Source organism: Adhaeribacter aquaticus DSM 16391 (assembly GCF_000473365.1).
In the GTDB taxonomy this organism is placed as follows: Bacteria; Bacteroidota; Bacteroidia; order Cytophagales; family Hymenobacteraceae; genus Adhaeribacter; species Adhaeribacter aquaticus.
Genome location: NZ_KI421517.1, coordinates 1,732,745 through 2,194,117, shown reverse-complemented (window position 1 = coordinate 2,194,117; position 461,373 = coordinate 1,732,745). Strand labels below are relative to the sequence as shown.

The following is a 461,373-nucleotide window of genomic DNA, read 5'->3' as shown; positions in this document are numbered from 1 at the left end:
ACCCTTTTTTGGGCTCAAACCATTTACCTGCTTTAAAAACAATTTCTAATTTTATTATTGGTTGCTGAAAGTTTCTAAAACAATGAATCCTTGCTCCATTTTGTAATAAAATTACTTCAGGGGTAGGTAAATCAAAAACATTTAAATCTTCTACTGGTGGAGCAATACTGCGGTTTACCATTTAATTAATTTGATGCGGTTGTATTCGTGTTTTCTTTATCGAACTTAAATATTAAGGTGAATCTTAAAGTTTGGGCTAAGGGATTAGCACGGCCATTAGGTGCTAAATAAGCCATATCTATACCGAATTTTTGGTATCGTACTCCAAAACCTAAACTTAAGTAATGGCGGTCTCCTTTATTCGGTGCCTCATAAAAATAACCTGCTCTAGCGGCAAAGGTGTCATTATACCAATATTCCAAACCTGTAGATAAAGTTACTTCTTGTAGTTCTTCTCTAAATCCGCCTCTTGCATCCGTAAATGAACCAAATATGGCTCCTGGTACACTTTGCATGGAATCGGCTCCGGGAGATGGTACTAACAATTTATTTCCATCTACAGCTAAAGTAATTTTGTTGAACGGATCCAGGTTCATGGTAAAAGCTGTCCCTAATCTTAAATTAGTTGGTAGAAAATCTTTTCTTAAAGCATTTGTATAAGCTATTTTGGCCCCAACATTAGATATATTGCTACCTAAAGATAAGTTATACTCCCGGCCCCCTAAAACTAAATCTTTAGTATAATACACTCCTACATCTACAGCGGCAGAATTTCCGGGTCTTGAATCACTTATTCCTGCTGATAAGTTAGAATGGATAAAACGAGCGGCTACTCCTAAACTTAAATTTTCGGAAAGTTTCTGACCATAGCCAAAATCAATAGCATATTCTTTTGGATTAAATTGCCCTTCATCCCCTCCACTTTCGTTGGTGAATTGTATATCTCCTAAATCAAAATAAAGGAGCGATGCTGAAAAGGCAGCCCGGTTGTTTACTCTTTTATATCCAGATAGGTAACTTATTGACATATCGCTAATCCCAATATTGCGTAACCAAGGGGAATACGATAAACCTACAGCAAAATCATTTTGGACAAACCCTAATTTGGCTGGGTTCCAATGAGATGTATTGGCGTCAGGAGAGATGGCTACTCCTGCGTCTCCCATGCCGGCAGAACGTGCATCTGGTGCAATGGTTAATACCGGAACAGCGGTGGTTATAGGTCTTCCGTTATCACGGCCAATTGGGTCATTAACCGGATTATTAGTGCCTCCCTGAGAAAATCCTGGTAAGATGGCACAAGTTTGGAAGAACAAAGTTAGGAGTAATATTCCTGGTAAATGGTATTTCATAGTTTTATAGATTTCCGATTAAATATATTACTGATAATATTAATAAAGAATTAATTTATTAGTTCTTTCTGTCTGGCTTCCATCTTTCATAGAACGTACAAATATTTTATAAATATATATACCTCTACTTAAAGGATTGCCTCTTTCATCTTTCCCATTCCAGGTGAAGGTGCCGGGATAAGTTGAAGTAGTTTGTGTTTTTAGGGTGTTAACTAATTTACCTGTTACGGTAAAAATTTGAATTTGTATATGTAAATCTTCACCGGCGCGGTTATGGCTAAACTGGAAGGTAGTTTGGTTAAAAAACGGGTTCGGATAATTTGAAATTTTTCCTAAAGCTAGCTTATCAGTATCGCTTACTGTAAACTTAATAACTGCCTCAGAGGAATTATTATATGTATCCCATGCTTTTACTGTTAGAGTATGAGGCCCCGGTGATAAATTATTAATAACGTAACTAACCTGACCTTCTTTATAGCTATTTTCTTTTGTTTTATAATAATTATTTAATGTAATAGGATTAGTAGTTTGATCATCGAGGATGGCAGTTATATCATGACCAATACCAAGTCCAGTAGTATTGATACCGCTTTCATCAAAAAGATTTACCAGTAAGGTGGCTTCTTTACCAGTTAAGTCTCCGGTAACAAAGTTAGTATTGTTTAGGAATAGCTTTATAATGGGAGGAGTGATATCTTCAACTATAGTTTTTGCCGTGCCTCCTACTAGAATATTACCTGTTCCAGTAGCATCTTTATTGCCATCTGTTGCATATAAGCTTATTTTGCCGGTCCCGAAGTTATAGGCAATATCTTTTGGCACCACAAATGATATTTGAAATTCCCCATTCTTAACCGACGCCTGGCCATCATAAATAATAGTTTCCCTAACTTTTATTTCCCGAACATTACTTTGGTTACTGTAGCTTTCATCGCCTAAAGTTTTGGCTATAGCTTCTTTCTCAAAAATGGTAGCGTGTAAAATCCCATCAAAATCATTTTTTACTGTATTAGCCTGATCTAGGACAGCCCCCTTCAAGGTAATATTAGCTAAAGCTTTTAACGTATCGGGCTGTGTTTCTGAAACGGATAAGTTGTTAATAGTTTTGATGACGGCCTGAAGCTTAGAAGTAGCTAATTGTTGAGTAGGATCTCCCAGTAGGGTAAAGTTTCGATTATTTATCTGGGAAATACTGCTGTTTTTGGTATTTAGCATTAAACTACCTAAACGCGGTGCCTCGCCATTTACAGGAGTAAAAGCATATTGGTAAAAATTGCGGCTCAGAAGGCGGTTACTGCTGGCAAAAACCGGCCGGGTAGTGGTAAGCATACCTATAGCACCGCCTTCTTTATTAAGGAGTGCAAGTTCAGCCCCGGAGTTTCTTTTGGGATCATCGAACCTGCCAAATTCGCAGGTAGCAGTAAGAAAGAAGGTTAGTTTATCTAAATTTTTCCAGTTAGTTATCTGGGAAGTGGTAATTATTTGTTCGTGGGCTAAACTGGTCTCATTGCCATGACCAGTATAATTTAATATTAAAGAACCCTGATCTATAGCTTTTTCAATTTCAGCAACAGTAGCTTTAGAACGCTGACCATTGGGTACGGCTTCTTGCGGAAACATATCCAGGTATATTTTCTTTATATTATAAGCTGGCTGCGATTGCTGTAACATATTAGCTACCTCTTCGGCATCCCGAAGGTGTTCGGTACCATCACCATCATCGGCAACTAAAGTAATTTGGTTACGCCATCTCCCAAAGCTTTGAGGGCTATCGTAATGTATAATTTTATTAACCAATACTTCCGCTTCACTTACTGTTTTAGCCGGTAAACGCCCAATTCCTATATCTACAGTTTCAGAAAAAGAGAAATTATCCTCACTCCAAACGCCTTCCTGGTCTTCCAGTAAACCATAATAATCATCAGAAGAATAGGTGCTTAAGGGGTTAAGCGATTCCCTGGATTCATAAACCGGAACAAAGTTGGAGTTATTGGGCGTACGTACTTTACTAGTATTATTCCCTGATTTATAATCATAGGAAGCGTCTCCAAACAACAGCAAGTAAAGAGTTTTTCCGGAAGAAGTATTGCGGCGATTGTAAAGCATTCTCATAAAATCCCGGATGGCGGTTACATCCTGAGCTCCGGAAGAAAACTCATTATAAATGGCCTGTGTCGTAACTACCTCCACCTGCAACTGATCGCGGGTTCGCCTGTGGTTCGCGAGTTTATCGGCTTGAGCTTTAAATAACGGATGCGTAATAATGACAAAATCTAAATCTCCATTCAGGTTTAAACCATGCAAACTCTGATTGGCAACTTTACCTGCAGTAAATGGAGCTGGAAAGTTATTACCCGTAAAAACCACAAACTCCCGTAAAGAATCTGACTTAGTATTAAAGGTACCGGTGTCGTTATTTACCTGAAATGGTAAGGCTCTTGCTGCATGTAAATTAGTTACATCCCATACCTGGGCATTTTCGGTTACATTATTTATTTTAAAAGTTGAAATATTATTGGCTCCCCGGTTAGCCAAGGACCGAAAAGCCAAGAAATTACCCGTAAGTTTTAAAGCTCTTTCAGCGTTAACTTCTAAATAATTTAGATATCCAGTTGCTTCAGAAATACCATTGTTATTATAAGTAAGTGAGAGTTTGATGCTATTACTAGTAGTTAAGGCATTGAAGTTTACCGGATACGTCTTAATATTATTTTCTCCTTCTGCGTGGTAATAATGGCTTCCGCGTCCGGTAAAGCTTTGGGTTCCTAAGGGAGTATTATTAGCACTAAGGGTAAAGCTGCTGCTGTTCGGTGAATTGGCCATTACTGCAGAAGTGACCAGGATAGTACTATTAGGCACTACATCGGGTAAGGGAAAAGTTAAATCCCGGGTTCGGGTATTGCTGTTAAAAATTTCGCCGTACCATTCTCTACCGGATTGTAGCATATTTACATGATCCTGCTCGTGGTATACATGATCGATGAATGTCTCAATTAATGGACCCGAGCCTGGTATAGATGTTTGGCTAACTCTTTTTCCAGGAGAATGGCCAATGGTAAGGAAATAATAAGCCGTATCGGAATAAATATTATAGTCGTGCGTAAACTGTTTAGTTCCTTCATGATATTGCCATTGATGCGGACCCGGAGCATAAAAAAGAATATAGTCGGTACCATCAAATTTATTATCTGCTTCTCCGGCTATATAAATTGCATTTTGATGTAAATCATCTGGCCGGCTAAGTTTATTTGCTTGTGGTAGCATTGCACCGCCGTTTCCATAAATTCCTATGTTTTTAGGATTGATAACATCTGGTTGTATACCTAATTTTTGCAGGAAAGCGTGATCAATTTTATACATTCCGGGCCCAGTAACGCCCAGTTTATACCAATTGCCAGTGCTAAGAACAGAAGAAGCAGTATTTTTAGGAGTTGGTTGAGCAATGCCGGTAAAGGAAATGAAGAAAAAGAATAGTATAATGTGGCCGGTAAATCTATTGCTCATGGTAAAGCCATTATACTAAATAACCTTGCCTTTGATTAGGGGCAGGATTATCTAAAAGTCTGGTTATCGGATCTTAAATATAACTATAAACCTTCTGAAATATTGTAAAAATAAAACAATATTGGCTCCTGAACAATGGCATAAAATTACCTGATAAATTAACTGCTAACTTCAGGAGAAATACAATACTTATGCCGGTGCCGTTTAGAAGTATCCAGCCTGCAGATTTGACTGATCTATTACCTGGTTAAACCATTTTAACTTATTCCGGTTTTTAAATCTCTAAAGGTCTGTTTATTTAGCAAATTTAATAAAGCCAAGTTTTGCCTAGTACTATATCAACCATAAATTAAAGTATCAGGTATGGAAGTATTACCTTTTATTTAGGTTTGGTAACCAGGGATAAGAGTACGTAAAGAACAATTAAAACTGGTATTGCCGCAAATTTAAGGACAAACAGCAAGGGTATGGCAATTAGGAGAAAAATGAAACGAACAGAATTATCTTTCCAGGTCAGGTTCCGGAATTTTAAAGCAAATAAGGGAATTTCAGCAATCAGCAGGTAACTTAACAGCAGCGATAAGCCCAATAATACATAATAATTCAGGATATAATCTGCTAAATGAAAAGTATCCGAAGCTAAAACTAGTGGTAAAGAACAAATAAATAAGGTGTTGGCTGGGGTGGGTAAACCTATAAAATAAGTAGTCTGCCGTGCATCAATATTAAATTTAGCTAAGCGGAGTGCCGAAAAAATAATAATAATAAAGGCCGTAAAAGGTAAAAGTTCGGTTTGGTATAAACTTGTTTCCGGATCTGACAACAATGCTTTCTGCATCAGCTTAAACATAATAGCTCCCGGCAATACACCAAAAGAAACCATATCAGCCAAAGAATCCAGTTGTTTCCCAATTTCAGAATAGGCATGTAATAAACGGGCCACCATGCCATCCAGAAAATCAAAAATAGCAGCTAGAAAAACCAGGTAAGCGGCAAATTCTAAATTTATTAAACCTGAGGTAGAACTGGTATCTTGTTTAAAGTTGCCCTGAAAAACTATATAAAGCGCAACACAACCAGTAAATAAATTAAGGCAGGTAATAAAATTAGGTATTGATCTTTTCATAAAAGGTGCCAGGGTATAAGCTAAGCCCGCAGAAATGGGTTAAATTGTTTTTCTTCGCCAATGGTAGTTTTAGGGCCATGACCTGGATAAACCGTTACTTCGCTAGGTAAAGTAAATAATTTATTTTGGATACTTTGAATTAAGGTATCAAAATTACCGCCAGGTAAATCGGTACGGCCAATGCTGCGCTGAAATAGAACATCACCACCCAAACAAACTTTAGACTCTTCCTGGTAAAAAACTACGTGGCCGGGCGCATGTCCTGGCGTAAATAAAACTTGTAAACTGGTGTTGCCGAAGCTAATGTTTTTGCCTTCCTGTAAAAAGCCAGACGGCTCTGCCGGATTATAGTTAGGAAAACCGTAGGAAGGTGCATAAACCGGTACAGCCCGTAATGTCTGTAAATCGGCTTCATGAATCAAGAAAGGTACCTGATAGGTATCTACTACAAACTTATTTCCAAAAACATGATCAATGTGGCAATGGGTGTTTAGCAGCAGCTTTACCTGTAAGTTATTATCTGCTATAAACTCTTTTAAAACAGTTTGTTCGCTTACCGAATAACATCCCGGATCAATAATGACGCATTGGTTGGTTTCGTCGTGCAGAACATACGTATTTTCAGAGAAAGCATTAAAAGTAAAACCAGTTACAGTCATGTTTTATTTTGTTCTTGTATAAATCAGGGCAAATATCCGGTTCTACGTATAACTTTCAAAAATACTTATATTAAATTGCCAGGATGTTGTATGATTTTCTACTAATAGGCCATGGACTGGCCGGTAGTATTTTAGCCGAAACCTTATCAGAAGCTGGATATAAGATATTGGTAATAGATACGCCAAAACCTAATTCGGCGTCTAATGTGGCGGCCGGTTTAATGAATCCGCTAGCCGGGAAGCGGTTTGCCAAATCCTGGTTGGCTGATACATTGGTTCCTTTTGCTACTTCGTTTTATCAAGATCTGGAAGCTCGTTTTAACCAGCAGCTATTTTATCCCAAGCCTATCCTGAAGTTGTTTTCTTCGGTAGAAGAGCAAAATAACTGGATGGGAAAAAGTGCCGGGACCACGTACGGCGATTTCATCAAAGAGGTATATACCTCTTTACCAGCTTCTGACGTAATATCGCAAGAAAAGGGAGGCATACTGATAGACAAAGGCGGGTATGTGCTGGTACCTGTCTTGCTGGAAATTTTGCGGGTTCATCGGTTACATAAACAGGAGCTCATTACAGAAAGCTTTGAATTTATTGATTTACAATTACAAGATAACTATATTAAATACCAGGATATAGAGGCAAAAGAAATTATATTTTGTGAAGGGTATAAAGGAGCCGAAAATCCTTTTTTTAAATGGCTGCCTTTTTCTTTAAATAAAGGGGAAGTTTTAGATGTAAAAGCATTAGATTTTCCAGATGAATATATCTATAATAAAGCAGTTTACGTTGTAGGAGCAGGAGCAGAACGGGTACGTATTGGAGCCACTTACAACTGGCGCCAGGCAGACGAAGAACCTACTGAAACGGGCCGGGAAGAGCTATTACATAAAGCGCAGGATTTGATAAAAAAGCCACTTACAGTAGTTGCCCATAAAGCTGGTATCCGGCCGGCTGTGCGTGATAGACGCCCTTTGATTGGTTCTCATCCAGAGCAGAATAACGTAAAGATATTCAACGGAATGGGCTCTAAAGGCGTAATGATGGCACCCTACCTGGCATCCCATTTTGCTAAGGTGCTGGAAGCCAAGGAGGATTTATTACCGGAAGTAAATATTTCAAGATATTTTTCGTTACTAAAAGAGCATAAAAAGTTACAATGATAAATTTTTACAAGCGCCTGCAGGCATTCCATTTTTGGGTAGTCCTTCTGTTGGTTCTTTTAGGAACTAATGCAGTAAAGGCCCAAATAAATACGGAGCCTTTTGGAAGGAACCGTATTCAATATAAAAGATTTAACTGGCAGTTTCTTAGTACCCAAAACTTTAATGTGTACTACTATGATAGAGGTAAGGAGGCTGCTCAGCGTACCGCTGAACACGCCGAAAAAGAGCTGAAGCGGATTACCAGTTTAATTGGTTACTTCCCTTATTCTAAAACCACTATTATTCTGTATAGTTCAGTTGCAGATTTGCGCCAAAGTAATATAGGCCTGAACGAAGATCAGTACCGTACCGGAGGCGAATCTTTATTCCTGAAAAACAAACTGGAAATAGCTTTTGAAGGTACCCAGACGGAGTTTAAAAAAGCGCTAAGCTTAAATATCACAAAACTGCTGCTGAACGATATGATGTATGGTGGTAGTTTAAAAGAAGTATTGCAAAGTAGTTACATGCTACGGCTACCCGAATGGTTTTTAAGCGGAGCGGCGGCTTATATAGCTGAAGGCTGGAACGTAGATATGGATAACCATATGCGGGATATGGTGATTAAGAATAAATCGAAGCGTACCAATACCTGGTTTTCCCCTAACCAACCATTAGCCGGACAATCTGTTTGGAATTATATTTCAGAAAGATATGGTTATACGTCTATTCAGAATATCTTAAACTTAACCCGCATTACCCGGGACATTGAAGTAGGAATAGCGAGTAGTTTAAATATTCCTTATAAGAAGTTTATGCGTGATTGGCAGCAACACTATATCACCATGAACACCTTCTCTGACCCAACGCTAGTATCTTTAGATAAAAACAACCAGCTATTTCGTAAAAATTCGAAGAATGTTATTTTAACCCAACCGGCCTATAGTCCGGATGGGAAGCGGGTGGCTTATGTGGCTAATGATCGGGGACGCTACGAAATTAAAGTGGTGAATGTGGGCCGGAAAAAAATACATACCATCCGAAAAGGCGGATACCGCACCCCAGATCAGAAAATTGATTATAAAGCTCCTTTGCTAGCCTGGAAATCTAATCAGCAATTAAATATCATTGAGGTAAAACGGGCGCAGCCTACTTTGGCGGTGCATTATTTTAACCGGAAGAACAATGCTTTTTTTGCCAACCTAAAGTTTGCCATTTTTGGGAATGGTACCAGAGGCATTTTATCGCAGTTTAGCCAGGTACAGAACCTGGATTACTCAGATGATGGCCGGATGATGGTAATGAGTGCTGTTAAAAACGGACAGAGCGACTTGTTTCTCTTTAGGGGAAACACCCGCAACCCAGAGCAACTAACCAAAGACTTGTATGACGACAAAAATGTCGCTTTCCTGAAAGGCCGCAATGCCATTGTATTTAGCTCTAACCGCTGGTTAGATTCTATGGGTACCAATGTGCCAAAAATTGACCGGATTGTTGATAATTTTGATTTGCATGTTATGGACTTAAGCCGGAATGGAGCCTATCCAAAACAGTTAACCAGCTCTATTTCCAATGAATTTGCCCCGGTGCCGGAAGATGAAGAAAACATACTTTATTTAAGTGAGGAAAGTGGTATAAGAAGCATATACCGTTATAATTTAGTTAACGGCAATCATACCCGGGTTACTTCTTTTCTACAAAATGTTAAAGCTTTTGATTACAGCGGAGCTACCAAAAACTTAACTTTAATTGCCGCCGACCGCGGTAAAGAGTTTGTATATAATTTACCTAATTTTAATACAAGCGCAAGTTTTAATGACTTTAAAACTGTAAGGCAAAAAACATTAGAAGAACGATCTAATCGACCAGTAGCAGCCCGCCAGAACGTGGCAAAAAAAGCTCCGGAACCTACTCCGGCACCGGAAGAGAGTAAACCAACATCCGATTCGGCAAGGGCAGGCAACAAAACTATTGATCCGAAAAACTACGAATTTGAGGCAGATCAGCAAAAACAACCTGCTAGAGAACGGCCGGTTGTAGCTAACCCGGCACCGGCTCCGGTAGCCGAAGAAATGCACATAGATGGGCCAATTAAATATGATTTGCGCTTTAGCATTAACAAAGTGATTTCTTCTATTAATCAGGATGCTATAATGGGATTTGGTACTATTTTCCAGGTGGGTATGTCTGATATGTTTGAAGATCACCGGATAAATGGAGGCGCTTTTATTGTAACTGATTTAAAAACCAGCAATTTCTTCGGCGAATATGTAAACCTGAAAAAACGGTATGATGTGCATGTTTCCTTTAGAAAGCAAGCTGTTCATAAAAACTTTACTAACGGGCCGGTACGCTATAGCCGTAATGAATTTACCCCTGCCATAAGCTATCCGTTAACTCATAGTATTAGTGTAAGGTTATTGCCAAGGTTGTTGCATACCCGATACAGCACCAGCAATATACCAGAGCCGGATACCGTAGATGTTTTTGCTAGCGTAGGCGGTGAATTGGTTTATGATAATTCCATCACCACCGGCGTAAACATGTATGAAGGTACCCGCATGAAAGCCGGTATTAGTACCTACAAAGATTTAGAGGGAACCAATAAAAACTTTGGCTTCCTTTACTTAGACCTTCGGCATTACCAGAAGATACACCGGCTAATTGTTTGGGCAAACCGGCTGAGCTACGGACAATCATTTGGTCCGGCTGCCAAACCTTATTTATTAGGTGGGGTAGATAACTGGTTATTCAATAAAGAAGATAGTGATCGCTCTTCAGATAACCCAAGAACCAATATTTTCCGGAATCAGGCACCTGCTGATTTGTTCTACCAGCAATTTGCTACGCCCATGCGTGGGTTTGATTACAATGCCCGTAACGGAACTAAACAAATATTGTGGAATTCAGAAATAAGATTACCAATTGTACAGTACTTATTTAGAAATGATGTGATCGGTTCAGGCTTTTTCCGGAATTTGCAGCTAACAGCGTTTAGCGACATTGGATCAGCCTACCATGGTGCCAATCCATTTAGCCGGAGAAATTCCTTTAACACGCAAACTGTAGGCGGAAGAGCCAGTGAAACTTCTAATAACCCATTTGAAGCAACCGTGGTAAACTATCGTAATCCGTTTTTATTTGGTTATGGAGCCGGGGTGCGTACTACCTTATTAGGATTGTATGGTAAACTAGATGTGGCCTGGGGCGAGGAGAACTTTAGAAGAAAGGGACCTAAATTTTACCTTTCTTTAGGATATGACTTCTAAGAATAACAAATACTAAGCAAAAAAGCACCGTTATATTAAGCGGTGCTTTTTTGCTTTATTTCGGAAAATAGGTTGCTTTTGCTCCAGTCAAGAATTTATTAATTGTCTGCAGTGGAAGTGCCATTTCCTTAATTAAACAGGTAGTAGTGCAAAGAGCGTCTGGCAAACATTTATTAGGTACTTTATTAAATTTATAAGCCGGAGAAAGGAAATAGGTCCTATTTATAGTGCAGCGGTATATAGAAACAACTTTATGTTAGTAAGTTAAACTTTAAAAGCTAAACACTTTTTTCAGGCTATTTTTAATTGTAAAATACAGTTGGTAAAGCTGAAATATATCTGTTTTCAATTAGCAGATATACATTACCTTTACAAAAACAAATTGTTTAGACATGTTACAATCCATGACTGGTTTTGGTACGGCTAATATTGACGCCGACCAATATAGCTTATCCATCGAAATCAGATCGCTAAACTCCAAAGGGATGGATTTAGGAGTAAGAATCCCCCGGTTTTTAGTTGATAGGGAACTGGAAATTCGTAATATTATTACCAAAAGTTTGGTAAGAGGCAAGGTGTCCTTAACCATTGATTATACTAATAAAAATAAAAATCAGCGCCTCCGGAGTGCCATCAACCAGGAACTGTTTCAGGCTTATTATACTGAATTTGAAAAAGCAGCTGATGCGGTGGGAGCGTCTAAAGCTGAATTATTTCGGTTAGCCATACAAATGCCGGAGGTAATGCAGCAGGAGCAAACTACCGAAGAAGAAGTAGTAGATAAGTCGCCTGTGCCCTGGGAAACAGTTTCAGGTTTATTACAGGAAGCTATTTATAACCTTAATCATTTCCGGAACGATGAGGGTAAAGCGCTAACCTCCGAAATAATCTCGTATATCGACCGCATCAGAATATTATTGGCCGAGGTTGATAAATTTGATCCGGTACGTTTAGAATACATTCGGGAGCGTATAAAATCGCACTTGCAGGAAATAAATTCTTCCGAGAGTTTTAATCAGAGCAGATTTGAGCAGGAAATGATTTATTTCATTGAAAAGCTGGATATTGCCGAAGAGAAAGTACGTTTAGTGAACCACTTACATTATTTTACCGAGACTGTATATTTACCCGAGCCTACCGGTAAAAAATTAGGTTTTATTGCGCAGGAAATTGGCCGGGAAATAAATACGATAGGTTCAAAAGCCAATGATGCTACCCTACAACATTTGGTTGTAGAAATGAAAGAAGAACTGGAAAAGATTAAAGAACAACTTAATAATATCTTATAAATTAAAAAAGCTGCTCTTGCCTCAAGGGCAGCTTTTTTTGTACTTTTAGCTAATCTCTCTACCCTTAGCTATGAGCAAAATCATCAGAAACTCTTTTCCAGATTTAGCCTGGTTAAAAGACCAGGTAGCTCATAGGTTCCAAACCAATGAAGGGTGGCCAAATGTAATTTTACACGTAAAATCTTCGGGTTGCTACCGTCCTGATATTAAAGGAGGCTTAACGCTCTTCATGAATAGGAAAGGAACCAGCCTTTGTAAGGTTGAAAACCAAACCCAAAAGATTCCGGAAGATTGTTTTTTCCTTTCTAATCCAGACCAACGGTATACCTTAACTATTGAGCCTACCGCGCCGGCAGAAACTTTTAACATTCATTTCGGGCAGAAATTTATAGCAGAAGTTTACCAAGGACTAGTTTTACCGGATATAGCTCTATTAGATAATCCGGTAGCCGAACAAACCTCTGCTATAAACTTTTATAATAAATTATATCCCAAAGAAGCAATAGTTGAAAGCCTGCTTCACCAGCTATACCAATGCAGTCAGGAGAATGCAGATAATTTACAGGTAGAAGAATTATTGGCTCAAATACTAGGATATCTGCTAAAGGTGCATCAGCAGGTAAATGCACAAATAGCCCAAATGCCCGCAGTAAAATCGGCTACCAAGCAAGAAGCGTTTCGGCGCCTTTCACTTTCTGTCGATTACCTAAATAGCTTTTGTGATAGAGAAGTTTCTCTGGATGAATTAGCCGGTATTGCCTGTTTATCTAAATTCCATTATTTGCGGTTGTTTCAGAATTGTTTTAAGCAGTCGCCTTACCAATACTTAACGCAACTACGGTTAGAGAAAGCAAAAAGACTTTTAAGAAAACCAGATATGCCTATTGGTGAAGTAGCAGAAAAAGTAGGCTTTGCCAATTTCAGTTCGTTTTGCCGGGCATTTTATAAGAAAGAAAAAATGTCTGCTACTGATTATCGTACTCACCTAAGTTAAAATTAGCAATTTTGGTAAAATGCTAGTAAGTGCCTGAAGTTACCTTTGAGCTAACTATCACTTTTAAAATCACAGATCATGGAAATTAATTTGTATGAAATAGCTTCAGGCATATTTATTTTAACGGTAGCAAGTGTTTTACTTTTATTATTAACAGGAGTAGCTCAGGGATTAAAAGGCGAAGGAAATCAGAAGGAGTTGGCGGGTAAAATTTTTATAGGGCTAATAGGTTGGTTGATATTACTGGGTGTGCTGGCAGTTAATGGCTTCTTCCAAAATTTTACTGTTCTCCCGCCCCGGTTCTTAATTTCTAACTTACCGCCTTTAGCATTGGCTATTGGCTTACTTTTTTCCGGAAGGTTTAGCCGGTTCCTTACCAAAATTTCGACGGCTAGAATAATAGGCTTACAAACGTTTAGAGGACCGGTAGAAATTGTGTTATGGCTCCTATTCCTGAATAATACAGTGCCCATACAAATGTCGTTCGAAGGCAGAAACTTTGATGTTTTAGTTGGCCTTACAGCTCCTTTTGTTGCTTATTATGTAGGAAAAAAGAAAGCAGGTTACCAGCAGGTGGGAGTTGTCTGGAATATCCTGGGGCTAGGGTTGGTCCTTAATATTGTCGGCATTGCCATTTTATCAGCACCATCACCTTTTAGGGTTTTTATGAATGAACCAGCTAATACTTTTATTGCCACATTGCCATTTATTTGGCTACCCGGCTTTTTAGTACCAGTAGCTATTGCTTTGCATCTGTTTTCGCTAAAGCAATTGTTACAAAACAAAAGCATCCAACATAGGAGCCAAATGTTACAGCCAACTACCTAATAAACGAAAACGACGAATCGGGAAAAAAAGACTGATACCGGCAATGGTACCAAGGGAATTACTAATTACATCCATGATATCGCCTTGCCTGCCCAGGCCCATAGTACTTTGGAGCAGTTCAATCATGGCTCCAAAAAGTACTGAAACGACAAAAGTTAGCCAAACACTATGTTGATTTAAAAAGGCGAAGTCCTTCTGCTTAGTAAAACCACGAAGCATTAAAATAGCAAGCAGAAAAAAAACTGCGGCGTGCGAAGCAGTATAAAAAGAGATAAGCTGCCACTCCGGGGTAGTTGGTAGCTTATCTGTGGGCAACAGTGTTAAAAATAACATGACTGTTGCCCACAAAAAAGTTGGAAGGTTATATTTTAAAAACATGCAAAGCAGTTAGAATTACGCACCTACTAAGTTAGCGTAATCTTCAGCACTTAATAATTCGGCTACTTCTGCTGTATTAGCAATAGATAATTTTATCATCCAGCCATCGCCATAAGGATCTGAATTAACTAGCTCCGGGTTAGCATCAAGCTTTGGATTTAATTCCAGCACTGTACCCGTTAACGGGCAGAACAAATCCGAAACAGTTTTAACTGCCTCAACAGTACCAAAAACTTCGTCGCGGTTTACTTCTTTATCTACGGAATCAATGTCTACATATACGATATCACCCAACTCACTTTGAGCAAAATCAGTAATGCCTACATAAGCTACATCGCCTTCAATGCGTATCCACTCGTGTTCTTTCGTGTATTTTAAATCCTGAGGTAAATTCATTTTATTTTTTTTAATGTTTTAAGACAAATTTTTATCGGCTCAAAATTACATTCTTTTTTCAAAAATATTCAGGCTTATTGCGATAAACTATAACGGAGCTGAATACCACCCTCTGTAACAGTGTTCTTGAATGAGTTAGCCACCTTAGGAGAAGAGACTACCCGGGTAAAATAAAACTGAATGTTTAAACGCTGATTTAAGGTGTAATCAATAGTTGGTCGTAATTGCATTTGTAAGGTACCGTTGGTAACCACGTTGCGGCTCTTTTCCGGGGTATTATCTTCTGAAACAATAGTTCGCTGAATGGTGCTGTTATCCCGAATGGTTAAATCTAACCGGGCATTTAAATCATTTTTCAGGGTTTTATATTCACCATTAATTTTAAATGGCAATCTGAAATTATTAGTGGTATAGCCCATACCAATTACAAAGTCTTTAATGCCATTTTGCGTTACCTGAGCATTGGTCATATTCATCGCCAGGTTGCGTTCAGTACGGTATTCTAACCGGCCAGAAATATTGTTTCTTGTCCGGAAATTGACACCTATTAATGGGGCCAGTCTTTCAGAAATTAAAACCTGACTAATAATATAATAAGGGGTATACTCGCCCCGGGTATTTACCTGCGTAGGCAATTCATTTCGGCCCGGCTCACGACTATACTCCGGAGAAGTAGAGAAGTTAGTTATATTATAACTGGCATTATACACATGCGATAAAGTGACAGAGCTAAAATGCTTTCTAATAATTCCTAGATCTGTTAAACCATTATAATCAAAGCGCCAGTTAGGCAGAGGGAATACTCCAAAAGGTCGGGAAGGCCTGGCCTCGTAATCATTAATGTCTTTGCCTTGATACGCGTATAAAAAGGCTGGCATTAATACATCCTGGGAGTTTATAGCATAATTGCCTGATCCCTGATTAGCGGTCTCTAGTTTGTCTAATATCTGCTGCCGGTTCTGGATAAATCTGTCAAAGGCATCGGAGGAAGTTCCCCGGCTGGATTCAAACAAAGTTTGGATAGCAATAAATGAAGAACTAAAGGCTCCGGTTTGGAAGGGGTTCTGCCTTTCAGGACTAGCTCCTGGTACTGGATTTCCTGTTGCTTCGTCTATAGGCCTACGGTAGAAAACTTCTTCTATTTCTGACCGATCTTGCTTAGCGTCGATTTGAATGTTAAAGTTCCGGAATGGTTCTAAAGCTGTTCTTATGGTAAAGTTCTGCGTTTTTAGATTACTAAGTGGCGTGTTTAATAACTCACTTCGGTCGGTGTACCAGTTTCGGCTTTCGGCTAAACGGTATAAACTTTCCAACTGGTATTGCTTTCCTAATATAAATGGCATACCTGGCGCATTTCTATATTCATCTTCCTGCGATAAACCTAAGAACTTGGTGCGGGGCAAATATCCGGGTAACAAAGTTCCTTGCGTTAAGGCATAAGAGAAATTAATGCTCCGGGCAGTCATTAAGGAACGTAAAACTGCTTTAAGCGCTTTAAACTCTGGCCTTTTGGCAGTAGTATCCGGAGTAGCTGGACGGTTTAAAGGCTGACCCACCCCGGAAGCAGGAGCTGGGGGGGCCGGGTTGTTGATAGCTTGTAAAAACCTTACTTTATTATATAGTCTTACTAAATCTATTTTACCGGTTGCACTGGTTTCGGTGTGGTTTTGTATAGTGTTACCAATGCGCAACGTATCGCTAATAAGGGCGGTGGACGCTGATGTCCAGGTGTAGCCGGCAGCATAACGGGTATCGGCGCTAATCCAATCGGTTAATGGGAACTTATCTAAAGGTAAACGGTAAGTGATTGCGGCTAATTGATCGAAATTAGTTGTCCGGCCCATGCGGCCTAAATTTTTCCAGATTTCCTGGCTGTTCCGGCGGATTAAAGCATCTTCACTGTTTCGATCTATCTGTCCGGCTGGTTCGTCTATAACGGCCCGGTTCGTGGCTGTATAATCAAAAATAAGACTTTTGGTTAAGTCCCATTTTAAATCATAGATCCGGTTAAAGAAAAAATATTTTTGGAAAACACCCGGAATACCTGCACTAGACGGTAAGTCGTTTAGACCAAGCCGGCGTTGCAGGAATATCTCGTTATACCGGCGGTCAATATCGGCCCGGAAAGCAACCCGACTTGGCAACGGCGTAATGTTAAAGTCTTTCAAAAACCTAAAATATGGCGATTGCAGTACTTTAAAATTAGTTAAAGGCGCATAGTTTTTAGGCGTATTATTATAAGTATAAGCTACACTACCCGTATAATTTTTGGTTAAATCCCTGTCCGTTACTACATCGGTGCGTAAGCGTTCATTATAGGCATAAGACAAAGAAATATTTTCAATATCGTAAGGACGAACTTTGGTGTCATTTCCAATACGTTCCTTTCTTACGTTTAAAAGGCTTACAGTTTTATTTGTTACCTGGCCAATCACCTCTTGCCGGTACTGGCTGCGCATGGCTGGGTTATCATCAAACTTTTGAAGAGATTGTTGTAATGGCATGTCCGGATCAAGCGGGTCCCAACGGGGTTCTACCATGGTGGTTCCGTATTGCACCGAGACCGGAATCCGGACACCGGCTCTTTCCGGAATAAATTTATCTGCGGCAATATTAGCATTCACATCAAACTGCATGGTATTGGCCCTGGCCCGTTGCGCAATTTTTTGCTGTAATGATCCGAAACCTACTGTAGCATAGCTTCCGGTGGCTGTGACAGTAGCAAAGTCAGCAATTTTAGCATTGAAACGGGCATTGCTTGCCCAGCCTGCTGTTTTATCAAAATCAGCTACACGTAATTCGTTAAACCAAATACACACTGATTTTCCGGAGCGGTCAGAAGTACGTGGGTTTAAAACTCCTAGCATAATGCCCTGAACAGTGCTTAAATCAGGATTACCTACTACCGTTATGGTATGGCCATTGCCTAAGGTTTTCTTGTATGGTTGAAAAATGCTCAGATCATTGCCCATATTCTGATTTCGCTCTGCCTTTACATTTACTAAATCCTGTAAAGCCAAATCAATAAAATTGTTGGCCCGCCAGATATCTAACTGAGTTGTTGCGTTTTTAGGCGTAATCTCTAGTGGAACAGAATATTCATAATAGTTTTGGGTATAATCGGTACCTATCCGGATGAAAGCTCTTACTTCGCCGTTCTGAGTGCTTCCGTCCGGGCTATTGGCATGAATAAACATTTTCAGACGCTTATAAATAAGCATATCCATCGATATGTTTTTATAAACGGCTTGTCCAAAAGTATCTTTCAAGTCTTCCACACATATCTGCAGCGATTGCTCGTTCTGGCGACGGTTGGCCAGCGTAGAGGTATTATCGCGCAGACGAATAATTCCCGGAGGTAAGGTGTACGGAATACTTTCATTCTTTCGTACTCTACCCTGGCCGTTTTCCTCGACATTTACCGTGGATATGGTGAAATTTTCTACACTGGTATCGCAATTACCTACGCAAGGCACACCGCCGTCCGAAATAGAACCCAAATACCTGCGCCACTGGTTGGCTACAAACTGAAAAGAAACCAGGCGCAACACAACTGGCTCCTGAAACTGGGTTAAGTACATCCGGAAGAACCGGATGGATTTAAAGCCATTGATGCCGCCAATGTTATTAGTTGGTTTTCTTACCGGTACCCGGAATTGATACCAGGTTACCTTGTCTTTGGTGTTTGGCTCCACATAGTCTACTTTATCTACAATAAAGTTTTCCCCAATATTTAACTGATTAGGCCTTAAGCGAATTTTGTACTCGTAATACCGTTCAACATCGCTTACTACATTGTCTTTATTTAAATCTTCTTTGTCTGGATAGGCATAAGAAGCCTCAATCGAATTTATCCGGGAGTTACCCTCCATCCCGTTAAAGTTTTTGTATCGGCCCAATACTTTTACCTGCCTCTGATTGTATTCAGCATTTAAGTGGTGCTTAAAGTTATCGCCTGAAGGGTCTGCTATATTTGCATAAACCGGACTAACATTCCGGAAAAAAGCTTGCTCTTCGGTATCGGTTAAGCCGTCTAACCCTATATCCTGAAATTGACGGGCATCGTTATTATTATCAAAAGCATCAGTCAGGAAAGGAAGACGGGTAACAAAGCCCCAGGGCGTACGTTGAGTATCTGGTTTTGGGGTAACTGTAGGATCGTCGTTATAAGGAGTAGTAGGCAAGCCGTTCTCAAATTCGTATTTACCCTGATCTTTGAGTAAATCTTCTGAAACATTACCCAGGTTTAAAACCAGTTCTCCGCCAGTGGTATTAGGTTTGTTATTGCCGTCATCATCATCAATGTTAGCATACCCGCCTGGGCTTTGAATAAAGGGATCCATCATCCAGAATTCAATATACTCTACATTGGCATTATCAAAGTCATTGTCAAAAGTAATTTCCCGGCTTATACCCCCATAGTTATTTCGTGGATCTCCATTCAGGAATTTGCCATCAGAACTTACGTTGGGATTATAATTATACTGGCCACGCTCTCTCGGGTAGTAGGCCATATCAAAAGAGTATTCAAAATTATTAATGGCATCTAAATCGCGGTTCTGGAAAATTTCCTGACGGCTTATACCACGGATGTAATGGTTTTTTAGGACTTCCTGGGTAATGTTGCTCGGGTGCTGGGGCCCGTTACGGTAATAAATGCCCTGATCAATGGTATACCAGGCTAGCTTGGCGCGGTTATAAGCATATTCTCTACCGGAATTATCAATTGAGTTAAGGCCGATAAGTGGAGCAGGCGTAGAGGCTAACCGCCAGTTATTGCCGGTGTAGTTACCCGTTAAAGTAAAACCAGACTCAGTACCTTCAAAATCATCAATATAAGAAACACCGTTTTCTCCCAATAATTTAGGCTTAGCTGGAAGTAACTGGGCAAATTCAGCATTAAAGGTGATGGTAGAAGGAGCTTTTGTTTGAATCAGCGGCAACATATCTGTAAGCTTGGTAAGCATACGGGAGTCGCGGCGCAGGTTAACATCTAAACCATAAATGGTATTGTTACTTGGTTCATCGCCAAGGGCTACACGGTTGTTGTTATAAGGTGTTTCGCCCAAATGCAGGACTGTACCTCCAAAATTAATGTCGTTGTTGATGCGGTAATCTAACCGAGCACCTACCAGGGCCCGTGGCTGCGGATTTATAATTTCAGCACGTTCAAAATTAACTTTCAGGTTGTTGGCTGAACTTAGATAACTTGGGTTTAATATTTTTACCCGACCTATATTATAATCTACCTGGTAATCTACGCCTTCCGTTAATCGGGTACCTCCGGAATAAACAGTAACCGAGCCCGGAGCAATTTGAATACCGGGTAAAGCAATTTCATTAGAAGAACTGGCCTGATAACGCCCTTTCAGGAAAAACTTATCTTTATCAGTTATTTGTTGGGCGTCTGTTTGGGTTAGTTCGTAGAGTTCCTGGTAAACATATTTTTCTCGTAGGTTTTGTTCCTCCGGCAAAAATTGGTTATTTAAAAAAGACCCAAATGGCTCTACTACCGGGAAAATTATTCTGCCGTTATCCGGGTCAATGGTAATATCGGTTAAAAAGTCAAAGTTGCCATCACTTGGCGGGTCGTTATTGGTATTAACATTATCTAAATTTAATACTTCTACTAACGGAATATTGGCTATGCGTTGCCCTTCTTTTAAACTGGTAAGGTCTACTCCCGATTCGTCATCCTTGTAAACTAACCGTAACTGAAAATTCTGACGGGTTACCTGCGTAGCATTCAGCGAGTAGATGTTTTTCATCATCAGGTCCCAGATAGGCAAATTAATAGGAGCTGGGTTAGTAGAACGTAATAACTTTATGAAAATAACCTGATCTTCCTTTACGTTCTGGTAATCGTCCTGCAATTCTCCTACCTGGTAGGTTTGGCCGTTTAAAGTATATTCGTAAGCAACACCTAAGGTTTGCTCAGGCAGGAGGGGAGTATTTAAAGAAACATAACCTAATTGCGGATTAAATTTATATTCCCGCGGATCCAAACGCCTGGCCCGTACGTGCTCAAAATCAATGGTTTTCTGTAAGTTACGGCCTTCTAAAAATTGATCAACGCCATCTTTATTTCGGTTGCCTGGGGAGCTGGTTAATAGTTGGTATAAATTGTTAGAACCGTTATTTGCTGGTCGGCCAGGAGCTCCATTAACAAATTGCTGGCGGTGAATTTTAGCAGGATCGGCTTCGCCTAAATCCATTAGTGCCACTACATTGCGGAGGTTTTCAGTGGCCCGGTTATCGCTTACAACAAATACTTCTACTCTTCTGATGGCAATACCAGATCGTACCAGGGGCAGGTTTTGTAAAGCCCGGTCATATCGGTCCCGGAAAAAATGAGATAAAAAGAAATGGCGGTCGCGTTCGTATTGGCTGGCTTTTATTTCAAAGTCCCGGCTTTGCGAGCCGTTTTGAATATTTACTTCATCGTTTCGTCCTCTAACATTAGAGGCAATGGTAGTAACCGATAAACGGCCAAACTGAAATTGAGCTTTAATCCCAAATAAATTCTGAGCGCCAGTTATTAAGCTATTATTTAATGGTAAACTGACATTACCTGCTTCTACCTTCCGGAGTATTTCTTCTTCATAACCAGTATAATCTAATTTAATGTTATTTTCAAACTCAAAATTTGCTTTGGTGTCCCAGTTGAAGTTGAGCTTCATTTTATCCCCGATTTTCCCGACCACATTCAAGGCCATATTCTGATCAAAATCAAAATCGCCAATGCGTTGCTGTCGGTAAGGAAGAGAACGGTTAAAGTTCCGGTTAAACCGGGCCCCAAATTTCAAACCAACGTTCCCATTAGTTTGAATATCTACGGCGCTTCCACCAAAGATGCGGTCGAAGAGCGGATTAGCAACACTTATTCTAGGAATTAAGCGGGAGCTACCAGTGCCGGGTTGGCCGGTTACCCCACCTTCTGATTTAGCACGCCAGTAATTACGAATTGCCTGTTGTTGCTGAAACCGGGAATATTCCTCAAAAGTCATCATAGTAGGATTTCTATAATCCATATTTCCTACTTTTTCAGAAATCTCGAAGCGCCTTAAACTATCATTATATTCCACGTCCATTTTTATATTGGACGGATTTTCTAATAAAAGAGGAGAGGAGCTGCCCTGGTTAGAAAAAGGATCACTTAGACGGTCCTTTGGCTTATAAGTAGGCCGCCGGGATTTTATATAGGAACTGTTTTTGCTCGAATCCGGATCTATGGTGTCTTGGGGTACGGCAGTTTGCCACGAAGTGGAAATACGCGGCAAGCCTGTCCCGTTGAAGGACATAGCGTCCGTCATCCAGATTAAGAAAGCAATAATAGTAACTGAGGAGAAGATTAAATGGTATTTTTTGCTCAAGCGTATTCCGATTCGTATTTTACGAAGTTTTTAAAGCTAATTTAATTAATTCCTCCACGCTCAGATTGCTGCCATCGCGCTTTATGATTGCGTCCAGCGTTTTTTCGGCTACGTTGCGGGCAAACCCGAGCGTAATCAATGCAGATAACGCCTCATTACGATTGGTATTGTGTGAAACAGCGCTAATATTGGATGCATCTATCATGTTGTCTTTCCGGAATTTATCTTTTAATTCTAAGATAATCCGCTGGGCAGTTTTAACGCCTATTCCTTTTACATTTTGAATCGTACGCACATCTTCCTGAACAATTGCCTGCTGAATTTCATTTACTGTTAAAGAAGATACAATCATCAAACCAGTACCAGGTCCCACCCCAGAAATAGAAATAAGGTGGAGAAAAACATTTTTTTCAGCTAGTTCACTAAATCCATATAAGGTGTGGGCATCTTCTTTAATATGCAGGAAGGTATGTAATTTACAACGTTCGCCTTCGGCTAATTTAGAATAGGTATTTAAAGATATTTTAATCTGGTAACCTACTCCATTCACATCAATAATAACATAGGTTGGATCTTTGTGGGTAAGCTTGCCATCTATATAGGCTATCATGCTTTTCGTAAATTAGAGTTAAACTTGCTGAGGTAGTTTATTAAAAATAACCTACGTACTTTTTCTTATTTAGATAGTAATATTTCTATATTTATAATAATATCCTGATGGCGTATTAAGCTGCAAATTACAGGATATTAGTAACATTAAAAAAGCTTTAGCCTTTAACAGACTAAAGCTTTTTATAATTTTAAAATTAACGATAGAATTTATCTTTAAATTTTATGCTTGTTTATGAGGTTGTTGGGCATCTACTACAGCAATAGCCACAATATTTACAATTTCACGGGTAGAGGAACCTAATTGCAGAATATGAACCGGGCGCCGCATTCCCATTAAAAGTGGTCCAATTGTTTCGGCACCACCTATTTCCTGTAATAATTTGTAAGCAATATTGCCGGAATTTAAGTCAGGGAATATAAGGGTGTTGGCACCTTTTTCTGCTAACTGGCTAAATGGATAATGCTCCTGAATAAGTTTTTTATTTACGGCCGTATTAGCCTGCAACTCTCCATCAATTATTAAATCCGGAAAACGCTTTCTGGCCAACGCTACGGCCTCGGCTGCTTTATTAGGTATTTCTCCGCGGTTAGAACCAAAATTAGAGTAAGAAAGAACAGCCATGCGAGGTTCTGTATCGAAGAAACGAACAGCACGAGCTGTTAAAGCAATAATATCGCAAAGTTCTTCGGCCGTAGGATCAACATTTACGGTAGTATCGGCTAAAAAATAAGGTTCTTTTCTGTTTTGTACAATGTACATACCTGCTACCTTATTTATTCCTTTTTCTACCCCAATTACATGCAGCGCAGGTAAAATAGTTTTGGAATAATCTTTGGTTAATCCTGATATCAGCGCATCGGCCCGGTTTGTTTCAACCATCATGCTACCAAAATAATTGCGGGAGAGCATGGCTTGGCGGGCATCAAATAAGGTCATACCTTTCCGTTGCCGCTTTTGGTATAGCAACTGTGCAAATTCCTCACGCATTTCCGTTTCTTTTGCCGGATCAACAATGGTGGCATCATGTAAGTCTAATCCATGAGTTTCACAAAGTGCCTTAATAGTAGCCGTATCTCCTAAAAGAATTGGATGAGCAATCTTCTGATCCATCACTATCTGAGCAGATTTCAAGATTTTAAAATGATCTGCCTCGGCAAAAACCACCCGTTTAGGATTTTTCTTCGCCTGGTTGATAATGCGGTTCATTAATTTCTGATCAATACCTATCCGCTCTTGTAATATCTGATCGTATTCTTCCCAATCTTCAATAGTTTTGCGGGCCACACCAGAATCTATTGCCGCTTTGGCAACTGCCGGGCTAATTGCTGTAATCAACCGTGGGTCTAATGGTTTTGGTATTAAATATTCTCTTCCAAAACAAATAGTATTATCGCCGTAGGCTTTGTTTACAATTTCCGGTACTGGTTCTTTAGCCAATAGAGCTAAAGCCTTAACAGCAGCCAATTTCATTTCTTCGTTAATTTCAGTAGCCCGCACATCTAACGCACCTCGGAAAATGTATGGGAAACCTAAAACGTTATTAACCTGGTTCGGATGATCGGAGCGGCCTGTGGCCATAATAAGATCCTTCCGCACAGACATAGCCAGGTCATAAGCAATTTCCGGGTTAGGATTAGCTAAAGCAAAAATTATGGGATCATTAGCCATTAACTTGACATACTCCGGAGGTAAAACATTACCGGCAGATAGTCCAATAAATACATCAGCTCCGGTTAAGGCTTCTTCTAAGGTTTTGATAGCCCGCTGCGTAACAAACTGTGCTCTGAAAATGTCTAGGTCGTCCCGCTCGGCATTTATGATACCATCTTTGTCGAAGACAACTAAATTATTTATGTTTAAGCCTAGCGATACATATAATTTGAGGCAGGAAATCGCGGCAGCTCCGGCACCGTTCACCACCATTTTAATGGTTTTAATATCCTTACCTACTATTTCCAGGGCATTTAATAAAGCTGCACTGGAAATTATGGCTGTGCCATGCTGATCGTCGTGCATAACTGGGATATTCATTTGCTCCCGTAAGGCTGTTTCAATTTTAAAACATTCCGGCGCTTTAATGTCTTCCAAGTTAATACCCCCGAAAGTAGGCTCTAACGATTTTACGATCTTAATGAATTCGTCCGGATCGGTCTCGTTTATTTCAATATCAAAAACATCAATGCCAGCAAACTTTTTAAATAAAACTCCTTTACCTTCCATTACCGGTTTAGAGGCGTCCGGTCCAATGTTACCCAATCCTAATACTGCGGTGCCATTCGATATTACTCCTACTAAGTTTCCTTTCGCAGTATATTTGTAAGCATCCTCTATGTTATTCGCAATTTCCAGGCAAGGCTCTGCCACCCCTGGCGAATAAGCCAATGCTAAATCGTACTGTGTGCTCAACATTTTGGTTGGCACAACTTCAATCTTTCCAGGTTGGTCGAACTGGTGGTAATTTAAGGCGTCTTGCTTATTTATTTTGTTCATAACATTTCTGTTTCAGATCTAAATGAAAGGCAATATAAACAAAAATCTCAGGAGATTCCTGAGATTCTTGTTTAATTTACAATAAGGTATGCTATTAGCCCAGAACAAGTTTTTGTCCAGGCTTTATTTCGTTGGTTTTAAGTTTATTTAATTTCTTAATTTGCTCTATTGAAATATTATTGTACCTCTTTGAGATATTCCATAGTGTATCTCCAGGTTGCACAGCATGAATAACTTTAAACGATTCTACCGTAGATTTTTTATTTTTGGTTGACTGCTTAAGCGGCTCTGCCACTGATGTAGTTTTAGGTTGTTCGGTAGTAGGTTCTGGTGCTTTAGCAACCATAGCTCTTTCTGATTCAGTTTTTACCGGTACAGGTGTAAAAACAAGTAATGATTGCCCTACTAATAAACCGGCATCTCCTAGTTTATTCCAAGCTTTTAATTGATCAACTGTTACTTCGTGTTGTCGGGCTATTTTATATAAGTTGTCTCCTTTAGCCACCACGTAGATGGTTCTTTGTAAAGAGTCGCGGGAAACAGAATCTGCCGGATGAGTTATGGCAATAACATTTTTTCGTTTGGTGGTGCTGTTGGTAGAAGCAACAGCCGTTTGAAGAGTAGCTGCAGTTGAAGCCAACATAGTTGCCGGAACAACAGGAGCCACAACTGGCATCCGGCAAGAATCAAGAATAGCACTGCGGTTAAAAGCTAAAATTTCTCTTTTTTGAGCTGGTACTTTTAATGGATAAGCTTTCGTGTTTTCAGGTAAATAACCTTTCCGGACTGCCGGATTCAGTTTACTTATGGCATCCTGCTGCAAACTTAACTGTACAGAAAGCTTAGCTAAATCTAAGGATTGGTTTATAAGTACCGTATCCAGTTCCTGAGCAAATAATAAGGTATCCGGAAAAATTTCGTGTTCCGGTGCAAAGTTCATGGTATACATTACTGCCGTAAAAGACGGAACATAACTACGGGTTTCTTTAGGCAAATAATTAAATATTTCCCAAAATGTTTTTTTGCCACCCGAGCGGGCAATAGCTTTTTTTACATTTCCTGGTCCGCAATTATAAGCGGCCAGGGCTAATTCCCAATCTCCAAAAATGCGATACAACTGCGTCAGAAATTTACAGGCTGCTTCCGTAGATTTCTCCGGATCCATCCTTTCATCAATGTACGGATTCATGACCAGTTTGAAATCATTGGCGGTAGGAGACATAAATTGCCATAACCCAACGGCTTTTGCCCAGGAAGTTGCCTTTGGATTTAATGCGGATTCTACTACCGATAAATATTTTAACTCGTCAGGTAAATTATATTTAGCTAAGTATTTTTCAAATAGCGGAAAGTAAACATTTTGCCGTTCCAAAATTCGCCGGGTGTATTTACGGTTCCGGATGGTAAAATAATTTACAATAGCTTGTACATAGCTATTGTAATGTAAGGGCATAGTGCTTTGTAAACAGGATAACCGGTCTTGAACCAATTCATTTGGTATAACCGGAACGGTATCCTGCCGAACAAAAATAGGAAGGGTTAGAAAATTACTGGTATCTGCAAAGGCAGGTTTTATGGAATCGCTTAAAAAGAACTTTTTCCCTTGATATAATTTATTGGAACCAAATGAGGAAAAATAGGGAACCGAGATAAATGTTAAAAAGAGAAAAAGAACTTTTAAAGGTTGTTTCATAATTAAACTGCTACAATCGTTTCGTTAACTAATTTAGAAAAAGCAAATAATTGTGATTCGGCAAATGGTTTTGTTATTATTTGTAAACCAATAGATAAACCTTTGTTGTCGTAGCCAGCCGGAACAGAAATAGCCGGTACTCCTGATAAGGAAGCCTGAACTGTGAATATATCGGCCAGGTAAATGGCTAACGGATCAGCATCATTTCCACCAAGCGGGAATGCTGTTGTAGGAGTAGTTGGTGTAATTAAGAAGTCGTATTGGCTCAGTAATTCTTCGGTTTTTTCTTTAATTAAGCGGCGTACACGTTGAGCCTTGGTATAATATGCGTCATAGTAATCAGCACTTAATACAAAAGTACCTAACATAATACGCTTCTGTACTTCGTGGCCAAAGCCCTGAGCTCGGGTCTTTTTGTACATCGAAACCAAGTCGGTAGCATCCGGACTACGGTAACCGAATTTTACGCCATCATAGCGCGATAAATTAGAACTGGCTTCGGCGGTAGTTAAAATATAATAAGTAGGAACTATGTAATCTAAATAATGGAAATCAACCGATTCTACCGTATGTCCTTCTGCCCGTAAACGATCTATGGCATTATTCATAGCATCTTTTATTTCAGGCTGCAGTCCTTCACTTTCCATTGAGTCGCTGATATAACCGATGCGGTAGGAACGGTTATTGTTTAGTTCTGCGGTATAACTCGGAACAGGCTTATGGCTGACGGTACTATCATTTTCATCAGCTCCTGCCATAATTTCTAAAAGCAAGGCCGCATCTTCTACACTTCGGGTTAATGTGCCTATCTGATCAAAAGAAGAAGCGTAAGCAATTAGGCCGTATCGCGAAATACGGGAATAGGTGGGTTTGAAGCCGATAATATCGCAAAAAGCCGCTGGTTGTCTTACTGAACCACCGGTATCTGAGCCAAGGGATGCCAAACACAAATCAGCTTGTACTGCTACTGCAGAACCACCTGAAGAACCTCCGGGCACTCGTGTGTTATCAAAATCATTTAGGGTAGGGCCAAATGCAGATGTCTCATTAGAGGCACCCATCGCAAATTCATCGCAATTCTGCCGCCCAATAATGATTGCATCCTCATCCAGTACCCGTTGAACGGCTGTAGCTGTGTATAAAGATTTAAAGCCATCCAAAATCTTACTTGATGATTGGAGCGAATGGTCTTTGTACGCCAGAACGTCTTTTATACCTACTACCATCCCAGCCAGCCGACCTGCCGTGCCTGCCGCAATTTTGCGGTCTACTACTTCAGCCTGGGCTAGGGCTTCCTCAGCAAATACTTCTAAATATGCATTCAGATGTTTTTTTTGCTCAATATTTTTCAGATAATAATTCACCAGGTCGCGGCACGTAACTAAGCCGGCCTTAATATCCTGATGAACGTCTTCAAGACTATTATAGCGCTTCAAAACTTATTTTAAGCTAATAAAAGGTTGTTTTACTTTTTTTCTTGGTCGTCTTTTTTGGATGCGTCTTTAAACTCCCGGATACTTTTACCCAGGTTGCGACCAATTATTGGAATGCGGGTTGCTCCAAAAAAGAGTAATAAAACTGCAATAATAAGAAAGGCCTCACCTGCACTCAGGAAGGCAAGTGCTGCAACTTTCATAAAACCCACTAATTATTTATTAGGAGTTTCGTCGTTGGCAGCTTTCTCAATATCGCTTTTTATTTCTTTGGTAGCGTCTTTAAATTCACGAATACCACGGCCTAAACCTTTCGCTAATTCCGGGATACGTTTTGCACCGAAAAGTAATAAGATAACTACAAGGATAACTAATACTTCAGTGCTACCTAAGCCACCAATAAAAGCAAGAACATTGTTAAGTAACATAATTTTTTAATTAAAAGTTAGAATTACAAATTTAGACTTATTTTTAATATAAGATAAAGATTACCTATAAAGTTTAAAAAGTTAGCGAAATATTTCCGAAAGAGCTTTGTAAGCCATTTATTTTTTAAATGGATAAAGCCATAAATAAGCGTCTAATAGGTAAAACGGCCGCTGTAGAGTAAGATTTTGAGCCGTTGAAAAAGATTAGCAAGAGCGGGAAATAATTTTGAAAATGATTACTTAGTTAATAACCAGCCTTCAGGATTTAGCTTAGTTCCGTTTCGCCAGATTTCAAAATGTAATTCAGTTGTTCCTTCGGAATTGGTATATACATTTCCAATTACATCATGGGCATTTATAGCTTGTCCTTCGGAAACATTAACAGACTTTAACTTGGCATAAACGGTAAAATACTCCCCGTGCTGGATCATAACAATGTTGTTTAACCCGGCAATATTTGCCACTGCAGTTACTTTGCCTTTAAAGATAGCACGGGCTCGCTCCCCACTGTTGGTTTGAATTTCGATGCCATTATTTTGGGTGCTCACTTGTTTTAGCACCGGATGCGGATGCACGCCAAATCGTTGCGAAATAAACCCTCGCTCCACGGGCCAGGAAAAGCGGCCTCTGTTTCCTCCAAAGGAGCTAGAAAGCAAGGCGGTTTCGGGTGTTAGCGTAACCCGGTTAACGCGGGTGTTTGCAGCTGCTTCCGGATTTTTGGCTGCGTTGGCCCGAGCAGCCCGGGCGGAACGGGCAATTTCTTCCCGCACCATATCGGCAATCAGGTTATTAAGTTTTTGTACTGCCTGTTGGCGCTGTACTACTTCTTGCCGTAAGTTTTCTTCCTGCCGGCTTAATTGGGTAATTACCGTGCTTTGCTGATTTTTTAAGGAGAGTAAATTCTTGTTTTCTTTTACCTGTACATGCAGTAGGTTTTTCTTTTCCTGTTTTCTGGTGCTTAAAATGGCTATTTTCTGTTCCAGAGAGGTTTGTACATTGTTTATTTGAGCTACTTGCTTTTTACGTGCTTCTGAATATTGCCGCAGGTAACTTAACCGTCTTACAAATTGGTTGAAAGAATCGGAAGCAAATAAAAACATCATTTTATTGTAGCTATTGGCCGTTTTTGCAGCACCATAAACCATTGCTGCGTATTCTGCCTTTAATTTTTCCAGGTCTGTTTTCAAGGAAGAAACCGTTGATTCTGTTTGTTTCATATCGGTTTCTATGTAAGTAAGCTCAGAGGAAATATTTCGGATAAGGCCTTTCTGAACTGTTATTTTCTCTTGAATAGCATTTAATTGCCCAATAGAGGCTTCTTTTTGTTGTTTTGTTTGCTGTAAAATACGGTTCGCTTCTTTTATTCTGTTCAGGTTTTCTCTTTTCTCCCGTTCCAGTTGTGCTTTAGATTTAGTTTTGCCACGCTGCTGCCCGAAACTTGGATTAGCGACAGAAATAAGAAGAATTAGAAAAAAGTATTTGAGGAAACTCTGCATTAACAATAAAACTCACCACGAATAGATTTACAAATATCATAAATCTATTGGCTAAAAAACTAATAAGATTAATTTATTTAAGATTACTTGCGGGTGTAGCCTTCCGGTATCGCAAACGGGAATGATAATTTGCCTTCATCAATGCCAACTTTACTATACTCAATTACAGCCCCAGTATTAGTGGTTGTTCCGCCTTGTTGTACCGTAATGGAAACTGTTTTAGCGAAAGGTTTATTCATCACCTGATTAAATTGCGAATAGGTAGCCGTTAAATTATTTTTAGAAGCTTCGTCCTGAATGGTTACCTTTTGTAATTTAGAAGTAGTCACATCCAGAAACTGATTTAGTATTAAGTTATTTTGTCTTTGTTGAATGTGAGGTTGTGGATTTTCAGAAACCACTGTCTCCTGACCAGGCGTACCAGCTATATAATTGCCTAATATTATTGCCTGGAGCATATTGTAATTTACATCTACCTTAAACTGTTGCTTAAGAAAAGAATAATCGCCGGCAAAATAGTACTTCTGTAGCCTGTTAATCATGTGCACCGAGTCTTGGGTAATGCGCATGCGGGCGACTTCAATGCCTAAGGCCGGAACTACCGAAATCCAGATAACACTATCTCTGCGGATACGCATAGACATGGCGGATGAAACTTTCTCTTTCCCTCCATCTACCTGTATCTTGCCGCGGGCAGAAAAGTAATCGAATTCCAGGTTTCGGGCGCCAACTTTACTTGAAGGAGGAGTAGGTGTAGAGGAAGCAACAGGTATGGTTTGCTTTTTACAAGAGGAAATAAAAAATAATAAATTTAATGCCAAAAACAACGCGAGGCGATTACTCATAAAGCTTTTTATCTTTTATCTTTTTGTCAATTAGGTCAGACGCTTTTCCAATCTGTTTAGCTTTTTTCCATTGCTCCAAGGCTAATTCTTTCTCTCCTAACTGATACAATACATCCCCATAGTGTTCCAAAATATCGGCATCTTTTTTCAAAGAAACAGCTTCTTCTAAATATTTACGGGCCTCCTTGTATTCTTTTAATTTATATAACACCCAAGCGTGGGTATCTAAATAAGTAGCTTCTTTTGGGTTTTGCTTTACTAGCTTTTCCGACATGGATTTTGCCTTATCTAGGTTTTGCCCTCGCAAGGATAAATAATAGCTATAGTTATTGAGCACATGGGGGTTATTAGGGTCGGCGGCCAGTACGCTTTCATAAGCGGCATCCGACTTTGGATAATCCTTCAGGGATTGATAAGAATCACCTAACTGAATGTTAAACTGGTTTTGTAGCTCAGCATTATCAATGGTTAGTTTTTTACCATACTCTAAAGATTTAATGGCCCGGGCCGGTTCTTTTTTAAGCATGTAGGCAGTGCCATTGTAGAACCACAGCATGGCCTGGTTCGGGAAAAGTTCAAGCGCTTTTTCGGTATGTACCACCAGCGAATCAGTCTGCGCTAATTCTGCTTCAAGGAAGATTACCTGCTGCCAAATTTTAAAATGGGAATTATCCAGCTTTAATGCCTTTAGATAATTTGTTCTGGCGTCAGTCTTTTTTTGAGCCAGCGCCTGTACATCACCGGCTACGGCATACGCTTTGGCTTCAGTAGGGTGCGTCTTTATAGTTAAATCGGCAAGTTCAAGGGCAGTGTCTTGTAAATCCGGATCGGCTTTAGCCGGAGGTACCGGCATTTGCCGGATATAATCTATTAATATTTTTACTTTGGTATCAATTTCCAAACCTGGATTACCAAAGGCTAATTTTAGTTCTTTTTCAGATTCGGCTAGATTTCCTTTTTGCCGGTAAAGTTCGGCTAACATCAAATGGGCCTGTGCATTATTTTTTTCTGCTTTTAAGGCTTTATTTACTAGAACTATAGCTTCATCAGTTTTTTTGTTATTAGCCAGCATCTCTGCCTGAGCTAACGTAAATCTTATTTCATTCGGGTCGCTGGAAATTAGTTGTTCCCCCTCTTTCAGAGCTTTTTCCAGGTTATTTTGACGAAGGTATATTTGCTGCTTTTTATAAGCTATTTCCTCTATGAAACCATATTGCTTTTCAATACGGTCGTACGTTTTTAGTGCGTCTTCATATTTATTTTGTGCCAAATACAAATCCGCTAACTGAAACAGGTATTGGTCTGTATTAGGCAATTCCTTGGTAAGCTTTGTTAATACCTTGATTGCATCATCGTAGCGATTTTGTCCACCAAAAAGCTGGGCTAATAATAAATAATAATAAGGGTTGGAGCTATCTATGTTTACTGCAGCCTGAGCAAAAGGAAGTGCTTCATTGGCCCGCCCCATCTGCATAATGGTTTGAGCAATCTTATAATTAAGAGCTGCATTAGAAGAATTGATGGCGTAGGCTCTCTGGAAACGCTCCAAGGCTTTAGGAAAGTCTTCGAGCATCATGTACTTCATTCCTTCAATAAAAAAAGATTCACTTGCCTCTTTTTCCCGGTTATCCAGCTTTTTATCTTTTTGGGCAAAGGATAAAGGCTGTTCGGCAGGTGTTTCGGCCTTATTTTTTTTTTGCTTTTTTTGTCCATAGCCTGGCCCGGCTAAAAGTAAAGCCAGGCCCAGACAAGGAACGAAAAAGTATTTAGATAAAATCATTAAAAAGTTTATTGCTTCAGCACGTTGTAATCGCCTACACTTAAATCGGCAGGAGTACCTTGAAAAACAGCAAAACTACCCAACATGGAATTAGTTATGTTAGCAGATTTAACTACGGTATTTTCCTGCACAATAGAATTACTTACTACTGAATTGTGAACCTGCGTGTTATTTCCAATTGAAACGTGCGGACCTACTACGGCATTGTTCAGAACTACATTTTCTCCAATAAATGATGGAGGAATAATAACAGAATTAGTAATTTTTGCGGAAGAGGCTACTAAACCTTGTTCATCTTTTAGGTATTCTAAATAACGTTGGTTTGTATAAACAGTAGCATCTTTATTTCCGCAATCTAACCATTCCGAAATTTTTCCTGGAATAAAAGTGGTACCCTTAGTCTTCATATTTTCCAGGGCATTGGTAAGCTGAAACTCTCCTTTATCTTTGATATCGTTGTCTAATAAATACTGAAGTTCGTCGCGTAAATAGGCACCATCTTTAAAGTAATAAATACCAATAATAGCCAAGTCAGAAACAAATGTTTCTGGTTTTTCCACGAAATCAGTAATAACATTCTGATCGTTTAGTTTTACTACGCCAAAAGGACGAGGATCTTCAACTTGCTGTACCCAAATGGTGCCATCAGCAGACGTATCCAGCGTAAAATCAGCCTTAAACAAAGTATCAGCAAATGCAACTACCAATTTACCTTCTAAAGACTCTTTAGCGCATAAAATAGCATGAGCTGTACCTAATGGCTGGTCCTGATAATAAATTGTTCCTTTTCCACCTACTGATTCAGCAATTTGTATCAAACTTTTTTCTACAGCTTCCCCGAAGTTGCCAATAATAAAAGCAACCTCCTCAATAGGCTCCTGACAAACTTTTGCAATATCTTCTACAAGCCGCTGTACAATTGGTTTTCCCGCAATAGGTACCAGTGGTTTTGGAACAGTTAAAGTATGTGGACGCATGCGTTTGCCCATGCCAGCCATTGGAACAATAATTCTCATAGTTTTATTTTTTATTTGATTTAAGTCTGAGGTATTTATAAATAATTAATATAAAACCTTTTAAGTATTGTTAGAAATATACTGTTTTTTAATATAATTGATCTAAAACAATTTAAAAAAGTGATCTATCTTATTTTACACCGGTACTGCCATAGCCTCCAGCTCCCCGTTCCGTGGCCGATAAGGCATTTGCCTCCTGCCATTCAATGGTTTCGTGTTTGGCAACAACCATTTGGGCAATCCGTTCACCATCTTCTACGGTAAATTCCTGGTCAGAGAGGTTAACTAATAATACTTTTATTTCGCCACGGTAATCGGCATCAATAGTTCCTGGGCTATTCACAATAGATATTCCATGTTTATAAGCTAATCCGCTCCGGGGCCTGATTTGAGCTTCAAAGCCATCCGGCAATTCTATAAATAAGCCAGTTGGTACGAGTACCCGTTGTAAGGGCTTTAAGAGGATACTGGCTTCTAAATTAGCCCGTAGATCCATCCCCGCCGAACTGGAAGTTTGATAAGACGGAAGAGCATGCTTGGATTGGTTAATAATATTTACTTTCATTTCTGGAAAATTCCTTACTGATTCTGGGGTAGATGGGTTACAAAAGCCATCAAATAGCTAAATATAATTTAAAACCTATTATAGAGGCAGGTAAAAATAGGAATTAAAATTTAGTTTTAAACTTTGGTTTTTCAATTATATAAACCACCAGAAGGAAAAATACGCAAAGCCCGAAGTGGAAAAGATGACGGAGTATTGTATCTGTAATGGGAACATACAAAGCCGCTAAAACCAGAAGAATAGCAAACAAAATATAAGCCAGTATAGAAGTAACCGGGTAGGGAATAGGATAATATTTCTGGCCCAAGAGGTAGCAGGTAAATGCCATGCTAAAATAACAGGCTAAGGTGGCCCAGGCGCAGCCCATAAAGCCTAAAACTGGAATGAGCGCCACATTTAAAATAATAGTTATAGCAGCTCCGCCAAAACTGATAATTGTGCCAAAATACGTTTTATCGGTAAGTTTAAACCAGGCAGATAGATTGTAATAAATCCCTAAAAATAAATTGGCTAAAAGAAGGATAGGTACAACTCCCATGCCTTGGTAATATTCAGGATTCCGTAATAGAATCTTAAAGTCTTCCAGGTTAACGCTTACAAATAAGAAAATAAAAGTACATACCAAAACAAACCATTTCATTACCAGGGCAAAGGTGGTAGGAGAATTTTTTTCTTTAGCATGCGAAAAGAAAAACGGTTCGCCGGCGTACCGGAATGCCTGAATGGTAAGTGTCATGAACATAGCTAGCTTATAACAGCCTCCATACACTCCTAAAGCGCCTTTACTACTTAAATTAGGATAGAAATTTTCTGGTAATATTTTTATAAGTAGTATCCGATCCAATAGCTCATTCACCATTCCAGCAAATCCCATAAACATAATAGGGTAGGAGTACTGGAAAAGTGATTTCATAAAACTAATATCCAGCTTAAACCGGAAATCTATAAGCTCCCGCCACAAGAGGGGCAATAAAAGAAAGTTAGCAATAAGGTTTATTAAAAAAATGTAGCCCAACCGCCATTCGGGGAAGTAGATTTTCTCTACTATTGGTTTTAATTCAGGTAAGAAGTTGCCTTGGTAAATATTGTGGCAAAAATAATAAAAGAAGACGTTGGCAAAAACAGTAAGTAAAATATTCGCCATTTTTAGACTGGCAAATTTTTTCGCTTTGTTTTGTAGCCGGAGCCGGGCAAAGGGGATAGCCGTAATGGCATCAATGGCAAGTATCAAAGCCAACCACTTTATAAATAATTGTTGTTCCGGAAAACCGATTAAACGGGATATGGGGTCAATTAAAATAAATATGGAGGCGGTGAAAGCAACACTGGTAACTATAATAAAAGTTAGAACGCGGTTATATAATTGTTGCTGATCTGCTCCGGCCTTATTAGCAAACCGAAAAAAGGCGGTTTCCAGGCCAAATGTATATAGGATGTTAAAAAATCCAACATAAGCGTAAAGGCCGTTTATAACACCATAGTCCTCAGGCGCAAAGATGCCCAAGTACAATGGGAATAACATAAAATTGAGCAGGCGCCCAATTATGCTGCTGATGCCATAGGCAGCCGTTTGCCCTACCAATTTTTTAGCAACACTCATCCGTCCAGGTTTTTCTTGGCTGAAGCAAAATTTTGAAGTGAGCAGGATTAGTTATTGACCCCTGAAATTAGCTTTGCGTTTTTCTAAAAACGCATGCGTTCCTTCCACAAAATCTTCTGACCCACAACAGCGGCTAAATGCATTAGCTTCTGTTTGGTACCCATGTTCTTCTTTATCGTACCAGGCATTCACACAATCTACAATCAGACCAACAGCCAAAGGAGCTTTTGAAACAATTTTGCTCATAATTTCTCTGGATTTTGGCATTAAATCAGCAAATGTAGTTACATGGTTAACTAATCTTAAACGCAAAGCTTCCTGGGCTGTAATCATGTCTCCGGTCATCATTAATTCCATAGCTTTGCCTTTTCCTACTAATTGCGTTAAACGCTGCGTTCCGCCAAAACCAGGAATTAAGCCTAGCTTTACCTCCGGCTGACCAAATTGCGCATTTTCACTGGCAATACGGATATGGCAGGCCATGGCTAATTCGCATCCTCCGCCTAAAGCAAAGCCATTTATCGCAGCTATTACTGGCTTAGGTGATTCTTCTATCATGCTAAAAATATCCTGTCCTCTTTCAGAGAAACGGCGGCCTATCATTTCGTTTAAGCCCGATATTTCCGCAATGTCTGCGCCCGCTACAAACGCTTTATCACCTTCTCCGGTAAATATAATGCCCCGCACCTCATCATTATCAAATGCTTCCTGCATTGCCGAGCCGATTTCGTCAATGGTTTCCGTATCCAGAGCATTTAATTTTGAAATGCGACTTACTGTTATTGTTAAAATGCCTCCTTCTAGGCTGGTTTTCAGGTTGTTAAATGACATCATTTCAGCGTTAGCTGGTAACAATAATTATGAGTGACAAATATAAACAAAAGGGTTCATTAATCTGCAAAAATGCGCTAGCAGCTTAAAATAAGATATTCCAAATTATCCGGAAAAGAAATTTTTACGGTCTGAAATAACTAAAAACTTTATTAAGTATTGTAATCAACGAATAACGCTGGTAACCAGAGCAAGTATGCGTACTACTCTTTATCCTTACAGTTATATTTAACTATTCTAATATATAAACGTATCGATGCTTTAGCTATGAAAAAATTTATTTAACCATAATTTTAATGAATAATACTTCTTAGCGACTAAAGTAAAATTATTTGTTCTTAGTTGGGCTTTAAACATAATTTAAACCATGAGCTTTTTTTCAGAATTTAAACAATTTGCCGTAAAAGGCAATGTTATTGATTTAGCAGTTGCTGTTGTTATTGGTGCTGCTTTTGGGTCTATTGTTACATCCTTAGTAAACGATTTAATTATGCCTCCTATTGGAATGATAACTGGTGGCGTTGATTTTACAGAGCTTAAGATTCAATTATCGAATCCTGTCATGGAGGGAGAAAAGGTTATCAAAGAAGGCGCCTCAATTAATTATGGAAACTTTATTCAAACTATAGTTAATTTTTTAATTATTGCACTAGCCATTTTTGCTATGGTAAAATCCATTAATTCTTTAAAACGCAAAGAAGAGGCTGCCCCTGCAACACCAACCCTTTCTAAAGAGGAAATTTTACTTACTGAAATAAGAGATTTACTTCGGAATAGGAATTTGTAAATTTAATAAATGAAAAAGGCAGCTAACAAGCTGCCTTTTTCATTTATTAAAATCAATTTTATTAAAGTGTACGCTTAACTTCTTTCTCTTCGTATCCTTCAATTATGTCTCCTATTTGCAAATCGTTAAAGTTTTTAATGCTGATACCGCATTCGTAGCCTTGTCTTACTTCTGAAACATCATCTTTGAAACGTTTCAAGGCTAATATATCGCCAGAGTGTACCACAATACCTTCCCGGACAATCCGCACTCTCGTGTTTCTGGTAATGGTACCATCGGTAACCATACAACCTGCAATTGTACCCACTTTCGTAATCTTAAATACATCCCGAACCTCCACGTTAGAAGTAATTACTTCTTGTACAGTTGGAGCCAACATACCTTCCATTGCGTCTTTTACTTCGTTTATGGCGTTGTAAATGATTGAGTAAAGACGAATATCAATTTGTTCCTGCTCGGCCAGTTTACGGGCGTTGCCTGATGGACGAACCTGGAATCCAATAATGATGGCATCGGAAGCCGAAGCTAACAATACGTCTGATTCCGAAATGGCGCCTACCCCTTTAGAAAGGATATTTACCTGTACTTCGCTAGTCGATAATTTCAGTAAAGAGTCAGATAGTGCCTCAACTGAACCATCCACGTCACCTTTTACAATAACGTTAAGTTCTTTAAATGAACCAATGGCTAAACGACGACCAATTTCATCTAAAGTAATGTGTTTCTTGGTACGCATGCTCTGTTCCCGTTGTAACTGCGAACGGCTGGATGCAATTTCGCGGGCTTCACGTTCCGTTTCGTAAATCTGGAACTTGTCACCGGCTTGTGGCGCACCATCTAAACCTAATACCTGTACTGGGGTAGAAGGTCCTGCTTCTTTCATCCGTTTACCACGATGGTCAGTCATAGCCTTAACACGGCCATAATGAGAACCTGCTAACATAATATCACCAACCCGTAATGTACCAGTTTGTACCATAATGGTAGCTACATAACCACGTCCTTTATCCAAGGAAGCTTCAATTACACTACCAACAGCGCGACGGTTCGGATTAGCTTTAAGTTCTAATAATTCAGATTCCAGTAATACTTTTTCTAATAAATCTGGAATACCTTGTCCGGTTTTAGCTGAAATTTCCTGGCACTGGTATTTACCGCCCCATTCTTCTACTAATATGTTAATAGCTGCTAATTGTTCCCTTATTCTATCTGGGTTAGCAGACGGTTTATCTACTTTATTAATCGCAATTACAATAGGTACACCGGCTGCCTGCGCGTGATTTAAAGCCTCTTTAGTTTGTGGCATCACATCATCATCGGCGGCTACTACAATAATTACAATATCTGTAATTTTAGCACCCCGCGCACGCATGGCGGTAAAGGCTTCGTGACCTGGTGTATCCAGGAATGTAACTCGTTTTCCTGTGTCAGTTAATACATCGTAGGCTCCAATGTGCTGTGTAATACCTCCTGCTTCACCTGCCGTAACTTTAGAATTCCGGATATAATCAAGCAAAGATGTTTTACCATGATCCACGTGACCCATTATGGTAACAATAGGAGCACGTTCTGCTAAATCCTCTTCATTATCCTCATCTTCTGTTTCAATTTCTTCGTCTTCAGCAGATAAGAATTCTACGTCATAGCCAAATTCATCGGCTATAATAGTGATCGCTTCTGCATCTAAACGTTGGTTGATAGAGACGAACATGCCTAAACCTAAACAAACTTTGATAACCTCGTTAACAGAAACATCCATTAAAGAAGCTAAATCATTAGCCGAGATAAATTCTGTAAGCTTAAGTGTTTTAGATTCTGACTGTTCCTGCATCCGGCGCTGATCTTCCGCATCTGCAATAGCAGAACGTTTTTCACGACGGTATTTAGCCCGGTTTCCTTGATTACCTTTGTTTCCACTCAGACGAGCCAAAGTGGCTTTAATCTGATCCTGAATCTGCTTATCGCTAACTTCTGGTTTAGGTCCTCCCGGAGCTGTATTAGGTCGGTTTCCACCGCCCTGATTTCGGTTATTGTTAAATCTGTTTCCACCGCCTTGTCCTGGGCCTTGCTGAGAGAAATCCTTACGGTCACCTCTTACAACTACCGGACGATCATTGGTATCAGGAGCAGTAGTATTGTTTTGAACAATTATACGTTTCCGTTTCTTTTTATTTTTATCTCCAGCGGCATTGTTAGCCCCTTGATTCTGATTTTGGTTCTGATTAGGATTTTGGCTTTGGTTCTGAGTTGGACGACCTTTTCCATCGCCCTCTCCACCTTTAAATCCTTTTTTACCCTGGGGCTTAGGAGCATCTTTACTAGGTAATTCTATTTTACCTAATACAGTTAAACCTTTTAATGTATTAGCCCGAGCCACAATTGTTTCAACTGCTTCATCTTCTTCAGCAGCAGGCTCCTCTGTTGAGACAGGTGTTGCCGGGTTCTCCTGTGCTACTGGTTCCTGAGTTTCCTGAACTGGTGCCGGAGTCGGTGCTATTGGTGTCGGAGCAGGAGCCTGTGCTGTTACTGGCGCCGGAATTGCCTCTGGTTCAGGAGCTGGAGCTGGAGTTGGTTCTGGTGCAGTGGCTACAGGCGCTTCAACCGGTTTTGGAGCTGGTTGAACTGGAGCTTCCGGTTCAACTGGTTTAGTCTCTGCAACTTCTTCTGGTTTTGACGCAGCCACAACCTCAGGAGTTGGAGTTGGAGCTGGAGCTGGAACTGGTTTTTCAGCTGGAGAAACTGGTTTCTCCGGTTCCGGTGCTGCCGCAACAGGTGTTTCTACTGGTTTTTCTTGTACCGGAGTAGGTGTAGGAGCTGCTGCCGGAGCTGGCGTTGGCTCGGCTGGTTTTGTAACTGGATTGCCTTTAGCATCCAATTGTATTTTACCTAAAACTTTAATGCCTTGAAGTTTGATTCCTGTAGAAATCGGATCTTCTTCTTTAGATTCTGGTTGATTAACTACAGGTGTTTCCTGTTTCTGAACCGGAACAGCTGGTTCAGTTTTAAGTACTTCTGGTTCACGCGCTTTTGGCGCCTCAGGTTCTGGGGCAGGTTTTTTATTTCCAATACTTAATGCATCGGCCAGGTTTTTGTCCTGCAACGACGATTCAAATGCTTTCATCAGCATATCGAACTGCTCCGATGTAATTTTAGAAGTAGGTTTATTTTCGATATCAAAACCTTTGCCCGCTAAGTAATCCACAACCGTGGACGTACTAATGTTCAAGGTTGTTGCTACCTGTTTAAGCCTCATCGTTTTTTCTTCTGCCATGCTCAATATGCTGTTGTTTTTTATTATTATAAGAGGTAATTCTCTTTTAAAGTTTAAATTATTTAATTACCTCGTAAAATTATATGATAAATTTAAAAGTGCTGCAATTTTTTAACAGCTGCAGCACCAAATACATTCCAAATTAACTATTATCTGCTTCAAATTCCTGACGAATTATAGAAAGAAGTTCATCAACGGTTTCTTCTTCTAATTCTGTCCGACGAACTAAATCTTCACGCGTTACAGCTAATACACTTTTGGCAGTGTCTAAACCAATTCGTTTTAATTCTTCAATTACCCAATTTTCGATCTCGTCAGAGAATTCGTCCAGTGAAATATCTTCTTCGTATTCTTCTTGTTCTCTGAATACATCTATTTCTAAACCAACTAAACGGCTAGCTAATTTTATATTCTGACCACCTTTACCTATAGCTAAAGAAACCTGGTCAGGCTTTAAGAATACCGAAACGCGTCCTTCTTCTTCATTAATTTTCATGCTGGTAATCTTAGCTGGGCTAAGCGCACGCTGAATATAAAGTTCCAGGTTATCGGTATAGTTAATAACGTCTATGTTTTCATTTTCCAGTTCACGTACAATGCTATGAATTCTGGATCCTTTCATGCCCACACAAGCACCAACCGGATCAATTCTGTCATCATACGATTCTACGGCTACTTTAGCCCGCTCACCCGGTTCCCGGACAATATTTTTGATGATAATCAAACCATCATAAATTTCCGGAACCTCGTTTTCAAATAACCGTTCTAAAAATACCGGAGATGTACGTGATAAAATAATTTTTGGTGCTCCATTAACGATATCCACCCGATGTACTACTGCCCGTACTACATCTCCTTTGCGGTAACGGTCTTTAGGGATCTGCTCTGACTTCGGAATTATTAATTCGTTATCCTCTGGGTCAATTAGCATTACTTCCCGGTTCCATACCTGGTATACTTCACCCGAAATAATTTCACCTACCAGATCTTTATATTTCTGGTACATTAAATCCTTTTCCAGGTCTTTTACTCTTTGTATTAAGGTTTGACGAGCTGTTAAAACGGCTCTTCTACCAAAATCCTCTAATTTGATTTCTTCCGAAACTTCTTCTCCTACTTCAAAATCAGGTTCAATTTTGCGGGCTTCAGCTAACGGAATTTTATCATGATCCCAGATATCTTCAGAATTATCGTCTACAATTTCACGGTTACGCCAGATTTCCAGGTCACCTTTCTCCACATTCAGAATAATATCGAAATTTTCATCGGTACCCCATTTTTTACGAATCATGGTCCGGAAAACGTCTTCCAAAATACGCATCATAGTGGGGCGATCAATGTTCTTGAATTTGGCAAATTCCGCAAACGATTCGATCAGAACTGAACTATCCATTTTGTTTTATTTAAATGATATTACAATATGCGATTTATCTATTTCTTCAAAAGCAAGTTGTGCCGGTGTAATGGTTATTTTCTTGCCTTTTTCTTTGGTTTCTTCTAACAGGGTTAAACCGGCAGAAGTAACCTCTTCTAATTTTCCTGTTTTCTCAGAACCATCTTTTAAGGTTACTTTTAACCGGCGGCCAACGTGACGCTTATATTGCCGGGGGTATAACAACGGCTGATCGGCACCCGGAGAGGTTACTTCCAAAGTATATGGAATTTCTTCGCCATAGGCTTCTGCAATGCGCTTGCTTAACCGACGACTAACAATAGCACATTGGTCAATACTAACGCCATTATCGCCATCTAAAATTATTGTAACTTTTTGCTTTACGGCTGAGTCTGATACGTGAACACCTACTATAAACAGATCATTTTCAGGTATTGTTCCTGTAAGCAACTGCCGGATGTTTTCTTCCTTAAAAACCATGTTTTGGAAAAATAAGAAAATAAAATAGGGGACTGCTGTCCCCTCTTCTACATTGTTTACTTTTGCAAAAATACAATATTTTTCCTTAAGATACAACCTGACGTTTTTTTTTGATTAAAAAAGAAATTATTTACCTAGATAAATTAAATAAAATTCACACTTTTCATGTTAGTTGGTTCTAATCAGAATTTGTAAGTTTGCCCAATAGCTTCTTGTAAGGTGCGTAAAAAGTTTTCTTTAGGGATTTATAGCTTAGTAATGGTGTGGCTAATAATAGCCATTCTTTTTATGCACGTGCCGCCAACTACTTTCTGGCCGGCAGCATTTATTGTACTTACCCTGCCCGTTGCTCTTGCATTTAATCTGTTATTTTTGAGTGTCTGGCTTTTGCGCCTGTCACCAAAAGTGGTTTTGCCCATTTTAGTGACTTTTCTAGCTTGGGGATACTATGAACGGGGTGTGGCATTTAATTCAGATGCTGCTGAGGAGGCCATCAATGCCCGTGATCAAAATGGAGTTCAGGTATTAAGTTATAATGTTCGTATTTTTAACACCTATGCTCATCTGCAGGATAATGATCTGAGTTCTTCTAAAAATATGATAAGATGGATAGCTCAGAACCCGGCCGATATATTTTGTTTGCAGGAGTTTTATAATGATAAAAAATCGCCAGTTTATAACTCGGTTAGCAAAATAGGGCGGCAGCAGAATAAATATACTTTTCTTTCTACGAGTTTAGTAAACGCAATAGGGGCTGAATTTGGGCTGGCTATTTTTTCAAAATACCCTATAGTAAATAGAGGGGTTATTAGCTTTGGCAAGCTAACACAAAATCATGCGATGTTTGCCGATGTGATTTTAGATACAGATACTGTTCGAGTATATAATTTTCACTTTCAATCAATGAGCATTGAAGAAAAAGAAATAGTACAATCGTATAAAAACCAGGATAATTTTAAAAAACAAGGAAGAAACCTGATGCTTCGGTTTAAAAAAGGGTTTGTAAAGCGCAGCGATCAGGTAAATATATTAATGGACCATGTAGAGCAGTGTCCTTATCCCGTAATTTTATGTGGCGATTTAAATGACCTGCCTTATAGCTACACCTATCAGCAATTGAACAAACAGTATTTGAATGCTTTTACCGAAAGAGGTTGGGGAATAGGTGCGACCTATAATGGCAAACTACCTTTTGTGCGTATAGATAACCAATTTTGTAGTAAAAAATTTGAGGTTTTAAACTTTAATTTAATTGACTCCATAGCCTATTCCGATCATTTTCCCATAATGGCCACTTACCGGCTAGTGAAACCTTAAAAGCCTGCTTACCATAAATTTTTAGTATGCACGGTTATAGTAATTAATATGCCCCTTATAACTTTCCGGCTACTCTTTTAGTTTTTACTTATTTTACATCTTAGTTAAAAACAGCTACTTTTGCCGCATGCAACAACAGCAATTATCTTTATATAATACCCTTAGTCGTAAAAAAGAGGTTTTTGAACCCTTGCAGCCGCCTTTTGTGGGTATGTACGTTTGTGGACCTACTGTTTATAGTAATGTGCATTTAGGTAACGTGCGGACCTTTCTGACTTTTGATATTTTATACCGATACCTTCAACACCTGGGATACAAAGTTAGGTATGTGCGAAATATAACAGATGTAGGGCATTTGGAGAATGATAGTGATGAAGGAGAAGATAAGATTGCCGTAAAAGCCCGGCTGGAGCAGTTAGAACCGATGGAAATTGTGCAAAGGTATACCAATGATTTTCATGAGGTGCTTAGCCAGTTTAATTTATTGCCGCCCAGCATTGAGCCTTCTGCCACAGGCCACATTATTGAACAAATTAAAAGTATAGAGACACTGATCGAAAAAGGTTTAGCTTATGAATCAGGCGGATCTGTTTATTTTGATGTGTTGAAATATAATGAGAGCCACGATTACGGCAAATTATCGGGCCGAATCATTGAGGATTTGCAGAACGAAACACGGGAGTTGGATGGTCAGGCTGAGAAACGCAACCCTTTGGATTTCGCAGTTTGGAAAAATGCTTCTCCCGAGCATATTATGCGCTGGCCATCGCCATGGGGAATTGGGTTTCCTGGCTGGCACATTGAGTGTACCTCTATGAGTACCAAATATCTGGGAACACAGTTTGATATTCATGGCGGCGGCATGGATTTAAAGTTTCCGCATCATGAATGCGAAATAGCCCAGGCAGTAGGAGTAAACGGGGAAGAACCGGTTCGGTACTGGATGCATGCCAATATGCTAACTGTAAACGGGGAAAAAATGTCTAAATCAAAAGGAAATTCTTTCTTGCCCGGACAATTATTTACTGGTGATCATCCGTTATTACAGCAGGCTTATAGCCCCATGACAGTCCGGTTCTTTATGCTACAGGCGCATTACCGCAGTACATTAGATTTTTCGAATGAAGCTTTAATTGCTGCCCGTAAAGGATATATTAAATTAATAAATGGCTTACACGTATTAGATAAACTAGCGTATCCGGCCGAAGCGGCTGTTGTACCGGAGCAAGATGCCGAATTAAGAAAATTAACGACTGATTGCTTTGCCGGTTTGAATGATGATTTAAATACAGCCCGTACCATTGCATCATTATTTAACCTCCTGAAAAAGGTGAATAGTCTTTATACTGGTGCCCTCAGTTTAGCCAATATCAGCTTGGACACTTTTAATTTCGTAAGAGATACTTACCAGGCTTTGGTATTAGATATTTTAGGATTGAAAGAAGAGAAAACTACCAATCAGGAAGAGTATGTAAATGCGTTATTAATTTTTTATAAAGAAGCTAAAGAAGCTAAAAATTATGCCCGGGTAGATGAAATAAGAACTACTTTTAAAAAACAAGGCATTGTAATCAAAGATATGAAAACCGGAATTGACTGGGCTTATGAAGAATAGTTGGACTAGTATTTGGGCTACCTGGTTGGTAGTTGGGTTATTGTATGGCTGTGATTTTAAGAAAAAAGAAACAACGGTCACAGAACCAGATACCCAGGTTGCCACCAAAGAAGTTTCTACAGCACCAACCTTCAATGCTGATTCTGCTTACCAATATATTGCAAAGCAGGTAAGTTTTGGACCAAGAGTGCCTAATTCCACCGCTCATCGGGCATGTGGCGATTACCTGATTCAAAAATTAAAAGAATTAGGTGCCGATGTAAAAGTGCAGGAATTTGAGGCTACTTCTTTTGATGGGAAAAGATTAAAGTTGCGAAATATAATTGGATCGTATAATCCCAAAGTCGCTAATCGTATTGCGTTAGCCTCGCATTGGGACACCCGCCCCTGGGCAGATAAAGATGATACCAACCCGACAACACCACCCGATGGTGCCAATGATGGTGCCAGTGGCGTAGGTGTATTATTAGAGATTGGTCGTTTGTTGCACACCGCCCAGGCTAACCCAAATGTAGGTGTGGATATTTTTTTCTTTGATGGTGAAGATTATGGTGATCCGGATGGGGGAGGAGAAAATACCTGGTGTTTAGGGTCGCAGCATTGGGCTCAAAATAAACATCAGGCAAACTATGGCGCCAACTTTGGTATTTTACTGGATATGGTTGGCGCAAAAAATGCCAAGTTTGCCCAGGAAGTCTATTCTAAACAGTTTGCTCCCCAAACGTTGAATAGCGTTTGGAAAATAGCTAACCAATTAGGCTATTCTGATTATTTTATTTATACTGAAAATGGCCCGATAACAGATGACCATGTGTTCATGATGCAGGGAGGTGTGCCAACAATAGATATTTTGGATTATGATCCTACCAGTCCGGATGGCACCTTTGGTAAATACCACCACCGTCACTCTGATAATATGTCGGTTATTGATCGGAGAACTTTAAAAGCGGTTGGGCAAACCGTTATACAAGTTATTTATAGCCAATTAGCTGTTTAATTTATTAGGGGAGAGGTGTATTCCAGAGTTGTACCAGTAGAATCAACAGAAAGGAACACTTCTCTTCCACAAATTAAAGCAAGGTTTTCTGGCTCATGGCCGGTAGGAAAGCCAAAGGCAATTGGATAGTTGTATTTGCCTGCATGTTCCGCAATAATTTCATAAGCACTTTTGCCAAAAGGAATGGTGTTATCCTTCATGTCGCTCATATAGCCCACAACTAAACCGGCTAAATCTTTTAATTTGCCAGCTCGGTCCAGTTGTACCATCATGCGGTCTATGTGGTAAAGGTATTCGTCTAGGTCTTCCAAAAATAACACCTTCCCCGCTGTGTCGATTTCGGATGAAGTTCCTAAACAAGTTATCAAAATACTTAAGTTACCTCCTACTAAAGTGCCTTTAGCTTTGCCAAGACGGTTAAGTTTATGAGCTAAACAGGTATAGGGGTCATAGTGGCCAAATAAGATCTTTCGTAAGCTTTGAATTGCCGGTTCTGCGCCTGGTTTAGCAAATAAAGCGGGCATGGTAGCATGAATGCTTTCAATACTAAAATTATGAACTTGGCAAAGTAGAGCCGTAATATCACTAAACCCAATGAGCCACTTCGGGTTTAGTTTAAAAGTAAAGAAATCAATTCTATCTAAGATACGGGTGGTGCCGTAGCCACCCCGGGCACTGATAATAGCTTTTACTTCGGGGTTATCTAGCAAATTTTGAAAATCGGCTAATCGTTCCTCGTCTGTTCCGGCAAACTGATGAAATTCAAGCGAGAGGGAGGCACCTAAAACAACTTTTAATCCCCATTCCTTAAAAATAGAAATAGCTGGTTCCAGTTCGGATATAGATACTTTTCTGGCCAGCGCACAAATTGCTATTGTATCACCAGGTTTTAAAGGTGCAATCATGCTGCAAAATAGAAAGGTATTTACCAGTAATAAAACAACTTATAGCTAAAAATAATTAGGCTAAAAGTTATTTTGCCACTGGTAATTCATAGAAAGATTCAATAAGTTGAGTAAGCTTGGGGGTTTCAATCAAAAATCCGTCATGTCCGTAAAAAGAATCAATTTCTACATAAACCGCATTTTTAATATTGGCTGCCAAGAACTTTTGTTCTGAAACCGGAAACAAAACATCCGAATTAATACCAATAACTAAAGTTTTCGCTTTTATTTGGGCTAATGCGGCCTCTACACTGCCACGGTTACGCCCCACATTATGGGAGTCCATGGTTTTACTCAGTGAGAAATAGGCATAAGCATCAAAACGATTAACCAGTTTTTCTCCCTGATATTTTTGGTAAGAGCTAGCTTTGTAATTGTCGGTTTTATTTAAGTCTTCTTCGCGTTGGGTTTTGGTATACGTATCGTAGTTTCGATAGCTTAATAATGCCATGGCCCGGGCTGCTTTCAGTCCATTTCTGCCGCCGTCTGGGGTATTCTGGTAAAAAGTAGGATCGGCCTGAATGGCCATGCGTTGAGCTTCATTAAAACCAATGCCCCACGGAGAATGATAAGCATTAGTGGCGACAATAATTAAGTTCTGAATAATGGTTGGTTTCTGAATAGCCCACTCCATTGCCTGTTGCCCCCCTAAAGAGCCTCCTATTACCGTGTGAATTTGATTTATTTCCAGGTGCTGGCGAAGTAATTCGTGCGCCTGCACCATGTCGCGAATGGTGATAGCCGGAAAATTTTGGTAATACGGCTGGCCAGTTTCCGGATTCATGGACAAAGGACCAGTAGTACCGTAACAAGAGCCTAGAATATTAGCACAAACTATAAAATATTCTTCTGCATTATATAAACTATTATCCCCAAATAAGCCTTTCCACCAATCCAGTACATCAGAATTTGCGGTTAGGGCATGACACACCCACACCACGTTATTTTTTTCAGGATTTAATTTCCCGTAAGTATGATACGTAATCTGGAGCTCGGGTAAACTTTGCCCACACTCCAGGTTAAATGGGTACGGGTACGTTAAAACTTCCTGACTCATGCTATTCAATAATTTCTGCAAAGATAAAACATAATTTCAACAGCGAGGTTCATTTTCTCACTGTTGAAACTACAAAGCTGTAATAATTTAAGGTAATTTGCCTTAGCTAATAATTTATAATTAAGCCAAAACAGATTCTTCGGTTGCAACCTTTATGTTTTCAAAGGCTTGTTCAAGGTCTGCTTTGATATCGCTAATATGCTCCAAACCAACTGAAATGCGCAAAAGCGTAGGTAAAACACCTGCTTTCTGTTGTTCCTGCTCATTTAATTGTTGGTGAGTAGTAGCTGAAGGTTGTATAATTAACGTTTTAGCATCACCTACATTAGCTAAATGGCTTACCAATTTTAAGCTATCAATAAATTTGGAAGCATTCTCTTTACTGCCTTTTAAAACAAAGGAAAGCACCGCGCCAAAGCCTCTTTTTAAATATTTTTTAGCTAAAGTATTATACGGATTGCTGGCTAAACCTGGATAATTTACGCTTTCTACCAGCGGATGCTGCTCTAGCCACTCCGCCAGGGCCTGTGCATTCTGTACATGCCGCTCAACCCGTAAAGACAATGTTTCTAAGCCTTGCAGCAATAAAAATGAGTTAAAAGGACTAATAGCCGGTCCAAAATCCCGTAGGCCTTCTACCCGGGCCCGGATGATAAACTGGATATTGCCAAATGGACCATTGGGGCCGAATACATCACCAAATACTAAGCCATGGTACCCTTCAGCTGGCTGCGAAAACTGCGGGTATTTAGGCTTGTTAAAATCGTAGGTGCCACCATCTACAATTACACCACCAATGCTGGTGCCATGTCCGCCAATCCATTTAGTAGCAGATTCTACTACAATATGGGCGCCGTGCTCCAATGGACGGAATAAATAACCGCCGGCACCAAAAGTATTATCTACAATTAGGGGTAAATCATGTTTTTGGGCAATAGCAGCAATGGCTTCAAAATCCGGAATATTAAATCCAGGATTACCGATTGTTTCTAAATAAAGGGCCTTAGTATTATCATCAATTAAGCCTTCAAAGCTTTCTGGGTTGTCGCCCTCGGCAAAGCGAGCCTCAATACCAATGCGTTTAAAAGCAACTTTAAACTGATTGTAAGTGCCTCCATATAAATAGGTGGTTGTTACAAAATTGTCGCCAGGCTGAAGAATATTGTTAAGAGCAATAAACTGCGCAGCTTGCCCCGATGCTACCGCTAATGCTGCAACCCCGCCTTCTAATGCCGCCATCCGTTTTTCAAAAACATCGGTAGTTGGGTTCATGATGCGGGTATAAATATTGCCAAACTCTTTTAGTGCAAATAAATTTGCCCCATGTTCTGCATTATTAAATACATAAGAGGTAGTTTGGTAGATAGGTACGGCTCTGGAACCTGTGGTAGGATCTGCTTCTTGGCCGGCATGTAATTGTAAAGTTTCGAAATGAAGGTTATTAGCTGACATGGTTTTAGAAATTTAAGGTTAAATGAAAAAGTTATACCCGGGCCTGCTCTTTATTAGCTGGCATTAAGTTCGAAGAAACTTTATTTCGTAGAATGCTCTTAGCACATGCTGATACAACAGCAACAACAGCTAATGGGAGAGGTGCTGGAAACGCACAATGAAGCTAAAACGCTAGGATTAGCTACAAAAAGGCTAGGGGCAATAAAGTGGTTTTTCATTATTAATTAATTTATATTTCCCTCAGTTGGGATAGGATTTGGCACCTTTCAGTTTGCTTGCGGTTGCCAGAGGGTCTTAGAGCCTATTCTCTCGCCTCTTCTTTATAAATCAATCCTTAAAAGTAGGAAAGTGTATTATGGCACAAATTAAAATAAAATTTATCTTTTAAACCAAACATTTTTTGTTAATTTATTTAAAATAAAAAGCCCCATCAAAATTTTGATGGGGCTTTTTATTTTAAATAAAGGATTTCAGATTTATTAACCTGCAGTGTAAAGACGATTTACTTCGTCCCAGTTAATAACATTATAAAAGGCTCCTATGTAGTCCGGACGACGGTTCTGATATTTAAGATAATAAGCATGCTCCCAAACATCTAATCCTAATATTGGCGTACCACCGCAGTGGCCTTCAATATCCATTAAAGGGTTATCCTGATTAGCAGTAGAACAAATTTGTACCGCACCACCTTCTACTTTGCATAACCAAGCCCAGCCAGAACCGAAACGGGTAGTAGCAGCTTTGGTAAATTCTTCTTTAAATTTTTCATAAGAACCAAAAGCATTATTTATAGCTTCTGCTACCGGGCCGGTTGGTTCGCCGCCACCATTAGGGGAAAGCAATGTCCAGAATAAAGAGTGATTGTAATGACCACCACCATTATTGCGTACAGGAGCCGGAGCTTTACTAATGTTCTGCAGAATTTCTTCTAAAGATTTACCTTCCAGCTCAGTTCCCTGAATGGCATTGTTCAGGTTGGTTACATATGCCTGATGGTGTTTGGTATGATGGATTTCCATTGTCTGGCGGTCGATGTGTGGTTCCAGCGCATCGTAAGCATAAGGAAGTTGAGGAAGTTCAAAAGCCATAGTTTTATTTTTTTAGGTTAGACACTTGTTTACGTAATATTTCAAAGATAGAAGCTAAATCCTTTTATTCAAAAAGAATTCCGTCATAAGGTTACTGCATTCATGTGCCATTATGCCACTTTCCATTTCCGTTTTAGGGTGCAATAACTGACTGCCAAAGCGCCTGAACCCTCGTTTAGGATCGGTGGTAGCAAACACAATCCGCTTCAGTTGAGCCCAATAACTGGCTCCTGCACACATAACACAAGGTTCTACCGTTACATATAAAGTGCAATCCTGTAAGTATTTATTAGCTAAATGATTAGAGGCAGACGTAATGGCCAGGATTTCAGCATGGGCCGTTACATCGTTAAGTTTCTCGGTTTGGTTATAGGCCCGGGCAATAATTTTGTTATTACAAACTACCACGGCACCAATAGGTATCTCTCCTTCTTCTTTGGCATACAGGGCTTGTTTGTAAGCCTCTTTCATATAATGTTCGTCGCTGAAAACAGATAGCATCATGTTTTATTTAAGAGGGATCACTTATTTTTATAGACTGCATAATTTTATTGGCAGTAACTTTCCATGCTTCTTGTAAATCTATGGGAGCATTAAATGTAAAGACCATTAACTTATCATTTACCATGGTATATTGAATAATGGTATATTTACGAATGGGGGCTAATTTGTTTGTCTTGCGTCCTTCGTCACGTAAACTAGACGTGAATTCAAATACAATGAAGTTGCGCTTATTCAAAGTTTTAATCTCTTCCTGAATAAATTTTACTTCTGAATACCTGCTAGTGATAGAAGCTTTATAAAATTCCTTAAGCACAGCTAAATCTGCTCCCTGAAAAGTACTTGTTCGTTCACTGGCTACAAAATCTATTTGGCCATCAGGACTGGTGTAAGCAGCCAAGGGTTTGCGAGGTGCCGGATATTTCATGGCAATTGCATCATCTGGCATTACTACAAAGTTTTTGGGCAAAGAAACAGTTAAGTTCGGATTAATTTTAATATCCTTTAATTTAGGGATAACAAAGCTTGCTAATACAAAAAGCCCGCATAAGGTTATTGCAAAATATCTCATAATAGTAATTTCTCATTTGGCTAAGGCAATTTTTCTGCCAGAGATGAGTCTAGAAAACAAAAATAGAGAGATTTAAGGTTTCTGTTCAGATAATTTTAGGTACTTGGGCAAAAAGAGAAGGCTTAAATAGTTCGTGAAATACTTACTCCAGTAAATAGACACCCTCTTTATATACCTAATTTCCGGTATTTTCTTACTTTATCTACTTTAAACTTTGTTTTTCATTATAGGTACTACTATCTTTACTCCTCTAATTAAATATTCTTTGAAATAAGGTTTTCCGTTCGTTTTATTCAGGGATATTTATATAGTATTGCAACTTTTTTATTCAAAACTTGTTTTTTTTGAATTTAGTTAAATGTTTACAGTCAATAAATTTAAGGGATGCGTATGAGGAGAATTAGTGCAAAACGGAGGAAAGACCTTTATAGCTTATCCTCTCTCTTGTTTCATTTGCTTGTATTCATTGTTTTGCTTATTTCACTGGGTACTGATTCAAACGACGACAACACTGCCAAAAACAAAGCTGAAAGTGCTAAGCAGGATGGAACGAAACCTAGTGGTACGTTCTTTGTGAGTATAGCCAATTAATAAAAGGTTATTGATTACCTTTCTTTACTTATTGATCATTCCTTTCTTGAAAACCCAAATTCTTTTGTGGTTTTTGTTCTAAGTTCTTCTAATTAAATTCCTTTTAATTATTTAATTATTTTTAACACTTTTGTAGGTATTAGTAACAATCCTATAAAAGTGTTATCTATTTTTTATAAGTTTGGTTCTTTAATTAATCTTTTAATAAAACTCTGAATTTATTTGGCAGATTTCTATGCTACGAACACACACTTGCGGCGAATTAAGAAGTGCACATGTTGGACAAGAAGTAACCTTAACCGGCTGGGTGCATAAAACCCGGGATAAAGGTGGTATGATGTGGGTCGACATTCGTGACCGTTATGGACTTACTCAGTTAAAATTAGAAGAAGGAGTAACCGCTCCGGAAGTGATGGCATCGGCTCGTGAACTAGGTCGTGAATTTGTAATAAAAGCGAGTGGTACTGTAATTGAACGTATCTCTAAAAACGATAAACTGGCAACCGGCGATGTAGAAATACAGGTTACTGTTATTGAAGTCCTTAATCCGGCCAAATTACCTCCATTTCTGATTGAAGACGAAACAGACGGTGGCGATGATTTACGGATGAAGTACCGTTACCTGGATTTAAGGAGAAATGCTGTTCGTAAAAACCTGGAATTGCGCCATCAGATGATGAAGCAATCCCGTGCTTATTTAGACACACTAAATTTTATTGAGGTAGAAACTCCTGTATTAATAAAGTCAACGCCAGAAGGGGCACGTGATTTTGTGGTGCCTTCCCGCATGAATCCGGGTGAGTTTTATGCTCTGCCCCAATCGCCCCAAACATTTAAGCAATTGCTGATGGTTTCTGGTTTCGACAAGTATTTCCAGATTGTAAAGTGTTTCCGGGACGAGGATTTACGTGCTGACCGTCAGCCTGAATTTACGCAGATAGATTGCGAACTTTCATTTGTTACCCAAGAAGATATTCTAAATACTTTTGAAGGTTTGGTGAAACATTTGTTTAGGGAAGTAAAAGGAATAGAAATTGAGAAACTTCCCCGTATGACTTATGCGGATGCCATGAAATATTATGGTAACGATAAGCCGGATACCCGTTTCGAAATGAAATTTGTGGAGCTGAACGACCAGGTAAAAGGCAAAGGCTTTAAAGTTTTTGATGAGGCAGGATTAGTGATAGGTATAAATGCCAACAATTGCGCCAGCTATACCCGTAAACAAATAGATGAATTAACAGAATATGTAAAGCGTCCTCAGTTAGGGGCTACTGGGCTTATTTATGCCCGCGTAGAAGCAGATGGCACGGTTAAATCATCCGTAGATAAATTCTTTAGCCAAGACGATCTGCAGCAATGGGCACAGGCTTTTGCGGCTAATCCAGGGGATTTACTTTTAATTTTAGCAGGGGCAGAGGACAAGACTCGGAAAGCTTTATCAGAACTGCGTTTAGAAATGGGTGAGCGCTTAGGTTTGCGCGATAAAAATACTTTTTCGCCGCTGTGGGTGGTAGATTTTCCATTACTGGAATGGAATGATGACGCCCAACGCTTTTTTGCTATGCACCATCCGTTTACGTCGCCTAAGCCAGAGGATATAGAATTAATAGCTACCAATCCGGGGGCTGTGCGGGCCAATGCGTACGATATGGTAATAAATGGTGTAGAAGTGGGAGGAGGCTCAATTCGTATTTATGAGCGGCCAATTCAGGAGCGTATGTTTAAATTATTAGGCTTTACCGAAGAAGAAGCACAGGCGCAATTTGGCTTTCTGCTGAATGCCTTTGAATATGGCGCGCCTCCTCATGGTGGTATAGCTTTTGGTTTCGACCGACTTTGCTCTTTATTCGGCGGTGCCGATTCAATTCGTGATTTTATTGCCTTCCCGAAAAATAATTCTGGACGCGATGTTATGATTGACGCACCATCGCCTATTGCGCAGGAGCAATTAAATGAATTGCAAATTCAATTAGGAACAAAATAGTCTTTTAAAAAGATAAAAAGAAAGTATCAGGCTTATGGTCACCAATAAATTTATTGATGACCATAAGCCTGATTTATTAAAAGCTTACAGTAACTGAACTGGTCTGTTAATACTTTCTTCCAGCGAAATAAAGGTTTCAGTACGCTGAATACCATTCACTTTCTGAATCTTATCAGTCAACACATTTTTTAAATGGGTGGTGTCCTTACAGATAAGTTTCGCGAACATGCTATACTCGCCGGTAGTATAGTTTACATTAACTACTTCTGGTATTTTCCGAAGCTGCTCCAATACTTCATTGTACATCGAGCTCTTCTTTAAATAAATACCTAAGAATGCACTTACATCATAGCCTAAATTGCCATAATTAAGTTTTAATTGGGTGCCGGTAACAATACCCATCTGCTCCATTTTCTTCATCCGAACGTGTACTGTTCCACCCGAAACAAACACTTCTTTTCCAACATCAGCATATGCCATTTTTGCATCATCCATTAATAAAGAGAGGATACGCAGATCGGTATTGTCAATTTCTAAATTTTTAAGCATATTTTTTGCCCTAATTTTGATTTGATTTAACAAATGTAATATAAAATTTAAAATAGCATAAATTTTAATGAAAATATTTAATAAATTTTGAAACTTTCCGGATCTGTTGTAGTTTTACAATATCAAAATAACACTGTAGGGTGTTGAAACTGGCAGACAAGCCCTCCTCTCTCGGGGGTGGAGATCAATAGAATAAAGCAAGCTACTTGTCTAACTACTCCGTGAAGGTTCGACTCCTTCCCCTACAGCAAAAGCCCCTTAGGAATATCCTAAGGGGCTTTTTTCTTTTATGTCACCCTGCCTTAGCTAAGTTATGCCATTTTTAACTGACTTCTATAGATTAGCAACTAGCCTTTCTCTAAAGCCATTTCTTGTTTTAGAATCAAATTTTGAATAAAGAATTCAAGTATTTTGGCTATAGCTAATAAATTTTCCTAGAGTATAACAAGGTTCTTTCTTTAAAGAACTTTTAAAGGTTTAAGGTTTTAGTTAGTAATTTTAAAAATGAGTTTTTGAAAGAAGTTTACCTAAATTTATTTTCCGGGTTTTAGTCTATCAGAATATGGGTGCGATGCTGGATGTTGTATGGGTAAATTTTAAGGAAGTTACCATTTAAGGTATTTGCGCCCTTATTTATTAAAATCAAAAGCTAAGAATGAAGAATAAGGGTTTAGATTAGGTGCCCATCTTATTCTTTTAGGTGCTACTGTTAAGGGATGTGTTAAGCTTTCCTTTTAAAGAAGATCCAAACAACTTATAGCCAGTTATAGTGAGAATACCTTTTGTGCTTTCAATATTAATTAGAGGCTTAATTCATGTGGAGGTTAGTAGCAGGTTATTTCTAAGGCAAGGTTTATTTTTCTAATTAAAATAATTAGAAAAATTGTACCACCTGTCTCGGATCAGGCTTTTTCTTTTCAAGTTTCTAAAACTAATATACTCTATTGCTACCAAGCAAGAGATAATTGCTAATGAAACAAGGCTCTTAATTGCTCCAAAAATTTCTATTTGTTATTCAATTTAAATAAACTCGGTCTGACTTATAAAGTTAATTATTGCAAAAGTTTAATAAATAAATATAAAATTAACCAATCTAGAAACTAGAAGCATGTATACTTATGGTAACTGATGTTATAAGGAAGAAGTAGTTGCTTAGATTTTATTAGTTGAAGAATTTGATTATTAAAAAGATAAAAGATTTCTAAATGACTTTGTAAGTAAGTTGATTAAAAGGAAATGTTGCCAGTACCTTTGTTAATAGGTATTTTCTTTTTATTTATCAAAATTGCAATTTAGACACGAATTTAATATAGTAAATTCTATATACATGCGAAAAAAATAATAAAAATTGAAAAAAATTAATTATTAAGTAACCCTTTTTATATGAAATACCGTAAAAAGACGAAACGCATAGATTTGGTATGGGGACTTTTCTACATTTATTAAACGGGTATATCTTTGGCGTAGTGTTAGCCTTTTCATTACTAAAAATCTTTAGTAAAAAAATAGCAGGTGATTCAGAATGGGATTCTGATTGGCAAGCCACCGTATTTGTTTGCTCCTTATTTTCCTGGTTAGCAGTAGGTATAATTTTCATTGGCTACTTATTGCCAACAAAGCAAAAACAAAAACAATAACAAATCAGCATCTTTTTTCTAATCAAGCAGAGGGAGTATATTCTGGTGTTTATCCATTATAATTTTATTATATGGATTAATAACTGGTAAGCTCTATTTCCAGTGTGAACATATGTAAACCTTAATTTTAATTTTTTCAGCTGCTATTTTAGCGTTTTGCATTAAAAGGCAATATCAATTTATAGTAGGAGTTGCATTACTTTTTAAAAAGGATGAAGAAGTTTAAATATTGCCGGAGAAGTTGCAATTAGTAAATGGCTCTGTAGTACCAAATTGAAATTATAGTTTTACCTGTATTCAAGCCATATGGTTATTCAAGTTAAATAAACCATGAAGTCGAATAATAGAAATAAAAAAGCGGTCATAAAAAAGCCGGAGTACTTTAAGTAACTCCGGCTTTTTTATTTAAAATTTATATTAATTTATTTAAAATTTATATTAATTAAAACCTGAAAAGCGGACGGGTTTCGGGATTAATTATACCAAAAGGAATGCTTAATAAAATTATTATTAACGCAATTAAAGAATATACAAAAGCACGTTTAAATTTTAAGTTATCAGTTGGTGCTTTCTTAGAAAACGTGCGACCTAACTGTACTAGCACTGTGCCAATAAACATACCTAATGTATGTTCTACTGCCCAAAAACGTAAAGAGCTGTTTTTCATTGCAGCGCCAAAATCGGCAAAAATCTGCTCCGTAATGGGGCTAAAAACAAAGTAAAGCAATATACCAGTTAAAAACTGAAGATGAGTAAAGCCTACAAAAGCACCATGAACAGCTCCATCGCCCTTGGTATATAGCCGGTTGCTTTTCCAGCCGGAAAGGCTTTTAAAAATCACAATAAGTCCAGTAAGTAAAACAAGCCACCTGTTGATGGAGTGTACAGTCAGTAGAAAATTATACATGATGATGGGTTTGTAAATATTATTTGCTGAAATGCAAATATAGAAGAATTATAAAATTCTATCTGTTTTAGCTGATATTATAATCAGCTAATTTAAGAGTATCACCACCAATCAATAGTTTATGGTTATTTACTAGGACTATAAATTACTTTTCTGTTGCTGAAGTTGCTCTAGTTTTGCTTGAGCTGCGGAATAACCTAACATTTTGGCAACTTGTAAATCTGTATACGCCGAATCTATTTTTCTGAGTTTTATTCTTTCGTTGGCCCTTAAGAAATAAGCTTCCCCGTTTTTTTGGTTTTTGCGAATGGCTTGAGTAAAAACGGAAATGGCTCTTCGGCTAAAACCTGCTTCAGCATAGGCTTTACCTAGGTTAAGATACCCGTAAAACATTTTTGGGAAAATCCGTCGGGCTGTTTCAAAAGCAAATAGTGCCTCCCTGGTACGATTTAATTGAATCAGTATTTCACCTTTATAATAATGGGCGCTATAATCATATGGGCTTAGTTCTAAGCTTTTTTCTATATCCTTCAGTGCATCTTCTAAATGTAATAGTTGCCGCTTTGTTAAACCTCGGTTAAAATAATAACGGCTTCCTTTGGGATGTTTGGCCACGAGGGTATCATAAATTACTAATGCATTTTCATACTGTTTGCGCTCGTTTAAAATAACGGCTTTATTATTTAAAGCATCTAAATGTTTTGGATTTAGTTCTAATGTTTTATCTAAATCCAAAAGGGCTTTATCAAAATAACCATATTGTAAAAAAAGCGTGCCCCGGTCAAAATAAGCTAAATCAAATTTAGGGTTGATGTTGATGGCGCTGGTATAATCTGTAATAGCACCGCTAAAGTCATCAAGTAAAACCCTTGTATTTGCCCGAAGATGAAAAGCAGAATCCAGATCAGGCTTTAATTGCAATGCTTTATTAAATCGTTTAAGAGCCGTTTTTCTCCATCCTTGTGAGTAGGCATATTTCCCATTATTTAATACCCGTAATGCTCGGCGATCTTTATTTTGGGCGCAGACGGGAATAGTTAGAGAAAAAGAGAAAGTAATAAGTAAGAATAGCTTCAAGTATATTTTCCTCATCGTAGCTGTCTGTTTTATTCCAGTTGAAACTTCTTCCAAATTAAATATTGCAATCTAAATTTCCAATAAGTTTACAAAAACTTGATAGTTTAATAATGAATAATATCCGGCTGAATAAAGATTATTCATCTTTTTCAGTACTGTTCTCTTTTCTGCCTGCTGCAAGCTGGATTAAATTTTAGTGAGTTTGTATACTTTCTTATATAGTAAAATAAATTTATATTGTAGGCTTAAACGATAAAGCGATCTACATTATGTTTAAAATTAAACTGCTTTTTGGACTATGCCTCGTGTTTCTGCATTATTCGGTAGTAGGGCAATATCGGTTACAGGTAAGTCCGAATAAAAGATTTTTACTGCGGGAAAATGGGAAGCCATTTTTTTATTTAGGAGATACTGCTTGGGAATTATTTCACCGGTTAAACCGGGAAGAGGCCGATACTTATTTAAAAAACCGGGCAGATAAAGGATTTACCGTTATTCAGGCAGTGGCCTTAGCCGAATTAGATGGGTTGCATGATCCAAACCCATATGGCGATTTGCCTTTACTAAATGACGATCCGGCAAAACCCAATGAGTCTTATTTTAAGCACATAGATTATATTGTAAATAAAGCTCAGCAGTTAGGTTTATATATTGGCATGTTGCCTACCTGGGGCGATAAAATATTTAAACATAACTGGGGAGTGGGTCCGGAAATTTTTAATCCGCAAAATGCCCGGGTGTATGGAGAATTTATTGGTAAACGCTATAAAAATAAACCCATTATTTGGATATTAGGTGGCGACCGTAATCCGAGGCATGAGCAGGATATTGCTATTTGGCGGGCCATGGCCGAGGGTATCATTGCGGGTGCCGGGGATGGTGATCCTGATAAGGTAATGATGACTTACCATCCGCAGCCCACCAAAGAAGGTGGAGGTTCTTCTACCTGGTTTCATCAGGATAGTTGGATAGATTTTAACATGTTTCAAACCGGGCATTGCCGGAATACAGATATCTATAATAAAATAACACACGATTATAACTTAGCCTTAACTAAACCTACCATGGATGGCGAACCTATTTATGAAGATCATCCGGTGTGTTTTAACGCGAAAGAATTAGGCTATTCTGCTGCATATGATGTGCGCCGGTCGGCTTACCTGGATTTATTTGCCGGGGCGCATGGGCATACTTACGGGTCGCATGATATTTGGCAAATGTACGATCCCAGTAAGCGCAAGCCAGTAAATGCACCCCCAAAGCCCTGGTACGAAGCTATTAATTTGCCCGGTGGAAGTCAGATGAGCCACGTGCGTACCTTAATGGAAGCGCGGCCTTTTCTGGAGCGGGTGCCAGATCAGGGCCTGGTGACTGAAGCTTATAGTGGCGGCGAGCGAATACAGGCCACCCGAGGTAAAGATTACGCCTTTATTTATAGCACTGCCGGAAAACCCATACAAGTAAATATGGGCAAAATCACAGGCGCCAATGTAAACGCTACCTGGTTCGATCCTCGAACCGGTGCTTCAAAAAGTATAGGAAAATATAAGAATACCGGGCCGCAAACCTTTACCCCTCCAACCAATGGTACCGATAACGATTGGGTTTTAATACTGGATGATGCCGCTAAGAATTACAAAGCACCTGTAAAATGGAGTCAGGCTAAATCTTAATACCCTATAAAGTATTTCTTTGTATTGTACCTTTACCTTACCTCATGAAAAAACTTATTTGGCTGCTTTATTTGCTTTTCCCATTGCTGCTGCAAGCACAAATTCCCAATCCGGTACTGCCAAAAGAACTGATTAATAAACCGTGGGCAGCGCAATGGATAGCTGTGGCCGGAGAGTCGGGTCAGGATTATGGGGTGTATCACTTCCGGAAATCTTTTGATTTACCTCACAAGCCCGCAACCTTCCTGGTGCATGTTTCCGGCGATAACCGGTATAAACTGTATGTGAACGGAAAGATTGTTTGTTTGGGGCCAGCGCGAAGCGATGTTAATCATTGGGTATTTGAAACGGTAGATTTAGCACCTTATTTAAAAGAAGGTAAAAATACGTTAGCAGCGGTGGTTTGGAATTTTGGAGCTCATAAAGCGGTACCGCAAATGTCCCTTCAAACGGGCTTTATCATGCAGGGGAATGGTGTTGCTGAGCAGGTGGTTAATACCGGGAAATCCTGGAAAGGTATAAAGAACCTGGCTTATTCCCCCATCAATACAAACTTATATACATATTTCGTAGTAGGTCCCGGCGAAAACGTAGATTATAACCAGTATACCTTTGGATGGGAAGAACCGTTATTTAATGATGCAGCCTGGAAAGAAGTGGTGACTATTTCGCCAGGTTTGTTGGGCGGCTTGTTTGAACCTTATTTTTATAATTGGGTTCTTACCCCGCGTACTATTCCGGGTATGGAAATGACGCCTCAGCGATTAAGTAGTGTTCGTAAGGTTGATGGTGTTAAAGTATCAAAAACATTTCCGAAGCAGGCAAATAGTTTTACGATTCCTGCCAATACAAAAGCTACTTTGTTATTAGATCAGGGATTTGAAACAACAGCTTATCCGGTGCTTATTACCAGTGGCGGAAAAGGGGCAACTGTTGCCTTGCGGTACGCCGAATCGTTATTTGTAGATGAAGGCAAACCAGTAGGACAAACTAAAAATAAAGGCAACCGGAATGAAGTAGCAGGCAAAAAGTTTATAGGTTACGAAGACAGGATAATTAGTGATGGGGGAGCCAATAGAACCTTTACGCCGCTTTGGTGGCGCACATTTCGCTATATAGAAGTGGCCATTGAAACCCATGATCAGCCCTTGATAGTGCAGGATGTGTATGGTATTTATACCGGTTATCCTTTTAAACAAGAAGCCCGCTTTGTGACTCAAAATGCAGAATTAAATAAAATATTAGAGGTGGGGTGGCGAACTGCCCGCCTTTGTGCCCACGAAACCTACATGGATTGCCCCTATTATGAGCAATTACAGTACATTGGCGATACCCGCATTCAGGCTTTAGTAACCTTATATAATACGTCGGATGATAGATTAGTACGGCAAGCTATTACTGCTATTAAAAACTCTCATGGGTTAAGTGGTATTACACAAAGCCGGTTTCCTTCTAAAGATCCTCAATATATTGCACCTTTTTCGCTTTGGTGGATTGGTATGGTAAACGATTATTGGAAATACCGCGGCGATGCTGCCTTTATCAGAGAGCAGCTACCGGTATCGCGTGCCATTATTAGTTTCTTTGAGTCGAAATTATTGCCCGATGGGGCTTTAGGCTTAGTTCCTTATTGGAATTTTACGGATTGGGCTACTGCACCAGGCTGGAAAGCCGGTATGCCACCTCAAGCAGCAGAAGGACAAGCCGCTAACCTGGATTTGCAATTGCTGCTAGCTTATGAAGCAGCAGCTCCACTCGAAAAAGCTGCTGGCATGCCTGGTTTTGCTGACCATTATGACAGACAAATTGCTAAACTAAAAAATAATATCCGGGCTTTGTATTGGGATAGTAACAAGGGTTTATTGGCCGATACCCCGGAAAAGAAAAGCTTTTCACAACATGCTAATACTTTTGCTGTGCTGGCAGGAGTGGTTGAAGGCGAAGAGGCAAGAAAGGTGATGGAAAAAGTATTAGCCGACCAAAGCTTAACCCAGGCTACTATTTATTTTAAATATTACGTGCACCAGGCAGTAGCCAAAGCGGGTTTAGGTGACAGGTATTTAGATTTATTAACAGAATGGCGCAAACAATTAGCCCAGGGTTTAACTACTTGGGCCGAGCAGCCCGAACCAACTCGTTCTGACTGTCATGCCTGGGGAGCTAGTCCAAACATTGAATTTTACCGCTTAGTTCTGGGCATCGATAGCGATGCGCCTAGTTTTTCTAAAGTAAAAATTGCACCTAATTTAGGTAACTTAAAACAAGCAAGCGGCGAAATTCCACATCCTCATGGCAAGGTACAGGTAAATTATAAGGTGAATAAAAGTGGGAGTTTGGATGCTAAAATTTTATTACCGGTTGGAATAGATGGAGTGATTTTGTGGCAAGGAAAAGAAAAGGCCATCAAGGGTGGAAAAGAGATAATGGTAACGCTTTAGTAATTTTATTTTCCAAGTTAAGTAAAGGTCCCCTTAAATGTAATTCAGGTGCTATTTATTTATTGCTTTTGAATAAAATTTACAAAAGTTTTAGCTCTTTCAATATTTTTCTTCCCCGTGAAACAAAACCAGGTGAACCATAAGGAAGTTGGTCTTCCAAAATTACCTGTAATTCATTTTTTAAGTCTGGTTCTCTTTTTACGAGATTGCTTAAAACAGTCATTGCAAAAGCTTTTATAGCAGTAGGCTCATCCTCTAATAAGAATTGAAAGCAAATATTCGCCAGCGCACCTTGTAAGGTCTCCGGTATCTCTGTTTCTTGTAATAGGCGCAAAGTATTTCGTTTTACAGCGGCATGTACTGGTTTTTCCAGGTTTGCGATTAAAAGGTTCAAATACGGATCTATCAAATAAGGATGTTTTGCTGCGCAGGTACTAACTACCCAAGCGGCACGTTGCGTGATCCGGCTTTCACTACTGAAGAACAATTGCATCAAATCGGCAAATCTATCCGGGTTGGTACCGATAAATGCTACGATTTTAGTTGTTTGTCTCTTGGAATGTTCCTGCAAAAGTGCTTCGTGGATGTTCATATGCTACCTAAAATAGTGGTTTAAATTAACTACTTTAAATGGATTATTTATTAGGGTTAAATTGATTAAAAAAATCCTTGTAATTTTGACTTAGAACTTTAAATAAGATTATGCTTTTTACCTCTAGAAACTGGCTGGCAATACTGCTTTTTCTGATCTTTTTGGGAGCGCAGGCCCAGCAGCGAAAACAAATAACCCTCGAAGATATTTACCGCAATGGCACATTTACTCCTAAAACAGTTAGGGGGGTAAACTGGATGAAGAATGGCCAGTTTTACACCTCTGAAGTAGCCGACGAAAAAAATAAAGTAGTAGATGTAGTTAGGTTTGATGTTACTACTGGCAAAGCTGTTAATACTATTATAGAAGGCGAAGATCTGAAGCCGGCTGGTAGTAATGTGCCTATTAAATTTAACAGCTATAGCTTTAACGCTGATGAACAAAAAGTACTTTTTGCTGTGGGCACAGAACCTATTTACCGCCATTCTGCTCGGGCTGAATATTATGTTTATGATGTTAAAAGTAAGAACTTAACCAAGTTAAGTAACGGTGGGAAACAAATGTGTGCCACATTTTCGCCGGACGCTAAACGAGTTGCTTTTGCCCGCGAGAATAATATGTTCTTTGTGGATTTAGCTACTATGCAGGAAACCCAAATAACTACCAATGGTAAGTTCAACCAGATTATTAATGGTTATGCCGATTGGGTTTACGAAGAAGAATTCAGTTTTGCGCAAGGGTTTGCCTGGTCGCCGGATGGCTCCAAAATAGCTTTTTATACATTTGACGAAAACCGGGTGCCAGAATATAATATGCAGGTATGGGGCAAGTTATATCCGCAGGATTATCGGTTTAAGTATCCTAAAGCTGGCGAGGCTAATTCAGTGGTTACGGTTTCTGTTTATCATTTAGGTTCAGGTAAAACAGTACTATTGGATACCGGGAAAGAAGCCGATATTTACCTGCCCCGCATGCAGTGGACCAAAAACGCTAATCTGGTTTCAATCCAGCGCATGAACCGGTTACAGAATAACCTGGAGATTTTACATGCAGATGCTACCACCGGTAAGGCCAGTGTGATTTTAAAAGAGACTAACCCGGCTTATATAGAAATTACCGATGACCTGACCTATCTGGAGAATGGCAAGCAATTTATTTTTACCTCCGAGAAAGACGGCTATAACCATCTGTATTTATATAACATGGCAGGAAAGCTGGATCGGCAGATTACAAAAGGCAACTGGGAGGTTAGTCGCTTCCTGGGATATGATGAAAAAAATAGTACCTTCTATTATGAATCTACAGAAGCAGCGCTGCTGGATAAACACCTTTACCGAATTAGTAATACCGGGCAAAATAAGAAACAGTTAACTGCTGGTGCTGGTACCCATACTATAAATATGAGTCTAGACTTTAAGTATTACCTGGATTATGTAAGTACTGCAAATACGCCCATGGTAGTGAGTTTGCATACGGCTAAAGATGGTAAGCTTATAAAGGTTTTGGAGGATAATAAAGTTTTACAAAATACTTTAGCTAATTACCAAATAAGCAAACAGGAGTTCTTCTCTTTAAAAACCAGTGATGGTGCCAAGTTAGATGGTTATACCATAAAACCATTAAACTTTGATGCAACTAAAAAGTACCCGGTGCTCATGTTTGTTTATGGCGGACCAGGTAAGCAGGAAGTTTTAAACAAATGGGGAAATTCTACTTTTCTTTGGTATCAGTATTTAGCCAATACTAAAGATATAATTATAGTTTGTGTAGATAATCGTGGAACGCCCGGCAAAGGTGCTGCTTTTAAAAGAGCTACCTATGCTAACTTAGGAAAATACGAAATTCAGGATCAGATAGAAGTAGCCAAGTATCTGGGTAATCAGCCTTACGTGGATAAAGGTCGCATAGGTATTTGGGGGCACAGCTTTGGCGGATACATGACGCTGCTCGCACTAACGAAAGGCAACGGTCTCTTCCGGGCAGGAATTTCCGTGGCACCCGTTACCAATTGGCGGTATTATGATAGTATTTATACCGAACGGTACCTGAAGACACCCCAGGAAAATGCTGCGGGCTATGATCAGAACAGTCCATTATTCTTTGCTAATAACCTGCAGGGGAAATTATTGCTTATCCATGGTACCGGTGACGATAATGTGCATTTTCAGAATGCAGTAGCTATGCAGGATGCTTTAATTAGTGCTAATAAGCAATTTGATAGTTTTTATTACCCAAACCGGAATCATGGTGTGGCTGGAGGGCCAACCTTATTACACCGGTTTACCATGATGACAAACTTCTTAGAGAAAAACCTCATAAACCCAGTAGTCGGAAGCGATCAGGAATAGCATATTCATACCTTAAAACAAAACAGCCCATCTTTTGATGGGCTGTTTTGTTTTAAGGGAATGGTAAAAAAAGGTGTTGATTATTTATGCTTTAGGCTGGCTTTAACCAAATAGTCTTATTGTGTAAGACTTTTTACTTTAAAAGTAGTTTAAGTAAATCCTCAATAATTTATATGCTTAAAATATTTTATTAGTTAATCGATTAATTAATAAAATTATTTTTTGAAGGGAATTATTTGTTAAGGGATTTTTAATAAAATTTAATTCTGAATAGAATAGGCTATATATTTTAAAAATTTCATATTAAATTGATAATTAGTAAATGAATTTTAATTAAAGTCTTTTAAATAAGTAAATAATGTAAAAATTTAATTTTTATTAGGGTTTTGCTGAATTTTTACTAAATTGTGTTTTAGATTTAATTATTACAACGCTCATTTAACCTCCATCACAAACCTTAAAACAATACCCCTATGCAAAACTTTACTCACAAGCTGCAAAAAGCTGTTTTGGGTATGTCGTTGCTCTCTGCCTTTACAGTGGCTACTGAAGCAGTAGCTGCTCCAAAAGGAGCGAACAACGTGACTCATAACGCTGTTGCAAGAAGAATCAATTCAAACCTGTTACTTGACTGGCGCCTCACTGGTAGAGTAGTGTCAAATAAAGGTGAAGCCTTACCCGGTGTAACCGTTCTGGTAAAAGGTACTACCAATGGTGCAACTACGGATGCTAATGGTAATTTTACTTTAAATGTGCCGGAAAGAGCAGGATCCTTAGTGTTCTCTTATATCGGTTATACAACACAGGAGCGACCTTATTCGGGAGCAGGAACAATAAACATTACCTTAGCCGATGACTCCAAAGCTTTAGAAGAAGTTGTAGTAACGGCTTTAGGTATCAAAAAAGAAGCTCGTAAATTAGGTTATTCTACTGCTACGGTAAGTACCGAAAACTTAACCGCCCAAAGAACCACCAACGTAGGTAACGCCTTAGTTGGTAAAGTGGCAGGGTTGCAGGTGCAGGCACCACCTTCTGGCCCAGGTGGGTCTTCCAAAATCCGGATTCGCGGCCAGGCAACTTTTGGCGGAAATAACTCTCCGTTAATTGTGGTAAATGGGGTGCCTATTAATAATACCCCAGCAGGTGGTGGTAACCAGGCCGGTGGCGATGCCTGGTCAGGAAGATCCGACCAGGGTGATGGTTTGCAAAGTATCAACCCAGATGATATTGAGGCGATGACCGTGTTGAAAGGCGCTGCAGCTTCTGTGTTGTATGGTAGCCGGGCCTTGAACGGGGTAATTCTGATTACAACTAAATCGGGTCGTGGCCAAAATGGCATGGGCGTAGAGTTGAACTCTAACTTCCAAGCCGATCAGGCATTAGATTATACAGATTTCCAATATGAATACGGCCAGGGAAGAAACGGTAAGAAGCCTACAAGTGTGGCAGATGCTCGTTCCAGTGGGGTTTGGAGCTTTGGATCTAAGTTAGATGGTTCCCCTACACCGCAGGTAGATGGGCAAACGCATCCTTATCAGGCTTATCCGAACAGGGTGAAAGACTTTTACAGAACAGGAACAACCTCTACCAATTCGGTGGCAGTTTCTGGGGGTAATGAGAAAGGTAACTTCCGTTTATCATTTGCAAATACGGATGCAAACGCCATTATACCTAATTCCGATTACCATAGAAAAATTTTGAACCTGGGCTTAACTTATAACCTGACAGAAAAACTTTCTACCCAGTTAAATTTTAACTATTCAAACGAGTTTAATCATAATCCTACGCAGTTATCTGTACAAGATCATAATATCAACTCTACGCTTTATACCATGGCGAATAGTATTGATATAAACTGGTTAAGAGATAATTATACTGATCCGGCTGCGGATGATACGGAATTAATTATTTCGGCTTTCCGGAACCGGACCAACCCGTATTTTACGATTAACAAGCGTTTCGAAAATATTAAAAGAGACCGGTTGTTTGGTAATGCTTCTTTACGGTACCAGATTTTACCTTGGATGTTTATACAAGGTCGCGCTGGTATGGATTATTTTAGCCGAAATACCGAAGTTAATAATCCACGTGGTAGTGGGGGTTTACCAATTCCTTCTGGTAACGTGTTTAATGGTCGGTATTTTCAGGGTATTAATACCTTCAGAGAACAAAATTATGACTTCATGATTGGTGCCAACCGTGAATTTGGTTCTTTTGGTATTGATGCTACTTTTGGCGGTAACACCATGGATCAGCGTAATGAAACCTTAGGAACTGGGGTTGAGAACTTTTATATCCGGGATTTATATACCATAGGTAACGGGCAGAACAAGGTTCCAACTTATGATTTTAGCCGCATCATGATTAACTCATTATATGGTACAGTTGACCTTTCCCTGAATAATTACTTGTTTTTAAACTTATCAGCTCGTAACGACTGGTATTCAACTTTAAATCCAAAGTCTAACAGTTATTTATATCCAGGGGTAAGTACCAGCTTCATTTTTAGCCAGGCCTTTAGCTCTTTGCCAACCTGGTTAAATTATGGTAAGCTTCGCGCAGGCTATGCCGAGGTAGGGCAGGGAACAGGAGCTTATGCAAATGCCCTGTACTATAGCTTAAATGCGAATACCTTTAACGGATTGCCTATTGGTAATTTTAATACTAACGTAGCCCCTAATCCTAATTTACGTCCTTTGAAAGTTAAAGAATTAGAGGTTGGTATAGAATTAAAAACCTTGGATAACCGGGTGAACTTAGATTTATCGGCTTATCGGAAAAATACAGTAGATGAAATTCTAAACATTGATATCACGAATACATCAGGGTTTAGCCAAACGCGAGTAAACGTTGGTAAACTTAGAAACCAGGGTGTAGAAATGTTATTAACCTTAGTGCCAGTTCGGTCAGAAAATTTCAACTGGGAAAGTGCCTTCAACTTTACCTATAATAAGAGTGAAGTTTTACAATTAGCTCAGGGACAAACGGGTATTCAGGTTGGTACCGGCGAATTTATTGGTGCTGTATGGCATGAGGTAGGAAAACCATTGGCTTCATTAAGAGGAGTAGACTACAGACGTGATGCTCAAGGTAGAATCATAACTATCGGAGGACAATTCCAGGCAGGTAATACCATTACTTATGGAAGCGCTATTCCAACCCATACTGGTGGCTGGTTAAATACTTTCACTTATAAAGGTATCCGTTTGTTTACGCAAATAGATTTTAAAGCTGGTCATAAACTTATTTCAAACTCTAACTTTAACTGGAACCGCCATGGCTTACTAAAGAGTACATTGGTTGGTCGGGAAACAGGCGTAGTGTTTGACGGTGTAAACACGGATGGATCTCCTAATACTACAGCTGTGGAGGCCGATGCTTTCTATCAGTTATATCGTGGCAGAAACTTATCTACGCCATTTGTTTATAATGCTTCTTTTGTGCGTTGGAGAACCCTTTCATTGGGCTATGACTTCTCCCGGTTTGTAAATAAAACCTTTATTAAAGGCTTAAATGTTAACGCCTTTATTAATAACGTGATGCTTATTAAAAAATACACGCCTAACATAGATCCAGAAACACAATATTCAACCAGTGATGCTTTAACTGGTTTAGAGGCGCACGCGTTGCCTACAACCCGTAGCTATGGATTAAATGTTAATATTAAGTTGTAACCAATCATTTTGAAGATTTTATGAAGAAGAAATATATATACGTCGCATTATTTGCGGTGCTTCTTGGAAGCGCAACTAGCTGCGATAAAGATTTTGAAGATATAAATACCAATAAATTATTACCGACTAACCTGGATGCAAATTACTTATTAACCCAGGCCCAGATCGGAAAAGCATCGGTAACTACTTTTCGGTACGAAGGGTCTATTGTGCAACAAGTAAATACGGCTTTATCTGGGGTATTGGAAGGAGGTAACCGTAATACGGCTATTGAAAATAATATTAACCCACCCTTCAACGAAATTTACCTGAATAGTGTAAGGCAGCTGGTTCAGATAATTGAGCAAACCAAAGATAAGCCGGAGTTAAGCAATGTGCGTAATCTGGCCCGCATCTGGAAAGCCTATGACTACATGACTTTAGTAGATACCTATGGATCGGTGCCCTATTTTGATGCAGCAAGAGGTTTCCTGGATAGTAATTTCCGGCCTGAATACGACGACGATGATGCTATTTATGAAGATTTAATAAAGGAGCTGGAAGATGCCTCTAAATCTTTAAATGCCACAACCGGAGGTAGAATTACCGGTGATTTAGTATATGCCGGCGATGTCGTAAAAAACCAACGGTTTGCTAATTCTTTGTTGTTAAGGGCTGGGATGCGCTATACTAAAGTAAACCCGACCAAGGCGGCTGAAATTGTGAAAAGGGCATTAGCAGCGCCAAGTGGTGTTATTACTAACATAAATAATTCTGATGACGCTTTTATCAGATATAATACTACGTTTATTAACCCTACCTCCAGTGTAATGCAGGGGAATGAGCGTTCAAATTATTATGCAGGTAAAGCATTCATAGATTATTTACAGAGCAATAATGACCCACGTTTGCGCCATATTGCTGTTAAATATGAAAAACCAGCACAACCTTTAAATGCCGTAGGAGCCAAAAATACAAATCCGGCGGAGCAGATAGGAATGCCATTTGGTTTTGATGAAACAACCATTGTAACTGCCCCTGGATTTCCAGGAAGAGCAGGTGCAGAGTATCGGTATTCTCAGTTTAACCGGGAAACGGTACTTAGAAATGATGCACCTGAGTTTCTTGTAACTGCTGCCCAAACTAATTTGCTTTTAGCTGAAGCCGCTGTGAGAGGGTTTATTACTGGAGCACCTGATATGGTAGCAGCTAAAACCTATTATGAAAATGGTATCAGAGCTCATATGAATCAGTTAAGATTATTTGATGCTTCTGCAACCATTACTCCTGAACAGCAAAATGCTTATATCATGCAGTCAAGTATTCTTTTCGATCCAACAAAGGCAATTCAACAGATAAACGAGCAGTACTGGGTTGCATCCTTCCGTATCTGGAACGAGGCTTGGGCTAATTTCCGGAGAACTGGATTCCCACAATTAAATCCAATAAATTTTCCTTTTGAAGATCCTTCAGTAAAAGGAGCCTTTATCAGAAAGTTGCCTTTACCACTAAGAGAAACGCAAATTAATGCGGACGCATATAAGGCGGCGTTAGGCTTTATGGGAGGAACTGATAATTTGGCCACCCGGGTTTTCTGGGATAAACAATAATATAATTTGCCCGCTTAGTACCTGGAATCAAGAGGGATTGGGCGGGCAATTATTTTTATTAAAATTGAATAAAGGTTTATTGGTTCTAATCCTGAAAACAGTTATTATTAATACATCAAAAAAGAAAGAAAACTAGCTGGCTATTTTGTGGAAAATCCAAGCAAATTTTTCTGTTAGTGTGGGGGCTCACTTCAGGAAAATACTATTTGCTAAAGAGGCCACAAAGGGTCAGAACCCACGGTACCAGGTGCCGTGGGTTATTTTTTTTAGGTGAGTTATAAATTTTTTGAAAGAATTATTTATAAACTGAACCGAAACAAATCCCAATGAACCTTTTCTTTTAAAAATGATCGATGCTTATTCTGTTTTTCTATAGCATATATGTAATAGGGCTGTACCTATTTCTCCTGCCTCCATCAAAGAAATAAATTTTTCAATTTCTAAATTTTTAAAGTGCTTTTAGTATTGAAAAATTTAAAAGAAGAGAGAGTGTTCTCTTTAACTCTGCTGGTTTATTTTCCTTTAGTCTAGCTTAAATTATAAAAATATTAAAATTCGGAAATTCTGATGTTTGTTTAAGCAAGATTTTTTGGTTACTTACAAAAAGAAATCTTAAGCTAAAAACTTAGAGTTTACTAATGCCCAATTAGAGGTTTAAAATATACTTAGCTGATTTCAAATCAGTTTTGAGAAGAAGCCTGTTAGTTATAATTCCGAAAATTTGACCACCACCAATGAGGAATTTCAATATGATAAGTAAAGTGCCGGATTTATCTTCTCTTCAGGAGAAAATAAAAATGTCGGCAACAGATAATATTAATGGCATAAACCGAAGAACCTTTTCGCAGAAAGCAGCTTTAGGTTTTGGGGCTACGATGCTTTCACCATGGCCTGATCTTTTTGCTGCTTCCGGCAATTCTCCTGTTGTGGATACCCATATCCATTGTTTTGCTGGTCCTGCTGATACGCGGTTTCCTTATCATGCCCGGGCTACTTATAAACCTGACATTACGGCTACTCCGGAATTCCTGTTGAAATGTATGCAGGAGGGAGGTGTTGATTATGCAGTTATTGTACATCCCGAACCTTACCAGGACGACAATCGGTATTTAGAGCATTGCTTGGATGTAGGAAAGGGAAAGTTGAAAGGTACTATCCTTGTCTTCGCCGACCGAATAGGTTCAATGGATCAATTATCTCGTCTGGCCAAACGCGGCGATGTTATTGCTGTGCGGGTGCATGCGTATTTACCAGACCGGCTACCGCCCTTTGGAAAACCGGAAATGCGCCAACTTTGGAAGTTAGCTGCTGATAATGGCTTGGCTATGCAACTGCATTTTGAGCCTAAATATGCCAGCGGATTTGAACCATACTTAAAAGAATTCAGGCAAACCCATGTAATTCTTGATCATTTAGGAAGGCCCTTACAGGCTACTTCTCCACTGGAGTATAAGCTGATAGAAAGCTGGGCAAATTACCCCAATACCATTATTAAGTTCTCTAATTTAAGTCCGGTACAAGCCTCTCCTGATCCTGCAATAATGCCTTATGTACAGCAAATGATAAAAGCATATGGCCCAGATCGTATGATTTGGGGAGGAGGCTTTAACCATACTTATACCGGCGCAAAATACCAGCAAGACCAAGCCTATGCCCGAAGCTTTTTAACCAATCTCTCTGCGGCTGAAAAAGCTAGAATAATGGGTGGTAATGCCGCACGATTATTTAAATTCAAGGTGTAAATCTCTGCTTTTTAATTTATAAACCAGACGATATAATTTTATTGCCTATATACTTTACCACCACAGATAAAAGCATTAAATAAATGATCAATAAAAATAAGCATAACAGAGAAAAAGCAAAAGAGGCGCTTAGCGCAGATAACCGTCGGGATTTTATTAAAAAAGCTGGTTTGGGAGCCTTGGGTATGGGTGGTATGCTTTTTTTGCCTGATGAGAAAGTAATTGCCCAGAATACCAAAAAGACCTTTAAGACCGGTCCCAAAATAAAACAGATAAATGTAACGCCAATTGCCTTTACCGATCCACCGGTACTAAATGCCGCTGGCTTACATGCACCTTATGCGCTCCGCAATATTGTAGAAGTTATCACCGATGATAATATTTCGGGTATAAGTGAAATGCACGGCGGCATTGCCAATACGAATGCTTTAGAAGCTGCTAAAGGTTTACTTATTGGGAAAGACCCTTTCCAGCTAAACGAAATAAAACGTACGCTGCAAACTCATTTTGGGAAAGAAGAAGCGCAAAAAAGAGGCGATGCCGCTTACTGGAATAATGGGCAGTTATCTACTGTTTTTGGAGCAGTGGAGGTAGCCTGTTTAGATATTATGGGTAAAATTACAGGCCGACCTGTAGTAGACCTGTTGGGCGGTAAAATGCGTGAACAGGTGCCTTTTGCAGCTTATTTGTTTTATAAGTACGAAGGAGCCGGCGGCAAATTAGGATTTAAAACCGATAATAACGCAAAGGGCTGGGCCGCGGTACGCCAGGCGAAAGCCTTAGATCCAGCCGGGATTGTGGCCGAAGCGAAAGGAATGTGCGAAGAATTTGGCTTTAAATCTATAAAATTAAAAGGCGGCGTATTTGAGCCCCAGAAAGAAGTGGATGCCATGTTTGCGCTCCGGGAAGCGTTCGGGCCAGACGTGCCGCTCCGGGTTGATCCTAATGCTTTATGGAAAGTTGAAACTGGAATTAAATACGGCAAAATGATGGACGGGCTGCTGGAATATTTAGAAGATCCGGTAAGAAGTCAGGAAAACATGGCTAAGGTAAGAAAAGAGATTAAAACACCTTTGGCCACTAATATGTGTACCACCGCTTTCGAACATATTCCCAGCAGTATCGCTTTAGGTTCCGAAGATATCATCTTAACTGATCATCATTATTGGGGCGGCTTAAAGGCTTCTATGGATGTAGGTCGTATCTGTGAAGTATTTGGGCGGGGTATTTCAATGCATTCCAATAGCCATTTAGGCATATCGTTGGCCGCAATGGTGCATTTAGGGGGTGCGTTGCCTTACTTAACCACCGCTTTAGATACGCATTACCCCTGGCAGTCAGAGGAAGTAATTACGGGAGGTCGCTTAAAATTTGAAGAAGGGTCGGTGCAGGTACCGCAAGGACCGGGCTTAGGAGTAGAACTGGACAAAAAAGCCTTGGCCCTTTTGCATAAAAATTACTTGGATAGCGGCTTAACTAAACGCGATGATGCTAAAGAAATGCAAAAAGTGCAGCCAGGCTGGGTGTTCAAAAACGACCGCTGGTAAAAATGTTACTCTAACTTTTAATTGGAGGGGAAATGCTTTAGTAGCTCCTGTGCCGGATTAAAAAATAAAATAACTTCATGAAGAACATAAAAAAGCGCCTCCAGCAGGGCGAAACAGTTAATGGCTGCTGGTTAAATCTGGGTAGTTCTTTAACGGCCGAAATAGTCGGTTTAGCCGGATTTGATTGGGTACTGATTGATTTAGAGCACGGGGCAGGCGAGGAGAAAGATGTGTTGTTTCAGTTGCAGGCCTTAGAACATACGCCCGTGGCTCCTATAATTCGGGTAGAAAGTGCGGCGCCGCAACGAATACACCGGGTGCTGGATATGGGCGCGGTGGGAATTATGTGCCCTAAAGTTAATAATGCTACTGAAGCCAGAAATGTGGTGGAAGGGTTGCATTACCCGCCTCATGGCAAAAGGGGAGTAGCCAAAATGGTGCGGGCTACCCAGTTCGGTAAAAACTTCGATCAGTATCACCGCGATGCGCAGGATACAATTCTGGGAGTAGTTCAGATTGAGACACAGGAAGTAATGAAGCATCTGGACGAGATAGCCGCTTTGGATGGCGTGGATGTACTGTTTATTGGTCCCGCCGATTTAACCATGGAATTAGGAATATTCGGGCAGTTCGATCATCCTTTATTTTTAGAAGCGGTAGAGGCCACGGTAAATGCAGCTGAAAAAGCAGGCAAAGCAACCGGGATACTGTTCTTTAATCCGGACGAGTATCAGAAATACCACAGCATGGGGATAAGGTTTATTGCCTGCGGTGCCGATGCCACTTTTGTAGCCGATGGTGCCCGGGCTATGGCTCATAAACTAAATGCTTCCAGATCTGCCGCCGAAAACATTAAAACTACATGACCTTACCCACTTTTACTACTGATCCTATTTTTATTTTACTAGTTGGTGTTTTGATTGTAGTTGGAGGCATTATCGGACTTAAGTTGCACCCTTTTTTAGCGCTGTTGTTAGGCGCTTTTGCAGTAGCACTCTTAACACCGGCTTCAGCCATTGAGCAATTTAATCTGAGCAAAGGCTTAAGCCAGGCGGCGGCAACCCAGGCCGCCAATAAAAGTGTGGGCGAGCGCATTGCTACCGAGTTTGGTAACACCTGCGGCCGCATTGGTATTTTAATTGCCATGGCCGCCATTATCGGAAAATGCATGCTCGAAAGTGGGGCTGCCGAAAAAATAATCCGGTCTATGTTAAAAATAACCGGTACCGAAAAAGCACCTTTCGCCTTTCTGATTGGTAGTTTTTTTCTGGGAGTACCGGTTTTTTTTGATACCGTTATATTTCTGATGATGCCGCTGGCAAAAGCCATGACCATGCGCATTGGCAAAAATTACCTTTTGCTGGTTCTGTGTATTACTGCCGGAGCCGTAATGGCTAATTCTCTCGTGCCACCCGCTCCCGGACCTTTGTTTCTGGTCAGCGAAATGCAAATACCCATTGGTTTAATGATGGTAACGGGCACGTTGCTGGGGCTAATTACTATCGCAGCAGGATACATCTTTGCGCTTTGGGCAAATAAAAAAATGCCCATAACGTTGCGTGATTCTTTGGATGCCCGTCTGGAAGATATTAAAAACACCGCTGCGAAAGCTGATACCCAATTGCCTTCGCTGTGGTTTTCCGTATTACCAGCCTTGATTCCGTTGGTATTTATTTGTGCTGATACTTTTTTGGATTCCTATGCTGCTTCTAATGGAGCTATTACGCAATCTGGTTTTCTAAATAAGATACTGGCCTTGATCCAGTTTTTTGGTGATAAAAATATAGCCCTGGTTGCTGGGGGGTTAGTGGGTTTAGTTTTATTAGCCCAACACAAAAAAGAAAGTAAAGAAGGCATGACATCTTTTGTGCAGGCTGCTTTACTAAGTGGCGGGGGCATAATTTTAATTACCGCAGCCGGTGGCGCTTTTGGAGGTATGTTACAGCAAACCGGTATAAGCGCCCGCATTGCCGACATGACCAAAGAATACCAGATGGCATTAATTCCCTTGTCTTTTTTTATTGCTGCTGTTGTCCGGACGGCACAGGGCTCAGCTACTGTGGCTTTAATTACGGCTTCGGGTATTTTAGCCGGTATGGCAGCCAGTGCGCATTTAGAGTTTCATCCGGTGTATCTGGGCTTGGCCATAGGTTGTGGTTCTAAAATAATCCCTTGGATGAATGACGCCGGTTTCTGGATTGTGTGTAAAATGAGTAACCTAACGGAGCAGGAAGCCCTCAAGACTTTTTCTCCCATGTTGGTGGTAATGGCTTTTGCCGGATTAGTGGCTATCATGATTGCCGCTCAGTTCTTCCCCTTGATATAAGTAATAAGTAAAATTGTTTTGCAGATTCTCATAATATGAAAAAAATAGGATTTATTGGATTAGGCATCATGGGCAAACCCATGGCCCTGAATTTATCTAAAGCAGGTTACGAAATACTGGTACTGGGAAAAAATAAAGCTGCTAATGAATTGGTAGCTGCGGGCGCCCAGGCTTGTGCTACAAATAAAGAAATAGCCCAAAAAGCCGATGTTATAATTACCATGGTGCCCGATTCGCCGCAAGTAGAAGAAGTAGTTTTAGGAGCAGATGGCGTTTTGGAAGGTATCAAAGAGGGTGCTTTGTTTATTGATATGTCTACCATTGCTCCGGCTACGGCTAAAAAGATCCACCAGGTATTACAGCAAAAAGGAGTAGAAGCTTTGGATGCCCCGGTTTCAGGTGGCCAGGTGGGTGCTGAATCGGCTAGTCTTTCTATAATGGTTGGGGGTAGCCAAGCTGCTTTCCAAAAAGCTTTGCCGTTATTCCAGGCCATGGGTAAGAATATTGTACATATCGGCGAACCCGGTGCTGGCCAAACTACTAAAGCTTGCAACCAAATGATTGTAGGGATGACCATTAATGCCGTAGCTGAAGCCTTTACCTTAGCCAGAAAAGCCGGCGTTGACCTGGAGAAAATGCGCGAAGCCTTGCTGGGTGGTTTTGCCCAAAGCCGCATTCTGGATTTGCACGGGAAACGAATCATTGAGCAAAATTTTAAGCCTGGCTTTAAAGTAAAACTGCACCGCAAAGACATGAACATTGCTTTACAAGCCGGTCGTGAATTCTCGGTACCACTTTACGGAACAGCTCAGGTAGCCGCTCACATGGATGCACTTATTGCTCAGGGAAATGGCGAATTAGATCATAGTTCTATAGCTTTGTTTTTAGAACAGCTTTCCCAGTAAAAAAATATTGGTACCACTAACAATACAACATGCCAGTAGAAGGTATTGTAGAAAATTTGCACTTTACGCTATTTAAACCACCTAATCAGGAAGTAAAAGCGTGTGTTTTAATTTTACACGGTATGAAGGAGCACAGCGGTCGCTATGCTGATTTTGCTCACTATCTAACTGTGCAAGGTTTTGCTGTGCTGACTTATGACCATTTGGGCCACGGCCTTACGGCAAAACAAGCTGATGATTTAGGCTTTTTTCATTTGCAAGACCCTACCGCTCTATTGGTTACTAATGCCCGGCAAATAGCTGATTACCTACAAAATTTATATCCGCAAGTACCGCTTTTTCTCCTGGGGCATTCCATGGGTTCGTTTGTGGCTCGTTGTCTTTTGCAACAGGCAGGCAGTGGGTTCGCCGGAGCAGTGCTGGTAGGTACAGGTGGCTATATGGATAGTGCCAAAGTTTGGCAAATTCTTTTTGGATTTCTAAATAAAATAGCTCCTAAGCAAAAAAGCTGGTTAATGAATAAGGGTTTCCGTTGGATAAATAACCTCCGTTTTAGGAATGAAAAGCCCAATGATGGTACAAACTGGTTGAGTGTTAACAAAGAAAACAGAACTAATTTTCTGCAAGATCCCCTCTGCGGAAAGGACTTTACCAACAATGGATTTTACACGCTGCTTTCCTTGGTAGTACAGGCAACAGAAAAAGGTTGGGCTAAGGCTATACCTAAAAAGTTGCCTCTGCTTTTTGTGAGCGGGGAAGACGATCCGATCGGTAACTTTGGCAAAGGGGTACGCGAAACGGTAGAAGCGTTGCGGCAAGAGGGCTTTGAAAATATTGTTATGAAGTTATACCCGGGAATGCGCCACGAAATATTGAATGAAGAGATAAAATTGCAAGTGTATCAGGATATTGAACGGTGGCTTTCGGCCGTAGTAAATTTGCCTTTAAATAAGGCAACAGATAGCTAATATATACATCTTGGTAAGCCCGTAACAGAATTGGGCAATAGTGGCAACAGGATATTTTAGTGATACAATAAATTTTCTTTTCAACGACCAGTGGTATTAACCTCAGTAAACAACTTTGCCATTGTCTTAAATTATTAATTTAATTGAAAATCAATTTTATTACTTGCTTAAAGCTGTGCCGGGTAAATAAAAAAGATGTTGTGCAAAAGCTACTGCTGCTTATTATTATATGTCTGGCAGGCTGTACCATTCCTGCAAAAATATTTTTTCAAAACTTATCTTCTGAAAAAGTTCGGCTCCAATGTACTTTGGTTGATCGCCGGCAATTTGATAAACTACCGAACAAGGTAGATTTCTTTGAGACAACTACCATGAAAAAGCAAACATTGGGAGTTTGGAAGGCAAGGGGTTTTGTTGCTTGGCTAGATACCACAACTTTTTACATTGATGTTCCAGCTCATACCGGTGTTGATGTGGCTGATATTTCCCGGGGACTTGTTGTGGGAGCAAGGCATCCAAGCGTATTATTGCTCTTAATAGCCCAAGGTAAAATAGATACTCTTACAACCGGTGATTATTCTTCTTTAGCCGCTAAATTCAAAGCCACCGGTTATGGGGTATTTAGATCTCCTGTTTACTACTATAATTTAAATTAACCCGATTACACGCTTAAAGCTAAGAGCATAAAGAACCTAACTAAGAGGAAAAATTTGTGTTTTTATTATTTTAGTAAAATAGCAGTACAAGATCATTTCTATTTCTAGGATTATCTTTGACCTTGTCGAAAGTATAAATTTTAAATACTTTATTATACCATGAAAAAGCTTTTGATCCTGGCTATTATTTCTTCGCTTACTTTTTATTGCGTACCAGGAAAAAGAACCAGCTTTAAGGAGGAGAGTGGTCAGGAGTATGCTGTGAATGTTGATACCCTCACATTGGTTGATTTAACCAGAAACCGTAAAATTCCGGTAGCTTTTTATGCTCCTCCTGTAGTGCCCCAAGCAGAAAAACAAAAAGTAATAATATTCAGCCACGGGTACGGGCAAAACAAAGGAGGTGATTATCTGGCCTATTCTTACCTAACGGAGAACCTGGCTGCAAGTGGATATTTTGTGGCAAGTATTCAGCATGAGTTGCCAACTGACAGTTTAATGCCACGAACAGGTATTCCTCAGGTTGTCCGGCGGCCTTTTTGGGAAAGAGGAGTGGATAATATTTTGTTTGTTATAATCCAACTTAAAAAACTAAAACCTGGCTTGGATTTCACTGATCTTGCTTTGATAGGACATTCAAACGGAGGGGATATGGTGGCTCTGTTTCCGCAAAAGTACCCGAATGTGGTAAAAAAAATTATTACGCTGGATAACCGAAGAATGGCACTTCCCATAACCAAAACAAATCCTGAAGTTTATTCTATACGATCCAGCGATCAGGCTGCTGACGAGGGTGTATTGCCTACCGCCGAAGAGCAAAAGCAATTTGCGATTACCATTGTAAAATTACCTAATACAATTCATGATCATATGGACGATCACGCTAATGCTGAGCAGCGAAAAGAAATAAATAATTACATCCTGGATTTTTTAAAGAAGTAGCTATTTGGATGGCTGGGAAAACGTTAAATTAAAATTTCCAATTCTTAATAAATTTAAAGTTTCCAAAGCCAATCTAAGAATTTTGTGTATTAAATAAGTTGATTCTGGACAGATCTTATTACGTATTAAAGCTTGTTTTGAACATACATAAACTTTTGCAATCAACTTTTTCCTATATATTTTAATTACTGTTTTTGTTATTTTTACAATTATCCACCACAATTCAACTAGTACCTTTTATAAAAATATAAAAACCAATGAATAAGCACCTCATAGCCATATTTGGAATTTTTTTATTTGCTTCGGCCTTTCAAATTCCCGGACCAGACAATAAAGCCAGAAAACTTCCAGTTGTAGTTGATAAATCTGTGAAAGCCCGAATTGATGCTACCCTAAAAAGCTTCGTGGATTCTGGTAAAGTAGCCGGCGTATCGGCCTTGATTTTTGAGAAAAATAAAGAGGTTTATCAGAATGCGTTTGGTTACGCTGACCGGGAAGCAAAAGTGGCTATGGGTAGGAATACCTTGGTGCGCATCTACTCCATGACCAAGCCAATTACCGGTACGGCCCTGATGCAGCTTTTTGAAAAAGGTGCTTTTCAGTTGGATGATCCGTTAGCTAAATACTTGCCGGAGTTTGCTGATATGAAAGTTTATAAGGGCGTGGATGCTTCCGGAAACATACTTTTGGAACCGGCCAGGCGTCCAATTACCATTCGCGACATTACCCGCCATACAGCCGGCTTTGCAGTTGATTTGAATTTGCCGGGACTAAGTGAGTTGGTTAAGGAAAAGGATGCTATGAATCCTAATAATACGCTAAGCGAAATGGCGAAAAAGTTGGCAAGCCTGCCGCTTCAGTTTCAGCCAGGTGAGCAATGGGCGTATGGCCCGTCAGTTGATGTGCAAGCTTATTTGGTGGAGCGTCTTTCGGGTAAACCTTTTGATACGTATTTACAAGAAAATATTTTTACTCCCTTGGGCATGACCAATACCCGGTATGTGCTTCCGGCAACCGACAGGAAAAGATTGGCTGTTACCTATCGGAGAAGCGATGACGGAGTATTAACCCGAGTTTCTGATGATGAAACTTCTTTTAACATTAAAAATTACCCTTTAAAGCCAGGTGGTTTTGGTCTTACCTCCACGTTAGATGATTACATGAAGTTTGCTAGGATGCTGGTAAATAAAGGTAAATTAGGCAAAGCCACCATTTTAAAGCCTGAAACCGTAAAGTTAATGGCTACTAATCACTTGTCAGAAGATATTACGCAACGCATGTGGTTGCCTAGCAAAGGCCAGGTTGGCTTTGGTATTGATTTCGCGGTGCGTCTTCGTCATCCGGCTTCCAAAGAAGAGAATCACGGAATTGTGGGTGAGTTCTTCTGGGATGGAGCTGCCAGTACGTTATTTTGGGTGGATCCGGTGAATGAAGTAACGGCGGTGTTGTTTTTACAACAAATGCCTTTTTATGGTAAAATTCATAAAAGCTTCCGGGATGCGGTGTACGGGGAATACAAGCCTATGTAGTAGGCTTAAGTAAGTAAGTAAGTAAGTAAGTAAGTAAGTAAGTAAGTAAGTAAGTAAGTAAGTAAAGCTTATTTAATAAAAAAGTGTTAGTAGCCTTTTTGATAGAAACATATGGCTACCAACACTTTTTGTTTAAGGTAAAGCTAACTAGTTTATCTCTTTGGAGTTGGGGTAATCCTGGATAAGCAACTTGTGAATCTTTAAATGATAGATGAGTTTATTTGCCCTGTAATTTGCCAAACAACCAAGGGTTAGTTTTTTCATATTGCTCCGGGTAAGTCCAGTGGCCGGTTTCCAGGGCCAGGAATAATTCTTTCGGGGCGGTAATTAAATTATAGGCGGCATGCATGGAAGTAGGCGGACAAGTTTCATCGTTAAAGCCCCAGGAGTAGTAGCCTGGTACTTTTACCAAACGGGCAAAGTTTACTACATCGTAATATTTAGATGTTTCAATTTTATCTTTTTTGGCGTTAAAGCTGGAATTGTTTTTATCAAACAAATGGGGCCAGCCCCCGGCGCGGTTGTGCAGATAGCCAGTTAAATCGCTCAGAGCAGGGTAGTAGGCAACCAAATATTTTACGCGAGGATCTAAGGCTGCTGTAACAATACTTAAGGCACCACCCTGGCTGCCGCCGGTTACGGCCAGGTTTTTACCATCAAACTGGGGTAAGCCTACAATAAAATCGTTGGCCCGAACACAGCCTAAATAAACCCTCTTGTAGTAATAGCGGTCTTTGTCGTCCAAGCCATGAGTCCAATAATTGCTGATGGCCCCCGCCATCAAATTACTATATACACTGGGATCTAGATTTACCGGTACGCCATGAATGCCAATTTCAAATGTAATAAATCCTTTTTCGGCAGATGCTATATCGCCATTGTAGGGGCGGGCACCTGCGCCAGGCACTTTTAATATTGCCGGATATTTTCCTTCTTTTTTAGGCACGCATAAGATGCCATACAACCGTGAATTAGGAGCATAGTTCTGTAAACTCACGTGGTAAACATTTACTGTTTCGGTACCCCGTTCGGACAGTAAAGTCATGCGGGCATCCATAGGTATCTTGGCTGCTGTTGCTTTGGCATTGTCCCAAAACGATTTAAAATCAGCTGGAACATCCGTGGTAGGTTGGATCTTGGATGGTTCAAAGCCTGCTGTAGCTAAGCCCCGGTATTCTTTGCCGTCTACAGTGGCTGTCGCAATACACCGTAAAAAGCCAGGAGTTTTCAATGTGCCGCCATCAATTGTTTTCTCGCCCGACGCAAATGTTAAGGTCTCCGTTTTTACCGGATCCATTTTTTCTGGCATTATTTCATACTTGACCTTCGCATTTTTAACCGGATTGCCATACTGTAATACCGAAATAGTGAATTTTACCGGTTCTCCTGTTTTATACTCCCAGTTGGCATGATCGGGAGCAACAATTACTTTAACAATTTTTTCGGTTGGTTGAGCCCAGGTACTGAAGCTCAAGAGTAAACTCAGCAGGAGTAGGAACCAGAGTTGGGTAAATCTTAATTTTTGTGGAGGAGAGATCATAGAATAGTTTAAGTTAACACAGATCTCTAAATATATAGGAGCTTTTATATTTTTACAATACTTATATGCTGTTATTCTTTAAACCATCTTTTTTTAATGGCTAAAAAAAAATCAGCGGAAGTTTTTTTTCTTTTTAAGCTTATTTATTTGATTGTGTTATAATTAACGGCGATAGTATACGTTGATTTTTCTATAAAGGGTTTTGAAAATAAAGCCTTTTTTATATTATATTTGTTAAGTGCTAGTAGTTTCTTAAGATTATACTAAAATAAGGGGAACTCTTGTACTAGTGTAGTTGGTTTGTTTATTGATATTTAAAAATACTGATCCTTACTTCTCATGCTTGATCTGATTAACTTTATTGGTGCTGCGGTGGCGTTTAACTTGTTGTTCTTTTTATATGCCTCCACTAAAATGAAAAACAAATTCAATCCGGTTCATACCACATTATTTGCTATCATTTTTAATATACCTTTATGTATTCTGATTGCAACTGTTTATACCATTACCCTGGCATATGCGGTTTATCTGGGTGCTGGCGAAGAATGGGTTTGGGAATATCTAGAACATAGCAGTACATCTGAATCCTAATCAACAGGTTTTGTTTAGGTTAAAAGAGCGGGAGCTGCTTACCAGCCTTGGTACAAAACAAACCATAATTAAATGGTTTTATGCTGCGCCCGCCTAAATACCTTTGCTTGCTCATCCGGAACAAATTACCAATTGCTTCGGCAAACTGACCTTCACCAGACATACGTCTTCCAAACAGGCTGTCATTTAGATCTCCTCCATGGCAGGCAGCAATCTGTTTTAATACTTTATCAGCCCGATCCGGGTAATTCTTTTTAATCCAATCGGTAAATATATCTCCAACTTCTCCATTTAGGCGCACTATATTGTAGGCGGCTGAAGAGGCTCCATGCTCGGCTACCTTCTTTATAATGGCCGGAATTTCATGATCATTCAATCCGGGAATAATAGGAGCAATCATTACATTAACCGGAATACCAGCTTCTGCTAATTTTTTTACTACTTCCAGGCGTTTTGGAGCAGACGCTGTACGCGGCTCCAAAGTCTGGCGCAATTTTTCATCCAGGGTAGTAATGCTGATATTTACGTGGACAAGATCTAATTTATTTAGTTTTTTCAGGAGGTCCAGGTCGCGGAGAATAAGGGCATTTTTGGTTATAATGCTTACCGGGTGACGGTATTGCAATAATACTTTTAGCATCTGCCGGGTAAGTTCCTTTTTTTGTTCAATAGGCTGGTAGCAATCCGTATTGCCGGCTAACATTATCGGGCGGACTTCCCATTTGGGATTTTCTAACTGTTGAGCTAGTACTTCAGGCGCATTTTCTTTAATAATTATTTTTCGCTCAAAATCTAAGCCGGCACCATAGCCCCAGTATTGGTGCGAGTTTCGGGCATAGCAGTATATGCAGCCATGTTCGCAGCCCTGATAAGGGTTCATAGAATAAGATAAGCCTAGGTCCGGGCTGTCTACAGAATTAATTATTTTTTTAGGATTTTCGGAAAAGTATTCAGTTGGTGTGCTGTTTAGTAAAGGTTCATCCAAGCCTTCTATATGTTCGGTTACATATTCATTTTTTAAAAATTTATTGGCTGGATTAAATTGGGCACCCCGGCCCTTGAGATAATTACCTGCTGCTTCCATCCCTTAAAAGTAGAGAAAGAAGAAAATATAAACAAAATAATTGCTAAAAAAATTAGAATTTGTTGTGGTGTAACTAATGTAAAATAGATAAATACTATTAAATTTAGTTAAAAACAAAGGCCGGAGTAATCCGGCCTTTGTTTTTTTTTAGGTTAAAAATGAGTTTAGAATCCAAATGGCTCAATTAAAGTTAGGGTACTAAAAAATATCCGGTATAACTGGCGTAAACGTACAGGATCGGTAATTCCTTCTTCTATTATTAATTCTAACCGGGAGTCATCAGACGTTTCATCGCCTGTATTTTCAGGTAATACTATTTCAAAAGTAAAATCCGATAAGCTTAAAAGTACCTCCCGAATGTTATCATCGGTAAATAGGGTCCGGACTCTTGATTCGTCATTAGTTTTGATAATAAGTTTATCATCAAAATGTGGGTACCCTATTGATATATCCTGCATGCCCAGCATTTTCCCTAGATCATCAAAGAAGCTTTCTTCGTGTACGGCAAATCTAAATCCGCTGCGGTTGGTAAAAGGCGCACTGAAAATAGTAGTAGCATAACCGCCTTCAAAGCCACCTCCTAAATCAATATCTATGTCTAAATGAATCGTTTTATTCTGTTGGTGAATAACAGCCCGGTACTGGAGCAAGTCTTCCTGCTGGCTTAAATCTGCTTCAATCTGGCTCCAAACATCATCTTCGTTATGCCCTGAAATTTCTTTTTCTTCCTGCATATTTTTACTAATAGTTTATATGATGCAGTACGACCTGAAGATAAAAAGGATTAAGATTTCCCTATATTTAACTTAGAATTCCTGGTGATGTTACTGGAAAATATAATTAGTGCCTGCTCTTCTGATTCCTTAAACCTGGAAAATATAATGGATAGCACAAATAGAATTTTAAGTTATTGAGTAAGCAATTAGAATAACTAAAAATTTTCCTTGTGCCAGAATAACAAGATTTGGTTAATTTTCTTTAGTCTGGTAGAGAGCTTTAAAAAGGAAGAAAAAAAGACCACAATAAATTATTTACTGTGGTCTTAGCTTAATTTCTAGTTGTTATTAATAACGGTTATTATCATTGTCACGGTCATGGCTATTGTAGTCATAGCCACCCCGAGGTCTGTCCCGCTCGTTTCTGATTCTTCCGGTTTGTGGATCATAGCGTCTATCTCGGTCATCGTCCGGATAGCCACGATGGCCATCATAGCCATAGCTTAAGGAGCCAGCCATATTGCCTTCGTTATAATCGGTACCGTAGCTGTAGTTACGATCCTGATCGTTGCCGCTGCCTTGCCGGTTTTTAGGTCTTTGGTTAGAACCATAATGCCGTTGTTCATTTGGCTGGTCGTCCATGTTGCGATTAAAGTCAAAAGATGGATTTTGTTGGCTGACATTGCCGTACTCCCCACGATTATAATGGCTTTGGGCGTCATCGTATATTTCATAACGGCTATCGTCGTCCCGGTTTCTATCGTTCCGATAGGTTCGGTTAGGATCAGGGCGGTTTTCGCGATGGTCCTGAGCGAAACGGCTATTTTCGTTATCACTAAAACTGTTTTTATCCCAATAAGCACCGTAAATCTGGCGTTCATGGCCTGGTCTTCTTATGGTGTCGCGTCCGTGGCCACTGGTGCCATCAAAGCCACTTCTGTCTTCATGCCGATGGCCGTAACCACCCCGGGCTGAGCCATAGCCCTGTGCGCCACCGTAACTTCCCATGTTGCCATAGTTATTAGAGGCGCCTTGTGTAATCCGCTGGTTTGCCTGGCCCCGGTCGTCCTGGTGATTATCGTGACGGTCGCCGTATTGGTCACGGGCCGTACGGTGATCCTCAAAACGGTAGGCACCTCTGTACATAGAATCTTTGCTTTGTCCCATATCTCTGTTACCGCCCCGGTTGTTCCGGTCTTGGTAATCGTTCTGATCTTCTCTTCTATTCATAACTTAAGATTTAAGTATATAAAAAATACATCTTTATTTTTAACGGGAGAAGTTGTTTGCAGTTTGGATATGCTGGTTTATTTTATTAATTACTAGCCATACTTCAGGAAAATTTATGGGTGTATAGCTTCCTGAATACTATAAGAAGCTAGATTTTACTGCTATAGATTAATTTAAAAAAAGCCGTTGTATTCAAGCTAGTTAAACAATTTTGTTTATGGAGAGTAGGGGGGATGCAGTTAGGAAAGGAGTAAATCAAAAAAAAGCAGCTGTTCTTGTTAAAACAGCTGCTCTGCAAATTCAATAGGTTTATTTTTCGGTTGGATCCTGCCAGGTATCTAATTTGATTTTTTCAATGAGCAGGTAGTTTTTAAACTGATGGACCATTTTGCTCATTTCCAGTTCGGTCGCTTGTAGGTCAGCCATTTCACTGTCAGAGCCTTCTAGTACTGGTTTTAGCTGGGTTAAACTTACCTGTAACTGTTCTATTACCTGGCCGGATTGATTTCTAACTTCTTCTGGTAATGTCTCATTCTGCACATTAGCTTCCATTTCGCCTATATATTGTTCTAAAAAAAGAACCATATCCCAAGGGTTGTTTGGTTTATTCCAGATAAACTCGATGTTACAGCGACGGCATTTATATTTATTTGCTTTCCATCCTTTTTGGTGTTTAGCAGTGCCCGTTAATTTTATATGAGAGCTTTTGTGGCATTTAGGGCACGCGGCATTATCTACGATAATGGAACCAAGCTTTTCCCGCTTTTGCGTTATGTGCTCCCGCGCTTGGGCATGGTTAAATATTTGCGTAGTTAATTTTTCGCAAGCAATTCCTAGTTGCTGATGTTCCTCACTAAGTGCTCCTTCCTTAATTAAATGGTCGGCACGCTTCTGGAAAAATTTAATAAGTTTTATTAATTCGCGTTCGTTAGGCTTTAAATATTGGTTCATGAATAAATATCGGCAAACGTAGATGCCAAAAATAGGTATTTATTTTGTAGCGTATTTAATAGTTTTAACTGGTGTGTATTTTTAATAAGTGGAGGACGTTTCAGGTGTAGCAAATTCCATAATTTCCAGCACCTCATCTTTGCGGACGCCTAAAGGGCAATAAATTTTATCTTTGGAAACCACTACAAAGGTATGTGGGGTTTCAAAAATGGCATATATTGGTTTTTTGTAAACCGGGCATGTTTCGCCAACCTGAGCTACTACCAATATTCCTTCAAATTTAAAAATTAACCGGAAGATTCTTTTATCTAGAACTTCCTCCTGGGTAAATTCCTCTACAAGATCTTTTATATAGGCATAATAAGCCTCCTGCTCGTAAATATTATCTAATTCTGGTAAATAAAATGTAAAGGTACTCATGGCAGCCGCAGGTATGTTTTAATTTTAAAATTAGTAGTAATTTAGTTTTTTGTGTCCGTATTTCCGGCCGGTGGATTCTTTTAATTATACTGATTTTTGGTTAGAAAGATTTAGGGAAATTCTAATAATTTAATTCAAAATTAGAGCCTTACTTTTATAAAATGACATACCTATTGCAGGAATATGTTTAATAAGTGGGGAGAAACAAAAAGCCAGGCTTTTACTTTTTAAGCTGGTTTTTAGCAACTACAATTCTAAGAATTAGAAAATAATACTTTTATGTTGCCTATAATAGGTTGTAGTAGATTGATCTTATCACAATTGGGTCTCTTGCTGTCATAAGTATAATCAAATAAACTAACCATTATAGGAGAGGGATGGAGGAACTGCGGCAGAGCATCTTCTTCATTTCAGGTAATTTTGCAGGATACAGAACTAAAGATGGTATTCTTTACCCTGTATTTTATACAATATGGCTGATATTCAGTTAATATATAAACTATAAATTTTTTGGAAAGGTGTATTCGCTGATGAAGGTTGTTATTTTAAAGGATATTATATAATTTATACATTTATAACATACAGCATTATGTGTTGATTATTTTTTAACATATAAACGAAAAATTTAACAAGTGTATTGTAATAATAAAGTAAGGTTGAATTTATTATATCCAGACTTTATTTAATGGTAATTCATAAATTTTGAATTAATTTTTTTACATTCTATCTTGAATCCCGAAAAGTTGATGGAAGTAGGTGCGCAAATAAGGATTAAATGAATTTATTTAAGACGGTGAAGTGAGAGCAGGTGGTTTTCCTTAGATCTTAATAATAGTTGTTTAACCTGGTGTGGTAAATTACAGAGCCTTTCAGAAAGTGTTAAGTTCTCCACGGATTATAATAAATTAAATTCCTATGATTTGGTTTAGATCTCCGAAGCAGGGGGAGAATAAAGATATGTGCTATATTTTTTAAAAAGGATAATAATATTAAATTACATATTCCACCTAACAATTCTTTAACATAAATGAACACTTACAAATTAGCATTAGGCGTCGCGGCCTTAAGTTTACTCGCTGCAATTGCTCTTTACCTTGCCGGGAATGCAGCAACGGCAGGCCCACTTTTAATTCTTTTCTTTGCCGCTTTAGGTATCGGGTTTAGAGGTTATGCTGTTACCAAAGGGTTTGCCTACACCATGATGATTTTTGCGGCCGTTACTACCGCTTTAAATTATCCGCAGTATTTTGTTCAGGTTGGTGATTTTAGGTTTGCTACTTTAATTACACCGCTTATTCAGATTATTATGTTTGGTATGGGTACTGAAATGGGACTAAAAGATTTTGCAGGGGTATTAAAAGAGCCAAAAGGAGTGTTAATTGGTTTAATTGGTCACTTTACTGTAATGCCTTTGTTAGGTTTCTCACTGGCTAAAATGTTTGGTTTCCCTCCGGAAGTGGCGGCAGGTGTTGTACTTATTGGTAGTATGCCGTGCGGTTTAGCTTCTAATGTAATGTCTTACCTGGCTGGTGCCAATTTAGCTTTATCTATCACCTTAACCGCCATTGCTACTTTGATAGCTCCTTTCATGACTCCAATGTGGATGAAATTATTAGGTGGCCAGTTTGTTGAGGTAGATGTGCTGGATATGATGTGGGATATAACTAAAATGGTTGTATTGCCAATTGGCGGAGGCTTAATATTTAACAAATTCTTCAAAGGAAAAGCAGCCTGGTTAGATAAAGCGATGCCTTTGGTTTCCATGTTTGGTATTGCTTTTATTATTACAATTATAACTGCTGCTGGTCGCGACAACTTAATGGTGATTGGCCCTGCGCTTATTTTGTGTGCCTTTATTCATAATACTGGTGGTTATGCGTTTGGTTATGGTATTGGCCGTTTATTAGGTTTAAGTGAGCGTAATGCCCGTACCATTGCTATTGAAGTAGGTATGCAGAATGGTGGTTTAGCTTCCGGTTTAGCTAAAGAAATGGGTAAAGCCGCTACCATAGGTTTAGCTCCGGCTGTATTTGGTCCGATTATGAATATCACCGGTTCCATCCTGGCTTCTTACTGGCACAAAAATCCTCCGGTACTTACTGAGGCAGAGATTGCTTCTGATCGGGAGGTTATGTTAGCGGGTGGTCACGGTCATGGCCATTAATCGATTTAAACTAAACTGGCTATAAATATGGCAGGCTAGTTGTATAGGAAATAAAGATTACTAAAATCTTAATTATAAAAATATTATGAAAAGAATTATCTGTATTCTGATGTTATCGCTGATTTTTGCTGTGGCTTCACAGGCACAATCAGCTTCTGCCCAGTCGAAAGATGAAAAAGATGTGGCGGCAGCAGTAGATGTTTACTGCAAAGCCATGGTAGATGCCGATAAAAACCTATTAGAAAAAATTGCTGCTCCGGAAATTAGCTATGGCCATTCAAGTGGTTTGGTTCAGGATAAAGCCGCTTTTGTAAATGGCGTAATTAATGATCCGATTGATTTTCTTACGGCTGAGGTTTCTAATCAAATGATTCGGGTGGCAGGTAATACCGCTTTGGTAAGACATACTTTTAAGTCTAAGGCAACTAATAACGGTAAGCCAAGTGACATCAACATTCAGAATTTATTAGTTTGGCAAAAGCAAAAAGGGGAATGGAAGTTATTAGCCCGTCAGGCTTTCAGATTGCCAACTCCTGCTCCAACTAACTAAAATTAATTTATCATCATAATAAAATTTAATAAGAACAGTCTCTACGGGCTGTTCTTATTTGTTTAAATCAATTAATAATGGTCTTAGATAAAATAGAAAACGCACACTTGTATACTTCTCTTGGAGAAGGAATTGCTCAGGCATTTAAATTTATAACAACTACTGATTTCGCAACTGCCGAACCAGGTAAGCACGAAATTGATGGCGATAAAGTATTTGCTTTTGTTAGTGAGTACGATACAAAGGAAATTACTGAGGGTATAACTGAAGCACACCGGAAGCACCTGGACGTACAATTTGTTTATTCCGGTTCAGAAGTGTTTGGATATGCGCCGTTGAAAGCCCAATCGGTTACTCAAGATTATGACGATGAAAAAGATTTAATATTGTTTAAAGCTGATTTATCTTTTAATAAGCTGGATGCCGGGATGTTTGCCATTTTCTTCCCTGATGATGTGCACATGCCAGGCGTAAAGCTTGCACAGGATACTACTTCAAAAGTAAAGAAAGTAGTGGTTAAGGTGCGGTTAACTTAAAAGTACCTGTTGCTTTATAGTTGTCATTCTACCAAGTGAAGTATTCTAAATAATAAATTTATTTGACTAAATTTTTATTTGCCATATAATCCTCTGACAAAAAAAGTAATTGTTTATTTAGAATTTTCAAAGTTGTTTTATAACTTAATGAAGTTCTGAACTTTATAAAATGACAATTTGAAATTGTATAAAGAAAAATGACATTCCTTTCTATTTATTTAATAAATAAACCAGAACATTATAAGAAATGAATATCTTCTCTAATCAGGCAATTATACAGTTCTGAAATTTGTATTTTTGACAATAAGTCCAGAATTTGAGGGCTGAATGGATTGAAAATATTTATTTAAGTCTAATCAAAACAAACACAACCACCTTCAATAATTTTAATTACCATGCAAAAACAGTATTCTTTTTTACTAGTTATTTGCTTAATGCTTTTATCTACGTTAGTAAAAGCACAGCAGATTTCAAAAGACGAACTTATTTTCCTTACGCCTGAGTGGAAAGGCGAACGCTTCCCGGATGGACGGCCAAAAGTTCCGGATGATGTTCTTAGACGAATGAAAGAGGTAAGTATTGAAGAAGCCTGGGCTACTTTAGGAGGCTCGAAATTTAATTACCAGATAGCTGAAAATTGGCCTATTAGAATAAACCCTGACAGTGTATTAGTTGGCCGCGCTTTTACAACTTCTTTTATGCCTTATCGCCCTGATGTGTGGAAAGCAATAGACGACCGCGGTAAAAAAGAAGGCCGCCGTAACCAAAATGTTTGGGGTGTTGAGCAACTTCAAAAGGGCGACGTATATGTGGGTGATCAGTTTGGTCTGCACAAAAACGGCCCAACCATTGGCGACCGCGTAGCAGCCGATATTTATAAAAGAACCGGTAACGGTATTGTATACGATGGTGCCGTAAGAGATATTGAAGGGTTGAAAGAAATGGGCAGATTTACCTCGTACATAACAAGCTATACCCCATCTCACCATAACCCGCCTTATGATCAAAATACTATGATTATAGGTATTAACCAACCTACACGCATACGTCAGGTAACGGTTATGCCGGGTGATGTGGTATTGGGCAAAGAAGGTGTGGTTATGTTCATTCCAGCGCATTTGGCAGAAACGGTAATTAAAGCATCCGAAAAAACACGCCTTGAAGATATGTTTGCCAAAATTCGTACCGCAGAAGGTAAATATTCTTCCGGACAAATGGATGCCAGGTGGACACCTGAAATTCAGAAAGATTACCTTGAATGGTTGAAAGCCAGCGTAAATAATAAAAAAATGAAATTACCTGTTGCTAAAGCTCAGGTTGAGGAAATAATAAAATCCAGTAGTGTTAATAATGTCTTTTAAATTTTCACCACAACACCTAGCAAACTAATAAATCAAACTATTATGTTGAATAAACAAAATCGCCGTTCTTTTTTAGGCAAACTTTCGTTAGCTGGTGCAGCCAGTCTTTTAGGAGCTCCGGGTCTTGCTACTGCAGGTCATGGGTTAGTTGGAGCTAAAGAGAGAACTTCGCAAGCTTCTGCCCCTGCTGATTTAAAAATTACAGATGTAACTTGTGGATATATCAAAAATGGTCACGATCTTATCGTGAAAATCTCTACTAATCAGGGTATTGTAGGTTGGGGACAAGCAGTTGATGCCGTTACTGGTACTTATTTTATGGTTAAACAAATGGGTAACCGGTTGAAAGGTCAGAATCCATTAAATCCGAACCGCCTGCAAGAAGAGTTACGTAAAGGAGCTTTCTTTGGTGGTGCTCAATCGGGTGTTTATGTTGCCGTAATGACTGCTATTGAATCAGCACTTTGGGATGTAACTGGTAAAGCATTAGGCTTACCTGTATACCAGTTATTAGGAGGTAAATTCCGGGATAAAATTCGTGTTTATTGCGATACTGCCCTTTATACTGCCCGTAATCCAACTCCTGATGATTATGCTAAATCTGCAAGCGGAGCAGTAAAGAAAGGATATAATGCAGTTAAGTTTGATATTGATGAAGGAAACGACCCAAATAAATATGACCGCTATAACTGGACTGCCAGCCCGGCTGAATTAGACAGGATGTATAATGCCATTGCTGCTGTTCGTAAAGCAGTTGGTCCTAAAGTTGATATTTGCGTGGATATGCACGGTCGTTATGATGCGACAACAGGTCATAGAGTGGCCAAGTTAATGGAACCGTTAAACCTGATGTGGTTGGAGGAGCCAGTACCTGCTGATAATATTGATGTTTATAAACGTATTACAGCCGAAACTTCTACTCCTATCTGTACTGGTGAAAACATTTATTTAGCCTATGGCTTTACCCGCTTATTGGAAGAAGGCGGCGCGGATATTATCATGCCTGACTTGCAGAAAGCCGGTGGTTTAGGCGAGGCACAGCGTATTGCTAATTTAGCTAACCTGTACTATGTACCTTTCTCGCCGCACATGGTGGCTTCTTTCTTAGGAGCTATGGCCTCTGCCCACGTTTGTGCTTCAGTGCCAAACTTCCAGATTATGGAGTGGCAAACTTATATGGATACAGAAGAAATTTATAAAGACGTTGTAGTTTATGATAAGCCTTTTGTTGAGAAGAGTTTCATTACAGTATCTGATAAGCCAGGTATTGGCGTAGATATCAACGAAGAAGGTATGAAAAAATACCATCCAAAAGATATTCCTTTCTTTGTTTAATTAATATTCAAAAGTTGACTATTGAAAACCCGATTGGTTTGAAAAATCAGCGATAATAAAAAATAAGTACTGCTTGTTCTGAATTAAGGCAGATTATAATACTTGATAATCAAGTGGATAATCTGCCTTAATTCAGGCAAGCTTTTTTTTTAGGCTTTAGAATTAATTATTAATTATGAAATTATATAAACTTACAAGTGGTATTCTGCTGGAACAAAACGGCGAATTTTTTAAGTTAAATTCTTCTGACTGGGATGCAGTAGTAAACCAGGAGAACTTACATCAGTATTTACAGGACGAAGTAAAAAACGCTTCTTCTGTTTCTAAAGAAGAAGGCGAAAAATTACTTTCTTCTGAACTATTGGCTCCAATCAGCCAGCAGGAAGTATGGGCTTCAGGAGTTACTTATTTCCGCAGCCGCGTTGCCCGGATGGAAGAATCTAAAGATGCTGGTGGCGGGGACTTTTACGATAGAGTATATGATGCAGAACGTCCGGAATTGTTTTTCAAAGCTACTCCAGCCCGCACGGTAGGTTCTGGTGGAAAAGTAAATATCCGTCAGGATTCTACTTGGGATGTGCCGGAACCAGAGCTTACTTTATTTGTAAATTCGCGCGGTAAAATTCAAGGATATACTGTTGGTAATGATATGAGTTCGCGCAGTATTGAAGGCGAAAACCCATTGTATTTACCACAAGCTAAAACGTATGATAAATGTGCTGGTATAGGTCCATGCTTATATGTGCCGGGTTCTCCACTGCCACAAGAAACTGAAATTAATCTGGAAATCAAACGTAATGGCGAGACGCAGTTTAATGAGTCTATTGCTATCAGCCAGATGAAACGGAAGCACGATGAACTGGTAGGTTTTTTATTCCGGGAAACATCTTTTGAGCACGGCGCCTATTTAATGACCGGTACTGGTATTGTGCCACCTAATGAGTTTACTCTGAAAAGCGGTGACGAAATCCGGATTACAATTGGTTCTATCGGAACACTGGTAAACTTTGTTTCTTAATTTAATTTTACTTCAATGCTAAATTCAAAATTTAGCAAATAAATATTTTTATGAGTAATAATGCTACGTTAGATATGCCGGAGGTAAAAGCCCGGACTTTTAGTGGAATAAATCCGGCCACGGGAGAACCGTTGGAAACAGTATTTACTGAATCTACAGTTGCGGAAGTTGATACTGCGGTAAGAAATGCTGAGGAAGCTTTTAAAATTTACCGGTTAAAGTCAAACGAAGAAAAAGCAGCTTTTTTAGAGAGAATAGGCGAGGAGATCATGGCAATGGGCGATGAGCTTTTGAATGTTTGTTCTTTAGAAACAGGTTTACCATTGGCACGTTTACAAGGTGAGCGTGGTAGAACAGTAAATCAGTTAAAGTTATTTGCAGAATTGGTAAGAGATGGGTCTTGGGTTAACGCTCGGATAGATAAAGCGCAACCAGATCGCCAGCCTTTGCCAAAGCCTGATTTACGGCAGATGCAAATTCCATTAGGACCAGTAGGTGTGTTTGGAGCCAGTAATTTTCCATTAGCATTTTCAGTAGCTGGTGGCGATACCGCTTCGGCTTTAGCAGCTGGTTGTACGGTAGTGGTAAAAGCGCATCGTGCTCATCCGGGTACTTCTGACATGGTTGGTAAGGCTATGATTCAGGCAGCTAAAGCTACTGGTATGCCCGATGGTGTAGTATCTTATGTACATGGTGGCGTAGGTATGGAGTTGGTGAAACATCCTTTAATAAAAGCAATTGGCTTTACTGGTTCTTACCACGGTGGTATGGCTTTATTTGCGGCGGCGGCGGCTCGTCCGGAGCCTATCCCGGTTTATGCCGAAATGGGTAGTACTAACCCCGTGTTCATTTTGCCTGGCGCTTTAAAAGAAAGAGGCACAGCTATTGCTCAGGGATTAGCTGGTTCAGTAACCATGGGCGTAGGTCAGTTCTGTACTAACCCGGGTATGGTAATAGCCGTAGATGCTCCTGAAGTGGAAGGTTTCTTTAAACAAACCGGCTCTCATTTGGAGGCTAACGTGGCAGGTACTATGCTTACGCCTGGTATTAAACAAGCTTACGATTCAGGGTTAGAGCGACTTATTAGTACAGCAGGCGTAAAAGTATTAGCTCAAGGAGCGGCATCCGAAAGTGTTTGTGGTGGTTTGGCCCATTTATTACATACTACTGCCAGCAACGTATTAGCTAATCCGGAGTTAACAGAAGAAGTTTTCGGCCCAACTAGTTTAGCGGTTACGGCAGAAAGTAAAGCGCAGATTTTAGAGCTTGCCGAAAGTTTACACGGCCATTTAACGGCGACGATCCATGCTACCGCCGAGGATTTAGAAGAATATGCCGAATTGGTACAGATACTGGAGCGGAAAGTAGGCCGTATTTTATTTAATGGTTACCCTACCGGGGTAGAAGTGAGTCATGCCATGGTACACGGTGGACCATTCCCGGCTACTTCAGATTCCCGTTCTACGTCTGTAGGTACGTTGGCTATATATAGATTTGCTCGTCCGGTATGTTACCAGGATTTTCCGGCTAAAGCGCTGCCAGCAGCTTTACAAAACGACAATCCGTTAAATATCTGGCGCATGGTAGATGGGCAGTTTACCAAAGAAAGTATCTAAATATTAAGAATAATGGCCTTTACTAAAAGGCCATTATTTTTTATTGTAACTTTGAAGGCCCTGAATCAAAAGGACTTGATTAATTTAATAAATATAAATTAGTACCTAAAATTTAATTTATGGAAGTTAAAGAAAATAATAGTTCAAGTGCTGCACGACGCACATTTACTGGGGTTAACCCGGCTACGGGAGAAGCGTTGGAAACAGTATTTACCGAATCTACACCAGAAGAAGTAGATGCAGCAGTAAGAAAAGCCGAAGAAGCTTTTACTACTTACCGATTAAAAACCAGCGAAGAACGCGCAGCCTTTTTAGAAAGAATAGGTGAGGAGATCATGGCTTTGGGTGATGATTTGCTAAATATATGTTCCCAGGAAACAGGTTTGCCTTTACCGCGCTTACAGGGTGAGCGGGGTAGGACCGTAAATCAATTGCGTTTATTTGCTGAGATTGTGAGAGAAGGATCGTGGGTAAATGCCCGTATTGATAAAGCACAACCTGATCGTCAGCCATTGCCAAAGCCTGATTTACGGCAAATGCAAATTCCATTAGGGCCGGTAGGTGTGTTTGGTGCCAGTAATTTCCCTTTTGCTTTTTCAGTAGCAGGCGGCGATACCGCTTCGGCTTTAGCGGCTGGTTGTACAGTAGTGGTAAAAGCGCATCCGGCCCATCCAGGAACATCTGAAATGGTAGGCAATGCCATCATAAAAGCAGCTAAAGCCGCTGGTATGCCAGACGGAACATTGTCTTTTGTGCATGGTACTTCTGTAGAGGTAGGAATGGCTATTGTTACACATCCATTAATAAAAGCTATTGGTTTTACGGGTTCTACGAGAGGGGGAACAGCTATTTTTGCTGCTGCTGCTGCTCGTCCGGAACCTATTCCGGTTTATGCGGAAATGGGTAGTACTAACCCAGTATTTATTTTGCCTCGTGCTTTAAAAGAAAGAGAAGATGCTATTGCCCAAGGGTTGGCTGCTTCCGTTACTTTAGGTGTAGGTCAGTTCTGTACTAATCCAGGTTTAGTAGTTACACTAGATTCAGATATTTCAAGCAGCTTCCTGCAAAAAGCGAGTAAGCATTTCGAGGCTTCCACGGCGGGTACAATGCTGACACCAGGTATAAAACAAGCTTATGACTCGGGTTTGCAACGTTTGCAAAAAGTAGAAGGCGTAAAAGTGTTAGCTCAAGGAGCTGCAGCCGCAGGTACTTGTGGCGGTGTGGCACATTTGTTACAAGCTTCCGCCGAAACTATTTTGGGTAATCCGGAATTAGCGGAAGAAGTATTTGGGCCATCCAGCTTAGCAGTTACAGCATCCGATAAAGACCAGGTTCTGGAATTTGCCCGTAATTTACATGGCCATTTAACGGCAACGATTCATGCTACCGCCGAGGATTTAGAAGAGTATGCCGAATTGGTACAGATACTGGAGCGGAAAGTAGGCCGTATTTTATTTAACGGTTACCCTACCGGGGTTGAAGTTAGTCATGCCATGGTACACGGTGGACCATTCCCGGCTACTTCAGATTCCCGTTCTACGTCTGTAGGTACGTTGGCTATATATAGATTTGCTCGTCCGGTATGTTACCAGGATTTTCCGGCTAAAGCGCTGCCAGCAGCTTTACAAAACGACAATCCGTTAAATATCTGGCGCATGGTAGATGGGCAGTTTACCAAAGAAAGTATCTAATTTTTAAGTTGCCGTTTTTGCCTGATTGGCTGGAACAAGAGCAGGTAGTATTCAAACTAGGAAAGCTGTAAATTAAGTTAATACTTGATTTACAGCTTTTTTAGTTTGAGGCTAAATATAAAAATTTACATACACCTTTTAAAATTGATGATCATTTAAAAATACTGTACAAATCGTTTGATTATTAGTAAATATTCAACAATATTTATAAATATATTTATGTTGAGAACTCCTGTTTTAATACCAGTGGAATATTAATCTGCAATTATAGTTTCTTGATTTTGTGAGATTTAAGAAAAGATTTTTATTGAAAAAAAATTGCTAAATCACCCTGATTAGTTAAAACTATACTAATAAGAATGAGTAAAATTGAAAAAATTGTTGTGTAAGTGTAAAAAATTTAACAAAAAGATAATAATTGATAAATTTGAAAGCATATACCTTTTTACTTGTTTTTCATTTAATCAAAAGGTGTAAATGTTATATTTATTAAAAAATTTACAATAAATAAAAAGTAAGTTTAGGTTTTTTTTTAGGGGCAAACTATATTTATGAAGCGCAAAGCTTCATTTATTACCAAACACAATTAATTAACCTTAACAAATTAGCCCCAATGCAAAAAATTACTTCAAGACTGCAAAAAGCTGTTTTGGGTATGTCGTTGCTCTCTGGTATTACCATTGCTACTGATTCAGTTGCTGGTAATGCAGGAGCGAACTATGTGTCTAATAACAGCTCTGCAAAATTCGTAAGTTCAAACCGCTTCTTAGACTGGCGTATCACCGGTAGAGTTGTCTCTAGCAAAGGCGAGGGATTGCCGGGTGTTACTGTTTTAGTAAAGGGAACAACTACAGGTACGGCTACCGATGCAGATGGTAACTATACTTTAAATGTTCCTGAAAGAGCTGGTACTTTAGTATTCTCTTACATTGGTTTTACCACCATGGAAAGAGCTTTTTCTGGTGCTGGTACGGTAAATATTACATTGGCTGATGACGCGAAAGCATTAGAAGAAGTAGTAGTTACCGCTTTTGGTATTAAAAGAGAAGCCCGTAAACTGGGTTATTCTACGGCTACTGTAAGTACTGAAAACTTAACGCAAACCCGTACAAACAACGTTGGTAATAGCTTAGTAGGTAAAGTAGCTGGTGTACAAGTACAAGCTGCTCCAACTGGTGCTGGTGGATCTTCAAAAATCCGTATCCGTGGTCAGGCTTCTTTCGGTGGTAATAACTCCCCGTTAATTATTGTAAACGGTGTGCCTATTAATAACAGCGCTGGTGGTTCTGCTAATGGTGCCGGTACAGGTGCTGCCGGTGAAGCCAGAACTGATACTGGTGATGGTTTGCAAAGCATTAACCCGGATGATATTGAGTCGATGACCGTGCTGAAAGGTGCTGCTGCGGCTGCGCTTTATGGTTTCCGGGCTGCTAACGGTGCAATCATCATTACTACAAAATCAGGTAAAGGCCAGACCGGTATTGGTGTTGAAGTAACTTCAAACTTCATTGCTGATCAGGCTTTAGATTACACTGATTTCCAATATGAGTATGGTGGTGGTGAAAACGGCAGACGTCCGCAAGTTTTGCAAGGTGGACCTAACGCTGCTCGTGGTGCTTCTACTGGTACTGGTCAGTGGAGCTTTGGTGAGAAATTTGATGGTCAGCCAGTAATTGGCCACGACGGACAAATGCACCCATACAGTCCAAACAGAGACAGAGTTAAGGATTTCTACAGAACTGGTACAACCTGGACTAACTCTGTTGCCTTATCTGGTGGTAGTGAAAAAGGTAATTTCCGTTTATCTTTTGCTAATACCGATGCTAACAACATAATTCCAAATTCTGATTTTCATAAGAAAATTTTGAACTTTGGTTTAACTTATAACCTAACAGAAAAACTTTCTGCCCAGTTAAATGCAAACTATTCTAATGAGCTAAACCATAATCCTCCAATTGTTTCTCAGCAGGATTTTAACATTAACCAAACCCTGTATAACTTATCTAACCACACGGATGTTTCTTGGTTAGAGGCTGCTTATCAGGATGAAAACGGCAACGAGATTTTCCCTTCTCGTTTTACAAACCGTTCGAATCCATACTGGACAATTAACAAGCGTTTTGAAAATTCTCGTCGTGACCGGATATTTGGTAATGCTTCTATTCGTTACCAGGTATTACCTTGGTTATATGTACAAGGTCGTGTAGGGCAAGATTATTTTACCAACCCTTACAACTTTAACCGTCCTACTGGTACTGCTTTCTTATCCGTGGCGCCAACTGGCTTTAACGGTGACTACTACGAAAGTGTATCTACCTTCCGGGAGCGTAACTTAGACTTTTTAGTTGGTGGTAATCGTGAATTTGGGAAATTTGGTATTGACTTTACCTTGGGTGGTAACTCAATGGATATCAAAAACTCCAGATTAGGTACCAGCGTAACTAACTTCTACGTTCGTGATCTATACCACATAAACAATGGTCAGGTTAAAAACCCGAACTACTTCTATTCTCAAAACCGGGTTAACTCCCTGTTTGGAACAGTTGACTTCTCGTTCAACAACTATTTGTTCTTGAACTTAACAGGCCGTAATGACTGGTTCTCTACCTTGAATCCTAAGTCTAACAGCTACCTGTATCCATCAATCAGTACCAGCTTTGTGTTTAGCCAAGCCTTCTCTACCTTGCCTGCTTGGGTAAATTATGGTAAAGTACGGGTTGCTTACGCTGAAGTGGGTGGTGCTACCGATCCTTATCAGAACGCATTATTCTACAACATTAACCCTAACCCACTATCTGTTGGTGGTTTTAACTATGCTATTGGTAACGTATCTAGTGGTGTAAGCCCGAACCCTAATTTAAGACCACTTAGCGTTAAAGAATTAGAAGCAGGTTTAGAGTTAAGAACATTAGATAACCGTGTTAACTTAGACTTCACTGTTTATCGTAAAAACACAGTTGACGAAATTCTGAACGTAGATATTTCTCATGCCTCAGGTTATGGCCAGACAAAAGTTAACGTTGGTAGATTAAGAAACCAAGGTATTGAAGCCTTATTAAGTTTAGAGCCGGTTCGTACTGAAAACCTGACCTGGAATAGTGCTTTCAACTATACTATCAACAGAAGTAAAGTATTGGAACTAGCTGCTGGTCAGCAACGTTTTGATATGGAAAGCGGTGAATTCATTGGCGTAGTTTCTCAGGAAGTTGGTCAGCCTTTAAACTCGCTGCGTGGTTTCGACTTCAGACGTGATGCGCAAGGCAGAATATTAACTGCTTCTGGTCGGTTCTTACAAGGTAACATGGTAACTTATGGTAGTGCTGTTCCTGTTCATACAGGTGGTTGGTTAAACACTGTAACTTACAAAGGAATCCGTTTATTTGCTCAGGTTGATTTTAAAGCAGGTCATAAACTGATCTCTAACTCTAACTTCAACTTTACTCGTCACGGATTACACAAAATGTCATTAGTTGGTCGTGAAGGTGGTGTAGTATTTGATGGTGTAAACGCTGATGGTTCTCCGAACACAACTGCTGTACCAGCTCAGGATTTCTACAACAACTACCGTAGTACCAGTGTGGCAACGCCATTTGTATACAACGCTAGCTTTGTTCGTTGGAGAACATTGTCTCTTGGATACGATTTTTCTCGTTTTGTTAACAAATCATTCATCAAAGGTTTAAATGTGAATGCGTTTGTAAACAACGTTTTAATGATAAAGAAATATGTTGACAACTTAGATCCAGAAACGCAATACTCTACTTCTGACAGATTTGCTGGTTTAGAGGCTCATGCGCTTCCTACTACTCGTAGCTACGGATTAAATGTTAACATTAAACTTTAATTTTATTTATTTTTAGATTTTATATGAAGAAGAAATATTTATCCATGGCACTGGTCGCGCTTTTAATAGGCGCGAGCAGCTGCGATAAGGATTTTGAGCAAATAAATACTAATCCAAACCAGGCGACGAGCCTGGACCCAGCGTATCTTTTAAACAGTGCCCAGTTTGGTTCAGCCAGAACAACTCACCACTACGAAGGTGAAATTATTCAGCAGGTAAATACGCCATATACAGGTATTCTGGAAGGTGGTAATCACAACATCCTGAACGATGTTAACACCAGAACTACTTTTGAGCAGGTTTATCAGGGACCTATCCGGAACCTAACTATTATTTTAAATAATACAGCGAGCAATCCTGCTCAAAGTAATATTTACAATATGGCCCGGATTCTAAAGGCTTATAACTTCATGGTATTGGTTGATACTTATGGTGATGTGCCATACTTTGATGCCGGTAAAGCATTCTTAGAAAATAATTACCTGCCGAAATACGATCCACAAGCTGAAATTTATGCCGATATCTTAAAGGAATTAGAAGAAGCTACAAAAGCTTTGGATGCTTCTAAACCAACGGTAACTGGTGGCGATATTTTCTATAATGGCAATATCCCTAGATGGCAAAAACTGGGTAACTCCCTATTATTGCGCGCCGGTATGCGGTATACTGATGTTGAAGGGAATAATTCAGCAACGGCAAAAGCGGCTGTGGCTAAGGCTATGGCAGGTCCTGGAGGATTAATGACTTCTAACGATGATAATGCGATGGTACGGTACAATGCTCCGGCTTATGTACATGCCACTACCCAGCAGCTTTTAGCCACCGAACGGGCTAACTTCTTTGCTGGTGAGCCTTTCGTTAACTTCATGAAAGCGCATAACGATCCGCGTGCTCCGTATATTTTTGTAAGATACTCTGCTCCGGGTGATCCAAACGGTGGTACTATTAATACGAATTTGGCTGATCAGTTTGGTCTTCCTTATGGTTATTCTGATGTTACTATTCGTACTGCTCCAGGGTTCCGTGGTTCTCTTAACGAATACTCTTATTTTAGACGTAATACGGTATTAGAACAGAGCACTCCAGAGTTTTTAGTAACTTATGCGCAAACGCAGTTATTATTAGCAGATGCAGCTGCTAGAGGTATAATTGCAGGTGGCCTTGCCCAGGCTAAAACGCATTATGAAACTGGTATCAGAGCACACATCAATCAGTTGAGATTATATAACACTACTGTTATTCCTCAGATACCTGAAGCGGAAATAGTAGCTTATCTGGCACAGCCAGGTAATCCTACCAGTTCTGATCCTATTCAGCGGGTAGGTGTGCTTTTTAGTACTGATCCTGCAAAAGCGTTAGAGCAAATCAACACCCAGTACTGGGTTGCCTCTTTCCGTAACTGGTCAGAAGCATGGTCTAACTTCCGCAGAACGGAGTTCCCACGTTTACAACCAATCAACTATCCAGGGCAAGATCCTTCAGTTGGTGCTACTGGTTTTATTCGCCGGTTACCTTATCCAAACAGAGAAGTTTCTGTAAATGCTGCTAATGTACAGGCTGCAGTAGCCCGTATGGGAGCAAATACTTTAGGAACCCGTATTTTTTGGGATAAATAATTATTTTAAGTTGAAGTTTTATATAAACATAACTTAATATTTAGTAGCTTTATCCGTCTAATTAAGCTTTGGATGGATAAAGCTATTTTTTTGAAATGTTGCTAAGGTTCACCCCAAATTATTTAAACCACAAGTTTAGTAATGCCCTAGCCCTTGAAAAGTTTTACAAACAAACACCGATTAAATAATACAAATGAAAAGTATCTTAGATCAAATTATTGCTGCTAATAAAAAGGAAGAAGCAGCAGAAGCCGCTGCGCTTCAGGCGGAAATTAATAATCCAAAGACTTCTGATAGCCGTCGGAACTTCCTGAGAAAAACAGCATTAGGTGGTATTTCATTGGCTGGCTTAGCCGGTATGACCATTGAGGATACCATTGCTCAAACTACTTCTAAAGTAAATAGAGCTTCTAATCCGTCTGAATTAAAAATTACTGACATGCGTGTAGCGGTTATCCGTAACGTAGGTCGTACGCCAATCATCCGTATTGATACCAACCAAGGTATCTATGGTTACGGTGATGTGCGTGATGGTGGTGATGAGCGTTATGCTTTAATGTTAAAAAGCCGCATCTTGGGCCAAAACCCTTGTAATGTAGAGCAAATTTTAAAATCTATTCGTCAGTTTGGTTACCATGGCCGTCAGGGTGGTGGTTTTGCTGCGGTGGAAATGGCCCTTTGGGATTTATGTGGTAAGGCTTACGGTGTACCGGCCTGGCAGTTATTAGGTGGTCGTTACAGAGATAAAGTTCGTTTGTATGCAGATACTCCTGGTGCCAGAAACCCGAAAGAGTTTGCTCAAACTATGAAAGTTCGTACGGAACAACAAGGTTTTACCTGGTTGAAAATGGACTTAGGTATTCACGTAGTTGCTGATAAACCAGGATCTTTGGTAAACAATAAATTCTGGGATGGTGCCAAAGGACAATATGATACTCGTGAATACATGGGTTATGGTAATGCTTTACACCCATTCACGCAAATTCAGATTACTGAAAAAGGTTTAGATGGCTTGGCAGAATATGTACAAAGTGTACGGGATGTAGTAGGATACGAAATTCCATTATCTTCTGACCACTTTGGTCACTTTGATGTGAACAACTCTATCCGTTTTGCTAAGAAAATGGAAAAATACCGTTTAGCTTGGGTTGAAGATATGGTGCCTTGGTTCATGACAGATCAGTGGAGAACTGTAACGGATGCTATTGAAACCCCAACTTGTACTGGTGAAGATATTTACCTGAAAGAAGGTTTCAAACCATTAATCGACAAGCGTGCGGTTGATATTATTCACCCGGATATGGGTACATCCGGTGGTTTATTAGAAACGAAGAAAATTGGTGATATGGCTGAAGAAGGTGGTGTTGCAATGGCAATGCACTTTGCTGGTTCGCCGGTTTGTTTTATGGCTAACGTACATTGCGCTGCGGCTACTCAAAACTTCTTAGCACTAGAGCACCATTCGGTAGATACGCCATGGTGGGAGAATTTAGTTAGAATGACTGGTTCTAAAAAGATGGTAGAAAAAGGTTTTGCTAACGTACCATTGGATGCTCCTGGTTTAGGTATTGAGTTAAACGAAGAGGAAGTTAGAAAGCACTTAATGCCAGATGCAAAAGGTTACTTCGAGCCAACTCCAGAGTGGAACGAGAAACGTTCTCACGACAGACTTTGGAGCTAATTTACCTAAGGTAATAACCTGTAAATTATCAATTTATAAAGCCGGACAATTGTCCGGCTTTTTTGTTTTACTGGGAGTCCGAGAATTGTCAGGTGTAAATAATTTATTATATTAGGTGTGGTTAAGGTATATATTTCTATTTGCCTTAAAACAACGTCCTAAACATTCTAATTATCCACCAAAAATCCCTAAACAATCTATGAAGAGTATTTTACAAAAAATTATTGCAGCGAATAAAGCAGACGAAAAGGTACGGACTGCTGCCATCCAGGCGGAAATCAATAATCCGGCAACTAAGCCTGACCGCCGGAGCTTTTTAAAGAAAACAGCTTTAGGCGGTATTGGCCTGGCAAGCTTTATGGGCATGAGTATTGAGGATACCCTGGCGCAAACCACATCTAATGTGAATCGGGCTTCTAATCCGGCTGATCTTAAAATTACGGATATGCGCTATGCTATTGTGCAAACAGGTACAGCGGGCCGTTGCCCGATTATCCGGATAGATACCAACCAAGGTATTTATGGTTTAGGTGAAGTACGTGATGGTGCAGATGAACGCTATGCTTTAATTTTAAAAAGCCGCATTCTGGGACAGAACCCTTGTAATGTGGAAATGCTTTTTAAAACTATAAAGCAGTTTGGGATGCATGGCCGCCAGGCAGGTGGTGTTTGCGCGGTAGAAATGGCCCTGTGGGATTTAGCTGGAAAAGCTTATGGTGTACCAGCCTGGCAATTACTGGGTGGGCGCTACCGGGATAAAGTTCGTTTATATGCCGATACGCCAGAATCTAAAGATATTAACGAAATGAAGGCTAAGGTGAAGCGGAGATTGGTAGATGAAGGATTTACCTGGCTAAAAATGGACTTATCTATCAACTCCTTGCGAGATAAACCGGGTACTACTGTAAATACGGCTTTTTGGAATGGGGCGTCTTATCAGTCGAGTGCAGCCAATCAATACATAACCAACTCTATTACCTCCTATGGCAATACCCAGCACCCGTTTACAGCTATTCAGATAACGGATAAAGGTTTAGATCATTTAGCCAGTATTGTTGAAACTGTAAGAAGTGTGGTAGGATATGAAACGCCCATATCTTCGGACCATTATGGGCATTTCGATGTAAATAATTCTATTAGATTAGGGAAGGCTGTTGAGAAATACCGTTTAGCCTGGTTAGAGGATATGGTGCCGTGGTTTATGACTGACCAATGGAAGACTGTGACCAATGCCTTGAATACCCCAACTATTACCGGTGAAGATATTTACCTGAAGGAAGGGTTTAAAACCTTAGTAGATAACCATGCAGTAGATATTATTCACCCGGACCTGGCTTCTTCCGGGGGATTATTAGAAACCAAGAAAATTGGGGACTATGCCGAAGAAGGAGGCGTGGCAATGGCTATGCACTTTGCCGGTACCCCTGTTTCGTTTATGGCCAACGTAAATTGTGCAGCAGCTACCCAAAATTTCCTGGCATTGGAGCACCATTCGCCAGATGTAGCCTGGTGGCCGAATATGGTAAAAACAACTGATGGTCGTAAACTGATTGAAAAAGGATATGCAAATGTATCAAACTTAGCACCAGGCCTGGGTATTGAATTAAACGAGGAAGTGATGAAGCAACATTTAGATCCAAAGGATAACAGCTTCTTCCGTCCAACCCCAGAATGGAATGAAAAGCGATCTCATGACAGACTGTGGAGCTAGTATAGTATAAAAAGCTGCGTAAAGGTTTAGTTTATTTTATGTATAACGGTAAAATCTTATTTACATAAGTAAGTTAATTCCTTGCCGGATACTAAAAAACAGTGTGCTTATTGTACAAAACACAGTTAAAGTCGAACAAAAAAAGGTTCGACTTTTTTTGTTTTTGTAAGTTAAAAATCAGATTTTCAACAGAATTATAAAATATCTTACCTGTTTATTTAACCTTAGTTCACCACAAAAATTAAATTTATCAACCCCTAACATGAAAAGTATTTTAGATCAGATTATCGCTGCAAACAAAAAAGAAGAAGCAGCAGAGGCCGCCTCCCTAAAGGCGGAAATGAATAATCCGGCGACCACTCCCAGCCGCCGGAATTTTTTAAAGAAAACAGCCTTGGGAGGTGTTTCATTAGCTGGTTTAATGGGTTTAGGTATAGAAGATACTATAGCTCAGGCAACATCTCGAGTAAATAGAGCTTCTAATCCTTCAGAGTTAAAAATTACGGATATGCGGGTGGCCGTTTTACAAAACGTGGGCCGTACGCCAATTATCCGTATTGATACCAACCAGGGAATTTATGGTTACGGTGATGTGCGTGATGGTGGTGATGAGCGTTATGCTTTAATGTTAAAAAGCCGCATCTTGGGCCAAAATCCTTGTAATGTAGAGCAAATTTTAAAATCTATCCGTCAGTTTGGTTACCATGGCCGCCAGGGTGGTGGTTACGCAGCGGTAGAAATAGCCCTTTGGGATTTATGTGGTAAGGCTTACGGTGTGCCGGCCTGGCAGTTATTAGGTGGTCGTTACAGAGATAAAGTTCGTTTATATGCGGATACTCCTGGTGCCAGAAACCCGAAAGAGTTTGCTCAGACCATGAAAAAGCGTACGCAGGAGCAAGGCTTTACCTGGTTGAAAATGGACTTAGGTATTCACGTGGTACGGGAACAGAAGGATGCTTTAGTAAATGCCGGATTCTGGAAGATAGATAAGCAAGTTTTCAGCAGCCCGGATATCATGGCTTATTCCAATACTACTCACCCTTTCACTCAGTTGCAAATTACTGATAAAGGTTTGAAAGGCTTAGAAGAATATGTAGCTAGTGTACGGGATGTAGTAGGATACGAAATTCCGTTGTCATCCGACCATTTTGGCCACTTTGATGTGAACAACTCTATCCGTTTTGCCAGAGCAATGGAAAAATACCGCCTGGCTTGGGTAGAGGATATGGTGCCTTGGTTTATGACGGATCATTGGAAAACCGTAACGGATGCTGTTGAAACCCCAACTTGTACTGGTGAGGATATTTATTTAAAAGAAGGCTTTAAACCACTAGTTGATAAACACGCCGTAGATATTATACACCCGGATATGGGTACATCTGGTGGTTTATTAGAAACAAAGAAAATTGGCGACTATGCCGAAGAAGGTGGTGTTGCCATGGCCATGCACTTTGCTGGTTCTCCGGTAACTTTTATGGCTAACGTACATTGCGCCGCGGCTACTCAAAACTTCTTAGCACTTGAGCACCATTCGGTAGATACGCCATGGTGGGAGAATTTAGTTAGAATGACTGGTTCTAAAAAGATGGTAGAAAAAGGTTTTGCTAATGTACCATTAGATGCTCCTGGTTTAGGTATTGAGTTAAATGAAGACGAGGTTAGAAAGCATCTGGTAAAAGATGCTCCTGGTTATTTTGAGCCAACTCCAGAGTGGAACGAGAAACGTTCTCACGACAGACTTTGGAGCTAGTATGATTACAGAAAGCCAGGAATTATTTCCTGGCTTTCTGTCTTTTCAACCTGCTTCACTCTTTTACTTAAAGAAATAATTATATTTCTTATACACCTCATAAGACTTCTTGTTTATTATAATCAGTTGCTGCTGATAACGTATTCTTTTCCTTAAGGTAAGTTATCATCTTAACTTCTAAAATTACCACCACCATCCACCACCATTAAATCATTTGTAAAATATGAAAAGCATTCTCCATCAAATTATAGATGCAAATAAAAAAAGAGAAACAGCCGAAACAGCCGCCAGACAAGCAGAAATTAACAACCCTGCCACTCCGGATACCCGTCGGGATTTCCTGAAAAAAACTGCCTTAGGCGGCATTGGAATAGCCAGTTTCATGGGCATGAGTCTCGAAGACACCCTTGCCCAGACAACTTCTAAAGTAAATAGGGCCTCCAATCCGGCTGATCTGAAAATTACCGATATGCGGTATGTGAGAATTAACCGAAGTTGGCCAGTAATCCGGATTGATACCAACCAAGGGATATATGGCTACGGCGATGTTCGGGATGCAGCCGACGAAAAGTATGCCTTGTTTTTAAAAAGTAGAATTTTAGGTCAGAATCCTTGTAATGTAGAGCAAATATTTAAGTCTATTAAACAATTTGGAGGACCAGCACGGCAGGCAGGCGGAGTATGTGCCGTTGAAACGGCCCTTTGGGATTTAACTGGTAAAGCCTACGGCGTGCCTTGCTGGCAATTATTAGGAGGCCGCTACCGGGATAAGGTAAGGCTTTATGCAGATACGCCGCAGGATAAAGATGTAAATATTTTTAAGGAAAAAATGCGAAAGCGGGTTCAGGTCGATGGTTTTACCTGGCTTAAAATGGACTTAGGGCTGCACCTGGTTTCAGATAAACCTGGCACGGCTGTAAATACTAAGTTTTGGAGTGATGCTAATGGGATAGATATAGATCAACCTGGGTTTACCGGTTATGGCAATACCATGCACCATTTTACGCAGGTACAAATAACCGATAAAGGACTAGACGAAATGGCAAAATACGTGGATACTATACGGAGTGCGGTTGGGTATGAGATTCCTTTATTTTCTGACCACTTCGGACATTTTGATATCAATAACTGCATTCGTTTAGCCCGGAAAGTGGAGAAATACCGGTTAGCTGCGGTGGAAGATATGGTGCCCTGGCAGTCGGCGGAGCATTGGCGAAAAATTACCGATGCCATTGAGACTCCAACCATGACCGGCGAGGATATTTACCTGAAAGAAGGATTTAAAAAATTGGTGGATATGCATGCTGTTGATATCATTCACCCAGATCTGGCTTCTTCGGGTGGTTTATTAGAAACCAAAAAAATAGGAGACTATGCCGAAGAAAATGGCGTAGCTATGGCCATGCACCAGGCCGGCAGCCCTATAAATTTTATGGCCAACGTACATTGTGCGGCCGCTACCCAAAACTTTTTGGCGCTCGAGCACCACTCTGTAGATTCTACCTGGTGGGAAAGCCTGGTAACTACCACCGATGGCCGTAAATTAACTGAAAAAGGATATGCCAATGTGCCCCTTACCGCTCCTGGGCTGGGTGTAGAATTAAACGAGGAAGTGGTAAAGCAGCATTTAGACCCAAGAGATAAAAGCTATTTTCGCCCTACTCCGGAATGGAACGAAAAACGCTCACACGATAGACTCTGGAGTTAATGCGTCTGAATATTTTATAAAAACTTAAAAATAAAAGGCTAAAAGCTTGTGTTTTTAGAGATTATTAAAATTTTTCTTCAGAATTAAATCAGAATTCAATATTATTATAGCTGTAATTTTTTTACCGGATTAAATGTCCACCACCATTATCGCCTGAATAAATAAAGAACAAATGAAGAGTATTTTACAACAAATTATTTCTGCCAATAAAGCAGATGAAAGAACCCAAGCAGCTGCCATACAAGCAGAAATTAACAATCCGGCAACTAAGCCAGACCGCCGGAGCTTTTTGAAGAAAACCGCTCTGGGAGGAATGGGGATTGCCAGTTTCATGGGAATGAGTATAGAAGATACATTGGCGCAAACTACTTCAGGCGTAAACCGCGCATCTAACCCGGCTGATCTGAAAATAACAGATATGCGGTATGCTATTACTTTTATAAAAAATGCTCCGGTAGCAGATGGCAGTACTTCAGGAAAATGTGCTATTATCCGAATTGATACAAACCAGGGTATTTATGGTTTAGGTGAAGTACGGGATGGAGCAGATGTGCAGTATGCGCTTTTTCTGAAAAGCCGGATTTTAGGCCAGAACCCTTGTAATGTAGAACAAATATTTAAGTCTATCAAGCAATTTGGAGGTCATGGTCGCGCCGCTGGGGGAGTAGTTGCCGTAGAGATGGCCCTTTGGGATTTAGTGGGTAAAGCCTATGGTGTGCCAGCCTGGCAATTGTTAGGTGGCCGGTACCGCGACAAAGTTCGGTTATATGCCGATACGCCGGAATCTACAGATATAAGTGAAATGAAAGCTAAAGTAAAGGATCGGTTAGTAAACCAAGGCTTTACCTGGCTTAAAATGGACTTATCTATCCGTTCTTTAGATGGTAAACCAGGAACTACAGTTAACAGCAAATTCTGGAATACAGCTAATGCCTCCCAGTTCAATGATCCTTCTTTAACCTCTTATGCTAACACTCAACACCCATTTACCGCTATTCAGATAACGGATAAAGGGCTGGATCATATGGCCAGTGTAGTAGAAGGTGTGCGCAGTGTAGTTGGTTATGAAACACCCATTTCATCCGATCACTTTGGTCATTTTGATATAAATAATTCAATCCGATTAGGTAAGGCTGTTGAAAAATACCGTTTAGCCTGGTTAGAGGATATGGTGCCTTGGTTTATGACTGAGCAATGGAAGAAAATAACGGATTCCTTAAATACGCCAACCATTACGGGCGAAGATATTTACTTAAAAGATGGTTTTAAGACGTTAGTTGATAATCATGCCGTAGATATTGTTCATCCGGATTTAGCTACCTCCGGTGGGTTATTAGAAACGAAACGTATTGGTGATTACGCCGAGGAAGGTGGCGTTGCCATGGCCATGCACTTTGCCGGTACTCCAATTTCGTTTATGGCAAACGTACATTGTGCGGCAGCTACTCAAAATTTCTTAGCCCTGGAGCATCATTCTCCGGATGTGCCATGGTGGCCATCCATGGTTAAAACAACTGATGGCCGGAAACTGATTGAAAAAGGTTTTGCGAATGTGCCAAATTTAGCTCCAGGCTTAGGTGTGGATCTGAATGAAGAAGTTATAAAACAGCATTTACATAAGACCGATAACAGCTATTTCCGCCCAACCCCAGAATGGAACGAGAAACGTTCTCACGATAGACTGTGGAGCTAGATAATTAAAATAAAAAGAGCCGGAAGAACGCGGCTCTTTTTATTTCTCTAAAAGTTATGGAAAGAAATAACCGGTTTACCATTAATTTATTGCAGGTAATGGTTTATTAGTTATTTGTATTAAATTATTAATTTGAATTCAGATTTGAATACTTAATTCTATTTATAATTCACCACACTTACACCACCAAATTAAATCACCTAAACCAATGAAAGGTATTTTACAACAAATTATTAATGCAAACAAGCAAAGGGAGGTAGGAGAGGCGGCAGCCATCCAGACAGAACTTAACAATCCGGCAACATCTGATAGCCGACGTAGTTTCTTAAAGAAAACTGCTTTGGGCGGTATTGCACTGGGCGGCTTCATGAGCATGTCTATTGAAGATACTCTGGCTCATACCACCTCCAAAATTAACCGGGCTTCTAACCCAGCTGATCTAAAAATTACTGATATGCGCTACGTGCGCATAAACCGGGGATGGCCTGTTATTCGGATTGATACCAACCAGGGCATTTATGGGTTAGGAGAAGTACGGGATGGGGCCGATGAAAAATATGCCCTGTTTTTAAAAAGCCGGATTATGGGGCAAAATCCTTGTAACGTAGAACAGCTTTTTAAATCTATAAAACAATTTGGGATGCATGGCCGTCAGGCCGGTGGCGTTTGCGGAGTAGAGGATGCTTTATGGGATTTAACCGGTAAAGCTTACGGTGTTCCGTGCTGGCAATTACTAGGCGGCCGGTACCGCGACAAGGTTCGCTTATATGCCGATACGCCGGAGGATAAAGATATTTCTGTTTTTAAAGAAAAAGTAAGACGCCGGATGGTAGATCAGGGCTATACCTGGTTGAAAATGGATTTGGGCTTGCAAATGGTATCGAATACATCAGGTACTACTGTAAATACCAAGTTTTGGGGTAATGCACAAGGCCAGTACGATATGGCTAGCTATATGGGGTATGGAAATACTGCCCACCAGTTTACCCAAATTCAGATAACCGATAAAGGTTTAAATGAAATGGCAAAATATGTAGATGGTATCCGGAGTGTGGTAGGCTATGAAGTGCCTCTTTCTGCCGACCATTTTGGCCATTTCGATTTAAATAATTCGATCAGGTTAGGAAGAGCTGTCGAAAAATACCGGTTAGCTTCTTTGGAAGACATGATTCCGTGGCAATCTATGGCGCAATGGAAAAAAATTACCGATGCGCTTGAAACACCTACTATAACCGGGGAAGATATTTACTTAAAAGAAGAGTTTAAGAAATTAGTAGATATGCGGGCCGTGGATATTGTTCATCCGGATTTAGCTTCTTCGGGCGGGTTGTTAGAAACCAAAAAAATAGGTGATTACGCCGAAGAAGGAGGAGTAGCTATGATGATGCACCAGGCAGGGTCGCCGGTGAATTTTATGGCCAACGTGCATTGTGCGGCGGCTACTCAAAACTTCCTGGCGCTGGAGCACCATTCTGTAGATACGCCTTGGTGGGAAGGTTTAGTAAAAACAACTGATGGTCGACCATTGATTACAAAAGGTTTTGCCAATGTGCCGTTAACTGCTCCTGGTCTGGGGATTGAATTAAACGAAGAAGTTGTAAAACAGCATTTAGATCCAAGAGATCAGAGTTATTTCCGGGCAACGCCGGAATGGAACGAGAAGCGGTCTCATGACAGACTTTGGAGTTAATAGGATCTTGACTTAATGTAATTATATCAGTATAACATCAAATTTTAGCTAAAAGAAGATTTATTTTCTTTATTATTTTAATTACATTTGTTCATACAGTACTTAATGCTTAACCGAATAAGGCGCACTTTTAGAAAGTTTTAAGTATTAGATTTTACATTTGTTCACCACTTTACATTATTACCATTTAACAACAAACAATGAAAAACAAATTTTTACTGCTTACTGCCTTTGTTTTGGGTAGCTTTTATGCCAATGCGCAATACCATGTAGGCGCTACTCCGGAAACAATAAAGGCTATGACTCCTCGCTGGAAAGGTGAGCGTACTGCTGATGGTCGTCCTAAGGTGCCAGATTTAGTAGTTGAAAGATTAAAACACTGTACTTTAGAGCAAGTATGGGGGTATCTGGGCCGCAAAGGTTATAATAACCAGGTAGCAAAAGACTGGATTATTTTGAAGCCAGGCGAAACCATGACTGGCCGCGTAGTAACTGCTCAGTTTATGCCAACTCGTCCGGACTTGGATAGTTTGGTTAGAGTGGCAGGTAAAGCTGAAGGACGTTCTCAGTCTGGAGGTATTAACATCTGGCCGATTGATATTTTAACCAAGGGCGATGTTTACGTAGCCGATGGTTATGGTAAAGTAAAAGACGGTACTTTGATAGGATCCAGCTTAGGCAACTCCATTCATGCTAAAACTGGTAATGGTGTTATTTTTGAAGGCTCTATTCGGGATATGCAGGAATTAAAAGAAACCCCTGGTTTCAATGCCTGGATTAAAGGTCACCACCCATCTTATATCAAAGATATGACGCCTGCTTCTATTAACATGCCTATTCGCATTGGTGAAGTTACAGTTTTCCCTGGCGATGTGGTATTTGCCAATGAGTACGGGGTATGTTTTATTCCAGCCCATTTAGTAGAGCCGTTGGTTACGTCTTCAGAATTAGTAGGTTTGCGTGATGAGTTTGAGCGGGTACTATTAAAACAAAACAAATATCCGGCTGGTCAGATTCATGGCGATTGGACTGATGCCATAAAAAATGAATACAGAACCTGGTTCTCTAAACTACCTAAAAACAGAACAACGGTAACTAAAGAACAATTAGAAGCCAGCCTAAAAAGAGGGGAGCGCTAATTAAAGCTTATAAAAAGTAAGTGTAAATAAAATTATTTATTTACAAGTTACCTGCCTTTTTTGGAATAATTTAAAAATCAAAAAGCAATAGCTCTTTTAAAACTATTGTTTTTTGATTTTTTTTTGTAGTATTTTTAAACGTTGAATTTTTATTTTTAAACCAAATTAAAATGAAATCCAGATTTGCATTTGCACTAGCTCTGGCAGCTAGTATGTATTTTAAAGGTTCCTTACAGGCTCAAACTATTTCAAAAGATGAATTAACCTTCTTAACTTCTGAGTGGAAAGGAGATCGTTTTCCTGATGGTCGTCCGAAAATTGCTGAAAGCTTATTGGAAAGAGCTAAAAAAGTAGGTATTGCTGATGCCTGGACTGTTTTAAAAAATGAAGGCTATACAAACCAATATGAAGGTGGCTGGAAAAATGTACATGATGAAGTACCGGTAACCGGAAGAGCTGTTACTGCTTTATTTATGCCAAGCCGTCCGGATGTTGAGAAAAATGTTACTGAGCGTGGTCAGAAGTCTCAAGGCCGTAAAGGCGCAACTAATGCCTGGCCGATTGATGTACTAACCAAAGGTGATGTATATGTAGCAGATGGTTATGGTAAAATTAATGGTGGAACACTTATTGGTGCTACTTTAGCTAACTCTATTTTCACTAAATCAGGTAACGGTGTTGTATTTAATGCATCGGCCCGTGACTTAGAGGAAATTCAAACTATCAAAGGATTCAATGCTTTTGTGCGCGATTGGCACCCTTCGTTTTTGCAAGAAAGTGTGTTAATGGGTTTAAATGTGCCTATTCGGATGGGCAGTGTAATGGTATTGCCTGGTGATTTAGTAATTGCTAAAAAAGAAGGCGTATTATTTGTGCCGGCTCATTTAGCAGAACATGTAATTAGTACCTGCGAGTTTGTTACCCGGAAAGATAGATTTGGTTTTGAAATGGTTAGGACTGGTAAATATACGCCAGGTCAGATAGACAGCCAATGGGATGATAAACTTAAGAACGATTTCTTAGCCTGGTTAAAAAAACATCCGGAATTAGGTACCATGACAAAGGCCGAAGTAGATAAAGTAATGGAAAAAAGAACTTGGTAAGTTTAAATAATTATCAAATTGTCAAAAAGCCGGGATTTATTCCGGCTTTTTTTATTTTAAATGAAATATCCGTCCGGTTTTATTCTTTGCAATACTATGCGATTATTATTACTAAATTTTATTTGTAACATTCAATTTAGTAAACTTTTGTTAGTTGGGTTTAGAAGGTATATGTTTATAAGTCAGGAGTATATGTTGCATTTTTAAGGTGTTTTTACTATACTTAGTAGCACTCACCACAAAAAGTAAACACCTAACCAAACACGAGATGAGAAAAAGCATACTCTTATTAGCCGCCTTTGTATTCACCGGATTCTATGCCAGTGCCCAAATGCACGTTGGCTCCACACCGGAAACAGTAAAAGCCTTAACCAGTCGCTGGCAAGGGGAACGCTATGCAGATGGCCGCCCGAAAGTGCCGGACCTGGTACTGGAACGGTTAAAGAACTGTACTTTGGAACAGGTTTGGGGTTATCTGGGCGGGAAAGGCTACCGCAACCAGGTAGAGCGGGACTGGATCATCTTAAAGCCAGGTCAGACCATGACCGGCAGAGTAGTCACCGCGCAGTTCATGCCTACGCGTCCGGACCTGGACAGCCTGGTAAGAGCAACCGGTAAAACAGAAGGCCGCTCCCAGAAAGGCGGTATCAACATCTGGCCGATAGATGTTTTGACTAAAGGAGATGTATATGTAGCGGATGGTTTTGGCAAAGTAAAAGATGGTACCTTAATAGGATCTAGTTTAGGAAACTCTGTTTATGCTAAAACGGGTAATGGCGTCATCTTTGATGGCTCTATCCGGGACATGCAGGAGCTGAAGGAAACCAATGGTTTTAATGCCTGGGTTAAAGGTCATCATCCCTCTGCCATAAAAGATATGACGCCAGCTTCTATTAACATGCCTATCCGGATTGGAGAAGTAACTGTATTTCCCGGTGATGTGGTATTTGCCAATGAGTATGGCGTGTGCTTTATTCCGGCTTACTTAGTAGAAGGTTTGGTGTCGGCATCAGAAATGACAGCTTTGCGGGATGAGTTTGAGCGGGTGCTGCTAAATCAGAACAAGTATCCAGCGGGCCAGATTCATGGGGACTGGAACGATGCCATCAAGAATGACTTTAGAAGCTGGGTAGCTAAATACCCCAAGAAGATTGCGGCTACCAAACAGGACATAGAAGCTTACCTGGCTAAGAGCCACTAATTCATCTGTCAATACTGCTGGAATGGCTGAGGGTTTACCTCAGCCATTCTTGTTTTATATGGAGTAGCTTGTAATATTTATTACCACATGTTCCATCAAGCAAAAAAGCAATTTAAATAATGAAAGCTGCAAGTGGTACTAAATCCATTTTGAATGTATTACCCTTATTAAATTACGAGGTAGCTTAAGCTGTACTTTAGCAAGTATAATTTTTTAGCGCCTGGAGTAGCTTGGCTGCTCTTTCTGTCAGAAATAGATTTTACTATAATTTAATATTAATCCATACATTGCTATATTAATCTGTTAAGTAATCCATCACCTAATCCACCCAATAAGGAAAATGAAAAGCATTTTAAGCCAAATTATTGCCGCCAATAAAACGGAAGAGCAAAAAGCTGCTGAAGCCATACAGGCAGAGATAAATAATCCGACTACAAAAGCCGACCGCCGGAATTTTCTCAAGAAAACGGCTTTAGGAGGTATAAGCTTAGCCGGATTTATGGGTATGTCTATGGAGGATACCGTGGCTCATTCTGCTTCCCGGGTAAATCGAGCTTCTAATCCGTCTGAACTTAAGATTACCGATATGCGCTATGCAGTACTGAAGTTGGGAAAATCTTTTTCTAACTCCAGAAATGCCATTATCCGGATTGATACCAATCAGGGAATTTATGGTTTAGGCGAAGTGCGGGATGGAGCGGATGTGCGTTATGCCCTGATGTTAAAAAACCGCTTATTAGGACAAAATCCTTGTAATGTAGAAATGCTGTTTAAAAGCATTAAGCAATTTGGCATGCATGGCCGGCAAGGCGGCGGGGTTTGTGCCGTTGAAACGGCTCTTTGGGATTTAGCCGGCAAGGCTTATAATGTACCCGCCTGGCAATTATTGGGTGGCAGATACCGGGATAAGGTACGATTGTATTCGCATATGCCAGATTCCGGAGAAGTGCCATTGGCAAAAATGGATATGAGCCAGTTTAAGGCCGATATTAAAAAGCGTAAAGAAGAGCAAGGCTTTACCTGGATTAAGATTCACCCGGGCATGCAAATGTATAATCAGATACCGGGCACTACAGTAAATACCAGATACGTGCCGGGATATGGTAGCGCTAATGATGGTTTTATGGATTACCGAAATATGCGCCATCCGTTTACAGGTATCCAGGTCACGGAGAAAGGGTTGGATGAACTGGCTAAATATGTAGCAGCTGTACGGGAAGTAATTGGGTATGAAATGCCCATGGCAACGGACCACATCGGCCAGTTTGATATTAATAATAGCATCCGGATAGGCAAGAAGTTGGAACCATACCGCTTAGCCTGGTTGGAAGATGTTGTCTCCTGGGAATTTGCTGATCAACACAAACGAGTAACCGATGCCATTGAAACTCCCACCATTACCGGCGAAGATATTTACCTGAAAGAAGAGTTTATGAAACTCTGCGACATGCAGGCCGTGGATATTATGCACCCGGACTTAGGTACTTCCGGCGGTTTGCTGGAAACCAAGAAAATTGGGGATTATGCCGAAGAAAAAGGATGCGCCATGGCACTTCATCATGCAGGGTCACCGGTATTGTACATGGCCAATGTGCACAGTGCTGCCGCTACACAAAACTTTCTGGCTTTGGAAATGCCAAACCAGTGTGTTGATAATGCCTGGTGGAAAGACTTGGCTAAACCTACTGGTAAAAATCCACTGCACGTGAAGGGCTTTGCTCCGGTACCCGATGACGCACCTGGGTTAGGTATAGAACTGAACGAAGAAGTTATGAAACAACACCTGAACCCGGAAGACACTAGTTTCTTTAGGCCGACCCCTGAGTGGAACGAAAAACGCTCGCACGATAGACTTTGGAGTTAATGTTTATAGGCTGACAAAAGCTAGTTTTTTATTCTTTATTAAAGACTTCTAACAAGGTAATAAATTTAAACATAAAACGCCTTTAGAAGAATGCTGTTAAGCTAGTAGATTGTATTTTGAATATTTATTGGCTATTATTAAACTTTAAATAACAGGCTATTTATAATCCACCTAATAAATGAAGAGTATTTTAAATGATCTTCTTGCCGCTAATCGGAAAGCGGAAAAAGAGGAAGCAGCAGCAATTCAGGCAGAAATCAATAACCCGGCGACCAGCAATACCCGGCGTGATTTTTTAAGGAAAACGGCTTTAGGCGGAATTACGCTGGGCGGCTTCATGGGCATGTCTATAGAAGATACTCTGGCGCAAACTACTTCCAAGGTAAATCGAGCATCTAATCCGTCGGAATTAAGAATTACGGATATGCGCTATACTACTGTTTCTAATGGTACGGCTTTCACCAATGCCCGGAATGTAATTATTCGGATAGATACCAACCAAGGTATTTATGGTTTAGGTGAGGTAAGAGATGGCGGTGATGCCCGGTATGCATTATTTCTGAAAAGCCGGATTCTGGGTCAAAACCCTTGTAATGTAGAGCAAATATTTAAATCTATAAAGCAATTCGGAGGCCACGGGCGTGCTGGCGGTGGCGTTGTAGCGGTAGAAATGGCCCTTTGGGATTTAGTAGGCAAAGCGTATGGCGTGCCGGTGTGGCAATTACTAGGTGGACGTTATCGGGATAAAGTGCGGTTATATGCTTATGTGCCTAACTCCGGAGAAGGCTCATTGGCCAAAATGGATATTGGTAAATTTAAAGCGGATGTTAAACACCGCATGAATGAGCAGGGATTCACCTGGTTAAAAATGCATCCGGGTATTCAGGTGTACAGCGATTTAAAAGGCGCCACGGTTAATACCAAATATTCGCCCGGATTTGGTACTTCTGATTTAAGTATGGGTTCCTATCAAAATACCAAACACCCGTTTACCGCTATTCAGGTTACCGATAAAGGCTTGAACGAGCTGGCCAGATATGTTAATACCATTCGGGAAATTGTTGGTTACGAAGTTCCTTTGTCAGCCGACCACATGGGCCATTTTGATGTAAATAACTGTATTCGGGTGGGTAGAGCCATGGAGCCTTATAGGTTGGCTTCCTTGGAAGATTTTGTGCCATGGGAAATGACGGAGCAGTTAAAAACCATTACGGATGCACTGAATACTCCTACCATGACCGGTGAAGACATTTACCTGAAAGAAGAGTTTATGAAGATATGCGATAGGCATGCCGTGGATATCGTTCAGCCAGATATGGGTACGTCAGGTGGTATTTTAGAAACCAAAAAAATTGGTGACTATGCCGAAGAAAAAGGAGTAGCGATGGGCTTGCATTTTGCTGGTACACCAGTATGCTTTATGGCCAACGTACACAGTGCTGCTGCTACTCAAAATGTTCTGGCCCTGGAGGTGCCCAACCAAATTGTAGATAATACCTGGTGGCCGCAGTTAGTAAAAACAGCCAATAACCAACCTTTATATACCAAAGGTTTTGCCAGTGTACCATTAGATGCTCCTGGGCTGGGAGTGGAGCTAAACGATGAGGTCATGAAACAACACCTGCATCCAGAAGACAACAGTTATTTCCGGCCAACCCCGGAATGGAATGAAAAACGCTCGCACGACAGATTGTGGAGTTAATCAAAAAGAAAAAAGCCGGGTATTCCCGGCTTTTTTCTTTTTCAGACAATCCTCATTGAAATTTAACTTCCTATGATCGAAGGTTTTTAGGGAGAATTAGCTTCAGAATCTGTTGTTTGGCATGGTTGCATCTTTACCTATTTATCTTTATTATTAGTACCTATTGTAGCTTCCACCACCACTTAAATTATCTAGCAACGAATGAAAAGTATTTTACAACAAATTATTACCAAGCATAAGTCGGAGGAAAAAGAGCAGTCCGCCGTTATGCAAGCCGAAATAAACAACCCGGCAACCAAAGCTGATCGACGTAATTTCCTGAAGAAAACAGCTCTTGGCGGCATTGGGCTGGCCAGTTTTATGGGTATGTCCATTGAGGATACCGTAGCCCAATCTACCTCCCGGGTAAATCGGGCCTCCAATCCGGCTGATTTAAAAATTACAGATATGCGGTATGCCGTAGTAATGAAGCCGGGCCGCTGTGCCATTCTACGGATTGATACGAACCAGGGGATTTATGGCTTAGGAGAAGTGCGCGATGGCGCGGATGAGCGCTATGCCTTATTCTTGAAAAGCCGGCTACTGGGGCAAAATCCCTGTAATGTCGAAATGCTTTTTAAAACCATAAAGCAGTTTGGGATGCATGGTCGGCAGGCAGGAGGCGTTTGCGGTGTAGAAATGGCCTTGTGGGATTTAGCCGGTAAAGCCTATGGTGTACCGGCCTGGCAATTACTGGGAGGACGCTACCGGGATAAAGTGCGGTTATATGCTGATACGCCGGAAGAAAAAGACTTAAGTGCCTTTAAAGCTAAAATTAAACACCGGACCGAAGTACAGGGATTTACCTGGTTAAAAATGGACCTTGCCCTGGAGTTACTGAATGGGAAGCCCGGCACTACTGTAAATACCAAATACTGGGGAGGTAATATAAGCCGGCGTGCCGATCCAAATAATTATATGGCCTATGGCAATGTGAAGCATCCTTTTACTTCAATCCAGATAACAGATAAAGGGTTAGACGAATTAGCAAAGGTGGTAGATAGTATCCGGAGCGTGGTAGGTTACGAAATTCCTATTTCATCTGACCATTTTGGTCATTTTGATTTAAATAATTCTATTCGATTAGGAAAAGCGGTAGAAAAGTACCGGTTAGCCTGGCTGGAAGATATGCTTCCCTGGGATCAGGTAGACAACTGGAAAAAAATTACTGATTCTTTGGAAACGCCCACTATTACCGGCGAAGATATTTTCCTGATCAATGAATTTAAGCCACTGGTCGATAAGCACGCCGTAGATATTGTTCATCCGGATTTAGCTTCTTCGGGTGGGTTGTTAGAAACTAAACGCATTGGTGATTATGCCGAAGAAGGAGGTGTTGCCATGGCCATGCACTTTGCTGGTACACCGGTTTCTTTTATGGCCAACGTGCATTGTGCGGCGGCTACCCAAAACTTCTTGGCCTTGGAACATCATTCTGTGGATTTACCGTGGTGGGAAAACCTGGTAAAGACTACGGATGGCAGAAAAATGATTGATAAAGGTTTTGCAACGGTACCAAACCTGGCTCCTGGCCTGGGAATTGAACTGAACGATGAGGAAGTGAAAAAACACCTGGATCCGGCTGATCCAAGTTATTTCCGGCCTACTCCGGAATGGAACGAAAAACGCTCGCACGACAGACTTTGGAGTTAATTACAGTACTTCCTTAAACTATAAAAGCCGGAGATTTTCCGGCTTTTATAGTTTAAGTCGTAAGTTCAGAATATGTTCAGAATTATAAAGTAGCTTCAGACAGCCTTTTATTAAATGTAAATTATCCACCACTTAATTTAATTCTACCACCTATTCAATGAAAAGTATTTTAAAACAGATTATTGCGGCCTCTAAAAAAGAAGAAGCAACGGAAGCTGCCGCCCGACAAGCAGAGTTAAATAATCCGCATACCCAGGACAACCGACGGAATTTTTTTAAGAAAACCGCCTTGGGTGGTATTTCTTTAGCCGGATTTATGAGCATGTCAATTGAGGATACAGTTGCCCAAACTACTTCTAAAGTAAGCCGTGCCTCTAACCCTTCAGAATTAAAAATTACCGACATGCGGTATGCTGTTATTCAGGGATTAGATCGGAATCCCATCATTCGGATTGATACAAACCAAGGGATATATGGCTTAGGTGAAGTGCTGGATTTTGCGGATGAACGCTATGCACTGATGCTGAAAAGCCGGCTTCTGGGGCAAAATCCATGTAATGTGGAAATGCTTTTTAAAACCATGAAACAGTTTGGTGCTAATGGTCGGCAAGGTGGCGGCGTAAGTGGGGTAGAAATGGCGCTTTGGGATTTGTGCGGTAAAGCTTACGGGGTGCCGGTTTGGCAGTTACTAGGTGGCCGCTACCGCGATAAAGTACGATTGTATGCTGATACGCCGGGCGATAGAGATATTTCTGTATTCAGAGAAAAAATTAGAACACGCATGCAGGATCAGGGTTTTACCTGGCTAAAAATGGATTTAGGAATACAGATGGTGGCTAAAAATGCGGGCACCACGGTAAATACTAAATTCTGGAACGATGCCCAGGGCCAATACGACATGCGCGAATACATGGGCTATGGCAATGCCAAACATCCTTTCACCCAAATTCAGATTACAGATAAAGGCTTAAATGAATTAGCTAAATACGTAGATACTATCCGGAGTGTAGTTGGGTATGAAGTACCGTTATGTGCGGACCATTTTGGTCATTTTGATTTAAATAATGCTATTCGGTTAGGCAAGGCAGTAGAGAAATACCGGCTCGCGTGGCTTGAAGATCTGGTGGCCTGGATGTATACCGATCAGTGGAAAACCATAACTAATGCCCTGGAAACACCTACCTTGACTGGTGAAGATATTTATTCGAAAGAAAACTTTAAGCCGCTGATTGATGCGCAGGCCATCGATATTGTTCATCCGGATTTAGGAGCCGCCGGGGGGATTCTGGAAACCAAAAAGATTGGTGATTATGCTGAAGAACACGGTATTGCTATGGCCATGCACCAGGCAGGCAGCCCGGTTAATTTAATGGCCAATGTACATTGTGCTGCTGCCACGCAAGGTTTTCTGGCACTGGAACATCACTCTGCCGATGTGGCCCATTGGGAGAATTTAGTTCGTACAACTGATGGAAGACCCTTGATAACAAAAGGTTTTGCCAATGTGCCCCTTACCGCCCCAGGTTTAGGAATAGAGTTAAATGAGGAAGAAGTGAAAAAGCATTTAATTCAAACCGATAAAAGTTATTTCCGGCCAACACCAGAATGGAACGATAAGCGTTCGCATGACAGGTTGTGGAGTTAATATTAGAACAAAGGCCGGTTTTTACCGGCCTTTGTTCTAATAATTAGTTTTAATTAACCCATTCAACTTTTGCTTCAATAGGTAATGGTCGCCGGCTATTCATTTTGTAATCAGAATAACCTAAATATAAAATGCCTAAAACCAAGTCTTCTTCTTTTAGTTGTAATAATACTTTCATGGCTGAATGATACGCCATGCCGCCTGATCCCCAATACGAAGCAATGCCCTGGGCGGTGGCCCCTAATAATAAATTCTGAATAGCACAGGACGCCGCCGCAATTTCTTCCAAAACCGGAATATTAGGTAAGGTGCCACGTTCCATTACAGCAATAACTAGATGAGACGCGAAGTCTCCCATATGCCTTATTTTGTCATATTTCTCTTGTGTAAATTTCTCGGCAGGAATATTTTGTCTGAATAATTCAACGTGCTGAAAACAAAACGCTTTTACCTTTTCTCCGGCATAAACCTTAAAACGCCAGGGTTGGGTTAAACCATGCGTGGGCGCCCAATTAGCAAGACTTAATAAATCCATTACCTGTTCATCCGGAATCTGCTTCCCGTTCATCAGGTGTGGTTTGGTAGTGCGGCGGGTTTGAATTATATGTTTAATAGTCGTGTAATCGGTCATTATGCTATTTGTTGTTTTATAACAGCTACCACCCGTGCCAGATCTTCTTCGGTTAAAGCAGTTCCGGATGGAAGACATAAACCCTGATTAAATAAATCTTCGGCTACTCCTTTTCCATAATAAGGACAATTAGCATAGAGCGGTTGCAGGTGTAAAGGCTTCCAAAGCAACCGGGATTCAATGTTGGCTGCTTCTAAAGCTAAACGTAATTGGGCGGTGGTTCCTTGCTGCTGACGCGGTAATAAAATACATGAAAGCCACCGATTACAAAAGCTATCTGGTCTTTCGTTTAAGAATTGAACTCCGGTAACCTTACCCAAATGCTGCCGGTAATATTCAAAATTAGCTCGCCTTTTTTGAATACGTTGTTGAAGTACTGCTAACTGCCCTAACCCAATGCCAGCCGAAATATTACTCATGCGGTAGTTATAGCCAATTTCCGAATGCTGATAATGAGGAGCAACATCTTTTGCTTGGGTAGCTAAAAAAAGGGCTTTGTCGGCATATTCTTTATTATCCGAAAGTAAGGCACCTCCTCCGGATGTAGTAATTATTTTATTGCCATTAAAAGAATATATTCCAACCTGGCCGAATGTGCCTACCCATTTACCGGCATAGGTGGAACCCAGTGCTTCGGCCGCGTCTTCTATAACCGGAATACCATATTGGTTAGCAATTTGTAAAATCTGCTCAACTTTGGCAGGCATACCATACAGGTGAACAAGTATCAAAGCTTTGGGCTTTTTTCCTTTCTTTAGTCGGTCTTTGATAGCTAGCTCCAAAGCGTCCGGGCAAATATTCCAGGTTTCAGGTTCACTATCAATAAAAACGGGAGTTGCGCCTTGGTATAATATAGGATTGGCTGTTGCTACAAAAGTGAAGGTCGGGCACAGCACTTCATCTCCGGGTTTAATTTCTAATAACCGCAAAGCCAGATGCAAAGCTGCTGTGCCGGAATTTAAAGCCACTGCATGTTTACAACCTGTAGCCTGGCTTAGCGCGGCTTCAAATTTTAAGATATTACTCCCGGCAGTAGTTATATAATTCTCTTCAAAAGCAGCCTGGATAAAACTTATTTCCTGCCCACCCATGTGGGGCGGAGATAAAAATAAACGAGTTGGCTTAGGCGTCATGCTGTTTGATTATTTTAGCGGGTACGCCTACGGCAGTGCATTGTTCCGGCAGGTTTTTATTTACGACTGCTCCGGCTCCAATTATGGAATTAGAGCCTACTATGATAGTAGGGAGTACGGTAGCATTAGTTCCCATATACACACACTGGCCAAGCTGGGCACCACCAGCAATATTAACATGGGGCATTAACGCTGAAAAATTCCCAATTACGGCATCATGACCAACGGTACAACCTAAGTTTAAGATTACATGCCTGCCAAGTCGGATATTGGTAGTAAGAATATTTCCCTGACAGATGATGGAGCCTGCACCAATGGTGTTGAATTGAAACGACTCATTGCAAACACTTGGGTGTATTAGCACAGGAAAGAAAATATTGGGGTTCACTAATCTGGCGGCAATACGCTGTTTTACCTTTGGGTTGCCAATGGCTATTACAACTGCAGTAGATGTCTTAACTGTATTTAGGCTTTCTAAGGTGCCCAGGTAGGGGTAATTATTTATTGTTCGGGGTGTTTCAGGGGAGTCGTCATAAAAGCCCAGAATATTCCATTGTAACTGTGCCTGGTTTATTTGGTGCAGCAACATTAGTACCTCTCTGCCAAAACCACCGGCTCCAAATATAGCAATATCTTTAATTTGGTAGGTTGAGTTAGGAAGCATGTTTTATAGTTCCGGTAAATCGTTCGGCTGTGGCGCTGCCCGGTGCGGTAGTATCGCTATTTTTAAATATTTTGGTAAAGGTAAGGAGCAAAATCCTGAGATCAAGCAGAAAGCTTACATGATCAGCATACCAGGTATCATAGTTAAACTTTTGCTCCCAGGAAATAGCATTGCGCCCATTTACCTGCGCCCACCCTGTAATACCTGGCTTAACTGAATGACGACGGGCCTGTTCAGGCGTGTACAATACTAAATATTCTATCAGCAGCGGTCGCGGGCCAACCAGGCTTAAATCACCCCGCAGGACATTCCAGAGCTGAGGCAATTCATCCAGGGAGTATTTGCGGATAAATAAACCAATTTTGGTTAGTCGCTGCCCATCTGGCAGTAAGGCGCCATCGGGGGCACAGGCATCCGACATGGTTTTAAATTTATAGATGGTGAATAAACGGCCGTGCAAGCCAGGCCTTTGTTGGCGAAAAAGCACTGCCCCTTTTTGCAAAAAAAACAATAAAACTGCAATTATTACCAACAGGGGTAAAGCAGCCAACAAGCCAATCAGGCTTATTCCAACATCCAAAAAACGCTTAAAAAACTTTTTGTACATCCTGTTTACCATTCTGCCGGCGAATTTAAAGAAAACTAAGATATATTACCTTACTGGAACAAATAGCAATAGAGACACTTTTACTTTTATCTGATCCTGGGGCTGCCTAACTTCGCAACTATGATAGCATTCCCTAATGCCAAATTAAATATTGGATTAAACGTGGTTTCCCTCCGTCCGGATGGATTTCGAAATTTAGAGTCTTGTTTTTATCCGGTACAATGGTGTGACGCTTTGGAAATAGTACCGGCCGACCAAACTAGTTTCTCTTTATCGGGTATTCCGGTGCCGGGTCAGTCAGATACGAACCTTTGTTTGAAGGCTTACCATTTATTGCAAGCTGATTATAACCTGCCACCCGTGCATATGCATTTGCATAAGCACATTCCCATTGGGGCCGGAATGGGCGGTGGCTCCGCGGATGCTGCTTTTGCCTTAAAGTTACTAAACGATCTATTTAAGCTGAATCTTACTGCTGACATTCTGGAGGAGTATGCCCGCAAATTAGGGAGCGACTGTGCTTTTTTTATTCAGAATAAGCCAGTTTATGCAACCGAACGGGGCGATGTCTTTTCGCCTCTGTCGCTTGATTTGACTGGTTTCCATTGTGTGGTGGTATATCCGGAAATACATATAACAACTGCCGAGGCTTATGGTTTGGTTAAAGCTCAGGCGCCCGGCTACTCTTTATATGAAGTTTTACAAACTCCTATTAACAATTGGAAAGCTTTTATTAAAAACGATTTTGAACAAGCCTTATTTCCAAAATATCCTGAATTGGGCCAAATAAAAAGTAGCTTGTACGAGCAAGGTGCCCTTTTTGCCTCCATGACTGGTTCTGGTTCGGCTGTTTTTGGTATATTCGAAAAAGATTTTTCTACAGAATTGGCGTTTCCGGCAGCGTATCGGGTGTGGAAAGGGTTGCTTTAGCTTTCTTTTTCCGTTTAGCATACCCCTCTAGTATAGCGTGTACAAAAACACTCAATAATATAATTGCAGCGCCCACATAAAAGCCTCCCGACATCCGTTCAGAATCTTTGAAGATAAAGAAGGCAAAAAGTATTCCGTAGATAGGTTCCAGATTTACACTTAGATTTACGGTAAAGGCAGAAATCTGCTTCATTAGTTTTACAGAAGCCGTAAATGGATAGACGGTACAAACCAAAGCTAGCAGCAAAAGCCACAGCCAATCCAGGTAAGTCACGTTAAAGTTTAGCGTACCCGTTTCTGAAAACCACCAGGTATAAAAAGGAAAGAACAAGGCAGTAGCTAAACAGGCCCCTGCCATTTCGTAACAGGTAATTACCGGCGCCCGGTAGGTTTTTACCAAGCCAGCATTAATAATAGTAAAAAGAGAACTGAGCAGGGCAGAAGCTACCGCCATTAAAATACCAACCAGGTGCCCAAATTCAAACCGGAAAATCAGGTATAGCCCAATCATAATCATAAAGGCCATGATTATTTCAAGTAACCTGATTTTTTTCTTTGTAAAAACTGGCTCCAGAAGAGCTGTCCAAAGGCTAACAGTAGAAAGTCCTGCAAGCGAAATAGCTACCGATGCAACCCGGGCAGAAGCAAAGAATAAGATCCAATGGCCGGAAATTAAAAAACCAACGGCTAATATTTTAATGATGATTCCGCGCCCGATTTGTAAAGAAATTTTTTGCTTATAAAGGATTAAAGCCAGGGCAGCAGCGGCAATAAAGGTGCGAATAAAAACAAGTTCTACTGCGGGTATAGATATAAGTTTACCTAATACAGCCGTAAAACCCCAAAGGAAAACAACAAAATGAAGTTCAAGGTAATTGCGGAAAGAAGCCACTTAAATAAATAAAAAAATGGAAGGGTTAAAAAAAGGCAATTAGGTATAATTAAACTAAAAGAGCCGGTAAAGATCATCTGCCGGCTCTCTTAGTTTAATTTAAAACCAGCTAGCGCGGCACCGTTTTATATAATACTACGCCAATACACGAAAAGACAATGGAGGGAATCCAGGCTGCTAACATGGGCGGAACACTGCCCACCTGTGCCATGCTTCGGCTCATTATTACAAATATGATAAAGATGAAAGCTAAAATAAAGCCTAAAGCAATCTGGAAGCCTACGCCTCCTCTTGCTTTCCGGGAGCTTAGAATTACGCCAATTATGGTTAAAATAATAATGGCAAACGGATAACTGAAACGCTCATATTTTTCGATCAGGTAGGTTTCTACATCATCCGCTCCCCGCATCAGCCTTTCCTGGATGTACCGGTTCAGCTCCGGCAAGGTAAAGGTTTCGGCTAACCGGTAGGTACTGCCAAAGTCTTTAGGTAATAAATTAAGAGTGGTATCTACCGGCGTGTTATGTATTGTAATGGTTTCTTTTTCTCCATTAAATGTCCGGAGTTGGTACCGATCCATGTGCCATTTATTTTTTTCGGCATTCCAGGTAAGGGTTTCGGAGGTTAGCTTTTGCTTCAGAACATTTTTTTCAATGGTTTCCAGGGTAAAACGATAACCAACATTGGCGGTATTATTATAGCTTTCCAGATAAGCGTAGGAAGTAGGCGATAATTTAAAGTGGATGTTGCGCTGATCAAAAGTATAAGGATTTTTGATATACTTAATTTCAAAAGCAACCCGGGTTTTATTGGCGTTAGGAATAACCCAGCCAATCATGGCAAAAATAATAGCCCCAATAATAGAAGCCCCCATCAGGTAAGGAACCATGAAGCGTTTAAAACTTACGCCACTGCTTAAAATAGCAATAATCTCGGTATGAGAGGCCAGTTTAGCGGTAACGAAAACAGTAGCAATAAATACTGTAATCGGGCTAAGCATATTGGCATAGAAAGGAATCAGGTTCAGGTAATAGTCAAAAACAATAGACTTAAAACCTACGCCGGTCCGAATAAAATCGTCATTCTTTTCGGTAAAATCAATCACACAAATTACCGCCACTAAAATTAGTACAACGAAGACGAAAGTGGTTAAGAACTTTTTGAGTATATAGGAATCTAAAAGTTTCATTTAGTTAAATTGCTGTTAAGCAGCAGAGGTATAGCTGTACTAAAGTGGAAGTTAAAATTAGATTTACTGGTTTTGATCCTTTAAACACAACTCTTGTAATTAATAAAATTAAAGGCGCTGCATTACTTGTTTCACCATTTTATCTTTCCATTCCAGGTAAGTACCTTCTATGATTTTTTCGCGGGCTTGTTTTACCAACCATAAATAAAAAGTGAGGTTATGTACGCTGGATATCTGAGATCCTAACATTTCGTTGCTATGCACCAAATGTCGCAAATACGCTTTAGAGTAGAACGTACTTGCATATCCGCCAAGTGTCTCATCTATGGGAGAAAAATCTTTTTTCCAGCGTTCGTTCCGGATGTTTATGATTCCTTGGGTGGTAAATAGCATGCCATTACGGGCATTGCGGGTAGGTAGTACGCAATCAAACATATCTACGCCTAGTGCTATATTTTCCAAAATATTGGCAGGTGTACCTACTCCCATTAAATAACGGGGTTTATCTTTCGGTAATATATCACAAACCAACTCCGTCATTTCGTACATCATTTCAGCTGGTTCTCCTACACTTAAGCCCCCGATAGCATTTCCTTCCCGGTTAAAAGAAGCAATGGTTTCGGCCGATTGGATGCGTAAGTCTTTGTAGGTACTGCCCTGAACAATCGGGAATAAAGTTTGGTCGTAGCCATATTTACCTGTAGTACTATCAAAACGGTCGCAGCAGCGCTTCAGCCACCGGTGGGTCATTTCCGTAGATCTTTTGGCATAGTTATATTCGCAAGGGTAGGGGGTACATTCATCGAAGGCCATTATGATATCTGCGCCAATGGTTCGCTGGATATCCATTACACCTTCCGGAGAGAAGAAGTGGGTTGAGCCATCTATGTGCGATTTAAACTTTACACCTTCTTCTACAATTTTGCGAGTGCCTGAAAGCGAGTAAACCTGATAGCCACCACTATCGGTTAAAATTGGGCGGTTCCAGCCATTAAATTTATGCAAACCTCCCGCACCTTCTAATACTTCTAACCCCGGGCGCAGGTATAAATGATAAGTATTTCCCAGAATAATCTGGGCGTTAATATCATCATATAGCTCGCGCTGGTGTACGGCTTTTACAGTGGCTGCTGTACCAACCGGCATAAAAATAGGTGTTTGAATTTTGCCATGAGCGGTGGTTATTTCACCGGCACGGGCTTTGGATTGTTTATCGTTCGCTAAGAGATCAAATTTCATGATAATGTTGCTGGGAACAAGCCGTAAAGTGCAAAATTAAACTTATCCTGGGTTCCCTTTAAAGGCGCTGCAAAAATACGTTTAAAAACTGATAAAGCCGGAGAACAGTTCAAAATATTGAAAACTGCTGTAGCCGATTGAAATTATTTCGTTAATATTACCGCCATATAGCAGCCTGCCAGGTGATTTTATCCTTTCTTTATTATCTTCTCGGTGTTTGTGTATTTACCCAGATAGGCTATTGCTGCTATTATTTTATTCCATTTATTTTTTATAAACCTAAGGTTTTAACTAATTCTGCTTTTCCGGTTTCTGTAATTATATCGGCTCATAATGAAGCCCAAAACCTAACAGAACTACTTCCTTTGCTACTGGCACAGCAGTATCCTCGGTTTGAGGTGGTGGTAGTAGATGACCGCTCAACCGATGATACAAAAAAATATTTGGACAATTTAAGTCTAAACTTTCCCGGCTTACGTATAATAGCCATTGACCAAACACCACCTGGTATCAACCCTAAAAAATATGCATTAACTCAGGGTATCAAGTTGGCAAGGTACGAGCACCTGCTTTTTACAGATGCTGATTGTCGACCCAAAAGTAATTTCTGGATAAGGGAAATTGCCAAAGGGTTTTGTGCAGATGTGGGTATCATTTTAGGATATTCTCCGTATATAGTAAAATATAGATTTTTAAATAAATTAATTCGTTACGAGACTTTGGTAACAGCTATACAATATTTATCATTTGCAATAAAAGGTGATTCATATATGGGTGTTGGCCGTAATCTGGCTTATACCAAAAGTTGTTTTAACCGGATAAATGGATTCAGTTCTCATATAAATACCCTTGGTGGCGATGATGATCTTTTAATACGAGATGCAGCAAAAGAAACCAAAGTAAATATAGTTTTATCAAAAGAAAGCCAGACAGAAAGTATTCCAAAGGAAAGTTATCAGGAATGGATCATTCAAAAGAGGCGGCACATGGCTGTTGGCCGCGAATATAATAAGCCTGATAAGTTGCGGATTGGAATATATATGTTATCTAATATTTTCTTTTATTTAACCTTAATAATGTTTTTGTTTGTACCAACTAATAATTTAATGCCGTTGGGTATATTAGTTGGCTTACGTTGTGTCGTTTTATATTTAGTGTACCTGTTAATCGCACAGAAACTTAAAGAAAATCTGTCGGTTACAATGTTGCCCATTCTGGACCTAGTTTATATTTTAAATTACCTGGTGTTAGGGCTTTCTGTTTTAATGTATAAAAAAGTAAGATGGAAGTAAATAATAAGCAATTTTCTGCGAAAGCAAAACATGATTTTAAACTGATTCAGGCGGCCGTAGAAGGTGGCGACGAAAAAGCCTATGCCGAACTGATGAATATTTATAAGAAGCCGGTTTACCACGTAGTGCTTAAAATGGTCCGCAACCCTGATGATGCGGAAGATTTAACTATTGAGGCATTTGCTAAGGCCTTCCGGAACCTGCATAAGTTTAATCCTGAGTATGCTTTCAGTACCTGGCTTTTTCGAATTGCTACCAATAACTGCATCGACTTTATTCGGAAGAATAAAATTAAAACCATGAGTATTGATTCAGCTATTAAAATTGATAATGGCGATGAGATTACCATAGATTTTAAAGATTTAAACCTGAACCCGCAGGAAAGCGCCATAAAAAATCAGAAGATTGAGATTATGCAGTTTATCGTAGGCAAATTGCCGGATAAATACCAGCGATTGGTGACTCTGCGTTATTTCGATGAATTATCTTACGAAGAAATTGCTACCGAATTAAATGCTCCTTTGGGTACGGTAAAAGCCCAATTGCACCGCGCCCGTGAGTTGCTGTATGACATGGTGAAAAATAAAAAGCATCTTATTTAGTAGTTTATAAAACATAAAACAAAAGCCTTAGATTAACTTCTAAGGCTTTTGTTTTTTCTATAAGGTTGAATCACTATTTTGCGGGCATAGACACTTATCGCCTGTTAAAACCCGCATGAATAATTTTGAGTTACTGCGTTTTGGGTTAGGTTTAACCTTAGAAGGGTACCGGCAGCAAGCTTTTATTCAACGTTTTTTAAAGCCCCTGGTAAATAAGCATTGCCAAAAAATAGGGTACGAACTTAATAATTCAGAGCAGAAAAAAGTATTGTTTTTTTACCCCATGTACACGGTGCTGGGTACGCAACTTTATTTAACCTTGAAAGGCCGCAAATTAAATAAAGCCGAAACTAAGCGGATGACTTTAGTAGGAGTTATGTCTACCATCTGCGACGATTTAATTGACGAAGATAACTGGAGCCGGGAGCAAATATTCGATTTATTACAAGATAAAATACCCTTCCCTAAATTAAGTAAAAAGGCCCAATTATTGGTTTCCTTAAACCAGGAGCTGCAAACGTTCTGGCCGCTACCAGATACCTATTTGCAGCAGTTAATGATTGCCCTGGAATGGCAGGCCGAATCGAGTAAACAATTAAATCCATCTATAACGCTGCAAGAGATTGAATGCCTGAGCCGCGAAAAAAACGGGCGTACCTATTTGATGTTCGCAACTTTGGTGGAAGAAAACTGGACCGAAGCGGAAAAAAGAGTTATTTACCAAACGGCCATTGTCGATCAGCTTACCAATGATAGTTTTGATATTTATTTCGATACACAGAATGGCATTAATACCTATTTTAACCGAGCCGCTTCCGTAAAAACTGTTAAAGAATTTTATTTAGCTGAATGCAAAAAGCTGCACCAATTTATTTTAGATTGTCAGGTGCCGGAAACGTATAAAAAAGCCACTATAAATCGCATGTGCATACTCCATGGTTTTACACTTACCGTGCTGGAGCATTTACAGCAAACCGAAAATAAATACGGAACCCCCGTTAATTGGAAGCAAATTCCACGTAACGAAATGGTAACCGATATGGCCTTGTGGCGGAACCGGTTTAAAACCCTTCGAAATATCAAATGGCTAAGTGAGCTAGTTTATAGATAAGGGTTTTGGGTTAGAACTTTAAATAATTTTTTATTCTCTTGTTGAAGGCTTAGCCTAAAAATGATTTTTTTCTTTTGCCTATTTCAGCGTAAGAGAATTAGCTATATTTTATAATTTTGTTTAAAGTCTTAACAAAACGCCTTGGAACTTATTCGAAATTATTTTCCCGACATTACTGATAAACAAGCAGACCAGTTTGCCCAACTGGAGCAGCTTTTACGCGAGTGGAATGCCAAAATAAATGTGATTTCCCGGAAGGATATGGATCAGATTGCGGTTCATCATATTTTACATTCCTTGGGTATTGCAAAAGTAATTCACTTCCCAGCCGGTTCATCGGTAATGGATGTGGGAACGGGAGGCGGTTTGCCCGGTATTCCCCTGGCTATTATGTTTCCGGAAGTACGGTTTCATTTGGTGGACTCCATCGGTAAAAAGATTCATGTGGTACAGGAAATTGCCCAGTCGCTGCATTTGCATAATGTAAAAGCTACTCATACCCGGGCCGAGCAGGTGCCAGAAAAATATGACTTTATAGTAAGCCGGGCTGTAGCTCGCTTGTCTGAGTTCTATACCTGGATACAGAACAGCTTTAAAAAACCAGATAGCCCAGATAAAGGATTATATTATTTGAAGGGTGGTGATTTAACCGAGGAGATTGCCGAGTCGGGGTTAGTTACCAATCTTCATAATTTAAGTAATTATTATAAAGAAGAATTCTTTGAAACCAAGAAGGTAGTGTTTGTACCGGTTACATATTTATAAAAAATAGCTGAATAGGGTATTGTATATATTTAGCAGTTTTTGTAAATTTCATACACCTAAATTAAATGTACTATGTTAGATTCAGCTCTTTTACTAAATAAAAGTAAAGTATTACAGCCGGGCTTTATGGCTAAAGTTTATGGCTGGATGTCGTTGGCTTTGGCTATTACGGCGGTTACTTCAGCCGTTGTAGCTTCATCCGATTTTCTGCTTTCCCTTATTTTTGCGAACAAGATTACCTTTTATGGACTACTTATTGCCCAGGTACTTTTGGTATTGTATTTAGGAGCAAAAATGATGGATATGGCTTCGGGTACGGCAGCCTTATTCTTTCTTTTTTATGCTTTTCTGAATGGCGTTACGCTATCGGTTATTTTTATGGCGTATACCGCCGCTTCGGTTGCTTCCACCTTTTTGATTACCGCAGGTACATTTGGTGCCATGAGTATATATGGGTTTGTAACTAAAAAGGATCTAAGTTCCTGGGGTAATATTTTAATGATGGCTTTGCTAGGGCTGATTATTGCCTCGGTGGTAAATATGTTCTTCTATACCGAAATGGTATACTGGATTACGTCCTGTGCCGGGGTATTGATATTTGTAGGATTAACCGCTTACGACACCCAAAAAATTAAAGCAATTGGCATGATGCAGGAAGAAGGCTCAGAAACCGAAAAGAAAACTTCTTTATTAGCCGCTTTATCCCTGTACCTGGATTTTATCAACTTGTTTTTATACATGTTGCGCTTTTTCGGTAACAGAAGATAATTTTATTAAGTACTTTATTGAAAAAAAGGATATATCAATTAGGTATATCCTTTTTTGTTTTAGGCTTTTTTAGTTACAGATTTAGAAACAGTAGTAATTTAGGTTACATGCTGAAGCCGGTAACTTTTAGGCGAATAGCCATATTGTTTCCGGAAAACCGTCGCAAAATACTCACTGCTGGAAAAGCCACAATCGTAGCCAATATTATTAATGTGTAAGTGCGGCGCATGAATTAATTGATGGGCAGCAACTTCCAACCGTAGATTTGTCAAATATTGCATCGGCGATGCATTGGTAATCTGCTTAAAGTAATGAACAAAACGGGTAATGCCCAACCCACATTGGGCAGCCATGGAATCTAAGGTCCAGGGTTCCATGAAGGTTTTATTCAGGTCTTTAATAAAAAGTTCAACCGTTCTTCTGCCTTCCGTTAGTGCTTTACTTAAAGGTATCTGACCACACCGGAATGAATCCAGCAGATGCAGTAAAATTTCATTTATGTAAACTTTAATCCAGGATTCTACCTTACCTAGGTCCTTGTTTTTTAATAAGCTGCCCAATCGCTGAAAGCATAACTTTATTTCGTCGCTGGCTTTCCATACCGGTTGCTCGTTTTGGCGCAACATGCGGGTAAGCTCCGTTAAATCAGCTTTTGTTAACATTATCCAATCTGGCCAGATCCATTCCTGGTGCGGGTGCCTAACGCCAACATCTAAAATAAGCCAAAAAAGTTTTCCTGCCCCAATGGTCGGGTCGCCTACCCGGTGGGGCTGCCAGGGACGGGTTATCGTTATCTCATCAGGGTTTAAGGTGAAGGCTTTATTTTCCAGGGCGAATGGTATCTGCCCACTTTCCAGAAAAGTAATTTCTATGCCTTCGTTCCGGTGCCAGTCCAATCCCCAACTCTGTCTGAAATGAGCATCCCAGTAGCCAATGCTGTTTACGCCGGTTAATTCCTCCGGTTCAATTCTCCGGCCCGGGTAAGTGAAACGTCCCCATGCCTCCAACTGAAGTTTGCCTTCCTGATTTGCCGCAATTAAGGGTTGGCAGGTATCGGCGTGGTAAATTTTATCCTGATCTTTATAAACCTGTTGGGTACTCAGCATAGCAGCTTTGTTGAAAATATTTAAAATTATTCACTGAACTAAAATGAATAATTTTAAAATTCTTAATAGATAAAATTACTCAAGGAAAATTAAATTAAAAAACTATGAGCATAAAAGTAGGTTGTTTTGCCTTGATTAATCCGTTTCAGACGTTAGATAAACAGTTGGCCCAAATAAATTCCTGGGGTTTTAAATATGCGGATATTACCGACAATACCGACGGAGCTTGTTTAGGAGCTGAATTTGGCTTTACCGCCGTAGCTAGTTTAGATGCCAACCCGTTTGATTTGAAGCGGATGTTCCAAAGCCAGGGTATTACCATTACCAGTGTTTGTGCCCATGCTAATTTGTTAGATCCTACAGCGCCGTGGCGTTATGGTACTGCCCAAATAATAAAAGCTGTAAAACTGGCTGCCACCCTGGGTATTAAACATGTTATTACTACCGAAGGCGACCCTACTACCGAGTTTGGTAAAAGTTTAACTACCGACGAGGCGTTATTTACCATAAGAGAGAAATTACATGAACCGCTACGCTTAGCGCAGGACTTTGGCGTTAAAATATTGCTGGAGCCGCATGGCCATATTACTGACTCTGCGGATCACATGGAGAAACTGCTGGATACTTGCAATTCAGATGCTTTGGGACTAAATTTAGATACCGGAAATTTGTGGTTAGGCGGCGGCGACCCGGTTGAATTTGTAAACCGTTTGGGTAGTAAAATAGAGCATGTGCATTGGAAAGATATGCCCGAAGAATTTGTGGCGCAACGCGGAAAAATATTTGGCTGCGGTATGGCTATTATTCCGTTGGGTAGCGGCGTAGTGGATATTGAAGGAACTTTCAGAGCTTTAGAGAAAGCCGGTTTTGATGGGTATACCACGTTGGAAATTGCCGGGGAAGAATCGGTTTTAAAAAGCTACGAGTATTTAAAATCTTTAGGTGCTGAATAATCAGTACTTTTATTTATAGAAAAGGCTCCATTTACATTGGAACCATTTATTATTTATGTTTAGGAATTTAGTACGTGTTGGATTACCTTCTTTTAAGAAGCTGATTGCGGGTTTTGCTTTTTTGTGTTTATCTAAATCGGCTTTTGGGCAGACAACCATTCCCTTAACCGATTTAGCTCCTTTTAAAACGGAGGGTAAAAGCTGGAGTATTGTAGGAGATGTTACCGCAGATTTAGCCAAAGCAAATATCTTAAATTCGGTGAAAGGTAGTGGTGTCTTAATAAACTTACCTGCCAAAAAAAATACAGCCGCTGATTTATATACCAACTTCGAACACGGTGATTTGGACCTGGAGCTGGATTACATGATGGCCAAAGAGTCTAACTCAGGGATTTATTTACAGGGTCGCTACGAGATACAGTTAGAAGATAGCTGGGGAGTAAAAACTCCCACTGCTGGTAATAATGGCGGTATTTATGAACGCTGGGACGAGAAGCGGGCTAATGGCCAAAAAGGCTACGAAGGTTACCCGCCCCGACAAAATGCCAGTAAAGCTCCCGGTTTGTGGCAGCACCTGAAAATATCTTTTCAGGCACCTCGCTTTGATGCCAGTGGCAGAAAGACGGAGAATGCCAAAATATTATTGGTCCAGCTAAATGGAGTAAATATTCATGAGAACGTGGTACTTTCCGGACCTACCCGGGGGGCGCTGGGCAGCGACGAGAAAGCAACCGGCCCTTTGCGGTTTCAGGGCGATCACGGAGCGGTAGCCTTCCGCAACATTAAAGTCACCAATTTTGATAAACCGCGTCCGGAACTGGTAAATCTTCAGTACACCATTTACAAAGGTAAATTCGATAAAGAACCAGATTTAACTAAATTACCACCCGAAGCTAAAGGAGCCTCGGCTATTTTAACTTCTACCGTAAACCGCATTCCAAATGAATATTTAATTCAATATACGGGTAAACTAAAAGTTGCCGAGCCAGGAGAATACAAGTTTAACCTTACTTCACCGGGTGGAATAGGCATATTAAAATTAAATACAAAAGAAGTAACCAAGGTGGTTGGTGAGTCTGGAACCGGAGCCATTACCTTGTCGGCAGGGGAAATCCCTTTTGAAATATTGTATTCAAAATACGTTAATTACATTAAACCTATTCTGGGCCTGACCATTTCGGGCCCAGGCTTCCGGGAATTCTTAATAAGCGATGCTACCAATATTAAAGTTCCGGTAGACCCAGTTTTGGTAAACGCCACCTCCAATATGTTGCTTCGGAGTTTTATTGATTTACCCGATAACACCAGATTAACCCATGCTATTTCGGTGGGTAGTCCGGAACAGTTGCATTATACTTACGATTATGACCGGGGTACCTTGGTACAAGCCTGGCGCGGAACTTTTATGGATGCTACGCCTATGTGGCAGGATCGGGGCGATGGATCTTCTAAGCCAATGGGCATGATCCTGCAATTAAGTAAACCGGCTCTTACTTTGGCAAATTTATCAACTCCACAGGCAACCTGGGCTACCGATACCTTGGGTAGCCATTACCGGCCCAAAGGATATACCTTGGATCAGAACGATCTGCCAACTTTCCAATACCAGATTTATGGAGCAACGGTTGCTGATGCTATTCGCCTTGCAAATAACGGGCAAGGTTTGCAGCGGGTACTAACGGTAGAAAATAGCCCCAAAACTTTATATGCCCGGTTAGCCGAAGGTAAGAAGATTGAGGCCTTGCCCAAGGGTATGTATTTAGTAGATGATAAAGCTTATTATTTGCAATTGGATGATGCGGGCGGGGGTAAACCCCAGATACGGGAGGTTAAGGATGGACAGGAATTAATTATTCCGGTGCGAAATAAATTAAGCTATTCCATTATTTTTTAGGGTAAGTAGGTAATGAAAGAATATAATAACCGAGTTTCTTCTTGGCTTAAGAAGTCCTTTTATGTAGGTGTTGCCTTAATGCTGGCAGGTTCTCCTAGTTGGGCACAAACCTCAGCCTCTAAGGTTTTCACCCAAGAGTCAGCTAAGGAAGAAGATTTTTTTAAAATAATGCGCGTACCGGCTCCGGAAGGAACAGTGCTGGAAATAGGCGGTCTGGCCATGATGCCTAACGGTGATTTAGCCGTTACAACACGCCGGGGCGATATTTACATGGTTGAGAATCCTACCAGTTTACGGCCGCATTTCCGGAAGTTTGCTTCGGGCTTACACGAAGTTTTGGGTATTGCTTATAAAGATGGTGCTTTATATTGTGCGCAGCGGGGTGAATTAACCAAATTGTTGGATACCAATCAGGATGGTAAAGCCGATGTGTTTCAAACCATTGCGGCTTTGCCGGTCACCGGCAATTACTGTGAATACAATTATGGTCCTAAGATTGCGCCGGATGGTTCTTTTTTCATTACCTGTAATTTAGCATTTCCAGAAGACGAATGGTGGCGGCCTTACAGCAGGGCTCCATGGCGCGGATGGATGCTGCGGATACAGGAAAACGGGCAAATCGAGCCTTGGGCGACTGGTATGCGCTCCCCGGCCGGGATTGGTATGGTAGACGGTGAAATGTTCTATGCTGATAACCAAGGCGATTGGATTGGCTCCGGCGGCATAATCCATGTGAAGAAGGGTAGCTTTACGGGTAACCCAGCCGGATTAGCCTGGACCAATCAGCCTAACTCTCCTTTAAAATTAACCCAGGAACAGCTTTTTGCCAAGGTAAGTCCCCGCATTCAAAAAAATGAAAATGGGCAGGACATCCGGCCTATGAACGTAGTAACTGAAAACTTTACTACGCTTTTTGAACTAAAGAAAAGTATCCCGGAGATTGCTTTGCCAGCAGTTTGGTTGCCGCATGGTATTCTGGGGATTTCTAACTCCGAAATTCTTTCTATTCCGGAGAATACCTTTGGCCCCTTTGCCGGACAAATGCTGATTGGGGATCAGGGCCAGAGTAAAATAATGCGGGTGTTTATGGAGAAAGTAAACGGAGAATACCAGGGCGCTGCCTGGGATTTTCGAAGTGGCTTTCAATCTGGCGTATTACGCATGGCCTGGGCGCCGGATGGCTCTTTGTTTGTAGGTGAAACCAACAGGGGCTGGGGCTCGGCCGGGGAAGCGGCACAAGGGTTGCAGCGCTTGGTTTGGAATAATAAAGTACCTTTTGAGATGCTGGCCGTGCGGGCTATGCCAGATGGCTTTGAAGTTGAATTTACCAAACCAGTGGATAAAAAATCAGCAGCAGATTTAGCTTCTTATTCCGTAGAAAGTTTTATTTATAAGTACCACCCGGTATATGGTAGTCCGCCAGTTAACAATGAAAAGTGTGCAGTTAAAGCGGTAAAAGTTTCTGACGACGGCATGAAAGTGCGCATAGTGGTAGATAACCTGCGAAAGAATTATATTCATAATATAACTCTGGCTGGTGTGCATGAAACTGAAAATGCTTTTTCACTGGTGCATCCTACGGCTTATTATACTCTGAATAATATTCCGGATGGACCAAAATTAACTTTGCCACCATCAACAAAGAAAGTAACCTTGGTTGCTGATTCAAATAAAAAAGCACCTGTAGTTAAAAAGGCTAGTGCCGCCAAAGTAGGCTCCGCAGGGATTAGTCCTGTAGCCTCAGTAGCTACATCTAAAGCTCCTTCTTTTGAATTAGTAAAACCTTTATTGGCAAAGTATACTTGCTTGGCTTGCCATAGCCCCGATAAGCGTCAGGTGGGGCCAGCTTATTCTGAAGTAGCCAAACGTAAATATTCCGACGAACAAATTGTAAAGCTAATTCATGATCCGGAACCGGAGAATTGGCCGGAATATGCCACGCCCATGCCGCCTATGCCACAAGTACCCAAAGCAGATGCCTTAAAAATTGCAGCCTGGATTAATTCATTAAATAAGTAGTTAGAAATAGGTAGTATTGCCCAACTCAAATGCAGAAAATTAAAGCATATCGTGTCTGCTGTTCTATTGTTTTAGCACTGGCTGGTATATTAGTATTAAATCGCCCGGTAAACAGTTTTAATTTGCCTAAGCCCGGAAGTGGGGGCGGTAAAGTTAAAAGAGGTGAGTACAAAATTGTATCTTCAAAAGGTGGTGTTTTATTTAAATCAAAATATACCTGGCAAAAGACCGATACTTCCACAGCCTTGCTATATGCTGATAAAATTGTTTGGAAATTAAATCATAATAAGAAATTCGATAAACCTTATTTTTATCCGGTGCGGGTAGCCGGACAAGAAGCAGATTTAGCCGCGCTAAGTCCCTCTGATCATCCCTGGCACCGGGGGCTATGGTTCACCTGGAAATTAATTAATGGGGTAAATTATTGGGAAGAAGATACCAAGACGAGGCTTTCTGCTGGCAGAACCCGGATTAATAAGGTAGCTGCCCAATTGAATAAAGATTTCTCTGCGAAGATACTGTTAGAGTTAAATTATTCGCCGGCAGGCAAACCAGCCGTATTGCAGGAAAACAGGGTAATTACTATTTCGGCTCCCGATGAAAACGGGAATTATTACATTGATTGGGACCTGAAATTTAAAGCCTCAAATCAGTCGGTTGTATTTGATAGAACACCACCCGAAAGCCAGGGTGGTCCTGTTTATGGTGGGTACGCCGGGCTGTCGTTGCGGGCCTCTCAAAAGCTAACTCAACCGCAATACTTAAGCGCCACCGGTTGGACAAATAATGAAAAACTTGTGGGGTATGGGCAAAGAGCTCAATGGATGGATTTAAGTGGGGTTATTGACCCGGCAACACAAGCACGGGCAGGGCTAACTATGTTCAATCATCCCTCAAATCCTAACTCGCCTGTTCCGTGGTATGTGTACGAAGAAGATAAATTCTCTTTTTTTAATGCAGCTTTACTTTTTGATAAACCATTAAACCTTAAAACTGGTAGCGCATTAACTTTAAATTACAGAGTACTTGTTCATCAGGATATACCGGATAAAGCCTTTTTTGATAATGAATATAAAAAGTATTTAAAGCAATAATTTCTTATATTTAGAATTACTGCCAATGCAGGTTTTATTTAAAACGTCACCTTAATGTTTGATTGCGGTAAAGTCATTTAGTAGGTTTCCTTTGAGGCGTTAATAGTAATGGCGGTTGCTTAATATGCCAGAATTTGGGCATTGTTTTTAAGAGTGCCTGTTTCTTTTTTGTGCCAACGAAATAGGAACAGCTTAGAGTGAGTACATACATGCTTTGTTCTTATAGAATTCCACCACTTTTAATTATCAACCTAACAAGTAAAAATCTATGGCAAACAAACACAACCGCCGATCCTTTTTCTCGAAAGCAGCCCTGGCCGGCGCCGGATTAATAGGAGCATCTTCTTTAGCCTCCTATGCCGATGGCTTAGTAGCGGCCAAAGAAAGGACCTCCCACGCTTCAGCTCCTTCGGATCTTAAAATTACCAATGTTACCTGCGCCTTTGTAAAAGAAGGTCATGATCTGCTTGTAAAAATAGAAACTAACCAGGGCCTAGTAGGGTGGGGAAATGCAGTAGATGCTGTTAATGGTTCCTATTATATGGTAAGAAATATGGGTAACCGGCTAAAAGGGCAAAGCCCGCTAAACCCTAACCGGATTCAGGAAGATTTACGGAAAGGAGCATTTTTTGGAGGAGCCCAGTCTGGGGTTTACGTATCGGTAATGACGGCAGTAGAGGCAGCTCTTTGGGATTTAACCGGAAAAGCTTTGGGCGTACCGGTTTACCAGTTATTGGGAGGGAAATTCCGGGATAAAATCCGGGTTTATTGTGATACGGTAATCAAAAGCAACGGGAATCCTACTCCGGATGATTACGCCCGGGCAGCGAAAGATGCGGTAAAAAAGGGATATACTGCCGTTAAGTTTGATATCGACCACGCCAACGATCCCAATAAATACGATAAATATAATTGGACAGCGGGTCCGGCAGAATTAGACCGGATGTATAACTCCATTGCAGCGGTACGTCAGGCGGTTGGCCCTAAGATAGATGTTTGCGTGGATATGCACGGCCGTTATGATGCTACCACCGGTCATCGGGTAGCTAAATTAATGGAGCCGCTGAATCTGATGTGGTTGGAGGAGCCAGTCCCTGCCGACAATGTGGATGTATATAAACGGATAACCCAGGAAACCAGTACACCTATTTGTAATGGTGAAAATTTGTATTTGGGCTATGGTTTTACCCGGTTATTAGCCGATGGCGGTACCGATATAATTATGCCGGATTTGCAAAAAGCAGGAGGTTTAGGAGAAGCCCAACGAATAGCTAATTTAGCCAATTTGTATTATGTACCATTCTCGCCCCACATGGTAGCTACATTCTTGGGAGCTATGGCTTCCTGTCATGTGTGTGCTTCGGTGCCTAACTTTCAGATAATGGAATGGCAGACGTATATGGATACTGATCCGATGTTCAAAGAAATTGTAATCTATGACAAACCGCAGGTAGAAAAAGGATTCATCACCCTATCAGATAAACCTGGGATTGGTGTGGATATCAATGAGAAGGCATTAAAAAAATATACTCCACAGGGAATGCCTGTTTTTGCTTAGTTAGTACTAGCTAAATAAATAAGCTCTTTTTACTTAATTGGTAAAAAGAGCTTATTTATTTAGAAGTATTTAAAAACTCAACTGCCCGTCTTTCTGCGTAATAGCTTACCGTTAAATTTCCTTCCGGAAAACCTACATGGCCGCCATGCCTGGGCATTTCTAAAAAGAAGCTTGGATTCTCATTTGCTTCTTCAACCGGGAAGCAGGGAGGGGCTAAAAACGGGTCATTTAAGGCATTTACCAGTAGAGTAGGAACCTGAATATTCTTGATGTAAAAAACAGAGCTGCAGTGGGTATAATAATCGTCAGCATCTTTAAACCCATGCATCGGTGCGGTATAGCGGTTGTCAAACTCCCAAAACGATTTAATTTGGTGGTAATCAGTTAGATTTAGTTCATCAGGGAAGAGTACAGCCTTGGAAGTAAGCTTTTCTTCCAATGATTTTAAGAAGCGCTTTAAATAAATCTGGTTAAATGGGGTAGATAATTTATCGGCACTGCTTCTTAAATGGCATGGTACCGAAAAGACAGCTGCTTTTTTTATTTCCTTTGGAAGTACTGCCGGGTCTTCACCTAAATACTTAAGGGTAATATTGCCGCCGGCACTAAAACCAATCAGGTATATGGTGTGGTACTTCTGCTGATTTAGGGCATGATTAATTACCAGGTGAAGATCATCGGTGGCACCTAAATGATAAGTCCGTAATAATTTATTGCTTTCCCCGCTACAGGTGCGGTAGTTCCAGGCTAAAGCATCTATGTTGGCTTTATTTAAAGCTGAAACCATTCCTTTGATGTAGGGGCGGTCTGTGCTGCCTTCTAAGCCATGAGAAACTATGGCTAATTCTTTACTTTGTACTTCAACCCAATCTAAATCCAAAAAGTCTGTGTCTGGTAACGTAATCCGTTCGCGTCGGTACTTTACATGGTCTACCACCCGAAACAAGCTTGGAACAATGGTTTGTAAATGACCATTAAATAAATAAAAAGGATTATTGGAGTAGCTGGAGGAAATTAAGGGCATAAAGCTTTAAATCTTTCGCAAAATAAGTTTTTTCCAGCACAATCAAGGTTTAACTGATATCAGGATTTTTTCTGTTCTTATTTATTGTTTTAAGGAACTATCTAAGGGACAAGATGTTTGGATATAACTGCAGTTAGGTCTGTGCAAGTAAGTGCGCATTATATATTTGAAAATTTCTGCGGATGATTTGCAGAATCAAAAGAAAAGACCTACATTTGCAAACTCATTCAGAAAAGACTAAAATATAATATAAAAATTATTTATGGCTAATCATAAGTCGGCATTAAAAAGAATCAGAGCTAACGGTGCTAAACGTGAGTTAAACAGATACCAAGCTAAAACTACTCGTACTTTTGTTAAAAGATTAAAAGGTACTACTGATCAGGCTGAAGCACAAGAATTGCTGAAAAAAGTTTCTTCCATGCTAGATCGTTTAGCTAAGAAGAACGTTATTCACAAAAACAAAGCTGCTAACAACAAATCTAAGTTAGCAAAGCATGTTAATGCTTTAGCAGCTGCTTAAAAACCAAAATAGGTTTTAGTCTTTCCTTATTAAGAATACTATCCTGTTTTCATATTTTGCTTAGACCTTGTTTCTTTCGGAGCAAGGTCTTTTTTTTCGGTCATTTTAATCGCTATTTAAAATAAAAAAAGCCTGCGGATTGTTCGCAGGCTTTTTAGTAAAGTTTTATTTGATCAGATTAAATCCTATTGCCGGCTAAGTTTAATAGTGTTGGCACTGGTTCTGTCTGTAACAGGCATGCTGGTAATATTTACTACAACATCGCCGGTTTCTAAAAAGCCTTGCTTAGTAAGGATGGTACGGAATTCAGTCAGCATATTATCGGTAGAGGAGTCTTCTTGCTCGTACAGAAGGGCCCGTACTCCCCAAACCATATTTAACTGGTTTAATAACTTAGGACTATCCGTAAAGGCGAAGATGCTAGCTTTAGGCCGATGTTTAGCTGTATTGAAGGCCGTATAGCCAGAACGCGTCATACAAACAATGGCTTTGGCATCCGTGTCGCGGGCTAGCGTACAGGCGTGCGCAATAACCATTTTGCTAAAGAAAGAACCAGAGTTATTGTTAGGGAAAGAAATTTTGTTGAAAACCTCTCCGTGTGATTCTACTGAGGCAATGGTGCGGCTCATGCTCCGGATGGTTTCCAAAGGATAGGCACCTGCAGCTGTTTCAGCACTTAACATAACAGCGTCAGCACCATCAATCACGGCATTTGCTACGTCATTGGTTTCAGCCCGGGTAGGACGTGCATTGGTAATCATGCTTTCCATCATTTGAGTGGCTACAATAACAGGCTTACCTGCCTTGTTACACTTCCCAATGATCATCTTTTGCAGCATAGGTACATCCTCCGCTTTTATCTCTACGCCAAGGTCTCCACGGGCTACCATAATCGCATCTGTGGCGGCAATAATTTCATCAATGTTTTTAATGGCTTCTGGCTTTTCAATTTTTGCCACTACCATGGTGTTTTTACCCCGTTCAGCAATAATGCGTTTAATATCAACAATGTCTTCCGCGCGGCGAACAAACGAAAGCGCCACCCATTCTACATTATTATCTAAGCCAAAATGTAAATCTTCTTTATCTTTTTCAGTTAAAGAAGGAGCAGATACGGCTGTGTCTGGTAAGTTAATGCCTTTACGCGGTTTAACCGGACCACCATAAATAACTACTACTTCTACTTCTTTGTCTTTATCAGTAGAAATAACCCGTAATTCTATTTTACCATCATCAATCAAGATGGCATCACCAGGGTTTACGTCCCGAGCTAATTCTGTATATACTGTCGATAGCCGGGTTGCAGTGCTAACAGAGTTATCGCAAACTAATTTAATTTTATCACCAGCATGTATCTCCACCTGGCCATTTTCAACATCACCTAACCGTATTTTTGGACCTTGTAAATCTTGCATCAGGCAAACGGTAGTGCCTAATTCCTGATTGATTTGCCGAACATAACTAACAACTTTTGCATGGTCTTCGTGCTTGCCGTGCGAAAAGTTAAGCCGAAACACGTCTACTCCTTCTTTAACCAATGCAGTTAGCATTTCATGGTTATTGCTGGCCGGACCAACCGTCGCAATTATCTTCGTCTTGTTAAATGTTACTTCCATATATAGTGTTAAAACATCAGATTCTCTTTAAACTCAAGAGAATCGGGATCAAATTTCTTTACGTATTGAATTAACGGCACTAATTTAAATCGGTTTAACAATTCCTGGGTACAAAAATTATTAAGGGCGCCGCTAATCTGAATTAAAAAATCATATTCTTTAATATCGGGAGCTAAAAACGGTTTTTTCAGAGTGCTCAAATCAATAGATTTATTACGGTATAGCCGACACGTACTATGTTCGCTGGTATACAAGTAATTAGATATTACTAAACGGCCTTTACTAAAAATATCAAAACTCAAGTCTTGCTGTTTTACCAGCCGAATATTAAACTGCTTATTTAGTGCCCATGCAAGTTTATGGTCTTTACTGGAAGAAACCAAACCAAAAAGGTCAAAATCGTAAGCATAATCTACTTCCAGTTTAAAATTTTTCATAAAATTAAAATCAAGGGTGGTGCAAATTTAAATTGAAAAATTGCCTTCTGGTATAAGGTTTTAAAATTAATAAGGTATTCTGATAAGACCGAGAAAGAGGGTGAAAACATTTTTCCACAGAGTTATTAAAATAATTTTTTTGACATTGTGTATTTAAATCTCTTAATTTGCGAAGTATTTCAAAAAAATCTTAAAATAAAATGTCAGAAATCGCAGAAAAAGTTAAAGCTATCATTATTGATAAACTGGGTGTTGAAGAATCAGAAGTAACTCCAGAGGCAAGCTTTACAAATGACTTAGGTGCCGATTCTTTGGATACCGTGGAACTTATCATGGAATTCGAAAAAGAATTTAATGTTTCTATTCCAGATGATCAAGCTGAAAACATCGGCACCGTTGGTCAAGCGATTAGCTACCTGGAAGAACACGCTAAGTAATTTTTTCTTCCTGTTTATTTTTTTCTGTTCACAGTTTCCAAAATTTTATCCACCCTCTGAAATAGCTTATGGAGCTTAAGAGAGTTGTAGTTACAGGTCTAGGCGCACTCACGCCAATTGGTAATAATGTTTCCGAGTATTGGAATGGTTTATCGAATGGTGTGAGTGGTGCTGCACCTATTACCCGGTTTGATGCCAGTAAGTTTAAAACGCAATTTGCCTGCGAAATAAAAGGATATAATCCTGAAAATTATTTCGACAGGAAAGAAGCGCGTAAAATGGATATGTTTACACAGTTTGCTTTAATCGCCAGCAATGAAGCCATTGCCGATTCTGGTTTATTGGAGAACGTAAACAAAGACCGGGTTGGGGTAATCTGGGGATCCGGAATTGGTGGACTGAAAACGTTTCAGGACGAATGTATAAGCTACGGTACCGGTGATGGTACACCGCGGTTTAATCCATTCTTCATTCCTAAAATGATTGCCGATAGTTCTTCCGGTAACATTTCTATTAAAAATGGTTTCAGAGGGCCAAACTTTGTAACCACTTCAGCTTGTGCATCCTCTTCAGATTCTATTGTGGCGGCTTATAACTACATACGCTTAGGTATGGCAGAAGCTATTGTTACGGGTGGATCAGAAGCAGCTATTACCGATGCTGGTGTGGGCGGTTTCAATGCTTTGAAAGCAATGAGCGAGCGCAACGATGATCCGGTAACCGCTTCCCGTCCTTACGACAAAGACCGTGATGGCTTTGTATTGGGAGAAGGAGCCGGAGCACTGGTTTTAGAAGAATATGAGCACGCTAAAGCACGTGGTGCTAAAATTTATGCTGAAATAATTGGTGGCGGCTTATCTTCAGATGCTTACCACATTACAGCTCCGGATCCGTCTGGTGAAGGGGTAGTAATGGTAATGCAGAATGCTTTGCGTGATGCTGGTATTCGTCCGGAAGACGTAGATTACATAAATACCCACGGTACCAGTACCCCCTTGGGTGATGGCGCTGAGGTAACCGCTATTCAGAAAGTATTTGGCGAGCATGCTTACAAGGTAAATATCAGCTCAACTAAGAGTATGACGGGTCACCTTTTAGGGGGCGCCGGTGGCATTGAAGCAGTGGCAGCTATTCTGGCAATTCAGAATAAATTGGTGCCACCAACTATTAACCACTTTACCGACGACGAAAGTTTAGACCCAAGGTTAAATTTTACGTTTAATAAAGCACAGGCACGCGAGATAAATATTGCAGTAAGTAATACGTTCGGATTTGGCGGACATAATACCTCTGTAATTTTCCGTCGGTGGAACGATTAACGTACCTGTTCTGGGTTAGGTGTTTACACTCTTTCATAAATTATTCCGAAAAGACCGGGCTTTTATAAAAGCCATTACTAACGTAACTAACATTACGCCGGATAATGTTTACCTGTATACGCTTGCCGTTACGCATACCTCGTATGTAAAACAAAATGTAAGTGGTAAACAGGAAACAAACGAGCGTTTAGAGTTTTTAGGCGATTCTATTTTAGGAGCAGTAGTAGCTGAATTTTTGTTCAAGAAGTTCCCCTACAAAGATGAGGGATTCTTAACGGAAATCCGTTCCCGAATTGTAAACCGGGAATCCTTAAATCATATAGCCTTAAAAATAGGATTAAATACTTTAGTTAAAGTTGATCAGAATAACCAGGCGGCCCGCTTTAAGTCTATTAATGGTAATGCACTGGAGGCTTTGGTTGGCGCTATTTATTTAGATAAAGGCTACAAAACTACCAAAAAGTTTATCCTGGATAAACTTATTAAACCCCATTTTGATTTACATACCCTGGTTACCACCACCTCTAATTTTAAGAGTAAGTTAATCGAGTGGGCGCAGGGGCAGAATAAAAACATCCGGTTCGATATAGTTAATCAGAAACAATCCGGGAATATTACCGAATTTACCGCTGAAGTTACGCTAGACAACCAGACTTTAGCTTGTGGTACCGGTTATTCTAAGAAAAAAGCCGAGCAGGCCGCCGCTGAAAAAAGCCTGAAGCTGCTTAATATCGAATAATTACTATAACATAATGCTTATTCCGGAGGTATGCCTTAACTTGGGGCGTACATAAACGTTATAAGACTTTATGCAAAATATCTTAAAAATTGCCGGTGCTGCACTTAATCAGACTCCTATCGACTGGCAAAATAACCTTCAGAATATAAAAGATGCTATTGAGGAGGCCAAATCTCAGCAGGTAGCTATCTTATGTTTGCCGGAATTAAGTATTACCGGTTACGGCTGTGAGGATTTATTTCTTAGTTCCTGGTTGCCGGTTTCCGCTTTCGAGAAGCTGCTCATTATTAAAGAATGGTGCGACGGTATAACCGTTTGCCTGGGGCTGCCGGTCCGTGCTTTTGGCACTGTATTTAATACTGCCTGTGTGGTTAAAAATAAAGAAATTGTGGGCTTTACGGCTAAACAATTTATGGCTAATGATGGGGTGCACTACGAACCCCGTTGGTTTTCCTCCTGGCCTGCTAATGAGATCCGACAATTCGAAATGTTTGGAGAAACGTACCAGATTGGAGACATTATTTATGAGGAGCAAGGCGTAAAATTTGCATTTGAAATTTGCGAAGACGCCTGGCGGCCAGATAATGACCGTCCAGGTGGTCGGCATATGGAAAAAGGGGTTCAGTTAATTATTAACCCAAGTGCCAGCCATTTTGCCATGAGCAAAACAGATTTACGTTATAAACTTGTGATGAATGCTTCCAGCCGCTTTAATTGCACTTATTTATATGCTAACTTATTAGGTAACGAAGCCGGCCGGATTGTTTATGATGGCGAAATATTAATTGCCCAGAACGGAAATCTAATTACTCGAAATCATTTATTGAGTTTTAAACAGGTAGATTTAGAAGTGGCTGAGGTTGATTTCCAAAATCCTTTGCCACCGGTTAGTGAAATAGAGCAACTTCCACCTATTGATGAAAATAAAGAATTTATTTCGGCTATAAGCCTGGCGCTTTTTGATTACCTGCGGAAAAGCCGGAGCAAAGGCTACGTGCTTTCCTTAAGTGGCGGCGCCGATTCTTCTGCCTGTGCTGTAGCTGTTTCTGAAATGATTAGACGGGCTATTTGTGAAGTAGGCTTAGACGATTTTGTCGCCCGAACGAATATTCTTAAGGCAAATGAAATTGATCAATTAAAGGTCTTATCGGAAGAGGAGCAGGTAAAAACACTTTGTAATAAAATATTAATTTGTGCCTATCAAGCCTCCAAAAACTCTTCTGATGATACTTTTCAATCGGCAGCAGGTTTAGCAGAATCAATAGGAGCCACATTTTATAATTGGTTTATAGATGATGAGGTAGCCGGATATACCGATAAAATTGAAAAATCCATAGGCCGGAAACTCACCTGGGAAACCGATGATATAACCTTGCAAAATATTCAGGCAAGGGTGCGCGCTCCGGTAATCTGGATGCTGGCTAATTTAACCGGATCTTTGTTGATGGCTACTTCTAACCGCAGTGAGGCTTCCGTTGGTTATGCCACCATGGATGGCGATACTGCTGGGAGCATCTCGCCTCTGGCTGGCGTTGATAAGGCTTTTCTACGGCAATGGTTAGTGTGGGCCCAGACCGAACTAGGCTACGAGGGTTTACAATATGTAAATAACTTACAGCCTACAGCTGAATTGCGACCAACTGAAAAAGCGCAGACTGACGAAAAAGATTTAATGCCTTACCCTATTCTGAACCAGATAGAGCGTCTGGCATTTTACGAACGGTTGTCGCCGCAGCAAATATTTGAAAAAATGCGGGGAGAGGAGGAAGAGGCTTTATTAAAGCAACATATCCAACGCTTTTTCTCTCTCTGGACCCGGAACCAATGGAAACGGGAACGCTATGCGCCGGCCTTTCATATGGACGATTATAATGTAGATCCCCGTAGTTGGCTGCGCTTTCCAATTCTGAGTGGAGGCTATCAGGATGAATTAAAATTTTAACCTATAAAAAATATAAATGAGAAAGTGAGGTGGTACATTATACCGCTTCACTTTTCTATTTTAGCATTCGCTCTCAACCTTTCTTGTTAACTAAATACAAAATCGTATTTTTGAGCCATACAATTTATCTATGATTTCTATCTTAAATTACATTACCTGGAATGTATCCGATGAAATATTTCGGGTGGATTTACCTGTCTTGGGCAGTATTGCTCTTCGTTGGTACGGTTTGCTTTTTGCTTCAGGGTTTATTTTTGGCCAGATTATTTTAACCCGTATGTATAAGGCTGAGCGTGTCTCAGAGAAATGGGTTGATGTAATTACTTTATATATGATAGTGGGTACGGTTTTGGGCGCCCGCTTAGGTCATTGTTTATTTTACGAACCGGATGTTTACCTGAGCGATCCTATTCGTATTTTAAAAATTTGGGAAGGAGGCCTGGCCAGCCACGGCGCTACCGTTGGTATCTTATTAGCATTGTATCTATACAGCCGCAAATACAGATTTGATTACCTGTGGGTATTAGATCGGATTGTAATTGTAGTGGCGTTGGGTGGTGCCTTAATCCGGTTAGGTAATTTATTTAACTCTGAAATTGTAGGGAAGGCAACCAATGTGCCCTGGGCCTTTGTTTTTATGCGCAATTATGAGTTCCCGCAAGTACCTCGTCACCCAGCCCAGTTATACGAGTCGATCTCCAGTTTCTTAATTTTCCTGGGACTGTTGTTTTTATGGAGCCGTAAAAAAGAGGCTACTCCACGGGGCCGCATCTTCGGCTTGTTTGTAGTTATTTTATTTACGCTGCGGTTCTTATACGAATTCTTAAAAGAGGCGCAGGTAGAGTTTGAAGAAAGCATGACCTTAAACATGGGACAGATATTGAGTATTCCGCTAATTCTGGTTGGCTTGTATATTCTTATCCGGTCTTACACCCACCCCGTTTTGCCGGTTAATAATCCCGTTGATCTGGATTTGGAACCAAAGACTAAATGATTTTAGAGGTAGCTATACTATCCATAAAGGCCGGAGAATCTGCGGCCTTTATGGATTCCTTTTCTAAGGCACAAGCTATAATAGCTTCCATGCCTGGTTATATAACCCATTCATTACAGAAATGTCTGGAGCAGGAAGATAAGTTTCTTTTACTGGTACAATGGCAAACCTTAGAAAATCATACAGTAGGGTTCCGAGGACCTGAAGCTTACCTGACCTGGAAGCAGCTACTTCACCATTTCTATGACCCTTTTCCGGTAGTAGAACATTTTACGCAAGTGCTTTAATACCATCATAGGTGTAAAAGTTGGGCAGTTTCAGATTTAACCAGGGAAAGGGGTCAAAGTAATTATGGGCGATTATAATTTATATTGAAAAAGGCCTCTTTGTTCGTTTGTAAATACTATAGTACGGTTATCGGTAAAAACTGCTGCTTCAGTCTGACCTACCTTACCTAAAGAAATTTCTCCCTTCTTGGAGGCAAAGAAATCAGTGCTGCCATTTAAGTTAAAAAGATGCAGTTTGCCCAGGCTTAATAAAAGTAAAGTCTTCCCATCAGGGCTTACATCGGCACTGGTAACTGGCGCATAAATATCATAATTAGTAATGGGTTTAGCTTCATAAGTGCCAGGTTGGTCAGGTAACTCATAAAGTCGGGCATTTACACCTTGTTCTCTGTCTTTGGTTACTACATATAATCTGGAACGATACCAGAAAAGCGCTTCCGAATCATAATCAAAGTTTTGATTCTTTTTCTGCCGGTCAGCATATTCAAATTCAATTGTTTCTATTTCGTCTGGGTTTTCCAGCTTTAGTTTATAGATTTTAAGCTTTTTGCGTTTGTTGCTATTATTACCTGTATCGGCAATATAAATATTACCTTTATTATCTTTAGTAATATCTTCCCAATCTATGTTTTCGATCTGGGGAAGAGGAGTAGTCGCTAATAATTTACCTTGAGCATCTATGGTGTAAATTTCAGCAGAATTTCCGGCATCGTTATGGGTGACAAAGGTGCCCGGTGCGTTGCCTATTTCTATGCCCGAGCTTTCATTAACAACTTTAGGTAACTCCCCAATTTTAATAGCTTCTGGCGCTACAGGTGCAGTACTAGTTGTAACATTGGTGCCGGGGTTACTTTCTTCCTGATCAAATGCAAAAATGATCAGTGAAAAAAAGATAAAAACAACTGCAATTTTTAGTTTTAGATTCATACGCCTATTCCTCCCTTAAAACCATAATTGATTTCCGGAACCTGTTAAGACGAGAATAATTGCGTTGGAGTTTACTATATATGGAGTTTTTTGCTTACCGGTTACGGCACCGGATCATAACCACTGCCTCCCCAGGGGTGGCACCGCCCAATTCTTTTTATGGCTAACCAACCTCCTTTAACCGGACCATATTTAATAACAGCCTCTGCGGCAAATTGCGAACAGGTGGGTGTAAAACGGCAACTGGCCGGCGTAAGCGGCGAAATCATTCGCTGGTAAATCCAGATTAATCCCAAAAGAATTTGTTTCCCTAATAGTTGCATGTGCATCGGTTGCCAAATTCGTGCGTATGAAGCACAAACGGCAGATTAAGAACAAAGTTAAGGATAAGTATATAGGAAACAGGTTTCTACATGATAAATAAAGCTTCAGTTTTTTTACTCCTGCTTATCCTGCTTTGGTCCCGAATAGGCTGGGCAAGTACGGAACCGCATCTGGCCGGGGCCCGGTCTGCAGGCATGGGTGGTATTACCGTTACCCTTTCTGATGTTTGGGCCGCAGCCAACAATATAGCGGGCATTACCAATCTGCCAAAGCCTGTACTTGGTACGTATGCTGAGAACAGGTTTAACTTAAAAGCTTTTTCAACGGTTTCTTTACAGGGCGTTTACCCTTTACAGAAATATGGGGCAGTTGGCCTAGACTTTTCCCGGTTTGGCGATAAGCTATATAATGAGCAGCATCTTGGAGTAGGTTTTGCCCATAAACTGGGACCCGTTAGTTTAGGTATTAAAACTACAGTTCTTCAGCTTCACCTGGAAGGCTTGGGCAATAAACGAGCGGTAGCTTTCTCCTTTGGTGGACAGTCAGAGGTTATTCCAAAATTAATTTTCGGTGCTCATATTTTCAACCTTACGCAGGTACGAGTAGCCTCTTTTCAGGATGAGCGATTCCCGACGGTAATGACTGCCGGTCTAGCGTATAAAGCCGGTCAAAAAGTTTTGCTATCCGTGGAAACAGCCAAGGAACTGGAACAAGCTGCCAATATTAGAGCCGGCCTGGAATATTATATTATAGATAAATTAGCCTTGCGATCAGGTTTTACTACAGCTAACCAAAAAATTACGGCTGGATTGGGTTATAAAGCTAAAGCCTTACAGGTAGATTTTGCCATGGGCGGACATACCGTTTTAGGTTTTAGCAACCATATATCAATATCCTTTCAAATAGAGTAAAAGATGAAGAGGTTTTTACTCTATTGTATCATCTTTATTGGCTGTATTAAGCCTTCTTTTGGGCAGGAGTTTCCCAGGCCCGAAGTTAATTTAGAATTATTTGTGCAGGAATTAATCGATCAGCAGGAAGACGATAATATTTTGTATGAAGATATTTATGAAAATCTTTTTCAGTTTTACCAGAACCCCATCAATTTAAATAATACCAATACAGATGAGCTAACAACGTTGTTTTTATTATCTCCGGCACAGATTCAGAGCTTATTGCAATATCAGCTCCAGGCAGGTAAACTGGTCAGTATTTACGAATTACAGGCTGTTCCGGGATTTGATCTGGTTACCATCTACCGGCTTTTACCATTTGTAATGGTTCAGGATCCGGGTTTATTAGAAGGACGCAAAGATTTATGGCAACGGATGTTAACCAATAAAAACCACTGGGCAATTATGCGTTACGATAGGGGCTTAGAACGACGAAAAGGATACACACCTCCGGATACAATTGGAACCCGATTAACCTCCAGGTACTTGGGCTCTCCGGACAAATATTTAATTAGATATCGGAATAGCCACACCCGAGATTTTAGTTATGGTTTTACCTTAGAGAAAGATGCTGGCGAACGATTTGCCTGGAACCGCGCTAAAAATCAGTACGGGGCTGATTTTTATTCTGCCCATTTTCAGCTTTATAATAAAGGTAAATTAAAAGCATTAGCCCTCGGCGATTACCAACTGCAATTTGGGCAGGGATTACTTTTATCCTCTGGGTTTTCTATTGGCAAGGGTAGCGAAACAATTACCACCATCCGGCGCAGTAATATTGGGGTCCGGCCTTATTCTTCAGTTTTGGAGAGTGGCTTTTTCAGGGGCGGGGCACTTACTTATTCAATCAAGCCAAATTTAGAATTGACCGGCTTTTATTCTAACCGCAAAGTGGATGCTTCTTTACAGGCAGCCACCGATACGTTAGAAAATATAGATTTTACCTTTTCCGGGATACAGGTTTCCGGACTGCACCGGACCCCAACCGAATTAGCCAATAAACATCGGTTAAACGAGCAGGTAGTAGGTAGCAACATAACGCAGCGCAACTTATTCCAAAATTTTACCCTGGGCTTTACAACTTTATTTACCCAATATAATATACCGTTGCTAAGAGCACCTGTTGCCTATAACTTACACGCCTTTTCCGGCAGATATAACTTGGTTTCCGGTTTAAATTATAGCTATAGCTGGCAGAATATCAGCTTTTTTGGTGAAACAGCCAGGTCTTCTGGTGGTGGCTTAGGTACGGTAAATGGGCTTTTGGTTAGCTTGGCTAAGACCGCTGACTTTTCAGTGGTATACCGGAATTACCAAAAAGATTTTCATAGTTTGTACGGGAATGCTTTCGGCGAAAATACTCGCAATAACAATGAGCAAGGGTTATATTTTGGCTTAAAATTAAAACCTGCTCCTCATTGGGAAATAACGGCATATTATGATCAGTTTAAGTTTCCGTGGCTCAAATATCGGGTAGATGCACCCTCCCAAGGAAACGAATATTTAGCCAGGATCCTTTTTCGGCCTAATAAGAAAACGGTTTTTTATGCTCAGTTAAGGACCGAAACAAAAGGGCTTAATTTAAAAACACCAGACCGAAAGTTGGAATTTGTAGCTCCTGCTACCCGACAAAATTATCTGCTTTACCTGGACTATTCACCAAATGATTTTTTAAATCTGCGTTCGCGAATACAGGCTAGTCAATATGAGCATGGCGGCCCTAAGGAAAGTGGTTTTTATATTGGGCAGGAGGTAAACCTTAGCTTTAGGAAAACACACGTTAGTACCCGCTATGCCCTTTTTGATACGGATGATTACGATACCCGTCAATATGTAACCGAACGGGATGTATTATATGCTTTCTCTATTCCAGCCTTAAGCGGTATGGGTTCCCGTGTTTATATGGTCGTTCAACAGGCCATTTTGCCGCAGGTAGATGTGTGGTTAAAATTTGCGCAAACCCAATACCGGCACCAGCATACGATTGGTTCAGGATTAGAAGAAATCAGGGGCAATAAAAGAACTGATATCCGTTTTCAGGTCCGGTATCAGTTTTAAAGATAACCTGTAATATTTGTTCCTTTTTCTGATGTTAGTTTTTGCCGTAATTGTTTTAAGGGCGTACAGGTTTCTTTAATATCAGCACTCACTATGTTTCCTTCCCTGTCTAGTTCTAAGTAGCAGCACTCTATAAACAAAGCTTTTAGTTTTTCCCGGCCCCGCTGTATCCGGGATTTTGCTCCGGATAAGGATATGCCAAGTTTCTCGGCAATTTCTTTTTGCGGAATACCTTCTATATCACTTAAAAGAAGGGGTTGGGCATAGGCTGGGGGTAATAAATTAATCAATGGCCGCACACACTCCAGAAGTTCCTTATTGAAAGTATGGTCAGGTTGTTGTTCCAGGTCTTCATTTGGCTGAAGATAAACCACATGTTTATTTTCCCGGAAGAAATCAAAAACAGCATTGCGGGTAATTTGGTAAAGCCAGGCTTTTTTGTTGTAGACCTGAGGTAACTGCTCACAATTATTATAAATTTTCAGAAAAAGCTGCTGGGTTATTTCCTGCGCTGCTTCTTTATCTTTTACCTGCTTCTGAATAAAGCCTTTTAGTTTTTCTTCATACTCCAGGAATACAGGCGCTACCTGATTACAAGGCGATTCTGAGATACAGCAATCCTGAGTTTTTTCTGTTTGCATTTGAAAGTTTCTAAACTCCAATAACAGTACTACGACGCTCCAATAAAAATACATCGCGCCATTGCCCATGCAGTTGACCTATTTTCTGGCGCAAACCTACTATTCTGAATCCGGCTTGTTCGTGTAAACGTAAACTGGCAATATTTTCCCACATTATCCCATCCTGTAAGGTCCAGAGATTATGAGCTTCCGACTCCTGAATTAATTCTTCTAATAACTTTTTTCCAATGCCCAACCCCCGGAATTGCTCACCCACATAAACACTTACCTCGGCTACTCCACGGTAAACACACCTGCCTGATACTGGAGTTAAGGCAGCCCAGCCAGCCACTTCGGTATCCTGAACGGCCACCAATCTGCCATAGGGTAGGTGGCTGGTATGCCAGGTATCCCAATCAGGAACTTCTGTTTGAAAGGTAGCTTGATTAGTAGCAATGCCTTCTGAATAAATGCGAGCTACTGCTTCATAATGCTGTTGCTGCAAGGATGTAATCGAAAATAGAGTTGTAGTTAAGGCTGGCATGATACTTTTTATTGGAACAAGTTATTAAAAGTAAATAAAATATAAAAAAGGCTATCTTATTAATCAGGAGTTTTGGTTTATCGGTAATAAGTAGCACTACATAAGGCGTTTAAGTGTCGGTAGTGGCAAACACACAGCAGGGAGTTGATTATCTTTTTCATAAGGATACACAGACGGTTATATGTGTTTCGCAGCAGACAGTGTTTATGGGCGTGGTAACTTCTCCGTAATAGGTTAACGATTCACCGGAGGTGTAAAACGCCTCCCAATCCAGTCCCTGCGGATCTGTAATCCAGGATTTTTCGGACTTAGCATAACAGCAGGTACAACTACCTTCTTCCCGAATGGTTCCTTTAGCTGTTTTTAACCGTCCGTAAACTTCATGCAGTTCGTCTAAGTTCTCGGTTTGAATACCTAAGTGCTCAATTCCAGCATCACCAGAGCGGAGGGAAATGGCAAAATTGATGCGAGGGTCTTCCAGCATCCACTTTGCATAATCGGGTTTTAGCACAGTAGGCTCAGAAGCGAATAATGCGCTGTAAAAGGCAACAGATTCGTCTAGGTTTTTTACCCGTACATTTACATGAAATCTTTTCATGGCTCTTAAATTTTATCGGTGAAGTAATTAATTGTTGATTACACCACGATGACGGAGAGCCTATAGAAAAGACGCAGAATTTTAGAATTATTTTTTAATTTTTATAGGGAGAAATACTGGGCTGCATCATGGCCCTGTTTTATGGCTATTTCCATCGGTGATTGTCCGTCTTCGGTTAGAGCATTTATATCGGCTCCCCGCTCCAGTAATAGTTTTATTAAATCGCCATTTCCTTCCTGGGCAGCCAGGTGTAACAGCGTATAGCCTTTATTATCTTTTGTATTTACAATATCTGGCTCATTATCCAATAAAGATTTTACCTCTTCAAGGTTACCAGATTTTACAGCTTCAATAGGGTTGTTTGCCTCTGCCATAGTTATTTGTGTTTGGCTAATAATACGGGAGTAACTTACTTAAGATTTAGATGGAAGCTTAATTTATTAATATGATACAGTTGTTTCCAATACGGCATAAATACCTATAACTTTAAAATTTTGATCTAAAGAAGTTTTAACTATTTGATAATATTATATTTGAAGAGTTATTATTTTTAATGTGCCTTTTGTGAGTTTGGTTGCGGTGGTGGAAAACAGCAAATGATTGTATTTTCAGTATTTGTATAAATAACCTCATGTAAGTAACTATGAAAAAACTAAATGGCTTTTTATTAAGCAGTATGGTAGCACTGGCATTAGCCGGGTGTAATAACCAGAAAAAATCAGGTGCAGAAGAAGCTGGTGCTACCGGCGCGGCTTCCGATTCGGTTGCCACCACGGCCGCTGATACCTTAAAGCTACCAGAACCATTTGCTACTCCGGCAACCGCTAAACTAAGTAATATTATAGGTTGGCCAGCCGGCGAAACGCCCGTAGCTCCGGCCGGGTTTACGGTTACTAAATTTGCCGATGGGTTAGATAGTCCTCGATGGATTTATGTGGCGCCTAATGGAGATTTATTCATTGCCGAGTCAAATAAAAATCCACGGCAACCCGGTAATCCTAAAGAAAAAGGCAACGCTAAAGGGTTTAGTGCCGACCGGATTACGTTGTTACGGGATGCCGATAAAGATGGTAAACCAGAACTGCGGCAGGTATATTTGCAGGATTTAAATCAACCTTTTGGGATGTTAGTCCTGAACGATTATTTCTATGTGGCTAATACCGATGCCCTGTACCGTTTCCCTTACAAAGCAGGCCAAACTAAAATAACCGGAAAAGGTGAGAAAATTATGGATTTACCTGCTGGCGGGTACAACAACCACTGGACCCGCAATATTATTGCTAATGCCGATGGTTCTAAAATCTACATTTCAGTTGGTTCGTCTAGTAATGTAGGCGAAAATGGCATGGAGCATGAAGTACGCCGGGCTAATATTTTAGAAATAAATCCGGATGGTTCCGGCGAACGCGTTTTTGCCAGTGGCTTGCGGAACCCATCAGGATTGGATTGGGCACCGGGAAGTAATATGCTGTGGACAGCTGTTAATGAACGCGATAACCTGGGTGATGATTTAGTTCCGGATTATATTACCAGTGTAAAAGAGGGGGCTTTTTACGGCTGGCCGTATTCTTATTTCGGGCAGCACGAAGATCCTCGTTTAAAAGGTCAGCGCCCGGATTTAGTTAAAAAAGCCATAGCCCCAGATGTGCCGGTTGGCGCCCATACTGGTACGCTTGGTCTGGCTTTTTACGATCAGAAAACCTTTCCGCAAAAGTATCATAACGGAGCATTTGTAGGCCAGCATGGATCCTGGAACCGGTCTAAGTTTGCCGGCTATCGGGTAGCTTTTGTGCCTTTTGCAAATGGTAAACCCAGTGGACCGCCCGAGGATTTTTTAACGGGCTTTATTGCAGATCCACAAAAAGGCGATGTATATGGTCGGCCAATAGGTGTAGCCGTGTTGCCTGACGGATCTTTGTTAGTGGCCGATGATTCTTCTAATATTCTTTGGCGGGTAACTGCTCAGAAATAACCTCCTAAAACAAAAAGTCCTCTTGAATAGCTGAGGATTTTTTGTTTTAGGAGGTTATTCCAATAAAGTAACTGTTTGGATAATATCGCCTATTTCAAGAGCATGAACTACTGGTAAGCCTTTTAGCACTTTAGCAAAAATGGTATATCGTCCATCTAAATGCGGGGTGGGGGAGTGGGTGATAAACCATTGGCAGCTTTCGGTGTCTTTACCAGCCGAGGCCATGCCTACATAACCCTCTGCGTAGCGTAAATTGGCCAACTCCGACCGGATAGCGTAATCAGTGCCGCCCCAACCATCACCTCTGGGGTCGCCGCCCTGTACTACAAAGTTGGGCACCACCCGATGAAAGCTTTTATTGTTATAAAATCCTTTTTGTATCAGTTCTACAAAATTGGCGACGGTACCCGGGGCCTCTTCCGTAAATAATTGCAGCGTAATATTGCCTTTATTAGTTTTTAGTAAAACCTGTTGATTTGGTTTCAGCTTTTGGATAAGTACCCAGTTAATAGGATGCGTATAAGGATTTTTAGGTGGTTCAGCAGGTGCTTTTCCCTCAAAAAAGTTAATTGTTTTCTGAAGTTCCTGGTAAGTTTCCATATCCTGAGGCAATTTTAATTTATCGCGTGCTATAATAAGAAAGGCATAATCTGGAAAACTTTCCTTAAAGTTAAGTTCGGCTTCCTGCAATAAACCGGCTGTTATTCCAATTAAAGCCACATCACCAGATTCTATAGCTCGTTTAAAGATAGAAGCAAAGGTTGATACCAGCGACGGTAAGAAATCCTTGTTTTTTCGGCTATCGGCTAAAGCCTGTATTCCATATGATGCCAGGATAGGGGAAGCCTTGGCAAAAGTCTCTTTTTCTATAAAACGGAAATTAGTTAGGTCCTGACTTAAAGCTGCTAACAAGAAGCCTTTTTCGTAGTTATTGTTAGTAGCATTATAGTGTTTAAGTATAAGATTATTAACTGGGGTTTTATTTGAAGCATTTTTTAATGCTGCGGCCAGCAAAGTAGCCCTTACCCGCCAACGCTGGTCTTGTTTTGCTTGCGTTAATAGCCGGGCACTATCTTCAAGGGGTGCTTTAGCAAGTAAAAGGTCGGCCGCTGCAGTTGCCGTATGTATATTTTTATCGGATAATCCCCGGTAAATAGTTTGCTTCACCTTTGCATAGTCCCGGTTACCTAAGGCCCGCAGCGCATTAATCCGAACCCGGTAATCCGGATCCTGCTGAGCAAGGTTTTGCAAAGTGAGGATCGGCTCATCTGTTAAAATTTTGCCAAGCGTCTGAACTGCTGCCATCCGAACATCAGGGGAAGGATCAGTTGAAGCCACTGAACTTAATTTTGAGGTAAAGTCAAACAAATTTAAGTTAGGTGTTCTGGCTAAGAAATGCGCAGCACCAAGCCGGGCAGCCTGTTTGTTAACAGCATTCAGCAAGTAAATTGCTTTAGGAATAGCTTTGTCGTAGTCCAGGTTTTTGGCATTAGCTCGGTAAAGGCCCCAGGCCTGACCAGTTTGTTCTAATAAACTATCCGAGTTAAAAGTACTTAAAAAATCAATTCCAGTTTGGGTGGCGCATTTGCCTAAGGCTTCTAATAATTCAGCTCTTACTTCAGGTTGTTTTTCCTGCTGAATGGCTTTGATGATATTCGCTTCTGATGTCTTGTCTGCTAGTTGGCCCAAGCTGTAGGCGGCCGCCTTTCTAACCTCAGCTTTTTTGTCGGTTAACAAATCTTCTAAAAAAGGGATTGCTTTTTTGTCCTGAACAGAACCAAACGCTAATGCGGCTTCTTCTCTGTCGGTGCTACTCGGGTTCTTTAAGTAGGGTAGCAGGTTATCTGTTTGCCGCTCATCCTGGTAATTAAAAATGGAGCGGAGAGTAGTATCCTGAAATTTGTTTACAGGTTGTTGCTGCCCAAATACAGGGGTAATAAACCAAGCTAATATATAAATTGGGTAGACCTTAAATTTCATATTCCGGTAACTTTACCTGAATATAAATAAAAGCTACTTTAAAAAATAAAAGTAGGAGGTGATTGCTGCTCCTACACTTTACTATTGCCTTCGTTAATTTTTACCGGCGACTCAATATCAACAACAGCGCGCGTTTTAGGTAAACATTCCGGATAATTGGTTTGAATAAACTTAACTAACCTTTCGCGTACCTCGCACCGCAAATCAAAAGCCGAACCTGAATCTGCCGCACTAACCAATGCTCTAAGTTCTAAGGTTTGTTCTTTAGAATCTGTTACCTGTAAAACGCATACGCGTTTGTCCCATAATTTGTGGGGATGTACGATATTTATAAGTTCCTGACGAACAGCTTCTACCGGTATGGTGTAATCGGTATACAGAAAAACGGTGCCTAAAATCCGGGCAGTGGTGCGGGTCCAATTTTGGAAAGGTTTTTCAATAAAATAATTTAAGGGCAAAACCAGCCTGCGTTCGTCCCAGATATGTAACACTACATAAGTGAAGGTAATTTCTTCTACCCGGCCCCATTCTCCCTCTACCACCAATACATCGTCTATCCGGATGGGTTGCGTAAAGGCAATCTGGAAACCCGCCAACAGGTTACCTATAGAACGCTGGGCGGCAAAACCAATGATAACACTGGCAATACCCGCCGAGGTAAGTAAACCAGTGCCAATTTTACGAACCGTGGCAAAACTCATCAGAATCAAGGCGGCTGCTACAAAAATGATCAGAATTATAATTACCTGTTTTACAAATTGTAATTGAGTAAAGAGCTTACGTTCCCGGAAATTATCAGGCTTAGTAATCTGGAAACGATGTTTTATTAAATCTTCTCCAACGTAAACAAACTTAATAAGGCACCAGGCAAACGAACCAATAAGCGTGGTTTCAACAAATCGCCGGATAACTTCCCAACTATCAGGAGTAAGACTAATTAAAGGCAGCGTAAAAGAAACCAGCAAAAGAGGAAAAAAAACAGAGCAGGGGCCGCTTAAGTGGTTGTAAATAGAATGGGTGAGTAAGGGTTCCTTCTTACGTTTATAAGCCCGTAATAAAGCAAATATTATGTATTTAAGTACCAGACCGGCTACCACACTACCGGCCAATACGCCAACAGAATAGAGAATATTATGAAAGGAATTCGAAAAAGTAGGTAAATAGCTTTGCATCTTCAGTAATTCAGAATTCTTCTTTTAAGAACAGTATTACCCGAAACAATAAATAAAAGTTATTTTGTTGGTCTTTAAGTAGTGCCTTCAAGGTAATTTAATTCCATGTAACCAGGAAACTATTTACTTATATTGGCTAGCTTATAACAGATAAATTTTTTCTGATTTTTTACTTAAACTGCTTGCGTCTCTTTTCAAAGTAAATAATTATTGATAACCTTTGGCTTGCAGGTTAAAAAGTTCAGCATACCGGCCATTCAAAGCCAATAATTCATGATGAGAACCAATTTCTAAAAGCTTTCCTTGTTCAATAACCAAAATACGATCGGCCATACGGACTGTGGAAAAACGGTGTGAAATAAGTACTGCCGTTTTGCCGTGGGTAAGCTCAGCAAATCGCTGAAATACCTCGTGCTCAGCCCGGGCATCCAAGGCGGCGGTAGGTTCATCCAGAATCAGCAATTGAGCATCGCGCATATATGCTCTTCCCAAGGCTATTTTCTGCCATTCGCCTCCCGATAAATCTACTCCTTTCGCAAACCTGCGCCCAATCATTTGGTTATAGCCATCCGGTAATTTATTTATTAAAGTGTCGGCGAGGCTTTGAGCTGCTGAACTTCGGATCCGGGTTTCGTTTTGCTTTTCCTCAATACGTCCAACAGCTATATTGTGGGAGGCGGTCATCTGAAATCGGACAAAATCCTGAAAGATTACACCAATCTCTTTGCGTAAATCTTCCGGGTTGTAATCGCGCAGGTCGTAGCCATCTAATAATATTCTTCCTTCGGTAGGATCGTACAAACGGGAAAGTAGTTTTACCAAGGTAGTTTTTCCAGCGCCATTTTCGCCAACCAAAGCCAATTTTTCGCCGGCCTGTAACGTAAAGTTAAGATTACGAATAGCCCATTTCTCGGAATTTGCATATTGGAAACCAACATTATCAAAAATAAAACCTTCTTTAATGGGTTTGGGAAATGGACGGGTCTGCGTGTTGGGAATAATATGCGGTTTAATCTGAAAGAAATCAAAGAAGTCCTGCAGGTAAAGTGCCCCCTCGGCAATGCCAGAGAACCGATTTAAAATACCTTCCAACAGGCTACGCATTCGAGCAAAAGACCCCGCATAAAAAGTTAGATCGCCAATGGAAATATTCCCGTTAACCGCCCGAATAATAATAAATACATAAGCTGCATAATAACCGGCACTACCCAGGGCGGCAAAAAAGGTGCCCCAGCCTGCTCGTTTAATAGCAAGCTTTTTATTGTCCTGGTAAAATTTATTTGATAGTTCCTGGAAACGATCGATTAGGAAATCTGATAGGCCAAAAATCTTAATTTCCTTAGCTGTTTCGTCACTAGCCCCTGTCATCCGCAAATAGTCCAGTTCCCGGCGTTCCGGGGTCCAGCCATGTACCAACGAATAACTTCTTTCGTTAAAATGCGATTCGCCCAAAAAAGCCGGAATTACCGCAATTATTAATAATAAAATTAACCAGGGATTAAAGCTAATTAAGCCTACGGCCAAAAAAGCCAGGGTAATAAAATCCTGCATCTGCCCCAGTACCTGCGCCATTAAAACGGTTCGGCTTAACGTTTGCCGCCGGGCCCGTTCCAATTTATCATAAAAGTTAGCATCTTCAAATTGAGCTAAATCTAAGGAGGCAGCGTGCTGCATGAGTTGCACTGAAGTGGTATTGGCTAATAAATCGCCTAATAAACTATCTAGCAAAGCGCCGGCTCGGTTAAGCAAATCCGAAAATACAGCTAACCCAAATTCCAGTAATACCAGGTTAAACAAATGGGAGTGGCTGTATTGGCCACTATGTTGGGTCAGGAATATTACCTCATCTATTATTAGGCGGGCTACCTGCAGCATAGCTAGTGGAATAGCTGCCCGAATAATACGAATAGCCATATTGCCAGCTGCCATGGTTGGACTGGTTTGCCAGATTAGCCGTAGAAAAGCCGGAACATTTTTTAAGGCCGATACCCGATCCTTAAAGGTAGTTGCTGGCTTGCCGTTAGTAGATTTGGGTTTGAAGTTGCTGAATATAGTGGACCAAAAAGGCATTGAATACTTATTATAAAACGTTGTTTGCTGCTAATTACAAAATATGTACGACTTAAATAATCGCAGATGCGTAATTATTATTCTGTAATTATTTAGATTCGCCGCATGAAAGAGCAATTTGCGAAGCAATTATTTGCAGCCCACGCCCAGGCGGGTACTGCTGTTCCAAAATCTGCTATCTGTAAATTCACAGAAGATATCCTGCATTTATTTTTTCCTCAGTTAGCCGAACAAAAGTTTACTTCTGAGCGGGATGTATTGCTGCATATAGATTTATTAACGAACAATTTAATTAAAATACTTTCTGGTATGCCCTTACCGGAAAAAGCTGTACCAGAGTTGTTGTCGTCTACCTTTACGGCACAGCTGCCATTCATATATCAACTATTATTAAAAGATGCTGAAGCCATTGCCAATGAAGATCCGGCAGCTTTAAACATTGATGAGGTTATAAGAACCTATCCGGGCTTTTGGGCAATAGCTGTACACCGGGTTGCCCACGCGCTACACCTGTTGCATATACCATTATTACCCCGGATTTTGTCTGAGATGGCTCATAATAAAACTGGAATTGATATCCATCCGGGGGCTCAGATTGGTTCTTATTTTTGCATTGATCATGGTACAGGTATTGTAATTGGTGAAACTTCAATAATAGGCGATCATGTAAAAATTTACCAGGGGGTAACTTTGGGAGCTATGAGCGTAGCTAAAGAAATGGCTAAAATAAAACGGCATCCTACTATTGAAGACCATGTGGTTATTTATGCCGGAGCTACTATCTTGGGAGGAAATACGGTAGTAGGCAGCAATAGTGTAATAGGAGGAAATGTTTGGCTTACAGAAAGTGTGCCGCCGTATTCGCGGTTATATCACAAGGCGCAAATAAAAGTAAGCCGCAGCGAAGACCCCGAAGACAGCATTATTTTTTCAATATAATTAGTATTCGTAGTAGTTAGCCAGTTTTAATATTATATCAGCTAAGTCTCATCTGATGAAGTTAAAGAGGCCACGAATTACTAATAGGTAAAAGATTAAACATGAAGTACAATAATATTTTAGAATCTATTGGTAAAACGCCCATAGTCCGGATTAATAAACTTTTCCCGCAGGATATTGAGGTTTGGGTTAAAATGGAAAAGGCCAATCCCGGAGGAAGCATCAAGGATCGGATTGCTTTGTCTATGATAGAGGATGCCGAACAGAAAGGGCTGTTACAAAAAGACAGTATCATTGTGGAGCCTACTTCGGGCAATACCGGAGTTGGTTTAGCCATGGTAGCGGCGGTAAAAGGTTACCAGTTGGTTTTAGTTATGCCGGAATCTATGAGTTTAGAGCGCCGGCGTTTAATGGCTGTTTACGGTGCCAAAATTGAACTCACACCCCGGGAAAGGGGGATGCGGGGGGCTATAGAACGGGCTCAGCACATTTTAGAAGAAAATCCCAATGCCTGGATGCCCATGCAATTTGAAAATGAGGCAAATACCCAAATACATATTAATACTACGGCCCAGGAAATTTTAGAAGATTTTCCGGAGGGCTTTGATTACCACATTACCGGTGTTGGAACAGGCGGACATATAACAGGTGTAACGAAGGTTTTAATAGAGCACTTCCCGAATTTGAAAACCTTTGCCGTAGAGCCAACTTTATCACCGGTAATCAGTGGCGGGGCACCGGGTCCTCATCCCATTCAGGGAATAGGAGCCGGATTTATTCCAGCCATTTTGGATACTAATTTATTAACGGGTACCATTCAGGTAAGTCCGCAGGAAGCATTTGAATTTTCCCGCCGGGTAGCCAGGGAAGAAGGTATTTTCATGGGCATTTCGTCTGGGGCTTCTTTAGCGGCGGTAGCGAAAAAAGTCCCTGAAATTCCAGCCGGATCCCGCGTACTTACCTTCTGCTACGATACCGGCGAACGTTACCTGTCTGTTGAAGGCCTCTTTGTTTAGGAAATTATTGAAAGTTATATAAAAGAGCCGGTGATCATACCGGCTCTTTTGTTTTAAAAATATTCCCAATTTTTATCGGGTGTTGGTAGGAACCGACTGTTTTGAAACCATATCCGGGGGAATAGCAGCCGGTACTACATTCTTAACGGGTTTAGTAGATTTCAGGAACGTAAAAATAGCTCTTAAATCATCATCAGTAAAGGTGGCAAACTGCTCCCAGGGCATAGGAGGCAAAATAGGTCGGTTATTTTCCAATCCTTTATATTTTCCTTTTCGGATGGCAGTAAAAAACTGTTCTTCTGTCCAGGTTCCAATGCCAGTTGGGTCAGAAGTAATGTTTGCGGCATACGACACTCCCCAAGGTCCAACAAAGGCCGTTAAGTTTTGATTAAATAGAAGCCAATCCTTGGTTGCTTCTTTTGGGATAGCTGGAAGGGGCAAGTTCGCAGGATGGCCGGATAATAACCTGGTAGCATCTAATTCAGGGCCTCTTGGACCCATTACTTTAGGTGAATGACAGTCATTACAGCCAACGGCGGTTACTAAATATTTGCCTCTGTCTAATAATTGTTGTTGGCTTAAGGCTTTAGGGGAGTTGGGTTGTTCTGGTTCAGTTGCTTTGGTATTTGGGTTTAATTTAAAAGATAAGAAAGAACAAAGTACTAAAACCGAACAGAGAGTAAAATGGAAGGCGGGATTTTTCATAACTCTAGCGTTTAAAGAGGTGAAACCTTTGAGTTTGTAAGAGATAAATAAAAAGAAAGCAGGTAGTAAAGTTTTTACTAGTTTGCTTCTATTGGCAAGTCTGGTTTACCTGCTGGGTAGACCAAAGCTTAACGGAGAGAAAAGCTGTTAACAGGAAATATATTTTTAATCGAATATACTAAAAATATTTGTAAAAAGTAAGGTTAATAGTAATTTTTTTAAACCTAATTAAAAATGGAAAATTTAGCTGAAGGCCTTATAGCTGTATTAATTCTTTCGTTTCCGTACTAATTATTTTGTTTTGATCATTTTATTATCAGTTATTTAATAGCATTACCTATTCTTTAAAATTTTTAAGGTAAAAAGATGGCTTATTAATAAAAAGTGTATTTACTTTGCAAACCGAATGAACGTTCAATTGGTTTGAGAGGGAGAATGGATAATTTAACAGAGAAGAAAAAAGCAATTTTTGAAAGCACGCTGGAGCTTGTAAAGGTCAATGGCTTCCATGGTACACCCATGAGCCAGATAGCTAAAAATGCGGGTGTTGCAGCAGGTACTATATACCATTATTTTGAGAGCAAGGATGCCCTTATTATGGAATTATATGGTTATATCCTAAATCAAAGAATGGCCGCCCTGCTTACAGCCGATAATGAACAAATGGAGTTTAAAGAGCGGTTTCTGAACTTCTGGATAAGCTATTGTAACTTTTATATTCAGCATCCTAAAGCCCTTTTTTTTATTGAACAGTTTGTTAATTCTCCCTATGGTACCCGCGACCCGGTGAATGAAACAGAGCGCTTCCAAAATGAATTTAAAGACTTTGTAATTTCCGGGATTGAAACAGGTATTCTAAAACCAATTGATGGTTATTTATTGGGCCCGCTCATTCATGGCAGTATTGTAACAACCGCTAAAATTCATTTGTGCCGAAAAATTGAACTTACCACCAATGAACTAAGGCAGGTAGCTGAGGTAATTTGGGATGGTATTAAAATCAGTTCTTAATTTATGAGGGCTGCCAAAAGCAGGTTAAGCTATTTAACGAAGGATAAAATTTATTTTAAATTCTGTGGCAATTATATGAAACGCATACCATTTTTAATATTTCTACTGTTAGGAGCTTGCTTGGGCCCGCTTATGTCCCGGGGGCAAAGTAAACCTGAAAGTACGGCAGATGGGCTTACGCTGGAACAATGCATAACCTTTGCACTGAAAAACAAACCGGCAGTTCGGCAGGCGCAGTTAGATGAGGAAATAGGCGAACGGGAAATACGGGCTAATTTGGCCGGTTGGTTACCACAAATATCGGCTCAGTATAACCTGCAGCATTACTTAAGAATGCCAATTACACTTTTCCCAAATGATGCAGGCGTACCTACGCCCAGAACCATTGGTGTAGCCAATACTTCTAACCTGTTGTTACAGGCCAACCAAACTATTTATAACAACGATGTTTTATTAGCTTCGCGAGCAGCCAGGTTTGTCCGGGTCCGGAACGACCAGAATACGTTGAATGTGAAAATAAACACAGTTGTTACGGTTAGTAAGGCTTTTTACGATATTCTGTTAACGCAGGAGCAGCTTCGTATTCTGGATGAAGCTATAATCCGGCAGGAAAAACAATTAAAAGATGCTTATGCCCAATACCAACAAGGATTGGTAGATAAAACAGATTACCAAAGGGCCAGTATTTCTTTAGGCAACACCCGCAGCGACCGTAAGCGCGCTCAGGAAGCAATCCATTTCAAGCACACCTATTTAAAAGAGTTAATAGGTTTGCAACCAGAAAATCCGCTGCAACTGGTTTTTGACCGGGTACAAATGGAGCAAAATACCTTAATTGATACTACCCAAGGTGTAAGTTTTGGCAACCGGGTGGAGTTGCAGCAACTACAAACACAAAAGCAGATTCAGGGTTTAAACATAAATTATTTCCGGTGGGGATTTTTGCCTACAGTTTCGGCATTTGCCAATTATAATGTGGTGTACCAGAATAATGAATTTGCCCGGTTATTTACCCAGACCTATCCTAACTCACTGGCAGGTTTAAGTGTGGCATTACCTATATTCCAGGGCACCCGTCGTATTCAAAACCTGCGCCGGGCCCAGTTACTCGATCAACGCCTGGATCTGGATTTATCTAATACCAAAAGCCGGATTAGCACCGAGTACGATCAGGCGTTGGCAAACTATAAAAGTGACCTGAACGAGTGGAATACAACTAAAAATAATGTTGTCCTGGCCGAGGATGTTTACCGCATTATTAAACTCCAGTACGACGAAGGTATCAAAACTTACCTGGAGCTAATTACAGCCGAAACGGATTTAAGAACTACCCAATTAAACTATTTTAATGCCCTTTACCAGGTTTTGGCAAGCAAGCTGGATTTACAAAGAGCACAAGGAATTGTTAATGTGAACTACTAATGCAACCTCAATTATATAGTCGAATGAAAAGAAATATTTCTGCAATGCTACTCCTGCTTTCGGGCTCTTTTATAATGGGTGCTTGCAATAAATCACAAAACCCGCAGGGGCAAAACCCCCTTAATGCTCCGGTTCCGGTTAATGCTTATGCTGTTTCGGAAGAGCATGTAGTCGGAACAGATACGTATCCGGGTACGGTAGTGCCTTTGAATGCCGTAGAGTTGCGCCCGCAAGTAGGTGGTTACATAACCAATATTTATGTAAAGGATGGTCAAATGGTAACTAAAGGGCAGCGCCTGTATGAAATAGATCGTACCCAATACCAGGCTACATATAACCAGGCGTTAGCTAATTTAAGAAGTGCCAAAGCTAACTTGGAGCGGGCCCGGCAGGATGCGGAGCGGTATGAAAATTTAGCTAAGCAGGATGCGATTGCCCGCCAGCGCGTTGATTATGCCCGGGCAGAATTGGGTACGGCTCAGGCACAGGTTTCTGCCGCTCAGGCCGGCGTTTCCGGAGCCTCAACCAACTTACGCTATTCTGTTATAACAGCTCCTATGAGCGGTCGTATTGGTATTGCTCAGGTTAAAGTAGGGTCGCAGGTTACTCCAGGGCAAACGCTTATCAATAGTATTTCTGCTGATAATCCGATTGCTGTGGATATTGTTATTAATGACACAGAAGTGCCGCGCTTCACCCGGTTACAAAACCGCTCTGGTAGCGATTCTACTTTTACTTTACAATTTTCAGACGGCAGCATTTACCCGCATACCGGTAAACTTTCAGCTATTGATCGGGCTATCAATCCGCAAACCGGAACCATTACCGTACGGGTAAGTTTCCCGAACCCCAACCGGGCTTTGATACCTGGTATGACTACCGTATTACAGGTGCGTAACGAGGATATTGGTCAGCAATTAGTTATTCCATACAAAGCCGTTACTGAGCAAATGGGTGAGTTTTATACTTATGTTATTCAAGGCGATTCCGTTATTCAGAACCGGGTACGTCTGGGATCTAAAATAGCCGATAAAATTATAGTTCGGGAAGGATTGAAGGCAGGGGATAAGATTGTGGTGGAAGGTACTCAAAAGCTTAGACCAGGCGCTAAAGTAACCTTGGGTACACCGGCACCGCCAGCTGCAGCTTCCAGCAAATAATTTAATTAAAAATATTAATAAGGCAAAGAGTCTAAGTCCGCTTATCTCTTTGCCGGAATTAGATTGTAAATAAAAACCAGGTTTAGTATAACTAAGCGTGGGGTAAAATAATAAACATGATATCAGAAGTATTTATAAGAAGGCCGGTTACTGCCATAGTAATTTCCCTGGTTATTTTACTGGTGGGAGCCTTATCCATATTGAATCTTCCGGTTAGCCAATACCCGAATATTACGCCTCCGGTAGTTTCTATTCAGGGTAATTATACCGGTGCCGATGCCCAAACGGTAGAGCAAACAGTCGCTACTCCCGTAGAAACCCAAATTAACGGTACGCCCGGCATGACTTACCTGTCATCTAACAGTACCAGCACCGGACAAATGTCCATGAACGTAAACTTTGAGGTTGGCACCAATGTAGATATTGCCACCCTAGATGTACAGAACCGGGTAAGTATTGCGGAACCAAGATTACCGGAAGAGGTAAGACGTCTTGGATTAACAGTCCGGAAAAGAAACCCCACTATCATGATGGTGGTAACTTTCTTTTCGCCGAAAGGAACCCACGATATTAAGTTTTTGGATAACTATACCAACATTTATATTCGTGATGCTGTTTTGCGGGTACCCGGTGTAGGCGATATAAATACCGTGGGTGAGGAATTTAGTATGCGAATCTGGTTAAAACCGGATAAGCTTTCTCAAATGGGAATTACACCGGCTGAGGTGACCGCGGCATTAAGGGAGCAAAACGTACAGGTTGCAGCTGGTTCAGTTGGGGGAGCGCCACAATATTCCTCTCAGGCTTTTGAATACCCGCTTACCGTAAATGGTAAACTTACCGGACAGGAAGAATTTGAAAATATTATAGTGCGTACCCGACCAGAAGATGGGGCACTTGTTTATTTAAAAGATGTGGCGCGTTTAGAGTTAGGCAGCTTTGGATATACGCGGCAAGCTTTTGTGAACGGAATGCCTGCTACTTTCCTGTTGGTTTATCAATCGCCGGGAAGTAATGCCCTGGCTACCGCCGATGGCGTTTATGAAGCCCTGGAGCGTTTAAAGAAAACTTTCCCGGCCGATATGGATTACAAAGTTTCCTTTGAATCGGTATCCGTAGTTCAGGTTTCCATTGAAGAAGTAATGCATACGCTGGTAGAAGCCTTATTATTGGTAATTCTGGTAGTATATTTATTCCTGCAAAACTGGCGGGCTACCTTAATTCCAATTCTGGCCATTCCGGTTTCTATTGTAGGTACTTTTATATTCTTTATTCCATTAGGCTTTACCATTAATACCCTTACATTATTTGGGTTTGTATTAGCTATTGGTATTGTGGTAGATGATGCCATTGTGGTGGTAGAAGCCGTGCAGCATTACATTGACCATGAGCGGCTTTCGGCTAAAGATGCCACCCGTAAAGCTATGAAGGATATTACAGGTCCTGTTATTGCTATTGCTTTAATTCTCGGAGCAGTTTTTATTCCGGTAGGTTTTGTGCCCGGAATTGTGGGGCGGTTATACCAGCAGTTTGCTATTACTATTGCTATTTCCGTAATGATTTCGGCTTTCGTGGCTTTAACTTTAACTCCGGCTCTTTGTTCTTTAATGCTGCGACCAATGCAGTTAGACCAGAACTCTAGAGGTATAAATAAATTCTTTTATAAGTTCAATGGCTGGTTTGCCCGGGTTACCAATTCCTATTCTGGTGGTGTGCGCCGTAGCATTAAGGCAGCGCCGTTGGTACTTATATTATTGGTTTGTATTTATGCCGGAACCGTTGGATTATTCCGGGCCAAGCCAACCGGGTTTATTCCTACTGAAGACGAAGGCCGTTTATTTGTAACTTTTGAATTGCCCCAAGCGGCTTCCAGTACCCGTACGCAGGAAATCCTTAAACAAATTTCAGAGATATTACGCACTACTCCTGGAGTAAATAACTACTCGGGTATTGCCGGACTTAATGTCCTAAACTTTTCAATCAAGTCCAACAGCGGAACTTTGTTTGTGCAGTTAAAGCCTTGGGATGAGCGTAAAGATGAATCCACCCAGTTGTTTGGTATAATTGCTACCTTACAACAGAAGTTTGCTACTATTAAAGATGCGAACATTGTGGTAGTACCGCCCCCTGCTATTCCGGGTTTAGGTCAAACTGGTGGTTTTAGCTTTATGTTGCAACAGCGCGAAAGTACGGATGATATTAAAGCTTTTGAAGGAGTAGTTAATACCTTTTTGGCTGAGGTCCGGAAAAGGCCCGAAATTACCGGTGCGTTCTCTTTCTTTACTGCTCGTACGCCAGGTTTTCAGTTGCAGGTAGACCGCGAAAAAGTTAAAAAATTAGGGATTAACCTAAACGACGTTTTCTCTACCATGTCTACGTATATGGGTAGCCAATATGTAAATGACTTTACCATGTACGGGCGTAACTTCCGGGTAGTAGCCCAAGCCGATACCTCTTACCGGGATGATATTGAAGACCTAAAGCAATATTATGTAAGAAACAGGGAAGGAGCTTCCGTACCATTAAGTGCTTTGGTTACTTATAAAGTAACGGAAAGCGCGCCGGTGGTATCGCATTACAATTTATTTAGGTCTACGGAAATAAATGGCAATGCCGCACCCGGGTATAGTAGCGGACAGGCTATTCAGGCTTTGGAGGAAGTAGCTGCTGAAGTATTGCCAGCCGGCTACGGTTATGAATTTTCAGGCCTAAGCCGGGAAGAAATAGCTTCGGGAAACAGCACCGTTTATATTTTTGCTTTATCTATTGTGCTGGTATTTTTACTGTTGGCAGCTCTTTACGAAAGTTGGTCTGTACCTTTCTCGGTTTTACTGGCGGTTCCATTAGGAGCTTTCGGAGCAATTGTTGCCTTAATATTTTTGCCTAAGTTATCCAACAACGTGTACGCCCAGATTGGTTTGATAACCCTTATTGGTTTGGCTGCTAAAAACGCTATCCTGATTGTAGAATTTGCCAAAGAACGGGTAGACCATGGCGTAGAATTATTAGAGGCCACTCTTGATGCAGTTAAGTTGCGTTTGCGGCCAATTATTATGACCTCGCTAGCCTTTATTTTAGGGGTATTGCCTTTAGCATTCTCTTCCGGAGCAGGTGCCGTTGCCCGCCAAACCATTGGCTGGACCGTGGTAGGAGGAATGTTGTCGGCTACTTTCCTGGCCTTGTTTGCGGTGCCGGTATTATTTATTGTAATTACCCGCTTTGCTTATGGCAAGAAAAAGTTGGAAGAGTTACGCAATGTTTACCCAGCTGTAGACTACGACCATGATGGCGAAGGTTTTGCCCATTAAAAATCTTAATTAAAAATAAAAAAAGATCCCTTCTTCTTAATGAGGTAGGGATCTTTTTTATTAACTCAGCCTGAAAATCTGGTGATTGGAATTTTCTCAAATAGGTATTGCTACAACAAATTAAGCTACTAGTGCCTGAAGAATTAATTTTAAAAGGTTATTTCACCTGGAAACCCTCAAAATAGATTTCCTGCAGTTTATGCATCTTATAAATAGGGCCGAATGATTTCTCCCCATTTCAAATATCCGGCTCCGTTTAAGTGGATATGATCGCCTGAGTCAAATTCTTTTTTTAACCCATTTTTATTACTGAAACTAGGATACAGGTTAACAAAGGTGAGAGAATATTTTTTTGACAGATTTTTATATACCTGATTCAATTGTGTTATCTGTTCCTGATAATTTCTTTCCGGGCCGGTTGGTAAAATGCTTTGCAGATACATAGTTGTTGAGGGAGAACTTTTTCTAATCGTACTAAAGATACTTTCTAGATTAGCGATAGTTTTCTGCTGCGGTACCCCCGTAATAATATCATTAATTCCTATTTGAATAAACAATTTTGTAGGTTTAGATTCAATAATAGTGTTTAGCCGGGTTAGTACATCCGAAGTTCTGTCATTACCAATGCCTCTATTCTTGATGGCAGCATTGCCTAAAATTTCAGCTAATTCAAACCATTCTGTGTGGCTATCTCCTAAGAAGATTATTTGATGAGGAGTTACCGGAAGAGCATTAAAGATATTGGTCCGATATTGGTGCCGGGTTACCTGTAGGCTGGCGCTTTTAATGGTTAAATACCGGTTGTGCCAAATTTTATAAACACCAAAACCTATTAAAAGAAAGTTTAAAGTTAAAGAAGCTACAAGAATATATTCTTTACTTATCCTTTTTGAGTGTGAGCCTCCTTTTACATAATCTATAGCTGTAGTTAGTGACAACATCCTCTTGAAGTTTATAAGTCCTATTTACGCACGTGTATTGTCTTTAATATAGAATTATTGTCTTTTCTTACTTGGGAGATCTTGAATTGTAAAAGATACTTCTCAAGGTTTAAAATAAGGTGGGAGTTTACCCAATGTTATTGGGTTCGAGGTAAATTAGGAACCTGGCTGGGATCATATTTTGCCCCGGCAGCTACCTGAACCATGGTAATCCGGACTTTAGTAGGAAAAAATAACTCATGATCAGCTCGTTTATGCGCATGGCCCTGGCCGCCACTGTTATCTTTTATAACCAAATCCATTTGTTTGATGCCCTCCGTCCAGATAATAGACTCGTTTTCCCAAAAGGATGTCATAGGTATGTCTTTTTCATAAACTCCTTTATCAAAATAAACCGATGTGTTGGTGCAACCATACCCGTTTCCCTGCCCTTTGTTAGGTATGTAGCATAAACTCCAGGTAGTAGGGGCATTTCCGGCGGGCTTTTCCAATACTTCCAGACGCATGTGTACCGTGCCATTTCGATAGTCTACCGGTGAAGTCCAGTCTTTAGGACGATTAGGATTTATTTTGTTACCGGTTACATAGTAATGCGATTTACTTGGCGTGGAGTTATCCGCATCTTCTTTGGTATAAGTAAATTCTACATCAAAAAGCACAAATTGCTTTTGCTGGGCCGCATTTTTAACGGGTTTAGCATTTTTAGCAGCTTGGGCTAATAAAACAGTTGGGAGTAAAAAGAATAAGTAAAGTAAATATTTTTTCATATCGAGCTGGTTATATTCAATTTATATATTTTCTGGTTCTTTACCTGATTGCTTTCTCTCTTGCCCCCATAATTTATTCCAGCGTATTAGTCTGGTGGAAAATAAAAAAGGGAGGAGCCGGAATAACTGCTTTAGTCCAGGCTTTTTATTACAAACTTGGCTTAGTAGGTTTAAAAGGACTTTCGAATGTATTTGCACCTTGGATATTCAATTTTCGTCGGTAAACTTTATCCCCTGCAGTCACATATAAATTGTCGAAATTAGAACCACCAAAGCAAATATTAGAGGCATTACCACCCGGTACAGGTAATATGGCGTAAACTTTCCCAATTTGGTCAAGGATTTGAACGCCCATTTTGGTAGTTACATAAACCCGTCCTTTACGGTCCACTTTCATACCATCTGCTCCGGAAATATATTCGTCGTACTCGTTGGTATGTAACCAGCCATACTTTTGTTTATAGGCCAGCTTTCCGTCTGGTCTTATCTGATAAATGTAAACAACATGCGACTGGGAGTCCGAAACATATAACTGTTGTTGGTCAGGCGTAAGGGTAATGCCATTAGCATATTTCAAACCCTCGTCCACAACACTTTTTTCGCCGTTGGGCTTTATTAAATAAATTTTACTAGGCTTGTCTTTTCCTTCCGGAGCCGTAACATAGATGTTGCCGTTATGCGCCACCACCAGGTCATTTCCTTTGATATCATGGACCAGTACGGTTTCTTTTCCTTTGGCATCATAAGTAAGAATTTCGTTTGTAGCACGGGCTACTACATACCGGGTGCCATCCGGACCAAAAGCAGTGCCACTGGCTTTTTTAGCATTTAGCGGGAGGGAAGTTAGTTTTCCAGTTGGGTCTACTTTATACGTTTTGGAATTACCAGCATCCTGAAAAAATACTTCTCCGGCAGCATTGGCAGTAATGCCATCTGCAAAGCCATATCCCTTACCTACTAACTCCCATTCCTGGCCAGGCACTAATATTTCTTTTAAAGTTTGATTATTAGTTAATCCTTTTTTAACCGGTTGGGGCCAGTCTTTCCAGAGGTATTTCATGGCTTCCGGAAAGATAGCAGCGCCATGCCGGTTGTTGTGGGCACCTTCTCCCCAAATATGATTTACCTCGTAACCCGCAAAAATTAAAGCTCTTTCCATGGTTTCGTTCGCTTTCCACCAATCGCCGGCGTACACGTTCAGGTCGTTGGTGCCATCCTGCAAAAACACCCGCAGGGGTTTCGGTTCTACTTTCCTAATTAAGGTATGATATTGATCGGCTCCTCTTAATCCAACAAAAGTACCTACTACACTAAATACCCGGGAAAATTCCTGCGGACGTTCCCAGGCAGCCGTAAAGGAGGCAACTGCCCCGGTACTGGCGCCACCAATGGCCCGGTCGTTTCCATTCTTTGATAATTTGATGGAGCGGCCATCACTGGTTTTTTGCTTTTCTACTTCTGGTAGTATCTCTTCTAAAATAAAACGGGCATAAGCATCACCTAATCCATCAAATTCATAACTCCGGTTAAACCTGTCTAAAGCTACTTCCTCATTCAGCGCTCTAACTCTTCCTGGGGTAACAAATACCCCAATGGTTACCGGCATTTCTTTTTGATGAATTAAATTATCAAAAACCGTAGGGGCATTCCACTGTAAGCCATCCTGGTTTACGTAAACACAGGCTGGCTTTTTACCATCGTACTGTGCCGGAACATAAACCCAATATTCCCGCCAGGTTCCCGGAAAAATTTTAGAATTTTCAAAGGTTAACTTTATTACTTCACCTTTTGGAACACCTGCCTGTTCTACGGAGGCAGGATGGGGTGGGTAGCTTTCGGTATTGTTGTTCTGAGCGAATACAGAAAGCTGGCACAAGAAAAGGAGGACCGGAATCAGTTTTTTCATTTGCGGGTGGATAGTTTTAGGTTCTTTCTTCCAGTAATAGCTTATAAAGTATTGTGCAGGTGGAGCGGAGTTTTAAAAAAACTTACCCCGCTCCAGCTTCACATTTAAGTCTGGTTTGTTTTTCCGGATGGCTTCCACCACTTCTTTTGAAACAGTGGTTTCGTACAGAATTAAATCTTCCAGCGCTGGCAACTGTAAAACATGCAACAGTTGGCCATCATTTACCTGCGTTTTGGAAAGGTCCAGCAAATGCAGGTTTTTTAGGGAAGATAAATGAATCAGGCCAGAACCATCTATTTTGGTTTGCTGCAAATAAAGCTCCTGTAAAGCGGACATTTGTCCTATATGGTATAAAGCATCATCGGTTATTTCACTGCCCATTACCGAGGCCTTGGTAATGCTGGGAAACAATGGCTGGAGTTTAATTATATCTTTATCTGCAAAAATACCCGGCGGAAAAGGCATAGAAAGGTTAATGCCTTTTTCATCATAAGGATCTAATTGCAATACCACATTATTACTGGCAGGTATTTCTTTTAGAAGATCCTTCAAGCTTTGTTGCTGCAAAAACTTGGTGCGTTGTTGGGTTTTTAGGTCAGTTAAATAGTTTGTTAATACAGGTTTAATTTGCTGATCGGTAGCCATCTGGGGCACCCGCATGGTTGTATCGGCTCCATGATTAATCCACCAGGCAATTAGCTCAATTTCATCTTTGGTGAGGTTTGGTTTACCCTTGGTAGGCATATGGTCATCATCGTCTTCCGGGAGCATAACCCGGCGGAACATATCACTTTCTTTCGCAGACCCGGGAACCAAAGTAGGATGTTCGCCTTTGCCACCCTTCAGCATAGCCTCATAAGTGGTCATTATTAAATCTCCTTTGGCTTTGTTCTCGTTATGGCAGCTCATGCATTTTTGATTTAACACGGGCACTACCACATCGTGGTAAACCAGCATTTCTGATTCTGCTTTTGGTGTAAACACAGCCTGGCCTGCCCGGTTGAATTTAGGAGCATGTTCTGAGAGATACTCACTGCCATGCGTAAGTGAGCCCCCCTGGTGGCTGGTATAAATAAGAATACCATTGGCTAGTACCAAAAATGTAAGATAGCTGCTATATACAGCTTTGGAACGGTATTGCCGGAAAGTCAAGAATAAGAATAAGGTAATGGCCACCACGGAGGTTAGCAAAACACCACCCCATAAATGTCCCTGCATGATTTCACCGGTATATTCACCGGTGTAATACAACAGGAAACCCATGCCCACAGAAGCCAAAGACCCCGCTAAACTAAAGCCTAGTACCACTCCAATTGTAGCGGCGGATATATGGATTATCCTGAATTTCCTGGCCAATTCAAAAAGCAAGGCCATTAAGACCAGTACAACCGGAAAATGCACCACCAATGGGTGAAAACGCCCTAACCAATGCACCAGGTCCGGAACTTCGCCATGTGTTGGTTTTAGCCGGGGTAGTAAAAGCATAGCCCCAGCCAAGGGCAGCAGCAGAAGCCGGTAAGGAATATAAACTTTCTGAAAAGAAACAGTTGGTACTAAAAACTTCTGTATTATTCTGCTACGCATAGATTTCGCTTAATTCTCCGGTGCTATCGGCAAATTTCGATAAGCGAACATCTAACACGCGGGCCAGAGAAAGGTAAAGATTAGATAAAGGCGTTTCTGGTTTAAATTGTAAGTTTTGTCCGGTTTTCAGTTTTCCGCCTGCTTTACCGGCTACAATAACGGGTATGTTTTTCGAAGAATGGGAATTGCCATCGCGCAGGCCCGATGTAAACATGACAACAGAATTGTCCAGGAGGTTACTTTCACCATCCGGAATAGACTTTAGCTTTTCAAGGTAGTAAGCCAGCTGGGTTACATAAAACTCGTTTATTTTCCGGTATTGCTCCATTTCTCCGGCGTTGTTCTGGTGGTGCGAAATTTGGTGATGGCTGCCTTGTACTCCTGGTATAAAAGAGAAGTTCCGGTTGCTGGCTGCATTCCCAAACATAAAACTGCTTACCCGGGTGGCATCGGACTGGAAAGCAAGAGCCTGAATATCGAGCATCTGACGTACTTTTTCAGTAATATCTACGCCTACATATTGCTCCTTAAATTCATCAATCCGCAAATTCAGGTGTACCAGTTCTTTTTTTATTTCGGGCGTAACATGCCGCTCAAAAGCTTTTATTTTCTCTTCGTTGTCTATCCGCATTTCCAGTGACCGGATAGACTCCAGGTATTCTTCCAGCTTGTCCTGGTCAGAGCGGCCTAATTTCCGTTGCAGGGCTTTAGCGTCTTCCTGTACTAAATCCAGCACACTCGACTTCCAGGTTTCATCCCGCTTTTTAGTGGAAGGTACAAAGCTCCGGAACAAGCGGTTGAAGGCCATGCGCGGATCTATTTCCCGGGTACAAGGTTGGTTAGGCGATTTCCAGGAAACACTGGCGGCATAAAGCCGGGTAAAACCGGTGGCTCCGCAAATACCTGAATTTATGCGCTCCATGCCGTACTGTAGCGAATCAAATAAGGTGCTCTGGCCTTTTTGTTGCGCTACCAGTTGGTCGAAAGAAATACCGCCGCTATTTAAATCCTCGCCCGTTGTTTTTAAAATGGGCCGGCAAGTCATAATATTGGCAGTTTTGCAAAAGTGACCTTCTGCGCCGGGGAAAATCGAACCCTTATTCATGAGCTCATTCAGGATTGTGATATCCTGTCTTACTTTGGCTAAAGGCCGCAAAGTTTTGGTTAGTTCAAACTTACTGCCAAACTGAGCAGGGGTCCAGTGGTCCTGGTTTACGCCATTGGGCATGTATAAAAAAGAAAACCGGACTGGCTTTTTAGGCATGTTATACATGCTCATTCCAGGAGGGACCATTGCCTGAAGAAACGGAAGGGCAATACAGGCGCCTAGACCTTTTAACATCCGGCGGCGGGAAATATGCCAATTGCTGCTCATATCGGTTTTCTATTTTATTGTTTGACAGTTTATTTACCTATTCGTTTTGGTTCTTAGCTTTTAACTTCCTTCAAAATTTATCAGCTGTGCCGCTCTTTATCAAAACATTCTTTCAAATCTAATTTGCCTTAAGGCGCTTATTTACTGGCTAATACTTTAAACTTCGCGCCCTTATCGTTCACTTTGTACCGGAAAGGCTCTATGCTTACCAATTCCATAATGAATTTCTCTGTGTCAAAACGGTTTTGTTTTAAGTGTTTAGTCAGCCGTTGAATGTGTAATTCGTCGGTGAAGCCTACATCCCGGCCTATGGCATATACAAACATTTTCTCCGAAAGAACACGGGCAAATTCATCCTCCTTTGTAACTAATATCTTTTTCAATTCAGCCGGATTGCGGAATGTTTCGCCGCTTGGTAAAGTGTCCCAAACTATTTGTATAGGTTTAGCGCCATATTTGGTACGCCAGCGCCCAATTGGGTCAAAGTTTTCCAGGCCAAAACCAATAGGATCCATTTTTTGGTGGCAACCGGCACAAGCCGGTTTTGACCGATGGAGTACTAACAAGTCCCGGATACTGGCATTGGGGTCAGTAGCAGCTTTTTCGGGTAATTGTCCGGCATCTGGTGGGGGTGGGGGTGCTGGGGTTCCCAATAACTCTTCTAAAACCCACTTGCCCCGTAATACCGGGCTGGTACGTAGCGGCAGTGATGTAGAGGTAAGTACACTGGCCATGCCTAATACACCGCCGCGGTTGCGGTCCTGCAGGGTTACTCTGCGCATAGCAGATCCTTTAACCCCGGCTATGCCGTAATGTTTAGCTAATTCCTCGTTCAGGAAAGTATAGTCGCTGTCTATTAACTCTAAAAAATTCCGACTCTTAGTTAGTACATGGTAAAAGTATTCTACAGTTTCCTGGTACATGGCGTTGCGCAACGAGGGCGTCATTTCCGGAAACCGTCCCGGATCCACCGGATTCGTATCTTTTAACCGGCTAACACCAAACCATTGGGTAGAAAAACTTTCCGCAAAGCGTTTGGCTTTAGGGTCTTGTAACATGCGTCTAACCTGCAGTTTAAGCACCGCCGGGTCCTCTAAATCGCCCCGGTAAGCAGCATCAAAAAGTTCTTTATCGGGTAAGGTTGACCAAAGGAAATAAGAAAGCCGTGAGGCTAACTCAAAATTGCTTAGTGCATAAGGATGATCAATCGGTACAGGTTGTTCTTCTTCGTAACGGTATAAAAAGTTAGGTGAAACCAAAACAGCTTTTAAGGTTTCTTTAAGCGCTACCCCATACCGGTCTTCGGCATCATTGCCTTCATAAACCTTTAAGAAAAGCGAAAGCAACTTTTCTTTTTCGGCTGGTTCCAGAAACCGACGGTAAGCATGACTGGCAAAAGGTACAATTACTTCCGTTGCCGCATTCAAGACACCTTCATTGGGGTCTACGGTCGTAAAAAAGCTTAATACCCAGTTTTTTATTTTTAACCAGAAAGAATCGGCATAATTTTCAGGAACAATTTTTTCCCATAGGGCAGGCTTGGAATAAGCCTCATCCATAATTTCCTCGGCAGCTTCGTAATATCGTTCCATTTTAAGCGGCGTCAGGAATAAAGTACTGGCAAAATTGTCGAAACCTTTACCTCCCGAAGCATCTGACGGAAATTTTTCATTTGCATCGTAACTAACGCCAACCAAATTCAGAACAGAATACTCGTATTCGCTGTGGCTTAAACGCCGCATTACTACCCGGCCCGGGTTATTGGCATTTAAGGACGAATAAAGTATTTCATTTATGGTTTTGGTAAGCGTTTCGTGCTCTTCCAGCGAAAGACGAGGTTCTCCGCTGGGAGGCATGGCTCCACTTTGTATTTGTTTTACCGCATTCATCCACACCTTGCCATCACGTACCATAAGGGCCTTGGTATCGTTTATGCCCATAAATATATTTTTAAGACTAATACCGGCAGACCGTTTTGTGTCGTGGTGACACGGAAAGCAATGTTGTTCCAGTATAGGCTTAATTTTAAGGATTAATGGGTCCGGCTTGTATTCTTTTTTGGGTTCTTCTGCAAGTAATGGAGAAGCTAAAAAGGTGCCTAAAAGCAGAGCGAGAGTGGATTTTCTAAGCATAGGCAACAGTTGGATGGTTTTCTATAAACGCACAATTATGAGTTTACAAATTAAAATATTTACAAAATAAAAAATAATAATTGAAAAAACAATAAAAAATAGATAAAAGTTAAAAACAATTTAATAAACAGGTAAAAATTACGTATTATTTATTTTTTAGGCCGTTAAATGTTGTTTTTTAAAATATTGTTTAATTATAAAGATGAAAGCTGAAGAAAATTTGAAGTTTTAAGATTTATTGAAAAAATTAAAATTGTTAAGTTTTCGTTTTTAAAAATTACAGAAATAAGTTAAAGCGGATCTTTAGTAATATATTTATTAACAGGCAAGAAAAGGTTTTTGGATTGATGTTGGTTACCTAAGGTTGCCATTGGGGATTGGCGGATATTTATAATATAAAAGGCTTCTGTGAACAGAAGCCTTTTATATTATATCTTATCTTTTAGATCTTAGTTTATAAAGGTTGCTTTCTTAAATAAAGAAAGTCGGGTTCGCTGTACCTGGCATTTAAATTCTGGTAAAACAAATTAGCCATTTCCAGGGCATTCCCCTCTGAATTTTTATCAGCGCTTACTATAAAACTTAAGTTAGATAATTTGTCTACTATTTTCACATTCGTTTTTGCCGCCAGGGATTTAAAACTACTCTCAGAGGATTCATTTTTTAAATTAACAAAGAATTGGTTTGTGATTCCTATATAATTGGTCGCATCAGCATTATCATAAACTGGGTTGGCATAAAGAATTTCCGGGTTCAGTTTTAATGTATTTAAAATCTCATCTACATGTCCACAATCATAAACATTCTTCAAAGAAACAACAGTAGCATCTGCACTGCCTGTATTTGTCTCATAAATTACCTGGTCTAAATTGCCATAGCTAGTTAAAATTAACTTTTTTTCCTCGGTAGTTATTTGTTTAGTAAAGCCGACTACAATCCGTTGCGTAGAAGCATTCCCTAAAGACCTTTCTTTATTTATGTAATAATAAAAACTGGGTGTACAGGCACCCAAAGGAGTTAGTTTTTTAGCTTGGTCTGTAACCTGAACTTCACTTAATGGTTTTGTTTCATTGTCTTCTTTTTGGCAACCAAGGGTCATGAAGAGTAAACCCGAAAAAGCTGATAGTAGTTTTATTTGCTTCATAGATATTGGGTTTTGTTTTTTTTACAATCCCCAATACGGGTGTTTTGTAATTAAGTGTAAAACTATATATAAATATTTATAAATATATTTTTCCGGATGTCCTAATGCTATCCAGAAGCTTTCTATAAAGGTATAATTGGAGAGATTAAAGATTAAACAGGATAAAAAAGCTTCTTTAAAATAAATATGAAAAATATATCATAAAATTTATTTAAAAAGTTAAAACCTTTATATAGGTTTTACGATATAGTCCATATAAATATTAGCATATAAAGATATAATATGCTAAGCTTAGAAAAAAATTATGGTTTAATTAGTTCTGGTTCTTTATTATTGGTCAACTATATGGCCAATCTGGAATTTGATTAAATACTTAAATGCCGAATAAAACCTTTAAATGTCCATTTTATGTTCAAACCTTTACGTCAATCACAACTTATGGGAAAAATTAAATTTAAGAAAGCAATTTCGTTTTTTGCCCTGGCTTCTGTATTCTCTATGGCTGCCTGTCAGAAAGAAGACCTGGCCGAAGACCAGACGGCTGTACCGGTTCCAAGTACGAGTGTGCAGGCTAGCAATGTGATAGAGGGGCAGTACATTGTAGTATTTAAGAGTAACACCCAAAGTACTACTCAAATTATTGATGATTTAGTTGCTGCCCGGGAAGTGGAGAAAGCTGGCATCAGAGGTACTTATGAGGGCCGCATCAAGGGTTTTTATGGCAAGCTATCCAAAAGCCAGGTGCAACTGCTCTTAAACGATCCGGAAGTACTTTCAGTGGAACCCGATCAGCTAATTTCTTTAGGTAAACCCACCAAAGGCGGTGGTGGTGGTGGCACAACGGAGCCAGCGCCGACTGAACCTACACCAACTGCACCTACTCCAACGTTTACAGTAGCTACCGGCGAAACTATCCCAAGAGGAGTGGCAATGGTAGGCTATGGCGAAGGTGCTGGGAAAACTGCCTGGGTGATTGACAGTGGCGTAGATAAAAACCATTCGGATCTGATTGTGGATGAAGCACGCAGCGTTTCTTATATACCAGGTAACTTCGCTACTGCGGATGGTTACGGCCATGGCACCATGGTAGCAGGCGTAATTGGGGCTAAAAACAATGGATCCGGTATTATTGGGGTAGCAGCCAATGCTACTATTGTATCTTTACGGGTGCTGGATGATGCAGGTGGAGGCAGCTTGTCTAATCTGGTTAAAGCGGTAAACCACGTAACCAGTAATGGAAAAGCCGGAGACGTGGTAAATATCAGTATCAGCGCGGGTGCTTCTTCTACTTTGGACAATGCTATTAAAAACTGTGCGGCCAAAGGTGTTTTTATTTCTATTGCTGCTGGTAACAGCTATGTAGATTGCAGCAACAACTCCCCACAAAGAGTAAATGCTACTAATGTTTACACCGTATCAGGCATGGATTACAACAAGTACTTCTGGAACAAATCTAACTTTGGTGCTCCGGTAGATCGGGCGGCTCCCTCTGTAAACATACAGACGACTACTAAAGGAGGCGGCTACACTTCTTATGGCAACGGTACTTCCTTTGCTGCTCCGCACGTAGCTGGTTTGCTCCTGCTGAAAGGCAACAGTATGTCATTTGATGGCTATGTAACCGGTGACCCGGACAGATACACCGATAAAGTAGCCAAACTGTAACAAGTAATTAACTATAACGAAACTAAAGGCCACTGATACAGTGGCCTTTTTTCATGAAAAGCCTGTCGTTGTATTTCCTTAAAACTATTTAACTTCATCTTGTAATTCCAAAGCGTTGAAATAGATGGTTAATTTCTTTAATCAATAATACGTAGTGAAGGCCCACACAAAGTAAAAAAAAGCTATTGCTTTGTATTTATGAAAAACAAAAGCACTTATTAGCTTTAATTTAGAATTACTTTTGTGTTAATAGAGAATACCGGAGTTAAACCAATAGAATCTGGATTCTTATAATAAAGTCCTGTTCCTGGTGTGGTTTAAATTTATAATAAACATTCCTGATTTTTTATAACAAAGTAAGGATGAAAAGGTAGTGTAAAAGTTTTTCCTGGTCGGCTACCTTGGGTGCTATTTCTTATCGCCTTGACAGTTTTAAGTATTTAGCTTTCATTTTTACCAGGTTCCCTCATTAACCTTTATTCAAATAAACTGGCAACTTTAAAGCTAGCGTCTGATGGTATATCTTCAAAAATAATTGCTCTGGGAATAAATTAATGCCTTCTTAAAATAAAGAAGGTTTACACAGTATAAGAAATGGTGGGCACTTTATAGGTGAATAAACATAAAATTAATACCTCTATTTATTAACTTAAGTAAAATAATTCAGTATATAATTATACTATTTGGTCTTTTAGTAGTTTTTATCAAGGTATTATTTTTCCACCACTTAAATTGAATTCCTTATGAAAAAGAACTTACAAAAATTATCGATTTTGTTTTTTACTGTTTTGTTTTCTGCTTGTTCCGTGTTCGATAAGGAATTTGGTGTAACTAATACAATACCCATTTCATTTACCTCAACCACCGGAAATACCATCAATGCGAATATCTCTAATATGGATTTTAATGATGGTGAAATTAAAAAGCATAAAGATAAAATAAAGGACCTGGTAATTGAAGGGATTGTATTTAAAGTAACCCAATTTACAGCTGCTACTAACAATACCGCTAATCCTATGTTGAATGGACGGCTGGAATACGCACCATCAGGAACAACTAATTTTAAGACTGCCACTGCTCTTTCCAATGTAGATTTAAAAGCACTTAATGCTTCTGGTACAGAGGTAAGTGCACCCGTAGATGCCACTAATAAAAATGATTTAACCAGTTTAATTGAAGGTGGGCAAAAGGTAGATTTCAGATTAGTCGGAACCACAACTTCGCCTTTTGCCTCTGCTACCATTGAATTTAAAATAAAATCAGAGTTAACTGCTGGTTTATAAAATCTTGGTTAATACAAAGCTTTAAATATAACCAAAGGAAGCAGGTGCCTTGATCCAGGTTTTATACCTCAGGGCAATAAATACTAACGGGCATAAGGGTAGGCGCTACCGGGATTTTATCGCCAGTCCAACCTGAAATTTTTAGGGGAACTAGTGGCATATGGCTAAGGGCGTTTTATCTCCGCTCCATCTGTGGGAATAGTCGGTTCCGATTGCCTGTTCTGGATAATTGAAATCGTATTGGATTGGCAGGAAATTATGGGACGATTTAAACACCAAAGTAGAAAATTAGGTTTTTGTATAAAGTATTTCCTTAAAAAGCGGACAGAAATTAAAGGGCTTTAAATAAAGAGTTGCCGATTTGAGACATACAAAACAACTTAAGAGTGATTTGAAGTAAATGGGCTTACAACAGTATCAGGGGTTGTAATTATTATAAAATTTTGGAATGGTATTGGTCTACGAAAAAAGTGATTACAGGTGCCTATTTGGACTAGATACACCTTTCTGTAAAGTTGAACAGATTTGTAATAATGTCTAGCAACAAGTAATATAAGCTCATTCCATAATATTTCTTTTACACTTGTTACCTAAGGACGAAGGTAGTAAAGCTTCTAAAAAAAAGAAACCTGCTGACAGGTAAGTAACAGCAGGTTTTTATCAGGTTATTAGCATTTAGCTTAATCCCGTATATCTTTTCCGGCTTTTTTCAGACGGGCCTGAACCCTGTTCTATGATTCATTCCAGTTATTTTTGAGTTTCTTCCATTCTGCTTTTGTTTTGTCATCCCAGGTGCTGCTTTTAGCTTCCAATTCTGCTTCCCGGCGTTTATATTCCGCTTTGCTCTCCTGCCATTCTTGTTCTGTAGCAGTTTCGGCTTTGGCCGAATTTTCTTTTACCCAATTAAAAAACTATTTAATTCTGCAGACTATTCTGATTGGGCTTCATCTACTTCTCTGTTGGCTTCATTGGGGGCTTCATTAGTTTCAGTCCGGACTTCTGTTGTCTCTTCTTCTGTATTTTGTTTAGTTTGTTGTTTACAGGACATAAATACACCAACTAAGGCCATTAATATCCCAGATTTAAAAATTTGAACTTTTACTTTCATAGTTTTATAGGTTTGTATAGTTTGTAAAAGTTTATATTTATTAATACTGAAATGGGCCGAAAGGAAAAAAGGATATAATAGCAGGTAATTCTGGTGTCGCATCCGTAAATTTCCGACTTGTGAATTATCATAAGGTTAGTAAAAATTGACCTCGAGGCGTAGCGCTTTCTTTATAGCTACCTAAGCTAAGCCAGTTTAGCACAAGCGTGCATTGGGTTGGGCACCGTTTCCTGCTTCGCATGAATTGGAGGAAGGTGGGCTTGGTTTAACTCAGGTTATGTTTGCTTCACGAGTCTGGTAAATTCGGATTATGAAATCTGAGTAGTTAGTTCTACGATATGCGCATCCGGGTCTTTGGTGTAGATGGAATGGAAATAACCGTGGTTCAGGAATTCGAATGTTAGTCCCAAACTTTTAAAATGAGCTTGCGCGCGGACAAACTCAGCTTGGTTTACATTAAAGGCAAAATGGGTAATCCGGACATTTTTAGACTCCCTATCCAGAACCGGATCGGCTAAATCAGCGGGGAATAAAGCAATTCTGAACTTGCCACTGGTCATCATAACCGGAAAATTGCCCTATTCTGGAAAATTTGCCCGTTGCAGTCCTAGTACCTTTTGGTGCCACCGCACCGATTCCTCCTGGTCCCGAACCTGTAGTGCCACATGATCTAGAAAATTTATTTGAAATGGCTTCATGTTGTTAATTTATGTTCAGGCTTGTCGGGTACAAAAATTTTATTTAGAATCATTCCTGAATGGTTATTACCTCCCTACCAAAAAATACCTGCTTAAGGCCAGGAGCATATTTCAGATCTTGTAATGGTAAACCCTTAGTAAGTCAGTCAATTCTCATCGAATACTTTGCCGGTTAAGGTAATTTATATTTGAATTTAAGGAAATATACCTCTAGTTAGTGGTTGTGCAAAAGTTGTTTTACATTTTATCTACCATAGCAGCTCAAGCCCTTAATGATTTTGACCTTCCTTATCAACAATTGTCTAAATTGGTTTTAAATAGTTTTCTGTTGTACGTTTAGCTTTATTAAGGGAAAACTAGTTGCTTTTACTCTAGATCACGTATAAGATTTATAGTTTCTACAAACTTTAGTTTTATGAAAAAAGAATTTGGCTTTCGTAATAAGTGGGGTAGAAAGCAAGCGAGAAAGGCCATTCCCTTATTTGCTTCCTTTTTCCTGGGGCAGTTTCCTTTACCTGCAGGCAATATAGCAGATAAAACTCCTGTTGTAAATTTTGCGCCTATGTCTGCCACCTTGCAGTTTATACAGTTTGAACTAGAGATTTATAATTTATATGAGGAAATTGGATTAGAAAAGGCCGGTTTAAATTTAGAGGTTTTTAACCAAGGCGTGGTTGGTTATTTAAATTTAATCAAGACCGGAGCAATAACAAATAAATCCACTTTAACCATTGCCGATTTTGATAAAAATTCTTCAGAAAAAAGATTGTGGGTAATAGATATTAACGCCCGCAAAATACTTCACCATACTTTGGTTGCGCATGGTAAAAATTCAGGTGTTGAAAGGGCTGAGCGTTTTTCTAATGTGTCTCAATCAGAAATGAGTAGTTTAGGCTTCTATGTAACCGAAGGGACCTATACGGGAAAACACGGCCTTTCCTTAAAAATAAGAGGTATGGACGAAGGTTTTAATAAAAATGCCTATAACCGGCATGTAGTAGTTCATGGTGCCGAATATGTGAGCGAAGAGTTTGTAAAGGAACATGGCAGATTAGGACGTAGTCAAGGGTGTCCTGCACTACCGATGGACGACCACCAGGATATTATTAAAGAAATTGAAGGTGGTTCTGTTTTATATTTACATGCTTCCATGGCTGATTACCAATCTTCGTATTTGGATCCGGAAACAGCCATGCATACTTATTTTTCAGAAGAAGTGTCGATAGCCAATTTGTAAGTAAAGGTGCCGAAACTAACCAGCTTTTGTGTTAAAATATTAATTTATTATTAATTGAATTAATGTTTTAAATGGAGTGGAAGGCTGTATGTGCAAATTGCATGTATATAAAAAAAGCACTTATAAGTTTTACCTCATAAGTGCTTTCTAATTAAGTGGAGAATATCGGAGTCGAACCGATGACCTCTTGCATGCCATGCAAAATATAAGCCTGTTCTTAGTTTTTTATCTGTTTTCATATTGTATGTAAATAGCTGGTAATTAATGAATAAAGGCTTTTTTATATTTATATTCCTTTTCATATATTCTTTATATTTGTGTGTACCCTTGTGTGACCCACTCCAAAAAGGTCATACACATAACAGCATAAAGAATGTTTAAATTTGAAGATAGCGGTGTGACTTTAGCCACACAATAAGAAACCCGAAAAGTAAATAAGGAAGGTTTGCACCCGGTTAGGGTAAGGGTTACTTACAAACGGCAACGAAGCTATTATTCTACTGGCAAGGCTCTATTTCAGGAGGATTGGGAAAAGCTGCCTACTGCTAAAGGTGAAGCTTTAAAAGCTATTCGGGTATCCATTCAAAAGTTCTCTAAGAACCTACGCCTGGAGGTAGAGGTTTTAACTAAACAAGATCAGTTTAGCCTGGAGGCTCTGAACAAACGGTTAAGTAATGCAACAGGGGACACCGTAAACACTGCTTTCAAAGCTAGGATTGACGATCTTACTGAAAATGGGAAGGTTAGTACTTCCGATTGGTATAAATACACTTTACGTAGTATAGCCCTCTTTGCCGGCCAGAATATCAAGTTCTCTCAAATCACAATCGATTGGCTAAAGAAGTATGAAAAGCATTTATTAAAAGAGAATAAAAGCTATACTACTATTTCCATGTACATGAGAGCTTTGCAGGTAATTGTAAATGAAGCTAAAGAAGCCGACATAATTAAGCCTACAGCCCATCCATTTGGCAAAGGTAAATATGAGATCCCACAGCACGAAGGCCGCAATATAGCCTTAACCATTAGCCAGGTTTCTGAAATAGTAAAGTATGAGCCGGAAAGTGAAACGATTGCATGTGCCGGGATTTATGGTTTTTCTCCTACGTCTGCAACGGCGCCAATATTACCGACATCTGCAAATTCAAATTTTCAAACATCCGCAATGGTGAGCTTTCATTTTACCGGCAAAAGACATTAGCCAAGGCTAAAAAGAAAAAGCTTATTCATGCTGTGATTACGCCGGAAATGCAAGCCATAATAGACAAATGGGGAAACCAGAATAAGCAGCCGGACAACTTTATATTCCCTTTTTTAAAAGGCGAAGAAACACCAACTGACGAAAGGCGCATCATTAAAAATATTACCCACCTGATTAATGATAAAATGAAGAAAATAGGGGAGGCCTTAGGCATTGGCAATATTAGCACCTATACGGCCCGACATAGTTACGCCAGTGTGTTAAAGCGATCAGGGGCAAACATTGCTTTTATATCGGAAAGCTTAGGCCATAATGACTTGAAAACTACTGAAAATTACCTAGCCTCTTTTGAGCAAGAAGAACGGGCAAAGAATGCTACCTTATTAACTAAGTTTTAATCTGGAACTATGGAAATCAATACTACCGAGAAAGGTGATTTAGATTCATTAATGAGTACTGCAGATGCTCATTTTAATCATAATCTACATAGCTTTTATTCTGCTTTTAGGGGGAAAGATAAAACGAATACTTTTAAGCCATTTGAGGTTTTTGCACAGGCCTATCATGATATTTATTTCTTTATAACTAACAATCCTACAAAGCCATTTGCACTTATAAACTTAGTAAATAAGATTTTTGAAGTAGAGCAATTTCACCAGGAGGAAAAGATAGTATTATTAATGCGTGTTTTAGGGATATTATCTCACCATCCTGATTTTGAAAATTATTCGATTTGTTTCAAGCAGTTAATTGATTTAAGGCATGATATTTTGCCCTGGAATGAAGATCCCGAAATCATTAATGAGGAAGTCCTTGATGTTATTAAAACTTATGATTTTGAATCAATAAAACAGCAGGTTTCCAATATTGAAGGGAAAGAGAATAAACTAAATTTTTTAAAAAATGCCCTATTTGATTTTAATGAGCAACTAATCAAAATGGATGATTTTGACAGGGAGTATTTGGAAAGCACGGGGTTTGAAGGTTTAGTATTGAATGAAATTAATAGGCTTAAAAGCTTAAACGAATTTGCCACCTCTACTATATATAATCCCCAAGGCACAAATGGCAATGAAAATCCATTTAAATCATTAGCTCAAATGGCTTTATTCTGTATTTATACTAATAAGCCTTTAAATGATAATAACGCTAACGAGGCAGTAAAAACCCTTTCCAATGGAGTTTGGAAAAGTGGAGAGGCTTTAATGAAAAAGCTTTATGAATCTAAAGTGGATCGGGTCGGGTTTGGGGAAAATAACGCAAAAAAAGTAAGTGATATTAAAGCGGCTATTGATTTTTTAGAGAGTATGGGCATTAATAATGATGCTGCAAAAATGAATTAAGGGAATTAGAAGCTAACATAAAAAAAGAAAAGAAAAATCTAGACTAGTTCCGACCGGTCGGAACTGATCTACCCCTTTTGCATCTACTGACATTTGTCTCATTCACTAACGAAAGAGACAAATGGAATTAATAGTAACAACTACTGAGCAACTCTCGCAGATTATAAGAGAGGAAATCAGAAAGGCTTTTAGCTCAAAACCACAGCCTGAGCAACTTCCAGACCGTTGCACTCTTGAAGAGGCTAAAGCAATCACAGGCTTTAGTGAATCAAAAATTTATAAGCTTACCTCAGCAAAGCAAATCCCTTGCAAGCATTTTGGTAACAGGTTAGTATTTTCTAGAAAAGAACTGTTAGCCTGGGTAGAATCCCAAACCATAAGCAGCGATGTTTCAGGAGAGGCCACTTTGCAATTAGCTAAAAGTGCTCGCCGGAAAAGTTTAAATGGTGCAGGAGGTAAAAGAGGGAGGGTTTAAAAGTGGACCATCTATCTCTTGACCATGCCACTAAATGGAGGCTCCTGCACTTTATCCAGGGCATTTCATTATCTCTTACAGTATCCAATACTTTCTTAACTATTGCCGCTTCTCGTTTCGGGCTTGACCTGGAACAGCTCAAGACTTGTATTGCTGAATACGAAGCTAAGGAGGGCCAGCAAAATGCTTAAAGAAGCAATCAATCCGGCTACTTTAGCCAATGCTGTTGGCAGTTTGGTGAATAAAGCTAAAAGCCTAAACACTGAAAAAGCGAAACAAAAGCAGGTCCTACATGCTGAAATACTTGATCAATTAAAAGCCAACATAAAGCCGGTAAACTTTAGTGAGCTGGCTGAACTGGAAGAAGATGAAAAGCTAAACAATAGCCACTTCCAAATAATTGTAGTTGAACAGGTTTTAATATTAGCTGAATAGAATAATTGGGGTATTTGCCGGAACCATGATTTTATATACTTATATAATGTAGCTTACTGGAGCCTGTTTGATGTAGAGGAGTTAAAGGTATTTCTAGGCGAGGCTGCCGAAAAGATGGGTGTAGACAAATTTAAAGCCCGTTATTTCCAGTTTAGAGAAAGACTCTATAAACAATTTATTACTCTGGCTAATTTGCCAAAACCAGAACAGCCTAAAAGCATTGTCTTAGTAAACCTGCAAAACGGGACCTTTGAAGTTACGCCAAAAGGAACCCGGTTAAGACCTTTTGAGCGATCAGACTTTATTACCTACCAATTACCTTTTGAATACAACCCAGAAGCAAAGGCTCCTTTGTTTGATGAATACCTAAACAAAGTATTACCAGACATCGCAAATCGTTAACTAAAAAATAAAAAAGGAACCCCACACAATAGGGTTCCCTATACTAAAAAGAAAAATGTTATTTATTTGAATTGATAGAAAATTCCCAATTGTCCTGCACGGGTACGTGCGGCCTTCCCAGGATAAACACCATCTTTATAAATATCTGATAATCCTAAATTAAAACGACCATCAATACCAAATCCAGATTTAGTTAAATATCCAAGTCCAAAGACCCAGGCAGCATTACCGTTTTGGATATCATTTTTCTTGGTTTCAACATTATTTGTCTGCTCATATTTAGCACTGGTAAGATAGCCAACCTGCGGACCTGTTTGGATTCTAAGACCCGTCCCAACCATATACTGAAGCAAAACAGGCACATTTATATAATTTAAATCAGTCTTGCCCGTGTAAATTGGTGATGTATATTCAGCTCCCTCTTTGGAATACATTACTTCTGGCTGAACTGCCCAGGTATCGTTCAAGTGAATATGTGCTAAACCTCCTATGTGGAATCCCATCCGGGGTTTGGCTTCACTATCTTGTACCATTTGCTCGTCGTTAATGCTTGTCCGATTAAGACCCCCTTTAAGTCCAAACTCTACTTTTTGAGCAGATGCTAAATGGATCGTAAACACACTTATTGAAAATAAATTTAAAAGTAAAAAACCTAATTTCTTCATTGATTTTAAAGTTAGTTTAATGATTCTATTGAAAAAGCTATTGGTTATAACTTATTTTCTGGAATACCGGATAACACTGAAAAAGGTTTGGAAGTCAAAGTTGATACTGCTTAAAGAGAGAGCAACCAGCATGAAATAAAAGAAAAGCTGGAGGAGATTAAGCAGCAATTACTCGATGTTTTGAAGCTAGATTTAATCGACCACTTCCAATTTAAAAACAGTATAGATTTCATTAATTCACACTTGCGGAGCATAGAACAGATCCATGCCAATGCGGAAGGACATTTGGGAATTGCGAAGAAAGTACTGGAACGGGAAATAAAAAAGCCTCTTGGTTAGGAGAGGCTTAGATTTACCAGGTTCGGTAAGGGATTTTAGAAGGTATTATATTATTCAAGTCAATATTTAATAAAAGCCCACAGGCGTCTCTGGAAAGTTCCTTATGAGGAGTAGGTCCAATAATAATTTCAGAAATATTTATAGAATAATCCCCTTGGGCTAGAGGAATCTCAAGATAGGGAATTAAAAAACTCTTGCCTTCTCTAAACTTTAAACTTTCTTTAACTGCTTCAAAAGGAATATATTCTTCAGCATTTGTCCAGGACAAAGTTATTGAAGTTGTTGAAGCTACTGCTTCTATGTTTTTTATAAATCTTCTTGGTAATTTTCTAGGTTCTGCATGATTAGCTACAATTCGCCATTCTTGCTCCCCCTCAAATGCTTCATTTTTAATCAATGGAGCATACTTTACAATGTTGTCAAGTATGGTTTCATATAAGCTTTGTTTTAAGTTATATGTATCATTTTCCTGGCTAAACCTTTTAATTGAATTTGCCACCTCCTCAGGTGTAGATTGAACAATTTTATTCATTACAAAATCTTCAATTTGTTCTGGCTTATATAAACATTTGCCAATGTATAAATGGCATTCCTTCATCATGGAGTTTATTTGGTTTAGGTTATATTGATCAAATAGGGCAATAGAATAGCCTCCATTTGGGCAATAACCCCTCCATTGGCTTAATAAATCTCCTGCCTCCGAGAGAGAAAATGAAAAAATCGGCTCTGATTCTTTTCCATCTGGAAAAAGTTTATAAAACTCTTCTCCTAGGTTATAATATTTTTTTAAAGCAGCTTCTATCAATTCTAAAGAACAAGTATATTCACTTGAATCATTCATATAATGAATATTGGTAAACCACAATTTTTTGTATTTTACAATCCCTAAGAGCCCTGCTTGAGAGGTATAATGATAAAGTTTAGGTATTTGAGGTACAATCTCAGAATATATTTCAAAGTCCATAATTACGCTGTTCTTTTTATTTAGGCTCCAGCTCTATTCTTAAATCACAGTCCAGGGCCTCAGCTATCTTTTTAAGGGTAGAAATTTCTATTTCGTGCTTACCTGATTCAATCCTAGAAACACCTTCTTTCTTGGTCCCTATCTTTTCTCCTAACTGAGTTTGGGTTAATCCTGCCCGTAATCTGGCTTCTTTTACTTTCATGGCTATTTGTAGTTTATCCATGCTCAAATATATGAAAGTTAACACACGTGTTAAAATTATATATTATATACTTGCTTATTGTTAACGAGGCTGTTAACTTTGTTCCAGTTAAATCGTAATCAATTATCCCTTAAATAAAGATTATGGAAAAGGTATTAAATAAAGCATCAGTAACCCCAGCTAATAAAAGGCCTTGGGTGGGGAATTATTTTAATGTTCCTGAGCCAGAATTCAAAGATTAGTGCCTTGCTGAAAGATTTAAGCTTGAAATACATATTTTAAGGAGGTATCTATCAGTGCGTATCTATAAACTGGTAGCTTTAGAAGGTTGTGGGAGCAGAGAATTGGCCGGGGTTTGCTTAAGGCAATTAGGGTTTGAAGATTATCAGGAAGCTGTAGGATTTGCTGTTTATCCTGGAGATGAAACCAGGCCTTCTCAGGTAGCAATGCGAATAAGTGAGGATCAATGGAAATATGTTTATCAAGGCTCTTCCAATATTTCCGAAAAAGACGAAAAAAAATTCTATCCAGTTTTTACTAATAAAAAATAAGGATATGAAACCTTGCAATCCATCAACTCCAAAAATCCATTTTATAAACCCTGTAAAGTCTTTAGACCTGAAACCTGAGCCAGAAGTAAAACGCCCTTGGATCGGAACCTATTTAGGTATTGAAACCCCTAGCCCACTACCAGAACCTGAATACAAACAAGCATTAATAGAATTTGAGCTGCACATTTTGAAAGCAGATCTAACAGTTAAGATAGTTACCTTATACAGTAGAGGGGACGGCTGGGGGAATGAAGCTGAGGAATATGCATTAAACCATATTGCCTGGGTTGAACAGGATTCTGTAGCTTTTGCAATCTATAGAGGCTATTTAAATGAAGATACGGGCCAATTTAAAAGGGAGACAAAACCATCAGGAGACCTAGGCCTAAGAATTGGTAAAAAGGAATGGACTTGGTTTAATTCTCAATCAGGAAAGGAAGATAAAAGAGGTCCGTTTGTTCCGGATTACTTAGCTAAATACAGGTAGTTGTGTGTACTTCTGTGTGACCCAAAAAAAAGCACTTACCAGTTTTACCTCATAAGTGCTTTCTAATTAAGTGGAGAATATCGGAGTCGAACCGATGACCTCTTGCATGCCATGCAAGCGCTCTAGCCAGCTGAGCTAATCCCCCGTTTGCTAAAGTGATGCAAAACTAATAGTTATTTTTAAAATTCCAGCAGAATAATTAAAAAATATTTAAGCTATAAAAAGAAAAGGCTCCACATTTGCGAAGCCTTTTCTTTAAGGTATTTATTATCTGGTTATTAGAAACTGTAACGTAAACCTACTTGCATTCTCCAGGTTGTAACAGTGCTAAAGGTGTTACGGAAAGGAGTGGTAGGAAGTACGGTTTGGTTATTCTCATCCAGAACAGTAATCATGTTAAAGGTAGGTACACCCTGAGGCGTTACACTAGCTACGTTTAATAAAGCGTAGTTAAAGTTAGAACCACCATTTAATTGTTGAGAAATACCCCAGTTATTATTCAAGAAGTTTCCCACGTTCTGAACATCGAAACTAAATTGTAACGTATTCCGACGCTGACCAATATTAGTAAATACATCTTGTAATAATCTGAAGTCAAAACGGTTTAACCAAGGTAATAATCCGTTGTTTCTATCAACATATCCACCACGGCTATCTCTTAAAGCTTTGCTATTGTTAATGAATTGTTGGAAAGCTTCGCGTTGTTGCTGAGCAGTGAAAACTATTCCATTAACAGTTCTGTTTGCAAAGTTAAACTCTTCAGCACTGTTAGGAATGTATAATAAGTCTAAGCTAACACCATCCTGATTCAGGTCACCGTTGGTTGTATAAGAGAAACGACCTTGGTGTGAACCGTCATAGAATAAAGAAACCGTAGTACCTAAGTGTTTTAAATATTCTTTTCTGTAAGAAATGTTACCTATTACACGGTGAGGAACACCAAACTGAGAAAAGCCAAGTAATTGTTCGTTTGGATCATTAATAGAGTAATTGTTAGACCAAACAGAAGCAGCAGTTGAACCTGGGTTACCTGTAATATCTTTAGCTGCTGTATAAGTATAGTAAACAGAACCAAAGAAACCGTTTCTGTTAGGTAAAGTAAGACCACCGGTAGCAGACAAAGAATAACCTTTGGTAGAGTTTGCCATTACCGTTGCAATGTTACCTGTGGCATTGGTGTAACGAGCGTTTGCACTACCACCCCAGAAATCACGGTTATCACCAGAGTAGCTCATTTGCATGGTAGCCGGTTTTCTGTTAGCGTTATACTGGTACACAGAACGAATATCTTTGGTGTACAAGATGTCAGAAGTAGCTATTAAAGGAGTACCTGGAATGGCATAATCAACGCCAAAGCTGCTTCTCCAGATTTGTGGCATTCTGAAATCACGAGATACTAAAGCAATGGTTTGTGGTGTACCGGCAGTTGGCGATCTTAAGAATACATTAGATGGGCCATTTTCGTACCAATGCAATGGATCAGGATTAAATCGGATACCTGAAAGGGCACTAGATTGAACTGGATCTAAGGTATTTGAAATTAAACCGTTAGCACCTGGCATGTTGGTGAAGTACACAAATGGTACCCGACCGGCAAAAATACCGGTTCCACCACGTAGTTTTAAACCACCATCTTCAAACACATCGTAATTAAAACCAATACGGGGAGAAAGTATTACTCTTGATTTAGGCCACTCACCACTTGTATAAGTAGTTGGGTTGCCATTCTGATCTAATAATTGTAATTGATCTATCCGCGGGTTTGCTTCAATGTCATTCAGGTAAATTGGTAATTCACCACGTACGCCAATCGTTAAGTCTAACCGATTATTAACTGCATATTTATCCTGAACATAAAGACCAGCTAAACCAAAGTTAACCCGGGTGTATGGGTCCTGGCCCGGATAAGCATAAGAAAGACCAAAAGAAGTTGGCTGAGCATTATTAATGAAAGCATCAACAGATGGGTAGCGGTAATAAGAAGTAGCATTCCGCAAGAATAAGTTACCATACTTAATGATTTCGTAGCTAATACCACCTGTTATGGTATGTTTGCCAGCTAAATAAGTAAGGTTATCTATAAAGGAATAGTTGTTGTTAATTAAGTCATTGGCTCCTGAGAAAAGCTCTGTACCAAAACTGATGTACTGATCGCCGGCTTGCCAGATATCAACAAAAGGGAATCTTCTGCCTGGTGTCTGACGGGTTGCCTGGTTAAAGCTGTAGGTAGCTAAAAACTGGTTAGATAATTTCTGGTTTATCGTACTGTTTAATTCACCAGTTAACGACCGTACCTTGTTCAGGAATTGGAAGTTAGAATTAGCATAAGTAAGCGCGTTAGGGCCAATACGGGAAGAATTAGCACGCGGGTTTGGTGCTGAGTTACCATTTACTGTCTGGTCACTGGTTCCTTCTGATTGGTTATAGCGTACAGTAAATTTATTGCGATTATTAATGTTCCAGTCTAAGCGTACTAAAAATCTGGTGGTTAAATTTTGGAACTGATTAGCGTAATTCTCATAAGCACCCGGATCGTAATCATAGGTATTAATTAGGTGCTGACGTACTCTTTCTAAGTCGGTGGCAGTAGTTCTGGAAACGTTACCAGTAGCACCCGGACGGTTAGCAATCCAGGTTACACCCGGGAAAGTTTCATTTTCACGCTCGAAGTTACCAAAGAAGAATAATTTATTTTTGATAATCGGGCCTCCAACGCGGGCACCATAGGTTAAGGTTTTATTATCTGGCTGAGTAGGTAATTCCCGGCCAGCTACATTAGTACCTCTTAAGTCTTGGTTACGATAGAATGTGTAGGCTGAACCAGTAAAGGTGTTTGTGCCGCTACGGGTTACCGCATTGATACCTGCACCAGTAAAGCCTGATTGACGAACATCGTAGGGAGCAATGTTTACCTGAAGTTCTTCAATTGCATCAATGGAAACTGGACGGTTGTTACCACCTGGTAATAAATCGCCAGAACTGGTACCAAAAGCATTGTTAAAATTGGCTCCATCTATCTGTAAGTTGTTGTAACGGGCATCGCGTCCACCAAAGCCCAAGCCGTTTGCCTGTGGCGTAAGGCGGGTAAAATCTTCTAAACTTCTGGTAACGGTAGGTAAGTTTTGTATTTGTTCGATGCTAACGTTGGTTGCAGCACCTGTTTTGGTAGAGTTAAATACTGCAGAACGGTCAGCATTTACAACTACTTCTTGTAACTGGTTTCCAGATTCAGATAAAGTAGCATCTAAGTTATATGGTCGGCCTAATTGTAAGGTGATGTTATTGAAGGTTCTGGTTTGGTAACCAATGTAACTTACTTCAATGGCATAAGGGCCACCAATTCTGGTGTTAGGTATACTAAACTGGCCTCTGGTGTTTGTTGTAGAACCATAAACAGAACCGGAAGGTTGGTGAGTTGCTTTTACAGTGGCACCAATAAGAGCCTCTCCACTTGCATCCCTGACCGAACCGGTAATACTACTTGTTGTTACCTGAGCAAACAAACCAGCTGCGCAAAATAAAACAAGAAGCGTACTGAGTAAATACTTCTTCATAATAGGTTTTATTTAAATTGAAAGTTAAATATTTAGTCAAAGGTACGTACGAAAATTATTATTTTTTTAGCTATGTGTTAAGTTTGTGTAAATTTTTTTAACGTAATAGGGTTTATATATAAATTTATATAATCATCAGTTTTGCAGAAAACAGAAGCTATATTCTGTTTTGTATTAATTATGAGTTGCTTACGGAAAAATTAGATATTCGGACGAACAGCTTTAAGGAAAATACTCTGATAATGACGGGCATACAAGTTGTCTTCTATTACCCCTAAAGTGGAGGAAGAATGAATAAAAAACACCTCGTTTTTGCCTTTTATATCTGTAACCATGCCAACATGGGAAATTTGGCGGGAGTTTTTTGAGGCACTAAAGAAAACTAAATCACCGGGTTGTAGATCTTTTACCCGTACATCCCGGCCAAACCGGCTTTGTTCGTTAGATGAGCGTGGCAAATTTACATTTATGGTTTTAAAGGAGGTGCAAAGCAAACCAGAACAGTCCATGCCCAAGCGGGTGGTGCCGCCATATTTGTATGGGGTGCCCCGGTAGGAGCGGGCCGTACGAATTACTTTATCTATATTTTTATTGGCTCTGCGTTTGGGGTCTCTTTTTCTCGGGTTAAATAAACGCTCCAACCAGCTGCCCTTGCGTTCTCCTTTAATATAAAGGCGCTCGCGTTCTTTGTATTCCTGCTCAAGTTGCCGCTGCTCAGCGTCGGTGAACGTGGTTCCGGTAGTAGATTTAAATACAGTATTTGTTTTGTTACAAGCAGTAGCCAGGAATAAAGCCATACCTAGCATAACTATTGGTAGTCTGGAAAGTAGCTTCAGCCAATTCATAATTTCCTTTTCTTTGAGCTAGGTAAAATTAAATTAAAGTTTTAATCAAAAAAATAACTTCAAGAACTAAGTGAAATTAAATTATTAACATTTTGATTATCATGATGATATAAATTTAAATTGATTTAGTAAGGAAATAACTTCATTTTTAGATAATTGACCTAAATTTGCCTATAAGCCTAAATTTAAAAGCATGACTTATAATGCCGTAAGCCCTAATGTTTTAGCACAATTCAAATCTATTCTGGAGGAACAATATATAATAAATGCAGAAAAAGAAGAATTTCAGCAATATTGTCAGGATCAGACAGAGGACTTGGTTTTTTATCCTGAAATAGTGTTAAAACCAGGATCGGCTGATGAAATAAGTCAGATAATGAAAATATGTAATGAGCATCAGATTGCTGTTACACCTCGTGGGGCCGGTACAGGTTTAAGTGGTGGAGCTTTACCGGTGCATCAGGGCGTCATTATTTCTACCGAGCGGTTGAATAAGATAATTGAGATAGATGAGCGTAATTTTCAGTCTACCGTGGAGCCAGGAGTTATAAACCAGGTATTTCAGGAAGCGGTAAAAGAGCGGGGCTTGTTTTACCCCCCTGATCCGGCCAGCAAGGGTAGTTGTTTCCTGGGCGGAAATCTAAGTTTATCGGCCGGCGGCCCAAAAGCGGTTAAATATGGCGTTACTAAAGATTATGTTTTAAACATACAAGTTGTGTTGCCTTCCGGTGAAATTATCTGGACGGGCGCAAATGTGCTGAAGAATGCCACCGGCTATAACCTAACACAATTAATGATTGGTAGCGAGGGTACTTTAGGTATCATAACTAAAATTGTTTTCCGGCTTATTCCTTTTCCGGCCCATACTATTGTGCTGCTAGTACCTTTCAGAAAGGAAGAAGAAGCTTGTGCCGCGGTTTCAAAAATTATGATGGCAGGTATTGTTCCTTCCGGGTTAGAATTTATGGAGCGGGAAGCTATTTTATGGTCAGCTAATTATTTAAAAATTTCAATGGTGGTACCGGATGATATTCAGGCGCATTTGCTGATTGAATTAGATGGAAATAATCTGGAAAGGCTATACCAGGAGGCAGAACATGTTTATGAAGTTGTAGGCCAGTTTAATATAGGCGAGGTCTTATTGGCTGATTCGGAAGCTCAAAAAAACGAGCTGTGGAAAATAAGGCGTAACATTGGTAATGCGCTCCGGGCAAGTACGGTTTGTAAGGATGAAGATACCGTAGTGCCCCGGGCGGAATTACCGGCTTTGTTAAAGGGAGTTAAAGAAATTGGTAACCGGTATAACTTTAAAACCGTGTGCTTGGGCCATGCCGGTGATGGAAACCTGCATGTAAATGTCATAAAAGGAGATATGAGTGATTTTGATTGGCAGAACACCGTGCCCAAAGGTATCCACGAAATATTTGAGTTATGTGTGAAATTGGGAGGCACAATATCCGGCGAGCATGGAATAGGCTTCGTGCAACGACCATTCATTGGTATTGCCTTATCCGATATTCATATAAATCTTATGCGCGGTATAAAGCAGGTTTTTGATCCCAAAGGAATTTTAAATCCGGGTAAAATATTTTGATTTGTTATGAAATTGATTTGTTATGTTAAGTAAAAGGAAAACAGATAGTGAAACTTTAATATAATATTTGCGTCTGCAAAAGGGCTTTTGTACTACTTTTTTCTTAGTATTAAATTTTAATGTGTAATTCTTTAGCCTTATAGTCTAAAGATCCCAAAATACTTCTTATAAAATTTTATTCGTCGGGTATAATTTAACTTGAATAACAAAGGTTAAATAAGGAGAAGGGTTTGGTTTAAGCTTAGGTTATAGGTAATTTTTGCTTCTATGTGTGGAATTTCAGGTGTTTATGCTTTCAGCGATATCGGGCGCGATTTTCTCGATAAATTAAAGGCTTCTACAGATGCTATAGCTTCCCGTGGTCCGGATTCGCAAGGCCATTTCTTTCACGACCATTGTGGGTTAGGGCATCGCCGTTTATCTATTCTGGATTTAACTGCCGATGGAGCACAGCCCATGTATGATGAATCTGGCCGGTATAGTATTGTTTTTAACGGTGAGATATTCAATTTTCCTAAGCTTAAAAAGCGGCTTAAAGATAGTGGCTATACTTTTTTCTCCGGAACCGATACGGAAGTTATTTTAAAGTTATATATCCAGGAAGGTAAGGGGTTTATTAAAAGGTTAAATGGCTTTTTTGCATTTGCTATTTACGATAAGGAAGAAGATTCTTTATTTATAGCCAGGGACCGGTACGGAGAAAAACCTTTGCTAATTTACAAAGACGAAGATAAACTACTATTTGCTTCGGAAATGAAAGCTATGCTGGCTTTTGGTATTGCCCGTAAACTGGATTATGCTTCTTTATACCAATACCTGCAATTTAATTACATACCGGGGCCTGCGTCTATATTTAAAGGTGTAAAAAAATTAGAGCCCGGGCATTACTTATTTATTAAGAAGAATAAGGTTTATAAAAAAGCCTGGTATAAAATTCCGTACGATAAAAGAAAAGTAAAAACCCAGCCGCTAACTTACCAGGAGCAGCAAGAAAAACTGGTAAAACTTTTAGACGAGGCCACCCAGCGTAGAATGATTTCGGATGTGCCTTTAGGTGCTTTCTTGAGTGGGGGAATTGATTCTTCGGTGGTAGTAGCGCTTGCTTCGCGTCATACCGATAAGCTAAATACATTTTCAATTGGGTACAAAGACGAGCCGTTTTTTGATGAAACGCACTATGCCGAATTAGTTGCTAAGAAATATAAAACCAATCATACCGTATTCTCTTTAACTAATCAGGACTTATATGATCATTTGTTTGACGTTTTAGATTATACGGATGAACCCTTTGCTGATTCGTCGGCACTTGCCGTTTATATTTTAAGTAAACGAACCCGGGAAAAAGTTACAGTGGCTTTATCCGGCGATGGTGCAGATGAAATATTTGCCGGTTATAATAAGCATATGGGCGATTTTAAAGTAAGGCAGGGAGGGTTTGCCGCCGAAGTCATCACAGGTTTAAGCCCGCTATGGGAAATGTTGCCAAAGTCCCGAAACTCTCCCCTGGGAAATAAAATTCGCCAGTTTCAACGGTTTGCCGAGGGCATGACGGCTTCTGCCAAGAGCCGGTATTATAATTGGGCTACTTTCGCTGACGAAGATGAAGTTAAATCTATCTTGTGTAAGCGCAGTAAAAAAATGGTGGGTAAGGGGATGTACAAGAAGCGGAAAAAGCAAATATTAGAGCACATCCACCAGGATGGGGACATTAATGAAGTGCTTTATACCGACATGCAATTGGTTTTGCAGAATGATATGCTGGTGAAGGTCGATTTAATGTCTATGGCCAACAGTTTAGAAGTACGTACCCCTTTTCTGGATTATAAAGTAGTTGATTTTGCTTTTTCATTGCCCCAATCTTCTAAAATAGATAATAGCATGAAAAAGAAGATTGTGCAGGATGCTTTCCGGTCCATGCTACCCGAAGAATTATATAAACGGCCTAAACATGGTTTTGAAGTGCCTTTATTAAAATGGTTTCAGAATGAACTGCGTCCTATGATTACCGATGATTTACTTTCGGATGAGTTCATTGAAGCACAGGGAATTTTTAGTGTAGATGGCATTCGAAAATTAAAGGCTAAACTATTTTCTAAAAACCCGGAAGATATTCATGCGCGCATCTGGGCCTTAATTGTATTTCAGTATTGGTGGAAAAAGTGGATGAGTTAAACTTTTTAATTGTTATTGTAAAATTTACAAAATAAGGTATATTTTCAAAATAATATTTTAATATTTGGCTTGTTAAATTAGTTTATTTATAATTGTTGCAAGTTTTAATTGTAAACATTAACTTTTAGCAATGAGAATAGCAGTAGTAGGCACGGGCTATGTAGGCCTGGTAACGGGGACATGTTTAGCGGAAGTAGGCATGGATGTAACCTGTATAGACATAGATGTAAAGAAGATCGAGAACCTACGGAAGGGCATCTTACCTATCTATGAACCAGGACTGGAAGAAATGGTATTGCGCAACACCCAGAAAGGGCGACTGAACTTTTCTACCAGCATAGCCGAAAGCATACAAGGAGCGGATGTTGCTTTTATTGCCGTAGGTACTCCTCCGGGAGAAGACGGCAGTGCTGACTTGAAGTATGTGTTAGCCGTAGCCCGCAGCATCGGCCAGCACATGAACAACTACATGGTAGTGGTTACCAAGAGTACCGTACCCGTAGGAACAGCTAAGAAAGTAAGAGCGGCTATTGAAGAAGAAGTAGCTAAAAGAGAAGGTGCATTTGAGTTTGATGTGGCTTCTAATCCTGAGTTTTTGAAAGAAGGAGCAGCCATAGAAGATTTCCTCAAGCCAGACCGCATTGTGATCGGCGTGGAAAGCGAAAGAGCCGAAGACATCATGCAGAAGGTGTACAAGCCATTCCTGTTGAACGGCCACCCCATCATCTTCATGGACATTCCATCGGCAGAAATGACCAAGTATGCGGCTAACTCCATGCTGGCAACTAAGATCAGCTTCATGAATGACATTGCTAATCTATGTGAGATCATGGGCGCAGATGTAAACATGGTGCGCAAAGGCATAGGTTCGGATGCCAGGATTGGCAACAAGTTCATCTACCCTGGTATCGGCTACGGCGGCTCCTGCTTCCCTAAAGATGTAAAAGCGTTGATTAAAACAGCAGCGGAGAATGGCTACGAGATGCAGATCTTAAAGTCAGTGGAGTCGGTAAATGAGAACCAGAAGTCGGTGCTGTTTAACAAAGTGACCCGCCACTTTGAAGGAGCATTAGCCGGTAAGACTTTTGCCTTGTGGGGCCTTTCCTTTAAACCTAAAACTGATGACATGCGGGAAGCGCCATCGCTGGTGATCATCGAGAAGCTGCTGGCAGCAGGTTGTAAGGTGAAAGCGTATGATCCGGTAGCCATAAAAGAAGCGCAGCATATTTTAGGAGATTCTATAGAATTTGCCAAAGATCAGTACGATGCGTTGATTGATGCTGATGCTTTGCTGATCATTACCGAGTGGCCGGAGTTCCGCTCCCCGAACCTGAAGGTGGTAGGCAAGCTGATGAAAGACAAAGTCATCTTTGATGGCCGCAACATCTATGACCTGCAGGAAATGGAAGAAGCTGGCTTCAACTACTATGGTATTGGTGTTAAACCTCACCACTCTACTATTGATATTGCGTAACCTATTCTAAAAATAAGATCATCCTGTTTTATGGAGAGAAAAAGAGTATTAATCACAGGTGGTGCCGGATTTTTGGGGTCCCATCTTTGCGATCGGTTTATTAAAGAAGATTATCATGTTATTGCCATGGATAACTTAATAACCGGCGATTTAAAAAATATTGAGCATTTATTTAAGCTGCCTAATTTTGAATACTACCACCATGATGTATCTAAATATGTGCATGTGCCAGGTAAGCTTGATTATATATTACATTTTGCTTCTCCGGCCAGCCCGATAGATTATTTAAAAATACCTATTCAAACCTTAAAAGTGGGCTCTTTAGGTACTCATAATTTGCTGGGCTTAGCCCGGGCTAAAGGAGCTCGTATGCTTATAGCTTCAACCTCTGAAGTTTATGGCGATCCGGAAGTGCATCCGCAGGTAGAAGATTACTGGGGTAATGTAAACCCGGTAGGTCCACGAGGTTGTTATGATGAAGCAAAAAGGTTTCAGGAAGCTATTACCATGGCATATCATAACCACCATGGTTTAGAAACCCGAATTGTTCGAATATTTAATACCTACGGTCCTCGGATGCGCTTAAATGATGGTCGGGTTTTACCGGCATTCTTAAGTCAGGCTTTACGAGGAGAAGAACTTTCCATTTTTGGTGACGGATCACAAACCCGTTCCTTCTGTTATGTAGACGATCTAATTGAAGGAATCTACCGGTTGCTTTTAAGTGATTATCCATTACCAGTTAACATTGGAAACCCTTCCGAAATAACCATTAAAGAGTTCGCCGAGGAGATTTGTAAACTAACGGGTAGCCCATTAAAATTAGGCTATCAGCCGCTACCTGAAAATGACCCACAAAAACGGCGGCCAGATATAACAAAAGCCAAAGAATTACTAGGTTGGGAGCCTAAAGTATCCCGAGAAGAAGGCCTCAGACGAACGCTTGATTATTTTAAAGAAAATATTGAGGTGGCAGAAAAAGAGCCTTTAAATTTTTAATAAAAAAACCGCAGTTTTTACTGCGGTTTTTTTATTACTGTAGTTCCTTATCTTTAGGGAGTAACACCTTTATCATTTAATAACATTATTCTTTCTTCATAATTAATCCATAATTTGCGTGGTATAATTTATGTTTCATCATCCTTAATTACTACATACATCAAGAATGGGGCAGACTAATAAAAGCAGTACCATTTTATTCTTTTGACTACCAGCATACACTTAATTGGGACCAAGTGCTGGAGGTAATGAAAGAAGTTTATGACTCTCACTGGTATGTATTAGGAAAATATCTGAAAAATTTTGAAGAGAATTTTAATGCTTATAACCAAGTCAAACATTGTGTAGGTGTTGCAAATGGTTTAGGGGCATTACAGGTATCTTTAAAAGTGTTAGGAATAGGACCAAGAGATGAAGTTATTGTGCCTGCTCATACTTACTTGCTACCTAGTTAGCCGTAGCCTCTGTGGTGCTACTATTGTTCCTTTAGAGCCAAATATAATTATCTATAATTTAATCCTCTACTTTTAGAAAAAGCAATAACAACAAGAACAAAGGCCATTATAACCGTTCATATGTATGGGCAAGCATGTGAAATGACCTCAATTTTAGCAATAGCAAAAAAGCATAATTTATTTGTAGTAGAAGATAATGCTCCGGCACATGGAGCAAAGTATAAGGGACAATTAACGGGAAGTTTTGGAGATATAAATGCAACTAGCTTTTACCCAACCAAGAATTTGGGCGCATTAGGTGATGCCGGTGCCATAACCACAAACAGTGATGAATTAACCCAGAAGGTTCGGCTCTACCGGAATTATGGATCAGAGCAAAAATATTTAAATGAAGTTATAGGGATGAACTCCTGACTTGATGAAATACAGGCAGCAATTTTAAATGTAAAATTAACATATTTAGAATCGTGGACGGAAGGAAGAATAAAAATGGCCACTTGGTACAACTATTTCCTTCAAGATCTTGACGATTTAATTTTGCCAAAAATTGCAGGGGATTCAAATCATGTTTTTCATCTTTATGTTATAAGATCCAAAAAGAGAGACGCTCTTCAACATTATTTACTATTTCATGGTATTGGAACAGCTATTCATTATCCGGTACCTCCTCATTTGCAAACTGCTTTTCTAAATTTACAATTTGAAAAAGTAGATTTTTCGTTAATTGAAGAAATAGATGATACTTGTTTAAGTTTGCCTCTTTGGCCAGGAATGATGGAGGAAGAGGTAAGTAGGGTATGTAAATCTATCAATGGATTCTTTCAAAACTAGATATGGGATTTTAAAGTCAACTACTATTTGATTTGAAGTTGTTATTAAATCTATTTATAATGACACCTTTACATTTTTAATTTTACATTTAAATAAAATTAATGGTCATAAAAATGAAGAATTTCGTATTAGGAAATTTTAACAACAACTAAAAGGATTTGAGGTTTATCTCATACCCTTAAGGCATTTATATATATTAGTCGTTATTAACAATTTCTATCCATTTCTGATATAGATTAAGGAAGCTTTAACCACATATTGTGGAATAAAATGGAAATTGTAATTTCTATAAACAGTCTATTGCTGAAATATGAAAACTTATTCTCTAGTTTTGACTTTTGCCATGAATAAGATCAAATAACAAATAGAATGATATCCATTTAGTTAATTAAAAACTATCCGGAGCAGCATAAGACTTTAAAAATTTTACCTTTTTTATGAATACAGGAATTTTAGTAGAATCTCTTAAAAGTATTAGCTTTTATTTAAACAGTGCACAAAAGAAAGAAGGAATTTTAATGTTTTTTCTTTTGCTTATTTCTTCACTTTTGGATGTATTTGGTTTAGCATCCTTGATACCTGTAATTATGGCTGCCTCTGAGCCAGGCTATGTGTTCCGAAATGAGATACTAAATCAAGCTTTTATAGTTTTAAATTTTAATAGTGAGAAATCATTTTTGATTTTTTTAATTATTTCTATTTTTCTATTCTTTTTATTAAAAAACCTTTTCACTACTTGGATTAATTATAAACAAGTTAGGTTTACTGCTGATGTTATAGTAAATATTGTTCAGGATCAATATAATAAATATGTAAGCTTGCCTTTTTGGGAGTTTAGTAATGTTGGATCCTCTAATATTTTAAATGCAATTTTAAATATTCCAAATGCTTTTACCGCCGGAATCATGCGGCCTTTGTTTATATTTTTTTCTGAAGTTATCATAGTTGTAGTAATTGTTATAGGAATATTTTTATTTAAACCAATCTTAATTTTTATTCTAGGATTGGTTTTAGCCCCTTCTACTTACCTTACTTATCGAGCAATTAAAAATAAATCCCATCAAATTGGAAATCGTATTAATGAATTAAAACCAATAGCATATAGTATAGGTACTGATTCCTTTTTAGGATTTGTTGAAATAAAATTGGCTGGTAAGCAAAACGATTTTAAAAGAAAAATAATTGAAAATCAACGGGAGTTACAAGATTTAGAGGCAAGGTCTTACTTATATTCTCTATTGCCTCTTAAAATAATAGAATTAGTGGCAATTCTTGGGGTTGTAACTATATTTTTGTACTCCTTACTGTTTAGTGATGATCCTAAAGAATTAATTACTATTGTTGGGTTATTTGCTGCTGCAGCTTATCGGTTAATGCCTTCCGTAAATCGTTTATTAGTTGCTTTAGTTGATATAAAAAAAAACCAATACACAATCGATACCTTAAAGTTATATTCTCAATTTAGAAGAAATGCTGATATTACGCCTCAAAAAGGTCTTTCATTTTCAAGAGAAATAAAATTAGATAATGTGTCTTTTACATTCCCTAAAGCAAAGAGACCTACTTTAAATAAAATTAATATTTCCATTGCAAAAGGAGAAAGAATAGGCTTTGTAGGAACCTCCGGATCTGGTAAAACAAGCTTAATGAATCTTTTATTACGTTTTTATACAGAACAACAAGGTGCGGTCTTTGTTGATGGTGTTCGATTAGATGATACTAACTTAGAGGCTTGGCATAAAATCATAGGCTACGTGAAGCAGGATACTTTTTTGATGGAGGCATCAATAAAAGATAATATAACCTTAGGTGATTTAAATGTTGATTACAGTAGGCTTGATTATGCAGTTGAGCAGGCTTCGCTAAAACAATTTGTGGAGGACCTTCCGCATGGAGTAGATACCTTTATTGGAGAAAGAGGGTCAAAGTTATCAGGAGGGCAAAGGCAGCGAATTGGAATAGCCCGTGCCTTATATAAAAAGACCGAATTAATTATTCTTGATGAAGCAACCAGTGCTTTGGATAATGAAACGGAAAAAGAAGTAAATGAAGCAATTAATAAGCTTTCTGAAACAGATATAACTATTTTAATTATAGCTCATAGAATTACTACATTAAGAGAATGTAATAAAATCTATGAATTAAAAAATGGTGAAATTATATCTGAAAAGTCTTATGAAGAATTAGTAAAAGAAGTGATTTAGAAGTTTTAGGTCCAAGGTGAATCTATTTGATTTTTTAATCTTTATGAATGTTTCTTAATACAAAATAACTCTTTATCATTATTAAAATTAAACGATTATGAACAGCTTTAGCTTCATACTTAATAATAAAATATTCTAAGTTATAAAATTATTTATTTTTAAATATTTCATTCATGGGATTAGAAAACGTTAGAATCATTGAACTTCCTAAGTTTTTAGATGATAGGGGTAATCTATCATTTTTTCAAAATTGTGATCAGATCCCTTTCAATATAAAACGTGTTTATTGGATTTATGATGTGCCCGGAGGGGAACAAAGGGGAGGGCATGCTTATAAGGATTTACAAGAAGTAATTATTGCCTTGTCTGGTAGTTTTGATGTTGTTTTACAGGATGGGAATGAAAAAAAAGTCTTCTCATTAAACCGTTCTTACTATGGCTTGTATGTTCCCCAAAGGGTTTGGCGTCATATGGAAAATTTTTCAACTAATTCCTTAGCCTTTATTGCAACAGATTCTTTATTTGATGCTGATCAATATATTCGTGAATTTGATTTATTTAAAAAGCTAGCTAATGAACAGTAAACAGTTTTCTATTTTTGATTGTCAGGTTATTCACTTTTCAAAAATTCATAACAGGGCTGGTAATATCACACCACTTCAAAATAATATTGATATACCGTTTGAAATAAAACGAATTTATTACTTATACGATATACCCGGAGGCGAATCAAGAGGAGCACATGGACACAAAAATTTAGAACAACTCATTATAGCTGCTAGTGGAAGTTTTGACGTGACTTTAGATGATGGTAAAAATAAAAAAACAGTTCAGCTTAATCGACCATATTTAGGACTCCATGTTTTACCTGGTATGTGGCGTGATATTTCTAATTTTTCTTCTGGAGCTATTTGTTTAGTATTGGCCTCTGAATTATATGATATTAACGACTATATAAAAGAATATGACGAATTTAAGTCTTATAAAGAAATGTTATGAAGATTCATCCACGAGCTGAGGTACAAACAGACCAAATTGGTGAAGGAAGTATTGTTTGGCAATTTGCAGTAATATTACAAGGTGCAGTAATAGGTAAAAATTGTAATATAAACTGCCATACTTTTCTGGAGAATGAGGTGGTTCTTGGAGATAATGTTACTATAAAGTCTGGTGTTTATTTATGGAATGGTATAGAGGTAGAAAATAATGTTTTTATTGGACCTAATGCAACCTTTACTAATGATAAATATCCTAGATCAAAAAAATATCCTAGTTCCTTTCAAAAAACTATTCTTAAAGAAGGGTGTTCATTAGGAGCGAATGCTACAATATTAGGGGGAGTTACTATTGGAGAATTCGCAATTATTGGTGCTGGTAGTGTAGTAACAAAAGATGTTCCGCCTTATGCATTAGTCAGAGGTAATCCAGCAAAAGTAGTGGGATGGGTAGATACAGAAGGTAATAAAATAAATACTTAAGGAAAAATACATTTTAATCTTATAGATTCCTAAAATTAACTTCATCAGAAGATATTTCATAAATTATGCATATTCCCTTTTTATCATTTAAAGAAGTCAACCAGAAAATTAAACCTCAAATAATCGCTGCTTTCGAAAATTTTTTTGATGAAGGTTGGTATGTTTTAGGAGAAAGATTAATAAAATTTGAAAAAGATTATGCTGAATTTAATCATACCAGTCATTGTGTTGGAGTTAGCAATGGATTAGATGCTTTACATTTAGCTTTAAAAGTTTTAAGTATAGGCCCAGGGGATGAGGTAATAGTACCATCTAATACATTTATAGCAACAGCTTTGGCAGTTTCTTATGTCGGAGCTACTCCAGTTTTTGTAGAACCGAAAAAAGGAACTTACAATATTGATCCAAATTTGTTAGAAGCTTCTATTACTTCCAAAACTAAAGCAATCATGCCAGTCCATCTTTATGGTCAGGCCTGTGAAATGCAGGAAATTATGACCATTGCGAATAAAAGAAATATTTGGGTGGTGGAAGATAATGCTCAAGCCCAAGGTGCGACTTATACAGGTAAGCTCACAGGAAGTTTTGGTACTATAAATGGTACAAGCTTTTACCCTGGTAAAAATTTGGGAGCATTTGGCGATGCTGGTGCAATTACAACCAACGATGCTTATTTGGCTAATAAAGTAAAGATACTGCGAAATTATGGTTCTGAAAAAAAGTATCAGAACGATGAAATAGGTTACAATATGCGCTTAGATGAATGTCAAGCTGCTTTTTTAAGTATAAAACTTCAATACCTTCATGAATGGACAACCGAACGGCAGAAGATTGCAGGCTGGTATAATTTAATGTTACGTGATGTTGGCGATCTAATTTTACCTGAAGTTGCAGTTGGAGCCACTCATGTTTACCATCTTTACATTATTCGTACTAAAAGACGTGATGCTTTACAACAATACTTGAGAGAGTATAACATTGGTTCTTTGATTCATTATCCTATACCACCACATTTACAAAATGCTTATGTACATTTAGGACACAAATTGGGTTCATTCCCGGTGGCAGAAGAAATTGCCAACACTTGTTTAAGCTTGCCCTTGTGGCCTGGTATGTCTTTTGCTGAAACTGAGCAGGTTGCTAATGTAATAAAAAATTATTTTCATGGATAATCTGCCACTTGTTACTATTGGGGCTATTAATTACAATAATGCTAAATACCTTATTGAAACCCTCGAAAGTATAAAAGCCCAAACCTACTCTAACTTAGAATTAGTTATTGTGGATGATTGCTCTACAGATAATAGTGTGGAATTAATTAATGAATGGCTACAGGATTATGATAAACCACATAAACTCGTTATTCACGAGAAAAACTATGGAGTATGTAAAACTTGTAACAGCACTTTAAAAAATGCACATGGCAAGTATTATAATCTAATAGCAACCGATGATATTATGTTACCTGATAAAATAAAGTTTCAGGTTGAGATTTTAGAAAAGTCAGTGGCAGATGTATGTGCTGTTTATTCGGATGCTTATCTTATAAAAGAGGATAGTAGCCCCAGATACGGTCTTTATATCCAGATGTATAGGCATCTTCAAGAGTTGCCTAATGGCGATATCTATCAAATTTTATTAGAAGGTAATTTCCTGCCAGCAATGGCTCCATTAATAAAAATGGAACATCTTAATAAAGTTGGTCTATTTGATGAAAGTTTAGCTTTTGAAGATTATGATATGTGGCTAAGATTAGCCAAAGATTATAAATTTGTATATTCGGATTATATTTCGGTAAAATATAGAATGCGCCGGGATAGTCTGGTGGTAACAATAAAAAATTGGAACCCAACCTCAATTAAAATTTATCTGAAGCATATAGCTCATAGCCAAATTGCATTAATACAAATACTCAAAATTGCCCGAGACAGTTATCGTTGGAATGACAAGGAATCACTGCAGTTATTAGAAGCAGCGAATATAGAATCTAAGTTTTTAAGATGTTTATTAATGATGGATAAATTGCCGATAAACAGGTGGATAGGACTTAAAATTTTAGAAAGGCTTTTCAATCAAACACCAAAATTCAAAAATTTTATTAAGTAATGTTATAACGTCATGATTTATATAACAATTAGGAGGACTTTTTATAGGGATACTAAAGTGGTATATGTTAAAAAATAAGAATACTAATGTTGCTTTTTATGAAGTGAATAACTAATTAATAGTATTTAAAACACATAGTGTAAAAAAATGTTTTGCCTTTTTTGTGAGTGCCAAAATATAGAGTTCGTAAGAAAGGATAATTTTAAAAATCTTTGTTCTCTCAGTTTTATGAAGTGTATTAGTAATGTAATTGATTTGATAAAATCTATTGTGAATGGAGCTCATTCAAATTATAAAAATACAATGTAGTATAAAATCCAGAATTGTTTCAAGTTTCACAACAAAGTTAATCTAAATATAATCAATAAAATGAGGTGCCCGCATTTGAGTGAATTACCCCTCCCACCTATAGGTAAAAGAGGTTGGCCCTGGACTGAAGAAACACCGCCTTTTGCTGTGGAATATCAAAATATAAGAAGCTGGCCAAAAATTTCAATTATTACTCCTTCTTATAATCAGGGGCATTTTATTGAGGAAACTATTCGTTCCATTTTATTACAGGGGTATCCTAACCTAGAATATATAATAATGGATGGAGGAAGTAAAGATGATACCACAGAAGTTATAAAAAAGTATGACCGCTGGATTACATATTGGGAAAGTGAGAAAGACAATGGGCAAAGCCATGCTATAAACAAAGGTTTAAGAAAATGCTCAGGGGAGGTAGTGAATTGGTTAAATAGTGATGATTTTTATAATCCAAATGCATTATTAACAATAGGAAAAGAATTTGCACAAAATACCTCCCTAAAATGTGTTATTGGTGAAATACAATTTTTTGGAGGAGATAAAAATTATGTTTCTCAAATGCCAAAGTTTGTGTCGCAGGAGAAAACGGCTGGCTATAGCTATATATCCCAACCTGCTATGTTTTTCAGCACACAAGTCCATGCTCAAATAGGTCTCTTAAATGAGAAACTCAGCTACTGTATGGATGTGGAGTGGTGGTTGAAATTTTTGTTAACTTTTGGGATTAAAGATATAAAGCAAATTTCGGAAGTATTGGTAATGTTCCGCCTACACAATTCATCTAAAACGGTTGCTGCTTCTGAATCTTTTACTCCAGAAGCTGTTTCTATTTATTATTCTTTAGCCAAGCAGTATGGGCTGCATAATAAAATGAACGTATTGGAGCAATTAGGTAAAATCAATAAGGATTTTGAGTTTAACTTGCCCCCGGCTGTAAATGGGGAAACTATAGAAAAAGTTTTGGATTATTATTTATTGATGAGAGGGGAGCAGTATTATGCTATGTTAGAGAAGAAAAAGGCTAAAATGGCTTTTAAAGCTGTTAATCCAGATTCTATTTTGCCAGAAGATAGGAAGCTTCTAAAAAAGCTACAACTACGCAATAGCATTATTCCTGCATACTTATTAAAGTTATTAAGGCAACGCTAAATTTATCTTTTACTCAGGTATACAATGCAAAAAGAAATTAATAATAAAACAATTGTAATGTACCAGGCCTTTAAAATCCCAGAGGCCTTTAACCAGGTTGTTTTTTCTATATTAACTCTTCTGTATCATTTAGAAGGAGATTTTTCTAAAATTCATCCTGTAATTTATACTGATAATGTTTCTAAGCTAGAAAAGTATTTCCCAAGTAATTTAGTGACCATTATTCAGGTGCAGCCACAAACTTTAGTAGAATTCGCGGGTCCGCATAAATATTTTCACCGAATTCGTCATTTTTTAATCCAGGATTGTTTTAAACAATTTAAATCTAATATACTATATGTTGATGGCGATACTTTTTTTCTAAAATCGCCAGAAAGTTTAGTGCTGCAAATAAGTGAGAATACTAGTATAATGCACACATGTGAATTTACACTGGAGGAGGGAGGAGATTTTGAAGGAGTAAACTGGTTAAAAATTAGAAAACTTGTAAGAGAAAATACTTTTAAAATAAGCAATAAGGAATTAAAGATTCCTTATTCCACTGTTATGTGGAATGCAGGGGTATTAGGGATAGATTATAAAAACCGAGATAGTATTTCTGATACAATTAACCTTATTGATGCTTTTCTGCGTGTCTCAAACATTTTTAATATAGAACAACTGGCAATTGGGTATAACCTTCAACAAATAACTGAAATTAAGCCTGCAGAAGATTTTATTTTTCATTATTGGCCGGAAGATTTAAAGATTGCGTATAACCACCTTATAAAGGATTTTCTCGAAAAGAATGAACTTTTAAATTTAACGCAATTAGCCGCACGGGCTTTTGAGGTATCTCAGATTAAAGCAGAATTACCCCGGATACAACCAAACCTTTTAGATAAAATAAAACTAAGGTTATCTCTAATTAAAACAGTGGCTCTGAAGGGGTCCTTATAAACCACTTGCGTTTATAAAATTGTTTATGCCTATATTATCTATCATAATACCTACTTATAACCGGGAAAAAATTTTACACAAGACTCTTTTAGCAGCCAATAAGGCTATTGAGGATTTAGATGCTGAAATAATTGTTGTTAATGATTCTAAAATAAATACACCGGTTTTTTCAGAAAAGTTTGTAAAAACTATATTGGTTAATAACCCATTACAAGGGCCTGCTTCAGCCCGTAACTTTGGAGAAAAACTGGCCTCTGCTCCCAATTTACTTTTCATGGATGATGATTTTATTATAAATGCATCATGTTTAAAGGAGGTATTAAAATCATTGGGAACGTTTCCAAATGATTGTTTTAATTTTCCAAACCAGTATCCACCTGAGCTATATAACAAGATAAAGAAAACACAATTTGGTAGGTATTTAATTGCTAAAGGCGTTACAGCAACTAAAGATACATGGAGTGCTCATTGGAAAGAAACAGAATTGTTTGAGAACCCTGGAGGATTAGGGAGTGGGTTTTTGGCAATCAAAAAACAGTTATTTAAGCAAACAGGAGGGTATGATCAGAGTTGTATCTTTGCTGGCGAAGATGAAGATTTATTAAATAAATTAAAACAATTTAATGCAAGAGTCTTCATCAATCCTTTCTGTACCGTCTATCATAACGAAGAGGATAAAACAGAAATTAAAAGTTGGTTATATAGGCAATATATTGGCAAAAAAACTTCTCTTCAATGGCAAGTTAGTATTGGTAATAATATTGATTGGCCATATTCTCCTTTCAAAAGTTTTATACTGCCTCTACTAGAAGAATTAGAAAACCTTTTACTAGGTATATTAAAAATGATCCCAAATACAAAGTATTTTGATTTACTTTATTTTAGAATTGTTGATACTTTATATATAATCAATTTATATCGGGGATTTCGGGATATTTTAAAACCTCATTTACATGAATAATATTACAACATCTCGGGTAGCCGTAATTACAAGTTGTTTAAAAGGTAGAACCATTGCCTTTGAATGGATTGCTACAGGGCTTCGGGAGCTGGGTTTTCAAGTATTAGTCCTTAATATTGATAATGGACAACCTTCTGCGTTTGAAGATTACATGAGTAAATTAGAAGGAGTGCAGTATAAAAAAGTACAGTATGAAGGTCGAAGTAAGGCAGAAACTCTAAAAGTTATTCTTAAAGTTTACCGGGAACTTAGAAAGTTTAAAGCTGATGTGATAAACACCCATTACGTTGATGCAAACCTGGTAGGCTTATTAGCAGGTAAAATGGCTGGGGTTCGTAAACGGATATATACTCGACATACTACTACACAGCATTACCGGTTCGAATCTCATAAGGTTAATGTAAATAAACTTTTCAATAAAATATCTACTCATATAATAGCTATTTCTGATGTTGTAGAGTCTGTGCTGCAATATATAGAACATGTTCCTGCTACCAAAATAATCAAGATTCATCACGGTTTTGATTTTACTAAATTTCAGAATATTAGTCTTTCCCGAATTGAAAGTATAAGGAGAAAGTATGGGATTCCTGATGGTGTTCCTGTAATTGGAGCCATCTCTCGTTTTGACGAATGGAAAGGAGTCGAATATATTGTAGAAGGATTTAAAAACTTACTCCGGGATTTCCCAAATGCTTTTTTAGTTTTAGCAAATGCTGGAGGTGTTCGGTATAATGTTATCAAAGATTTGTTGTCAGAATTGCCGGATAAATCTTACTGTGAAATAAAATATGAAAATGATGTTTTTGCCTTGTTAAAAACGTTTACTGTTTTTGTTCATGTGCCTATTGACCATGAAATAGAAGCTTATGGTCAGGTTTACATAGAAGCTATGGCTGCTTCTGTACCTATGGTTTGTACGTTATCAGGAGTTGCAAATGAATATATAAAAGATGGGGAAAATGCTATTGTTGTTAACTACAAGGATGCAGGGGGTATTTATCAGGGAGTTAAAAAGTTAATACAATATCCAGAGCTTATTCCGCTATTAACCACTAATGCACAAAGAGATATTCAAGCAAGATTTTCTAAAGATATAATGATTAATAAGTTGAGCAAGGCTTTCAGTAAAAAAGATGATTAAATACCGCCTATTACATATAATAGATTCAGTTGAAAGAGGAGGTGCCGAAACGCTATTGGTAAATACTATAGAGACTATTAAAAAAAAATATCCTAATTGCGAGCAATATTTGGTAACCTTATATAGAGGAGGAACTTTACTACCCAAAGTAGCGCCTTTTGTAAAATACTATAACTTAGGATTAAATAAGTATAATATTATAACAGTTTATTTTAAACTCAGAAGGTTGCTTAAGAACCTTCAGGTAGATGTTGTGCATAGTCATTTATTACATTCTACGTTAATTAGTAGAATTGCTCTACCCAAAAAAACAAGGTTAGTTTCAACATACCACAGTGTATTTTATGATCCGAGTTTAGTTGATTATGCCAAAAAGGAATTAATATTTGATAAACTTACTTATAAACCTAAGTACTTTTCAATTTTTGTTTCAGATGCAGTACAAAATAACATTAGAAAAGCAGTAGGAATAAATAATAATTATAAAACATTAGTGAATTTTGCTTCTCCTGCTTTTTGTCCTAAGTACAAATTTAAACAGGAAAGTTGTCTTAAAGTAATAATGGTTGGAAACTTAAATCCTGTAAAAAATCATAAAATTGCAATTCAGGCCTTACATAGTTTAGTTGATAAACCAATCTCCATAGATATTTATGGGGAGGGCATTTTACGGATAGAACTTGAAAACTTAATAAATCAAACAGGATCTAAAGTAGTGTTAAAAGGGGGGCAAGCTATGTCATCTGAATTATTAGCTCAATATGATTTGTTTTTGATGACCTCCCACCACGAAGGTATGCCCATTTCTTTATTAGAAGCTATGCAAACAGGATTGCCTGCTTTATTAAATGATCTACCAATGCTCCGGGAAACTGCAGGTGATAGTGCCTTATATTATAAATATGATGATTTAGATGACCTTATAAATAATCTGGTTAACATTCAGGAAGGAAAATTAATTTTAAATCGTCTTTCCGAAAATGCATTAACAAGAGCTAAAACTTATTCCGCAGAATCTTATTTAAATCAGCTTTTTAAGATTTATTATAAATCTTAAACCTCCCTGGGTTAAGTTACTTTAGAAGTATGAGTAGACAATATTTTTTTTCTGTGGAACATTTAGGGCTTTATAAAATATATTATTTTATAAAGCTCTAAAATAAATAAAATGCAGTTAATGGGAAGGGTGCATGAAATGTGAAGTGTATAATATAATTTTTATATACATTTCAAGAAATTTTTTCCTGCATGTTTCTGCTAGTAGTTAAATTAATACTTTGCTGTTATTAGCTAAGTAGTGTACCTAAAGATAGTTTATTATTTTTAGTGTAATTGGTTTAATATGGGAATTTAATGTTCGACATAAAAACTTTAAAGGCAACGGGGGTTTATACTATTTTAGGTTTTATTCCCTTAATTTCCTCATTTATATTATTACCAATATATACTCGCTTCTTAAGCCCGGCTGATTATGGGATAGTATCTTTGGCTACCATGGTGGAAAGCTTTCTATACATTTTTATTTTATTTGGTCTGAACCATTCTTTTATGATCTACTATTATGACTATATTAAAGTAGATGGAGGGGCAAATAAATTACTAAGTGTTACCTTATCATCCATCGTTTTGGTTTCCCTTATATGCTTTATCTTTTTATTTTTTGCAGCTGAACCCATTTTTGGTTGGTTGTTTAATAACAGGCTCCACTTTAACCAATATGGTTGGTATATTTTTAGTAATGTGATATTCCTTTCCCTTAATCAGGTATTATTTCAGTACTATAGAATTAGAGGAGAGCTGAAAAACGTAATGTTTATTGTACTGGTACCTTTTATTTTTAATATAATTGGGGGACTTGTCGGAATTGTGTATTTAGAACTTGGGGCTCTGGGAAGTGTAGCGGGTAAAGCCTTGGGGACGATTATAGGATCTCTAGCAATTCAGATGGTCATATTTTGGAAGGTGGGTTTTTCTTTTGACAAGACCATAATAAAGCAGATTTTTTCTTATGGCTTTCCATTTTTTTTAGTTTTGTTGATTACTCAGCTAAGTGATTCAGTTGATAAAATCATATTAAATCAATTATTTGATTTAAAAACCTTAGGTATTTACACCTTTGCCTCGGTCGTTATTAGTCCCATTGGTATACTTTTACAATCTTACTGGAATTCTGTTACTCCTGTAATGTATGAATCGCTTTCAAAAGGAGAAAGTAAAGATGCTTTGAAACCCTATTTTAAAATGTTAATAGTAATAAATATTTTAGCTTTGTGGGGTTTGATAATGGTAATTGAACCAACAATAAAATTTGTAACCAAGGGTGATTTTTCGCTTGCAGCTTATTATGTTCCGGGGTTATGCATTGGAACTTTAGGAAGAGCCTATTATAATATTTATACTTTTTCAATTTCATTTGAAAAGAAAACCAAGTTTCTTCCAATAGCTAATATTGCTGCTTTAGCGGCAAGTATTTGTTTTAGTTATATATTAGTACCCTACTTTAATATTTGGGGTATTATTATTGCTTTTGTCTTATCTAAATTAATTCAAAATTCAATTGTTTTTATTATAGATAAGAAATTAAAATATAACTCTTTCCCAATATTTAGTGGATCCTGGATGATTATAATTAGTATAGGATTGATAATATTAAATTATGTATTTCTTTACAAAATTATACATCCTTCTGAACGCTTTATATTAAATTTTTTAGAAGCAATTCTTATATTTAGCTTAGTTATATATATAAATCGTAAATCATTAAAACTAGTACGAAATTAAAAAATTTTAAGATTTTCCAGTTAATCAAGCTTTTTGATGAAAATATTCTTTCAATCAACAATTAAATCGATTAATTGAATTATCGTTTTTCAAGTTTAAACTTGAAGCTTATATAAATAACAAAGCAACTAAAATTTATGAAATCAGTATTATACTTCTGGTTAAATCTAAATGGATTGGTCTGTTTTGGTGATTATGGCTTGAGTTACATTAGTAAGAACGTTTTTATTATCACAGTATTCAGATAATTATAATCCTATCCCCTTAAATACTTATCAGACAATATGATGATATTGTCTATGCCGTTTTCTCGATGTGTAATGTATCTGTATGAAGTGATAGTTGTAAAGAATTTCCCACTGTTTAAAGAATAAACAATAAGGATAACGTTGGTATCTTTCTAATTTGGTCTATATTTTGGCTGTTATCTTTAGTAAGCTAGGCTTCCTAAAATTAAGATTACTGCATCCTTTTGGCTTGCTAGATTATGAATGTCATTAACAGCAGTTCATGTTTGTTTAAATTACTTTTGTGGTGGTATTAAAAATAATATATTATTGTGAAGAATAGTTTCTTTAGGAATATCTATAAAAACTTTTCAAGTGTATGTTTAAATGGTAAGTGCTGTCTAATTGCTTACCATACAAGAAGAATTATTTATTAAACTAATATATGTGTGGTTTTTCAGGTTTTGTTTCATATGATAAAAGACTAACGGAAAAAGATCTTCAATCCATGACGGATTGTATTGCTCACCGCGGCCCTGATTCCGCAGGATATTTTTTTGATGGTATCTGTGGCTTGGGTCATAGAAGGCTAAGTATCCTAGATCTTTCTGAAGCCGCAAATCAGCCCTTCTACTCCGCCAATGGTAGGTACGTAATGGTTTATAATGGGGAGGTGTATAATTTCCAAGAGGTAGCAAAGAAGTTAGAGGTACCTATGAAAACAACTTCCGATACGGAGGTTATATTAGAAGCTTTTGTCGAATGGGGTCCTGACTTTGTGCATGAGTTAAATGGTATGTTTGCCATTGCCATTTATGACTTAAGAGAACATGAGCTACACATTTACCGTGACCGGATGGGAATCAAACCCATTTACTTCTATCAAAAAGGGAATGATTTTGCCTTTGCTTCTGAACTGAAGTCTTTGACTAAGATGGCTTTCTTACAGGGGAAACTTACACTTAACAAGCAAGCTATTAGTCAATTTTTATACGTAGGCTATATTCCCCGTCCTAACAGTATTTATAACGAAATCCAAAAGATGGATTCCGGTTCATATGCTCTTGTTACGAAAAATAATTTTAGTTTAAAACCCTATTGGCAGTTAGAAGACCAGGTGAAGCCTGAGGTGATAACTGATTTTGCAGAAGCTAAGAAGGAGTTGAAAGCTCTGGTTCTTAGCTCTGTGAAATACAGGATGATAAGTGATGTTCCTTTTGGAACGTTCCTGAGCGGAGGCATAGATTCAAGTTTAGTAACCGCAGCCGCGCAAGCAAACTCACCAAAGCCGGTAAAGACTTTTTCTATTGCTTTTGAAGAAGCAAAATTCAATGAGGCAAAATTTGCCCGCGAAGTTGCACAACATTTGGGCACCCAGCACCATGAGTTAACAGCCACTCATAAGGAAGCAATGGAACTGGCGGGGCAAATCCCTGCTATTTATGATGAACCTTATGCAGATTCTTCTGCAATCCCAACCTTGTTGGTGTCCCAAATGGCGCGTCGTGAGGTAACGATGACACTCTCAGGTGATGGTGGAGACGAGTGTTTTTTGGGATACGGAATGTACAATTGGGCAGAACGAATGCAACACCCATTGGTGAAAGCATTCCGGAAGCCAATTGGAAGTATCTTGTCCAGAATGGGGAATCGCTCACAAAGAGCTGCCTATTTATTTCAATACCCAAGTGCCAGCAAATTGAAAAGCCACATCTTCTCTCAGGAACAATATATGTTCTCTGAGTCTGAGATTGCTGCTTTACTCACTCCTGAATTTTTTGAAGAGCCCACTATTCAAGAGGATTGGGAAATAGCTTCCCGAAATCTTACCCCAGTTGAAAAGCAAGCTTTTTTTGACATGAAGCAGTATCTACAGGAAGATTTGCTGGTAAAAGTAGATAGGGCTAGTATGAAGCACTCTTTGGAAACACGTGTGCCTTTACTAGATTATCGTATTGTTTCCTTTGCCTTGAACGTAGCACCTGAGCTAAAGAGGCACAATGGTGTTAGTAAACATCTTTTAAAAGAAGTTCTTTATGATTTTGTGCCACGTGAATTATTTGACAGACCAAAATGGGGTTTTGCTATTCCATTAGGAAATTGGCTGAAAACAGATTTGCGTTATCTTATTGAAGATTATCTTAACGAAAAGGTAATTGGCCATCATGGAGTGGTGCAGTATAGCCTGGTTCATAAACTGAAAAAAGAATTTTTTGATGGTAAAGATTACCTATACAATCGGTTGTGGCTATTGATTATGTTACACAAGTGGCTAGAGGACTTTAGAAAGTGATAGGTTAGTAAATATTAGCTACAAAAGAGATAAAGTATTTTCTCTAAAAGTAGGAAACATAAAAAGTTAGTTGTTTTAAGCAGGAATTGTATTCTGCAATAAATTATTGAAAGTGGACTACGAAAATAAGAATATCCTATACTTGTCCTATGATGGTATGACTGATCCTCTGGGTCAGTCACAGGTATTGCCATACATTGTTGGCTTAAGTGGGAAAGGCTATAAATTCACCCTTATTTCTTGTGAAAAAAAGGAACGGTTTGAAAAAAACAGGGCCATCATAGAAGCTATTTGCAAAGAACATAATATTGATTGGCAACCCATTCCATTTAGTACCAAGCCCCCAATTCTTGCCAAATACTATGATATTTATATGATGGAGCAAAAGGCGGTGGAACTTCACAGGAAGAAGAACTTTGCCATGACTCATTGCCGTAGTTACATTAGTGCCGCCATTGGAGAGAAGTTGAAGAAGCGTTTTGGAGTTAAGTACTTTTTTGACATGCGTGGCTTCTGGGTTGATGAAAGGGTAGATGGAGGCATGTGGGACCGCAAGAATCCATTTTTTAACTTTGCTTATAAGTACTATAAGAAGAAGGAGGGAGGCTATATAGCCAATGCTGACATGATTGTGAGCCTTACAGAAGCGGGGAAACATGAAATTCAGCAATGGGAATCTTATCAGCAGGCACCTATTGGAGTGATTCCGTGCAGTGCTGACTTTCAATTGTTTTCTTTGGTAGATGCCGAACGGAAAGCAGCTGCCCGAAAATTGTTCGGGTTTTCAAAAGATACTTTGGTTATAAGCTATTTAGGTTCTATTGGAACCTGGTATATGCTTGATGAAATGCTACAAGCATATGCTTTGATCAAAAAGAAATACCCTAACGTCAAATTCTTGTTTATCACCCCTGAACCTCCTGAAATGGTGTATGAACAAGCCCGGAAGTATGGGTTAGGTGAAGACGAATTTGTTATAAAATTTGCTAAGCGCAATGAAGTACCGGTATTTGCGGCAGCTTCTGATATCAACTTGTTTTTTATTAAGCAGAGTTATTCTAAAATAGCCAGTTCACCTACTAAACTTGGTGAAATATTAGCTTTAGGAATACCTGTTATCTGTAACTCTAAAGTAGGTGATGTAAAAGAGATTGTTGAATTCACAGATTCTGGAATTGCTATAGATGAGTTTGATGAAGAAAGTTATCAAAGGATAGTGGATTATATTCCGGAGCTGCTCAAGAAGGATCCAGCTACTATCCGTCAAAATGCAACTGAGTATTACCAACTAGACAATGCTATTGAGAAGTACTACCAGCTCTACAAAAAAGTACTAAAATGAGAGAGGCATCTTATTTAAAGAGTATTCCGGAGCCTGAGCTGTATGTGTTTGATATCTGTGATACTCTTTTTTACTCCAATACTACTTTTGATTATATCAAATTTGTACTAAAGGAAAAAGGATGGGTAGGTAAGGAGCGTTTATTCCATCTCTATACCCAAAAAAAGTCACCATTTTTTGTGGCGCTCTACTTCTTGCAGAAAATGACCAAGGTAGATTGGCCTAAAAAGTTATGTTTAGGGCTGCTGAAAGGATTATCTAAAAGTGAGTTACATCTTTTTGGACAATCTTTTGAAAAACAGTTTCTGGCTACTAAAATGATAGAAGAGACGCACCAGATGCTTGATCGTTTAAAAGGAGCCGGTAAAACGATAGTATTGCTTTCTGCTAGCATTGATCCGGTTGTAGCAGCAATTGCTTCCAAGCTTCAGGTTGATTGTCGCTGTTCAGAATTGGAGTATGATGCACATAATAGGTTTACTGGTAATCTAAGGCGTGAGATGACAGGACAAAAGTTGGTGGAGCTACGGCAAATGCTGTCTCATCATGATGCTCCATTTGCCGTTGCCACAGACAATTTTTCAGATCGAAGTTTAGTAGAAGCAGCTTGCCAACGGTATGTGGTAGTATATAATGACAGAGCACTAAAATTCTGGCAGGGAGTGGATGCAGAGTTTATAAAATTATCATCTTAATGAATATTCTGAAGTTTTTATTTCCATTCACTTACTTCTTTCGCAGCCGTTTACAGGCCGTTACAGATATTGTATTCCATTTATACTATGAGTGGTTGTTAGCCTTTGTATTGCTGTTCTATTTCTCTGGAAATGAATTCTGGTTAAGTGTTCATAATTTCCTTCTTGCTTATCTTGCCTTTATCTCCATTTATGAAATTGGATATTTAGGCAATGATGTCTATAGCGTCAGAAACGAAACGGACCCAAGACTAAGGATTAAGAATTTCAACCCAACTAATTTTCAATTAATGGTTTGGGTTCTGTTCCGGGTGGCGGTATTTTTTGTAATAACTGACTATTTAAAGGTATGGGGAAATTATGAGTGGTGGATTTTCTATGCTGTAATTGTGGTATTCTTTTATCTGCATAATGTTATCAAACAGAAAGAGTTAAAAACTTTTACTTTCATAAACCTAGCTTTTACCCGGTTCCTTGCTCCAGTATTCATTTTCCTCTCAAATGAACACTTGTTGCTTATTGTACCCTCTGTTCTTCTCTGTTATGTGTTTTATCGGACCCTCACATACATGGACAGCAAGGGGCTGTTGAATTTACCTACCCGCAAGGAGGCTTCCTTCAAAGTTAATTATTATCTTTTACTGGGGGGAGTAAGTGCTCTGTTATCAGTTTTAGTTGATTCATTTATTCCTGTGTTCATCAACGTGTATTACTTGATCTTCTGGATAGCCTTTTTTATCAAAGAAAAAGGAGTTGAAAGAAGAGTTTCCTGATCAAGTGCCGGGAGGCTTAAGTATGAGAATATTTCCTTCTTAGAACTTTGACGGGTGGCTTTGCCTTCTTATAGCTCGTCTGCATGATATAGAGCGCCGACAGGTAGAAAGGCATAAATGGAATTTTATACCGTACTAAAGTTCCGAAATTTCCGCTATTAGTGCCTACCGCGAACGCTAAAATGATTGTAAAGAGAATAGAGAAGTTTACAATTGGTAAGGCTATGATCCTCTTGATTGTTTGGAAGAACCCTGCCTTCATGAACAGCTTCAAGGTGAGAAAAATGAAGATGAAAGACTCTATAGCAGATAATAGCATAACCGGATTTCGTACTTCCCATAAATATGGTCTAAATATGGCCACATTTATAGCTTGAGGAGCAACTTTAAGCATGCTGCTGATTGAGCCATCAAACTCTCCAATATTATAAGCCGAATTATTCTTTTCATAACCGCTTAAGTACTCACTATTGATCTTTGTTCTTTCACCAATTTTATCAACATCATATCTTTCATCACCTTCGGTCAGGTTTAAGGCTCCTATAGTTGCAACAGCACCACCAACTGTCAGGAAGATTGGCTTTGCAACAGCTCTTAAAAAGGAATTTTTAATTTTTGCACTATTCTCATTAAATACCCAAAATAACGCAGGCGGAAGAAATGATAAAATAACATATACTTTTACAGAGTATATGATATAAAAAGATATTGCAATAATAATTAAAGAAGAGATTATATTCTTCTTTTGGATTAGCCCTTGATAAAAGCCAAAGAAAAGCCATCCCAGCGCTCCAATTGTAATGGAATCTTTCATTAAGCCGGAGCCCCAAAAAAAAACAGAAGGTAAGAAAAAGTTAGCATATGCTAAGTTCTTGTGGATTGTTGGGTAAAGTTTATAAAAAGTCATAAACATTGCCCAAATACCAGAGAAGCTTAGTAGAGCAAAGAAAAGAGCGATAACAGTATAAGTATTGAATGAGATTAAGCTAAAAAAAGAACCAATTTTAATAACAAAGAATTCTGTTGAGGAGCGATACCATTCCATTTTTGAAGCGTACTTAGCAGTTACGCTATCAAATTCTCCGGATGAAAGCAATAGTTTTACTCCGATAACAGGTGAATCCAAGAACGCAGAAAAAACAACCTTAATATGATTGAAATAATTAAAGGTGTCTCCTGTAGGAGTACCTTTACCATAATAAAATTGGTAGATTACACCTAAGGCAATGGCCCCTATAAATTTAACTGTTAAAGCAGGTATAAAATACTTTTTCGTTACCTTATCGGTACACTTTGGTCTAAGCCAATATGCTACTCCATAAAGAATTATTAAGTAAATAGGTGTTAAAAATAGGTCTTTGAGTTCCATTTTAAATGGTTAACTTCATTACTACTTGTGAGTTCCGGTTTTTAAATAATTAGTAGAATGAAAAATAAAATATTCATTAATTGCTGGAAGTAGCTATCCCTTACGATACTTTTTTAAATAATCTTTCGCTTCCTTTTCTACTGCTTTATCATTAACTAAATCTTTTACAATAGAATAATAAGTTTTTGCTTGTTTTATATTTTTTTCCTGGTGACTTATACGCGCTAAGTTTAAATAAGAATGTACTGCATAACCCGACTTCTTTTCATTAGTTTGATTGGCAAATGCTACACATTGACCATAGTAATTTTTGGCTTTTGTCAGGTCTTTTTTACTTTGATAAATATAGCCCAGAAAATAGGCCGCATACCTTCCACTAATTGGCTCATACCCTGGAAGCTTTTGATTTAATTTATTCAAAATGTTCAGAGATATTTGTTCTGTTTCAGTTAAGTTTCCTACCGTAAAAGCTAAGCGTGCATAGGAGCGTTGGAAATAGGGATTATCAGGATAGTTGGTGGCTAAGTAACGAGACAGGTTATAAGCCTCAAACGCGTTATTCTCATCATTTGCTAAAATTCGCATCAGAAAGAATTTAGCCTCAGTGCCGGTATAGAACCCGTAATTGGCAGCCCGCTTTAATTGTTGCAGTCCTAACTTTTTGTTCCCATTTGGGAAAAACCAAATAACTGGTCGTAAGAGCGGGTAGTGTTCCGCTATCCAAATGGCATAATAATTATATAACCCTTCCCCAAATAAAAATTCCGGGCTTAGACCATTTGCTTCTTTAGCTAATTGTAGATTTTCTAAGGAACGTCTACTATAAACCGTAGCTTTCCGCCAGTTACTCCTCTCTGAATGTAAACGCGCCGCAAAGCCATTAGCAGCAGCTAGGAAAAAAGCAGCTTCATAATTCTTTTTATTTTTATCGAGTAACTGCTCTCCGTAGGTTATGGTGGTATCCATATAGGCTAGAAAGGAATTATCGTATTGCTTAGTGGTAATGTTAGAGGGCATAATTTTCCACCACTGGCTTAACCCCATTAAAAAATAAGGCATGGGGTGCTTCGGATACCGCCGACGCAGAGACCGAAATTGTTTTTCAGCCCGATCAAATTTAAAGTTATATAAATTTGCTACGGCCCCGGTTAGCTCATTTTTAATGCTTTCGTCCATTAATAACCATCCATCCGTACTGATTGCCTGAGGAACTATTTCAAGTGAGTCTGGCAACATATAGTTTGTCAGAGAATCCTGAAAAGCCTGCTGCCGGGGATCCGTAACCTGAGCTTTAGCATAGGTAAACAGTAGTATATTTATAAAAAGGATTAGAAAATATTTTTTCATAATGCTAATTAGCCAATTCAAAGGTTGTGTTTTTTCTAATCAACTAAAACAATTTAAAATGAATTATTTAAGTTAGTGCTAAATTAAAACCTCATTAAGACCCAAATATAATATATTATGGAGCGTCTAAAGAACATGAGAGATTAGTTTTTAAGTTCAAAAGACTGATTGAATGAGGAACTAGGAAAACAGTGCTATGGTGCATGTTTGCCCTTATCGGCTTTACTTGTCACTAATCAATTATAATTACTCTTTAAAGAACTTAATCTAAAATATTAAAAGCTTATATATACAAATGGAATTACTAAAGCAACTGTGTGAGATTCATGCTCCTTCTGGTAATGAAATAAAAATGCAGCATTTTTTATTACAATACATTGAAGGGAATAAGAATAGTTGGAAAACTCAACCAGAAATTATAGTTGGTAGGGAATTTCAGGATTGTATCCTGTTGGTATTTGGAAAGCCCAGAACGGCTATTTTTGCTCACATGGATTCTATTGGTTTTATGGTAAGATATGGAAAGCAGCTGATTAGAATTGGTGGGCCGAGGACAGAATCTGGTTATATTTTAGTCGGTCATGATTCCAAAGGCACTATAGAATGTACCTTAGAAATTGATGAAGAAAATGATGAGCTACTCTATGATTTTGAGCGCGAAATTGAACGAGGTACGGAATTGGTATTCAAGTGTAATTTTCGTGAAACAGATGATTACGTTCAGTCCTGTTATTTAGATAATCGGTTAGGTGTTTGGAATGCCCTTCAAGTAGCTGAGTCCTTAGAAAATGGAATAATTGCTTTTAGTTGCTGGGAAGAGCATGGCGGTGGTTCTGTGGCTTATCTAGCAAAATATATTTACGAGAAATTTGGAGTCAATCAGGCTTTAATTTCTGATATCACCTGGGTTACGGAGGGTGTTCATCCGGGATTAGGGCCAGCCGTTTCCTTGCGAGATAGCCTTATTCCCCGTCGCAGCTTTGTGAAAAAGATAATTCAGATTGCAGAGAATGCGAATATTCCTTTTCAAATAGAAATAGAAAGTGCCGGTGGCAGCGATGCAAAGGAGCTGCAACATAGTAGCATTCCGTGGGATTGGTGTTTTATAGGAGCTCCCGAAGATAATGTGCATTCGCCGGATGAAATCGTGCACAAAAATGATATAGTAAATATGGTAGCGTTATATAAGCTATTAATGGAGGAATTATAGGAAACGAAATTATTTGTCTTAATTCTAAGGCTGATTTTAGCATTTAAACATGTTTTCGTAAAATAATTATAAATATTACGATTTAGCCTTAATTTAAGGGCCGTTAAATTTAATTTTAATGGCGTTATATAAATTAAATTTTATTTAGATAAATATCTCATTTACTAATAAAAAAGCAATAGATTTTTATAAAGGTTGTTAAAAAGATATTTAACCTAAATTATATATTGATTTTTACTAATATAGATTTATTGTATTGGCGTAAACTGTTTATTTTTCAAGGGTTTAGAGTTGATTTTATTATAATATTATTTGTATGTTACACAAATTAATATAGGTATATCAGTCAACTTTAAACAGGATTAAATGGAAAACATTATTTACGCAATTCCCGCCTTTGGAGTCCTTGCTTTGTTGTACACGGCCATTAAATCTGCCTGGGTAAGCAGGCAGGATGCTGGTAATGAAAAGATGTCGATGATTGCCAGGTACATTGCCGAAGGGGCTATGGCATTTTTAAAAGCAGAGTATAAAGTTCTTACTTATTTTGTCATTATCGCTGGTTTGTTCTTGGCTTACCTGGGTTATACCGGCGAAAATTCTCATCCTTTAATTGTAGCTTCTTTTGTTATTGGTGCCTTCTTCTCGGCTATGGCTGGTTTTATTGGTATGCGCATTGCCACCAAAGCGAATGTGCGTACCGCGCAGGCTGCCCGTACCAGTTTATCTAAAGCCCTGGATGTATCCTTTACCGGAGGCTCCGTAATGGGAATGGGCGTAGCCGGTTTAGCTGTTTTAGGATTGGGCGGGTTATTCATTGTATTTAAAGCCATTTTTGTAGGAGATACCTATAATGCGGAAGAAATGGAAGTTGCGCTGGAGGTACTAACAGGATTTTCTTTGGGAGCCGAAAGTATTGCTTTATTTGCCCGGGTAGGAGGCGGTATTTATACCAAGGCTGCTGACGTAGGGGCTGATTTAGTAGGTAAGGTAGAAGCCGGAATCCCGGAAGATGATCCTCGTAATCCGGCCACTATTGCTGATAACGTAGGGGATAATGTGGGTGATGTGGCCGGTATGGGTGCCGATTTGTTTGGATCTTATGTGGCTACAATTCTGGCAACTATGGTATTAGGTCGCGAAATTACCTCTGATGATAATTTTGGCGGAATAGCTCCCATATTACTACCAATGGTTATTGCCGGACTGGGTATTATATTTTCTATGATAGGTACTCTTTTTGTGAAAGTGAAGGAAGGTGGAAATGTACAGGCAGCATTAAACTTAGGAAACTGGGCTTCGGTTGCTTTAACCGCTATTGCCTCCTATTTCTTAATAAACTGGATGCTTCCCGAAACGTTGACGCTACGTAATTTTGATTTTACCAAAATGGGAGTGTTTTATGCCGTAATAGTGGGCTTAATAGTGGGTACGCTAATGAGTATTATTACTGAATACTATACGGCTATGGGCAAAAGACCTGTTTTAAGCATTGTGCGTCAGAGCAGTACCGGTCATGCTACCACTGTTATTGGAGGCTTAGCCGTAGGCATGGAATCTACAGTTCTTCCAATTATTGTTCTGGCGGCAGGTATTGTATTTTCTTATGAGTTTGCAGGCTTATATGGCGTAGCTATTGCAGCGGCCGGTATGATGGCCACTACGGCCATGCAATTAGCTATAGATGCGTTTGGCCCTATTGCCGATAATGCTGGTGGGATTGCCGAGATGAGTGAGTTGCCAAAAGAGGTGCGCGAAAGAACCGATATTTTAGATGCCGTCGGTAATACTACTGCGGCTACTGGAAAAGGGTTTGCTATTGCTTCGGCGGCCTTAACTTCACTGGCTTTATTTGCGGCCTTTATGGGGACCGCTAACATTACCCGAATCGATATTAGTAATGCTAGGGTTTTAGCTGGTTTATTCATAGGAGGCATGATTCCTTTTATCTTTTCGGCTTTAGCTATTTCAGCAGTTGGCCGGGCAGCCATGGCAATGGTAGAAGAGGTTCGGCGGCAGTTCCGGGAAATTCCAGGTATTATGGAAGGTACTGGAAAGCCTGAATATGATAAGTGTGTAGCTATCTCCACAAAGGCCGCTATTCGGGAGATGATGTTGCCAGGTGCTATTGCTTTGATTGTTCCGGTAATTATCGGCTTTGTATTTGGTCCGGAAGTGTTAGGTGGCCTATTGGCAGGAGTTACCGTTTCAGGTGTATTAATGGCTATGTTTCAATCAAATGCCGGTGGAGCCTGGGATAATGCTAAAAAGTCTTTTGAAAAAGGGGTGGAAATTAATGGGAAAATGGAATACAAAGGTTCTGACGCTCACAAAGCCTCTGTAACCGGTGATACTGTTGGTGACCCTTTTAAAGATACTTCTGGCCCATCCATGAATATATTAATTAAATTAATGTCAATTGTTTCGTTAGTTATTGCGCCGCATATAGCTGTGCAAACGCCAACTGGTATGGCAAATAAAAATAAAGAAACTGTTATAGCTAAATCAATGGAGATGCCTACAATAAAAAATACTTTAAAATAATAATCCTAACGTATTTAACAGTTTATATCATTATACCTAATATTTAGTTATAAATAGCCTTCCAAGTTTTACCTAACAGTGTTATTCTTTTAGGTAAAGCTTGGCAGCTTACTTAAGCTGTTTCAAACCTTCTGCTTTTAAACACTCGATTTTTTAGCACAACCATAGCCGGCCGTTCAATCGTTCGGTTTATAAGTTCAGCTAATAATAATACCACTATGAAAGATGCCATTGCCGATGGCCAGAAACTTGTATATTTTTGAAATAAAGGTATAAGGACAGTTATAGATAAATACTGGTGTATAAGGTAAAGACTATAAGACAGCCTGCCTAAATTAATAGTTAATGGATTAACGATAAATGTTAATCTGTCTAATATTAATAATAAAAAAACAAGGTAAATACCGATTAAAGTAAAAATGTATTCGTGAAGCTTTAGGTAATTAGCATTTCTATAGGAGAAATGAAATAAAGAAATTTGCACTACTAAAGTAAGAACTATAATTAAAACCCGACTAAATGTTATTTTATCGAATTTCATTTTATAAAAAATTATACCGGCAAAAAATAAGGGGAAGTAGCTTAAAAGTGGAAGCCTATCAAAAATATCTTTAATTAAATTATTATTAAAAAGCGGAGGGATTGCGCAAAAGAATAAAATGACTAATCCTATTGAATTAAAATGTTTTATCCCATTTATTGCCATAAGTAAAACAATAAATAAATAAAATATTAATTCAACAGTTAATGTCCAGAAGGGGCCATCTATATAAGCAATTTCAAAGAAATGGTTCAACATGCTCATATTAAACAGGTACTTATTTGAAAGAAAATTAACACGTTCAACGTGATGCATGTCGAAATAGAAGGTTCTATTTTTTATTATAATCAATAGGGTAGTAAAAGTAACAGCAACCCAATAAGCAGGAAATAGCCTGATAAACCGTCCCCGGATAAAATGCAGGTAATCTTTATTATTCTGGATAGACATAAATATGACGAACCCACTTATGATGAAGAATAAGTCCACTCCCATACATCCAATATTAAAACCAAGCAAAGCTTGGTTTCTATTCATCGTAAAATGAAAGAAAACTACAGCCACCGCAGCAATTCCTCGTAAAGCATCTAATTCTTGTAATCGTCTATTTGTGTTCATGAAAAAGAAAATTATTAAAGAACATAAAAAAACAGACCTTCAAGTACAGGAGGTCCGTTTGATTATATTCCAAGGATTATTTTCTATTTTGGCTTTTAAAAGAGCCATTCTTTTTAAAAGTAGGCTTTATATTGTAAAAAAAGTAACTTTATTTCGAATAACTTAAAATTATTTAAAAGAATGAGTCAACATCACGTAAAAATACATGACAAAACTTTTCAAATATATATTTCTGAAAGACAAATATTGCAAACCGTAGAAGTTCTGGCAGCCCGCATAAGCCATGATTACAAACACAAGAGGCCCCTCTTTCTTGCGGTATTAAATGGGGCTTTCATGTTTGCGTCTGATTTGTTGAAGGAGGTTAGTATAAATTGTGAAATATCTTTTGTTAAACTTTCTTCTTATGAAGATATGGGCAGTACGGGGCATGTAACGGAGGTAATAGGTTTGAAAGAAGATATTAGTCAACGGCATGTAATTATTTTGGAGGATATCGTAGATAGCGGACGGACGTTGTATGGTTTGCAGAACACATTAGCGGATATGTATCCGGCTTCGGTAGAAATTGCCGCATTATTGGTAAAGCCAGATGCCTTGCAGCACCCTCTCCAGGTAAAATATACCGGACGCTCTATTCCCAATGATTTTGTGGTAGGATATGGGCTAGATTATAATGGTTTAGGACGAAATTTGCGCGATTTATATAAAGTAACAGATTTATAGATATTTAAATAAATCTGGCTGTTGAATTAAATTTATTAAAAGCTATAGTAGAAAATTAAGCATAATCTGTATTTTTGTGGCCTATTTCAAAAAATACGTATGCTAAACCTTGTATTGTTTGGTCCTCCGGGTGCGGGCAAAGGCACACAAAGCCAAAAATTAATCGATAAATATAATCTTATCCATCTTTCAACCGGCGATATTCTACGTTCTGAAATAGCCAAAGGAACAGAATTAGGCTTGCGAGCTAAAACGCTGATGGATCAGGGGATTCTGGTTCCGGATGAAGTTGTTATTGGGATGATTGATAGTAAACTAAAAGAGAATAAAGCCGCTGCTGGTTTTATTTTTGATGGTTTTCCTCGCACAGTGCCTCAAGCGGTGGCTTTGGATGCTTTATTGGCAGAAAACAACACGGCTATTGCTTGCATGATTGCCTTAGAGGTAAATGAGGAAGAATTAACCCGTCGACTATTATTAAGAGGTCAAACTTCTGGCCGGCCCGACGATCAGGATGAAGCATTAGTGCGGAAGCGGGTTCAGGAATATAATACTAAAACTGCGCCGGTAGCCGGCTATTATGCTGAACAAGGCAAATTCTATGGTATTAATGGTATCGGAGAAATAGATGAAATCTTTGACAATACCTGTAACATTATTGATAAATATCTCTCACAACCTCAAGTAGGTTAATTTTATTAAGCTCGGCATTAGTCGTACAACTTTATTTTATATAAAGAAGTACGACTAATGTTTTTATAGCTATACCCAATTTAAAACATATTTCCTGTGGCATCATCTAGTTTCATTGATTACGTAAAAATTTGCTGCCGGTCCGGACATGGAGGGGCAGGATCGGCTCATTTGCACCGCGATAAAAAGAATGCTAAAGGTGGCCCGGATGGCGGTGATGGCGGCAGAGGAGGCCATATAATCTTAAAAGGGAACAAGCAACTCTGGACGTTACTGCATTTGCAGTACATGAAACACGTGATAGCCAAGCCTGGTGAGAGTGGCGGGTCCAGCCATTCAACCGGAGCTAATGGCGAAGATGTAATTTTGGAAGTACCTATTGGAACAATTGCCCGAGATGCCGAAACCGGTGAAATCAAAGCTGAAATTATTGAAGACGGACAAATAGAAATCCTGACACCTGGTGGTCGGGGAGGGCAGGGTAATGCACATTATAAATCGCCTACAAACCAAACTCCCCGATATGCTCAACCCGGTGAACCTGGTTTAGAGGAATGGGTAATTCTGGAGTTGAAACTCTTAGCGGATGTGGGCTTGGTAGGGTTTCCTAATGCAGGTAAATCTACGTTGCTTTCTGTCGTATCAGCCGCAAAACCTAAAATTGCTAATTATCCTTTTACTACGCTGGTTCCAAATTTAGGCGTTGTGAGTTACCGGGATTATAAATCGTTTGTAATGGCCGATATCCCAGGTATTATTGAAGGGGCTTCAGAAGGGAGAGGGCTAGGAATCCGGTTTTTAAAACATATTGAACGAAATTCTATATTGCTTTTTATGATTTCTGTAGAAAGTGCCAGTATAGCTGAAGAGTACAAGGTTTTAATAAATGAGCTAAAAACTTTTAACCCGGAACTCTTAGAGAAGAAACGAATGTTAGCCATCACGAAAACCGATTTAATCGATGATGAACTGGAAAGGGAAATAAAAACAACCTTACCTCAGGATTTACCGGTTGTGTTTATTTCCAGTCTTACACAAAAAGGAATAACCCAATTAAAAGATTTAATCTGGAAAACACTAAATTCTGATTAATTGCTTTAATTTGCAATAAATTAAAGGATTTGATTAAAATGCAGAAATTTGTTTGGTTTTTTCTTTTATTGTTTGCGTTTTTTGAAGTAAAAGGGCAGTTTTTTAAAGAAGGTGAGGCTTTTGATAAATCATTAATAAAATTAAATACCATTGAAAAACTTAATGCTTATATAGATAGTTGTGGATTAGCAGGTAATATTTCAGCACCATCAAAGGACGATGCCTTTTTGGTCAATCAGGTGATTGAAAAAAAATTTTACCATGGTTTTTCTCATTATTCTATACAAGATAATTGGTTGGCCTGTCTTGCTGGGAAAGTTATCTGGGATCATTTATCAGCTATTGTTATTCCAAATGATTTAGTCAAACATCCAATGGCTGCCTGTAGTCAACAGTCGATAGTGATGATGGAGGTCTTGCGAAAAAGAGGATATCAGGTAAGGAAATTAGGACTTAGTGGACATTTTGTTCTGGAAACCTTTTATGACAAAACTTGGCACGTATTTGATCCTGACAAGGAGCCGATTTATTCTGGTTTCCTGCACGATTCATTGAATATTTATTTAGAAAATGGTTATCTAACTAAAGCATATTCTAAAAGTTTAACGCCCGTAGAAGTAAAAAGAATATTTTCAAAGCAGCAGATAGGGGCGATTAATGAATTTCCTGCGGAGAATGCACGTTTATTTCATGTTGTCACTGGATATGTTACCAGAAGCCCAGTTATGCACTTTATGTTGCTGGTTCTTATCTTTTATTTTGTTCAAATTCTGTGGCGGAAGGGATATAAATTGTTTCATTCTTATCAAGGAATCAAGGATAACAATTTAATTGAGGAATTTAATACAAAAGAATTAATAGTTAAGTAAATGCCAGTTTGTCACTTTCATGGGTTTGGCAGATTAATTGTAAATACATATTGGCAAGAATAAAACCGAAGAAATTATAAATTATGTCAGCAGATATCAATAATACACCAGAACAAGAAGAACAAGACATAAATAATATTACCGAGCAAGATCAGGTTCAGGCAACTGATGAAGCAGCTGCGGAAGATACTGCTGAAACTTCTGGGCAAAACAAAACCGAAGCGGAGTTAGCAGAAATGAAAGATAAATACTTGCGGCTGTATTCCGAATTTGATAATTATAAGCGCCGGACATCTAAGGAACGGATGGAATTGCTTAAAACCGCTAATCAGGAAATGGTAGTGGCTTTACTGCCAGTGGTGGATGATTTTGAGCGGGCTCGCCAATCCATGCAAAATGTTCAGGATGTAGAATCTGTGAAAGAAGGTGTTGAATTGATTTTTAACAAATTGACTAATATTCTGCAACAAAAAGGCTTAAAACCTATGGATGCACAAGGCAGTGCTTTTGATGCAGAAATACACGAGGCAATTACCCAGATTCCGGCCCCGGACGAAAACCTGAAGGGGAAAGTGATTGATGAAGTTGAAAAAGGATATTACCTGAATGATAAGGTTATCCGGTTTGCTAAAGTTGTTATTGGAGCATAGGCCATGGCTAAAAGAGATTATTACGAGGTTTTAGAAATTAGCAAAAATGCCTCTGCTGATGAAATTAAAAAGGCGTATCGTAAGATAGCCATTAAATACCATCCGGATAAAAACCCGGATGATCCGACTGCGGAAGATAAATTTAAAGAAGCAGCAGAAGCCTATGAAATCCTGAGTGATCCGGATAAACGGGCCCGTTACGACCGTTTCGGCCACCAGGGAGTGAATGGTGCAGGCGGTGGCGCCGGCCATATGAACATGGACGATATTTTCTCCCAGTTCGGAGATATCTTCGGTGGGGGCGGCAGTCCATTTGAAAGCTTCTTTGGTGGTGGTCGTTCAGGTGGTCGCCGGGTACGGAAAGGTTCTAACCTTCGGATTAAACTGAAGCTTGACCTGGAAGAAGTAGCCAATGGTGTTGAGAAAAAAATTAAAGTAAAACGCTATATAGCTTGTAATACTTGTGGTGGTAACGGCTCTAAAAATGGTGCTTCTTTGCAAACCTGTTCCAGCTGCCAGGGTTCCGGTCAGGTGAAAAAGGTGGTGAATACCATGTTAGGACAAATGGTATCTACTTCTACGTGTCCGACTTGCGATGGCGAAGGGAGACGTGTTACGCAAAAATGCGATACCTGCCATGGCGAAGGTCGTGAGTTACGCGAAGAAGTGATTGCCATAAATGTGCCGGCTGGTGTGGCTGATGGCATGCAGTTATCGATGAGCGGCAAAGGTAACGTACCAGAAAGAGGTGGTGTTGCCGGCGATTTGTTAATCCAGATTGAAGAAGAACCGCATCCGGTGTTAAAGCGCGATGGTAACAATATTGTCTACGATCAATATATCAGCTTCGTGGATGCTACTCTGGGGTCTACGGTAGAAGTACCAACTATTGAAGGTAAAGTAAAAATCAAGATAGATCCGGGAACACAAGGCGGTAAAATATTGCGGTTACGTGGTAAAGGTATCAAAGACTTGAATGGGTATGGCAAAGGCGATCAGCTGATTCATATCAATGTCTGGACGCCGAAGAATGTAACCAATGAAGAGCGCCAGATACTGGAGAGGCTGCGCACTTCCGACAATTTTATTCCCCATCCGGGTAAACACGAAAAAGGTTTCTTTGAGAAAATGAAAGAGTATTTTCAATAAGAAATAAATTATAACAAACAAAAGAGGCGCTGAATTTTCAGCGCCTCTTTTGTTTTATAAGTACATAAGTTTATGGATTTATATACAGGCTGATTATTACGGCTAATATAGATGGTGCTATTGTTCTGCTTCTTGGAGATGAAAGAATATCTATTAACTTTGGTGAAAAACCACTGCCTTGAGTATTTTAAAAATAGCCGGAGTATCTAAGCAATACGCCGACCATGTAGCCCTGCAGGATATTAATTTTGAAGTTCCAGAGAAAAGTATTTTTGGCTTGTTAGGACCTAATGGCGCTGGCAAAACTTCCCTTATTAGAATTATAACGCAAATTACCGGGGCCGATACCGGTGAAATTTACTTTAAAGGGGAACCATTAAAACCCGACCATATCAAAAATATGGGCTATCTGCCGGAAGAACGCGGCCTTTATAAAAAGATGAAGGTAGGGGAGCAGCTTATGTACCTGGCCCAACTAAAAGGCTTGACGCGGCAGGAAGCGGGCCAAAAAATAAAAACCTGGATAGCTAAGTTTGATATTGGCTCCTGGATGAATAAAAACATTGAGGACCTTTCTAAAGGTATGCAGCAAAAGGTACAGTTTATGGCTACGGTGCTGCATGAACCAGAATTAATTATTCTGGATGAGCCCTTTTCAGGTTTCGACCCCATAAATGCTAATTTAATTAAGGATGAAATATTAGAATTGCGGGATAAAGGTAGTACCATTATTTTTTCTACCCACCGCATGGAGTCCGTAGAAGAACTGTGTGATAATATTGCTTTGATAAACCGGTCCCGTAAAGTACTGGATGGATCAGTAAAAGCAATTAAAGATATTTATAAAACCAGTACCTATCTGGTAGAAGGAGCAGGTAAATTAATGGTGCTTTCGCCAGATTTTAAAGTGTTGGAACAAACCGAAAGTAATGGCTTTTTCAGGGCATCCATTCAATTACAAAATGAAACAAAGCCAAACGATTTGTTACGTTATTTAATAGCCTCGGTAGAAATTCATTATTTTCAGGAGAAAGTGCCTAGCATAAATGATATTTTTATTCAAAAGGTACAGGAAAACACTGGGATCTAATAAGATTACCACTTAATAAATAATTAGAAATGCTCGGATAGCTTGCAGATTCACATGTTATAACCAGGTACTTGAACCTGGAAAGGCTTAAAACAAATAAGTATTGATAACCACAAATTATATATGAAATACAAGAACTTTGAGCTTTTGATGTTGTTGGGTTTATTCTGGGCGGCTATAATTCCGGTAGTCGGACAAAAAGCAAAAGTACCGGTTCCGGTAATTCTGGATACTGATATTGGACCAGATTATGATGATGCAGGTGCTATGGCTGTTTTTCATGCCTTGGCCGATCAGGGAGAAGTTAAGCCATTGGCGGTCATATCTTGTAATAAGCATGAATTGGTGGTGCCAACTATTGATATTCTTAACACTTGTTTTGGCCGTCCCAATTTGCCTACGGGTGCTCCTAAAGGGAAAGCAGTGAATGCCGGTGCAGGCCAAAAATGGCCGGAAATGCTGGTGCAAAAATACCCGCATAAATTTACCACTACGGCTGCAGCACCCGATGCCGTACAGACGTACCGTAAAGTATTAGCTAGCCAACCAGATAAAAGTGTGACTATTATAACCATAGGGTTTTTAACCAACCTGGCCGATTTGTTGGAGTCTAGCCCGGATGAGAATTCAAAGTTAACGGGTACAGAATTGGTACGGCAAAAGGTGAAAAATTTAGTTTCCATGGCAGGGGCTTTCCCCCAGGGCCGGGAGTATAATGTGTACATGGACACCTTGTCGGCGGCTAAGGTATTTGAAGCCTGGCCAACCTCCATAACTTTAAGTGGTTACGAAATAGGTAGTCAGGTAAGAACCGGCTTACGGGTTATTGCCAATGAGAAACTACAAGGCCCGGTAAAAGATGTATTTACCTGGTGCATGGCTAGAAGTGAAAAAGACCGAAATGGGCGGCAAAGTTGGGACCAAACTGCCGTTTTGGTTGGAATACGGGGTGTTGCGCCTTATTTTGGATCTAAACGCGGACATATCGTTGTTAACAGAACAGACGGGAGTAATACGTGGCAAGACGATCTTACTGGTCCGCATATTTATTTAACCGAGGCCATGCCGTTTGTAAAAGTTACTGAGGAAATAGAAAACCTGATGATGCAGCCGGGTAGATCTGCTGCCAATAGCAAGGGTAAAAAGAAATGAGTTAATTATTAGATTAGCCTCGCCCAAAGCCTAGATCTTTTTTTTGTGCCCATTTGTAAAATAGAAGAACAGTTTTAGAACCTAATTGCTTAAACTCTAATTGATTAATAATTGCCTATCAATTCAGGAATCTTTTAGGGACAATACTTTTATCTAATACTTCTGTATATATTTTCTTACTTTCTCAAATAGATAAAGCTCCTTCAAAAGTGTTTGCTTCTATTGTTTCAATTGGTTTCATTCTAATTGTAAGTAAAATAATAAATAATAAAAATCCTTTTTAGCATCTCAAATTAATGTAATAAATATGCAGCAGGAACAGGTTTACTAAAAATAGAAATAAAGCAATATTCTGTGATTAAAATGAGTGCGGGCTGTAATTAAAAAATTATATTATTAAAATTAAAAAGTTTCCCTTACTTTAGTTAATTATTGTTTCAGAAACAATGAATAAGTGTAAGAATTTTGGAGAATAAAGGGTTTACTAAAACAAAAACGTTAACAACGTTCGAGCAGCCTCAGATAAAAAAAGCAAAAGTTCATTTAGCATATTTAGACGGTTTGCGGGGGCTAGCTGCGCTTTATGTTGTTTTACACCATGCCTTATTACAAATCAATGGGGCATCAGGGCAGTCAATAGTGGAAAATGCAGATGGGGAGCCAACCCTGGTGAAGTTACTTGCCTTTATGTTCCGGCATGGACGATTAGCAGTAGATTTATTCATAGTAATTTCGGGCTTCTGCTTAATGCTGCCGGTTACTCGGTTTAATGGAAAACTAAAAACAAGCGTATCTGAATTTTATTTTAAAAGGGCCCGACGAATTTTACCGCCTTATTTTCTGGCAATGGGATTGTCTTTATTTTTGATTATTACCATTATTGGCGCAGAAACCGGCACCCACTGGGATGTGAGTATTCCGGTATCAAAGATGGACGTGCTAACCCATATCCTTTTATTACAAGACATATTTTCAGAGACCTCCCTTAAAATAAATCACGCTTTCTGGTCTATTTCGGTGGAGTGGCGCATCTATTTTTTGTTTCCAGTTATAGTTTATTTTTGGCGAAAGATTGGCGGTATTTCCACATCTGCCTTAGCGGTAATTTCTTCAATTTTATTGTATTTCGCGCTTGTTCCGCTTCAGGCGGTGGGATTAAGTCCAATTACCATAAGTGCTAATTATTTAGGACTTTTTACTTTAGGAGCTTTAGCGGCAGATTTTGCGTTTACCGAACAAACTAACCTAATCCGGATCAGGGAAAAGCTGCCTTTGAAAGTACTTTTATTTTTAGCGCCGGTGGCTATTCTGGGAATTAACAAATACGGCATGGCTACCTATTTTCATGGGTCGGTGGTACTAATTGATTTAATCATGGGCCTTTTTGCGGCTTCCTTATTAATTGCAATAGCCTCTGGTAAAGTAAACGTTCTTAATAAATTTTTATCCTGGAAGCCAGTCGTTTTTGTTGGTACCTTTGCTTATAGCTTATACCTTATTCATGCGCCGCTATTGCAGGTTTTTTCTCAGTATGTAATCAATCCCTTACATACCGGTACCCTCCATTCTGCACTACTATTTATTTTTGTTGCCACCCCTTTGGTTACTTTAGGTAGTTATCTGTTCTATCTTGTTGCAGAACGTCCTTTTATGAAGCAAAGCTAATTTATATACAAGCCTGCTCTTATCAGGCTGTTTACAAGTTTGTGGATTAAATGGAGCGGCTTGATTGCCTTACAATGCAAATACCGGTTTTGCATTCTTCCATTTGCCGCGGGTAAAGTCTGGTATAGGAATAGGAGCTGAGCCTTTAACAATAGATTCTTCAGATAAAGGACTAATGGCCGACCAGGCTGCAGCATCGTACACATCTATTGGTGGGGCTGTGCGGTTTTTTACAGCTTGAATAAAATCCCGGATCACAAAGTAATCCATACCACCGTGGCCGGAACCTTGGGCTACTTGCTCAGATTCTCTCCAATATTTATGATCGTATTTTTTAAGGTATTCGGTATCCGGCTCCCATTCATGGGGCGTTTTGCTTATTTTTTCCAGGTAAATCTTATCACCATCGTCCTGCCACAAACCATTGGTGCCTTGTACCCGGAAGCCTAACGAATAGGGGCGGGGTAAATTAGTATCATGGGTGATTAAGATAGTTTCGCCGTTGGCGCATTTAATCATGGTTTGTACAATATCACCTAACTTAAAATTTACTTTTGCATTCGGATGATTTTCGCCGCCATTATCAACAATATATTTATGCAAGCCTGCACTTTTCGTGGCCATGGATGTCAGGTACAAAAATTGGTTGCCCCGGTTAATGTTAATCATCTGGGCTACCGGACCTAGGCCATGCGTGGGGTATAAGTCCCCGTTGCGATCGATGGAGTGTTGGGTGCGCCAGCGGGCTTCACTAAAACCTTTCTCCCCAAATTCCACTCCTCCCCCGTAGGGCTGTTGCCCATTATTAAACTTTACGTGCCGTAAATCGTGTTGGTAACCACATTGCAGGTGGGATATGTCACCAAATAAGCCTTGCCGAACCATATTCAGTACAGCCATTACATCCCGGCGGTAACACACATTTTCCAGGATCATACAGTGCGAACCCGTTCGTTCAAAGGTATCTACCAGCTGCCACGATTCTTCCAATTTTACGGTTGCCGAAACTTCTATGCCTGCATATTTGCCGGCATTCATGGCAGCTATGGCCATGGGAACATGCCACTCCCAGGGAGTAGAAATTACCACCCCATCCAGGTCCTGGCGTTTTACCAGGTTCTCAAAATCCTGCTCGTTTTTTCCATAAACCGCAGCCGCTTTTCGACCTGCTTTCTTTAACAGGTTTTGAGTTTCCATTATGGCATTCGGATCAATATCGCAAATAGCTATAATTTCAGCATCTGGAAATAACAACGTATTGGTTACGTGGTTTCGTCCCCGGAGCCCTACGCCAATAAAGCCAAGCCGGGCTTTTTTTTCTTTTGGTAAACCCAAAACCATGGAGGGTAGCAGGGCAATCGCGGCTACGGCTGTAGAACTTTTTTTAATAAAATTGCGGCGGTGGATAGGGGTAAGCATAATGGAGCAAATTATAGTTCGGGAAAATAAGTTGTTAAATAAGTCTGCATTTTCAGCAGGTCGTTTTTGCTTGTCAAGTCAGGAACCCTTTCAGTAAGCGGAATAGCAAGCATTGATTTGGGGTAATCCTGCACCAGTAGATTAACGGTAGTTGGTAATTCCTGTTCATTCCGGGTGGGGTTGAACGGTGTTTTTTGGAGGTGCGGCAGCAATGCTGCAGCCTCAAATAAAAATATATTCATACTCACGCCTACCGGCCCCTGCTGTTCTATTGCGGCCATTTCTGCGTTAGTTGGTTTTTCCAGAATACCCTGCACAAAACCTTCAGCATCGGTTTTAATGGCGGCAAAAGCCCGGATACGTTCTTCAGTAAAGCCCAACCCTTCGGAATTATAACTAATAAGGGCATGCGGATAGGAGGTATGCCAAAGCAACTGGAATGCATTTTCGGAATACAAATTATCGCTGTTGCAAACCACAAATTGCCCATGCTGCCAGGTTGGGTGTTGTTCTAGAGCTTGTAAAACGGCATCCGCAGTTCCCGCTGGTTTAGTTCGGCTGGGGGAAATATGCTGCCGGGCAAAAAATAGGTGCAATCCCCAGACCAGGTTTTCCGCCATTTTACTTTCATAATAGGTTTGGGTATAAGTATCTACAGGATTTAAAAGTAATAACACTTCGGTGCAACCAGCTTTATGAGCATTATACAGTAAATAGTCCATTAGAGGGCGACCTGAAGGACCCACGCCAATCATACCCTTGGTAAGGGAGTCTGCCTGGGAAACCAGGTTATCCTGAAGGCCAGTCAGGTTTCCCCGACGTTCCTTCATTCGGGAAGCCGTTCCGCCGGCTAATACCAATAATCTTCTCGTCATAGTTATGCTTTTATTGTTTCCGGTCCAGTTTCTGTTCGCACGCCTTCATCCACGGTGATAATATAGGCTTTTCCGCCTTGCCGTTCAATGGCTTCGGCTACTATTTCGGGGTTTTCCGGACCATAGGCAAACATACAACCGCCGCCGCCCGAACCATTTATTTTGGCGCCCAGGGCTCCGGCCTCTAAAGCAGCATTAATCATGGCGTTTATTTTAGGCGTTGATATGCGCTTGGCATCCCTTAAATTATTTTGGTGTTGGTTTAACAACTGACCGAATAGTTTGCTGTCCACCTGGTCCTGTAAAAACATTTTTTTTGCTTGGCGCACAATATCCCGGTCAGAAATATTGCTTTGGAATAAACTGAATTCATCGGGTGTAAGAAGCGAACGAAATGAATCTGCTTCTGCGGCAGTAACTTGCTGCAGGTTAAAAGCAGGATGATGTGTTTTAATTTTCTGAATAGCTTGCAGCATACCAAACTTTACGTGTTTAAGAATGGTAATGGTATCTTTTGGTTCCTGTGAATCGCCCAGTACAAAGGTGCCGAGGTGGGGCTTAAGCTTTCCCACTTTAACAACCGGATCCGATTCCAAATAAATAATATGGCCTATAGCCGAAGAGTAATGGTCCATTATGCCACCCGGTTCGCCAAATTCCAAAACTTCGGCAGCATTAGCTAATTCGCCAATCTCTTTAGCGGAAAGTTGTTTAGGATTATCAGTTAATTGAATCAAAAATTTGATCCAGGCCACGATTAGGGCTGATGAACTGGAGGTCCCGGAATTAATCGGAATATTGCCCCGAACCGTAACTTCTAAACCCTGGGAAAAAGTAAATCCTCGGCGTTGCAATACATTCAGGGTGCTCCGCAGGTAATCCCGGTCTTTTTGGTACTCTATTTTGGGTGCCAGTTCAAAACTTTCTTTTGAAGCGATATCGGGTAAGTTTAAGATTATTTGTTTATCAGCTCGCTGTTGCCCGGTTAAATAAATCCGCCGGGAAATGGCCGCCGCAATTACCGGCAAGCCTAAATAATCCTGGTGTTCGCCAAATAAACAAATGCGCCCTGGCGCCGATACATTTACCATTGGGTTATCCTTCTGTAACACACTTTTTCCTGAATATCTTATTTATTTTAGTAAAAGGTTTTCTACCAAGTAATCTTTTAGATTAAATTTCTTTTACATTAAGTAGCAGATATTTTCGGAGAAATCCACTGGTTGAGCTAAAAATATTAAGGCTAATCAAGTTTTTTAGCATTTACCTCCGGATGATTTTAAATTACCAGTAAAATCATCCGGAGGTTAAAAGAAGTAAGTTAAGTTTAGTTGATTGTAGTTAAGGATCATCTGGTTGCGGTTAAGGAGATTTACAACTATTAACCAGAATCCATTTTGGAACCTGATTTTTTATTTGATAATATTTAGGTAAATCAGGAAGTGCTTTTTTCTATTTTAAATACTTTGTATTTTATTATCTATCATAAGTTAATTACAGTCTTTAATGAGCATAAGCTTTCCCAAACGGTGCTACAGTTGATTTAAATAATAAGTTTTGTTAAAAGACATTAAAAGCTGATTATGCAGACCACCACTTCTGCTCCTCTTACGAGTGCCCCCATTGTAAATTCCTTACAGGTAAGCAAACGCCTGGCATCAGTAGATGTGTACCGGGGTTTTGTAATGTTGCTCATGATGGCCGAAATTTTAGAACTGGCTGAAGTGGCCAAGGCTTTACCCGAAAGCAACTTCTGGTATCTCCTGGCCTTTCACCAGGAACACGTGGAGTGGGTGGGATGCTCTTTGCACGATTTAATTCAGCCATCATTTTCTTTCCTGGTGGGCGTAGCGCTACCCTATTCGTTGGGTAGCCGATTGGCCAAAGGCGCTTCCTTTGGTGCCTTGTTCCGCCATGCAGTAGTACGGTCGGTAGTCTTGATTTTACTGGGTATATTCCTGCGGTCGATGCACCGGGATCAGACGTATTTTACGTTTGAAGACACTCTGACTCAGATTGGCTTAGGTTATCCGTTCTTGTTTTTGCTGGGCTTTTCTTCGCAGCGGGTACAAATAGTAACTCTGGTTTTATTGTTAGTGGGGTATTGGGCCGCTTTTGCCTTATATCCATTACCCGGACCTGACTTTGATTATGCTGCCGCTGGCGTTACCTTAGATTGGGAATATAATTTAAGCCGTTTTATGGCGCATTGGAACAAGAACACCAACCTGGCCTGGGCATTTGATAAATGGTTTTTAAACTTGTTTCCCCGGGAAAGTTTATTTTCTAACAACAATGGCGGATATGTCACCCTTAGCTTTATTCCAACCTTGGGTACCATGATTTTAGGTTTATTGGCCGGTAATACTTTAAAATCTGCGATAGCTGACAAAGACAAAATAAAACGATTTTTGCTATTCGGGTTTGGATTACTGGTGTTGGGGTTTTTGCTGCACCTGGCCGGGATAAACCCGATCGTGAAACGGATCTGGACGCCAGCCTGGACTTTGTTTAGTGGGGGATGGTGCTTTTTGTTTTTAGCTGTCTTTTATGGTGTTATTGATGTGGCCCAATACAAAAGCTGGTCTTTCCCGTTCTTGGTCGTTGGCATGAATTCTATTGCGGCGTATGTTATGGCCGAAACCATTGCCAAATTCATTTCCCGGTCGTTTTATATTCATTTAGGTCCCTACTACGATCAGGTATTCGGTTTGCCTTACGCCACGCTAGTAAGTGGCGGACTTGTGATGTTCGTAGAGTGGCTTATTTTGTATTGGATGTACCGGAACAAAATCTTTATCAAAATTTAATTGCTTTCATTTATTCAGAATTCAACCTGAACTATTACTTTTTCCCTTCTTTTTAAGTAGCTTTAGTTATCCGGCTTTTTGTTTTGCTGTTACCTTCTGCCAGTTATGTAAGTAGAAACATCAAAATAAATAGGTTAAGCTTCAATTATATAGGATCAAAATCCTTTAATTCATAACTATGTTTAACCAAAAAAGCCGGACATTACCAGAAGCATAATCTACCACCACAATAATTAAATTTATGAAAAAAGAAAAAACTACCCAGAGTCGCCGCGAGTTTCTCGGCAGCTCGGTAAAAGCTGCCGTGGGAGCATCCCTTTTGTTGGGCTTCCCAACCATTGTACCGGCCAGTGTTTTTGGCAAAAATGCCCCCAGCAACCGCATTAATATTGGGGCCATTGGTACCGGCCGTATATCGCGTATCCACGATTTACCGGGTGTTTTAAAATACGATTTTGCCCAGGTAATGGCAGTTTGCGACCTCGATACCAAAAGAGCCGAGGATGGCAAGCAACTGGTAAATGAGTTTTATACCAAGCGAAACGGCAAGCCTTATGATGGGGTGAAGGCGTATCATAATTACCTGGAGCTGCTGCAAAATAAAGACGTGGATGCGGTGCTGATTAGTACCCCCGACCATTGGCACGCGAAGATTGGCGTGGATGCTGCCCGCGCGAAAAAACATATTTACATGCAAAAGCCGGCTTCGCTAACCATTGCCGAAGGCCGCATGATGAGCGACATTATAGGTAGGAGTGGGGTGAAGTTTCAGATTGGTAGCCAGCAGCGCTCTACTGAACAGTTCCGGCACGCTGCTGAATTAGTGCGCAATGGTCGCATTGGCGATTTGCAAACGGTATACGTGGGCTTACCCGGCGACCCGGCCGGCGGCGATCCGAAAGAAATGCCAGTACCTAAAAACCTGAACTACGACATGTGGCTTGGTTCTACCCCGAAGGTTTATTATACCGAAGATAGGGTGCATCCACAGAATGGTTACGGGCGGCCGGGTTGGTTGCGCTGCGAACAATTTGGAGCAGGCATGATTACCGGCTGGGGCGCCCACCACATTGATACGGCGCATTTGGGGATGGGCATGGAGCGGAGCGGACCCATAGAAATTTGGGGAAGAGCTGATTTTCCGACTTCCGGCTTGTGGAATGTACACGGTATTTTCCGGACCGAAGCCTTGTATGACAACGGCGTGAAAATGGTGGTGAGTAACGAAATACCTAATGGCGTTAGATTCGAAGGCTCAAAAGGCTGGATTTTTGTGTCGCGCGGCGATTACCAGGTTACCTCCAGTGACCCCGGCGCAACGGGCACTACCAAGGCTAAGAAACTGGATGCCAGCGATCCCAATCTCCTAACTTCGACTATCGGGGAGAATGAATTCCATTTACCGGTGAGCAACGACCACCACGGCAACTGGCTTGAAGCCATCCGGGATAATCAAACGCCGATTGCCCCGGTAGAAGAAGCGCACCGGTCGTGCTCGGCCTGTTTGCTGCACCACATTGCCATGAAGTTAAAACGCAAAGTATACTGGGATCCAAAAACCGAGAAATTCAAAAACGATCCGGAAGCGAACCAAATGATTAGCCGACCGGAACGGGAACTGTATGCCATTAAGCGGAGATAAAAGAACAGGTATGAAAAAAATACTGCTTTTATCTTTCTTTCTGCTGCCTTACCTGAGTAAGGCGCAGGAAGGCAACGTTGCGTCCGGTATTTATCACTGGCAGGAACCAAAAGCCAGTTCACAATCTATTGCCACGGCAGTCCTGTTCGAGGGCAAGGCCTACGACCTGGATTGGCTGCAACTCAGTGCCAATGTTTTACCAAAAGGTAAAGGAAAAGTTAACACCGTGGTGCCCACCAATGAAGAATACCTGGTTATTATAAAATCCGGAAAACTGGACGTTAGGGTAAATAATAATACCAAAACTCTTGGTTCTAATAGCATTGCCTTGCTCATGCCCGGCGATAAGTTTACCCTCCAGAATTCGGATCAGGAAGCGGGCCGTTATTACGTTATGAAGTACCGGAGCAAAAAGGCCAAAGACCTGGCTAGAGCGAAAACAGCAGGTGGTTCGGTGCTGCAGGATTGGAACGAGCTGGTATTTAAACCGCACGACAAAGGCGGCCGGCGCGATTTACTGGAGCGGCCTACCGCTATGTTCAAGCGCCTCGAAATACACGTGACAACCTTAAATCCGGGCCTAAAAAGCCACGAACCGCACATCCATGAGGCCGAAGAAATTGTGCTGGTAACCGAGGGTAATACTGAAATGGAAATCGGGAAGCAATTTTACCAGGGCAACAATGGCAGCATTTATTACCTGGGTTCAAATGTGCCGCACGCCTTGCAAAACAAAGGCCAGCAGCCCAGTACCTATTTTGCTATTCAATTTGAATAAGGTTATAATGTTAAGGAGGAGGCAGATAGCAACGTTTGTACTAGTAAATGCATAAATTATTAGTTCTTAAAGAATAGATTATTGCTTCACCTCGCCGGATTTTAGCTTAGGTAAGTTAACCTTAATTCTTATTCACCTGTGCCTTAGATCACAATAGGATATTATTAGCAAGTAGGGGATCAGGAAATATTTCAGGTCATGTTGAGCCTGTCGAAACATCTATTTATTACCGTTTAGAGTCAATCAGATAAAACGGTATAATTTAGATTTCTCGACAGGCTCGAAATGACGATTATTATAGGGTGCCGATTCTCTTATAACATTTTTAGATTATCTAACCAACTTCCCAACATCTGAAGCTGGCTGGTTAAATAGTTGATTTCTCCCGGTACTTTTTCAAAGTAATTTATTTCTGAATCCGGTTTGTTTCCAAAAGCCAGTCCAGGATTACTTGATCTACCGGCGAAACCTTATCGCGGTCCTGGTACGTGAGCCAGACTACTTCTTCAATTTCGGCCGCGGGTTTGATTTGGCCTTCGTATTGGCAGCTATAACAGGTCATTTTTACTTCAATGCCTTCCGGATGCGCGTCGGCTTGGGCCTGAAAAATACCCAGCAACTGCTCGGTACCTGGGATAAGCGAAACGGTTAGTTCTTCTGTAATTTCCCGGGAAAGTGATTCAAAATCGGTTTCGCCGGCTTCGCGCTTACCACCCGGAAAATAATACTTTACCCGCCCCTTGCTGCGAGTGCTTAATAGTTTTCCATCCTGAATTTCAATCCAGGCAATTTTGTCGATTAGCTTCCTATGATCCATGCTTACTTACACAGCTATTAGTTATAATATATAAATAATTAAGGTATTTTTTGCTAGCTGAAATGGAGGAAGGAGCCAGGCAGTTAATTTGCCTGCCCCCGCCATAACTTTCCTCACCCTGATCTGTTCATCCTTTGCTGCCATAATAAGAGGAGGCCGCCAGAAGGGAGCATTAAAATTACCAACCGTTAATTACTTTCCTTGAGTGCAAATTTCTTTAAAAACAAATGCCTCGGCAGCATAAAGGTTAATATAAGAGCAACTACCTATGAAAATACTGTTAACGGGTGCTACCGGCTACATTGGCAAAAGATTGTTACCAGTTCTTCTGGAACAGGGGCATGAGGTAGTTTGCTGTGTCCGTGATAAGAAACGTTTCCCAACCGAAGGTATATACAAACATGGGAACATCTCCTTGTTACAGGTCGATTTTTTACAGGATAATTTATTTTCAGAAGTTACTCAGGATATAGAAGCGGCTTATTACCTCATCCATTCCATGAGCGATAACAGCGGCGATTTCCAGAAATTGGAAGCGCTCGCGACACATAATTTTATTAAGCTTGTCCAAAGAACAAAAGTAAAGCAAATTATTTACCTGGGTGGCATTACCAACGATGCGAAGCTATCCCGGCATTTAGCTTCGCGAAAAATGGTTGAAGAGATTCTGAGGCAAAGTACTATTCCGGTTACGGCTATCAAAGCAGGTATAATAGTTGGATCTGGCAGTGCTTCATTCGAGATTATCCGGGATCTGGTGGAGAAATTACCGGTTATGATAGCCCCCAAATGGCTGAACACCAATACCCAGCCTATTGCCATCCGGAATGTGCTGGAATATTTAACCGGTGTTTTAGCCCAGCCCGAATGCCTGCACCAATCGTATGATGTGGGTGGACCGGATATTTTGTCGTACAAAGAAATGCTGCTGCAATTTGCCGAGGTGCGCGGACTAAAACGGTATATTTTCACGGTGCCGGTCATGACGCCAAAACTTTCTTCTTACTGGCTTTATTTTGTGACGGCAACGTCCTATACACTTGCTACTAATCTGGTAAACAGCATGAAGGTAGAAGTTAAGGCCCAAGACAATAACCTTCAAAAACATCTTGGTATTAAACCCATTTCGTATAAAAAAGCTGTAAAAATGGCTTTCCAGAAGATAGAACAAAATAATGTAATTTCAAGCTGGAAAGATTCCCTGGTTTCAAGTTACGTTAATAATTCGTTGCTGGAGCATATAAACGTACCGGCAGATGGCTGCTTTACCGACTGTCGTCAAAAACAAATTCACACCAATGTAAACCAGGTGCTGGAGAATATCTGGTCCATCGGGGGCAAACGAGGCTGGTATTACGGCAACTGGCTCTGGCAAATTCGCGGCTTGCTCGATAAACTAATGGGAGGAGTTGGTTTGCGTCGCGGCCGAACCAACAGACATACCATTAACACCGGCGATACCCTTGACTTTTGGCGGGTTTTGGCCGCTGATAAACAAAACAAGCGTTTATTGCTCTACGCAGAAATGAAACTACCTGGCGAGGCCTGGCTTGAATTCAGAATTATAGAAAAAGAAGAAAAGTTTTATTTAATGCAGCAAGCCACCTTTAGACCCAAAGGGCTGCTGGGCCGCTTGTATTGGTATGCCGTTTTGCCCTTCCATTTTTTTGTGTTCGAGGGCATGGCCAGGAATATCATTCATTATAAAACAAATTTTGGGGAATAGGTTGATGTATTTCAGGGTGTTTTTGGTAGCCTATTAGCAGGTATGTGTAGCCAGTTATTTTACTTCTATGCCTCCTGGGTGCGTGTCGGCTTAGGTCTGAAAATATCCCGAAATTGCTCCGTACCCGGGGTAAGCGAAACGGTTAGTTCTTCTATATTTCTAAATAAATTGTTTCAAAATCGGTTTCGCTAGCTAAGTACTTACCGCCGGGAAAATAAAATTTTACGCGTCCTTTGTTGCGGGAATTCAGTAGCTTACCAGTTTGCGTTTCTATCCAAAGTATTTTATCAATTAACATTAGTTTTTTTATCGCATCAATTTAAACTAAGGTTTGAAATTCAGCTAATTGGAAGTTCCGGTCTTTGTTAATAATGATAATTAGGAGTGTTTAAAAATTACATCTGAATGATATTCCAAAAACTCCTTCTTAGGTAAATACTTTTTAGGTAATTGAATAGACTGCATCTCAAAAATGCCAAAATATTGATTAAAGAATGATGCCTTTTCAGCTTTTTTTAATTCTTTTGAAATTTTTATTTTAAAATCAGTATTAATTCCAATTAATCCTTTATCAAAAGCTTTGTCGTACAGAGGGGATAAACATAGGCCATTCTCCGGATTTAATCGCTCTTTTTCATTCTTGGACCAAGGGACTATATGACTGGCAATTAACAAATCGGGCACGGAAATTCCAGTAATTGCACATGTGAAATTGAAATTAGCCATTACCATCTGCCTAAAGAAATACTGATTTACTCTAGTTTTAACCTCTCTTACTTTAACTTTCCCTTCTAAAACTTCGGTTCCAGTTAAAAGGGTTGAGAATTTGTTTTCTAATGTTTGATTCTCCTTTTCAGCCAAGATACGTTCGCTTTCAAAAAGCAGATCTTCTTTTCTAGTGATGAACTCGTTCCATATAGGTTCAACTTGCTTCTTACCTCCTGGTAGACCACCAACTCCTCTTTGCTGATGGTAAGGATCAACACTTGCAAAGTTACTGAGACGCATTGAAATTGAATTTGCCGTTCGACCAATTAAATTAGATAAGTGAATAACTTCAGGAGTTCTATGACTAATCTTTCCAAAGGGTAGTTTTAAATATAAATTTAGGGCAAGAATTAATTCGTCTCTGCTCCAAAGAGTATGGGCCATAGTTAATGATTTTTCATAAATTAACAACAAATTCCTATTTCAATAACAAATGATCGGTAATCAGGAAATACTTAAATCTTACATAAAGAAGTTTAGCCACTTAAGACAAGGGATTACAAAATATGGAAAAGCGCCACATAAGCCTATTTTGTTGTTAACCTTTATAGAGTTGTTAGAGAAAGGCGAAATAAAGGATAATAAAATTTTTATCTCACCGGAGTTGGTGGGTCTTTATAAAGAAAATTTTATGCTTTTAGTAAACACTGGTCATAATGCTGACTTTGTTTTGCCCTTTTATCATTTATCCGGCGAAGGCTTCTGGCACATTAATGCTAAACTTGGAATTAACATTGCAGCTTATCCAGGCAGTTTTAAAGCTTTAAATGAAGTAACTGATTATGGATATTTTACTGAAGATTTATTCTTGTTGGTGTTCAACCAAGAAACACGTAATATACTTAAAACAGTCCTATTAGATAAATACTTTGCCCAAAGTAAAAATGATTATTTAAAATCCAAACTAAGTGGCGGCTATATCCAAAATTTAGAGAAATATCTACTAAACGAAAGTACTGCTACTTATTTGTTGCCAACTCCAAACACCGATGAAGAGGAACAGTTTGTGCGCGGTGGTTTATTTAAAAAGCTTATTCCATAAGTATATAATTTTACTTGTTGTCTCTCAGGTATGCGACTCAGTTCTCTACACGGTTATTCTTTGATTGATGCGTGTCATATTGTTCCATTTAGCTTAAGTAAGGATGACCGTGTAACGAATGGATTGGCACTTTGTCCCAATTTACACCGCGCTTTTGACCGAGGCATGATTACAGTGGATGAAGAATTAAGAGTGAAGGTTTCTCCTACCATTGCTGAAGATGAAGGGAATGCTTATTCGTTAAAAAAACTTGAAGGCAAATCCTTGAATCTTCCCTTTGGAAGTATACATTATCCAGCGGCAACTAATTTAGCTTGGCATAGAGAATATGTATTTAAGAGATAAATTATTATAAACATTTTAAAAGTTCCTAGTAATTATTAGAATTTGAATTGCCTGTAAAATACATCTCAACCATAACAGTGCATGACAGTTGGTTTAAGTAGAAATGCTACATTTAGAAACCGTAACTGAAGATCAGGTTACAGTTTTCTTTTTGGCGAACTTGTTAAATACCACCACTGATATGCAAGTTATTTCGGGCATTTTGTTCCATTTCTTGGGCGGGTTCGCTTCAGGAAGTTTTTACATTCCTTATAAAAAAGTAAAAGGCTGGGCCTGGGAAAGCTACTGGCTCGTTGGCGGGCTGTTCTCCTGGCTGTTTATTCCATTTCTGGCCGCTTTCCTGACGGTACCGGACTTTATGGAAATTATTACCCATACACCGGCGCGGGTGTTAGTCTGGACCTATATTATGGGACTGCTCTGGGGCATTGGCGGCTTAACGTTTGGCCTGGCCATGCGTTACCTGGGGCTGTCGCTGGGCATGTCAGTCGCGCTGGGCTTAACGTCGGCTTTTGGCTCCTTGGTGCCACCCATTTACCGCGATTTATTTACCAACAGCTCCCAGAATACATTTTCGGGTATGCTGCAAACCAGTGGCGGGCAGATAGTTTTGGTTGGCGTGTTGGTGTGTTTGGCCGGTATTTTAATTTGTGGCCGGGCCGGGAAAATGAAAGAAAACGAATTATCCGATGACCAGAAGAAAGCCAGTATTAATGAATTTGATATTAAGAAAGGATTACTGGTTGCCATTATCTCGGGTGTATTAAGTGCCTGTTTTAATTTTGGAATAGAGGCCGGCAGTGCCATGTCCGAAATGGCCGTAGCCCGGGGCACGAATCCTTTGTTTCAGAACAATGTAATATTTGTCGTGGTGCTTTGGGGTGGCCTGACCACCAATTTTATCTGGTGCATATTATTAAACATTCGCAACAAAAGCTTCGGCGACTACACCAATACTCAAACTCCCATTCGTAAGAATGTTCTCTTTGCGGCGCTAGCCGGTACCATCTGGTTTTTGCAGTTCTTTTTTTACGGGATGGGCGAAAGCAAATTGGGTAACGGCTCCAGTTCCTGGATTTTGCACATGGCCTTTATTATCCTGATTTCGAATTTGTGGGGCATTGGGTTAAAAGAATGGAAAGGGGTGAGCCGGAAAACGTTCGGCACTATCCTGACCGGTATTGTGGTAATTGTTTTGTCGGTGTTGCTGGTTGGGTATGGTAATTCGTTAGGGGCATGAAAGCGATTTTGGATGAAAGTGTTCCTCTGGAGGGGTAAGGGGAGGAAAAGTCTGCCTAATGAATATAGCAGAGGCTTTTCTACCTTATTAGTTTCCGCCTCGCCGGCTGGGCCTTCCTTTTTGTCTTGACACAAAAAGGAAGCAAAAAAGTCAAGACCCTTCAAACTCGCTGACCACTCGAACAGTGAAGTGTCAATTTTTCCACCCGCCACTGCTTTTTAGTCTGCCTAATGAATATAGCAGAGGCTTTTCTACCTTGTTAGTTTTCGCCTCGCCGGCTGGGCCTTCCTTTTTGTCTTGACACAAAAAGGAAGCAAAAAAGTCAAGACCCTTCAAACTCGCTGACCGTTCGAACAGTGAAGTGTCATTTTCTCCACCCGCTGCTGCTTCTCAGTTTTAAAAGGATGGATTTAAATTATTGAAAATAAGGAGTGAAAAATTTAAATTTTACCACTTAAAAATTAAAAAATTTTATGTCTGTAACCGAGACCAATACTGCGTTTAAACATGTAAGCTATTTGTGGGACGAGGCGAAAGCGGCCGAGCTGGCCGGCGACGAAGTAGCTTTATTGATTTACCGGTCTAATTTATTAGGCGCTGATTTACGCTTAACCAACTACGGTGGTGGTAATACGTCCTGCAAAGTAATGGCCCCGGACCCGCTTACTGGCCAGGAAACCGAGGTAATGTGGATCAAGGGCTCCGGCGGCGATATTGGCACTCTAAATAAAAGCGGCCTGGCGGCTTTGTACGTAGATCGGTTGCGCAGCTTGAAAAATGTATACCGCGGCCTGGAATTGGAAGACGAGATGGTGGAATTGTTTAACCACTGCATCTTTGACCTGAGTTCCAAAGCGCCATCCATTGATACGCCTTTGCACGGTTTTTTGCCTTTTAAGCACATTGATCATTTACACCCGGATGCAGCTATTGCCATTGCCGCCGCCAAAGATGGCAAGCGTATTACTGAAGAGTTATTCGGCGGCACCATTGGCTGGGTAGACTGGCAGCGGCCGGGTTTTGATCTGGGCTTAAAACTGCGGGCGTGTTTAGATCTGAATCCGGATATCCGGGGTATCATGCTGGGTTCGCACGGGTTGTTTACCTGGGGTGATACGGCATACGAAAGCTACCTGAATACCTTGGAAGTAGTTGAAACCTGTGCGGCTTATTTAGAACATAACTATGGTAAAAATGGACCAGTGTTTGGTGGTATAAAATTGGTCCAAAAGCTGGATGCTGAAGCCCGTAAGAAACAAGCTGCTGCTTTAGCACCTGTATTACGTGGCTTTTGCTCCAGTAATAACCCCATGATCGGCCATTTTACCGATGCCCCCAGCGTAATGGAATTTATTAATTCCAACGATCTGGAACGCTTGGCCCCAATGGGTACCAGTTGCCCGGATCACTTCCTGCGCACCAAAATCAATCCGTTGGTTTTAGATTTAGCGCCGGACGAAGACTTGTCGGATGTACAGGCCCTGAAGGAAAAATTAGTCCCGGCTTTTGAGGCTTACCGGCAGATGTACACCAGTTATTACGAAACCTGTAAGCACTCTAATTCCCCGGCTATACGCGATACTAATCCTGTCATTATCCTGTACCCGGGTGTAGGCATGTTTTCGTTCTCAAAAGATAAACAAACTACCCGCGTAGCTTCCGAGTTTTACATCAATGCCATTAACGTAATGAAAGGAGCCGAAGCTATTTCGGAATATACCTCCTTACCGCGCCAGGAAGCTTTTAATATTGAGTACTGGCTGTTAGAAGAAGCCAAGTTGCAACGCATGCCCAAACCAAAAGCCTTATCGGGTAAAATTGCTTTGATTACCGGTAGTGCCGGGGGAATTGGCAAAGCTATTACGAAAAAGTTTGTAGAGGAAGGCGCTGTCGTAATCCTGAACGATATGAACACGGAACGTTTAGCCGGAGCAGGAGAGGAATTTAAAAAGCAGTTTGGCAAGGATGCTTATACTACTGCTACTTTGGATGTAACCAATAGCGGGCAAATAAAGGAAGCTTTTGATATTGCCGCCTTAGCTTTCGGGGGTATGGATATTGTAGTGAACAATGCCGGTTTATCTATCTCTAAGTCCATCGCGGATCATACCGAAAAAGATTGGGATTTGCTTTACGATGTACTGGTGAAAGGCCAGTTTCTTGTTACCCAGGCCGCAGTAGAAGTGATGCGCAAACAAAATATTGGCGGCGATATTATCAACATTGTTTCCAAGAACTCAGTAGTTGCCGGCCCGAATAATGCGGGTTACGGCTCAGCCAAAGCGGCCCAGGCCCACTTAACCCGCTTATTGGCCGCCGAATTAGGTGTCGATAAAATTCGGGTAAATTCCGTAAATCCTGATGCCGTAATTGCCGACTCCAATATCTGGGCCGGCGGCTGGGCCGAAGGTCGTGCCAAAGCTTATGGTATTTCGGTAGAAGAATTACCGGCTTATTATGCCAAGCGGACCCTCATGAACGAAAGCATTTTACCCCAGGATATTGCCAACGCCTGCTTCCTGTTTGTCAGTGGTTTACTAGATAAATCTACGGGCAACATCCTGAATGTAGACGGCGGCGTTGCTGCAGCATTTTTAAGGTAAACAGGTTCGTATTCTCTAAAAACAGGAGAAGGTTTAAGAACAATATCAATTATGGGGTTGCTGAGGATGACTCTGTTGGAGAATTTAACTGGAGGTTAGTAGTTTCTAAGGAGTTGCTGAAGAGTCATTCCGAGCTTGTCGAGGAATCTAAGTAATACTTTTTATGCTGATGAAACACGCTGCTTGGCGGTATGGATTAGATCCTTCGACAAGCTCAGGATGACAAAAGGCAAAGGTGGGTGCAACGAAGAAAATTTTCCAGTTTGTGCGGTAAGGGCCTGCTAGAATTCCGGTACTGCAGGCATTCCGACGAAATGAGGAACGAGAAGGCTAGCCCGTCCTTATAGAGGGCCCTACCCCCGTGATCAAACGAGGTCCCGCGGCCATGAGCGAACACGGATCTAAGTAGACAGTTGGAACCAATACCCTGAAAGAGGTACTTTTTCAAAAGATAGCCAGGTAAAAATCTAAAGCAAGTCAAAAGCTAGTAAACCTTTTAAGAAAGAAGAAAACAGGTAAATTTAAGGTATGACAAGAATGGCATTTAAGATGCAGGTGTTTAAAGGCTACGAAGCCGAATACCAACGGCGGCACGACGAAATCTGGCCGGAACTGCAGAGCCTGTTAAAAGAAAACGGCATCAGTGAATACGCTATTTTTCTGGACCTCGAAACCAATAGCCTGTTTGCTTACCTGCAAGCTGAAAATCCGACTGTTCTGGATAAATTGCCGGAGCAGCCAATTATGCAAAAGTGGTGGGCGTACATGCAGGATATTATGGAAACGAATCCAGACCATTCACCAGTGAGCAAACCCTTACCCGAAGTATTTTACTTACCTTAGTCTACCCGAACCACCTAACCACCAAATTACGCTTATGCAAGTAGAAAATTATAAAATACAGGAGCTAAATGAAGCTGGGCTCTCCGCGCACAGGCGCCGGTTTGAATACCTTGCTTCTGAAATTTCCAATGCCGAAGGTATCCTGCAAAAGCTGATTGATTTTCAGGTAGCCATACCCAGCTGGGCCTTAGGTACCGGCGGCACCCGCTTTGGCCGTTTTGGCGGCGGCGGCGAACCTCGCAGCCTGGAAGAAAAAATAGAAGACATTGGCCTGCTGCATAAACTCAACAACTCCAGTGGGGCTATTTCCCTACACATTCCCTGGGATATCCCGTCCAATGCGGCTAATATTAAAGCCTTAGCCGCTCAGCACGGCATCCGCTTTGATGCCATGAACTCCAATACGTTTCAGGACCAGCCTAACCAGAAGCATAGCTACAAGTTTGGCTCCATGCAGCACGTAGACAAAGCCGTGCGTCAGCAAGCCATTGATCATAATATTGAAGTAATTAAGTACGGCGTGGAACTGGGTTCTGAATCTTTGACTGTATGGTTATCGGATGGTTCCTGTTTCCCGGGGCAGTTAAACTTCCGTAAAGCCTTTCAGAATACGCTGGAGGGTTTACAGGAAGTATATGCCGCCCTGCCCGACGACTGGAAAATGTTTGTGGAATACAAAGCCTTTGAACCTAATTTTTACTCGACTACCGTTGGCGACTGGGGACAATCCTTTTTGTACGCCAACAAACTGGGACCCAAAGCTTTTACCTTGGTTGATTTAGGTCATCACTTACCTAATGCTAACATTGAGCAGATTGTAGCTTTGCTGCTAATGGAAGAAAAACTAGGGGGCTTTCACTTCAACGATTCCAAATACGGTGATGATGATTTAACCGTAGGCAGCATTAAGCCATACCAGTTATTCCTGATCTTTAATGAACTAGTGGAAGGTATGGATGCCCGGGGTATGAACCACAGCACCGACTTAGGGTGGATGATTGATGCTTCGCATAACGTGAAAGATCCATTAGAAGATTTACTGCAATCAGTAGAAGCCATTATGCTGGCTTATGCCCAGGCATTACTGGTAGACCGGGAAGCATTGAATGAAGCGCAGCAAAAAAACGATGTGGTTCGGGCCCAAGAAATCTTACAGCAAGCCTTCCGCACCGATGTACGCCCCCTGGTAGCCGAAGCCCGTTTACGAGCCGGTGCTGCTTTACAACCGCTACAAGTATATCGGCAGCTGAAAGTAAGAGAAAACTTAGTGCAGGAGCGAGGCCTGAAAACTGTTGCTACCGGATTGTAACATGGCTACTCCTGTTATCGCCATCTTTGATGTTGGCAAGACTAATAAAAAGCTTTTGCTTTTCGATCAGCACTATAAAATTGTGTTTGAACGATCAGCAAAGTTTAATGAAACCGTTGATGAAGACGGCGACCCCTGCGAAAACCTGGAAAGCCTTCAAAGTTCGGTGTTTGATTCACTGCAGGAGATAATCCACAACCAGGACTTCACGGTAAAAGCCGTAAACTTCTCAACCTATGGGGCCAGTTTTGTGTATTTAGGCGAAACTGGCAAGCCCGTTACTCCGCTCTACAATTACCTGAAACCTTACCCGGAAGAGCTCAAAAAACAGTTTTACCAGAAATACGGTGGCGAAGAAAAACTCTCAGCTCAAACGGCATCCCCGGTATTAGGTAGTTTAAATTCCGGCATGCAGCTCTACCGGATTAAATACGAGAAACCGGAGGTATTTGAAAAGATAAAAGTAGCCCTGCATTTGCCTCAATATCTATCTTATTTATTGTCGGGCCATTATTTCTCCGATAAAACCAGCCTGGGTTGCCATACCAGCATGTGGGACTACAGACGTAATACGTACCATGATTGGGTTAGAGAGGAGGGAATTGCTGATAAGCTGGCTCCTATAGTGCAGGCGGATGCAGTAGTGCCAGCCTTTATACCGGGCTTTGAATTTAAAGTAGGCATTGGCATGCACGACAGTTCAGCTGCTTTAACCCCGTACCTGGTTAATTTTCATGAGCCTTTTGTTTTAATTTCAACGGGTACCTGGTGCATCAGCCTCAATCCATTTAACGATTCGCCCTTAACCGCCGAAGAATTAAAACAAGATTGTTTGTGCTACATGAATTACTTAGGCAAACCCGTAAAAGCTTCCCGATTATTTGCCGGTTATGAGCACGAACAACAGGTAAAACGTATTGCTGAACACTTTCATCAGAGTCCGGCCCGATACAAAACCTTAGAGTATAATCCGGAGCTATTAAGTAAGCAACTGGAAAATCAACAGGAAAATATCCAGGCTATACAATCTGATAACTTAATGCCAAAATCTAGTTTTGCTAACCGTGATTTGTCCCAATTTACTTCGGATGAAGAAGCCTATCACCAGCTGGTGCTGGACTTGGCTACCCTACAATTAGGTGCAACTAATTTGGTGTTAAAAGGCAAGCCTGTAAAACGCATTTTTGTAGATGGTGGGTTTAGTAAAAACAGTATTTACATGAATGCCCTGGCGCAACTGTTTCCGGATAAGGAAGTGTTTGCAGCTTCAATGGCGCAAGCCACAGCCATGGGGGCAGCTTTGGCCATCCACCAAAGCTGGAATGAAAAGCCGCTGCCGAATGATTTAATTGAGTTAAAATATTATGCGAATAGGCAGAAGTTGGGGTCTTATAGTAAAGTGAAGAAATAGCAGAAGTTTATTTATGGGTTTTTATTTAAAGCTGATTTAAGGGTCCAGTTTTATTTTAAATGAGTACTTCTTTTAACGGGTTGTACTAATAGTATGGTTTAGGTTCGAGTTTGCTCACATCCAGTAGGCATCGTCTGTCAGTCCGGGCTGCTAGGCTTTCCTTTTCATGCTTAGCTACTGAATGTTAGTAAGCACAACACCAAAAACTCAGCAGACACTTCTGCAAAAGGTCTCTCAGCCAGACATATATTGCTTCTCTTTAAGACCTGGCCTTTAATCTATTTTTTTTGGCTTGTTCAAAATAGTCATCCTGAGCTTGCTCAATAACGTCATCCTGAGCGAAGCCGAAGGATCTATTACTTACCGCTCTTTAATAAGTCTTTACTGCCTGCGTTTGTAAATACCTGGTTTTATTACTTAGATCCCTCGACTTCGCTCGGGATGACACAAATTATGTAGCCATTATTATTTGTTATTCAAGTCATTATTTCAACCTATATAAAAACAACCTTTTAGATTAAGAATTTAATCAGGAGACAAGCGAACTGTAACTGAGGTATTTTTAGCAAGACTTTATGCTCCTTATTTGGAAGGGATTTTTTAATATAATAGTGGAATATAAACCTAAGGTTTAATTTTCCATCATTATATTATTTATGTTTTATAGTCATTGGTACTAAATAGGTAAAATAGAATCTTTTAGCAAGATAGAACAGGCCAGTCATTTCGAGTCTGGCGATAAATTTTAATCTTACCGCAAATAATAGTATGTGTTAGATCCTTCGACGAGCTCAGGATGACTAAAAGCTGAAATACTGAAAAAGAATTTAATAATTTAAACGGTGAGGGCCTATTAGAATCTTGGCGTTGGAGAAAGACTAGTCTACCCGATTGACCAAACCACGCCTCGCGGCCATGAGCTAACAGAGATCAAGAAACCAATTAGCACGAGACCAAAAGAAGATGCAATCTTGCACAAGGAAAACTTTACTTTTTAGAATAAGTCTAAGATTTTTTATTTAACAAAACACCTTATATTTCTCTAGAAAACTCTTACAACCAAAATGACCCATCAGGAAATTCGTAGTTTATTTCAGATTGATGAATATTCGGCAACCCCTAAATACCTGCAAATTACCAATTCTATTTTACGTGCCATAGAAGTGGGTAAGCTGCAAAAGAATAGTGTATTGCCATCTATCAATGAGTTAAATCTGGAACTGGACGTTTCGCGGGATACGGCAGTAAAAAGTTATTTGTATTTAAAAAAAATAGGGATTATCAGTTCGGTGCATGGCAAAGGGTATTTTGTAAAAAGTACCCAAATGAAACAGGTACTTAAGATTTTCCTGCTGTTTAATAAACTAAGTGCCCATAAAAAAATAATTTATGATGCTTTTGTAACTGCACTCGGTGAAAATGTAGCCATTGACTTTTACATCTATAACAACAACTTCAACTTATTCAAAAAGCTTATCCTGCAAAAACAGGAAGAATATTCCCATTATGTCATTATTCCGCATTTTACAGAAGGGGGCGAGAATGCCCACGACATTATTAACACCATTCCGAAAGAGAAGTTAATTTTGTTAGATAAGGTAATGCCGGGTGTTGCGGGCGAATATGGGGCTGTTTTTGAAAATTTTTCTAAAGATATTTATGGGGCATTAGAACAAGCGAAAGAAAGATTGGGTCAGTACCATACACTAAATATCATTGTTCCCGAAAACAGTTATTATCCCCAGGATATTGTAAAAGGGTTTATTGATTTCTGTCAGGAGTACGCTTTTAATTACCAGGTAATTCACGATATTTCCAGTGAAGTGATTCAGGAGGGAAATGTGTACATAAACCTGATGGAAGATGATTTAACCTGTTTGCTGGAGCAGATTATATCATTAAAGCTCGAAGTAGGGAAGCAGGTTGGGGTAATATCCTATAATGAAACAGCCCTGAAGAAATTTATCCTTAATGGCATTACCACTATTTCTACTGATTTTAAGGAAATGGGTCTTCGGGCTGCGGAACTTATCTTAAATAAATCGAAGGAGCATATAGAAGTGCCGTTTTACCTGAATCTCAGAAAGTCCCTTTAATAACAGAAACGTCAGAAAGCCATATGCCAAATAAAGCCAATGCACTTTGTCATTCTGAGCCTGCCGAAGAATCTAAATATTACCGGCTCAGCCAGAATGTAATCGGGTCTTTTTAATAACTGCCTCCATCCCCAAAGCTTAGGATAACTAATTATTTTTTACACTTGAAAAATCATAGTTATTTTAATTCTTAAGTAAAATTCAAAGGAAATTCATTTATAGAATGGAAGGAAAGTAATATTTATTTCATAAATCATTCTTATTGTTAAAAGTCTTGAAATAAGCTTCAGTTTAAATTTCGGTGGGTACAGAACAGGTCATAACACTTAAGACTTTATTATTACTTTTCTTAGCTTGTAAATTTAAATTAATATTCTAGTGCTTATAAAGTGCTCTCATCAGAAAAGGCTATAACTATTACCGCTTCTTCGGTAAGTTATAGAGTCCTCGACAGGTTCGCCATGACTGAATAAAAAGTTAATAAGACCACGATACTTTACCAAAATGGATTGTAAAAGATTACTTATAATAACCCTGCTAACCTTCGCTTTACAAAATTTAACCAGTGCGCAAACCAATTTGCGGGTGAGTGATAATGGCCGATATCTGGTTTACAAGAATGGTAAACCCTTCTTTTATTTAGGAGATACTGCCTGGGAGCTCTTTCATCGGTTAAATCGGGAAGAAGCTACTACTTATTTAAAGAATAGGGCAGAAAAAGGCTTTACCGCTATCCAGGCCGTAGTATTAGCAGAACATGACGGTTTACACGATCCCAATCCTTATGGCCAAACCCCACTTATAAATGATGATCCAGCCAAACCCAATGAAGCTTATTTTGAGCACGTAGATTTTATCGTAAATAAAGCAGAAGAACTGGGTTTGTATATTGCTATGCTGCCTACCTGGGGCGATAAAGTATTTAAAAATAAATGGGGTGTAGGTCCGGAAATTTTTAATACTCAAAATATTTACACGTACGGCAAGTATCTGGGCAACCGGTACAAGAATAAAAAGAATATTATCTGGGTTATTGGGGGAGATAGAAATCCGCGGGAGAATTCTCAGGATGTGGAGATTTGGCGCTCCTTAGCCAAAGGCATTACCGAAGGGGTGGGAGGCCAGGAAAATGCCCTGATGACCTACCACCCGCAGCCGCAAAAAGAAGGAAGTTCTTCTACCTGGTTTCAGCAGGACGATTGGTTAGACTTTAATATGTTCCAGACCGGACATTGCCCTGATGTGAAAGTTTGGGAATTAATGGGTGGCGATTATAACCGTACTCCGGTAAAACCAACCATGGACGGAGAACCGCTTTATGAGGAAATTCCAGTTTGCTTCGATACTAAAAATGGGTATGCTCAAGTTGTGGATATCCGCCGCCGGGCTTACATCAGCTTATTTGCCGGCGCCCATGGCTTTACTTACGGCTGCAATAATATCTGGCAAATGTATGCTCCCGGCAGAAAACCTACGATTAACCCTACTAGATTTTGGTACGAATCTTTAGACTTGCCCGGCGCCAATGCCATGACGGATGTGCGCAAGCTTATAGAGTCCCGGCCTATGTTAGACCGCGTACCGGATCAATCCTTAATCACCAACTCACCAGATAACCAGCAGGAACGCATACAAGCCACCCGGGGAAAAGACTATGCCTTTATTTATTCGGCTTCCGGCAACCCATTTGAGGTAAATATGGGCAAAATATCCGGCAAACAGGTAAATGCATTTTGGTTCGATCCAAGAACCGGCAAATCAACTAAAGCTGGAGCCCATAAAAATACCGGTAAACTAAAATTTATGCCACCTACAAAAGGCGATGATCAGGATTGGGTGCTGGTGCTGGATGATGCCTGCAGGAGATTTCCTATATTATAAATAAAATTTCACCGCCCCTGCCCCTCCTAAACTAAGAGGAGAGCTTTTTTAATACAGCTCCAAAGAAAGAGGTTAAAGGAACAACAGTGACGGGGGCAAAAATGTCGAATTATTGTTCGAGCGGCCAGCGAGTGGGGGTAGGGGGCCTCTATTTGAATTTTCTTGATTCTTTTGCATAATTTTCTCTAACATAGGGCTTCTACCCCAATCAAGGAGAAAAGTAAAACCCAACTGGCAAGGCAAAAGTTGGTAAATACAAAAAGCAGTAACTAAATTAGATACATATAAACCAAATGATCCTCCTTAAGAAAACCAGTTATCGGTACTTAATTTTCTTATTCATTTTATTATGTAATTATTTTTTACCTTCTTCATCTTTGGGTGCTACACCATGTGTGTCTACATACCTAAGAAGCGAACATTTAATTAATCCAATAGGCATAGACGCTCCAAATCCTCGTCTTGCCTGGCGCTTAGAAGATACCCGAAGAGGGGCGAAGCAAACGGCTTATCAGGTATTCGTCGGTACTGATTCCTTAGCGGTAAGTCAGGGAAGAGGCAATAGCTGGGATAGTGGCAAGATTAGTTCCGATGCAAACCTGGTGGTATATAAAGGCAATGCTCTACAACCTTTTACCAAATATTTCTGGCGGGTGGATGTTTGGGACAAGGAGGGGCAAAAAGGAGGCTTAGGCAAAATGGCCAGTTTCGAGACCGGGTTGATGAATAAGCAAAATTGGCAAGGAGCCTGGATTAGTGATTCCCGAGATGTTAATCTGAAACCAGCGCCTTATTTCCGGAAAGCTTTCACTGCCTCCAAAAAAGTAAAATCAGCCCGGGCTTATATAGCTGTAGGTGGTTTGTATGAGTTATACCTCAATGGCAAAAAAGTGAGCAATCACCGCCTGGATCCTATGTATACCCGCTTCGATCGTCGCACCTTGTACGTAACGCACGATGTTACCTCGCAACTCAAGAGTGGGCAGAATGCCATAGGCGTATTGTTAGGGAATGGGTGGTTCAATCACCAGTCTACAGCGGTGTGGTATTTTCATGAGGCACCATGGCGGGCCCGGCCAGCTTTTTGCCTGGATCTTCGGATTACTTACGAAGATGGCACCGTAGAAACAGTTACTTCGGGCCGGGATTGGAAAACAGCATTAAGCCCGGTAATATTTAATAGCATATATACCGCCGAACATTATGATGCCCGCTTGGAACAACCAGGGTGGAATACAGTTGACTTTAATGATTCGAAATGGAAAGGAGCTATTGATCGGTCGGCTCCCTCCCAGAATATTGTTGCACAGGCGTTACATCCCATCCGTAACATTGAAGCCATTCCGGCTAAAAGCATGCAGAAGCTTAACGATACTACTTATGTTTTTGACTTGGGCCGCAATATTTCGGGGGTTAGCCAGATAAAAGTAAAGGGCCCAGCCGGTACGGTCCTACGCTTAAAACACGGAGAACGCTTATACAAAAATGGTCATGTAGATTTATCAAATATTGATGGTCATTACCGTCCAACAGATAACACTGATCCCTTTCAGACAGATATTTTTATTTTAAGTGGCAAAGGGGAAGATTTGTTTATGCCGCGGTTTAATTACAAAGGTTACCAGTACGTAGAAGTTACTTTTAATAAGCCTTTAACTCTAACCCAGGAGAACCTGAGCGGTTATTTTATGCATAGCGATGTACCGCCAGTAGGACAGGTTAAATCTTCCAATCCAACCCTTGATAAAATTTGGGCTGCCACAAATAATTCTTATTTAGCTAACTTATTTGGTTACCCTACAGACTGCCCACAGCGGGAGAAAAACGGCTGGACAGGCGATGGGCACATAGCTATTGAAACCGGCTTATATAGTTTTGATGGGATAACCATTTATGAAAAATGGATGGCCGACCACCGGGATGAGCAACAACCTAATGGTGTTTTACCAGCCATTATTCCAACCAGCGGGTGGGGCTACGATTGGGCCAATGGCCCCGATTGGACCAGTACCATAGCTATTATTCCCTGGAATATTTACTTGTTCTATGGTGATGTCAAAATTCTGGAGGATAACTACCAGAATATGAAGCGTTATGTAGATCATATTACTGAGAGTAGCCCCGGTGGCTTGACCTCCTGGGGATTAGGGGATTGGGTGCCGGTTAAGTCCCAATCGCCGGTAGAACTTACTTCTTCTGGTTATTATTTTGTTGATGCTTCCATTTTGGCTAGTGCCGCTAAAGTTTTGGGCAAGCAGACCGATTATGAACAATATGCTGCTCTGGCCAACAAAATCCGGAATGCTATCAATGCTAAATACCTGAATAAAGAAACAGGTATCTATGGCAAAGGCATACAAACCGAGCTAAGTTTTCCACTTTACTGGAACATTGTGCCGGATGAACTTAAAAGTAAAGTCGCAGCTAATTTAGCCAGAAGAGTGGCTGCCGATAATTTCCATTTAGATGTTGGTTTATTAGGGGCCAAGACCTTATTGAATGCCTTAAGTGAAAACGGATATGCCGATATTGCCTATAAAGTGGCTGCCCAGGAAACCTACCCTTCCTGGGGCTGGTGGATTAAAAATGGGGCCACTACGCTTTATGAAAACTGGAACATTCAGGCCGAAAAAGATATATCACTTAACCATATTATGTTTGGGGAAATTGGGGCCTGGATTTACAAAGGACTGGGAGGCATTAAACCCGACCCGGCAGAACCTGGTTTTAAGCATGTAATCCTGAAGCCGCATTTCGTAGCTGGTCTCAATCAGTTCGAAGCTTCTCACCAAAGTCCCTATGGTACAATTGTGTCCTCCTGGAAAAAATCTGGGAATAAGCTTATTTATACCGTTAAGGTTCCGGCTAATTCCTCGGCTACTTTGTATTTGCCAGCAGAAACAGGTAAAAAAGTTTATGAAAATGGAAAACTAATGAACGGTACTTCGGCTAAAAATAAACAGGAGTCTGGGCGTGAACTGATGCAGACCATTGATTTGGTTGCCGGTAGCTACCAGTTTGAAATAAAATAGAAGGTTTTTTCAGCACCTTTATCCATAATTCTTTTTAGAAGTAACGCTAAGTAGCTAAACCGGGGCTTTAGGATTCTGTGTTGCGCAAAGTGCTTTAACCAGTAATAAGCCGCGGGAACGTGTTTATTGGTCAAGGGCAATAATTTAAAACCATGCCAAGCCAGGTTTGTTTGGAGGCAGGTTACAGCCGGTTAGGTAATCCCCGGTCCGGTATATAGTAATTTTACATTCACCAGCCGGTTTCTGCCAGCCCGGTATTATTTTTCAGTTATTGTTATTTTCCTCTTTTGTCCTTTTACATTTATGGAAGGGGGAACGAAGTTTGACAAAACATATTAACATAATTTCTGGCAGGGCGATTTTATTTTTTATATATTTAAAATGGTAATGACAGTAATCACCTGATTGGAGGTCAATGCAAGATCAAAATAAAAGTCGGGAACCTGTAAATATCCTAATTTGAAATTTTATAAACTTTGTTAACTCACCATATCTGCTCATGAGATCGCTCAAAATGCTATTTTTAGTATGGATAATCTTCATATTTTATTCTGTGACTTCAGTAGCTGCTCCAACGGTTCATGTCTGGGAGATGAAAGAGCTAACTTTTACGGCTAAAAACTCCTACAAAAACGCTTATACCGATGTTGATGTTTGGGTAGAATTAGCTGGTCCTGGATTTAATAAACGGGTTTATGGGTTTTGGGATGGCGGCCAGACGTTTCGGGTACGGGTAGTAGCCAATCAACCTGGCGAATGGAGTTGGAAGAGCGGATCGAGCACCAATGATACGGGCTTGACTGGTAAAACCGGTACCTTTACCGCCATTGAATGGACCGAAAAAGAGAAAAATGAAAATCCATTAAGACGGGGCTTTATAAAGGCATCCGATAACCAGCACGCTTTAAATCATGCCGACGGTACGCCATTTTTTGCTATTGGCGATACCTGGTACCCCATGGGAGCCAACCGGTTTAAATGGTATAACGATGAAAAAGAACGACCTATTGGTCCCAAAGCAGGTTTTAAGGATTATGTTCGCTACCGCAAAGCGCAGGGATATAATTGGATAAATGTAATTGCTGCCTTCCCGAACTGGAAAACAGATGACAAATCTCACCACATGGTGCTGAACGATGAGGCCAAAACTACGTTGCGATCGGCCTGGCTGGAATATGGGGCCGCCAGCGCCAAGAACATGGACAATGAAGGAGGCCGGCCTTTTTTCTTTCCCGGGAAAGTACCCGGATACGAGAATTATTACCCCGATATGGATCGCCTGAATCCGGAATATTTTAAATACCTGGATCGGAAAATTGCTTACTTGAATGCCAATGGGTTTGTTCCTTTTATTGAAGCTTCCCGGCGGGATGCCAGCATGCTCTGGCATAAATTTCATGCCTGGCCTGAGTCCTACTCGCGGTATTTACAATATTTCTTTGCCCGTTACCAGGCTTATAACACCATACTAAGCCCGGTTCACCTTGATATTATTGATAAAACCGTAAGCCCGGATGACTATGTGCTGGCCATTGAAGATGTAAAGAAAAAGTATGGTCCCTTGCCGTTTGGGAATTTAATGTCCTCTAATTCAAACCCGTCTACCTATGTAAACTGGGGCGAAGATTCCTGGGTTACCTTGCACCAGACCGGCAACATGCGGGAGCATAATAACTATTGGTACCTGACTGAAATTTACAATTCGAAAAATCCGAAGCCAGCTTTAAATGGCGAACCTTATTATGCCGGTTATAAAGATAACCGGGGAGCAGAAGGTGTAAACTATAAACTGGGAGCAGAAGGCGGAACCGAAAAAGATAATGCCATTGTACGTTCCAGTATGTATGGTTGCTTTTTATCCGGCGGGCTGGGTGGCCATGTGTACGGAGCCGAAGGCATTTGGGGCAGCGATATAGAACCTGCTGCGCCCACGAAAATGTGGGATGCTTTTAAATGGGGTTCCGGTGCCCAAATGCAACACCTGCGGACTTTTGCTTTATCTATCGGCAACCGTTACCAGGAGTTGGTACCTTTAGCCGATCTGGTATCGCCTAATAAAAATTACGATATTTTAAGCTATGTGGGTTGGGCGTATTGCGCCCGTACCCCAGATAAGAACATATTTCTTGCCTATTTTGAACCCGGATGTCCGAAAGCCGAAATTCGGGGTGCCAAGCTAAACAGTGTGTACCAGGCCCAATGGTTCGATCCGCGTAATGGTACCTGGACCAATGTGGGAGAGGGTAAATTAACTTCCAGTAAAATAGGGGTTATCCGGCTTCCTGAATTACCTCAGGGATTAGACTGGGGCTTAAAGCTGGTATATGTTGGGCCACAGGAAAATAAGTAATTATGGTTAAAGCTGTTTATTGTACTTTCTAATCTGTATCCAAACTTTATAATATTAGTGGTAATATTTTGATTTTCCATTTTAAGATTTATTCCTAGAAAGGGAACGATTAAAAGTTATGGTACTTAAAGTTAGTTTTAAGGTCTACACAGACAATTACTAAAGCTCACTTTAATATTCTTTAGTAATTCGATTGTCTGAGTAGGGCTTTTATTTGGGTTGCTTATATTAATTTATTTTAATAAGCTTTGAGATTTGCTTTTGAATACTATAAATAATTTAACCTTACCTTCTTTCATTAACAATTGTGCAGTTGGATATCTCATTAGAATGTCCTTTTCCCTTATGGATATACCATGTTCAGGGTTTGTTAAGGTACCATTATTAATTAATAAGAAAATAGTATCGGCTTGTCTATTCTTTAAATTTAGATTTTCATCAAATCTAACGAAGGAGTAGTTACTGGGAGGGTTAAAGCCGTAAAAAAAGGGATTTGCTAAAGTTAAAACCCAGTCTGTTATAACCAAATAGGTTCCGGTCTTGTGATTCAAATGTTTCTGAATAATACGCTCTTGTTCAAAATAATTTGATACAGTTGGCTTCCAGATAAAATACATCGGTCGGATGGAAAGAATAATTGTACAAAAGAGTATCCCAGCACTAATTGATAGTTTAAAAGTAGAAAAATAGTTAATTCCAAAAAATAAAGTGAGGGGGCCATACATTATTTTCATTGTATCAGGTGCCACGACAGTACAAGTAGCAAATACTCCAGCAAGAAACAGGTGGGTAATTGGGCGGTGCCAGGATTTAACTATAGCTAAGCCGGCTACAATACAAAATGTAGGTAAAAGCGGATGAAACATCCGTGGTAACAACGACATTGGCTTATAATGGTCAAAGCTAACGCTGCCAAACCAAATAGATAACAGCATAGTTATTAAAGCTAAAAACCAAAAGCTAACCGGATTTTGTAAATTACTGAGGCTTATCTTATATTCTGTAAATATTATTGTGGCAGCAAAAGTGAATGGAACAGCAAGACCTGAGGCAACGAAAAATAATAGGGGTTGATAAGTAAGGCGTGGAATAATAGAGTATTTAAAATTTGCTAAATATTCTAATTTAAGCCTCTCGCTATAAGCCTCAATATCATGAATGCGTAAGAAGGAATGGCCGGTGTAATACTTGTAGAATAATAAATAACAGATTAGTAAAAGTATACCACTTGTCCCTGCAGTAATCCAAAATACTAATTTGTTTCGGTTATAGCAGTCGTATAAAAAGACAGTTATATATAGGGGTATTAAATATAATATTGTTTCCTTGGTTAGAAAATTAAGTAGATTTAAAAGTGCGAAAAAAGCGCCTAATAAAATCGCTTTCCTTACAGGTAATTGCTGTCGTGTTTCATAAAGCAATAATAAAGAAACAGTAGTAAAGAAAAGTGCAATATTATCAGGATATAAATAATTAATAGTATTCAATACAAAGTAATAGAGCCCGGATAATACAAGCATCCAGGAGGTCGCTGATGGATAATTCTTATGAAAAGTTAACCATATAGCTAAATAAAATCCTAAGGTACATAAGAGCGGCCAAAGCGTTGTAGTATAAGCATTGACTCCAAATAGAATATAAAAAACTGCTGTTGGAAAAAAAACTAAAAACCTATGACAAAAAGGTGACCCGTCAAATGCAAAATTTTTTATTGTAAGCTTATGAGCATAAGAACTGTAGGTATAATCATCATAAAAGTATAATCCTTCATGCTCGGCAAAAAAATAGAATAAGCTAAAAAGACAAATAAATAAAAGCCAGATGTAAGAAGGTATGAATAATTTAAAGGCGGGAAACTTCATTGAACACGTGTTCGGTACAGAAACAAAAATAGATTAGAATCTTGAACATAAAAAGGTAAGTTCTAGATTAGAATAATCTTTAAATTAATTGTTTAAATATTTCTGGCTGTAAGATTATAGAAAAAGTATTATATAGGTGTTTATTAGCAATTACACACTTGTGAAAGCCACAACATAGAAGAATTAATGCTAAAACGACCAATATAAATAGTAGAAGGTTTTCATTAAATGCAGGTTTTATTTTTAACCCCTTTATAAGTTATTAATTTTATTATCTAAAGTGATTTTGTACATCAGGTATGGGATTATTTTTAATTAGAAATTGAAATTAAGCCATAACGGAAACCATCGATAATGCCACTTCTCCTAATTGCTGATCGCCGGTAATTTTGACTTTATCCATAACGTTTTCTGGTCGCCAGCTTTTCGAAAATAATTTCCAGGCGGTGTCGGGATTCAGATTAATCTCAGTGGTAACAGGGGTAGAAGTTCCTTCTGTCAAATTCCAGGCTTCAGTATCCTTTACTAAAAACCAAGTTCCGCCTATTTCGGTTTCCACGGTAAGTTTAATACAAGTCCTGGGTTTCGCAGATATATTACGGTAGGTGTGCGGCAAAGCCAGCATAAAGGTGCCGATAAAAGGGTAAAAGAACTCACGGGTCATGAGGCCAGGTTTGTTTACCGCATCCCGGATTTGTTGTTGATGCAGCCATTTTTCGGTGTATTCGCGGGCCACGTGCAGCCAGTTTTTACTTTCTTCTTCGCCGGCCCAGGCCACCGGAAATATAGCCGGTTCCATGGGGTCAAGGGAAGCATAATAGTCGCAAACTAATTTACCGGTGGCCTGGTGCAGCAAGACTAAAACAGCTGGACTGATCCGCTTACTGGCTTTTACCCAATCCGCATTGAGCCCGTTCAGCCAATTTACTAAATCCTGGTAGGAGTTGATAGCCGGTGGCGTTTCGCCAAAGTATTTGTCCCGCTGAATTGAAAGGGTTCGAATATTGCCATCGAGTAAATGTGCTACAACATCTTTTACTTTCCAAAGTTTGGCTACCGTTTGGGCTTCCCATTCTTCCGGTGTTAAGGATTGAAGAAGGTCAATTAACTTATCTTCCAGTTTGGGAAATAGTGAGGCTACCTCAGGTACCATATTACAAAATGATTATTCTCAAGGTAATATATGAAATCCCTAATTTACAAAATTTAAGAAATAATAAAGGCTATGATTTAATCATAGCCTTTACCTCTAAATCATTTATTTATTGTTTAGTCATTATCCTTTAAAGTAGAAAGGAAGCTGACTACATCCCGGATTTCCCGTTTGGTTAGCAGGTAATTCATTTGCGGCATACCCGAAGGTAAATTGGAACGCTTAGCGATCTGGTCTTTTTTGATAGTAGTTGACTGATCGCCGGATTTAACCGTTATTTCGGTAGCCGTTTCGTCCTGCAATACACCGTTGATGCTCTTACCATTTTTTAGCTGTAACGATACGGTGCCGTACCCTGGTGCCAAACGAGCGCTTGGGGCAATTAAAGCTTCCAGTAATTGTTCCCGGGTTAAGCGGTTAGCTACCCCGTTTAAGCGCGGACCAGCATCACCACCTAAATCATCATAGCTGTGGCAACGAATACACTGGGCAGTTTGGTGGCGGAAGAAAACCTTTCTGCCTGCTTCGGTATCCCCGCCAAATAAGCTGCCTTTGAAAGAAGCCGCCAAGGCATCCGGCGATAGTTTGGCTGTTATGCCCTTGTATCGGTTTATTAAAGCAGTAGAACGGGTGCTTTCAATAGCTTCTTCTAGTTCCAAGCTAATTTCAGTAGGCAGTTTACCCGCTGCTAATTTATTCAATAATTGGTCAAACACTTTTTGGGTATGCTGTACGGGTAGCTTTCCTAATGTTAATAATGCAGCTTGTTTCTCTTCGGCGGTTCGGGTGTCAATTACTTCGGAAAGCATGCTTACCATCAGGTTCGGCTGCATATTAGTTTTGCCTAATAAATCGATGGCCGCTACCCGCACGGTTTTTTCCGAATCCGAAAGAGCTTGTTCAATGGCCTTGCTGATTTGTTTGCTTTCCAAGGAAGCCAGGGTGCGTAAGGCTTCAATGCGCATGGCAGGCTGTTTATCGTTTTTCAACCGATCAAATAACTGTGGCGAAGCTTCGGCTAATTTAAGTCGGCTAATAGCTTTTACTGCGCTCATGCATACGGGTAATTCCTGGTGAGCTAATAACGTAGTATACGTATTACCCGCTTTGCTTTTTACCAGGTTCACGTCACGGTTAATTACCCCGCGGTAACGCCCATCTACCCGGTCCAGAACCGAAGGCTTGGCCCAGGTGCTCAGAGCATCCATAGCTTCAGCACGCATGGCTACCGGATTGCCTTCTTTCGCCGCATAGTTAATCAGGTTTTGCATGGCTTCCGAAGTGCCTACCCGTAAATTGGCATTAATGGCTCTCCGGATTAAAGGTTCATTTGTAAACTTGGTAGTGGCTAACAAGTTTCCTAAAGCTGGTAAAGCGTCCGGAATGGAAAGATCGTCATTAATGGCCCGGGCCGTTTCAGTTACAATAAATTCATCCTGATCGGCTAAAAAGTTGGCAATACCCGGGTTGCTCAGGCGGCGCAGGGCTACTACAGCTGCAATGCGTACTCCCCGGGAAGGGTGTTTGGCTAAGGCTAAAACGGGTTCTGCTTTGCCAATGCGCGCTAGGGCTAAACTACCAGCATGACGGATATAAGCATCTTCGTCGTTATTGGCTTCCAGTAATTGAATAATGGGTTGCACGGCAGGTTCATAAGCAATTCGGCCTAAAGCTTCGGCAGCAAAGAAACGGGCCCGGCTGTTGTTGTCTTTTAACAAGGGTATCAATGCTTTGCCGGCTTCAGTATATCGTACATCACCTAACCATTTAGCGGCCTGTGCCCGAATTTCGGGATCTTTATCTTTTAGCAGCGGCATTAACAATTGGCCATATTTTTTATCCTCGCGGGTCAACTGGGAAATACCCCAAATGGCGTGTACCCGGGCTAATTGGTTATCGGTTTGCTTAATTGCTTTTTTAAAGATATCGGCACCTTTGGTTCCGCGTTTTACCAATTCAAACTGGGCTTTTTGCCGCACGCGCATGTCCGGGTTTTTCAGGATGTCGCCTAACTCCTTTTCGGAACGTTTGCTGAAGTTTTCGGTTAAGAAAGCTTTAGTGCGTTTGCGATCTTCCCAGTTAGCACCTTCTTTGTCGTCCAGTTTCCAGATACGACCATAATCTTTCGTGTCCCAGCCGTTAATCCAATCGGCCACGTACATGGCTCCGTCCGGACCAAAATCAATTCCGGTAGCCAGTACACCAGCTAATATCTTCTTGCTTTCGGTTAATTCAAAAGAAGCACCTTTGGGCTTTAATTTGAAAGTGTGAATACCTGACCGGGCTGGGTTACCCACGAATTCGCCAATGAAAAAGGTATTTTTGTATTTAGGGCTTAAGGCCGTGCCCGGGTTATACAACATACCGGTTGGTCCACTCACAAAGTTGGCAATGGTTGGCGTAATATAAGCCGCTTGCCCTTCGAACCGCGGTTTATACATGTTTTCGTCCATCCATACTTTGTAGATATTGTTGTCCGGGTCGCGGTATTTACCGTATTGCCAGTTGCTTCTCCAGCCGGTATCAGAGCCATTGGTGATATACACCAGTCGCTCTTTTTCCCCGGGGTGGTCGCCGTCGTTGTCTTCACTAATCAGGTTGCCGTATTCATCAAACACAAATTTGTGGGTGTTCCGGTTTCCGTAAGCAAATACTTCAAAATCGGAGCCATCAGGGTTTGCCCGCACAATAACTCCACTGTTGGGGTATTCATATTTCTGGCCGTTTGGTCCTTTGCCGTTAAAGCCGATGTCACCGATTTGCCAGTAAATTTTACCATCCGGTCCCATTTCAATACCCGACATACCATGTCCGCCAAATCCAATATGAACGCCGTAACCATGGGAGAGAGAAGTTTTCTCATCGGGAATACCATCGCCATCTTTATCACGCATCCGCCATAGATCTGGAGCCACCCCTACATATAAATCTTTGCCATAGCTAAAAACGCCACCGCCTACATCTGTAACTTCGTCGTGAAAATCTTCCACTACTACCTGCGAAAGATCCGCAACGCCATCGCCGTCCGTATCTTCAATGCGCATCACCTGTTCTTTCTCCATGGTCATGTCGCGCCAGTCGTGCGAGCCATCGCCGTTCAGGTCTTTTAACCAAGTATTTTTGGCGCTGTTTTCCGGCGATAATACCCGGCGCAGAAATTCCCGTTTATCATCAATGGTTTGTAACCGGATAGACTCAATTTCCCAATCCTGGTGGCCCCGAATATCGAATTCAGAATTTTTCTGGCGGTTGGTGCGGTTATAATAAATGCGTCCGGCATCGTCAATATCAATGGAAATAGGGTCGGCTACCAGCGAGTCAACTCCCCATAAATTGAGTGATAAGCCTTCGGCTAATTCGGGCGTAACGGTAGCCTCAATGGTTTTGGCTAACCTGGCGGCTTCTGCCGGAACCATGCGCTTGATACGCTTGCTAATCGGGTCGTCGTCTTTGAACCCAGCAAATAGCAGCACCAGCGACGAAGCTGATACCCAAACTAATTTTTTGTTTTTAATAAGTTTAGAAAAAAAAGAATTCATTAATTAGTAGTAAGTGGTGGATAGTTAATCAATAATTTTTTACCAAGTAATTTAAGTACATTTTGTGATCCATTAAAAGGGTAAGAAATTACTTGCTTAAATATAGGCAAAAGCGTTTAAGTAAAGATATCTCAAAAAGAAAAAGGACAGTTGGTTCAACTATATTTAGACCTTAAATAAATTTGAGGATTTAAAAAACCTCCTGTAATTGATTTATTAAGTATTGGTAAGAAAGCGGTATTTCTTTAACCGGATCTGTTACTTTGGCTTCAATAATAATGGGGCCTTTATACTTAATTGTTTTCAGGGCTTTTAAATACGGACGGAAATCATCACCCATCACACCGGGCATGGATCGGATTTCTCTTTCTGCTATTTCTACATGAACTATTAGTTTGCCGGCATCCTGGATTTGTAGCGGCGACTCATTCTCTTTCAGCATGTGGTAAATATCTGCATTCACCCTAAAGTTGGGATGGTTTACTTTAGTAACAACCTCCGTTACTTCGGCTAGGGTGTTCAGGAAATTGGTTTCGCCTTTGTTTAAGTTCTCGATAGCAATGGTGATTTTATGTTTTTTAGCTACCTCAGCCATTTTACGACACAAGTTCACAAAATCAGCTTTGGCTTTCTCGTTGTCGTAGCCTTTCGGAATTCTTCTGGAGCCACTGCTACCCAAAACAATAACCGGAATGTCGGCCTGATGTGCCCGGGAAAAGACCGAATCTACATAAGGTAAAATGCGTTGTTCGTTTACATCAGGTCCGGTAATTTTCATGCTGCCCGGAAACAAAATGTTGCACACATACACTTTACATTTGGTTTGTTTTAGCTGTTTTAGATTTTCCTGAAATTGGGCTTCGGACAGGTTAGGGGAAAGCATTTTGCTGACGGATTCCCCAATTAACCGAAAACCGGAAGCATAAAGTAAACTATCCTGATCAATAGAACTTACCATCCCTAATTTAGGCAAGCGCTGTGCATAAACGTTTAAGCTAATCAGCCAAATAAAAAGGAGTAGAAGCCAGGATAAGCGTTTTTTCATATTGCTAACTAGTGGTGAGAAAAGGCAATATAGAAATTTAATTTAACTCAGCCGCGGTAAAAGCCTTTTGCCGATCCTTTAGTTTTTGCCTTACTTTCGTAACTTCTTCGGTGCTTATCGGGTCAGCATTGTTGCGCCACGATTTACGGATGAAACTAAGTAATTGGGCAATATCTTCGTTGGGTAAATCTTTATTGTAGCCGATGCCGGGCATATCGCCGTTGATTTCGGGAGCCTGGTACAAATGGCCGTTAACTTTTACGGGGCCCGTTAAGCCAAAAAGAACAATTGAAATCAGTTTGTTTTTATCGCCGGTTACCCATTCTGATTGGTTTAGAGGCGGCGCCAATGACTTTACGCCGTTGCCATCGGCCCCGTGGCAGGTTTGGCAGGTGGAGGTGAACATGGCAGCGCCTTTGGGGTATAGCTTGGCTAATGCTTGCGGGTCGCGGCTGGCTTTAACGTTTTGAATATTGGTAAGTACCCGTTGCAGTTGTTGGTTAATGGTTAATTCCTTATTGGGTGACCAGGCCATAAGTTCTTTCTGAAGGGTTTCTTCCTGATCCTGGTAATTACTGATAATGGCATCGGCTACATACCGGTTATTGGGGTATCTTTTTGCTAAGCTTTGCAGTAATTTATTTGCAGCAGGTTTATCAAAATTTTTTATATAATAAGCATTATAGGCAAGGTAAGGAGCCGCCAGCGAATCGTTTTGGGTTAGCATCTGTTGCAGCACCGGGATTAATTGCTTGTGAGTACTTTTGTTTAAAACAGCTGGCAATACACTTAACCCCTGCATCCGGATAGGCCATTCAGAGTGTTTTAATGTAGCTAGCACGTCGTCGGCTTTTAATGCTCCTAAGCCTTCTAAGGTCCAGAGGGCATGAATGGCTAATATAGAATTATTAGCCTCCTGTACTGCTTGCCGTAAAGCCGGTACTACCTGGGTGTATTTTCCGTCTATCAGCATTTGCTGGACTTTGTCGCGGACCCAGCCGTTTTCATGACCTAATAATTTAACCAACTCTGTTGGGTTATCCGGCAGTTTTACCAGTTTAGCTTCTTTGTTTTTGGGAACAATTTTATAAATGCGGCCTCTTCCTAAAGGTTGTGTTAAGTCACGTTTACCTATTTCGTTTTTAAGGTATGGGGTTAAATAGGTTTTGTGCTGAATAATACCACGGTACATATCTACCACATAAAGGGCACCATCCGGGGCATCGTATAAACTTACAGGCCGGAAACGCTCATCGGTGCTGGCCAGAAATTCTTTGTTTTTATAGGCTTGTTGCCCTTTTATTACGTAGCCGTTCTCCTGCACTATATTTCGTTTAATCAGGTTGGCGGAAGGTTCGGCAACAAATACGTTAGCGGCATAAGCCGGACCAAATAAACCGCCCCGGTAAACCAGCGGGCTGCAGGCAGCCGTGAAATTGACTAACCGTTGGGTGCTGTCCAGCACCCCTTCCATGTAGCCCCGGTTAACTCCCGGGGTAGGGCGGATGGGGTAAACCCGGTTATTAACTACGGTTTTCTCATTGTAACCCGCTACGTTTCGTTGGTTCTTATTGGTAGCCCCAAAGCCTGGTGCAAAATAGTCGCCCAGTAAGTTTTCGGAATTGGTATTGTAGTAAAGCCGGCCGTAATTGTCCTGGGAAATGCCCCACTGGCCCCGAAAATGGGTACGTTCAATCAACAATTTGTCCCCTTTTTTCCGGTACCGGGTGCTGGACTTAGCATTGTAGATCCAGTTGTCTAAAGATCTTAACAAACCATTCGGCTGGTGTTCTACGTTACCACCTTCGGCATACTTGTCATCTACTAATACTTTTTTACCCGGTTTATCGCCGTTAATTTCATAGAACCACAAACGGGGCGGTTCGGCTACTAAAATTCCATTTTCAATCAAAGAAATAGCCCGCGGTAATACCAATGAATCCAGAAATACTTTGCGGGTATCGGCTATGCCGTCGTTATTTTTATCTTCCAGAATAACAATTTTGCCATTGGGAATTTCTTCACCTGTTCCCAGGGTGTCGGGCATATAGCCTTCCATTTCTACCACCCACATGCGACCAGTTGCATCAAAGGTCATGGCTACCGGAGCAATTACTAAGGGTTCGGCGGCCACTAGTTTTACTTCAAATCCTTCCTCTACCTGCATTTTTTGGATGGCTTCGGTTGGCGAAATTACTGGGGAAGAAGCTGCATCTGTTTTACCGGTAGCAGCTTGCGTGCTTTGGTTTTCTGTGGCCGGTAAGTTTTTAGGTTTATTGGTTTGGCAATAAAAAAGAAAGCCTGTTAAGACCAGAAAAAAAGAGTAATACAGAAGTTTTCTCATGAACATACTAAACTTACCGGCTCTAGCTGCGTGCCAAATGCGTTAAATAATTAGATATAAATTAATTGTCGCTAAAAAGCGGAATAGAAAATGAAAAGCAACTACCCTGGCCTTCTTTGCTGGTAGCCCAAATCTGGCCATTATTTATTTGAATAAATTCTTTGCAGAGAATCAGGCCTAGGCCGGTTCCTGTTTCCGATTCAGTACCAGGCATTGTTATCCGTTTATCAAGTTTAAACAAATCATTCAGCATCTTATGGTTCATGCCTTTGCCACTATCCTTTATACTAACGTTAATTTTAGGGTTTTCTGCTGTTGTCGTTAATTCTGTTTGTATTTCTATTTTTCCGGACGGGAAGGTAAACTTAATGGCATTGGAAAGTAAATTACGCAAAACAGTATTCAGCATATCTTTATCAGCTTGCACATAAATACTGGTCGGTACCTGGTTCTGAATCGATAATTTTTTTTCAGCGGCCAGGAAATGCAACATGTCAATGTTTGTCTGCACCAGGTTATGCAAATCTAGTTTTGTTGGGACAAAAGAAACGCCTTCTGTTTGGTTCTGGGCCCAAAGCAGTAGGTTATCTAATAATTTAAAGATATTGCTAAGCCTGTTGTGTATTTCTTTTAAAATGGGTTTTCTTTCTTCTTCCGAGGTAAATAATTGCTCATTTAAAAATAATTCCGACACACCTAAGGTAGAAGATAAAGGGCCGCGTAAATCATGGGCAATAATAGAGAAGAACTTGTCTTTAGTAGCGTTCAATTTCTCTAACTCGGCCGATGTTTTTTTTAGCTCTTCATAGTTTTTCTCCAGTTCTTTTGTTTGATGTAAAATCAAACGGCTTTGCCGGAATCTTATCAGGTTGTTTCGCCAGATTAATAACGAAATGCCCAGAAAAGTAGCCGTTCCACCAAACCCATTTACTTTGTTGGTAAGTAAAAAATCCGGGTTAGTTTGAAAGTAAGAGATACCAAAAAAGAATGCCAGAAAAGTGAACAGAAAGTAGAATATAGAAATCCGTGGCTTAATCATTAGGGCCAATGAACAGGCAGCACAGTTTAAAAAGTAAGCTACAATGGAAGGAGTAACTAACTGATCGAAAGAAACGGCGGCTACTCCCCAGAGAGGTAATACCAAACAAACAGTATTAAATAAATATTTCTTTAAATTATCTTTCTGCTTTTTCCGGTATTTTATATAAAGCGCCAGAAATGCCAGCGTGGTATGGATGACAAGTAAAGTAGTGTGTAGCCCAATAATACTTTTTCTCCATTGTATTTCAATAGGACCGCTCTCAGTTAAACTACTGTAGAAACTAAAAATTATAAAGAGGTGAATAGGAAGGGCACCAAAAATAATGTACTGAACAGCTTTGTAATTATATTGAGCAACTTCCTCCTGTATTATTTGGCGGTCCAGGTCTGAAGTATACAGTTTACTCTTGACCAATTGAGTTAAATTCATTAAAAGGCATTTATAAAGCTTAAATATACTTTATAGGAAATATAAGTTCTAGCTTTATTTAAGCTTTTTCCCAAGTTTCTTTTACAAAAGCTACCGCCTCTTTTACGCCCCCAGGTCCGTTGTTTCCCCATTCTTCTAAACATAGCCAGCCATCGTAATTTTTAGACTTTAAGTACCGGAAAATTTCGGTAAAAGGAACAATGCCTGATCCAATGGGTTTAGGGTCCATTTTACCCATGCTTCCGGTTTCAGCAACATGAATGGTTTTGACCTGATCGATTACCTGGTCTAAAATCTCTAAGGTAGAATTGTGTCCGGATACCAGAATATTAGCTGTGTCGAAGTTTATGCCAATAGAGGTTTCTTTTAGTTGCCTGGCTATTTCCAGGAAAATATGCGGAGGGTTGGCAAAATCCATGTAATGCCAGGCACCTGGTTTTGCGTGATCTTCAAAAAGGAGGGTAATATCATATTTATCAGCAATAGTTGCGGCTTTTTTTAAATAGCTTACTGCCCAATTAATACCATCCGTTTCACCTGTTTCGGGATGGGCTTGTCCGGCGGTAATCCGAAGAAATTTAGCATCCAGGGCAGAGGCTAGTGCAATGTCCCGGACCAGGTAATCAAATTCCCGTTCCCGTTGTAAAAAATCCGGATGGGTAAAGTCAGGATAAGTGGTCAGCATAATTAACTTTAAACCCACTTCCGCTATATCTTTTTTTACCTGGTTAATATACGTTGGCGTGTGATTTTTTAATAAAATAATGCCCAGGTCAAAACCGTCTAAGCCTAAATCCCGGCAAAGAGTAGCATATTCCTTTATCGTTACCTCTCCATTGCTTATAGCGGGGAATAGCGAAACAGATAAGCAGCTAATTTTCATATATTCTATTTAATATTCTTGTTTGTAGATATTTATTAAAGTAAGAATTAAAATGGTTGATAAATTTCAAATAAAATATACAATTTATTGAAAATGTACAACTATAAGGGCGTGTGTTTTTCTTTTTAATTAGCATCTATAGTAGGTGAAATATTGCAAAAATTATTTCATATTCATAATATTAGCTTTATCTTACAGGTTAAAGGCATTATTGTAAATGAGCATTTAAGAATGAGGAAAGCGTGGTAAAGTACAATTACCTGTATTCTTGGGTTAGTTATGCATACTGTGCCTGGAAGGTATGTAGAGAAAGACGATGGATTGATAATAACTATGAAATTACAAGTTTAACCAATGGACGAAAAAGACAAATTAAGAAGTAAACAATGGTTTGGGCGTACTGGCAAAGATGGTTTTCTTTACCGGTCGTGGATGAAGAAACAAGGAATTCCAGCAAGAGATTTAACCGATAAACCTGTAATAGGTATTTGTAATACCTGGTCAGAATTAACCCCTTGTAATTCCCATTTCCGGGAGTTGGCAGAATTTGTAAAACGTGGCATTATTGAGGCCGGAGGTTTACCGGTAGAGTTCCCGGTAATGTCTTTAGGCGAAACGCTTATTAAACCTACGGCTATGCTTTACCGCAACCTGGCCAGTATGGATGTGGAAGAGTCCATCCGGGCTAATCCGCTTGATGGGGTGGTATTGTTATGTGGTTGTGATAAAACAACTCCTTCTCTGGTAATGGGTGCCTGTAGTGTAGATATACCTACCATTGTGGTTTCCGGCGGACCTATGCTAACAGGTAGGTACCGGGGCCGCAGCATTAGTACCAGCGATATCTGGCGGTTTAGTGATGAATACCGGACCGGAACTATGGATGATATGGAAATGACTATTGCCGAAGCCGGTATGTGTCGGAGCGATGGCCATTGTGCGGTAATGGGTACAGCTTCTACTATGGCTTGTATGGTAGAATCATTAGGTATTTCCCTGCCACAGAATGCTGCCATTCCGGCCCCGGATGCTGCCCGTAAAATCATAGCACAAATGTCGGGAATTGAGATTGTGAAAATGGTGAAGGAGGACCGTAAACTTTCTCAGGTACTTACCCGCGAAGCTTTTGAAAATGCTATCCGGGTAAATGCAGCAGTGGGCGGTTCCACCAATTTTGTAATTCATTTGTTAGCTATTGCCGGACGTATTGGCGTGGAGCTGGATATTTCAGATTTCGATAAGTATTCAGAGGGTATTCCATTGCTAACCAACCTGCAACCTTCTGGTAAATATTTCATGGAAGACCTTTATTACGCGGGTGGTTTGCCAGCTGTAATCCGGGAATTGTTGCCCCACCTGCACCAGGATTGTGTTTCAGTAAATGGCAAAACCATGCGCGAGAACTATGAGGATGCTCTTTGTTATAACCGGGAAATAGTTTCGCCGCTGGATACTCCATTTAATGAGTTGTCCGGTATTGTAGTATTAAAAGGTAATATCTGTGAGAACGGTGCGATCTTAAAACCATCGGCCGCCACGCCAGGTTTGTTGCAGCATACCGGAAGAGCAGTGGTGTTTGAAGATATTGATGATTACAAACATAAAATAGATGATCCGGACCTGGAGGTAGATGAAACCAGCATTCTGGTATTAAAGAATGTTGGCTTAAAAGGTTATCCCGGAATGCCGGAAGTAGGCAATATGGGTATCCCGGCTAAATTATTGGCCAAAGGAGTTACAGATATGATTCGTATTTCGGACGGCCGTATGAGTGGTACCGGTTTTGGCACCGTTGTGCTGCACGTTTCTCCGGAAGCCGCAGTGGGTGGTACATTAGGCGTTATTGAAAACGGTGATACCATTACCCTTGATGTTCCTAACCGGGTACTGCATTTGCACTTGTCGGATGAGGAAATAGCAGCCCGTAAAGAACAACGGAAAACCCTGCCGCCTAATTTTACCGAAGTGCCAAGAGGCTATGTACATATGTTTCAGAAACACGTACAGCAGCCGCATTTGGGAGCCGATCTAGACTTTTTAGTAGGTGGCTCTGGAAGTGAAGTAACCCGCGATTCGCATTAATTAATACAGTGGTCTGAATAGGTTTTTTTTAAAAGCTTATTCAGACCTTTTTTATTCTTAGGCAGCTTGTTTGTAACAGCACCCTCTGCCTCTATTTAGATTCCCGCTTACCCTTTAAAAATAAACAAGATTTTGAGTACCTGATATAATAGTAAATTATTAGCTTAATCGTGTAAACAATGCTAAAACGCGTTTATCAAATTGGTCTGATTGGAGGAAGTTTATTAAGTCTTTTGGCCTTTGTGAACTTTGAAGACCCTTCCCCCGAAAAATCGCCGGCCGAAGAATTAGCCACCTTTCAGTTAGAACCCGGTTTAAAAATCCAGTTGGTGGCTTCGGAGCCTATGGTGCAGGACCCGGTAGTTATGAATTTTGATGCTGATGGAAGACTTTGGGTGGTGGAGATGCGAGGGTTCATGCCGGATATTGAAGGAAAAGGCGAAAAAGAACCGGTAGGTCGGATTTCGGTGCTGGAAGATAAAAACGGCGATGGCACAATGGACGCGAGTACTGTTTACCTGGGTGGGCTGGTAATGCCCCGGGCATTGGCACTAATTCCGGGTGGAGCTCTGGTAGTAGAAAACCAGGCTTTGTGGTTAACGCAAGATTCTAATAACGATTTAAAAGCCGATTCTAAAATACTGATTGACAAAGATTACGCTGGTAGTGCTTTGCCCGAACATTCTGGAAACGGTTTGTGGCGGGGCATGGACAACTGGTATTACAATGCCAAATCGAAGCTGCGGTACCGGCTGAATGATAGCAAATGGGAACGGGACAGCACCGAATTTCGGGGTCAATGGGGCATTAGCCACGATGATGAAGGGCGCTTATTTTATAATTACAACTGGTCGCAGTTGCACGCCGATTTAGTGCCGGCCAACTACCTTTCCCGCAATAAAAATCATACTCCCACCACTGGTATTGATCATGGCTTAACCATTGATAGAAGAATTTACCCTATCCGTTCAAACCCGGCTGTAAATCGAGGCTACATACCCGGTACTTTGGATAAGGATGGAAAATTATTAGAATTCACTGCGGCTTGTTCTCCGTTTGTTTACCGGGGCACTGCCTTGCCAAAAGAATTTTACGGCAATGCTTTTGTATGCGAGCCTTCCGGTAATTTGGTGAAACGGAACGTGGTAGAGGATAAGGGCTTAATCTTAACAGCTCATGATCCGCACCCGGGCAAAGAGTTCCTGGCTTCTACCGACGAGCGATTCCGGCCGGTTTCTTTCGCCACTGGTCCGGACGGAACCTTGTATTTAGCCGATATGTACCGCGGATTAATTCAGCACGGCGCTTATGTAACCCCTTATTTAAAAGAACAAACCCTTAAACGAAACTTAGTATTACCAGTAAACCGGGGCCGGATCTGGCGCATTGTACCGCAAAACTGGAAACCAACTAAACCTAAAAAGTTAAGTAATGCTTCTGCAAAGGAATTAGTAGGCTATTTATCTAGCCCCGATGGTTGGTACCGGGATATGGCACAACGGTTATTAGTAGAGCGCAACGACAAAACCGTAAGTAAAGACCTGGCGGGGGTAGCTTTAAAAGGTAAAAACCAATACGGCCGTTTTCAGGCACTTTGGACTATGGATGGATTAAAAGTCAGTGACGCTAATTTGCTGCTAGGCTTAGTGTCAGATCCGAATCCATTAGTAAAAACTACTGCTTTACGCATTTTGGAGCCCATTGCTAAGAAGGATGCCCAGGTTAGAAGTAAATTAGAACAAAAGCTGCTGAAAGAATGGGCCAATGCCCCGATTGAGCAAGCTATGCAAATTGCTTTTACCGCCAATATTCTAAATCCTAATATATCGCACCAGTTATTAGCTGGTATAGCCGAGAAATATGCCGATAAGCCTTTAATGCGGGATGCGGTAATGAGTAGCTTACAAGGCCGGGAGTTTGCTTTCTTACAAACGTTATGGAAGTCTCCGAACTGGCAAGTTCAACAACCGGCTAAAGAAATATTCCTGGAAATGCTTACTACCTCTATTGTCCGGAAAAGAGATGCCAATGAGTTAAGTTCTTTATTGGCCATGCTGGACTCGAACAAAGGGGCATTAGGCTGGCGCGAAAAGACCGTATTAACCGGAATAGCAATACAGGGAAATAACGCTAAAATGAAACCCATTAAGTTGGCCGCGGCTCCTGCTATTTTAACTCAGGCTGATGGCAAAATGGATACTAACCGGTTAAGTACCTTAAATGCAATGTTTGAATGGCCAGGTCATGCCGCGGTAGCTACCAGTACGGTTAAGAAAAGTGTTTTGAGCGACGAAGACCAGAAATTATTTGCTTCCGGCCGGCAATTATACCTTACTACCTGTTCTGGTTGCCACGGCACGGATGGGGGAGGATTAAATCGGTTTGCGCCGCCATTAGCCGGTTCTGATTGGGTTAACGGGGATGAAAAGCGCCTCGCTTTAATTGTATTACATGGTTTGGAAGGCCCGATTGAAGTAAGTGGTAAATTGTATAATGCACCCGAAATATTACCGGTAATGCCAGCGCATTCTACCATGGATGATGGTTCACTTACGGCCATATTAACCTATATCCGCAACGAGTGGGGTAACAATGCCGGAGCCATGAACCGGCGAACTGTTGGTTCTACGAGGGTAAGTAACCAAGGACGTGTTATGCCCTGGAAGGCCCAAGAATTAAATGAATATATCCTAAAAGCTCAAGCCAATACAGCTAAATAGCCTTAAACTACCACAACTTTTACATTTCTGAATTCACCACCACCATAATTAAATAACCTAATGGACAGACGAGATTTTATTCAAAGAGCTTCATTGGGGGCGCTGGCGCTCTCTTTTCCTTCTATATCTGCAATATCCGGCTTTTCAAAAGAATCAGCAATGGGTATTGTTGTGCATTCTTACGGCTTCCGCTGGAATTCTAAAGTAGATAGCAAGACCTACCAGGGTTTTGCCAATGCCCTGGATATGCTGGACCATTGCAATAAAATTGGAGCAGGCGGCATACAGGTTGTTGTAAATAAATGGACGCCTGATTTCGCCAAAAAGGTAAGGACGCGAAAAGATAAACTAGGTATGTATGTGGAGGGATCTGTGGGTGCGCCTAAAAATGAAAGTGATTTGGCCCGTTTTGAACAGGATGTTAAAAGTGCTAAGGAAGCAGGTATGCAGGTTTTGCGTTCGGTAGTATCAAGCGGCCGACGTTATGAAACCTACCATTCTGTACAGGCTTTTCAGGATTTAAAGAAAAATGCCCTGGCTTCTATGCAATTAGCGGAACCAATCCTGAGTAAATATAAGATGAAATTTGGTCTGGAAAACCATAAAGACTGGCGGGCAGATGAACAAGCCGCTATGCTAAAGCAAATCGGCAGCGAATGGATTGGTGCTACCATTGATTTTGGCAACAGTATCTCTTTATTGGAAGACCCTTTTGAGGTGGTGCAAACCTTAGCTCCTTATGCTTTTAGTACCCACATTAAAGACATGGCAGTGGAAGAATACGAGGATGGTTTCCTGCTATCAGAAGTACCACTTGGTAAAGGTATTCTGGATTTAGGTAAAATGGTAGAAGTATGTAAAAAGCACAATCCAGCCATAACCTTTAACCTGGAAATGATTACCCGCGATCCCTTAAAAATTCCTTGTTTAAAAGAAGAATATTGGGAAACTTTTGACGAAATGAAAGCAAAAGATCTGGCTCGCACCCTGCGCATGGTGCGGCAACATAAAACTACTTTGCCCCGGGTAGCTCAATTAAGTCCGGAAGGTAAACTGGAAGCCGAAGAAAATAATATATTAGCCAGCCTGAACTACAGTAAAAGCAATTTAAGACTTACATAAAACAAATTCGATTAGCCCTAACCCATTATGAGTAAAGAAGTACTACCCGGAATTAAACAATTCGATTTAACAGGAAAAGCAGCCATTATTACGGGCGGCTCCAAAGGTCTAGGTTTAGCAATGGCCGCTGGTTTAGCCTCGGCGGGCGCCAATATAATGTTGGTAAACCGAAATGCCGAAGAAGGCGCGGATGCTGCAGCCGAAATTAGCCAGAGCTATGGTGTTAAAGCTGTTTCTTTTGCGGCAGATATTGCTAATCCGGAGCAAGCTGAAGCCATGGCCCAGGCAGCTATGGAAGCTTTCGGTAAAATTGATATTTTAATTAACAGTGCCGGTATCAACATCCGGGGATCTATTGAAGAAGTTTCTTTAGAAGACTTCAATAAAGTAATGGAGGTAAATGTTACCGGTACCTGGCTTTGCTGCAAAGCAGTAACGCCTTACATGAAACAAAATGGCCGGGGTAGTATCATTAACCTGGCCAGTACCTTGGGGTTGGTAGGGTTGGCTAACCGCACACCTTATACCTCTAGTAAAGGCGCTGTTGTACAAATGACCCGGGCTTTGGGTTTAGAGTTAGCACCTTTTAATATTACCGTAAATGCTATTTGCCCAGGGCCATTTTTAACTGAAATGAACATGCCCATTGCAGATACCGAAGAAGGTAAAAAGTTTATTGTAGGTGCTACCGCTTTGGGTCGCTGGGGTGAAATACGGGAAATACAAGGAGCTGCTATTTTTCTGGCGAGCGAGGCAGCTTCTTATATGGTTGGCTCCATGCTAACCGTAGACGGCGGCTGGACGGCGAGGTAAACTGATTTTCTAAAGAGTATCTGCTTAAGCTATACTCGTACTGTTTTTGCTTTTATTTTCTAGCATCATTACCCAAACCAAATTTTTAACATGGAACAAATTAGTGTTAAAAACAAGAAAACCCGGGCACGTTTCGGGGTACTAGCTCTCTTGTTTATAAATGTAATGATCAATTACCTGGACCGAACCAATCTTTCGGTGGCTGCAGCCAGTTTAAGTAAGGATTTAGATTTGTCTCCGGTGCAAATGGGATTAATATTTTCAGCGTTTGGTTGGTCATATGCCTTTTTGCAAGTACCAGGTGGACTACTTGCGGATAAAATTGCTCCCCGGGTATTGTATGCCTTTTGTTTAATAACCTGGTCTTTGTCTACTGTTTTTCAGGGCGCAGCCCGGGGATTTGCCAGTCTTTTTGCCTTGCGGATGGCTACGGGAGTTTTCGAAGCACCTTCTTACCCAATAAATAACCGGGTGGTGACGAGTTGGTTCCCTAACCACGAAAGAGCATCGGCCATTGCCATGTATGTGTCTGGTCAGTTTATTGGGTTAGCTTTTTTTACACCAATTCTGGTAATGATTCAGGTAAGTTTTGGCTGGAAAGGGTTGTTCTTGATTACAGGATTAGTTGGTTTAGTGTGGGGGGTAGTGTGGTATTTTTTATATCGGGATCCGTTAGACCATAAAAATGTAAACCAGGATGAGCTTAAATATATTGAAGAAGGTGGCGGCTTAATAAGTGGGGAAAAAACAAGCGCTGATAAAAAAGCTTCCTGGAGCTGGATTAATCTAAAACAAGTTTTAACCAAACGTAATCTTTGGGGAATTTACATAGGTCAGTTTGCCGTAAATGCTACCCTGTATTTTTTCCTGACCTGGTTTCCTACTTATTTAGTACAATACCGGCACATGGATTTTATAAAAACAGGATATCTGGCTTCTATTCCTTTTCTGGCGGCTTGTGCAGGTTTATTGCTATCCGGTTTTATTTCGGATAATTTAGTTAAAAAAGGAAAATCAGTAGGAATGGCCCGTAAAACACCTATTATTTTGGGCTTGCTTATATCAGTAAGTATTGTGGGAGCTAATTATAGTAATACCCCTGCGGCCATTATATTCTTCATGGCTTTAGCTTTTTTTGGAGCGGGTATGGCTTTAATTTCCTGGGTGTTTGTTTCTATTTTATCGCCCAAACATTTAATTGGTTTAACGGGAGGCGTATTTAACTTTGCCGGTAGTTTGGCGGGTATTGTGGTGCCAATAGTTATTGGTTATCTCGCCAAAGACGGCGACTTTGAGCCTGCTCTTTTATTTATTGGAGCCATCGGATTTATTGGTGCGCTTTCTTATGCTTTCCTGGTTGGTAAAATAGACCAGGTGCCGGTAAGTAATGAAGAAAAATTGGCCGAAATAACTCCCACTAAATTGGTTCCAGAAATGGAATAAAATAGGAGCGGGATTGAATAGGTCTCTTATTTCATTTTTCAATTTTCTGGCAAATAAGATAAAGCGGGTAGTTCTGGATTCCATAAAATCCAGAACTACCCGCTTTATCTTTTCTATTCCTCTTGGTTATTTTGCATAAAGAATAGGGGTAGGCTTTGCTATCTTTTGCGGGTAATCCATCATTTACGAATCTGTGTTTATATTCAGTAAGCAGGGGGGTAGGTATCGCGGAGTGAACTTCTTGCCGTTAGTTTCTCCCAATATCTCGGCAGTACCACAATCAAGAATGGCTACCTTAGGTTCGGCGCTAACTAACTCTCTGCTGCATTAGATGATGTTTGGAGGGTATCTATTAGGTATTCGGTATATTTTTATTTAAACTAGGACATAAATACATTTACCAAAAAGGGAGAAGGTAGCTGCTCCCTTTTTATATGAAAAGATTTTGAAGATGGGAAAAATAAGCAAAGAAAGTAAGACCAAATTACACGATGAAACGCTGAACATAGGTAGTGGCCAAACTATTTACAAGCCAGATGTAAACGAAAATAAAGCTACTTCCATTACTGATTTGCGGGCAAACGGACAATCGGTAGCACCGCCGGCATCCGAAGAAGAAATTAAAATTAGAAAGGCTTTTGTAGATAAAGACTGGAATGAAATAAAAATTGCGGACTCTTGGCAGATATTTAAAGTAATGTCGGAGTTTGTGGAAGGGTTTGAAAAGTTAGCTAAAGTTGGCCCTTGTGTTTCTATTTTTGGTTCGGCTCGTACCAAACCCGATAGTCCTTATTATAAAACAGCTGAGGAAATTGCGGCTAAATTAGTACGGCATGGCTACGGCGTAATTACTGGTGGTGGGCCGGGTATCATGGAAGCCGGTAATAAAGGCGCGCACTCCGAAGGAGGAAGGTCAGTTGGGTTAAATATCCGCCTGCCTTTTGAGAAGTTTCACAACATTTATGTAGATCCGGATAAACTTATAAGTTTTGATTACTTCTTTATCCGGAAGGTAATGCTGGTAAAATATGCCCAGGGGTTTGTGGTGATGCCCGGAGGCTTTGGTACGCTAGATGAATTATTTGAAGCACTTACTCTTATTCAAACGAAGAAGATTGGCGCTTTTCCGATAGTTGTAGTAGGACGTTCCTATTGGGAAGGTTTATTTAAATGGATAGAAGAGGTCATGCTTAATGTAGAGCATAACATTAATGCCATCGATATGAAGTTAATTCATATTGTAGATGATGCTACCGAAGCTGTAAAAATTATTGATGATTTTTACAGTAAATATTTGTTGTCGCCTAACTTTTAATTACACAGTTCAAAAACAAAAAGGCAGACTTTTAAGAAAGTCTGCCTTTTTGTTTTGTAGTTCTATAAAAGGAATGCTTGGCCCTGAGCCTGGACAATTAATTTTATTTCAATTTATTCAGGATAACCTTAAGCATAGGCAATAGTTACTGCATAATTACATAAAAGGCTTAATAAGCCATTTTTTCTGTATTGGAACTCCATTTTTGAAAAGCCACAATTGCTTCTTCAGGAAGAAGTTGTTCCATGTTAATAGTTCGTTCTGTTAAAGGCTTGTCTATTTCATCATAAATAAATTGGTCGTCGAAACCAACTACGGCCGCATCCTTTTTGGTATTACCATAATAAACCTTTTTAAACCGGGCCCAATAAATAGCACCTAAGCACATGGGGCAGGGTTCACAGCTGGTGAAGAGCTCGCAATCATCTAACTGAAAAGTTTGCAGCGAAGCACAGGCCTTTCGGATAGCATCCACTTCGGCGTGCGCAGTCGGATCATTAGAGGAAGTAACGTTATTAAAGCCCCGGGCAATGATTTCACCGTTTCGTACGACCACGGCTCCAAATGGGCCGCCAAATCCCGCCTGCATTTTTTCAATGGAAAGCTTTATTGCTTCCCGCATATAATATTCCTTTTCTTCCATTTTATTTATTCCTCCTTTCAGGAACCTGTTTTTACTTATAAAGTTGCTGTTTCTTATCCTGAAGTCTTTTTATAAAGGCTTAATTTATCTGGTTAATGCCAGCCCTTTTTAAGAATAACTTAAAAACTATATTACTTTGGCTTGTTTACTTGATTTTACGACACCCTTCCAAAATGCGATAGAAAGAACGGCTTCGGATTTCTTCTAAGGTTAAACCGGTAGCTAAAGCTTCTTTTTCTGTAATGGCGCCGCAGTTCATAGCTTTTAAGAAAAAGTTTAATAAACCTTGTCCGGTAGCGGCATCGTCAAAAATTTTGTTATAAACCGCATAAGATAACCAGTTACTTCTTTCCTGCGCTCTTCCTCCGGCATGCCAGCCAGCTTTTCTGTAAGCGCCAGTATATCTTTTTCCAGGTGGGGGAGGTACTGGTATCCTTCTAGCTGTAGTACCTGAGCAAGCTCTACAAAATTGGGGGCGTAGGTTTTTAATCTATGTAAGACAGCCTCACCCATTTTTACACATGTGTCGGATTTAAATAAATTAGCTCCTCCGTAAACCGGATGAACTGGCTGGCGCTCTGGTTTATCGCCGGGATATTTTGTTGGAATTTTAAATTTGCTTCCCCGAGGATAGAAAGCAAATTTTCTTTCTCTAATTCTTGTATACTAAGCTTCATAAGGTATTTTTAATGTTCAGGTACCTGCTTCTAAATAGTTTTAGGAAGGAGTTTCAAGCTCTTGTTGAAGTACGGAATTGCTAAATGAAATCATGGCGGAGGGTGAAATATTTTTAAGAGCCTCTGTAGGTAGAGTAACCAAAAGGATTTAGGAGTAGAGGGATATGGTAATGTTCGGTAGAATTAACTTCAAAAATAATTTCTACTAACGGATAGAAAGTAGCAATGGCCTCCTGATCAAAATATTCCTTTGTTAAAAAGGTCATTTTATAAATACCTAAATCTAACGTAGTTTCTTTGTTCAAAAGATCAGGAATACGACCATCTAAATTAGTAACACCGCGCGTTAATTCAATCCAGGCTGTATTTGCCTGCTTGGCTAAAATAATGGTTACTCCTGGAGCGGGTTTGCCTTTGGTAGTATCTAAAATATGTGTGGTTATCTGGCTCATCCGGCTAAAAGTTTCTCTAGTCTTAGTTGGGTTATTTTACCTTGTTCTCCCATAGCAATTTTTATTTCTTCGGCCGGAGAATTAGGCAACCTGGATCTTAAAATCGCAAGCATTTCTTCTGCTGATTTTCCGGTAGCACAAACAATAAAAATAAAGCCGAATTTTTCTTCGTAAGCCTGGTTGCCTTTTGCTATCTCCTGCAATATTGTTTCGGAAGTGTGGTTTACCGAGGCTTGTTCGCCGGCTGCCCACTGGCTTGTACTGGCAAATTTTTCCTTTATAGCATTTAGATCTCCTATTTTGGGGTGGTACTGAAAAGCTTCCAGCCAATCTTTTTCCGACAGGTTATTCCAGATTACTTCAGCATTTAGGAACAATTGTTCTTTATAATTTATAGGAAAAGCGGCACTCATTTGTTCTACCCATGCGGTTGCCCCACAGCATTTGCTAAGAACTTCCTTTAAGGTAGCTTTGTCCAGATTGTTTAATTGGGCTAAGGTCATAGGGCTTATATTTTGGTTGGAAAACGATTTATGTTTTTGTAGTAGATATAAACTGCCGGTTCTTTGCCCATAGCCGTAAACCATTGCTGGCAGTAAGGTGCCATCCAGATTGAATCTCCTTTTTTTATCGGGTACCAATGGTGGTCTAACATGTAAATGCCCTGGCCTTGTAAATAAAGCAAGCCATGTTCCATGATATGCGTTTCTACCATGGGTAAATGGCCGCCCGAGTCGTAAGTAAAAATGTTCACGGCCATATCGAAAGATAAAGTATCGGGCAATAAAACCTGTAGACGCAAAGCCGGATCTCCTAAATATTCTGGTCCCGGAACATCGGTAGCATCTCCAAATAAAGTTTCCGGTACATCATAGCCTTTCAGTTTTTCATAAACTTTATGAAAAGTGAGAATTTGCGTGCCTTCTTCTATACCCTCAAACACATAATCTTTACCAATAGGAACGTAAACAAACTGTCCGGTTTTTAGCTCTTGGGTAGTGCTGCTTATGGTTGCCTTGCTTTTACCTGTTACCACATAAAAAAATATTTGGGAGGCTTTGGTGCTGCCGGTAAGGGTACAACCTTCTTTAGCCGTAATCAGGGTTTGGCAAAGGTTAGCGCCCATTTGCTCATTAATGATAACATTGACGGTACAATTTGTCCAGCCAGGTACATTGCTGTTAATATAGCCATCCGGACTAATAACCGCATAATTACTTTTTACTACTGAGCGGGTTAAGGCTGATATTTCCATTAGTTTTTTGGGCTTTTAGAACTTGTAAAATTGTTTTAAGGTGCCTCTACTTTTGTTGCTGAATAAGTTGCTGCAAAAAAATGTCGGCAACATGAATGCTGGCCGCTATGTCTTTTAATTCTACATCTTCTAAAGGATTATGGCTAATGCCTTTAAAGCAACGCACAAACAACATGGTGGCTGGCGAGATTTTGGAAATTGGAACAGCATCGTGCCCGGCACCACTCACCAGTTGGATTACAGTATAACCGGCTCGTTCAATGGAAGCATTCAATAGGTTGTTTAACGAAACATCACAAGTAACCGGATTTGTATTTTGTACCTGGTGCCAATCCATTAGTACATTGCGCTTCTGGCAAATATCCCGGCACATATTTTTAATGGCAATATTAGCTGAGAACAACATAGCTTCGTCGGCACTCCGTAAATCGAGGGTGCAGGTAACTAAGCCGGGAATTACATTACTAGCCGAATTCGGAATATGTAGTTTACCAACGGTGGCAACTATCTCTTTTTTATGTTTATTGGCATATTTTTCTACACTTATAATAAATTCTGCTGCGCAACACAAGGCATCCTGGCGCATATCCATGGGTACCGTACCAGCATGACCGGCAACTCCTTTAAACATAACCTCTATCCGGTTTTGCCCGGCAATAGCCGTAACCAAAGCTACCGGTATATTGCGTTCGTATAAAACCGGACCTTGCTCTATGTGTATCTCAAAATAACCCAGCCAATCATCGGGTTTGATAGCATCCTCACATAATTTGTCCGGGTTGCCGCCCATGGAAATTATTACTTCTTGCAAGGAGATTCCACTCGCATCTTTTGTTTTTAAGTTATTTTTATCAAAAGATCCGGCTACTACCTTACTGCCTAAGTAGGTAGAATGAAAACGAACACCTTCTTCATCGCAGAAGGCAATTAGTTCAATGTTGAATGGCAGTTTGTTTTTATCGATCTGGCTAACCATTTCCAGACCCATTACAATACCTAAAGGGCCATCAAATTTTCCGGCATTGGCAACCGAATCTAAATGGGAGCCAATTACAAAGGTTTTGGCTTCCGGATTAGAACAGGTTAATTTGCCGCGTACATTGCCAATATTGTCGATGTAGGTGTCCAGGCCTGCCGCTTCCATCCAATTTTTGATTTGCTGACTGGCTTTTATAAACGCTTCGGACCCATAGGTGCGGGTTATAGCTCCGCTTTGCTCACTTATTGTTGCTAATTCGTTTATTTGCTTTAATAGTTTTTCTGCTCTTTTTAAGTACTGCCGCATCTTACCTCCCTACAATTACTTTACCGTTATTTAGCTTTTTAAAAGCTCCGTTATCAAAAACCAGCTCACCGTTTAAGTAAGTCTGCTCAATTACCCCAAATAATTCTTCGCCTGTATAAGGAGAAACCTTATGTTTATGGTAGATAGTATCTGCAGTAGGTATAAATTTTTTTTCGGGGTCCAGAACAATTAAATCTGCCACATAGCCTTTGGCAATTTTTCCTTTCCTGTTCTCCTGCCCAATTAATTTAGCGGGGTTCTCCGAAAGCCATGTTACTATCTTCTCTAAACCAATATTCTTTTTTCTGGCTGCTGTCCACAAAACAGGTAAAGCCAGCTGCAAAGAAGCAATGCCGCCCCAGGCAGTGGTTAAGTCTCCCGAATCCAATTTTTTTAAGTCCGGAGGAGCAGGGGAATGATCCGTCACTACAAAATCAATAATTCCATCTTGTAGTGCTTGCCAAAGCAAATCGTTATTGGCTTTTTCCCTGATAGGTGGCGCACATTTGTATTGGGTTTGGCCATCCGGAATTATCTCGGCATTAAAATATAAGTAATGTTGGGCGGTTTCTACGGTTAAAGGCAGCCCTTTGGCTTTGGCTTGGGCAATAGGCTCTATGGAGTTGGCGGAAGATAAATGAACGATGTGCGTGCGACAATTAAATTCTTCGCACAACCGGATCATTAAGGCAATGGCATTGTCTTCCCATTCTTTGGGGCGGGAAGCCAGGTAATTCTGGTACGATTGCTTCTCTTTTTGTTTCCAGGAATCGTTTTCCTTGCTTAATTCGCAATGCACCAGAAGCGGTAAATTATGTTTGGCCAAAATAGGCATGGCTTTTCGTAAGTCAGCCTCCGTCGCATTTGGAAAATCATCAATCCCCGAATGGGTTAAAAAAGCTTTGAATCCTAAAACGCCTTTATTAATTAGACCTTCAATATCCTTTTCGTTGCCTGGTATAATGCCTCCCCAGAAGCCGCAGTTAGTGTGTAGTTGATGCTGAGTGGCAGTTAGCTTTTCTTCAAAAGCTTTTACTGTGGTAGTTACCGGAGTTGAGTTCAGGGGCATATCTACCAAAGTAGTTAAACCTCCTGCAATGGCTGCTTTGGTTGCTGTGTCAAAACCTTCCCAATCGGTGCGGCCCGGCTCATTTATATGTACATGCGGATCTATTAGGCCGGGAAGTAATACCTTATTTCCTGTATCTATCACAGCACAAGTAACTTCTGTGTGAAGAGGCGCTAAATCCGCAATAGTTCTGTCCTTTATCAGAACTAATGCTTCTTTCAGGCCTTCAGGTGTAAGGGTGTGTTTACTTCGCAGTGCTAAATCAAACATGAATTTTTGTTAATAAAAAATATGCTTCATTAGTAAAAATAGAAGAATTATTTATTTAACTTAAAGAAACCTTAATTTTTTTTGATTTTTTAAAAAATTTATGCCTGCGCTGCTGACTTATTTTGTTTTACTGCTGGTATTAATACTAATAACTGGAGTAACTTATTTTTTGCAGAGATTTATTAATAGCCTTCCTCCTGTAGAAGCTAACGAAGAAAAGGTAAGTGTACTGCAAGGCGTGGTGTATACCTTCATGGTTTTAACAGTTATTTATATTCTAACTACGTCTTATTTTTTTATTGCCGGTACGCCCTGGGAAAGCCACCTCATGGAATGGCTTAATATTGTGGTACGACTCATGCACATCACGTTTGGCATTGCTTGGATTGGCGCGTCGTTTTATTTTGTTTTCCTGGAAAATGCTCTGAACCGCACCGACAATATACGTGATGAACTGGCCGGAAATTTATGGGCCGTGCACGGCGGCGGCTTCTACTACCTCGAGAAATATAAAGTAGCGCCTAAAGAAATTCCCAGACAATTGCACTGGTTTAAATACGAAGCTTATTTTACCTGGCTTACTGGTTTCAGTTTGCTGTTTGTGGTGTATTATTTTAATGCAAATGCGCTACTCATAAATAAAAATTTACTGGATATTAGTCCGCTGACGGGTATATTGATTGGAGTAGGTTCTTTTGTAGTGGCCTGGGTTATTTACCATTTTCTGTGCCGGACCTCAATTATTCAGAAAGGTATTTGGTTTGCATTGCTGGGCGTAATTTTTTGTACCGCTTTTGCCTGGTTTTATACACAGGTTTTTACCGGGCGTGCGGCTTATATTCATTTTGGAGCCATGCTGGGTTCCCTTATGGTGGGCAACGTATTCTTCATTATTATCCCTGCCCAAAAAGCCATGGTAAAAGCCGCTAAACAAGGAGTGCCAGTAAATGCCGCTCTAGGTAAACACGCTGGTTTGCGGTCGTTACACAACAACTATTTTACTTTGCCGGTTTTGTTTGTAATGGTGAGTAATCACTTCCCAACTACCTTTAGTAACGATTACCCGTGGGCTGTCTTAGTTGCTATTTCGCTGGGTACGGCGGGTATTAAGCATTGGCTTAACCTGCGGGAGAAGCATGTTGCTACTACCTGGGTATTGCCCATTGCGGTGCTTGTTTTATTAGCCGTGGCTTTTGTAACCGCGCCGCAGAAAACCCAAACCGGTACCTGCCAAACCGAAGTAAGCATGCAGCAGGTAAACCAGGTTGTTCAGGCCCGGTGTTTTAGTTGTCATTCTCCTAAACCAACGGATGATGTGTTTAAAGTGGCACCCAATGGTGTGATGCTTGACACGCCGGAAAATATTGCCAACCTGAAAGATAAAATTATGCAGCGGGTAGTGATTACCAAAACTATGCCCCAGAACAATAAGACCAACATGACCCAGGAAGAACGTGATTTAATCCGGTGTTGGATTGAGCAGGGTGAATAAGAAGGTCTTACCGCTACTGATTTTGCGTCACGGGCGGTTTCCTGTAATTTGCTGCTGATTAATGCTATTGATTCTGGATAGTTCAATTTCACTCCCTGGGTTTTGCGTTTTTGACCTAGTTCGCCGGCCAGAAATAATAACTTTTCCGTTTCTCCTGGGGGCAGGTGCATAAAGGGTAAACTTTCAAAAATGGTTGGCGGTTAAGTTAATCGGTTGTTCTTTTAAGTGCTGGTTTTTTACCTGAATTATTTGGGCAGCAATGCTGATGGCAATTTCTTCCGGCGTTTGGCTGTTAATAGGTAAGCCTATTGGGGCATAAACTTGGCTTAATTTTTCAGCCGGAATTCCTTCCTCCTGATAATCAGCAAACATTTTTCTGATCTTGTTCTGGCTACCCAACAGACCCAAATATTTGAATTGTTTATGAATTAAAGCCCGGAATGCTAAATCGTCGGTGCGGTACCCAAAGGTCATAATAACCACATAATGGTTTTCGCCGGAAGAGATTAAATCTGCTAAATCTTCGTAGCTTTTTACTATAATTTTCTTCTGGGCAAACGTATTTTTCTGGAAAGTATTCAATTCCGGTCGGTCATCAAACAGGTGAATGTAAAAATCCATACTGCTCATAAGTTTGGTAAAGGCCATAGCACAATGTCCGCTCCCAATAAGGTAGAGGCGGTTTTTGTACCCGAGTTTTTCTTCGTAAAGCCATTCTGTTTCAGATGTAAAATTGTAGGTAAAATCTTTTGCCGGAAGCTCCTTTTGGGAAAAGCTTAAACCAATAGGTGATAACCGAAAGAGGCCGTTCTCTTCCAGTTCCAAGCAATTTATTATGTGATGAATGGTATTTAAGTCCTGTGGTTTTACCTGGTACAACAAAATGGTTTGTTCGCCGGAGCAAATCATGCCGCTCTGGTCTTTTGGAGCTGTTTTGTTATGAACTTGTTTTCTTACTAAAATTTCATCTTTCGCATACTTTAGTTTGTCTTTGGCCATTTCTACGAACTTATGTTCCATAATGCCGCCGCCAATGGAACCTTGCATTTGGCCCAGCGCATTTACGGCCATACAGAAACCTTGCCGGCCCGGACTGCTACCTGTGCTTTCCAGAACATACAGCAGCATTACCGGTACATCCTTGGCCAGGCTCTTGCTAACTAATCGCCATATTTCTAACTGCCTGTTCATGCTTCTCTTTTAGTTTAGCTACTTCTTCGGAATAAAGCGCCAGTAAAACTTTCTCGGGTGTCATGGGGGCATCAAACGGAATCTGGGTTGCCGGATTAAAGGCTTTAATGGCGTTACGCAAAGCAAAATACGTTCCGATGCCATACATTAAAGGCGGTTCACCTACGGCTTTAGACCGAAAAATAGCTAAGTTATCAGTTTGCGTTTGCAGAAACTCAATGGTAATTTCTTTGGGTGCCGAGTAAATATCCGGTATTTTATAAGTTGATAAAGCATTAGAGCGTAAACGGCCAGCCTTATCAAAAACAATTTCTTCCATCGTCATCCAGCCAATGCCTTGTACCAGGCCGCCTTCTATCTGGCCTTTGTCTATGGCTGGGTTCATACTGGTACCAAAATCGTGGACCAATTTGACCGCATCTACTTCGTAAATACCACGCAGGCAGTCTACGGTTACTTCCGTAATGGCAGTGCCGTACACGTGGTAAGCAAACGGATGGCCTTTTTCTTTTAATTTATCAAAATAGATTTCCGGCGTAGCATAATGGGCGTGTTCTGATAAATTGATGCGTCTTAAGAAAGCCGCCAAAATTAGTCGTTTCCAATCCCATTCGGTTCTTTCGCCATCCAGGTACACGTATTCATTTTTCAACGCTACGTTGCTTGCTTCAGTATGTAATTCTTCGGCCACAAAATTTAGCAGGCGCTCCGCAATGGCCGTGCAGGCCAGGTAAACAGCTTTCCCGTTTAAATCGGCGGTGGCGCTGGCGGCAGAAGGGGAGGTGTTTGCAATGCGGGTGGTATTGGTAGTTAACAACCGGATTTTTTCCTGGGCAATAGAAAATACCTGAGCCGCTACCTGCAACATTTTGGTATTTACTCCCTGACCCATTTCAATAGCGCCGGTACTTACGTTTACGCTACCATCGGTATACACATGTACCAGGGCCCGGGCCTGGTTCATAGAAGTATTGGTAAAAGATATGCCAAAGCAAATTGGCATTACCGATACGCCTTTTTTCAGGAATTTATTACTGGTGTTGAAAGCTGTGGCCTTTTCCCGGATGGCTTCCAGATTATATAATTCTTCGGCTTTGTTCCAGCAGGCATGCGCTTCGCTTACTGCTAGTTGGCCATACGGGAACTCATCACCGGTTTTGTTCAGATTAACTTTTTGAATGATACTTGCATCTAGGCCTAGACTATCAGCGGCTTTGGTAATAGCCGCTTCCATTACGAACATAGCCTGGGGGCCACCAAACCCCCGGAAGGCTGTGTTAGGTGGCAAGTGCGTGCGGCAACTATAAGCTCTGGCCCGGACATTGGGAATAAAATAGGTGTTGGTGCAGTGAAATAACGTGCGCTCCAGAATAGCCGGCGATAAATCGGCTGCGGCCCCGGCGTTCTGGTAAAAAGTAACCTCGTAAGCAATTATCTTTAAATTTTCATCCAATCCAATTTTAAAGTCAGAAGAATAAGGGTGTCGCTTGCCGGTCATGGCCATGTCGTCCATGCGGTGCAGCGAATATTTTACGGGTTTCTTTAGGCTGTAAGCAGCCAGTGCGCACATGGCACCCCAGGCATTGGCTTGGTCTTCTTTGCCGCCAAAGCCACCGCCTAAACGGGTAACATCTACTTCAATAAAATGCATAGGTACGCCAATAATGCGGCAAGCAGCCTGTTGGGTAGCGCGCGGACTTTGCGTTGAAGAGTGTAGTTTCAGACCATTATTTTCCTGGGGGATAGCATAAGCGCCCTGGGTTTCAATGTATAGATGTTCCTGCCCGTTGGTGTCGGCGGTGCCTTCAAATATATGGGTACAAGCCTGCCAGATATTATCTACATCGCCTAAAATAAAGGTGCGCGGTGGTACAATTAATGCGCCCTGCGCCTGTGCAATCCGGGGATCGGTAATTACGGGTAATGGATCTATTTCAACTTTAATTTTTTTTACCGCTGCCCGGGCTTCTTCGTTTGATTCGGCTACCACAAAGGCAATGGGCATGCCGCAAAAATCTACCTCCTGTTCGGCTAATAAAGGTTCATCTTGTATAATGCCGCCAATTTGGTTTTCGCCGGGAATGTCCTGGTAAGTAAATATTTTAACCACGCCGGGCATTTGTTCGGCCTCCGAAATATCCAGTTTGGTAATGTGGCCATGGGCTATTGGGGATGGAAAGGCCGCTCCAAATAAGGTGCCTTGCAGCAAAGGAATATCATCCAGGTAAACTGACTCTCCTCTCGTATGCGTTCTGGAATCTATATTCTTCATAAACGGAAATCTAATACATTATTTTCCTTAAATACCTAATTTGTATTAAGCGCCTTAAAGAAGATTATGTGTCTGTTAATTCCAGCTCAAACTGGGGTGCCAGAATCAGGAAATGGGTTTTGATTAGTTGGTTTAACAGCAGCCTTTTGTAGGTTTCGGAACCGCGGGCATCGCTGATAGGTGAAATTTCAGATTGTGCTATTTCCAGCGCTTCTGTTAATATCTGGTCGGTTACCAATCGGCCGGTTAAATAGGTTGATGTTTTTTCCAGGTACATTGGAATTGGGCTTACACCACCCGCTGAAATCCGGATGCGCTGAATTATGTCGGCTTGTAAAGAAATGCCCATTGCCGAGTTTACACTGGCAATATCTAAATGGGTGCGCTTGCTTACCTTTTCAAAATTAAATTTCCAGTTCCGATCCGGCAGCTCAAACCAGATTTTCTCTATGTATTCTTCCGGCTTTTTATCTAATTGTTTATAGCCTTTGTATAAATCGCGCAGCCGGATTTGCCGGGAGTTTATGCCATCTGTTAATATTATTTTAGCTCTCAAAGCGATTAGCATTACCGTAAAATCCCCAATAGGGGAGGCATTGATAATATTTCCGGCAATGGTGGCCATGTTCCGAATTGGGGTAGACGATACTAAACGGAAATAATTTAGAAAACTAGGGAAGTGCTCCTGAATAATGCTGGAATCTTTTAAATCAGTAACCGTTACGGCACCCCCGATTATACATTTGTTATCTTCTAGGTAAAGCTGGTTTAGTTCAGGCAGATTATATAAAAGCCTGGCTTCCGTTTTTTGCATCTGATCGTGCTTTTGAACATACAGGTCGGTGCCGCCACCTAAAAACGGATAGGTTTCGGGGTTTATGGTTATAGTTGATTTCTTACCCAGGGCCAGTTCCTGTAATCGTTCCTTTATCGAGGTAAAATATTCCGGCAATATCTTATGCTTAGCTAAAAAAGTAGCGGGTTCTTCGGCGCCCCGGTTTTGTAAAAGCTGGCTTATCTTGGCAGCTGCACGCGCAATAGATTTATAACCGGTACAACGGCAAATATTGCCATCAATGGCAGCAATGGCATTTTGCTCGGTAGGCTCTTTGGTGCTTAGGCAGAACCCGGCCAGTGATACCACAAAACCTGGTGTGCAGAAACCACATTGAGTAGCTGATTCCTCTATCATGGCCTGCTGAATCGGATTTAAATCATCCATATTCAGCCCTTCAACCGTAACTACGTGCTTGCCGGCTACATTGCCAATAGGAGTCAGGCAGGAGGTAAAGGACCGATATTGAAGTTCATTATTTTTTAATTCGCCAACTAACACTGTACAAGCACCACAGTCTCCCTCCCGGCAACCAATTTTGGTTCCGGTTAGGTTTTTCTGATACCGGATAAAGTCCAGAAGCAAAAATGTTTCTGGTTTATCAGTTGCTACTATTTTAGTATTGAGAATAAAATTGACCACTCTTAGAAAGTATTTTAGTTGAAATTAGCAATACCTTGTTAAAAGTAAACGATATATTACTTAAAAATGTAAAAATATAGTTGGGTGCCTTTAAAATTAATGCCCAATATTTAAATTATTGTATAATCTTTTTTAAAAGCCAAAAAAAACATGTGATATAAACCTGTGTTTAAATTAATTGTTTCAATGGTGGATTTGGATGTAACTTAAAGTAATTAGATAATATAAAAGGTACGAAATTATTTTAATTGTTGCTTGAGAAAGTTGAAAGCAAGGTTAGGTCGCTCCATTTTGATAATGTCTACACCTTCCTGAGTAAAGATTTAGTACCCTTGGCTGTACCACTATATTTTAGTGGGGCAGGGTGAAAATCTATCTTTTTATATATTAAAAAAGAAAGGTTTTTTACCTCATAGTAAAATAAGTATTAATGTTTATTAAAATAGAAAAGGTAGAAGAAAGCTTAATTAGCTTTTTGGGCAAGCTCAGTTATGTAATCAAAAAATGCCTGCGAATCTACGTTATACACTAAATTTACCGGTCGGCCCGCATCCGTTAGAGCAGTTCGGCCCATGCTGGGTGCTTGGGTATGCACGATGCATTTTACTGCTTTAGTTTTTACCAAGTCTGGCTTTCCGACAAAAGCTGTGGTTAACACATCCCATAAGTAATACGTGCTGTTGGTCGCAAAATGCACCAACGGCAAACAAGCCGCATAGCAGTTACCCAGGAAATCTACCCCAATATGGCGGCGTAATGAGGCCCATCGGTTTCTGATTTCAATGGTTAGTGGTACTTGGTTGGTGCTTTCTAAGGCAACTAAATCTATGGGTATTTTGCTGGCCCAAACCCGGGCAGCGACTTCCGGGTCCCAGAAAACATTCCATTCAGCAGTGCCGTCATGTTCTGGTTCATGCACGTTGCCATCGGGCAGGAAAGTGCCTCCCATCCATAAAAGTCGTTCAATTTTTTCTTCAATATCGGGTGCTTCATCCAAAGCCCGGGCTAAGTCGGTTAAAGGGCCAGTAAAAATCAAAGTAGTTTTCTCTTCTTGTGCGCTTACTTTCTGAATGAGGTGTTGGTGGGCGGGTAAGGAGCTAACCGGAGCTTCCATTTTTCCAGACTCGTTTAAAATGGGCAAAGCATCCACAAAAAAGGAATGCATACGCCACTCTTTCGGAAAAGGATTAATCCCCCGGGAATTAGACTTGGCCACTTCTACCGGGTACTGGCCAAACCGATCGATAATTTTGCGGCTGGCATTGGTGCCGGGTTCCAGATAGCCATCAGCCGGAATAACGCCCACCCCAATCAGTTCAATATTATCCATTAAAAGGAGCAGAAATAAAGATACTAAATCGTCAATACCGGCATCGTGGTTGAAATATACTTTTTTATTCATGGTTTTAAGTGATGTATCAGGTTCCGCTTAGCGAATAAATTTCGCCTTACTTTCAATCTAAGTAAGTTAAAATAATTCAGGTTAATTCCCCTCTTTCAAGGCTGTTTCGTTACCTTTAATAAATTAACCACCACCACTAATGAAATCAAAACGGTCGAAATTACGTCTGCTCGTAATTTGTTTATTATATATAAACTTGTTGGCCGCTCCGGTCTGGGCTCTGGCCGCTAATAAATCTGTTGTTATTTTATTTGATCAAGGTAACAAAACCTATGCTTTTACTGCCGCTCAAATGAAGCAAAGTCTGGAAAAAGCGGGTTATCAGGTCCAATTTGCAAACGTCAGCAATCTCCAAAAAAGCAATGCCCAGTTAAAGATAATTTTAACAGAAAAAATAAAGCCAGAAGCCAAGGGTTTTAACCTGCCGGCAGCTTCAGCTCAAGGATATGCTATTCGCCAGAAAGATAATTCTAATACCTGGTATATAATTGGAGCAGATAAAAGAGGAACGATGTACGGCGGATTGGATGTAGCCGAAACCATTCAATTACAGGGGCTAGCTGCTTTAACTAACCTGGAGAAAAAGCCATACCTGGAAAACCGGGGTATTAAATTTAATATTCCCCTGGATGCCCGTACCCCCAGTTACACGGATAATGGCGATGCAGGTCAGAAAAATATGGCTAACATGTGGGATATTAACTTCTGGCACGAGTTTTTGGATGAAATGGCCCGGGACCGGTTAAATGTACTTTCCCTTTGGAGCGAATCTCCCTTTCCTACTTTAGTTTCGGTTCCGGAATACCCCAATGCCAGTTTAGATGATGTAATGATATCTACGGTGAGGCCCAGGCCAGATGGATTAGGTAAAAATATGCTTTCGCCGGAAGTGCTGAATAACCTGGTTACTTTAAAAGCCATAAAACAGGCAGATAAAATTAAGTTTTGGCAGGAAGTAATGCAATATGCGCAGGACAGGGGCATTGATACTTATTTATTTACCTGGAACTTGTTTGTTTACGGTACCGAGAATTCCGGCTATGGTTTTACCGATAAGATTACTGATTCCAAAACTAAAGATTACATCCGGAAAGCTACTACGGCACTTATTAAAACGTATCCTTTATTAAAAGGCATTGGGCTTACAGCCGGCGAAAACATGAGCCGGGATGCCGCCAAAGACGAAGCTTTTCTTTACGAAACGTACGGCTTAGGCATAAACGATGCGTTAGCCACTGATCCCAAACGAACTTTTACCTTAATTCACCGCGGCCATTTTGCCAATGTAGATGCCATAAAAGCGGTGTTTGCTGGTTTGAATCCCAGATGCGAATTAAATTTTAGTTATAAATATTCGCAGGCTCACATGCATTCTTCGGTAAGGCCTGATTACATTCATAAAGACAAATTTGTAGAGCACATTGGCAATTCCCGGTTTTTCCTGACAGTACGCGACGACGATTATTACATGCTGCGGGGCGGGAGCGATCCGTCTTTTATTCGGGCGTATATGCAGAATATGCCCAATGCCGGAAAAAATTTGCGGGGCTTTTACATGGGGCCGGATGGCACTACCTGGGGTCGGGAATACATCAGCAAAGATCCGGATGCACCCAACCAGTTAGTTTTAAAGAAGCGATGGTATTTTTTTCAGTTAGTAGGTAAGCTGGCCTATGACCCAACTATACCGGATGAACACTTTGTCCAGGTTTTAAGGCAGCGTTTTCCAGAAGTTGATGCTAAAAAGCTGCACTCCGCCTGGGCAAAGGCATCACAAATTATTCCCAAAGTTAGCCGCTTCCATAATGGTGGCGCTAAAGGTACCCGCACCATGGATTTCCAGTGGTACCCGGAAGCAGTTTATCCTTTTGCCCAATACGCCACTATAAACGACTTGAATAGCTTTATAGCCGATGAACCAATGTTGAATGAAGGGTTGATTAGTATTCCGGCTTATGCAGAAGGTATTCTAAATAATAAACCAATTGCCGGTACTACGCCGGTGCAGGTAGCCCGACAGTTACAAGAGTTAGCATCTCAAGCTTTAAAAATAACTGAAAGCCTTCCAAGCCCAAATGATAAAGAACTACGCCAAACAATTGGTGATATCAAAGCTATGTCGTTTCTGGGCCTGCATTATGCTAATAAAATACTCGGCGCCACCAATAAACACTTAGCCGATAAAGTACCTGCTAAGGCGGAAAAACAAAAATATTGGGAAGCTGCCATCGCTGACTTGAAGGAAGCCGCCCAAAACTGGAAACTTTATGCTAACCAGATAAGCAGCCAGTACCAACCTTTTTATGCTGCCCGGCTGTACCAGACAATAGATATACCGGCTTTGCAAGTTGAAGTAGAGAATGATATTAAATTAGTGGAAAAAGCAGAAGTTAAATTCCAACCATAAAACAAAAAAGCTCAATATTCCCGTTGTAGCCATAACCCGAAGAAAATCATCTGGTGAAAGCGAGCGGTTCAGACAAATGAAATCTTAGGAAATCAGATTATGAAATAAGGCATATTTAATAAGTGCCGGCGTGTTTTTGCATTTGGTTTTGGTAAGAATATTTTGCCGGTGCGTTTCTATGGTTCTTTTGCTATTGAATAGCTTATCAGCAATTTCCTGATTGGTTAAACCTTCTGCAATTAATTTCAGGACTTCTTTTTCGCGTTCCGATAATTTTTCTGCCGGAAAAATATTCGATTAGTTATTATTCTCCTGAATATTACCTGCTTTAGTATCCGGTAGTTTTTGCGAAATTTCCGGACAGATATAAGAATTTCCGGCAGCAACCAATTTTATAGCCTGGGCCAACTGCTTGCTATCAGCAGCTTTACTAATATAACCGGTGGCCCCTGCGCTTAATATTTCCTTTATGTCTGTTTCTTTTTCATGCATGGTAAGAGCCAGAATCCTGGTTTCAGGGTAATGCTGACGAACGTACCTACAGGCTTCAATACCATTCATAACAGGCATAGAGATATCCATGATAATTACATCCGGGGGTTGAATATGAGCCAATACATCTTTTAATTCTTCGCCATTCCCTGCTTCTGCTATTACCAGAATCTCGGTTTCTGATTTTAGTAGCATTTTTATGCCTTGCCGAATGATGCTATGGTCTTCTACTAAAATTACATTTGTCATAAATAATATTTATTTGAATGCCTGAACCAGACTCAGGTTTGATTATACGTAATAGTCAAAGAAAATATTTAATTATTTAAATTATTTAAACGACTAAGCTTACAGTAACACCTGAAACTTGCTTTCAATTTTGCCTTTTACATAGTTTATTATCTACAAAAATAAGGCCTCACCTTTACCCAAAAAAGCAGTGATGAAATGAAAACTCTTCAATAACTTACAAAAATCAGTAAAACGGTCCGGTAACTCTGGAGCAAAATTTATTAGTATGTAAAATTTAAGGGGAAGTTATTTTAAGTTAAAGTTATTAAGGTCTGTTTATCTTTTATTCCGGAGTGTAAAAACTTGTTTCATAAATAACCAGCTATTTTCTGGTTGTTTGATTAAATTTTAAGAATATTAATCAAAGAAGAAGGGGAAATACAGTCATTACTTATTGGTTATTAGGTAGATACGGGAAGGCCAGAAGACTACGTGTTTATAGGCAAAGACTGGCGCAATACCAGTACACCGAAATAAGTCGGTTTTTATCCGATGCGAAGGAAAGAGTTGAAAATATACCTAAACAGGTTGCTTTTCTGGAAGAATTCATCCAGAAATACCTCGTCAGGTAACAGTTGTCAGCGGCAATATTGGGCTTGCCTGGTCGATGCTCCTTTTCTGTTGTGTCACCCGCTTTAGAAGCCATATGCTTTCTTTTGCCTATATTTAGGCATTCAGAAAAGTTATGCATAAAATCTGGTTAATTCTTCAGCGGGAATACTTAGTTAGAGTCCGGAAAAAGAGCTTTATTGTTATGACCTTGCTGGCCCCCTTGTTTTTGGCAGCCATTATGGTTATTCCGGTTTATTTATCTACTGTTTCGGATACCAAAGACAACACCATTGAAGTACTGGACGAAAGTGGTTTGTTTGTGGGGAAATTACAAAATTCCGAAACCCGTAAATTTGTGCCGGTGCCGGGACCATTAGAAGATCAGAAAATTAATTTTTTAACCGGTGACCACACGGCCCTTTTATATATCCCCAAAGTAGATTTGGATGAGCCGGCAGGTATTCGGCTATATGCTAAAACCAACGTTAGCATTGATGACAAGTTTGCCATTGAAAGCAGCCTGCGCAAAGAAATTGAAGCCATTAAATTTAAACAATCTGGCATTAACCAACAGGTGCTGGATCAGATAAAAACCGAAGTGAACATACACACCACCAACCTAAGCCTGGACGGTGAAAAAGATAATAATGCATTTGTAACTACTGGCGCCGGTTATATTGCAGCCTTTCTTATTTATTTGTTCATTTTTATTTATGGTGTCCAGATTATGCGGGGCGTAATCGAAGAAAAGACTAACCGCATTGTAGAAGTTATGATATCGTCGGTAAAGCCTTTTCAGTTAATGATGGGTAAAATATTGGGTATTGCCGCGGTTGGGCTTACACAGTTTGTACTCTGGATAATTTTATCTACTGTTGTTACTTCTGCCGTAACGGCTCAGCTTAAAGATGAATTATTAACTCAACAAGCAGCTCAACAAGCAGCGCAGCAAAATCAATTTGGAGCAGCTCCTAATCCGGGTGCATTTAAAACCAATACTACTGCCGAGGTATTAGAAGCAGCCGAGAATCTGAATCTGCCTTTAATTTTAGGATGCTTTGTATTTTACTTTTTAGGTGGCTATTTGCTGTATGGCGCTTTGTTTGGGGCCGTGGGAGCAGCCGTAGATAATGAAACCGATACCCAGCAGTTTATGCTGCCTATAACCATACCGCTTATTTTATCTTTTATTGTGGCCCAAACTGTTATTACCCGTCACCCCGACGGAGCGGTGGCTTTCTGGATGTCTATTATCCCTTTCACCTCACCTATTGCCATGATGTTGCGCATACCTTTTGGGGTACCAGTATCAGAACTTCTTTTATCGATGGCTTTGCTGGTGCTGGGCTTTATCTGTACCACCTGGATTGCTGCCCGCATTTACCGGGTGGGTATTCTGATGTACGGGAAAAAGATAACTTATAAGGAGCTCTCCAAGTGGCTGTTTTATAAAGTTTAGATTACTGCATTTAATTTACGGTAGAGAACTGCAGAAGCTTTTTTGCGCTTTTTTATTTATTACTATGATTAATTATAATCCGAAGGAGTGGTTTACATTTATTTTTCGGTTTTCAAAAGCTGATACGTTCCGCAGACTCTTGCCCTTAATGATAGGAGTAGGTGTTTACGCCGGACTTATTGCTTACCTGGAATTAAATTATCTGCATCCGAGTAATACCAAGTTCTTTAGTAATATTGGGATGATGCATAGCGTATTGGGCTTTGTAATTTCTCTCTTATTGGTGTTCCGAACTAATACCGCTTACGACAGGTGGTGGGAGGGCCGGAAAGTTTGGGGCGGTCTTACCAATACCTGCCGCAATTTAGCTATTAAGCTCCAGGCTTTTTTGCAGGAGGACAGCGACCGCCAATTTTTCCGGTTAATGATTCCGAATTATGTGTTTGCTTTAAAACAATTGCTCCGGGAAAATGAAGACTTCCATGAACTGGACCCGGTACTGGATATTAAAAGTAACAAACATTTACCTAACCAGATTGCTGCTTCGCTTTTTACCAGGGTTAGCGCTTTACAAAAAAATAATAAACTGTCGTTAGAAGAGTTTTTGGCTTTAAATGCAGATTTAAGTGCCTTAACAGATTTATGCGGCGCTTCTGAACGCATTAAAAATACCCCTATTCCCTTTACTTATAGTGTATTCATTAAAAAATTTATCTTTTTATATGTAATAACTTTGCCGTTTGGGTGGGTGTTTAGCATGGGGTATTTTATCATACCGGTAGTAGTTTTAATTTTATATGCCTTTGCCAGCCTCGAGTTGATTGCCGAAGAAATTGAGAATCCTTTCGGAACCGATGCCAACGATTTACCCATCGACCAGATTTGCCATAATATCCGCAAGCACGTTGGGGAATTATTAAGTTAGGTTAGGCAGGTGCTAAACTAAAAAAGCCAGCTAGCAGCTGGCTTTTTTAGTTTACTAATTTAGAACTTAGGAAGAGAAAGAGGTGCCGCAACCGCAGGTGCTTTTAGCTTGGGGGTTGTTAAAGATAAAGCCCCTGGCATTTAAACCATCCTGAAAATCAACTTCCATGCCCATCACGTACATGCCGTGCTTTTTATCCATGATAAGTTTTACGCCCTCCATTTCAAAGACTTCGTCACTGTCTTTCTTTTTATCGAAGCCGAGCAGGTAAGACATGCCGGAGCAACCGCCCCCCTGAACACCCACACGTAACCCGTATTCATCAGGCACGTTCTTATCCTTCATTATTATTTTCACTTCTTCAATAGCCCGGGGCGTCAGGCTAATAGGAGAAATTTTTTGAATCGTTGCTGTTTCCATGATCTGGGATATTTTATTGGCTCAAATGTAACTAATAAATCAGAATAAAGTTTAAGCCATTTTTTATACAAGTATAACAGGTCGGTTTTAGAAAAGATTCACCCTAAATTTTGATATTTGTACAGACAAACTAATCTAAAGAACCATGGTTAATTACATATACGACCTTTTAAAAATTTTGCTGCCTGCTGCCTTAGTCTTATTTGGTATGTATTCAGTTATCAATTCATTCCTCAAGAAAGAATACCAGAAGCGGTTATTAGAAATACGCATTAAAAACACCGAAATAGTATTGCCAATCAGGCTGCAGGCATACGAACGTATCTGCCTTTTTCTGGAGCGTATTTCGCCGAGTAATTTACTTGTACGGGTGAGCAGTGGCGGCCAAACGGCTGCCGAGTACCAACGGGTTTTGTTATCAGAGATCCGGAATGAATATACCCATAATCTTTCGCAGCAAATGTATATGAGCGATCAGGGTTGGCAAATGGTAAAGCGGGCCAAAGAAGATATGGTAACCTTAGTGAATCGCATTTACCAGGAATTACCCGCCGAAGCAAAAGGACCAGAACTGGCCCGTCGTATATTAGAAACTGTAATTACTACTGATACAGAACCCACCAGTCAGGCCATTAGCTTCCTGAAAAAGGAAATCAATCAGGTATTTTAAATTTTAACTTTGCTTTTCCGGAAGTGCCGTGTATTTTTGCGACATTATTCTAATTCGGTGAAGCAAAGTTTTGTTCTATTTTTGGTAACCTTAATCCTGATCCAATCATTTGGAAAGGCATTGGTGGTTATTAATTACCAACTAGATAAAGCTTATATAGCCGCCACGCTTTGCGAGAATAAAGATGCCCCGGTTTTAAAATGTCACGGAAAGTGCTACTTAGTTAAGCAACTAAAGAAAACCGACGAAGCAGAAAAACAATCTTTCCCTACCAATAGTAAAGAGAAATTTGAATTAGTATGGCTTTGGTCGCCAGCAGCTATTTTAGATTTTGCAGTAGCTAAGGAGAAAAGGAAAAATATTCAAGTCTACTCCAACACTTACCAATTTTCGGCTTTTGCCGCTATTTTCCAACCGCCCCGGTTAAACTGTTAACTTGTAATTTCTGGTTTATTTAAAATGGGTTTTTCGATTCCGAATCACCTCATTCAAATCATGCTGTCTGTTCCTGTTTTGGACTAGAACAGCAAAGCATTTTATGGAAGATTCAAGCTTGGTTTCGGCTATCCAGCGCCAGCAATGATTTTTCTTTCAGTGGCTGACTACTACAGGTTTATACCAGCATCTAATTATTATTTAGCAGTTTAATCTTATGAAATTTACGCAATACTTTTATCTTGTATCTTTATTTATATCTATTTCATTTACCAGTTGTAAAAAAGATCCGGAAGAACCTACCGGAACTGGGTCGTTGAGCCTGGAATTTGAAAACGTAGTTGGTAATGAGCCCTTGGTTTTGGTGGGAGAGACCCGTCAAGGTCCAACCTACCGGAACGCGAACCAGGATGCTTTTCAGGTGACTACCTTTAGATATTACATCAGCAATCTTATTCTGACCAAAACCAACGGCCAGGAATTTAAGCAACCGGAAAGCTATTACTTGGTTGATCATAGCCAAGCTGTTTCCCGCCACATAACAATTCCTAATATCCCCACTGGGGAGTATAATAAAATAACTTTTACCATAGGGGTAGATAGTGCCCGTAATACGAGTGGTGCCCAAACCGGGGCATTAGATCCGGCAAACGAAATGTTTTGGTCCTGGAATACCGGTTATATTTTTCTGAAAATGGAAGGAACTTCTCCGCAATCTACTACCAACGGGAATTTGGTTTTCCATATTGGGGGCTTTAAGAAACCTAACAATACCATCCGCACTGTAAGCCCAACCCTACATGGTGAGAAAATAACTATTAAAACGTCTAAAACGCCCGATGTCCACCTGAAAGTTGATTTACTGGAAATGTTCCAGGGACCTACTAACATAAAGTTTAGCGAACTGAATACGGCAATGGGTGGACCTAAGGCAGTAACCATTGCCGATAACTACACCGCCATGTTTAAAGTGGATCATATCCATTATTAAACGGAATACTAAAGTATGTGGCACTTAGTTAAAAGGCTACTGGCAATGTGGGCATTGCTTTGGCTAGTATGGGCTTGTGGTACTGAACCAGAAGCACCTTCCTTGGATTACACCTTGGAGGTGCCGGCTAATTTTCCACCGCCAAAACCTGTTTTTAAAAATAATCCGGTTACCAAAGCAGGCTTTGAATTGGGTCGCGCCTTGTTTTATGATCCAATTCTCTCTCGCGACAATTCTATTTCCTGTGAAGGTTGCCATAAGCAGTTTTCTGGTTTTGCAGATTTAGGGCACAAAGTTAGCCATGGCATTGAAGACAAATTAGGAACCCGCAACTCACCCGCATTAGCCAATTTAGCCTGGCAACCGGAGTTTTTTTGGGATGGGGGAGTGAACCACCTGGAAATGGTGCCGCTGGTACCAATTACCAATCCGGTTGAAATGGATGCTAAACTTACGACTATTATTAAAAAATTAAATAATCATAAGCGATATCCAAAACAGTTTCGGGCGGTGTTTGGAGGAGATAGTATAAATAGCCAGCAACTATTTCGGGCGCTATCCCAATTCATGGGCTTATTGGTTTCGGCTAACTCCAGGTACGATAAATATGTACAGAATGGAGGCGGGAGTTTAACTACTGCCGAATTGAACGGATTACAAGTATTTAAGAACAAATGTGGTTCGTGCCACGCCACTGACTTATTTACAGATTTTAGTTACCGCAACAACGGTTTAGACACTGATTTCAGAAAGGACGAAGGCCGGTTTTTAATTACTAATAATGCTGCGGATGCCGGTAAATTTAAAGTGCCTAGTTTGCGTAATGTGGCTGTTACCAGTCCTTATATGCATGATGGACGCTTTCAAAACCTGAAGCAGGTATTAAACCATTATGTTAATGGCGTAAAAACATCTGCTACGCTGGATCCCTTACTCCAAACCAATGCCTCTCCAGGAATTGCTTTAACCCCTGAAGAACAATCTGATATTATAGCTTTTTTACAAACCCTTACCGATCAGGAATTTTTAACCAATGCGAAATTTTCTCAACATCAGTAAATTAGTAATATTAGGTGTTTTATGCCTAATAACAGAAACAAGCCAAGCCTGTGATATTTGTGGTTGCTTTATGGGCATTACGCCTTACGATAATCAAAGCACCATCGGCATAATGCACCGATACCGGATTTTTAACGGCTATTCCCATTTAGGACAAAAAAAACAGTTTTTCCCACACGGCGTGAATGTCTTGTATCCGGGCGCGCAGGGAGAAAATGGCCATAGCCATACGCATGCACCGGGTACAGGAGCGCACGATCACGGCAATAATGCACAGGATTATGAAGCCTATCGGGTTATTGAAGTACGGGGCAAATATTTTATTCATAAACGCCTTGAACTAAATGCTTATGTGCCCTATACCATGAATACCAGCCGCACCGATGGCAGCACAACCTCCCTGACGGGTATAGGGGATATTAATTTATTTGCTGGTTACCATTTGTTGCGCAAAATAGAAGTAGCTGGTGCTCAACAACGATTAATTGCGGGTGGTGGGGTAAAACTGCCAACCGGACATTATTATAAAAAAGATGCAGAAGGTGTACGGTATCCGTTGCTTTTACAGCCCGGAACCGGTGCGGTAGATTATTTTACCTACATCAATTATATTATTGGCTATCGAAAAATAGGTCTGAGTATTAATGCCAGTTATAAACTGAACGGGCAAAATTACTACCAGGAAGGTATTGCCAATAGTACAGCGCAATTTGTAAATTTATTTTACCGCTTTAACCCCAACCCCAACTGGTTGATCGTGCCATCAGCTCAGTTCTTTTATGAGAACACTAAAGGGGAAATGTTGAACGGAGAATTAACCGGCGAACATCAAATGAAGAATGCTTTGCTAGGACCAGGAGTAGATATATTCTATAAAAACATCTCCCTTAATTTAGCTGCCCAATTACCCGTGTATGAAGCTGCAACCAATCACCCATCCAGTGCCGGACGTTTAGTTTTAGGCTTAAACTACAATTTTAATCAAACTAAGTATTTATTAAAATAGGGGTAGGTTTAACCTAAAGAATACCAGTTTTACTTATTACATTTTAGGTCATTCCGAGCTTGCCGAGGAATCTAAATTATATCGAAGTGGCGGTAAGAATTAGATCCTTCGCCAGGCTCAGGATGACGAATTTCTATAGTACTATTATTACACTTACACTACTTATTCAACAAAAGAGCCTTTCCATATTTGAAAGGCCCTTTTGTTTTAGTAAGGAAAAATAATATTATCCAAATAGCTCTTGTAGTTTATAAACCAAAGCCTGCATTTGGCTTACCGAATGGGCCGGGAAATTGGCAATTCTTATTTGAGCATCTTTGTAACTGCCGTAACCACTGCCCACTACCATATCAAAAGGCGCCAGTTTTTTAATAACCTCGGCAGAAGACACTTTTGTGTTAAGGATAATAGTAGTAGCGGAGCGATGTGCCGGTTCCTTAACGGCAATGTCAAATGTCTGGCTGTTGGCGGCATACTCATAAACCAGTTTAGCTTTGGTTTCCGTTTCCTGCCGGATCACCTCAATGCCTTTCTTGTTCATTTCTTCTGCCACCTGACCTAATAAGTAAATATTAAGCACATTTGGTGTTTCAGGGTTCTGATAGCCTTTGGCTTTGCTTAATAAAGAAGGAATGCTATGAAATGAACCAATAGATAAACCTTTAGCTTTTAACGCTTCGGCTTTAGCAATGCAACGGTCATTTAAAACCCAAACACCTAAACCTGCGGGTAAACCAAAGCACTTCTGTACCGAAAAATATACAGAATCTATCTGGCTATAATCAAAAGCCGGGTGCGGCATAGACGAAACTGCATCTACAAATAATAAAGCTTCCGGATTAATTTTTGACCGCAGCTGATTAATAGCCTCAACCGGCGTAGCAGCACCGGAACTGGTTTCATTTTGTACTACCGCTACCAATTCTGCGGTTGCCGGAACTTCAATCTGATCAATAGGAAAACCTTCGCCGAAAGGGGCCTCATACTTGGTGGCTTTCCTACCTAGCTCCAGCGATATTTCATAGAAACGTTTGGAGAAAGAACCGTTAACCAGGTGAAAACTTTCAGATTCTACTGTGTTCTGAATAGCCCGTTCCCAAATTTCGTTGGCCGAGGATAAAAATAATATTTCGAAATTATCGGGTAATTGCAGCAACTGGCGCAGCTCTTTTTCGGTGTGAGCATAAATATCTTTAAACTGCTGGCTGCGGTGTGAGATACTTCCAATTTTATTGGCCATTGCACTTTGCATGTGCTGAGGCACCGTAGGGTACAATTCAGAAGGTCCCGGGGTGAAATATATCTTATTGTTCATGATTGGGAAAAGGTAGGTATAAAAATTAAAAGTGCTAAGTCCATATTAAGGGTTTAATATAGGACTTAGCACTTCGTACATAATAATTACTTATTAATAAAGTATTCTAAACTTAATGGTGTTGGCAATACTTCTCAGATCATTAACTAATTCTTTGTCGTATGCTTTATCAATGTCTGTGATTACATACCCTACGTGTTCATTAGTTTTTAAATACTGACCCAGAATATTTACGTGGTTTTTAGCTAAAACATTGTTAATATTTGCCAGTACACCCGGTACATTCTCGTGAATATGGATCAGGCGATGCGCATTGGTAAGAGCCGGTAACTGTATGTTAGGGAAGTTTACGCTCTGGTAAGTATTACCAGAGTTAATGTACTCCATAATCCGGTTCGGAACAAAGTTAGCAATGTTCTCTTGCGCCTCTGCCGTACTACCTCCAATATGAGGCGTTAAAATAACGTTAGGTAACCCACGTAAATCATTTACAAATTCTTCGGCATTATTTACGGGCTCGTACGGGAATACATCAATTGCTGCTCCTTTGATCTTGCCTGATTTAATATGCTGAACTAAAACCGGAATATCTACAATATGGCCACGGCTCAGGTTCAGGAATATTACGCCTTCTTTCATGGCTTCAAACTCAGCCGCACCAAAAAAGTTTTTGTTGCTGGCCCGGCCATCTACGTGCAGGGTTACAAAATCAGCCAGGCCCAGTAACTCTTTCAGAGAACTGCATTTCTTGGCATTACCCAACTGTAGTTTTTCTACTACATCGTAATAGTAAACTTCCATACCCATCGCTTCGGCCAGTACAGAAAGCTGGGAACCAATGTTGCCGTATCCTACAATACCTAATTTTTTGCCGCGAACCTCAAAACTACCAGCCGCTGATTTATCCCAAATGCCTTTATGCATTTTTTCACTTTTAGGGAAAATGTTACGGGCCAGCATAATGATTTGGCCAATAGCCAGTTCTACCACGCTGCGGGTGTTGCTATAAGGTGCGTTAAATGCCGGAATACCTAATCTTAAACATTCTGTTAAATCAATCTGATTGGTGCCAATACAGAAAGCACCAACACTCATTAATTTATTAGCATTGGCTAAAACCTTTTTGGTTACCTGTGTTTTAGAACGTATGCCTAATATAGAAACGTTTTTAATTCGCTCACAAAGCTCATCCTCTTCCATGGCACCAATAGCGGTTTCTACCTGGTAGCCCTCTTTCTTAAATAGCTCTACCGCTTTTGGGTGAATATTCTCTAATAACAGAACACTAATACGATTCTTTGGATAAGAAATAGCCATCGGTAATTTGTTCTGGTACAGAAACTCATCTAAGCTGGGAGCGATATGTTCAGCTTTAGCAACTACCGCTTCACGGGCAATGTTTTCAGTAAAGGCGTAAAATTTATTGGCTAAGCCGGCTTCTTTAATTTCGTAGTCGGTATAACCATCACCTAATACATACACATCTCCTTGCAAAGCCAGGTTTTCCAGTAATTTAATTTTGCCTTTATCCAGACTTAATACATTAGACGGATCGAAGCCTACAATATTACCCTGCTCGTCGTACTCAAAAGTATTGGCATAAATATTTTCTTCTTTAATACCGTATTGGGTTACAATTGGTACAATAAACTCTTTAAACCCACTGGATACAATTAAAATATTATCAGCATATTGGTTAAAGAATTCCCGGTTGCGCTTAACAGATTCAGAAACTTTGGTTTCTAATTGAGCAATAAGCGGTTGCAAGTGCCTGCGGTTTGCTTTGAGTAAAGCCAGACGTTTCGATAAACCCTCGGTGAACGAGCTTTTGCCGTCCATGGCACTATTGGTCAGGTTTACTATTTCCTGCAGGATTTCCTCCTTGTTTTCGTCGCCTTGTAATGAGATTTCACCTAATTCATCTAAAGCTTCTACTTGCGTGAAAGTACTGTCGAAATCAATGATAAAATATTTGTCTTTACTCATAGAACATTGCGCTTTCCGCGCTAAAAAATTTCAAGGCGCAAAGTTCATTAATTTTAAATTGAATTAAAAGAATTGTTTGGAGTTAATATAAGCTTAATAAAATATTTTTCAGAAATAAGCGCAAGATGTTAAGTGATTTAGCTAAAAAGTAAAAAATCCTGCCCCAGGAGGTGGAGCAGGATGCTATTTGTTTAAAAATCCTATACTTTCTACAGCATTGCTAATTGTTCATCTTTTATCTTCTGATAGAAGTTTTCATAAAGCGGAACAATTTTATTTATTTCAAATACCTTAGCCCTAGCTAGTGCATTTGCCTTAAAGGTAGGTAAGTTATCATCGTGTAAGACAAACAAGGCATTTTTTACCATATCATTCACATCACCCACATTGCTTACAAACCCAGTAACGCCATGAATATTCAGTTCGGGTATGCCCCCAGCATTAGACGAAATAACCGGGACCTGGCAAGCCATTGCTTCCAGCGCGGCCAGTCCAAAACTTTCTTTCTCGGAAGGCATCAGGAATAAGTCACACACCGATAAAACCTCTTCTACGGCATCCAGTTTGCCTAAAAAGCGTACATCGCCGCATACATTAAGCTTCCGGCACAGTTTCTCTGCTTTTACCCGTTCCGGTCCATCACCCACCATCAATAATTTAGAAGGTATTTGTTTTCGTACTTCTACAAAAATTTTTATTACGTCCTGAACCCGTTTTACACTGCGGAAGTTGGAAGTATGTACCAGCAGTTTTTCTCCAAAAGGACTAATGGCCGTCCGGAAATGATCTTTCCGTTGTTTTTGAAAGCGTTCCAGGTTAATGAAGTTTGGAATGACTTCAATTTCTTTTTCAATTTTAAAATGGTTATAGGTTTCGGTGCGCAGATCATCAGAAACTGCCGTCACCCCATCCGACTGATTAATACTAAAGGTAACCACCGGTTCAAAAGAAGCATCTTTACCCACCAGGGTAATATCGGTACCATGTAAAGTAGTGATAACCGGAATATGAATCCCTTTGGTTTTTAAGATTTGTTTGGCCATGAAGGCTGCCGAAGCATGCGGAATAGCATAATGCACGTGTAGTACATCCAACTTCTCAAACTGAACAATATCTACCATTTTGCTGGCTAAAGCCAGTTCATACGGATCGTATTGAAACAGCGGGTAAGATGGTACCATTACCTCGTGGTAAAAAAGATTCTCGTTAAAGAAATCGAGCCGAGCCGGTTGGCTATAGGTAATAAAATGTATTTGATGACCTTTTTGAGCAAGGGCCTTGCCCAATTCGGTTGCTACTACGCCACTTCCTCCAAAGGTTGGATAACAAACAATGCCAATTTTCATGTAAATTCAAGATCAGCGGTAAAAATTTAGTTAAGCTGATAAGCTTTATAAGCTCAAAGTAAGGAAATAGTTTTTATACTTTCCTTAAATTTTATTCTTCTTACGCTACTGCCGGTCGGTGTAATAGAACTTAGGCTGGATAGATTTATAAATGATATCGTGAATTCGGGTTCGGATGCTATTAGTAACCAGCTTATTATTTTCGGCAGTAGGATTAATGCGGTTGGATAAAAAGATGTAAACCAGCTTGTTTTCCGGATCAACCCAAGCGCAGGTGCCTGTAAAGCCGGTATGGCCAAAAGTAGATAACGGAGCCATGGTTGAGGTAGCACCTTTCCCGGCAGGGTCAGGCATATCCCAGCCCAGTCCGCGGCGGGTTTCTTTATTGTGACGGGTAGCAAATTCAGGTACTACATTGGCACGAAAATATCTTAACCCACCGTACTCCCCGTTTTGTAAGTTCATTTGCATCAGTTTGGCTAAATCCAGTGCCGTTGAGAATAAACCGGCATGGCCCGCTACGCCTCCCATCATGGCTGCTCCCTGGTCGTGCACATTGCCCCACACCAAGGTTTTCCGGAAGTGCGTATCATTTTCAGTAGGTACAATCTGCTCTTTCTGAAAACGCTTTAAGGGATTATAAAGTAATGAATTGGCACCCAATGAAGCATAAAAGTTGTGCTCCATAAACTCATCAATTGATTGATTTAGCAGTTTTTCTGCTACCCGTCTTAATATATAGAAGCTTAAATCGCTGTATTTAAATTCATAATGCGGTGCTCCTTTGGGTTTAGGTAAAAGCGGTGATTCAATAATCCACTTCCACATCACGTCTTCCATGTTCTTAGCAGTATACATGCCCGGTACTACTTCATTCGGGAAGTTCTCGCTTTGGGTAGTAGCATAATAAAGCCCCCGGTTCTGAGGAGCATTAAAACTGCGTTGCCAAAAAGCCACTCCCGATTGCAAACCGGCCTGGTGGGCCAGAATGTCGCGGATTATCAAATTTTGTTTGTTAGTTCCTTGAAGTTCCGGGAGGTAAACCGATGCCTTGGCATCTAAATTTAATTTGCCCTGGTCTTTCAGGAACATGATAGCCTGCAGGGTAGAGGCCACCTTTGTTACCGATGCAATGTCGTAAATAGAAGAATTAGTTACTAGTTTGGCTTTATCATCGTAGGTGGTATAGCCATAAGCTTTTTCAAATATTACCGCACCATCCTTGGCTACTACTACCTGGCAGCCTGGAGTTGCTCCGTAGGCAATGGCTTCCCGCGCAACATTATCAATCTGGTTTAAAATTTGCGAATCCATGCCAACACTTTCCGGATTGGCAAAGCGCAGACGATTGATCGGTTGCGTTTTCAAGCCTGAACCAGCGGTTAGATTTGGAGAGGCCGAAACGGGTAACTTTCCGTTGGCACCAATAGCACCAAATAAAATCTGAGGTATTACAGTCTGGGCTGCTTCCGTATCTTCATAACCACACAACAACCAATCAGACTTTTCAAAATACTGTAAGGTATAGGCATTGCCTAATACAGCTAATACAACTTTTTGCTTTGGATTAGCCTGTAACCGCTGGATAAAGGCCCGGGTTCTTTGTGTAATGCCGTAATTATTGGCCGGTGTATTATTTAACCGGTGAATGCTAACCACCACCACATTGTTCTGCTGTAGTTTGTTGTATAAGCGGTTATAAGTTGAATCTTCGGCCTGCTTTACCAGCGTGTACTTAGTAAATGGCGCATACTTTTCCAGCGTTTGGGTAAACACATTATTCTTGCCGGCTCCTATGGTAACGGAGGCAAAATTTAGAGTATCTAAATTGCGGAACGGCAGAAAATCGCCTTTGTTTTTTACTAAAGTAACGGCATGTTCATAAAGCTGCTGTTGTACCACATTGCTGCTTGGCCGATCTATTTCTGTAGTCAGGTTTTTTAACTCAACCGGTTTGTACTTATTTAAACCAGCCCAATACTTGGCGTGCAGAATTTTCCGAACCTTATAATCAATTTCTTCCTGTTTGATTTTTCCGGAAGCTACTGCTTCTTTTATTTTAGCAATAGCAGTTGGTACGTCTTCCGAAAAAAGTAAAACATCGTTACCAGCCGACAAGGCGAGCGCATCTACTTCTCCAGGCTTGTAGTACTTGGTTACACTGCGCATATTCAGGGCATCGGTAAAAACTAATCCCTGGTATTGCATTTTCTCTTTTAATAAACCAGTAACCAAATTATGGGAAAGCGTAGCGGCTTTATTAGCAACCGTATCAAAAACCGGTAAGTGCAAATGAGCTACCATTACCCCCATTACGCCGGCATCAAAAGATTGCTTAAAGGGGTACAGGTCTACTTCCTGTAACCGTTTTATATCACTACGGATTATTGGTAATGATTTATGTGAGTCTTTATCGGTATCACCGTGGCCCGGAAAATGTTTGGCTACGGCAATTATGCCATTTTCCTGCAAGCCTTTAATGTAAGAAATACCATAGTCGGATACATGCTCTTTTGATTCGCCGAAGGAGCGATTGCCAATAACCGGATTATTAGGGTTGCTGTTTACATCCAAAACAGGAGAAAAGCTGATATGTACACCCAGACGCTTCATTTTTAGGGCAATTTCTCTTCCCATCAGGTACACATACTTAGGATCATCAAGTGCGCCCAATGTCATTTGTTTCGCAAAATGCATACTGCTATCCAGGCGCATATCTAAACCCCATTCTGCATCCATGGCAATAAAAAGCGGAACAGTGGCTTTGCTTTGGTATTGGTTGGTTAGTATAGCCTGTCTTTTAGGTCCACCATACATAAACATTAGTCCGCCAATATTATATTGACTAATCAAGCGTTCTATGTATCGGCTGTGGCTGGCGTCGCGGTTAGAGTAAGCGGCTACCATAAATAACTGGCCTAAGCGTTGCTCGGGAGTTAAGGCATTATACACACTATCTACCCACGATTGTTCCTGGTTGCTCACTACCCGTTTAGGCAAGGTAGTAGAGGTCATCAGGCCTGTAGCCGTGAGTAAAACTAGAAGTAAAAATATGTTAAAACCTTTCACCATCTTTTCTAACCGGTATATGTAATTTGAATAGCTCGGAATAAAATCTAATTTTGCATGTAAAGATTTTGCCGGGCAAACAGGTTGTTTTCTAAAGTAAGCTATTTACATTTTTTAAAATGGGTACTTGCCAGAAGTATGGATAAACAACTTTTTTGCTTTGAGAAGCCCAATGGCTTTTTCTCCTGAAACTTTATTGCAGCTGTTTAAAATGTTAATCATACTTAATCAAGCAGTTCGTTTGCTACTAGTATTCTATAGCAAAACACTTGCCTATCTAAAATCGTTTGCAATAATAATAATAAATTTTTTTTCAGGCACTTACTTACCTCACCCAAAAAATGCAAAATTCTTTATGGTGGGCCTAAAAGTTTCTAAAACCTGCTGAGAACGTAATGGCGGATATAATAAAATTATTGCCGGAATACCTGGCAAATCAGATTGCGGCAGGCGAAGTAGTACAAAGACCGGCATCGGTTGTAAAAGAATTAATGGAGAATGCGGTTGATGCGGAGAGTACACAAATCCAGTTAATCGTAAAGGAAGCTGGTAAAACGCTGGTGCAGGTGGTTGATAATGGGAAAGGCATGTCGGAGACCGATGCCCGGATGAGTTTTGAGCGGCACGCAACCTCCAAAATTAAGTCTACCGAAGATTTGTTCCGGATTCAAACAATGGGTTTCCGGGGCGAAGCTCTGGCTTCTATTGCGGCGGTGGCCCAGGTGGAGCTTAAAACGAAAAAGCAAAACTCTGATATAGGGACTAAACTGGTTGTTGAAGGATCGGAGGTTGTTTCGCAGGAACCGGTGGCCATGCCCGATGGTACAAATATTTGTGTAAAAAACCTGTTTTTTAATGTGCCGGCGCGTCGTAATTTTTTAAAATCTAATCCGGTTGAAATGCGCCATATTCTGGATGAGTTTCAGCGGATGGCGCTGTCGCACCCGCACATTAGTTTTTCTCTTTTTAATAATGATTTAGAAATCTATCAATTACCGGCGGCCAAATTAAGCCAACGGATAGTGGCTTTGTTTGGCAACAATTACAAAGAACAATTAGCCAATTGCGAAGAAAATACACCTACTTTAAAAGTGAGTGGGTACATTGGCAAACCCGAGTACGCTAAAAAATCGCGTGGCGACCAGTTCTTCTTTGTAAATAACCGTTTCATCCGGAATTCTTACCTGAATCATGCGGTAGTAACCGCTTATGAAGGGTTGTTGCCTAAAGATACTTTTCCGTTTTATGTGCTCTTTTTAGAAATAGATCCGGCCAGTATTGATATAAACGTACATCCTACCAAAACCGAGATAAAGTTTGAGGATGAAAAAACGGTGTATGCCATTGTGCGGGCTGCTGTTCGGCAATCTTTAGGGGTGCATAATATTGCGCCGTCGCTGGATTTTGAAGGTGATGTAAATTTTGCCCCTATCCGGTCTATCAAAACAGATTTTGATACCGAGTTTTTTAAGGCTGCTCCAACTTATCAGGAAATGGCACCGGCACAAGAGCGCAAACAAGTGCCTGCTTTTAAACCCAATATTTTTCAAAACTGGCCAGAAAATCCTGCCAGAGACACTGCCAGAATAAGTAATGCGCCTTTGGTTTTTGAGGATCTTGACTTGCCGGAACAAAAAGAATTAGGGTCTTCCGGCAATAAAGCCATCCAAATTCATCAGAAGTATTTGTTGGTGCAGGTAAAATCGGGTATGATGCTGGTAGATCAGCAAGCTGCCCAGGAGCGTATTTTGTACGAGAAGTTTATTGCGGCTTTACATCGGAACTCAGGCGCTACCCAAACGTTACTTTTCCCGGAAGTGGTTCAGTTTACGCCTACTGATTTTATTGTAGTACAAGAACTGAAAGAAGAATTCAGAGCCTTAGGTTTTGTGTTCAGTGATTTTGGTAAAAATACTATTATGGTAAATGGCATACCTGCCGATGTGCCTCCAAATCGGGAGAAAGAACTTTTTGAAGGATTAATCGAACAATACCAGAATAACCGTTCTGATCTGGCGTTGGATAAAAAAGAAAATATCGCCCGGGCTATGGCTAAACGTGTTGCTTCCCGGCTCGTAAGGCGTATGACGGAGCTGGAAATAAATGCGCTGGTGGATCGATTATTTGCCACCCAGGTACCCAACTATACTCCCTCCGGACAGAAAGTGCTGGTAATGATGGATATGGGTCAGTTGGATGCCTTGTTTACAAAAAGCTGATTATTTTGTTTGAGTACTATTCGGTAAAATAGGTAATATTGCCACTATTATATATTTAAAAATATTTCAGGTTCAATAATAGGTAGTTGGGTCGAAAACGTTTGATGACCAGTAGCTTATTATGATTAAAACCTTGCTGCTTTCTATGATGAATATAACACCAATGGTCCGGAATCTTCTGGTCCTTAACCTGGTAGCTTTTATAGCCTTTACCTATTTTGGAGGTGGCGAAATGTTTGCCCTTTACGATTTCAGATCACCTTATTTCAGGCCGTATCAGTTCCTGACGCACATGTTTATGCATGGAGGCTGGGGACATTTGTTCAGCAACATGTTCAGTTTATTTATATTTGGTCCTATGCTGGAATACAGGTGGGGAGGACAACGCCTTTTGTTATTTTATTTAATAACCGGCTTAGGAGCCAGTATTTTGTTTACGGCCGTTCGTACCTATGAATTTCGACAGCTTACCCTAGATACCGAGCAATATATTAGTGCGCCTTCCCCTATAAATTTCCGTAATTACCTGGACGAACACCTGGAAGGACGCTATAATCTGGAAGCGGTACAGCAGTTTAATAATAACCCGACTGACCCGAACATGATTGCGGGCAGCGTGCAATCTGTTAAAAATATTTATCAGACCTTAATCAATGTACCTATGCTGGGTGCTTCCGGAGCCGTATTTGGTATATTAATGGCATTCGGATTATTATTTCCAAATACAGAATTGATGCTTTTATTCTTCCCTTTTCCAATAAAAGCAAAATATTTTGTGCTACTTTATGGAGCCTATGAGTTTTATGCCGGGATACAAAGGAACCCAGGTGATAATGTAGCGCATTATGCGCACTTAGGCGGTATGTTGTTTGCCTTTATTTTAATTAAAATATGGGAAAAGGATAGAGAAAACTTTTATTAATAAATGAGTATTATAAACGATATAAGGTTTGCTTTCCGGCAACGCGATAATGCTTTAAACCAGCTTATTTTAATTAATATACTGGTTTTTGTTTCCATTATTCTGCTGCGTACCATTTTGTGGCTCATGCGTTCCGATCTCTTTGAGACCATAATGAGTTTTCTGGCACTACCGTCTGATTTGAATGTTTTGGTACGTCGTCCCTGGACGTTGTTTACGTACTTTTTTGTTCATAAAGACTGGCTTCACATTATTTTTAACCTGCTTAACCTGTATTGGTTTGGTATGTTGGTTAGGGAGTATCTGGGCAGTAAAAAGCTGGTAAGTCTTTATATCCTGGGAGGATTTTTAGGTGGTGTAATTTATTTGTTGTTTTACAACTTGGTGCCCTTTTTTATAGCCCGGGGCAATGCCGAAATGATTGGCGCTTCAGCCAGTATCTTGGCTATAATTGTGGCTGCGGCTACCTTACTGCCAGATTATACTTTTAATCTGCTTTTGTTCGGGCCTGTAAAGATCAAATACATTGCCGCTTTCTTGGTTTTACTTTCTATTTCCGGAGCGGTGGGCGATAATGCCGGTGGTAATGTGGCGCACTTGGGCGGGGCTTTAATCGGCTTTATATTTATAAAGCAACTACAGCGGGGTAATGACTTGGGGCGGCCTATTCATGGCTTCTGGGCAATTATCTCTGGTTTATTTAGCCGCCGTCCGCTAATGAAGGTCAGTTACAAAAATCCGGCTACCGGCGGGTTTAGTATGCCAAACGGTAAACCTAGTCAGATAGAAATTGATTTGATTTTGGATAAAATTTCCAGATCGGGCTACGAGAGTTTATCTAAAGAAGAAAAGCAAAAGTTGTTTCGGGCTAGCCAAAAAGATTAAAGATTTTTATATAATAGGCCTTGGGTTGGATGCTTAGATCTTTAAGACTAAGTTATAGTTTTCCTGTAATTCATTAAATTCAGTTCCAATTCATAATATAGAATATAAAGAAGTTCATTATTATTCCTTCTTTATATATTAATTACAGTTGTCCAGGACTATTTTACTTAATTCTTTAAACCATGAAACGATTTTGCCTGCTCTTTGCCTTACTCATGTTTATACAGGATTCCTGGGCGCAAAAGCTTGCTGATCCTATACTTTTATGGCCGAATGGGGCACCTGGGGCTACCGGTTCTAGTGATGAAGACAAGCCTGCGCTTATTCCTTTTGTGCCAGAGGAATCAAAAAGAAACGGAGCTGCCGTATTGGTAGTGCCAGGCGGTGGTTTTACTACTCGAGCTGTTGACCATGAAGGTGTATTGGTAGCGCAATGGTTAAAAGAAAAGGGTATTACAGCGTTTATTTTACGCTATCGCCTGCGGCCTTTGTATACCCGCAATGACTGGGTATTGGATGGACAACGGGCGATGCAGTATATACGGGCAAACGCATCAGCATACAACATCTCTCCGGATCGTGTAGGCACTATTGGCTTTTCGGCAGGGGCCAATTTGATAGCTGATATGTCGCTTAACCCGTTAGCTGCGCAAACAAATGCTACCGATGCGCTTGAACGCTTCGCTTCCAAACCTGATTTTTTGATCCTGGGCTATGGCTCTATGCGTCTCCCTGCCACCGCTGATTCCGTTGTTGTGTCTAAATTTCCGCCGACGTTTATGTATGGCACCGTGGAAGACCGGGCCAGCAATACCGGCATGCAGGAAATGCTTAACCGGTTATATCGGGCCGGCGTACCGGTTGAAGCACATTTTTTTCAGAACGGTGTACACGGAACCGGCTTTGCCTTAGGTGATCCGGTACTGGGCCAATGGACAACTTTATTACACAACTGGCTGGCCGTGGGCGGGTTTCTTACAGACAAACCACAAGTTGCTTTAGCAGGTGTGGTAAAATTAGATGGTGCTCCCTTGCGAAAAGGTATGGTCATTCTCACGCCAGTTGATAACCGGGAAGCGCCTCCTGTAGTGGTTTATATCGTTAATACTGGCACTGGGGAATTAGGGAGGTTTTTAGTGCCGAAAGGTCAAGGGCCGGTGGAGGGTCGCTATAAAATAGAAGTGAGGCAGGATGCTACCCGATGGACAAGTAATTCGAGGGAGCCCTTTATGATCAGCATGATGGATAAGCAAGCTAAGGGGACATTAACGGAAGCGGATATAAAGCAGTGGAGTGAATACACACGAAAGCGGAACCTCTCGCCCAGTATTGACAAGCAACGCATTTATGCCCGCAAGCACCCAAATGATAAGTTGGATTATATTGTTGCCATAAAAGAGGGAAAGGAAGTATTGATCGAAGTATTCGGTAAGTAGTGAATAGTGAGATAGGTAACCAAATACTATGGAAAGGTTTGGTATTGTATCATACCATACTACTGGTTTTTAACTACTCTTGATAAATATAAATCCTCCACCTTCTTTCTTGCCCAAGGGGTTTTGCGCAAAAATGTTAGGCTCGATTTTATACTAGGGTTAGAGATAAAGCAATTTATCTTTATTTGCCGTGCAAGTTCCTGCCATCCAAACTTGTCCACTAAGGTGTTTAAAATTTGTTCAAGGGTTTTTCCGTGCAGCGGATTATTCTGTTGTTCCATTTTTATTTTAAGATTGTTTTACCTATTTAGATTGCTAGAAGGGTAAAAGAAGAAAGCACCTACATGTAGGTGCTTTCTTCTTTTATTGATAAAGTGTTGGGAAATTAAACTTTAGCAGTCATGTTATCCAAAACAGCCATTACTTCTCTTACGTGGTTGTCAGAAATGCGTAGTAATTCCATTTCTTCGTCGTTTAATTGAAGTTCAATAATTTTTTCAACGCCATTTTTACCCAGAATAACCGGTACGCCTAAGTAAGTTCCCTCAATGCCATATTCGCCTTCCAGTTTTACACAAACCGGGAAAATTCTTTTCTGATCGCGGGCAATAGCTTCTACCATTTGGGCAGCGGCAGAACCCGGTGCATACCAGGCAGAAGTACCCATTAACTTAACCAATTCACCGCCACCATTTTTGGTGCGCTCAATAATGGCATTTAAAGTTTCTTCTTCAATTAACTCCGTAACCGGTATACCTGCAACGGTGGTATAGCGCGGAAGCGGTACCATGGTGTCGCCGTGGCCGCCTAGTAAAACAGCCTGAATGTCTTTAGGCGATACATTTAATGCTTCAGCCAGGAAAGCACGATAGCGGGCAGTATCTAAAATACCAGCCATACCCATTACTTTAGTGCGCGGTAATTTTGATGTAATATGGGCGGCATAAGTCATTACATCCAGTGGATTAGAAACCACAATAATAATAGCTTCCGGAGAATGTTTAACAATGCTCTCGGTTACAGATTGAACTATGCCAGCATTGGTAGAAATTAAATCATCGCGCGTCATGCCTGGTTTACGCGGTAAACCAGAAGTAATTACCACAATATCGGAGTTGGCCGTACGGGAGTAATCATTAGTTACGCCAACAGTACGGGTATCGTATAAATTAATTGGGGATTTTTGCCAGATATCAAGAGCTTTGCCTTCAGCAAAACCTTCTTTGATATCTACCAAAACTACTTCATTCGCAATTTCGCGATAAGCCAGAACATCAGCACAAGTGGCGCCCACGTTCCCGGCTCCAACTACGGTTACTTTCATAATGTGGTGTTTATTGAGTTTAAGTTGGTTAAATAATTAAGATTGTGTAAAAATATAAAAAAAGGATTTCGAAGCTAGAAATAAGAATGTTTTATTTTCCAGCCTCTCCAATTCAGTTAAACGATTAAGAGAAATCCTTTAGAATTACTTTTTGATTTCTATTTCCAAAACCGTATTAGTTTTGTCAGTTACCTTGAAACGGTTATCCGGGCGGTACCCAATTATCCAGACAATGGATTTATCGGAGGTTATTACTTTAATTTTAGGTTTTAGGTTAGCCGGAATTTTCTCATCGATTAAAAAATCGCTTATTTTCTTCTTGCCGTTCATGCCCAGAGGTACAAACCAATCACCTTCTTTCCAGGTGCGTACCTTAAGCGGAAACTGCAGCAATTCAGCATCCAGGGCAGCTATTTTACGGCTTCTGGGTATTTTATAACCGGTAGCTTCTTTTCGTGCTAAACCCAGCATTAATTCTTCTGCCTCAAAAATGGTGGTTTCTTCGGCTATTTCATAGGAACCAAAAGCCCCTAAATTTTTACCTGTAATTACTAGTTGTTCCCGGTCTTTTACCAGTATATGGGTAGGCGATTCAAAAGTTTTACCCGAAATAGCCGTAAAAGACTCTACTATATTCTGGACTACTTCGTAATTATAATTATACGCTTTAAGTATCTCAAATAACACAACTGGTAAGGCTGTTACACCATTTAGGGCAGTAATATCTATATAAGTTGCTTCTGGTTTTTCGGTTACCGATGCCGTTTTTACCTCCTGAATGTATTTTTGGAAAATAGCCTCGGCCCCTTTTATTTTCTCAACCGTTTGCGATAGCGTATTTTCAAGGTTAGGATTTATTTGTTTTAAAACCGGGATAACCTCCTGCCTAATAAGGTTGCGCTGGTACTTGGTACTTTCGTTGGAACTGTCTTCGCGCCAGATAAGTTGATGACTGGTTACGTAGTCGTAAATATCATCTTTAGTCAGGCAAAGTAACGGCCGGATTATCTTGTTATTCTTAGCCGGAATACCGTGCAGGCCCGCAATGCCAGTGCCTTTGGTCAGGTTTAACAATATCGTTTCGGCCGCATCGTTCTGATGGTGCGCCGTGGCAATGTATTGGTAGCCATATTGCTGCCTGATTTTTTCGAACCACGTATACCGCAATAACCGGGCAGCCATTTGAATCGATAATTGTTCCTGTTCGGCATATTCTTTGGTATTAAAGTGTTCGGAGTAAAAGGGAACGTTGTACTTTTTAGCTAATTTCTTAACAAAAAGTTCGTCGGCATCTGCTTCTTCGGCCCGTAAACCAAAATGACAATGAGCAATACCAAAGTCCATTTTTAATTTGCTGAGCATATCGCAAAGTACTACCGAATCAATGCCTCCGCTTACGGCAACCACAATTTTATCGGTGGTTGTAAAAAGCTGATGGTGCTCACAGAAGGCTAAAACTTTATCTGTCATACCTATATAAAGGTTTATTTTTATTAATTTTGCGCGATTATTTAATTTCTGGATGAAACCCACAAAAGTATTCTATACGCTTCTTATTTTAATTCTTTCCTGTTTAAAAGTTTTTGGGCAATCCGGTAAAATAGAATTAATTCAGGCTGGTTCTCTGGAAGGCGGCGAAAAAAATGGAGCTAAGTATAACCGCCTGCTCGGAAACGTACAACTCAAACAAAAAGAAACCTTACTCTACTGCGACTCTGCCCACTTATACCGGGACAGGAATTATGCGGAAATATTCAGTAATGTACGCGTAGTGCAAGGGTCTGTAACCATAACCAGTGCTACGGCTACTTACGATGGTGAACAAAGAAAAGCGGTTTTTTTAGGCGGAGTAATTTTACGGGATGAGAAAATGACGGTGAATACACCATCGCTGGCCTATAACATGAATACCCGCATCGGGCGCTACACAGAAGGCGGAACTATCCTGGAAACGGAAAATCGGCTTACGAGCCAGTTTGGAAATTACAATGCCGGTACAAAAATGTTGTCGTTTAAAGGAAATGTACATTTAGTGGGTTCTGAAGCCGATATTCAATCGGATACCTTGCAGTATAATACCATTTCCAAAGTTGTTTATTTTGTGGCCCCAACCCGGATCCAAAACGAACAAGGCCTATTAACCGCTAAAGGCGGATATTATAACACGCTCAATAAACAGTCTGTATTCCGGGGTTCGCAGGTAGAGACTGCTGATTATTATGTTACCGGCGATAACGTGTTTTTTGATCGGATTAAAAATTACTTACATGCTTCTGGGAATGTACGAATGACTTCCAAAGATCAGAAGAATAAGGTAATTATTACGGGGCAGGAAGTGCATCATTGGAAAAGTTTAGGCAGGTCTAAAGTTTTTGGAAGCCCCGTCATGCGTTCCCTGGTTTCCGGAGATACTTTATATGTGGCAGCCGACACGCTGGTTTCAGTAGATTCCAATGATCCAAAGAAAAAAGATTTCCTGTATGCTTATAATGATGTAAAAATTTATAAAACAGATTTACAGGGTAAATGCGATTCCTTAACCTATAACTTAACTGATTCGGTTATGTTTATGAATTATGATCCTATTCTTTGGAATGCCAATAGCCAGATGGTAGGTGAGCGGGTGGAGATGCGGATGAAAAATAAGGCTTTAGACCGGATGTTCCTGTATAATAATGCTTTTATTATTTCGGAAGACACGCTAAGTAACCTCAACCAAATTAAAGGCAGAAACATAACTGCTTTCTTTGAAAAAGGAGATATCAGGCGGGCCGATGTGAACGGGAACGGCGAAAGTATTTATTTTGCCCTGGAAGGAGATACCCTTATGACCGGTATGAATAAAACTATTTGCAGCGATATGCTCTTAAAGTTTAAAGATAAAAAGCTGCAGACTATTTCATTCTTAACCAACCCGGATGCGAATTTTATTCCGCCACATGAGTTAAAGGAACCCGATAAACGATTGCCTGGTTTTAAATGGCGAATAGCAGAAAAGCCAACTAAAAAAGAAGTTTTAGCCAGAAGAAATAAAAAATCAGCGAAACCCAGAAAAACGCCAGTGGTTTCGAAGGCGGCCAAAACGCCTGATAGGAGGGCCCGAACTACTGCTAAGGATAGAAAAAGCAATAAATAGCACAGGAATCTTGCAATACCCCGGAACAAGCACCGTTCCATAAGTTGTTTATGGAAAGAAATATTCCTAATTTTGTACGCGCATGAACCGAATATTAAAAATATTTTGCCTTTTTTTAATTACAACACTTATTTTTAGTGCTTGTAGTGATTATAATAAGCTTTTAAAAAGTGATAATGTAGATAAAAAGTATGAGGCTGCTTTAAAATATTACGAAAAAAAGGATTACTACCGTGCCGGTACCTTGTTGGATGAGGTAAGACCGCTTTTAGCTGGTAGACCAGAAGCAGAAACAGCCGAATATTTATATGCTTACACCCAGTATAATGAAGGCTTATTTCAGGTAAGTGCTCAATTATTCCGGACCTTTTACGCCGTTTACGGCAATAGTCCCAATGCTGAAGAAGCGTTATTCATGCACGCCAAATCGCTTTATAAAGATTCACCGGAATATAGTTTAGACCAAACCAGTACTCAAACGGCCATTGTTTCCATTCAGGAATTTTTAAATCGTTACCCGGAAAGTAAGTTTAAAGATGACGCTACTAAAATGTATGATGAACTGGCCGGTAAGCTGGAGCGGAAAGCATTTGAGACAGCCAAGTTATATTACCAGATGGGTAAAAGCCAGCTAACCTATTACCAGGCAGCTGTTACGGCATTTAATAATTTTGAGCGTGAGTATCCTGCTTCTAACTATAATGAGGAAGCTGCCTATTACCGGATTTTAGCTCAGTTTTATTTAGCCGAAGAAAGTATTGAGGAAAAGCAACGGGAGCGTTATTTCGATACTGTTGGATTATACCAGGCTTTTGTAGATAAATACCCGAAAAGTAAATTTTTGCGAGACGCCGAAAATATTTACGATAAAAGTTCTAAACAATTAGAGCGTATTAAGAGTAGTACTACGGCTAATACAGCCAAAGCGCAGTAAAAAAATCTTTAAAAATAAAAGCGCAAGCTTTCAAAAAATAAAATTAATAACTAACAATATGGCAACTGTACCTGCATCAATCGTTACCCGCAATGTGGCTGATTTCGCTAAAGACACTGGCAACGTTTACGAAGCCGTTTCTATTATTTCTAAGCGTGCAAACCAGATTTCGGTAAAGATTAAAGAAGAGTTAAATTCTAAATTAGCGGAGTTTGCAACCACCGTAGATAACCTGGAAGAGGTTTTCGAAAACCGGGAACAAATTGAAATCTCTAAATACTACGAGCGCATGCCAAAACCTACTAATTTGGCTGTAGAAGAGTTTATGGAAGATAAAGTTTATTACCGTTACCCTGAAGAGGAGGCTGAATAAGCAGGCGCATGCTTCGGCATAAGAAAATTTTATTGGGCGTTTGCGGTAGTATTGCTGCCTATAAGGCCGCTTACTTAACCCGATTGCTCGTTAAGGAAGAAGCAGAGGTTCAGGTAATCCTGACATCCTCTGCTTCTGCTTTTATAACGCCGCTCACCTTAGCTACCCTTTCTAAAAAGCCTGTTCTATCCGAATTTACAAAAAGCGACCAAACAGGGGAGTGGCACAACCATGTTGCTTTAGGTCTTTGGGCCGATGTCTTAGTTGTTGCTCCGGCCAGTGCTAATTCTATTGCCAAGTTTGCCAACGGGTTCTGTGACAATTTATTATCTGCCGTTTATTTATCAGCACGCTGCCCGGTATTTCTGGCTCCAGCTATGGATCTGGATATGTATGTGCACCCAGCGGTAAAATCTAATATAGCGAAATTACAAACTTTTGGCAACCATCTTATTGAAGCGGGTTATGGCGAGTTAGCTAGTGGTTTGGTAGGACAAGGCCGTATGGCTGAGCCGGAAGAAATTATTCATGTACTCAAACAGCACTTTCAGAAAACAAGTGGAACACGCCTGGCTTAATGGTAAAAAGGTATTATTAACAGCCGGGCCAACTTATGAACCCATAGATCCGGTCAGGTTTATTGGTAACCATTCAACCGGGAAAATGGGTTATGCCTTGGCGCAGGCTTTTGCCGATTTGGGCGCTCAGGTTTATTTAATCAGTGGCCCCACCCAACTAAGCATTTTACATGCAAATATCACCGTTTTTAAGGTTACTACCGCCGATCAAATGTTTGCCCAAGCTAAAGAAGTGGCGGAGGAAACAGATATTTGGGTTTTCGCTGCTGCCGTAGCTGATTATAAACCAAAAGAAGTAGCCACGGTGAAAGTGAAAAAAAATGAGGAGACACTTACACTAGAACTCATAAAAAACGTTGATATAGCAAAGGCTTTAGGTCAGGTAAAACGAACCCATCAGGTTTCGGTAGGATTTGCTCTGGAAACCAATAATGAACTGGAAAATGCCCGGGCAAAACTGCAAAGCAAGAATTTAGACTTAATAGTTTTGAATTCTTTACAGGATGCAGGCGCAGGTTTTAAACACGATACCAATAAAATTACCATTATTGATAAAGATCGGGTGACCGAGTTTGAATTAAAGCCTAAAACAGAAGTAGCTCAGGACATAATAAAAGTGATTGCTCAAAAAATACATGCATAAGGTTGTAGTTCTATTATTTTTTGGCTTGCTCAGCCTGGGAAAAGCACAGGCGCAGGAATTGCAGTGCGATGTGGTCGTGAACAGCGATCAGGTGCAGCTAACCGATCGGCGCGTTTTTACGGATTTACGGAATGCAGTTTCTACCTTCATGAATAACCGCCGCTGGACGAATGATGTGTATCGACCAGAGGAGCGCATTCGTTGCCGGATGCTTATTACTATTACGGCGGCAGAAAGTGCCAATGGTCCTTTTAAAGCAGTAACCCAAATTATTTCTAACCGGCCTGTTTATGGTACCGGGTACGAAACACCTTTGCTTTCTTTTATTGATAAAAGCTGGAATTTTGAATATTCAGAATCGCAACCCTTGCAATTTTCTGAAAATGCCTTTACTTCCCATTTAGCCTCTTTGCTAACTTTTTATGCTTACATGATAATAGGTTTAGACCGGGATAGCTTTGGTAAGCAGGGGGGGACGCCGCTATACGATAGAGCGTTGTTAGTACAAAATAATGTAACGGCACAAAATCAAAACAGCGCCGGCTGGACGGCCTTTGACGATACCCGTAACCGGTATTGGTTACTGAATAATTTGCAGGACCCTCAGATTGAAGGTTTCCGGAATGCTTTGTATTTATATTACCGCCAGGGAATGGATATCTTTATTCAGGAGCCTGATAAGGCCAGAGCAAATATGATGGAGGCAATCAAAAATATTCAAGAAGTGGCTCGCCGTAAACCAGGTGCGGCTGTGTTGCGCTCCTTCTTTGAAACTAAAGCCGATGAGATAGTTTCGGTTTTTAGAGGCGCTCAACCCAATGATAAGCAAACTGTCCTGACGGCCCTGTCAGAGATAGATCCAACCAATATGACCAAATACCAAGGTATTATGCAACGCTAGCAGTAGGATTTGCTCAGATGTTAAAGTAAAAGTTTATTATATTTTCTTTGCTATTAAGAAGAAAAGTTAATTGTATATTACTTTTTACGTATGCCTTATTTATTAAGTCTTTTCTGGTAAATTTACTCAGATATAAACCGGCTTTAGGTAAAGTCATTCTACATGTTTTGTAACATGTGTTATTAAACACAATCCCTAAACGTAAACAAATTGGGTAAAAGACAAGTCAGAGTTTTACGGAAAGATATTATTGCCAAACAAGCTGAATTCTTAGGAAAAAGTGGGCACGTAATTCTGTCCGATCATGTTGTATTCAACGGACTCATTGAAGAAATTAATCCAACTCAACTAAAATTGCGCGATCCCCGGTTTAAAAAACATTTCCTGGAAATCTCAGCTATAGAAGAGTTGGTGTACGATATAGAAACAGAATTTTAATTCATGCTTGTAGATCTTAAGATAAAGAACTATGCTTTAATTGAGCAGCTGGAAATGCAGCCTTCTCCATTGCTCAATATTATTACCGGTGAAACCGGTGCAGGTAAATCTATAATGTTGGGAGCTATCGGGCTATTATTAGGCAACCGGGCAGATACCAAAATTTTATTTAATACAGCTGAGAAATGTGTAATTGAAGGCGTATTTGATATTTCAGCTTATAATTTAAAAGCTTTTTTTGCCGAGGGAGATATTGATTTTGACGATACCTGTATTTTGCGCCGCGAGATTACACCCGCCGGGAAATCCAGGGCATTTGTGAATGATACGCCGGTAACGCTGGAAACCATACGATTACTGGGTTCTAAGTTAATGGATATTCACTCTCAGCACGACACCTTATTGTTGGGGGATCCGGCCTTTCAATTAAATTTAATTGATTTGTTTGCGCAGAATGCTTCTTTAAAAGATTCTTATAGCGAAGTTTTTCGTCGGTACCGCAAACTGGAAAGTGATTATAAAAAATTAGAAACTGCTTTGGCGCAATCGCAGAAGGAGCTGGATTATAACAGCTTTCTTTTAAATGAATTAGCTGAAGCAAAATTAAGGGAAGGCGAGCAGGAAGAACTGGAAGATGAGTTAAAACAACTGGAGCATGCTGAAGAAATTAAGGTTAAAATCAGTAATGCCTTACAGTTTTTATCTGAATCAGAATTTAATGTGATTTCTGGTTTAAAAGACGCTACTTATTTAGTGGGGCAGCTAACTGAGTTTGGAGAGCAGTACAAAAATCTGAAAGAACGTTTAGATAGCTGTGCTATAGAATTGAATGATGTGGTAGGGGAGTTAGAAAACGCTGAGCGCTACACCGAAGCCGATCCTGAAAAAACAGAGCAGGTGCAAGAGCGGTTAAATATTATTTATACCTTACAGCGAAAGCACCAGGCCCGGAACAACGTAGAACTGCTGCAAATTGAGGCAGATCTGGAAGCTAAGGTAAGCAGTGTGCATAATCTCGATGAATCATTGGCTACTACCAAAGAAGAAATGGAAAAGGCCTTTGCTAAAGTAGAAGAGCTCGGAGCTGCTTTATCGGAAAGTAGAAAAGTGGTATTCGACCATTTTACAGATGAGATCCATACCTTATTAGCAGATTTAGGTATGCCCAATGCCCGGTTGGTAATTCAACATAATGCAGGAACACCTACTGCTACCGGAATTGATGTAATAAGTATTTTATTTAGTGCAAACAAAGGTTCTTCTCCGCAAACCCTGAGTAAAGCGGCTTCGGGAGGAGAATTCTCACGTTTAATGTTATGTGTAAAATATTTGTTAGCCGACAAAACAGCCTTGCCTACTATTATTTTTGATGAAATAGATACGGGTATATCGGGTGAAGTGGCCGTAAAGGTAGGTAAAATGATGAACCAGATGGCCAAGAAACACCAATTAGTGGCTATCTCGCATTTGCCGCAAATGGCTGCTCAGGGCAATGCCCATTATTTTGTTTATAAAGAAGATAGAGTAGATCGTACCATTAGCCGGATCAGGAAATTATCGGAAGAGGAGCGGGTAAAAGAAATAGCTCAAATGATTGCTGGGGCCAATCCAAGCGCTACAGCCTTCCAAAGTGCCCGGGAATTATTGGCAATGTAAGACTGCCCGTTAGCAATAAAAAAGGAGTGGCCTGTTTTTTTTAAAAAGAACAGGCCACTCCTTTTTTATTGTCCGATAGGTTCGTAAAAAATTAAACTTAATTTTTAGCTTATAATTGCTAATATTGCACGATTGTAATTCTACTAAAGACGAGAAAACAGAATAATTAAAAATATTATGGCTTATAATTTACTTAAAGGTAAAAAAGGAATCATTTTTGGAGCACTTGATGAAAAATCAATAGCCTGGAAGACTGCTTTACGCTGCGTAGAAGAAGGAGCAGAAATTGTTTTAACCAATGCCCCAATTGCCATGCGCATGGGCCAGATCAATAAATTAGCGGAAGCTTGTAACGCGCCTGTTATTGCAGCTGATGTTACTGTGCAGGCTGATATTGATAACCTTTTTGCTAAATCTTTAGAACACTTTGGCGGTGGCGTAGATTTTATCCTGCATTCTATCGGCATGAGTGTTAATGTGCGCAAGGGCGTGCATTACACCGAGAACAATTATGAGTTCACCCACAAAGGCTTAGATATTTCAGCGCTTAGCTTACACCGGGTATTACAATCAGCTATGAAGCATGATGCCATTAATGAATGGGGTTCAGTGGTTGCCTTAAGTTATATTGCTGCCCAACGGGTATTCCCTGATTATAACGATATGGCTGATAATAAAGCCATGTTGGAAAGTATAGCCCGTAACTTTGGTTACCACTATGGTGTTCGGAAGCATGTTCGGGTAAATACCATTTCCCAGTCGCCAACCCGTACGACTGCTGGTTCTGGGGTTAAGGGTTTTGATGGCTTTATTGATTACGCAGAAAAAATGTCGCCGTTAGGTAACGCTTCTGCCGAGGCTTGTGCCGATTACACCGTTTCGTTATTCTCAGATTTAACGAAATATGTAACTATGCAAAATCTTTTCCACGATGGTGGATTTTCCTTTACCGGTATTTCTGAAGCGGTAATGCAGGCTTTAACAGCGCAGTCTGGTCAGGAATCATAAATATTTATTACTCTTAATTAAAAAGGCTTTCAAAGTATTTTGGAAGCCTTTTTAGTTAGAAAAAATTCGGGAAACGAAAATGGTTTCCAAATTTTATTCTTCTTCCCGGTTTACAGTCTTTATATTAAAAGCAGGTACACAAACTGACCAATATTCCGTTTCCTCATTAAAAGGGTTAGAGTATTTAACCCGTGCACCCTTTTTCACCAAAAATGTTTCTCCGGCATTTAAAATAATTTCTTCTCCGTCCACTTCTATCTTTTTTCGTCCCCGGATAACAATGGTGATTTCATCGAATTCCGGGTTTTGATGTGGCTCTGCCCAATGCGGAGGAGCTACCATGTGCGCTACACTGTATTCCGCCATTTTAGTAGTGGCTAAACCTAAGTGTTCTTCTATTAGTTTACCATCGGTAGTAGGTACCCGAAATGGACTCTCTTGTTTAAAATAGTTTGGCTTCATGGGTTAAATTTTAGGGTGTTGCTTTGCAAGCTCCTGGTGTATACGAAACAACCCCGGCTCTTTCCGCAAAACAAGCATTTTCATAGGTTTTGTTATCGCAACCACATACCGGTTCGTATTGCATGGTACAAAGCGCTTCCTTATCTATTTTATTTGGGTCAATACAAGAGCTTTTTGGAATTTTGCAAAAAGAAAATACTGTAATCAGTATTCCGAGAATGCTGGCAAAACCTAAATAAGATTTAAGGATCATGGGTAATGGTAAAGTTAAGAGTAGCAGTGCAAATATAGGTGACTTTATATATTATACGTTCCTTACTTTTTAACGATTACAAATTGGATTAATTAATTTTAACTTAAAAGTAGGAGATACGTATACATTGGGAATGCCTTATATAGAATATTTAAAATATTTTACTGAGATAGTAACTATAAACTTTTTATCTTAGAACAAATTAATAAACAAGATTATGCTGGAAGCTGTAAAAGAAAATAACGGGAAAATATTACTGGCAGCTCTGGCGGGCGTTTCGGCTGGTATTATTACTGGGCTTTTACTTGCTCCCGAAGCCGGAGCAAATACCCGACAAGGGATTATAAACCAAGCCAACAGTTTTAGTGAAATTATAAATAAGGCGTTGCGAAAATATACCGGGAAAGCTGGTAAAAAGAAAAAGAAGAAGGCGGCCAAACGTAAGAAAAAAGAAGATGCTATGCGCAATTTGCCAAAAGGATTAGATAGCTAATAACCTTAGGATTTTAGCTCATTTATCCTTCTTTATTATTGAAAGCAATTAAAGATTATTAATATATATTTCCCCAATAGACAATGAAAGACAATAGCGGTAAAATTATTTTAGCCTTATTAGCCGGAGCAAGCGCCGGTATAGTAGCTGGTTTATTGATGGCTCCGGATAGTGGAACTATCTCGAGAGATAATTTAAAGAAATATGCAGGCAAACTAAGTAAAGATTTAGAGAAAGCCTTACAAGAAAACCTTACTAAACTTAAAGACATAGATACAGGTGCTCTTTTAGGTAATGCCGGTTCCTTACTGGGTTTAGCTAAAACAGGAAATGAAGAAGGTGGTGCTGCTGGCAGTGCTGCCGGAGACAGTTCTGCTGCAGGCGCTGGAAGTGCGTCTGGAGGTGGTTCTGCTGCAGGTGCCGGAAGTAGCACAGGTGGTGGTTCAGCCGCCGGTGGTACAAAAGCAGGGAATACTACTAACACAGCCAAAGCTGGGGGTGTTGGAAATGCTACCAATGCCGGACCGGAAGTAGGCGAGGACGCTTAATTTCTTAGATGATAAAATAAAAAAGCCTTCCTGTTAACAGGAAGGCTTTTTTATTTTAATTATAGTACTTATTCTATTCGGGGCGCTCAGGCTTCATCTGCGGGAAGAATAACACATCCTGAATGGAATTAGAATTAGTCATGATCATACTTAACCGATCGATACCAATGCCTAAACCAGCGGTTGGAGGCATACCGTATTCCAAAGCACGTAAAAAGTCCTCGTCTAATACCATTGCTTCTGTGTCTCCGCGCTTTCCTAATTCTAGCTGCTCTTCAAAACGCTGACGCTGGTCAATTGGGTCATTCAACTCCGAGAAGGCATTGCAAATTTCTTTACCGTTACAGATAGCCTCGAAACGTTCTACTAAACCAGGTTTACTACGATGGCGTTTAGCCAGTGGCGACATTTCTACCGGGTAATCTGTAATAAAGGTGGGCTGAATTAAATTTGGTTCGCACGTCTCCCCAAAAATTTCATCAATAATTTTACCTTTACCAATTTTTGGATCCAGCTTAATATTTAGCTGCTCTGCAGTAGCCCGTAATTCCGGTTCCTCCATGGCAGAAATATCAATTTTGGTAAAATGTTCAATGGCTTCAAACATGGTAAAGCGCTTCCAAGGGCGTTTGAAATCAATAAGATTTTGGCCAACTTGTACCTGCGTAGTCCCGTGCAGATCTAAGGCAACTTTTTCTACCATTTCTTCTACCAGGTCCATCATCCAGTAATAATCCTTGTAAGCTACATAAAGCTCTACCTGCGTAAATTCTGGATTATGAAAACGGCTCATGCCTTCGTTGCGGAAGTCTTTGGCAAATTCGTAAACACCATCAAATCCACCTACAATCAGCCGCTTTAAATATAACTCATTTGCTATCCGCAAATAAAGAGTCATATCTAACGTATTGTGGTGTGTTTTAAACGGACGGGCTGCTGCTCCGCCGTACAAAGGTTGCAGAACTGGTGTTTCTACCTCTAAGTAGCCTTTGCCATTTAAAAACTGGCGCATAGAGTTAGTTAGCTGCGTACGTTTGATAAAAGTTTCGCGTACCTGCGGGTTTACCACTAAATCTACGTAGCGTTGGCGGTAACGCAGCTCCGGATCAGTAAAAGCATCGTAAGTAACTTTATTACCTTGTTCATCTACGGCCTCTTTTACAATAGGCAATGGTTTTAATGATTTACTTAACAAGATAAGCTCTTTTACATGTACCGAAATTTCGCCTACCTGCGTCACAAAAGCATACCCTTTAACCCCAATAAAATCACCGATGTCCAGCATTTTTTTGAAAACATCGTTGTAGAGAGACTTATCTTCACCCGGAGCAATATCATCGCGGGAAACATATAACTGTATACGTCCGGAGCTATCCATTAACTCGGCAAAAGAAGCTTTTCCCATAATTCGCCGGCTCATTAATCGACCTGCTAAAGCTACTTCCTGATAATTATTCTCATCCGGTTTATAATTCTCTTTTATTTCTTTGGCATATGCCGAAACTGGAAACAATTCGGACGGATATGGATTAATCCCTAAATTTTGTAGTTGCTCCCGTTCGTGACGACGACGTAGCTCCTGTTCGCTTAATTGCATTGCGTATATGGGTTTAAACAAAAAATGAAATAAGGCGCAAATTTCATAAATATTTTGCCACTATTCTAATTTTTCTTCTTACTATTCTGATTCGATTTAGATATTTTAAAACAGGAGAAACAGAAGTAACTAAGCAATTGATCCTTATAAGCTTAAAAACATTAATGGGTTTATGTGCACTTAAATAAAAAGCAATTTTTTTACCTGTTTTAGTTAGGATATAAAGGAAAAGAAATTTAAATTTAATAAGTAGTTACTATATAGAACATCTTAATATTGGCGTTTCCCGTTAAAGAAATAATTTTCTGAGACACTTATGAAATGCGAAGTAACGCTAATTTTTGAAGAAACGGACGGAACGCTGAAATGGCTTTTTGATATAATTACTTATGCTCACCACATAAGTGAACCCAATGTAAGAAAGTTGTTGGAACCAATGCTAAAGGAGTTTTTACACGAGAAAAGCTACCTGCGCTTAATGAAACTTACACAGCAAGAAGTTTCAGAAGAAGATTTGGTTACCAAACACTTGCGAAACGGCTTAATTAAGTTTAATAATCCGCAGGTTGTGGTAAAAGGGCAAAAGATTAAAGCCATGGTTTATATGATTGAGCAAGCCGGGGCCATGCAGGCTGCTGCTGAAGGAGACGATGTGCCAGATTTTATATTAAATTTGTTTAAAGGCCATGAGAGTATTCTGCAGCGAATGAAAGACGTGGTAACGGAAGCGTTGCTTGTTGCCGGAGCCCAGGATGTGCAAATAACTAAATTCAGCAGCCAATAACAGGCTGCCTATAAGATACCCCGAGAGAGACTTGCCAACTAAAAGACTAAGAATGCTAAAACATTTTTAGTCTTTTTTTATGTTCGCACCTTCTTATTTTAAGGATTAGTATATATTAACATTTAAATATTATATTTAAGCTTTTAAATAAAAGCGTTAAAATTAACCAGAAATAAAGCTTTTTATTAACAGGAGTTACACTAATAAAAAAAATACTTTAGTAACCTTCGCAAGTCCAGATAAGTATGTTAATCATGCAATAAACAGTTTCTGAAAAGAATTTGGCGTTAAGAAGAAAGGATTACCCAACGCTCAATTTTTAGAAAATTATTAACCTTTTTGCTTTGACATTAATTTTTTTGTATTTGATTTTATAGATAGTTAATATTAGAATTAAATTATATACCCATGAGTAATTTTTCCTCAAAATTCTCCAAAACACATCTCCTGATCATACTGGCCCTGTTGATTAGTTGGTCTGCATCAGCCCAGAGTAATCGGCAGTTGCTAAGGAGAGGAAACAAATTTTTTAACAATGAAGCTTACCGATCTGCCATCCCATTTTATGAACAGATATTGGCTAAAGATCCGGATAATGCTTCTGCCTTGTACCGAGCAGGTGTAAGCTATATATCTTACGATAAAGAAAAGGCCAGTGATTATATCTACCGCGCCCAGCGTATCAAACCCAAAGTTGCCAAAGATATTGAGTACTGGTTAGGTCGGGTAGATCACCTGAATTATAGATTTGATGATGCGATTGCACATTACCGTATTTATGATGCTACTCTGAAAGCTAAGGATGCTCGTAAGCCAGAGATTGCCAACCTGATAAGAGCTAGCCGTAATGCAAAAATAATTTTTAATAACCCCAAAGATATTTTTGTTAAAAATTTAGGGCCAACAGTTAATACAGCCTACTCAGAGCATAGCCCGGTAATTTCAAAAGACGATAATTATTTATTGTTTACCTCCCGGGGTGAAAACGTAACTGGTGGTAAAGAAGACCAGTTTGGGGAGTATTTTGAAGATATTTTTGAAACAACCCGTACCGGACCAGACGCTTTTAATCAGCCTAAACCAGTTGGTAACATCAACTACAAATTCCACGATGCGGCTATTCAGTTGTTTGATAATGATACCAAACTTTTATTATACCGCGATACCAATAACGGTGACTTTTATGTAGCCGAAAGACAAGCTGATGGTAGCTGGTCAGAGCCAAAATCAATTGGAAGTAATATTAATACCTCCGGTTTTGAAAGTGATGCTTATATCACACCGGATAATCAGCGGTTATATTTCTCTACCAGTTTTTACTCTCAGAATGGAGATAAAGATATTTATGTATCTCAGCGTGATAAAAACGGAAACTGGGGCAAACCTAAAAATATAGGGAATGGCATAAATACGCGGGAAGATGATGACAGCCCTTATTTTACACCCGATGGCAAAACCATGTATTTTACTTCCCGCGGGCATAATACCATGGGTGGCTTTGACGTATTCGTAACGCATTATGATTCTGTTGCCCATCGGTGGACGCGTCCGGAAAATATGGGATATCCTATTAATACGCCGGATGATGATGCTTACTACCGGTTGCACCCAACCGGAGCCTATGCTTACCTGTCGTCTTACCGGATGGGTGGTTTTGGTGAAAAAGATATCTGGACCATTAATTTTATTAAAGATGTGACCATAAAGGGCCATGTTTATAGCTTACGGGATAGTTCCCTTATTCCTGGTGTGGAATTGGTTTTCAGCAGCCAGCAGGCCGATAGAACTCCAATTAGTTACCGCGATGTAACGAAGCCCGACTCTGGTTCTTATCAGGTAAATGTTCTTTCTGGACGTAAATACCAGGTAGCTGTTAGTAAAGACGGAAATTCTATTGCCAATGAAGAATTTGATATTCCGGTAGTAACAACCGAAGACAACGTAATTGAAAAAGACTTTTACGTGCCGTTTGAAGATGCTTCGATGATAAGCCGGACAAGATTTAAGAAAATTTATTTTGATACTGACGAATATAACTTAAGACCAGAATCTATCAGAGAGTTAGATAATGTTTTGCAGGTATTGAAAGCAAATCCTCAAATAAATATCTCAATAGATGGTCATTGCGATTCGCGGAATACGGATTCTTACAACATGACCCTTGGTGATAACCGGGCTAAAGCAGCTTACCAATATTTAGTTAAAAATGGTATTTCGCCTACCCGTTTAATTACCGTTAGCTACGGCGAACGTCGTCCTGCGGCACCAAATGATACACCTGAGAATATGCAATTAAACCGTCGTACAGAATTTACTATTATTCCAAGAGCTGGTGAAACAGCAAAATAGTTATAATCAGGTTTAAAAAGACCAAATAGGCTAAACCAAAAGTTTAGCCTATTTTTTTACAACATAATCTGAGATTTTTAGTTAAGAGTATACTACTTTTGGTTTTCTTTAATACCAAATAAAAAATATGTCGGTAGTTCCTTACAAAGATGTTAATGCGGGAAAGAAGTCGCAAGTAGCCCAAATGTTTAACAGTATTGCAGGAAAGTATGATTTTTTAAATCATTTTCTGAGTGCTGGTATTGATATCTACTGGCGCAAAAAAGCAATTGATTTATTAGTAAGTGCCAAACCCGCCTTTCTGTTAGATATTGCCACTGGTACAGGAGATTTTGCCATTGAAGCATTGCGATTAAACCCAAACAAAATTATAGGCATTGATATCTCAGAAGGCATGCTGGCCGTTGGTCAGGAAAAGATTAAACGGAAGAATCTAGCAGATAAAATAGAATTAGAGTTAGGCGATTCTGAGAATTTAAAGTTTCAAAATAATACCTTTGATGCAGCTACTGCAGCTTTTGGCGTTCGTAATTTCGAGAACTTAGCTAAGGGTTTAAGCGAAATCCACCGGGTTCTGAAGCCAGGAGGGAAGGTAGTTATTCTGGAGTTTTCGAAACCCAAAGCTTTTCCGTTAAAGCAGATTTATAACTTTTATTTCAAAAATATTTTACCGGTTTTTGGTAAGTTAATTTCAAAAGACAATTCGGCTTACACCTATTTGCCAGAATCTGTTCAGGCCTTTCCTGATGGCCAAGACTTTATCAATATTTTAAAACAAGTAGGATTTAATACAACGCAATGGCATTCTCTTTCTTTCGGCATATGCTCCATTTACACCGGAATAAAATAGTTAAATTTAGTATTTTGATTTTCTTATGGATTTGTTCTGTACCTGGTGTACAGGCTCAGAATAAGTTCTACGTAAGGCAAAATCTTTCTAATCATGATGATAAATCCATGCATTATGGTTTTTATTTAGGTGTAAATTCTTCTCGTTTTACCCTGGAACATTCCGATTTTTATGTTCAGCAGCCTTTGAGAATAAACCCTAAATTTTCTCCTGGTTTCAATATAGGATTTGTATTAAATAAGCGTATTACGGATTATGTTGATGCCCGTTTTGTACCGGGGGTAGGTTTTTACTCCAGAAAAATTGAATTTACGGATGGCAATGAGCCCACCATGCAGGAGATAGGAGCCACTTCGCTGGAGTTCCCTTTATTGTTTAAGTTTAAATCTAAGCGGCGGGGAAATATCAGAATGTATTTTGTAGGCGGAGCCAAAGCCAGTACAGATGTAGGAAATAAAAAAAGAAATTCCTTAAGTGAAGAAGGAAGGATAGAAGTTAATGGTACAGATGCCGCAATAGAATATGGGGTAGGGCTTGATTTATTTTATCCTTATTTTAAATTTGCCCCTGAGATCAGATTTTCTAATGGATTGATTAACCGATACATTCCGGGTACAAATCAAAATCTACAGGGAATGCGGTCGAATACTATAACCTTGTACCTTAACTTCGAAAACTAACCACTATGAACAAAATTGCACTTGTTACAGGAGCAACTTCTGGCATTGGCCGGGCTGCCACTTTGCTTTTAGCAAAAAATGGATTTGATATTATTGCCACAGGCCGAAGAGCAGAACGACTACAAGAGTTGGAGCAAGAGATTACCACTGCTAAGGTTAAGTCATTAGTTTTTGATGTGCGGGATAAGGAAGGGGTACAAGCTGCTATTGCCAGCCTGCCGGAAGAGTGGAAGCAAATAGATTTACTTATAAATAATGCGGGCAATGCTCATGGCTTAGCACCAATTCAGGATGGAAATGTAGAGGATTGGGAAATGATGTTGGACATTAATGTTAAGGGTTTGCTTTATGTAACCAAAGAGGTATTACCGTTTATGCGAACCCGCAAGAAAGGACATATCATCAATATTGGTTCTATTGCGGGCATTGAAGTATATGGTAATGGGAATGTGTATTGTGCTTCTAAATCGGCGGTTGATGCTATCTCCCAAGGTATGCGTATTGATTTAAATAAAGAAGGCATAAAAGTGTCGGAGATAAAACCGGGACTGGTAAATACTGAATTTGCGGAAGTGCGGTTTAAAGGTGATAAAGATAGAGCTGCCTCAGTTTACCAGGGGATGCAGCCATTAGTAGCTGAAGATGTTGCTGAATTAATTTTATTTATGGCCACCCGTCCGGCTCACGTAAACTTAGCGGATGTATTGCTACTGCCTTTGGCGCAAGCTTCAGCGACGGTTGTGAACAGAGGATAGGCTTTTAAATAGTTTTTTAGTAGCTGGTGAAAGGCCCTAATGAAATATAATTTCATTAAGGCCTTTCAATTTATAGACTAAAAGATTAAATAATATTCCTGGAGAAGTTTAATAAAGTCTTCGGTATAGGTTTGATCTGTGTTGCGAATAGCAAGCGGGACTTTAGGAATAGATGCTGCCGGGTTTCGCGAGAAGACCAGAATATTTCGGATATGTTTACCGGTAGGTGTGGTATATAGGCAAAGTTGTTTCTGTAAGAAAAGTTGGGCGAGTAAAGCTTGTTTCTGAAATAAAAGGCTTTCACTTGGCGGAAGCAGGAGGTAAAGCTTTCCGGTTTCATGAAGAAATTTAGCGCAGAACCTGATTATTTCCTCAAAGGATAATTCATGACTGTGCATAGCTATGTTTCGCGCCTGGTCAGGAGATTTTTGCGAAGCAATATAGAACGGCGGATTACACAAAATTACATCGTAAAACTTTTTATTTTCCTGCTCAAAGCATTGTAAGCTTTGGTGGTAAAGGTTTATTCTGGTTGCCCACGGCGAATCAGTAATATTCTCCTTAGCTTGAGCTGCCGCCAAATCATCAATTTCAAGGGCATCAATTTGGGCATGAGAGCGTTGGGCTGCCATCAAGGCTAATAATCCAGTACCGGTGCCAATATCTAATATAGTGTTGGCTCCGTTTACATTGGCATAAGCCCCCAGTAAACAGGAATCTGTACATACTTTCATGGCACATTTATCCTGCTTTATCAGAAACTGCTTAAACTGAAAGTAATTATTTGCCATTCTTAAGGTTTTAAATTGGCACTAGCTTCGTATCCGTGGTCGATAAGTAGGTTGGGCGAAAGGGCACTCTGAACCGCTAAAACATCGCACCTTTCGTTTTCCGGGTGTCCGGCATGGCCCTTAATCCAAACAAATTTTACCTGGTGCTTGGGGTAAATGCGTAAAAAACGCATCCAAAGATCAGCATTGGCTTTCCCGGCAAAACCTTTTTTCTGCCAGCCATATACCCATTTTTTCTCCACCGCATCTACCACGTACTTGGAATCAGAAAATATGGTAACAGGAATATTACTGGTTTTAATAGCCTCTAGTCCTACAATTACCGCCAGCAATTCCATACGGTTGTTGGTTGTAAGACGGTAGCCGGCAGTTAATTCTTTAATGTGTTGTTTATAACGTAATATGGTGCCGTATCCACCAGGACCAGGATTCCCCCGCGAAGCACCATCCGTAAATATTTCAATCATTTTTAATAATCAGTAATCAATACCCTTTAAATAACGGGGTAAAATGTGTCTGTAGCTTTTTAGAAGCTTTAGCTAAATATTAATATTTGCTTTAAAGAGTTTAATGGCAATGGCTAATAGTATTACACCAAATACTTTACGCAGGATTTCGGTACCGGCAGTGCCAAGCTTACGTTCTAACCAACCCGAAGATTTTAAGACAACATACACAAAGATTAGGTTTAGGATAATGCCAGCCAAGATGTTGGGTAACGAATAAGCTGCCCGTAAGGAAAGAAGGGTCGTCATGGTGCCGGCTCCCACTAATAATGGGAACGCCAACGGTACAATTGAACCCGATTTAATTTCCGGGTTGGCATGGAATATATGGATGCCTAAAACCATTTCCATTCCCATTAAAAAAATAATAAGTGCACCAGCTAGCGCAAACGATTGGAAATCGAGACCAAATAATTTTAAAATTTCCTGTCCCAGGAATAGAAAAACAATCATTAGAATACCCGCAACCAAAGTTGCCTTCTCCGATTCAATAACACCTTCCCGCCGACGCATATCAATAATAATGGGTAAGGAGCCCATTATATCAATTACGGCAAACAAAATAAGTGTAACAGATAATGTTTGTTTAAAGTCCAGCATAGTACATTTTACGGGTTAAATGCCTTAGGAGTGGCAGTCTTTTTAACTGTAAAAAGATAGGAAAAAGCTTTTTAAAATGTCAAACTCATCCTCAGTATGTTGCGGAAAGTTAGCAATTCGAAAAGAAGTTTTAGCCCAGGTCCCGTAACCATTGCCCAGCATAATATTATTCCGCAAGGCATTCCTTTTAATCTCATCTATTACTTTCTCTGAAGCCGTTAATGCCACCACGGTACCTGAACGTACATCCGGATTAGTAATTAGAAGGGTAAAATTGGTAAAGGGTTCAAAAAAATTATATAAGTCCTGTGCTCGTTTAACCAGAGTTTGGTCAATAATTTTAATGGCGGCCCGATTTTCCAATACTTTATGCAATAAATATAAATTTAATACATTGGGCGTATTGGTTGTCTGGTAGTTGAGCATCCGTTCATACAACGTAACCAGGCTGTTGTAGTGCCCTTTTTCTTTGATTTCTTTAGCCCTAAAAATAGTGCGCGGCGAGCAAACCATAATGCCTAAACCAGCTGGCAGCCCAAAGCATTTTTGCACCGAAGCAAACCAAATATCCGCTTTTATGTATTTCAGGGCTACTCCGGCCATAGAGGAAGTGGCATCTACGGCAATAAGTTTGTCGCGGTAGCGGTTGAACAGGTTAAGAATGGTAGTTTCCTTTATTTGTGTACCATTTGAAGTCTCATTCTGGGTAATACAAATAAGTTCGGTATCATCAGAAAGATCTAAACTGGAAACTGGTAGTTCTTCATTTATATCAAACTTCTGCCCCTCTACTTTTGGCTTAATTTTTTTTGCATATTCCATCCATTTTTCGCCGAAAGCCCCATTATATAAATGATAGCTTTTTTGCAGCGTCAGGCTTTGGGCAATAATTTCCCAGCATTCTGTCGCCGACGAGACAAAATATATGTAATAATCTTGCGGAATATTAAGTTGCTTGCGCAATAAGGTAACGAGGCTTTTGCTTAGCTGCACAAAGCGATCACTCCGGTGGGGGATGCTCAGAATTCCCTCATCATAGGCCATGGTAAGGTAGTCTCTAACTTCCGGATATACTTTTGCAGGACCAGGATAAAATGTGAGCATCAGTTATATATACTTGTTTTTAAGTGTTGTTCTAGAAATATTCTAAAAGAGGTATTTTGGCAAAAAAATGTTACGAGGTTTTTACCTCAAAGCCAACTTTATTCGGCTTTAAACTTATAAAATATTGCAGCGCCAACCGGTAACTTTCTAAACCAAAGCCACAAATACTTCCCAGACAACGGGGGGCAATCATACTTTTATGGCGGAAAGCTTCGCGGGCATAAACATTAGAAATATGTACTTCCACTACCGGAGTGGTAATAGCACCAATGGCATCGGCCAGGGCAATGGAAGTATGGGTATAAGCACCTGCATTCAAAATAATGCCTTTATAGGTAAACCCGACTTCATGAATTTTATCGATCAATAATCCTTCGGTATTAGATTGAAAGTATTCCAGTTCCAGATCAGGGTAAGTAGCTTTTAATTCTTCAAAATAATGTTCAAAAGATCGGTTGCCGTACACAGTCTTTTCGCGGACGCCAAGGAGATTCAGATTAGGACCATTAATAATTAGTAACTTCATGGTGGAGGTCTGGGTTAGTTCCATAAAATTTATGCAGGCGCAAAGGTACATAATAGCTATCTTTGAACTATTATTTTTACTATAAATCTTCGGGCTTTGGTTAAATGGGCCCTTTACCAGATTAAAGACTACCCATGGCCTGGACCCAACTCATAAAGCAATTTGAAGCTTATTTGCAACTGGAAAAATCACTTTCGGGTAATTCTGTAGAGGCTTATAGGCGTGATATCAAGAAGTTAGTGCAATTTCTGGATCTTAAAGGTTATCAAGTAAACCCACTTACAATTGACCCATTATATATCCAGGAATTTTTGGGCTGGGTAAATGAATTGGGCATGACAGCTCATTCCCAGGCCCGGACCCTTTCAGGCATTAGGGCTTTTTATAAATTCCTGATTATGGAGGATTTAATTTCGGCAGACCCAACCGAAAATATAGAAGGTCCCAAGCTAGACCGGAAATTACCTGATACGTTAAGTTTTGAGGAGATTGAACAATTATTTGCAGCTATTGATGTCTCTACTCCGGAGGGAACCCGAAATAAGGCTATGCTCGAAACTCTCTACAGTTCCGGATTACGGGTAAGTGAACTGGTAGACCTTAGAATTAGCTATTTATATGAACCATTAGGTTTTATAAAAGTAACCGGAAAAGGAAATAAGGAAAGATTAGTGCCCATCGGGCGGGATGCCTTAAAATATATCCGGATTTACCTGGATTCTATTCGCTGTCATATTAATATTAAAAAAGGGAACGAAGATATATTATTTCTAAATCGACGGGGGGCAAAGTTAACCCGGGTAATGATTTTTACCATTATTAAAAACCTGGCAAAGCAAGTAGGACTCAGGAAGCAAATTAGCCCCCATACCTTCAGGCATTCTTTTGCTACTCACTTAATAGAAGGAGGTGCTGATTTAAGAGCCGTTCAGGAAATGCTTGGTCATGAATCTATTACGACTACCGAAATCTATACGCATCTGGATCGGGACTATTTAAAGCAGATTATAAAGGATTTTCATCCCAGAAGTTAATTTTCCTTCTTTCCACTCTAACGTTTTCACCTGTTAATAAACAATAAAAGAAAAACTACGATAAGATGGGCACTGTTGTAGAAAGTAGTAAACCCTGAATGTTTTGGGTTAATTGCTTCATTCGGTAAATCCGTTCTGTCTTGGTGTCCTCTTGTTGATCTAAAGGGCACGTAAAATCTTTAGCCTGATAGTTAATCTGACACCCCAACCTATGAGCTAAACCAAAGGTAAGAGGTCGCCAACCCCAGCCAATATCTTCTTTCACCTGAGTTAAATAGGGAACTAAATTTTTGTTCAGGATAAAGGGGCCATAAGTGTAATCAATCTTTTGTTTTAGTATCTCGGCACAGCATTCATTTATAGCGGTTTCTGTTTTTTGTTGAAAGTCAGGAAAACTTGTAAAGCCTGTTGTAGTTCTGGAAGCTAAAACAATTCCCAGCTTTTCATGACTTGGTGAATCAGAAATAAAATTGGATAGAAATTCCTTGAAAAAACTCAACTTATCAGGTTCTGAATATAAAATAAATTGGCTTTTCGTATTTTGAGCTGCTTGCAAGCTTTTCTTTGCCTGGGCCCAAAGCCCTTTTTCATCTGGCTTAAGTAAGGTAAAATGAGGGAGGCTTTTGATGAATTGTAGAAATTCCGTACTTGAGCCACCATCCGTAATAAAAACTTGAAAAGATAATTTTGCCAATTCTGTTAAGGCCTCCCGCAATAGTTTTTCTTCTGATTCATTTCTTGCCCAGGAAATAGTAGCAATAACAATATCTGATCTCTCCATCTCTAAATGCTTGTTTTGATTTAGAGGAGTATTACGGAATATTTAAAGGAATATTCAAGAGATCAAGGCCTTTTCTTCTTTATACTTAATATAAAATGCAGGTCTTATTAGGTTTAAAATCTAAGCTTAAAATCGTCTTTTTAAGGTTTTGGGTAACCTATAATTAAAGATTTTAGGCTATTAATTAGACTTCAAAACTTTTCCTTCCAAATTCAAATTGTGTAAATTTATAATTTTATTTAAAAGTTTAATTATTCGTATACCTGGCTAATTAATTCATAAAATTGATTAGCATTTTTTTGATATAGAAAAGTTAAAACAGGATGGATAAAAGAAACAAATACCGGTAAAATACTGGCTAAGAGTAATTGTTTGAAACTCTAAATTAAAAAATTAATAATATAAACATAACGTTATTTTAACCTATTTATTATAATTTAAAGGTAGCTTGTTATGTAAATATATAATAAATTCAATGGTAGTGATGATTTGTTGAATATATTATATGATAATATCAAGGATTTGTTAATTTTTGCAACAAAAGTTTGGCATCTGCTTATAAAGCATTAACTTAGTGTACAAATAGATCAGGTAATAAGGAGTGAGTTTATATTTTCAATAAGGGTATGGCAAACAAATACAGAACGTTGTTTAAGTGGATCAATGTCTTGACGGATTATTTTCTCTTAAACTTTTGCCTTTTTATCGCTTTACTGGTTAATGATCTGTATCCGGCTTCAGGCGATTTGCCGGAGTACTACAAGGTGAACTTTTTGCTTTTAAACCTGTTTTGGGCCTACTGCAGCAAAATAGTTGGTCAATACAACAATGTCATCTACCGGGATGCGGGTCCTACTATGCTGGATACGCTGTACGTATTGTTGCTGTATTTCTGTGCGGCTTTTGGCTTAGGAATGCTTTTTCCGCGTTTCAGCTTTCCGTTTGAATTTACTTTGCATTCAGTTGCCCTGCTGTCTTTTTTGATTATGTTCTGGAAGTTCAACTTCCTGGTGATCCGCCGCTCCAAGCGCCGCTTCTGGATGGACTTTACCAAAGTAGTTATTGTGGGAGCTGGTCCGGTAGGCATGAAAATGGCTGACTATATTTCTTCTAATCCACAGCTGGGATATAAGGTAGAAGGTTTCTTTGATAATAATGCAGCTCCGGCCAAGGACGGCTACAGCATCCTGGGCAAAGTAGAAGAATGTATGGCATATGTAAGTGCTGCCGGTATCCGGGAAATGTACTGCGCGTTGCCTAATAAAGATCTGAAGACCATTAAGTCGCTCATGCAGCTGGCCGATAAGCACATGGTGCGGTTTAGGATGCTGCCGGACATGAACGAGTTGCTGGCACAGAATATTCTTTCCAGTGCGGATTATCGTCTGCCGGTTCTTTCCCCGCGGGTAGAGCCGCTGGAGAACAAGGCAAACGAGCTGCTGAAGCGAATTTTTGATATTTCTTTTTCCCTGCTGATTTTAGTGTTTGTGCTGAGCTGGGTTATTCCGCTGGTGGGGTTGATCATCAAGCTGGATTCCAAAGGACCGGTTTTCTTCAAGCAGTTGCGATCCGGTAAAAACAACCAGCCCTTCTATTGCTTTAAGTTCAGGAGTATGGCTGTTAATGCAGATTCCGATAACAAGCAGGCTACGAAAGGGGATATGCGGGTAACGAAAGTAGGGGCCTTTCTGCGCAAGAGCAGCATTGATGAGCTGCCGCAGTTTATCAACGTGTTACTGGGAGATATGTCAGTAGTGGGACCTCGTCCGCACATGCTTAAGCATACAGAAGATTATTCCGGGGAAATAGAGAACTACATGGTGCGTCACTTCCTTACACCCGGTATAACGGGTTGGGCGCAGGTAAACGGCTACCGGGGCGAAACAAAAGAAACAGAAAGTATGGCCAAGCGGGTAGAGGCAGATATCTGGTATCTGGAGAACTGGTCGTTGCTGCTCGACATCAAGATTGTGTTTTTGACGGTGTGGCAGGCGATCCGGGGCAGTGAGAACGCCTACTAAGGAAAGCACTACAAATAAAGCTACTAAAGGAGCTAACAGAACAAATTCACCAGCAGTCAGCGAAAGCGTTAAAGCTGCTAAAGTGAAAAGGTTCCGTTAGCTCTTCTGCTTTTCTACCGCTCCTGTTTACTGCCTCTTTTGGCTGCTTATCTAATTATTCATCCTGTCACTCCGCATTTTGCCAAAACCTTTATAAATATGGTTATTGTATAGCACTTATATTTAAAGGAGAAATAAATATTACTGGTTTCCCTTTAAGCACTATTTTTAAAGTTAGCCCTTAGTCTAATTTCTAATCGTCCTACCATAAATTAGCTAACATTTTCTTTTCAAAAATAGCTTAAGTATTGGTAACGCAGCCATAGTAGTATAAGGCTGGCTTCTGATAGGATAGGTTTCTATAGCTAAATTAAACTCTCATCAAACTTTAGTTAATGCAAAATAAAAATAGCTATTTGATTTATATAGGAATATTATAAACTGTATGATAGGTGGAATGTCATTTAAATGATTTATAAATTATTGGTTACTTTAAATAAGTAAGGAAGTATGAAAAGAGATAGCATTTTAAGAAGTCCTTTACTTTAATAATTAGAAAGATTATTCTTAATTTTATGGGAATGAATAAAAGAAACATTAAAAATACGGTAAGGGATGTTTAAGTTTAGACTCCTTTTGTTTTTTCTTCTTTTCAGCTTTACATCTTTTGGACAAGTAAGGTCAGGATGGCAAGAATGGTTAAAAGTTTATGAGGATACCGATCTTAAGGTGGAGGTTCAATTTTACTATCCCCGAAGTAAATGTATTCCTAATGCAAGACCTTTTCAGTTTCATACAAAAGTAACTGGGAAATATAAACCAATACCCACATTTTTAAACTGGACGTTTGACTATAAAGACTGCAATGGGGTATTGAGGTATCAGACAAGTTCTATTGAAATTGGGAAAAATGGTGGAGGAGAATCAGATGGTGTACCCGTAGAAAATTTAGATTATAACTTTAATGCTTCTAGTTTGGAGGTAAAATTTTATAATGTAGTTGTTTCTGAAAATTATATTAAAGAATCTGGTATAAAAGAACAATTAAAGGCACCTGCCGAAATAACTGGCAACACAGAAATTGTAGCAGGAACCCTTTCACTTTTACAAGTGGTAGGAGGGCCTTTAGCAAAAGGAGCAAAATGGGTTTGGTATGAAAAAGCCTGTGGTGGTACTAATATAGGAAACGGAAATACCATTAGTGTTAATCCTTCAGAAACTACCACTTATTTTGTACGTGCAGAAAGAATATCGGAAGTAACAGAATGTGCACAGGTTACGGTAGTGGTAAAGCAGTTGAATATTGTTGCAGCCATTCCAGCACCTGCACCTGCTGCTACCAGACGTAGATTTGGATTTCCTGCTAACTATTTTCAAAATTCCTTTCCAACAACAACAACAGGAAAAGTACGGCATTTAGGCGTTGGCGTAGGATTGGAAGGATTACAATACGCGGAATTTGGAAGATATAACGTTTCTGCTGAAAGCGACAATAACTTCACCAGTTATAGCGCTACTAATATAGATATGCAGGGAGTGGGTGTGAAAGGGGAGCTTGTTTTTCATCCTTATATTAAAGAAAAGGTAAGTGTAGGTTTCACATCCTCCTTCTCAACCGGGATTTCTCCTTTAAGTCTTTCGGGCGGGGATAAAACTTTAGGAGATAATTCTTCCTTTCAAGAGAAGTATTCCTATTCCAAATTATACTTGGGTAGTGAAGTTGCGGTAGGTGGTGAAATGTTTAAAGGCCTTATTAAAGTTGGACAAAGTACTTTTGCCAATAACTATAACATAACTTTTACTAATAATGCTACTCCTTCTCCAACCTATATTTATGATAAACGAACTTCCCGCGAAAAAATAAGTGCAGGTATTAGAATTGATAGTTATAACGGGAATAGCAGAATAAGACGGGGGAACAACCTGGATGTAACATATAACCTTACCAGGCATCAGGTAGATGGTGAAAAGCATTGGGTAGGAGGATTCGGCTTAGTTTATTGGCTTCATAATATCTGCAAATTAGAATTTGATATTACGTCTCCACCACCTCCAAGTATTTTTAGTGCTGACCCGAACAAGTACAAAAATATTAACTACCAGGTATCATTAATTTATAATAAAAATTGGTTTAGGTAAAAACAAATAGTTTGATAGGGTAGCGTTTAGCCTGTTTTATATTCTTAAATGAAAATTATTAATAAGTTAGGGAAAGTTCTTCTACTCTTCTTAATTCCCTTTATTGCTTTAGTTAGTATAATTTTTGTTTTGGCTCTTCGAAGTGATTTTTCCGGAGAGGTGCCGGAGGAGGAAGTTTGTCTGCCATTGCCTGGTTTTAATTTTAATGATCTGGAAGGCATCAGCAGCCGGAATTTATATGAAAGGTTTCCTTACCAGCAATACTTAGACTCCGCAAATTATTGTGATATTCTAGCCATTCAGCAGGATTTGGCTAAGCTGGATTCCTTGTTTCCGGAAAATAAAATTATTAAGCCAGAAGGCTTCTCTGTAAATCAGGAGATTATTGTAAATGCCTTAACTACTAAATTAGAGGAAAGAATGGGCACATCCGTTAAGCCTGATCTTGATTCACTTATAAGGCAAATGCAATGGGCCGAAAAATTTAATGCCTATTCTCAATTCACCTCCACTAATTTACCTTTTTACCAAAGCATATATGGTTTCTGGATGAACCATATTACCAATGCTTTAGATAGTTACGGGGAAATAAATAGATCTATTACCTATAATTTTAAATTTAAATATTTGCTTACCCGGTGTCAGGAAAAAGGATATTATGTTACTGTTAAAGAAACTAAAATTGAAAAGATTATATTCTATATAAACGGCGAGGAGTGGCTGTACTTATTTAATAAATTTTGGTATAGTACAGGACCAAGTTTTAAAGTCTCGATGGTGCTTCTGGCCTTATTATTTGTCTTACCTTATTTTATTCTAGTTAGAATTTATTTCATAAAAAACTTATGAAGAACATTTTTAGATTTTTAGGCCTCTTTTTACTTTTTACGTCTTTTACTTTTTTAGATAAACACGCTACTTCCGGTTCCGGATATGATGCCTCATTAGTAAACATTTCTAAAGTACAGTTTAAAAACGAAACCTACTTCTGCATTTATATGAAGCGGGAATCTGAAAAAATAAAAGCTAAATACTTTGCTGCATCGGATAATGCCGGGAATACACCCTACCAGCGCTATAAAAAATGGTCGAACAACAAAAATATGATTGTGGTGTCTAGCGGAACCTATATGACCAGAACCAGTAATGGACTTTACAGGCCAGAAGGTTTAACTATTGATAATGGAGTTGTTGTTAATCCGCGTTTGTCTAACAAATTTGACGGCTTGGTAATTGTTTATAATACGGGCGGAATTGTGGTGTCTAACCTGGACGAAGGAAACTTAACATTAATGGGAGGTGGAATTTCAAGTGGTAAAAAATTAAACTTAAGAAAGTCAGCTCCGGATAACATTACTTTTACAGAATGGTCTAAAAAACAAAATGCTACTGTTTTTCAGACACACTTGTTGGCCCACCAAAATAAGTTAACCATTGATGAACAAACCTCATCTAAGGAAAAGTACAAACGCAGGTTTTTAGCGGTAGGGGAAGATGAAGATGGAAACAAAGTTCATGTAATAGTGCAATATCCGGTTCATACAACCTTGTATGATGGCGCAAAAAAAGTGTTGGCTTTCTTGAATGGCTTTAAATATATGAAAGTTGCTTTCATGGTTAACTTGGATACTGGCGGGCAGGATGTGCTGGAGTTATTTAAACATGATGGTTCCCAATACAAAGAAATCAAAGGAGAGAAAGAGTTGATCAAAGCTGTGAATTTGTTGGCTTATTACTATGAGTAAAAAAGTTAATAATCATATGCCCTCTTTTATAATATTTTTGAAATAAACCATGAAAGCTAAGCCTAATTGGGTAATAGTAGGTTCTTTATTTTGTTTTTCTACATTACTGCTGGGAGCTATGGAAATCTCCTCACCAAATGAGACAGAGTTAAATTTAGACCAGTCCAATTTTTACGAACAAGAAACAAGTGATGAATTTGAGTCTATATTAAACACTTATCAGGAGTTACAAAAAAGGAGCGAAGTAATTGACCAGGAAATTCTGGCTATTAATGCAGATATTTGGCCTCTTACAACCTTATTAAGAGACGAACAACCTGTTGGAAAATTAAAAAGAGAAATAAAAGGAAGCAAGAGAAGCAACTTGATTCATACTGTCCGGAGTGACCAACGAAAACCTTCTTCATTACCTGTTAAGGCCTTACTGGAGGAGAAACAAAACGAAAAGAAAAGTCTTTTAGAAAATAAAGCCCAGGTAGATTCTTTAACAAGAAACCAACTTACTAAACTTCAGGAATCGGCTCTTCATGCTGAGGGAAGTAAAAGTATTGATTTTAAAGGCAACACCTTTTTGGTTTTTATTGCAGATTTAGAGAAGGATGAAATAAAATTGCACCTGAAACGCCCGGGGGGTAGTAATTTTTATAGTCTGGGAGCAGTCAAAGAATATTTAGAATCAAAAAGCTTAACCCCTTTAATGATTACTAATGCCGGTATGTTTACTCCAACCTATGAGCCGGTAGGGGTTTATATTGAAGAAAAGTCTTTGTTATATCCGCTCGATACAAATCCGGGGCGTCGGGATGCTAATTTTTATTTGAAACCCAACGGGGTTTTTGTGCTGGATGGTAAAAATAAGCCACTTATTTTAGATACAGAAGCTTACCGAACAGCTCTTAGAAATAAAACCCTTCAGCCAAAATTAGCCACCCAATCCGGGCCCATGTTGATTAAGGGGGGAGTTATGCATAATGCTTTTTTAGAAGGTTCGAAGAGTTTATATATTAGAAGTGGTGTTGGAATTCTTTCTGAAAAGAAGGTGATGTTTGTAATAACCAAACAACCAATCAACTTTTATGATTTTGCATTATTTTTCAAAGAAATATTCAATTGTAAAAACGCTTTATTCTTAGATGGTGCTATCTCCAAAATGTATTTATGGGATAAAAGCCCGGATGAATTAGGGGGGGAGTTCGGCCCAATTATTTCAGTTTCCAGAAAAATGTAGGTTATAATAGATCTACTGGTAAAAGACCAACCTCATATGAGGTTGGTCTTTTTATTTTACATGTTTTATAAAATCTTTTTAACTATCTACTTGCTTCTGACTACTCCTGAAAAGGTAGCTGATTTTCAACTAAACATTCTGACACATAGTTCAGGAGATGATTAACGTAAAGGTGTTAAATTGTCTGTTTCCGTGTCTTCCTCTTCATCCGTGTCTTCATCTTTATTACCGGATTGTCCTCCACCTCCATTACCTGTTTCCAGCGTAGTAAAGCTGACCTGGTTACCATAGAAAGTGGTACCGGCACTGGTAGTGGCGTAAGCTCTGATATAGTAAGTGGTGCTGCTGGCCAGGCCGGAAAGCGAGCTGGTAAATTCGCCGCTGCCGCTGCCATCAGAGGTTCTGCTGTCGGCAATGGTAGGTTGCGGAGAGGTGCTGTAAACAACTCCTTTTGCCGTTATAGAACCTGAGCCAGTGGTTGTAAGGGTGCCACCGGTTTGAGCAGAAGTAGGCGTAATGGCAGTAGCTTGTTTTGTCGTTAAAGTTACTTCCAGATGCGAATCAGTTGTGAAAACAATTTCGTTGCCATAAAGAGTAATGCCAGTGATGGAAGTAGCATAGGCTCGAACATGATAAGTGGTGCGCGGCTCCAGGTCACTAATAGTTCTGGTAAAAGAGCCACTAGCGTTACCATTGGTAATTTTATTGTTGAATATAGTAGGTGTTCCTTCCTTATTCCAAACAAGGCCTGCCTCCGCAATAGTGCCACTAGTTAAAGTAACCGTACCTCCTGACACAGCAGACGTAGCCGTAATGTTAGTGGCATTAGCTGTTGTAATAGTGGCAAGAAATAAAGGAGGAGTGGTAAAGGAGACCTCCGAACCGTAAAAAGTTTGCCCATTATCTAGGGTGGCAAATGCTCTTACATAGTAAGTAGTGTTTGGGATCAGATTTTCGATTATACTTACAAATGAGCCTAGTCCGGTACCACTGGTAACTCTATTGTTGTTAAGGGTCGGATTTGTTGTAGTACCCCAAACAATGCCCCGACTTGCTACCCTTTCCGTGCCTACTCCTGATATCGTTCCCCCAGTAGTAGCTGATGTTGGTGTAAGATTGGTGGCTAGAGCAGTGTTAACAGTTAAATTTACAGGAGGTAAAGTTTTAAAAGAAACTTGATTTCCATAAGCAGTGCCGGTATTGGTGGTGGCATAAGCCCTCACGTAATAGGTAGTATTAGGAATCAGATCAGTTAAGATGCTTGTAAATGCATCAGCCGATGTTCCGTCATTTGTCTTAAATTCTGCTATTGTTGGATTAGGAGAAGTACTCCAGGCAACCCCCTTGGCTATGATAGTTTCGTTGTTTCGCCTCGTAATTACGCCTCCGGAATTAGCCGTGGTTTCTGTTATGTTAGTGACCTGCTCTGTAGCGATTGTGAGCGGCTGTTCTTTAGCAGTGGTAAATAAAAGTTCATTACCATAGGTAGGCGTACCTGCATTGTCCAAAAAATAAGCCCGGACATAATACCTGGTGTCGGGAGTTAATCCTGTAAGTACACTCCTAAAGGAGCCGTTTTCACTCCCTTCAGTAGTTTTAAGATCCGAGATTGTTGGATTGGGACTAGTTGAGTAACATACCCCTTTCTGAGTTATTATGAAGCTACCTAAAACAGTTAAGGTTACGGGCACCTTGGCGGCAGTTGGTTCTATATCTATTATTGCCTCCGTCATGATAGTAGCAGTACCAGGCTGTTCTTTTTCCTGGCACGAATAAGCTAATAAAATGCCTAACAGTAAAAAAACTAATAAACTGATAGGTAGTGATCTGCGCATAACTCGATAAGCTTCAAAAATAAATCAGAAAGGGATAAATAAGGGAATAAAAGTTTGGTTTACATCCTTATTGTACAACCCGAAATACGCCGGTGCCAATATGTCGCTCATTTACCCAAGCTTCAAAGATGTATTTTCCAGGAGGATAATTGGCCGGATAGCCTTTTAATTTAAGGTTTCTGGTATCTGAATCTACACTTACCCGGGTATAATAGGTGTACTTAGAATTAGGTGCCTTCCAAACATTATTATTGTTATCTATAATTTTGCATTGAACGGTTATTTCTCCACTACTCATCAAAGGTAAAACTTCTAAAACAGGGACAAGATTACGTAACTCCCCTGATTTAAAAGTATTAGGAGAAATATTGGTTGTTTTACTGTTTTCAAATTTAATTTCCTTAATCAGCAAAGGCTGAATCTCAATAACTTCATCTAAAGTTTCTTCATTTACATTTGTGGCAAGTACAGCTGGGGTTTCCTGTTCAGCAGCAGGAGTTGGAGAACTTTCCCCGCCATTGGACGTGACCCTACCCGCAAAAAAGAATACAATGCCAACCACCAGTGAAGCAGCAATGGCATAACCCGGAAATTTAGCTTTCTTTTTGGTATTGCGAAGTTGATTTGCCTCTTTTTGAAGTAAACGATTCTGATCTTTCAACCTTTCCACATCGGCTTCCAGGTTAGAGCTAACGGCTCTTCCATTTACAACTTGAGCTCCACATGATTCACACACCCGGTTATAGAACGTTCTTAATCGGAGATAAGAATTTTCTTCTAAGTACTCATTCAGGATTTCCAATAAAGAATCAACCTTCCCGGATAATCCATGCAGGTCTTTATATACTTGGGAAGCCTCAAGTTTAGTAAAGTCATTATCCTGAAAAAGCATGGTAGAGGAACCCTTCAGTTGATATTTATCCCATAGGCCTGGTTCCTCGGCAATAGCCACAATGGAAAGGTAAATGATTAATTCAGAAAAATGGTCGGCTTTTAAATTGGTTTTACTAAAAAGAAACCGGGAACGATGTTGGTAGCCCTTTGAACCTGTTACCAGTTCTTTCAAACCTTCCATTTCCGGAACACAAACGGCATCATAATCTATTAGTTTTAATTTGCCGGTTCGGTCAACCATGATATTTCCTGCTTCCAAATCACCATGCGAAATCTGATGCTTCTTTAAGTCCTGGCACATGATTCTAAAATCTTCAGCCAATTTGTCTAAAGCAGACTTATTATTGAGATTTTGTTCAATGAAATCTTTTAATAAAAGGCCATCTACCCATTCTATCCAGGAAATATCAACTAATTCATCTTTTACCAATAAAGCTTTTTCCTCAAAATTAAAATCTAAAAAATAGTTAATATTTTGTTTCTTAAGGTAATTAGCGATAGCCTGATATCTTTTGGTGTTATCTCCCGAACCAAGATGCCATACCCTGAAAGCCCACTTTTTAGCGTCTTTTGTAAGTTCAAAAACCATGTTATGATTTCCCCAGATAGCTTCCGGGCTGCCATTTTTATTGAAGCGAACGCTAGATCCTTTAAGGCTAGGAGTCTGAAGAGAAAGATCTAAATTCTTTACAGCAGTGATAATATCTTGTCTTTCTGGCATTTTAGTAAGAATAATAATTTGGGCTTATGGTTAAAGGCTTTTATTTTATAGAATTAGAAGAAGTGCAAATAAAATGTGTATGTATACCTTCAAAAGAAGGCAGAGCTATTTATGTAGCAGGGTACATAGTAGTTTAATAGATCTGCTTCTGATTATTAATGCTTTTTGTTGAGAGTAAGTTGGTAAATTTAATAATACAGGATACATATATTTTGGAGTTAATAAACTCCAGTTTATAAAGCTAATATAAGTATAAATTAAGTACTTATCCTTTAGGCTTTTAAATTAGGAAATTTAATCAAATTAAAATTATAAAGTAAATTTAATAAAATTAAAATTAAAATATTCCTTTTATGGAAGTTCTTTATTAGTCTGTAAAATATAAGGGCCTTTAATTAGCTTTATGAATTTCAATTGAGGTAAAGATGCCTAATTAAGAGGTAGAATAATAAACTGTTACCTGACCATTTTAAGTAAGGAAGTTAAAATAATGGAGTTAGGGAAGTGTTTATGTCAAAGAAGCAGCAAGAATATTTGTAGTAACTTCTAGATTAAACTATCAGTTAAGTTAGGAAAAAGTTAGACAAATATTAGATATAGGTAAAGGAGGAGGTAGTTAATTCTACTAAAATAAAAGAGGAAAGCAAATTTGCTTTCCTCTTTTATTTTAGTAGCCCGTAGGGGAATCGAACCCCTGTTACCAGAATGAAAATCTGGTGTCCTAACCCCTAGACGAACGGGCCGTCTTGAATTGTGCTGCAAAAGTAGGTAATAGTTTTAAAATTCAAAAATGTTTTGGTTATATTTTTATAAATAAATAACAAGAGCTTTACTTTCAGGAGTATATGTATCCATAATTATGAAAAATATTAATAATTTGTCGGTGGCGGAATTATAAATGATGAGGATTAAGAAATTATTTTACTAGAGAATTCAACATTTTACTATGTGATGAGCCTATTTGGCTTTAGGTCCAGTTCTTTTTATGCCTGTTGTAATAAAAAGATATGATGGAAGAGGAAAATAGGTGCTCAAGGCAAAAATTCTATTTAAGAAAGAATATTATAAAATAATTTAAAAGTTGTTATCAAGTTAATTGAAGATAATTAGACACTGCCATTAGGAAAAGGGTAAAGAACAGACACCTTATAAACTTTAATAAACTAAAGCGCCCTTCCAAAATTAAGTTTGGAAGGGCGCTTTAGTTTATTAAAAAAGTAAGTTTATCTACCGTACTCTACGTCTTTCGGACTTTTATTGATTATTTCCCGTTCGCCTCCAGCCATTTTCTGGCATTCACGAAAGCTTCCATCCAAGGAGATACTTCATCTTGGCGGCCTTTCGGATAATGCGCCCACTGCCACTGAAGGAGCGAGCGTTCAATGTGCGGCATCATTACCAAATGACGGCCGGTTTCGTCACAGAGCATGGCGGTGTTGTAGTCGGAGCCATTTGGGCAGGCAGGATACGTTTCGTATGCATACTTCGAAACAATCTGATACTTATCTTCTACAAGTGGTAAGCTGAAACGACCTTCGCCATGCGATACCCAAACACCCAGCGTGCTTCCGGCCAAGCTGGAAAGCATCACTGATTTGTTTTCCTTGATGGTCAACGAAGTGAAGATGCTTTCGTGCTTCTGGCTCACGTTATGGTGCATTCTAGGCTTCTTGTCGTGGTCCAGGTGGATAAGGCCTAACTCCACAAACAGTTGGCAGCCGTTGCAGATACCAACCGATAAAGTGTCTTCGCGTTTGAAGAAGTTCTCCAGTGCTGTTTTGGCTTTTTCGTTGTACATAAAGGCACCAGCCCATCCTTTGGCGGAGCCCAAAACATCGGAGTTAGAGAAGCCACCCACCGCGCCAATGAACTGAATATCTTCCAGCGTTTCTCTGCCGGAGATCAGGTCCGTCATGTGCACGTCTTTCACGTCGAAGCCGGCCAAGTACATAGCATTGGCCATTTCACGTTCAGAGTTACTTCCTTTTTCGCGGATAATAGCTGCTTTTATTTTTGGCTTGGAAGAATCAATTACTGGTTTTTTGCCGTCGAACCCTTCCGGGAACTTGTAGAGCAGTTCGTGCTTCTTGTAATTCTCGAAACGCTCTTTGGCGCTTTCCGGGCCGCTTTGCTTGATGTCCAGCAGGTAAGAGGTTTTAAACCAGGTATCCCGTAACTGAGCAATATCGAAGCTGTAGGAATCCTCGCCGTTTTTTAACTCCAGGGTGGCAGAAGAAGTGCTGGTGCCTACTTTGTAGAACGAAACTCCATTCGCTTGTAAAGTTGCTTCTACGTCAGCCGATGCCTGGAATACCACACCTATGTTTTCAGCGAAAAGTACTTTCACACTGTCTGCTTCTTCCAGTGAAGTTAAATCAATGGTAGCGCCCAAGTTATTATCAGCAAAACACATTTCCAGCAAGGTCGTGATCAAACCGCCACTACCAATATCATGACCTGCTTCTATTTTGCCTTCTTTGATCAAGCCTTGTAAGGTATTGAAAGTATTCTTGAATTGCTGTGCGTCAGTGATATCAGGTGTTTCGTTACCTATTTTGTTTACTACCTGCGCAAAAGACGAACCGCCTAATTTGTAGGTATCGTTTGAAAGGTTGATGTAATAAATGTTACCGCCATCGCGCTGCAATACTGGCTCTACAACCTGGCGTACGTTGCTGCAGTTTCCTCCAGCAGAAATAATAACCGTACCAGGCGCAATAACGTCCTCTTCTTTATACTTCTGCTTCATGGATAGCGAGTCTTTGCCGGTCGGAATGTTGATGCCCAAGGCAATCGCAAACTCGGAACAAGCTTCCACGGCTTTGTACAAACGGGCGTCTTCGCCTTCGTTCTTACATGCCCACATCCAGTTGGCAGAAAGCGAAACACTTTGCAGGCCATCTTTTAACGGAGCCCATACAATGTTCGACAAGGACTCACCAATAGCATTACGGCTACCGGCTGCCGGATCAATCAGAGCCGAAATAGGGGCGTGTCCAACGGAGGTAGCAATACCTTCTATGCCCTGGAAATCTAAAGCCATTACACCGCAGTTATTCAGTGGTAACTGCAGCGGACCAGCACATTGTTGTTTTGCCACACGGCCACCCACGCAACGGTCTACTTTGTTTGTAAGCCAGTCTTTGCAGGCTACGGCTTCCAATTGCAATACCTGCTCCAGGTAAGTAGGCAATTGGTTTTTATCATAAGTAACGGGCTGATAGGTTCTGTTAACTGTCTTATCATTCATTACTACTTTAGGGGAGCTTCCAAACATGTCGCTTAGGGCCAGGTCCATTGGTTTCTGGCCGGTGGAAGCTGACTCAAAAGTAAAACGGTGGTCGCCGGTCACATCGCCCACCGTGTACATTGGAGAACGTTCCCTGTCCGCTATCTTTTGCAGGGTGGCAACATCTTGTTCACCTATCACCAGACCCATACGCTCCTGCGACTCGTTACCGATAATTTCTTTGGCAGATAGGGTAGGGTCGCCTACTGGTAATTTATCTAAGTCTATTTTACCGCCTGTTTCTTCTACTAATTCAGAGAGGCAGTTTAAGTGGCCGCCGGCACCATGATCGTGGATAGAAACAATGGCGTTATGCTCACTCTCTACCATGCCACGAATAGCGTTGGCAGCACGTTTCTGCATCTCGGGGTTAGAGCGCTGGATGGCATTTAATTCAATGCCAGTGCCGTGTTCGCCGGTGTCAGCAGAGGATACGGCTGCCCCGCCCATACCAATGCGGTAGTTTTCACCACCGAGGATCACAATTTTATCGCCGGTTTTAGGATGTTGTTTCTGCGCCTGGCTGGCTTTGCCGTAGCCTACGCCACCGGCCAGCATAATAACTTTATCATAACCTAGTTTTCTTGGGACTTCCAACGCATCTGCTTTTTCGTCGTGTTCAAAAGTTAAAACAGATCCTGTAATAAGTGGCTGCCCAAATTTATTCCCGAAGTCTGTAGCACCATTAGAAGCTTTTATCAGGATATCCATCGGCGTCTGGTACAGCCATTTTCTTTCCTGCGTTGCTTTTTCCCATGGGCGGTCCTGCTCGAGGCGCGACAAAGCCGTCATGTAAACAGCTGTTCCGGCAAGCGGAAGTGCTCCCTGACCACCGGCCAGTCTGTCACGAATCTCCCCTCCGGCTCCGGTAGCGGCACCATTGAATGGTTCTACTGTAGTTGGGAAATTGTGCGTTTCTGCTTTTATAGAAATAACTGATTCGAATTCACTTACCTGGTAAAAATCAGGGATATCGGCACGTTTTGGCGCAAACTGTTGCACCACTGGCCCTTTCACAAAAGCCACATTATCTTTGTAAGCCGAAACTATATCGTTCGGATTGGCCTCTGATGTTTTGCGAATTAATTTAAATAGTGAAGTTGGCTTTTCTTCGCCATCAATCACAAACTTACCATTAAAGATTTTGTGGCGGCAGTGCTCTGAGTTCACTTGTGAAAATCCGAACACTTCAGAATCAGTAAGCGGTCTGCCAACTCTTTCGGAAAGATTATTTAAATAATCAACTTCTTCCTCGCTAAGCGATAGCCCTTCCTGTTTATTGTAGGCAGCAATATCGGTAACCGGCAGCACAGGCTCCGGTTTTATGTGTATATCATAGATATCCTGATCCAAACCATTATACTTTTGGGAAAGCATTGGGTCAAAATCTTTGAAATCTTCGGTTACTATTTTAAATTCTTCAATTCGGATAATTCCCTGGATGCCCATATTTTGGGTTATTTCCACGGCATTGGTACTCCAGGGCGTAATCATAGCAGCCCGTGGACCAATAAAAAAACCACTTAGAGTTTTTCCCTGCTCTAATATGGCGTTCCCGAAAAGCCATTCAAGTTTTGAAATGTCTGTGGCACTCAGTTCACCTTCGCTTTGTAAGGCGTAAACTGTATCAGGCTGACTAGAAAAGAAGTGAAGCATGCTTATTTTTTTTCAAGCCACAAAGGTAGGGTTTAAAAATTAAATATTGAATAAGTAGACTATAGGTATCTAAAAGGATTATTTAGAAAAACTGGAGGTTTGGTGTAAAGTGGGGTGTCTGGGAAATAAAAAAGCCGCCCTTTATAAGAAGAGCGGCTTTTAGTAGCCCGTAGGGGAATCGAACCCCTGTTACCAGAATGAAAATCTGGTGTCCTAACCCCTAGACGAACGGGCCGTTTTGTTTATCTGACGTCCTTGTTTCGTTTTGATGGTGCAAATATAGAGGGTGTTTTTTTCTCTGCAAAACATTTTTTCAAAAAAACTTGTAAAACAATGCAAGTATCTCAAAAAGAGATACAAAAATTTTTATTTGTTTTGAATATACTAGAATGATAACTTCGCCCCAAATTTATTAACCCATTAAACATTTGTAAAAATGGCAAAAATTAAAGTTGCAATAAACGGATTTGGTCGTATTGGTAGACTAACCTTCCGGGCACTCCTTGAAAAAGAAAATGTAGAAGTGGTAGGTATTAATGACCTAACCGATAATAATACATTAGCACACTTATTAAAGTATGATTCGGTTCACGGTAGATTCAATGGTACTGTATCAGCAGATGAGCAAAGCTTAACTGTAAATGGACAGCGTATTGAGGTTTTTGCTGAGCGTGATCCTAAAAACCTTCCTTGGGGTAAATTAGGAGTAGATGTAGTATTAGAATCTACTGGTCGGTTTGTTGACGAAAAAGGTGCCGGCGGACACTTAGAAGCTGGTGCAAAAAAGGTAGTTATCTCCGCTCCGGCAAAAGGTAACATCCCAACGGTAGTATTAGGTGTAAACCAGAATATATTAACTGGTTCTGAAACCATTCTTTCTAACGCATCTTGTACTACTAACTGCTTAGCCCCAATGGCTAAAGTGTTAGACGATGCTTTCGGTTTAGAGAAAGGTTATATCACTACTGTTCACGCGTATACTTCTGATCAGAACTTACACGATGGCCCTCACTCTGATTTAAGAAGAGCCCGTGCTGCTGCTTTAAACATTGTACCTACTTCTACTGGTGCTGCTAAAGCGGTTGGTTTAGTATTGCCTCACCTGAACGGTAAATTAGATGGTATTGCTATGCGTGTTCCGGTTCCAACTGGTTCATTAACTGACTTAACTGCTGTTTTAAAGAAACCAGCTACTAAAGCTGAAATCAATGCTGCTTTTAAAGCTGCTGCTGAAGGTGAATTCAAAGGTATTCTGGAATACACGGAAGATCCGATTGTTTCTATCGATATCGTTGGTAATACCCACTCTTGTATTTTTGACTCTGCTTTAACTTCAGTAAGCGATACTTTAGTTAAAGTTGTTGGCTGGTACGACAACGAGTCTGGTTATTCTAACCGTGCGGCTGATTTAATTTCTTTAATCGCTGGTTAATATCCATTCTGGTACAAAACAAAACAGCCCATCTTGTATGGGCTGTTTTGTTTTAAAATAGCAAGAAAAGCAAAAACGCATGCGGGTAAAAATATTATTTATTATCAACCCTACATCTGGTAGTGCAGCAACCAAGGTTGATGTGCCTGCGCTTTTGCACCAATTCCTGGATCAGGAAAAGTTTGAATGCCAAATAAGGGTAACAGAGTATGCCGGTCATGCCACGGAATTAGCAAGAGATGCTGCTTTTAAAGGCATTCCTGTTGTATGTGCAGTTGGGGGCGATGGTACTGTAAATGAGGTAGCCCGTGGATTAGTATACTCCAATACGGCATTAGCCATATTGCCGAGAGGATCAGGTAACGGACTGGCCCGCCATTTGGAAATTCCGATGCATATTCCCCAGGCCATTGCTATTATTAATCAATACTATATTTCGCAGATCGATTCTTGCAGCATAAATGAGCATCCTTTTTTCTGTACCGCAGGTATCGGATTTGATGCGCACGTTAGCTCCGTATTTGCGGCAAGCACCAAACGTGGCCTGCAAACATATGTGCGGTTAGTGTTTCAGGAGTTTTTAAAATTTAAGCCCAAACCTGTTTATTTACATATAAACGGCCAGAAACTGGAGACTTTATGCTTTGTGGTGGCATTTGCCAATGCTTCTCAATATGGGAATAATGCTTATATAGCTCCCATGGCCGATATCCGGGATGGATTTTTAGATGTATGCTTAATTCAGGAGTTAAATTACCGCCAAGCTTTAGCTCTAAGTTATGGGCTAATAACCAAAAGCATTGCTACTTCCAGCGATGTAACTTATTTTAAAACAAATGAAGTGCTGGTAGAAAGTCCGGATGTTTTTAAATACCATGCTGACGGCGAATACATAGGTGAAGCCAATACGTTTAAGATAAAAGTGATGCCGTTAGCATTAAAAGTATTAATACCTCAAATATGAAAGATAAGAAAAAGAAAGGCCGGGAAGGGGTAGTTTTTTCTACTAATCCGGATTTTGAATATCAATATGATGCGGATGAGCAAGTTCAGACATTACCACCGCAGCAACAGAACTTAAAAGTAATGCTCGATAAAAAAGCACGGGCCGGCAAACAAGTTACTTTAGTTACCGGTTTTGTGGGGCAGGAAGATGATTTGAAAGAATTAGGTAAACTAATAAAAAATAAATGTGGCGTAGGTGGTTCGGTAAAAGACGGGGAAGTTGTAATTCAGGGTGATTTCAGAGATAAAATATTACAGATACTTATAGCCGCCAATTATAAAGCTAAAAAAGCAGGAGGATAATTAAAGGTAAAGTAATTAGTATTGAGTTTAATATTTTTGAAATCCACCGCTTATAACTTATTGCTTACCAATTTAAGTGCTTTCTCTAAATCTTCGGGGGTATCAATGCCAAAATTTTCATAGGTAGTGATAGCGGTTTTTATTTTATAGCCATTTTCCAGCCAACGCAGTTGTTCCAAAGATTCGCAGGTTTCCAGTTTAGAAGGACTCAATCTTGTGATTTCGGCTAATACATCCACTCTGTATCCGTAAATGCCAATATGTTTGTAATAAGTATGCTGTTGTAGCCAGTTTTCTGGTTCAGTTCCGCGGCAGTAGGGTATAGGATGTCGGCTAAAGTAAAGGGCTTGTTGTTGCTGGTCTAAAATAACTTTGGGGGTATTAGGATTAAATAATTCGGAAGGTGAGGTTATTTCTTTTATAAGCGTGGCCAATTGCGTTTGCTCTTCTGTAAAACAATTAAGTAAAATATTTATCTGTTCAGGCTGAATAAAAGGTTCATCTCCCTGAATATTAATTATACAATCAGCTGGGTAACTAAATTTCTGAAAAGCTTCAAAACAACGGTCGGTACCACTTTGATGATGGGCCGATGTTAAAACTACTTCGCCATTGAATTGAAGTACGGTTTCAGCAATGCGTTCATCATCGGTAGCCACCACAACATGTTCTAAATTAGCCTTCTTTGCCTGTTCGTACACCCGTTGGATCATTGTTTTGCCACCAATGTCTACAAGTGGTTTACCAGGGAAGCGGGTTGAGGAATAACGTGCCGGAATGATACCAATGCTTTTCATACAAGTTATAAGCTAGAAAATTTCAAAAGGTAAAATTAATTCCAGATTTGGAATAGTAAGCTTGAATTTACTTAAATTATAAGTAAAGGGAATGCTTCTGGCTAAAGAAGCTAATTTGTAAGGTCTATTTTTTAACTTTGCCGATGGAACGGGTAACCGGAAAAAGGAAAAATTTTAATTGAAGCAAATCTTCGACATAGCGTTAGCGGCCCCTGTTTGGCAAATAAGGATTGATGATAAGCATGGCTTGTTGGCCGTTGAGGTAAGAGATGCGGATACGTTGCATACCAGCTTTTCTGTATTGGATGTTAAAACCGGAGCCTTACTTTTGTCTGATTATAAAACCCGAGAACCCTGGTACGTTGGATTGGAGGATATTCATCAGGGAATATTATTTTTCCATGGTATCGGCGACCGCAGATTTGGAAGTCATAAGGGGATAACGGCGGTGGAGGTAAAAACAGGTAAACTGCTCTGGCAAGATCCAGAATTTATTTATTATGGTTTTATACCTGATGGGTTATTAGTAAAGAAAAATGAAGCGTTGGAAGCACCTTTATCGCTGATTGACTCCTTTACGGGTAAAATGCTTACTACAGAATCTGAAAATGCGTCCTCCTCTGCTATGCCAACAATATTTGCTGCATATCAGGCAAACCGGCGCTTACCAGTACTGGTGCCCGGCCATTATCCCGATTCTAGTGCCCATTTTAGTACGTTGCAGCAGTTTTTAGAGAGTAAAATAAACATTACAGTAAAAGATGCCATTGATTATTTAGAAACTAAAGACTTTTTTATTTTAGGATTTTATAATTTTGATGCAAATAACCAAAGATGCTATAGGGTAGCTGTCTTCAATTTGGAAGGAGAGCTTATCCTGAAGGAGGATTTAGCTACCAACCTGGAGGGACTAGGTTTAGATAATTTTTTTATAATACAGAATAGCTTAATTTTATTGAAAAATAAAAGCACATTGTTGGGTTACGGGTTTTAGTTTATTTTAGAAGTATTATGTTTAAGCAAGTTTTTTTAATTACCACTTTATTTTTAACGCTTCTCAATAAAGGTATGGCAGGGGCTTTTGTAGCTCCTTTAGACTCTATAGGAACAGAAAAAAGAAGCGGACAGGACCATGTAGTACATAAAATAGTAAAAGGAGAAACTTTATTTTCTCTTTCCCGGAGATATCGGGTTTCGGTGGCTCAAATTTCAAGTGCTAATCCTGGCGTAAATGCGGGTTTAAGAATTGACCAAATACTTTACATTCCTCGGGCAGCGGCTCCTGCTACAGCCGCAACCACATCTACACCAGCTACTACTGTTAAAGCTGCTGCTACTCCTACTCCGGTAAGTACTTCTGCCCCGGTGGCCACAGCTGCGCCAGCTCCGAAATTTGATGCAAAAGGCAATAGAATTCATCAGGTTGAATCTAAACAAACGTTGTTCTCCATCTCCAATCAATACAATGTTTCTACTGCTGATATAAAAAGATGGAATAATTTAACGTCGGATGTAGTAAATATTGGCGAGAACTTAATTGTAGGCTTAGCATCCCGAGCAACTGCTCCGGAAGAACCAATAGCCAGACCAGAGCCACCTGCTCCAACTCCAGTGGCAACCAGACCAGTAGAAACTACCAGGTCTACTACAGAAGTAACTGAAGAAAAAGAAAAATCATCCGAAACCATTACTAAAATCATTCAAAGTGGCCTGGCAGAGGTAATCGACAGTCGGAACGATAATAATAAATACTTAGCCTTGCACAAATCGGCACCTGTAGGTACAATTCTGCAGGTTAAAAATATTATGAATAACCAGAGCGTGTATGTGCGGGTAATTGGTAAACTGCCTGAAACAGGTGCTAATGACAAAGTGGTAGTTAAAATCTCGAAACGAGCTTACCAAAAGTTAGCGGCTCTGGATAATAAATTCAGGGTAGAAGTATCATACATGCCTTAAATATTTGTTTAGCTCCAAATTGTTTTACCCATTTGTTCAGTTAGTCTGGGCAAATGGGTTTCATTTTATTTATTATGTTAAATTACAAAAACATAAAAGTACTGTTGGATGATAGGTATGAAAAATTTAACCAACCAGCATTCATACCCAACGATCCAATTGTTATTCCGCATGGCTTCACTCAAAAACAAGATATTGAGATAGCTGGTTTTTTTGCTGCTATCCTGGCTTGGGGCCAACGAGTTACCATAATTAACAAATGCCGGGATTTATTAAGCCGAATGGATAATGCTCCGGCTGAATTTATTAAAAACCATCAGGAAAAAGATTTACAGAACTTGCTTGGCTTTAAGCATCGCACCTTTATTGATACAGATTTATTGTATTTGATTTATTTCATGCAAACTTTTTACCAACAACATGATACTTTAGAAGATGCTTTTACGAATTCAGGAACTATAACGGATCAGAAGCAACGACTTGAATATTTTTATAATTTAGTATTTAGCCTTCTGGAGGCGCCCCAACGAACGCGTAAACATATATCTACTCCTGCCCGAAAATCGGCTTGTAAACGCATTAATATGTACTTGCGATGGATGGTGCGGCAGGATGATAAAGGCGTAGATTTTGGCATTTGGAAAACGATTAAACCAGCTGATTTAATTTGCCCGTGTGATGTGCATGTAGATCGGGTAGCGCGCAAGTTAGGATTAATAACCCGTCCGCAAACCGATTGGCAAACGGCTGCTGAATTAACCCACCAGCTAAAACAGTTTGATCCGGAGGACCCGGTAAAATATGATTTTGCTTTGTTTGGTTTAGGGATAGAAGAAAAATTTTGATAAGCGCTAAAGGAGTTTGTATTTCTTTTTAAAGCTTGGGAATAGGGTCTGAATCAGAAATTTATATAAAGGTTTTTTAGCGGAACCTATTGGAAACTTAGGTTAACGATTCTGATTTTAAAACTTTATTGGACTATTATATCTTAATAAAAGTTTACCCTTAGTAAATCATTTCTACTAAAAAATTGTTTTATATAGCCTGGTAATCCCATTTTTGGGGCACCAGATTGATGATCAAAAATTAGAATAAATAAACCTTGATATACCCAGAAAACTTTGAAAATAAAATAGGGTTTACTCAAATTCGGGAAACCCTAACGAAGATATGCTTAAGCCCACTAGGGCAGTGGTTTGTAAACCGCATGCAGTTTTTAACGCGGCAAGATCTGGTGCTGAAACTGTTGCACCAAACCCATGAATTTAAAGCTGTTTTAGCAGCTGGCGGCGATTTTCCTACCCAATATTATTTTGATGTAACAGAGCACCTGAACCGGGCGGCTATTGAGAATACTTTTTTAGATGTTTATGCCTTTTATGAAATAAAAATGTCGCTGCGAACTATCCGGCAGGCATTAACTTTCTTTTCGCAGGCCGAACCAGGACAGTATCCTTACTTGCAAACGTTAGGCGAGGCTGTAATAGTTGATCGTAATTTAATTGCTGCCCTGGATAAAGTGGTGGATGATAATGGTCAGGTACGTGACAATGCCTCGCCGGAATTATCTAGATTAAAGACCGATTTGATTCATCAACAAGGTGTTTTGCGTAAGCAGATTCAATCGGTTTTAAGAAATGCTAAGAATTCTGGCTGGACCAACAGCGATGCTGAACCAACTATTCGGGGAGGACGGATTGTAATTCCTGTGCTGGCTGAACATAAGCGCAAAGTAAAAGGACTGATCCACGATGAATCTACCACCGGTCAAACTGTTTACATAGAACCAGACGTTGTTTTTGAACTAAACAATGATATTAAAGATCTGGAGAATGCTTATCATCGGGAGTTAATCAGAATATTAACTCATCTGACAAATCACTTGCGGCAGTTTATTCCAGAATTACGCAAGGCCTACCAGTATTTAGGTTTATTAGATTTTATCCGGGCCAAAGCAATTTTTGCTAACCGTATTGAGGCGACTTTACCCACGGTCCAGAAGCTTCCTTTAATAAAATGGAACAATGCCCGCCACCCTTTATTGTTTTTAAATTTTCTGGCTCAGGGGCGTCAGGTAGTGCCTTTATCTTTGTATTTGCACCCCGAGCAACGCATTTTGCTTATTTCAGGTCCTAATGCCGGAGGTAAATCAGTAGCCCTGAAAACAGTGGGGCTGGTGCAGTATATGCTGCAATGTGGATTGCTTATACCCGTAAATGAAGGTTCAGAAGCTGGTATTTTTGAAGATATATTCATTGATATTGGGGATGAACAGTCGCTGGAAAATGACCTGAGTACCTATAGCTCGCATTTACAAAACATGAAGCAGTTTGTGGTGCATGCGGGTAGGAAGAGCCTGGGTTTGATTGATGAGTTTGGTACTGGTACTGAACCCCAATTAGGAGGTGCTATAGCCGAGGCCGTATTAGATAAACTAAATCAGCAAAAGGTGTTTGGTGTAATAACCACCCACTATACTAACCTGAAGCACTATGCCGAAAAAACTGTTGGTATTGTAAACGGAGCCATGCGCTACGATGTAAAAGAATTAAAACCGCTGTATCAACTGGAAATTGGTAAACCAGGAAGTTCTTTTGCTATTGAGATTGCGCGCAAAATAGGTTTGCCGCAAGAAATTGTAAATAAAGCAGGGAAACTGGCCGGCCACGATAAAATCCGATACGATCGGTTACTGGAAGAACTGGAAGCTGAAAAAGCAGAACTGGAAAAGCGTAACCGGGAACTGGGAATTCAGGAACGTAAATTAAAACAATCGGTTAAAGAGTATTCTGATCTGAAGGAACATATTGAAGAAAGTAAAGCCGATATTTTACTGGAAGCTAAGCATAAAGCAAAACTATTACTTAAAGATACCAACCAGCAGATTGAGGCAACCATAAAACAAATAAAGGATAGCCAGGCCGATAAAGAACAAACCAAGCTAGCCAGGCAAAAACTGGAAGCTTTTACGGCTGAAAAGGTAAAGCCTGAAGTACGAGCTGTAAAAAGGAATGCTGTAACAGATAACCGCGAACTTGGGGCAGGCGACTATGTGGCTTTAATTGGTCAGGATTCGGTTGGCCAAATTACGGCTATAAAGGGCAAAACAGCTGAGGTTATGTTTGGCGACATTAAAACCATTGTGAAAGTGGCCAACCTTACCAGAACCGAACGTAAATCTAATCGGGTTAAAAAGGAGGAGGCTGCTAAATCACATCAAAGTTTAAATCTAACTCAACGCTTAGCTGACTTTAATTTGACCTTAGATGTCAGGGGGCAGCGGGCCGAAGATGCGCTGACTAAAGTTATGGCCTTTGTTGATGATGCTGTGATGTTAGGTATACCGGAAGTTAAGGTTATTCATGGTCGGGGAAATGGCATATTAAAACAAATCCTCAGAGATTATTTACGCAGTGTACGGGAAGTGGCCAGTGTAAGTGATGAATATGTGGAAAGAGGGGGAGATGGGGTATCGGTTGTAGTTTTAAAATAAAAAATTTAAGAACTGTCTGGTTAACCATTCATTTTGCTGCTTAAGCTTCCATTTTATTGCCTGTTCCTGATTTAGGAACAGGCATTTTTTTTATCTCAACACTATACAACTGGACTATTATTGAAAGTAAAACGTTATTGTATTGGTTAAGAAGCTACTTGTTTTCTATAAAATTTAAAATTGATTTTACATTATCATTTCCTATGCTTTTTGGTCATTCCTTCCTTTTTTTAATAGCTTTGCCTAATACTTGGTCCTACCAAAGGTTGATTTTTGATGGAGGTAAGCCAGCCTTTGTATCATTTATTTAGGGAAATTATTTGATTTTACCGATCATACTATGAAACAACTACTTTTATCGCTTGCGGTTTTAGTATCTGCCAGCTCTTTTTCTGTCGCACAAACAGAGGCTGTAAGTCCAGCCGAAACGGTTCCTGTAGCCACAAGAGCTGATGACAAACCATTGAAATTTAACTTGAATGAGGATGGTAGTCATTACTTCCAGGCTACCTTTTTAAACCAGACCTGGCTAAGGTATGATCAAAGTAACCCGGGTACTACGGTTTTAGGACAACCGGCTAATAATACTTTTGACATTGGCCTCCGCCGTACCCGGATTCAGATGTTCGGACAAATTACCGACCGGGCTTTTTTATACTTTCAGTTCGGGATGAATAACTTTAACTTTAATTATAATAATGGTGCTAATCCGCAGAACCGTAAAGTACAGGCTTTTTTTCATGATGCTTTAGGGGAATACCGGTTATCTAAAGGCAATGAATTAAAAGTAGGTGCTGGTTTAACCGCTACTAATGGGTTGTCACGGTTTACGCAACCCAGTATAGGAACTATCCTGGCTTTAGATGTACCAGTTTGGGCGCAGGCTACCGTGGATCAGATAGATTTATTCGATCGTAAACTTAGCCTGTATGCGCGTGGGCAAATAGGTAAATTTGATTACCGGGCTATTATAAGTGATCCTTTTCCCATAAGCACTGCAGTTGTATCCAACCCGGCACCAATAGCTATTGCCACTTTTGCCAATTATGGCCATCATAAGCAATACCAGGGTTATTTAATGTATCAGTTCTGGGAAAAAGAAGCTAATACAATGCCTTACATGGCGGGTACCTATTTAGGCAAGAAAAAGGTTTTGAACTTGGCTGGTGGATTTATCCGTCAGAAGAATGCAATGTGGTCGGCATCTCCAACAGGAACCCAATTTCACAACATGCGGCTCTGGAATGTAGAAGGATTTTTAGATACACCCATTAATACCACCAAAGGAACGGCATTAACCGCTTATTTAGGTTATTACAGCTATGACTTTGGGCCCAATTACATCCGGGTCCTACAACAAATGAACCCAGCCGATGCTAATTCTATAGATGCAGGAGTAAGTAATTTATCCAGTAAAGGCGGAAATGGAATACCTATGATGGGTACCGGACAAATTGTTTATGGCCAGCTAGGCTATTTGTTGGCCAATAATTTATTAGGCGAGGACCGTGGACAGTTGCAACCATATGTAACTTATTACCACGGGAGGTTTGAATTATTAAATGATCCTACTAATGTGTATAATATTGGATTCAATTATTTACTTACCGGTCACCGTTCTAAGGTTTCTTTAGATTACCAAAACCGGCCTTATTATAACACGGCCGAAAAAGTTGCTGGACGCCGGGGATCAATTACTTTGCAGTACCAATTATTCCTGCAATAAGCTGAAAGATCACAATTTAGTTGTTTATAATAAAAAAAGCCGGACCCACAGGCCCGGCTTTTTTATTATAAAATATTTACTTCTGGGGTTAAGGTTATACCAAATCTCTCTTTAACAGAAGCTATAATGTCGTGGGCTAATGCTTTAATCTGATGGCCATGAGCACCGCCATAGTTTACTAAAACTAATGCCTGGTCTTTATGTACGCCGTAGTTTTCCAGCTTTTTTCCTTTCCAGCCACAGCGTTCTATTAACCAACCTGCCGGTACCTTAACTTTGTTTCCTGGCGCTGGGTAACTAGGTATATCCGGGTTTTGTGCCTTTAATTGAACAAAATCTTCCTGAGAAATTTCGGGGTTTTTAAAAAAGGAACCTGCATTGCCTATTTGTTTCGGATCTGGTAATTTACTTTTCCGGATAGAACAAACAGCCTCACTAATGGCTTTTAAGGAAAGGTCCTGTACGTTCATGCTTATCAGCGTATCTTTTATAGCTCCATAAGAAGTATTAAAAACGGGGTTTTTAGAAAGTTTTAAGGTTACGTGGGTTACAATATATTGCCCTTTTAGCTCCTTTTTAAAAATACTTTCGCGATAGCCAAAGCCACAATCCTCAGCTTTAAATCGCTTAACGGTTCCTGATGCAATATTTACAGCTTCCAGACTATAAAAAGTATCCTTCAACTCGACGCCATAAGCACCAATGTTTTGCAAAGGCGCTGCCCCAACTGTACCTGGTATAAGCGACAGATTCTCAATACCGCCCAAATTATTTTCAATGGAAAACAACACCAGGTCATGCCATAAAACGCCGCCCCCTGCTTCTATTAGGGTAAAGTCTCCTGTTTCTTCGGTTATGGTAATTCCTTCTATTTTATTTTGTAAAACCGTTCCATCAAAGTTCTGGGTAAACAAGACATTGCTGCCGCCCCCTAAAATCAGGATATTACTTTTATCCAGTTCAGGGAGTTGTAATAATACTTGCAGTTCCTGCACCGAGCTAAAACTAGCGTATTGTTTGGCCGTAACATCAAGGCCAAAGGTATTTAAATCTTTAAGAGAATAATTCTGCCTAAAAGTCATGTTTGGCTTATTTATTTGCTGCAAAGGTACAAAACAAAAATCAGCATCTTTTTACTTTAACTCTTCTAAACTTTTACAAGTTAAATACCTATATCTGCTTAATAAATTCTAGTATTTGCTTTAAGTTTGAACTTTGAATTTAACAAAAATATATAGCACCTAATAAACCGGAAAATGCAGAATAAACCATTTACCATGATTGCCACCACTCAGTTTGGATTAGAAGAAATATTGGCTGGTGAATTACGACAATTAGGTGCCCAAGATATCCGGTTGGCTACCCGGGCAGTAGAGTTTACCGGAGACAAAAAACTTTTATACGCTGCTAATATCTGGTGCCGTACTGCTATTCGGATATTGGTACCGTTTGCTAATTTTTTTGCCCGCGACGAAGACGATTTGTACCGGAAGGTGAGCCGCATTAATTGGGAAGAATACTTAAATACGTCCCAAACTTTTGCTATTAATGCGGTAGTAAGCCAATCTACTTTCCAACACTCCTTGTTTTTAGCACAGCTTACCAAAGATGCCATTGTAGACCAGTTCCGTCGCAAAACCGGTGAACGACCTAGTGTAGACGTGGCGCGACCAGATATCCGGTTTAATCTGCACATGCACGAAAACCAGGTAACGTTGGCATTGGATTCATCGGGTGATTCTTTACACCGGCGGGGGTACCGGTTGCAAACAAATGTGGCTCCTTTAAATGAAGTTTTAGCTGCCGGTATTATTATGCTTACTGGCTGGGATAAAAAGTCTCCTTTTATTGATCCAATGTGTGGTTCTGGTACTTTCTTAATTGAGGCGGCCTTATTGGCGTATAATATTGCTCCGGGAATATTCCGGAAAGATAATTTTGGCTTTCGTTACTGGAACGACTTTGATCAGCAGTTATATTACCAGGTAATAGAGGAGGCCAAAGGCAAACGGTTGCCAGAGGCTGAAATTGATATTATTGGATCAGATATCGACCGGGATTATATAGATGCTGCCCGTACAAATATTACCAACGCCGGCCTGGAAGACGAAATTAGGGTGCGGGTACGTGATATGCGCGAGGCTAAAGCAATAGGAGAAAACGGTGTAGTTATATTAAATCCTCCTTATGGCGAACGTCTGGAAGCGACCATTGATATAAATGAGTTATATAAAACGATAGGAGATACTCTGAAAACAAATTTTTCTGGTTACGATGCTTACATATTTACGGCGAATCTTGAAGCGGCCAAGCATATTGGATTACGTGCCTCCCGGCGTATCCCTCTATATAATGGCCCTTTAGATAGTCGGTTGCTAAAGTACGAGCTTTACCGCGGAAGCAAGAAGTAGTTTTACTTAGACGGTGTACCCAAAGCGAGCTCAGTAAGTGGCTGATCAAGCATATCTGCCAGTACGGCCACTATTACTTCGTGGTCGTCGCGCTGCGGCAACCCTGATACAGTTATGGTGCCAACGCAGCCGCTGTTTTTTAGAATTAACGGAAAGCAGCCGCCATGCGTGGCATAGTCTTTTAGTTCAACGCCCAGTTTATCGGTTAAAGTCGTGTTTTGTTTTTGCAATTGTAGTCCTATCGCGTAGGAGCTTCGATAAAGCCGATTTACCACATTGCGTTTGCGGCGAACCCATTCCACATTATCTGGGGTGGTGCCTGGCATGGCATAAAAAAATAAAGGTTGGCCATTCATCTGAATATCGATTGCTGCCTTGGCGTTCATTTTTTCAATGGCCGTTTTTAGCCGGTTACCTAGTTCCCAGGCGGTAGTAGCATTAAAAGAATCAAATTGTAATCGTTGTTCCTGCAAGGCAATTTTTTCAATATCTCCCATAATGTTTAATCTAGGCTATTTATTAAATGCTATATTAAGGAATAAAACAAGGATGCGAAAGTTGTTCCAAAAATTTTCTGCTTCACCTAAAAAGAAAAAGCATCCCGAAGGATGCTTTTATAATTCTTTGTTTATTTAAACTATATCAGATTCTGCGTATTTCGGCACCAATTGCATTTAGTCTTTCGTCAATATGCTGGTAACCCCGATCTATCTGCTCCACGTTGTCTATTATACTCTTACCATCGGCCGATAAAGCCGCAATTAGTAAAGCAACGCCTGCCCGAATGTCCGGAGATGTCATCCGAATGCCACGTAACGGAACCTGACGATTCTGCCCAATTACAGTTGCTCTATGCGGATCGCAAAGTATAATCTGAGCCCCCATGTCTATTAGTTTATCTACAAAGAACAGACGGCTCTCAAACATTTTCTGATGAATGAGTACGGTACCTTTTGCCTGAGTAGCAGTAACTAAAGCTACACTAATTAAATCCGGTGTGAAACCTGGCCAAATTGCATCGGCAATGGTTAGAATAGAACCATCAATATAAGTATCTATCTCGTAATGATCCTGAGCTGGAATAAAGATGTCATCGCCACGGAATTCCATTTTAACACCTAGACGTTTGAAGGTGTCCGGAATAATACCTAATTCATGAATCTGGGCATTTTTAATGGTAATTTCGGAGCCAGTCATAGCAGCCAAACCCATAAATGAACCAATCTCGATCATGTCGGGCAGCATGCGGTGCTCGGTACCGCCTAGTTTCTCAACGCCTTCAATGGTTAATAAATTAGAACCGGTACCCGTAATTTTGGCTCCCATGCGGTTTAGCATCTTACAAAGCTGCTGTAAATAAGGCTCACAAGCAGCATTGTAAATAGTAGTAATGCCTTCCGCTAAAACTGCACCCATTACAATATTGGCTGTACCGGTAACCGAAGCTTCGTCCAGCAACATATAGGTGCCTTTTAATTTATTAGGTGCTGAGATTTGAAAATAGCTATCATTGGAGTCATAACTAAATGTGGCTCCCAACTTTTCCAAGCCAATAAAGTGCGTATCCATCCGCCGCCGGCCAATCTTATCGCCACCTGGTTTAGGTAGCATACATTTGCCAAAGCGAGCTAATAGTGGTCCCATAACCATTACAGAACCCCGGATGGCACGACCTTGCGCTACATAAGAATTAGTTTCCAGGTAATCCAGGTTTATATCATCTGCTTGGAAACGGTAGGTGTCCGGTGCTAAGCGTTCTATTTTTACTCCTAAATCACCCAGTAATTCTATTAACTTATTTACGTCCCGAATATCGGGTACATTAGAAATGGTGACAGGTTCGGATGTAAGTAATACGGCACATAGAATTTGTAAAGCTTCATTCTTGGCGCCCTGCGGATGAATGTCGCCTTTTAATTTTTTGCCACCAATAACTTCAAAAGAGGCCATTAAATATTTTTAAGTGGTAAGTTTTATGGAATACGTTTCAGGTTTTACCTGCAACGTTGAATTATTAAACTATTTAAACAATCTAAAAAACTAGATAAATAACTACCCCAAAATGGAGCTTTACCTATGATTACTTTTTGCGCTGGTTGTTCTGGTTATTTTGTTGCTTTTTGCGCTGGTTGTTTTGGTTGTTCTGGTTAGAGTAATTGGTATTATTTGATCTGGCATTGGACTCAAATAAACTATTAGCCTCAACCGTTGCTAAATCTATCGTTAACTGCCCTTTGGATAATTCCTTTAGATTATTGACAATGATTTCATCGGTGATATTATCGCGGTTATAGGTTTTGTAAAGCGTTTTCATGAGCTTACCTAAGGCTATAATGGCCGCTTCTTTTTCCTGAGGATCTTCTATTTCGATAGCCTTCTGAATCAGGTGCTCCACATTTTTGCCGTAATGCTTGTAACGTGGCGGTCTGGTAGGCAAAATCATCCGCAGTGGCTTCTCGTTCAGATATTCCATTGCACTTAATGCATAAGGGCTGTCTATATCTAATTTGCCATCAGACATTACAAATAAGTGGTTCCAAAGCTTCTGTGGCGAGTCCTGAACTTCTCGCAGACTCGGGTTTAATTTAGCCATCAGGTTTACGAGCAGATAAGATGCACGTGTCCGATCGGCTTTTTCCGGCAAGGTTAAAATGTATTTAACTATATTTTGCACGTTGATGCCGTATTCGCGCAGCAACAGCTCTTGTTTAAAGGAAGAATTGGCAACCATGTATGGATTGTTTAACGATCAAAGTTAAGAAAAATATTGGTATCAGGTAAAAAGTATCTGGTAGCAACCTCACTGAATTATTTTAACTAAACAACGGGCTACTTATTACCTGATATCTTCTCTTAATTATGTATTCGGAGCTTGGCAAAGCTAAGCAGCAAGGTTTTCTCCCCGGCTTCTTCAAACTCAATAATAGCTTTAGTGCTGTTTCCCTGGGTGTCCATTTTAGAAACTACACCAAAGCCGAATTTAGGATGCTCTACGCGCATTCCGGCCTGTAGGTTAGACGTATCGCTTGGTACAAAGTCGGTAGGGGGCACATAATTATTGGCTACTTTTTTAGGTGCAGCCGGCATCAATGTACTCAAAGTACTTTTCTTTTTCAGTACTTTCTCAAATACATTTCCACCATCTCCATATTGGAAGTTCAGGAACCGGGTATCAATTTCATCAATAAAGCGGCTCTTTTCGCAAGCCCGTAAGTTGCCCCATTGGTAGCGGCTGGTGGCGTAAGAGAGGGTAAGCTTTTTCTCAGCCCGGGTAATAGCTACGTAAAATAACCGACGCTCTTCTTCCAAATCAGCCCGCGACGTTAACATCATCTGGCTCGGAAACAGGTTTTCTTCCATTCCCACAATAAATACATTCCGGAACTCCAAACCTTTGGCCGAGTGGATTGTCATTAGGGTTACATATTCGCCGTTATCCTCTTTTTTAGTATCTACATCGGTAATTAAAGCAATATCCTGCAGGAAGGCAGCTAAACTTTTGTCTTCTTTCTCCGGATCGTCAACAAATTCCTTGATACCGTTAAGTAGTTCCTGAATGTTCTCGTAGCGGGCAACGCCTTCCACTGATTTATCGGCGTATAAATCTTCAATAATGCCAGACTGCTTCGCAATGTGCTTGGCTGCTTCAAAAGCATCATGGGTTTGCGCCAGCACCGCAAAGCTTTTTATTTTAGTTGCAAAATCTTCGATAGGAGCAGCAATACGGCCCGTTATAAAACTCTTCGCATTGGTAACTACTTCCCAAATAGTGTGGTTGGTTTCATCGGCGGTAACAATTACTTTTTCAACGGTGGCATCCCCAATACCCCGTTTCGGATAGTTTATCACCCGGCGCAGGGCCTGCTCGTCGTTGTGGTTCACGGTTAACCGTAAATAGGAAATTAAATCCTTTATCTCTTTACGCTGATAAAATGATAAACCACCCACAATGCGGTACTTTATATTCATCCGGCGCAAAGCTTCTTCCATGGCCCGGCTTTGAGCGTTGGTGCGGTATAAAATGGCAAAATCTTCGTAAGAAAGATGATTATTCATCTTCTCCTCAAAAATAGCATTAGCCACCAGTTTACCTTCTTCATTATCAGAACTAGCCTTAAGTACTTCAATTAAAGTACCTTCTTCGTTGTCCGTGAAAACATCTTTACGCAACTGGGCCTTGTTATTTTTAATCACTGAATTGGCAGCCTGTACAATGTTTTTAGTAGAGCGATAGTTTTGCTCCAGCTTAAATACTTCCAGCTCCGGATAGTCGCGTTCAAAGTTTAATATATTTTGAATATCCGCGCCCCGGAAAGCATAAATACTTTGAGCATCATCACCTACCACACAAATATTGCGGTCTTTAGCGGCCAGCTTACGGGTAATTAAATACTGAGAGTAATTGGTATCCTGGTACTCATCCACCATTACATATTTAAAAATATGCTGGTATTTGTTTAAAGCGTCCACGTGGTCGCGGAACAAAACATTAGTATTAAATAGCAAATCGTCGAAGTCCATAGCACCGGCTTTAAAGCAGCGGTTCTGGTAGGTTTCGTAGATTTTACCAATTTTAGGACGCATAGCCGCGTCGTCATCGGCCTGAATCGTAGGATCCTGCTTGTATTGTTGCCAAGAAATTAATTTGTTCTTAGCTGCTGAAATGCGGCCCAACACCATGCCTGGTTTGTATAATTTATCGTCCAGACTCATTTCCTTCACAATATTCCTGATCAACGTTTTGGAGTCGTCGGTATCATAAATGGTAAAGCTGCTGGGATAACCAATTTTAGGTGCTTCAGCCCGAAGAATACGGGAAAAGACGGAGTGGAAAGTTCCCATCCAAATGTTTTTGGCTTCACCGCCCACCACCTTCTCAATCCGTTCTCGCATTTCGCGGGCGGCTTTATTGGTAAAGGTTAATGATAATATATTAAAAGGGTCTACTCCCTTCTCTATAAGATGGGCTATGCGGTAGGTAAGTACCCGGGTTTTACCCGATCCGGCACCAGCAATAATCATAACTGGTCCATCTGTTTGTAATACCGCTGCTCGTTGAGATTCGTTTAGAAGTTTAATGTAATCCATCGCTGCTAAGCTGTCTGTGAAAAGAATTGCGAAGTTAAAGATTTTTGGTCTTAACTCTTACTTTCTTAACAAGGAATGTGCAGGATTGGTTTGATGGGTTTAAGAATCTGAATTTTTAATGGAAAAGCTAATGTTGAAATAAAGTTGGTAAACCTGAACAATGTAAGGTGTACAGTTTTAATAATTAGCTATGCTTTCTGTGATGCAATGAAAATTTAGAACACCATCTTGGAAGTGAGTTTCATATATTTTATAAAAAGGAATTTAACCTTTACAGATACCAAGTAATATTATAGCCTGAGTCAACTTCTTATCTTTGAGAAGCTAAGAGCATTTCTTGTAATTTATTTATGAAAAGATTGTAGTAAAAAATTATGGCAAGGAGATAAAGAGCCGATACAACTAAATTGTACAATAGTTGTATCGGCTTTAAAATTTATAGAGTACTTACATATTTTACCAACGACCGTTTGGCAATTGGGAGCAACGATTGGTCAAAAGGACAAGGTACTTTTGCCACAATTACAAAAGTAGCCGGGTTAGGCATGGTACTGTTTTTTCGTGCCAATTCTATTTTCATATTTTCATAAGTATTTACCAAACCCCTTCGGATGGTATCGACGTAACGGGCGTTAATGCCCCGGTAGGTTTCGTGGGTATTCTCAAAAATAGACAGCTTGTATTCATATACCTTGGTTTCGTAACCCGGATACTCATCTAAAAAGAAATAGCCAGCATCGCGGTATAGGGGCGTAATGCCAACCGGGTTTATTTCAATATTGCTTTCAATAAAATCATATATTTCCTTTCCGTTTTGTAGGGCAAGGTTAAATTTAGGTGCGGCGTATTCTATAATTTCCTCTAGCTCCTGCATGGTTTCATCATCATCCACAATCTTTTTATAAACAATTTCCAGCTTCTTGAAATCTGCCCGGCTAATACGTTGTGGAAACTGCTCATAAACCAACTTCTTATTTTCCTTTACCTGTAGTAGGTTGTTGTAGTGCATAATCAGGTCCGAAAAAATAGGGTAGAGGCGTTTAGAGCCAAATTCTTCTTTCACCCCTTCCAAATAAGCCAGCAACATGTATTTTTTATATTCAAAATCAATCAGGCCATCAGTAAGCCAGTTGGTTTGTAACTTTTTCATAACCGTAGCATTTATCTAAATATAACAAAGCCGGACGGCTTTAGCAAGCGTGAAGAAAAGTTTAAAAGCTGATATTCAGAGCCCCTCGTAAACCGTCCGCTAAAGCTTTCGTGAAAAATAAACGTAAAAATTAGAAAGGAGTTATATAGCAGTATTCAGACCTTCTGCTGTGGCCTGAACCTCTACTGTGGCTTGAAATGATTATATTAATGTAGCTTAATTAGGAAAGATTGGTACTTAACATAAGAGTTTATTGATTCGAACTTAATAAGCTGTACTTTTGTATTTTCTAATAAAGAGTAAAATGATAGTATTACAACACACAGTTATTAGCGACGACGTTAAAGATAAATTCTTTGTCTGTAACCTGGAGAAGTGTAAAGGTGCCTGTTGTGTTGAAGGAGATTTGGGTGCTCCGTTAGAAGAAGAAGAGCTCCAGATACTGCAGGAAAACTACGAACAGATTAAGCCTTATTTATCTGAAGCTGGTCAGCAAGCAATAGAAGAACAAGGATTGTATATAAAAGACTGGGAAGACGATTATTCTACCACTACTATTGGTGACCGTGAATGTGCTTATGCCATATACGATGAAAACCTGGTATTAAAGTGTGGCATTGAACAAGCGTATCTGGACGGTAAAATTTCGTGGAAGAAACCAATCTCTTGCCATTTATACCCAATCCGGATTTCTAAATACGATGGCTTTGAAGCGTTGAATTACGATAGATGGCACATTTGTAATGCAGCTTGCAGTTTTGGCCAGGATTTAGGTGTACCAGTATATAAGTTTTTACGGGAGCCCTTGATTCGGAAATACGGCGAAAGCTGGTACCAGGAGTTGGAGGAGATAATAGCCGAGGAAGAAGTGAAGAAGTTTTAGTTAATTTGATTTTGTCTTACCATAGTAAAAAAGAAAGCCGGTCTTTAAAGTCCGGCTTTCTTTTTATGTACTAGCACTTAAACCTTATTTAGCAGCAAATTCACTAAAGTCATAAGTATCTAAATATTTTGTGGTAAAGTTACCACTGTTAAAGTTTTCATCATCCATCATTTTCAGGTGAAATGGTATGGTTGTTTTTACACCTTCAATTACGAACTCACTTAAAGCCCGTTTCATTTTAACAATAGCTTCTTCTCTTGTTTGTGCACAAACAATAAGCTTGGCAATCATAGAGTCGTAATTTGGCGGAATGGTATAGCCAGCATAAACGTGAGTATCTACCCGAACACCATGACCACCAGGAATGTGTAAGGTCGTGATTTTACCAGGAGAAGGACGGAAACCGTTACCCGGATCTTCAGCGTTAATGCGGCATTCAATGGCATGCATTTGCGGATAATAGTTTTTACCCGTAATAGGAATACCAGCAGCCACCTTAATTTGCTCTTTTATCAGGTCAAAGTTAATTACCTCTTCGGTTATAGGATGTTCCACCTGGATACGGGTATTCATTTCCATGAAATAAAAATCTTTATTTTTATCTACCAGGAATTCAATTGTTCCTACACCTTCGTAAGCAATGGCTTTGGCGCCCGCAATAGCGGCGTTACCCATGGCTTCCCGCAGTTTTTCGTCAATGAAAGGAGAGGGAGTCTCTTCAATTAATTTTTGGTGACGGCGTTGAATGCTGCAGTCCCGCTCCGATAAGTGGCAGGCTTTACCTTGTTGGTCACCTACTAGCTGAATTTCAATATGACGAGGTTCTTCCACGAATTTCTCCAGGTACATACCATCGTCCCCGAAAGCTGCTTTAGCTTCGGTACGGGCACTATTCCAGGCTTTTTCAAATTCGTCGTCACTATTAATAATTCGCATACCCCGGCCACCACCACCGGCAGTAGCTTTGATGATTACTGGATACTTAATTTTATTAGCAATTTTAATTCCTTCTTCCACAGATTTTAATAAACCTTCGGAACCAGGAATAGTTGGCACCCCTGCCTTTTTCATGGTCGCCTTAGCCGAAGATTTATCGCCCATAGCATTAATCATTTCCGGAGAGGCGCCAATAAACTTAATTCCATTTTCTGCGCAAATCCGGGAAAACTCGGCATTCTCCGATAAAAATCCATAACCAGGATGGATGGCATCAGCATTGGTGATTTCTGCTGCAGAAATAATATTTGGAATGTTTAGGTAAGAAGCCCCACTGGGTGGAGGTCCAATGCAAACTGCTTCGTCGGCAAACCGTACGTGTAAGCTTTCTTTATCGGCAGTGGAATATACGGCAACCGTTTTTATGCCCATTTCCTTGCACGTCCGGATAATCCGTAAGGCAATTTCCCCTCTGTTGGCAACTAGTATTTTTTTAAACATAATTCAGTTTAGGTAAATATACTTTTGATAATTTGAATGTTTATAACAAGGAAAATGGAGAGGTAAAGACCATCTCCATTAGCACTTTGTTTCGTATTTCAAATTTCAATTTAACTTGGATCAATCAGAAGTAAAGGCTGATCGTATTCTACCGGAGTGGCGTTTTCTACTAAAATTTTCACCACTTTACCTGACACTTCAGCTTCAATTTCATTGAAAAGCTTCATTGCTTCAATAATACAAATAACATCACCTTTCTTAATCTCATCACCTACATTTACAAAAGAAGGCGTTTCTGGACTAGAAGACCGGTAAAGAGTACCTATCATAGGTGATTTAATAGCTACATACTTGCTATCGTCACCATCAGCTTTTGGTGCGGCCGGTGCAGGTGCTGCGGCTGGTGCCGGTTGCGGTGCTGCAGGTGCTGCGGCTGGTGCCGGTTGTGGTGCTGCAGGTGCCGGAGCGCCTAAATACTGGATTTTGGGCGTATCAGCATCTCTTTTTACAGATAGCTTGAATTCTTCCGTTTCAATATCTACTTTATTTAAGCCTGATTTAGCAATAAAGTCAATGAGTTCTTGTAGTTCTTTTGGTTTCATAGAGGCTATTTTACACGTTCAGCATAAGAGTAAGTACGCGTATCTACTTTTATCAATTCGTCTTGTTCAATGAAAAGGGGTACTTGAATAGTTGCGCCAGTTTCTACTATGGCAGGTTTAGATGCATTGGTAGCTGTATCTCCTTTGATACCTGGTTCTGTATACGTAATTCGTAATTCAACAAAAGGAGGAATTTCGCAGGTAAGCGGCGTTTCTGTTTCGGCATGGAACAATATAGTTATTTCCTGACCATCTTTTAATAGATCAGCAAAAGGAACCATTTTTTCTTCCAATACCACTTGTTCAAAAGTATTATTATCCATGAACGTGTAACCATAATCATCCTTGTAAAGATATTGATGCGGACGTTGTTCTACACGGGCAGTGGTAACTTTTACACCAGCGTTAAAAGTATTATCAATGACTTTTCCGGTTTTGATGTTTTTTAGTTTTGTTCTGACAAAAGCTGGTCCTTTACCTGGTTTTACGTGCTGAAATTCTGTAATTACATATAAATCGCCGTTGTACTCCAAGCACAAGCCATTCTTAAAATCTGCTGTAGTTGCCATTCTTATATTATTATAGAGCTTGATAGTAGCTAATTTTTAAGCTCTTTTTTTATTTAAAACGCTAAAGTTATCTATTAGAAATAAATTTTCCTTTACAATAGGGCAAAAAAATACCCTAAATTTTTTAATCAGAAATTTAGGGTAAAAAATATTAGTTCTGGATAGGGTCGTAAGCCCATTTTACATATACAGCACCCCAGGTAAAACCTCCACCAAAGGCTGCTAAAATTATTTTATCACCTTTTTTCAGTTGCGATTCGTAATCCCATAAACACAAAGGAATAGTACCACTGGTGGTGTTTCCGTAACGCTCAATATTCAACATTACTTTGTCAGTGCCTACATTCATACGGGAAGCTGTGGCATCGATAATACGTTTGTTAGCTTGATGAGGAACTAACCAGGCAATATCATCGCCGGTTAAGTTGTTGCGTTCCATTACTTCAGCTGCCACATCCGACATACCTTTTACTGCAAACTTAAATACAGTTGTTCCTTCCTGTACCACGGTATGTTCATTATGTGCTACCGTTTCTTCAGTGGCCGGATAGCGGCTACCGCCTGCTTTTAGGTAAAGGAATTGTTCTCCTGTTCCGTCAGCATGTAGTACATCATCCAGTACACCGTATCCTTCAAGATTCGGCTCCAACATAACGGCACCGGCACCATCTCCAAAAATAATACAGGTAGTGCGGTCTTTGTAGTTAATGATGGATGACATTTTGTCGCCGCCTACAATAATTACTTTTTTATACCGGCCAGATTCTATAAAACGGGAACCGGTGGCTAAGGCAAATAAAAATCCAGAGCAGGCAGCCTGTAAATCGTAACCAAAAGCATTTACCGCCCCCACTGCTTTACCGATAATATTGGCGGTTGCCGGAAAAATCATGTCCGGAGTAGAGGTGGCGCAGATTATCAAATCTACATCTTCCGGATTGGTATTGGTTTTTTTAAGAAGGTCTTTTACCGCAATGTTGGCCATATACGATGTTCCCAGACCTTCGCCTTTTAAAATTCTTCTCTCCCGAATGCCGGTGCGGGTTACAATCCATTCGTCATTGGTTTCCACCATGGTTTCCAACTCTTTGTTCGTTAGAACATAATCCGGAACATATCCGCTAACGCCGGTAATTGCAGCAGTAATTTTGGTCATATAAAAAATAAGCCTAAACCGAAGTTTAGGCGCTATAATTTTCTTTAAAATGTTCTGAGATATTGGCTTTTACCAAACCAGAGGCCAAATGTAACATGTTGCTGATGGCTACAGGTCCTGAAACACCGTGTCCGATAACAACATTGCCATTTACACCTAGAATTGGGCTTCCGCCAACAGCTTCATAGTTAAAATGGTCGAAGAAAGGGTCCGACATGTTTTTACTGGCCATGATATCATAAATGGACTCCGCCATTTTTAAAATAACATTGCCAGTAAAGCCGTCACAGACAATAACATCTGCTTTGTCGTTGAATAGATCCCGTCCTTCAATATTGCCAATAAAGTTAATAGTTTTATTAGCCTTTAATAATTGATGGGCAGCCTGCGTTATAACGGTACCTTTTCCTTCTTCCTCGCCTAAATTCATTAAACCAACTTTAGGATTAGGAATACCTAAAACGTATTTGGCATAAATAGAACCTAGTTCCCCAAATTGTTCCAGAACTTCTGGTTTACACTCTGCGTTAGCCCCCACATCTAGAAAGATACCGGTTCTACCATCCAATTTAGGTAATAAATTAGCAATACAAGGCCGTAAAACACCTGGTATTGCTTTTACGCTAAACATGGCGCCAACCATCATTGCTCCGGTGTTGCCTGCACTGCAGAAAGCACCCACTTCTTTAGATTTGAGCAGGTGATAACCTATCCCAATACTGGAATTAGGCTTCTGGGTAAGAGCTTTGGTGGGATGTTCTCCCATCTCAATAACCTCATCGGCATGAACAATCACAATTCTGGAAGAGCTAAAGCCCCTCTTCTGTAAATGCGACTCAATTATGTCTTTCTTCCCAACCAGAACAACCGTGATATCTTCCTCTAAACGTTGAGTAGCCAGAATAGCACCATCAATAATGGCATCAGGCGCGAAGTCGCCGCCCATAGCGTCCAGGGCTATTTTCATTAAAAGTAGATTAAAAAATTATACACTCAGAACAAGGCAGCCGGTTTTATGACCGGAACTAGGCAACAGAGGTATAATTCTTTATAGCTAACTTGCCTTTATGATAAAGATCGCCATCAACTACATAAGCGTAGTGGTAACGATGCACCGTGTCAGTAGTCGGGCAAGTAGCCAACTGCTTTTCACTTAATTTTTGGTGCGTTCTTCTTTTATCTCTTCTGGTTTTGGAAATCTTACGTTTAGGATGTGCCATTTTAGTAAACTACAATTGTATTAATTAATTTTTATTTAAATCTTTTAAAATATTCCAACGAGGATCAGCTGAATCATCTTCTGACTCATCTGCATCGGTGTTTGTACCGGTTGTATATATTAAAATATCACCTTCTGAATTCTCATCCACTTCAAAGCGAGGATGTAATTTTTTCATCGGTATAGATACGCCAATATAGTCGAACAAATGCTGCGCAATATTTATGGATTGGGTGTCATTTGTTATCTGTAACACATTCTCATCCAATTCCACTTCCTGATCTCCGAACTTAACCAGAAGAGTTTGATTTATATCTACTGGATAATCAAATTCCTCTAAACTACGATCACAAGTCAGGTTAATATCACCTTTTATCTGAAACTCAAAATTGAGTAACAAGGATGATTTATCCAGTATCACATGGGCATGCAATTGGCCTCCGTTTACCAGATTTTGCTCGAACAACGCAAAGAAATCGTTGTTTAGCTCAAAGTCATACTCATGCTTTTTATCCTTGAGGTTGACTAGGTTTATATCGTATTCGGTTAGCTTCTTCACGTTCCAATTTTCTTGCAAGGTGCAAAATTAGTAAAACTATCTCAATTTTAAAAACTAAACTGTTTATTTTCCTACACAGAAGTATTCATTTCTGTTGTACGTTTCCGGATTATATCACAGGCTAAGAACAAAGCCTCCCGGAAAGAGGTTTCCTGAGCTAAATTTTTCCCGGCAATATCATAGGCTGTCCCATGGTCAGGGGAAGTGCGAACAATAGGTAAACCAGCGGTAAAATTTACTCCTTTTTCAAATGCAAGGGTTTTAAAAGGAATTAAACCCTGGTCGTGGTACATAGATAGTACGGCATCTACTTTATTATAGTGGCCAGTCCCGAAAAAGCCATCGGCCGGAAACGGTCCAAATACCAGGTTGCCTTTATCGCGCAGTTGCTTAAGCGCTGGGTTTATAATTTCTTCTTCTTCTTTACCTAATAACCCGTTTTCGCCAGCATGGGGGTTTAACCCCAGGACAGCCACACGTGGCTTTAAAATGCCAAAATCTCTTTTTAGGGATGATAATAAAAAAGTTATTTTTAAGATAAGAAGCTCCGGGGTTAGTTTATGCGGCACATCTTTTAAAGGAATATGTCCGGTGGCAGTAGCTACCCGTAAAGAATCGCTCACCAGAAACATCAGGCTTTCGGGTGCTTCAAAATAGGAGGTTAAAAATTCGGTATGGCCAGGAAAGTGAAAATCTTCAGATTGAATATTATCTTTATCAATAGGAGCAGTTACTAAGCCATCTATTTTGCCCGCTTTTAAATCGGCACAGGCTGCTTGTAGAGATCGCAAAGCGGCTTGTCCGGATTCCTTGGTAGGCGTACCCGGGGTTATTTCATAATCTTCGTCCCAGCAGTTTACAACATTGGTTTTCCGAAGATCCAGGTTATCGGCAGATTTTTGTTGCTGAAAAGAGAAATTATCAAGGCCCAGGCTTTTGCGCGTCTTGTTAATTATATAGCCGGAAGCATAAATAACAGGGATGCAGTAATTTAATACGCGGTTGTCGGCCAAGGTTTTTACAATTACCTCCGGGCCAATGCCATTAAAATCGCCAAGCGAAATCCCTATCTTTAACTTATTCTTTTGTTCCACTTTAATAATATTCGGGAAAAATTACTTCTGAGCTGAATAGCAGCGCGCAAAGGTAGTTAAAAATTATTTAGTTGGTATGGCTGGTTAAATATTGATAAAGTAAACGAACGCCCGAACCTGTACCATTTTTCCCGCGGTAGTTATCTCCGGTTGGAATATAAGCTGTGCCGGCTATATCTAAATGAATCCAGTTGAAATCTGTGAAATATTCCAGGAATTTACCGGCTGTTATGGCGCCGGCATCGGCTCCACCCAAGTTCTTAATATCGGCAATATCAGAATCCAGTTGCTTTTGGTATTCGTCCCAAAGCGGAAACTCAACCAAACGTTCGTGTACTTTATCCCCGGCCTTTTTAAAGTTATGCATAATATCTTCCGGCGCATTACCCATCATAACTAAGCCCTCTTTGCCAACGGCCCGGGCAGCTGCTCCGGTTAAAGTGGCCAAGTCAATCACTAGTTCGGGATTGTATTTTTTAGCAAAAGACAGGGCGTCTGCTAATATCAAACGGCCCTCAGCATCTGTATTCATTACTTCCACAGTCTTGCCGCTGTACATGGTAATAACATCACCAGGAGCAAAAGCGCGCCCGCCAGGGCGGTTATCGGTGGCCGGTATTAAGCCAATTACATGTAAGGGTACATTGTTTTTAGCCAGGGCATACAAGGCGCCCACTACTGCCGCGGCACCTGCCATATCCGATTTCATCCAATCCATACTATTAGGTGTAGGCTTAAGGCTTAAACCACCAGTATCGTAAACAACGCCTTTACCAATCAAAATAAAGGGCTTCTCATTCTTCGGATTTTCAGGTTTCCACTCCAGGATATTAAAGGTAGGCGGATCTAAACTGCCTTGGTTTACGGCTAATAACCCACCCATTTTCAGGGCCTGAATCTGCAGCATGGTTAATACCTCAGTTTTGAAACCGGCTTGCTCACCTAGGGCTACCACACTTTCGCTAAATTGTTCGGCAGATTGATTGTTATGCGGTTCATTTACCAGGTTCCGGGCAACACAAACACCTGTTAATATTTCCTGTAAATCGGTTACTTCTTTTTCTGATACTGTCTGGTCTGTAATAACGATGCTTTGAAGCGTGCTCGCAGAAGACTTTTCTGATTTATATTTGGTAAATTCGTAATTGCTTAAAAAAAGACCTTCAGCTAAGTAATAGGAGGCTTTCGTGATACTTCGGTCGACTAACTGAATGTCAGTTGTTTTATCCTCTTTTAATAATTTATGTAAGGCAAAACCTGCTTTCCGTAAATCTTCGTGATATTGGTTATGGTTGGGCTTCGATGCTACTACTACCAGATATATCCGGTGAGTATAGCGGTTTATAACAATGGTTTTGCTTTTGTTTTGCAGTTGCTGCTCTATATAACTTGTCTCTTCTGAACTGAACTCGTCAGTCGGCACCTTAAAATCCGGAGCTATAATGATAGCCGTATCTTTATTTTTGTTTAATCTTGTGTCGTATTTCAGTTTTGTTGCCATATAGAATCGTATCTTTATCCGCAATATAATATACTTTAATCAGTAATTTTAACAATTAGGTTACGAGAAGCGAGTAAAGAATTTTAAACTTGAAACGTAAGGTTTTAGGTTGTAGTAATTTAGTAATTCCATAATATATAAAAATATAAATTATTAACAGTGGATAAGGTTAAACCAAAGAAGCATTTAGGCCAACACTTCTTGGTAGATCAGCAGATTGCCAAAGATATTGTGGATTTACTGGTGTTGCCCAACCAAACGCAGGAGGTTCTGGAAATTGGTCCGGGTATGGGGGTGCTTACACAATACCTCATTCAGGATAAGCGTTTTCAGCTATCCGTTATTGATATAGATACAGAATCTATTATTTACCTGCGACAGCATTATCCAGCCTTAGGACAGCATATTATTGAAGCCGATTTCTTAAGGACTGATTTAGGAGGTATTTTTCCAAAATACTTCAGTGTAATTGGTAACTTTCCCTATAATATATCAAGCCAGATTTTTTTTAAGGTATTAGAACACCGGCGGCAGGTAACTGAGGTAGTGTGTATGCTGCAGAAAGAGGTAGCCGATCGGATTGCCGCGCCTCCCGGATCCAAGACTTATGGTATTCTAAGTGTTTTGCTACAGGCGTTCTATACCATTACATACAAATTTACGGTGCCCCCGCACGTATTTGACCCGCCTCCCAAGGTGACTTCGGGTGTAATTCAGTTGGTGCGCAACGATGTAGACGAACTGGGATGCAACGAAAAGAAATTTTTTGAAGTGGTAAAAATGGCTTTTGGAACCCGGCGCAAAACCTTGCGAAACTGTATGAAACCTTATGGTATGCCGGAAGAAATAACCCAGCAACCGGTTTTTGATAAACGGGCAGAACAATTATCGGTAGCAGATTTCGTCGCATTAACTAAACTCGTGGAAGTGCATAGTAAATAAATTATGCCGGTTGACATTACCAAAGAATACATCCAACAAGTAGAAGAAGCCATTGCGCAACAGGACTCGGAGTTTATACTTTCGAGCATGGAAGGTATGTATCCGGCGGATATTACAACAGTATTATATCAGCTTAATACCCAGCAATCCCGGTACATACTGGATTTACTCCATCCGGAAGTAGGGGCCGAAATATTAAGTGGCCTCGATGCTGATATCCGGACCAGTTTTTTAAAAGCTTTCACCAATGAGGAAGTTGCCCATTATGTAAACCTGATGGATTCGGACGACGCCGTAGACGTGTTGAACGAACAAAAGGTGCAGGCCCGGGAAGTAATTATTTCACTGCTCGAAAACGAAGAAAAAGCTGCCGATATTATTGACCTGCTGCACTACGAAGAAGATTCGGCGGGAGGTTTAATGGGAAAGGAGCTTATAAAGGTAAATGTAAATTGGCAGGTCAGGCAGTGTATTGAAGAAATAAGGCGTCAGGCGGAGAATGTAGAGGAAGTTTATGCCGTTTATGTGGTGGATGCAAAAGATAAGTTGATTGGTCGCCTGGCCATGAAAACCTTAATACTATCGGAAGATAATGCGTTAATTGCTGATTTATATGAAGATGATGTTATTTCCATTGAGACCTATAAAAAGGATACCGAAGTAGTGGAAATAATGAAAAAATATGATTTGGATGCCATACCAGTGGTAAATGCGCAAGGCAAGTTAATGGGCCGCATTACTATTGATGATGTGGTAGATGTAATTCAGGAACAAGCAGAAACCAGCATCCAGCTAATGTCTGGTATTACAGAGGATGTAGAGGAGGATGATAGTGTTTTCCGGTTATCGCGGGCGCGTTTGCCCTGGCTGATTATAGCCATGGTAGGAGGCTTGATCGGAGCCCGGTTTATTAAGCTGTTTGAAATGGAGATAGCTCTGATTCCGGCCATGGCCATGTTTACACCGCTTATTACGGCCACCGGAGGCAATGTGGGTATTCAATCTTCTTCGCTTATTATTCAAACATTAGCCAGTAAAACGGTTGTTTTTGATAATCTTACTCAACGTTTACTAAAAGTATTATTGGTTGCTTTGCTTAATGCCCTGGTTATTTCTTCGCTGGTAATGGGGTTTAACTTAGTATTTAATGAAAATCCAAAGCTTTCAATTGTAGTTTCCATTGCTTTGTTTAGTGTTGTTATGCTTTCTTCTTTAATGGGAACCATTACACCTATGGTACTTAACCATTTTGGAATTAATCCGGCAATAGCGGCAGGGCCGTTTATAACCACCGCCAATGATTTACTTGGGCTGGCTGTGTATTTTCTGGTAGCTCATGTACTTTTGCTAAATTAAAATATTACCCATGTCTGATTCTTCCATTACCTGCTTAATTATCGATCAAATGCATCCATCTATTATTCCCATGCTGGAATCAATTGGGGTGCAGGCTGATTACCGACCAGAAATTAAGTTGCCGGAAATAAAAGAAATATTGCCTGATTATGAAGGCTTGATGGTGCGTAGTAAACTTTTTATTTCGGCTGATATATTGCAGCTGGCAACTAAATTAAAATTTATAGCTAGGGCTGGTGCCGGAGTTGATAATATTGATGAAACAGCCTTGAAGCAAAAAGGCGTAACTTTATTAAATGCTCCTGAAGGAAACCGGGATGCCGTAGGAGAGTTTACCGTGGGATTGCTTTTAGCTTTGTTTCGGAATATTGTAAAAGCGGATAAAGAAGTACGTAATTATAATTGGCAACGGGAAGCAAACAGAGGAGAAGAAATAATGGGCAAAACCATAGGCCTGATAGGGTATGGGCATATGGGTAAAGCCTTTGCTAAACGAGTAGCTGCTTTTGGTTGTACGGTGCTGGCTTATGACAAGGACACTAGCATTTCATCAGATGAATTTGCACAACTAGTTCCGCTTACAGCGTTATTTGCAAAAGCTGATGTGGTTAGCTTCCATATACCCTATACGCCGGAGAATCATCATTTCGGAAACGAGGCTTTTTTTAAAGCTTTTCAAAAAGATTTATGGTTATTGAATACTGCCCGGGGAGAAGTTGTGGATCAGTTAGCTGTTGTACATTTGTTGCAATCCGGCAAAATAAAAGGCGCAGCGCTGGATGTTCTCGAAAATGAAAAGCTAGTTACCTTAACAGCAGAGCAGAAAGTTACTTTTGAACACTTAGCACAAGCCCATAATGTTATTCTGACTCCGCACGTAGGCGGCTGGACGCATCAATCTTACGTAAAAATAAATGAAGTACTTACTGCTAAGATTAAAGGTTTTCTGGCTAAATAAGTAAGGCAGTTCCGCCAAATATTATCTACGGGTAATAATTTTGATAATAATGTTTTGGGTGTTTGTTAAAATTTCAATAGAAATTTAGATCTATTGGCTATTTTTAAACAGAAGTAGCAAAACTTAATTAAGGCTAATTTATTTTTGAAAATTTATTAGTAATATAGCCGATAGTTTAGAAAAATAATATAGATAATTTACGATACATGGGTCGATTTACCGGGCTACTTGGCATTGCACTTATTTTAGGCATTGCTTTTTTAATGTCCAATAACCGCAAAGCCATTAACCTGCGTTTGGTGGGGGTTGGTTTATTCATTCAAACGAGTTTAGCTATTTTTATACTTAAAACCGAAATTGGTAAAGCCATTTTTGGTTACTTGGGGCATTATATAGAACGCTTGCTGCAGTTGGCACAAAAAGGTTCCGACTTTGTGTTTGGCTCTCTGGTAAACAAAGAGTTAATGACCAGAGCTTTTGGTGCTGCCGGTAATTATATATTTTTCTTCAATGTTATTCCAACCATTATTTTTGTGGCAGTACTGGTAAACATTGCCTACCACATAGGGTTGATGCAGATTATTGTGGCTGGTATGGCCCGATTGGTACATTGGGCAATGGGCGTAAGCGGGGCAGAAGCGGTTAGTAATGTGGCCAGTGCCTTTGTAGGACAAGTAGAGGCACAGATCATGATTAAACCTTATTTAAAAGGCATGACTAATTCTGAGTTACTGGCTTCCATGACAGGTTCATTTGCCTGTATTGCAGGGGGAGTAATGGCTACCTATATATCCTTTGGCGTTCCAGCTCCTTATTTATTAGCAGCTAGTTTAATGGCAGCACCCGGTGCATTGGTTATTTCAAAAATTGTATATCCGGAAACGGAACAATCAGAAACAAAAGGTACGGTAAAACTGGATGTGAAAAAAAGCCATGCTAACTTAATTGATGCCATTGCGGCCGGAGCTTCAGACGGTTTAAAAATTGGTTTGAATGTGATTGCCATGCTTATTGGATTTATTGCCCTGATAGCCTTAGTGGATTTAGTATTAGGCAAACTGGGTGGTTTAATTCAATTTCCGGCTTTAAGCCTTAATTTTATACTGGGTAAGCTTTTCTCGGTTTTTGCTTGGGCTATGGGTGTTCCTTCGAAAGATATTGAAACAGCTGGTGCTTTAATGGGTACCAAAATGGTGGTAAACGAGTTCGTTGCCTACCTGGACCTGATCCGGATAAAAGATACCATTGATCCAAAAACGTTAGCTATTGCCAGCTTTGCCTTATGCGGCTTCGCTAATTTTAGTTCCATTGCTATTCAAGTGGGAGGTATTGGGGAATTAGCACCTTCCCGGAGGACTGATTTAGCGAAGTTAGGCTTTAAAGCCTTAATTTGTGGTACCTTGGCCTCTTACATGTCGGCCTCTTTAGCTGGTATTTTGTTATAATAATTCTATTTCTCTATCTTCCGGTTTTTTTAATGTTTACAATACAACTATTATATTAATTTTTACATGCCAAATAAACTTTTTGCAACGAAGTCAATTTCTCGATTAATGGAAGAATCAGAAGGAGGAGAGCACGGGCTTAAACGTACCTTGTCTGCTACTAATCTGGTTTTATTGGGTATTGGCGCTATCATTGGAGCGGGTATTTTCGTGCTTACTGGTACGGCTGCTGCTAATGCTGCCGGGCCGGCTATTGTTATTTCTTTTGTTATTGCTGGTTTAGCCTGTTTGTTTGCAGGCCTATGCTACGCAGAATTTGCCTCCATGATTCCGATTGCTGGTAGTGCCTACACCTATGGCTATGCCACATTAGGCGAATTTGTAGCCTGGATTATAGGATGGGATTTAATATTAGAATATTTATTTGCGGCCTCCACCGTAGCTGTGGGCTGGAGCGGAAATTTTGTTAGTTTATTAAAATCAGCAGGAATTGAGATACCGGCGGCCATAGCAAGTGCTCCATTTGCCTACGATGGTGCTAATTTTACGGCAACAGGTACTTATATTAATTTACCAGCTATGGGGTTAATTCTGGTTATAACCGGATTACTGATAGTTGGTATTTCGGAATCGGTAAAGTTTAATAATTTCATTGTATTCCTAAAAGTATCTATTGTTTTATTGGTTATTGCTTTTGGATTTAAATATGTAAATGTCGAAAACTGGAAACCTTTTATTCCGGAAATTGAAATTCTGCCTAATGGCGGTACCCGCTATGGATGGGCAGGTATTGTAACCGGAGCAGCTGTAGTATTTTTCTCTTATATAGGTTTTGATGCGGTAAGTACTGCTGCCCAGGAAGCTAAAAACCCACAACGCGATATGCCTATTGGTATGTTGGGTTCTTTAGGCGTTTGTACCATATTGTATATTGCTATGTCTTTGGTTCTGACCGGGCTAACCTCGTATAAAAACCTGAACGTGCCTGATCCGGTACTAGTAGCCCTGTCGGCAGCCGGACCTGGTTTAAAATGGCTTTTCTTCTTAACTGGTATTGGCGCTGTGGCCGGTTTAGCCTCGGTGGTTTTGGTTATGTTAATGGGGCAGCCCCGGATATTTTATGCGATGTCCCGGGATGGGTTATTACCCGAATTTTTTGGTAAAGTACATCCAAAGTTCAGAACTCCTTATGTTAGTACCATTATTACGGGTGTGCTGGCTTCGGCTATTGCCGGACTCTTCCCGATTGGGTTATTAGGAGAGTTAGTTAGTATTGGTACCTTATTGGCTTTTGTAATTGTATCCGGGGGTATAATAGTGCTTCGGAAAACTAACCCTAACCTGAAACGCCCTTTCCGGACTCCTTTTGTACCACTTGTGCCGTTATTAGGAATACTTATTTGTTCTTACATGATGTATAGCTTGCCAAATGATACCTGGTTGCGGTTAATCATCTGGATGGGCATAGGTATTGTTATTTATTTTTCTTACGGGCGCAGGCACAGTAAACTTACTGGGACAGAAAGTAGTAAAAGGGATAGGTAACTGAGTTCTTAAACAAAAAGGATCATATAATAATATTTTTTGTATCTTGCAGGAAGAACGGTCGGCAATGACCGTTCTTTTTGTTTTACCTGATCTTAACATTCTAAGTAATAATTATGGGAAAAGTATCATACTACACCGCTGAAGGATTGCAAAAGCTGAAAGATGAATTAGCTGAATTAAAAACCAAAGGCCGGTCCGAAATTGCCCGTCAGATAGCCGAGGCCCGCGACAAAGGTGATTTAAGTGAAAATGCTGAGTACGATGCTGCCAAAGAAGCGCAAGGCTTATTGGAATTAAAAATTTCTAAGTTAGAAGAGGTAGTAGGCAATGCCCGCGTAATGGATGATACTAATATTGATATGAGCAAGGCTTTGATTTTATCGAAAGTTAAAATCAAGAATTTGAATAATAATATGGTAATGGATTACACACTGGTAGCCGAGGAAGAAGCAAACCTAGCAACTGGTAAAATATCCGTTAAGTCGCCTATAGGAAAAGGTTTATTAGGTAAATCAGTAGGAGATGTAGCTGAGATTATAATTCCGGCTGGTAAAATAAAGTTCGAAATTTTAGAAATATCACGTTAAGCCATGGATTCTATCTTCACTAAGATTGTACGTGGCGAAATACCAGCTTATAAAGTGGCCGAAGACGATCGCTTTTTAGCTTTTTTGGATGTTTTTCCGTTGCAACAAGGTCATACCCTTGTAATACCTAAGGAGCAGATAGACTATATTTATGATTTAGACGATAAGTTACTAGCCGATTTACATGTATTTGCTAAAAAAGTAGCCATAGCTATTAAAAAAGCAGTTTCATGCGAACGAATTGGCATAACTGTCATAGGTTTGGAAGTGCCGCATGCGCATATCCATCTTATTCCAATCAACCGTATGACCGATATGGATTTTACTCAACCAAAACAGAAATTTTCTCCGGAAGAAATGGAAGCAACTGCTCAATTGATCCAACAGAATTTCTAACATATAGTTATAACATAAAGCAAAAAAGCCTTCCCTATGGAAGGCTTTTTTGCTTTATAAAGGTGTTGAAGGAATGAAATATATAGGAGAAAGGAAAATTAATATATAAACAAAAATATATTGTTGTAAAAGTTTTAGTCAAATTGTTTATATTAAGCTAACTACCTAATTATAATGTATGGCAGAAATTAATTTGCTTCTACTGGAGGATATTGATGAAGTAATGGCTTTAATAAAAGAAGCAGTTCAGGAAATGGACAGGCAGCAAATTTATCAATGGGATGCTAGTTACCCGGACTATCTTACTCTAAAAACAGATATCCAGACCGGTACTTTATATGGCTTAAGAATAGGTGGTGTTCTGGCAGGTATTATTGTTCTGAACCAGGAACAGCCGGAAGATTATTTAGCAATTAACTGGCAACATACGCAGCCCTTAATTATTCATCGGGTGTGTGTGCACCCATTATTTCAACGGCAGGGAGTAGCACAACAATTGCTAAATTTTGCTGAACAATATGCCACGGCACAAAGGCATAAAAGTATTAGGTTAGATGCTTTTGTTCATAATCCTTTTGCCTTAAGGCTTTATCAAAAACTGGGTTATCAGGAGCGGGGTAAAGTAACTTTCCGGAAGGGTCCCTTTTATTGCTTTGAGAAAGCGTTAAATTAGATTATTTAATTCGATTAGGATTATCAGTTATAAAGCTTTTCCAGGACTTGGTACCAGCCTGGGTATTTACACCCTTTTGATAATGATGACACATAGCTACTGCCAGGGCATCCGTCGCATCAAATAGTTTGGGCATATCCGTTAGTTTTAAAATTTGGCCTAGCATAAGTGCTACCTGTTCTTTAGAAGCACTCCCATTGCCTGTAATAGATTGTTTAATTCGTTTAGGTGCATACTCTACATAAGGAATGTCGCGGGATAGAGCTGCCGCAATGGCAACACCCTGAGCCCGTCCCAGTTTTAGCATAGATTGCACGTTATTAGAATAAAACTGCGCTTCAATAGCCATCTCATCCGGTAAGTATTGGTTAATAAGCTCAATGGTAGAATCGTAAATACGTTTCAGCTTAACGGCGTGGTTGGTTATCCGCTTGAGGTTAAGGGTATCGTAAGTAAGTACTTTTACCTTAGAACCGGTGACTTCTATCAGGGCATAGCCCATTATAGTTGTACCTGGGTCTATACCTAAAATGAGTTTATTATTTAAAAGGGTTGGAGTGGTTTGAATCATGAGCGTTACAAAGCTACGAACAACGAGGCAGCTTCTAAAATTCACGAAGTATTAATTAAATTTAGCTAAAAGTATTACCTTTAATTATCAAACTTTTTAATTGTTGTATGGTAGCCGATAAAGCCCGATTTGAAGAAGCTATTCGTAGGTTCGATGAGATAAACAGTGAAGATCCTAATCAGGAAACCGTGGATGGAATTAGCTGGCCAAAGGAAGTTTTATATGCCCAACGTATGACAGCTTGCTTAAACAGAGTAGCACCAGAGGCTTCTGAACCCTTGCAGTTAGCAGTAAGGTGTCAGCACATTCGCCGGTGGGCAATTTCCCGGAAAGATTTTCCGCTGGGCACTTTAGGGTATAACCAATGGCGCAATAAGTTAAAAAAATATCATGCCGAAATAGCCGGCGAAATACTAACGCAGGTAGGCTATGATAAAGAAACCGTTGAACGGGTGCAGTTTCTGGTGCAGAAAAGGCAATTAAAAATAGACCCGGAAGTACAGTTGCTGGAAGATATTATTTGTTTGGTATTTTTAGAGTATTACTTCCTGGAATTTGCTGGGCAACATCCCGAGGGAAAAGTAATTGATATAGTACAGAAAACCTGGGTTAAAATGACTCCGCAGGGACAAAAGCTAGCCTTACAATTAGATTTACCTGCTGAAGCACTGGAGTTGGTAGGTAAAGCATTAGCGTAATTTTATACCACCACAATAATTTTTGTTATGAAGAAAAATCATGTATTTCGAGCAGGAGCTTTAGCCGCGGCTATTTTCATGTTTTCTAATGCCAATACCTTTAAACTGCCTTCTCCTAAAAAAGAGAAAGCAGTTGTCGCTACCAATCTAAGTATTTACTGGGTTGATACGGAAGGTGGAGCTGCTACCCTTATTGTAACCCCGGCCGGCGAGTCTGTTTTAATAGATACCGGTAATCCCGGCGAGCGCGATGCAAGCCGAATTTATAAGGTAGCGCATGATGTAGCGGGTCTGAGTCAGATCGACCATTTGGTAACCACCCACTTCCACGGAGATCATTATGGCGGAGCCGCTAGCTTAGCCAAGAAGATGCCTATTGTAGAAGTGCTCGATAAAGGTATCCCGAACTCATTAGAAGAGTCGCCGCAGTTTGCTCAGCAAATTCAGCCTTACCGCGATATGGAGGTAAAGAAGCGCACTTTAATTAAACCCGGCGACGTTTTAAAGCTGAAATCTATGCCGAAAGGTTACCAGAACTTAGCATTTAAATTTGTAGGTATGGATCGAAAATTTGTATCGGCAGTAAAAGCAGCTAAACTAGGTGCAGATTGTGGAGATACCCGGGAAAAACCACTTGGCGAATCTGAGAATTATAATGGCACTGTAATGATGCTGGATTATGGACCTTTTCGGTTCTTCGACGGGGCTGATATCACCTGGAACGTAGAAAAAACCTTAGTTTGCCCGAAAGATTTGGTTGGCACTGTTGATGTGTACCAGGTTACACATCATGGATTAGATCAAAGCAATAATCCTGTTTTGGTGAGAAGCCTGGCGCCGGTGGTTACTGTGATGGGAAATGGTACACAAAAAGGTGCTGGTCCGGAAACGGTAAAAACCTTGCAGAGCATACCTACTATACAAGCTAATTACCAGCTTCACAAAAACCTCCGCAAAGATTCGGAATATAATACCTCTGAAGAATTGATTGCGAATATGGTGGCAAATTGTGATGCGAATTACGTGAAGTTAGAAGTAGCTCCGGATGGTAAAACGTATACTGTGAGTATTCCGGCAACTAATCATGCGCGTACATTCAAAACTAAATCAGTTCATTAATTATAACTCAGTAGCAGGCAATAAAAAAGGGGCTGGTAAATTTACCAGCCCCTTTTTTATTAGAAATTCAGATCCACCACATTCCCAATAACGATAATGGCGGGGGAACCTATTTGCTTTTCCTGGGTAAGTTGGTATATATTTTCGACGGTTCCGCGCACTATTTGCTGGTTGGTACGGGTGCCATTTTGTATAACAGCAGCCGGTGTTTGAATTTTATCTACGGCTTTAAATATTTCAGTAATTTCTTTTAAGTTATTCATGCCCATTAGTATGACAACAGTAGCTGTAGACTGGGCCGCTAATTTCAGGTCTTCAGAGATATGACCTTTTGTAGTGGCTCCGGTAATAACCCAAAAGCTTTCACTTACGCCCCGGCTGGTTAAAGGGATATTACATGCCCCCGGCACCGCCACGGCACTCGTTATTCCCGGAATAACTTCGGTTTCTACTCCAAAAGAATTAGCATAAGCAATTTCTTCATAGCCCCGCCCAAACACAAAAGGGTCTCCGCCTTTTAAACGAACAATATGCCCGTACTTTTGAGCATACTGCACAATCATTTTATTTATTTCTTCCTGTGCATACTCATGGTTACCCGACCGTTTACCAACAAAAATTTTGGGTGCTTTTTCTGGTGCCAACTCTAGTAATTCTTTATTTACCAAAGCATCGTATAAAACGGCATCGGCTTTGGCTAATACCTGAGCCCCCCGTATGGTTAATAAATCGGAGGCGCCTGGGCCAGCACCAATAAGAGTCACTTTCGGGAATTGGGTATTCATTCTTTAAACAAGGTATTCGAGCTGCCAATATAAGGCAAAAAAATTACAGCCTCACAAAATGGCCTTCCTACTAAGAGTTATAATATAAACTTTTGGGGTGGCAACGATAGCAAATCTTCATTTGCAAAAGTATCTGTCAGTAAGCCAAGCAGCTTCTTATAAATAGTTTTGAAATTAGGGAATTCTTTAACAAGTAACGGATTTCTTAATTTAGGAATAGCCACTGGTACTGTTTCACCAATTAGGCCAGCAGGTTGATTGGATAAAACTAAAATACGATTTCCTAAATAAATAGCTTCTTCTGGTTCCTGAGTTAACACAAAAACAGTGGAAGCCTGAGTTTGCACTTGCCGTAGGTTTTGCAGCGACCGATGTAAAATTTCTTTTTCGGTACCGGTAGTTTTATCAAATAAATTTGGGAGAATTACCACCTTATTAGCCATAGCAAATAAAATAGCCAGCACAGCCTGCTTTCTAACTGTTCCAGAAACCTTTTTAGGCGTAAAACTGCTGTGTGGTTGCAAGTAGGCAGCAGTTAAATATTTTTCTGTGAGGGCAACTTTTTCTTCTTGTAGCAAAAATGGATTATAAACACTTATTATGCTGTATAGATGGTTGTAAAAGGTAGCTGAATTAACTAATAACGCTCCTTCTAATGCTTTATAATCCAAATTATTTAAAGTTACCTTGTAAGCTTCTTTTTCGCCGGTAGTTAAATCAGCCTGCTGAATAATTCGGGTATAAAATTTTTTACAGTTACTGGTCTGGCCCATTACTGTTATTAATTCGTCTTGCCAGGCGGCGAAATCCAAGATCTCTGTTTTAGGAAAAGCAGCTTTAGCAATAGCCGGGGAAATTGGCATTTCCGTTAGCTCGCGGTAACTTAGTATTTTCATGAGCATGTAGTTGAAGATTTTCGGTGAATGAGGTCTATTAAACCTATAAGACCTCACTCACCAATTTGATTAGTGCCTTTCTGCGGAAACGCGCTAAAACCTCTGGCTACACTCTTGTTAAGAGAAGACGTTTAAGCTTGTTTCCGCGGAGGAAAGGGCTTGATTTCTTTATTTAGAATCTTCCGGTCGAAGATTTGATTCTTTTTCAAGTACCAGAGCTTTATTAGTTCAGAATAATAATTGTTGCGCTTGTTAATTATATAATACGCAATTTTATGAATGTTTTGTTGCGTAATTTTATGTAAATATATTTATTCGTTTTTAAAATGCAAATAAATAGCTAAAAATAATAAATAAAATATAAATAGTGATTTACAAATTAGAAGTTACACTTTTGTCTTTCTATAACTGCCTCCTGGTATAAATTAGTATAATGTTTTTAGAGCAACAACCCTTATACCATTATTAAGGTACAGGCATTTCAAACCTTAGCTAAATGAACGCTATCTTTTGCTTGTAAAATAAAAAATGCAACTTCAAATAAATAAAAAGTATATAAGGTACCTCCTGTTATTGGGCAAAGGCTTTATTGTTTTTAGTGTTTTCTTCTATTTATACGAAGGCGTTTTTGTTAAAGGTACTATTCCAGAGTCGTGGGTAAATGATTTGTGGACTGCCTTCAGGAATGGGGAAAGTTGGTTAATTGCAGCAGCAGCCGGTTTAATTTTAATAAATTGGGGATTAGAAGCCCTTAAATGGCAAAAGTTAGCTGGTAAAGTTGAAGCTATTACTTTATTAAAAGCATTTCGGGCTGTATTAACGGGCATCGCCCTTGGTTTTGTTACGCCAAATAGAGTCGGAGATTATGCCGGTCGAATTTTAGAACTGCAAAGCCAGAAACGGTTGGAGGCGGTAGGGGCAGTTTTTCTGGGGCGGTTTTGCCAGTTGCTTATTACCTTAACAGCGGGTAGTATTGGTGTTTTTTACTTTTTTTTGCGGGAGCACCACTTAAATTTAAATCTTATAGCCGGGTTTGTGTGTTCTCTTATTGTGGTTAATGCCTCTTTTTATCTTCCGCTTTTTCGTCCGGCAATCATACTAAATTTTGTTAGCCATCTTCCCTTTATAAAGCAGGTAGCACCTTATATTTCTATTCTTGCTAGTTATTCTGTTGCAGAGATAAAAACCTTATTAGTTCTTTCTTTTTTTCGATATACCGTTTTTGTAGCCCAGTTTATGCTTTTGTTGTTTGCTTTTGGCGTAGAAGCCCAACCCTGGCAAATGGCTTTAGCTGTGTCGGGTACATTTTTATTAAAATCAATTGTTCCTTCACTTACTGCTCTAACCGATTTAGGAATGCGTGAGCTTTCGGCTTTGTATTTCTTTGGCTTATTAAATCAAGCTAACGTATTGGTTTTAAGTGCCAGTTTAAGTTTATGGTTTTTGAATATTGGGTTGCCTAGTTTAACTGGGTTGTTATTTGTTTGGGGCCTTAAGCTTAAGGTTACGAAAGAAGCAAAGGTGTTAAAATAAAAGAGGCAGCTAACCGCTGCCCCTTTTATTACCTAATTTAGTTTTTTATCAAACACCTAAATTCCAGCCTTGCCGGTATTCGCGGGTTACAAACTGATTAGCCTCAGGCATATTGGTAAATTTCATATTGGCAGAATCCCAGGTTAAACGTTTGCCCGGGAAGCGGGTAGCAATCATACCGAGCAACATGGTTTCGGTTAATGGACCAGAATAATCAAAGCTGGCAGATGGTTGAACTTTATTTTTGCAGCAGTTCACCCAATCCATTTCGTGGCTGGTGTTTACCCGCGCCAATGTTTTAGCTGGTTGTTTGTATTCATTCATGCGGGAAGTAGGCAATAACCGGGGATTGTTTCCGTAGGTATCATGCATTAGTTTCCCTTTGTCTCCAATAAATAAAACACCACCACCCCAGTCGCCCATAGGTTCATTATCGGCTAATTCGGCCGGACGAGGAGGCGTCAATCCGCCATCCATCCAGACTAAGGTAACAGGTGGCATCCCTTCCCGGGCAGCAAACTGGTAGGTAACCTGCGTAGCCAGCGGATACGTTACCCGCGGATCTTCTTTCGTTCCTCCCCAAGGGGTAGAAGAAGCTTCTACGCTAACAGGTGCGCCTAATTTTAAAGCCCAATTAGGCTGGTCAATTAAGTGGGCGCCCATATCACCCAAAGCACCAACGCCATAATCGGCATAACCGCGCCAGTTAAACGGATGGATAGCCGAATGGTAAGCTTGCATAGGAGCCGGACCAATGAATAAGTCCCAGTTTAAGGTATTTGGAACCGGCATGGCTTCTACCGGACGAGCAATACCTTGTGGCCAGATTGGACGATTCGTCCAAACATAAACCGTATTTACCTGCCCAATAGCACCATCCCGTATCCATTCTACTACCTGATGCGATCCTTCGCCGGAATGGCCCTGATTGCCCATTTGGGTAATTACTTTGTACTTGCGGGCAGCTTCGGTTAAGGTTCGGGCTTCTTGTACGGTATAAGTTAGCGGTTTCTGTACATATAAATGCTTCTTCCGCCGCATAGCTTCCATGGCAATTACCGCATGAGTATGATCAGGAGTGGCAATAACAACCCCATCAATACTTTTACCCATTTTGTCAAACATCTCCCGGTAATCCTGGAATTGTTTGGCTTTGGGGTATTGTGCCTGCAATTGCTTTAAATTAGCTATTTGGGAGGTGATGGAGGCTTTTTGTTGATCGGTTGTGGCGCTAGCCAAACGGGTATTTGCCGTTTGTATATCAGCATCGATTTTAGTGAAAGCTTTACCGGCAAAATCCCAATCCACATCACATAAGGCTACAATGTTTTGGCTGGATAAATTTAACAAATTAGCCCGACCCATGCCGCCAACACCAATACCAGCCACATTAAATTTATCACTTGGGGCTACGAAACCAGGACCTCCCAGTACATGACGGGGAAATATATAAAAAGAAGCCGCAGCCAGAGTAGCACCTTTTAAAAAGTCCCGGCGACCTAAGCTTTTCTTTTCATTCTTTTCAGAAGATGATTCTTTATCTGACATGTTTACTTATTTTGGTGGAATTATTAAAAAAAAGAACATAATGGGAGCAGCGCATTATCTGCCTTTCAATTATATTAATTTTTTTTATTAAAAAACAATTTTAGTGCAGTAATAATCGGGAGGTTTCTGCGCAAATTATTTGGTTGTTTCGTTACAATCTTTCGCTATAAAAATAAGGAATTTAAATTGTTAGGAATGGCAGTATTGCTAATAGTTATTGTTTTACTATATACAGTTTACCTCCTGGTTTGCCTGAAAGGCTGGTTGAAAACGCCTTTTACGGAAGTTCCTGTTGCTCACCAGCCCAAAACAAAACTTTCTGTAATTATTGCTGTCCGGAACGAGGCTGAAAATATTCAGAACCTTTTAAAAGATTTAGCCCAACAAACTTACCCCGAAAGTTTATTTGAGGTAATTATAATAGATGATTCATCCGATGATGTAACTGCTTCGTTGGTAAAAGATTTTATTGAGAAGGCCTTTTATCCTTTACACTATATTTATCTTCCAGATGTTAGCCAAAAATCTGGTAAAAAAGCAGCTGTTCAAGCGGGTATTGATCGTGCATCCGGCGAATTATTATTGTTTACCGATGGCGATTGCCGGGTACAACCCAATTGGTTAATTTGTTTCGAATATAAATACTCTACAACCCAGGCTAGGTTTATAAGTGGTCCGGTATTTTTTCAGGAACCAGTCTCGCTTTTTGAAAAATTACAAGTAGTAGAATTTGCTGCCCTGATTGGCGTTGGAGCAGCTTCTATTGCTAATAAAATGCCCACCATGTGTAATGGAGCCAATATAGCGTACCCAAAAGCTGTTTTTGCAGAAGTGAATGGTTTCGAGGGAAATGAGCAAATTGCTTCCGGCGACGATGAATTTTTACTCCACAAAGTACATTCCCGTTATCCAGGTTCAGTTGCCTTTTTAAAGGCGCCCAAGGCAGTTGTTTATACTCCGGCAAAAAAAGAAGTTACAGATTTTTTTGCTCAGCGGGTGCGGTGGGGAAGTAAGTGGCCAGCTTATAAAAGCTGGACTCCTAAACTAATTGCTCTGCTGGTTTTTGGCGTTAATTTTCTGCTGCTTTTTTGTTTGGTATTATGGGTAGGAGGTGTTTTATCAGGCGGCTGGTTATTTTGTGGTTTTATTTTGAAAATAGGAGTAGACTTGCTCTTTTTGCATAAAGTTCTCCTTTTTTTTCATAAGCAAAAATATTGGGTTTACATTATACCCTTGCAAATAGTATATGTCCCGTATGTAATTTTAACTGCCTTATTTGCTTTGCGTGGAAACTACAGCTGGAAAGGCAGAATCATAAAAAATTAAGAGGTTAAAGATTTTAAAAGATATTTTTTAAAGCACCTGTAAAATGACAGATATTGAGTTTGATATTATAGATGAATTATATTTTGTAACTCCTTTTAAAGATATTCTAGCCAATTTAGATTTGCCCCAAGAAGAATTAGGAGCTCAGCTCTTCTTATTAATGAAAAAAGGCTTCGTAAAAGCTTTTTACCCTGATCCGGATACTGAGGTGGAGCTAAATGAGGAGAGGTTCGAAAAGAAGTGTGTAAATTGTTTTTATCTGGCTACTAAAGCTGGTTTATTAGCCCATAATTCAAGATAAATGATGCAGCCCACCCAGATGGTTTCCAAACCCCCGTCTTATTACATTCGCAGGCGGTTAGGGCAAAATAAGCCAGCCATGTTTGGGTTATTCATTATAGTTGTGTCCGGTATTATTGCTTTACTGGGTTATTTAATATTACCCGATGCTACCACTAATGCCAATAACAGCATTGTGCAACTACAAAAGCAGCCTCCCGGTTTTTCGGTAATGGTATTAAAATTGCCTCTTGGCGAAAAGAAAAAATCGCCGAATATTCTGGAAAAAATGTTGTTTGGGAAGGAACAGGACTTTACTGAAATTCCAATTCAAAAATACACAATCTCAGGCGATTACATCATCATAACACCATTTGAGCAAAGCAACGCCTTCCCGGTCGGAGCGCAAAATCTTTCTTTAAAAAAACTATCTGCCAAAGCCAGCCGGGAACAACGGGTTAAACAATTTCTGGATAACCTTGTTTACCATAAAACTTACTGGTTGGGCACCGATAATGCTGGCAGGGATGTATTAAGCCGTTTGTTATTAGGTACCCGAATTTCATTGGGTATTGGTTTGGTGGCAGTACTAATATCAGTATTATTGGGTATTACGGTTGGAGCTATTGCTGGCTTTTTTGGTGGTTGGCTAGATAAGCTCATGATGTTCCTGATGACAGTAGTTTGGTCGGTGCCCGGAATTATGTTGGTGATAGCCATTTCCTTAGCTCTGAATAGTAAAGGGATATGGGTTTCTTTTGTGGCAGTTGGCCTAACTATGTGGGTAGATGTAGCGCGGGTAGTGCGCGGACAATTTTTAAGTTTAAAAGAAAAAACGTATATTGAGGCTGCAATGGTATTGGGCTTGCCTCAGTATCGCATAATTGTAAAGCATATTTTGCCTAACATGGTTGGCCCACTTATTGTTATAGCCACAGCAAATTTTGCCTCAGCTATATTAATGGAAGCGGGCTTAAGTTTTTTAGGATTAGGCGTTCAGCCACCGGCACCTTCCTGGGGGATGATGGTAAATGAAGGCTTTCAATTAATCGGAGCACGGGCCAGTTTATTTCTGGTTATTTTACCGAGCGGGTGTATTAGTTTATTGGTGTTGAGTTTTAATCTGCTCGGAAACGGGCTTCGTGATGCATATGACCCTAAAATCCTCCTTACCGGTACCGGCAGTTGAAGATGCCGACGTAAAGAAGGAATTAAACCTGAAGAAGTTGGAGCTTTCTGCTCTGTTGGAAATTACCCAGGCAATTAATAATAATTTGCCCGAGTATTCCTTGTATAAAATTTATCATTTTACTTTACTGGCCCAGTTGCACATAAACCGGCTTACTTTGTTTGTAAACGACGAGGAATGGGAGTGCAAGGTATGTTTTGGTACTCAGTTTAATTTTAATAAGCTTGATGCTTTACCAGATTGTATTACCGGCTTAACCGAAATTTCTTACGTTTCTGAATTAGGGCTAGATGAGCGCTGGAAAGAATTTGAACTAGCTATTCCAGTTTTCCAAAATGGTAAAATTCTGGCTTTTGTATTAATAGGTAATTCCCACGCTTATTATTCCGATATAGCGGCATTAGCCTTTGTGCAAACGATTAGCAATATTATTATTGTGGCCATGCAAAATCGCAAGTTAGCCCGCCAGCGGCTTGCGGAAGAAGCCATCAGAAATGAAATTAAAATTGCCCGTGATGTGCAAACCATGCTTTTTCCGAAAAGTTTGCCTAACGATAAGGAAGTAGCCGTACATGCCAGTTATATTCCTCATTCTTCTATTGGCGGCGATTATTATGATCTGGTAGAAATAAATGACGAGGAATTCCTGCTTTGTGTGGCAGATGTTTCAGGTAAGGGTGTTCCGGCTTCCTTACTTATGTCTAATTTTCAGGCTGGTTTACGTACTATTCTGCGGCAAACCAATGATCTGGTAAAAGTTGTAACGGAGCTTAACTTTCTTATATATAACAATGCGATAGCTGAAAAATTTATTACGTGTTTTTTGGCTATTTACAACCGGGAAACCCGCGAATTACGCTATGTAAATGCCGGGCATAATGCACCGGTCATTCTTTACGAAGATAATTCCTGCCGTTTATTGACAGAGGGCAGCACCATGCTTGGTATATTTGAGGAGCTTCCCTTTATTTCGGTTACAAAATTAATTGTGCCAAACAAAGCTATAGTGCTTTGTTATACAGATGGGTTAACGGAAGTATTTAATGTAGAAGAGGACGAATATGGCCTAGAGAATACAATTAAGTTTTTAAAAAACTCACGTTATTTAAGTCTTAAAAAATTGCACGAAGAACTCTTGGAAGAAATAAAAACGCACAACCAGGGTAGTACTTCTTTTCAAGACGATATTACCTTACTTTCTTGTCGGTTTAAATAAGCTAAGGCTTGGGATTGTTTAAAATAGTTTTTGAAAACAGACTAGCACTTTCATTAAATACATAAATAAAAGTTAATTAAATATATTACCTATAGTCATGTGTAAATTGGCTATAGGTATTTTTTTGTAGCTAATTAATCAGTTGCTTAATTTTTGCTTTTATTTAACTTACTTTGTTCTTTAAATTAATTGCCACTTATTAGCCTACATTTGATTTTATAAATGCGGTTTTACCATACGCCATTTTTTATTCAAAATATCTTATCAGGTTTTACCTGGCGTAAGGCAACTACTGCGAAAATAATATATCTTACTTTTGATGATGGACCTATTCCAGGAGTAACTGAGTTTGTGTTAGCGGAACTGGAAAAATACCTAGCCAAGGCTACTTTTTTTTGTGTAGGAGAAAACCTGGTCAGGCATCAGGAAATAGCAAATAAGATTATTGCAGCCGGGCATAAACTTGGTAATCACACCCATAACCATGTTAAGGGATGGCATACAACTGCCCCTAATTATGTAGCCAATATTAAATTGTGCCAGGAACAACTTAATAAGCTGAATAAAACCTCAACCTCCAAATTATTTAGGCCACCTCATGGGCGTTTAACTAGAGAACAGTTTAAATTGGTAAGGCCACTTTATGAAGTAATTATGTGGGATGTTCTAACTTACGATTTTGATGCAAGCTTGCTGCCGGACAAGTGCCTGAAAAAAGCAATTAAAAACACAAAGGCTGGTTCTATCGTTGTGTTTCATGATAGTTTAAAAGCCCGTCGGAATTTAGAATATACTTTGCCTCGTTACCTGGCATATTTTAATAACCTGGGCTACCGCTTCGAAAGCCTATGATGGTATCAGTTGTTTACTTTCTCTTGTTCTTTTCTATTTTTCTGGTGGTGCTTGTGTTGCACTTCCTAAACCATAAAAAGGCTCCGGCACCGGCTTCTGAAAAACCGTTGGTAAGTATTTTAATAGCTGTTCGGAATGAGGAAGCTACTATTTCTTCGTGTTTAGACGCTATTTCAAGGCTGGACTACCCGGTCGAAAAATTAGAAATACTGTTGGGTGATGATGCCTCCACTGATAATACCTTGGTGGTAATTAATAATTATATAAAAGATAAGGCTCAATTTAAGTGTATCCAAATAAAGGAGAAATTGGGCCAGGCAAAAGGCAAAGCTAATGTGTTGGCTCATTTAACCAAACAGGCTACTTCGGATTATTTTTTTATTACCGATGCAGATATTTCACTGCCTCCTAATTGGGTACAGAATATGTTGGGCGGGTTGGAAAATAATGTGGGCATAATTACTGGAATAACTACTATTAAAGGAGATTCTTTATTTCAACGCTTCCAAGCCATTGATTGGGTAAATGCATTAAGTTTAATGCAGGTAGTATCTAATCTAAATTTGCCGGTAAGCACCATGGGAAATAATATGCTTATTACCAGGCAAGCTTATGAAGCCACCGGAGGTTATGAAAACATGCCCTTTTCGGTTACCGAAGATGTACAACTGTTTAAAGCAGTTGTGAAAAAAGGATTTGGCTTTCTTAATATTTTTGATGTAGGTGTGTTGGCTCAATCGGCGCCGGCGCCCAATTGGCTAGTGTTGCTGCACCAGCGGAAGCGCTGGATGCAAGGCATCTGGCATTTGCCTTGGTATATGTCCTTGTTTTTAATTGTCTACGCGGCCTTTTATACTTTCTATTTACCTTTTGGCTTGTATACCTCCTGGCAAATAGTAGCGGGCATTTTTTTAGCGAAAGTGTTTTTGCAAACCCTATTCATTAACAGGAGCTTACAGTATTTAAAGTTACAATACCCCATCTGGCAATTAATTTTCTTTGAGTTTTATGTGATATTTGTGTCCTTGATCACCATTCTATTTTTTTTGCTTCCCGTAAAAGTGGCCTGGAAGGAAAGGAAATATTAAGTTTTATTCTTCGTTAAACACCAGGTATGTCTTCGCTTACTTACATAGATTCACACGCTCATATTTATTCTGAGCAATTCAAGGCAGACCGTGCCGATGCAATCCGGGTGGCTACCGAAGCAGGGGTGGCGCAAATCCTTATGCCCAATGTAGATCATACCTCTATTGATGAAATGTTGCAAACAGAGAGTGATCATCCGGGGGTTTGCTTGTCAATGATGGGGTTACATCCGTGTTCGGTACAAAAACATTTTGAAAAAGAACTTTATGAAATAGAATCGTGGTTAAGTAAGCGTAAGTTTATTGCAATCGGCGAAACCGGTATAGATTTATATTGGGATAAAACTTACCTAGCTCAACAACAGGAAGCGCTTAAAATTCAGGTAAACTGGGCAAAACAATACCAGATTCCTATAGTGTTGCACACCCGCGATGCTTTTAAGGAAACCTACGAAATTATTGCTGCCGCTCAGGATGGTTCACTTACCGGGGTATTTCATTGTTTTTCGGGTACACCCGAAGAAGTAGCTCAGGTGATGGAAATTGGCTTTTATGTAGGTATTGGTGGAGTAGCCACCTTTAAAAATGGCGGATTAGATAATATTTTACCCGACATACCTGCGGATAAAATATTGCTGGAAACTGATTGCCCGTATTTAGCACCAGTGCCTTATCGGGGCAAGCGTAACGAACCCGCCTATTTGCCTTTAATTGCCCAACGGGTAGCTGATCTTAAGAATTTACCATTAACAGAAGTGGCTGCAATTACAACGGCCAATTCAAAGAAATTATTTACTTTGTAAAATGGAATTACAAAAAGTCCATCTAAATACAGCATCTACGCTCGAGCCCGATGGCTCAGTGCTTGTTATATATACTGGCGGTACCATTGGTATGGTATCTGACCGCTCCGGGAGCCATTTGGTTCCTTTTAATTTTGAGGAAATAATGCATCGGATGCCGGAATTGCGGCAGCTTAATATTTCAATTTCGGTTATTAGCTATACCGAGCCAATTGATTCTTCTAATGTAACCGAAGAAGATTGGATCATGCTTGCCTCTATTATTCGGGATAATTACGAGGAGTATGATGGGTTTGTAGTATTGCATGGTACCGATACCATGGCCTATACTGCCTCGGCCCTAAGTTACTTGCTGGAGAATTTACAAAAGCCAATAATTTTTACGGGAGCCCAGGTGCCTATTGGTAAACCACGGACGGATGCCCGGGAAAATTTAGTTACGGCTCTGGAAATTGCTGTTTCTACCCGTACTGGTCGTTGTATTGTTCCTGAAGTTTGTATTTACTTTGGTAATTTATTATTACGGGGCAATCGGTCTAAAAAGGTAGAAAGCAGCCATTTTAATGCTTTTAAATCAGTAAACTATCCGGCATTGGCCATGGCTGGGGTAAATATAGAATATCGCCCTATGCTGATTCGTTCTTTACCAAAAGGCCCGTTTATTGTGCACCAGCAATTGGAACGTAACATCGTTAGGCTTAAATTATTTCCCGGCTTGGCAGAACGAGTTATTCGAAACTTATTAGCTACCAAAGGCTTAAAAGGAGTTGTGCTGGAAAGCTATGGTTCTGGTAATGCACCTACCGCCCAATGGTTTTTAAATGCCATGCAAGAGGCTATTAACCGGGGGACATTTATTCTAAATGTCAGCCAATGCGACGGTGGACGGGTAGAACAAGGGCGTTACCAGACGAGCCAATATTTACAGGAAATGGGCGTAATTGGCGGGGCGGATATAACCAGTGAAGCGGCAGTAACAAAATTAATGTACGTATTAGGTTTAGGGTTACCAAGAGAAGAAACCCGTAAGTTGCTGGAAAGCAATCTGCGCGGAGAAATTTCAGAAGAACCTATATAAGTTATTAGGGTTTGTAGAAGTAAGGCTTGTTTTCTGGCTAATTTTTGTCTTACTTTGCACCCACAAACAGAGAGGTGTCCGAGTGGTTGAAGGAGCACGCCTGGAAAGTGTGTATACCTCAAAAGGGTATCGTGGGTTCGAATCCCATCCTCTCTGCAACCTAATCCCATAAATTGTTAATATTTAGCATTTTATGGGATTTCTTCATTTTATCGGATACAAGTTAGGTACAAAACGCCTGATTAAATGGCATATTTACTAAGCCTTATTTCTAAAAATAGATATAAGAATTAATCCCAACAACCTATAAACTCAAGTTCTAAAGTTTCCTTTTTACACTTTGGGCAATGCCAATATTTTTTACTTTGTAAGTATTCATCAGTTGGAATGCTGAACATTCTTTCTATTTCTCCACCTTCAATGCCTTCTTTATAGAACTTCATTTTCTTTCGGCATTTTGAACATCTGGTGGAGATTTTATTTTTATCTCTTCCAGATACCAAACCACAAGAATCACAAAACGCAGGTTCTATTATCTTACCTGTTTCAAAGTATTTAAAACCGATCCCCTGATAAATCTGATTAGTTTTAACCCGCATTGGCAATTTGCTGTAATTAGATTACCCATTTAGAAAAGAATTGACGTTGTTGTTTCCATAGTTAGTCTAACTTTAATAAACATTATAAACAAAAAGCTTTAGAAGTAGGTATCTTGAAATATAGTTATATAATCTATTTAGTGATGAGTTATAAACTTACTGTGGTAGCAAGTTCAAATGAAACTTCATTGGAGTCTTAAGATAAGAAGTATTCTAATATTTAGATTAAATTATCTTATTTTAAGTAAAGTGCTTTTTTAATAAATTTAATCTTTCTATATTTTCCAATCTTCCACCACATAACCTATTCATTATGGACTTTATAGATTTAATCAAAGCATTATCAGAAAAAGTATCCAGATTAAAAGATAGTATTCAGACAGAAGAAGCTACTAAGAATGCTTTTATAATGCCCTTTATAGCTGCACTAGGTTATGATGTATTTAATCCACATGAAGTGGTACCAGAATTTGTAGCTGATTTAGGCATCAAGAAAGGGGAGAAGGTTGATTACTGCATCATGAAGGATGATAAACCAGTCATCATTGTAGAATGTAAACACTGGAAAGAGGATTTAAATGTTCATAATTCTCAACTACATCGATATTTTCATGTAACCACTTCTAAGTTTGGTATTCTGACTAATGGTGTTACCTATAAATTCTATACTGACTTAGTAGAACCTAACAAAATGGATGATAAACCATTCTGGGAGTTTACTATGACTGATATATCAGATGCTACTGTTGCAGAACTTAAGAAGTACCACAAGAATATATTTGACATAGAAAATATTCTTAATGCTGCTACTGAGCTGAAATATAACAGAGAAATTAAAAAGATAATGTTGGATGAAATGAACAATCCAACGGATGCCTTTGTACGGCATTTTGCCAAGCAGATTCATACTGGTATTCTGACAGCAAAAGTTATGGAACAATTCACTGGTGTAGTCAAAAAATCATTAAATCAACTTGTAAGTGATATGATTAGTGATAGGTTAAAATCAGCTTTACAAACGGAAACCAATAGAGAATATTCGGATGTGGTTTCTTCAGCACCAGAAAAAGATGTGGTATTAACTGTATCTGAACCTGAATCCAAAATAGTAACTACTGAGATTGAAAAAGAAGCATTCTTTATCGTTAAGTCTATTCTTAGAACCCAGTTTGATGCTAATAGAATTGTATATAGAGATGCGCAAAGCTATTTTAGTGTACTTATAGATGATAATAATAGAAAGCCTGTATGTCGGTTATATTTAGATGGAAGTAAAAAGGGCATTGTTTTATTTGATGAGAATAGAAAAGAAATTAAATATGAAATAAAAACCATAGATGATATATATACCCATTCGGATCAATTAATTGCAACAGCTATGGGTTATGATAATAAAAAAGTAGCCAATTAAATGGTTCAAATATAAACCTATTGCTAGTTTCTTAATCCAAGCTAGCAAGCATGAGGTTCTGATATTATAAAAGGTAGTTCTAGAAATAGGCTACCTTTATTGTTTTTTAGCTGTAATTGATGACATTTTTGTATTTGCTTCTGGCTAAAACGTCATACTAATTATAAATATTTTTATATTTTTAAAACTTCTTGTGATGGTTTTAAGTATGAGGGATTTATGGACTTGTTTATAATTTTTTCAAATGAAGATGCTAAAATTGAGACAAATATGGATTTGGAGTTTATCCAAGTTGTCTGGTTAAAACATCCTAAAAGTGAAAGTTTTAAAGAAATCATCCTGAAGGCTCATTCATTTGCCAACCAGTACGGCTTAACTAATTGGCTTTGTGATATGCGGCAATTATTATTTTTGGATATTGCAGATCAAAACTGGCTGGTTAATGAAATTTTTACCAGTTTCAATCCTGCCCAACAACACGAACTGGCTTATGTTATATCGGAACTGGGTTTAGAATTGATGACGACTATTCGAATTCATAACCTAGTTAAAGTTAACACAGAGTTAAGTAAATACCTGAAAGTGGAAATTTTCTTTGAGCCGGAAATTGCTTTAAAATGGCTATTTGATATAACTAAAGTTGTTTAATTTCTGTTAGGCTTCTGATGATAATACAAGCGACGAATCCTTCTACCAAATATTGCAGATAGCCTTTTCCACTTTTAATAATTATTTGAATAATTTAAAAAAGAACTATAAGGATCTTTATCTCTAATGTTATCCAATAAAGGTTAAGGAGAATCTTCTAGAAGTATTGTTTAAGTGAAATGGACGCAAAGCCATAGTCAAGAATAATAACTTAACATTTGAGTTCAGGCCTTTTAAGGTTCTCTAGTCCAGTAGAATTGGGGGCTGTTTTCTTCCGGACTTAAGTAAAATTTGTTAATGCAATTAATTGTAGTTTTCAGTAATCATTCTCCTATTACTTCGGCTTAAAAGGTTTTTTCTTTGCTCCAGCAGATAAACATATTTAAAATAAGTTTCTATCTTAAATATATCATTTTCTGGCCTTAACAACTGTCTTACATAAAGGAGTTTTTCTTCTACTTCTTTGTAACTAAAACCTACAATTTCTTTTTCTGTTAAATTAACCATAAGCTTTACCATAATTAAGATGACACAAAAGAGAACTAATTAATGAGTTATTGGCAATACAATTTTTTAATTGAAGGACTAATATATACAAGGTTTCATATTAAAGCAAATTTTTTTTCATTCTTCACGTGTAAATAATTAATAAAAATAAATTAGGAGAAAAACATATAATGTAAATTATAATGAGTTGAATTAAATAAAGTTACTAGCATAAGTTATAAATTGCGGGCAGGTTGTGATCCGCTTTAGCAAGATCAATAATATTTATTACTCTTCTGTTTTTAAGGAAGATGTGGTTTTTTGGTCTGATCAAAAAAATATTATTGTAACTATTGCTAAGGATTACGGTGAGTTGATTATTTCATTTTTCTTTACATGAATAAAGTTGTCCTCTGTCTTATTATTTTCTTCTTTTCTGCATTTGCTGTTTATAGCCAATCTGCTGACTCTATTGGAGTAAAAAAGAAATATTTTACGGACAGATTAGCAGGCAACATTACTTTAGATGGTATTCCAGATGAAGATGCCTGGAATAAGGTTGAATGGGGAGGAGATTTTACGCAATGGCAACCAAATGAAGGGAAAGCACCTTATCAGCCGACCAGTTTTAAAATTTTATACGATGAGAAGTTTCTTTATATAGCCTATCGGTGCCATGATGTAGCCCCGGATTCTATTGTGAAAAGGATGGGACGGCGCGATGAATTTCCAGGAGATTGGATTGAAGTAAACATAGATAGTTATCATGATTTGCGTACAGCTTTTTCATTTACCTTATCTGTTTCAGGTGTAAGAAACGATGAATTTGTATCTAACGATGGCAATGGGTGGGATGCGAGCTGGAACCCAATCTGGTTTGCCAAAACCCATGTAGACGATAAAGGCTGGACCGGTGAAATAAAAATACCGTTTAGTCAGCTCCGGTATGGAAAGGATCAGGAGAAGGTGTGGGGCCTTCAAATTACCAGAAGGTTGTTCCGGAAAGAAGAACGATCTACCTGGCAATATATTCCGCAAAATTCTGGCGTTTGGGTAAGCCGCTTTGGCGAATTACATGGGATTAAAAATATCCCGATGTACCGGCAGATAGAACTTGCACCTTATGTAACAGCACAAACCGATAGGTATAAAAAAGAACCTGGAAATCCATTTGCTACAGGCTCAGACCAAAAAATAAATGTTGGCCTAGATGGTAAATTTGCCGTTACCAACGATCTGATTCTGGATTTTACGGTTAATCCGGATTTTGGGCAAGTAGAGGCTGATCCGTCGCAGGTGCGGATAGATGGCTTCCAGAATTTTTTTGCTGAACGCAGACCTTTTTTTATTGAGAGCCGCAATATTTTTGACTATCGTTTAACCGGGTCGGAGGCCGGCGGCGATTATGATAGTGATTTATTGTTCTATTCCCGTCGGATTGGAAGTTCTCCTCACCGGTATCCTAACTTAAAAAATGGAGAATTCGCTCATGTGCCTCAAAACACTTCTATATTAGGAGCAGCTAAGTTTAGCGGAAAAACCAAGAAAGGCTGGAGTATTGGTATTCTGGAAAGTGTAACGCAACGGGAGTGGGCCACCATTGATTCTAAAGGCGAGCGAAGGACAGAATTAGTAGAGCCGCTCACTAATTATTTTGTTGGAAGGTTACAAAAGGATATCAAATCTGGTAATACTATAATTGGCGGTATTATAACCGGGGTAAACCGGCAAAAAGGACTGAATGATCTTTTACATCAAAATGCGTTTTCTGGTGGGTTAGATTTTTTACAGTATTGGAAAAACCGGACCTGGTACGTAAGAGGCAATTTGGTTTTTAGTCATGTACAAGGTAGTACGCAGGCTATTTTGCGAACCCAGACCAGTTTTGAGCATCTTTTTCAACGCCAGGGAGCGCCTGAAGTAAGTTTAGATAGCAGCCGGACCTCGCTTACGGGTATGGGTGGTACAGTACGGTTTGGTAAAATAGGCGGTAAGTCTGGCAGGCTGGGCCAGATTTTTAAATTTGAAACGGGTCTTACTTTCCGATCTCCGGAGTTGGAGCTGAATGATATTGGATTTATGCTTACGGCTAATGAGATAAATCATTTTACCTGGGCCGGTTTTCACTATCCTAAATCTTTTTCTTTCTTCCGGAGTGCCCGGCTTAACTATAACCATTGGTCGCGCTGGGACTTTGGCGGGCAGTTTTTGTATCAGGCATTCAATTTTAATGCACATGCCAATTTCAAAAATAACTGGCAGGTTGGTACTGGATTAACCTGGAACCCTTTTGATATTTCCAATAACGCCCTAAGAGGTACTTTGTCTATGCGCCGGCCGGCCGGATTAGGACATAATGTTTACGTTACCAGCGATACCCGAAAAAAGATATTTGTAAATGCTCATATGTTTCATTTTTGGGGATTTGAAAATGCCCTAAAAGGCTATGATTATGGTTTGTCTTTTACTGTTCAGCCTTTTGATGCACTTCGCATAGGTTTGAGCAGCAATTACTCCTATAATTGGCGGAGACAGGATCAGTTTGTTAGTACAGTAAACTATCAGAATTCGCTTAAAACAATAGTAGGAGAGGTAAAACAAAATACCTTAAGATTTACCGGTCGGATAAGTTATAACATTACGCCTGACCTTACCCTGCAGTATTATGGACAGCCTTATATTACGCGGCCCCTTTATAACCATTTTGCTTATGTAGCCAATCCGATGGCTAAAAAATATGACGACCGGTTCTATGTGCTTGCGCCAAACCAGATTAGTTTTCAGGAGGGGAAATATTGGGTAGATGAGAATGGAGATGGTAACCCGGACTACAACTTCAATAAACCAGATTTTAACTTTGTGCAACTACGCTCCAACCTGATTGTTCGGTGGGAATACAAACCAGGTTCTGAGTTATATTTGGTATGGGCTCAGGGCAACACCCCAAATGCGGCTTCTGATTTAAATACGCCTCTGGCTACTAGTTTATTTGATAATGCCTTTGCCGACCAGGCCCGCAATAACTATTTAATTAAATGGACTTACCGTTTCCTAAAGTAAAAAGCGGTGGGATCAATTTTCTACTGGTGAACTACCATCCTTTTTGCTTTATCAACTACGGGTTCTAATAATCTAACATTTAGATGTTTCTGCCTACCTGTTTTTCCCTTATAATAAAATATTTTAAAAAGTTTAAATAAGACCAACAAGGGCAGAGGAATAATTTTTCTTTAGTTTCGCAGCATAATAACCTTTATTATTTACGTTTAATGCATAACAGCTTTAACCTTTAAGAGGTATATGTAAAAATGATACTACTACTTAATTTAATACTTTAGCAATTCAATTACAAAAGTCTTTATTATTTTTAGAGTCGTAAAGAGCAAACCTGTCCTTAGTTTCCAATAATGAAAAAGATCTTTTTCCTGTTATCTTTCATTTTACTTTTAATAAATAAACCATTCGCACAACAAGTAACTACTACTGAAAATGCCAATCCTCCTGCAGCCCAGGCTAATCCCATGAAAATTGCTTTTCCAAACCAGCCGGGATGGAATGTAGTAAAGGAAGGGCAAAAGCTGCAATTTGAAGTAAAAGCTTCTGGGGGAACGGGTAGTAGAAATATATATTCTATTACTCAAGGCCGGATAGAAGGAATGGAATTTGATTCATTAGGTCGCTTTTCTTGGGTGCCTAGCTTTGAAATAGTAGACCGCCTGAATAAAAGCCGTACGCTTCAGGTACTCTTTGATGTAAGTAATGAAAAAGACGAACGAGTAAGTCAGGTAATTGATATAGTAGTAGAAAACGTTAACCGGCCACCGTCGGTAGGGGAGCTTAAACCTTTTTATGTTCAGTACAATACAAATAATGTGTATACTATAGAGGCTACTACCATTAAAGATGAGGATAACGATCCGACTATCTTTGTGCCTATATTAGCCAATATGCCAGAAGGCGCAAAATTATCTGCTCAGGGTGAATTTTCCTGGAAGCCTTCCATGACGCAATTTAACCGGCTTAGGACTACCCCTATAGTACTGGAGTTTTTTGTGGAAGATCAGCCTGCCAAGGCCCGCACCAAAGGCCAGTTTAAGATAGAAGTAACCCAACAAGATTTACCGCCAAGTTTGTTGTTGATTCCTTCTCAGAAAAGGTTTAGGTTTAAAGAAGATGCTACCCTGAATCTAAAGTTTCAGCTAAACGATCCGAACGGAGAAAGTGATATTGCTTCCTTTAGTTTCAGTTCTGAAAGCCCGGCCGTTCCATTAAATGCGCTGGTAAAAAATACGCCTTCCCAATACGAGTTTATTTGGAAACCAGGCTATGACTTTGTTAAAGATCCGCTTGATTCAGTGTCCTTTAATATCACCTTTTTTGTAATTGATAAGTCCCATAAACAACAAGAACGAACCATTACTTTCTCCGTTCTAAATGCGGTAAACGAAGCTGAAAATGATCAGAAGCTTTATATGGCTTATCGGGGCTCATTAGCTAAGGCTTGGGACCTGATGGAACAATTAAAGGATGCAGAAAAAGATTTAAAGCGTAAATACTCCAGAGCCAGAAAAGGTAAAAAGGCACGTTCGGTTACTACAGCCACCCTGGGAGCGGGTACAGGTATTACTCCTGTAGTTATAGATGTGCCAGCTACTACCAAAAAAGTTACCACTATTGGCGGTACTTTGGTTATGACCATTGGTACGTTGGAAGCAACCGAAGTCATCGGGCGTTCTACCAAAGATTTAGTAGATCGATTAAATTATATTATAGAGAAGCGAAATGAGCTGCAAACTAAAGGTGATATTTTTGCCCGGAAATACGCCTTAAAATCTTCTCGGAGGCGACCAGAATTTACGAAAGAAATGGATGACTTTATGGTAGCCTTGAATTTAAAAGGTTTAGTAGCCTTAGAGCTTGATTCGAGCTGGAAAAATAAAAATAAAGCTACTAACGAAAACATTAATAAAACCTTTAAAGATTTTAATCCCGAAAATTAAAGAAGCACCTCTAGTGTCTTTCGGCACTGGGTTTTAAGTATCATATAGAAGGAATGAAAATTCTTTCCTTAGCTAGAAAAAAAGCGATGGTCCCTTTTACTAATAAAAGGGACCATCGCTTTTTATTTAAAGTAGTGTTAGATATCTTCTTATTATCGACCAGTAAAATGAAAATAGCTATGAGGATTCTTTAATAGGCAGGTATAGCAGTTAATATAAAAAAGGCTACCCAAGGAGCAGCCTTTTCCTACCAAACAAACATAAACAATGAAAAGTTAAGTATTAAAAAGTATGGTACTTTAATACGAGTCTTTAGGGCAGTGGTTGTGCAGGAAATTCTTGTATTAAATGGTATAAGTTCCAGGATTGCCGGAGTTTTAAATCATTACCGCCGCAAGGGCAGCATAACCAAGTTATTGGAGTAGATTAAAGATAGTGAATAAGCATTAGTGCTGCTTGTAAAAAAAGTTTTATCTTGTTTTATTGGCTTAGTTTCTATCGATAATGCACAAAAATGGCCAGCTCCATGGATTGTTATTCTATAAGCTTTAAATTGATGTAAAGCATAGAATTTTCCATCTTTTACGATGAAACTACAAGACGCCTAAGGCAACAATTATTTAAAGATTTATTAGTGTAAACCCAATGCCAGGTGCCGGATTTACTTATTGAAAGTGTTAATGAGCGGGAGGCGTAAAAAAAGCTATGCAGTAGGCTTTTCAGCTTGTAACCACTATAAATGGACTGTACCTGCTTGTATAGTATTAAGGTAGTTTGAATAAAAGCATCAGGAGGTTTTATAGTTTTAAAACCTAAAAAATGGTTGGCAAGAAGAAAGTATTTCTATCGGTTTGCCTGCTTATTATTGGGTAAAAATTATTGTATTGAGATAAGTAATGTATGACTACTTCATTTCTCTCTGAATGAGGTAATTTATTTGGTCACTTAATTTGTTGCTAATTAATTTTATTTCTTCCGTTGTATAAAGAGCCATATCTAAATTCTTGATAAACTCTACAGTCTCCCGGCACGATGCAAAATCTGCTTCGCTTATTTTTTTAAGAACTTCCTCTACCTGGATCTTATTTTCCACTAATATTCTCATCTTATGCCATGAACAGGGAGCCCTAGTAGAAAATTCCTAAACTATTAAAGATCAGTATTTTTCGGTGTAAATCAGTATCTGCCGAAAAAGTTGGACTCTTTGCCCTTGAAAGCAGCCAGAAATACGGTAAGGAAAGATAAAAATGTTAGTTTTATAATATATACAATTATATTAAGCTTCTAGTGAAATATTTTTAATGAAGGCGCTTTTCTAGGTATTATACTTTAAATAAAACTAGAACTACTTAATTTTGAATTAATTAGAAAATTAAAAATAAGTGAAAGTGCTACAAGTTTATTTGAAAAGTATAAAACATTTTACCTAATATCAAGTTTAATTCCCTAAGAAATAAGGATGGATGTGGAGCTCTGATTAGTCCGTAAAAGAGCAGCCTTACCAGAGGCAAGGAAGTTGGAGGCGGGCGGCCAATCACATTGGGAATACAAACACAAAAGCACTTCTTCCGGGAAGTGCTTTTTTTATGCTTGTATTTGATTCTTTATCTGGTTAATCGGGAAGCTATTTCTTCAAAGGTTTGTCTTTGATTTTCCAGGTCTTTTGCTGTTACACTTTTTCGTAAATCAAGTCGGGTAAATACATGCAAATCAGAATCTACCATGCTTACTTCAATCGGCTTGTTATCAGAGGTCTTAATGCCTTTATATAACATAACAGCGCTAACAGGATCAGCCGTTTCATCTATCTTGGATTTATATACTTTGAGTTGGCTGCCGGCCGGTAATACTATACCTTTTTCTAAATCTTTCCGAACCAGATTAATCAGCTCCCTAAGTTCTTTAAGCGTTTCGTAAGGCCGAAAGTGGTAGTAATGTTTGTCTTCTTCGGTGGTATTATCGGCTTCTATATAACCCACCACCGGACCAGCCACCCCCACCAAGGTTAAAAATTTATCAGAAGGAACTACAATGGGATCAATCAAGAAAATGTTTTTCGGTTTTACCCGGTTGTTAAAAAAACCATTGGCAATCATTTCGGTTATGATGGCGCATCCGGTAGAAGAGCCGGCCAGGCTAATATTTTGATAACCGGCTTGTTCTAATCGGGTGTATTCTTCTTCCACTGGTTTTCGCCAATCTTCCCAACTGGCGTTTTTAAAATCTTCATAAGTGCGACCGTGACCGCCCATTAAAACCTGAGATATGGAAAAATCATTCCGGTTGCCAGACCACTTCCGAAATTCATCCCACTCAAACGTAGAAGCGCTGTAACCATGGATGGCTACAATGACAGGCTTTTGTGCATCGGCAGGAGAGGGGCTAGGTTTGGCTAATGAAACCAGGTACTTTTCGGGTTGGTAAACAGATGGATCAAAAACCACTTCACCATCCAGCATTGTATCCGTGATTTTAGGTTCTTTTTCACAACCTGCTAAAACCAGGAACAAAAAGAATAAGGTAGCAAACTGTTTCATTTGGAGTGGTGGTTAAATAAATTCCAGTAAATACTTAGGTGATAAAAAATGGGATAGAGGGTGCCTGGACTGTCGGATCCATCTCCAGTAATTAAATTATATCCTAAAGCACTTTCAAATTTGAGTCTATTATGCAGTGGGATAGCCAAACCAAATTCAGTAGACAATAAAGGAGAAGAATTAGCCAAATCTTTAAAAATAGCAGATTCATAATCAGCACGAAATAAACCTACATTGGCCCGTAATAAGGGTTGTATAGTGCGGTTCACCCTGAAATTATAGGAGCCCGATAAAAAAAGATTATCTTGTTTGATGGCATTTGACCGGATGGCGGAGCCTAAACGACTACTTACATAGGTCAATCCAACTGTTATATGTTTATTTAATACAGCAGGATTACCATACTGGAATGAGAACCCGTTTTCATGGTATAAGTTTAGGGTTTTTTGAAACCGCATTCCAAAGTGCAGAGAGGAACTTTGGCCATAGGTATTACCGGACAATAACCAGAAAAAACTAAGTAATAAAAAGTATGTGGAGTATCTCCGGAGTATATCTTTAACCATTGGCAAAAAGTGGTTGTTTGTCTATATTGTTGATTTGGTTGCTGCTAGGTATAAAATAAGCTTTGGAAAGATAATAATAATTTTTAAAAAATAGTATACTACCGGTAATGTACAGGGGGTGCCAATGATTGGAAACAATTAGCTATTTAAAATTAAGTTGCTTTAAGTTTTAGATTGGTGGAGCGTACTTTTAATAGTTCCAGGATCAGTTATTCAAGCATTCAAAATTATATCTACAAAAATATCTCCCTTCTACACGGTCTGTTACATTCTAAAGTTAATACTAATTAAAAGTGAAATTAACATTAAGAACCATATCAATATTTGTAAGGGAAAACAAAATAAACAAACCAGTATGCTTCCTTGAAGGCTAGTTATATGGAAGTCATGGAGCTAAATAAATATTAAAAAATCTTTATATAAAAGTAACTTTTTGGTATTAAAACGTAAGGGAAATAAATTTTATACCTACGTATAAATCTATGATAACCTTATCAGAATTTAGGCTAAAAAGCAAAGAAGAGCAAATGTGCTTCCTTTTCGACAAAGCAAGCAGGATAGGCCAGCGTAAAAAGGGGAACAATAATATTGTGCTTTATTATTTACAAGATTTTTATGTTGAGTTGTGGGTTACTACCTTCCAAGAAGAAGTGCATATAACCTTAGAGTATTTTCCAGATGCTCAGGTTCTTTATTTGTATACCGAGGAGTCAATGATTAGAAAGGTTGGCTAATAATAGAGAAACGGGCTCCTAGGTTATTACAGTTATATAGGGGCTATAAAAAAAGGTAATCAGAAACTGATTACCCTTTTTGTACTGTCCACCAAATTAAATAATCTCTTATTGTAATTTATACAAATATAACTTTCTTTTACATATTGTCAATATTACAATAAATATTTTTTAATATATTTTTTTTGAGCGAACAGATGCTCATAATAAAGTAATTATAAAGCGTAAGGAGGGCAATTTGTCTTTTAAAAAGGAACAAAAGACAAAAAGATAGTTTCTGTTTGAACAATAGCTGTAGAGTTGAAGTTAGTTACCGGGTAGGAAAATTAGGTGTATAGGAGAAAAAAGAAAGCCAGCTGGTGGCTGGCTTCTTTCAAAAATCAGGTTCCCCAAACCTCGTAGAAAGATTGATGGCATTCCTCTTTAATATGGGGAGGTAAATCTGAATCTTCCCGGAAAGAAAAAGTTGGTTTCCCTCCATTATTATGCAACTGGTAATGATTATGTAACCGGTCGTATTCATCATGGCCGGTTGAAGATTTTCGGTTCTTAAAAAAATCAGCATGTCGTTGTTCAATTTCATCTAAACGACCCTGAAAAGTATTGTAATTTTCCAGATTCTCTTCACCAAAAAGCATTTCAGCTGCTTCACGGGTAGCTCTCTGGGCTCCACTGGTTTCATCTATTTTATACATAGTTCTTAGGTTTAAGATTCACATATTGTTATACGGATAAAATATTTAATTAAGCCAGATTAAATTTTTAACCGAAATGAGCCAAACAAAGGGTAACCATCCCGGTTACCCTTTTTCCTTAACACCAAATAAAACACCTAGTATAAAAAGTAACTATTTAAAGTTTGGTACTGGTAAAAATAAGTGTTAATGATATTTATAACAAGCTAGCATTTAATAATATAACACATATTAATATTGGATTCCGCTGTTGTTAGTTACCATTTTAAGTAAGTTTAAAAGGTTATAAGTGGAAGTTATGTAGGTACTCAATAGCTCTTTTAGAAGATTTGGATGGTAGGATAATTTATCTGAAAAAGGGGCAGACAAAATTTTCAGAAGAAAAAATTAAATAGGGTGTGGGGCTTCAATTCTAATCCTGTATTACCTTTGCCATCTTCATAGCTAAACACTATTTAGCAAACAGATCGATGTACGAACATTTTCAACAGATTATACAGAATCCGGTATCCTCTTTAGCAATCATTGCTAACCTCATTATTATTGAAAGTTTACTTTCTGTAGATAACGCCGCCGTTTTGGCTACCATGGTAATGGATTTGCCTAAACACCAAAGGCAAAAAGCGTTACGCTATGGCATTATTGGGGCTTATGTATTCAGAGGGCTTTGTTTATTATTTGCCACTTTTCTTATTCAGATATGGTGGTTAAAGCCGTTGGGTGGCCTTTACCTTTTTTACCTGGCTTTTGATTATTTTAAAGGTAAAAGTACCAAAGATGAAGCGGATGATCTTTTAAATAAAAATGAGCATTGGCTTTATAAGGCTACTGTAGGATGGATGAGCCAGTTTTGGGCTACCGTAGCTTTGGTAGAAATTATGGACTTAGCCTTTTCTATTGATAATGTATTTGCCGTGGTTGCTTTTACGGATAATATTATTTTAATCTGGGCAGGGGTGTTTATTGGTATTTTAGCCATGCGATTCGTGGCGCAGTGGTTTGTAAAACTTATGGGTAAATATCCTTTTCTGGAAACGGCTGCATTTGTAGTAATTGGGTTTTTAGGCTTAAAATTAGGGTTATCTGTGTATGAGCATTTCCGCCCAAACGATCAATTCTCCAAGTTCTTAGGTGGGCATATCGCCGACTGGGCTACCTCTATGGTTACAGTGTTAATATTTTTGGTACCATTGCTAACTTCTCATTTTTTCAATTATCCGCGTAAAACCAGTAACTTTTAATTTGCTGAAGAAAACGTGACCCATAAAAAAAGCCTGATACAATCAGGCTTTTTTTATGGGTCACGTTTTACATATTATTTGTAGATTTCATTAAGCAACCCGGCCAATCGGATGCCAGCCTGCACCAAACGTTGTTGTACAGTGCCAAAGTTTTGGTAGGAGTACCGGTAGCTTAGCTTATTGTTTTCAGGTAAGGTATAAACCTGCGGGTCAAGCGACCTTGATTCATCAGCCCAATTCCTGATGGAGGTGGATTGCCATTGCTTCTTTTGGGCAGGCGATGGCAGATCCAAAAAATCAGCCAGCTCGCTAAAACTTAAATTCTTGTCATCAATCATATAAGTGTCCCAAACGCTGTGCAAATTAGTAGGGCGGCCAAACCATTCTACCTTAACCCCATTTCCGCCCGAGTCGTTACGAGTGCCGGCATGTAATGGCTGATGGATATCACCTACTAAGTGCACCAGGTATTTTATATATTCCTGTTCTTGCTGAGCAGTTAAGGCGCCTCCTTTTAATCCAGCTATTAATTCCTCCACCTTCATAATGATATCGCCTTTCGGATTTTTCTGCGTCTCCTCATATTTTTTATCGGCCGGTATGGTTACCCAATGCCAATCATGGGTATGGTCATAAGCTGCATCTGATTTAATATCATCCATCCAGGTAGAAACTTCTGCCAAAGAATTGTTTTGTAAAATAGCTAAAACTTTTTTCCGGGCCTTTTTATTCAGGTGTTGTTCTGCTACTAATCCTACTACCCGATGGCCTGTTTGGCCCCAGCCAAATGCCTGACCAATGAACATAGGAACCAGTAAACAAAAGGTTATTAGTTTTTTCATTAAAGTTATTTATAGAAATTTTGGTTTATTACAAAAGAAAGTAATTTTTAAATGAAAAGTTTATTTTTAACTAAAAATTTTAAGGTTATTGTTTAATGAATCTAAAATTTATAACATATCAGGTAGAGGGTTGAATTTCTTATAGGAACTATTTCCCTAAAGTACCTAGATTAAATATAGTTAAATAGCTATTTGAGCCTGTATTTATCCATAATAGAAAAGACCTCCTGCTGATACTATATCAACGAGAGGTCTTTAAAATATTTTTCCTTAAAACCAAGATTACTTAGCGCAAGAGGTCGAATTTTACCAAAGCCAGATCGGACAAATTACCTTTCCTCTGTTTTGAAGCTTTAAGCCCATAACTATTTCATGGCTGCCAGCGCTATTGTAAGTAAGGGCAGAAGTTGTAATGTCATAAGAATAGCCCAGGCTAAGCAAGGAACTAATGTTAATGCCTGCCATGCCAGCAAAAGCATCTCCTTTTCGAAGAGAACCTCCTACCCAAACCCGGTCAGCATAAGTTGCCTTAAGGTTTAAATCAACTGATACTGGACTAGGAGTTGCGTAATTAACCTGAAATGACGGAATAACGGCAACTTCGGGATTCACTTCTATACGATAACCTGCTGTGGCGACAAAATGCTTTTGTAAATTTCCGGAACCGTTAAAAGTTACCTGGGTTTCTCTGGTTCCGGTATCGCGTAACAACTGCGATCCCGAAACGCCAACAAAATAGTTTTTAGAGTATAGCCACAAACCAACATTCAAATCCATTTTCAGCTCATTGATATTATTATCGTAAAGGGTCGGATCGTTTTGGTTACGAAGGTGCACCATCTGAGGGTTTAGGTTATATTGTAGCAAACCGCCCGAAACGCCGGCCGAAATTTTTGTTTTGCTATTTAGAGGTAAATGGTAGGCATAGCTGGCATTTAATAAAGTATTCTGTAACGGACCAGTTTTATCCGCCTGGGCTACTACGCCAAGCCCATGGTGTGGCCTGGCTCGTTGTCCGATACCGATTCGTTTTATTTTAATATTTCGGTTCCGAACGGTGGAGGTAGCAATATCCGTCTTGTTTAAAGGGGTATGAGCCGTAACATAAAACGTACTTGGGGCACCTTCTAATCCTACCCATTGCTGCCTAAAGCCAACTTTCACATCGGTGTAATCTTCTATACCCGACAAGGCCGGATTGAGTAGATAATTATTTAGCATGTATTGGCTAAAATGAGGCCGTTGCTGCGCCATGGTGGATACTGACATGAATACCGCGGCTATTAAAAGATAAATGTGTTTCATGTAAATTTTATTTGATGATGGTTACACTTCCGGAGATTGGCTTTTCTCCATTATTCAGGTTGATAGTATAATAATAAGTGGCTACTGGTAAATCCTTACCGTTTAATCGGCCATCCCAAGGCTGTTTATACCCAGTGGAGGTGAAGACATTGTTACCCCAACGATTGAAAATCTGCACCTGGCAATTTGGGTACATTTCAATGTTTGGAATTTCCCAGGTATCGTTTAGCCCATCTCCATTTGGAGTAAAGCCATTGTAAACGGTTATGGTTGGTAAAACAGTAACGGTGACCTCATCAGTAGTAACGCAGCCTTCAGCGGTAGTAACGGTTACTTTATAGGTCGTAGTGGTTTTAGGCGTAGCAACCGGATTGGCAATGCTTGGATTACTCAATCCTTCGGCCGGGAACCAACTGTAGGTGACACCACCGGTAGCCTGCAATTCAGCAAACTTATCAGGGGTAATGGTAACATCCTGACCAGCATTAGCAGTAGACTCTTTTACATTTACCTTAACAGCTACCCTTGCGCTGGTACAACCTTGTAAGCTGGCTTGCACATAGTAGGTTTTTTCGGTATTTAGTACAGGGGTGGTAAAGTTAGAACCGGTAAATATTGGGGTACCACCGGTTGCAGCTGTAAACCATTCGTACTTAAGTTCGGCACTGTTGATAGCCGGATTGCCACTTTGGGCAACCAGTACGGTATTGGTATTCGGGCAGATAGGCCCCTGTGCTGCCACCTGTACTACTGGAGTCGGGTTTACGGTAACTTTAACCGGATCGCTTACGATGGAATTACAGCCCGGAGCGCTGGCGGTTCTCCTGAACCAGGTTGTTTTATATAAAGCACCCGGCGCATAATCAGCATGATTATTAATGCCCGGTACGGTTACATAGTTTCTGCCGTCGGTGCTGCTTTCCCAGAGGTAAACTAAACTAGCATTGCCACCATTTGCCGTCATACCTTTTATAAGAGAAGGTATGCTGCCGGCACAAATAGTTTGTTCTCCTGAAATAATGTTATTGGTAATCTGGCCGGCAACCGTAACTTTAATTACCTGAGAGTAACTTACGTTACCACCAGAGGTTACTTTGCGGCGGAACCATGTTGTTTGTTTTAGGGCACCTGGTTGGTGATTCTGGCCGGTAACATCGCCTGCGGCAGTCATAAATCCACCTGTAGCACTTACCGTACTGCTCTCCCAAATAAAGTTATAGGTGCCGTCGCCGCCAGTTGGTTTTGAGCCTGTTAATACGCCAGGCTGGTTATTTATACAGATACTTTGCTCGCCTTCAATGGTATTCTCAGAAACCAACGGGTTAATGGTAATTTCTACGGTGCTGCTAATGTTGGAACAGCCACCAGAGGTAACAATGCGCCGGAACCAGGTAGTTTTAAGTAAAGCCGGCGGTGCGTAATTCTGTAAATTATTAGTGCCGACAGCCGGAGCAAAATTTACGTGATCAGTGCTGCTTTCCCAGGCATAAGTATAGGTGCCATTTCCTCCTTTAGGTACAACTCCACTTAACGGTGCCGGGGTAGAACCTGCTTTAATATATTGGTCACTGGCTATTAAGTTGCCAATAATATTGGCGTTCATGGTCACTTTTACTACTTCACTAACATTTGCCTGGCACGGACCAGATAAAACAGTGCGGCGGAACCATGTTGTCTGGCTTAATAAACCCGGGGCATAATCAGCGGTATTATTAATACCGGCAGCAGCGGCAAAACCAGAAGCCGGACCGGAGGTGCTGCTCTCCCAAAGATAGGTAAAGATGCCATTACCGCCCGTTGGGTTAGAACCAGTTAAGGTAGTGGCTGTGGTTCCCACACAAAGTTCCTGATCTTTAGATAAGATGTTGTTACTAATGGCAGGTGTAACCGTAATCTTTACAGCATCCGAAGTGCTTACCTGACAAGCGGCTGCACTTACTTTTCGGCGGAACCAGGTTGTTTCTGTTAAAGCGTTAGGTTGATAGTTTTGTCCATTATTAGTGCCCGGAGCTGGCAGGAACGTTACGTTATCAGTGCTATACTCCCACTGGTACATATACTTTTCGCTGCCGCCAACTGGTAAAGTTCCGGATAAAGCAGCTGGCCTGGCGCCGGCACAAATAATTTGTTCACGGCTTATGTTGTTGTTTGAAATAGCAGGAGTAACAATTATTTGTATAACCTCACTCTTATTGCTTGTACAAGTACTGCTGCTTACTATCCGGCGGAACCAGGTAGTTTTGGTAAGGTATCCAGGGGAATAATCTTTTTCTGCATTAGCCCCTGGGGCCGGAGCAAATCCTTCTGTTGCCCCAGCAGTACTTACTTCCCACAGGTAGGTATACGTTTCGTTGCCCCCGGTTGGAGTAGAGCCAGTTAAAATATTAGGTACCACATCCAGGCAAAGGGTTTGGTGGCCGGCGATAATATTATTGGTAATGGCCGGTAGCACCTTAATTTCAATGGTATTGCTGTAGTTAAAGCAATCCTGAGAAACTACTTTTCTACGGAAGAAAGTGGAATGGGTAACCGCACCTGGTTGGTAGGTTAGGCTTTGGTTATTACCTGTGGCCGGCGTAAAGCTCACGCCATCCTGGCTGCTTTCCCATAAATAGGTGTACACACCTGCTCCACCAACCGGATTAGTACCGGATAAAGTATTGGCTACTTCGCCGGAGCATATCTGCTGACTGCTGGAGATGGTGTTGTTGGTGATTTCCGGCAGTACGGTAACCGTTACGGCTGTACGTTGTGGATTTACGCACCCGTTGCTGCTGCTACTTTCTACATAATAGGTAGTAGTTTTGGTAAGAGCAGGGGTGGTAAAGCTGGCGCCGGTAGCTAAAGCGGTAGTACCCGTTTCGGTGCTGTACCAGTTAAAAGTTGTGGTGCCGTTTACAGTTGCTACTAATTGGGTAGCCGAATTAACACAAATAGTTTTAGCTGTTACTACCGGAGCGGCTGGCATTGGCTGTACCGTAATTTTAATAAGGTTACTTACTAACTGGGCACAAGGGCCGGAAGTAACAGTTCTTCTAAACCAGGTAGTTTTTGTTAATAAACCGGGTGTATAGGCTGCCTGGTTATTCGTGCCAGCTGCCGGTGAAAACGTAATATTGTCCTGGCTGCTTTCCCATACAAACGTATAGATGCCATTGCCACCCACCGGAGAACTGCCCGATAAAGTTGCGGCGGGTTTGCCTTCACAAATTACCTGATCAGCCGAAATGGTATTGTTAGTCAGAACAGGTAAGACTTTAATTAGAATAGCCTCACTAATATGTTCATCACAGCTGCCTGATTTTACTACTCTTCTAAACCAGGTATCCTGGGTTAAATTCTCAGGAGTAAAATCTTTTGAATGACTATTGGTCTGAATATCAGAAAAGGAAACATTATTTGTGCTGCTTTGCCAGGTATAAGTATAGGTGCCGGTACCTCCGGTAGGTGCCGAACCAGTTATTGTTTCAGCTTTGCTGCCAAAGCATATTGTCTGGGCAGCGGCAATAGTATTGTTATCAATAACCGGTGTTACCGTTACCGTAACTGCTGTCCGCGGGCTCACACAGCTTTCAATTCGTTTCTGAACGTAATAAGTGGTGGTGGTTAAAAGTGCAGGTGTGGTAATTTTTGCACCGGTGAATACCAGTTCGCCACCGTTAGCGGCCGTATACCATTCATATATACCTTCAGTTTGGCCTTTAACAACTAAATGAGCTGGTTGACCGGCACAAACAGTTATACCATCTAATTCTGGTGCTAACGATAACGGATTAACCTTAATTTCAATGGTATTGCTGTAGTTAAAGCAATCTTGAGAAACTACTTTTCTCCGGTAGATAGTGGTATGGGTAACTGCACCAGGTTGGTAGGTTGGATTTTGGTTATTACCTGCGGCCGGCGCAAAGCTCACGCCATCCTGGCTACTTTCCCATAGATAGGTATACACACCTGCTCCACCAACCGGATTAGTACCGGATAAAGTATTCGCTACTTCTCCGGAACAAATCTGCTGACTGCTGGAGATGGTGTTATTGGTAATTTCCGGCAGTACGGTAACCGTTACGGCTGTACGTTGTGGATTTACGCACCCGTTGCTGCTGATACTCTCTACATAATAGGTATTGGTTTTGGTAAGAGCAGGGGTGGTAAAGCTGGCACCGGTAGCTAAAGCGGAAGTACCTGTTTCGGTGCTGTACCAGTTAAAGCTAACACCCGCAAGAGGTTTAGGCGTTAAAGTGGCGGTGCCATTTAAGCACACTGTTACCGAAGAAACAGAGGCTACCTCTGGTAATGGGTTTACCTCAATTTCAATGGTGTTGCTGCTAATATTGCCGCAAGGCAAAGAACTTACTTGCCGACGAAAATAAGTTTTTTGAGTTAAAGCGCCAGGCTGATAATCTTTATCCTTGTTGGCCCCAGGCGCCGGCGAAAAGGTAATATTATCGTGGCTGTATTCCCACAAGTACGTAAATGCACCATTGCCGCCTGCTGGTTCAGAACCAAGGATTTTATTAGGGGTTAAGCCACTACAAATTGTTTGGGCAGCTGAAATGCTGTTATTTGTTATGGCAGGAGTTACCTTTATAACTACTTCATTACGGGGGCTGGTGCAGCCATTTACTGTTGTTTGTATATAATAAACAGTTTGTTCTGTAATGATAGGAGTAGTAAACGTTGTTCCAGTTGCCAGTGGAGTGCCGCCAGTTAGGGTGCTAAACCATTCAATTTCTCCCGGTGAAGAAGTGGTTAGGGTAGTGGTGGTATTGGCACAGATTAAGGCTCCCTTCACAATAGGAGCAGCAGGTATTTCTTTTATCTGTATTTCCTGTTCTGCTTTTACAGATGTACCACATTCATTTACAATGCTAACGGAAACAGTATAAGTGCCAGGTTTGCTAAAAGCTATTTCGGGGAAAGGAGAGGAGTTATTGGAGTTAACATAGCTCGCTCCTTTATCCGGACCTTTTATTTCCCAGTGGTAGCTAACATTGCTGGTATTGTTTAAATTATAAACCGGGCTGTGAAGAGGATTAGAGGAATCAAACAAAATGGTTTGCGGACCACAGTATGCCTGAGCAGCCGGTAAAGTAACTGTAGGTAAGTCTTTTATTTTAACATTGGTTTCCTTGGTACTGGTGCCACAGATATTGGTAACAGTCAAGGAAAGTACATAGTCACCGGCTTGGGTAAAGTCGAAAACAGGGTTAGCAGATGTTAAAGAACCACTGGTTATGGTAAAACCCGATGCCGGCGTTATTTTCCATTGGTAACTGATGGCATCACCCGTAGATTTGTCTAGTATTGATAATTTAGCAGGAGCACACCCGCCTATTGGGTTTAACAAGGTGCTAAAATCAGCAACCGGCTTAGCCAGTATTTTTATGTCTTTAGTAGTTCCGTCTGATTTACAACGGGTATTGGCATTGCGCGGAGAAACCATTAGGGTAATGGAATAATCGCCTGCTTTGGAAAATAAAATTACCGGGTTAGCAGAAGTTTCGTTTGTTCCTTCGGCAAAAGACCAGCCTGTGTTTGATGAAATTTCCCATTTCCGAATATAGTCTGCATTATTTGGGTTAGTTGAACCCGCATTATAACCAGCATTTGATTTATCAAATAACCTAACCAAAGTGTTCTCGCAGGTTTGGTTTTCCGGATCCATGATAAAGTCGGCAACCGGACCAGAGGAAATCCTGATTGGACCGGCAGTTACTGTTGAAGATAAACAAGCATTCGTAGCTGTTGCGGTTAAGGTATATCCGTTTGGTTTGTCTTTAGAAGCTTTTGTAAAAACGTGGGTAATGGAAGATGGCAAATCTTTATGCGAAAATATTAATGGGGGTGTGCCATCATCAAACTGAAATATATAAACAGTAGAAAGGGAGTTATTTTGGGTGCCAGAAATAGGAAATGTAAAAGTAGCCGGGGCGCAATCCAATGTGTTACCAGGCGTACCAACTGTTAAAGCCGGAAAGCTTCCGTTGTATACATTGTATGCTTTGGTAGTAGAGCATCCATCGGCCCCTTTTACGGTAAACTTTAAGGAAAATGTTCCCAGAGCTTTGTATTCGTGGGTAAACTTATGAAAGGTTTTGTCAAATGTATTGACGGTTCCGTCTCCCCATTCAATGGTGTAGCTTTGGTTGGTTTCCATGGTTTGGGAACCGTTAAGAACCTGCAAAGTATAAGAGGGCTCGGAAAAAGAGGTGCAATTAACAAAAGGCTTATCCGGGTCATTAGGATAAGCATCTATTAAAGTAGCATCTGCGGAACAATTTTGAGCATAGGCCTGAGGTAGCCCAATAACTAAAAGTATAGGCAATAGCAGACCTATTACAAGTCTTTGAAACTGACAATTCATCTGAATAAAATTTAAGATTTAGGTTAAACTAAACGGGATGTTTTATTAAGATTAGTTGTTAGTTATTTGTAAAATGCAAAAAATAGTATGGTAAATTTTTTTCATAAGTTTAGTTTTAATATTTATTGGACTTTTGCTTTAATTGTAACTTTATTAATGAAACAAGAAATATGATGTAAGCCATTTAAAAGTATTAAGGCCTTTAAATTTCTTTAGAAGCAATTTTAAACAATTAATAGTTCCAAAGTTTAAATTTAAAATTTGTATTATTTATAAAGTAGCTAGGTGAGTTACTACCATTTTTAAAGTTGATAGATTTATTTTATTAAAATAATCAAATTTTAAAAAGGTTTTATTTTACAGGAAAATTTATAAATGTACTTATTTCGGATAAATATTGATTTTTAAAGTTAGTTCTTGGCTTTAAGATTTTTTGTGGAGGAGAATTCTTATATCAATTCCTTTGCTTTCAATAGGTGAAAATGTCTGATCTTCGTAGGTTGAAGCTAAAACAGTCAAATACTAAATCTGGTAAGAGGTTCTAGGGGTATACTTTTAATTTCTGAATACTTTGAAGACGATTAAAAATTCCTTTAGGCAAGACTTCAGGTAGTTGTTATGAGGTGTATTTTTTAAGTAAGAGAAGTATTCCATTAACCAATAAAAAGGTATGAAAATTTGGATTTAATTAGTTAGCGGGTCAATGATCTGAATTGATTGGATTTTATTCTAGATTTTTCTTTTTAGCGTAACTACTCTGATTATGTTTTCGCCATTACGCTTAAGGACCAGTAGTATCCGGAAGTTTTCTTTTAGCCGGAACAGGTTATATATTCTATTTAAATCCAGGGTATGGCCGGCTGAGCCATTTAAGAAAATGATTTCATCGCCTTTTTGAATGTCTCCTTCTGCTGCCGGTGAGCCGGGAACAACCCGGCTCACAAAAAATCGGTTAAAGTTCTGTCCTTGTGCAATTACTTCAAGCCCGCCCATATCATGCTCAAAGGGTTGTTTAAAATTCCGGTTTGGTTTTAAGGTTAACAGGCTTCTAGAGTAATCAATGATAACATGAAACCGTTTTAAAATATCGTTGCCAATGTTCCCATTCCGGTCAGTAATATTTACTTTGGCCCCAACATCGGAGTGATCGGGGAAGGAGGCAATGACGTTGTTTAAAGCATATTTGCCTAAGTTAATATTTTTAATCCGGCCGATATACCCGTTAATGCTCCCATTTAGCCCGGTCCCTAATAAAGCCCGAATAGAAGGAGTTGGAATTTGTATATTGGAATTGGAATTAGTTTCGAGCGAAAGGGCATGGCCGGCTCCGGTATCCAAAATTAGTTTAGATGTAATTTGGGCATTGTCAGAGAAAGTGGTTAAGGTTCTTAAATAAGGTTTATTATCCTCTAATTCAAATGGGATTTGCTGACCATGAGAAGGTTTGTATTTAAAAGTTTTAGGCTCGTAAAGGGTCATGGTAGAGGTAGTAAAATCAAATTTCACTACAAAACTGCTGAAAAACTGATAACCCAAAATGCCATCAATGGGCATGCCTACAAACGAAGAAAGGTTAAAAATATCCTCTGAAATGCCTGTTAATAAAACATTATTAGCGGTAGCTCCTTGTATGGCTAATTTGGTATGCGGAAGCTGATAGGCTTTTAACTCATCTATAGAACTTCCGGCCCCGGTAACATAAATCCGGGATCCTTTTTCCATTCCTAAACTATCCAGTAGTCGGGGGTTTGTTATTAAACCTATCCCTAAACCCGTATCAATTATAAAATTAAAAGGACCTTTATCATTTACCTGAACAGGCAAAATAATTAAGTTGCGGTGAAAGGTAAACTTTAAACTATATTGCTTTTTGCCCTTATGTAATTTAAAAAATTGTTGGGCGTGGCCAGAGACGTTAAATTGGGTAAGAAAGAAAAATAGAAGGCAGCAATATTTTATAAGGTTAAAAGCCTTGGAATGCTTGTTTGCTTCCGGATAACTACCCGCTACCATAGACTTTTAGGTTAAATTTTTTAAAATTTATTTAAGGTAGTATTGTTTTATAAATAGTATTTAATTTAAGTATAAAAATGTAATAAGAGGTAATAAACTTTATGTTTTTTACCTCTAAATGTTACTTTTTTGGTAAAAATATTTCTGCTAACATACATCGGGCGCTGCCTCCACCGATGTGCTCAATGGTATATAAAGGTGTAGCCAATATTTCAGTATATTTTTCAATATTTTCAATTTGTTTAGGATTAAGAGCTTTATAAGCCTGCTCCGACATAATAAGAAAATGCTTGCCCTCGTGGTTATGAACTTGGAGCATGTTACCTGCAAATCTACTTAACTGATCCAGCGTTATTTCTACCAATTCATGTCCGGTCCGGCTTAAATTATCTAATACAAGTCTCCTTTCTTCTGGATCATGAATGGCCTCTGAACAAATAACAGCAAATTGACTACCAATGCAGAGCATGACGTTGGTATGGTAAATTAATACAGAATGTTGATCATAAGCATGAAATGCTATCGGCTTGTATTTAAAAGTGTCACAAAATATATGAAGGAGAACTAAATCAGTTCGGGGGGAAATGCAGGCGTACGCAAATTGGTTTTCATGATCAAGAATAATACTGCCGGTGCCTTCTAAAAATTTATCTTCTTTTTCAAATAAGCTAAAATCTATAAGATGGTTTACCTGATAATGCTGTTTTAGAAGGTCAAGTATATCCTGGCGCCGCTCCATTCGTCGGTTGGGGGCGTGCATGGGGTAAAGCGCAATTGTGCCATTCTGGTGCATAGTAATCCAGTTATTGGGAAAAATGGCATCTGGTTTCTCTGGCGCCTGGGTATCATCAATTACCAGTACTTGTATGCCCTTGGCTCGTAATAAAGCTACAAACTTATCAAACTCAGCTAAAGCATTTAGCCTTATTTGTTCCGGTGTTAATTCCTGGAGTTCCTGCTGAAAGGCATTAGATGCGGCTGTTTGCGTATTATAGGCAAAACTTGATGGCCTGACCATCAAAAGGGCAGAAGTAGTATGCATTGGATTTGGAAACTGGTAACAGCGTAAACTAAATTCTCAATGAAAATTAAAGGCAGCCCGCAGCAGCGGCTGACTCATACACCGGGAACCGCCTCTGGCCCGCGACAATTCATCGGAAGAAAGCTGAATAAGGGTATCTTGTATCGCATCAGGCGTGGCTTCGCCGGTGTCAAACCGCCGAAGCAGTTCAGTGGCTGTTACTACTTCAAATCCTTTGGGCATGTTGGCTGGTAATTCCTTGCCTTGTTTTCGGTAGTGATTTGCATAGGCATTCCGAAATTCTGCGCTAGTGGTGGTGTTCCGGTCATAGCCAATTACCACTCCTTCGCGCAAAGCCAGTAAATTGCAACCGTCCGTCCATTGTTCCCGGTCGTCGTCTGGAAAATTGCCGCCTCCGCAATAAATTATTATAACATCTTCCGGAGCGACTTTAAAATCTATAATGCTTATTTGCCGCAATAAATGCTCTAGCCCCCGTGGTTTTTGGGCGCAGGCAGGTAAATTTTTACTAGCTAAATCCTCGTTTAGTTGCTGGTAATCTTCGGTGGTAGTAAGCAGGTAATTATGATCTGGCGAATAATCTTTTCGGTGTTTATGCCGGTAAAACTGAAAGATCTGAATTTCTTCAAATAAAGAGTCTTCTTTGTGATGATACAGTAAATGGTGGTAATCTACTTGTTTGGCTTCTTTTTGCTTTTTTAATTCTTCGGAAAACTGCCCGTACATTACCCATACATTTCGTTTTACCTGCGTAAAAACCGTATCAATGTGCATTTGTTCCCGGCGTTGCGGTATTTTAACAACCGTTATTAAATCTACGGTTATGTCTGGCAAAGCAAATATTTTATGGATAAAGCCATTCACGGCACTAGCAGATGTTCTTTCGCTGCAGCCAATTACCACATGCCCGGGACTGACAACCATAATGTCTCCACCCTCTATAGAGACTTTGTTTTTACGTTGCTCCTGTTCGTCTAGCAAAAAGTAGCCGCTGTCTTCAATAATCTCAATCACCTTTTTTTGATCGTCCTTAAAGAAATCATAAAGCGCCATGTACTTTATAATGAGCGATTCGCGGTTTCTGGCTTTTTTGCATGCCCGGCTAAGCAGGTAATGATCTTGGATAACAACTCCAATATCCCGGGTAAATACCAGGTTCGGAATCGGGGGAAATAAAAACTTATTTAAATCTGGCGTACTTAAGTCTTTGGGTAATAAACCGGTTATTAGCGTTTTTGCTAACTGTTTCGGTTCTAGTTGGTGTAATTGTTGTTCTGTTTCAAAACTGCATTCTTCTATAGCACAGACAGCTGATATTAGTTTTATCCGGGTAGGGTTTAACTGGCCGTCTGGGAGTTTTTTTGCTAATAGAGTGCTTAAAACGTATTGTACATCTAATACTTTGTCAGAATTAAAGTAATTAGCGTCCGCCGGGTTCAGGCAATCGTTGCCGCTTAAGGTTTCCCGGCAAACTTTTTCTTGTTGTTTAACTAGTTCAATTTTTTCCGGGTCAAGAAAGTAAAGCAGAATTTTTATGTACTCATCAAACTCTTTTTTCATGGAGTCTAGATGCACAATATCGTCGTACATCCAATCCTGAAATTTGGTAGGAATAATTTTCCCAATTCCTATATCTGGCCGATGGATCATAATTCGTTTTAGCTGACCAATTTCGGAGTCAACAAAAATGGCTGATTTTTCGGATGGGTCTTCCATAAATTCCAATTTACATAATTTTAAACTTGTTGGTTTTAAGAAATACTAAGGCAGGCAATAAATGTTACTGTTTTAATTTTACGAAGAAAGAAATTTAATTTGAGAGGAATTATGGCCTATTTAGGTAAAAATAATATCTCACGTTAATCTTTCTTAGAAATGTAGCCGTAATAGGAGTATTCTTTTTTAATTAAACAGGAGGATATATCATGAGTAGCAATAAAAGAGGTGTAGAAGATCATTTTATTCCGTCTTCGGGAAATAAGGTTGTAGAAAAGGACGAGAAGGGTAATATAAAAATTCATACCGAAGGACCTACCGTACAGGCAGATGACACCAAGGTACAAGACGTTAACCGGGCCTTACCACAAGGAGGTAATCCGGTGGGGCGTGGTCAATCGCAGCATAATTCTGTATCAGGAGGTAAATCCTTAAAAGGGAATAATGCCCGAAGCAATCCACCAAGTGATAAAAATCATAACTAAACAAAAAAGCCGGATCTATGACAGATCCGGCTTTTTTGTTTAAAAATCCTGTTTGAGCCAAAGCTTAAAATTCTCTTTTTGCTCAGAGGTAGCTAGAGGCATTTTTTGTATTTTGTACTTTGGGTAATATGTTTTGCTGTCAGCTTGCAACTTAACTTTACGTAATATTTTATTACGGAAAACTGTTAGCTCTACCTCTTCCAGGTTTGTAAGTAAATCTTCCAGATTGCCTTCTACCTTTCTGTTATGGATAGCTATTAGTTCATCATCTAAAGCTAAAGCTTGGGCTGCCGGTGAAGCCGGAGCAATAGCAGTTACCTGTACTACATTTTCTTTTAAAAATGTTTTAAAACCAAATACAGCTTCAGAAGAAAAAGCACTTTTCTCTGTGGCCAAATAACAGCCCACATAATGAAGAGCATTATTTAGTGGCTCCTGCATAGGGGCTGTGCCCTGTATAAAGTCAGTAAAATATTGCTTGAAGGACGTTTGAGCAACCTCATTAACCAGGTTTTCATAATCTGCTTCTGTATAGCCAATCCCAGTTTTACCAAAATTCTGCCACAAGCGCTGCATTACTGTATCTAACGTTGCTTTATTATGAGTTGCTCTCCTTATTTCCAAATCTAATAAAAGTGCTGTTAGTGCTCCTTTGTTATAAATAGAGACTTTTCGATCAGGTATGCCAGGTTTATAACCATCCAGCCACAGATCGAAAGACGACTCTGCTACTGAATAATGTTGATGACCATAGTCATTAAAATGCCTGCTTAGTACGCCATTTAGTTCATCAAAATATTCTTCTGTAGAGATAACCCTAGCCCGGGCCAGTATATAATCGCCGTAATAAGTGGTAATGCCTTCTGCTATATAGCCTGTTCGGAAGTAATTCTCTTTAGTAAAATCGTATGGCATCATTTCTTTGGGCCGAATTTTTTTAATATTCCAGGTATGAAATAATTCGTGGGAGCTAATGCCAAGTAGTTCTTTATACATGGCGGGGTTCATGAGTTGCTCACCGGGGCCCAGTGTAATAACGGTAGAGTTGCTATGTTCAACGCCATGGTAGTGGGAGTAAGGTAAAATCTGGTTCAGGAAATGGTATTCAGTAACTGGGAAGTCACCGAACAGGCTAATTTGCTCTTGTGTGAATGCTTTAAAATCTGTAGTTATTTGTTCCCAGTTTGGTTTGCAATCTCCTTGTATCCAGATATGAAATATTATATTATTTACGTTATAGTCTTTATGCTCTAAATCAGAACTGGCAATAAACGGACTATCAACTAACTGGTCATAATTTTCTGCACGTAAAGTGTTTTTGGCAACAGCTGGTAGTCCGCTGGCTATTTGATAGTTTTCAGGAATAACTAATAATAGTTCCGTTTCTTGGTGCCCTTTACCAACAACCTCTAATAGGCAGTTAATTGGGTTTACATATAGTTGGGTTTCATCTACCCAAGAGCCGCCGGCGTCCATTTGCCGGGCGTAAAAGTTATAAAAAATAATAATTTCAGTTGTTTCGCCTGCGGCAACTTCCCAGCAATCTTTGGTGATTTTTTTAAAGGGCACTGGCTTATTTGCCTGGTCAAGAACTGAAAAGTCCTGAATTTTTTGAGCAAAGTTTTGCAGCTCATACCGCCCGGGCCGCCAAGCCGGCAATTGTAAAAGCAGGGGAGCTGATCCTGTGGTAGAAATATATGTTTTTACCTGAATAAAAGAACTTAGTGGGTTATTATATGATATTTCGTAGCGAACCATTTGTTAGTTTTTTATTAACTTTGCAATATTATCAGAATAAACGTTAAGCCTGATTAGAAGTAAATATTCCAAATAATTATTAGGAATGGTTTTGTATTTTACGAAAATAACACTAATTTTGCAGGCCATAATAAAAACATAGGTGTAGTAACGATGAAAAGAACATTCCAACCATCTCAGAGAAAAAGAAGAAATAAGCACGGATTCCGCTCAAGAATGGAAACAGCTAATGGCAGACGCGTAATCGCAAGCAGAAGAGCCAAAGGTCGTAAGAAATTAACTGTTTCTGACGAGAAAAGACATAAGGCTTAATCTTTAAAGGTGCTTTTGCTAGCAGCAGAGCATACTATGGAATGAGCGCTGCACCTGGCCATCCTGAAAGAGACAATATTTCCTATAGTTTCCCGAAAGAAGAACGCTTACACAGTAAGAAGCTAATAACTGAGCTTTTTAGTAAGGGTTCTTCTTTTAATTTATATCCCCTCCGGTTTGTGTACCTAACTAATCCGGAACCTGTAAGTACGCCGCCGCAGATCCTGGTTTCAGTTTCTAAAAAATATTTTAAAAAGGCCGTAGATCGCAACCGGATTAAACGGCAAATGCGGGAAGCTTACCGCCTCCAAAAACCCTTCTTTTTCCTTAATAACAGCTTTAAAATATACACTTTAGCTATCATATATATAGGTAAAGAAAAAAATCCTTTCAATATTATCAGAAAAAAACTAAATTCAGGTTTAGAACGTTTGCAAGGTAATTAGCTGTAGTACCTTTCTCCTTAACTCTAAACATTATGCTCAAGAAAACTTTGGCCGGCCTGGTAGCTTCTGCCTCCGTTGGATTTCTGTTTGCCTTTACCCCTGATGATGGCCGTTTTTTTGATATTGCCAAAAACCTAGACATTTTCGCTACTGTTTTTAAGGAAGTTAATACCTATTATGTAGATGAAGTTACCCCTTCTAAGTTGATGAAATCAGGTATTGATGCAATGCTTAAATCTTTAGATCCTTATACTAATTATATTCCGGAAGATGATATCGAAGATTTTCGAACCATGACTACCGGTCAGTATGGCGGAATAGGGGCAAGTATTGGCAAGCGTAATGGTAAAACTATTGTACAATTGCCTTATGAAGGATATCCTGCCCAAAAGGCTGGTTTATTAGCAGGCGACGAGATTACTAAAATAAACGGTGTAAATATTGAGAAAAAAAGCGCGAGTGAAGTAAATAAATTACTGAAAGGACAGGCTAATACCATTGTAAAGCTGGAAGTGAAACGGTTTGGCCTTGATAAACCGCTAGCGCTCGAAATTACCCGGGATAAAATTCAGATTGATAATGTCCCTTATTATGGAATGGTTACCAATGATATTGGCTATTTTCAATTATCGGGTTTTACCATGGATGCAAGCCGGGAAGTAAAAAATGCCATCCAGAAATTAAAAGAACAGGGAGCTAAGAAGATAATTTTTGATTTACGGGATAATCCTGGCGGGTTATTGAATGAGGCAGTAAATATATCTAATTTATTTATTCCCAAAGGCCGGGATATTGTAAGTACCAAAGGTAAATTAGCAGAACGCAATCGGGTTTATAAAGCTATTGATGATCCTATTGATACTGATATACCCATTGTAGTTTTAACCAGCAGTACCAGTGCCTCTGCTTCAGAAATTGTTTCGGGAGTAATGCAGGATTATGACCGGGCTGTATTAGTGGGTGAACGCACTTATGGTAAAGGATTAGTGCAGGAAACCCGACCGCTTTCTTACAATTCGCAGTTAAAAGTTACTACTGCCAAGTATTATATACCAAGCGGCCGTTGTATACAGGCAATTGATTATTCGCACCGGAACGATGATGGATCACTTGGTAAAATTCCGGATTCGCTTCGCGTTGCATTCAAAACGGCAAATGGCCGGGTGGTTTTTGATGGCGGAGGAGTTAGTCCGGATGTAGAGGTTAAAGAGCGGGAATATTCCCAGATCGCTAAAACTTTATTAAATAAAGGATACTTTTTTGACTATGCTACCAAGTTCAGATCAGAAAATACTAGTATAGCCAAACCTAAAGAATTTCATTTATCTGATGCCGAGTACCAGAAATTCGTAAGTTTCTTAGCCAATAAAGATATAACATATTCCACGGGGGTAGAACAGGCAGTAGCTGACTTAGTAAAGAAATCAAAAGAGGATAAGCATTTTGATGACCTTAAGAATGATATCGAGGTAATTAAGAAGAAAATATCTACTAATAAAGCAAATGACTTAATCCGGTTTAAAGATGAAATCCGGGAATTATTGGAACAGGAAATAGTATCACGTTACTATTTTCAAAAAGGTTTAATTGAGGCAACTTTTGATGATGATCAAAATATTTTAACAGCTATAAATGTTCTTAATAACCAGGATAAGTTTTACACTTACCTAAAAGCGGATGCCTCTAAAAAGAAATAAAAATGTAAAGGTTTATATAATGAAAAGGCTGGAATCAAACCAGCCTTTTTGTTTTTAGTGAATAAAACTTTTACTGCGTACCTTTGTGGCTTATTAAGCTTCTTTTATATAATATGGCTTTCCTTTTAGCCCTTGAAACGTCTTCTACCATTTGCTCGGTAGCCCTTTTCAAAAATGAGCAACTATTAGGTTTGTCAGAACTGCAAATAGAAAAGTCTCATTCTTCCTATATAACTAAACTAATAGAACAACTTCTGCAGAATTGCCAGGTAGAAATTAAAGATTTATCCGCTATTGCTATTTCTGGTGGACCGGGCTCTTATACAGGTTTAAGAATAGGAAGTTCTACGGCTAAAGGTTTGTGTTTTTCTTTAGATATTCCATTAATTCAAGTGTCTACGCTGCAAGCAATGGCTACTGAGGCAATAGCCTTTACGCCTAAGGCTGAAGAATATTATTTTTGCCCCATGATTGATGCCCGCCGCTTGGAAGTATATACTTGTTTAGTAAATGCTGCACTGGAGGAAAAGGTGGCCGTAGCCCCAGTAATTTTGGAGGAAGGGTTGTTTCAGGATTATTCGCAGGAAAAGAAAATAATTTTTTTAGGTAGCGGATCAGAAAAATATAAAGATTTAGTTACCAATAAGGAGCAGATGCTGTTTTTAGACAATATAAAGCCAACAGCACAAAGTATTGGCAGATTAGGGTGGCTAAAATTTTTGCAAAAAGATTTTGAAGATGTAGCCTATTATGAACCCTTTTATTTGAAAGAGGTTTATATAACAACAAAAAAGAATTAAACCGAAAGGGCAAATAACATGTCTGAATTAATAAATAAAGTAGCACAGAGTGCGTTGGTTACAATAAACCTGGAGGATTTAATTCATCCGGGTGAGCGCGTAATTTATGATATAAAAGAAAACCTTTTTATGGGTTTAATTTTAAAGGAAAAGAATTTCCGCGATTTTATCAAGGAAAATGATTGGTCGGCTTATGCAGGTAAAAATGTAGCTATAATAAATTCAGCTGATGCCATAGTCCCGACTTGGGCTTACATGCTACTGGCTACCAAGTTGAAGCCACACGCTAACCGATTTGTGTTCGGAGATTTAGATGCATTAGAACAGGCGCTTTTCCAGGATGCTTTCGCAAAAATTAACCCGGCTAATTATCAGGATGCTAAAGTGGTAATAAAAGGTTGTGGAAACTTGCCGGTACCAACTTATGCCTATGTAGAAATAATGCACCTGTTATTACCCGTGGCCAGCAGTATCATGTATGGCGAACCATGTAGTACAGTGCCAATATATAAAAAACCGAAAGCCATATAAAATTTTGAAGAGAAAGCAGCTAGAGATAAACCTTAGCTGCTTTTTTTTATTTAGCAGGTTAAAGAGTAGGGAAGGAGTAGAGCAGGAAAAGCGTGACAACTGATCCTGTAAAAGAAAAAACAAGGTGGTTTGGTAAAAAAAGTTGAGCCGTTAACACCTTCATTAGCAGATGAAGAAGAGGCTGGAACGGCATAAGAAACAGGAAAAGCAAGCAAGGGTGCTTGTTTACCGGAGGAAACCTACTACCTTTGTGCAACCAAATCAGCAGGAGGCGGAAACAGAGCGGCTGCATAACCAGCAGGAATAAAAAAAGTTTAAATTTTTTGCTAACAATGTGAAAAAGCTTTCTTATCTTTGCAACCGTTTCCAATGAAAAAGAGGTTTAGGGTTTTTAGAGCAGGAAAAGAAGAGAAAGTCTTCTGAAAAAAATAAAAAAACTTTGCATAGAAGTTTGCGGGTAGAAAAAATATTACTA

Annotated in this window: 377 protein-coding genes, 4 tRNA genes, 4 pseudogenes and 1 riboswitch (1 of these 386 running past the window's edge); of the genes and pseudogenes, 221 read left to right on the top strand and 164 right to left on the bottom strand. The window is 39.8% G+C overall.

What is annotated here, in order from left to right; translation table 11 throughout:
• The 5 genes from ADHAQ_RS25435 to ADHAQ_RS0111685 form a co-directional block, all read right to left on the bottom strand.
• Positions 1-181: the beginning of a M16 family metallopeptidase gene (locus ADHAQ_RS25435; protein ID WP_051359870.1), read on the bottom strand. Its footprint begins 1,106 nt before the window's first position; the window shows 181 of its 1,287 coding nt (coding positions 1-181); the start codon lies at positions 179-181; its stop codon lies beyond the left edge, outside the window.
• 4 nt (positions 182-185) lie between these two features.
• Positions 186-1,352, bottom strand: coding sequence for a type IX secretion system outer membrane channel protein PorV (porV, locus tag ADHAQ_RS25430; RefSeq protein WP_034256770.1), 1,167 nt, complete (start codon positions 1,350-1,352; stop codon positions 186-188).
• Between the two features lie 39 nt (positions 1,353-1,391).
• On the bottom strand, positions 1,392-4,856 hold the full coding sequence (gene porU, locus ADHAQ_RS25425) for a type IX secretion system sortase PorU (RefSeq protein ID WP_051359869.1): 3,465 nt from the start codon (positions 4,854-4,856) through the stop codon (positions 1,392-1,394).
• 379 nt (positions 4,857-5,235) lie between these two features.
• Positions 5,236-5,982: a CDP-alcohol phosphatidyltransferase family protein gene (locus ADHAQ_RS0111690; protein WP_157433403.1), complete on the bottom strand. Its 747-nt coding sequence runs from the start codon at positions 5,980-5,982 to the stop codon at positions 5,236-5,238.
• 20 nt (positions 5,983-6,002) lie between these two features.
• Positions 6,003-6,641 carry an MBL fold metallo-hydrolase gene (locus ADHAQ_RS0111685; protein WP_026463091.1) on the bottom strand — a complete coding sequence of 213 codons (639 nt, stop codon included), beginning with the start codon at positions 6,639-6,641 and terminating at the stop codon, positions 6,003-6,005.
• A gap of 83 nt (positions 6,642-6,724) precedes the next feature.
• On the opposite strand from ADHAQ_RS0111685, the gene ADHAQ_RS0111680 reads away from it, so the two are divergent.
• From ADHAQ_RS0111680 to ADHAQ_RS25420, 5 genes are all read left to right on the top strand, one after another.
• Positions 6,725-7,801 (top strand): NAD(P)/FAD-dependent oxidoreductase, encoded by a 1,077-nt coding sequence (locus ADHAQ_RS0111680; RefSeq protein WP_026463090.1) that lies wholly within the window; start codon positions 6,725-6,727, stop codon positions 7,799-7,801.
• Positions 7,798-11,052, top strand: coding sequence for a PD40 domain-containing protein (locus tag ADHAQ_RS0111675; RefSeq protein ID WP_051359868.1), 3,255 nt, complete (start codon positions 7,798-7,800; stop codon positions 11,050-11,052). Before ADHAQ_RS0111680 ends, ADHAQ_RS0111675 begins: the two co-directional genes overlap by 4 nt.
• Positions 11,053-11,444: 392 nt before the next feature.
• Positions 11,445-12,341 carry a YicC/YloC family endoribonuclease gene (locus tag ADHAQ_RS0111670; RefSeq protein ID WP_026463088.1) on the top strand — a complete coding sequence of 299 codons (897 nt, stop codon included), beginning with the start codon at positions 11,445-11,447 and terminating at the stop codon, positions 12,339-12,341.
• A 70-nt stretch (positions 12,342-12,411) separates the two neighbouring features.
• A complete protein-coding gene (locus ADHAQ_RS0111665) occupies positions 12,412-13,335 on the top strand; it encodes an AraC family transcriptional regulator (protein WP_026463087.1) in 924 nt (307 codons plus the stop codon).
• A 78-nt stretch (positions 13,336-13,413) separates the two neighbouring features.
• Positions 13,414-14,163 (top strand): hypothetical protein, encoded by a 750-nt coding sequence (locus tag ADHAQ_RS25420; protein WP_051359867.1) that lies wholly within the window; start codon positions 13,414-13,416, stop codon positions 14,161-14,163.
• Here the strand turns inward: ADHAQ_RS25420 and ADHAQ_RS0111655 are convergent.
• The 16 genes from ADHAQ_RS0111655 to ADHAQ_RS0111580 form a co-directional block, all read right to left on the bottom strand.
• The gene (locus tag ADHAQ_RS0111655; RefSeq protein ID WP_051359866.1) at positions 14,146-14,496 is read right to left on the bottom strand and encodes a VanZ family protein; all 351 of its coding nucleotides are present in this window, start codon (positions 14,494-14,496) and stop codon (positions 14,146-14,148) included. The two genes, ADHAQ_RS25420 and ADHAQ_RS0111655, sit on opposite strands and share 18 nt — an antisense overlap.
• Positions 14,497-14,556: 60 nt before the next feature.
• A complete protein-coding gene (gcvH, locus tag ADHAQ_RS0111650) occupies positions 14,557-14,937 on the bottom strand; it encodes a glycine cleavage system protein GcvH (RefSeq protein WP_026463085.1) in 381 nt (126 codons plus the stop codon).
• A 74-nt stretch (positions 14,938-15,011) separates the two neighbouring features.
• Positions 15,012-22,310 (bottom strand): T9SS outer membrane translocon Sov/SprA, encoded by a 7,299-nt coding sequence (sov, locus tag ADHAQ_RS0111645; protein WP_051359865.1) that lies wholly within the window; start codon positions 22,308-22,310, stop codon positions 15,012-15,014.
• Positions 22,311-22,329: 19 nt separating this feature from the next.
• Positions 22,330-22,920 carry a Holliday junction branch migration protein RuvA gene (gene ruvA, locus ADHAQ_RS0111640; RefSeq protein ID WP_026463083.1) on the bottom strand — a complete coding sequence of 197 codons (591 nt, stop codon included), beginning with the start codon at positions 22,918-22,920 and terminating at the stop codon, positions 22,330-22,332.
• A gap of 222 nt (positions 22,921-23,142) precedes the next feature.
• Positions 23,143-25,413: an NADP-dependent malic enzyme gene (locus tag ADHAQ_RS0111635; protein ID WP_026463082.1), complete on the bottom strand. Its 2,271-nt coding sequence runs from the start codon at positions 25,411-25,413 to the stop codon at positions 23,143-23,145.
• Between the two features lie 94 nt (positions 25,414-25,507).
• The gene (locus ADHAQ_RS25415) at positions 25,508-27,106 is read right to left on the bottom strand and encodes a lytic transglycosylase domain-containing protein (RefSeq protein WP_051359864.1); all 1,599 of its coding nucleotides are present in this window, start codon (positions 27,104-27,106) and stop codon (positions 25,508-25,510) included.
• A gap of 2 nt (positions 27,107-27,108) precedes the next feature.
• Entirely contained in the window at positions 27,109-28,542 is a 1,434-nt protein-coding gene (gene gatA / locus ADHAQ_RS0111625) for an Asp-tRNA(Asn)/Glu-tRNA(Gln) amidotransferase subunit GatA (RefSeq protein ID WP_026463081.1), read from the bottom strand.
• A gap of 29 nt (positions 28,543-28,571) precedes the next feature.
• Entirely contained in the window at positions 28,572-28,742 is a 171-nt protein-coding gene (locus tag ADHAQ_RS25410; RefSeq protein ID WP_071781169.1) for a twin-arginine translocase TatA/TatE family subunit, read from the bottom strand.
• Between the two features lie 12 nt (positions 28,743-28,754).
• The gene (locus tag ADHAQ_RS0111615; protein ID WP_026463080.1) at positions 28,755-28,967 is read right to left on the bottom strand and encodes a Sec-independent protein translocase subunit TatA/TatB; all 213 of its coding nucleotides are present in this window, start codon (positions 28,965-28,967) and stop codon (positions 28,755-28,757) included.
• Between the two features lie 236 nt (positions 28,968-29,203).
• Positions 29,204-30,463, bottom strand: a complete 1,260-nt coding sequence (locus ADHAQ_RS0111610) for a murein hydrolase activator EnvC family protein (protein ID WP_026463079.1) — start codon at positions 30,461-30,463, stop codon at positions 29,204-29,206.
• An 83-nt stretch (positions 30,464-30,546) separates the two neighbouring features.
• Positions 30,547-31,308, bottom strand: coding sequence for a lipoprotein insertase outer membrane protein LolB1 (gene lolB1, locus ADHAQ_RS0111605; RefSeq protein ID WP_026463078.1), 762 nt, complete (start codon positions 31,306-31,308; stop codon positions 30,547-30,549).
• On the bottom strand, positions 31,301-33,088 hold the full coding sequence (locus tag ADHAQ_RS25405; protein WP_084523831.1) for a tetratricopeptide repeat protein: 1,788 nt from the start codon (positions 33,086-33,088) through the stop codon (positions 31,301-31,303). The genes lolB1 and ADHAQ_RS25405 overlap by 8 nt, the downstream gene beginning before the upstream one ends.
• Positions 33,089-33,096: 8 nt before the next feature.
• Positions 33,097-34,104, bottom strand: a complete 1,008-nt coding sequence (locus ADHAQ_RS0111595) for a sugar phosphate nucleotidyltransferase (RefSeq protein ID WP_026463077.1) — start codon at positions 34,102-34,104, stop codon at positions 33,097-33,099.
• Positions 34,105-34,234: 130 nt separating this feature from the next.
• Entirely contained in the window at positions 34,235-34,669 is a 435-nt protein-coding gene (dut, locus tag ADHAQ_RS0111590; RefSeq protein WP_026463076.1) for a dUTP diphosphatase, read from the bottom strand.
• Positions 34,670-34,772: 103 nt separating this feature from the next.
• Positions 34,773-36,269: an oligosaccharide flippase family protein gene (locus tag ADHAQ_RS0111585; RefSeq protein ID WP_026463075.1), complete on the bottom strand. Its 1,497-nt coding sequence runs from the start codon at positions 36,267-36,269 to the stop codon at positions 34,773-34,775.
• 51 nt (positions 36,270-36,320) lie between these two features.
• A complete protein-coding gene (locus ADHAQ_RS0111580; protein ID WP_026463074.1) occupies positions 36,321-37,103 on the bottom strand; it encodes an enoyl-CoA hydratase/isomerase family protein in 783 nt (260 codons plus the stop codon).
• Positions 37,104-37,467: 364 nt separating this feature from the next.
• Here ADHAQ_RS0111580 and mscL point away from each other — a divergent pair, with 364 nt between their 5' ends.
• A complete protein-coding gene (gene mscL / locus ADHAQ_RS0111575; protein WP_026463073.1) occupies positions 37,468-37,887 on the top strand; it encodes a large-conductance mechanosensitive channel protein MscL in 420 nt (139 codons plus the stop codon).
• Positions 37,888-37,948: 61 nt separating this feature from the next.
• Here mscL and infB read toward each other — a convergent pair whose 3' ends face one another.
• From infB to ADHAQ_RS0111555, 3 genes are all read right to left on the bottom strand, one after another.
• On the bottom strand, positions 37,949-41,158 hold the full coding sequence (gene infB / locus ADHAQ_RS0111570) for a translation initiation factor IF-2 (protein WP_026463072.1): 3,210 nt from the start codon (positions 41,156-41,158) through the stop codon (positions 37,949-37,951).
• A 142-nt stretch (positions 41,159-41,300) separates the two neighbouring features.
• On the bottom strand, positions 41,301-42,551 hold the full coding sequence (nusA, locus tag ADHAQ_RS0111560; RefSeq protein ID WP_026463071.1) for a transcription termination factor NusA: 1,251 nt from the start codon (positions 42,549-42,551) through the stop codon (positions 41,301-41,303).
• Between the two features lie 6 nt (positions 42,552-42,557).
• On the bottom strand, positions 42,558-43,031 hold the full coding sequence (locus ADHAQ_RS0111555; protein WP_051360181.1) for a ribosome maturation factor RimP: 474 nt from the start codon (positions 43,029-43,031) through the stop codon (positions 42,558-42,560).
• A gap of 219 nt (positions 43,032-43,250) precedes the next feature.
• On the opposite strand from ADHAQ_RS0111555, the gene ADHAQ_RS25400 reads away from it, so the two are divergent.
• From ADHAQ_RS25400 to ADHAQ_RS0111540, 3 genes are all read left to right on the top strand, one after another.
• Complete coding sequence (locus tag ADHAQ_RS25400; protein WP_084523829.1) at positions 43,251-44,348, top strand: endonuclease/exonuclease/phosphatase family protein; 1,098 nt, start codon at positions 43,251-43,253, stop codon at positions 44,346-44,348.
• Positions 44,349-44,475: 127 nt separating this feature from the next.
• Complete coding sequence (gene cysS, locus ADHAQ_RS0111545) at positions 44,476-45,963, top strand: cysteine--tRNA ligase (RefSeq protein WP_026463069.1); 1,488 nt, start codon at positions 44,476-44,478, stop codon at positions 45,961-45,963.
• Positions 45,953-46,960, top strand: a complete 1,008-nt coding sequence (locus tag ADHAQ_RS0111540) for a M28 family peptidase (protein ID WP_026463068.1) — start codon at positions 45,953-45,955, stop codon at positions 46,958-46,960. The genes cysS and ADHAQ_RS0111540 overlap by 11 nt, the downstream gene beginning before the upstream one ends.
• On the opposite strand, the gene ADHAQ_RS25395 is transcribed toward ADHAQ_RS0111540, so the two are convergent.
• The 6 genes from ADHAQ_RS25395 to ADHAQ_RS25385 all read right to left on the bottom strand — a co-directional run bounded on the left by ADHAQ_RS25395 (position 46,957) and on the right by ADHAQ_RS25385 (position 52,573).
• Complete coding sequence (locus ADHAQ_RS25395) at positions 46,957-47,865, bottom strand: S66 peptidase family protein (protein ID WP_034256764.1); 909 nt, start codon at positions 47,863-47,865, stop codon at positions 46,957-46,959. The two genes, ADHAQ_RS0111540 and ADHAQ_RS25395, sit on opposite strands and share 4 nt — an antisense overlap.
• Positions 47,866-47,932: 67 nt before the next feature.
• On the bottom strand, positions 47,933-48,961 hold the full coding sequence (gene metX / locus ADHAQ_RS0111530) for a homoserine O-acetyltransferase MetX (RefSeq protein WP_026463067.1): 1,029 nt from the start codon (positions 48,959-48,961) through the stop codon (positions 47,933-47,935).
• A 120-nt stretch (positions 48,962-49,081) separates the two neighbouring features.
• Positions 49,082-50,413 carry an O-acetylhomoserine aminocarboxypropyltransferase/cysteine synthase family protein gene (locus tag ADHAQ_RS25390; RefSeq protein ID WP_034256762.1) on the bottom strand — a complete coding sequence of 444 codons (1,332 nt, stop codon included), beginning with the start codon at positions 50,411-50,413 and terminating at the stop codon, positions 49,082-49,084.
• A 226-nt stretch (positions 50,414-50,639) separates the two neighbouring features.
• Positions 50,640-50,742, bottom strand: a riboswitch (SAM riboswitch).
• 150 nt (positions 50,743-50,892) lie between these two features.
• A complete protein-coding gene (locus tag ADHAQ_RS0111515; protein WP_026463066.1) occupies positions 50,893-51,501 on the bottom strand; it encodes a superoxide dismutase in 609 nt (202 codons plus the stop codon).
• Between the two features lie 54 nt (positions 51,502-51,555).
• A complete protein-coding gene (locus ADHAQ_RS0111510; protein ID WP_157433402.1) occupies positions 51,556-52,005 on the bottom strand; it encodes a nucleoside deaminase in 450 nt (149 codons plus the stop codon).
• Positions 52,006-52,012: 7 nt separating this feature from the next.
• The gene (locus ADHAQ_RS25385; RefSeq protein WP_051359863.1) at positions 52,013-52,573 is read right to left on the bottom strand and encodes a hypothetical protein; all 561 of its coding nucleotides are present in this window, start codon (positions 52,571-52,573) and stop codon (positions 52,013-52,015) included.
• A 390-nt stretch (positions 52,574-52,963) separates the two neighbouring features.
• On the opposite strand from ADHAQ_RS25385, the gene ADHAQ_RS0111500 reads away from it, so the two are divergent.
• Together ADHAQ_RS0111500 and aspS are read left to right on the top strand one after the other, a co-directional pair.
• Complete coding sequence (locus ADHAQ_RS0111500) at positions 52,964-53,164, top strand: hypothetical protein (protein ID WP_157433401.1); 201 nt, start codon at positions 52,964-52,966, stop codon at positions 53,162-53,164.
• A gap of 235 nt (positions 53,165-53,399) precedes the next feature.
• Positions 53,400-55,151 (top strand): aspartate--tRNA ligase, encoded by a 1,752-nt coding sequence (gene aspS / locus ADHAQ_RS0111495; protein WP_026463063.1) that lies wholly within the window; start codon positions 53,400-53,402, stop codon positions 55,149-55,151.
• A gap of 84 nt (positions 55,152-55,235) precedes the next feature.
• Here aspS and ADHAQ_RS0111490 read toward each other — a convergent pair whose 3' ends face one another.
• The 3 genes from ADHAQ_RS0111490 to ADHAQ_RS0111475 all read right to left on the bottom strand — a co-directional run bounded on the left by ADHAQ_RS0111490 (position 55,236) and on the right by ADHAQ_RS0111475 (position 59,321).
• Positions 55,236-55,700, bottom strand: a complete 465-nt coding sequence (locus ADHAQ_RS0111490; RefSeq protein WP_026463062.1) for an Lrp/AsnC ligand binding domain-containing protein — start codon at positions 55,698-55,700, stop codon at positions 55,236-55,238.
• 2,079 nt (positions 55,701-57,779) lie between these two features.
• On the bottom strand, positions 57,780-58,244 hold the full coding sequence (locus ADHAQ_RS0111480; protein ID WP_026463060.1) for a hypothetical protein: 465 nt from the start codon (positions 58,242-58,244) through the stop codon (positions 57,780-57,782).
• Between the two features lie 138 nt (positions 58,245-58,382).
• Positions 58,383-59,321, bottom strand: a complete 939-nt coding sequence (locus ADHAQ_RS0111475) for a tetratricopeptide repeat protein (protein ID WP_169727996.1) — start codon at positions 59,319-59,321, stop codon at positions 58,383-58,385.
• 269 nt (positions 59,322-59,590) lie between these two features.
• Here ADHAQ_RS0111475 and ADHAQ_RS0111470 point away from each other — a divergent pair, with 269 nt between their 5' ends.
• Both ADHAQ_RS0111470 and ADHAQ_RS0111465 read left to right on the top strand, forming a co-directional pair.
• Positions 59,591-60,994, top strand: coding sequence for a glycoside hydrolase family 140 protein (locus tag ADHAQ_RS0111470; protein WP_026463058.1), 1,404 nt, complete (start codon positions 59,591-59,593; stop codon positions 60,992-60,994).
• A 44-nt stretch (positions 60,995-61,038) separates the two neighbouring features.
• Positions 61,039-63,432 (top strand): alpha-L-rhamnosidase-related protein, encoded by a 2,394-nt coding sequence (locus ADHAQ_RS0111465; protein WP_026463057.1) that lies wholly within the window; start codon positions 61,039-61,041, stop codon positions 63,430-63,432.
• 79 nt (positions 63,433-63,511) lie between these two features.
• Here the strand turns inward: ADHAQ_RS0111465 and ADHAQ_RS0111460 are convergent, their stop codons facing one another.
• On the bottom strand, positions 63,512-64,024 hold the full coding sequence (locus ADHAQ_RS0111460) for a hypothetical protein (protein ID WP_026463056.1): 513 nt from the start codon (positions 64,022-64,024) through the stop codon (positions 63,512-63,514).
• A 110-nt stretch (positions 64,025-64,134) separates the two neighbouring features.
• Here ADHAQ_RS0111460 and ADHAQ_RS0111455 point away from each other — a divergent pair, with 110 nt between their 5' ends.
• The 12 genes from ADHAQ_RS0111455 (at position 64,135) to ADHAQ_RS0111400 (ending at position 82,250) form a co-directional block, all read left to right on the top strand.
• Complete coding sequence (locus ADHAQ_RS0111455; RefSeq protein WP_034256761.1) at positions 64,135-66,372, top strand: S9 family peptidase; 2,238 nt, start codon at positions 64,135-64,137, stop codon at positions 66,370-66,372.
• Between the two features lie 473 nt (positions 66,373-66,845).
• Positions 66,846-70,046 carry a SusC/RagA family TonB-linked outer membrane protein gene (locus tag ADHAQ_RS0111450; protein ID WP_051359862.1) on the top strand — a complete coding sequence of 1,067 codons (3,201 nt, stop codon included), beginning with the start codon at positions 66,846-66,848 and terminating at the stop codon, positions 70,044-70,046.
• 20 nt (positions 70,047-70,066) lie between these two features.
• On the top strand, positions 70,067-71,635 hold the full coding sequence (locus ADHAQ_RS0111445; protein WP_026463053.1) for a SusD/RagB family nutrient-binding outer membrane lipoprotein: 1,569 nt from the start codon (positions 70,067-70,069) through the stop codon (positions 71,633-71,635).
• A 749-nt stretch (positions 71,636-72,384) separates the two neighbouring features.
• A complete protein-coding gene (locus ADHAQ_RS0111440) occupies positions 72,385-73,377 on the top strand; it encodes an amidohydrolase family protein (RefSeq protein ID WP_026463052.1) in 993 nt (330 codons plus the stop codon).
• Positions 73,378-73,571: 194 nt separating this feature from the next.
• The gene (locus ADHAQ_RS0111435) at positions 73,572-74,924 is read left to right on the top strand and encodes an enolase C-terminal domain-like protein (protein WP_051360179.1); all 1,353 of its coding nucleotides are present in this window, start codon (positions 73,572-73,574) and stop codon (positions 74,922-74,924) included.
• A 77-nt stretch (positions 74,925-75,001) separates the two neighbouring features.
• Positions 75,002-75,790, top strand: a complete 789-nt coding sequence (locus ADHAQ_RS0111430) for an HpcH/HpaI aldolase family protein (RefSeq protein ID WP_026463050.1) — start codon at positions 75,002-75,004, stop codon at positions 75,788-75,790.
• Complete coding sequence (locus ADHAQ_RS0111425) at positions 75,787-77,250, top strand: GntP family permease (protein ID WP_026463049.1); 1,464 nt, start codon at positions 75,787-75,789, stop codon at positions 77,248-77,250. The genes ADHAQ_RS0111430 and ADHAQ_RS0111425 overlap by 4 nt, the downstream gene beginning before the upstream one ends.
• Before the next feature lie 35 nt (positions 77,251-77,285).
• Entirely contained in the window at positions 77,286-78,155 is an 870-nt protein-coding gene (locus ADHAQ_RS0111420; RefSeq protein WP_026463048.1) for a 2-hydroxy-3-oxopropionate reductase, read from the top strand.
• A gap of 29 nt (positions 78,156-78,184) precedes the next feature.
• A complete protein-coding gene (locus tag ADHAQ_RS0111415; protein ID WP_026463047.1) occupies positions 78,185-79,123 on the top strand; it encodes an alpha/beta fold hydrolase in 939 nt (312 codons plus the stop codon).
• A 143-nt stretch (positions 79,124-79,266) separates the two neighbouring features.
• Positions 79,267-79,779 carry a hypothetical protein gene (locus ADHAQ_RS0111410; protein ID WP_026463046.1) on the top strand — a complete coding sequence of 171 codons (513 nt, stop codon included), beginning with the start codon at positions 79,267-79,269 and terminating at the stop codon, positions 79,777-79,779.
• Between the two features lie 159 nt (positions 79,780-79,938).
• Positions 79,939-80,721, top strand: coding sequence for an alpha/beta hydrolase family protein (locus tag ADHAQ_RS0111405; protein WP_026463045.1), 783 nt, complete (start codon positions 79,939-79,941; stop codon positions 80,719-80,721).
• 257 nt (positions 80,722-80,978) lie between these two features.
• Positions 80,979-82,250 (top strand): serine hydrolase domain-containing protein, encoded by a 1,272-nt coding sequence (locus ADHAQ_RS0111400; protein ID WP_026463044.1) that lies wholly within the window; start codon positions 80,979-80,981, stop codon positions 82,248-82,250.
• Positions 82,251-82,467: 217 nt separating this feature from the next.
• On the opposite strand, the gene ADHAQ_RS0111395 is transcribed toward ADHAQ_RS0111400, so the two are convergent.
• Complete coding sequence (locus tag ADHAQ_RS0111395) at positions 82,468-83,790, bottom strand: acetylxylan esterase (protein WP_084523823.1); 1,323 nt, start codon at positions 83,788-83,790, stop codon at positions 82,468-82,470.
• 339 nt (positions 83,791-84,129) lie between these two features.
• On the opposite strand from ADHAQ_RS0111395, the gene ADHAQ_RS0111390 reads away from it, so the two are divergent.
• Positions 84,130-84,381, top strand: a complete 252-nt coding sequence (locus ADHAQ_RS0111390) for a hypothetical protein (RefSeq protein WP_026463042.1) — start codon at positions 84,130-84,132, stop codon at positions 84,379-84,381.
• A gap of 19 nt (positions 84,382-84,400) precedes the next feature.
• Here ADHAQ_RS0111390 and ADHAQ_RS0111385 read toward each other — a convergent pair whose 3' ends face one another.
• From ADHAQ_RS0111385 to ADHAQ_RS0111360, 5 genes are all read right to left on the bottom strand, one after another.
• Positions 84,401-85,465 carry a PA0069 family radical SAM protein gene (locus ADHAQ_RS0111385; protein WP_026463041.1) on the bottom strand — a complete coding sequence of 355 codons (1,065 nt, stop codon included), beginning with the start codon at positions 85,463-85,465 and terminating at the stop codon, positions 84,401-84,403.
• A gap of 164 nt (positions 85,466-85,629) precedes the next feature.
• The gene (locus ADHAQ_RS0111380; RefSeq protein WP_026463040.1) at positions 85,630-86,199 is read right to left on the bottom strand and encodes a hypothetical protein; all 570 of its coding nucleotides are present in this window, start codon (positions 86,197-86,199) and stop codon (positions 85,630-85,632) included.
• Positions 86,200-86,529: 330 nt separating this feature from the next.
• Complete coding sequence (locus ADHAQ_RS0111375) at positions 86,530-87,411, bottom strand: hypothetical protein (protein WP_026463039.1); 882 nt, start codon at positions 87,409-87,411, stop codon at positions 86,530-86,532.
• A gap of 309 nt (positions 87,412-87,720) precedes the next feature.
• A complete protein-coding gene (locus tag ADHAQ_RS0111365) occupies positions 87,721-88,362 on the bottom strand; it encodes a hypothetical protein (protein WP_026463038.1) in 642 nt (213 codons plus the stop codon).
• 81 nt (positions 88,363-88,443) lie between these two features.
• Entirely contained in the window at positions 88,444-88,782 is a 339-nt protein-coding gene (locus ADHAQ_RS0111360; RefSeq protein WP_026463037.1) for a hypothetical protein, read from the bottom strand.
• A 1,027-nt stretch (positions 88,783-89,809) separates the two neighbouring features.
• Between ADHAQ_RS0111360 and ADHAQ_RS0111355 the strand changes: the two genes are divergently transcribed.
• The 23 genes from ADHAQ_RS0111355 to ADHAQ_RS0111240 all read left to right on the top strand — a co-directional run bounded on the left by ADHAQ_RS0111355 (position 89,810) and on the right by ADHAQ_RS0111240 (position 125,092).
• Positions 89,810-90,946, top strand: coding sequence for a bile acid:sodium symporter family protein (locus ADHAQ_RS0111355; RefSeq protein ID WP_026463036.1), 1,137 nt, complete (start codon positions 89,810-89,812; stop codon positions 90,944-90,946).
• An 85-nt stretch (positions 90,947-91,031) separates the two neighbouring features.
• Positions 91,032-91,496, top strand: a complete 465-nt coding sequence (locus ADHAQ_RS0111350) for a nuclear transport factor 2 family protein (RefSeq protein WP_034256760.1) — start codon at positions 91,032-91,034, stop codon at positions 91,494-91,496.
• Between the two features lie 77 nt (positions 91,497-91,573).
• A complete protein-coding gene (locus tag ADHAQ_RS0111345) occupies positions 91,574-92,032 on the top strand; it encodes a NanQ anomerase/TabA/YiaL family protein (RefSeq protein WP_026463034.1) in 459 nt (152 codons plus the stop codon).
• A gap of 395 nt (positions 92,033-92,427) precedes the next feature.
• A complete protein-coding gene (locus ADHAQ_RS0111340; RefSeq protein WP_026463033.1) occupies positions 92,428-93,393 on the top strand; it encodes an RraA family protein in 966 nt (321 codons plus the stop codon).
• Positions 93,394-93,435: 42 nt separating this feature from the next.
• Positions 93,436-94,728: a mandelate racemase/muconate lactonizing enzyme family protein gene (locus ADHAQ_RS0111335; RefSeq protein ID WP_026463032.1), complete on the top strand. Its 1,293-nt coding sequence runs from the start codon at positions 93,436-93,438 to the stop codon at positions 94,726-94,728.
• 175 nt (positions 94,729-94,903) lie between these two features.
• The gene (locus ADHAQ_RS0111330) at positions 94,904-95,746 is read left to right on the top strand and encodes a fumarylacetoacetate hydrolase family protein (protein WP_026463031.1); all 843 of its coding nucleotides are present in this window, start codon (positions 94,904-94,906) and stop codon (positions 95,744-95,746) included.
• 50 nt (positions 95,747-95,796) lie between these two features.
• Positions 95,797-97,362: an aldehyde dehydrogenase (NADP(+)) gene (locus ADHAQ_RS0111325; RefSeq protein WP_245590602.1), complete on the top strand. Its 1,566-nt coding sequence runs from the start codon at positions 95,797-95,799 to the stop codon at positions 97,360-97,362.
• A gap of 119 nt (positions 97,363-97,481) precedes the next feature.
• Entirely contained in the window at positions 97,482-99,053 is a 1,572-nt protein-coding gene (locus tag ADHAQ_RS0111320; protein WP_026463029.1) for an aldehyde dehydrogenase (NADP(+)), read from the top strand.
• A gap of 613 nt (positions 99,054-99,666) precedes the next feature.
• Entirely contained in the window at positions 99,667-102,897 is a 3,231-nt protein-coding gene (locus ADHAQ_RS0111315) for a SusC/RagA family TonB-linked outer membrane protein (protein WP_051359860.1), read from the top strand.
• A 23-nt stretch (positions 102,898-102,920) separates the two neighbouring features.
• Positions 102,921-104,513 (top strand): SusD/RagB family nutrient-binding outer membrane lipoprotein, encoded by a 1,593-nt coding sequence (locus ADHAQ_RS0111310; protein ID WP_026463027.1) that lies wholly within the window; start codon positions 102,921-102,923, stop codon positions 104,511-104,513.
• Positions 104,514-104,706: 193 nt separating this feature from the next.
• On the top strand, positions 104,707-106,194 hold the full coding sequence (locus ADHAQ_RS0111305) for a mandelate racemase/muconate lactonizing enzyme family protein (RefSeq protein WP_026463026.1): 1,488 nt from the start codon (positions 104,707-104,709) through the stop codon (positions 106,192-106,194).
• Between the two features lie 199 nt (positions 106,195-106,393).
• A complete protein-coding gene (locus ADHAQ_RS0111300; RefSeq protein ID WP_026463025.1) occupies positions 106,394-107,905 on the top strand; it encodes a mandelate racemase/muconate lactonizing enzyme family protein in 1,512 nt (503 codons plus the stop codon).
• Between the two features lie 262 nt (positions 107,906-108,167).
• Positions 108,168-109,655, top strand: coding sequence for a mandelate racemase/muconate lactonizing enzyme family protein (locus ADHAQ_RS0111295; RefSeq protein ID WP_026463024.1), 1,488 nt, complete (start codon positions 108,168-108,170; stop codon positions 109,653-109,655).
• Between the two features lie 223 nt (positions 109,656-109,878).
• Positions 109,879-111,363 (top strand): mandelate racemase/muconate lactonizing enzyme family protein, encoded by a 1,485-nt coding sequence (locus ADHAQ_RS0111290; protein WP_026463023.1) that lies wholly within the window; start codon positions 109,879-109,881, stop codon positions 111,361-111,363.
• Positions 111,364-111,535: 172 nt separating this feature from the next.
• On the top strand, positions 111,536-113,056 hold the full coding sequence (locus tag ADHAQ_RS0111285) for a mandelate racemase/muconate lactonizing enzyme family protein (RefSeq protein ID WP_026463022.1): 1,521 nt from the start codon (positions 111,536-111,538) through the stop codon (positions 113,054-113,056).
• Between the two features lie 208 nt (positions 113,057-113,264).
• Entirely contained in the window at positions 113,265-114,746 is a 1,482-nt protein-coding gene (locus ADHAQ_RS0111280) for a mandelate racemase/muconate lactonizing enzyme family protein (RefSeq protein ID WP_026463021.1), read from the top strand.
• 200 nt (positions 114,747-114,946) lie between these two features.
• On the top strand, positions 114,947-115,885 hold the full coding sequence (locus ADHAQ_RS0111275; protein WP_026463020.1) for an RraA family protein: 939 nt from the start codon (positions 114,947-114,949) through the stop codon (positions 115,883-115,885).
• 170 nt (positions 115,886-116,055) lie between these two features.
• Complete coding sequence (locus ADHAQ_RS0111270) at positions 116,056-116,988, top strand: RraA family protein (protein ID WP_026463019.1); 933 nt, start codon at positions 116,056-116,058, stop codon at positions 116,986-116,988.
• Between the two features lie 268 nt (positions 116,989-117,256).
• Positions 117,257-118,189 (top strand): RraA family protein, encoded by a 933-nt coding sequence (locus ADHAQ_RS0111260; RefSeq protein ID WP_026463018.1) that lies wholly within the window; start codon positions 117,257-117,259, stop codon positions 118,187-118,189.
• 340 nt (positions 118,190-118,529) lie between these two features.
• Positions 118,530-120,053 (top strand): mandelate racemase/muconate lactonizing enzyme family protein, encoded by a 1,524-nt coding sequence (locus ADHAQ_RS0111255; protein WP_026463017.1) that lies wholly within the window; start codon positions 118,530-118,532, stop codon positions 120,051-120,053.
• 178 nt (positions 120,054-120,231) lie between these two features.
• Positions 120,232-121,755 carry a mandelate racemase/muconate lactonizing enzyme family protein gene (locus ADHAQ_RS0111250; RefSeq protein WP_026463016.1) on the top strand — a complete coding sequence of 508 codons (1,524 nt, stop codon included), beginning with the start codon at positions 120,232-120,234 and terminating at the stop codon, positions 121,753-121,755.
• A gap of 201 nt (positions 121,756-121,956) precedes the next feature.
• On the top strand, positions 121,957-123,447 hold the full coding sequence (locus tag ADHAQ_RS0111245; protein WP_026463015.1) for a mandelate racemase/muconate lactonizing enzyme family protein: 1,491 nt from the start codon (positions 121,957-121,959) through the stop codon (positions 123,445-123,447).
• A gap of 157 nt (positions 123,448-123,604) precedes the next feature.
• A complete protein-coding gene (locus ADHAQ_RS0111240; protein ID WP_026463014.1) occupies positions 123,605-125,092 on the top strand; it encodes a mandelate racemase/muconate lactonizing enzyme family protein in 1,488 nt (495 codons plus the stop codon).
• 49 nt (positions 125,093-125,141) lie between these two features.
• On the opposite strand, the gene ADHAQ_RS0111235 is transcribed toward ADHAQ_RS0111240, so the two are convergent.
• From ADHAQ_RS0111235 to ADHAQ_RS0111220, 4 genes are read right to left on the bottom strand one after another with little or no spacing between them, the layout of a single operon-like run.
• On the bottom strand, positions 125,142-125,723 hold the full coding sequence (locus ADHAQ_RS0111235; protein ID WP_034256757.1) for a nitroreductase family protein: 582 nt from the start codon (positions 125,721-125,723) through the stop codon (positions 125,142-125,144).
• Positions 125,723-126,856: a DegT/DnrJ/EryC1/StrS family aminotransferase gene (locus ADHAQ_RS0111230; RefSeq protein ID WP_034256756.1), complete on the bottom strand. Its 1,134-nt coding sequence runs from the start codon at positions 126,854-126,856 to the stop codon at positions 125,723-125,725. Before ADHAQ_RS0111230 ends, ADHAQ_RS0111235 begins: the two co-directional genes overlap by 1 nt.
• Positions 126,846-127,520, bottom strand: a complete 675-nt coding sequence (locus ADHAQ_RS0111225) for an acetyltransferase (protein ID WP_245590601.1) — start codon at positions 127,518-127,520, stop codon at positions 126,846-126,848. Before ADHAQ_RS0111225 ends, ADHAQ_RS0111230 begins: the two co-directional genes overlap by 11 nt.
• A complete protein-coding gene (locus ADHAQ_RS0111220) occupies positions 127,510-128,127 on the bottom strand; it encodes a sugar transferase (protein ID WP_026463010.1) in 618 nt (205 codons plus the stop codon). Before ADHAQ_RS0111220 ends, ADHAQ_RS0111225 begins: the two co-directional genes overlap by 11 nt.
• A 120-nt stretch (positions 128,128-128,247) precedes the next feature.
• Here ADHAQ_RS0111220 and ispE point away from each other — a divergent pair, with 120 nt between their 5' ends.
• The gene (gene ispE / locus ADHAQ_RS0111215; protein WP_026463009.1) at positions 128,248-129,057 is read left to right on the top strand and encodes a 4-(cytidine 5'-diphospho)-2-C-methyl-D-erythritol kinase; all 810 of its coding nucleotides are present in this window, start codon (positions 128,248-128,250) and stop codon (positions 129,055-129,057) included.
• On the opposite strand, the gene ADHAQ_RS25380 is transcribed toward ispE, so the two are convergent.
• The 3 genes from ADHAQ_RS25380 to tgt all read right to left on the bottom strand — a co-directional run bounded on the left by ADHAQ_RS25380 (position 129,005) and on the right by tgt (position 132,377).
• On the bottom strand, positions 129,005-129,949 hold the full coding sequence (locus ADHAQ_RS25380) for a DMT family transporter (protein WP_051359859.1): 945 nt from the start codon (positions 129,947-129,949) through the stop codon (positions 129,005-129,007). The genes ispE and ADHAQ_RS25380 overlap by 53 nt on opposite strands.
• Before the next feature lie 109 nt (positions 129,950-130,058).
• Positions 130,059-131,138: an LptF/LptG family permease gene (locus tag ADHAQ_RS0111205; RefSeq protein ID WP_026463008.1), complete on the bottom strand. Its 1,080-nt coding sequence runs from the start codon at positions 131,136-131,138 to the stop codon at positions 130,059-130,061.
• Between the two features lie 108 nt (positions 131,139-131,246).
• Positions 131,247-132,377, bottom strand: a complete 1,131-nt coding sequence (gene tgt / locus ADHAQ_RS0111200) for a tRNA guanosine(34) transglycosylase Tgt (RefSeq protein ID WP_026463007.1) — start codon at positions 132,375-132,377, stop codon at positions 131,247-131,249.
• A 182-nt stretch (positions 132,378-132,559) separates the two neighbouring features.
• Between tgt and ADHAQ_RS0111195 the strand changes: the two genes are divergently transcribed.
• The 5 genes from ADHAQ_RS0111195 to ADHAQ_RS0111175 all read left to right on the top strand — a co-directional run bounded on the left by ADHAQ_RS0111195 (position 132,560) and on the right by ADHAQ_RS0111175 (position 136,915).
• Complete coding sequence (locus ADHAQ_RS0111195; RefSeq protein WP_026463006.1) at positions 132,560-133,669, top strand: glycosyltransferase; 1,110 nt, start codon at positions 132,560-132,562, stop codon at positions 133,667-133,669.
• Entirely contained in the window at positions 133,660-134,271 is a 612-nt protein-coding gene (locus ADHAQ_RS0111190) for an RNA polymerase sigma factor (RefSeq protein WP_026463005.1), read from the top strand. The genes ADHAQ_RS0111195 and ADHAQ_RS0111190 overlap by 10 nt, the downstream gene beginning before the upstream one ends.
• Before the next feature lie 115 nt (positions 134,272-134,386).
• Complete coding sequence (locus tag ADHAQ_RS0111185; protein WP_026463004.1) at positions 134,387-135,382, top strand: hypothetical protein; 996 nt, start codon at positions 134,387-134,389, stop codon at positions 135,380-135,382.
• A 141-nt stretch (positions 135,383-135,523) separates the two neighbouring features.
• Entirely contained in the window at positions 135,524-136,147 is a 624-nt protein-coding gene (gene rsmG / locus ADHAQ_RS0111180; RefSeq protein ID WP_026463003.1) for a 16S rRNA (guanine(527)-N(7))-methyltransferase RsmG, read from the top strand.
• A gap of 72 nt (positions 136,148-136,219) precedes the next feature.
• The gene (locus tag ADHAQ_RS0111175; protein WP_026463002.1) at positions 136,220-136,915 is read left to right on the top strand and encodes a Bax inhibitor-1/YccA family protein; all 696 of its coding nucleotides are present in this window, start codon (positions 136,220-136,222) and stop codon (positions 136,913-136,915) included.
• Between the two features lie 98 nt (positions 136,916-137,013).
• Here ADHAQ_RS0111175 and ADHAQ_RS0111170 read toward each other — a convergent pair whose 3' ends face one another.
• The gene (locus tag ADHAQ_RS0111170) at positions 137,014-138,021 is read right to left on the bottom strand and encodes an AraC family transcriptional regulator (protein WP_034256755.1); all 1,008 of its coding nucleotides are present in this window, start codon (positions 138,019-138,021) and stop codon (positions 137,014-137,016) included.
• Positions 138,022-138,125: 104 nt separating this feature from the next.
• On the opposite strand from ADHAQ_RS0111170, the gene ADHAQ_RS0111165 reads away from it, so the two are divergent.
• The 5 genes from ADHAQ_RS0111165 (at position 138,126) to ADHAQ_RS0111145 (ending at position 145,539) form a co-directional block, all read left to right on the top strand.
• Positions 138,126-138,974: a sugar phosphate isomerase/epimerase family protein gene (locus ADHAQ_RS0111165; RefSeq protein ID WP_211240585.1), complete on the top strand. Its 849-nt coding sequence runs from the start codon at positions 138,126-138,128 to the stop codon at positions 138,972-138,974.
• A 55-nt stretch (positions 138,975-139,029) separates the two neighbouring features.
• Positions 139,030-140,868, top strand: coding sequence for a 3-keto-disaccharide hydrolase (locus ADHAQ_RS0111160; protein ID WP_026462999.1), 1,839 nt, complete (start codon positions 139,030-139,032; stop codon positions 140,866-140,868).
• Between the two features lie 78 nt (positions 140,869-140,946).
• Positions 140,947-142,887, top strand: coding sequence for a c-type cytochrome (locus tag ADHAQ_RS25375; RefSeq protein WP_034257305.1), 1,941 nt, complete (start codon positions 140,947-140,949; stop codon positions 142,885-142,887).
• 29 nt (positions 142,888-142,916) lie between these two features.
• Positions 142,917-143,981: a DUF6807 domain-containing protein gene (locus tag ADHAQ_RS0111150; RefSeq protein ID WP_026462998.1), complete on the top strand. Its 1,065-nt coding sequence runs from the start codon at positions 142,917-142,919 to the stop codon at positions 143,979-143,981.
• Between the two features lie 268 nt (positions 143,982-144,249).
• A complete protein-coding gene (locus tag ADHAQ_RS0111145; RefSeq protein WP_026462997.1) occupies positions 144,250-145,539 on the top strand; it encodes a mandelate racemase/muconate lactonizing enzyme family protein in 1,290 nt (429 codons plus the stop codon).
• A gap of 55 nt (positions 145,540-145,594) precedes the next feature.
• Here the strand turns inward: ADHAQ_RS0111145 and ADHAQ_RS0111140 are convergent, their stop codons facing one another.
• On the bottom strand, positions 145,595-146,563 hold the full coding sequence (locus ADHAQ_RS0111140) for a YheT family hydrolase (protein ID WP_026462996.1): 969 nt from the start codon (positions 146,561-146,563) through the stop codon (positions 145,595-145,597).
• Positions 146,564-146,825: 262 nt separating this feature from the next.
• Here ADHAQ_RS0111140 and rpsT point away from each other — a divergent pair, with 262 nt between their 5' ends.
• Positions 146,826-147,086: a 30S ribosomal protein S20 gene (gene rpsT / locus ADHAQ_RS0111135; protein ID WP_026462995.1), complete on the top strand. Its 261-nt coding sequence runs from the start codon at positions 146,826-146,828 to the stop codon at positions 147,084-147,086.
• A gap of 185 nt (positions 147,087-147,271) precedes the next feature.
• Here the strand turns inward: rpsT and pyk are convergent, their stop codons facing one another.
• On the bottom strand, positions 147,272-148,702 hold the full coding sequence (pyk, locus tag ADHAQ_RS0111130) for a pyruvate kinase (RefSeq protein ID WP_026462994.1): 1,431 nt from the start codon (positions 148,700-148,702) through the stop codon (positions 147,272-147,274).
• A gap of 8 nt (positions 148,703-148,710) precedes the next feature.
• Positions 148,711-149,139: an IPExxxVDY family protein gene (locus ADHAQ_RS0111125; RefSeq protein ID WP_026462993.1), complete on the bottom strand. Its 429-nt coding sequence runs from the start codon at positions 149,137-149,139 to the stop codon at positions 148,711-148,713.
• Positions 149,140-149,339: 200 nt separating this feature from the next.
• Here ADHAQ_RS0111125 and ADHAQ_RS0111120 point away from each other — a divergent pair, with 200 nt between their 5' ends.
• The 6 genes from ADHAQ_RS0111120 (at position 149,340) to ADHAQ_RS0111095 (ending at position 154,857) form a co-directional block, all read left to right on the top strand.
• The gene (locus ADHAQ_RS0111120; protein ID WP_026462992.1) at positions 149,340-149,576 is read left to right on the top strand and encodes an acyl carrier protein; all 237 of its coding nucleotides are present in this window, start codon (positions 149,340-149,342) and stop codon (positions 149,574-149,576) included.
• Positions 149,577-149,644: 68 nt separating this feature from the next.
• Positions 149,645-150,895, top strand: a complete 1,251-nt coding sequence (fabF, locus tag ADHAQ_RS0111115) for a beta-ketoacyl-ACP synthase II (protein WP_026462991.1) — start codon at positions 149,645-149,647, stop codon at positions 150,893-150,895.
• 19 nt (positions 150,896-150,914) lie between these two features.
• Complete coding sequence (gene rnc, locus ADHAQ_RS0111110) at positions 150,915-151,634, top strand: ribonuclease III (RefSeq protein ID WP_026462990.1); 720 nt, start codon at positions 150,915-150,917, stop codon at positions 151,632-151,634.
• A 70-nt stretch (positions 151,635-151,704) separates the two neighbouring features.
• Positions 151,705-153,576 (top strand): NAD(+) synthase, encoded by a 1,872-nt coding sequence (nadE, locus tag ADHAQ_RS0111105; RefSeq protein WP_026462989.1) that lies wholly within the window; start codon positions 151,705-151,707, stop codon positions 153,574-153,576.
• Between the two features lie 130 nt (positions 153,577-153,706).
• Positions 153,707-154,570 (top strand): prolipoprotein diacylglyceryl transferase, encoded by an 864-nt coding sequence (gene lgt, locus ADHAQ_RS0111100; protein WP_342667280.1) that lies wholly within the window; start codon positions 153,707-153,709, stop codon positions 154,568-154,570.
• A complete protein-coding gene (locus ADHAQ_RS0111095) occupies positions 154,567-154,857 on the top strand; it encodes an antibiotic biosynthesis monooxygenase family protein (protein ID WP_026462987.1) in 291 nt (96 codons plus the stop codon). The genes lgt and ADHAQ_RS0111095 overlap by 4 nt, the downstream gene beginning before the upstream one ends.
• Positions 154,858-154,929: 72 nt before the next feature.
• On the opposite strand, the gene ADHAQ_RS0111090 is transcribed toward ADHAQ_RS0111095, so the two are convergent.
• Positions 154,930-155,784: an NHL repeat-containing protein gene (locus ADHAQ_RS0111090; RefSeq protein ID WP_026462986.1), complete on the bottom strand. Its 855-nt coding sequence runs from the start codon at positions 155,782-155,784 to the stop codon at positions 154,930-154,932.
• Between the two features lie 101 nt (positions 155,785-155,885).
• Positions 155,886-156,107 carry a membrane protein insertion efficiency factor YidD gene (yidD, locus tag ADHAQ_RS0111085; protein ID WP_026462985.1) on the bottom strand — a complete coding sequence of 74 codons (222 nt, stop codon included), beginning with the start codon at positions 156,105-156,107 and terminating at the stop codon, positions 155,886-155,888.
• Positions 156,108-156,197: 90 nt separating this feature from the next.
• Here yidD and ADHAQ_RS0111080 point away from each other — a divergent pair, with 90 nt between their 5' ends.
• Together ADHAQ_RS0111080 and ADHAQ_RS0111075 are read left to right on the top strand one after the other, a co-directional pair.
• Positions 156,198-157,019, top strand: a complete 822-nt coding sequence (locus ADHAQ_RS0111080) for a PorV/PorQ family protein (RefSeq protein WP_026462984.1) — start codon at positions 156,198-156,200, stop codon at positions 157,017-157,019.
• A 3-nt stretch (positions 157,020-157,022) separates the two neighbouring features.
• Positions 157,023-159,119, top strand: a complete 2,097-nt coding sequence (locus ADHAQ_RS0111075) for a ComEA family DNA-binding protein (RefSeq protein ID WP_026462983.1) — start codon at positions 157,023-157,025, stop codon at positions 159,117-159,119.
• Here the strand turns inward: ADHAQ_RS0111075 and sigZ are convergent.
• The 4 genes from sigZ to ADHAQ_RS25360 form a co-directional block, all read right to left on the bottom strand.
• Positions 159,116-159,760, bottom strand: a complete 645-nt coding sequence (sigZ, locus tag ADHAQ_RS25370; protein WP_051359858.1) for an RNA polymerase sigma factor SigZ — start codon at positions 159,758-159,760, stop codon at positions 159,116-159,118. The genes ADHAQ_RS0111075 and sigZ overlap by 4 nt on opposite strands.
• A gap of 10 nt (positions 159,761-159,770) precedes the next feature.
• On the bottom strand, positions 159,771-160,283 hold the full coding sequence (locus ADHAQ_RS0111065; protein WP_051359857.1) for a GNAT family N-acetyltransferase: 513 nt from the start codon (positions 160,281-160,283) through the stop codon (positions 159,771-159,773).
• Between the two features lie 157 nt (positions 160,284-160,440).
• Positions 160,441-160,881: an ArsI/CadI family heavy metal resistance metalloenzyme gene (locus ADHAQ_RS25365; RefSeq protein ID WP_034256754.1), complete on the bottom strand. Its 441-nt coding sequence runs from the start codon at positions 160,879-160,881 to the stop codon at positions 160,441-160,443.
• Positions 160,882-160,982: 101 nt separating this feature from the next.
• Positions 160,983-161,255, bottom strand: a complete 273-nt coding sequence (locus ADHAQ_RS25360) for an ankyrin repeat domain-containing protein (RefSeq protein WP_051359856.1) — start codon at positions 161,253-161,255, stop codon at positions 160,983-160,985.
• 269 nt (positions 161,256-161,524) lie between these two features.
• Between ADHAQ_RS25360 and ADHAQ_RS0111050 the strand changes: the two genes are divergently transcribed.
• The gene (locus ADHAQ_RS0111050) at positions 161,525-162,853 is read left to right on the top strand and encodes a PQQ-dependent sugar dehydrogenase (protein ID WP_026462981.1); all 1,329 of its coding nucleotides are present in this window, start codon (positions 161,525-161,527) and stop codon (positions 162,851-162,853) included.
• Between the two features lie 54 nt (positions 162,854-162,907).
• Here ADHAQ_RS0111050 and ADHAQ_RS27840 read toward each other — a convergent pair whose 3' ends face one another.
• The 3 genes from ADHAQ_RS27840 to ADHAQ_RS0111035 all read right to left on the bottom strand — a co-directional run bounded on the left by ADHAQ_RS27840 (position 162,908) and on the right by ADHAQ_RS0111035 (position 168,075).
• Complete coding sequence (locus ADHAQ_RS27840; protein ID WP_084523819.1) at positions 162,908-164,833, bottom strand: peptidylprolyl isomerase; 1,926 nt, start codon at positions 164,831-164,833, stop codon at positions 162,908-162,910.
• A 71-nt stretch (positions 164,834-164,904) separates the two neighbouring features.
• On the bottom strand, positions 164,905-166,005 hold the full coding sequence (locus ADHAQ_RS25355; protein WP_051359855.1) for a mechanosensitive ion channel family protein: 1,101 nt from the start codon (positions 166,003-166,005) through the stop codon (positions 164,905-164,907).
• A gap of 207 nt (positions 166,006-166,212) precedes the next feature.
• Complete coding sequence (locus ADHAQ_RS0111035; protein WP_034256753.1) at positions 166,213-168,075, bottom strand: ABC transporter ATP-binding protein; 1,863 nt, start codon at positions 168,073-168,075, stop codon at positions 166,213-166,215.
• Between the two features lie 105 nt (positions 168,076-168,180).
• Between ADHAQ_RS0111035 and epsC the strand changes: the two genes are divergently transcribed.
• A complete protein-coding gene (epsC, locus tag ADHAQ_RS0111030; RefSeq protein ID WP_026462978.1) occupies positions 168,181-169,014 on the top strand; it encodes a serine O-acetyltransferase EpsC in 834 nt (277 codons plus the stop codon).
• 101 nt (positions 169,015-169,115) lie between these two features.
• Positions 169,116-170,030 (top strand): cysteine synthase A, encoded by a 915-nt coding sequence (gene cysK / locus ADHAQ_RS0111025; RefSeq protein WP_026462977.1) that lies wholly within the window; start codon positions 169,116-169,118, stop codon positions 170,028-170,030.
• 72 nt (positions 170,031-170,102) lie between these two features.
• On the opposite strand, the gene ADHAQ_RS25350 is transcribed toward cysK, so the two are convergent.
• The gene (locus ADHAQ_RS25350) at positions 170,103-170,735 is read right to left on the bottom strand and encodes a hypothetical protein (protein WP_051359854.1); all 633 of its coding nucleotides are present in this window, start codon (positions 170,733-170,735) and stop codon (positions 170,103-170,105) included.
• Between the two features lie 435 nt (positions 170,736-171,170).
• Here ADHAQ_RS25350 and ADHAQ_RS0111015 point away from each other — a divergent pair, with 435 nt between their 5' ends.
• The 4 genes from ADHAQ_RS0111015 to ADHAQ_RS0111000 all read left to right on the top strand — a co-directional run bounded on the left by ADHAQ_RS0111015 (position 171,171) and on the right by ADHAQ_RS0111000 (position 177,636).
• Positions 171,171-171,746, top strand: coding sequence for a TetR/AcrR family transcriptional regulator (locus ADHAQ_RS0111015; protein WP_026462976.1), 576 nt, complete (start codon positions 171,171-171,173; stop codon positions 171,744-171,746).
• A 75-nt stretch (positions 171,747-171,821) separates the two neighbouring features.
• Positions 171,822-173,168 carry a TolC family protein gene (locus ADHAQ_RS0111010; RefSeq protein WP_026462975.1) on the top strand — a complete coding sequence of 449 codons (1,347 nt, stop codon included), beginning with the start codon at positions 171,822-171,824 and terminating at the stop codon, positions 173,166-173,168.
• 23 nt (positions 173,169-173,191) lie between these two features.
• On the top strand, positions 173,192-174,328 hold the full coding sequence (locus ADHAQ_RS0111005) for an efflux RND transporter periplasmic adaptor subunit (protein WP_026462974.1): 1,137 nt from the start codon (positions 173,192-173,194) through the stop codon (positions 174,326-174,328).
• Between the two features lie 116 nt (positions 174,329-174,444).
• Entirely contained in the window at positions 174,445-177,636 is a 3,192-nt protein-coding gene (locus tag ADHAQ_RS0111000) for an efflux RND transporter permease subunit (RefSeq protein ID WP_034256751.1), read from the top strand.
• A gap of 206 nt (positions 177,637-177,842) precedes the next feature.
• Here the strand turns inward: ADHAQ_RS0111000 and ADHAQ_RS25345 are convergent, their stop codons facing one another.
• From ADHAQ_RS25345 to ADHAQ_RS0110965, 7 genes are all read right to left on the bottom strand, one after another.
• Positions 177,843-178,577 (bottom strand): GDSL-type esterase/lipase family protein, encoded by a 735-nt coding sequence (locus ADHAQ_RS25345; RefSeq protein WP_051359853.1) that lies wholly within the window; start codon positions 178,575-178,577, stop codon positions 177,843-177,845.
• Positions 178,578-178,714: 137 nt separating this feature from the next.
• Positions 178,715-179,344: a hypothetical protein gene (locus ADHAQ_RS25340; protein ID WP_211240584.1), complete on the bottom strand. Its 630-nt coding sequence runs from the start codon at positions 179,342-179,344 to the stop codon at positions 178,715-178,717.
• A gap of 148 nt (positions 179,345-179,492) precedes the next feature.
• Positions 179,493-181,250, bottom strand: coding sequence for an SMP-30/gluconolactonase/LRE family protein (locus tag ADHAQ_RS0110985; protein WP_026462972.1), 1,758 nt, complete (start codon positions 181,248-181,250; stop codon positions 179,493-179,495).
• 72 nt (positions 181,251-181,322) lie between these two features.
• On the bottom strand, positions 181,323-182,834 hold the full coding sequence (locus ADHAQ_RS0110980) for a c-type cytochrome domain-containing protein (RefSeq protein ID WP_026462971.1): 1,512 nt from the start codon (positions 182,832-182,834) through the stop codon (positions 181,323-181,325).
• Positions 182,827-184,209 (bottom strand): DUF1552 domain-containing protein, encoded by a 1,383-nt coding sequence (locus tag ADHAQ_RS0110975; protein WP_026462970.1) that lies wholly within the window; start codon positions 184,207-184,209, stop codon positions 182,827-182,829. Before ADHAQ_RS0110975 ends, ADHAQ_RS0110980 begins: the two co-directional genes overlap by 8 nt.
• Positions 184,210-184,346: 137 nt before the next feature.
• Positions 184,347-186,341 carry a DUF1592 domain-containing protein gene (locus ADHAQ_RS25335; protein WP_051359852.1) on the bottom strand — a complete coding sequence of 665 codons (1,995 nt, stop codon included), beginning with the start codon at positions 186,339-186,341 and terminating at the stop codon, positions 184,347-184,349.
• 454 nt (positions 186,342-186,795) lie between these two features.
• Positions 186,796-187,485, bottom strand: a complete 690-nt coding sequence (locus ADHAQ_RS0110965) for a hypothetical protein (protein ID WP_157433399.1) — start codon at positions 187,483-187,485, stop codon at positions 186,796-186,798.
• A 438-nt stretch (positions 187,486-187,923) separates the two neighbouring features.
• Between ADHAQ_RS0110965 and ADHAQ_RS0110955 the strand changes: the two genes are divergently transcribed.
• Positions 187,924-189,150 (top strand): S8 family serine peptidase, encoded by a 1,227-nt coding sequence (locus ADHAQ_RS0110955; RefSeq protein WP_026462968.1) that lies wholly within the window; start codon positions 187,924-187,926, stop codon positions 189,148-189,150.
• Between the two features lie 743 nt (positions 189,151-189,893).
• Positions 189,894-190,433, top strand: coding sequence for a hypothetical protein (locus ADHAQ_RS0110950; protein WP_026462967.1), 540 nt, complete (start codon positions 189,894-189,896; stop codon positions 190,431-190,433).
• Between the two features lie 928 nt (positions 190,434-191,361).
• On the opposite strand, the gene ADHAQ_RS28105 is transcribed toward ADHAQ_RS0110950, so the two are convergent.
• From ADHAQ_RS28105 to ADHAQ_RS28525, 3 genes are all read right to left on the bottom strand, one after another.
• On the bottom strand, positions 191,362-191,541 hold the full coding sequence (locus ADHAQ_RS28105; RefSeq protein WP_157433398.1) for a hypothetical protein: 180 nt from the start codon (positions 191,539-191,541) through the stop codon (positions 191,362-191,364).
• Positions 191,542-191,849: 308 nt separating this feature from the next.
• Positions 191,850-192,104 (bottom strand): VOC family protein, encoded by a 255-nt coding sequence (locus ADHAQ_RS25330; RefSeq protein ID WP_211240583.1) that lies wholly within the window; start codon positions 192,102-192,104, stop codon positions 191,850-191,852.
• Positions 192,105-192,119: 15 nt separating this feature from the next.
• Positions 192,120-192,239, bottom strand: coding sequence for a VOC family protein (locus tag ADHAQ_RS28525; protein WP_211240582.1), 120 nt, complete (start codon positions 192,237-192,239; stop codon positions 192,120-192,122).
• Between the two features lie 415 nt (positions 192,240-192,654).
• Between ADHAQ_RS28525 and ADHAQ_RS25325 the strand changes: the two genes are divergently transcribed.
• The 9 genes and pseudogenes from ADHAQ_RS25325 (at position 192,655) to ADHAQ_RS27235 (ending at position 197,332) form a co-directional block, all read left to right on the top strand.
• Positions 192,655-193,476, top strand: a complete 822-nt coding sequence (locus ADHAQ_RS25325) for a murein L,D-transpeptidase catalytic domain family protein (protein WP_051359851.1) — start codon at positions 192,655-192,657, stop codon at positions 193,474-193,476.
• Positions 193,477-193,909: 433 nt separating this feature from the next.
• Positions 193,910-194,098: pseudogene (locus ADHAQ_RS28865) on the top strand (Arm DNA-binding domain-containing protein); the annotation flags it as partial.
• Positions 194,084-194,677: a phage integrase SAM-like domain-containing protein gene (locus tag ADHAQ_RS28100; RefSeq protein WP_483756940.1), complete on the top strand. Its 594-nt coding sequence runs from the start codon at positions 194,084-194,086 to the stop codon at positions 194,675-194,677. The pseudogene ADHAQ_RS28865 and the gene ADHAQ_RS28100, both read left to right, overlap by 15 nt.
• Positions 194,602-195,075 carry a tyrosine-type recombinase/integrase gene (locus ADHAQ_RS28095; protein WP_245590662.1) on the top strand — a complete coding sequence of 158 codons (474 nt, stop codon included), beginning with the start codon at positions 194,602-194,604 and terminating at the stop codon, positions 195,073-195,075. The genes ADHAQ_RS28100 and ADHAQ_RS28095 overlap by 76 nt, the downstream gene beginning before the upstream one ends.
• A 9-nt stretch (positions 195,076-195,084) precedes the next feature.
• Positions 195,085-196,020 carry a hypothetical protein gene (locus ADHAQ_RS0110920; RefSeq protein WP_026462965.1) on the top strand — a complete coding sequence of 312 codons (936 nt, stop codon included), beginning with the start codon at positions 195,085-195,087 and terminating at the stop codon, positions 196,018-196,020.
• A 121-nt stretch (positions 196,021-196,141) separates the two neighbouring features.
• Positions 196,142-196,495, top strand: a complete 354-nt coding sequence (locus ADHAQ_RS25315) for a helix-turn-helix transcriptional regulator (RefSeq protein WP_034256749.1) — start codon at positions 196,142-196,144, stop codon at positions 196,493-196,495.
• A gap of 2 nt (positions 196,496-196,497) precedes the next feature.
• Positions 196,498-196,686 (top strand): hypothetical protein, encoded by a 189-nt coding sequence (locus tag ADHAQ_RS25310; RefSeq protein ID WP_034256747.1) that lies wholly within the window; start codon positions 196,498-196,500, stop codon positions 196,684-196,686.
• Positions 196,679-196,930 carry a hypothetical protein gene (locus ADHAQ_RS27240; protein ID WP_026462964.1) on the top strand — a complete coding sequence of 84 codons (252 nt, stop codon included), beginning with the start codon at positions 196,679-196,681 and terminating at the stop codon, positions 196,928-196,930. Before ADHAQ_RS25310 ends, ADHAQ_RS27240 begins: the two co-directional genes overlap by 8 nt.
• Before the next feature lie 114 nt (positions 196,931-197,044).
• A complete protein-coding gene (locus ADHAQ_RS27235) occupies positions 197,045-197,332 on the top strand; it encodes a hypothetical protein (protein WP_026462963.1) in 288 nt (95 codons plus the stop codon).
• 62 nt (positions 197,333-197,394) lie between these two features.
• Here the strand turns inward: ADHAQ_RS27235 and ADHAQ_RS0110900 are convergent, their stop codons facing one another.
• A complete protein-coding gene (locus tag ADHAQ_RS0110900) occupies positions 197,395-197,997 on the bottom strand; it encodes a porin family protein (RefSeq protein ID WP_026462962.1) in 603 nt (200 codons plus the stop codon).
• Positions 197,998-198,177: 180 nt separating this feature from the next.
• On the opposite strand from ADHAQ_RS0110900, the gene ADHAQ_RS28090 reads away from it, so the two are divergent.
• Positions 198,178-198,336: a hypothetical protein gene (locus ADHAQ_RS28090; protein ID WP_157433395.1), complete on the top strand. Its 159-nt coding sequence runs from the start codon at positions 198,178-198,180 to the stop codon at positions 198,334-198,336.
• Between the two features lie 13 nt (positions 198,337-198,349).
• Here the strand turns inward: ADHAQ_RS28090 and ADHAQ_RS0110890 are convergent, their stop codons facing one another.
• Both ADHAQ_RS0110890 and ADHAQ_RS0110885 read right to left on the bottom strand, forming a co-directional pair.
• Positions 198,350-199,300, bottom strand: coding sequence for a DUF2971 domain-containing protein (locus tag ADHAQ_RS0110890; protein ID WP_026462961.1), 951 nt, complete (start codon positions 199,298-199,300; stop codon positions 198,350-198,352).
• Positions 199,301-199,316: 16 nt separating this feature from the next.
• Positions 199,317-199,523, bottom strand: coding sequence for a helix-turn-helix domain-containing protein (locus tag ADHAQ_RS0110885; RefSeq protein ID WP_051359850.1), 207 nt, complete (start codon positions 199,521-199,523; stop codon positions 199,317-199,319).
• Positions 199,524-199,976: 453 nt separating this feature from the next.
• Between ADHAQ_RS0110885 and ADHAQ_RS0110870 the strand changes: the two genes are divergently transcribed.
• Complete coding sequence (locus ADHAQ_RS0110870; RefSeq protein ID WP_157433394.1) at positions 199,977-200,540, top strand: hypothetical protein; 564 nt, start codon at positions 199,977-199,979, stop codon at positions 200,538-200,540.
• Positions 200,541-200,611: 71 nt separating this feature from the next.
• Here ADHAQ_RS0110870 and ADHAQ_RS0110865 read toward each other — a convergent pair.
• The 3 genes from ADHAQ_RS0110865 to ADHAQ_RS0110855 form a co-directional block, all read right to left on the bottom strand.
• A tRNA-Ala gene (locus tag ADHAQ_RS0110865) sits at positions 200,612-200,685 on the bottom strand.
• A gap of 133 nt (positions 200,686-200,818) precedes the next feature.
• Positions 200,819-204,094 carry a TonB-dependent receptor gene (locus tag ADHAQ_RS0110860; protein WP_026462957.1) on the bottom strand — a complete coding sequence of 1,092 codons (3,276 nt, stop codon included), beginning with the start codon at positions 204,092-204,094 and terminating at the stop codon, positions 200,819-200,821.
• A 200-nt stretch (positions 204,095-204,294) separates the two neighbouring features.
• Positions 204,295-204,939: a C40 family peptidase gene (locus tag ADHAQ_RS0110855; RefSeq protein ID WP_245590600.1), complete on the bottom strand. Its 645-nt coding sequence runs from the start codon at positions 204,937-204,939 to the stop codon at positions 204,295-204,297.
• Positions 204,940-205,132: 193 nt separating this feature from the next.
• Between ADHAQ_RS0110855 and ADHAQ_RS0110850 the strand changes: the two genes are divergently transcribed.
• From ADHAQ_RS0110850 to ADHAQ_RS0110740, 22 genes and pseudogenes are all read left to right on the top strand, one after another.
• Complete coding sequence (locus ADHAQ_RS0110850; protein WP_026462955.1) at positions 205,133-206,533, top strand: FAD-binding oxidoreductase; 1,401 nt, start codon at positions 205,133-205,135, stop codon at positions 206,531-206,533.
• 267 nt (positions 206,534-206,800) lie between these two features.
• On the top strand, positions 206,801-208,705 hold the full coding sequence (gene asnB / locus ADHAQ_RS0110845) for an asparagine synthase (glutamine-hydrolyzing) (RefSeq protein ID WP_026462954.1): 1,905 nt from the start codon (positions 206,801-206,803) through the stop codon (positions 208,703-208,705).
• Between the two features lie 130 nt (positions 208,706-208,835).
• Positions 208,836-210,179: a UDP-glucose dehydrogenase family protein gene (locus tag ADHAQ_RS0110840; RefSeq protein WP_026462953.1), complete on the top strand. Its 1,344-nt coding sequence runs from the start codon at positions 208,836-208,838 to the stop codon at positions 210,177-210,179.
• Positions 210,180-210,209: 30 nt separating this feature from the next.
• Entirely contained in the window at positions 210,210-211,178 is a 969-nt protein-coding gene (locus tag ADHAQ_RS0110835) for a UDP-glucuronic acid decarboxylase family protein (RefSeq protein ID WP_026462952.1), read from the top strand.
• 248 nt (positions 211,179-211,426) lie between these two features.
• A pseudogene (locus tag ADHAQ_RS28670) lies at positions 211,427-212,047 on the top strand (DegT/DnrJ/EryC1/StrS family aminotransferase).
• Positions 212,048-212,056: 9 nt separating this feature from the next.
• A complete protein-coding gene (locus ADHAQ_RS28665; protein ID WP_281172387.1) occupies positions 212,057-212,464 on the top strand; it encodes a DegT/DnrJ/EryC1/StrS family aminotransferase in 408 nt (135 codons plus the stop codon).
• 437 nt (positions 212,465-212,901) lie between these two features.
• A complete protein-coding gene (locus ADHAQ_RS0110815; RefSeq protein WP_026462948.1) occupies positions 212,902-214,668 on the top strand; it encodes an ABC transporter ATP-binding protein in 1,767 nt (588 codons plus the stop codon).
• 173 nt (positions 214,669-214,841) lie between these two features.
• A complete protein-coding gene (locus ADHAQ_RS0110810; protein WP_026462947.1) occupies positions 214,842-215,252 on the top strand; it encodes a sugar 3,4-ketoisomerase in 411 nt (136 codons plus the stop codon).
• Positions 215,242-215,667 carry a sugar 3,4-ketoisomerase gene (locus ADHAQ_RS0110805; RefSeq protein ID WP_026462946.1) on the top strand — a complete coding sequence of 142 codons (426 nt, stop codon included), beginning with the start codon at positions 215,242-215,244 and terminating at the stop codon, positions 215,665-215,667. The genes ADHAQ_RS0110810 and ADHAQ_RS0110805 overlap by 11 nt, the downstream gene beginning before the upstream one ends.
• Positions 215,664-216,146, top strand: a complete 483-nt coding sequence (locus ADHAQ_RS28860) for an acyltransferase (protein ID WP_026462945.1) — start codon at positions 215,664-215,666, stop codon at positions 216,144-216,146. Before ADHAQ_RS0110805 ends, ADHAQ_RS28860 begins: the two co-directional genes overlap by 4 nt.
• 65 nt (positions 216,147-216,211) lie before the next feature.
• Positions 216,212-217,318: a DegT/DnrJ/EryC1/StrS family aminotransferase gene (locus tag ADHAQ_RS0110795; protein ID WP_034256744.1), complete on the top strand. Its 1,107-nt coding sequence runs from the start codon at positions 216,212-216,214 to the stop codon at positions 217,316-217,318.
• On the top strand, positions 217,311-218,252 hold the full coding sequence (locus ADHAQ_RS0110790; protein WP_026462943.1) for a glycosyltransferase family 2 protein: 942 nt from the start codon (positions 217,311-217,313) through the stop codon (positions 218,250-218,252). Before ADHAQ_RS0110795 ends, ADHAQ_RS0110790 begins: the two co-directional genes overlap by 8 nt.
• Positions 218,253-218,636: 384 nt before the next feature.
• Complete coding sequence (locus ADHAQ_RS25295; RefSeq protein WP_051359849.1) at positions 218,637-219,710, top strand: glycosyltransferase family 2 protein; 1,074 nt, start codon at positions 218,637-218,639, stop codon at positions 219,708-219,710.
• A gap of 24 nt (positions 219,711-219,734) precedes the next feature.
• Entirely contained in the window at positions 219,735-220,649 is a 915-nt protein-coding gene (locus ADHAQ_RS0110780) for a hypothetical protein (protein ID WP_026462942.1), read from the top strand.
• 25 nt (positions 220,650-220,674) lie between these two features.
• On the top strand, positions 220,675-221,610 hold the full coding sequence (locus ADHAQ_RS0110775; RefSeq protein ID WP_026462941.1) for a glycosyltransferase family 2 protein: 936 nt from the start codon (positions 220,675-220,677) through the stop codon (positions 221,608-221,610).
• A complete protein-coding gene (locus ADHAQ_RS25290; protein ID WP_051359848.1) occupies positions 221,603-222,754 on the top strand; it encodes a glycosyltransferase family 4 protein in 1,152 nt (383 codons plus the stop codon). Before ADHAQ_RS0110775 ends, ADHAQ_RS25290 begins: the two co-directional genes overlap by 8 nt.
• Positions 222,747-223,811 carry a glycosyltransferase gene (locus ADHAQ_RS0110765; protein WP_026462940.1) on the top strand — a complete coding sequence of 355 codons (1,065 nt, stop codon included), beginning with the start codon at positions 222,747-222,749 and terminating at the stop codon, positions 223,809-223,811. The genes ADHAQ_RS25290 and ADHAQ_RS0110765 overlap by 8 nt, the downstream gene beginning before the upstream one ends.
• 296 nt (positions 223,812-224,107) lie before the next feature.
• A complete protein-coding gene (locus ADHAQ_RS0110760) occupies positions 224,108-225,535 on the top strand; it encodes a lipopolysaccharide biosynthesis protein (RefSeq protein ID WP_026462939.1) in 1,428 nt (475 codons plus the stop codon).
• 672 nt (positions 225,536-226,207) lie between these two features.
• A complete protein-coding gene (gene asnB, locus ADHAQ_RS0110755) occupies positions 226,208-228,055 on the top strand; it encodes an asparagine synthase (glutamine-hydrolyzing) (protein ID WP_026462938.1) in 1,848 nt (615 codons plus the stop codon).
• Between the two features lie 157 nt (positions 228,056-228,212).
• Positions 228,213-229,397, top strand: a complete 1,185-nt coding sequence (locus tag ADHAQ_RS0110750) for a glycosyltransferase (protein WP_051359847.1) — start codon at positions 228,213-228,215, stop codon at positions 229,395-229,397.
• A complete protein-coding gene (locus tag ADHAQ_RS0110745; RefSeq protein WP_026462936.1) occupies positions 229,394-230,092 on the top strand; it encodes an HAD-IB family phosphatase in 699 nt (232 codons plus the stop codon). The genes ADHAQ_RS0110750 and ADHAQ_RS0110745 overlap by 4 nt, the downstream gene beginning before the upstream one ends.
• Positions 230,092-230,865, top strand: coding sequence for a hypothetical protein (locus ADHAQ_RS0110740; RefSeq protein WP_026462935.1), 774 nt, complete (start codon positions 230,092-230,094; stop codon positions 230,863-230,865). Before ADHAQ_RS0110745 ends, ADHAQ_RS0110740 begins: the two co-directional genes overlap by 1 nt.
• A 16-nt stretch (positions 230,866-230,881) precedes the next feature.
• Here ADHAQ_RS0110740 and ADHAQ_RS0110735 read toward each other — a convergent pair whose 3' ends face one another.
• Complete coding sequence (locus tag ADHAQ_RS0110735) at positions 230,882-232,234, bottom strand: hypothetical protein (RefSeq protein WP_026462934.1); 1,353 nt, start codon at positions 232,232-232,234, stop codon at positions 230,882-230,884.
• 93 nt (positions 232,235-232,327) lie between these two features.
• Positions 232,328-233,581 carry a tetratricopeptide repeat protein gene (locus tag ADHAQ_RS0110730; protein ID WP_026462933.1) on the bottom strand — a complete coding sequence of 418 codons (1,254 nt, stop codon included), beginning with the start codon at positions 233,579-233,581 and terminating at the stop codon, positions 232,328-232,330.
• Between the two features lie 295 nt (positions 233,582-233,876).
• On the opposite strand from ADHAQ_RS0110730, the gene ADHAQ_RS0110725 reads away from it, so the two are divergent.
• Together ADHAQ_RS0110725 and ADHAQ_RS25285 are read left to right on the top strand one after the other, a co-directional pair.
• Positions 233,877-234,791: a M20/M25/M40 family metallo-hydrolase gene (locus tag ADHAQ_RS0110725; RefSeq protein WP_026462932.1), complete on the top strand. Its 915-nt coding sequence runs from the start codon at positions 233,877-233,879 to the stop codon at positions 234,789-234,791.
• Between the two features lie 366 nt (positions 234,792-235,157).
• Positions 235,158-237,335 (top strand): sodium-translocating pyrophosphatase, encoded by a 2,178-nt coding sequence (locus tag ADHAQ_RS25285; RefSeq protein ID WP_071781108.1) that lies wholly within the window; start codon positions 235,158-235,160, stop codon positions 237,333-237,335.
• Positions 237,336-237,447: 112 nt separating this feature from the next.
• Here ADHAQ_RS25285 and ADHAQ_RS0110715 read toward each other — a convergent pair whose 3' ends face one another.
• Positions 237,448-238,494, bottom strand: coding sequence for an acyltransferase family protein (locus tag ADHAQ_RS0110715; RefSeq protein WP_071781107.1), 1,047 nt, complete (start codon positions 238,492-238,494; stop codon positions 237,448-237,450).
• Between the two features lie 180 nt (positions 238,495-238,674).
• Here ADHAQ_RS0110715 and ADHAQ_RS0110705 point away from each other — a divergent pair, with 180 nt between their 5' ends.
• The 9 genes from ADHAQ_RS0110705 (at position 238,675) to ADHAQ_RS0110665 (ending at position 247,580) form a co-directional block, all read left to right on the top strand.
• Positions 238,675-239,220, top strand: a complete 546-nt coding sequence (locus ADHAQ_RS0110705; RefSeq protein WP_026462930.1) for a phosphoribosyltransferase — start codon at positions 238,675-238,677, stop codon at positions 239,218-239,220.
• A 99-nt stretch (positions 239,221-239,319) separates the two neighbouring features.
• Positions 239,320-239,913, top strand: a complete 594-nt coding sequence (locus tag ADHAQ_RS0110700; RefSeq protein WP_026462929.1) for an adenylate kinase — start codon at positions 239,320-239,322, stop codon at positions 239,911-239,913.
• A 96-nt stretch (positions 239,914-240,009) separates the two neighbouring features.
• Complete coding sequence (obgE, locus tag ADHAQ_RS0110695) at positions 240,010-241,005, top strand: GTPase ObgE (protein WP_026462928.1); 996 nt, start codon at positions 240,010-240,012, stop codon at positions 241,003-241,005.
• 38 nt (positions 241,006-241,043) lie between these two features.
• Entirely contained in the window at positions 241,044-241,874 is an 831-nt protein-coding gene (locus ADHAQ_RS0110690) for a hypothetical protein (RefSeq protein WP_026462927.1), read from the top strand.
• 83 nt (positions 241,875-241,957) lie between these two features.
• Positions 241,958-242,524 (top strand): nucleotide exchange factor GrpE, encoded by a 567-nt coding sequence (locus ADHAQ_RS0110685; RefSeq protein WP_051359846.1) that lies wholly within the window; start codon positions 241,958-241,960, stop codon positions 242,522-242,524.
• 3 nt (positions 242,525-242,527) lie between these two features.
• A complete protein-coding gene (gene dnaJ / locus ADHAQ_RS0110680; protein ID WP_026462925.1) occupies positions 242,528-243,673 on the top strand; it encodes a molecular chaperone DnaJ in 1,146 nt (381 codons plus the stop codon).
• Positions 243,674-243,851: 178 nt separating this feature from the next.
• Positions 243,852-244,763, top strand: a complete 912-nt coding sequence (locus ADHAQ_RS0110675) for an ABC transporter ATP-binding protein (RefSeq protein WP_026462924.1) — start codon at positions 243,852-243,854, stop codon at positions 244,761-244,763.
• A gap of 123 nt (positions 244,764-244,886) precedes the next feature.
• Positions 244,887-245,915 carry a nucleoside hydrolase gene (locus tag ADHAQ_RS0110670; protein WP_026462923.1) on the top strand — a complete coding sequence of 343 codons (1,029 nt, stop codon included), beginning with the start codon at positions 244,887-244,889 and terminating at the stop codon, positions 245,913-245,915.
• Positions 245,916-246,380: 465 nt separating this feature from the next.
• Complete coding sequence (locus ADHAQ_RS0110665) at positions 246,381-247,580, top strand: acyltransferase family protein (RefSeq protein ID WP_026462922.1); 1,200 nt, start codon at positions 246,381-246,383, stop codon at positions 247,578-247,580.
• 69 nt (positions 247,581-247,649) lie between these two features.
• Here the strand turns inward: ADHAQ_RS0110665 and ADHAQ_RS0110660 are convergent, their stop codons facing one another.
• The 3 genes from ADHAQ_RS0110660 to ADHAQ_RS0110650 are packed head-to-tail and all read right to left on the bottom strand — an operon-like array spanning position 247,650 to position 250,986.
• Positions 247,650-248,999: a Gfo/Idh/MocA family protein gene (locus ADHAQ_RS0110660; RefSeq protein ID WP_026462921.1), complete on the bottom strand. Its 1,350-nt coding sequence runs from the start codon at positions 248,997-248,999 to the stop codon at positions 247,650-247,652.
• An 11-nt stretch (positions 249,000-249,010) separates the two neighbouring features.
• A complete protein-coding gene (locus ADHAQ_RS0110655; RefSeq protein ID WP_026462920.1) occupies positions 249,011-249,874 on the bottom strand; it encodes a sugar phosphate nucleotidyltransferase in 864 nt (287 codons plus the stop codon).
• A 2-nt stretch (positions 249,875-249,876) separates the two neighbouring features.
• The gene (locus tag ADHAQ_RS0110650) at positions 249,877-250,986 is read right to left on the bottom strand and encodes a GHMP family kinase ATP-binding protein (RefSeq protein ID WP_026462919.1); all 1,110 of its coding nucleotides are present in this window, start codon (positions 250,984-250,986) and stop codon (positions 249,877-249,879) included.
• A gap of 471 nt (positions 250,987-251,457) precedes the next feature.
• Between ADHAQ_RS0110650 and ADHAQ_RS0110645 the strand changes: the two genes are divergently transcribed.
• The 3 genes from ADHAQ_RS0110645 (at position 251,458) to ADHAQ_RS0110635 (ending at position 255,104) form a co-directional block, all read left to right on the top strand.
• Positions 251,458-252,684, top strand: a complete 1,227-nt coding sequence (locus tag ADHAQ_RS0110645; RefSeq protein ID WP_342667279.1) for an acyltransferase family protein — start codon at positions 251,458-251,460, stop codon at positions 252,682-252,684.
• Positions 252,685-252,925: 241 nt separating this feature from the next.
• Entirely contained in the window at positions 252,926-254,326 is a 1,401-nt protein-coding gene (locus tag ADHAQ_RS0110640) for a Gfo/Idh/MocA family protein (protein ID WP_026462917.1), read from the top strand.
• 10 nt (positions 254,327-254,336) lie between these two features.
• Entirely contained in the window at positions 254,337-255,104 is a 768-nt protein-coding gene (locus ADHAQ_RS0110635; protein ID WP_071781168.1) for a cupin domain-containing protein, read from the top strand.
• Positions 255,105-255,510: 406 nt separating this feature from the next.
• Here ADHAQ_RS0110635 and ADHAQ_RS0110630 read toward each other — a convergent pair whose 3' ends face one another.
• On the bottom strand, positions 255,511-255,921 hold the full coding sequence (locus ADHAQ_RS0110630) for an NUDIX hydrolase (protein ID WP_026462915.1): 411 nt from the start codon (positions 255,919-255,921) through the stop codon (positions 255,511-255,513).
• A gap of 268 nt (positions 255,922-256,189) precedes the next feature.
• Here ADHAQ_RS0110630 and ADHAQ_RS0110620 point away from each other — a divergent pair, with 268 nt between their 5' ends.
• Positions 256,190-257,647, top strand: coding sequence for an SDR family oxidoreductase (locus ADHAQ_RS0110620; protein ID WP_026462914.1), 1,458 nt, complete (start codon positions 256,190-256,192; stop codon positions 257,645-257,647).
• Between the two features lie 151 nt (positions 257,648-257,798).
• On the opposite strand, the gene ADHAQ_RS28325 is transcribed toward ADHAQ_RS0110620, so the two are convergent.
• A complete protein-coding gene (locus tag ADHAQ_RS28325; RefSeq protein WP_034257290.1) occupies positions 257,799-257,945 on the bottom strand; it encodes an NUDIX hydrolase in 147 nt (48 codons plus the stop codon).
• 80 nt (positions 257,946-258,025) lie between these two features.
• Positions 258,026-258,799 (bottom strand): HNH endonuclease, encoded by a 774-nt coding sequence (locus ADHAQ_RS0110610; protein ID WP_026462913.1) that lies wholly within the window; start codon positions 258,797-258,799, stop codon positions 258,026-258,028.
• Positions 258,800-258,848: 49 nt separating this feature from the next.
• Here ADHAQ_RS0110610 and ADHAQ_RS28650 point away from each other — a divergent pair, with 49 nt between their 5' ends.
• The 11 genes and pseudogenes from ADHAQ_RS28650 (at position 258,849) to ADHAQ_RS0110560 (ending at position 276,567) form a co-directional block, all read left to right on the top strand.
• On the top strand, positions 258,849-259,457 hold the full coding sequence (locus ADHAQ_RS28650; RefSeq protein ID WP_245590599.1) for a phosphorothioated DNA-binding restriction endonuclease family protein: 609 nt from the start codon (positions 258,849-258,851) through the stop codon (positions 259,455-259,457).
• Between the two features lie 27 nt (positions 259,458-259,484).
• Positions 259,485-259,802: pseudogene (locus tag ADHAQ_RS28645) on the top strand (HNH endonuclease); the annotation flags it as partial.
• Between the two features lie 181 nt (positions 259,803-259,983).
• Complete coding sequence (gene rhaT / locus ADHAQ_RS0110600) at positions 259,984-261,042, top strand: L-rhamnose/proton symporter RhaT (protein WP_026462912.1); 1,059 nt, start codon at positions 259,984-259,986, stop codon at positions 261,040-261,042.
• 473 nt (positions 261,043-261,515) lie between these two features.
• Complete coding sequence (locus ADHAQ_RS0110595; RefSeq protein ID WP_026462911.1) at positions 261,516-263,645, top strand: bifunctional rhamnulose-1-phosphate aldolase/short-chain dehydrogenase; 2,130 nt, start codon at positions 261,516-261,518, stop codon at positions 263,643-263,645.
• 528 nt (positions 263,646-264,173) lie between these two features.
• Complete coding sequence (rhaM, locus tag ADHAQ_RS0110590; RefSeq protein WP_026462910.1) at positions 264,174-264,488, top strand: L-rhamnose mutarotase; 315 nt, start codon at positions 264,174-264,176, stop codon at positions 264,486-264,488.
• A gap of 34 nt (positions 264,489-264,522) precedes the next feature.
• Positions 264,523-265,797 (top strand): sugar isomerase, encoded by a 1,275-nt coding sequence (locus ADHAQ_RS0110585; RefSeq protein ID WP_026462909.1) that lies wholly within the window; start codon positions 264,523-264,525, stop codon positions 265,795-265,797.
• A 1-nt stretch (position 265,798) separates the two neighbouring features.
• Positions 265,799-267,208, top strand: coding sequence for an FGGY-family carbohydrate kinase (locus ADHAQ_RS0110580; RefSeq protein WP_026462908.1), 1,410 nt, complete (start codon positions 265,799-265,801; stop codon positions 267,206-267,208).
• A gap of 1,064 nt (positions 267,209-268,272) precedes the next feature.
• Positions 268,273-269,304 (top strand): GntR family transcriptional regulator, encoded by a 1,032-nt coding sequence (locus tag ADHAQ_RS0110575; RefSeq protein WP_026462907.1) that lies wholly within the window; start codon positions 268,273-268,275, stop codon positions 269,302-269,304.
• 504 nt (positions 269,305-269,808) lie between these two features.
• Positions 269,809-271,185 carry a glycoside hydrolase family 140 protein gene (locus ADHAQ_RS0110570; RefSeq protein ID WP_026462906.1) on the top strand — a complete coding sequence of 459 codons (1,377 nt, stop codon included), beginning with the start codon at positions 269,809-269,811 and terminating at the stop codon, positions 271,183-271,185.
• A 395-nt stretch (positions 271,186-271,580) separates the two neighbouring features.
• Entirely contained in the window at positions 271,581-274,217 is a 2,637-nt protein-coding gene (locus ADHAQ_RS25270; RefSeq protein ID WP_245590597.1) for a glycoside hydrolase family 78 protein, read from the top strand.
• Positions 274,218-274,770: 553 nt separating this feature from the next.
• Positions 274,771-276,567 carry a glycoside hydrolase family 140 protein gene (locus ADHAQ_RS0110560; protein ID WP_026462905.1) on the top strand — a complete coding sequence of 599 codons (1,797 nt, stop codon included), beginning with the start codon at positions 274,771-274,773 and terminating at the stop codon, positions 276,565-276,567.
• 233 nt (positions 276,568-276,800) lie between these two features.
• Here ADHAQ_RS0110560 and ADHAQ_RS0110555 read toward each other — a convergent pair whose 3' ends face one another.
• From ADHAQ_RS0110555 to ADHAQ_RS0110525, 7 genes are all read right to left on the bottom strand, one after another.
• Positions 276,801-278,429 carry a hypothetical protein gene (locus ADHAQ_RS0110555; protein WP_026462904.1) on the bottom strand — a complete coding sequence of 543 codons (1,629 nt, stop codon included), beginning with the start codon at positions 278,427-278,429 and terminating at the stop codon, positions 276,801-276,803.
• Between the two features lie 328 nt (positions 278,430-278,757).
• Positions 278,758-279,582 (bottom strand): maleylpyruvate isomerase N-terminal domain-containing protein, encoded by an 825-nt coding sequence (locus tag ADHAQ_RS0110550; protein ID WP_026462903.1) that lies wholly within the window; start codon positions 279,580-279,582, stop codon positions 278,758-278,760.
• 116 nt (positions 279,583-279,698) lie between these two features.
• On the bottom strand, positions 279,699-283,121 hold the full coding sequence (locus ADHAQ_RS0110545) for a HEAT repeat domain-containing protein (protein WP_026462902.1): 3,423 nt from the start codon (positions 283,119-283,121) through the stop codon (positions 279,699-279,701).
• A 190-nt stretch (positions 283,122-283,311) separates the two neighbouring features.
• Entirely contained in the window at positions 283,312-284,166 is an 855-nt protein-coding gene (locus ADHAQ_RS25265; protein ID WP_051359844.1) for a sugar phosphate isomerase/epimerase family protein, read from the bottom strand.
• A gap of 37 nt (positions 284,167-284,203) precedes the next feature.
• Entirely contained in the window at positions 284,204-286,510 is a 2,307-nt protein-coding gene (locus ADHAQ_RS0110535) for a DUF7133 domain-containing protein (protein WP_026462901.1), read from the bottom strand.
• 61 nt (positions 286,511-286,571) lie between these two features.
• On the bottom strand, positions 286,572-287,981 hold the full coding sequence (locus tag ADHAQ_RS27230; protein ID WP_051359843.1) for a sensor histidine kinase: 1,410 nt from the start codon (positions 287,979-287,981) through the stop codon (positions 286,572-286,574).
• 58 nt (positions 287,982-288,039) lie between these two features.
• A complete protein-coding gene (locus tag ADHAQ_RS0110525; RefSeq protein ID WP_026462900.1) occupies positions 288,040-288,864 on the bottom strand; it encodes a sugar phosphate isomerase/epimerase family protein in 825 nt (274 codons plus the stop codon).
• 354 nt (positions 288,865-289,218) lie between these two features.
• Between ADHAQ_RS0110525 and ADHAQ_RS0110520 the strand changes: the two genes are divergently transcribed.
• From ADHAQ_RS0110520 to ADHAQ_RS0110495, 6 genes are all read left to right on the top strand, one after another.
• Positions 289,219-290,946: an IlvD/Edd family dehydratase gene (locus ADHAQ_RS0110520; RefSeq protein WP_026462899.1), complete on the top strand. Its 1,728-nt coding sequence runs from the start codon at positions 289,219-289,221 to the stop codon at positions 290,944-290,946.
• A 179-nt stretch (positions 290,947-291,125) separates the two neighbouring features.
• Positions 291,126-293,666 carry a DUF7133 domain-containing protein gene (locus ADHAQ_RS0110515; protein ID WP_026462898.1) on the top strand — a complete coding sequence of 847 codons (2,541 nt, stop codon included), beginning with the start codon at positions 291,126-291,128 and terminating at the stop codon, positions 293,664-293,666.
• A 60-nt stretch (positions 293,667-293,726) separates the two neighbouring features.
• The gene (locus ADHAQ_RS0110510; protein WP_026462897.1) at positions 293,727-294,788 is read left to right on the top strand and encodes a sugar phosphate isomerase/epimerase family protein; all 1,062 of its coding nucleotides are present in this window, start codon (positions 293,727-293,729) and stop codon (positions 294,786-294,788) included.
• A gap of 27 nt (positions 294,789-294,815) precedes the next feature.
• A complete protein-coding gene (locus ADHAQ_RS0110505; RefSeq protein ID WP_026462896.1) occupies positions 294,816-295,601 on the top strand; it encodes an SDR family NAD(P)-dependent oxidoreductase in 786 nt (261 codons plus the stop codon).
• 90 nt (positions 295,602-295,691) lie between these two features.
• Complete coding sequence (locus tag ADHAQ_RS0110500; RefSeq protein ID WP_026462895.1) at positions 295,692-297,044, top strand: MFS transporter; 1,353 nt, start codon at positions 295,692-295,694, stop codon at positions 297,042-297,044.
• Between the two features lie 451 nt (positions 297,045-297,495).
• Complete coding sequence (locus tag ADHAQ_RS0110495) at positions 297,496-298,359, top strand: LOG family protein (RefSeq protein ID WP_084523810.1); 864 nt, start codon at positions 297,496-297,498, stop codon at positions 298,357-298,359.
• 169 nt (positions 298,360-298,528) lie between these two features.
• Here ADHAQ_RS0110495 and ADHAQ_RS0110490 read toward each other — a convergent pair whose 3' ends face one another.
• From ADHAQ_RS0110490 to allB, 8 genes are all read right to left on the bottom strand, one after another.
• Positions 298,529-299,002 (bottom strand): nucleoside deaminase, encoded by a 474-nt coding sequence (locus ADHAQ_RS0110490; protein ID WP_026462893.1) that lies wholly within the window; start codon positions 299,000-299,002, stop codon positions 298,529-298,531.
• A 145-nt stretch (positions 299,003-299,147) separates the two neighbouring features.
• On the bottom strand, positions 299,148-299,315 hold the full coding sequence (locus ADHAQ_RS29030; RefSeq protein ID WP_425393693.1) for a DUF6986 family protein: 168 nt from the start codon (positions 299,313-299,315) through the stop codon (positions 299,148-299,150).
• Positions 299,279-299,611: a DUF6986 family protein gene (locus ADHAQ_RS0110480; RefSeq protein ID WP_425393692.1), complete on the bottom strand. Its 333-nt coding sequence runs from the start codon at positions 299,609-299,611 to the stop codon at positions 299,279-299,281. The genes ADHAQ_RS29030 and ADHAQ_RS0110480 overlap by 37 nt, the downstream gene beginning before the upstream one ends.
• A 181-nt stretch (positions 299,612-299,792) precedes the next feature.
• Positions 299,793-300,131: a hydroxyisourate hydrolase gene (uraH, locus tag ADHAQ_RS0110470; protein ID WP_026462891.1), complete on the bottom strand. Its 339-nt coding sequence runs from the start codon at positions 300,129-300,131 to the stop codon at positions 299,793-299,795.
• Positions 300,128-300,634, bottom strand: coding sequence for a 2-oxo-4-hydroxy-4-carboxy-5-ureidoimidazoline decarboxylase (gene uraD, locus ADHAQ_RS0110465; protein WP_026462890.1), 507 nt, complete (start codon positions 300,632-300,634; stop codon positions 300,128-300,130). Before uraD ends, uraH begins: the two co-directional genes overlap by 4 nt.
• Positions 300,635-300,639: 5 nt before the next feature.
• Entirely contained in the window at positions 300,640-301,386 is a 747-nt protein-coding gene (gene allE / locus ADHAQ_RS0110460) for a (S)-ureidoglycine aminohydrolase (protein WP_026462889.1), read from the bottom strand.
• A 46-nt stretch (positions 301,387-301,432) separates the two neighbouring features.
• Entirely contained in the window at positions 301,433-302,671 is a 1,239-nt protein-coding gene (locus ADHAQ_RS0110455; protein ID WP_026462888.1) for an allantoate amidohydrolase, read from the bottom strand.
• A gap of 1 nt (position 302,672) precedes the next feature.
• Positions 302,673-304,010, bottom strand: a complete 1,338-nt coding sequence (gene allB / locus ADHAQ_RS0110450) for an allantoinase AllB (protein ID WP_026462887.1) — start codon at positions 304,008-304,010, stop codon at positions 302,673-302,675.
• A 169-nt stretch (positions 304,011-304,179) separates the two neighbouring features.
• Here allB and ADHAQ_RS28640 point away from each other — a divergent pair, with 169 nt between their 5' ends.
• Positions 304,180-305,502 (top strand): urate hydroxylase PuuD, encoded by a 1,323-nt coding sequence (locus tag ADHAQ_RS28640; protein ID WP_245590596.1) that lies wholly within the window; start codon positions 304,180-304,182, stop codon positions 305,500-305,502.
• A gap of 23 nt (positions 305,503-305,525) precedes the next feature.
• Here the strand turns inward: ADHAQ_RS28640 and ADHAQ_RS28635 are convergent.
• From ADHAQ_RS28635 to ADHAQ_RS0110425, 5 genes and pseudogenes are all read right to left on the bottom strand, one after another.
• A pseudogene (locus tag ADHAQ_RS28635) lies at positions 305,526-305,672 on the bottom strand (urease subunit gamma); the annotation flags it as partial.
• A gap of 13 nt (positions 305,673-305,685) precedes the next feature.
• Positions 305,686-306,693: an XdhC family protein gene (locus ADHAQ_RS25255; protein ID WP_051359842.1), complete on the bottom strand. Its 1,008-nt coding sequence runs from the start codon at positions 306,691-306,693 to the stop codon at positions 305,686-305,688.
• A complete protein-coding gene (locus tag ADHAQ_RS0110435; RefSeq protein ID WP_026462885.1) occupies positions 306,659-308,965 on the bottom strand; it encodes a xanthine dehydrogenase molybdopterin binding subunit in 2,307 nt (768 codons plus the stop codon). Before ADHAQ_RS0110435 ends, ADHAQ_RS25255 begins: the two co-directional genes overlap by 35 nt.
• A gap of 64 nt (positions 308,966-309,029) precedes the next feature.
• Complete coding sequence (locus ADHAQ_RS0110430; RefSeq protein ID WP_026462884.1) at positions 309,030-310,442, bottom strand: FAD binding domain-containing protein; 1,413 nt, start codon at positions 310,440-310,442, stop codon at positions 309,030-309,032.
• 463 nt (positions 310,443-310,905) lie between these two features.
• On the bottom strand, positions 310,906-311,844 hold the full coding sequence (locus ADHAQ_RS0110425; RefSeq protein ID WP_026462883.1) for a nucleoside hydrolase: 939 nt from the start codon (positions 311,842-311,844) through the stop codon (positions 310,906-310,908).
• Between the two features lie 139 nt (positions 311,845-311,983).
• Between ADHAQ_RS0110425 and ADHAQ_RS25250 the strand changes: the two genes are divergently transcribed.
• Positions 311,984-314,251 (top strand): hypothetical protein, encoded by a 2,268-nt coding sequence (locus ADHAQ_RS25250; protein WP_051359841.1) that lies wholly within the window; start codon positions 311,984-311,986, stop codon positions 314,249-314,251.
• An 84-nt stretch (positions 314,252-314,335) separates the two neighbouring features.
• Here ADHAQ_RS25250 and ADHAQ_RS29025 read toward each other — a convergent pair whose 3' ends face one another.
• The 3 genes from ADHAQ_RS29025 to ADHAQ_RS28080 form a co-directional block, all read right to left on the bottom strand.
• Positions 314,336-314,542, bottom strand: coding sequence for a response regulator transcription factor (locus tag ADHAQ_RS29025; protein ID WP_084524005.1), 207 nt, complete (start codon positions 314,540-314,542; stop codon positions 314,336-314,338).
• Positions 314,543-314,548: 6 nt separating this feature from the next.
• Entirely contained in the window at positions 314,549-314,992 is a 444-nt protein-coding gene (locus ADHAQ_RS25245; protein ID WP_051359840.1) for a response regulator, read from the bottom strand.
• Positions 314,993-315,470: 478 nt separating this feature from the next.
• Complete coding sequence (locus tag ADHAQ_RS28080) at positions 315,471-315,680, bottom strand: hypothetical protein (RefSeq protein ID WP_169727994.1); 210 nt, start codon at positions 315,678-315,680, stop codon at positions 315,471-315,473.
• A 39-nt stretch (positions 315,681-315,719) separates the two neighbouring features.
• Between ADHAQ_RS28080 and ADHAQ_RS0110410 the strand changes: the two genes are divergently transcribed.
• Together ADHAQ_RS0110410 and ADHAQ_RS0110405 are read left to right on the top strand one after the other, a co-directional pair.
• Positions 315,720-317,045, top strand: a complete 1,326-nt coding sequence (locus ADHAQ_RS0110410) for an ABC transporter permease (RefSeq protein WP_026462882.1) — start codon at positions 315,720-315,722, stop codon at positions 317,043-317,045.
• Positions 317,046-317,109: 64 nt separating this feature from the next.
• On the top strand, positions 317,110-317,970 hold the full coding sequence (locus tag ADHAQ_RS0110405) for a bestrophin family protein (protein ID WP_026462881.1): 861 nt from the start codon (positions 317,110-317,112) through the stop codon (positions 317,968-317,970).
• Between the two features lie 66 nt (positions 317,971-318,036).
• On the opposite strand, the gene ADHAQ_RS0110400 is transcribed toward ADHAQ_RS0110405, so the two are convergent.
• Positions 318,037-318,390 (bottom strand): HesB/IscA family protein, encoded by a 354-nt coding sequence (locus ADHAQ_RS0110400; protein WP_026462880.1) that lies wholly within the window; start codon positions 318,388-318,390, stop codon positions 318,037-318,039.
• Positions 318,391-318,535: 145 nt separating this feature from the next.
• Here ADHAQ_RS0110400 and ADHAQ_RS0110395 point away from each other — a divergent pair, with 145 nt between their 5' ends.
• The 5 genes from ADHAQ_RS0110395 (at position 318,536) to ADHAQ_RS0110375 (ending at position 322,551) form a co-directional block, all read left to right on the top strand.
• Positions 318,536-319,060: a DUF7935 family protein gene (locus ADHAQ_RS0110395; protein ID WP_026462879.1), complete on the top strand. Its 525-nt coding sequence runs from the start codon at positions 318,536-318,538 to the stop codon at positions 319,058-319,060.
• Positions 319,061-319,117: 57 nt separating this feature from the next.
• Entirely contained in the window at positions 319,118-319,495 is a 378-nt protein-coding gene (locus tag ADHAQ_RS25240) for a hypothetical protein (RefSeq protein WP_169727993.1), read from the top strand.
• A gap of 217 nt (positions 319,496-319,712) precedes the next feature.
• Positions 319,713-320,486 carry an MbnP family protein gene (locus ADHAQ_RS0110385; protein ID WP_026462878.1) on the top strand — a complete coding sequence of 258 codons (774 nt, stop codon included), beginning with the start codon at positions 319,713-319,715 and terminating at the stop codon, positions 320,484-320,486.
• A 15-nt stretch (positions 320,487-320,501) separates the two neighbouring features.
• The gene (locus ADHAQ_RS25235) at positions 320,502-321,545 is read left to right on the top strand and encodes a cytochrome-c peroxidase (RefSeq protein ID WP_051359839.1); all 1,044 of its coding nucleotides are present in this window, start codon (positions 320,502-320,504) and stop codon (positions 321,543-321,545) included.
• On the top strand, positions 321,520-322,551 hold the full coding sequence (locus ADHAQ_RS0110375; RefSeq protein ID WP_034256732.1) for a hypothetical protein: 1,032 nt from the start codon (positions 321,520-321,522) through the stop codon (positions 322,549-322,551). The genes ADHAQ_RS25235 and ADHAQ_RS0110375 overlap by 26 nt, the downstream gene beginning before the upstream one ends.
• A gap of 226 nt (positions 322,552-322,777) precedes the next feature.
• Here the strand turns inward: ADHAQ_RS0110375 and ADHAQ_RS0110370 are convergent, their stop codons facing one another.
• The 4 genes from ADHAQ_RS0110370 to ADHAQ_RS0110355 form a co-directional block, all read right to left on the bottom strand.
• The gene (locus ADHAQ_RS0110370) at positions 322,778-323,866 is read right to left on the bottom strand and encodes an aminotransferase class V-fold PLP-dependent enzyme (RefSeq protein WP_026462876.1); all 1,089 of its coding nucleotides are present in this window, start codon (positions 323,864-323,866) and stop codon (positions 322,778-322,780) included.
• Between the two features lie 93 nt (positions 323,867-323,959).
• Positions 323,960-325,852, bottom strand: coding sequence for a phosphoglycerate dehydrogenase (serA, locus tag ADHAQ_RS0110365; protein ID WP_026462875.1), 1,893 nt, complete (start codon positions 325,850-325,852; stop codon positions 323,960-323,962).
• Between the two features lie 209 nt (positions 325,853-326,061).
• The gene (gene bshA, locus ADHAQ_RS0110360; RefSeq protein WP_026462874.1) at positions 326,062-327,198 is read right to left on the bottom strand and encodes an N-acetyl-alpha-D-glucosaminyl L-malate synthase BshA; all 1,137 of its coding nucleotides are present in this window, start codon (positions 327,196-327,198) and stop codon (positions 326,062-326,064) included.
• A 105-nt stretch (positions 327,199-327,303) separates the two neighbouring features.
• Complete coding sequence (locus ADHAQ_RS0110355) at positions 327,304-330,213, bottom strand: serine hydrolase domain-containing protein (RefSeq protein ID WP_245590595.1); 2,910 nt, start codon at positions 330,211-330,213, stop codon at positions 327,304-327,306.
• Positions 330,214-330,662: 449 nt separating this feature from the next.
• Here ADHAQ_RS0110355 and mutL point away from each other — a divergent pair, with 449 nt between their 5' ends.
• The 4 genes from mutL (at position 330,663) to ADHAQ_RS0110330 (ending at position 335,729) form a co-directional block, all read left to right on the top strand.
• Positions 330,663-332,486 (top strand): DNA mismatch repair endonuclease MutL, encoded by a 1,824-nt coding sequence (gene mutL / locus ADHAQ_RS0110345; RefSeq protein WP_026462871.1) that lies wholly within the window; start codon positions 330,663-330,665, stop codon positions 332,484-332,486.
• A 145-nt stretch (positions 332,487-332,631) separates the two neighbouring features.
• The gene (locus ADHAQ_RS0110340) at positions 332,632-333,408 is read left to right on the top strand and encodes a rhomboid family intramembrane serine protease (protein ID WP_026462870.1); all 777 of its coding nucleotides are present in this window, start codon (positions 332,632-332,634) and stop codon (positions 333,406-333,408) included.
• Between the two features lie 3 nt (positions 333,409-333,411).
• A complete protein-coding gene (locus ADHAQ_RS0110335; RefSeq protein ID WP_026462869.1) occupies positions 333,412-334,293 on the top strand; it encodes a rhomboid family protein in 882 nt (293 codons plus the stop codon).
• A 182-nt stretch (positions 334,294-334,475) separates the two neighbouring features.
• Positions 334,476-335,729: an alpha/beta hydrolase gene (locus ADHAQ_RS0110330; protein WP_084523808.1), complete on the top strand. Its 1,254-nt coding sequence runs from the start codon at positions 334,476-334,478 to the stop codon at positions 335,727-335,729.
• A 59-nt stretch (positions 335,730-335,788) separates the two neighbouring features.
• Here ADHAQ_RS0110330 and ADHAQ_RS0110325 read toward each other — a convergent pair whose 3' ends face one another.
• The 3 genes from ADHAQ_RS0110325 to tilS form a co-directional block, all read right to left on the bottom strand.
• Positions 335,789-336,010 (bottom strand): VF530 family protein, encoded by a 222-nt coding sequence (locus tag ADHAQ_RS0110325; RefSeq protein WP_026462867.1) that lies wholly within the window; start codon positions 336,008-336,010, stop codon positions 335,789-335,791.
• A gap of 104 nt (positions 336,011-336,114) precedes the next feature.
• Complete coding sequence (mdh, locus tag ADHAQ_RS0110320; RefSeq protein WP_026462866.1) at positions 336,115-337,053, bottom strand: malate dehydrogenase; 939 nt, start codon at positions 337,051-337,053, stop codon at positions 336,115-336,117.
• 144 nt (positions 337,054-337,197) lie between these two features.
• On the bottom strand, positions 337,198-338,523 hold the full coding sequence (gene tilS / locus ADHAQ_RS0110315; protein ID WP_026462865.1) for a tRNA lysidine(34) synthetase TilS: 1,326 nt from the start codon (positions 338,521-338,523) through the stop codon (positions 337,198-337,200).
• Between the two features lie 52 nt (positions 338,524-338,575).
• On the opposite strand from tilS, the gene ADHAQ_RS0110310 reads away from it, so the two are divergent.
• The 9 genes from ADHAQ_RS0110310 (at position 338,576) to ADHAQ_RS0110270 (ending at position 346,720) form a co-directional block, all read left to right on the top strand.
• Positions 338,576-340,189, top strand: coding sequence for an OstA-like protein (locus ADHAQ_RS0110310; RefSeq protein WP_026462864.1), 1,614 nt, complete (start codon positions 338,576-338,578; stop codon positions 340,187-340,189).
• A gap of 82 nt (positions 340,190-340,271) precedes the next feature.
• Positions 340,272-341,123 (top strand): outer membrane protein assembly factor BamD, encoded by an 852-nt coding sequence (locus ADHAQ_RS0110305; protein ID WP_051359838.1) that lies wholly within the window; start codon positions 340,272-340,274, stop codon positions 341,121-341,123.
• 58 nt (positions 341,124-341,181) lie between these two features.
• Positions 341,182-341,496 (top strand): DNA-directed RNA polymerase subunit omega, encoded by a 315-nt coding sequence (locus ADHAQ_RS0110300; RefSeq protein WP_026462862.1) that lies wholly within the window; start codon positions 341,182-341,184, stop codon positions 341,494-341,496.
• An 8-nt stretch (positions 341,497-341,504) separates the two neighbouring features.
• Positions 341,505-342,074, top strand: a complete 570-nt coding sequence (locus ADHAQ_RS28955) for a flavoprotein (RefSeq protein ID WP_084523806.1) — start codon at positions 341,505-341,507, stop codon at positions 342,072-342,074.
• Positions 342,025-342,717 (top strand): bifunctional phosphopantothenoylcysteine decarboxylase/phosphopantothenate--cysteine ligase CoaBC, encoded by a 693-nt coding sequence (gene coaBC / locus ADHAQ_RS28950; RefSeq protein WP_342667276.1) that lies wholly within the window; start codon positions 342,025-342,027, stop codon positions 342,715-342,717. Before ADHAQ_RS28955 ends, coaBC begins: the two co-directional genes overlap by 50 nt.
• Positions 342,710-343,618, top strand: a complete 909-nt coding sequence (porD, locus tag ADHAQ_RS0110290) for a type IX secretion system protein PorD (protein ID WP_026462861.1) — start codon at positions 342,710-342,712, stop codon at positions 343,616-343,618. Before coaBC ends, porD begins: the two co-directional genes overlap by 8 nt.
• A 210-nt stretch (positions 343,619-343,828) precedes the next feature.
• Positions 343,829-344,056: a hypothetical protein gene (locus ADHAQ_RS0110280; RefSeq protein ID WP_026462860.1), complete on the top strand. Its 228-nt coding sequence runs from the start codon at positions 343,829-343,831 to the stop codon at positions 344,054-344,056.
• Between the two features lie 3 nt (positions 344,057-344,059).
• Positions 344,060-345,712 (top strand): DNA repair protein RecN, encoded by a 1,653-nt coding sequence (recN, locus tag ADHAQ_RS0110275; protein WP_026462859.1) that lies wholly within the window; start codon positions 344,060-344,062, stop codon positions 345,710-345,712.
• Positions 345,713-345,889: 177 nt separating this feature from the next.
• Positions 345,890-346,720 (top strand): enoyl-ACP reductase FabI, encoded by an 831-nt coding sequence (locus ADHAQ_RS0110270; RefSeq protein ID WP_026462858.1) that lies wholly within the window; start codon positions 345,890-345,892, stop codon positions 346,718-346,720.
• Between the two features lie 93 nt (positions 346,721-346,813).
• Here ADHAQ_RS0110270 and ADHAQ_RS0110265 read toward each other — a convergent pair whose 3' ends face one another.
• Together ADHAQ_RS0110265 and ADHAQ_RS0110260 are read right to left on the bottom strand one after the other, a co-directional pair.
• A complete protein-coding gene (locus ADHAQ_RS0110265; protein WP_026462857.1) occupies positions 346,814-347,182 on the bottom strand; it encodes a cupin domain-containing protein in 369 nt (122 codons plus the stop codon).
• A gap of 10 nt (positions 347,183-347,192) precedes the next feature.
• The gene (locus ADHAQ_RS0110260; protein WP_034256730.1) at positions 347,193-347,435 is read right to left on the bottom strand and encodes a Kazal-type serine protease inhibitor domain-containing protein; all 243 of its coding nucleotides are present in this window, start codon (positions 347,433-347,435) and stop codon (positions 347,193-347,195) included.
• A 217-nt stretch (positions 347,436-347,652) separates the two neighbouring features.
• Between ADHAQ_RS0110260 and ADHAQ_RS25225 the strand changes: the two genes are divergently transcribed.
• On the top strand, positions 347,653-347,928 hold the full coding sequence (locus tag ADHAQ_RS25225; protein ID WP_051359837.1) for a YtxH domain-containing protein: 276 nt from the start codon (positions 347,653-347,655) through the stop codon (positions 347,926-347,928).
• Between the two features lie 83 nt (positions 347,929-348,011).
• Entirely contained in the window at positions 348,012-348,476 is a 465-nt protein-coding gene (locus tag ADHAQ_RS0110250) for a YtxH domain-containing protein (RefSeq protein ID WP_026462855.1), read from the top strand.
• Positions 348,477-348,549: 73 nt separating this feature from the next.
• Here ADHAQ_RS0110250 and lysS read toward each other — a convergent pair whose 3' ends face one another.
• Entirely contained in the window at positions 348,550-350,073 is a 1,524-nt protein-coding gene (gene lysS / locus ADHAQ_RS0110245) for a lysine--tRNA ligase (protein WP_026462854.1), read from the bottom strand.
• 316 nt (positions 350,074-350,389) lie between these two features.
• Here lysS and ADHAQ_RS0110240 point away from each other — a divergent pair, with 316 nt between their 5' ends.
• From ADHAQ_RS0110240 to ADHAQ_RS0110220, 5 genes are all read left to right on the top strand, one after another.
• Positions 350,390-350,857: a hypothetical protein gene (locus tag ADHAQ_RS0110240; protein ID WP_026462853.1), complete on the top strand. Its 468-nt coding sequence runs from the start codon at positions 350,390-350,392 to the stop codon at positions 350,855-350,857.
• A gap of 408 nt (positions 350,858-351,265) precedes the next feature.
• Entirely contained in the window at positions 351,266-353,206 is a 1,941-nt protein-coding gene (locus tag ADHAQ_RS0110235) for an OmpA family protein (protein WP_026462852.1), read from the top strand.
• 127 nt (positions 353,207-353,333) lie between these two features.
• Positions 353,334-354,056: a bifunctional demethylmenaquinone methyltransferase/2-methoxy-6-polyprenyl-1,4-benzoquinol methylase UbiE gene (ubiE, locus tag ADHAQ_RS0110230; protein WP_026462851.1), complete on the top strand. Its 723-nt coding sequence runs from the start codon at positions 353,334-353,336 to the stop codon at positions 354,054-354,056.
• Positions 354,029-354,736 carry a type IX secretion/gliding motility protein PorT/SprT gene (porT, locus tag ADHAQ_RS0110225; protein ID WP_051359836.1) on the top strand — a complete coding sequence of 236 codons (708 nt, stop codon included), beginning with the start codon at positions 354,029-354,031 and terminating at the stop codon, positions 354,734-354,736. The genes ubiE and porT overlap by 28 nt, the downstream gene beginning before the upstream one ends.
• A 5-nt stretch (positions 354,737-354,741) precedes the next feature.
• On the top strand, positions 354,742-355,491 hold the full coding sequence (locus ADHAQ_RS0110220) for an SDR family NAD(P)-dependent oxidoreductase (RefSeq protein ID WP_026462849.1): 750 nt from the start codon (positions 354,742-354,744) through the stop codon (positions 355,489-355,491).
• Positions 355,492-355,568: 77 nt separating this feature from the next.
• Here ADHAQ_RS0110220 and ADHAQ_RS0110215 read toward each other — a convergent pair whose 3' ends face one another.
• From ADHAQ_RS0110215 to aroQ, 5 genes are all read right to left on the bottom strand, one after another.
• A complete protein-coding gene (locus ADHAQ_RS0110215) occupies positions 355,569-356,282 on the bottom strand; it encodes a tRNA1(Val) (adenine(37)-N6)-methyltransferase (protein WP_026462848.1) in 714 nt (237 codons plus the stop codon).
• A 2-nt stretch (positions 356,283-356,284) separates the two neighbouring features.
• Positions 356,285-356,749 carry a ribonuclease HI gene (gene rnhA, locus ADHAQ_RS0110210; protein WP_026462847.1) on the bottom strand — a complete coding sequence of 155 codons (465 nt, stop codon included), beginning with the start codon at positions 356,747-356,749 and terminating at the stop codon, positions 356,285-356,287.
• 72 nt (positions 356,750-356,821) lie between these two features.
• On the bottom strand, positions 356,822-357,388 hold the full coding sequence (locus tag ADHAQ_RS0110205) for a MarC family protein (RefSeq protein ID WP_026462846.1): 567 nt from the start codon (positions 357,386-357,388) through the stop codon (positions 356,822-356,824).
• Positions 357,389-357,430: 42 nt separating this feature from the next.
• Positions 357,431-358,492, bottom strand: coding sequence for an aminotransferase class V-fold PLP-dependent enzyme (locus ADHAQ_RS0110200; protein ID WP_026462845.1), 1,062 nt, complete (start codon positions 358,490-358,492; stop codon positions 357,431-357,433).
• 70 nt (positions 358,493-358,562) lie between these two features.
• Positions 358,563-359,018, bottom strand: coding sequence for a type II 3-dehydroquinate dehydratase (gene aroQ, locus ADHAQ_RS0110195; protein ID WP_026462844.1), 456 nt, complete (start codon positions 359,016-359,018; stop codon positions 358,563-358,565).
• 134 nt (positions 359,019-359,152) lie between these two features.
• Between aroQ and xerD the strand changes: the two genes are divergently transcribed.
• Positions 359,153-360,052 (top strand): site-specific tyrosine recombinase XerD, encoded by a 900-nt coding sequence (gene xerD / locus ADHAQ_RS0110190; protein WP_026462843.1) that lies wholly within the window; start codon positions 359,153-359,155, stop codon positions 360,050-360,052.
• A gap of 55 nt (positions 360,053-360,107) precedes the next feature.
• Here the strand turns inward: xerD and ADHAQ_RS0110185 are convergent, their stop codons facing one another.
• A complete protein-coding gene (locus ADHAQ_RS0110185) occupies positions 360,108-360,833 on the bottom strand; it encodes a hypothetical protein (RefSeq protein ID WP_026462842.1) in 726 nt (241 codons plus the stop codon).
• A 626-nt stretch (positions 360,834-361,459) separates the two neighbouring features.
• Between ADHAQ_RS0110185 and ADHAQ_RS0110180 the strand changes: the two genes are divergently transcribed.
• From ADHAQ_RS0110180 to ADHAQ_RS27225, 5 genes are all read left to right on the top strand, one after another.
• Complete coding sequence (locus tag ADHAQ_RS0110180) at positions 361,460-362,854, top strand: undecaprenyl-phosphate glucose phosphotransferase (protein WP_026462032.1); 1,395 nt, start codon at positions 361,460-361,462, stop codon at positions 362,852-362,854.
• Between the two features lie 654 nt (positions 362,855-363,508).
• Entirely contained in the window at positions 363,509-365,032 is a 1,524-nt protein-coding gene (locus tag ADHAQ_RS0110175; protein ID WP_034256728.1) for an immunoglobulin domain-containing protein, read from the top strand.
• A 129-nt stretch (positions 365,033-365,161) separates the two neighbouring features.
• Positions 365,162-365,881 carry a hypothetical protein gene (locus tag ADHAQ_RS0110170; RefSeq protein WP_157433391.1) on the top strand — a complete coding sequence of 240 codons (720 nt, stop codon included), beginning with the start codon at positions 365,162-365,164 and terminating at the stop codon, positions 365,879-365,881.
• The gene (locus ADHAQ_RS0110165; RefSeq protein WP_026462839.1) at positions 365,878-366,777 is read left to right on the top strand and encodes a hypothetical protein; all 900 of its coding nucleotides are present in this window, start codon (positions 365,878-365,880) and stop codon (positions 366,775-366,777) included. The genes ADHAQ_RS0110170 and ADHAQ_RS0110165 overlap by 4 nt, the downstream gene beginning before the upstream one ends.
• Before the next feature lie 49 nt (positions 366,778-366,826).
• Positions 366,827-368,005: a phosphodiester glycosidase family protein gene (locus ADHAQ_RS27225; RefSeq protein ID WP_051359835.1), complete on the top strand. Its 1,179-nt coding sequence runs from the start codon at positions 366,827-366,829 to the stop codon at positions 368,003-368,005.
• Between the two features lie 161 nt (positions 368,006-368,166).
• Here ADHAQ_RS27225 and ADHAQ_RS0110155 read toward each other — a convergent pair whose 3' ends face one another.
• The 5 genes from ADHAQ_RS0110155 to ADHAQ_RS0110135 all read right to left on the bottom strand — a co-directional run bounded on the left by ADHAQ_RS0110155 (position 368,167) and on the right by ADHAQ_RS0110135 (position 376,635).
• Positions 368,167-369,840 carry a hypothetical protein gene (locus tag ADHAQ_RS0110155; RefSeq protein ID WP_026462838.1) on the bottom strand — a complete coding sequence of 558 codons (1,674 nt, stop codon included), beginning with the start codon at positions 369,838-369,840 and terminating at the stop codon, positions 368,167-368,169.
• A 67-nt stretch (positions 369,841-369,907) separates the two neighbouring features.
• Complete coding sequence (locus ADHAQ_RS0110150) at positions 369,908-371,455, bottom strand: AarF/UbiB family protein (RefSeq protein WP_026462837.1); 1,548 nt, start codon at positions 371,453-371,455, stop codon at positions 369,908-369,910.
• A 671-nt stretch (positions 371,456-372,126) separates the two neighbouring features.
• Positions 372,127-372,198: transfer RNA gene (locus ADHAQ_RS0110145), tRNA-Glu, on the bottom strand.
• Positions 372,199-372,716: 518 nt separating this feature from the next.
• A complete protein-coding gene (gene purL, locus ADHAQ_RS0110140; protein ID WP_026462836.1) occupies positions 372,717-376,400 on the bottom strand; it encodes a phosphoribosylformylglycinamidine synthase in 3,684 nt (1,227 codons plus the stop codon).
• Between the two features lie 163 nt (positions 376,401-376,563).
• Positions 376,564-376,635: transfer RNA gene (locus ADHAQ_RS0110135), tRNA-Glu, on the bottom strand.
• Positions 376,636-376,836: 201 nt separating this feature from the next.
• On the opposite strand from ADHAQ_RS0110135, the gene gap reads away from it, so the two are divergent.
• From gap to ADHAQ_RS0110120, 3 genes are all read left to right on the top strand, one after another.
• Complete coding sequence (gap, locus tag ADHAQ_RS0110130) at positions 376,837-377,832, top strand: type I glyceraldehyde-3-phosphate dehydrogenase (RefSeq protein WP_026462835.1); 996 nt, start codon at positions 376,837-376,839, stop codon at positions 377,830-377,832.
• A 79-nt stretch (positions 377,833-377,911) separates the two neighbouring features.
• Positions 377,912-378,796 carry a diacylglycerol/lipid kinase family protein gene (locus tag ADHAQ_RS0110125; RefSeq protein WP_026462834.1) on the top strand — a complete coding sequence of 295 codons (885 nt, stop codon included), beginning with the start codon at positions 377,912-377,914 and terminating at the stop codon, positions 378,794-378,796.
• Complete coding sequence (locus tag ADHAQ_RS0110120; RefSeq protein WP_026462833.1) at positions 378,793-379,140, top strand: translation initiation factor; 348 nt, start codon at positions 378,793-378,795, stop codon at positions 379,138-379,140. The genes ADHAQ_RS0110125 and ADHAQ_RS0110120 overlap by 4 nt, the downstream gene beginning before the upstream one ends.
• A 50-nt stretch (positions 379,141-379,190) precedes the next feature.
• Here ADHAQ_RS0110120 and kdsB read toward each other — a convergent pair whose 3' ends face one another.
• The gene (kdsB, locus tag ADHAQ_RS0110115; protein ID WP_026462832.1) at positions 379,191-379,937 is read right to left on the bottom strand and encodes a 3-deoxy-manno-octulosonate cytidylyltransferase; all 747 of its coding nucleotides are present in this window, start codon (positions 379,935-379,937) and stop codon (positions 379,191-379,193) included.
• 178 nt (positions 379,938-380,115) lie between these two features.
• Here kdsB and ADHAQ_RS0110110 point away from each other — a divergent pair, with 178 nt between their 5' ends.
• The 5 genes from ADHAQ_RS0110110 to ADHAQ_RS0110085 all read left to right on the top strand — a co-directional run bounded on the left by ADHAQ_RS0110110 (position 380,116) and on the right by ADHAQ_RS0110085 (position 387,115).
• Positions 380,116-380,931 carry a DUF4905 domain-containing protein gene (locus ADHAQ_RS0110110; protein WP_026462831.1) on the top strand — a complete coding sequence of 272 codons (816 nt, stop codon included), beginning with the start codon at positions 380,116-380,118 and terminating at the stop codon, positions 380,929-380,931.
• Between the two features lie 17 nt (positions 380,932-380,948).
• Complete coding sequence (locus ADHAQ_RS0110105) at positions 380,949-381,896, top strand: LysM peptidoglycan-binding domain-containing protein (protein ID WP_051359834.1); 948 nt, start codon at positions 380,949-380,951, stop codon at positions 381,894-381,896.
• 74 nt (positions 381,897-381,970) lie between these two features.
• On the top strand, positions 381,971-382,741 hold the full coding sequence (locus tag ADHAQ_RS0110100) for a TIGR02757 family protein (RefSeq protein ID WP_026462829.1): 771 nt from the start codon (positions 381,971-381,973) through the stop codon (positions 382,739-382,741).
• Positions 382,742-382,998: 257 nt separating this feature from the next.
• Positions 382,999-385,389 carry an endonuclease MutS2 gene (locus ADHAQ_RS0110095; protein WP_026462828.1) on the top strand — a complete coding sequence of 797 codons (2,391 nt, stop codon included), beginning with the start codon at positions 382,999-383,001 and terminating at the stop codon, positions 385,387-385,389.
• Between the two features lie 340 nt (positions 385,390-385,729).
• Positions 385,730-387,115 (top strand): hypothetical protein, encoded by a 1,386-nt coding sequence (locus ADHAQ_RS0110085; RefSeq protein ID WP_026462826.1) that lies wholly within the window; start codon positions 385,730-385,732, stop codon positions 387,113-387,115.
• 65 nt (positions 387,116-387,180) lie between these two features.
• Here ADHAQ_RS0110085 and murB read toward each other — a convergent pair whose 3' ends face one another.
• A complete protein-coding gene (gene murB, locus ADHAQ_RS0110080; protein WP_026462825.1) occupies positions 387,181-388,197 on the bottom strand; it encodes a UDP-N-acetylmuramate dehydrogenase in 1,017 nt (338 codons plus the stop codon).
• 174 nt (positions 388,198-388,371) lie between these two features.
• Here murB and ADHAQ_RS0110075 point away from each other — a divergent pair, with 174 nt between their 5' ends.
• The gene (locus tag ADHAQ_RS0110075; RefSeq protein WP_034256726.1) at positions 388,372-389,526 is read left to right on the top strand and encodes a THUMP domain-containing class I SAM-dependent RNA methyltransferase; all 1,155 of its coding nucleotides are present in this window, start codon (positions 388,372-388,374) and stop codon (positions 389,524-389,526) included.
• A 2-nt stretch (positions 389,527-389,528) separates the two neighbouring features.
• Here ADHAQ_RS0110075 and ADHAQ_RS0110070 read toward each other — a convergent pair whose 3' ends face one another.
• The 5 genes from ADHAQ_RS0110070 to ADHAQ_RS0110050 form a co-directional block, all read right to left on the bottom strand.
• On the bottom strand, positions 389,529-390,023 hold the full coding sequence (locus ADHAQ_RS0110070) for a heme-degrading domain-containing protein (RefSeq protein WP_034256725.1): 495 nt from the start codon (positions 390,021-390,023) through the stop codon (positions 389,529-389,531).
• 145 nt (positions 390,024-390,168) lie between these two features.
• Complete coding sequence (gene murA / locus ADHAQ_RS0110065) at positions 390,169-391,476, bottom strand: UDP-N-acetylglucosamine 1-carboxyvinyltransferase (protein ID WP_026462822.1); 1,308 nt, start codon at positions 391,474-391,476, stop codon at positions 390,169-390,171.
• 130 nt (positions 391,477-391,606) lie between these two features.
• Positions 391,607-392,257: a DUF4290 domain-containing protein gene (locus ADHAQ_RS0110060; protein WP_026462821.1), complete on the bottom strand. Its 651-nt coding sequence runs from the start codon at positions 392,255-392,257 to the stop codon at positions 391,607-391,609.
• Between the two features lie 122 nt (positions 392,258-392,379).
• Complete coding sequence (locus ADHAQ_RS0110055) at positions 392,380-394,614, bottom strand: ATP-dependent helicase (RefSeq protein WP_026462820.1); 2,235 nt, start codon at positions 394,612-394,614, stop codon at positions 392,380-392,382.
• Positions 394,615-395,050: 436 nt separating this feature from the next.
• Complete coding sequence (locus tag ADHAQ_RS0110050) at positions 395,051-395,764, bottom strand: hypothetical protein (protein WP_026462819.1); 714 nt, start codon at positions 395,762-395,764, stop codon at positions 395,051-395,053.
• 304 nt (positions 395,765-396,068) lie between these two features.
• Here ADHAQ_RS0110050 and ADHAQ_RS0110045 point away from each other — a divergent pair, with 304 nt between their 5' ends.
• Complete coding sequence (locus ADHAQ_RS0110045; RefSeq protein WP_026462818.1) at positions 396,069-396,647, top strand: DUF3109 family protein; 579 nt, start codon at positions 396,069-396,071, stop codon at positions 396,645-396,647.
• A gap of 84 nt (positions 396,648-396,731) precedes the next feature.
• Here ADHAQ_RS0110045 and accC read toward each other — a convergent pair whose 3' ends face one another.
• The 9 genes from accC to ADHAQ_RS0110000 form a co-directional block, all read right to left on the bottom strand.
• Positions 396,732-398,084 carry an acetyl-CoA carboxylase biotin carboxylase subunit gene (accC, locus tag ADHAQ_RS0110040; protein WP_026462817.1) on the bottom strand — a complete coding sequence of 451 codons (1,353 nt, stop codon included), beginning with the start codon at positions 398,082-398,084 and terminating at the stop codon, positions 396,732-396,734.
• 110 nt (positions 398,085-398,194) lie between these two features.
• Positions 398,195-398,686, bottom strand: a complete 492-nt coding sequence (gene accB / locus ADHAQ_RS0110035; RefSeq protein WP_026462816.1) for an acetyl-CoA carboxylase biotin carboxyl carrier protein — start codon at positions 398,684-398,686, stop codon at positions 398,195-398,197.
• A 5-nt stretch (positions 398,687-398,691) separates the two neighbouring features.
• Complete coding sequence (gene efp / locus ADHAQ_RS0110030) at positions 398,692-399,255, bottom strand: elongation factor P (RefSeq protein ID WP_026462815.1); 564 nt, start codon at positions 399,253-399,255, stop codon at positions 398,692-398,694.
• 151 nt (positions 399,256-399,406) lie between these two features.
• Entirely contained in the window at positions 399,407-400,411 is a 1,005-nt protein-coding gene (locus ADHAQ_RS0110025) for a beta-ketoacyl-ACP synthase III (protein WP_026462814.1), read from the bottom strand.
• Between the two features lie 25 nt (positions 400,412-400,436).
• The gene (gene plsX, locus ADHAQ_RS0110020; protein WP_026462813.1) at positions 400,437-401,378 is read right to left on the bottom strand and encodes a phosphate acyltransferase PlsX; all 942 of its coding nucleotides are present in this window, start codon (positions 401,376-401,378) and stop codon (positions 400,437-400,439) included.
• Between the two features lie 58 nt (positions 401,379-401,436).
• Entirely contained in the window at positions 401,437-401,631 is a 195-nt protein-coding gene (gene rpmF / locus ADHAQ_RS0110015) for a 50S ribosomal protein L32 (protein ID WP_026462812.1), read from the bottom strand.
• A 24-nt stretch (positions 401,632-401,655) separates the two neighbouring features.
• Entirely contained in the window at positions 401,656-402,207 is a 552-nt protein-coding gene (locus ADHAQ_RS0110010) for a YceD family protein (RefSeq protein WP_245590594.1), read from the bottom strand.
• A 53-nt stretch (positions 402,208-402,260) separates the two neighbouring features.
• Positions 402,261-403,283 (bottom strand): 4-hydroxythreonine-4-phosphate dehydrogenase PdxA, encoded by a 1,023-nt coding sequence (gene pdxA / locus ADHAQ_RS0110005; RefSeq protein WP_026462810.1) that lies wholly within the window; start codon positions 403,281-403,283, stop codon positions 402,261-402,263.
• A 67-nt stretch (positions 403,284-403,350) separates the two neighbouring features.
• Positions 403,351-404,784 (bottom strand): leucyl aminopeptidase family protein, encoded by a 1,434-nt coding sequence (locus ADHAQ_RS0110000; RefSeq protein ID WP_026462809.1) that lies wholly within the window; start codon positions 404,782-404,784, stop codon positions 403,351-403,353.
• Between the two features lie 159 nt (positions 404,785-404,943).
• Here ADHAQ_RS0110000 and rsmA point away from each other — a divergent pair, with 159 nt between their 5' ends.
• From rsmA to ADHAQ_RS0109960, 8 genes are all read left to right on the top strand, one after another.
• Positions 404,944-405,726 carry a 16S rRNA (adenine(1518)-N(6)/adenine(1519)-N(6))-dimethyltransferase RsmA gene (gene rsmA / locus ADHAQ_RS0109995; RefSeq protein WP_026462808.1) on the top strand — a complete coding sequence of 261 codons (783 nt, stop codon included), beginning with the start codon at positions 404,944-404,946 and terminating at the stop codon, positions 405,724-405,726.
• A gap of 3 nt (positions 405,727-405,729) precedes the next feature.
• The gene (mgtE, locus tag ADHAQ_RS0109990) at positions 405,730-407,082 is read left to right on the top strand and encodes a magnesium transporter (RefSeq protein WP_026462807.1); all 1,353 of its coding nucleotides are present in this window, start codon (positions 405,730-405,732) and stop codon (positions 407,080-407,082) included.
• Between the two features lie 10 nt (positions 407,083-407,092).
• Positions 407,093-408,040: an NAD(P)-dependent oxidoreductase gene (locus ADHAQ_RS0109985; protein WP_026462806.1), complete on the top strand. Its 948-nt coding sequence runs from the start codon at positions 407,093-407,095 to the stop codon at positions 408,038-408,040.
• 206 nt (positions 408,041-408,246) lie between these two features.
• Complete coding sequence (locus tag ADHAQ_RS0109980) at positions 408,247-409,485, top strand: NupC/NupG family nucleoside CNT transporter (protein ID WP_026462805.1); 1,239 nt, start codon at positions 408,247-408,249, stop codon at positions 409,483-409,485.
• A gap of 66 nt (positions 409,486-409,551) precedes the next feature.
• Complete coding sequence (locus ADHAQ_RS0109975) at positions 409,552-411,030, top strand: amino acid permease (RefSeq protein ID WP_026462804.1); 1,479 nt, start codon at positions 409,552-409,554, stop codon at positions 411,028-411,030.
• A 116-nt stretch (positions 411,031-411,146) separates the two neighbouring features.
• Entirely contained in the window at positions 411,147-411,620 is a 474-nt protein-coding gene (gene greA, locus ADHAQ_RS0109970; protein ID WP_026462803.1) for a transcription elongation factor GreA, read from the top strand.
• Between the two features lie 3 nt (positions 411,621-411,623).
• Positions 411,624-412,016 carry an HIT family protein gene (locus ADHAQ_RS0109965; protein ID WP_026462802.1) on the top strand — a complete coding sequence of 131 codons (393 nt, stop codon included), beginning with the start codon at positions 411,624-411,626 and terminating at the stop codon, positions 412,014-412,016.
• Between the two features lie 178 nt (positions 412,017-412,194).
• Positions 412,195-412,689, top strand: coding sequence for a GNAT family N-acetyltransferase (locus tag ADHAQ_RS0109960; RefSeq protein ID WP_034256723.1), 495 nt, complete (start codon positions 412,195-412,197; stop codon positions 412,687-412,689).
• A gap of 1 nt (position 412,690) precedes the next feature.
• On the opposite strand, the gene ruvC is transcribed toward ADHAQ_RS0109960, so the two are convergent.
• Entirely contained in the window at positions 412,691-413,260 is a 570-nt protein-coding gene (gene ruvC / locus ADHAQ_RS0109955; RefSeq protein WP_026462800.1) for a crossover junction endodeoxyribonuclease RuvC, read from the bottom strand.
• A gap of 107 nt (positions 413,261-413,367) precedes the next feature.
• On the opposite strand from ruvC, the gene ADHAQ_RS0109950 reads away from it, so the two are divergent.
• Positions 413,368-413,958, top strand: a complete 591-nt coding sequence (locus ADHAQ_RS0109950; RefSeq protein ID WP_026462799.1) for a DUF4202 domain-containing protein — start codon at positions 413,368-413,370, stop codon at positions 413,956-413,958.
• A 27-nt stretch (positions 413,959-413,985) separates the two neighbouring features.
• A complete protein-coding gene (locus ADHAQ_RS0109945; protein ID WP_026462798.1) occupies positions 413,986-415,077 on the top strand; it encodes a ComEC/Rec2 family competence protein in 1,092 nt (363 codons plus the stop codon).
• A 59-nt stretch (positions 415,078-415,136) separates the two neighbouring features.
• On the opposite strand, the gene cobA is transcribed toward ADHAQ_RS0109945, so the two are convergent.
• Entirely contained in the window at positions 415,137-415,862 is a 726-nt protein-coding gene (gene cobA / locus ADHAQ_RS25215; RefSeq protein WP_051359833.1) for a uroporphyrinogen-III C-methyltransferase, read from the bottom strand.
• 77 nt (positions 415,863-415,939) lie between these two features.
• The gene (locus ADHAQ_RS0109935; RefSeq protein WP_026462797.1) at positions 415,940-416,758 is read right to left on the bottom strand and encodes a P-loop NTPase family protein; all 819 of its coding nucleotides are present in this window, start codon (positions 416,756-416,758) and stop codon (positions 415,940-415,942) included.
• Between the two features lie 528 nt (positions 416,759-417,286).
• Here ADHAQ_RS0109935 and ADHAQ_RS0109930 point away from each other — a divergent pair.
• Positions 417,287-418,291 (top strand): lysylphosphatidylglycerol synthase domain-containing protein, encoded by a 1,005-nt coding sequence (locus ADHAQ_RS0109930; protein ID WP_026462796.1) that lies wholly within the window; start codon positions 417,287-417,289, stop codon positions 418,289-418,291.
• 48 nt (positions 418,292-418,339) lie between these two features.
• Here ADHAQ_RS0109930 and ADHAQ_RS0109925 read toward each other — a convergent pair whose 3' ends face one another.
• A complete protein-coding gene (locus ADHAQ_RS0109925) occupies positions 418,340-419,839 on the bottom strand; it encodes a Gfo/Idh/MocA family protein (RefSeq protein ID WP_026462795.1) in 1,500 nt (499 codons plus the stop codon).
• Positions 419,840-420,034: 195 nt separating this feature from the next.
• On the opposite strand from ADHAQ_RS0109925, the gene ADHAQ_RS0109915 reads away from it, so the two are divergent.
• The 9 genes from ADHAQ_RS0109915 (at position 420,035) to ADHAQ_RS0109875 (ending at position 427,826) form a co-directional block, all read left to right on the top strand.
• Positions 420,035-421,165 carry a glycosyltransferase gene (locus tag ADHAQ_RS0109915; RefSeq protein WP_026462794.1) on the top strand — a complete coding sequence of 377 codons (1,131 nt, stop codon included), beginning with the start codon at positions 420,035-420,037 and terminating at the stop codon, positions 421,163-421,165.
• A gap of 43 nt (positions 421,166-421,208) precedes the next feature.
• Complete coding sequence (locus tag ADHAQ_RS0109910; protein WP_026462793.1) at positions 421,209-421,466, top strand: hypothetical protein; 258 nt, start codon at positions 421,209-421,211, stop codon at positions 421,464-421,466.
• Complete coding sequence (locus ADHAQ_RS0109905; RefSeq protein WP_245590593.1) at positions 421,467-422,633, top strand: ABC transporter permease; 1,167 nt, start codon at positions 421,467-421,469, stop codon at positions 422,631-422,633.
• Positions 422,596-423,849 carry a PP2C family protein-serine/threonine phosphatase gene (locus ADHAQ_RS0109900; RefSeq protein WP_026462791.1) on the top strand — a complete coding sequence of 418 codons (1,254 nt, stop codon included), beginning with the start codon at positions 422,596-422,598 and terminating at the stop codon, positions 423,847-423,849. The genes ADHAQ_RS0109905 and ADHAQ_RS0109900 overlap by 38 nt, the downstream gene beginning before the upstream one ends.
• 222 nt (positions 423,850-424,071) lie before the next feature.
• On the top strand, positions 424,072-424,701 hold the full coding sequence (locus tag ADHAQ_RS0109895; RefSeq protein ID WP_026462790.1) for a polysaccharide deacetylase family protein: 630 nt from the start codon (positions 424,072-424,074) through the stop codon (positions 424,699-424,701).
• Positions 424,698-425,789, top strand: a complete 1,092-nt coding sequence (locus tag ADHAQ_RS0109890; protein WP_051359832.1) for a glycosyltransferase — start codon at positions 424,698-424,700, stop codon at positions 425,787-425,789. The genes ADHAQ_RS0109895 and ADHAQ_RS0109890 overlap by 4 nt, the downstream gene beginning before the upstream one ends.
• Before the next feature lie 26 nt (positions 425,790-425,815).
• On the top strand, positions 425,816-426,592 hold the full coding sequence (locus ADHAQ_RS0109885) for a TatD family hydrolase (protein WP_026462788.1): 777 nt from the start codon (positions 425,816-425,818) through the stop codon (positions 426,590-426,592).
• Position 426,593: 1 nt separating this feature from the next.
• Positions 426,594-427,670: an asparaginase gene (locus tag ADHAQ_RS0109880; protein WP_026462787.1), complete on the top strand. Its 1,077-nt coding sequence runs from the start codon at positions 426,594-426,596 to the stop codon at positions 427,668-427,670.
• 68 nt (positions 427,671-427,738) lie between these two features.
• A tRNA-Ser gene (locus ADHAQ_RS0109875) sits at positions 427,739-427,826 on the top strand.
• Between the two features lie 134 nt (positions 427,827-427,960).
• Here ADHAQ_RS0109875 and ADHAQ_RS0109870 read toward each other — a convergent pair.
• Positions 427,961-428,269, bottom strand: a complete 309-nt coding sequence (locus ADHAQ_RS0109870) for a hypothetical protein (protein WP_026462786.1) — start codon at positions 428,267-428,269, stop codon at positions 427,961-427,963.
• Between the two features lie 313 nt (positions 428,270-428,582).
• Between ADHAQ_RS0109870 and ADHAQ_RS0109865 the strand changes: the two genes are divergently transcribed.
• Positions 428,583-429,680: a type I restriction endonuclease gene (locus tag ADHAQ_RS0109865; protein WP_026462785.1), complete on the top strand. Its 1,098-nt coding sequence runs from the start codon at positions 428,583-428,585 to the stop codon at positions 429,678-429,680.
• A 219-nt stretch (positions 429,681-429,899) separates the two neighbouring features.
• Positions 429,900-430,328 (top strand): hypothetical protein, encoded by a 429-nt coding sequence (locus ADHAQ_RS0109860; RefSeq protein WP_026462784.1) that lies wholly within the window; start codon positions 429,900-429,902, stop codon positions 430,326-430,328.
• A 303-nt stretch (positions 430,329-430,631) separates the two neighbouring features.
• Here ADHAQ_RS0109860 and ADHAQ_RS0109855 read toward each other — a convergent pair whose 3' ends face one another.
• Positions 430,632-430,835 carry a hypothetical protein gene (locus tag ADHAQ_RS0109855; protein ID WP_026462783.1) on the bottom strand — a complete coding sequence of 68 codons (204 nt, stop codon included), beginning with the start codon at positions 430,833-430,835 and terminating at the stop codon, positions 430,632-430,634.
• Between the two features lie 375 nt (positions 430,836-431,210).
• Here ADHAQ_RS0109855 and ADHAQ_RS0109845 point away from each other — a divergent pair, with 375 nt between their 5' ends.
• Both ADHAQ_RS0109845 and ADHAQ_RS0109840 read left to right on the top strand, forming a co-directional pair.
• Complete coding sequence (locus ADHAQ_RS0109845; RefSeq protein ID WP_026462782.1) at positions 431,211-433,874, top strand: DUF5916 domain-containing protein; 2,664 nt, start codon at positions 431,211-431,213, stop codon at positions 433,872-433,874.
• Positions 433,875-434,221: 347 nt separating this feature from the next.
• Positions 434,222-435,814 carry a hypothetical protein gene (locus ADHAQ_RS0109840; protein ID WP_026462781.1) on the top strand — a complete coding sequence of 531 codons (1,593 nt, stop codon included), beginning with the start codon at positions 434,222-434,224 and terminating at the stop codon, positions 435,812-435,814.
• A 904-nt stretch (positions 435,815-436,718) separates the two neighbouring features.
• Here ADHAQ_RS0109840 and ADHAQ_RS0109835 read toward each other — a convergent pair.
• From ADHAQ_RS0109835 to ADHAQ_RS0109825, 3 genes are all read right to left on the bottom strand, one after another.
• Positions 436,719-436,907: a hypothetical protein gene (locus tag ADHAQ_RS0109835; RefSeq protein ID WP_169727992.1), complete on the bottom strand. Its 189-nt coding sequence runs from the start codon at positions 436,905-436,907 to the stop codon at positions 436,719-436,721.
• Between the two features lie 511 nt (positions 436,908-437,418).
• Positions 437,419-438,351, bottom strand: coding sequence for an alpha/beta hydrolase (locus ADHAQ_RS0109830; protein ID WP_026462779.1), 933 nt, complete (start codon positions 438,349-438,351; stop codon positions 437,419-437,421).
• Positions 438,348-438,809 carry a hypothetical protein gene (locus tag ADHAQ_RS0109825; protein ID WP_157433390.1) on the bottom strand — a complete coding sequence of 154 codons (462 nt, stop codon included), beginning with the start codon at positions 438,807-438,809 and terminating at the stop codon, positions 438,348-438,350. The genes ADHAQ_RS0109830 and ADHAQ_RS0109825 overlap by 4 nt, the downstream gene beginning before the upstream one ends.
• Before the next feature lie 590 nt (positions 438,810-439,399).
• Between ADHAQ_RS0109825 and ADHAQ_RS0109820 the strand changes: the two genes are divergently transcribed.
• On the top strand, positions 439,400-439,651 hold the full coding sequence (locus ADHAQ_RS0109820) for a hypothetical protein (RefSeq protein WP_026462777.1): 252 nt from the start codon (positions 439,400-439,402) through the stop codon (positions 439,649-439,651).
• Between the two features lie 380 nt (positions 439,652-440,031).
• Here the strand turns inward: ADHAQ_RS0109820 and ADHAQ_RS0109815 are convergent, their stop codons facing one another.
• Complete coding sequence (locus ADHAQ_RS0109815) at positions 440,032-440,346, bottom strand: hypothetical protein (protein WP_026462776.1); 315 nt, start codon at positions 440,344-440,346, stop codon at positions 440,032-440,034.
• A gap of 470 nt (positions 440,347-440,816) precedes the next feature.
• Between ADHAQ_RS0109815 and ADHAQ_RS0109810 the strand changes: the two genes are divergently transcribed.
• Entirely contained in the window at positions 440,817-441,587 is a 771-nt protein-coding gene (locus tag ADHAQ_RS0109810) for a TerC family protein (RefSeq protein ID WP_026462775.1), read from the top strand.
• 74 nt (positions 441,588-441,661) lie between these two features.
• On the opposite strand, the gene ADHAQ_RS0109805 is transcribed toward ADHAQ_RS0109810, so the two are convergent.
• The 6 genes from ADHAQ_RS0109805 to ADHAQ_RS25205 form a co-directional block, all read right to left on the bottom strand.
• The gene (locus tag ADHAQ_RS0109805; RefSeq protein WP_026462774.1) at positions 441,662-442,429 is read right to left on the bottom strand and encodes a S1/P1 nuclease; all 768 of its coding nucleotides are present in this window, start codon (positions 442,427-442,429) and stop codon (positions 441,662-441,664) included.
• A 306-nt stretch (positions 442,430-442,735) separates the two neighbouring features.
• Positions 442,736-443,734: a PorP/SprF family type IX secretion system membrane protein gene (locus ADHAQ_RS0109800; RefSeq protein WP_026462773.1), complete on the bottom strand. Its 999-nt coding sequence runs from the start codon at positions 443,732-443,734 to the stop codon at positions 442,736-442,738.
• A gap of 7 nt (positions 443,735-443,741) precedes the next feature.
• Positions 443,742-450,098: an Ig-like domain-containing protein gene (locus ADHAQ_RS0109795; protein ID WP_026462772.1), complete on the bottom strand. Its 6,357-nt coding sequence runs from the start codon at positions 450,096-450,098 to the stop codon at positions 443,742-443,744.
• 729 nt (positions 450,099-450,827) lie between these two features.
• Positions 450,828-452,111, bottom strand: a complete 1,284-nt coding sequence (locus tag ADHAQ_RS25210) for an aspartyl protease family protein (RefSeq protein ID WP_051359830.1) — start codon at positions 452,109-452,111, stop codon at positions 450,828-450,830.
• A 121-nt stretch (positions 452,112-452,232) separates the two neighbouring features.
• On the bottom strand, positions 452,233-453,153 hold the full coding sequence (ctlX, locus tag ADHAQ_RS0109785; RefSeq protein WP_026462771.1) for a citrulline utilization hydrolase CtlX: 921 nt from the start codon (positions 453,151-453,153) through the stop codon (positions 452,233-452,235).
• Between the two features lie 36 nt (positions 453,154-453,189).
• On the bottom strand, positions 453,190-454,869 hold the full coding sequence (locus ADHAQ_RS25205; RefSeq protein WP_034256720.1) for an arginine deiminase family protein: 1,680 nt from the start codon (positions 454,867-454,869) through the stop codon (positions 453,190-453,192).
• Positions 454,870-455,078: 209 nt separating this feature from the next.
• Between ADHAQ_RS25205 and ADHAQ_RS0109775 the strand changes: the two genes are divergently transcribed.
• Positions 455,079-455,354 (top strand): hypothetical protein, encoded by a 276-nt coding sequence (locus tag ADHAQ_RS0109775; protein WP_026462770.1) that lies wholly within the window; start codon positions 455,079-455,081, stop codon positions 455,352-455,354.
• 39 nt (positions 455,355-455,393) lie between these two features.
• On the opposite strand, the gene ADHAQ_RS0109770 is transcribed toward ADHAQ_RS0109775, so the two are convergent.
• Entirely contained in the window at positions 455,394-457,112 is a 1,719-nt protein-coding gene (locus ADHAQ_RS0109770; protein WP_026462769.1) for a M61 family metallopeptidase, read from the bottom strand.
• Between the two features lie 153 nt (positions 457,113-457,265).
• On the opposite strand from ADHAQ_RS0109770, the gene rpmH reads away from it, so the two are divergent.
• The 6 genes from rpmH (at position 457,266) to ADHAQ_RS28075 (ending at position 461,205) form a co-directional block, all read left to right on the top strand.
• Positions 457,266-457,424, top strand: a complete 159-nt coding sequence (rpmH, locus tag ADHAQ_RS27625; protein ID WP_071781106.1) for a 50S ribosomal protein L34 — start codon at positions 457,266-457,268, stop codon at positions 457,422-457,424.
• A 41-nt stretch (positions 457,425-457,465) separates the two neighbouring features.
• Positions 457,466-457,870 (top strand): ribonuclease P protein component, encoded by a 405-nt coding sequence (gene rnpA / locus ADHAQ_RS0109765; protein WP_084523800.1) that lies wholly within the window; start codon positions 457,466-457,468, stop codon positions 457,868-457,870.
• Positions 457,871-457,902: 32 nt separating this feature from the next.
• Positions 457,903-459,567, top strand: coding sequence for a S41 family peptidase (locus ADHAQ_RS0109760; protein WP_026462767.1), 1,665 nt, complete (start codon positions 457,903-457,905; stop codon positions 459,565-459,567).
• A gap of 113 nt (positions 459,568-459,680) precedes the next feature.
• Positions 459,681-460,367, top strand: coding sequence for a tRNA (adenosine(37)-N6)-threonylcarbamoyltransferase complex dimerization subunit type 1 TsaB (gene tsaB, locus ADHAQ_RS0109755; RefSeq protein WP_026462766.1), 687 nt, complete (start codon positions 459,681-459,683; stop codon positions 460,365-460,367).
• Positions 460,368-460,385: 18 nt separating this feature from the next.
• The gene (locus tag ADHAQ_RS0109750; RefSeq protein WP_026462765.1) at positions 460,386-460,898 is read left to right on the top strand and encodes a DUF2480 family protein; all 513 of its coding nucleotides are present in this window, start codon (positions 460,386-460,388) and stop codon (positions 460,896-460,898) included.
• A 169-nt stretch (positions 460,899-461,067) separates the two neighbouring features.
• The gene (locus tag ADHAQ_RS28075) at positions 461,068-461,205 is read left to right on the top strand and encodes a hypothetical protein (protein ID WP_157433389.1); all 138 of its coding nucleotides are present in this window, start codon (positions 461,068-461,070) and stop codon (positions 461,203-461,205) included.
• The last annotated feature ends 168 nt before the right edge of the window (positions 461,206-461,373 follow it).

Coding starts and splice junctions, on each gene's coding strand:
- porV (WP_034256770.1), bottom strand. CDS start 1,352: ATGAAATACCATTTACCAGGAATATTACTCCTAACTTTGTTCTTCCAA.
- porU (WP_051359869.1), bottom strand. CDS start 4,856: ATGAGCAATAGATTTACCGGCCACATTATACTATTCTTTTTCTTCATT.
- ADHAQ_RS0111690 (WP_157433403.1), bottom strand. CDS start 5,982: ATGAAAAGATCAATACCTAATTTTATTACCTGCCTTAATTTATTTACT.
- ADHAQ_RS0111685 (WP_026463091.1), bottom strand. CDS start 6,641: ATGACTGTAACTGGTTTTACTTTTAATGCTTTCTCTGAAAATACGTAT.
- ADHAQ_RS0111680 (WP_026463090.1), top strand. CDS start 6,725: ATGTTGTATGATTTTCTACTAATAGGCCATGGACTGGCCGGTAGTATT.
- ADHAQ_RS0111675 (WP_051359868.1), top strand. CDS start 7,798: ATGATAAATTTTTACAAGCGCCTGCAGGCATTCCATTTTTGGGTAGTC.
- ADHAQ_RS0111670 (WP_026463088.1), top strand. CDS start 11,445: ATGTTACAATCCATGACTGGTTTTGGTACGGCTAATATTGACGCCGAC.
- ADHAQ_RS0111665 (WP_026463087.1), top strand. CDS start 12,412: ATGAGCAAAATCATCAGAAACTCTTTTCCAGATTTAGCCTGGTTAAAA.
- ADHAQ_RS25420 (WP_051359867.1), top strand. CDS start 13,414: ATGGAAATTAATTTGTATGAAATAGCTTCAGGCATATTTATTTTAACG.
- ADHAQ_RS0111655 (WP_051359866.1), bottom strand. CDS start 14,496: ATGTTATTTTTAACACTGTTGCCCACAGATAAGCTACCAACTACCCCG.
- gcvH (WP_026463085.1), bottom strand. CDS start 14,937: ATGAATTTACCTCAGGATTTAAAATACACGAAAGAACACGAGTGGATA.
- ruvA (WP_026463083.1), bottom strand. CDS start 22,920: ATGATAGCCTATATAGATGGCAAGCTTACCCACAAAGATCCAACCTAT.
- ADHAQ_RS0111635 (WP_026463082.1), bottom strand. CDS start 25,413: ATGAACAAAATAAATAAGCAAGACGCCTTAAATTACCACCAGTTCGAC.
- ADHAQ_RS25415 (WP_051359864.1), bottom strand. CDS start 27,106: ATGAAACAACCTTTAAAAGTTCTTTTTCTCTTTTTAACATTTATCTCG.
- ADHAQ_RS25410 (WP_071781169.1), bottom strand. CDS start 28,742: ATGAAAGTTGCAGCACTTGCCTTCCTGAGTGCAGGTGAGGCCTTTCTT.
- ADHAQ_RS0111615 (WP_026463080.1), bottom strand. CDS start 28,967: ATGTTACTTAACAATGTTCTTGCTTTTATTGGTGGCTTAGGTAGCACT.
- ADHAQ_RS0111610 (WP_026463079.1), bottom strand. CDS start 30,463: ATGCAGAGTTTCCTCAAATACTTTTTTCTAATTCTTCTTATTTCTGTC.
- lolB1 (WP_026463078.1), bottom strand. CDS start 31,308: ATGAGTAATCGCCTCGCGTTGTTTTTGGCATTAAATTTATTATTTTTT.
- ADHAQ_RS25405 (WP_084523831.1), bottom strand. CDS start 33,088: ATGATTTTATCTAAATACTTTTTCGTTCCTTGTCTGGGCCTGGCTTTA.
- ADHAQ_RS0111595 (WP_026463077.1), bottom strand. CDS start 34,104: ATGAGAATTATTGTTCCAATGGCTGGCATGGGCAAACGCATGCGTCCA.
- dut (WP_026463076.1), bottom strand. CDS start 34,669: ATGAAAGTAAATATTATTAACCAATCCAAGCATGCTCTTCCGTCTTAT.
- ADHAQ_RS0111585 (WP_026463075.1), bottom strand. CDS start 36,269: ATGAGTGTTGCTAAAAAATTGGTAGGGCAAACGGCTGCCTATGGCATC.
- ADHAQ_RS0111580 (WP_026463074.1), bottom strand. CDS start 37,103: ATGATGTCATTTAACAACCTGAAAACCAGCCTAGAAGGAGGCATTTTA.
- mscL (WP_026463073.1), top strand. CDS start 37,468: ATGAGCTTTTTTTCAGAATTTAAACAATTTGCCGTAAAAGGCAATGTT.
- infB (WP_026463072.1), bottom strand. CDS start 41,158: ATGGCAGAAGAAAAAACGATGAGGCTTAAACAGGTAGCAACAACCTTG.
- nusA (WP_026463071.1), bottom strand. CDS start 42,551: ATGGATAGTTCAGTTCTGATCGAATCGTTTGCGGAATTTGCCAAATTC.
- ADHAQ_RS0111555 (WP_051360181.1), bottom strand. CDS start 43,031: ATGGTTTTTAAGGAAGAAAACATCCGGCAGTTGCTTACAGGAACAATA.
- cysS (WP_026463069.1), top strand. CDS start 44,476: ATGCAACAACAGCAATTATCTTTATATAATACCCTTAGTCGTAAAAAA.
- ADHAQ_RS0111540 (WP_026463068.1), top strand. CDS start 45,953: ATGAAGAATAGTTGGACTAGTATTTGGGCTACCTGGTTGGTAGTTGGG.
- ADHAQ_RS25395 (WP_034256764.1), bottom strand. CDS start 47,865: ATGATTGCACCTTTAAAACCTGGTGATACAATAGCAATTTGTGCGCTG.
- metX (WP_026463067.1), bottom strand. CDS start 48,961: ATGAGTCAGGAAGTTTTAACGTACCCGTACCCATTTAACCTGGAGTGT.
- ADHAQ_RS25390 (WP_034256762.1), bottom strand. CDS start 50,413: ATGTCAGCTAATAACCTTCATTTCGAAACTTTACAATTACATGCCGGC.
- ADHAQ_RS0111515 (WP_026463066.1), bottom strand. CDS start 51,501: ATGGCTTTTGAACTTCCTCAACTTCCTTATGCTTACGATGCGCTGGAA.
- ADHAQ_RS0111510 (WP_157433402.1), bottom strand. CDS start 52,005: ATGATGCTATCTGTTTTCAGCGACGAACATTATATGAAAGAGGCTTAC.
- ADHAQ_RS25385 (WP_051359863.1), bottom strand. CDS start 52,573: ATGAGATATTTTGCAATAACCTTATGCGGGCTTTTTGTATTAGCAAGC.
- ADHAQ_RS0111500 (WP_157433401.1), top strand. CDS start 52,964: ATGAGGAGAATTAGTGCAAAACGGAGGAAAGACCTTTATAGCTTATCC.
- aspS (WP_026463063.1), top strand. CDS start 53,400: ATGCTACGAACACACACTTGCGGCGAATTAAGAAGTGCACATGTTGGA.
- ADHAQ_RS0111490 (WP_026463062.1), bottom strand. CDS start 55,700: ATGCTTAAAAATTTAGAAATTGACAATACCGATCTGCGTATCCTCTCT.
- ADHAQ_RS0111480 (WP_026463060.1), bottom strand. CDS start 58,244: ATGTATAATTTTCTACTGACTGTACACTCCATCAACAGGTGGCTTGTT.
- ADHAQ_RS0111470 (WP_026463058.1), top strand. CDS start 59,591: ATGTTTAAAATTAAACTGCTTTTTGGACTATGCCTCGTGTTTCTGCAT.
- ADHAQ_RS0111465 (WP_026463057.1), top strand. CDS start 61,039: ATGAAAAAACTTATTTGGCTGCTTTATTTGCTTTTCCCATTGCTGCTG.
- ADHAQ_RS0111460 (WP_026463056.1), bottom strand. CDS start 64,024: ATGAACATCCACGAAGCACTTTTGCAGGAACATTCCAAGAGACAAACA.
- ADHAQ_RS0111455 (WP_034256761.1), top strand. CDS start 64,135: ATGCTTTTTACCTCTAGAAACTGGCTGGCAATACTGCTTTTTCTGATC.
- ADHAQ_RS0111450 (WP_051359862.1), top strand. CDS start 66,846: ATGCAAAACTTTACTCACAAGCTGCAAAAAGCTGTTTTGGGTATGTCG.
- ADHAQ_RS0111445 (WP_026463053.1), top strand. CDS start 70,067: ATGAAGAAGAAATATATATACGTCGCATTATTTGCGGTGCTTCTTGGA.
- ADHAQ_RS0111440 (WP_026463052.1), top strand. CDS start 72,385: ATGATAAGTAAAGTGCCGGATTTATCTTCTCTTCAGGAGAAAATAAAA.
- ADHAQ_RS0111435 (WP_051360179.1), top strand. CDS start 73,572: ATGCTTTTTTTGCCTGATGAGAAAGTAATTGCCCAGAATACCAAAAAG.
- ADHAQ_RS0111430 (WP_026463050.1), top strand. CDS start 75,002: ATGAAGAACATAAAAAAGCGCCTCCAGCAGGGCGAAACAGTTAATGGC.
- ADHAQ_RS0111425 (WP_026463049.1), top strand. CDS start 75,787: ATGACCTTACCCACTTTTACTACTGATCCTATTTTTATTTTACTAGTT.
- ADHAQ_RS0111420 (WP_026463048.1), top strand. CDS start 77,286: ATGAAAAAAATAGGATTTATTGGATTAGGCATCATGGGCAAACCCATG.
- ADHAQ_RS0111415 (WP_026463047.1), top strand. CDS start 78,185: ATGCCAGTAGAAGGTATTGTAGAAAATTTGCACTTTACGCTATTTAAA.
- ADHAQ_RS0111405 (WP_026463045.1), top strand. CDS start 79,939: ATGAAAAAGCTTTTGATCCTGGCTATTATTTCTTCGCTTACTTTTTAT.
- ADHAQ_RS0111400 (WP_026463044.1), top strand. CDS start 80,979: ATGAATAAGCACCTCATAGCCATATTTGGAATTTTTTTATTTGCTTCG.
- ADHAQ_RS0111395 (WP_084523823.1), bottom strand. CDS start 83,790: ATGATCTCTCCTCCACAAAAATTAAGATTTACCCAACTCTGGTTCCTA.
- ADHAQ_RS0111390 (WP_026463042.1), top strand. CDS start 84,130: ATGCTTGATCTGATTAACTTTATTGGTGCTGCGGTGGCGTTTAACTTG.
- ADHAQ_RS0111385 (WP_026463041.1), bottom strand. CDS start 85,465: ATGGAAGCAGCAGGTAATTATCTCAAGGGCCGGGGTGCCCAATTTAAT.
- ADHAQ_RS0111380 (WP_026463040.1), bottom strand. CDS start 86,199: ATGCAGGAAGAAAAAGAAATTTCAGGGCATAACGAAGATGATGTTTGG.
- ADHAQ_RS0111375 (WP_026463039.1), bottom strand. CDS start 87,411: ATGAATAGAAGAGAAGATCAGAACGATTACCAAGACCGGAACAACCGG.
- ADHAQ_RS0111365 (WP_026463038.1), bottom strand. CDS start 88,362: ATGAACCAATATTTAAAGCCTAACGAACGCGAATTAATAAAACTTATT.
- ADHAQ_RS0111360 (WP_026463037.1), bottom strand. CDS start 88,782: ATGAGTACCTTTACATTTTATTTACCAGAATTAGATAATATTTACGAG.
- ADHAQ_RS0111355 (WP_026463036.1), top strand. CDS start 89,810: ATGAACACTTACAAATTAGCATTAGGCGTCGCGGCCTTAAGTTTACTC.
- ADHAQ_RS0111350 (WP_034256760.1), top strand. CDS start 91,032: ATGAAAAGAATTATCTGTATTCTGATGTTATCGCTGATTTTTGCTGTG.
- ADHAQ_RS0111345 (WP_026463034.1), top strand. CDS start 91,574: ATGGTCTTAGATAAAATAGAAAACGCACACTTGTATACTTCTCTTGGA.
- ADHAQ_RS0111340 (WP_026463033.1), top strand. CDS start 92,428: ATGCAAAAACAGTATTCTTTTTTACTAGTTATTTGCTTAATGCTTTTA.
- ADHAQ_RS0111335 (WP_026463032.1), top strand. CDS start 93,436: ATGTTGAATAAACAAAATCGCCGTTCTTTTTTAGGCAAACTTTCGTTA.
- ADHAQ_RS0111330 (WP_026463031.1), top strand. CDS start 94,904: ATGAAATTATATAAACTTACAAGTGGTATTCTGCTGGAACAAAACGGC.
- ADHAQ_RS0111325 (WP_245590602.1), top strand. CDS start 95,797: ATGAGTAATAATGCTACGTTAGATATGCCGGAGGTAAAAGCCCGGACT.
- ADHAQ_RS0111320 (WP_026463029.1), top strand. CDS start 97,482: ATGGAAGTTAAAGAAAATAATAGTTCAAGTGCTGCACGACGCACATTT.
- ADHAQ_RS0111315 (WP_051359860.1), top strand. CDS start 99,667: ATGCAAAAAATTACTTCAAGACTGCAAAAAGCTGTTTTGGGTATGTCG.
- ADHAQ_RS0111310 (WP_026463027.1), top strand. CDS start 102,921: ATGAAGAAGAAATATTTATCCATGGCACTGGTCGCGCTTTTAATAGGC.
- ADHAQ_RS0111305 (WP_026463026.1), top strand. CDS start 104,707: ATGAAAAGTATCTTAGATCAAATTATTGCTGCTAATAAAAAGGAAGAA.
- ADHAQ_RS0111300 (WP_026463025.1), top strand. CDS start 106,394: ATGAAGAGTATTTTACAAAAAATTATTGCAGCGAATAAAGCAGACGAA.
- ADHAQ_RS0111295 (WP_026463024.1), top strand. CDS start 108,168: ATGAAAAGTATTTTAGATCAGATTATCGCTGCAAACAAAAAAGAAGAA.
- ADHAQ_RS0111290 (WP_026463023.1), top strand. CDS start 109,879: ATGAAAAGCATTCTCCATCAAATTATAGATGCAAATAAAAAAAGAGAA.
- ADHAQ_RS0111285 (WP_026463022.1), top strand. CDS start 111,536: ATGAAGAGTATTTTACAACAAATTATTTCTGCCAATAAAGCAGATGAA.
- ADHAQ_RS0111280 (WP_026463021.1), top strand. CDS start 113,265: ATGAAAGGTATTTTACAACAAATTATTAATGCAAACAAGCAAAGGGAG.
- ADHAQ_RS0111275 (WP_026463020.1), top strand. CDS start 114,947: ATGAAAAACAAATTTTTACTGCTTACTGCCTTTGTTTTGGGTAGCTTT.
- ADHAQ_RS0111270 (WP_026463019.1), top strand. CDS start 116,056: ATGAAATCCAGATTTGCATTTGCACTAGCTCTGGCAGCTAGTATGTAT.
- ADHAQ_RS0111260 (WP_026463018.1), top strand. CDS start 117,257: ATGAGAAAAAGCATACTCTTATTAGCCGCCTTTGTATTCACCGGATTC.
- ADHAQ_RS0111255 (WP_026463017.1), top strand. CDS start 118,530: ATGAAAAGCATTTTAAGCCAAATTATTGCCGCCAATAAAACGGAAGAG.
- ADHAQ_RS0111250 (WP_026463016.1), top strand. CDS start 120,232: ATGAAGAGTATTTTAAATGATCTTCTTGCCGCTAATCGGAAAGCGGAA.
- ADHAQ_RS0111245 (WP_026463015.1), top strand. CDS start 121,957: ATGAAAAGTATTTTACAACAAATTATTACCAAGCATAAGTCGGAGGAA.
- ADHAQ_RS0111240 (WP_026463014.1), top strand. CDS start 123,605: ATGAAAAGTATTTTAAAACAGATTATTGCGGCCTCTAAAAAAGAAGAA.
- ADHAQ_RS0111235 (WP_034256757.1), bottom strand. CDS start 125,723: ATGACCGATTACACGACTATTAAACATATAATTCAAACCCGCCGCACT.
- ADHAQ_RS0111230 (WP_034256756.1), bottom strand. CDS start 126,856: ATGACGCCTAAGCCAACTCGTTTATTTTTATCTCCGCCCCACATGGGT.
- ADHAQ_RS0111225 (WP_245590601.1), bottom strand. CDS start 127,520: ATGCTTCCTAACTCAACCTACCAAATTAAAGATATTGCTATATTTGGA.
- ADHAQ_RS0111220 (WP_026463010.1), bottom strand. CDS start 128,127: ATGTACAAAAAGTTTTTTAAGCGTTTTTTGGATGTTGGAATAAGCCTG.
- ispE (WP_026463009.1), top strand. CDS start 128,248: ATGATAGCATTCCCTAATGCCAAATTAAATATTGGATTAAACGTGGTT.
- ADHAQ_RS0111205 (WP_026463008.1), bottom strand. CDS start 131,138: ATGAAACTTTTAGATTCCTATATACTCAAAAAGTTCTTAACCACTTTC.
- tgt (WP_026463007.1), bottom strand. CDS start 132,377: ATGAAATTTGATCTCTTAGCGAACGATAAACAATCCAAAGCCCGTGCC.
- ADHAQ_RS0111190 (WP_026463005.1), top strand. CDS start 133,660: ATGGAAGTAAATAATAAGCAATTTTCTGCGAAAGCAAAACATGATTTT.
- ADHAQ_RS0111185 (WP_026463004.1), top strand. CDS start 134,387: ATGAATAATTTTGAGTTACTGCGTTTTGGGTTAGGTTTAACCTTAGAA.
- ADHAQ_RS0111175 (WP_026463002.1), top strand. CDS start 136,220: ATGTTAGATTCAGCTCTTTTACTAAATAAAAGTAAAGTATTACAGCCG.
- ADHAQ_RS0111170 (WP_034256755.1), bottom strand. CDS start 138,021: ATGCTGAGTACCCAACAGGTTTATAAAGATCAGGATAAAATTTACCAC.
- ADHAQ_RS0111165 (WP_211240585.1), top strand. CDS start 138,126: ATGAGCATAAAAGTAGGTTGTTTTGCCTTGATTAATCCGTTTCAGACG.
- ADHAQ_RS0111160 (WP_026462999.1), top strand. CDS start 139,030: ATGTTTAGGAATTTAGTACGTGTTGGATTACCTTCTTTTAAGAAGCTG.
- ADHAQ_RS25375 (WP_034257305.1), top strand. CDS start 140,947: ATGCTGGCAGGTTCTCCTAGTTGGGCACAAACCTCAGCCTCTAAGGTT.
- ADHAQ_RS0111150 (WP_026462998.1), top strand. CDS start 142,917: ATGCAGAAAATTAAAGCATATCGTGTCTGCTGTTCTATTGTTTTAGCA.
- ADHAQ_RS0111145 (WP_026462997.1), top strand. CDS start 144,250: ATGGCAAACAAACACAACCGCCGATCCTTTTTCTCGAAAGCAGCCCTG.
- ADHAQ_RS0111140 (WP_026462996.1), bottom strand. CDS start 146,563: ATGCCCTTAATTTCCTCCAGCTACTCCAATAATCCTTTTTATTTATTT.
- rpsT (WP_026462995.1), top strand. CDS start 146,826: ATGGCTAATCATAAGTCGGCATTAAAAAGAATCAGAGCTAACGGTGCT.
- pyk (WP_026462994.1), bottom strand. CDS start 148,702: ATGGAAGTAACATTTAACAAGACGAAGATAATTGCGACGGTTGGTCCG.
- ADHAQ_RS0111125 (WP_026462993.1), bottom strand. CDS start 149,139: ATGAAAAATTTTAAACTGGAAGTAGATTATGCTTACGATTTTGACCTT.
- ADHAQ_RS0111120 (WP_026462992.1), top strand. CDS start 149,340: ATGTCAGAAATCGCAGAAAAAGTTAAAGCTATCATTATTGATAAACTG.
- fabF (WP_026462991.1), top strand. CDS start 149,645: ATGGAGCTTAAGAGAGTTGTAGTTACAGGTCTAGGCGCACTCACGCCA.
- nadE (WP_026462989.1), top strand. CDS start 151,705: ATGCAAAATATCTTAAAAATTGCCGGTGCTGCACTTAATCAGACTCCT.
- lgt (WP_342667280.1), top strand. CDS start 153,707: ATGATTTCTATCTTAAATTACATTACCTGGAATGTATCCGATGAAATA.
- ADHAQ_RS0111095 (WP_026462987.1), top strand. CDS start 154,567: ATGATTTTAGAGGTAGCTATACTATCCATAAAGGCCGGAGAATCTGCG.
- ADHAQ_RS0111090 (WP_026462986.1), bottom strand. CDS start 155,784: ATGAATCTAAAACTAAAAATTGCAGTTGTTTTTATCTTTTTTTCACTG.
- yidD (WP_026462985.1), bottom strand. CDS start 156,107: ATGCAACTATTAGGGAAACAAATTCTTTTGGGATTAATCTGGATTTAC.
- ADHAQ_RS0111080 (WP_026462984.1), top strand. CDS start 156,198: ATGATAAATAAAGCTTCAGTTTTTTTACTCCTGCTTATCCTGCTTTGG.
- ADHAQ_RS0111075 (WP_026462983.1), top strand. CDS start 157,023: ATGAAGAGGTTTTTACTCTATTGTATCATCTTTATTGGCTGTATTAAG.
- sigZ (WP_051359858.1), bottom strand. CDS start 159,760: ATGCAAACAGAAAAAACTCAGGATTGCTGTATCTCAGAATCGCCTTGT.
- ADHAQ_RS0111065 (WP_051359857.1), bottom strand. CDS start 160,283: ATGCCAGCCTTAACTACAACTCTATTTTCGATTACATCCTTGCAGCAA.
- ADHAQ_RS25365 (WP_034256754.1), bottom strand. CDS start 160,881: ATGAAAAGATTTCATGTAAATGTACGGGTAAAAAACCTAGACGAATCT.
- ADHAQ_RS25360 (WP_051359856.1), bottom strand. CDS start 161,255: ATGGCAGAGGCAAACAACCCTATTGAAGCTGTAAAATCTGGTAACCTT.
- ADHAQ_RS0111050 (WP_026462981.1), top strand. CDS start 161,525: ATGAAAAAACTAAATGGCTTTTTATTAAGCAGTATGGTAGCACTGGCA.
- ADHAQ_RS27840 (WP_084523819.1), bottom strand. CDS start 164,833: ATGAAATTTAAGGTCTACCCAATTTATATATTAGCTTGGTTTATTACC.
- ADHAQ_RS25355 (WP_051359855.1), bottom strand. CDS start 166,005: ATGCAAAGCTATTTACCTACTTTTTCGAATTCCTTTCATAATATTCTC.
- ADHAQ_RS0111035 (WP_034256753.1), bottom strand. CDS start 168,075: ATGCCTTTTTGGTCCACTATATTCAGCAACTTCAAACCCAAATCTACT.
- epsC (WP_026462978.1), top strand. CDS start 168,181: ATGAAAGAGCAATTTGCGAAGCAATTATTTGCAGCCCACGCCCAGGCG.
- cysK (WP_026462977.1), top strand. CDS start 169,116: ATGAAGTACAATAATATTTTAGAATCTATTGGTAAAACGCCCATAGTC.
- ADHAQ_RS25350 (WP_051359854.1), bottom strand. CDS start 170,735: ATGAAAAATCCCGCCTTCCATTTTACTCTCTGTTCGGTTTTAGTACTT.
- ADHAQ_RS0111015 (WP_026462976.1), top strand. CDS start 171,171: ATGGATAATTTAACAGAGAAGAAAAAAGCAATTTTTGAAAGCACGCTG.
- ADHAQ_RS0111010 (WP_026462975.1), top strand. CDS start 171,822: ATGAAACGCATACCATTTTTAATATTTCTACTGTTAGGAGCTTGCTTG.
- ADHAQ_RS0111005 (WP_026462974.1), top strand. CDS start 173,192: ATGAAAAGAAATATTTCTGCAATGCTACTCCTGCTTTCGGGCTCTTTT.
- ADHAQ_RS0111000 (WP_034256751.1), top strand. CDS start 174,445: ATGATATCAGAAGTATTTATAAGAAGGCCGGTTACTGCCATAGTAATT.
- ADHAQ_RS25345 (WP_051359853.1), bottom strand. CDS start 178,577: ATGTTGTCACTAACTACAGCTATAGATTATGTAAAAGGAGGCTCACAC.
- ADHAQ_RS25340 (WP_211240584.1), bottom strand. CDS start 179,344: ATGAAAAAATATTTACTTTACTTATTCTTTTTACTCCCAACTGTTTTA.
- ADHAQ_RS0110985 (WP_026462972.1), bottom strand. CDS start 181,250: ATGAAAAAACTGATTCCGGTCCTCCTTTTCTTGTGCCAGCTTTCTGTA.
- ADHAQ_RS0110980 (WP_026462971.1), bottom strand. CDS start 182,834: ATGCGTAGCAGAATAATACAGAAGTTTTTAGTACCAACTGTTTCTTTT.
- ADHAQ_RS0110975 (WP_026462970.1), bottom strand. CDS start 184,209: ATGAGCAGCAATTGGCATATTTCCCGCCGCCGGATGTTAAAAGGTCTA.
- ADHAQ_RS25335 (WP_051359852.1), bottom strand. CDS start 186,341: ATGCTTAGAAAATCCACTCTCGCTCTGCTTTTAGGCACCTTTTTAGCT.
- ADHAQ_RS0110965 (WP_157433399.1), bottom strand. CDS start 187,485: ATGAAGCAAATAAAACTACTATCAGCTTTTTCGGGTTTACTCTTCATG.
- ADHAQ_RS0110955 (WP_026462968.1), top strand. CDS start 187,924: ATGGGAAAAATTAAATTTAAGAAAGCAATTTCGTTTTTTGCCCTGGCT.
- ADHAQ_RS0110950 (WP_026462967.1), top strand. CDS start 189,894: ATGAAAAAGAACTTACAAAAATTATCGATTTTGTTTTTTACTGTTTTG.
- ADHAQ_RS28105 (WP_157433398.1), bottom strand. CDS start 191,541: ATGAAAGTAAAAGTTCAAATTTTTAAATCTGGGATATTAATGGCCTTA.
- ADHAQ_RS25330 (WP_211240583.1), bottom strand. CDS start 192,104: ATGATGACCAGTGGCAAGTTCAGAATTGCTTTATTCCCCGCTGATTTA.
- ADHAQ_RS28525 (WP_211240582.1), bottom strand. CDS start 192,239: ATGAAGCCATTTCAAATAAATTTTCTAGATCATGTGGCACTACAGGTT.
- ADHAQ_RS25325 (WP_051359851.1), top strand. CDS start 192,655: ATGAAAAAAGAATTTGGCTTTCGTAATAAGTGGGGTAGAAAGCAAGCG.
- ADHAQ_RS0110920 (WP_026462965.1), top strand. CDS start 195,085: ATGGAAATCAATACTACCGAGAAAGGTGATTTAGATTCATTAATGAGT.
- ADHAQ_RS25315 (WP_034256749.1), top strand. CDS start 196,142: ATGGAATTAATAGTAACAACTACTGAGCAACTCTCGCAGATTATAAGA.
- ADHAQ_RS27240 (WP_026462964.1), top strand. CDS start 196,679: ATGCTTAAAGAAGCAATCAATCCGGCTACTTTAGCCAATGCTGTTGGC.
- ADHAQ_RS27235 (WP_026462963.1), top strand. CDS start 197,045: ATGGGTGTAGACAAATTTAAAGCCCGTTATTTCCAGTTTAGAGAAAGA.
- ADHAQ_RS0110900 (WP_026462962.1), bottom strand. CDS start 197,997: ATGAAGAAATTAGGTTTTTTACTTTTAAATTTATTTTCAATAAGTGTG.
- ADHAQ_RS0110890 (WP_026462961.1), bottom strand. CDS start 199,300: ATGGACTTTGAAATATATTCTGAGATTGTACCTCAAATACCTAAACTT.
- ADHAQ_RS0110885 (WP_051359850.1), bottom strand. CDS start 199,523: ATGGATAAACTACAAATAGCCATGAAAGTAAAAGAAGCCAGATTACGG.
- ADHAQ_RS0110870 (WP_157433394.1), top strand. CDS start 199,977: ATGTTTATCAAGGCTCTTCCAATATTTCCGAAAAAGACGAAAAAAAAT.
- ADHAQ_RS0110860 (WP_026462957.1), bottom strand. CDS start 204,094: ATGAAGAAGTATTTACTCAGTACGCTTCTTGTTTTATTTTGCGCAGCT.
- ADHAQ_RS0110855 (WP_245590600.1), bottom strand. CDS start 204,939: ATGAATTGGCTGAAGCTACTTTCCAGACTACCAATAGTTATGCTAGGT.
- ADHAQ_RS0110850 (WP_026462955.1), top strand. CDS start 205,133: ATGACTTATAATGCCGTAAGCCCTAATGTTTTAGCACAATTCAAATCT.
- asnB (WP_026462954.1), top strand. CDS start 206,801: ATGTGTGGAATTTCAGGTGTTTATGCTTTCAGCGATATCGGGCGCGAT.
- ADHAQ_RS0110840 (WP_026462953.1), top strand. CDS start 208,836: ATGAGAATAGCAGTAGTAGGCACGGGCTATGTAGGCCTGGTAACGGGG.
- ADHAQ_RS0110835 (WP_026462952.1), top strand. CDS start 210,210: ATGGAGAGAAAAAGAGTATTAATCACAGGTGGTGCCGGATTTTTGGGG.
- ADHAQ_RS0110815 (WP_026462948.1), top strand. CDS start 212,902: ATGAATACAGGAATTTTAGTAGAATCTCTTAAAAGTATTAGCTTTTAT.
- ADHAQ_RS0110810 (WP_026462947.1), top strand. CDS start 214,842: ATGGGATTAGAAAACGTTAGAATCATTGAACTTCCTAAGTTTTTAGAT.
- ADHAQ_RS0110805 (WP_026462946.1), top strand. CDS start 215,242: ATGAACAGTAAACAGTTTTCTATTTTTGATTGTCAGGTTATTCACTTT.
- ADHAQ_RS28860 (WP_026462945.1), top strand. CDS start 215,664: ATGAAGATTCATCCACGAGCTGAGGTACAAACAGACCAAATTGGTGAA.
- ADHAQ_RS0110795 (WP_034256744.1), top strand. CDS start 216,212: ATGCATATTCCCTTTTTATCATTTAAAGAAGTCAACCAGAAAATTAAA.
- ADHAQ_RS0110790 (WP_026462943.1), top strand. CDS start 217,311: ATGGATAATCTGCCACTTGTTACTATTGGGGCTATTAATTACAATAAT.
- ADHAQ_RS0110780 (WP_026462942.1), top strand. CDS start 219,735: ATGCAAAAAGAAATTAATAATAAAACAATTGTAATGTACCAGGCCTTT.
- ADHAQ_RS0110775 (WP_026462941.1), top strand. CDS start 220,675: ATGCCTATATTATCTATCATAATACCTACTTATAACCGGGAAAAAATT.
- ADHAQ_RS25290 (WP_051359848.1), top strand. CDS start 221,603: ATGAATAATATTACAACATCTCGGGTAGCCGTAATTACAAGTTGTTTA.
- ADHAQ_RS0110765 (WP_026462940.1), top strand. CDS start 222,747: ATGATTAAATACCGCCTATTACATATAATAGATTCAGTTGAAAGAGGA.
- ADHAQ_RS0110760 (WP_026462939.1), top strand. CDS start 224,108: ATGTTCGACATAAAAACTTTAAAGGCAACGGGGGTTTATACTATTTTA.
- asnB (WP_026462938.1), top strand. CDS start 226,208: ATGTGTGGTTTTTCAGGTTTTGTTTCATATGATAAAAGACTAACGGAA.
- ADHAQ_RS0110750 (WP_051359847.1), top strand. CDS start 228,213: ATGACTGATCCTCTGGGTCAGTCACAGGTATTGCCATACATTGTTGGC.
- ADHAQ_RS0110745 (WP_026462936.1), top strand. CDS start 229,394: ATGAGAGAGGCATCTTATTTAAAGAGTATTCCGGAGCCTGAGCTGTAT.
- ADHAQ_RS0110740 (WP_026462935.1), top strand. CDS start 230,092: ATGAATATTCTGAAGTTTTTATTTCCATTCACTTACTTCTTTCGCAGC.
- ADHAQ_RS0110735 (WP_026462934.1), bottom strand. CDS start 232,234: ATGGAACTCAAAGACCTATTTTTAACACCTATTTACTTAATAATTCTT.
- ADHAQ_RS0110730 (WP_026462933.1), bottom strand. CDS start 233,581: ATGAAAAAATATTTTCTAATCCTTTTTATAAATATACTACTGTTTACC.
- ADHAQ_RS0110725 (WP_026462932.1), top strand. CDS start 233,877: ATGGAATTACTAAAGCAACTGTGTGAGATTCATGCTCCTTCTGGTAAT.
- ADHAQ_RS25285 (WP_071781108.1), top strand. CDS start 235,158: ATGGAAAACATTATTTACGCAATTCCCGCCTTTGGAGTCCTTGCTTTG.
- ADHAQ_RS0110715 (WP_071781107.1), bottom strand. CDS start 238,494: ATGAACACAAATAGACGATTACAAGAATTAGATGCTTTACGAGGAATT.
- ADHAQ_RS0110705 (WP_026462930.1), top strand. CDS start 238,675: ATGAGTCAACATCACGTAAAAATACATGACAAAACTTTTCAAATATAT.
- ADHAQ_RS0110700 (WP_026462929.1), top strand. CDS start 239,320: ATGCTAAACCTTGTATTGTTTGGTCCTCCGGGTGCGGGCAAAGGCACA.
- ADHAQ_RS0110690 (WP_026462927.1), top strand. CDS start 241,044: ATGCAGAAATTTGTTTGGTTTTTTCTTTTATTGTTTGCGTTTTTTGAA.
- ADHAQ_RS0110685 (WP_051359846.1), top strand. CDS start 241,958: ATGTCAGCAGATATCAATAATACACCAGAACAAGAAGAACAAGACATA.
- dnaJ (WP_026462925.1), top strand. CDS start 242,528: ATGGCTAAAAGAGATTATTACGAGGTTTTAGAAATTAGCAAAAATGCC.
- ADHAQ_RS0110670 (WP_026462923.1), top strand. CDS start 244,887: ATGAAATACAAGAACTTTGAGCTTTTGATGTTGTTGGGTTTATTCTGG.
- ADHAQ_RS0110660 (WP_026462921.1), bottom strand. CDS start 248,999: ATGCTTACCCCTATCCACCGCCGCAATTTTATTAAAAAAAGTTCTACA.
- ADHAQ_RS0110655 (WP_026462920.1), bottom strand. CDS start 249,874: ATGACGAGAAGATTATTGGTATTAGCCGGCGGAACGGCTTCCCGAATG.
- ADHAQ_RS0110645 (WP_342667279.1), top strand. CDS start 251,458: ATGCAGACCACCACTTCTGCTCCTCTTACGAGTGCCCCCATTGTAAAT.
- ADHAQ_RS0110640 (WP_026462917.1), top strand. CDS start 252,926: ATGAAAAAAGAAAAAACTACCCAGAGTCGCCGCGAGTTTCTCGGCAGC.
- ADHAQ_RS0110635 (WP_071781168.1), top strand. CDS start 254,337: ATGAAAAAAATACTGCTTTTATCTTTCTTTCTGCTGCCTTACCTGAGT.
- ADHAQ_RS0110630 (WP_026462915.1), bottom strand. CDS start 255,921: ATGGATCATAGGAAGCTAATCGACAAAATTGCCTGGATTGAAATTCAG.
- ADHAQ_RS0110620 (WP_026462914.1), top strand. CDS start 256,190: ATGAAAATACTGTTAACGGGTGCTACCGGCTACATTGGCAAAAGATTG.
- ADHAQ_RS28325 (WP_034257290.1), bottom strand. CDS start 257,945: ATGTTAATTGATAAAATACTTTGGATAGAAACGCAAACTGGTAAGCTA.
- ADHAQ_RS0110610 (WP_026462913.1), bottom strand. CDS start 258,799: ATGGCCCATACTCTTTGGAGCAGAGACGAATTAATTCTTGCCCTAAAT.
- ADHAQ_RS28650 (WP_245590599.1), top strand. CDS start 258,849: ATGATCGGTAATCAGGAAATACTTAAATCTTACATAAAGAAGTTTAGC.
- rhaT (WP_026462912.1), top strand. CDS start 259,984: ATGCAAGTTATTTCGGGCATTTTGTTCCATTTCTTGGGCGGGTTCGCT.
- ADHAQ_RS0110595 (WP_026462911.1), top strand. CDS start 261,516: ATGTCTGTAACCGAGACCAATACTGCGTTTAAACATGTAAGCTATTTG.
- rhaM (WP_026462910.1), top strand. CDS start 264,174: ATGACAAGAATGGCATTTAAGATGCAGGTGTTTAAAGGCTACGAAGCC.
- ADHAQ_RS0110585 (WP_026462909.1), top strand. CDS start 264,523: ATGCAAGTAGAAAATTATAAAATACAGGAGCTAAATGAAGCTGGGCTC.
- ADHAQ_RS0110580 (WP_026462908.1), top strand. CDS start 265,799: ATGGCTACTCCTGTTATCGCCATCTTTGATGTTGGCAAGACTAATAAA.
- ADHAQ_RS0110575 (WP_026462907.1), top strand. CDS start 268,273: ATGACCCATCAGGAAATTCGTAGTTTATTTCAGATTGATGAATATTCG.
- ADHAQ_RS0110570 (WP_026462906.1), top strand. CDS start 269,809: ATGGATTGTAAAAGATTACTTATAATAACCCTGCTAACCTTCGCTTTA.
- ADHAQ_RS0110555 (WP_026462904.1), bottom strand. CDS start 278,429: ATGAAGTTTCCCGCCTTTAAATTATTCATACCTTCTTACATCTGGCTT.
- ADHAQ_RS0110550 (WP_026462903.1), bottom strand. CDS start 279,582: ATGGTACCTGAGGTAGCCTCACTATTTCCCAAACTGGAAGATAAGTTA.
- ADHAQ_RS0110545 (WP_026462902.1), bottom strand. CDS start 283,121: ATGAATTCTTTTTTTTCTAAACTTATTAAAAACAAAAAATTAGTTTGG.
- ADHAQ_RS25265 (WP_051359844.1), bottom strand. CDS start 284,166: ATGAAAAAACGCTTATCCTGGCTTCTACTCCTTTTTATTTGGCTGATT.
- ADHAQ_RS0110535 (WP_026462901.1), bottom strand. CDS start 286,510: ATGAGAAAACTTCTGTATTACTCTTTTTTTCTGGTCTTAACAGGCTTT.
- ADHAQ_RS27230 (WP_051359843.1), bottom strand. CDS start 287,981: ATGAATTTAACTCAATTGGTCAAGAGTAAACTGTATACTTCAGACCTG.
- ADHAQ_RS0110525 (WP_026462900.1), bottom strand. CDS start 288,864: ATGAAAATTAGCTGCTTATCTGTTTCGCTATTCCCCGCTATAAGCAAT.
- ADHAQ_RS0110520 (WP_026462899.1), top strand. CDS start 289,219: ATGGACGAAAAAGACAAATTAAGAAGTAAACAATGGTTTGGGCGTACT.
- ADHAQ_RS0110515 (WP_026462898.1), top strand. CDS start 291,126: ATGCTAAAACGCGTTTATCAAATTGGTCTGATTGGAGGAAGTTTATTA.
- ADHAQ_RS0110510 (WP_026462897.1), top strand. CDS start 293,727: ATGGACAGACGAGATTTTATTCAAAGAGCTTCATTGGGGGCGCTGGCG.
- ADHAQ_RS0110505 (WP_026462896.1), top strand. CDS start 294,816: ATGAGTAAAGAAGTACTACCCGGAATTAAACAATTCGATTTAACAGGA.
- ADHAQ_RS0110500 (WP_026462895.1), top strand. CDS start 295,692: ATGGAACAAATTAGTGTTAAAAACAAGAAAACCCGGGCACGTTTCGGG.
- ADHAQ_RS0110495 (WP_084523810.1), top strand. CDS start 297,496: ATGGGAAAAATAAGCAAAGAAAGTAAGACCAAATTACACGATGAAACG.
- ADHAQ_RS0110490 (WP_026462893.1), bottom strand. CDS start 299,002: ATGGAAGAAAAGGAATATTATATGCGGGAAGCAATAAAGCTTTCCATT.
- uraH (WP_026462891.1), bottom strand. CDS start 300,131: ATGAGCCAGATAACCACACATATTTTAGATACTACCAAAGGCAAACCC.
- uraD (WP_026462890.1), bottom strand. CDS start 300,634: ATGACCTTAGCCCAATTAAACAATCTGGACAAAGCTACCTTAAAGGAA.
- allE (WP_026462889.1), bottom strand. CDS start 301,386: ATGGAAATATCAGCCTTAACCCGCTCAGTAGTAAAAAGTAATTATGCG.
- ADHAQ_RS0110455 (WP_026462888.1), bottom strand. CDS start 302,671: ATGCGGCAGTACTTAAAAAGAGCAGAAAAACTATTAAAGCAAATAAAC.
- allB (WP_026462887.1), bottom strand. CDS start 304,010: ATGTTTGATTTAGCACTGCGAAGTAAACACACCCTTACACCTGAAGGC.
- ADHAQ_RS25255 (WP_051359842.1), bottom strand. CDS start 306,693: ATGAACAGGCAGTTAGAAATATGGCGATTAGTTAGCAAGAGCCTGGCC.
- ADHAQ_RS0110435 (WP_026462885.1), bottom strand. CDS start 308,965: ATGAAGAATATAGATTCCAGAACGCATACGAGAGGAGAGTCAGTTTAC.
- ADHAQ_RS0110425 (WP_026462883.1), bottom strand. CDS start 311,844: ATGAATAAAAAAGTATATTTCAACCACGATGCCGGTATTGACGATTTA.
- ADHAQ_RS25250 (WP_051359841.1), top strand. CDS start 311,984: ATGAAATCAAAACGGTCGAAATTACGTCTGCTCGTAATTTGTTTATTA.
- ADHAQ_RS25245 (WP_051359840.1), bottom strand. CDS start 314,992: ATGACAAATGTAATTTTAGTAGAAGACCATAGCATCATTCGGCAAGGC.
- ADHAQ_RS28080 (WP_169727994.1), bottom strand. CDS start 315,680: ATGGCTTCTAAAGCGGGTGACACAACAGAAAAGGAGCATCGACCAGGC.
- ADHAQ_RS0110410 (WP_026462882.1), top strand. CDS start 315,720: ATGCATAAAATCTGGTTAATTCTTCAGCGGGAATACTTAGTTAGAGTC.
- ADHAQ_RS0110405 (WP_026462881.1), top strand. CDS start 317,110: ATGATTAATTATAATCCGAAGGAGTGGTTTACATTTATTTTTCGGTTT.
- ADHAQ_RS0110400 (WP_026462880.1), bottom strand. CDS start 318,390: ATGGAAACAGCAACGATTCAAAAAATTTCTCCTATTAGCCTGACGCCC.
- ADHAQ_RS0110395 (WP_026462879.1), top strand. CDS start 318,536: ATGGTTAATTACATATACGACCTTTTAAAAATTTTGCTGCCTGCTGCC.
- ADHAQ_RS0110385 (WP_026462878.1), top strand. CDS start 319,713: ATGAAATTTACGCAATACTTTTATCTTGTATCTTTATTTATATCTATT.
- ADHAQ_RS25235 (WP_051359839.1), top strand. CDS start 320,502: ATGTGGCACTTAGTTAAAAGGCTACTGGCAATGTGGGCATTGCTTTGG.
- ADHAQ_RS0110375 (WP_034256732.1), top strand. CDS start 321,520: ATGCGAAATTTTCTCAACATCAGTAAATTAGTAATATTAGGTGTTTTA.
- ADHAQ_RS0110370 (WP_026462876.1), bottom strand. CDS start 323,866: ATGAACAATAAGATATATTTCACCCCGGGACCTTCTGAATTGTACCCT.
- serA (WP_026462875.1), bottom strand. CDS start 325,852: ATGAGTAAAGACAAATATTTTATCATTGATTTCGACAGTACTTTCACG.
- bshA (WP_026462874.1), bottom strand. CDS start 327,198: ATGAAAATTGGCATTGTTTGTTATCCAACCTTTGGAGGAAGTGGCGTA.
- ADHAQ_RS0110355 (WP_245590595.1), bottom strand. CDS start 330,213: ATGACCTCTACTACCTTGCCTAAACGGGTAGTGAGCAACCAGGAACAA.
- mutL (WP_026462871.1), top strand. CDS start 330,663: ATGGCGGATATAATAAAATTATTGCCGGAATACCTGGCAAATCAGATT.
- ADHAQ_RS0110340 (WP_026462870.1), top strand. CDS start 332,632: ATGATGAATATAACACCAATGGTCCGGAATCTTCTGGTCCTTAACCTG.
- ADHAQ_RS0110335 (WP_026462869.1), top strand. CDS start 333,412: ATGAGTATTATAAACGATATAAGGTTTGCTTTCCGGCAACGCGATAAT.
- ADHAQ_RS0110330 (WP_084523808.1), top strand. CDS start 334,476: ATGAAACGATTTTGCCTGCTCTTTGCCTTACTCATGTTTATACAGGAT.
- ADHAQ_RS0110325 (WP_026462867.1), bottom strand. CDS start 336,010: ATGGAACAACAGAATAATCCGCTGCACGGAAAAACCCTTGAACAAATT.
- mdh (WP_026462866.1), bottom strand. CDS start 337,053: ATGAAAGTAACCGTAGTTGGAGCCGGGAACGTGGGCGCCACTTGTGCT.
- tilS (WP_026462865.1), bottom strand. CDS start 338,523: ATGACAGATAAAGTTTTAGCCTTCTGTGAGCACCATCAGCTTTTTACA.
- ADHAQ_RS0110310 (WP_026462864.1), top strand. CDS start 338,576: ATGAAACCCACAAAAGTATTCTATACGCTTCTTATTTTAATTCTTTCC.
- ADHAQ_RS0110305 (WP_051359838.1), top strand. CDS start 340,272: ATGAACCGAATATTAAAAATATTTTGCCTTTTTTTAATTACAACACTT.
- ADHAQ_RS0110300 (WP_026462862.1), top strand. CDS start 341,182: ATGGCAACTGTACCTGCATCAATCGTTACCCGCAATGTGGCTGATTTC.
- ADHAQ_RS28955 (WP_084523806.1), top strand. CDS start 341,505: ATGCTTCGGCATAAGAAAATTTTATTGGGCGTTTGCGGTAGTATTGCT.
- coaBC (WP_342667276.1), top strand. CDS start 342,025: ATGTACTCAAACAGCACTTTCAGAAAACAAGTGGAACACGCCTGGCTT.
- porD (WP_026462861.1), top strand. CDS start 342,710: ATGCATAAGGTTGTAGTTCTATTATTTTTTGGCTTGCTCAGCCTGGGA.
- recN (WP_026462859.1), top strand. CDS start 344,060: ATGCTTGTAGATCTTAAGATAAAGAACTATGCTTTAATTGAGCAGCTG.
- ADHAQ_RS0110270 (WP_026462858.1), top strand. CDS start 345,890: ATGGCTTATAATTTACTTAAAGGTAAAAAAGGAATCATTTTTGGAGCA.
- ADHAQ_RS0110265 (WP_026462857.1), bottom strand. CDS start 347,182: ATGAAGCCAAACTATTTTAAACAAGAGAGTCCATTTCGGGTACCTACT.
- ADHAQ_RS0110260 (WP_034256730.1), bottom strand. CDS start 347,435: ATGATCCTTAAATCTTATTTAGGTTTTGCCAGCATTCTCGGAATACTG.
- ADHAQ_RS25225 (WP_051359837.1), top strand. CDS start 347,653: ATGCTGGAAGCTGTAAAAGAAAATAACGGGAAAATATTACTGGCAGCT.
- ADHAQ_RS0110250 (WP_026462855.1), top strand. CDS start 348,012: ATGAAAGACAATAGCGGTAAAATTATTTTAGCCTTATTAGCCGGAGCA.
- lysS (WP_026462854.1), bottom strand. CDS start 350,073: ATGCAATTAAGCGAACAGGAGCTACGTCGTCGTCACGAACGGGAGCAA.
- ADHAQ_RS0110240 (WP_026462853.1), top strand. CDS start 350,390: ATGAAATGCGAAGTAACGCTAATTTTTGAAGAAACGGACGGAACGCTG.
- ADHAQ_RS0110235 (WP_026462852.1), top strand. CDS start 351,266: ATGAGTAATTTTTCCTCAAAATTCTCCAAAACACATCTCCTGATCATA.
- ubiE (WP_026462851.1), top strand. CDS start 353,334: ATGTCGGTAGTTCCTTACAAAGATGTTAATGCGGGAAAGAAGTCGCAA.
- porT (WP_051359836.1), top strand. CDS start 354,029: ATGCTCCATTTACACCGGAATAAAATAGTTAAATTTAGTATTTTGATT.
- ADHAQ_RS0110220 (WP_026462849.1), top strand. CDS start 354,742: ATGAACAAAATTGCACTTGTTACAGGAGCAACTTCTGGCATTGGCCGG.
- ADHAQ_RS0110215 (WP_026462848.1), bottom strand. CDS start 356,282: ATGGCAAATAATTACTTTCAGTTTAAGCAGTTTCTGATAAAGCAGGAT.
- rnhA (WP_026462847.1), bottom strand. CDS start 356,749: ATGATTGAAATATTTACGGATGGTGCTTCGCGGGGGAATCCTGGTCCT.
- ADHAQ_RS0110205 (WP_026462846.1), bottom strand. CDS start 357,388: ATGCTGGACTTTAAACAAACATTATCTGTTACACTTATTTTGTTTGCC.
- ADHAQ_RS0110200 (WP_026462845.1), bottom strand. CDS start 358,492: ATGCTCACATTTTATCCTGGTCCTGCAAAAGTATATCCGGAAGTTAGA.
- aroQ (WP_026462844.1), bottom strand. CDS start 359,018: ATGAAGTTACTAATTATTAATGGTCCTAATCTGAATCTCCTTGGCGTC.
- xerD (WP_026462843.1), top strand. CDS start 359,153: ATGGCCTGGACCCAACTCATAAAGCAATTTGAAGCTTATTTGCAACTG.
- ADHAQ_RS0110185 (WP_026462842.1), bottom strand. CDS start 360,833: ATGGAGAGATCAGATATTGTTATTGCTACTATTTCCTGGGCAAGAAAT.
- ADHAQ_RS0110180 (WP_026462032.1), top strand. CDS start 361,460: ATGGCAAACAAATACAGAACGTTGTTTAAGTGGATCAATGTCTTGACG.
- ADHAQ_RS0110175 (WP_034256728.1), top strand. CDS start 363,509: ATGTTTAAGTTTAGACTCCTTTTGTTTTTTCTTCTTTTCAGCTTTACA.
- ADHAQ_RS0110165 (WP_026462839.1), top strand. CDS start 365,878: ATGAAGAACATTTTTAGATTTTTAGGCCTCTTTTTACTTTTTACGTCT.
- ADHAQ_RS27225 (WP_051359835.1), top strand. CDS start 366,827: ATGAAAGCTAAGCCTAATTGGGTAATAGTAGGTTCTTTATTTTGTTTT.
- ADHAQ_RS0110155 (WP_026462838.1), bottom strand. CDS start 369,840: ATGCGCAGATCACTACCTATCAGTTTATTAGTTTTTTTACTGTTAGGC.
- ADHAQ_RS0110150 (WP_026462837.1), bottom strand. CDS start 371,455: ATGCCAGAAAGACAAGATATTATCACTGCTGTAAAGAATTTAGATCTT.
- purL (WP_026462836.1), bottom strand. CDS start 376,400: ATGCTTCACTTCTTTTCTAGTCAGCCTGATACAGTTTACGCCTTACAA.
- gap (WP_026462835.1), top strand. CDS start 376,837: ATGGCAAAAATTAAAGTTGCAATAAACGGATTTGGTCGTATTGGTAGA.
- ADHAQ_RS0110125 (WP_026462834.1), top strand. CDS start 377,912: ATGCGGGTAAAAATATTATTTATTATCAACCCTACATCTGGTAGTGCA.
- ADHAQ_RS0110120 (WP_026462833.1), top strand. CDS start 378,793: ATGAAAGATAAGAAAAAGAAAGGCCGGGAAGGGGTAGTTTTTTCTACT.
- kdsB (WP_026462832.1), bottom strand. CDS start 379,937: ATGAAAAGCATTGGTATCATTCCGGCACGTTATTCCTCAACCCGCTTC.
- ADHAQ_RS0110105 (WP_051359834.1), top strand. CDS start 380,949: ATGTTTAAGCAAGTTTTTTTAATTACCACTTTATTTTTAACGCTTCTC.
- ADHAQ_RS0110100 (WP_026462829.1), top strand. CDS start 381,971: ATGTTAAATTACAAAAACATAAAAGTACTGTTGGATGATAGGTATGAA.
- ADHAQ_RS0110085 (WP_026462826.1), top strand. CDS start 385,730: ATGAAACAACTACTTTTATCGCTTGCGGTTTTAGTATCTGCCAGCTCT.
- murB (WP_026462825.1), bottom strand. CDS start 388,197: ATGACTTTTAGGCAGAATTATTCTCTTAAAGATTTAAATACCTTTGGC.
- ADHAQ_RS0110075 (WP_034256726.1), top strand. CDS start 388,372: ATGCAGAATAAACCATTTACCATGATTGCCACCACTCAGTTTGGATTA.
- ADHAQ_RS0110070 (WP_034256725.1), bottom strand. CDS start 390,023: ATGGGAGATATTGAAAAAATTGCCTTGCAGGAACAACGATTACAATTT.
- murA (WP_026462822.1), bottom strand. CDS start 391,476: ATGGCCTCTTTTGAAGTTATTGGTGGCAAAAAATTAAAAGGCGACATT.
- ADHAQ_RS0110060 (WP_026462821.1), bottom strand. CDS start 392,257: ATGGTTGCCAATTCTTCCTTTAAACAAGAGCTGTTGCTGCGCGAATAC.
- ADHAQ_RS0110055 (WP_026462820.1), bottom strand. CDS start 394,614: ATGGATTACATTAAACTTCTAAACGAATCTCAACGAGCAGCGGTATTA.
- ADHAQ_RS0110050 (WP_026462819.1), bottom strand. CDS start 395,764: ATGAAAAAGTTACAAACCAACTGGCTTACTGATGGCCTGATTGATTTT.
- ADHAQ_RS0110045 (WP_026462818.1), top strand. CDS start 396,069: ATGATAGTATTACAACACACAGTTATTAGCGACGACGTTAAAGATAAA.
- accC (WP_026462817.1), bottom strand. CDS start 398,084: ATGTTTAAAAAAATACTAGTTGCCAACAGAGGGGAAATTGCCTTACGG.
- accB (WP_026462816.1), bottom strand. CDS start 398,686: ATGAAACCAAAAGAACTACAAGAACTCATTGACTTTATTGCTAAATCA.
- efp (WP_026462815.1), bottom strand. CDS start 399,255: ATGGCAACTACAGCAGATTTTAAGAATGGCTTGTGCTTGGAGTACAAC.
- ADHAQ_RS0110025 (WP_026462814.1), bottom strand. CDS start 400,411: ATGACCAAAATTACTGCTGCAATTACCGGCGTTAGCGGATATGTTCCG.
- plsX (WP_026462813.1), bottom strand. CDS start 401,378: ATGAAAATAGCCCTGGACGCTATGGGCGGCGACTTCGCGCCTGATGCC.
- rpmF (WP_026462812.1), bottom strand. CDS start 401,631: ATGGCACATCCTAAACGTAAGATTTCCAAAACCAGAAGAGATAAAAGA.
- ADHAQ_RS0110000 (WP_026462809.1), bottom strand. CDS start 404,784: ATGGCAACAAAACTGAAATACGACACAAGATTAAACAAAAATAAAGAT.
- mgtE (WP_026462807.1), top strand. CDS start 405,730: ATGCCGGTTGACATTACCAAAGAATACATCCAACAAGTAGAAGAAGCC.
- ADHAQ_RS0109985 (WP_026462806.1), top strand. CDS start 407,093: ATGTCTGATTCTTCCATTACCTGCTTAATTATCGATCAAATGCATCCA.
- ADHAQ_RS0109980 (WP_026462805.1), top strand. CDS start 408,247: ATGGGTCGATTTACCGGGCTACTTGGCATTGCACTTATTTTAGGCATT.
- ADHAQ_RS0109975 (WP_026462804.1), top strand. CDS start 409,552: ATGCCAAATAAACTTTTTGCAACGAAGTCAATTTCTCGATTAATGGAA.
- greA (WP_026462803.1), top strand. CDS start 411,147: ATGGGAAAAGTATCATACTACACCGCTGAAGGATTGCAAAAGCTGAAA.
- ADHAQ_RS0109965 (WP_026462802.1), top strand. CDS start 411,624: ATGGATTCTATCTTCACTAAGATTGTACGTGGCGAAATACCAGCTTAT.
- ADHAQ_RS0109960 (WP_034256723.1), top strand. CDS start 412,195: ATGGCAGAAATTAATTTGCTTCTACTGGAGGATATTGATGAAGTAATG.
- ruvC (WP_026462800.1), bottom strand. CDS start 413,260: ATGATTCAAACCACTCCAACCCTTTTAAATAATAAACTCATTTTAGGT.
- ADHAQ_RS0109950 (WP_026462799.1), top strand. CDS start 413,368: ATGGTAGCCGATAAAGCCCGATTTGAAGAAGCTATTCGTAGGTTCGAT.
- ADHAQ_RS0109945 (WP_026462798.1), top strand. CDS start 413,986: ATGAAGAAAAATCATGTATTTCGAGCAGGAGCTTTAGCCGCGGCTATT.
- cobA (WP_051359833.1), bottom strand. CDS start 415,862: ATGAATACCCAATTCCCGAAAGTGACTCTTATTGGTGCTGGCCCAGGC.
- ADHAQ_RS0109935 (WP_026462797.1), bottom strand. CDS start 416,758: ATGAAAATACTAAGTTACCGCGAGCTAACGGAAATGCCAATTTCCCCG.
- ADHAQ_RS0109930 (WP_026462796.1), top strand. CDS start 417,287: ATGCAACTTCAAATAAATAAAAAGTATATAAGGTACCTCCTGTTATTG.
- ADHAQ_RS0109925 (WP_026462795.1), bottom strand. CDS start 419,839: ATGTCAGATAAAGAATCATCTTCTGAAAAGAATGAAAAGAAAAGCTTA.
- ADHAQ_RS0109915 (WP_026462794.1), top strand. CDS start 420,035: ATGGCAGTATTGCTAATAGTTATTGTTTTACTATATACAGTTTACCTC.
- ADHAQ_RS0109910 (WP_026462793.1), top strand. CDS start 421,209: ATGACAGATATTGAGTTTGATATTATAGATGAATTATATTTTGTAACT.
- ADHAQ_RS0109905 (WP_245590593.1), top strand. CDS start 421,467: ATGATGCAGCCCACCCAGATGGTTTCCAAACCCCCGTCTTATTACATT.
- ADHAQ_RS0109900 (WP_026462791.1), top strand. CDS start 422,596: ATGACCCTAAAATCCTCCTTACCGGTACCGGCAGTTGAAGATGCCGAC.
- ADHAQ_RS0109895 (WP_026462790.1), top strand. CDS start 424,072: ATGCGGTTTTACCATACGCCATTTTTTATTCAAAATATCTTATCAGGT.
- ADHAQ_RS0109890 (WP_051359832.1), top strand. CDS start 424,698: ATGATGGTATCAGTTGTTTACTTTCTCTTGTTCTTTTCTATTTTTCTG.
- ADHAQ_RS0109885 (WP_026462788.1), top strand. CDS start 425,816: ATGTCTTCGCTTACTTACATAGATTCACACGCTCATATTTATTCTGAG.
- ADHAQ_RS0109880 (WP_026462787.1), top strand. CDS start 426,594: ATGGAATTACAAAAAGTCCATCTAAATACAGCATCTACGCTCGAGCCC.
- ADHAQ_RS0109870 (WP_026462786.1), bottom strand. CDS start 428,269: ATGCGGGTTAAAACTAATCAGATTTATCAGGGGATCGGTTTTAAATAC.
- ADHAQ_RS0109865 (WP_026462785.1), top strand. CDS start 428,583: ATGGACTTTATAGATTTAATCAAAGCATTATCAGAAAAAGTATCCAGA.
- ADHAQ_RS0109860 (WP_026462784.1), top strand. CDS start 429,900: ATGGACTTGTTTATAATTTTTTCAAATGAAGATGCTAAAATTGAGACA.
- ADHAQ_RS0109855 (WP_026462783.1), bottom strand. CDS start 430,835: ATGGTTAATTTAACAGAAAAAGAAATTGTAGGTTTTAGTTACAAAGAA.
- ADHAQ_RS0109845 (WP_026462782.1), top strand. CDS start 431,211: ATGAATAAAGTTGTCCTCTGTCTTATTATTTTCTTCTTTTCTGCATTT.
- ADHAQ_RS0109840 (WP_026462781.1), top strand. CDS start 434,222: ATGAAAAAGATCTTTTTCCTGTTATCTTTCATTTTACTTTTAATAAAT.
- ADHAQ_RS0109830 (WP_026462779.1), bottom strand. CDS start 438,351: ATGAAACAGTTTGCTACCTTATTCTTTTTGTTCCTGGTTTTAGCAGGT.
- ADHAQ_RS0109825 (WP_157433390.1), bottom strand. CDS start 438,809: ATGCGGTTTCAAAAAACCCTAAACTTATACCATGAAAACGGGTTCTCA.
- ADHAQ_RS0109820 (WP_026462777.1), top strand. CDS start 439,400: ATGATAACCTTATCAGAATTTAGGCTAAAAAGCAAAGAAGAGCAAATG.
- ADHAQ_RS0109815 (WP_026462776.1), bottom strand. CDS start 440,346: ATGTATAAAATAGATGAAACCAGTGGAGCCCAGAGAGCTACCCGTGAA.
- ADHAQ_RS0109810 (WP_026462775.1), top strand. CDS start 440,817: ATGTACGAACATTTTCAACAGATTATACAGAATCCGGTATCCTCTTTA.
- ADHAQ_RS0109805 (WP_026462774.1), bottom strand. CDS start 442,429: ATGAAAAAACTAATAACCTTTTGTTTACTGGTTCCTATGTTCATTGGT.
- ADHAQ_RS0109800 (WP_026462773.1), bottom strand. CDS start 443,734: ATGAAACACATTTATCTTTTAATAGCCGCGGTATTCATGTCAGTATCC.
- ADHAQ_RS0109795 (WP_026462772.1), bottom strand. CDS start 450,098: ATGAATTGTCAGTTTCAAAGACTTGTAATAGGTCTGCTATTGCCTATA.
- ADHAQ_RS25210 (WP_051359830.1), bottom strand. CDS start 452,111: ATGGTAGCGGGTAGTTATCCGGAAGCAAACAAGCATTCCAAGGCTTTT.
- ctlX (WP_026462771.1), bottom strand. CDS start 453,153: ATGCATACTACTTCTGCCCTTTTGATGGTCAGGCCATCAAGTTTTGCC.
- ADHAQ_RS25205 (WP_034256720.1), bottom strand. CDS start 454,869: ATGGAAGACCCATCCGAAAAATCAGCCATTTTTGTTGACTCCGAAATT.
- ADHAQ_RS0109775 (WP_026462770.1), top strand. CDS start 455,079: ATGAGTAGCAATAAAAGAGGTGTAGAAGATCATTTTATTCCGTCTTCG.
- ADHAQ_RS0109770 (WP_026462769.1), bottom strand. CDS start 457,112: ATGGTTCGCTACGAAATATCATATAATAACCCACTAAGTTCTTTTATT.
- rpmH (WP_071781106.1), top strand. CDS start 457,266: ATGAAAAGAACATTCCAACCATCTCAGAGAAAAAGAAGAAATAAGCAC.
- rnpA (WP_084523800.1), top strand. CDS start 457,466: ATGAGCGCTGCACCTGGCCATCCTGAAAGAGACAATATTTCCTATAGT.
- ADHAQ_RS0109760 (WP_026462767.1), top strand. CDS start 457,903: ATGCTCAAGAAAACTTTGGCCGGCCTGGTAGCTTCTGCCTCCGTTGGA.
- tsaB (WP_026462766.1), top strand. CDS start 459,681: ATGGCTTTCCTTTTAGCCCTTGAAACGTCTTCTACCATTTGCTCGGTA.
- ADHAQ_RS0109750 (WP_026462765.1), top strand. CDS start 460,386: ATGTCTGAATTAATAAATAAAGTAGCACAGAGTGCGTTGGTTACAATA.
- ADHAQ_RS28075 (WP_157433389.1), top strand. CDS start 461,068: ATGAAGAAGAGGCTGGAACGGCATAAGAAACAGGAAAAGCAAGCAAGG.